The sequence below is a fragment of the Neobacillus sp. B24 genome (assembly GCF_055381825.1).
The window spans coordinates 3,027,785-3,489,157 of sequence record NZ_AP035777.1; the positions used below are offsets into that span (position 1 = coordinate 3,027,785).

At 40.0% G+C, this 461,373-nt stretch carries 421 protein-coding genes, 6 rRNA genes, 13 pseudogenes and 6 riboswitches (1 of these 446 running past the window's edge); of the genes and pseudogenes, 87 read left to right on the plus strand and 353 right to left on the minus strand.

The features are described from left to right. From ACZ43M_RS14890 to ACZ43M_RS14920, 7 genes are all read right to left on the minus strand, one after another. A protein-coding gene (locus ACZ43M_RS14890; protein WP_464503341.1) for an acyl-CoA dehydrogenase family protein crosses the window boundary here: on the minus strand, positions 1-93 show its beginning. 1,074 nt of this gene lie to the left of the window's left edge; only the first 93 of its 1,167 coding nucleotides appear in the window; the start codon lies at positions 91-93; its stop codon lies beyond the left edge, outside the window. A 56-nt stretch (positions 94-149) separates the two neighbouring features. Beyond that, positions 150-617 carry a MaoC family dehydratase gene (locus ACZ43M_RS14895; RefSeq protein WP_464503342.1) on the minus strand — a complete coding sequence of 156 codons (468 nt, stop codon included), beginning with the start codon at positions 615-617 and terminating at the stop codon, positions 150-152. A 55-nt stretch (positions 618-672) separates the two neighbouring features. Beyond that, positions 673-2,037, minus strand: a complete 1,365-nt coding sequence (locus tag ACZ43M_RS14900; RefSeq protein ID WP_464503343.1) for an MmgE/PrpD family protein — start codon at positions 2,035-2,037, stop codon at positions 673-675. Positions 2,038-2,094: 57 nt separating this feature from the next. Further along, positions 2,095-3,381, minus strand: coding sequence for a TRAP transporter large permease (locus ACZ43M_RS14905; RefSeq protein WP_464503344.1), 1,287 nt, complete (start codon positions 3,379-3,381; stop codon positions 2,095-2,097). Positions 3,382-3,423: 42 nt separating this feature from the next. Next, positions 3,424-4,341, minus strand: a complete 918-nt coding sequence (locus tag ACZ43M_RS14910) for an HpcH/HpaI aldolase/citrate lyase family protein (protein ID WP_464503345.1) — start codon at positions 4,339-4,341, stop codon at positions 3,424-3,426. Positions 4,342-4,680: 339 nt separating this feature from the next. Continuing rightward, complete coding sequence (locus ACZ43M_RS14915) at positions 4,681-6,579, minus strand: sigma 54-interacting transcriptional regulator (RefSeq protein WP_464503346.1); 1,899 nt, start codon at positions 6,577-6,579, stop codon at positions 4,681-4,683. Positions 6,580-7,769: 1,190 nt separating this feature from the next. Continuing rightward, entirely contained in the window at positions 7,770-8,531 is a 762-nt protein-coding gene (locus tag ACZ43M_RS14920) for a 3-oxoacyl-ACP reductase (protein WP_464503347.1), read from the minus strand. Between the two features lie 82 nt (positions 8,532-8,613). Further along, positions 8,614-8,724, minus strand: a riboswitch (TPP riboswitch). A 274-nt stretch (positions 8,725-8,998) separates the two neighbouring features. Between ACZ43M_RS14920 and ACZ43M_RS14925 the strand changes: the two genes are divergently transcribed. After that, positions 8,999-9,463, plus strand: a complete 465-nt coding sequence (locus ACZ43M_RS14925; RefSeq protein ID WP_464503348.1) for a low molecular weight protein-tyrosine-phosphatase — start codon at positions 8,999-9,001, stop codon at positions 9,461-9,463. Positions 9,464-10,259: 796 nt separating this feature from the next. On the opposite strand, the gene ACZ43M_RS14930 is transcribed toward ACZ43M_RS14925, so the two are convergent. From ACZ43M_RS14930 to ACZ43M_RS15205, 56 genes are all read right to left on the minus strand, one after another. Continuing rightward, positions 10,260-11,531 (minus strand): L-lactate MFS transporter, encoded by a 1,272-nt coding sequence (locus tag ACZ43M_RS14930; protein ID WP_464503349.1) that lies wholly within the window; start codon positions 11,529-11,531, stop codon positions 10,260-10,262. Positions 11,532-11,676: 145 nt separating this feature from the next. Then, a complete protein-coding gene (gene purT, locus ACZ43M_RS14935) occupies positions 11,677-12,843 on the minus strand; it encodes a formate-dependent phosphoribosylglycinamide formyltransferase (RefSeq protein ID WP_464503350.1) in 1,167 nt (388 codons plus the stop codon). Positions 12,844-13,146: 303 nt separating this feature from the next. Beyond that, positions 13,147-14,379 carry a CaiB/BaiF CoA transferase family protein gene (locus ACZ43M_RS14940; protein ID WP_464503351.1) on the minus strand — a complete coding sequence of 411 codons (1,233 nt, stop codon included), beginning with the start codon at positions 14,377-14,379 and terminating at the stop codon, positions 13,147-13,149. A 26-nt stretch (positions 14,380-14,405) separates the two neighbouring features. Next, positions 14,406-15,266, minus strand: a complete 861-nt coding sequence (locus tag ACZ43M_RS14945; protein ID WP_464503352.1) for a helix-turn-helix domain-containing protein — start codon at positions 15,264-15,266, stop codon at positions 14,406-14,408. Positions 15,267-15,344: 78 nt separating this feature from the next. After that, a complete protein-coding gene (gene fabG / locus ACZ43M_RS14950; RefSeq protein WP_464503353.1) occupies positions 15,345-16,076 on the minus strand; it encodes a 3-oxoacyl-ACP reductase FabG in 732 nt (243 codons plus the stop codon). Positions 16,077-16,112: 36 nt separating this feature from the next. After that, complete coding sequence (locus ACZ43M_RS14955) at positions 16,113-17,258, minus strand: serine hydrolase domain-containing protein (RefSeq protein ID WP_464503354.1); 1,146 nt, start codon at positions 17,256-17,258, stop codon at positions 16,113-16,115. A 19-nt stretch (positions 17,259-17,277) separates the two neighbouring features. Next, complete coding sequence (locus tag ACZ43M_RS14960) at positions 17,278-18,459, minus strand: CaiB/BaiF CoA transferase family protein (protein ID WP_464503355.1); 1,182 nt, start codon at positions 18,457-18,459, stop codon at positions 17,278-17,280. 62 nt (positions 18,460-18,521) lie between these two features. Continuing rightward, a complete protein-coding gene (locus ACZ43M_RS14965; RefSeq protein ID WP_464503356.1) occupies positions 18,522-19,526 on the minus strand; it encodes an ABC transporter ATP-binding protein in 1,005 nt (334 codons plus the stop codon). Beyond that, positions 19,523-20,524 (minus strand): ABC transporter ATP-binding protein, encoded by a 1,002-nt coding sequence (locus ACZ43M_RS14970; RefSeq protein WP_464503357.1) that lies wholly within the window; start codon positions 20,522-20,524, stop codon positions 19,523-19,525. The genes ACZ43M_RS14965 and ACZ43M_RS14970 overlap by 4 nt, the downstream gene beginning before the upstream one ends. 17 nt (positions 20,525-20,541) lie before the next feature. After that, positions 20,542-21,381, minus strand: a complete 840-nt coding sequence (locus tag ACZ43M_RS14975) for an ABC transporter permease (protein WP_464503358.1) — start codon at positions 21,379-21,381, stop codon at positions 20,542-20,544. 14 nt (positions 21,382-21,395) lie between these two features. Further along, positions 21,396-22,340 carry an ABC transporter permease gene (locus ACZ43M_RS14980; RefSeq protein ID WP_464503359.1) on the minus strand — a complete coding sequence of 315 codons (945 nt, stop codon included), beginning with the start codon at positions 22,338-22,340 and terminating at the stop codon, positions 21,396-21,398. 58 nt (positions 22,341-22,398) lie between these two features. Then, the gene (locus ACZ43M_RS14985; RefSeq protein ID WP_464503360.1) at positions 22,399-23,988 is read right to left on the minus strand and encodes an ABC transporter substrate-binding protein; all 1,590 of its coding nucleotides are present in this window, start codon (positions 23,986-23,988) and stop codon (positions 22,399-22,401) included. After that, on the minus strand, positions 23,985-25,493 hold the full coding sequence (locus tag ACZ43M_RS14990; RefSeq protein ID WP_464503361.1) for a carboxylesterase/lipase family protein: 1,509 nt from the start codon (positions 25,491-25,493) through the stop codon (positions 23,985-23,987). The genes ACZ43M_RS14985 and ACZ43M_RS14990 overlap by 4 nt, the downstream gene beginning before the upstream one ends. Positions 25,494-26,757: 1,264 nt before the next feature. After that, positions 26,758-28,539 (minus strand): glycoside hydrolase family 3 protein, encoded by a 1,782-nt coding sequence (locus tag ACZ43M_RS14995; protein ID WP_464503362.1) that lies wholly within the window; start codon positions 28,537-28,539, stop codon positions 26,758-26,760. 16 nt (positions 28,540-28,555) lie between these two features. Then, the gene (locus tag ACZ43M_RS15000; RefSeq protein WP_464503363.1) at positions 28,556-29,428 is read right to left on the minus strand and encodes an endonuclease/exonuclease/phosphatase family protein; all 873 of its coding nucleotides are present in this window, start codon (positions 29,426-29,428) and stop codon (positions 28,556-28,558) included. 702 nt (positions 29,429-30,130) lie between these two features. Further along, positions 30,131-31,588, minus strand: coding sequence for a CoA-acylating methylmalonate-semialdehyde dehydrogenase (locus ACZ43M_RS15005; protein ID WP_464503364.1), 1,458 nt, complete (start codon positions 31,586-31,588; stop codon positions 30,131-30,133). Positions 31,589-31,663: 75 nt separating this feature from the next. Beyond that, the gene (locus tag ACZ43M_RS15010; protein ID WP_464503365.1) at positions 31,664-32,851 is read right to left on the minus strand and encodes an iron-containing alcohol dehydrogenase; all 1,188 of its coding nucleotides are present in this window, start codon (positions 32,849-32,851) and stop codon (positions 31,664-31,666) included. Positions 32,852-33,297: 446 nt separating this feature from the next. Next, positions 33,298-33,738, minus strand: coding sequence for a M20/M25/M40 family metallo-hydrolase (locus ACZ43M_RS15015; RefSeq protein ID WP_464503366.1), 441 nt, complete (start codon positions 33,736-33,738; stop codon positions 33,298-33,300). 132 nt (positions 33,739-33,870) lie between these two features. Continuing rightward, positions 33,871-34,236: a hypothetical protein gene (locus ACZ43M_RS15020; protein ID WP_464503367.1), complete on the minus strand. Its 366-nt coding sequence runs from the start codon at positions 34,234-34,236 to the stop codon at positions 33,871-33,873. After that, the gene (locus ACZ43M_RS15025; protein ID WP_464508032.1) at positions 34,155-34,322 is read right to left on the minus strand and encodes an AMP-binding protein; all 168 of its coding nucleotides are present in this window, start codon (positions 34,320-34,322) and stop codon (positions 34,155-34,157) included. Before ACZ43M_RS15025 ends, ACZ43M_RS15020 begins: the two co-directional genes overlap by 82 nt. 19 nt (positions 34,323-34,341) lie before the next feature. Continuing rightward, on the minus strand, positions 34,342-35,046 hold the full coding sequence (locus ACZ43M_RS15030) for a TetR/AcrR family transcriptional regulator (RefSeq protein ID WP_464503368.1): 705 nt from the start codon (positions 35,044-35,046) through the stop codon (positions 34,342-34,344). 618 nt (positions 35,047-35,664) lie between these two features. Beyond that, positions 35,665-37,002, minus strand: a complete 1,338-nt coding sequence (locus ACZ43M_RS15035) for an amidohydrolase family protein (protein WP_464503369.1) — start codon at positions 37,000-37,002, stop codon at positions 35,665-35,667. A gap of 125 nt (positions 37,003-37,127) precedes the next feature. Continuing rightward, positions 37,128-38,012, minus strand: coding sequence for a ribokinase (rbsK, locus tag ACZ43M_RS15040; RefSeq protein ID WP_464503370.1), 885 nt, complete (start codon positions 38,010-38,012; stop codon positions 37,128-37,130). Between the two features lie 67 nt (positions 38,013-38,079). Continuing rightward, positions 38,080-38,997, minus strand: a complete 918-nt coding sequence (locus tag ACZ43M_RS15045; protein ID WP_464503371.1) for a nucleoside hydrolase — start codon at positions 38,995-38,997, stop codon at positions 38,080-38,082. 110 nt (positions 38,998-39,107) lie between these two features. Continuing rightward, positions 39,108-39,728 carry an ECF transporter S component gene (locus ACZ43M_RS15050; protein ID WP_464503372.1) on the minus strand — a complete coding sequence of 207 codons (621 nt, stop codon included), beginning with the start codon at positions 39,726-39,728 and terminating at the stop codon, positions 39,108-39,110. A gap of 75 nt (positions 39,729-39,803) precedes the next feature. Then, on the minus strand, positions 39,804-40,229 hold the full coding sequence (locus tag ACZ43M_RS15055) for an ATP-binding cassette domain-containing protein (RefSeq protein ID WP_464503373.1): 426 nt from the start codon (positions 40,227-40,229) through the stop codon (positions 39,804-39,806). 487 nt (positions 40,230-40,716) lie between these two features. Then, positions 40,717-42,696 carry an AMP-binding protein gene (locus tag ACZ43M_RS15060; RefSeq protein ID WP_464503374.1) on the minus strand — a complete coding sequence of 660 codons (1,980 nt, stop codon included), beginning with the start codon at positions 42,694-42,696 and terminating at the stop codon, positions 40,717-40,719. 28 nt (positions 42,697-42,724) lie between these two features. Continuing rightward, positions 42,725-43,972 carry an ABC transporter substrate-binding protein gene (locus tag ACZ43M_RS15065; protein ID WP_464503375.1) on the minus strand — a complete coding sequence of 416 codons (1,248 nt, stop codon included), beginning with the start codon at positions 43,970-43,972 and terminating at the stop codon, positions 42,725-42,727. 329 nt (positions 43,973-44,301) lie between these two features. After that, positions 44,302-45,660 carry an IS1182 family transposase gene (locus ACZ43M_RS15070; RefSeq protein WP_464503376.1) on the minus strand — a complete coding sequence of 453 codons (1,359 nt, stop codon included), beginning with the start codon at positions 45,658-45,660 and terminating at the stop codon, positions 44,302-44,304. 111 nt (positions 45,661-45,771) lie between these two features. After that, positions 45,772-46,311 (minus strand): ABC transporter ATP-binding protein, encoded by a 540-nt coding sequence (locus ACZ43M_RS15075; RefSeq protein WP_464503377.1) that lies wholly within the window; start codon positions 46,309-46,311, stop codon positions 45,772-45,774. After that, positions 46,298-47,071, minus strand: a complete 774-nt coding sequence (locus ACZ43M_RS15080) for an ABC transporter ATP-binding protein (protein WP_464503378.1) — start codon at positions 47,069-47,071, stop codon at positions 46,298-46,300. Before ACZ43M_RS15080 ends, ACZ43M_RS15075 begins: the two co-directional genes overlap by 14 nt. Continuing rightward, positions 47,058-48,029, minus strand: coding sequence for a branched-chain amino acid ABC transporter permease (locus ACZ43M_RS15085; protein ID WP_464503379.1), 972 nt, complete (start codon positions 48,027-48,029; stop codon positions 47,058-47,060). Before ACZ43M_RS15085 ends, ACZ43M_RS15080 begins: the two co-directional genes overlap by 14 nt. A 15-nt stretch (positions 48,030-48,044) precedes the next feature. Next, entirely contained in the window at positions 48,045-48,914 is an 870-nt protein-coding gene (locus ACZ43M_RS15090) for a branched-chain amino acid ABC transporter permease (RefSeq protein ID WP_464503380.1), read from the minus strand. A gap of 586 nt (positions 48,915-49,500) precedes the next feature. Continuing rightward, positions 49,501-50,049: an NADPH-dependent FMN reductase gene (locus ACZ43M_RS15095; protein ID WP_464503381.1), complete on the minus strand. Its 549-nt coding sequence runs from the start codon at positions 50,047-50,049 to the stop codon at positions 49,501-49,503. Positions 50,050-50,094: 45 nt separating this feature from the next. Then, positions 50,095-50,595 carry a flavin reductase family protein gene (locus tag ACZ43M_RS15100; RefSeq protein WP_464503382.1) on the minus strand — a complete coding sequence of 167 codons (501 nt, stop codon included), beginning with the start codon at positions 50,593-50,595 and terminating at the stop codon, positions 50,095-50,097. A 35-nt stretch (positions 50,596-50,630) separates the two neighbouring features. Next, entirely contained in the window at positions 50,631-50,951 is a 321-nt protein-coding gene (locus tag ACZ43M_RS15105) for a hypothetical protein (RefSeq protein ID WP_464503383.1), read from the minus strand. 42 nt (positions 50,952-50,993) lie between these two features. Beyond that, positions 50,994-51,785 (minus strand): cyclase family protein, encoded by a 792-nt coding sequence (locus ACZ43M_RS15110; RefSeq protein WP_464503384.1) that lies wholly within the window; start codon positions 51,783-51,785, stop codon positions 50,994-50,996. A gap of 1 nt (position 51,786) precedes the next feature. Continuing rightward, positions 51,787-52,785, minus strand: a complete 999-nt coding sequence (locus ACZ43M_RS15115) for a fumarylacetoacetate hydrolase family protein (protein ID WP_464503385.1) — start codon at positions 52,783-52,785, stop codon at positions 51,787-51,789. A gap of 80 nt (positions 52,786-52,865) precedes the next feature. Further along, positions 52,866-54,119, minus strand: a complete 1,254-nt coding sequence (locus tag ACZ43M_RS15120) for an LLM class flavin-dependent oxidoreductase (protein WP_464503386.1) — start codon at positions 54,117-54,119, stop codon at positions 52,866-52,868. Between the two features lie 301 nt (positions 54,120-54,420). Next, the gene (locus ACZ43M_RS15125) at positions 54,421-56,307 is read right to left on the minus strand and encodes a sigma-54-dependent Fis family transcriptional regulator (RefSeq protein ID WP_464503387.1); all 1,887 of its coding nucleotides are present in this window, start codon (positions 56,305-56,307) and stop codon (positions 54,421-54,423) included. Between the two features lie 207 nt (positions 56,308-56,514). Next, a complete protein-coding gene (locus tag ACZ43M_RS15130; protein WP_464503388.1) occupies positions 56,515-56,991 on the minus strand; it encodes a DinB family protein in 477 nt (158 codons plus the stop codon). 363 nt (positions 56,992-57,354) lie between these two features. Then, positions 57,355-57,912, minus strand: a complete 558-nt coding sequence (locus ACZ43M_RS15135; RefSeq protein ID WP_464503389.1) for an NADPH-dependent FMN reductase — start codon at positions 57,910-57,912, stop codon at positions 57,355-57,357. Positions 57,913-57,942: 30 nt separating this feature from the next. Next, a complete protein-coding gene (locus tag ACZ43M_RS15140) occupies positions 57,943-58,443 on the minus strand; it encodes a flavin reductase family protein (protein WP_464503390.1) in 501 nt (166 codons plus the stop codon). A 55-nt stretch (positions 58,444-58,498) separates the two neighbouring features. Then, a complete protein-coding gene (locus ACZ43M_RS15145; protein ID WP_464503391.1) occupies positions 58,499-58,777 on the minus strand; it encodes a hypothetical protein in 279 nt (92 codons plus the stop codon). Positions 58,778-58,934: 157 nt separating this feature from the next. Further along, positions 58,935-59,612, minus strand: a complete 678-nt coding sequence (locus ACZ43M_RS15150) for a riboflavin kinase (protein WP_464503392.1) — start codon at positions 59,610-59,612, stop codon at positions 58,935-58,937. A 122-nt stretch (positions 59,613-59,734) separates the two neighbouring features. Then, a complete protein-coding gene (gene pcaC, locus ACZ43M_RS15155; protein ID WP_464503393.1) occupies positions 59,735-60,112 on the minus strand; it encodes a 4-carboxymuconolactone decarboxylase in 378 nt (125 codons plus the stop codon). 13 nt (positions 60,113-60,125) lie between these two features. Further along, the gene (locus ACZ43M_RS15160; protein ID WP_464503394.1) at positions 60,126-61,079 is read right to left on the minus strand and encodes a dihydrodipicolinate synthase family protein; all 954 of its coding nucleotides are present in this window, start codon (positions 61,077-61,079) and stop codon (positions 60,126-60,128) included. Positions 61,080-61,100: 21 nt separating this feature from the next. Further along, the gene (locus ACZ43M_RS15165; RefSeq protein ID WP_464503395.1) at positions 61,101-61,817 is read right to left on the minus strand and encodes a DUF2848 family protein; all 717 of its coding nucleotides are present in this window, start codon (positions 61,815-61,817) and stop codon (positions 61,101-61,103) included. A 52-nt stretch (positions 61,818-61,869) separates the two neighbouring features. Further along, positions 61,870-63,267 carry an amidohydrolase family protein gene (locus ACZ43M_RS15170; RefSeq protein WP_464503396.1) on the minus strand — a complete coding sequence of 466 codons (1,398 nt, stop codon included), beginning with the start codon at positions 63,265-63,267 and terminating at the stop codon, positions 61,870-61,872. Positions 63,268-63,291: 24 nt separating this feature from the next. Further along, positions 63,292-63,747, minus strand: coding sequence for a homogentisate 1,2-dioxygenase (locus ACZ43M_RS15175; RefSeq protein ID WP_464503397.1), 456 nt, complete (start codon positions 63,745-63,747; stop codon positions 63,292-63,294). 1 nt (position 63,748) lies between these two features. Then, positions 63,749-64,540 carry an alpha/beta fold hydrolase gene (locus tag ACZ43M_RS15180; protein ID WP_464503398.1) on the minus strand — a complete coding sequence of 264 codons (792 nt, stop codon included), beginning with the start codon at positions 64,538-64,540 and terminating at the stop codon, positions 63,749-63,751. Next, the gene (locus ACZ43M_RS15185; protein ID WP_464503399.1) at positions 64,527-65,354 is read right to left on the minus strand and encodes an alpha/beta fold hydrolase; all 828 of its coding nucleotides are present in this window, start codon (positions 65,352-65,354) and stop codon (positions 64,527-64,529) included. Before ACZ43M_RS15185 ends, ACZ43M_RS15180 begins: the two co-directional genes overlap by 14 nt. A gap of 16 nt (positions 65,355-65,370) precedes the next feature. Further along, the gene (locus tag ACZ43M_RS15190; protein ID WP_464503400.1) at positions 65,371-66,528 is read right to left on the minus strand and encodes an LLM class flavin-dependent oxidoreductase; all 1,158 of its coding nucleotides are present in this window, start codon (positions 66,526-66,528) and stop codon (positions 65,371-65,373) included. Continuing rightward, positions 66,515-67,315, minus strand: a complete 801-nt coding sequence (locus ACZ43M_RS15195; RefSeq protein WP_464503401.1) for an alpha/beta fold hydrolase — start codon at positions 67,313-67,315, stop codon at positions 66,515-66,517. Before ACZ43M_RS15195 ends, ACZ43M_RS15190 begins: the two co-directional genes overlap by 14 nt. Positions 67,316-67,428: 113 nt before the next feature. Beyond that, the gene (locus ACZ43M_RS15200; protein WP_464503402.1) at positions 67,429-67,689 is read right to left on the minus strand and encodes a YciI family protein; all 261 of its coding nucleotides are present in this window, start codon (positions 67,687-67,689) and stop codon (positions 67,429-67,431) included. A gap of 269 nt (positions 67,690-67,958) precedes the next feature. Then, positions 67,959-68,738 (minus strand): IclR family transcriptional regulator, encoded by a 780-nt coding sequence (locus tag ACZ43M_RS15205; RefSeq protein ID WP_464503403.1) that lies wholly within the window; start codon positions 68,736-68,738, stop codon positions 67,959-67,961. Between the two features lie 153 nt (positions 68,739-68,891). Here ACZ43M_RS15205 and ACZ43M_RS15210 point away from each other — a divergent pair, with 153 nt between their 5' ends. From ACZ43M_RS15210 to ACZ43M_RS15225, 4 genes are all read left to right on the plus strand, one after another. Then, positions 68,892-70,268 carry an SLC13 family permease gene (locus tag ACZ43M_RS15210; RefSeq protein ID WP_464503404.1) on the plus strand — a complete coding sequence of 459 codons (1,377 nt, stop codon included), beginning with the start codon at positions 68,892-68,894 and terminating at the stop codon, positions 70,266-70,268. Between the two features lie 170 nt (positions 70,269-70,438). After that, a complete protein-coding gene (locus ACZ43M_RS15215; RefSeq protein ID WP_464503405.1) occupies positions 70,439-71,716 on the plus strand; it encodes an MFS transporter in 1,278 nt (425 codons plus the stop codon). A 197-nt stretch (positions 71,717-71,913) separates the two neighbouring features. Beyond that, positions 71,914-72,684, plus strand: a complete 771-nt coding sequence (locus tag ACZ43M_RS15220) for a carbon-nitrogen family hydrolase (RefSeq protein ID WP_464503406.1) — start codon at positions 71,914-71,916, stop codon at positions 72,682-72,684. Between the two features lie 54 nt (positions 72,685-72,738). After that, entirely contained in the window at positions 72,739-73,089 is a 351-nt protein-coding gene (locus tag ACZ43M_RS15225) for a cupin domain-containing protein (RefSeq protein ID WP_464503407.1), read from the plus strand. A 254-nt stretch (positions 73,090-73,343) separates the two neighbouring features. Here ACZ43M_RS15225 and ACZ43M_RS15230 read toward each other — a convergent pair whose 3' ends face one another. Together ACZ43M_RS15230 and mmsA are read right to left on the minus strand one after the other, a co-directional pair. Continuing rightward, entirely contained in the window at positions 73,344-73,487 is a 144-nt protein-coding gene (locus tag ACZ43M_RS15230; protein WP_464503408.1) for a hypothetical protein, read from the minus strand. A 532-nt stretch (positions 73,488-74,019) separates the two neighbouring features. Next, positions 74,020-75,018, minus strand: a pseudogene (mmsA, locus tag ACZ43M_RS15235) (CoA-acylating methylmalonate-semialdehyde dehydrogenase); the annotation flags it as partial. 134 nt (positions 75,019-75,152) lie between these two features. Here mmsA and ACZ43M_RS15240 point away from each other — a divergent pair. Next, positions 75,153-75,998, plus strand: coding sequence for a hypothetical protein (locus ACZ43M_RS15240; protein ID WP_464503409.1), 846 nt, complete (start codon positions 75,153-75,155; stop codon positions 75,996-75,998). 342 nt (positions 75,999-76,340) lie between these two features. On the opposite strand, the gene ACZ43M_RS15245 is transcribed toward ACZ43M_RS15240, so the two are convergent. Together ACZ43M_RS15245 and ACZ43M_RS15250 are read right to left on the minus strand one after the other, a co-directional pair. After that, positions 76,341-77,699, minus strand: a complete 1,359-nt coding sequence (locus ACZ43M_RS15245) for an IS1182 family transposase (protein WP_464503410.1) — start codon at positions 77,697-77,699, stop codon at positions 76,341-76,343. A gap of 124 nt (positions 77,700-77,823) precedes the next feature. Then, the gene (locus ACZ43M_RS15250; protein ID WP_464508033.1) at positions 77,824-78,024 is read right to left on the minus strand and encodes a protein NO VEIN domain-containing protein; all 201 of its coding nucleotides are present in this window, start codon (positions 78,022-78,024) and stop codon (positions 77,824-77,826) included. Positions 78,025-78,229: 205 nt separating this feature from the next. Here ACZ43M_RS15250 and ACZ43M_RS15255 point away from each other — a divergent pair, with 205 nt between their 5' ends. Then, positions 78,230-79,060, plus strand: coding sequence for a helix-turn-helix domain-containing protein (locus tag ACZ43M_RS15255; RefSeq protein WP_464503411.1), 831 nt, complete (start codon positions 78,230-78,232; stop codon positions 79,058-79,060). A gap of 240 nt (positions 79,061-79,300) precedes the next feature. After that, positions 79,301-80,104: an N-acyl homoserine lactonase family protein gene (locus tag ACZ43M_RS15260; protein WP_464503412.1), complete on the plus strand. Its 804-nt coding sequence runs from the start codon at positions 79,301-79,303 to the stop codon at positions 80,102-80,104. Between the two features lie 137 nt (positions 80,105-80,241). Here ACZ43M_RS15260 and ACZ43M_RS15265 read toward each other — a convergent pair whose 3' ends face one another. From ACZ43M_RS15265 to ACZ43M_RS15290, 6 genes are all read right to left on the minus strand, one after another. Continuing rightward, the gene (locus tag ACZ43M_RS15265; protein WP_464503413.1) at positions 80,242-81,135 is read right to left on the minus strand and encodes an alpha/beta hydrolase; all 894 of its coding nucleotides are present in this window, start codon (positions 81,133-81,135) and stop codon (positions 80,242-80,244) included. A 41-nt stretch (positions 81,136-81,176) separates the two neighbouring features. Further along, positions 81,177-81,941 (minus strand): hypothetical protein, encoded by a 765-nt coding sequence (locus ACZ43M_RS15270; RefSeq protein WP_464503414.1) that lies wholly within the window; start codon positions 81,939-81,941, stop codon positions 81,177-81,179. A gap of 309 nt (positions 81,942-82,250) precedes the next feature. Next, complete coding sequence (locus ACZ43M_RS15275) at positions 82,251-83,528, minus strand: IS110 family RNA-guided transposase (RefSeq protein WP_464508034.1); 1,278 nt, start codon at positions 83,526-83,528, stop codon at positions 82,251-82,253. A gap of 449 nt (positions 83,529-83,977) precedes the next feature. Continuing rightward, positions 83,978-84,454 (minus strand): DinB family protein, encoded by a 477-nt coding sequence (locus tag ACZ43M_RS15280; protein ID WP_464503415.1) that lies wholly within the window; start codon positions 84,452-84,454, stop codon positions 83,978-83,980. A 225-nt stretch (positions 84,455-84,679) separates the two neighbouring features. Beyond that, positions 84,680-85,213, minus strand: coding sequence for an HXXEE domain-containing protein (locus ACZ43M_RS15285; protein ID WP_464503416.1), 534 nt, complete (start codon positions 85,211-85,213; stop codon positions 84,680-84,682). 38 nt (positions 85,214-85,251) lie between these two features. Then, complete coding sequence (locus ACZ43M_RS15290; RefSeq protein ID WP_464503417.1) at positions 85,252-85,662, minus strand: VOC family protein; 411 nt, start codon at positions 85,660-85,662, stop codon at positions 85,252-85,254. Between the two features lie 223 nt (positions 85,663-85,885). On the opposite strand from ACZ43M_RS15290, the gene ACZ43M_RS15295 reads away from it, so the two are divergent. Beyond that, positions 85,886-86,488, plus strand: a complete 603-nt coding sequence (locus tag ACZ43M_RS15295; RefSeq protein WP_464503418.1) for a TetR/AcrR family transcriptional regulator — start codon at positions 85,886-85,888, stop codon at positions 86,486-86,488. 54 nt (positions 86,489-86,542) lie between these two features. Beyond that, entirely contained in the window at positions 86,543-87,355 is an 813-nt protein-coding gene (locus ACZ43M_RS15300) for an alpha/beta fold hydrolase (protein ID WP_464503419.1), read from the plus strand. 160 nt (positions 87,356-87,515) lie between these two features. On the opposite strand, the gene ACZ43M_RS15305 is transcribed toward ACZ43M_RS15300, so the two are convergent. The 12 genes and pseudogenes from ACZ43M_RS15305 to ACZ43M_RS15360 all read right to left on the minus strand — a co-directional run bounded on the left by ACZ43M_RS15305 (position 87,516) and on the right by ACZ43M_RS15360 (position 99,271). After that, complete coding sequence (locus ACZ43M_RS15305; RefSeq protein ID WP_464503420.1) at positions 87,516-89,144, minus strand: AMP-binding protein; 1,629 nt, start codon at positions 89,142-89,144, stop codon at positions 87,516-87,518. A gap of 198 nt (positions 89,145-89,342) precedes the next feature. Further along, positions 89,343-90,077 (minus strand): ABC transporter permease, encoded by a 735-nt coding sequence (locus ACZ43M_RS15310; RefSeq protein WP_464503421.1) that lies wholly within the window; start codon positions 90,075-90,077, stop codon positions 89,343-89,345. Next, positions 90,078-90,788 carry an ABC transporter permease gene (locus tag ACZ43M_RS15315; protein WP_464503422.1) on the minus strand — a complete coding sequence of 237 codons (711 nt, stop codon included), beginning with the start codon at positions 90,786-90,788 and terminating at the stop codon, positions 90,078-90,080. After that, positions 90,785-91,696 carry an ABC transporter ATP-binding protein gene (locus ACZ43M_RS15320; protein WP_464503423.1) on the minus strand — a complete coding sequence of 304 codons (912 nt, stop codon included), beginning with the start codon at positions 91,694-91,696 and terminating at the stop codon, positions 90,785-90,787. Before ACZ43M_RS15320 ends, ACZ43M_RS15315 begins: the two co-directional genes overlap by 4 nt. A 94-nt stretch (positions 91,697-91,790) precedes the next feature. Continuing rightward, a complete protein-coding gene (locus tag ACZ43M_RS15325) occupies positions 91,791-93,161 on the minus strand; it encodes a sensor histidine kinase (protein ID WP_464503424.1) in 1,371 nt (456 codons plus the stop codon). Then, positions 93,158-93,826, minus strand: coding sequence for a response regulator transcription factor (locus ACZ43M_RS15330; protein ID WP_464503425.1), 669 nt, complete (start codon positions 93,824-93,826; stop codon positions 93,158-93,160). The genes ACZ43M_RS15325 and ACZ43M_RS15330 overlap by 4 nt, the downstream gene beginning before the upstream one ends. A gap of 146 nt (positions 93,827-93,972) precedes the next feature. Then, a pseudogene (locus tag ACZ43M_RS15335) lies at positions 93,973-94,077 on the minus strand (ABC transporter permease); the annotation flags it as partial. Positions 94,078-94,224: 147 nt separating this feature from the next. Beyond that, positions 94,225-94,758: pseudogene (locus ACZ43M_RS15340) on the minus strand (HXXEE domain-containing protein). A 267-nt stretch (positions 94,759-95,025) separates the two neighbouring features. Then, positions 95,026-96,651: an AMP-binding protein gene (locus ACZ43M_RS15345; protein ID WP_464503426.1), complete on the minus strand. Its 1,626-nt coding sequence runs from the start codon at positions 96,649-96,651 to the stop codon at positions 95,026-95,028. Positions 96,652-97,044: 393 nt separating this feature from the next. Continuing rightward, positions 97,045-97,590, minus strand: a complete 546-nt coding sequence (locus ACZ43M_RS15350) for a DUF6155 family protein (RefSeq protein ID WP_464503427.1) — start codon at positions 97,588-97,590, stop codon at positions 97,045-97,047. Positions 97,591-97,710: 120 nt separating this feature from the next. After that, the gene (locus tag ACZ43M_RS15355; protein ID WP_464503428.1) at positions 97,711-98,154 is read right to left on the minus strand and encodes a hypothetical protein; all 444 of its coding nucleotides are present in this window, start codon (positions 98,152-98,154) and stop codon (positions 97,711-97,713) included. 640 nt (positions 98,155-98,794) lie between these two features. After that, the gene (locus tag ACZ43M_RS15360) at positions 98,795-99,271 is read right to left on the minus strand and encodes a DinB family protein (RefSeq protein ID WP_464503429.1); all 477 of its coding nucleotides are present in this window, start codon (positions 99,269-99,271) and stop codon (positions 98,795-98,797) included. A 90-nt stretch (positions 99,272-99,361) separates the two neighbouring features. Here ACZ43M_RS15360 and ACZ43M_RS15365 point away from each other — a divergent pair, with 90 nt between their 5' ends. Beyond that, positions 99,362-100,054 (plus strand): ArsR/SmtB family transcription factor, encoded by a 693-nt coding sequence (locus ACZ43M_RS15365; protein ID WP_464503430.1) that lies wholly within the window; start codon positions 99,362-99,364, stop codon positions 100,052-100,054. Between the two features lie 413 nt (positions 100,055-100,467). Here ACZ43M_RS15365 and ACZ43M_RS15370 read toward each other — a convergent pair whose 3' ends face one another. The 13 genes from ACZ43M_RS15370 to ACZ43M_RS15430 form a co-directional block, all read right to left on the minus strand. After that, positions 100,468-101,013: a DUF6155 family protein gene (locus tag ACZ43M_RS15370; protein WP_464503431.1), complete on the minus strand. Its 546-nt coding sequence runs from the start codon at positions 101,011-101,013 to the stop codon at positions 100,468-100,470. Positions 101,014-101,243: 230 nt separating this feature from the next. After that, entirely contained in the window at positions 101,244-102,866 is a 1,623-nt protein-coding gene (gene tnpC / locus ACZ43M_RS15375) for an IS66 family transposase (RefSeq protein WP_464507943.1), read from the minus strand. A 47-nt stretch (positions 102,867-102,913) separates the two neighbouring features. Next, a complete protein-coding gene (tnpB, locus tag ACZ43M_RS15380) occupies positions 102,914-103,273 on the minus strand; it encodes an IS66 family insertion sequence element accessory protein TnpB (protein WP_464503325.1) in 360 nt (119 codons plus the stop codon). Further along, positions 103,267-103,593 carry an IS66 family insertion sequence element accessory protein TnpA gene (tnpA, locus tag ACZ43M_RS15385; RefSeq protein WP_464503324.1) on the minus strand — a complete coding sequence of 109 codons (327 nt, stop codon included), beginning with the start codon at positions 103,591-103,593 and terminating at the stop codon, positions 103,267-103,269. The genes tnpB and tnpA overlap by 7 nt, the downstream gene beginning before the upstream one ends. A gap of 173 nt (positions 103,594-103,766) precedes the next feature. Next, on the minus strand, positions 103,767-104,396 hold the full coding sequence (locus ACZ43M_RS15390) for a hypothetical protein (RefSeq protein WP_464503432.1): 630 nt from the start codon (positions 104,394-104,396) through the stop codon (positions 103,767-103,769). A 180-nt stretch (positions 104,397-104,576) separates the two neighbouring features. After that, on the minus strand, positions 104,577-104,894 hold the full coding sequence (locus tag ACZ43M_RS15395) for a hypothetical protein (protein WP_464503433.1): 318 nt from the start codon (positions 104,892-104,894) through the stop codon (positions 104,577-104,579). After that, the gene (locus ACZ43M_RS15400; protein WP_464503434.1) at positions 104,872-106,455 is read right to left on the minus strand and encodes a hypothetical protein; all 1,584 of its coding nucleotides are present in this window, start codon (positions 106,453-106,455) and stop codon (positions 104,872-104,874) included. Before ACZ43M_RS15400 ends, ACZ43M_RS15395 begins: the two co-directional genes overlap by 23 nt. Positions 106,456-106,493: 38 nt before the next feature. After that, the gene (locus tag ACZ43M_RS15405) at positions 106,494-108,173 is read right to left on the minus strand and encodes a hypothetical protein (protein ID WP_464503435.1); all 1,680 of its coding nucleotides are present in this window, start codon (positions 108,171-108,173) and stop codon (positions 106,494-106,496) included. 368 nt (positions 108,174-108,541) lie between these two features. Continuing rightward, positions 108,542-109,366: a carbohydrate ABC transporter permease gene (locus tag ACZ43M_RS15410; protein WP_464503436.1), complete on the minus strand. Its 825-nt coding sequence runs from the start codon at positions 109,364-109,366 to the stop codon at positions 108,542-108,544. Positions 109,367-109,379: 13 nt separating this feature from the next. Next, on the minus strand, positions 109,380-110,336 hold the full coding sequence (locus tag ACZ43M_RS15415) for a carbohydrate ABC transporter permease (RefSeq protein WP_464503437.1): 957 nt from the start codon (positions 110,334-110,336) through the stop codon (positions 109,380-109,382). 79 nt (positions 110,337-110,415) lie between these two features. Next, positions 110,416-111,693 carry an ABC transporter substrate-binding protein gene (locus ACZ43M_RS15420; protein WP_464503438.1) on the minus strand — a complete coding sequence of 426 codons (1,278 nt, stop codon included), beginning with the start codon at positions 111,691-111,693 and terminating at the stop codon, positions 110,416-110,418. A gap of 363 nt (positions 111,694-112,056) precedes the next feature. Then, on the minus strand, positions 112,057-112,326 hold the full coding sequence (locus ACZ43M_RS15425; protein ID WP_464503439.1) for an SDR family NAD(P)-dependent oxidoreductase: 270 nt from the start codon (positions 112,324-112,326) through the stop codon (positions 112,057-112,059). Positions 112,327-112,430: 104 nt separating this feature from the next. After that, positions 112,431-112,937, minus strand: coding sequence for a DinB family protein (locus tag ACZ43M_RS15430; protein WP_464503440.1), 507 nt, complete (start codon positions 112,935-112,937; stop codon positions 112,431-112,433). 429 nt (positions 112,938-113,366) lie between these two features. On the opposite strand from ACZ43M_RS15430, the pseudogene ACZ43M_RS15435 reads away from it, so the two are divergent. Both ACZ43M_RS15435 and ACZ43M_RS15440 read left to right on the plus strand, forming a co-directional pair. Beyond that, positions 113,367-113,858 (plus strand): annotated as a pseudogene (locus ACZ43M_RS15435) (ATP-binding protein); the annotation flags it as partial. Beyond that, positions 113,855-114,055 carry a hypothetical protein gene (locus tag ACZ43M_RS15440; RefSeq protein ID WP_464503441.1) on the plus strand — a complete coding sequence of 67 codons (201 nt, stop codon included), beginning with the start codon at positions 113,855-113,857 and terminating at the stop codon, positions 114,053-114,055. The pseudogene ACZ43M_RS15435 and the gene ACZ43M_RS15440, both read left to right, overlap by 4 nt. A gap of 40 nt (positions 114,056-114,095) precedes the next feature. On the opposite strand, the gene ACZ43M_RS15445 is transcribed toward ACZ43M_RS15440, so the two are convergent. The 11 genes from ACZ43M_RS15445 to ACZ43M_RS15495 form a co-directional block, all read right to left on the minus strand. Continuing rightward, positions 114,096-114,407, minus strand: coding sequence for a hypothetical protein (locus ACZ43M_RS15445; RefSeq protein ID WP_464503442.1), 312 nt, complete (start codon positions 114,405-114,407; stop codon positions 114,096-114,098). A 638-nt stretch (positions 114,408-115,045) separates the two neighbouring features. Next, positions 115,046-115,948 (minus strand): fumarylacetoacetate hydrolase family protein, encoded by a 903-nt coding sequence (locus ACZ43M_RS15450; protein ID WP_464503443.1) that lies wholly within the window; start codon positions 115,946-115,948, stop codon positions 115,046-115,048. Between the two features lie 112 nt (positions 115,949-116,060). Further along, positions 116,061-117,074, minus strand: coding sequence for a zinc-dependent alcohol dehydrogenase (locus tag ACZ43M_RS15455; RefSeq protein WP_464503444.1), 1,014 nt, complete (start codon positions 117,072-117,074; stop codon positions 116,061-116,063). Positions 117,075-117,120: 46 nt separating this feature from the next. Beyond that, the gene (locus ACZ43M_RS15460; RefSeq protein WP_464503445.1) at positions 117,121-117,897 is read right to left on the minus strand and encodes an SDR family NAD(P)-dependent oxidoreductase; all 777 of its coding nucleotides are present in this window, start codon (positions 117,895-117,897) and stop codon (positions 117,121-117,123) included. 11 nt (positions 117,898-117,908) lie between these two features. Continuing rightward, complete coding sequence (locus tag ACZ43M_RS15465) at positions 117,909-119,027, minus strand: M24 family metallopeptidase (RefSeq protein WP_464503446.1); 1,119 nt, start codon at positions 119,025-119,027, stop codon at positions 117,909-117,911. Further along, positions 119,014-119,979: a hypothetical protein gene (locus tag ACZ43M_RS15470; RefSeq protein ID WP_464503447.1), complete on the minus strand. Its 966-nt coding sequence runs from the start codon at positions 119,977-119,979 to the stop codon at positions 119,014-119,016. The genes ACZ43M_RS15465 and ACZ43M_RS15470 overlap by 14 nt, the downstream gene beginning before the upstream one ends. After that, on the minus strand, positions 119,979-121,100 hold the full coding sequence (locus tag ACZ43M_RS15475) for a mandelate racemase/muconate lactonizing enzyme family protein (RefSeq protein WP_464503448.1): 1,122 nt from the start codon (positions 121,098-121,100) through the stop codon (positions 119,979-119,981). The genes ACZ43M_RS15470 and ACZ43M_RS15475 overlap by 1 nt, the downstream gene beginning before the upstream one ends. Positions 121,101-121,139: 39 nt before the next feature. Continuing rightward, a complete protein-coding gene (locus ACZ43M_RS15480) occupies positions 121,140-121,961 on the minus strand; it encodes a carbohydrate ABC transporter permease (protein ID WP_464503449.1) in 822 nt (273 codons plus the stop codon). Then, entirely contained in the window at positions 121,961-122,902 is a 942-nt protein-coding gene (locus tag ACZ43M_RS15485) for a carbohydrate ABC transporter permease (RefSeq protein ID WP_464503450.1), read from the minus strand. Before ACZ43M_RS15485 ends, ACZ43M_RS15480 begins: the two co-directional genes overlap by 1 nt. A gap of 66 nt (positions 122,903-122,968) precedes the next feature. Continuing rightward, positions 122,969-124,240 carry an ABC transporter substrate-binding protein gene (locus ACZ43M_RS15490; RefSeq protein ID WP_464503451.1) on the minus strand — a complete coding sequence of 424 codons (1,272 nt, stop codon included), beginning with the start codon at positions 124,238-124,240 and terminating at the stop codon, positions 122,969-122,971. 34 nt (positions 124,241-124,274) lie between these two features. Then, positions 124,275-124,982: a PIG-L deacetylase family protein gene (locus ACZ43M_RS15495; RefSeq protein WP_464503452.1), complete on the minus strand. Its 708-nt coding sequence runs from the start codon at positions 124,980-124,982 to the stop codon at positions 124,275-124,277. 194 nt (positions 124,983-125,176) lie between these two features. Between ACZ43M_RS15495 and ACZ43M_RS15500 the strand changes: the two genes are divergently transcribed. Then, complete coding sequence (locus ACZ43M_RS15500; protein WP_464503453.1) at positions 125,177-125,839, plus strand: GntR family transcriptional regulator; 663 nt, start codon at positions 125,177-125,179, stop codon at positions 125,837-125,839. A 110-nt stretch (positions 125,840-125,949) separates the two neighbouring features. Here the strand turns inward: ACZ43M_RS15500 and ACZ43M_RS15505 are convergent, their stop codons facing one another. From ACZ43M_RS15505 to ACZ43M_RS15650, 30 genes are all read right to left on the minus strand, one after another. Beyond that, positions 125,950-128,025 carry a DUF262 domain-containing protein gene (locus ACZ43M_RS15505; RefSeq protein ID WP_464503454.1) on the minus strand — a complete coding sequence of 692 codons (2,076 nt, stop codon included), beginning with the start codon at positions 128,023-128,025 and terminating at the stop codon, positions 125,950-125,952. A gap of 141 nt (positions 128,026-128,166) precedes the next feature. Beyond that, complete coding sequence (locus tag ACZ43M_RS15510; RefSeq protein WP_464503455.1) at positions 128,167-129,150, minus strand: restriction endonuclease; 984 nt, start codon at positions 129,148-129,150, stop codon at positions 128,167-128,169. Positions 129,151-129,220: 70 nt separating this feature from the next. Further along, positions 129,221-129,976 carry a GYF domain-containing protein gene (locus tag ACZ43M_RS15515; RefSeq protein ID WP_464508035.1) on the minus strand — a complete coding sequence of 252 codons (756 nt, stop codon included), beginning with the start codon at positions 129,974-129,976 and terminating at the stop codon, positions 129,221-129,223. A gap of 183 nt (positions 129,977-130,159) precedes the next feature. Continuing rightward, positions 130,160-130,960 (minus strand): ExeA family protein, encoded by an 801-nt coding sequence (locus ACZ43M_RS15520; RefSeq protein ID WP_464503089.1) that lies wholly within the window; start codon positions 130,958-130,960, stop codon positions 130,160-130,162. Next, entirely contained in the window at positions 130,961-132,337 is a 1,377-nt protein-coding gene (locus ACZ43M_RS15525) for a transposase (protein ID WP_464503090.1), read from the minus strand. 202 nt (positions 132,338-132,539) lie between these two features. Beyond that, on the minus strand, positions 132,540-133,136 hold the full coding sequence (locus ACZ43M_RS15530; protein ID WP_464503456.1) for a DUF6431 domain-containing protein: 597 nt from the start codon (positions 133,134-133,136) through the stop codon (positions 132,540-132,542). Positions 133,137-133,396: 260 nt separating this feature from the next. Then, positions 133,397-133,915, minus strand: a complete 519-nt coding sequence (locus ACZ43M_RS15535; protein ID WP_464503457.1) for a hypothetical protein — start codon at positions 133,913-133,915, stop codon at positions 133,397-133,399. Then, entirely contained in the window at positions 133,903-135,033 is a 1,131-nt protein-coding gene (locus ACZ43M_RS15540) for a GIY-YIG nuclease family protein (RefSeq protein ID WP_464503458.1), read from the minus strand. The genes ACZ43M_RS15535 and ACZ43M_RS15540 overlap by 13 nt, the downstream gene beginning before the upstream one ends. A gap of 349 nt (positions 135,034-135,382) precedes the next feature. Continuing rightward, on the minus strand, positions 135,383-137,695 hold the full coding sequence (locus ACZ43M_RS15545; protein ID WP_464503459.1) for a HelD family protein: 2,313 nt from the start codon (positions 137,693-137,695) through the stop codon (positions 135,383-135,385). Positions 137,696-138,191: 496 nt separating this feature from the next. Then, positions 138,192-139,082 (minus strand): DUF4435 domain-containing protein, encoded by an 891-nt coding sequence (locus ACZ43M_RS15550; RefSeq protein WP_464503460.1) that lies wholly within the window; start codon positions 139,080-139,082, stop codon positions 138,192-138,194. Next, entirely contained in the window at positions 139,079-140,476 is a 1,398-nt protein-coding gene (locus tag ACZ43M_RS15555; RefSeq protein ID WP_464503461.1) for an AAA family ATPase, read from the minus strand. Before ACZ43M_RS15555 ends, ACZ43M_RS15550 begins: the two co-directional genes overlap by 4 nt. A gap of 163 nt (positions 140,477-140,639) precedes the next feature. Beyond that, positions 140,640-141,953, minus strand: coding sequence for a DNA cytosine methyltransferase (locus tag ACZ43M_RS15560; protein ID WP_464503462.1), 1,314 nt, complete (start codon positions 141,951-141,953; stop codon positions 140,640-140,642). 32 nt (positions 141,954-141,985) lie between these two features. Further along, complete coding sequence (locus tag ACZ43M_RS15565) at positions 141,986-142,690, minus strand: phospholipase D-like domain-containing protein (protein ID WP_464503463.1); 705 nt, start codon at positions 142,688-142,690, stop codon at positions 141,986-141,988. 2 nt (positions 142,691-142,692) lie between these two features. Further along, a complete protein-coding gene (gene drmB, locus ACZ43M_RS15570; RefSeq protein ID WP_464503464.1) occupies positions 142,693-144,432 on the minus strand; it encodes a DrmB family protein in 1,740 nt (579 codons plus the stop codon). Next, complete coding sequence (gene drmA / locus ACZ43M_RS15575) at positions 144,429-147,731, minus strand: DISARM system helicase DrmA (RefSeq protein WP_464503465.1); 3,303 nt, start codon at positions 147,729-147,731, stop codon at positions 144,429-144,431. Before drmA ends, drmB begins: the two co-directional genes overlap by 4 nt. Before the next feature lie 166 nt (positions 147,732-147,897). After that, positions 147,898-151,398 (minus strand): BREX-1 system adenine-specific DNA-methyltransferase PglX, encoded by a 3,501-nt coding sequence (gene pglX, locus ACZ43M_RS15580; protein WP_464503466.1) that lies wholly within the window; start codon positions 151,396-151,398, stop codon positions 147,898-147,900. Positions 151,399-151,455: 57 nt separating this feature from the next. Continuing rightward, positions 151,456-154,458, minus strand: coding sequence for a DEAD/DEAH box helicase (locus tag ACZ43M_RS15585; protein WP_464503467.1), 3,003 nt, complete (start codon positions 154,456-154,458; stop codon positions 151,456-151,458). A gap of 186 nt (positions 154,459-154,644) precedes the next feature. Then, positions 154,645-157,143 (minus strand): BREX-1 system phosphatase PglZ type A, encoded by a 2,499-nt coding sequence (gene pglZ / locus ACZ43M_RS15590; protein WP_464503468.1) that lies wholly within the window; start codon positions 157,141-157,143, stop codon positions 154,645-154,647. A gap of 87 nt (positions 157,144-157,230) precedes the next feature. Next, a complete protein-coding gene (gene brxC / locus ACZ43M_RS15595; RefSeq protein ID WP_464503469.1) occupies positions 157,231-160,776 on the minus strand; it encodes a BREX system P-loop protein BrxC in 3,546 nt (1,181 codons plus the stop codon). A gap of 16 nt (positions 160,777-160,792) precedes the next feature. After that, positions 160,793-161,338, minus strand: a complete 546-nt coding sequence (locus tag ACZ43M_RS15600) for a BREX protein BrxB domain-containing protein (protein WP_464503470.1) — start codon at positions 161,336-161,338, stop codon at positions 160,793-160,795. A 4-nt stretch (positions 161,339-161,342) separates the two neighbouring features. Beyond that, positions 161,343-161,933, minus strand: coding sequence for a DUF1819 family protein (locus ACZ43M_RS15605; protein ID WP_464503471.1), 591 nt, complete (start codon positions 161,931-161,933; stop codon positions 161,343-161,345). A gap of 171 nt (positions 161,934-162,104) precedes the next feature. After that, the gene (locus ACZ43M_RS15610) at positions 162,105-163,847 is read right to left on the minus strand and encodes a DEAD/DEAH box helicase (protein ID WP_464503472.1); all 1,743 of its coding nucleotides are present in this window, start codon (positions 163,845-163,847) and stop codon (positions 162,105-162,107) included. Between the two features lie 136 nt (positions 163,848-163,983). Next, positions 163,984-166,734: a DEAD/DEAH box helicase gene (locus ACZ43M_RS15615; protein ID WP_464503473.1), complete on the minus strand. Its 2,751-nt coding sequence runs from the start codon at positions 166,732-166,734 to the stop codon at positions 163,984-163,986. Between the two features lie 8 nt (positions 166,735-166,742). Next, positions 166,743-167,978, minus strand: coding sequence for an EH signature domain-containing protein (locus ACZ43M_RS15620; RefSeq protein ID WP_464503474.1), 1,236 nt, complete (start codon positions 167,976-167,978; stop codon positions 166,743-166,745). Further along, positions 167,971-168,726: an OmpA family protein gene (locus ACZ43M_RS15625; protein WP_464503475.1), complete on the minus strand. Its 756-nt coding sequence runs from the start codon at positions 168,724-168,726 to the stop codon at positions 167,971-167,973. The genes ACZ43M_RS15620 and ACZ43M_RS15625 overlap by 8 nt, the downstream gene beginning before the upstream one ends. A 14-nt stretch (positions 168,727-168,740) precedes the next feature. Then, positions 168,741-170,588, minus strand: coding sequence for an anti-phage ZorAB system protein ZorA (gene zorA / locus ACZ43M_RS15630; RefSeq protein ID WP_464503476.1), 1,848 nt, complete (start codon positions 170,586-170,588; stop codon positions 168,741-168,743). Positions 170,589-171,081: 493 nt separating this feature from the next. After that, positions 171,082-171,648 carry a competence protein ComK gene (locus ACZ43M_RS15635; protein WP_464503477.1) on the minus strand — a complete coding sequence of 189 codons (567 nt, stop codon included), beginning with the start codon at positions 171,646-171,648 and terminating at the stop codon, positions 171,082-171,084. 172 nt (positions 171,649-171,820) lie between these two features. Next, positions 171,821-172,852 (minus strand): DNA sulfur modification protein DndB, encoded by a 1,032-nt coding sequence (locus ACZ43M_RS15640; RefSeq protein WP_464503478.1) that lies wholly within the window; start codon positions 172,850-172,852, stop codon positions 171,821-171,823. A gap of 7 nt (positions 172,853-172,859) precedes the next feature. Next, positions 172,860-173,945, minus strand: coding sequence for a DNA sulfur modification protein DndB (locus ACZ43M_RS15645; RefSeq protein ID WP_464503479.1), 1,086 nt, complete (start codon positions 173,943-173,945; stop codon positions 172,860-172,862). Between the two features lie 631 nt (positions 173,946-174,576). After that, positions 174,577-175,245, minus strand: a complete 669-nt coding sequence (locus ACZ43M_RS15650; protein ID WP_464503480.1) for a Type 1 glutamine amidotransferase-like domain-containing protein — start codon at positions 175,243-175,245, stop codon at positions 174,577-174,579. Positions 175,246-175,411: 166 nt separating this feature from the next. On the opposite strand from ACZ43M_RS15650, the gene ACZ43M_RS15655 reads away from it, so the two are divergent. Continuing rightward, entirely contained in the window at positions 175,412-176,848 is a 1,437-nt protein-coding gene (locus tag ACZ43M_RS15655; RefSeq protein ID WP_464503481.1) for an IS6 family transposase, read from the plus strand. Between the two features lie 581 nt (positions 176,849-177,429). Here ACZ43M_RS15655 and ACZ43M_RS15660 read toward each other — a convergent pair. From ACZ43M_RS15660 to ACZ43M_RS15670, 3 genes are all read right to left on the minus strand, one after another. Further along, positions 177,430-178,326 carry a DNA/RNA non-specific endonuclease gene (locus ACZ43M_RS15660; protein ID WP_464503482.1) on the minus strand — a complete coding sequence of 299 codons (897 nt, stop codon included), beginning with the start codon at positions 178,324-178,326 and terminating at the stop codon, positions 177,430-177,432. 450 nt (positions 178,327-178,776) lie between these two features. After that, positions 178,777-179,964, minus strand: coding sequence for an S-layer homology domain-containing protein (locus tag ACZ43M_RS15665; RefSeq protein WP_464503483.1), 1,188 nt, complete (start codon positions 179,962-179,964; stop codon positions 178,777-178,779). A 228-nt stretch (positions 179,965-180,192) separates the two neighbouring features. Continuing rightward, the gene (locus ACZ43M_RS15670) at positions 180,193-180,780 is read right to left on the minus strand and encodes a DNA-3-methyladenine glycosylase (RefSeq protein WP_464508036.1); all 588 of its coding nucleotides are present in this window, start codon (positions 180,778-180,780) and stop codon (positions 180,193-180,195) included. Positions 180,781-180,960: 180 nt separating this feature from the next. Between ACZ43M_RS15670 and ACZ43M_RS15675 the strand changes: the two genes are divergently transcribed. The 3 genes from ACZ43M_RS15675 (at position 180,961) to ACZ43M_RS15685 (ending at position 182,259) form a co-directional block, all read left to right on the plus strand. Beyond that, on the plus strand, positions 180,961-181,350 hold the full coding sequence (locus tag ACZ43M_RS15675; protein WP_464503484.1) for an ACT domain-containing protein: 390 nt from the start codon (positions 180,961-180,963) through the stop codon (positions 181,348-181,350). A gap of 16 nt (positions 181,351-181,366) precedes the next feature. Continuing rightward, positions 181,367-181,711, plus strand: coding sequence for a cupin domain-containing protein (locus tag ACZ43M_RS15680; protein ID WP_464503485.1), 345 nt, complete (start codon positions 181,367-181,369; stop codon positions 181,709-181,711). Between the two features lie 152 nt (positions 181,712-181,863). Beyond that, complete coding sequence (locus ACZ43M_RS15685) at positions 181,864-182,259, plus strand: DUF3224 domain-containing protein (RefSeq protein WP_464503486.1); 396 nt, start codon at positions 181,864-181,866, stop codon at positions 182,257-182,259. A gap of 238 nt (positions 182,260-182,497) precedes the next feature. Here the strand turns inward: ACZ43M_RS15685 and ACZ43M_RS15690 are convergent, their stop codons facing one another. From ACZ43M_RS15690 to pdxS, 7 genes are all read right to left on the minus strand, one after another. Beyond that, positions 182,498-182,818, minus strand: a complete 321-nt coding sequence (locus ACZ43M_RS15690; RefSeq protein WP_464503487.1) for a ribonuclease E inhibitor RraB — start codon at positions 182,816-182,818, stop codon at positions 182,498-182,500. Positions 182,819-182,970: 152 nt separating this feature from the next. Beyond that, positions 182,971-183,786: a formate dehydrogenase accessory sulfurtransferase FdhD gene (gene fdhD / locus ACZ43M_RS15695; RefSeq protein WP_464503488.1), complete on the minus strand. Its 816-nt coding sequence runs from the start codon at positions 183,784-183,786 to the stop codon at positions 182,971-182,973. A 16-nt stretch (positions 183,787-183,802) separates the two neighbouring features. Continuing rightward, a complete protein-coding gene (locus ACZ43M_RS15700) occupies positions 183,803-184,159 on the minus strand; it encodes a Na-translocating system protein MpsC family protein (protein ID WP_464503489.1) in 357 nt (118 codons plus the stop codon). A gap of 80 nt (positions 184,160-184,239) precedes the next feature. After that, complete coding sequence (locus ACZ43M_RS15705) at positions 184,240-184,719, minus strand: helical membrane plugin domain-containing protein (protein WP_464503490.1); 480 nt, start codon at positions 184,717-184,719, stop codon at positions 184,240-184,242. Then, entirely contained in the window at positions 184,719-187,691 is a 2,973-nt protein-coding gene (gene fdhF / locus ACZ43M_RS15710; RefSeq protein ID WP_464503491.1) for a formate dehydrogenase subunit alpha, read from the minus strand. The genes ACZ43M_RS15705 and fdhF (ACZ43M_RS15710) overlap by 1 nt, the downstream gene beginning before the upstream one ends. Before the next feature lie 46 nt (positions 187,692-187,737). Then, on the minus strand, positions 187,738-188,550 hold the full coding sequence (locus ACZ43M_RS15715; protein ID WP_464503492.1) for a formate/nitrite transporter family protein: 813 nt from the start codon (positions 188,548-188,550) through the stop codon (positions 187,738-187,740). A gap of 422 nt (positions 188,551-188,972) precedes the next feature. Continuing rightward, the gene (gene pdxS, locus ACZ43M_RS15720; RefSeq protein WP_464503493.1) at positions 188,973-189,857 is read right to left on the minus strand and encodes a pyridoxal 5'-phosphate synthase lyase subunit PdxS; all 885 of its coding nucleotides are present in this window, start codon (positions 189,855-189,857) and stop codon (positions 188,973-188,975) included. A 106-nt stretch (positions 189,858-189,963) separates the two neighbouring features. Here pdxS and pdxR point away from each other — a divergent pair, with 106 nt between their 5' ends. Beyond that, positions 189,964-191,385 (plus strand): MocR-like pyridoxine biosynthesis transcription factor PdxR, encoded by a 1,422-nt coding sequence (gene pdxR, locus ACZ43M_RS15725; RefSeq protein ID WP_464503494.1) that lies wholly within the window; start codon positions 189,964-189,966, stop codon positions 191,383-191,385. A gap of 83 nt (positions 191,386-191,468) precedes the next feature. Further along, positions 191,469-191,648: a hypothetical protein gene (locus ACZ43M_RS15730; protein WP_464508037.1), complete on the plus strand. Its 180-nt coding sequence runs from the start codon at positions 191,469-191,471 to the stop codon at positions 191,646-191,648. A 4-nt stretch (positions 191,649-191,652) separates the two neighbouring features. On the opposite strand, the gene ACZ43M_RS15735 is transcribed toward ACZ43M_RS15730, so the two are convergent. The 7 genes and pseudogenes from ACZ43M_RS15735 to ACZ43M_RS15765 all read right to left on the minus strand — a co-directional run. Continuing rightward, the gene (locus ACZ43M_RS15735) at positions 191,653-192,150 is read right to left on the minus strand and encodes a DinB family protein (RefSeq protein WP_464503495.1); all 498 of its coding nucleotides are present in this window, start codon (positions 192,148-192,150) and stop codon (positions 191,653-191,655) included. A gap of 329 nt (positions 192,151-192,479) precedes the next feature. Next, a complete protein-coding gene (locus ACZ43M_RS15740; protein ID WP_464503496.1) occupies positions 192,480-193,049 on the minus strand; it encodes a dienelactone hydrolase family protein in 570 nt (189 codons plus the stop codon). A gap of 553 nt (positions 193,050-193,602) precedes the next feature. Then, positions 193,603-193,950, minus strand: a pseudogene (locus ACZ43M_RS15745) (YciI family protein); the annotation flags it as partial. A gap of 350 nt (positions 193,951-194,300) precedes the next feature. Next, complete coding sequence (locus tag ACZ43M_RS15750) at positions 194,301-194,621, minus strand: hypothetical protein (RefSeq protein WP_464503497.1); 321 nt, start codon at positions 194,619-194,621, stop codon at positions 194,301-194,303. Between the two features lie 198 nt (positions 194,622-194,819). Next, entirely contained in the window at positions 194,820-195,047 is a 228-nt protein-coding gene (locus ACZ43M_RS15755; protein WP_464503498.1) for a hypothetical protein, read from the minus strand. Positions 195,048-195,107: 60 nt separating this feature from the next. Beyond that, positions 195,108-195,332: a hypothetical protein gene (locus ACZ43M_RS15760; RefSeq protein ID WP_464503499.1), complete on the minus strand. Its 225-nt coding sequence runs from the start codon at positions 195,330-195,332 to the stop codon at positions 195,108-195,110. A gap of 189 nt (positions 195,333-195,521) precedes the next feature. Next, positions 195,522-195,680 (minus strand): annotated as a pseudogene (locus ACZ43M_RS15765) (excalibur calcium-binding domain-containing protein); the annotation flags it as partial. A 1,021-nt stretch (positions 195,681-196,701) separates the two neighbouring features. Here ACZ43M_RS15765 and ACZ43M_RS15770 point away from each other — a divergent pair. Beyond that, positions 196,702-198,129 (plus strand): alpha/beta hydrolase domain-containing protein, encoded by a 1,428-nt coding sequence (locus ACZ43M_RS15770; RefSeq protein ID WP_464503500.1) that lies wholly within the window; start codon positions 196,702-196,704, stop codon positions 198,127-198,129. A 164-nt stretch (positions 198,130-198,293) separates the two neighbouring features. Here ACZ43M_RS15770 and ACZ43M_RS15775 read toward each other — a convergent pair whose 3' ends face one another. Beyond that, complete coding sequence (locus tag ACZ43M_RS15775; RefSeq protein WP_464503501.1) at positions 198,294-198,740, minus strand: GyrI-like domain-containing protein; 447 nt, start codon at positions 198,738-198,740, stop codon at positions 198,294-198,296. Positions 198,741-198,904: 164 nt separating this feature from the next. Between ACZ43M_RS15775 and ACZ43M_RS15780 the strand changes: the two are divergent. Then, positions 198,905-200,341, plus strand: a pseudogene (locus tag ACZ43M_RS15780) (IS6 family transposase). Positions 200,342-200,664: 323 nt separating this feature from the next. Here the strand turns inward: ACZ43M_RS15780 and ACZ43M_RS15785 are convergent. The 16 genes and pseudogenes from ACZ43M_RS15785 to ACZ43M_RS15860 all read right to left on the minus strand — a co-directional run bounded on the left by ACZ43M_RS15785 (position 200,665) and on the right by ACZ43M_RS15860 (position 215,102). After that, a complete protein-coding gene (locus tag ACZ43M_RS15785; protein ID WP_464503502.1) occupies positions 200,665-201,213 on the minus strand; it encodes a type II toxin-antitoxin system HicB family antitoxin in 549 nt (182 codons plus the stop codon). A gap of 94 nt (positions 201,214-201,307) precedes the next feature. Beyond that, positions 201,308-201,889, minus strand: a complete 582-nt coding sequence (locus tag ACZ43M_RS15790) for a thermonuclease family protein (RefSeq protein ID WP_464503503.1) — start codon at positions 201,887-201,889, stop codon at positions 201,308-201,310. Positions 201,890-201,962: 73 nt separating this feature from the next. Further along, positions 201,963-202,373, minus strand: a complete 411-nt coding sequence (locus ACZ43M_RS15795) for a hypothetical protein (RefSeq protein WP_464503504.1) — start codon at positions 202,371-202,373, stop codon at positions 201,963-201,965. Between the two features lie 56 nt (positions 202,374-202,429). Next, positions 202,430-203,725 carry a replicative DNA helicase gene (gene dnaB, locus ACZ43M_RS15800; RefSeq protein WP_464503505.1) on the minus strand — a complete coding sequence of 432 codons (1,296 nt, stop codon included), beginning with the start codon at positions 203,723-203,725 and terminating at the stop codon, positions 202,430-202,432. Next, a complete protein-coding gene (locus tag ACZ43M_RS15805; RefSeq protein WP_464503506.1) occupies positions 203,712-204,062 on the minus strand; it encodes a hypothetical protein in 351 nt (116 codons plus the stop codon). The genes dnaB and ACZ43M_RS15805 overlap by 14 nt, the downstream gene beginning before the upstream one ends. Continuing rightward, positions 204,055-204,831, minus strand: a complete 777-nt coding sequence (locus ACZ43M_RS15810) for a conserved phage C-terminal domain-containing protein (protein ID WP_464503507.1) — start codon at positions 204,829-204,831, stop codon at positions 204,055-204,057. The genes ACZ43M_RS15805 and ACZ43M_RS15810 overlap by 8 nt, the downstream gene beginning before the upstream one ends. 655 nt (positions 204,832-205,486) lie before the next feature. After that, the gene (locus tag ACZ43M_RS15815; protein ID WP_464503508.1) at positions 205,487-205,924 is read right to left on the minus strand and encodes a VOC family protein; all 438 of its coding nucleotides are present in this window, start codon (positions 205,922-205,924) and stop codon (positions 205,487-205,489) included. A gap of 549 nt (positions 205,925-206,473) precedes the next feature. Beyond that, a complete protein-coding gene (locus ACZ43M_RS15820; protein ID WP_464503509.1) occupies positions 206,474-206,629 on the minus strand; it encodes a hypothetical protein in 156 nt (51 codons plus the stop codon). 153 nt (positions 206,630-206,782) lie between these two features. Further along, the gene (locus ACZ43M_RS15825; RefSeq protein WP_464503510.1) at positions 206,783-207,589 is read right to left on the minus strand and encodes an aldo/keto reductase; all 807 of its coding nucleotides are present in this window, start codon (positions 207,587-207,589) and stop codon (positions 206,783-206,785) included. Between the two features lie 253 nt (positions 207,590-207,842). Continuing rightward, positions 207,843-208,328, minus strand: coding sequence for a DinB family protein (locus ACZ43M_RS15830; RefSeq protein ID WP_464503511.1), 486 nt, complete (start codon positions 208,326-208,328; stop codon positions 207,843-207,845). Between the two features lie 61 nt (positions 208,329-208,389). Beyond that, positions 208,390-208,512: pseudogene (locus ACZ43M_RS15835) on the minus strand (GNAT family N-acetyltransferase); the annotation flags it as partial. Positions 208,513-208,613: 101 nt separating this feature from the next. Continuing rightward, positions 208,614-209,063: a hypothetical protein gene (locus ACZ43M_RS15840; protein ID WP_464503512.1), complete on the minus strand. Its 450-nt coding sequence runs from the start codon at positions 209,061-209,063 to the stop codon at positions 208,614-208,616. Between the two features lie 841 nt (positions 209,064-209,904). Beyond that, positions 209,905-210,930: a phosphotriesterase family protein gene (locus ACZ43M_RS15845; protein ID WP_464503513.1), complete on the minus strand. Its 1,026-nt coding sequence runs from the start codon at positions 210,928-210,930 to the stop codon at positions 209,905-209,907. Positions 210,931-211,079: 149 nt separating this feature from the next. Next, positions 211,080-212,129 (minus strand): phosphotransferase family protein, encoded by a 1,050-nt coding sequence (locus tag ACZ43M_RS15850; RefSeq protein ID WP_464503514.1) that lies wholly within the window; start codon positions 212,127-212,129, stop codon positions 211,080-211,082. Positions 212,130-212,202: 73 nt separating this feature from the next. Beyond that, positions 212,203-213,411, minus strand: coding sequence for an acyl-CoA dehydrogenase family protein (locus tag ACZ43M_RS15855; protein WP_464503515.1), 1,209 nt, complete (start codon positions 213,409-213,411; stop codon positions 212,203-212,205). An 11-nt stretch (positions 213,412-213,422) separates the two neighbouring features. Further along, complete coding sequence (locus tag ACZ43M_RS15860; RefSeq protein ID WP_464503516.1) at positions 213,423-215,102, minus strand: AMP-binding protein; 1,680 nt, start codon at positions 215,100-215,102, stop codon at positions 213,423-213,425. A gap of 246 nt (positions 215,103-215,348) precedes the next feature. Between ACZ43M_RS15860 and ACZ43M_RS15865 the strand changes: the two genes are divergently transcribed. Further along, on the plus strand, positions 215,349-216,725 hold the full coding sequence (locus ACZ43M_RS15865) for a sigma-54 interaction domain-containing protein (protein ID WP_464503517.1): 1,377 nt from the start codon (positions 215,349-215,351) through the stop codon (positions 216,723-216,725). A gap of 69 nt (positions 216,726-216,794) precedes the next feature. Here the strand turns inward: ACZ43M_RS15865 and ACZ43M_RS15870 are convergent, their stop codons facing one another. Beyond that, complete coding sequence (locus ACZ43M_RS15870) at positions 216,795-218,684, minus strand: Xaa-Pro dipeptidyl-peptidase (protein WP_464503518.1); 1,890 nt, start codon at positions 218,682-218,684, stop codon at positions 216,795-216,797. Between the two features lie 222 nt (positions 218,685-218,906). Between ACZ43M_RS15870 and ACZ43M_RS15875 the strand changes: the two genes are divergently transcribed. Beyond that, entirely contained in the window at positions 218,907-220,901 is a 1,995-nt protein-coding gene (locus ACZ43M_RS15875) for a M6 family metalloprotease domain-containing protein (RefSeq protein WP_464503519.1), read from the plus strand. A 146-nt stretch (positions 220,902-221,047) separates the two neighbouring features. On the opposite strand, the gene ACZ43M_RS15880 is transcribed toward ACZ43M_RS15875, so the two are convergent. Further along, the gene (locus tag ACZ43M_RS15880) at positions 221,048-221,902 is read right to left on the minus strand and encodes a malate synthase (RefSeq protein ID WP_464503520.1); all 855 of its coding nucleotides are present in this window, start codon (positions 221,900-221,902) and stop codon (positions 221,048-221,050) included. 531 nt (positions 221,903-222,433) lie between these two features. Between ACZ43M_RS15880 and ACZ43M_RS15885 the strand changes: the two genes are divergently transcribed. Further along, a complete protein-coding gene (locus ACZ43M_RS15885) occupies positions 222,434-223,657 on the plus strand; it encodes an IS110 family RNA-guided transposase (RefSeq protein ID WP_464503521.1) in 1,224 nt (407 codons plus the stop codon). Positions 223,658-224,125: 468 nt separating this feature from the next. On the opposite strand, the gene ACZ43M_RS15890 is transcribed toward ACZ43M_RS15885, so the two are convergent. Beyond that, positions 224,126-224,500, minus strand: a complete 375-nt coding sequence (locus ACZ43M_RS15890) for an exonuclease/endonuclease/phosphatase family protein (protein ID WP_464503522.1) — start codon at positions 224,498-224,500, stop codon at positions 224,126-224,128. A gap of 265 nt (positions 224,501-224,765) precedes the next feature. Between ACZ43M_RS15890 and ACZ43M_RS15895 the strand changes: the two genes are divergently transcribed. Continuing rightward, positions 224,766-225,386 (plus strand): cysteine hydrolase family protein, encoded by a 621-nt coding sequence (locus tag ACZ43M_RS15895; RefSeq protein WP_464503523.1) that lies wholly within the window; start codon positions 224,766-224,768, stop codon positions 225,384-225,386. 578 nt (positions 225,387-225,964) lie between these two features. Here the strand turns inward: ACZ43M_RS15895 and ACZ43M_RS15900 are convergent. The 3 genes from ACZ43M_RS15900 to ACZ43M_RS15910 all read right to left on the minus strand — a co-directional run bounded on the left by ACZ43M_RS15900 (position 225,965) and on the right by ACZ43M_RS15910 (position 229,283). After that, positions 225,965-226,600 (minus strand): hypothetical protein, encoded by a 636-nt coding sequence (locus tag ACZ43M_RS15900; protein ID WP_464503524.1) that lies wholly within the window; start codon positions 226,598-226,600, stop codon positions 225,965-225,967. Between the two features lie 179 nt (positions 226,601-226,779). Beyond that, on the minus strand, positions 226,780-228,984 hold the full coding sequence (locus tag ACZ43M_RS15905; RefSeq protein WP_464503525.1) for a transglycosylase domain-containing protein: 2,205 nt from the start codon (positions 228,982-228,984) through the stop codon (positions 226,780-226,782). A gap of 62 nt (positions 228,985-229,046) precedes the next feature. Next, the gene (locus ACZ43M_RS15910) at positions 229,047-229,283 is read right to left on the minus strand and encodes a hypothetical protein (protein ID WP_464503526.1); all 237 of its coding nucleotides are present in this window, start codon (positions 229,281-229,283) and stop codon (positions 229,047-229,049) included. A gap of 356 nt (positions 229,284-229,639) precedes the next feature. Between ACZ43M_RS15910 and ACZ43M_RS15915 the strand changes: the two genes are divergently transcribed. After that, positions 229,640-229,918, plus strand: coding sequence for an HU family DNA-binding protein (locus ACZ43M_RS15915; RefSeq protein WP_464503527.1), 279 nt, complete (start codon positions 229,640-229,642; stop codon positions 229,916-229,918). A 242-nt stretch (positions 229,919-230,160) separates the two neighbouring features. Here the strand turns inward: ACZ43M_RS15915 and ACZ43M_RS15920 are convergent, their stop codons facing one another. From ACZ43M_RS15920 to ACZ43M_RS15930, 3 genes are all read right to left on the minus strand, one after another. After that, positions 230,161-230,319 (minus strand): DUF3934 domain-containing protein, encoded by a 159-nt coding sequence (locus ACZ43M_RS15920; protein ID WP_464503528.1) that lies wholly within the window; start codon positions 230,317-230,319, stop codon positions 230,161-230,163. A gap of 223 nt (positions 230,320-230,542) precedes the next feature. Beyond that, complete coding sequence (locus ACZ43M_RS15925; RefSeq protein ID WP_027322326.1) at positions 230,543-230,743, minus strand: cold-shock protein; 201 nt, start codon at positions 230,741-230,743, stop codon at positions 230,543-230,545. A 458-nt stretch (positions 230,744-231,201) separates the two neighbouring features. Further along, on the minus strand, positions 231,202-231,642 hold the full coding sequence (locus ACZ43M_RS15930; protein WP_464503529.1) for a cell wall hydrolase: 441 nt from the start codon (positions 231,640-231,642) through the stop codon (positions 231,202-231,204). 311 nt (positions 231,643-231,953) lie between these two features. Here ACZ43M_RS15930 and ACZ43M_RS15935 point away from each other — a divergent pair, with 311 nt between their 5' ends. The 5 genes and pseudogenes from ACZ43M_RS15935 to ACZ43M_RS15955 all read left to right on the plus strand — a co-directional run bounded on the left by ACZ43M_RS15935 (position 231,954) and on the right by ACZ43M_RS15955 (position 237,824). Further along, complete coding sequence (locus ACZ43M_RS15935; protein WP_464503530.1) at positions 231,954-233,036, plus strand: GerAB/ArcD/ProY family transporter; 1,083 nt, start codon at positions 231,954-231,956, stop codon at positions 233,034-233,036. After that, a complete protein-coding gene (locus tag ACZ43M_RS15940; protein ID WP_464503531.1) occupies positions 233,033-234,553 on the plus strand; it encodes a spore germination protein in 1,521 nt (506 codons plus the stop codon). Before ACZ43M_RS15935 ends, ACZ43M_RS15940 begins: the two co-directional genes overlap by 4 nt. A gap of 2 nt (positions 234,554-234,555) precedes the next feature. Next, positions 234,556-235,704, plus strand: a complete 1,149-nt coding sequence (locus ACZ43M_RS15945) for a Ger(x)C family spore germination protein (RefSeq protein ID WP_464503532.1) — start codon at positions 234,556-234,558, stop codon at positions 235,702-235,704. Positions 235,705-235,874: 170 nt separating this feature from the next. Next, a pseudogene (locus tag ACZ43M_RS15950) lies at positions 235,875-236,904 on the plus strand (IS1595 family transposase). A 116-nt stretch (positions 236,905-237,020) separates the two neighbouring features. Then, positions 237,021-237,824 carry an alpha/beta fold hydrolase gene (locus ACZ43M_RS15955; RefSeq protein WP_464503533.1) on the plus strand — a complete coding sequence of 268 codons (804 nt, stop codon included), beginning with the start codon at positions 237,021-237,023 and terminating at the stop codon, positions 237,822-237,824. 740 nt (positions 237,825-238,564) lie between these two features. On the opposite strand, the gene ACZ43M_RS15960 is transcribed toward ACZ43M_RS15955, so the two are convergent. From ACZ43M_RS15960 to ACZ43M_RS15970, 3 genes are all read right to left on the minus strand, one after another. Then, complete coding sequence (locus tag ACZ43M_RS15960; protein WP_464503534.1) at positions 238,565-238,831, minus strand: hypothetical protein; 267 nt, start codon at positions 238,829-238,831, stop codon at positions 238,565-238,567. Between the two features lie 277 nt (positions 238,832-239,108). Next, complete coding sequence (ltrA, locus tag ACZ43M_RS15965) at positions 239,109-240,878, minus strand: group II intron reverse transcriptase/maturase (protein WP_464508038.1); 1,770 nt, start codon at positions 240,876-240,878, stop codon at positions 239,109-239,111. A 901-nt stretch (positions 240,879-241,779) separates the two neighbouring features. Beyond that, complete coding sequence (locus tag ACZ43M_RS15970) at positions 241,780-242,286, minus strand: hypothetical protein (RefSeq protein ID WP_464503535.1); 507 nt, start codon at positions 242,284-242,286, stop codon at positions 241,780-241,782. Positions 242,287-242,452: 166 nt separating this feature from the next. Here ACZ43M_RS15970 and ACZ43M_RS15975 point away from each other — a divergent pair, with 166 nt between their 5' ends. Further along, on the plus strand, positions 242,453-243,889 hold the full coding sequence (locus ACZ43M_RS15975) for an IS6 family transposase (RefSeq protein ID WP_464503290.1): 1,437 nt from the start codon (positions 242,453-242,455) through the stop codon (positions 243,887-243,889). Positions 243,890-244,443: 554 nt separating this feature from the next. Here the strand turns inward: ACZ43M_RS15975 and ACZ43M_RS15980 are convergent. Then, positions 244,444-244,815 carry a hypothetical protein gene (locus ACZ43M_RS15980; protein ID WP_464503536.1) on the minus strand — a complete coding sequence of 124 codons (372 nt, stop codon included), beginning with the start codon at positions 244,813-244,815 and terminating at the stop codon, positions 244,444-244,446. An 86-nt stretch (positions 244,816-244,901) separates the two neighbouring features. Next, entirely contained in the window at positions 244,902-245,336 is a 435-nt protein-coding gene (locus ACZ43M_RS15985) for a GNAT family N-acetyltransferase (RefSeq protein WP_464503537.1), read from the minus strand. Between the two features lie 558 nt (positions 245,337-245,894). Here ACZ43M_RS15985 and ACZ43M_RS15990 point away from each other — a divergent pair. Further along, entirely contained in the window at positions 245,895-246,479 is a 585-nt protein-coding gene (locus tag ACZ43M_RS15990) for a hypothetical protein (protein ID WP_464503538.1), read from the plus strand. A 267-nt stretch (positions 246,480-246,746) separates the two neighbouring features. On the opposite strand, the gene ACZ43M_RS15995 is transcribed toward ACZ43M_RS15990, so the two are convergent. From ACZ43M_RS15995 to ACZ43M_RS16060, 14 genes are all read right to left on the minus strand, one after another. Continuing rightward, positions 246,747-247,259, minus strand: a complete 513-nt coding sequence (locus tag ACZ43M_RS15995; protein ID WP_464503539.1) for a hypothetical protein — start codon at positions 247,257-247,259, stop codon at positions 246,747-246,749. An 80-nt stretch (positions 247,260-247,339) separates the two neighbouring features. Then, complete coding sequence (locus ACZ43M_RS16000; RefSeq protein ID WP_464503540.1) at positions 247,340-247,594, minus strand: hypothetical protein; 255 nt, start codon at positions 247,592-247,594, stop codon at positions 247,340-247,342. A gap of 163 nt (positions 247,595-247,757) precedes the next feature. Next, the gene (gene ppsA, locus ACZ43M_RS16005) at positions 247,758-250,352 is read right to left on the minus strand and encodes a phosphoenolpyruvate synthase (protein WP_464503541.1); all 2,595 of its coding nucleotides are present in this window, start codon (positions 250,350-250,352) and stop codon (positions 247,758-247,760) included. Positions 250,353-250,526: 174 nt separating this feature from the next. After that, positions 250,527-251,540 carry a DUF3231 family protein gene (locus ACZ43M_RS16010; RefSeq protein WP_464503542.1) on the minus strand — a complete coding sequence of 338 codons (1,014 nt, stop codon included), beginning with the start codon at positions 251,538-251,540 and terminating at the stop codon, positions 250,527-250,529. A gap of 137 nt (positions 251,541-251,677) precedes the next feature. Then, complete coding sequence (locus ACZ43M_RS16015; RefSeq protein WP_464503543.1) at positions 251,678-252,028, minus strand: hypothetical protein; 351 nt, start codon at positions 252,026-252,028, stop codon at positions 251,678-251,680. Between the two features lie 251 nt (positions 252,029-252,279). Further along, positions 252,280-253,455 (minus strand): Ger(x)C family spore germination protein, encoded by a 1,176-nt coding sequence (locus tag ACZ43M_RS16020; protein ID WP_464503544.1) that lies wholly within the window; start codon positions 253,453-253,455, stop codon positions 252,280-252,282. Continuing rightward, entirely contained in the window at positions 253,452-254,543 is a 1,092-nt protein-coding gene (locus ACZ43M_RS16025; RefSeq protein ID WP_464503545.1) for a GerAB/ArcD/ProY family transporter, read from the minus strand. The genes ACZ43M_RS16020 and ACZ43M_RS16025 overlap by 4 nt, the downstream gene beginning before the upstream one ends. Before the next feature lie 26 nt (positions 254,544-254,569). Continuing rightward, positions 254,570-256,159 carry a spore germination protein gene (locus ACZ43M_RS16030; RefSeq protein ID WP_464503546.1) on the minus strand — a complete coding sequence of 530 codons (1,590 nt, stop codon included), beginning with the start codon at positions 256,157-256,159 and terminating at the stop codon, positions 254,570-254,572. A 169-nt stretch (positions 256,160-256,328) separates the two neighbouring features. Further along, positions 256,329-256,787: a hypothetical protein gene (locus tag ACZ43M_RS16035; RefSeq protein ID WP_464503547.1), complete on the minus strand. Its 459-nt coding sequence runs from the start codon at positions 256,785-256,787 to the stop codon at positions 256,329-256,331. A 5-nt stretch (positions 256,788-256,792) separates the two neighbouring features. Beyond that, positions 256,793-257,581 carry a hypothetical protein gene (locus tag ACZ43M_RS16040; RefSeq protein ID WP_464503548.1) on the minus strand — a complete coding sequence of 263 codons (789 nt, stop codon included), beginning with the start codon at positions 257,579-257,581 and terminating at the stop codon, positions 256,793-256,795. Between the two features lie 165 nt (positions 257,582-257,746). Further along, positions 257,747-258,112, minus strand: a complete 366-nt coding sequence (crcB, locus tag ACZ43M_RS16045; protein ID WP_464503549.1) for a fluoride efflux transporter CrcB — start codon at positions 258,110-258,112, stop codon at positions 257,747-257,749. Then, entirely contained in the window at positions 258,112-258,516 is a 405-nt protein-coding gene (gene crcB / locus ACZ43M_RS16050; RefSeq protein WP_464503550.1) for a fluoride efflux transporter CrcB, read from the minus strand. The genes crcB (ACZ43M_RS16045) and crcB (ACZ43M_RS16050) overlap by 1 nt, the downstream gene beginning before the upstream one ends. Before the next feature lie 53 nt (positions 258,517-258,569). Next, positions 258,570-258,630: riboswitch (Fluoride riboswitch) on the minus strand. Positions 258,631-258,799: 169 nt separating this feature from the next. After that, positions 258,800-259,177 (minus strand): PaaI family thioesterase, encoded by a 378-nt coding sequence (locus tag ACZ43M_RS16055; RefSeq protein WP_464503551.1) that lies wholly within the window; start codon positions 259,175-259,177, stop codon positions 258,800-258,802. Positions 259,178-259,344: 167 nt separating this feature from the next. Continuing rightward, entirely contained in the window at positions 259,345-260,853 is a 1,509-nt protein-coding gene (locus tag ACZ43M_RS16060) for an MDR family MFS transporter (protein WP_464503552.1), read from the minus strand. A gap of 158 nt (positions 260,854-261,011) precedes the next feature. On the opposite strand from ACZ43M_RS16060, the gene ACZ43M_RS16065 reads away from it, so the two are divergent. Beyond that, positions 261,012-261,446, plus strand: a complete 435-nt coding sequence (locus tag ACZ43M_RS16065) for a MarR family winged helix-turn-helix transcriptional regulator (RefSeq protein WP_464503553.1) — start codon at positions 261,012-261,014, stop codon at positions 261,444-261,446. Positions 261,447-261,764: 318 nt separating this feature from the next. Here the strand turns inward: ACZ43M_RS16065 and ACZ43M_RS16070 are convergent, their stop codons facing one another. Next, a complete protein-coding gene (locus ACZ43M_RS16070) occupies positions 261,765-262,166 on the minus strand; it encodes a DUF6157 family protein (protein ID WP_464503554.1) in 402 nt (133 codons plus the stop codon). Positions 262,167-262,424: 258 nt separating this feature from the next. Here ACZ43M_RS16070 and ACZ43M_RS16075 point away from each other — a divergent pair, with 258 nt between their 5' ends. Further along, complete coding sequence (locus ACZ43M_RS16075; protein WP_464503555.1) at positions 262,425-262,625, plus strand: YjcZ family sporulation protein; 201 nt, start codon at positions 262,425-262,427, stop codon at positions 262,623-262,625. Positions 262,626-262,676: 51 nt separating this feature from the next. Here the strand turns inward: ACZ43M_RS16075 and ACZ43M_RS16080 are convergent, their stop codons facing one another. From ACZ43M_RS16080 to ACZ43M_RS16105, 6 genes are all read right to left on the minus strand, one after another. Further along, complete coding sequence (locus tag ACZ43M_RS16080) at positions 262,677-262,841, minus strand: RCC1-like domain-containing protein (RefSeq protein ID WP_464503556.1); 165 nt, start codon at positions 262,839-262,841, stop codon at positions 262,677-262,679. Between the two features lie 112 nt (positions 262,842-262,953). Continuing rightward, positions 262,954-263,403: a GNAT family N-acetyltransferase gene (locus tag ACZ43M_RS16085; protein WP_464503557.1), complete on the minus strand. Its 450-nt coding sequence runs from the start codon at positions 263,401-263,403 to the stop codon at positions 262,954-262,956. Positions 263,404-263,549: 146 nt separating this feature from the next. Beyond that, positions 263,550-264,305: a class I SAM-dependent methyltransferase gene (locus ACZ43M_RS16090; protein WP_464503558.1), complete on the minus strand. Its 756-nt coding sequence runs from the start codon at positions 264,303-264,305 to the stop codon at positions 263,550-263,552. Positions 264,306-264,526: 221 nt separating this feature from the next. Then, positions 264,527-264,925, minus strand: a complete 399-nt coding sequence (locus tag ACZ43M_RS16095; protein ID WP_464503559.1) for a VOC family protein — start codon at positions 264,923-264,925, stop codon at positions 264,527-264,529. Positions 264,926-265,047: 122 nt separating this feature from the next. Further along, positions 265,048-265,530 carry a hypothetical protein gene (locus ACZ43M_RS16100; RefSeq protein ID WP_464503560.1) on the minus strand — a complete coding sequence of 161 codons (483 nt, stop codon included), beginning with the start codon at positions 265,528-265,530 and terminating at the stop codon, positions 265,048-265,050. Positions 265,531-265,701: 171 nt separating this feature from the next. Next, positions 265,702-265,968, minus strand: a complete 267-nt coding sequence (locus tag ACZ43M_RS16105) for a hypothetical protein (protein WP_464503561.1) — start codon at positions 265,966-265,968, stop codon at positions 265,702-265,704. Next, positions 265,949-266,032, minus strand: a riboswitch (cyclic di-GMP riboswitch). (Overlaps the previous gene by 20 nt.) 195 nt (positions 266,033-266,227) lie before the next feature. On the opposite strand from ACZ43M_RS16105, the gene ACZ43M_RS16110 reads away from it, so the two are divergent. Then, the gene (locus tag ACZ43M_RS16110; protein ID WP_464508039.1) at positions 266,228-266,593 is read left to right on the plus strand and encodes a VOC family protein; all 366 of its coding nucleotides are present in this window, start codon (positions 266,228-266,230) and stop codon (positions 266,591-266,593) included. Positions 266,594-266,642: 49 nt separating this feature from the next. Here ACZ43M_RS16110 and ACZ43M_RS16115 read toward each other — a convergent pair whose 3' ends face one another. Further along, positions 266,643-267,743: a glycosyl hydrolase family 18 protein gene (locus ACZ43M_RS16115; RefSeq protein WP_464503562.1), complete on the minus strand. Its 1,101-nt coding sequence runs from the start codon at positions 267,741-267,743 to the stop codon at positions 266,643-266,645. Positions 267,744-268,023: 280 nt separating this feature from the next. Continuing rightward, on the minus strand, positions 268,024-269,463 hold the full coding sequence (locus ACZ43M_RS16120) for a DEAD/DEAH box helicase (protein ID WP_464503563.1): 1,440 nt from the start codon (positions 269,461-269,463) through the stop codon (positions 268,024-268,026). A gap of 200 nt (positions 269,464-269,663) precedes the next feature. On the opposite strand from ACZ43M_RS16120, the gene ACZ43M_RS16125 reads away from it, so the two are divergent. Further along, positions 269,664-270,104 carry a YaiI/YqxD family protein gene (locus ACZ43M_RS16125; protein ID WP_464503564.1) on the plus strand — a complete coding sequence of 147 codons (441 nt, stop codon included), beginning with the start codon at positions 269,664-269,666 and terminating at the stop codon, positions 270,102-270,104. Between the two features lie 153 nt (positions 270,105-270,257). Here the strand turns inward: ACZ43M_RS16125 and ACZ43M_RS16130 are convergent, their stop codons facing one another. The 11 genes and pseudogenes from ACZ43M_RS16130 to ACZ43M_RS16180 form a co-directional block, all read right to left on the minus strand. Further along, complete coding sequence (locus tag ACZ43M_RS16130; RefSeq protein WP_027322326.1) at positions 270,258-270,458, minus strand: cold-shock protein; 201 nt, start codon at positions 270,456-270,458, stop codon at positions 270,258-270,260. A 297-nt stretch (positions 270,459-270,755) separates the two neighbouring features. Beyond that, positions 270,756-272,000, minus strand: coding sequence for a DUF4153 domain-containing protein (locus tag ACZ43M_RS16135; protein ID WP_464503565.1), 1,245 nt, complete (start codon positions 271,998-272,000; stop codon positions 270,756-270,758). A 308-nt stretch (positions 272,001-272,308) separates the two neighbouring features. Next, a complete protein-coding gene (locus ACZ43M_RS16140; RefSeq protein ID WP_464503566.1) occupies positions 272,309-273,127 on the minus strand; it encodes a GNAT family N-acetyltransferase in 819 nt (272 codons plus the stop codon). A gap of 684 nt (positions 273,128-273,811) precedes the next feature. Further along, positions 273,812-275,332: a phytoene desaturase family protein gene (locus ACZ43M_RS16145; protein ID WP_464503567.1), complete on the minus strand. Its 1,521-nt coding sequence runs from the start codon at positions 275,330-275,332 to the stop codon at positions 273,812-273,814. Between the two features lie 189 nt (positions 275,333-275,521). After that, a complete protein-coding gene (locus tag ACZ43M_RS16150) occupies positions 275,522-276,571 on the minus strand; it encodes an NAD(P)-dependent alcohol dehydrogenase (RefSeq protein ID WP_464503568.1) in 1,050 nt (349 codons plus the stop codon). 311 nt (positions 276,572-276,882) lie between these two features. After that, positions 276,883-277,572: a YczE/YyaS/YitT family protein gene (locus tag ACZ43M_RS16155; RefSeq protein ID WP_464503569.1), complete on the minus strand. Its 690-nt coding sequence runs from the start codon at positions 277,570-277,572 to the stop codon at positions 276,883-276,885. Positions 277,573-277,987: 415 nt separating this feature from the next. Next, positions 277,988-279,835, minus strand: a pseudogene (locus tag ACZ43M_RS16160) (S9 family peptidase). A 762-nt stretch (positions 279,836-280,597) separates the two neighbouring features. Beyond that, a complete protein-coding gene (locus ACZ43M_RS16165; protein ID WP_464503570.1) occupies positions 280,598-281,881 on the minus strand; it encodes an MFS transporter in 1,284 nt (427 codons plus the stop codon). Between the two features lie 117 nt (positions 281,882-281,998). Next, positions 281,999-282,094 (minus strand): annotated as a pseudogene (locus tag ACZ43M_RS16170) (hypothetical protein); the annotation flags it as partial. 90 nt (positions 282,095-282,184) lie between these two features. Next, positions 282,185-282,547 carry a VOC family protein gene (locus ACZ43M_RS16175; RefSeq protein WP_464503571.1) on the minus strand — a complete coding sequence of 121 codons (363 nt, stop codon included), beginning with the start codon at positions 282,545-282,547 and terminating at the stop codon, positions 282,185-282,187. 132 nt (positions 282,548-282,679) lie between these two features. Next, entirely contained in the window at positions 282,680-283,009 is a 330-nt protein-coding gene (locus ACZ43M_RS16180; protein WP_464503572.1) for a hypothetical protein, read from the minus strand. A gap of 54 nt (positions 283,010-283,063) precedes the next feature. Between ACZ43M_RS16180 and ACZ43M_RS16185 the strand changes: the two genes are divergently transcribed. Continuing rightward, positions 283,064-283,816: a YqcI/YcgG family protein gene (locus ACZ43M_RS16185; RefSeq protein WP_464503573.1), complete on the plus strand. Its 753-nt coding sequence runs from the start codon at positions 283,064-283,066 to the stop codon at positions 283,814-283,816. 264 nt (positions 283,817-284,080) lie between these two features. Further along, positions 284,081-284,974 carry a collagenase gene (locus ACZ43M_RS16190; protein WP_464503574.1) on the plus strand — a complete coding sequence of 298 codons (894 nt, stop codon included), beginning with the start codon at positions 284,081-284,083 and terminating at the stop codon, positions 284,972-284,974. A gap of 70 nt (positions 284,975-285,044) precedes the next feature. Here ACZ43M_RS16190 and ACZ43M_RS16195 read toward each other — a convergent pair whose 3' ends face one another. From ACZ43M_RS16195 to queF, 3 genes are all read right to left on the minus strand, one after another. Continuing rightward, positions 285,045-285,452: a cytidine deaminase gene (locus tag ACZ43M_RS16195; RefSeq protein WP_464503575.1), complete on the minus strand. Its 408-nt coding sequence runs from the start codon at positions 285,450-285,452 to the stop codon at positions 285,045-285,047. A 247-nt stretch (positions 285,453-285,699) separates the two neighbouring features. Beyond that, complete coding sequence (locus ACZ43M_RS16200) at positions 285,700-286,341, minus strand: queuosine precursor transporter (RefSeq protein WP_464503576.1); 642 nt, start codon at positions 286,339-286,341, stop codon at positions 285,700-285,702. A gap of 112 nt (positions 286,342-286,453) precedes the next feature. Beyond that, positions 286,454-286,954, minus strand: a complete 501-nt coding sequence (gene queF, locus ACZ43M_RS16205) for a preQ(1) synthase (RefSeq protein WP_464503577.1) — start codon at positions 286,952-286,954, stop codon at positions 286,454-286,456. A gap of 128 nt (positions 286,955-287,082) precedes the next feature. After that, a riboswitch (PreQ1 riboswitch) is annotated at positions 287,083-287,129 on the minus strand. A 187-nt stretch (positions 287,130-287,316) separates the two neighbouring features. On the opposite strand from queF, the gene ACZ43M_RS16210 reads away from it, so the two are divergent. Genes ACZ43M_RS16210 through ACZ43M_RS16220 form a run of 3 tightly spaced genes read left to right on the plus strand, consistent with a single transcriptional unit; the run spans position 287,317 to position 290,994 of the window. Further along, on the plus strand, positions 287,317-288,402 hold the full coding sequence (locus ACZ43M_RS16210) for an endospore germination permease (RefSeq protein ID WP_464503578.1): 1,086 nt from the start codon (positions 287,317-287,319) through the stop codon (positions 288,400-288,402). Beyond that, on the plus strand, positions 288,399-289,829 hold the full coding sequence (locus tag ACZ43M_RS16215) for a spore germination protein (RefSeq protein WP_464503579.1): 1,431 nt from the start codon (positions 288,399-288,401) through the stop codon (positions 289,827-289,829). Before ACZ43M_RS16210 ends, ACZ43M_RS16215 begins: the two co-directional genes overlap by 4 nt. Before the next feature lies 1 nt (position 289,830). After that, entirely contained in the window at positions 289,831-290,994 is a 1,164-nt protein-coding gene (locus tag ACZ43M_RS16220; protein ID WP_464503580.1) for a Ger(x)C family spore germination protein, read from the plus strand. A gap of 107 nt (positions 290,995-291,101) precedes the next feature. Here ACZ43M_RS16220 and ACZ43M_RS16225 read toward each other — a convergent pair whose 3' ends face one another. The 4 genes from ACZ43M_RS16225 to ACZ43M_RS16240 form a co-directional block, all read right to left on the minus strand. Then, complete coding sequence (locus ACZ43M_RS16225; protein ID WP_464503581.1) at positions 291,102-291,794, minus strand: aspartate/glutamate racemase family protein; 693 nt, start codon at positions 291,792-291,794, stop codon at positions 291,102-291,104. Positions 291,795-291,817: 23 nt separating this feature from the next. Continuing rightward, positions 291,818-292,363: an N-acetyltransferase family protein gene (locus tag ACZ43M_RS16230; protein WP_464503582.1), complete on the minus strand. Its 546-nt coding sequence runs from the start codon at positions 292,361-292,363 to the stop codon at positions 291,818-291,820. A 12-nt stretch (positions 292,364-292,375) separates the two neighbouring features. Beyond that, complete coding sequence (locus tag ACZ43M_RS16235; RefSeq protein WP_464503583.1) at positions 292,376-293,218, minus strand: P-loop NTPase family protein; 843 nt, start codon at positions 293,216-293,218, stop codon at positions 292,376-292,378. 432 nt (positions 293,219-293,650) lie between these two features. Continuing rightward, complete coding sequence (locus tag ACZ43M_RS16240; RefSeq protein ID WP_464503584.1) at positions 293,651-294,310, minus strand: TerC family protein; 660 nt, start codon at positions 294,308-294,310, stop codon at positions 293,651-293,653. A 241-nt stretch (positions 294,311-294,551) separates the two neighbouring features. Here ACZ43M_RS16240 and ACZ43M_RS16245 point away from each other — a divergent pair, with 241 nt between their 5' ends. Continuing rightward, complete coding sequence (locus ACZ43M_RS16245) at positions 294,552-295,001, plus strand: hypothetical protein (protein WP_464503585.1); 450 nt, start codon at positions 294,552-294,554, stop codon at positions 294,999-295,001. 68 nt (positions 295,002-295,069) lie between these two features. Here the strand turns inward: ACZ43M_RS16245 and ACZ43M_RS16250 are convergent, their stop codons facing one another. The 3 genes from ACZ43M_RS16250 to ACZ43M_RS16260 form a co-directional block, all read right to left on the minus strand. Continuing rightward, positions 295,070-295,447 (minus strand): hotdog domain-containing protein, encoded by a 378-nt coding sequence (locus ACZ43M_RS16250; RefSeq protein ID WP_464503586.1) that lies wholly within the window; start codon positions 295,445-295,447, stop codon positions 295,070-295,072. A 245-nt stretch (positions 295,448-295,692) separates the two neighbouring features. After that, complete coding sequence (locus ACZ43M_RS16255; RefSeq protein WP_464503587.1) at positions 295,693-296,562, minus strand: Cof-type HAD-IIB family hydrolase; 870 nt, start codon at positions 296,560-296,562, stop codon at positions 295,693-295,695. A 35-nt stretch (positions 296,563-296,597) separates the two neighbouring features. Continuing rightward, a complete protein-coding gene (locus ACZ43M_RS16260) occupies positions 296,598-297,170 on the minus strand; it encodes a TetR/AcrR family transcriptional regulator (RefSeq protein ID WP_464503588.1) in 573 nt (190 codons plus the stop codon). A 235-nt stretch (positions 297,171-297,405) separates the two neighbouring features. On the opposite strand from ACZ43M_RS16260, the gene ACZ43M_RS16265 reads away from it, so the two are divergent. Beyond that, positions 297,406-297,894: a C40 family peptidase gene (locus tag ACZ43M_RS16265; RefSeq protein WP_464503589.1), complete on the plus strand. Its 489-nt coding sequence runs from the start codon at positions 297,406-297,408 to the stop codon at positions 297,892-297,894. 513 nt (positions 297,895-298,407) lie between these two features. Further along, positions 298,408-298,704, plus strand: coding sequence for a hypothetical protein (locus tag ACZ43M_RS16270; RefSeq protein ID WP_464503590.1), 297 nt, complete (start codon positions 298,408-298,410; stop codon positions 298,702-298,704). 19 nt (positions 298,705-298,723) lie between these two features. Here the strand turns inward: ACZ43M_RS16270 and ACZ43M_RS16275 are convergent, their stop codons facing one another. Together ACZ43M_RS16275 and ACZ43M_RS16280 are read right to left on the minus strand one after the other, a co-directional pair. After that, complete coding sequence (locus tag ACZ43M_RS16275; RefSeq protein ID WP_464503591.1) at positions 298,724-299,569, minus strand: aldo/keto reductase; 846 nt, start codon at positions 299,567-299,569, stop codon at positions 298,724-298,726. Positions 299,570-299,571: 2 nt separating this feature from the next. Then, a complete protein-coding gene (locus tag ACZ43M_RS16280; protein ID WP_464503592.1) occupies positions 299,572-300,807 on the minus strand; it encodes an MFS transporter in 1,236 nt (411 codons plus the stop codon). Positions 300,808-301,005: 198 nt separating this feature from the next. Between ACZ43M_RS16280 and ACZ43M_RS16285 the strand changes: the two genes are divergently transcribed. Continuing rightward, a complete protein-coding gene (locus ACZ43M_RS16285) occupies positions 301,006-301,377 on the plus strand; it encodes a winged helix-turn-helix transcriptional regulator (protein WP_464503593.1) in 372 nt (123 codons plus the stop codon). 189 nt (positions 301,378-301,566) lie between these two features. Here ACZ43M_RS16285 and ACZ43M_RS16290 read toward each other — a convergent pair whose 3' ends face one another. The 8 genes from ACZ43M_RS16290 to ACZ43M_RS16325 all read right to left on the minus strand — a co-directional run bounded on the left by ACZ43M_RS16290 (position 301,567) and on the right by ACZ43M_RS16325 (position 305,674). Beyond that, positions 301,567-301,827 (minus strand): helix-turn-helix transcriptional regulator, encoded by a 261-nt coding sequence (locus ACZ43M_RS16290; protein ID WP_464503594.1) that lies wholly within the window; start codon positions 301,825-301,827, stop codon positions 301,567-301,569. A 90-nt stretch (positions 301,828-301,917) separates the two neighbouring features. Continuing rightward, positions 301,918-302,424, minus strand: a complete 507-nt coding sequence (locus ACZ43M_RS16295; protein WP_464503595.1) for a Crp/Fnr family transcriptional regulator — start codon at positions 302,422-302,424, stop codon at positions 301,918-301,920. 118 nt (positions 302,425-302,542) lie between these two features. Further along, complete coding sequence (locus ACZ43M_RS16300) at positions 302,543-302,755, minus strand: spore germination protein (RefSeq protein ID WP_464503596.1); 213 nt, start codon at positions 302,753-302,755, stop codon at positions 302,543-302,545. Between the two features lie 52 nt (positions 302,756-302,807). Beyond that, on the minus strand, positions 302,808-303,422 hold the full coding sequence (locus tag ACZ43M_RS16305; RefSeq protein WP_464503597.1) for a phosphotransferase: 615 nt from the start codon (positions 303,420-303,422) through the stop codon (positions 302,808-302,810). A gap of 90 nt (positions 303,423-303,512) precedes the next feature. After that, positions 303,513-304,037, minus strand: coding sequence for a VanZ family protein (locus tag ACZ43M_RS16310; protein ID WP_464503598.1), 525 nt, complete (start codon positions 304,035-304,037; stop codon positions 303,513-303,515). Between the two features lie 84 nt (positions 304,038-304,121). After that, positions 304,122-304,343, minus strand: a complete 222-nt coding sequence (locus ACZ43M_RS16315) for a hypothetical protein (RefSeq protein ID WP_464503599.1) — start codon at positions 304,341-304,343, stop codon at positions 304,122-304,124. A 162-nt stretch (positions 304,344-304,505) separates the two neighbouring features. After that, on the minus strand, positions 304,506-305,282 hold the full coding sequence (locus tag ACZ43M_RS16320; protein ID WP_464503600.1) for an alpha/beta hydrolase: 777 nt from the start codon (positions 305,280-305,282) through the stop codon (positions 304,506-304,508). A gap of 194 nt (positions 305,283-305,476) precedes the next feature. Continuing rightward, positions 305,477-305,674, minus strand: a complete 198-nt coding sequence (locus ACZ43M_RS16325; RefSeq protein WP_464503601.1) for a sporulation protein Cse60 — start codon at positions 305,672-305,674, stop codon at positions 305,477-305,479. 445 nt (positions 305,675-306,119) lie between these two features. Here ACZ43M_RS16325 and ACZ43M_RS16330 point away from each other — a divergent pair, with 445 nt between their 5' ends. After that, on the plus strand, positions 306,120-307,016 hold the full coding sequence (locus ACZ43M_RS16330; RefSeq protein ID WP_464503602.1) for a lysostaphin resistance A-like protein: 897 nt from the start codon (positions 306,120-306,122) through the stop codon (positions 307,014-307,016). A gap of 258 nt (positions 307,017-307,274) precedes the next feature. Here ACZ43M_RS16330 and ACZ43M_RS16335 read toward each other — a convergent pair whose 3' ends face one another. The 5 genes from ACZ43M_RS16335 to ACZ43M_RS16355 form a co-directional block, all read right to left on the minus strand. Further along, entirely contained in the window at positions 307,275-308,075 is an 801-nt protein-coding gene (locus ACZ43M_RS16335; RefSeq protein ID WP_464503603.1) for a protein phosphatase 2C domain-containing protein, read from the minus strand. Positions 308,076-308,150: 75 nt separating this feature from the next. Further along, entirely contained in the window at positions 308,151-308,930 is a 780-nt protein-coding gene (locus ACZ43M_RS16340; RefSeq protein WP_464503604.1) for a Cof-type HAD-IIB family hydrolase, read from the minus strand. Between the two features lie 75 nt (positions 308,931-309,005). Further along, positions 309,006-309,278: a hypothetical protein gene (locus tag ACZ43M_RS16345; protein ID WP_464503605.1), complete on the minus strand. Its 273-nt coding sequence runs from the start codon at positions 309,276-309,278 to the stop codon at positions 309,006-309,008. Between the two features lie 220 nt (positions 309,279-309,498). Continuing rightward, entirely contained in the window at positions 309,499-309,687 is a 189-nt protein-coding gene (locus tag ACZ43M_RS16350; protein ID WP_464503606.1) for a hypothetical protein, read from the minus strand. Between the two features lie 59 nt (positions 309,688-309,746). Further along, positions 309,747-310,808 carry a C45 family autoproteolytic acyltransferase/hydolase gene (locus ACZ43M_RS16355; RefSeq protein WP_464503607.1) on the minus strand — a complete coding sequence of 354 codons (1,062 nt, stop codon included), beginning with the start codon at positions 310,806-310,808 and terminating at the stop codon, positions 309,747-309,749. Positions 310,809-311,033: 225 nt separating this feature from the next. Between ACZ43M_RS16355 and ACZ43M_RS16360 the strand changes: the two genes are divergently transcribed. Then, positions 311,034-311,378: a hypothetical protein gene (locus ACZ43M_RS16360; RefSeq protein WP_464503608.1), complete on the plus strand. Its 345-nt coding sequence runs from the start codon at positions 311,034-311,036 to the stop codon at positions 311,376-311,378. A gap of 99 nt (positions 311,379-311,477) precedes the next feature. On the opposite strand, the gene ACZ43M_RS16365 is transcribed toward ACZ43M_RS16360, so the two are convergent. Continuing rightward, on the minus strand, positions 311,478-311,855 hold the full coding sequence (locus tag ACZ43M_RS16365; RefSeq protein ID WP_464503609.1) for an SET domain-containing protein: 378 nt from the start codon (positions 311,853-311,855) through the stop codon (positions 311,478-311,480). A gap of 112 nt (positions 311,856-311,967) precedes the next feature. Further along, the gene (locus tag ACZ43M_RS16370) at positions 311,968-312,411 is read right to left on the minus strand and encodes an Lrp/AsnC family transcriptional regulator (RefSeq protein WP_464503610.1); all 444 of its coding nucleotides are present in this window, start codon (positions 312,409-312,411) and stop codon (positions 311,968-311,970) included. Positions 312,412-312,530: 119 nt separating this feature from the next. Here ACZ43M_RS16370 and ACZ43M_RS16375 point away from each other — a divergent pair, with 119 nt between their 5' ends. Continuing rightward, positions 312,531-313,082, plus strand: coding sequence for a cysteine hydrolase family protein (locus ACZ43M_RS16375; RefSeq protein WP_464503611.1), 552 nt, complete (start codon positions 312,531-312,533; stop codon positions 313,080-313,082). A 48-nt stretch (positions 313,083-313,130) separates the two neighbouring features. Here ACZ43M_RS16375 and ACZ43M_RS16380 read toward each other — a convergent pair whose 3' ends face one another. After that, positions 313,131-313,604, minus strand: coding sequence for a hypothetical protein (locus ACZ43M_RS16380; protein ID WP_464503612.1), 474 nt, complete (start codon positions 313,602-313,604; stop codon positions 313,131-313,133). Between the two features lie 199 nt (positions 313,605-313,803). Between ACZ43M_RS16380 and ACZ43M_RS16385 the strand changes: the two genes are divergently transcribed. Then, a complete protein-coding gene (locus ACZ43M_RS16385; RefSeq protein ID WP_464503613.1) occupies positions 313,804-314,526 on the plus strand; it encodes an ABC transporter ATP-binding protein in 723 nt (240 codons plus the stop codon). Positions 314,527-314,535: 9 nt separating this feature from the next. Next, entirely contained in the window at positions 314,536-315,282 is a 747-nt protein-coding gene (locus ACZ43M_RS16390; RefSeq protein WP_464503614.1) for an ABC transporter permease, read from the plus strand. A 55-nt stretch (positions 315,283-315,337) separates the two neighbouring features. On the opposite strand, the gene ACZ43M_RS16395 is transcribed toward ACZ43M_RS16390, so the two are convergent. Then, the gene (locus tag ACZ43M_RS16395; RefSeq protein ID WP_464503615.1) at positions 315,338-316,351 is read right to left on the minus strand and encodes an N-acetyltransferase family protein; all 1,014 of its coding nucleotides are present in this window, start codon (positions 316,349-316,351) and stop codon (positions 315,338-315,340) included. A 470-nt stretch (positions 316,352-316,821) separates the two neighbouring features. Between ACZ43M_RS16395 and acpP the strand changes: the two genes are divergently transcribed. After that, positions 316,822-317,049, plus strand: a complete 228-nt coding sequence (gene acpP, locus ACZ43M_RS16400; protein ID WP_464503616.1) for an acyl carrier protein — start codon at positions 316,822-316,824, stop codon at positions 317,047-317,049. Positions 317,050-317,117: 68 nt separating this feature from the next. Here the strand turns inward: acpP and ACZ43M_RS16405 are convergent, their stop codons facing one another. From ACZ43M_RS16405 to ACZ43M_RS16425, 5 genes are all read right to left on the minus strand, one after another. Next, complete coding sequence (locus ACZ43M_RS16405; RefSeq protein ID WP_464503617.1) at positions 317,118-317,675, minus strand: hypothetical protein; 558 nt, start codon at positions 317,673-317,675, stop codon at positions 317,118-317,120. A 391-nt stretch (positions 317,676-318,066) separates the two neighbouring features. After that, a complete protein-coding gene (locus ACZ43M_RS16410; protein WP_464503618.1) occupies positions 318,067-319,737 on the minus strand; it encodes a transposase in 1,671 nt (556 codons plus the stop codon). Between the two features lie 840 nt (positions 319,738-320,577). Next, on the minus strand, positions 320,578-321,012 hold the full coding sequence (locus ACZ43M_RS16415; RefSeq protein ID WP_464503619.1) for a glycine/sarcosine/betaine reductase selenoprotein B family protein: 435 nt from the start codon (positions 321,010-321,012) through the stop codon (positions 320,578-320,580). Between the two features lie 34 nt (positions 321,013-321,046). After that, positions 321,047-321,547, minus strand: a complete 501-nt coding sequence (locus ACZ43M_RS16420; RefSeq protein ID WP_464508040.1) for a redoxin domain-containing protein — start codon at positions 321,545-321,547, stop codon at positions 321,047-321,049. 169 nt (positions 321,548-321,716) lie between these two features. Next, complete coding sequence (locus tag ACZ43M_RS16425) at positions 321,717-321,950, minus strand: hypothetical protein (protein WP_464503620.1); 234 nt, start codon at positions 321,948-321,950, stop codon at positions 321,717-321,719. Between the two features lie 419 nt (positions 321,951-322,369). Here ACZ43M_RS16425 and ACZ43M_RS16430 point away from each other — a divergent pair, with 419 nt between their 5' ends. Beyond that, positions 322,370-322,750 carry a VOC family protein gene (locus ACZ43M_RS16430; RefSeq protein ID WP_464508041.1) on the plus strand — a complete coding sequence of 127 codons (381 nt, stop codon included), beginning with the start codon at positions 322,370-322,372 and terminating at the stop codon, positions 322,748-322,750. A gap of 67 nt (positions 322,751-322,817) precedes the next feature. Further along, positions 322,818-323,627: a S1C family serine protease gene (locus tag ACZ43M_RS16435; protein WP_464503621.1), complete on the plus strand. Its 810-nt coding sequence runs from the start codon at positions 322,818-322,820 to the stop codon at positions 323,625-323,627. A gap of 109 nt (positions 323,628-323,736) precedes the next feature. On the opposite strand, the gene ACZ43M_RS16440 is transcribed toward ACZ43M_RS16435, so the two are convergent. From ACZ43M_RS16440 to ACZ43M_RS16485, 10 genes are all read right to left on the minus strand, one after another. Further along, a complete protein-coding gene (locus ACZ43M_RS16440) occupies positions 323,737-324,939 on the minus strand; it encodes a M20 family metallopeptidase (protein WP_464503622.1) in 1,203 nt (400 codons plus the stop codon). A 16-nt stretch (positions 324,940-324,955) separates the two neighbouring features. Continuing rightward, positions 324,956-325,918 carry a P1 family peptidase gene (locus ACZ43M_RS16445; RefSeq protein WP_464503623.1) on the minus strand — a complete coding sequence of 321 codons (963 nt, stop codon included), beginning with the start codon at positions 325,916-325,918 and terminating at the stop codon, positions 324,956-324,958. A gap of 3 nt (positions 325,919-325,921) precedes the next feature. After that, the gene (locus tag ACZ43M_RS16450; protein WP_464503624.1) at positions 325,922-326,473 is read right to left on the minus strand and encodes an ECF transporter S component; all 552 of its coding nucleotides are present in this window, start codon (positions 326,471-326,473) and stop codon (positions 325,922-325,924) included. Positions 326,474-326,573: 100 nt separating this feature from the next. Then, the gene (locus tag ACZ43M_RS16455) at positions 326,574-327,416 is read right to left on the minus strand and encodes an energy-coupling factor transporter transmembrane component T family protein (protein WP_464503625.1); all 843 of its coding nucleotides are present in this window, start codon (positions 327,414-327,416) and stop codon (positions 326,574-326,576) included. Then, positions 327,409-328,296 carry an energy-coupling factor transporter ATPase gene (locus ACZ43M_RS16460; RefSeq protein ID WP_464503626.1) on the minus strand — a complete coding sequence of 296 codons (888 nt, stop codon included), beginning with the start codon at positions 328,294-328,296 and terminating at the stop codon, positions 327,409-327,411. The genes ACZ43M_RS16455 and ACZ43M_RS16460 overlap by 8 nt, the downstream gene beginning before the upstream one ends. Then, positions 328,297-329,157, minus strand: coding sequence for an energy-coupling factor transporter ATPase (locus ACZ43M_RS16465; RefSeq protein WP_464503627.1), 861 nt, complete (start codon positions 329,155-329,157; stop codon positions 328,297-328,299). It abuts the gene before it with no gap. A gap of 27 nt (positions 329,158-329,184) precedes the next feature. Next, positions 329,185-329,949: an SDR family oxidoreductase gene (locus tag ACZ43M_RS16470; protein ID WP_464503628.1), complete on the minus strand. Its 765-nt coding sequence runs from the start codon at positions 329,947-329,949 to the stop codon at positions 329,185-329,187. A 16-nt stretch (positions 329,950-329,965) separates the two neighbouring features. Further along, a complete protein-coding gene (locus ACZ43M_RS16475; RefSeq protein ID WP_464503629.1) occupies positions 329,966-331,054 on the minus strand; it encodes a tartrate dehydrogenase in 1,089 nt (362 codons plus the stop codon). A gap of 333 nt (positions 331,055-331,387) precedes the next feature. Next, positions 331,388-332,839 (minus strand): aldehyde dehydrogenase family protein, encoded by a 1,452-nt coding sequence (locus ACZ43M_RS16480; RefSeq protein ID WP_464503630.1) that lies wholly within the window; start codon positions 332,837-332,839, stop codon positions 331,388-331,390. A 172-nt stretch (positions 332,840-333,011) separates the two neighbouring features. Then, a complete protein-coding gene (locus ACZ43M_RS16485) occupies positions 333,012-334,853 on the minus strand; it encodes a sigma-54 interaction domain-containing protein (RefSeq protein WP_464503631.1) in 1,842 nt (613 codons plus the stop codon). 409 nt (positions 334,854-335,262) lie between these two features. Between ACZ43M_RS16485 and ACZ43M_RS16490 the strand changes: the two genes are divergently transcribed. Next, positions 335,263-335,547, plus strand: coding sequence for a DUF3219 family protein (locus ACZ43M_RS16490; RefSeq protein ID WP_464503632.1), 285 nt, complete (start codon positions 335,263-335,265; stop codon positions 335,545-335,547). A gap of 18 nt (positions 335,548-335,565) precedes the next feature. Continuing rightward, positions 335,566-336,561, plus strand: coding sequence for an LLM class flavin-dependent oxidoreductase (locus tag ACZ43M_RS16495; RefSeq protein ID WP_464503633.1), 996 nt, complete (start codon positions 335,566-335,568; stop codon positions 336,559-336,561). An 82-nt stretch (positions 336,562-336,643) separates the two neighbouring features. Here ACZ43M_RS16495 and ACZ43M_RS16500 read toward each other — a convergent pair whose 3' ends face one another. Both ACZ43M_RS16500 and ACZ43M_RS16505 read right to left on the minus strand, forming a co-directional pair. After that, positions 336,644-337,516 (minus strand): aldose 1-epimerase family protein, encoded by an 873-nt coding sequence (locus tag ACZ43M_RS16500; protein WP_464503634.1) that lies wholly within the window; start codon positions 337,514-337,516, stop codon positions 336,644-336,646. Positions 337,517-337,680: 164 nt separating this feature from the next. Then, positions 337,681-337,878: a hypothetical protein gene (locus ACZ43M_RS16505; RefSeq protein WP_464503635.1), complete on the minus strand. Its 198-nt coding sequence runs from the start codon at positions 337,876-337,878 to the stop codon at positions 337,681-337,683. Between the two features lie 251 nt (positions 337,879-338,129). On the opposite strand from ACZ43M_RS16505, the gene ACZ43M_RS16510 reads away from it, so the two are divergent. Beyond that, positions 338,130-339,263 (plus strand): histidine kinase N-terminal domain-containing protein, encoded by a 1,134-nt coding sequence (locus tag ACZ43M_RS16510; RefSeq protein ID WP_464503636.1) that lies wholly within the window; start codon positions 338,130-338,132, stop codon positions 339,261-339,263. 165 nt (positions 339,264-339,428) lie between these two features. After that, complete coding sequence (locus tag ACZ43M_RS16515) at positions 339,429-339,809, plus strand: hypothetical protein (protein ID WP_464503637.1); 381 nt, start codon at positions 339,429-339,431, stop codon at positions 339,807-339,809. A 50-nt stretch (positions 339,810-339,859) separates the two neighbouring features. On the opposite strand, the gene ACZ43M_RS16520 is transcribed toward ACZ43M_RS16515, so the two are convergent. Beyond that, entirely contained in the window at positions 339,860-340,030 is a 171-nt protein-coding gene (locus ACZ43M_RS16520; RefSeq protein ID WP_464503638.1) for a Fur-regulated basic protein FbpA, read from the minus strand. A gap of 142 nt (positions 340,031-340,172) precedes the next feature. Beyond that, on the minus strand, positions 340,173-341,192 hold the full coding sequence (locus ACZ43M_RS16525; RefSeq protein WP_464503639.1) for a DUF3231 family protein: 1,020 nt from the start codon (positions 341,190-341,192) through the stop codon (positions 340,173-340,175). Between the two features lie 194 nt (positions 341,193-341,386). Between ACZ43M_RS16525 and ACZ43M_RS16530 the strand changes: the two are divergent. From ACZ43M_RS16530 to ACZ43M_RS16550, 5 genes and pseudogenes are all read left to right on the plus strand, one after another. Next, positions 341,387-341,919: pseudogene (locus tag ACZ43M_RS16530) on the plus strand (HD domain-containing protein). A gap of 3 nt (positions 341,920-341,922) precedes the next feature. Beyond that, a complete protein-coding gene (locus ACZ43M_RS16535) occupies positions 341,923-342,873 on the plus strand; it encodes an aromatic acid exporter family protein (RefSeq protein WP_464503640.1) in 951 nt (316 codons plus the stop codon). Between the two features lie 315 nt (positions 342,874-343,188). Then, positions 343,189-344,055, plus strand: a complete 867-nt coding sequence (locus tag ACZ43M_RS16540) for a tyrosine-type recombinase/integrase (protein ID WP_464503641.1) — start codon at positions 343,189-343,191, stop codon at positions 344,053-344,055. Continuing rightward, on the plus strand, positions 344,052-345,194 hold the full coding sequence (locus ACZ43M_RS16545; RefSeq protein WP_464503642.1) for an IS91 family transposase: 1,143 nt from the start codon (positions 344,052-344,054) through the stop codon (positions 345,192-345,194). Before ACZ43M_RS16540 ends, ACZ43M_RS16545 begins: the two co-directional genes overlap by 4 nt. Before the next feature lie 380 nt (positions 345,195-345,574). Then, positions 345,575-345,674, plus strand: a riboswitch (SAM riboswitch). A 78-nt stretch (positions 345,675-345,752) separates the two neighbouring features. After that, a complete protein-coding gene (locus ACZ43M_RS16550; protein ID WP_464503643.1) occupies positions 345,753-346,880 on the plus strand; it encodes a 5-methyltetrahydropteroyltriglutamate--homocysteine S-methyltransferase in 1,128 nt (375 codons plus the stop codon). 57 nt (positions 346,881-346,937) lie between these two features. Here ACZ43M_RS16550 and ACZ43M_RS16555 read toward each other — a convergent pair whose 3' ends face one another. The 4 genes from ACZ43M_RS16555 to ACZ43M_RS16570 form a co-directional block, all read right to left on the minus strand. Continuing rightward, on the minus strand, positions 346,938-347,078 hold the full coding sequence (locus tag ACZ43M_RS16555; RefSeq protein ID WP_464503644.1) for a YrzI family small protein: 141 nt from the start codon (positions 347,076-347,078) through the stop codon (positions 346,938-346,940). 299 nt (positions 347,079-347,377) lie between these two features. Next, on the minus strand, positions 347,378-348,028 hold the full coding sequence (locus ACZ43M_RS16560) for a response regulator transcription factor (RefSeq protein WP_464503645.1): 651 nt from the start codon (positions 348,026-348,028) through the stop codon (positions 347,378-347,380). Beyond that, positions 348,028-349,455: a PAS domain-containing sensor histidine kinase gene (locus ACZ43M_RS16565; protein ID WP_464503646.1), complete on the minus strand. Its 1,428-nt coding sequence runs from the start codon at positions 349,453-349,455 to the stop codon at positions 348,028-348,030. Before ACZ43M_RS16565 ends, ACZ43M_RS16560 begins: the two co-directional genes overlap by 1 nt. Before the next feature lie 174 nt (positions 349,456-349,629). Beyond that, on the minus strand, positions 349,630-350,538 hold the full coding sequence (locus ACZ43M_RS16570) for a hypothetical protein (protein ID WP_464503647.1): 909 nt from the start codon (positions 350,536-350,538) through the stop codon (positions 349,630-349,632). A 717-nt stretch (positions 350,539-351,255) separates the two neighbouring features. Between ACZ43M_RS16570 and ACZ43M_RS16575 the strand changes: the two genes are divergently transcribed. Beyond that, positions 351,256-352,692, plus strand: a complete 1,437-nt coding sequence (locus tag ACZ43M_RS16575; RefSeq protein ID WP_464503648.1) for an IS6 family transposase — start codon at positions 351,256-351,258, stop codon at positions 352,690-352,692. 221 nt (positions 352,693-352,913) lie between these two features. Here ACZ43M_RS16575 and ACZ43M_RS16580 read toward each other — a convergent pair whose 3' ends face one another. Continuing rightward, complete coding sequence (locus ACZ43M_RS16580) at positions 352,914-355,253, minus strand: heavy metal translocating P-type ATPase (RefSeq protein WP_464503649.1); 2,340 nt, start codon at positions 355,251-355,253, stop codon at positions 352,914-352,916. Between the two features lie 44 nt (positions 355,254-355,297). Further along, positions 355,298-355,507 (minus strand): copper ion binding protein, encoded by a 210-nt coding sequence (locus tag ACZ43M_RS16585; RefSeq protein ID WP_464503650.1) that lies wholly within the window; start codon positions 355,505-355,507, stop codon positions 355,298-355,300. Between the two features lie 290 nt (positions 355,508-355,797). Between ACZ43M_RS16585 and ACZ43M_RS16590 the strand changes: the two genes are divergently transcribed. Continuing rightward, entirely contained in the window at positions 355,798-356,028 is a 231-nt protein-coding gene (locus ACZ43M_RS16590) for a glutaredoxin family protein (protein WP_464503651.1), read from the plus strand. 121 nt (positions 356,029-356,149) lie between these two features. Here ACZ43M_RS16590 and ACZ43M_RS16595 read toward each other — a convergent pair whose 3' ends face one another. After that, positions 356,150-357,625, minus strand: a complete 1,476-nt coding sequence (locus tag ACZ43M_RS16595; protein WP_464503652.1) for a PAS domain-containing sensor histidine kinase — start codon at positions 357,623-357,625, stop codon at positions 356,150-356,152. A gap of 372 nt (positions 357,626-357,997) precedes the next feature. Between ACZ43M_RS16595 and ACZ43M_RS16600 the strand changes: the two genes are divergently transcribed. Next, positions 357,998-359,239, plus strand: coding sequence for an MFS transporter (locus tag ACZ43M_RS16600; protein WP_464503653.1), 1,242 nt, complete (start codon positions 357,998-358,000; stop codon positions 359,237-359,239). Positions 359,240-359,313: 74 nt separating this feature from the next. Here ACZ43M_RS16600 and ACZ43M_RS16605 read toward each other — a convergent pair whose 3' ends face one another. From ACZ43M_RS16605 to ACZ43M_RS16620, 4 genes are all read right to left on the minus strand, one after another. Then, complete coding sequence (locus ACZ43M_RS16605; RefSeq protein WP_464503654.1) at positions 359,314-360,528, minus strand: MFS transporter; 1,215 nt, start codon at positions 360,526-360,528, stop codon at positions 359,314-359,316. Positions 360,529-360,591: 63 nt separating this feature from the next. After that, positions 360,592-361,170, minus strand: coding sequence for a DUF2087 domain-containing protein (locus tag ACZ43M_RS16610; protein WP_464503655.1), 579 nt, complete (start codon positions 361,168-361,170; stop codon positions 360,592-360,594). 626 nt (positions 361,171-361,796) lie between these two features. Further along, the gene (locus ACZ43M_RS16615; protein WP_464503656.1) at positions 361,797-362,144 is read right to left on the minus strand and encodes a hypothetical protein; all 348 of its coding nucleotides are present in this window, start codon (positions 362,142-362,144) and stop codon (positions 361,797-361,799) included. Positions 362,145-362,377: 233 nt separating this feature from the next. Continuing rightward, positions 362,378-363,454: a PrsW family intramembrane metalloprotease gene (locus tag ACZ43M_RS16620; RefSeq protein ID WP_464503657.1), complete on the minus strand. Its 1,077-nt coding sequence runs from the start codon at positions 363,452-363,454 to the stop codon at positions 362,378-362,380. Positions 363,455-363,636: 182 nt separating this feature from the next. On the opposite strand from ACZ43M_RS16620, the gene ACZ43M_RS16625 reads away from it, so the two are divergent. After that, the gene (locus ACZ43M_RS16625) at positions 363,637-364,467 is read left to right on the plus strand and encodes a hypothetical protein (protein WP_464503658.1); all 831 of its coding nucleotides are present in this window, start codon (positions 363,637-363,639) and stop codon (positions 364,465-364,467) included. Positions 364,468-364,518: 51 nt separating this feature from the next. Here ACZ43M_RS16625 and ACZ43M_RS16630 read toward each other — a convergent pair whose 3' ends face one another. The 5 genes from ACZ43M_RS16630 to ACZ43M_RS16650 form a co-directional block, all read right to left on the minus strand. Continuing rightward, positions 364,519-364,932, minus strand: a complete 414-nt coding sequence (locus tag ACZ43M_RS16630; protein ID WP_464503659.1) for a DUF3147 family protein — start codon at positions 364,930-364,932, stop codon at positions 364,519-364,521. A gap of 15 nt (positions 364,933-364,947) precedes the next feature. Continuing rightward, positions 364,948-365,307, minus strand: a complete 360-nt coding sequence (locus tag ACZ43M_RS16635; RefSeq protein WP_464503660.1) for a DUF3147 family protein — start codon at positions 365,305-365,307, stop codon at positions 364,948-364,950. Between the two features lie 398 nt (positions 365,308-365,705). Further along, positions 365,706-366,596, minus strand: coding sequence for a phosphotransferase enzyme family protein (locus tag ACZ43M_RS16640; protein WP_464503661.1), 891 nt, complete (start codon positions 366,594-366,596; stop codon positions 365,706-365,708). Beyond that, positions 366,593-367,114, minus strand: a complete 522-nt coding sequence (locus ACZ43M_RS16645; protein ID WP_464503662.1) for a GNAT family N-acetyltransferase — start codon at positions 367,112-367,114, stop codon at positions 366,593-366,595. Before ACZ43M_RS16645 ends, ACZ43M_RS16640 begins: the two co-directional genes overlap by 4 nt. 18 nt (positions 367,115-367,132) lie before the next feature. After that, on the minus strand, positions 367,133-369,229 hold the full coding sequence (locus tag ACZ43M_RS16650; protein WP_464503663.1) for an ATP-dependent helicase: 2,097 nt from the start codon (positions 369,227-369,229) through the stop codon (positions 367,133-367,135). Positions 369,230-369,383: 154 nt separating this feature from the next. On the opposite strand from ACZ43M_RS16650, the gene ACZ43M_RS16655 reads away from it, so the two are divergent. Continuing rightward, positions 369,384-370,718, plus strand: a complete 1,335-nt coding sequence (locus ACZ43M_RS16655) for a glycosyltransferase family 2 protein (protein ID WP_464503664.1) — start codon at positions 369,384-369,386, stop codon at positions 370,716-370,718. Between the two features lie 13 nt (positions 370,719-370,731). Next, positions 370,732-371,418 carry a glycosyltransferase family 2 protein gene (locus tag ACZ43M_RS16660; RefSeq protein ID WP_464503665.1) on the plus strand — a complete coding sequence of 229 codons (687 nt, stop codon included), beginning with the start codon at positions 370,732-370,734 and terminating at the stop codon, positions 371,416-371,418. Positions 371,419-371,487: 69 nt separating this feature from the next. Here ACZ43M_RS16660 and ACZ43M_RS16665 read toward each other — a convergent pair whose 3' ends face one another. Further along, the gene (locus ACZ43M_RS16665) at positions 371,488-372,480 is read right to left on the minus strand and encodes an NADPH:quinone oxidoreductase family protein (RefSeq protein WP_464503666.1); all 993 of its coding nucleotides are present in this window, start codon (positions 372,478-372,480) and stop codon (positions 371,488-371,490) included. A gap of 116 nt (positions 372,481-372,596) precedes the next feature. On the opposite strand from ACZ43M_RS16665, the gene ACZ43M_RS16670 reads away from it, so the two are divergent. Beyond that, the gene (locus ACZ43M_RS16670) at positions 372,597-373,061 is read left to right on the plus strand and encodes a low molecular weight protein-tyrosine-phosphatase (RefSeq protein WP_464508042.1); all 465 of its coding nucleotides are present in this window, start codon (positions 372,597-372,599) and stop codon (positions 373,059-373,061) included. A 53-nt stretch (positions 373,062-373,114) separates the two neighbouring features. Here ACZ43M_RS16670 and ACZ43M_RS16675 read toward each other — a convergent pair whose 3' ends face one another. The 11 genes from ACZ43M_RS16675 to ACZ43M_RS16725 all read right to left on the minus strand — a co-directional run bounded on the left by ACZ43M_RS16675 (position 373,115) and on the right by ACZ43M_RS16725 (position 380,622). Beyond that, positions 373,115-373,357, minus strand: coding sequence for a hypothetical protein (locus ACZ43M_RS16675; protein WP_464503667.1), 243 nt, complete (start codon positions 373,355-373,357; stop codon positions 373,115-373,117). Positions 373,358-373,534: 177 nt separating this feature from the next. Beyond that, the gene (locus tag ACZ43M_RS16680) at positions 373,535-373,840 is read right to left on the minus strand and encodes a BC1872 family protein (protein ID WP_464503668.1); all 306 of its coding nucleotides are present in this window, start codon (positions 373,838-373,840) and stop codon (positions 373,535-373,537) included. A gap of 442 nt (positions 373,841-374,282) precedes the next feature. Next, positions 374,283-375,635 carry a M20/M25/M40 family metallo-hydrolase gene (locus tag ACZ43M_RS16685; protein WP_464503669.1) on the minus strand — a complete coding sequence of 451 codons (1,353 nt, stop codon included), beginning with the start codon at positions 375,633-375,635 and terminating at the stop codon, positions 374,283-374,285. A gap of 71 nt (positions 375,636-375,706) precedes the next feature. Then, complete coding sequence (locus ACZ43M_RS16690; RefSeq protein WP_464503670.1) at positions 375,707-376,720, minus strand: tetratricopeptide repeat protein; 1,014 nt, start codon at positions 376,718-376,720, stop codon at positions 375,707-375,709. Positions 376,721-376,734: 14 nt separating this feature from the next. After that, on the minus strand, positions 376,735-377,283 hold the full coding sequence (locus ACZ43M_RS16695; protein ID WP_464503671.1) for a short-chain dehydrogenase: 549 nt from the start codon (positions 377,281-377,283) through the stop codon (positions 376,735-376,737). A 141-nt stretch (positions 377,284-377,424) separates the two neighbouring features. Continuing rightward, positions 377,425-377,727 carry an MTH1187 family thiamine-binding protein gene (locus ACZ43M_RS16700; protein WP_464503672.1) on the minus strand — a complete coding sequence of 101 codons (303 nt, stop codon included), beginning with the start codon at positions 377,725-377,727 and terminating at the stop codon, positions 377,425-377,427. Positions 377,728-377,776: 49 nt separating this feature from the next. Continuing rightward, entirely contained in the window at positions 377,777-377,911 is a 135-nt protein-coding gene (locus ACZ43M_RS16705) for a hypothetical protein (RefSeq protein WP_464503673.1), read from the minus strand. A gap of 14 nt (positions 377,912-377,925) precedes the next feature. Then, complete coding sequence (locus tag ACZ43M_RS16710) at positions 377,926-378,357, minus strand: DUF2383 domain-containing protein (RefSeq protein WP_464503674.1); 432 nt, start codon at positions 378,355-378,357, stop codon at positions 377,926-377,928. A 109-nt stretch (positions 378,358-378,466) separates the two neighbouring features. After that, on the minus strand, positions 378,467-378,730 hold the full coding sequence (locus ACZ43M_RS16715) for a CGCGG family putative rSAM-modified RiPP protein (protein WP_464503675.1): 264 nt from the start codon (positions 378,728-378,730) through the stop codon (positions 378,467-378,469). 62 nt (positions 378,731-378,792) lie between these two features. Continuing rightward, positions 378,793-379,890, minus strand: a complete 1,098-nt coding sequence (locus ACZ43M_RS16720) for a threonine aldolase family protein (RefSeq protein WP_464503676.1) — start codon at positions 379,888-379,890, stop codon at positions 378,793-378,795. Between the two features lie 78 nt (positions 379,891-379,968). Continuing rightward, complete coding sequence (locus ACZ43M_RS16725) at positions 379,969-380,622, minus strand: histidine phosphatase family protein (RefSeq protein WP_464503677.1); 654 nt, start codon at positions 380,620-380,622, stop codon at positions 379,969-379,971. Positions 380,623-380,797: 175 nt separating this feature from the next. Between ACZ43M_RS16725 and guaC the strand changes: the two genes are divergently transcribed. Next, complete coding sequence (guaC, locus tag ACZ43M_RS16730) at positions 380,798-381,781, plus strand: GMP reductase (protein WP_464503678.1); 984 nt, start codon at positions 380,798-380,800, stop codon at positions 381,779-381,781. A 338-nt stretch (positions 381,782-382,119) separates the two neighbouring features. On the opposite strand, the gene ACZ43M_RS16735 is transcribed toward guaC, so the two are convergent. The 5 genes from ACZ43M_RS16735 to ACZ43M_RS16755 form a co-directional block, all read right to left on the minus strand. Next, on the minus strand, positions 382,120-382,614 hold the full coding sequence (locus tag ACZ43M_RS16735; RefSeq protein ID WP_464508043.1) for a DUF456 domain-containing protein: 495 nt from the start codon (positions 382,612-382,614) through the stop codon (positions 382,120-382,122). A 108-nt stretch (positions 382,615-382,722) separates the two neighbouring features. Continuing rightward, positions 382,723-383,217 carry a hypothetical protein gene (locus ACZ43M_RS16740; protein WP_464503679.1) on the minus strand — a complete coding sequence of 165 codons (495 nt, stop codon included), beginning with the start codon at positions 383,215-383,217 and terminating at the stop codon, positions 382,723-382,725. Between the two features lie 76 nt (positions 383,218-383,293). After that, positions 383,294-384,022, minus strand: coding sequence for a MurR/RpiR family transcriptional regulator (locus ACZ43M_RS16745; RefSeq protein ID WP_464503680.1), 729 nt, complete (start codon positions 384,020-384,022; stop codon positions 383,294-383,296). A 220-nt stretch (positions 384,023-384,242) separates the two neighbouring features. Beyond that, entirely contained in the window at positions 384,243-385,205 is a 963-nt protein-coding gene (locus ACZ43M_RS16750) for an alpha/beta hydrolase (RefSeq protein WP_464503681.1), read from the minus strand. Between the two features lie 257 nt (positions 385,206-385,462). Beyond that, complete coding sequence (locus ACZ43M_RS16755; RefSeq protein WP_464503682.1) at positions 385,463-386,287, minus strand: formate/nitrite transporter family protein; 825 nt, start codon at positions 386,285-386,287, stop codon at positions 385,463-385,465. 302 nt (positions 386,288-386,589) lie between these two features. Between ACZ43M_RS16755 and ACZ43M_RS16760 the strand changes: the two genes are divergently transcribed. Both ACZ43M_RS16760 and ACZ43M_RS16765 read left to right on the plus strand, forming a co-directional pair. Continuing rightward, a complete protein-coding gene (locus ACZ43M_RS16760; RefSeq protein WP_464503683.1) occupies positions 386,590-386,778 on the plus strand; it encodes a hypothetical protein in 189 nt (62 codons plus the stop codon). Positions 386,779-386,919: 141 nt separating this feature from the next. Further along, positions 386,920-387,702: a Cof-type HAD-IIB family hydrolase gene (locus ACZ43M_RS16765; protein ID WP_464503684.1), complete on the plus strand. Its 783-nt coding sequence runs from the start codon at positions 386,920-386,922 to the stop codon at positions 387,700-387,702. Positions 387,703-387,753: 51 nt separating this feature from the next. Here ACZ43M_RS16765 and ACZ43M_RS16770 read toward each other — a convergent pair whose 3' ends face one another. Then, complete coding sequence (locus ACZ43M_RS16770) at positions 387,754-388,782, minus strand: threonine aldolase family protein (protein WP_464503685.1); 1,029 nt, start codon at positions 388,780-388,782, stop codon at positions 387,754-387,756. Between the two features lie 407 nt (positions 388,783-389,189). On the opposite strand from ACZ43M_RS16770, the gene ACZ43M_RS16775 reads away from it, so the two are divergent. Then, a complete protein-coding gene (locus ACZ43M_RS16775; protein ID WP_464503686.1) occupies positions 389,190-389,879 on the plus strand; it encodes a cell wall hydrolase in 690 nt (229 codons plus the stop codon). A gap of 19 nt (positions 389,880-389,898) precedes the next feature. Continuing rightward, complete coding sequence (locus tag ACZ43M_RS16780; protein WP_464503687.1) at positions 389,899-390,735, plus strand: RMD1 family protein; 837 nt, start codon at positions 389,899-389,901, stop codon at positions 390,733-390,735. Here ACZ43M_RS16780 and ACZ43M_RS16785 read toward each other — a convergent pair whose 3' ends face one another. From ACZ43M_RS16785 to ACZ43M_RS16800, 4 genes are all read right to left on the minus strand, one after another. After that, positions 390,736-390,957, minus strand: coding sequence for a hypothetical protein (locus ACZ43M_RS16785; RefSeq protein ID WP_464503688.1), 222 nt, complete (start codon positions 390,955-390,957; stop codon positions 390,736-390,738). 17 nt (positions 390,958-390,974) lie between these two features. Next, positions 390,975-391,148 (minus strand): hypothetical protein, encoded by a 174-nt coding sequence (locus ACZ43M_RS16790; RefSeq protein ID WP_464503689.1) that lies wholly within the window; start codon positions 391,146-391,148, stop codon positions 390,975-390,977. Positions 391,149-391,234: 86 nt separating this feature from the next. Beyond that, complete coding sequence (locus ACZ43M_RS16795; protein ID WP_464503690.1) at positions 391,235-391,474, minus strand: hypothetical protein; 240 nt, start codon at positions 391,472-391,474, stop codon at positions 391,235-391,237. A 107-nt stretch (positions 391,475-391,581) separates the two neighbouring features. Further along, positions 391,582-392,691: an FtsZ/tubulin family protein gene (locus tag ACZ43M_RS16800; protein WP_464503691.1), complete on the minus strand. Its 1,110-nt coding sequence runs from the start codon at positions 392,689-392,691 to the stop codon at positions 391,582-391,584. 247 nt (positions 392,692-392,938) lie between these two features. Between ACZ43M_RS16800 and ACZ43M_RS16805 the strand changes: the two genes are divergently transcribed. After that, complete coding sequence (locus tag ACZ43M_RS16805; protein ID WP_464508044.1) at positions 392,939-393,601, plus strand: DsbA family oxidoreductase; 663 nt, start codon at positions 392,939-392,941, stop codon at positions 393,599-393,601. Between the two features lie 646 nt (positions 393,602-394,247). Further along, positions 394,248-396,011, plus strand: a complete 1,764-nt coding sequence (locus tag ACZ43M_RS16810) for a DUF4153 domain-containing protein (protein ID WP_464503692.1) — start codon at positions 394,248-394,250, stop codon at positions 396,009-396,011. 54 nt (positions 396,012-396,065) lie between these two features. Here ACZ43M_RS16810 and ACZ43M_RS16815 read toward each other — a convergent pair whose 3' ends face one another. Further along, on the minus strand, positions 396,066-397,082 hold the full coding sequence (locus tag ACZ43M_RS16815; RefSeq protein WP_464503693.1) for an NADP-dependent oxidoreductase: 1,017 nt from the start codon (positions 397,080-397,082) through the stop codon (positions 396,066-396,068). A 189-nt stretch (positions 397,083-397,271) separates the two neighbouring features. Between ACZ43M_RS16815 and ACZ43M_RS16820 the strand changes: the two genes are divergently transcribed. Beyond that, entirely contained in the window at positions 397,272-399,575 is a 2,304-nt protein-coding gene (locus ACZ43M_RS16820) for a TOTE conflict system archaeo-eukaryotic primase domain-containing protein (protein WP_464503694.1), read from the plus strand. A gap of 88 nt (positions 399,576-399,663) precedes the next feature. Continuing rightward, positions 399,664-400,728 carry a sulfite oxidase gene (locus tag ACZ43M_RS16825; RefSeq protein WP_464503695.1) on the plus strand — a complete coding sequence of 355 codons (1,065 nt, stop codon included), beginning with the start codon at positions 399,664-399,666 and terminating at the stop codon, positions 400,726-400,728. Between the two features lie 352 nt (positions 400,729-401,080). Here the strand turns inward: ACZ43M_RS16825 and ACZ43M_RS16830 are convergent, their stop codons facing one another. Next, positions 401,081-401,593: a GNAT family N-acetyltransferase gene (locus ACZ43M_RS16830; protein ID WP_464503696.1), complete on the minus strand. Its 513-nt coding sequence runs from the start codon at positions 401,591-401,593 to the stop codon at positions 401,081-401,083. A 299-nt stretch (positions 401,594-401,892) separates the two neighbouring features. On the opposite strand from ACZ43M_RS16830, the gene ACZ43M_RS16835 reads away from it, so the two are divergent. Continuing rightward, positions 401,893-402,564: a Dph6-related ATP pyrophosphatase gene (locus ACZ43M_RS16835; protein ID WP_464503697.1), complete on the plus strand. Its 672-nt coding sequence runs from the start codon at positions 401,893-401,895 to the stop codon at positions 402,562-402,564. 27 nt (positions 402,565-402,591) lie between these two features. Here ACZ43M_RS16835 and ACZ43M_RS16840 read toward each other — a convergent pair whose 3' ends face one another. The 19 genes from ACZ43M_RS16840 to ACZ43M_RS16930 all read right to left on the minus strand — a co-directional run bounded on the left by ACZ43M_RS16840 (position 402,592) and on the right by ACZ43M_RS16930 (position 424,947). Then, the gene (locus tag ACZ43M_RS16840; protein WP_464503698.1) at positions 402,592-403,131 is read right to left on the minus strand and encodes a cysteine hydrolase family protein; all 540 of its coding nucleotides are present in this window, start codon (positions 403,129-403,131) and stop codon (positions 402,592-402,594) included. Positions 403,132-403,267: 136 nt separating this feature from the next. After that, entirely contained in the window at positions 403,268-404,221 is a 954-nt protein-coding gene (locus ACZ43M_RS16845; RefSeq protein WP_464503699.1) for an alpha/beta hydrolase, read from the minus strand. A 118-nt stretch (positions 404,222-404,339) separates the two neighbouring features. Continuing rightward, positions 404,340-404,927 carry a class I SAM-dependent methyltransferase gene (locus ACZ43M_RS16850; protein WP_464503700.1) on the minus strand — a complete coding sequence of 196 codons (588 nt, stop codon included), beginning with the start codon at positions 404,925-404,927 and terminating at the stop codon, positions 404,340-404,342. 162 nt (positions 404,928-405,089) lie between these two features. Continuing rightward, the gene (locus ACZ43M_RS16855; protein WP_464503701.1) at positions 405,090-406,874 is read right to left on the minus strand and encodes an L-lactate permease; all 1,785 of its coding nucleotides are present in this window, start codon (positions 406,872-406,874) and stop codon (positions 405,090-405,092) included. A gap of 186 nt (positions 406,875-407,060) precedes the next feature. Beyond that, positions 407,061-407,828, minus strand: a complete 768-nt coding sequence (locus ACZ43M_RS16860; RefSeq protein ID WP_464503702.1) for an IclR family transcriptional regulator — start codon at positions 407,826-407,828, stop codon at positions 407,061-407,063. A gap of 89 nt (positions 407,829-407,917) precedes the next feature. Next, the gene (locus ACZ43M_RS16865; protein ID WP_464503703.1) at positions 407,918-408,694 is read right to left on the minus strand and encodes a fumarylacetoacetate hydrolase family protein; all 777 of its coding nucleotides are present in this window, start codon (positions 408,692-408,694) and stop codon (positions 407,918-407,920) included. Positions 408,695-408,781: 87 nt separating this feature from the next. Then, on the minus strand, positions 408,782-410,962 hold the full coding sequence (locus tag ACZ43M_RS16870) for a malate synthase G (protein WP_464503704.1): 2,181 nt from the start codon (positions 410,960-410,962) through the stop codon (positions 408,782-408,784). 165 nt (positions 410,963-411,127) lie between these two features. Continuing rightward, on the minus strand, positions 411,128-412,585 hold the full coding sequence (locus tag ACZ43M_RS16875; protein WP_464503705.1) for an FAD-linked oxidase C-terminal domain-containing protein: 1,458 nt from the start codon (positions 412,583-412,585) through the stop codon (positions 411,128-411,130). Further along, complete coding sequence (locus ACZ43M_RS16880; RefSeq protein ID WP_464503706.1) at positions 412,586-413,950, minus strand: (Fe-S)-binding protein; 1,365 nt, start codon at positions 413,948-413,950, stop codon at positions 412,586-412,588. It abuts the gene before it with no gap. A 4-nt stretch (positions 413,951-413,954) separates the two neighbouring features. Beyond that, positions 413,955-415,280 (minus strand): FAD-binding oxidoreductase, encoded by a 1,326-nt coding sequence (locus ACZ43M_RS16885; RefSeq protein WP_464503707.1) that lies wholly within the window; start codon positions 415,278-415,280, stop codon positions 413,955-413,957. Between the two features lie 68 nt (positions 415,281-415,348). Next, a complete protein-coding gene (locus tag ACZ43M_RS16890; protein ID WP_464503708.1) occupies positions 415,349-416,041 on the minus strand; it encodes a FadR/GntR family transcriptional regulator in 693 nt (230 codons plus the stop codon). A 125-nt stretch (positions 416,042-416,166) separates the two neighbouring features. Continuing rightward, positions 416,167-417,390, minus strand: a complete 1,224-nt coding sequence (locus ACZ43M_RS16895; protein ID WP_464503709.1) for a benzoate/H(+) symporter BenE family transporter — start codon at positions 417,388-417,390, stop codon at positions 416,167-416,169. A gap of 178 nt (positions 417,391-417,568) precedes the next feature. After that, positions 417,569-418,021, minus strand: coding sequence for a flavodoxin domain-containing protein (locus ACZ43M_RS16900; protein WP_464503710.1), 453 nt, complete (start codon positions 418,019-418,021; stop codon positions 417,569-417,571). Further along, positions 418,018-419,055 carry a ribonucleotide-diphosphate reductase subunit beta gene (locus ACZ43M_RS16905; protein WP_464503711.1) on the minus strand — a complete coding sequence of 346 codons (1,038 nt, stop codon included), beginning with the start codon at positions 419,053-419,055 and terminating at the stop codon, positions 418,018-418,020. The genes ACZ43M_RS16900 and ACZ43M_RS16905 overlap by 4 nt, the downstream gene beginning before the upstream one ends. 14 nt (positions 419,056-419,069) lie before the next feature. Further along, positions 419,070-421,334: a ribonucleoside-diphosphate reductase subunit alpha gene (locus tag ACZ43M_RS16910; RefSeq protein WP_464508045.1), complete on the minus strand. Its 2,265-nt coding sequence runs from the start codon at positions 421,332-421,334 to the stop codon at positions 419,070-419,072. Between the two features lie 162 nt (positions 421,335-421,496). Further along, positions 421,497-421,694, minus strand: a riboswitch (cobalamin riboswitch). 115 nt (positions 421,695-421,809) lie between these two features. Next, the gene (locus ACZ43M_RS16915; protein ID WP_464503712.1) at positions 421,810-422,811 is read right to left on the minus strand and encodes an LLM class flavin-dependent oxidoreductase; all 1,002 of its coding nucleotides are present in this window, start codon (positions 422,809-422,811) and stop codon (positions 421,810-421,812) included. Between the two features lie 122 nt (positions 422,812-422,933). Continuing rightward, positions 422,934-423,074 carry a hypothetical protein gene (locus ACZ43M_RS16920; protein ID WP_464503713.1) on the minus strand — a complete coding sequence of 47 codons (141 nt, stop codon included), beginning with the start codon at positions 423,072-423,074 and terminating at the stop codon, positions 422,934-422,936. Positions 423,075-423,128: 54 nt separating this feature from the next. Further along, the gene (gene purU / locus ACZ43M_RS16925; RefSeq protein WP_464503714.1) at positions 423,129-424,031 is read right to left on the minus strand and encodes a formyltetrahydrofolate deformylase; all 903 of its coding nucleotides are present in this window, start codon (positions 424,029-424,031) and stop codon (positions 423,129-423,131) included. A gap of 241 nt (positions 424,032-424,272) precedes the next feature. Then, the gene (locus ACZ43M_RS16930) at positions 424,273-424,947 is read right to left on the minus strand and encodes a phosphatase PAP2 family protein (RefSeq protein WP_464503715.1); all 675 of its coding nucleotides are present in this window, start codon (positions 424,945-424,947) and stop codon (positions 424,273-424,275) included. Between the two features lie 307 nt (positions 424,948-425,254). Here ACZ43M_RS16930 and ACZ43M_RS16935 point away from each other — a divergent pair, with 307 nt between their 5' ends. Genes ACZ43M_RS16935 through ACZ43M_RS16945 form a run of 3 tightly spaced genes read left to right on the plus strand, consistent with a single transcriptional unit; the run spans position 425,255 to position 428,300 of the window. Beyond that, the gene (locus ACZ43M_RS16935) at positions 425,255-425,719 is read left to right on the plus strand and encodes a tripartite tricarboxylate transporter TctB family protein (protein WP_464503716.1); all 465 of its coding nucleotides are present in this window, start codon (positions 425,255-425,257) and stop codon (positions 425,717-425,719) included. 18 nt (positions 425,720-425,737) lie between these two features. Then, positions 425,738-427,255 (plus strand): tripartite tricarboxylate transporter permease, encoded by a 1,518-nt coding sequence (locus ACZ43M_RS16940; protein ID WP_464503717.1) that lies wholly within the window; start codon positions 425,738-425,740, stop codon positions 427,253-427,255. Positions 427,256-427,268: 13 nt separating this feature from the next. Continuing rightward, positions 427,269-428,300 (plus strand): tripartite tricarboxylate transporter substrate binding protein, encoded by a 1,032-nt coding sequence (locus ACZ43M_RS16945; RefSeq protein ID WP_464503718.1) that lies wholly within the window; start codon positions 427,269-427,271, stop codon positions 428,298-428,300. A gap of 179 nt (positions 428,301-428,479) precedes the next feature. Here the strand turns inward: ACZ43M_RS16945 and ACZ43M_RS16950 are convergent, their stop codons facing one another. The 5 genes from ACZ43M_RS16950 to ACZ43M_RS16970 all read right to left on the minus strand — a co-directional run bounded on the left by ACZ43M_RS16950 (position 428,480) and on the right by ACZ43M_RS16970 (position 433,774). After that, positions 428,480-428,707, minus strand: a complete 228-nt coding sequence (locus tag ACZ43M_RS16950; RefSeq protein WP_464503719.1) for a hypothetical protein — start codon at positions 428,705-428,707, stop codon at positions 428,480-428,482. Then, positions 428,704-429,915, minus strand: coding sequence for a Ger(x)C family spore germination protein (locus ACZ43M_RS16955; RefSeq protein ID WP_464503720.1), 1,212 nt, complete (start codon positions 429,913-429,915; stop codon positions 428,704-428,706). Before ACZ43M_RS16955 ends, ACZ43M_RS16950 begins: the two co-directional genes overlap by 4 nt. Then, complete coding sequence (locus ACZ43M_RS16960; protein WP_464508046.1) at positions 429,902-431,026, minus strand: GerAB/ArcD/ProY family transporter; 1,125 nt, start codon at positions 431,024-431,026, stop codon at positions 429,902-429,904. Before ACZ43M_RS16960 ends, ACZ43M_RS16955 begins: the two co-directional genes overlap by 14 nt. Positions 431,027-431,029: 3 nt before the next feature. Further along, positions 431,030-432,616 carry a spore germination protein gene (locus ACZ43M_RS16965; RefSeq protein ID WP_464503721.1) on the minus strand — a complete coding sequence of 529 codons (1,587 nt, stop codon included), beginning with the start codon at positions 432,614-432,616 and terminating at the stop codon, positions 431,030-431,032. 231 nt (positions 432,617-432,847) lie between these two features. Then, a complete protein-coding gene (locus ACZ43M_RS16970; protein WP_464503722.1) occupies positions 432,848-433,774 on the minus strand; it encodes a D-2-hydroxyacid dehydrogenase in 927 nt (308 codons plus the stop codon). A gap of 145 nt (positions 433,775-433,919) precedes the next feature. Here ACZ43M_RS16970 and ACZ43M_RS16975 point away from each other — a divergent pair, with 145 nt between their 5' ends. Then, positions 433,920-435,260 carry an APC family permease gene (locus ACZ43M_RS16975; RefSeq protein ID WP_464503723.1) on the plus strand — a complete coding sequence of 447 codons (1,341 nt, stop codon included), beginning with the start codon at positions 433,920-433,922 and terminating at the stop codon, positions 435,258-435,260. A gap of 33 nt (positions 435,261-435,293) precedes the next feature. Here ACZ43M_RS16975 and ACZ43M_RS16980 read toward each other — a convergent pair whose 3' ends face one another. From ACZ43M_RS16980 to fdhF (ACZ43M_RS17030), 11 genes are all read right to left on the minus strand, one after another. Beyond that, positions 435,294-435,980: an LrgB family protein gene (locus tag ACZ43M_RS16980; RefSeq protein ID WP_464503724.1), complete on the minus strand. Its 687-nt coding sequence runs from the start codon at positions 435,978-435,980 to the stop codon at positions 435,294-435,296. Further along, positions 435,913-436,344 carry a CidA/LrgA family protein gene (locus tag ACZ43M_RS16985; RefSeq protein ID WP_464503725.1) on the minus strand — a complete coding sequence of 144 codons (432 nt, stop codon included), beginning with the start codon at positions 436,342-436,344 and terminating at the stop codon, positions 435,913-435,915. The genes ACZ43M_RS16980 and ACZ43M_RS16985 overlap by 68 nt, the downstream gene beginning before the upstream one ends. Positions 436,345-436,477: 133 nt before the next feature. After that, the gene (locus ACZ43M_RS16990; RefSeq protein ID WP_464503726.1) at positions 436,478-437,356 is read right to left on the minus strand and encodes a LysR family transcriptional regulator; all 879 of its coding nucleotides are present in this window, start codon (positions 437,354-437,356) and stop codon (positions 436,478-436,480) included. A gap of 69 nt (positions 437,357-437,425) precedes the next feature. Continuing rightward, complete coding sequence (locus tag ACZ43M_RS16995; RefSeq protein WP_464503727.1) at positions 437,426-437,851, minus strand: OsmC family protein; 426 nt, start codon at positions 437,849-437,851, stop codon at positions 437,426-437,428. A 524-nt stretch (positions 437,852-438,375) separates the two neighbouring features. Continuing rightward, positions 438,376-438,492: ribosomal RNA gene (gene rrf, locus ACZ43M_RS17000) — 5S ribosomal RNA — on the minus strand. An 83-nt stretch (positions 438,493-438,575) separates the two neighbouring features. Further along, positions 438,576-441,512, minus strand: a 23S ribosomal RNA gene (locus ACZ43M_RS17005). A gap of 199 nt (positions 441,513-441,711) precedes the next feature. Then, a 16S ribosomal RNA gene (locus tag ACZ43M_RS17010) occupies positions 441,712-443,261 on the minus strand. The 16S, 23S and 5S rRNA genes sit together here, the layout of an rRNA operon. A 327-nt stretch (positions 443,262-443,588) precedes the next feature. Beyond that, positions 443,589-444,389 (minus strand): formate dehydrogenase accessory sulfurtransferase FdhD, encoded by an 801-nt coding sequence (gene fdhD, locus ACZ43M_RS17015; protein WP_464503728.1) that lies wholly within the window; start codon positions 444,387-444,389, stop codon positions 443,589-443,591. 206 nt (positions 444,390-444,595) lie between these two features. Then, positions 444,596-444,829 (minus strand): heavy-metal-associated domain-containing protein, encoded by a 234-nt coding sequence (locus tag ACZ43M_RS17020; protein ID WP_464503729.1) that lies wholly within the window; start codon positions 444,827-444,829, stop codon positions 444,596-444,598. 17 nt (positions 444,830-444,846) lie between these two features. Further along, the gene (locus ACZ43M_RS17025; RefSeq protein ID WP_464503730.1) at positions 444,847-445,344 is read right to left on the minus strand and encodes a helical membrane plugin domain-containing protein; all 498 of its coding nucleotides are present in this window, start codon (positions 445,342-445,344) and stop codon (positions 444,847-444,849) included. Beyond that, a complete protein-coding gene (gene fdhF, locus ACZ43M_RS17030) occupies positions 445,319-448,300 on the minus strand; it encodes a formate dehydrogenase subunit alpha (protein WP_464503731.1) in 2,982 nt (993 codons plus the stop codon). The genes ACZ43M_RS17025 and fdhF (ACZ43M_RS17030) overlap by 26 nt, the downstream gene beginning before the upstream one ends. A 390-nt stretch (positions 448,301-448,690) precedes the next feature. On the opposite strand from fdhF (ACZ43M_RS17030), the gene ACZ43M_RS17035 reads away from it, so the two are divergent. Beyond that, a complete protein-coding gene (locus ACZ43M_RS17035) occupies positions 448,691-448,909 on the plus strand; it encodes a hypothetical protein (protein ID WP_464503732.1) in 219 nt (72 codons plus the stop codon). A gap of 69 nt (positions 448,910-448,978) precedes the next feature. On the opposite strand, the gene rrf (ACZ43M_RS17040) is transcribed toward ACZ43M_RS17035, so the two are convergent. From rrf (ACZ43M_RS17040) to map, 9 genes are all read right to left on the minus strand, one after another. Beyond that, positions 448,979-449,095 (minus strand): 5S ribosomal RNA (gene rrf / locus ACZ43M_RS17040). 200 nt (positions 449,096-449,295) lie between these two features. Continuing rightward, a 23S ribosomal RNA gene (locus ACZ43M_RS17045) occupies positions 449,296-452,232 on the minus strand. 199 nt (positions 452,233-452,431) lie between these two features. Further along, positions 452,432-453,981 (minus strand): 16S ribosomal RNA (locus tag ACZ43M_RS17050). A 424-nt stretch (positions 453,982-454,405) separates the two neighbouring features. Further along, positions 454,406-455,839 carry an MDR family MFS transporter gene (locus ACZ43M_RS17055; RefSeq protein ID WP_464503733.1) on the minus strand — a complete coding sequence of 478 codons (1,434 nt, stop codon included), beginning with the start codon at positions 455,837-455,839 and terminating at the stop codon, positions 454,406-454,408. 342 nt (positions 455,840-456,181) lie between these two features. After that, positions 456,182-457,414, minus strand: a complete 1,233-nt coding sequence (locus tag ACZ43M_RS17060; RefSeq protein ID WP_464503734.1) for a DUF438 domain-containing protein — start codon at positions 457,412-457,414, stop codon at positions 456,182-456,184. 176 nt (positions 457,415-457,590) lie between these two features. Further along, a complete protein-coding gene (locus ACZ43M_RS17065; RefSeq protein WP_464503735.1) occupies positions 457,591-458,274 on the minus strand; it encodes a BsuPI-related putative proteinase inhibitor in 684 nt (227 codons plus the stop codon). Positions 458,275-458,395: 121 nt separating this feature from the next. Further along, entirely contained in the window at positions 458,396-459,175 is a 780-nt protein-coding gene (locus ACZ43M_RS17070) for an HAD family hydrolase (RefSeq protein ID WP_464503736.1), read from the minus strand. A 51-nt stretch (positions 459,176-459,226) separates the two neighbouring features. Further along, positions 459,227-460,099 (minus strand): aminoglycoside 6-adenylyltransferase, encoded by an 873-nt coding sequence (locus ACZ43M_RS17075; RefSeq protein WP_464503737.1) that lies wholly within the window; start codon positions 460,097-460,099, stop codon positions 459,227-459,229. 97 nt (positions 460,100-460,196) lie between these two features. Then, positions 460,197-460,937 carry a type I methionyl aminopeptidase gene (map, locus tag ACZ43M_RS17080; RefSeq protein ID WP_464503738.1) on the minus strand — a complete coding sequence of 247 codons (741 nt, stop codon included), beginning with the start codon at positions 460,935-460,937 and terminating at the stop codon, positions 460,197-460,199. A 160-nt stretch (positions 460,938-461,097) separates the two neighbouring features. On the opposite strand from map, the pseudogene ACZ43M_RS17085 reads away from it, so the two are divergent. Continuing rightward, positions 461,098-461,229: pseudogene (locus ACZ43M_RS17085) on the plus strand (endonuclease); the annotation flags it as partial. Between the last annotated feature and the right edge of the window lie 144 nt (positions 461,230-461,373).

Consider the following 461,373-nt stretch of genomic DNA (forward strand, 5'->3'; position numbering starts at 1 on the left):
CAACTTATCGGCTATTGGTTCAACTTCCTGTTCTGAAAATTTCCTTGCAATCCTTTGTAATTCTAAATGTTCCTCTGTTAAATAAGCACTCATTTTGAATCCTCCTTAATTATTGAAATTGATAATATAATATTTTAAATGGTTCTCAGTTAACTATTTCTCATTTTTGATAGATTTCTTCGGGAATATTTTACGATTTTTTCACCATTTTGGTTAAAACCAGTCGTTTCCCATTCCACGATTCCCCAACCTGGTCTTGATTTACTCTCCCGTTTGGAAACCGTTACAGATTTTGCATACAGCGTATCACCGGAATGAACATCTTTAAAAAATTGCACATTGTCGACACCCAAATAGGGTCCTCCAGCTTCACTTAAATCCTCCACGGTTAAACCAAGAACCGTGTTATACACCAATAATGGATTAATAACAATTTCTTCATAACCCAATGATTTTGCATATTCTTCATTAAAATATATCGGATTATAATTCATTGTCAGATTACTAAATAGAATACTATCTTCCTTTATCATGGTCCTACCCCAATGATGCTTAATCTCTTCACCAACCACAAAGTCTTCATATAACATTCCTCTATTAATCCGTATTACTTCCATAATTACCTCCAAGAGAAATTTTTTCAGTTCAATTATCTGTATTAATATCACTAATTTAAATCTTTAATAAATTCATTAAATCCTTGATTGAGAAATTCTCCAAATGATTGACTACATCACAGACCTCCTTGGCTCTGCTGTATGAAATGACTCTTGTTGCATTGTTGAAAAATTTTGTTTCTATCTCTTCCTGCGTTAAAGGATTCTCCGGCTCACCCTTAAGGATATCAACGCGATGGTTAAGAATCTGGCCATTTTTTAAATGAATGGTAACTTCTCCCGGAAAATGGGCAGGATAGGTTGAATTTGGATCATTTTCCCAATACACCCTGCTAGCTACTTCAAGAACATCTGGATCATCAAATGTTTCATCGTAGAATGTACTTACATCTACCTTTCCTTTAACAAGCATTGAGGCTACCACATAAGGGATGCTGAATAAGGCATCGTAGATAATCCTAGGTTGGATTTTTACTTCCCTAGGCTCAAAGATAATTGGAACCATTCGTTCACCGATTTTGCAATCAATTCTTTGTATTTCTTTGTAATTAAAGTTGTGTGTTTTTTTCAGTTCCTCTGCACAATCAATAAAGGCGTGAGTGAAATGGCAGCATGGATAGCGTTTCAATGCAATGTTTTTAGTCTCCCATGAAACATTCCAATGCTCGACAATCTTAGATAATTTTTTAGGTACCTCACTTAAATGGGAAGCAAGAAGACCCTTTGTACTCTCAAATACTAGCGCTGGCCCTTTAAACCCATCTCTTGCCATTTCAGCAGCAATGATTCCGGAGTGTGCAGCCCAGCCTGGATGCATCCTTTTTAGCCATGAACCGCTAAGCTCCAATATACCGGAAGACATGCTGCCGCATAATCCTAATGCATTGACGATTTGTTTCTCATCAAGATTCAAGATTAATCCTGCTGTCAGACTGGCACCGGAGGTTCCAAGTACCGAGGTAGGATGAAATCCCCTGTCATGTAATTTTCCGTCTACCAAAACACCTAGTCGGGTAATCAATTCCAATCCATTTGCCATGGCAGCAATGACTATCTTTCCCTTAGCATTTTCATTTTCTCCTATCGCCAATGCAGCAGCAGCAATAGGGGCACTGGCATGGATGATCCCGGCAATATGAGTATCATCAAAATCCAGCCCATGGATTAAGGTACCATTTGCTAATGCGGCAATATAAGTAGGAACATTATCTCCAAATCCAATGATTGTTGCGCCAGTTCCCATCCCCAGCCGGAGCGAAGTTTTATGAATACTATCGCCATAATCCGTTTTATTTGAGGCGAGCGCAATTCCAATACAATCAAGCAAATGGGATTTAACGACTTCCACAACATCTTCAGGCAATGCCTGATAATTGGTTTCCACCGACTTCCTGACAATTTGTTCTGATATGGTTGGCAAATAAACCACCTCCAATAAATTTTTTTTAGTCTAAAATTTAAAAATCCAATAATAGAGCTATTTTTCAAATATTAAGCTCAATTCAGGGAAGTAAGTAACGATCAGTAAGAAAAGAATCATTGTTACATAAAATGGAAGAGTTCCCTTTGCTACTTCTAATAAAGGAATTTTGGATACACCACTCATGACAAATAAATTCAATCCTACCGGAGGCGTCAATGTACCAATTTCAATATTTGCAGTTACAATTACGGCAAAATGAATGGGATTAATTCCAAAATGTTCGGCTAAAGGGAATAATAATGGTGCTGTTAATAGAATTACAGAGGTCCCATCCAAAAAGCATCCTAAGAATAGCAATAAAAGATTAACAATCAGTAAAAATTGCCAGGCAGATAAATTCATACCAGTAAATGCATCTACTAATAACTGCGAAAAACCAAGACGTGTAACCATGAATGCAACCAGGTTTCCGCCTATGATGATTAAATAAATCATCCCTGATTGATAAATTGTATTCTGAATGATTTCCAATAATTGTTTCCCTGTGACGACACGGTAGACCCATGTTACAATTATCAAAGCATAGATAGCCGAGACGGCCGCAATTTCTGTTGGTGTAAAGATACCAAGGAAAATTCCGCCTAAGATAAGGACTGGCATCAAGAGAATGGCCCAGCTTTCCCAAGCATGCTTCCCTAAACTTCTAAAATATTCCTTAGGAGTTTCTTTTTCTGCTTGCCCGGCAATATCCCATTTTTTAATTTTACATAAAAGGTAGATCGTTACCATCAACATAACGCCTTCCAAAATTCCTACAAATAGTCCTGCTTTAAATAAATCTAAAATTGGTAGGCCAACAATACCACCGATAACTATGAAACTAAGACTCGGCGGAATCATTAAACCAATTGTACCTCCGGATGCTACCATTCCGGCAACAAATCTTTTTGGATATTTTGATTCAAGGGCCTTTGTTGTACTTCCTCCTAAAGCTGCAGCAGACGCCACACTGGACCCCGAAATTGCACCAAAGAACGTACTGACGGCCATTGTGGCGATACCCAAGCCGCCCGTTACTCTTTTAAATAATTTGCTTGCGAAGTTCACGATGGATGTCAGTACTGGACCGTGCATAATCAAATTTCCTGCTAAAATGAAGAAAGGGATCGCAGTAAAGGCATAGTTAGTGATACTTTTCATAATATTCTGACTTATGATATCGAAAGGAATATTACCTTGAATAAACATAAGGACAATTCCAGTAATGCCCAAGGCAATTCCAATCTGAACTCCAATCACTAACAGAGTGATTAAAACGCTTACAAATGTTCCTATTAACAATGACATCCTCCCTTTCAGTTACCTATTTGAAAGCAGAAAAGATTAAGTGGTACATATATGGATGCCAGCTCTTGATAAAATGCGTTGGGCAATTTTTACAGTTGCTTCATCAATCATTTCTCCATCGATTGAAATAGCACCAAGTCCCTCCTGCTTTGCCTTTTCGTATTTTTCGATTACCATTTTTGCGTTATTTACTATTTGCTCACTAGGTGTAAAAACCTCATTGCATATACTGATCTGACTTGGATGAATTGCCCACTTACCATCAATACCAAGTTGTAAATCCCATATCGCCTCTTGACGATAACCTTCCAAATCCTTATACGAAGGGAACGGCCCATCAATCACTTGTAAGCCGGCAGCTCTGGCCGCTACTAGTATTCGATTTAGGACGAAATGCCATCGATGACCTGGATAGGTATTTCCTGAAGACATTGATTTCGTATCATGAGGGATGCCAATGGATGCTGAATAATCTCCGGGTCCAAATATGACAGCTTCCAATCGATCTGTCGATTTGACAATTTCTGAAATATTTTCTACGGCTTCAGCCGTTTCTATTAGACATTCAATCCCAATTTTCTCATTAAGTTTTAATTCCATTTCCAGTTGTGTTAGTAAGGTATCTACAAATTGGACATCTTTCGCTGAAAAAACCTTCGGAACGATTATAACATCAAGATTTTGTCCAGCTTCCTGGACGATTTCAATAATATCTTTATAGGCCCACCTAGTATCAACACTGTTGATTCTAACTGCTCTAGTCTTATTTCCCCACTCATAGGTATTCAAAGCTTCTATGATGTTTAACCTTGCAGATTCCTTTTCAGTCGGTGCCACACTGTCTTCTAAGTCTAAAAATACAAAATCCGCTTCTGATTTTACAGCTTTTTGAATCATCCGTATGTTACTAGCCGGCGTCGAAAGCTGGCATCTTCTACCTCTAATTTTTTTCATTTCACCGATCTCCCTTCAAAATAGCATACTTGTCGATTTAATAAGTATTAGTTAAATAGAAAACTAGGTTATCTATTTAACTTTGATTTCACCACCTTTTTTTATTATTTTACATTCTTTAATAATGCAAGTTCCGTGCCAAGTTGTTACCAGTCCATAAATACCATGAATATAGTTCTTTTGAATTTGTAAAATTATAAATATCCAATAATACTGTTTCAAATTGTTACATGTACCGCTAAACAAACTGAAACATGTTGCAACACTGTTTATTGATTCTCCATAAAAGACAAAAAAAAGGGTAATGGTTACCCTTTTTAATGAGTCCGTTTCCAATTTTTAAATAATGCCAAAATAATTCATCTTTCTCCACAAGGTTGTACGTGAAATTCCAAGTTTTTTTGCTGTTTCTGACTTACTCCCATTCGTTGCCATTAAAGTATTGATGAGCTCCATTTTTTCCTTTTCTCTCAAGACGTCTGTAATTACTTTATCACTACCTAACTCTTTTGCTCCATTTATAGTTTTTTGGTGTACCTTGCAAAAATATTCTAGAAATTCATCCTCAAAATACTTTGCCAAATCAAATGTTGCAGTGGTTATATTGGAACTTACAACAGAGATTCTTTGTGCAAAATTTTCCAATTCCCTAATATTCCCTGGCCAACTGTACGAAGTTACATGTTTTTTTCCAATGGTTAGGATTACTTCAATTTGTTCCTGGGTCAATCCATACTTTAATAGTAAATGCCTGAATAAAGGGACAATGTCCTCTTTACGGTCTCTAAGCGGTGGTACAGTTAACTGAAGGACATTGATACGGTAATATAAATCCTCTCGAAAAAGGTTTTGTTTAATTAAATCAGGTAGTATCTTATTGGTTGCTGTTATGATTCTGACATCTAAACGAATAACATCTTTACCACCTAATCTTATGATTTCTTTTTCCTGAAGAACTCTTAATAGTTTTGTTTGAGTCTCGATTGGCATATCACCGATTTCATCTAAAAAAATGGTACCGCCATTTGCTAATTCAAAATAACCAGGCTTTCCTCCCTTTCGTGCACCTGTAAAAGCACCTTCTTCGTATCCAAAAAGCTCACTTTCAAGAATATCTTTAGGAATTGCAGCACAATTCACAGGTAAAAAGGATGCATCTTTCAACGAACTACACTGATGAATACTATGAGCCAATAATTCTTTGCCTGTTCCCGATTCCCCGAGTATAAAAATGGGTGCACTCGATTGGGCATACTGCTGGGATTTTACAATCACTTTTTTCATAATACTGGAATGAACGATAATGTCATTAAAGTTATATTTTGAGGTAAATGTTTTATTATTTTTGGGATTTAGATTCGTTTTACTATTTTTGATGAGAGTAATATAGCCATTGATTTCTTCATGTAAAAACAATGGAATGGTGATACATTCGAGGTTTTGATTAGCTGAAAACGTTTCTACTTTCCTTTGGCTATTGATATCCATGGGAATATCAATAATGGTATCAATCCTTCTTCCAACAACGTCCTCTTTTGATGTTCTTCCAAGGAATTTAATACCAAACTTATTAATTTTGATTATGTTAAATTTTGAATCAAGGTGAAATACAGCATCATTTGAATGTTCAAAAAAGATTTTATTTATTTTTTCGTATTCCATCATTTTTTTACGGGTAGATGCGAGTTGGTATGCTTTCATTAATTCCATTTTAAGAGAATCCATGGAATATATTAATACACTATTTAAGTTAAGATTATTCGCAGCTTCACAAACCCCGCTTGTTCCAATTACGGTATTAAAGCCATCCTGCCTATATTTTATTAAAATTGGCTCAAGATCTTTAAAATCTGAAAAAGGCACTCTTAATATTTCGATATTAAATAAATCAGCATAGCTCTCAAGATTATATTCCTTCTGACTGTAGTACATTAAAATGATTTTGTTCCCAAACGTTTTCGCTCGCGCAAGGGCTTTAATTAGGTCGGCCTCAGAGAATTGCAAAGGATAAATCGGTGCCATATATAATAATTCTCTAAATTCTTTCTTAATAATCTCCAGATGAGCCCCACTTGTGATAATTAAATCAAATTCTGATAAATTACCCAAATTAACATCTATTTGTCTATAATCTACTTCAAGCACTTTTACTTCAATTGGCAGGTTGAGAATTTCTAATACTTCGTATACCAAATCTGAAAGAAGCTTATAAGTAATTACTAGTATTTTAGTAGACACTTCACGCGCTCCTTTTTCTATAATTATTGTTTATTTTATTGTGTCGCATTTAAAAGATAACCCAAAAAACTAAAGTGACAAACCGCAATAACAATTTTACTCTTGAATAAATTTTAAAAGTGACAAAAATAGGGGTATCTCAGACGCAACATCATTACTCTATTAAAGAAGAAGTTATTGGCTATAATAATAATAATATATAAAACGAAATTTATAATCAAGGGAACATTCTGCATATTCTGAATATTCATGTTCGAATTGTTCTTAGAGTTATTCAAAAGTATGACTCACTATAGCTTTAATTAGTCAAAAATATTCAAATCTCCGAGGAAAACACAACCTTTTTTACACATTGCCAAATAAAGAAGTATCGGCGACCGCAACATATTATCCTGGTCAACGTCATTTGCAATTGCAGATAATATGGCGTTATTCAGCTTCTTTTCTGGAATTTTCGGGGTAACAAACACTTTCCCGCTTAATCCAGAAACGTTTGTAGCTTTAACTGAAATACAAAAGACCCCTCTATAGTAATATTCATTTTATCAAAATAATTAGAGGTATTTATACAATATTTTAAATAAACTCGCAAATAAATTGATATGAAAATAATTCGTGCTTTTATCGAGGACTGAAATAAAATATAGCAACCCAAGGTTGGGCCACTCCATTAACAAAATTACTCTTCTTTCCGATCTACTGATGTATAATGCGGATACTCGCGTTTATGTAAATCTTATGCATCATATATTGATGAAAGTTTAGACCTTCCTCCATCTCTCAGCCGTTGATTAATCCCTTTATATTTTGGATTCGTGATTTATACTTCTAAGAATGCCAAAGTGTTTGTTGGTTTATCGATATCTACCCAAATACTAATCAAAATTACCCGGTTATTAAAAAACTGTCCCTCTGATTCATGTTCAAAGTAATTAACTCTCTAATTTCCCCCACATTCTTAAATAATCTCATGCAGGGTTAATCAAACATGGGGACTACTTTTCACATGTAAAACACACAGATTAACAAATTAAAAATAAGATATATACTTATTGTGGATGATATCTCTATTAATAGGGTATTATATAATTAGTAATTTCATAAATAAAGTAGACCGAACATGCAGCAACATGTCCGGTCCAGCGTTCCCTTTAAGGGTGGTCGGCTTTTGGGCCGAAATAGATGCATACTTAATCCATTACCAAACCTCCATCTACAACCAGGTTCTGACCAGTAACAGCTCTTGCCCATGGTGAGGCAAAGAACAAGGCTGTGTCAGCCAATTCTTCTGGAGTCGTTACCTTATGTAAAGGGGTGATGGATTCTATGATGTCAAACACCTCTTTAGTCGTAACACTGCTTGCATCGGTTTGCTTTAACAATCCGCCAGAAATCATATTCACCGTAATACCATACTGCCCCAATTCTTTAGCCAGATTCCGTGTAAATCCAAGTAAAGCAGCTTTTCCAGTCGTATACTCATGATAGGCAACTACCGGATTTTGAACCAAATTCGTTCCAATGTTGATAATGCGGCCATACCCTTGTTCCTTCATGTCTGCTACACAGGCTTGAACCGTATTTAAAGCACCTTTTATACTTCCCTCAAATTGTGTGTTGAACTTCTCCCACTCTAGTTGAAACACATTTTTTTGAGTAACTGGATTAAACTGAAAATCTATTAAAGCATTATTTACAATGGTGGTGATTGGCGTATGAAAGTATTCTTTTGCTTTCGCCACCATTTCATTTACTTGTTCCTTGTCTCTAACATCCGCTTGTAGGGCAACGGCATTTTTACCTATCCGTTTGACCAGTTCTTCTGCCTTTTCCTTACTTTTTAAAAAGTTAACAATGACATTGGCCCCCTCATTTGCAAAAGCGGTTGCCAATGCAGCTCCTAACCCCCTGCTTGCTCCTGTGACCAAAACGGTTTGTTTACTCAATTCCATAATATTTCCCTCCATTTTCTTTGCTGAAGATTAGAAATAATCACTCAATAAAAAAAACTAGACCAAAAAGGGCCTAGTTTATTAGTGAGCTAAACTACTTCCCTACGCTGGCATAATCCAGATCAGGTTCAAAGGGTCAAAAAGTTATCAGCTTTTTTCTCAGCCTGCATCACAGGCTCCCCTAGTAGAACAATTATTCTCTTAATCTTTCAACATTCATTCTAAACCGTAATAATAAAATGAGCAATAAATTGGCTCTGCTTACAACCTTAGAAAAGAATTTAAAATTAGCACTATCGCCGTTCCATCTTTCTGTTTTATACATACTGTGATTACGCGTGAAAGGAGCACTTTACCTGGCAGTTGGAGCTTATTGCACTGATTTGCTCGAAGCATTGTATGTTAATTTCTTATCACCGCTCGAGTCTAACAAATTGAAAAAAAATAATTTAAAAGGCGGTAAGTACATGATCAATGTTTTATTTGTATGCTTAGGGAATATTTGCCGTTCACCGATGGCTGAAGCTATATTTCGCCACTTAGTAAAGAAAGAAAAATTAATAAACAAAATCGCAGTTGATTCCGCTGCAACTAGTTCATGGCAAATCGGCTTCCCTCCGCACGAAGGAACTCTTGAAATTCTGAAGAAATACAATATCTCTTCTGAAGGGCTTGTTGGACGCCGATTAAAGAAAGAAGACTTTTGGAAATTCGACTATATTATCGGTATGGACGAAAGCAACATAAAAAATATTTACAGGATAACTCGAAAGCCAAATCATCCAAAAATCACTAGGTTGCTCGACCTGACCAGATACAGGAGGGATATCCCCGATCCATTTTTTACAGATGATTTTGATGAAACCTATCGTCTTGTATCAGCTGGCTGTCGGACATTACTCAATAAAATACGCAGAGAAAAAAACTTATAGCAACAAGGTATCCATCATAATCCCGACAATCAAAACAATCTCTAGGAAGAATCTGCTTTCTTTATGTCGGAATTTGTATAGCGTATGATTTCCGCGTTTTGTGGCAATACGATTTTTAAACCCATTTATTCACCTACTAAGCCATCACCATCTCGATAATCCATATATTTGGCGACCGACTCACTGGATTTTCACCATTTCGGTAGCCAAGAACCCTTATTGGCGACCGAACTCCTGGGTATTCACTATTTCGGTAGCCAAGACCCTCTTTTGGCGACCGAACTCACTGGATTTTCACCATTTCGGTAGCCAACAACCCTTATTGGCGACCGAACTCACTTGGTATTCACTATTTCGGTAGCCAAGACCCTCTTTTGGCGACCGAACTCACTGGATTTTCACCATTTCGGTAGCCAAGACCCTCTTTTGGCGACCGAACTCACTGGGTATTCACTATTTCGGTAGCCAAGACCCTCTTTTGGCGACCGAACTCACTGGATTTTCACCATTTCGGTAGCCAAGACGCTCTATTGGCGGCATTTAATTTGCCATTAATTTTTCGTTGTACAATAAGTATTGTCCCTTGCTATTTAACTTATTTATTACCCTGTTAATTCTTCTTGAAACACCCTCTAAACCCTTGGTAGGACAACAAAAATGGCATACGTCAATTCGTATGCCATTTCGTGTGTCAATTTGTCTTCGTGCACCCTTTAAGTGAACCCTATAAAATTTTATCGTGAATTACAGTGTGTTTTAGCTTGTGAGTACCTATAAAGTTATATTTTGTTGGTTTTTAAATATTCCTAGCGTTGTTCACAACTGAATTTTCACTCATTTTTCTTAATTTCCTAATATCGAGACGGATGAGAAGTGACACGGCTAGAGCTACAATAAATATTCCTGAAAAAATAACTAATGTCCCCTGATAGCTCCCGGTCGTTTCTCTGACCCAGGAAACAAAGATGGGTCCTGCCAGCCCCGCTGCAGCCCAAGCAGTCAAAATGTAACCATGAATCGCCCCAAGCTGCTTTGTTCCAAACAAATCACCGATATAGGCTGGTATCGAGGAAAAGCCCCCTCCATAACAAGTCATGATCAAATACACAATAATCGAAAAGAGAATGCCAACTGTCATATTTGGAAGCATAAAAAAGGCAACGATTTGAAAAGCAAAAAACAGGGTGTACACGTTTGGTCTGCCGATATAATCAGAGATCGTCGCCCAAACAATCCTTCCTGATCCGTTAAATAGCCCCATGATGCCAACCATTGTGGCTGCTCCAGCCGCTGACATTCCGACCAGCTCTTGAGCCATCGGTGATGCAACGGAAAGAATCGCAATGCCACAAGTAATATTGATGAACAGCATGACCCATAAAGCCCAGAACTGTCTTGTCCTAACTGCCTCATTGGCCGTTAACTGCTGCAGGTCCTTTTTGATTTTCAACCCACCTGAGTTTGTTGCCCCTTCTTCCATGCCTTTCGGTACCCAGCCCTCTTTCGGAGGAGCAAGATACTGAGCAGAACAAAAAATAATCACAAAGTAAGCTGCCCCTAGAAGATAGAAAGTATTGGAGATGCCATATGTTTCAATTAAAGTATTCATAATCGGACTGCTGATTAATGCTGCAAATCCGAAACCCATGATGGCCAGTCCGGTTGCCAAACCTCTCCTGTCAGGAAACCACTTTACCAGCGTTGAAACAGGTGTGATATAGCCAACCCCTAACCCGATACCAGCAATCATTCCATAAGATAAGTAGAGTAATAGTAACGACTCTAACTGAATGGCCAAACCTGCCCCGGCAATTCCTGCTCCAAAAAACACAGCACTTAGAGTTCCCGCTGCTCTTGGACCAAACTTCTCGACAAAGTGCCCTAAAAAGGCAGCAGATAAACCTAAAAATAGAATAGCCAAGCTAAACGTAAAAGAAACCTGCTTTAAGTCCCAGCCCATCTGTTGTTGCAGCGGTTTGGTGAATACACTCCAGGCGTAAACCGAACCAATCGAAATATGTATACCAACTGCTGCTAGTGCGATGAGCCAACGATTTTTTGTTTTCATCCTTCCATCCCCTTTTCCATCTTGTTGTGATTTTGAATTTTAGTTAATTTTCTTCGAACTGCATTCCAGACTTCTAAAACTCTAACTCTATAAGACTTAGTGCCATGGTCGAGCTCGGCAATACCCATGAAAAGTCGCATAGTGATTAGTCATATTTAATCGTTATTTTTGATGCAGCTAATTCTGCTTGTTGTCTAGCCTCTTGTACCGTTTCTCCGTTGCACAGAATTACCCCCATTCGTCGTCCCACTTTGGTCTCCGGTTTTCCAAACACTCTTACCTGTGTATGTGGGATCAATAAACTATCAGCAATTCCGGAAATCTGGTAACTGTTACTCTCTTTCATTGCTTTAATCGTATGACTTGCACCAGCTCTCAATAACCCAACCTCTGGAATCGGATATCCCAAAATGGCTCTCACATGCAAGGCAAACTCAGAGAGATCTTGAGTGACCATAGTCACCATCCCAGTGTCGTGTGGACGTGGGGAAACTTCACTGAAATACACCCCTTTTGACGAAAGAAATAATTCAACCCCAAATACCCCGTAACCCCCAAGAGCATCGGTAATTTTTTTTGCGATATCCTGCGCTTCCATAATTTGTTCCGCCGACATGTCATGTGGCTGCCAGGATTCAATATAGTCTCCATCCTTTTGCACATGCCCAATCGGGGCACAGTATGTAGTTCCAGAAGCGGAACGGACAGTCAAGAGAGTTATTTCAGAATCAAATTGGATAAATTCTTCCACTATCACTCTCGTTTTTTTCGCTCTCCCCCCTGAAATGGCCTCATTCCAGGACCATTCAACATCCTCATTCGAACGGCAGACGGTTTGCCCTTTTCCCGAAGAGCTCATGATGGGTTTAATCACGCAGGGTGTTCCGATTTCTTGGACTGCATTCCTTAACTCTTCTAAAGAGTTGGCAAAAGCATATTTCGCTGTCGGAAGCCCGAGTTCTTCACTTGCCAATCGACGAATGCCTTCCCTGTCCATCGTCAGGTTGACCGCTTTCGCTGTTGGAACGATATGGAACCCTTCTTTTTCAAGGTCAAATAATGTCTCAGTTGCAATTGCCTCGATTTCAGGAACAATTAAATCTGGTTGCTCTTGCTCAATTACTCTTCGAAGCTCACCACCATCAAGCATGTCCACCACATAGGAACGGTGGGCCACCTGCATCGCCGGCGCGTTTTCGTAACGGTCTATGGCAATGCTCTCAAGCCCTAAACGCTGAGCCTCAATGATGGTCTCTTTTCCCAGCTCACCAGAGCCAAGCAGCATAATCTTTTTCGCCTTGATACCAAACACTTATGTACAACCCCTTATTGTTTGTCTTTTGACTATAATAACGTATATTAAAGCATGTTTCAAGTGGAAATTTTCCTCAAAACACGAACAATAAATATTTAATTAATAATTTTGTTCGTAAAAATAGATAATGAGCGTTCCGCTTTTTAAAGAGAAAAAAGAGAAAGAGAGACACACTCGATGTCTCTCTTCATGTAATCAAGATATAATTTTCACAATAATCTCATTGACTTTCCTGTTCACCTGGTCAGATTTGAAACATCTACTCCCAATCCAACCCCTATCGTTCTATAATGAATGACATTATGTTTGTAAATTCAGATGACTATTACGACTATCATTGGTTGCAGTTCTAACAATATTGTTGGCGATTAAATCCTTTATTTCTTTGTCAGAAAAGCCCAATTGAGATAAAATCTCCTCTGAATGTTCACCTAGTGCTGGAGGGAGGGTAAACTCTTTTACAGGATTTCCTTGTATCTTAATAGCAGGACCAGGAACAGGCACATCAATATCCTCAACATTTAAAGTTTGAATCATTTCCCTGTGTTGGATTTGCGGATTTTTAATGACTTCTTCTAAATTATTGACAGGACTACTGGCAATACCCGCTTGTTGTAAAAGTTGAAAAGCTTCTTCTTTTGTATGTTTAATCGTCCAGTCCGCAATCGTCTTATCCACATTTTTTCTGTTTTTGAATCTTTCTTCTTCTTTCAAGAATGGCGAATCACTTTGAGCCCATTCACTTTTGCCTATTAGTTTAGCTAATTCCATCCACTTTTTCTCAGGGGCATTAATATAGGCTCCCAAAAATACATACCCATCAGTGGTAGGGAATGCTTTCGAATATTGGAAACGATCACTCGTTCCCCACCTTTGTGTTTTGATGCCATGTAACTTTGCTTCAGCAACACTAAACCCTAACAATGATACCAATCCATCAAGCATACTTATATCCACCAAGCGGCCATTTCCAGTTCTTTCTTTATGAAACAAGGCTAACACCGTCCCTAATGTCGCTTGCAAACCTGCAATATGATCGGCAATAAAAAATCCAACATAGGTAGGCGGACCATCCTGATGTCCTGTTAGTTCCGCTAAGCCACTCATGGACTGAATGACTCCATCATAGGCACCGTAATCCCGGTAAGGGCCGGTTGTCCCAAACCCAGTAATATGAACCATACTTATTTTCGGATTGATCGCGGATATGGTTTCATAACCAAAACCTAATTTCTCGGGTACATTAGAACCATAATTGGTAACCAAAACATCTGCATTTTCTATGAGGCGGTGAAGAATCTCTTTCCCTTTTGAACTCTTTAAGTCCAATGAAATGCTTCTCTTATTGCGATTTTCTGAGGCAAAATACAAACTGACATCATCTTGCATCGGGGCGGACGTTCTTCCAACTTCTCCTTCTAGCCGTTCAATCTTTATGACATCGGCACCATAATCAGCAAGCATTTGGCTGCAATAGGGTCCCGCAATATAATGGGTTAAATCTAAAACTCTTACTCCAGATAGAACAGTCATAATTGTCACCTCATTTTTTAGAATGTCTATACATCATTCCTCGCCTGTTGTGCAGGAATGGTAGCAATCGCTCTTACTTTAGAGCTCACAAGCGCTTTGCCGCTGAGTTCATTTTTACGGAAGTTTCCCGGTGAAGTTCCGACAATTTTTTTAAACGTCTTAATAAAATGATAGATGTTATTGTAGCCAACAGTACCGCTAATATCGGCTATATCCAAATTGGAGTTAACCAGCAACTCCGCCGCTTTATCGATTCTTACTTTGTTGAGATATAGATTAATAGTCATACCGGTATTTTCTTTAAATGTTTTACAAATATAATTTTTGCTGTGGCCTACAAGCTGTGAAAGGTGGTCCAAAGAAATTTCATGTTTGTAATTTTCCTGGATATTTTCTTTAATTTTCTCCACCACTTTTGACTTTTGGGGATTCGCCGATATTTCAATTTTTTGAAATCTGACCATATAGTATAAGGCAGCAATGAAAGTATGTGTTGCTATTTCCAGATACCAAGGAAGTGTGTCAATTCCTTCTTTAAAAACGACCTCGAGCATTTCTTCTATCTGATCGGATCCTTGGCATACAATTGGAATCCTGTTGAGACTTTCTTGAAATTCGTTATCGAAAACAACATACTTTACTTCCAGCATTCGTAAAGGTTTTCCGTCTACATCTCGGGTGTTGGATATGCCGTGAATATCGTTCGGTCTTGTAAAAAGGTACATCCCCCTCCCCATTTTCACGGTATCATTCCCTACGATAAAATCGCCTTCCCCACTTATACAATAGTAAATCTGATAGTATTCATGATTATGAGGCTTAAGACTGCTGCCAGACGGATATTCACTTTTAGCCAACCAAAGTATATTGATCATATCATTCTTCATTTTTCCAATCACCTTATTAAAAATGTTATTATTATAATATTTCTTCACCCTCTTCTAAAATTCCTGCAAACAGATTTATCAAGTTGTCGCACCCCCACTAATAATGAGGCACTGACCCGATATGAAACTCGCGTCATCACTGGAAAGAAAGGAGACAGCACTTGCAACTTCCCCTGGTTGTCCGAGTCTTCTTAAAGGGATTAGCTTCATATGTTCTGTAATAATTTCCTGAGGTACATCATTGTACATATCGGTTTCAATATATCCAGGGGCAACACAATTCACTAGGATATTTTTGGGGCCGCTTTCCTTCGCCAGTGTTTTTGTAAATCCAATTAAACCGGCTTTTGAGGCAGCGTAATTGGTTTGCCCGACATTACCAAATGCGGATACCGATGAGATATTGACGATTCTTCCGCAGGCATTTTTCCGCATAATCGGAATGACATATTTACAGAGGTGGTAAGCTCCCTTTAGATTCACATTTAAAACCGCATCCCATGCTTCATCTCCCATCTTGTGGAACATGCTGTCTCTTGTGATGCCTGCATTATTGACGAGGATGTCAACGGTACCAAAATGCTCCACTGCTTGAGCAACAGCTGCTTTTACTTGTTCATCGGCAGACACATCACATTGGATAGGCAGGACTTTCTCACTAGATACATCAAAGTTCTCTACGAGTTTGCCATCATACTCTAGTACTGCAACTCCTTCAATCCCGTCCTCCAAGAAGCGTTTGACGATTGTTTCACCGATTCCTTTTCCACCACCAGTCACAATGGCGTATTTTCCTGACAACTTTCCCATAATCATTCCTCCAATTGATGAAATAGTTCCATGAAGCTAGTAATTTATTTTTATATACTGGAATAAAGAATGTTTAGCATTTTTTTGCTCAAACAGATGCTTAGGGCAATATAAGGTATGCTGGGCTACGAAATAGGATAGCTTGTTGGCCGGGTCGATAAATGCCTGCACCCCGCCAAGACCTCCCCAAGAGAAAGAGTTCTCAGGAACAAGCCTAAGAGCTGCCGCAGAATCCATTACGACGGACACACCAAGCCCATATCCGATCCCTTCGGACACAACCATTTCCCGATAATCACTGAGACATTTCCCTTTAAGCTGGTTCCTCCGCATGAGATTAATTGTATTTGCACTGATAATCCTTGCGCCATTTTTCCCGGTACCCCCACAGGCAAGCGCATCTGCAAATAAAATGTAATCCTCTGCAGTCGTGATCAGGCCGCCGCCGCCACTTTCGTGCCTTAATCCAGCAGCACCAATGCAATCGCTGCTTACCCGAACGACCGAGCCCGTTTCATAGCTGTACTGATACTGCGGAGCAATTCTTTCGCGTTTTTCCTCCGGTACAGAAAAACCGCTATCCTCCATTCCCAGTGGTTCAAATATGTTCTTCTTTAAGTATTCGCCAAACGACATTCCGGAAGCGACTTCAATAACAGCACCAAGAACATCATGGCAATAGCTATAATTCCAGCCTTCTCCTGGTTCAAACAGGAGAGGTTCCTTTGCCAGAGCCCTCACGAAATCCCGAGTACTGAAATCCCGTCCGGTTTCAGCCATCAGTTTCCGCATTTCCGGAGTATCCAACTCGTAGCTGAGACCAGCGCACATAGTAAACAGGTCAACGATGCGAATATGCCTGGCTGCCGGTTTGATGACAAAGGTTCCACTTTTAACTTTCATATCCTTGAACTCAGGCAAGTATGTATAAACAGGGTCCGTGAGGAGAACCTTTCCTCTCTCAACGAGTTGTAAGGCTGCAATGCAGGTGATCATTTTTGTGGCTGAATAAATGTTATAGAGAGCGCTTTGCTTCATCGGAATCCGATTTTCAATATCGGAGTAACCCGCCGCATAGCGGAAAATCAACTCATGATCCTTATATACGATACAATCTATGCCAGAAACGCCCAGCTCAGGTACCGTATCCATAAAGTTTCGAAGGGCTTCAAAATTTGCCATAGTTTCCTCCCAATCCAAATTAAATGACACCGAGTTTTTCTAATTTGTCGATTTCCTCATCAGATAGGTTGAGTAAGCCTTTATAAATCTCGTCATTGTGCCACCCTAAAGGCGCCCCGGCCCATTTGGCTTTGCCTGGTGTCTTTGAAAACTTCGGTACGATTCCTTGCATTTTTATTTCCTTATTTAGCTCATAATCAAAAACGGAGATAATATTTTCTCTATCCTGAATATGCGGGTCATGAAATAGGTCAGCAACTGAATTTACCGAAGAATAAGCAACGCCGTGCTTTTCCAATTGTTCACGAGAATCATCAAGTGTATGTTCAGAAAAGAATGATAGGATATATTCGTCTAATTGATTACGATTTCTTACTCTTAATTGATTGGTAAGAAATCTTGGATCCTTCACCAATTCCGGATGTCCGATGGCCATCATTAATCGTTCAAAAATATTTTGGGTCGAGGCTGGAATCACAATCCACTTGTTATCTTTTGTATCATATAGATCATTTGGGGCAACAACAGGATTATAAGTCCCGCTCCGCTCAGGAACTTTCCCTTCCAGGTCATAATCTACGATATAGTTCTCCATCACTCTTATCAGAGGTTCATATAATGATAGATCAACGAGTTGACCTTCTCCTGTCTGCTTAAAGTGATAAAGCGCCAGCATGACAGAAAACGCTCCATACACCCCTCCCATTGCATCTGCGATGGGATAACCTGAAAAAATGGGTTTCCGATCCGGATAGCCAGTCATATAAGTTAATCCGGAGAACGATTCGGCAACCCTGGCAAATCCCGGTTTTTCAGCGTAGGGTCCATTTCTTCCAAATGCTGAGAAATGAATCATGACCAGGTTTTCTTTAACTTTCAATAAATCAGGGTAGTCTACTTTCCATTTCTTTAATGTTCCTGGCCTAAAATTGGTAATCACCACATCAGCTTTGGAGACTAGTTGATAGTATAGTTGGACCCCTATCTCTTTGCTAAAATCTAACGTAATCGTCTTCTTGTTTCGATTTGTAACCTTCCATGTCCCTTCCCCAAAATTTCGGGTTTGATCCCCTTTACCAGGTTGTTCAATCTTGATCACTTCAGCTCCGAAATCACCAAGCAAATTGGCGATCAAAGGAGCTGCCAAAACGGTAGACGCATCAATTACCCGAATTCCTTCTAAAATATTTTTTTCTGACAACCCTATGAACCCCTTTCCAAAGCCTTTGCCGAACATTCCAATAAAAAGCATGGAAACACTAGCTACATAATCATCTTATTTTCATGGGAGATTTCTTCCTCGAATAATAAGCAAGCTGTCAGTCTATCTTGTGAGGTACGGATTAATTTTGGATCAAAGCTCTTACATTTTTCCATCGCCACAGGGCAGCGTGTATGGAAACGACAGCCTGTAGGAGGGTTTGCAGGGCTTGGTAAATCTCCTTTTAAAATAATCCGCTCTCGATCCCGAAGCTTTGGATTAGGTAAAGGCACAGCAGATAACAATGCCTTTGTATAAGGATGATGAGGATTTTCAAACAGATCCTCTTTCTCTGCTAATTCCGAGATTTTTCCTAAATACATGACGGCGATTCTATCACTGATATGCTTGACCGCTTGAATCCCGTGGGCAATAAATAGATAGGATAGCCCCATATCCTTTTGAATCTCTTTTAATAGATTTAAGATTTGGGCTTGAATGGAAACGTCTAACGCTGAAACGGGCTCATCACAGACAATTAATTTCGGGTGTAAGGCAAGGGCACGAGCGATCCCGATTCGTTGTCTTTGTCCCCCTGAAAATTCAATTGGATACCTGTTGCCATGAAGGGAGGCCAGTCCTACCCTTTCAAGCAGTTCATCCACCCTTTTTCTTCGTTCTGTTTTTGTTCCAACTTTATGAAGAACAAGGGGCTCAGCGATAATGTCTGCAACCGTCATTCTCGGATCCAGGGAAGAATAGGAATCTTGGAAAATCATCTGCAAATTTTTGCCCAATTCTTTTTTGTTTTTATAGTCAGACAGTTTTTCCCCTTCAAAATAGATGTCCCCATCTGTCGGGTCTGTCAGGCCCACTACCATTCTTCCAATTGTTGATTTCCCGCAGCCAGATTCTCCGACCAACCCGACCGTTTCACCGGGATAAATATCAAGACTGACACCATCCACGGCTTTGACAGATTGATTCTTCTTGCCGAAAAGCCCGCTTCCGACTGGAAAGTGTTTTTTGATGCCTCTCAGTGACAATAACGGCTGATTCTCTGTCATCTCGCTTCAACCCCTTCCTTCGTGAGTGGATTCCAGCATGAAACACGATTTCCTGATACATGACTTTTCAGTGTAGGAGAGACCTCGTGACATTTATCTGTAGCAAAGGCACATCGTGTCACGAAATTGCAGCCTTTTGGCAGTTCAAGCGGATTTGGCACAACACCCGGAATGGCATTCAACGTTTCCTCGGAGGGTCCGTATAAGGATGGAATACTATCCATTAGCCCTTTTGTATAAGGATGACCTGGAGTTTCAAAAATTTCATCCACATTGCCTTCTTCGACAATTTTTCCGCAATACATGACTAGAACGCGGTCAGCTGTTTCAGCTACAACTCCTAGGTCATGTGTGATTAATAGAATCGAAATGCCAAATTCCTTCTGTAATTCTCGTAATAGATTTAAGATTTGCAGCTGTATTGTCACGTCAAGGGCCGTTGTCGGTTCATCAGCAATCAGGAGTTTCGGATTGCAGGCAAGTGCAATGGCAATCATGGCTCTTTGCCTCATTCCTCCTGATAATTGATGGGGGTAATCATTGAGACGCCTCTCCGCATCAGGAATACCCACTTTATTCAACAGCTCCAAGGCTATTTTCTTCGCTTCTCGATAACTGACCTTTTTATGAAGAACAATCGATTCTGCTATTTGTCTCCCAATCGGATGGACTGGGTTTAGGGAAGACATCGGATCCTGGAAAATCATAGCAATGTCATTTCCACGGATTTTTTGCAATTCCTTTTCTTTTAATTTCAATATATCTTGGCCTTCAAACAGGATCGAACTTTCCGGACGATATTTGATGGCACTGGCATTCAATCCCATAATCGAAAGAGATGAAACACTCTTCCCACTTCCTGATTCACCCACTAAGGCTACAATCTCACCTTTCTTTATGGTAAAAGAAATATCATCGACAGGCTTAATTTCTCCTTTTGGGGACGGGATGTATGCTTTTAGTTGATTGACTTCCAGTAATGGTGTATCTGCATTCAAATTGTCTCTCCCCTTTGTTAAGATGTTTTTTGTTTTGGATCGAGTGCTACCCTTAAACCGTCACCGAGAAAATTCCCAGCCAAGATGGTAAACAGGATGGCAATTCCAGGGTAAACCATCATCCATGGATTAACGTCAATCAAGCTGTAGCCTTGTTGGATCAAACTCCCCCAGCTTACATCGGGAGGCTGGGCACCCAAGCCAAGAAAACTAAGCGTGGTTTCAATCAGAATGGCAATACTGAGATTAAAGGAAGCTTGAACAACAATGGGCGGTGAAATATTTGGAATAATATGTCTAACCATGATCCAAACAGATCCCGCACCGGAAATTTTGGCTGCCTCAACATAAGGCTCTGATCGTATTTGCAGAGTCTGACCTCTCGCCAGTCTGGCAAATTGCGGGGTAAAGACAACCCCAATCGCCATCATGGCATTCCAAAGGTTGACACCTAAGGCACTTGTAATCCCCAAGGCAAGGATAATGGCTGGAATGGCAATGATGGCATCTACGATCCGCATGAAAATATCATCAATAATACCGCCAAAATAGCCGCTTAAAATCCCCAATGGTACCCCGATAAAAAGTGGAATCATAATCGAAAACAGGGCTGCCTTAATCGCTGTTTGTGAACCCACCAGCAGTTGACTGAAAATATCAGACCCCAACCCGTCTGTACCCAGCCAATGCTTTGCACTTGGCGGAGACATGACTTGTGATAAATCTTGTTTGAAAGGCTCGTATGGTGCAATATAAGGAGCCACAATGGAAATGATGGTCAGAATAGCGAGAAAGATAAAACTAGCAAAGGCAAGTCTTTCGGTCATTAATCGTTTAAAGATTGTTTTAAAACTCATCCTCTTAATCCTCTCTAATATTCGATTCTAGGATCTAACAGCGCATAAACAATATCTGTAATAAAGTTAATCACGATAACCATCACAATCATGACAAGGACAACACCCTGGACCATTGTGAAGTCACGCTGTTCAATCGCATTAACAGCAAGCTGCCCCATTCCCGGAATAGCAAAAATACTTTCAACCACAACAGTCGCTCCTAACGCATTTCCAAACATGAGACCAATCGTTGTGACAACAGGTAACATAGCGTTTTGAAGCGCATGTTTAAAAATAGCCCGATAGCGGCCCGCGCCTTTTGAATAGGCGGTACGAACAAATTCTGCATCCATCGTTTCCATTAATGAGGAGCGCAAATGTCGGGTAATAATGGCAATCCCGGCTAAACTCAGTGAAAAGCCAGGCAGAATAATAGATTTTAAGAAAGATCCCGGTCCATCTGTAATACTGGTAAATCCAATTGCCGGAAACCAATTGAGCGTAAGGCTAAAAAGGATGATGAGGACCATAGCAACTAAAAAGTTAGGTATTGCTGTCCCTAATGTTCCAAAAAATCGTGCAACATAATCCATCCAGCTATTGGGGAAATAAATCGAGGTAATAGCAAAAAACATCCCGCCTACAATAGCAAAAAGCATTCCAACCACAACTAGCTGAATGGTAACAAAAAGCGTCTGCATGACGGCTTCGTCAACAAGTTGACCTGTAAAAATGGATCTACCCAAATCCCCATGAATGGCATTATTCAACCAATGAAAATATTGGAGGACCACAGGTTGATCAAGTCCTAATTGGCTGCGCAATTCTGCAACTTTTTCATGAGTGGCACTATCACCAAGCATAGCGAGAACCGGATCACCTGGTATTAGTAAAATTAACGAAAATACCAAAAAGGTTGTGACGAGCAGCATCGGGATGACGTAAAGCATGCGCCGCAGCAGGAATTTCCAAAACATATGTACCCTCCTTTAAAAGAGAGTGAAGCGGGATTAATATCCCACTTCACTGTTTCATTTATTTTTGCTCTACCCAAAGCTCTGAGAAGATTGGCTTTCCTAACAAGTTGGACTCAAAGCCCTTGATTTTATTGTCCATCGCATGTGTGATCGACCCGGAGAATAATGGAATAGAGAATCCTTGTTGAATGATAGCCTCGTTAACGATTTTCCCATACAGCTCTCCACGTTTATCCTGATCATACGTGCCGGCAGCTTCTGAAATAAGTGATTCCAATTCTGGTGTAGAAAGCTTTCCTGGATTATAAAAGCTATCCTTTGAGTAAAGACTATTAATCGTCATTTGTGGGTCTGGCCGTCCTGACCAGTTGCCTGTCAGCGCATCCGTGTCTTTATCAGTCATAAACTTTTGCACAGCTGCATTTGCTTCTAATGGCTCAATCTTTACGGTTATTCCCACTTTTTCCAGTTGTCCTTTAATAGCATTGGCTAACCTGGTCCAATAATCAATTGGGTAGGTTACTAGAGTGAAAGAAACATCAGTAAGACCAGCATCCTTCAAAAGCTGCTTTGCTTTTTCAGGGTCATACTTAATTTTGATCCCTTCGTCATGTGCCCAATAACCTTTAGGGAATGGCTGTGCGGTGGCTTCTCCTTGACCAAAGTTAATCGCATTAATGATTTCGTTACGATCAATTCCATATAATACAGCTAGGCGGGCCGCTTGGTTATTAAACGGTTCTACATTCGTTTTGAGATAAAGCATGTTGAGACCTAAAGTTTGTTCTGTACTTAAGACAACTTTAGGGTTTTTCTCTAAAGAAGGAATCATCTGCGCTTGAACTCCCGGAACAAAATCAACTTGACCAGTTTTCAAAGCATTGACTTGTGAATTGGCATCAGGAATTACTTTTACAGTAATCTTATCAAGGTAAGGCTGGCCCTCTTGCCAGTAATCCTTATTAGCTTCGTAGTCAATCTGGCCGTTTGGAACATGATTAGCCACTTTGAATGGACCTGCTCCAACAGGATGTTGGGAATAATCTGCACCATACTTATTTACTGCTGTTGGAGAAACCATCATTCCGCCGCGATCTGTTAAGGCTAGCAGAATGGAAGAATCAGGCTTAGATAAATGAAGTTTTACCGTCTGCTCGTCAACCACTTCCACAGTTTCGATACTCTTTAAATCACTGACTTGTGACTCTGCTGAATTGACGCGTTCAATATTAAATTTGACTGCTTCTGCATCAAATTTGGTACCGTCTTGGAAGGTTACGCCCTTTCTAAGATGAAGAACCATGGACTTGTCATCTGGAAATTCCCAAGATTCAGCTAACCCTGGTTCAGGCTTCAAATCAGGGGTGAATTTAACGAGTGTGTCATATATTGGCCATAACAAGGAATGGTCATTACCAGTAGTACCTTTAATAGGGTCAAAGTTCGTAATATCCGCCACGTAAGCAACCGTTATGGCTCCGCCGCGTTGGGGCTCCCCTTTTGCTTCATTGCCCGTGGTGGTTTTACCTCCTGATTTATTTCCTCCAGAGTTTGAAGTTTCAGAACTATTACACCCTGCCAATACCATCGATAATGAAACTAAAACCATGAGGATGGTTAGAAAACTTTTCTTGAATTTTGGTCTCATTGTACTTGCTCCTTACTAATTTTATTTTGAAAGACTTGTTCCCAATTCAAGCGTATTTGACGATCGGGGTCATTTACCACCTCATTTTTAGTATTAAAAATCATGGTGGCTCTGTTTTCCAAATCATATTTCGGCCACTCAGGCAATTCCGTTATATTCGGATCACCATGGTGCGCAAAAGCAATCCAGGCTTGATGCATCTGTTCTGCCAGTTTGAAACGCTGCCGGTCATTTCCTGAAATGCGTTCCTTTTCTAGATCAACCAGAGTATTCCAAACAAAAGGAATCTCAAGGGCATGAAAAGCTTTTAAAACTCCATCCAATACATTGCTTTCAAAGTCAAACCTGTACATCCAAACTGGCGCACCGCGCTTTGCTTGACTTTCACTGAATAAAATAGCAGGAATCGTAAATACATAGTTTGTCAAAACATCTTCATATAGCGTTTTACTTAACTCATGATCTTGTATGACATATTTAGAAATACTCTTCCAAAAAGGCCCATAGGAAAGTTCAAAGATCGGTTTCAAATTGCTTTGATCCACTTCTTTCCAAACAGGATCAAAATGAGTAAAAAGGAGGGATTCATCCTTATTTGTTCCGACTAATACAGGAATATTGTTTGCAAAGCCTTCATCCAGTACTTTTTCTGGCTCACCGGAAATGACGATGCCATCTCCAACAGGGCCGAAGGCCGTTCTTGGAAAAATTTTAATAGCTTCTAAGATTGTTTCTGCAGGAATAGATTCTAATTCTGACAGGTTTTCTGGATCTACCTTTAGTTCGGAAAGAAGTTGTTCCGTCATTTCCTTTGCCTTATCACCATTTACCTTACATCTGGCAGTCCCGCTTTGCAGGATGGCTTTGTGAAAAAGCCCTTTTGCAATGGGCATGGATAGTAGATTACCAACGCTGACCGCTCCTGCTGATTCTCCAAAAATGGTTACGTTATTCGGATCTCCGCCAAAGGCTTCGATATTTTCATTGACCCATTTCAATGCAGCCACTTGATCGAGGAGACCGCAATTTCCTGAACCTCGGTAGGCGTCACCCCCAATATCACCAAAATGGAGAAATCCAAAAACACCTAGCCGGTAATTGAGAGTGACGACCACTACATCGCCTTGTTCCGCAAATGAACTACCGTCATATAAATGGCTTGAACCAGAGCCATACATAAAGGAACCGCCATGGATCCAGACCATCACGGGCCGCCCTTTATCATCTGCACCTGGGGACCAAATGTTGAGATATAAGCAATCCTCATTCAAATTCGCTGGTAAATCACCCAAAAACTTCATCGACGGGCTAACGGACTGAACAGCTGCTGGACCAAACTCTTTGGCTTCCCTTATTCCTGCCCATGGTTCTGGTTCTTGTGGCGGCCGGAAACGGAGCGAGTTAATAGGTGGTGCCGCGTAAGGTATACCCTTCCAAACGCAAACCTTCCCTTCCCTTTTGCCTTCCACCATACCAAAGCGGGTCTTTGCTAAGATAGCTGACATTATTCATTACCCCCTATTAACTTATCGAAATATAGGCTTTATCCACCTGTATTTTAATCCGTGATTTAAAGTAATCGCTTTCTTTTCAAGGTGAATTCCTTCTATTAGCCTAAGCTAAACTATTGCCATGTTAGAAAAGCAATTCTAATATAGGGAACCCAATCATCGGTATGTATATCTGCTTTTTCTAACATGATTTCATGCGTCATAGAGTCCTAAAAAACACTTGGCAGGTTCCATATATGAACTATTTATCACGGATGAACTAATTGTTGATCTATTTACTATTTTTAAAGAAGATATAGCGGAGTGCACTCAGGTGTATTGCTTTTGCAATTTCTTAGAGGTCTTTTTAGCTGAAAAGTTGATTACAAACAAAAGTTGTCATATTATAAAGCGCTATCATTTGTTTCAAAATAGTCTCCCCTACAAGTAACTCACCACCTTCTAATAAAAAATACCCGGTTAATATAATACAATTTTTTCCTAAAATTAATCTATATTACCCAGAAAATGTTTTTGTATTTTTCATTCTTTTTATAATTATCTGACTAATTTAACAACAATATAACATGGGTAATATTTTTAAGTCAATAAAAAAGTTGATATATATTAATCAATAATATAATTTAAGAACCTGCCCCAACAGTCTCAGTTATCAGGCTGGTTTAACTGAAATATACTTCTATCATTATATTTTTACAATTGATTTACTTTTTTAGTTGTCGTATTGTAACTTCTGTTTTTTTAGTTGGACCCGGTTATTAATACTATTGATATAATAATAATTTCGGAAATAATCCTCGGTTACAGGAATAAACAGGGGTAAAATGCCATAGCTTAAAAGGCAATTGATATATTGATAGACTATTTTGGGTAGTCTTTCACAATGAGCAAAAGTAGTATTTTTTCCTCATATAAACGTTCCCACTGAAATGCAAAGTCTCTGACCATTGAAAAAAATGAAATCTTTTTTGTTTTCGCTGGCACGGTAACTCTGAAGTGTTATTTAATTTGAAACAAACTAAGTATTTTCTTACTTAATAAAATTCTTTTATATCTTATCCAATTAATAGGTTATAATATAATTAATAATTTCATATATTAAAAAAGACCGAACATGCGGTAACATGTCCGGTCCAGCAATAGACCGTTCCCTCTAAAGGGGTCGGCTAGGCAGCAATAATCCACCTGAGCGCGTTAACTCAAGGGTGGATTATTTTTTTTGGTTATGAAATGACAGGATCGCAATATTAGACTTAGATTAATAAGATAAGCCATCACCGAATTGGGCTACTCCCGGAATGGTTACCGGAAGCTTTCCGGACGGATTGACTTCACCTGCCAGTACTCTAGCCAAGGCATTTACAGAAACGTCACGGTCTCCATAGGTTGCCAGATAGGCATTCACATTTGGAATGGACATTAAATCATATGGGTTGCGAATGGCTGTGACAATAACCGGCTTGCCTGTTCCCAGCAACGCCTTTACCAGGTTTTGCTGTGCCGCATTCGTATTTGCAGTATACGTGGTCACAATGATTTTATCGGCCACTTGAGCAGATGCTACGGCACTGTTTATTTGTGCAGCAGTCGGTGAAGCGGCGGTTGCATAGTAACTTGTATTAAACCCTTTATTTCCAAGCAATCCGGAAAGCATGTTCGGTTTACCGGTTGATGGTCCGGTGATAAAAATCTTGTCCGTATTTTTCAATGGAAGCAGATTATTTTCATTTTTTACTAGAGTAATGCTTTTATTGGCGATTTCATCTGCAACTGCCAAATGTTCGGCTGTTCCGATATCAGCAATGGCCGATTCAGGTGTGTAAGGATTATGGAATAACCCCCGCTTGAATTTATACTCGAGTATTCGGTACACAGATTCATCAATGCGCTTTTCTGAGATTTCTCCGCTTTGGGCAGCGGCCAGCATTCCATTATAGGCAACCTCTACATTCGGCGGGTTCAGGAGAATATCAGCTCCGGCCTTGAATGCTTCAACGGCCACTCGGTCAGCAGGTACGACATTCGCACCTGACATTCCAAGACTATCGGTAATAATCAGACCTTTAAACCCGAGCTCACCGCGAAGTAGATCGGTAAGAATCGGCTTTGACAGTGTCGCAGGCAGACCGGACGGATCGAGAGCCGGAACAACGATATGGGCCGTCATAATCGCATCGATGCCTGCGTCAATTGCTGCTTTAAACGGTTGTAAATCTACATTATGAAGTGTTTCCAAATCATGATTGATGATCGGCAGGCCATAATGAGAATCGACAGCTGTATCGCCATGTCCTGGAAAATGCTTGGCAGTGGCAATCAAATTTTTGTTTTGATAAGCCCCGACTTGGGCGACTGTTAAGTCTGAAACCAAACCGGGATCTTCACTAAAGGAACGAACCCCGATAACCGGATTAGCCGGATTCACGTTGACATCCGCCACCGGTGCAAAATTCATATTCACGCCAATCCCTTTTAATTCAGTGGCTAAAATACCGGCAGAATCAGCGGCTAATTGAGAGGAACGAGTCGCGCCAAGAGCCATATTCCCCGGGAACACCGTTCCAGGGTTTACCAGGCGCTGGACAATCCCGCCTTCCTGGTCGGTCGAGACAAACAGCGGGATTGGCATCCGCTGATCCATGGCGATTTTTTGAATCCCGTTCGAAAGAGCGTTAGTCTGTGCGGCATCGAGCGGGGTCAACATATTATCTGTCCAATTAAAATAAATGACACCACCAACATGGTATTTTTCAATCACTTCTTTAAAGTTTTTGCCGCCGCGATTTCCATTTAGATTGGTTGCTTCATAATTTGGGTCTGTGGGTGTTTTACCGTAGACATGGACAATGAACAGCTGGCCAATCTTCTCTTCAAGTGTCATATGCTGAAGTTTGCTTTGAATCCAGCCGTTCTTGGCTTCCCCTTCTTTCCAGCCCGGTTTTGTTGGATCCTGCCAGCCGGTGGCACCTGCGGAAAAGGGCAGGCACAAGCATACTAGTGAAATAATGGCAAGGATTGAAAACAAGCGATTCTTTTTCATCGAATACTCCTCCTCCTTATGGCTGATTTCCGCGAGTTAATGTAAGCTCCGCTATGACAGGACGGTGGTCGGATGCAAGTGTGTCAATAATGTTGGCAGATTTTACGCCAATGTTTGGTGTTGGCAATATATAATCAATTCTATTGTTTGGCGCTAGCGCTGGGTAAGTGAATCCTGGTCCCTCATTCGTTAGCGCCCAGGCATCAGTGAAGTGCTCAAAGAGCGGCTGAAGCTCGGGAGCATTGGGGCCGGCATTCATGTCACCTGCCAAAATGCTATATTCATGCTGTCCAGCAATTTGCAGCATATCGGCTACTTGCATTTCCCGCACACTCGGATCCGAGCGGTAATCCAAATGCGTGACATAGAACCAAACCTTTGCACCCTTTACATTAATCAACGCTTCGAGAAATCCCGGTGCGGGTTTTGGAACCGGATTCGCTTCCTGTGTTGATAGTCTCGCAATTTCACGATTAGTTGCTTGTATAATCGGGTATTTACTTAGTATAGCCACGCCAAATTCGCGGCGTGGATCCCCATCATTTAGAGGGTCCAGGCTGTAGATTGGGGCGAAGAAATAATACATGTCAAGCTCATTGGCCAATAATTCAATATCGTTTTCAAATAAGCTCCGGGCACCCCAATGAACATCGACTTCCTGGAGAGCAATAATTTCCGCTCCAGATTGGCGGATTGCTTCAGCAGTCCGTTGAATATCATACTTTCTATCGGCTCCAGCCCCAGCTTGAATATTATAGGTCATCACCTTTACATCCACCGTACGTCCCGGTGCCGATTCCCCCATGGCATAGCCCGAGGAACTGCATAAAAATGTAAACGATGTCAAAATTACAAAGTAAAGCCAAAACCTTTTACCAGCTGATTTCATAGAAAGACAGCCTCCTATTCTGTAATTTAATTCTTAAAAATGGGTAACCAACTAATTGTGTGATTCGAGAAGTGAAAGTTAGGAGAAAGTATGTTGAAAAAATCTAAGGAGTATTGAAATACAGGTGCAAGCATCGTTAAAATCTATCAGCTATATATATTAGAAAACCCCTCCATTTCCCAATATGTATTATTTAATACAAAATTACCAGATTTTACATAAGGCCGTCTATACAACTATAGAACCAAAGTAAATATTTACCAACCTGTCACGTAGTCTATTTAACCCAAAAAAAGAAAGCCAATGAAATGAATTCTTCGGCTTTCGGGTCTTACTCATCTTGTTGTAATTAGGCTCTGTTATTGCTGAATGTTGATTTCCCAACGTTTGAAAAATAAACGGAGAAATTCCGTTTAATTTGGGAAATATCCATATTTCCCTAAAAATAAAGGAAGTTTTTCCGTCTATCTTGTAAAAATCATTGGATTTTATCTTATTTAGAGCCGTCAATCGGAATAACTCCGCTTATTGCAGCTTCTTTAGCCGCGACTTTATACATTAGCCGGAAATTCTCCGCCTATAAATTCTCATATCTATAAGAAAAATCAATAATGAATAATAACATACCCAATTATTAAAATCGTAATTGCAGTTTGTTCGTAGTGGTGTCCGGCCTCACAGCCTGCCCCACTCCTAAATGTGTTACCATCTTGCAGTTAGCATTTTTCTTCTGGTGTAGAATTCGACACCGTCTGAGCCGTTGGCATGGAGATCTCCGTAGAAGGAGTTTTTCCAGCCTGAGAATGGGAAGAATGCCATTGGCGCCGGGACTCCGATGTTTACACCTAGCATACCGACCTGAATTTTTTCTCTAAAATAACGGACATCCGCACCATTTTTCGTAAACAGGCAGGCGCCGTTACCAAAATCAGACTGATTCGTTAAATCTACAGCCTCTTCTAAACTAGCAACCCGAACAATCGACAATACCGGGGCAAAAATTTCTTCCTTCCATATTTTCATTTCAGGTGTCACCCGGTCAAAGATCGTCGGTCCAATAAAGTATCCGTCCTGATGATAGGCCTCGTCCTTTCGACCATCCCTGACCAAAAGAGCTCCTTCCTGAACACCAGTCTGTATGTACGATGCTGTCCGCTCTTTATGCTGCTGGCGGATAACCGGCCCTAAGAAGACCTCTTCCTCTAGCCCGTTCCCGATTACAATCTCTTCAGCAGCCTTTGTTAATTTTTCAATCAAAGGTTCTGCAACTTCTCCGACAGCAACCACCACTGAGCATGCCATACAGCGTTCGCCTGCAGACCCATAGGCGGCACTGATGATTTCTTTCACGGCTTGATCTAAATCAGCCTCAGGCATCACAATCGAGTGGTTCTTGGCGCCCGCCAATGCCTGCACCCGTTTGCCGTGGTTTGCTGCGGTTTTGTAGACATATTCGGCGACCGGCTGCGAGCCTACAAAAGAAATCGCCGGAACATCTTTATGCTCTAGCAATCCATTGACCACATCGTGAGCACCATGAACAATATTGAACACGCCGTCTGGAAGTCCAGCCTCCTTCAGCAGCTCAGCCAAGCGATTCGCCAGTAGCGGTGTCCGCTCCGACGGTTTCAGTACAAACGTATTCCCGAGGGCAATCGCAAGAGGGAACATCCAGCACGGGACCATCATCGGAAAATTAAACGGGGTAATCCCGCCGACGACTCCTACCGGGTAACGGTACATGCCTGATTCAATGTTTGTCGCGATGTCTGGCAGCTGTCTGCCCATCATCAGGGTTGGCGCACCTGCTGCGAACTCCACACACTCGATGCCGCGCTGTACCTCGCCATGGGCTTCCTTGAAGCTTTTTCCGTTCTCTTTTGTGATTAACGCCGCCAGCTCATCCCAATGCTCTACCAATAATTGCTGATATTTGAACATGACTCGTGCCCGTTTAGGGACTGGTGTCTCACTCCAAGTGGCAAACGCCTCTTTGGCGGCAGCGACGCCCGTCTCCAAATCCTCTCTAGTAGAAAAAGGTACATTTGCTAAAATTTCTCCTGTTGCCGGGTTCGGCACTTCTTCGTATCGTTGCGTATTGGCCTCAACCCACTGGCCGCCAATGAAATTCTTCAAATCCTTAACTTGAATAATCGACATGTATTCTTCCTCCTATACTTAATCATTCCGGGGCCATTCTTCACCGCGTTATTCTAACGGGAGTCGTCCCCCCTTTTAAACTGTCATATATTGATAGCATATCTGATAGAGACTAATAATCTCTTCTTTGGTTGGGACTCTTGGGTTGTTTGCCGGACTTCCACTTGCCAAGGCATCTCCTGCCATTTTTTCGAGGGCGGCTTGGAATTCTTTCTCTGGAATGCCCCAGCTTTTTAGGTCCGGAATATTCAGGCTACTGCAAATTTCCATTATCCTGTGAATGACCGCGTCTGCTTTTTCAGAAACATCCCCATCAAATGCCTTATGGTCTTTTTCAAAAAACAATTCGCCAATCTGCGCCAATTGTTTCGCACAAGCATGTTTACTGAACTCGAGAACTGCCGGAAGCAGCATCGCGTTTGAAAGACCATGCGGGACATGAAATAGCGCCCCAATCGGACGGGACATCCCATGGACCAATGTAACGGAAGCATTCGAAAACGCCATCCCTGCCTGGAGGGAGCCTAAACACATCGCTTCCTTCGCATCCAAGTCAGTGGGATCATGATAGGCCCGCTCAAGTGAGCGAACAATCAGCCCGATCGCCGATTTGGCCAATGTGTCGGTCATCGGATGGGCTTTCTTCGATAAAAAGGCTTCAATGGCGTGGCAAAGGGCATCCACCCCGGTTGCCGCCACAATTTGTGGTGGAGCGGACTGTGTTAAATATGGATCCACAATGGCCACGGCCGGCATAAACACCGGGTGCTTAATCATCATTTTCACATCAGTCGTTGTATTGGTAATCACCGTTACATCCGTAGCCTCTGATCCGGTTCCGGCTGTTGTAGGCAGGGCAATGTGGTGAATCCTTGGCGGTGTACAGTCTTTTTGGCCGCCGATATAATCCCCGATGTAGCCGCCATTATTCTCAAGGACGACAATCGCTTTCGCAGTATCAATGCAGCTTCCTCCGCCGAGTGACAGCACCACATCACATGCTTCACTTTCGAGCATTTCAAGCGCTTCGGCTACATACTGGTCGGTCGGCTCGGAAGCCACTCCGCGATAGACGACACTTTCAACGCCTTCTGCTGTTAGAAGCTGTCTCAGTTCTGCCACATACCCAAGCTTTGTCATGACTTCATCGGTCACAATCAGTACCTTTTTCCCCCTGGCAGCCGCCTGCTTTCCAGCCTGCTGGAAAGAACCCCGTCCGTATAAAATTTTTTCCGGAGTATGAAATACTGCAAAACCTTCCATTCCATTCACCTCGTTTAATTTCTTGCCTCAACAAATAATGAAAAAATCCGAAGTAGGTCAGCAAGAATTTTCATTCGCTCTAAAAAAGCGAATATACAGAATAGTTCTACATATTAAAAGGATATCCTTTTAAATTTGATATTTTTAATGGGGCATAACAAAAGAGTTTTGTATTTCATTGGAAAAGGATTTACTTAACTGTGAAATGCTCGCTGTTTGGGCTAGCCGAGTCCTACCATGTAGATTATTAAAGCTACAATTAAATTTGGTCAAAAAAGAGGAAGCATCTTTCACGCTTCCCATCATCATTAAATATCAATTTTCATTTCAAAAAGTGAATATAGCTTGGTGTCCTCTGGACCTATGACGAGGACACCCTAATATAAAAAGAAATGAGAATGACAATTGTCTCCAATGCAAAATTCAAACTTTTACTTTAATTTAACTTATACCACATCGTATTTAGACGCTAAAGAATTCACAACATACCGTAAAACGTTTGCTGTTTTTTCAATATCCTCGTATGATGTGAATTCTTCTTCACAATGACTGAGTCCCTCGGAGCTTGGAGCAAATATCATACTTGTCTTGGCAATCTCATTCATGATTCTTGCATCGTGGCCAGCTGGGCTTAACATTTTTTGATAGGAATAACCATGAAGTTTTACTCCTTCTTCAACCAAGCTAATAACCTCTTGAGGAAATTCAGTGCTTGTCATTTCAAGAAATTTGTTTATATATATCTCTACACTCCTAAATTGGGCAATTTCTTGTGCTTTTACCTTAATTGCTTCTATTGCTTGATTCCTAACATCATCCTTATAATGCTTTACACCAAAAATAAATTCTACTTTACCTGCCGTAATAGTTGGTTTTGAAGGATACACTTCGAATAACCCAACATATGGGTTTCATTTTTTTCATTTCGCAATACATGTTTAGCAATTTTTTCAGAAGGAGTTCTAGGTAGATCAGTTTTAAATTCCTAATATCTAGGAATTTTAAAGTACGCAAGCCGTTCATTGCAAATCTTGCAATTTCCAGCCAATAATCATTATGGGTAAGTATACATCCCTTAGGCCGGCTCTTTGTTCCAGGATATTGATTATGTCCTCAGGATATAAAGGTATGGAAGGGGAATCTGTTGGCGCTTCTTTACATAATTCAATTAAATTTGGTATTTCAGAATCAGGAGAATCGTCTACAGAGATAATTTTTTTAATAGATTTTACAGAGGCTTTTATTTTGGTTAAAAGAGGTATATTATCAGATGTGGTTACGACTATTCTTGCTAAAGAATGCTCTAATAAGTACTTTGCTTCAAATTTTTTATAAAAAATATAAATTTGTACCATGATAGCCCCAATTTTTCCAATAGCCGCCAAGTTAACGGAAATTCCGGTCGATTTTTCATCATAATCGCTACACGGTCACCTTTTTTTATTCCCAGCTTTACTAGTACGTTCGCAATCGAATTAGATTATTTCTATTCAATTTTTCAAAACCTCCCTATAATCAATGTAATTAGGTAATTCTAAATTAATAAATTCCTTGGGATCTGGTAAAACCAAATCATCAATAGAAAGGAGTCTCCTATCACGCACAGCTCCCAATAATTTCAAAGCCATATCTGCATACTTGTCGCAAATTTCCTCTAAGGTAATCCTGCCTTTAGGAGAATACCAATGAACCACACCCGTACACATTTCTAATAATGCGAAAGTAGCGAGCTTTGAGCTTTCTACGTTTACAAAAATTCCTTCCTTTATCCCAGTTTCAATAATTTCATACCACATCAATTCATATTTCTTTCTAAGATTTTTTATCTTTGTTTTATTTTCACCATGTAAAGATCGGAATTCATAATCAGTCACTACCGAAGATAACTTGTGAGAACCATGAATCAACACATGGTGCTGTACTAAAACTGATATTTTATGCTCAGGTGTATCTACTATAGATAGTATTTTCTCCGAATTCTTTATTAATCGTTCCATAACATGTTCCATAATCGAGGCTAAGAAATCTTCCTTGTTTTTTATATAGTAGTACAAGGTAGAAGAGTTAATTCCGGCTTCTTGAGCAATATCACGTATACTTGTAGCTTCAAAGCCCTTACCTGCAAAAAGTACTAGAGAGGATTGAATGATTTTTTCACCAGTATTCAACAATACATTTCCTTCCTTCCAAAACATAGGTATTTTACTCTAAATACTAACCCTTATTTCAGACCACTTCCTTTAATAAATGTTTTTCGGTGTTACATAATAATTAATTCCTAAGTATTAATAATGGAATTACTTTATCTTATTTGTGCATCCCGTAAAATATTCCATCAATCACTTGATTGATAAAAGTGATTAATTTTTACCAATCAACTAGTCGAAAAAACATTTATCATTACGAGTTGGAATTGAACTGTGATTCATCGGGCGGGTAACACTTAAAAAAACAAAAAAGACCAAACATGCAGCAACATGTCAGGTCTAACATACTATCCCTCAATGAGAGTCCTTAGAGGCAATATAATCAATAAAAAACACTTCCAAATCAAGATCAAGCTAAGTCTCCCTATCATCTAAATTTGCCGGAGTCTTTACCTTGTGAGCCCTAATGATGTGTCCTTTCCATATTCTCAATATTTAAAAAAAGAAATGGGATGCTATAAACACTCTGAGGACCAATTGTAGTGATAAAATGTTAAAAATTATTCCACACTCACTAGCAATTCAAAATCTTTTTCTATAATTTAAGAAACACTTTATAATCATCACACTGGCTTAATAGTTTTGGTAGTCTAAGATTTCCCTTTACTATATACCAGCTCTTTTAGCCATGATCTCCATTGTTTGTTTACTTTCAAACATGATGCGTTCTTCGTCCAAGGTTAGTACCTCTCTATTTTTCATAACTATTTTTCCGTCTATAATGACATCTTCTACATCTTTACTTGTTACTGATTCAACAATTGTATTTACAAGATTTCTTGATGGCAAAATATGCGGTTGATCAATGTCAACTAAAATAACATCTGCTTTTTTCCCAACCTCAATGGCTCCAATTTCATCCTCAATCTGCAGCACCTGCGCACCACCATATGTAATCATTTTTATTAATTCTTTCGCAGGTAATACTTGTGGATCAAAGATTGGAAGTCCCCAATAAGCATTGATTCCCGAATGAAATACTCGTATTTCATCAAAGAGGCTTAAATTGGAGGATGATGAACCATCACTGCCTATTCCAATTGGCATGCCAAGCTGTACCATCCTTGGTGTTTTGGGAAAGCCGTGGGAAGTAAAGTTTGCACGTGGACAATGAACCAGCTTTACATTTCTTTCTTTCAGAACTTCGATTTCATTTTCGGAGTACACTACATTATGTGCTGTTACTAAATTGGGACCGAGGGCACCAATTGAATCTAGATATTCAACAGGTCTTAATTTGTATCTTTCCAAACAGAAACGGACCTCATCGCGGTGTTCTGCCAAATGTGCATGCACCGATGTATTCTTTGCTCTTGCTAAATCGGTAGTTGCCTGGATTAATTCAGGAGAACATGACATGACTTGACGAATACCATACCAGATCCGGATTCTTCCATCCCCGGCACCATTGTATTTATTAAATAACCAGTTTGTATTATCAAGAATTTCTTCCATTGGGTGCTTCATCGTATCCGGAAGAAAATCCCCCATATCAATCGCAGATCGGGTGATAGCAGCTCGCATTCCTGACTCAATTGTTGCATCAACAACTCTATGCATATGCACTCCGCCAGCATCTGCAAAGGTGGTTGTTCCAGATTTAATCATTTCTAAGGTACTTAATTGTGCACTAACATAGACATCCTCTTCCTGTAAATTCCCCTCAAAGGGTACCAAGATTCTGGACCAAATCATTGGTAATTCGTCCATTGTTCTTCCTTTTAATAATTGCTGACAAATATGTGTATGGGCATCAACCAATCCAGGCATACAAAGTTTTCCTTTGCCTTCAAGAATATTCTCGGGTTGATACTTCTCATTAATAACCTGGTAAACTCCAATTTCAATAATTCTAGTATCACTTATTACAATTGATTGATCATACAATATTTCAAAATCCGGTGTCAAAATTGCACAATTTTTAATGACGATATCGCATTTCATCACAGAACTCCTCTCATTTAGATGTCACCTTACAGTCCATCAATTCTACTTATATGAATAATGCGGATTCATTTTGCAGTGGTTCTTATTTCAAGAACTCTGTTCTCTTAAATCCGAAAAAAATTTTATCTGTTAAACGATTTCATAAACTCTTCCACTTGCTTACTAGTTGGCATCCCGCTTTGGGCTCCCATTTTAGTGGTTGAAAGAGCTGCGGCCGCATTACCAAACTGACATGCTACTTTTAAAGAAGCTCCCTTACTTAAAGCAACCGCGAAAGCACCATTAAACGTATCACCTGCACCAGTAGTATCAACAACATTTATAGGATATGCAGGAATTTTATGCTCCACATCATTTTTAAAAAAAGAAACTCCCTCATCACCTTTCGTGACAATTAATTTTGACATAATATGAGCTGGCATGAAGTCCTCTTTTAGAAGCTCCCATTCATGTTCATTTGGTGTCAAATAATCAACCTGTTGGAGGAGATCTACTGGAAGCTTACGAACTGGTGTTGGATTTAGAATAACTGTTACATTGTATTCCTTTGCAATCTCAACAGCTTTAATTACACTTTCCAATGGTATTTCAAGCTGTAAAAGCAAAATATCAGTAGCTGCTATAACTTCTCTTTTTGTCTCTATAAAATCGGGTGTTACATGTTTACCTGCTCCCTGAACGACAATAATACTATTATCCGATTCGGATACAATAATGGTTGCTGTTCCAGTCTGTCCTTCTACAAATTTTACATTCGCCACATTTATGTTCTGAGTATTAAAATAATCAACTAGTTCTCTTCCAAAAGCGTCATTTCCTACACAACCTATCAAATTGACATTACCACCAAGACGAGCCGCTGCGATAGCTTGATTTGCTCCTTTACCACCAGGATTTGTCTGAAAATGAGTCCCAAAAACAGTTTCACCCTTATTTGGCATTTGCTCTGATACCGTCACCATATCCATATGTATTGAACCTATAATCGTAATTTTTGAGTATTTCATCTATTTTCCCCCCTAACAGTTTTGAATTATTTTTGCCTGCTTTTTATAGACCATACTTTTATTAGAGTTAGATTACATGAGTAAAAAAGCTATCCATAAATCTTTTTGCATTTACTTGAACACTTACCATGGAATTGGCGATGCCTACCCGATGTAAATCTTCAGTTGTTCTCCCAAGTTCCTTCTCATCTAAATCCACATCTATATGTAATGGAACTGTTGTTACTAAATCTGGATAAGCAGCAACACCTATAGCCAATGGGTCATGAAGGGCACAACCTTCTAAATAGGGATGTAATTTTTTATAGGCATTTAGGTAGTGTTCTGTAAAGTCAGCAAATAGCATACTGGCCTTTGTTCCTTTTTCTCTCCACCTTTTCACATCTTCAGCTGTAAGCAGTGTCTTTCTAGTTACATCTAATCCAACAAGAGTAAGAGGAAGGTTTGAGTTAAACACTATTTTTGCAGCTTCAGGATCAATATAAATATTCGCTTCTGCGAACTTATTGACATTGCCAGGAGTCATTATCGCCCCTCCCATAGTAACAACTCTCCCAACCATCTCGACAATCTCAGGTGCCTTTTGGATAGCTCGGGCGAGATTCGTGAGCGGTCCTGTCGTAACAAGGGTCAAATCTTGTTTATAGAGATGAACCTGTTCAATAATATAATCGATAGCATCCATTTCCGTTCTTTCCGGGTTTGCAACTGGTCCTAACGTATCACCGAGGCCATCCATTCCATGGATAATTCCGTTATATTCTTTTTTCCGGAACAGTGGCTGTTCTGAACCTGTGTAGACCGGCACGTCTTTTTCTAGTAACTCAAGTATTTTTTTTGAATTTCGATAGGTATACTCAACTGGTGCCATACCATAGGAATTGGTAATACCTAATAGTTCTACATCTGGCAATGAAACTGCATAAGCAATAGCGAGTGCATCATCAATTCCAGTATCGCAGTCCAATATCATTTTTTTCTTCATTTACTTTACCCCTTTTCTGCATAGAAAGCCTTTAGTTACCCTTCTTTAATTAGAAGGGGTTTGATAAAAATCTATCAAACCCACTCAAACTCATTAACATTAAAAGTCGTTTATGCTGAGATTTTATTATTATCCTTTTTAGACGTTGAAATGAAGCTTGCCCCATAATTTAGCTTAGACAGATATCTTGGTGACATCTTCTTCACAACAAAGAATGCCACGACAACTGATAATATTTTGTCTACACTTTCTACTAAAATGGCTCCAGAAATGACAGATGTCCAAATACTTTTACCGGAGGCGAGGAATACAGCCGTAACGGCATCTACTGATTTACCGGTAGCTCCACCAAATACAATAACAGCAGTAGGAGAGGCAACAAGTGTGGTAACCAGAGTAATGATTATGGCTGCCACAATCATTTTCCAAACTTTTTTAAACATTCCTCCCTTAGACATAAAACCGACAACCAAGCCAATCAAAATCGAGACAGGTGCAAAAAACAAACTAGTTGGGTTGGTAATCGAATTAACCAGGTTCGTACATAAGCCTGTAACTGCGCCAACCCATGGTCCCGCGATCATAGAAACGACAATCGTTCCAATTGTATCAAGATGCACAGGCAGTCTTAGAAGCTGAACAATTTGACTACTAACAAAGTTAATTGCGACACCAACAGGAATTAATAAGATAGCTAATAAAGTAAAATCGTATTTTAAACCGCGTTTCATTCCATCCATCCCCTTTTTTATAATTGATTTTGAAATATTACCAGGTAATAAACCTTAGTTTAATTAATACCTGGATTAACCTGCACTTTTTCCTTTTTCAAGATAAGCAATAAGCTCGTGAATATTAATAATAGAACTGCTAAAGTTAAGACTTCGTGCGAGCCTGCTCATATGTGGCTGTTTAATTTTTGCCTTTCCAATAACATCAAAGTCCCAAAATATCTCCCGTTTATTCTTATCCGCAATTTTTTGTTTATTTGCCATAACAATGACTCTTTCAAAGTTATCAACAACAAATTCCATATCATGAGTAATTGTGATAACAGTTTTGTTCTGTTTTATTAATTCTTTAATGATATACGAGATTCGCTCCATACCAAGAATGTCCTGACCAGCAGTTGGTTCATCAAGAATAATGATATCTGTATCCACTGCAAGGACACATGCTATTGTTACAAACTTCCTGGTTGAATACGGGAGGTTATATGGATTTTCGTCCAAGTACTGTTCGACACCTGCTAGTTTTGCAGCTTTTAAAACACGTTCTTTAACTTCTTCAGCTGAGAGACCTCGTTTTTTAGGTCCAAAACCAATTTCACTAAAAACATCACTATTAGATATTTTTAATGATATGGTACTGGATTTCTTATAGGAAAATAAGTTAAAAGATTATGAGGGTGTAGCGTATGTAAAAAAATAACATGTGGGATCTAATGGCTTTTTTATAGTCATCAACAGTCTATTTATAACCCAAATGTTCCAACCAAAATATAAAGTTAAAACACCAAAAAAGCCTCAATTTTGATTTGAATCGAGACTTTTTTGGTCTTTATTTGTTTCAATATCGGACCACATTATTTCCATACGCTTCGGTAAGCTGAGTGAAAGGAATATGCTCTCCTCCGTAACGAGAACAGGATTATGCCGGTGGCTTGAATATCACTTATAAAAGAGTCTAGTGAAAAGAATTGATTATAACTGTGTACTCTTACCGCTCGCGGCAGTTGATTTCGACATTGGGCTGATTTTTATTCCAAGTCTTATTTTGAAATTCTTTCATTGATTGCGGATTGTCAAGAGAAGATAAATCACCTGGATCCGTTCCTAAATAGAGCGAACGGATGACACGACGCATAATTTTTGCGCTTCTGGTTTTTGGTAAGTCGGAAACAAAATGAAGTTCCCTTGCACGCAGCGATTTTCCTAAACGTTCGGAAATCATTTGCATGAGCTCAAGAGCTAATCCTTCAGAAGGTGCGTAACCTTCATTTAGGACAACAAAACAAACGGCTGCCTCTCCTTTTAATTCATCAGGCACTCCAACTGCCCCCGACTCCAGAACTGCTGGATGGGCAATTAAAATGGATTCAATTTCTGCCGGCCCAAGTCGTTTACCTGCTATATTAAAAATATCATCAGAACGGCCAACAATCGTCCAAAAACCGTCTCTGTCCCTGGTTACTGAATCCCCATGCACCCAGGTATCTTCCCATATATTGTAGTAGGTATTCTCATATCGTTCAGGTTCTTGCCAAAAACCACTTGTCATCCCCGCCCATGGCTGCTTAATAACAAGCTCACCCACCGTTCCATATACTGGCTGGCCATTTTTATCATAAACATCTGTGTCCATCCCTGGTAGCGGTGTATTGAATCCTGTAGGTGTTATTGGGCGCAATATTGTATTGGTTAAAATACCTCCCCCGATTTCCGTACCTCCTGAAACATTTAAAATAGGAATCCTCCTTTTTCCTACTTTTTCAAATAGCCAGTTCCACGGTGCTGGATTCCATGGCTCCCCAGTTGAAGCAATTCCCTTTAGACTGGATAGATTATGTTTTTCTATGGGGCTTTCGCCATGCGGCATAAGAGAACGTATTAATGTCGGCGAAATGCCGAGCAAATTGATTTTATGATCTTCCACGAGCTTCCAAAGCCTGTTTGGGGACGGAAAATCTGGTGAGCCTTCATATACAACCATAGTAGCGCCATTTAGAAGAGAACCAAATACTAGGAATGGACCCATAATCCAACCTATATCCGTTACCCAAAAATGTACGTCTCCTGGATGGATATCCATCCCATAACCACTGTCAAATCCCCCTTTGACAGCAAAGCCAGTGTGTGTGTGCACCGTCCCCTTGGGTCGGCCTGTTGTGCCGGATGTATACAAGATCATAAAAGGATCTGAGCTGTCCATAGCTTCGCAGTCGAGCTTCGTATTATCCGTTTCGAGCATTGCCCAGTCCACATCTGTTTTGTGATTCCAAGGGACAACACGTCCTAATCTTCTCACTACAATAACTTTTTCTACGCAATCAACCATAGCTACAGCTTTATCGGCCTCTTCCTTCATTTCTATGACTCTACCTTTTCGTAAAAATCCGTCCGCAGTGATTAGTACCTTCGCATTGGCACTTTCTATTCGTGTCGCTACGGGTTCAGCTCCAAATCCCGAAAAGGAAGGAACAAATATTGCACCGATTTTAGCGATGGCCAGAACAGTAACAACAGTCTCTGGTATCATCGGAAGGTAAATAGCAACTCGGTCTCCCTTGTTTACACCCTGGCTCTTAAGACCATTAGCCACTCGATTGACCCATAAAGCCAACTCTTGGTACGTATATTTTTCTACTTTGCCATCTTCCCGCTCCCATATAACAGCCAGCCGTTCGGCTGCTCCCGGTTCGCTCATCCATTTATCAAGAGAATTATAGGTAATATTAAACTTCCCACCGACAAACCATTTAGGCCATTTTACTCCCTCGGTCAGATTAAGGACTTGTTCGTAGAGTTTAAACCATTTGAATTCCATTGCCCTCTCTGCTTCTTTCCAAAACCATTGAATATCTTTGATTGATTCCTGATAAAAGGAATCATAATCCTCAAAGCCTAGTCGCTTCATCCATTTGAACATTCGAGATGACTGAATAATTTCCTCAGTTGGGAACCAGACTGGTTTAGTCATGTTTCAATATCCTCCAAGCACGAAAAGTCTACTTTATTGTTTTAAATGCCTTTGTGGCAGGATCGTATTTATTTAATTCTCCGATCGTCTCAAGTTTTCCGTTTTTTGCTTGGGTTAAATACATTGTTGTCTGACCATAACGTGTATCTGGTGTATAATAAACATCATAATATAAGGAGCCCTCCCAATCTTTAATGGTCTCCATTTGAGAAATAAAGTTATCCCAAGTCAAATTGTCCCCGGCACGTTTAATTCCCTCTACCAAAATTTGTGCAGCTGCCCAACCAGCTTCCGCACTTCCATTCGCTTTTGCGTTTGGAAAGTCCTTTTTAAATTGATCTAAGAACTCTTTAATTTTAGGATCGTCGGTGTCGTCTGTCGTTGGCAGTGCCAGTGAGGAATATACACCTTCCCATGATTCACCGGCCAAATCATACATCACTTTTGGATCCTGTCCGATTGCATATGTGACAAACAACGGGATATCCGCAGCGCCAATTTTGCTCATTTGTTTTCTAAATGCAGCCGCTGGCTTTTGTACACCTGTCATGATAATCGCGTCAGGCTTTGCTTGTTTCAATTGCTGCGCATGGGAGCTAAAATCAATATCCTGTACATTATATGGAACTTCAGCAACGACTTCTACCCCATCTATACTCTCGATTTGGCTCTTTGCCCCTTTCAAGCCTTCCTTACCATAATCATCATTTTCGTATATGATTCCTATCTTTTTTGCTTTAAGCTCATTTACCGCGTAATTAACAAAGAATTTACCCTCGATTCCATAATTTGTTTGCGCGCCAAACCAGTTTTTTCTTAGCGGTTCAGTAAAAGCACTGGTAGAAGCAGGTGAAGGTCCGACCATTGGAATCTCTTTAAATAGTGACTCTGCCGCCTGATGACATGGAGTACATGGAGTGCCAACAATCGCAAAGACCTTGTCTTCCTGAACTAACTTTGTTGCTACTGGTACCGTTTTATTTGGCTGATATTCATTATCGTAAGCAATAAACTTTATTTTTCTGCCGTTTATTCCACCTTTTTCGTTTACCAGGTTAAAATATGATTGGGCTCCTTGCCGAATCGCGTCATAGTTTGCAGCAAAACCAGTTTGCGGACCAAAATGGCCAATACGAATTTCAGTGTCCGTGACACCCTGGACACCCTTTTTTCCTGATCCGCCTTTAGAAGAGGTCTCAGACTGATTACAGGCAGCCAGACTAACAACTAAAAGCATGCTTAAAAGAACTGTTCCAATCAACCGCAATTTTTTCACCCAAATTCCCCCTTATTCATATAGTAAAATCATAAATTTTACTAATAAACACTAATTGCTGAACATTCGCTTTCTTTATCCTCCTAGATAAAGCTTTTTAATTTCTTCATTATTTCTTAGGTGCTCAGCGGATCCTTCAAGTTCCAAATGGCCATTTTCTAACACATATCCGTAATTTGAGATTTCTAATGCCTTGTGTGCGTTTTGCTCTACTAACAGAATAGATGTGCCTTCATCGTTAATTTTTTTAATAATCGAATCAATTTCATAATTCCTTATTTTAAAGAATCACAGACCTGCAGAATTTTTATCTATTCAATTTTTAAAATTTATGCTGCTTGTTTTTGACTATTTAAAGCGGCATTAATACGATCAGCGGCCAGTTTTGAAGCATTATAAACCAAGGTCACTAGATCAAAGTGAACTTTGGCGCGTTTACCTGTCCGGTAACGAACATTGTTTAATTGAAAGTATAACTTAAGATAAGCATTCACACGTTCCACTGCGGTACGTCGTTTAAAGATAGTTTTCCAAACTTTCGAGCCACGGGCTGGTGCTGTATATTTTCGGAGGTCTGTCGTGATTTTCACTTTATAGATCTTTTGACAAATACCCTCATTGGCTAGCGGACAGTCTTTACATTCCTTTGGACGTGTATATTTGAGTGTTTTGTATTTTGGATCGAAACTATCATATCGATACGAGTGTTCCCGGAAACAAGTGGGGGCGAAATGTTTATCAAAACCTTCTAACTCAGGTTCATTACGCTTGTTATAGGCAATCACAGATTGTTGACCCAATCGGTGAATTTGTTCGTAAATCGGTTCGTAGTCATATCCTGCATCCATCGTTTGATAACGTAAAGTCGGAAGTTGAAGACGCTCATGGATTCCTTTTAATAAAGGAATCGCTGCCTTTCCGTCGTTTAAATTTCCAGAAGAAAAGAGAGATTGAAGAATATATTGGCTTTTTGCTCCAACAGCTAAATGAGCCTTATAGCCATACCAAAAAACATTCTTTCCTTCGCTGTTTTTCTTCACACCCCATTCGGGGTGTTGAGGAATTTCAGCACGAAGTTGATCTAAAGGAACATCTAACTGTTCTTCAATTTTCTTTTCGAAAAGGGGTAGATTGGCTTCGCGTTCAGCTTTTTCAATCAACCATTGTTCTCTTTCTTCTTTTGATTTACGCCCACGTTTCTTGGGTTCTGTTTTTGGTTTTTCCTCTTTTGGAGGTGCTTGATCTTTGGCTTCAAAGTGTGTGGCATCAAGGGCTGCTGTATCATCAGTGATAAATCCTTCTGTCATGGCTTGATATAGAATTGTTTCTTTAACATCTTCAAGAACATTAGATTCACTGAGGATCGTCACCATTCTTGAATAAGCTGCCTCAGAAGGGACAGTATCAGAAACCAAAAAGCCGCAGTCTAGTCGGAAAATCATATCGTTTCTTAATCGCTTTACCAAATCTTTAATGAATGGAATCCGTTCCGTTAATCGGGCAACTAATGAGTAAATCATCGCTGCATAATTCAGTTCAATGGGTCTACCAAAACGAGACTTCTTCGTTACCACAGCGAAGATAGGATCAATGTCGATAGCAGAAAAAACTGCTTCAAAACGATGGGTAGGTTCTAAATCATATAATTCTTGTAGTCCAAACAGGCTTCCTTGCCTTATAATAGTCATAGGGAGTCTTCCTCCAGTCTATAAGTTTGTGTGGTGCTTACTTATTTCGACATTTTGGGGAGGTACTCCTTTTTTTAGTGCTTGAAAGCCTTGAGCCCGTAGGGCTCAGATTTATGAAATTGATTCAATCGAAAAAATTTCATTTGCAAAATTAGGTGCCAGCCCTAGAGAAGGTTCATCCAAAAGTAAGACCTTCGGATTACCCATTAAAGAACGCCCGATGGCAAGCATTTGCTGCTCTCCCCCGCTTAACGTTCCGGCCACCTGTTTTAGCCGCTCCTTTATCCTCGGAAACAACTCGAATATTTTATCCAAGTCTTTTTTTATATGATTATCCTTACGAGTGTAAGCTCCTATTCTTAAATTCTCCTCCACGGTAAACTTTGGGAAAATTCTACGATTTTCAGGACAATGTATAATCCTCTTTCTTACTACAGCAGCTGGAGAATATTTTAAGAGAGATAATCCATCAAACTCTATTGTTCCTTTTTTGGGCGTAACCAGCCTGGAAATCGTTTTTAGTGTCGTTGATTTTCCCGCCCCATTAGCGCCTAATAATGCAACAATTTTTCCAGGTTCCAACCTTAATGAAATATTATTTAAAGCCTGGACGTGACCATAATTGACGGATACTTCTTTAAGTGATAGCAATCGATTCTCCCTCCCCTAAGTAAGCCTCAATTACTTCAGAATTATTTTGGATTTCGTGAGGCAGTCCCTCAGCTATTTTTTTACCGAAATTCATGACCGTAATGTAATCAGATATTTTCATCACGAGCGACATATCATGCTCTATTAACAATACAGTGATGTTCATTTCTTCTTTTAATCGAACAATCAGCTTTCCGAGAACCTCCGTTTCAGTCGGGTTCATGCCAGCCACCGGTTCATCGAGCAACAGAAGTTTTGGTTTTGTAATCAAGGCGCGACCGATATCGACCATTTTTTGATAGCCGAAAGGTAAATTGACAACCTCCTCATTGGGTAGATGACGTAACCCGAGGATCTCCAGAATTTCTTCTGCTTTCTTCTTGGCCTCTTTCTCTGCAGTTCTAAATGAAGGAAAGTTAAAGGCAATGGATAACAGATTTTTTTTAATATGCGGGTGCAGCCCAGTCAATAAATTATCGATTAAACTCATTTTGGAAAATAGTTCAACGTTTTGGAAGCTTCGGGCAATTCCAAAATGAATTATTTGGTGTGGTTTAGCCGCCAGCAGATTTTGGCCATTGAAGGTAATATTGCCGGACACAGGTGTATACAACCGATTAATGCAGTTAAAAACAGTAGTTTTACCGGCACCATTAGGACCAATTAAAGAGAAAATTTGACCTTCATCAACCTGAAATGAGAGATTATTTATTGCCGTTAGTCCACCAAATTTAAGAACCACATTATCAAATGTTAGCATTGCGTTCACCACCTAGAACTGCTTTTTCCATTCGTTTCGCATGTTCTCCCGATTTCTTTCTGCTTTTTCGAATGGAGATGAGACCGTTCGGAAAGAAGATAATCACAAGTCCCATGACTAACCCGATCACCGTGTTCGTTACCCCAATCCAACGGTCAGTCATATATGGTAAAAGCGTCATCAAGGCAGCTCCAAGGACAGAGCCCGGTAAGGAGGCCATCCCTCCGACGATGATCATGGCAAGAATTAAAAATGAAGTTGTCACTGTGAAATCATTGGGACTAATAAACCCTACCATGAAAACGTAAAGTCCCCCTGCAAGACCGGTAATGACTGCACTAATGGCAAACATGAGCGCCTTATATAGAGTTACATTAATACCCATTACGGAGGCTGCAATTTCACTCTCGCGAATAGCGATAAAAGCTCTTCCCATACTGCTGTGAATCATATTGTAGATGACCCAGGCAAGAAATATCGTGGCAAAAACCACAAGATAATAAAAACTGAAGCTTGTAGCGAACAAGGGTGGTTTCATTACCGAAATCCCGGCAAAACCACCGGTAAGCTTATCCCATTTCATTGCAATGAGTGGTATTGATACACCAAATCCGAGTGTAGCTACTGCCAAAAAGTGCCCTTTTAATCGAACAGCCGGTATCCCGATAAGAAATCCGATGATTCCCGATACTACCCCTGAAAGAGGAAGTGCAACCCAAAAAGGTATTCCTAACTTTGTTGAAAAAATCGCGGCGGAATAAGCCCCTATTGATAGAAAGCCAGCGTGTCCAACTGAAACTTGTCCGCCATACCCAGTAAGCAAGTTTAATCCAAGTGAGGCAATAGCATAAATGGCTACCATATTAACGATGATTATATAATAATTCGAGCCGCCTACGATTATTGGATAAAACAGAATTAGGATAAATAGCAAGAGCGACCATTTATGCCTTAACATTTTCTCCACCTCCCATCACACCTTTCTTGAGTATTCAACACCAAACAGACCATTTGGCCTTACATAAAGAATGAGGATAATCAACAGGAAAACCAATGGCGTTTTTAGTTCTGTAGACACATATGTTGATACCAAATTTTCAAAAACCCCAATACAGAGCCCGCCGACTACTGCTCCCGGTAAACTCACAAACCCACCTAAAACTGCAGCCGCAAATGCTAGAATAGAAACTTCCTGCATCATGTTAGGATCAAGAAATGTGATAGGAGCAATTAACATGCCAGCTACTCCGCCAAGTACAGTTCCAATTCCCCACGCCCATGTAAAAATGCCTAAAACCTTAACTCCCATTAGCTGTGAAGTATGTACATCCTGTGAAGCAGCACGCATTGCTAAGCCTATTTTTGTATATTGAAAAACAATATAAAAGACAACCATTAAAAAGAGAGATACACCGATCACGAATAATTCATTGGGTTTAATAAATATTTGACCCATTTTAAATGGTTCACCTGGAACGGCTTCTGGAAAACCAACAGGAACATGTCCCCAAATGATTCCGGCAATTCCTCGTAAAAACATGTACAAAGCAAGTGTCAATACAATTTGATTTAACAGTGGAGCTTTTTGTACCGGTCTCATCACAATTTGATGAGTCACAATACCTATTACAGCCGCAAATATTAACGATAAAATGAATGCTGTATAATAAGAAAAACCATGGCTGTTAAGCAAAATGAAGCTAAAAAAGGTTGTAAACATCGCCATTTCACCTTGTGCGAAATTCACAACATCTGTCGTCTTATAAATCAATACTAATCCCAGCGCGGCCAGTCCATAAATACATCCTATCGCTAAACCGCTTACAATTGTTTGTAACAGCATTCGTCCTCTTCCTTTCCATTTACTTTTTTTACTTTCGTAAATCTCTTTTATCACTAGAAACTCGTTAAAATGCGACCCTTTTACCTTATGCCTATTTTACGAATCTTATAAATATTCTTTGCTTTTTATCTGAACTAAAAAAATAGATCTATAGTAACAATGTAATCGTTATTTATAGATAAAACGCAAAAAAACCTCCTCCAGTAACTTTCCCAGAGGAGATTTTACAAATCTATTTTTTTCCATCTAACAAGTTCCTTAGCAATGGAAGACTTTTTCCCTCTTCCGTTTTTATAATTCGTTAATTGTATATTAAAATAGTTAATATACTCGGTAATGGCAAAAATATAAACACAACCTGTTAAAAAACAACTTAAAAAGGATGCTCGTTCTAATAAAATAATATCAATAATTAGTATGATGGGTGTTAAACATAGGAGTGTAATGTTTATTTTTTTCAGTTTGTTGAGAGACTTGGCGAGATTGAGTAATATTTTCCTTTTAGTCTTAACTCTTTTCCATTTTATAAACCAATAAAAACTACCTTGCAATAGGATGAAAGATACTTTTATTTTCCGTTTACACTTTATTTCTGTTCCATTTTCATCAAATTTAGTAGATAATGACAAAATTGATGTGAAAACCTGTTTATACTATCCAATAAGTTGATATCTATTATTTGGTTGTTATCATCAAACTGGCTATTATGTGCAAAGATAACAGCCGGAATGACGTAACTATTTAGATATCCCGCCAAAGGTTTTAACTGATTTTCAGCTACAAGAAAATGGTTATGGTTTCCCCCTGTTGTTATAAATCCCATAACCTTATGTTTAAACGCTTCAGGTGGAATTAAATCAATCAAGTTTTTGAAGGCGCCGCTATAGGAGCCTTGAAAAATAGGTGTTCCCAGTACGTAGCCGTCTGCATCAAGCATTTGATCAATTACCTTCTTTGTATCACCAGTGTAATTGTTAATTGGCCGCCCGTCACAAAACTCAATTTGATAATTTTTAAGGTCCAATACTCCTACTTCTATATCAGGATTGTAAATGTTGATTTGTTCCAAAACTTTACGAACCACTTCTGCAGTTTTATTGCCAACAATGGTACCTGATACCCCTAAAATTTTCATACTGATTTCCCCCAATACTACTAAACTAACAAAAATGTTGAGAAATTATTGATTAGGCCAATTTTCAGGTATTTGGCCTACGTTTCGATTATAGTATAGCAGTGGATTCCCTTCCGAAAATGATAAATCAATTACTTCACCTAAAAGGATAAAGTGGTCTCCTGCTTCTATTTTATTAACTGTTTTGCATTCAAAAACTCCTAAGCAGTCTTTAATAATAGGTAATCCATTTTGAGAAATATCCCATTTCACCTTCGAAAAGCGATCTTTCTCCTTTCCGGCAAATGCCCAACAAGCATCAGCTTGTTCGACTGCAAGAGTGTGAACAGCGTACGTATCTCCTTTTAAAAATGCATTTAAAGCAGATGACCCTTTATCGATACACCAAAGAACCATAAGTGGATTAATAGAAACTGAAGCAAAAGAATTAACCGTTAGGCCAACTGGCTCATCGTTTTCATCCATTGTAGTTACAATTGTCACTCCGGTTGGATACTGCCCCATAATTTTCTTGAAAATTTGCGTCTCTTCTAGCAATTGCGTCATTTAAATTTACTCCTTTTTTATTCTATTTAATTGTATTATAGGGACGCTTTAAAAGTACCTCTGGTTTTTCCATCCATTACTTTTACTGTACATCTTCCATCCCAAAAATTATTTAATTTCTCTGTGAGACCTCCATGCCCAAATTTTATTTTTATGGGAGATCCCATCTTTAGCTTTGACTCTGCAACAAAGCTTGAAAACTCAAGAATGAGTACTCTTCGATTGATTACATCGTTAATCCCTTGACAATAAAACCATTCATCTATTCTGTTATAAATACCACGATTAATTCCGAATGTTCTTTCAATGAACTTTTGGAATGTATAATCTGGGTCATGAACCATATGCAAATACATCCCCGGAACCTCCTAGTTATATTAATTACTAATTTTAACCAATTATTCCTTATCAACAATTGCAACAACACGGCTCCAACCGGCACTTGCCCCCTCAATCTTAACTGGGAACGCGACTACGGTAAATCCGTATGGGACTGGGATTGCCTCAAGATTAGATAGACGCTCTATTTGTAGATATTCCTTTTCTTTCCCGTAAAAATGGGATTCCCATAATTGATTCCGGTTCCCCTTCTTTACTTCTTCTGCCATTACGTCAAACGGCCGATCTAGCCCCCAAGCATCAATGCCGATTAACTTTACTCCCCTTTCTACTAAGTACTGTGTTCCCGACCTGGTTAAGCCCGGGTGCTGCTTATCATAACCAGGCTGACCGAATTTTTTGGAAGTGTCCGTGCGAATTAAAACAACATCATAGGGCTGTAGTTCATATTCCACTCTTTCCAACTCTAGCTGAATATCCTTGTCTGTAATGCCTTCACCCGCTCTTTTATGGGTCATATTTAAAACGACTCCGTGTCCGATGCACCATTCTAAAGGAACTTGATCAATCGTTTTTGCCGGTTCCCCCCCAGATGTAGACCCATAATGATACGGTGCGTCAACATGGGTTCCGGAATGGGTCGAAAGAGATACATTTTCCGCAGCCCATGCATGGCCTTGAGGCCAATCTTTTTGGGTCAGGCCAAATATCTTTTCACTGACCGCTACACTTTGTTGATGATCCAAGTATTCAATTTTATGGGCATTTGGTTCGAATGAACTTGTTTTATTACTAATGCAATCACTAAGGTCAATGAGTGACACGTTGTTCCGTCCTCGAAAAAAATTCATCCTATTCCACCACCTTATTTACAATCTGATTTCTTAAAATCCCAATGCCTTCAACTTCCAGCTCCACAATGTCATTGGGCTTTAAAAAGCGGTTCTGCTCTAAACCGCAGCCAAAGGCCATCGTCCCTGAACAAATGATTTCACCTGGATACAGGGTTTCTTCTTTTGAAATAAATTCTATTAATTGGGCAAACGAGTAATGCATATCCGTACTTCGGGTATCCGTCCATGTTTCCCCATTCACTCTGGCCTGTAAGCGTATATTGGAAGGGTCTAGTTCATCACTCGTGACAATGCAAGGTCCGATGATATTTCCATTTGTAAAGTTCTTGCACTTGGATGGCCCCATGGTAGTGGACATGTCCTTACTTTGATAGTCTCTTATACTTATATCATTAAAAATGGTATAGCCTGCTATATACTCATGAGCTATTTCTGCTGGTATGTTTGTACCTTTTTTCCCAATTATGGCGGCAAATTCAAGCTCAAAATCAAGTTTTTCTCCAAAGCTTGGCCACGGTACATTATCTTCCGGACCAGCGATGGACGTATGACTGGTACGATAATAGAATGGGCGTTCATAGAAAAGGGCAGGCAATTCAGTAAGACCTACTTCTTTTAAGCAGTTCTTGAAATGAACCTCACAATTAAGGGTATCCCGAATCGAGACCGGCTGTAAGGGTGGGGTTATTCGAACGTCTGATAAGGGGAAGGTTATTCGCCCAATATCATTTTTTAGTAATTGTTCGGTGGTCCTTGATTCGATAAAATCAAGAGCCACATTTGCCGCCTCCCTAGCGTGATCACCACCTTGAATAAAAGACAGCATGTTTTCTCCAATTATGACTTGTGCCGTATCAACAGCACGGCTGCTTGACTTCTCTTCATGTAAATAAAGAGCATACGCATTAATTAAATCAACTACTTCGGTTTCCTTTAAAACTCCTACCCTATAAGAGGTTATCAAGGGGGTCCCGATTTCAAATGTCACAAGCTTCACCCGTTTATCCACTCCTTATAAAACGATATGAATAAAGAAGGGGGAGTTCATTTCCCCTTCTTTACATAAAATTCATTACATTATTTTACTGGCTGAGGCTCAGAATAGACCATACCGAACTCAGGCATAACTTTAGTCGCAAAGATTTCTAGTTGTCTGAAACCCTCTTCTTTTGGAATTAATCCCCAATGGAACAGCCATACGAAATATTCCAGTTTCGGTATACGTTTAAGAGTTGCCTCAACCTGGCGTTTCACATCATCCACTGTTCCGCCTATTAAGACACCGCTCTTCATTAAACGGTCTGCCAAATGCTCTCCTGGTTTTGGTACCGGGCCCTCTTCCCCTGGGAGGCGTGTTCCTTCCATAAAGCCAAATTCCTTATACCACCCAGCCCAAACCGGATCTTCGTATTTTTCAACGGCTGTATATAGGTCTGATTGATTGTCTACAATATGGACAGTTCTGCATAGACCTACATTTTCACCAAAGCCAACTACTCTGCCTCTGGAGGCTGCTCCCTCTTGATAAGAACGAATAAGATTTTCTACTCCTTCAATTGGTCCCCATAGGACGGTTGGTGAAATATCCTCTTCTCCGCACCATTTTAATGTCCTCTCACTGGCACCAAACGCTTGGAACAGTTTTGGATGTGGCTTTGTATAAGGGCTAGGAACAACACTTACTGCTTTGATTGTTCCATTCTCATCAACTTCTCCTGGTGCGCCATATGGCAGGGTTGTGGTTTTAGTTGGCGGCCAATTTGGAATTCCGTCAATTGGATTAGGAATTTTGTAGGTAGGGCCATCATACTTTAACAATTCCTGTGTCCAAGCCATCTTCATGATCTTGAAATGCTCTTCAAACACCATACGGTTGTTCCGATCTGCTTCAGATTTGTCTGAAGCTGTGGAAGTAACACTAAATTTCTGGCCAATTACATTCTGCCATCGAGCTTGGTATCCACGGGCAAGACCAACAAAAAAGCGTCCTTTCAGCATATGGTCTACCATGGCTGTCTCTTCTGCTAGTCTGATAGGATCATGTGTTGGCAACACGATTCCTAGCTGGCCATGATTCAGTCTCTTCGTATACTGTCCAAGATAAGCGTTTAGTAATAATGGAGAAGGTGAATTTTCTAAACCTTCCGAATGAAAGTGGTGTTCAACATGGGTAATTCCCCAATACCCCAGTTCGTCTGCTGCTTTAACTAGATCAACTAAGCCGGACAGTGTATTCTGATAAGCATCACTGTCCCTGCCAATTGGTCTTCTTTTCTTCATCTCTTCGACATCACCCATTGCTGGGTACACTTGCAGAATTACTTTCGTCATGTAAACGCCTCCATTTATAAAATAATAATGAACGATTGAACTACGTCGTATCAATCATCTACTTTTTATAAATGCAAGATTCGTGCCAATCAGAAAAATAACCTAACCCCTAGTAAAATCTAAAACGCTCACTTACGCCCGACTCATATTTGTGTATCACCGGACGTCCAGTGATACACTAGAGCGGACACTTTTCATATGAACATTAAGAATGACAAAGAAAAAAGATGTGTAGAATTATTATCAAAAATTCTAACTACATCTTTTTTCCACGTCCTCTTATATTGGACTTAGCATTTTTTTAAAGTCCATATTTTTCTAGTTTCCGATAAAAAGCGGCCCGAGAAATTCCCAGCTCTCGTGCGGCCATGGCCCGGTTTCCTGAGGTTCTTTTTAAAGCGGTTTGAATCATTTCTTTCTCATGATCGATCCGGTCTTGTGAAGTGTGGCTAATAATGGATAGTTCAATATAATCAGCTAAATGTTTTGCGTCAACTACATCGTTTTCATGCAAATAGGCTATTCTTTCAATCATATTGCGGAGTTCCCTTAGATTTCCCTTCCAAGGCTGCCTTTGCAGGACCGATAACGCATCGGGTGTCATACTAAAAAGCGGACGATTTATTTTTTTACAAATAGGTTCAGCAATTAAGTGTATAACATTTTCCAAATCTGATTTTCGCTCTCTTAATGGAGGTAGCTTTATCGTAAAAATAGAAAGTCGATAGTAAAGATCTTCTCGAAACGTTCCTTGTCTGACTAATTCTTGCAAATTTTTATGAGATGCTGCAATAAAACGAACATCAACTGGAATTGGTGTAACAGAACCAATCCTTGTTACCTGTTTTTCTTCTATTGTACGAAGAAGGACAGCCTGTAGATCTAGCGGCATGTCTCCAATTTCATCTAGGAATAAGGTTCCCCCGTTTGCGGCTTCAACTTTTCCAGGGTTACCATTTTTATGTGCACCTGTAAATGCCCCTGGACTATATCCGAATAATTCTGAAATGATCAGTTCTCGTGGTAGCGAGGCACAATTTATAGCAATAAAAGGAGATTGGTTTCTGCCACTATCCTTATGGATTGCATGGGCCATAAAATCCTTTCCTGTTCCGCTTTCTCCTTGTATTAGGATGCTCATGTCACTCTTTGCAATTTTTACCGTTCTCAATAATAGTTTTTTGAACTCACTGTTTTTCGTGGGGAAAGCTGATAAAATAGCGGAGGTTTCTTGTGAATAGAACTTTTTGTGTGCTGGCATTCTTGAATGAATAAGCAATACTCTAGAAGTGACATCGTCCCCGTATTTACATTCCTTTGATTCTAGGAAATACTCTTTATTGCTTTCTTCAAAAATGATATGCGATAGTGCACTAGATGTTTGTTGAGGATAGGATTCCAGGTTGTTCATAAAAAAATTTATGTCATTATAATCTTTATCCTTCTGAAGGACATTTAAGAATTCTTGGGCAGGCTTGTTATTATAAAATAACTTCCCTTCGCTATCAAAGGCAATAATCCCGATTGAATTTTGGGATAATGATAATACATCCTTATATGCCTTTTCTTTTAATTTCATCTTTTCTACCTGCATTCGAAACCCAACAGCATTTGCACCAGAGAATGCTAACGCCAAAAACTCCTTCATTTCTACTCCAGTTGTGAGTCTGCAAATATTTAAAACCCCCACGAACTCGTTCTCTACAAAAATGGGAGCCGCTGCACAATCCCACTCCCAGAGTTTATTCCAAAAGTTTTCTGCACCTAACGTGACCATTGGCCTGTGAGTTTCAAGTGCAACCGTCAAACCTGTTGTGCCCACATACCTTTCCAGCCACTTTACACCTAGTGACAAACCAATTTTACTTGAGGCTCTTTCAGCCTTATGATCAGCCATATACCCCATAATATAACCTTCTGCATCAGCGAGGACAACCTGATATCCTCCGCCCTTCAAACGTTTATACATATCTTCCATTACAGGTCGTGCCGATCTAATTAGAAGTTGGTTTTTTCTTACCCTAGCCTCCCAATCACTATTCTCAACAAATGGGAGTTTTCTTTTTTCCAATTGTGAAACACCTAATCTCTTGCTTCGATGCCATGAATCTAAAACAGGCTTTCTTACGTTGATATTATCCTCACCATTGATAACAAATTTGTGCCAATTTGCTTCATGTATATTCACTGGAACACCTCACTACGAAATTAGTATTAGGAGTAGTTGGATCTGAATACAAATAGGTTTCTTTTCTATTGATTTAACTCTCAGCGAATTTTAGTGTAGGGGAAATCAATGAGGTAAGTCTTCTTAGCAAACTTATTACTTAAAATCAGAATTTCGGTAAAATGGTAGATAACGCCTCTTGTCAATTGTTGGAACTTCAAATGGTCTTCAGTTATTTTTAAGTATTACCTTCTTAATATCTTTGATCGTTTGTACATGTATTGCCTCATGATAAAAACTAAACAGCAAGGCATCTAGAAAAGTATAAAAGGTAACTCCCATTTTATTTGTATACGGTACCGGCAACGTTTTATGGGTATTTTCTAAGAGGTACTCTCTTACCCTTTCTTTCTGATTAGCTAATTCAACAGCAATTTCGGTAATAGACGGTACCCCTGTAAGAGAGTTTTTGGGTGTAGTACCTGCTGAAAAATATTTCTGGTAGGAATTTGGTAGGCTTAGTTCTTCACCGGATAACCCAAAAACAAGTTTTTCTTGAATAAAGGTAATATGACCGAAGTTCCATCTTATATTATTGTTAAAACCATCTGGAATAATATCTAAATTTTCCTCCGGTGTTTTTTCTAACAGATCCTCTGTAATGGAACGAACAATGTACAGTTGCCTAATTATAGACTCGTTCACCAAAATCCCCTTCCATAAAGATATTGGTTATGCCCAGAAATACCATGACGAACACCAAAACTTTATTTTGTATAAACGTTTTAAATAATGTACCAATGGTAGATACTATATATAGAACATTTCTTCATTTTATATGGGAATTCCTTCTTGAAAAATAATACTTCTGTTTTTGATCTTGTTTACTTTTTTGTATGTTCCAATTTAATTTAATCAATATGTATGCTAAGGAAAAAGAAAGACCAATAATAAAGTAGCAGATGTAAAAGATATGAAAGACAGCCCCGCGCAAGAAACACTATTCGAAATGTTTTTTACTAAAGTAGGCGGTGCCACAGGCACCACCTTAATCTTTCTATATTAAGTCTATGTCAAATTTTTAATTCCAAATAATCGCTCACTCATATAACAAAACTGGTGAGTGAAATCATTAATATTTTCCAATAAGTGTTTATCCACTATTTCATTTCTATCATTGAAAGAGCTGCTATGTGCGAAAATTGTGTTTGGAATAACATAAGCCTTTAAATAGCCTGCTAATGGTTTTAACTGGTTTTCTGCTACAAGAAAATGTTGTTCATTTCCTCCTGTCGTAACAAAACCCATGACTTTATCTTTAAAGGATTCTGGCGGGATTAAATCAATTAAATTCTTAAAAGCTCCACTAAAGGAACCCTGGAAAATAGGGGTACCCAAAATATACCCATCCGCCTCCATCACTTTTTCGATTACCATTTTTGTATTTTCGGTGTAATTGGAAATTAGACGGCCATCACAAAACTCAATTTGATAATCTCTAAGGTCAAGATATTCAATTTCAAAAACAGGATTCTCGATTTTTATTTGTTCTAGTACTTTACGAATGATAATTGCTGTTTTACTACCAACTATTGTGCCTGATACCCCTAATATTTTCAATTCCATGTCCTCCTACGCCCTCAAACCCAAGAAATTCTATGGATTTGGCCAATTTTTCGGGATCGCCCCAACATTCCGGTTATAATATAATAGAGGATCTTTTTCTGTACTTGAAAGGTCGATGACTTCACCTAAAAGAATAAAGTGGTCTCCGGCGTCGATTTTATTTATGGTTTTGCACTCGAAAATTCCTAAAGATTCTTGAATGATTGGCAGCCCATTTGGTGAGACCTTCCATTGTACTTTTGAAAAACGGTCTTTATCCTTTCCGGCAAATGCCCAGCATGCTCCTGCCTGATCTGTAGAAAGGGTGTGGACAGCATATTTTTCGGTATTTAGGAATGTATCTAATGCAGATGACCTTTTATCAATGCACCAAAGCACCATTAATGGTTCAATAGAAACCGATGCAAACGAATTTACTGTTAAACCAACCGGGTTTCCACTATTATCCATTGTAGTTACAATCGTCACACCGGTTGGATATTGTCCCATTATTTTCTTGAAAATATTTACTTCTTCCATGGTCTTTGTCATTTAAATAACTCCCTCTCCTTGCTAACTTATTTTATATTATATTTTGGCAATTTTACTAATTATGGCTAATGTGTAACTTGGCACTCCAAAAATCATTCAGTTTCTTAACAAGACCACCGTTTCCAAATTTTGTTTTTGTGCCAATTTTCATCTTTGGTTCTCCCACAAAACGAGAAAACTCGACAATGATTTGTCTTCTTATGATTACATCTTGTATGCCTTTTTCAAAAAACCACTCATCAATCCTGTTGTAAATTCCGCGATTAATCCCAAAGTCCTTTTCAATACTTTTTTGAAAGGTATAATCTGGAACATTTATATTGGTTGTTAACATAACAGGGCCTCCAATCATATTAAAAATTTCAAACCTTCAAGCTTGCAGATAACCCCGAAAGATACACCAAAATTTTTAACATAAAATCCCTTCATACTTATCATTATATCAACAGCAAGTTGTTGCAATATGATAACCGGCAATATGATTCTTCCTATTATCCGATTTTAACGGCTAGTTGTGATTTAAATATATTTTTTACTTTTTGAATATCATTTTCGATCTGTTGAATTAGCTGATTAACTTTGTTGAACTTTTTTTCTTCTCTAATGAAAAATTTAACCTCAACGTTTAGTGTTTCTTCATAAATATCATGGGTAAAATCTAAAATATGAATTTCATAAGACATTTTCATATAGTTATTAATGGTCGGTTTCACACCTGCATTCATTATGCCTAGATAAGTTTGCTCTCGCCAATTTACCTTCACGCCGTAGACACCATTTCTTAAACATTCATTTGTAGTGAACAAATCCAGGTTTGCGGTTGGGTAACCAAGCTTCCTCCCAAGTTTTTGTCCATGTATAACTTGACCTGAAAGAGTACAAATGGACCTATCATACAATGATTTATAAACTTCTGATATTTTAATAGAAGGAATACTAAACTCTTTTGAAATGTCTACAACCTCGCGTAGTATACCGATATTTCCTTGTAAATTAAGGATTCTACATAAGTAGGTAAACTCTGAAGAGGTTGAAGAAAGTTTTACATGATGCTCTGTTCCTGTACCCGCTAAACCCAGTAAATAACCTGAAAAGCTTCCGAAATCGTCAATAAGGATTATCAGATCCCCTTTGTTTAACTGTCTTGAAATATCCATAATTGTGTTCATTAAATCCTTCCTTTTTTGAAGCTTCGTTTTTGATTACAGGTTATAAATACAAACGGCATTACCATAACTAAAAAAAGTATGATTATGCCGTTTATAATAATAAAACTTCCATTATTCCTAGGTTATTCTTTTTCGTTTTTTAAAACCTCTTGAGCTGCTCTAAAACTATCAATAGCTGCTGGCACTCCACAATAGATTGCAGATTGTAATAAAATTTCCTTTATTTCATCTTCGGTGACACCATTTTTTAGTGCACCGCGAATATGGAGTTTTAATTCATGGGGTCTATTCAATGCAGTCAACATTGCAAGATTAATTATGCTTCGTATTTTTCTGGGCAAACCACCTCTACTCCAGATTTCCCCCCAACAATATTCTGTTACCAACTGTTGCAGATCTCGGGTAAAATCGTCGGCATTCTCAATAGACCTATTTACATAGTCTTTCCCTAATACAGAACGTCTAATTTCTAACCCTGTCTCAAAACGAGAATTGGTCATGAATAATCCCCTTTCAGGATCTTAATTTGTTGGGTAAGCCTGGCAGGCCCGCTTCCGTTATAACTCGTCTAATAATTTCTTGTTCCTCTAATGGGACTTGTTGAAGCGGAGGACGAACATGCGCCTCGCTTATTCTTCCGAGTAAAGCGTTAGCAACCTTCATCCGATTATGGCCATCCAAAAATGGTTCAGCGTAAAAAACTTCTACTAATGGATGTATTTTTTCAGCTATTCTCCGCGCCTCTGGTAAGTCTCCCCCGTTTACCGCATCAAAAAGCGCAACCTGCAAATCAGCAATTAAGCTTCCATGCCCCGATAAAATCCCATCAGCACCAATACATAATGTTGCCAGTAGGGATTTACTAAAGCTTGTCAGGACAGAAATCTTTTTATCCAATTTCCGTAATTCACGGAAATTTCTTTCATACGTCAGGATATCGTTTGACCATTCCTTGATGGCTATTACATTATCAATTTCACTGCAAATTTTTACAAGTGTGTCAGTTTTAACCTGTAATCCAGAAGATTCCGGATAAACAAAGATAATTAATGGAAGATTTGTGGCATTAGCGATGGCGTCATAATGCTTATAAGCCATTTCCGGCCGAAGCTGGAACCCATTGTTAAATACATTAGAAGGGAAAATTAAAAGGCAGTCTGCACCTTCCCTTTCAGCCATTTTGGCAATCTTTACTGCTTTATCCGTTCCATCTTCATAAACGCCGCATACAACCGGTACTTTACCTGCTACCTCGTCAACTGTAATAAACACGCTTCTTTGCTGTTCTTCCAAGGTGAGAGTCGCAACCTCAGCCGCATGGCCATTAGTTGTCAACCCTGTAACCCCTCTAGTGTCAATGATAGATCGGATATGGCGCCTATAGTTATCTTCATCAATATTTAAATTTTTATCAAATGGAAGCAGATTAGCCGGGATTACCCCTTCCAAAACTAAATCAGGTCTCATTAAAAAACCTCTTTTCAGAAATTATTTCTTACCTGCAATGCCTACTGTATTCTCAAGATTCTGAATGGAATACTCTCCTGCGATTGATCTTTTAAGTACGGGATCACAGATTTCGTACATGAATTTTTCCCCATATATAAACCCGCCCAAGGTAGGAACTGTACCGGAAAAAATTACAGTATGAGTAAGATCCTTATCCTTATAACCAAATTGTGAGAGTTTTTCTAGTAATTTTTCCACCGGTAATAAAGCAGTAAGATCGTGCTCTTGATATAGTCTTCTGCCTTGTTGGTCGATAACCCAAGACCGCAAAATAATATCGTCCCAATGTTTTTCAATATCTTTTAGTCTCCAGAAAACTGTTCCAAAGGGTTTTGGACAAACTTCTTTTGATTTTTGCACATCGATTGCTTCTAGTTCCCGGTCTGTATGATCGCTGCCTGTTGTTACTAACCATTCCACGCCATCATTGAAAAGCACATATTCCACTTCCCCGGACGTCTTATTACTATGAACTGTTATCTTAGAATCTGATGTTAAGGCTTCTAGTTTTTGTTGATAAATCGCTGGTATAGATTGCGGTGGAGCAATCCCTATTTTTTCTAGTTCAAGGATGTGTTCTTGTACTTTTTCAGGTTCTCTTCCCCCGTACCCTACTACTAATACGTCCTTTATTGGGACGGTTTGTTTTGTTTCTGACCCATCTAATTCGGGAATTGTTATTTCAAACTCGATCATTAAATGACTCCTAACTGATAGTTATTGTAGTTCCTTTTGTCCACCGTTTTCATTAAATAATCGTCCACTTTGATTTTATAGTATCTGTAAGTCCAGTTTTTTCTAAAATAGCTGAGTTCAGTTTTTTAACTTCAGAATATACCCGCTCGATATCTATGGTAAGGTGCTCGCCGTTTTGCAGGAGAAGCTTACCAGCAACCATTACGGTATCTACACTGCTTCCTGTCACACTATATACCAGATTCGAAACTGGATTATAAAGTGGCTGCCATTCCGGATTGTTCGTGTTAAACATTGTAATATCAGCTTGCTTCCCTACTTCTATACTACCAATCTCCTGATCCCATAAAGCACAGCGGGAACCATTAATCGTTGCCATTTCAATAGCTCTCTCTGGAGGCATAACCATGGCATTGGTTCTTGCTTCTTTGTATGCTGTACTGGCCAGAAACATTTCTAAAACAATATCAACAATCCCAGAGGAAGCATGGTCCGAACCTAATCCGACCGCAATCCTCATTTCTAACATTTCTGGGATTTTCCCATGGATTATATTTCCATATCCATTGTGAAGGCTAGAACTTGGAGCACATACGACTTTTACATCGTTTTCTTTCACCCATTGAAGTTCATGTGGCATTACCCACCCCATATGAATTAACAGCAGGTTATGATCAAGGACACCTAAACGATGCAACCGTTCAATTTCAGGAATTCCATATTTGTTTAAGGAGGCTTCCAAGGTTTCTTTTGCGAAGCAGGCATGAGCCTGAATTCCTACACTATGAAAATCTGCTATTTCCTTAAGGCGGACAATGAGTTCATCGGTACAATTATTGACTCCGCGAAATGATAACCAAGCCTTAACCCGGCCTCCAAATGAACCATTCAGGTCTGACACAACCTGCCTGCTTCGGTCCACAGCTTCCTGAGTGGTCTCATGAAAAGCTGCAGGAAGCGTTCCAAAGGAGGACTTTGTAAGGTCAAAAGCACTCTTTGCGACAATCCCTCGATTGCCTACCTCTCCGATTACCTCTGCAGTGATGTACGGATGATAGTTACCGGGATCGATGAAGGTTGTGACACCATGCTGAATTAATTCAGCAGAACATAAGATACCGCTCCAATATGATTCTTGGTCTGTTAAAAGGCCTTCATAAGGATACATTCTTTCAAACAAAAACCTGCTGCTGGCAACCTCATCCGCTAATCCTCGACTTAACTGAAAATCAGCATGGATATGGCTGTCAATAAGCCCTGGCGTTGCAACTTTGCCTTTTCCGCTTATCATTTGTTTTGCTGTAAACATACTTTCAAGTTCCGTCGTTTTCCCCACAGCCACAATCGTGCCCCCTGATATGGCGATTGCTGCATCGGTTATGATTCTCCTGGTTGAATCTACTGTAATCAACCAATCAATATTTTTTATTAACGTATCGATTAATTTCATGGCTTTACTTCCTTTTCATCCGCATCAATAAATTGGGTTTACATTTGATCTAAATTTTATTTCGAGAATGATATTTTCATCACAATCGGTTCCTGGTTTAGAGCGATGGGCGATTCCCCTGGGGATTACGAACATTTCTCCAGACTCCAACTTGATTTCACCTAATTCAGTTTCCCAAATAATTGAACCTTTATAGCAAAAGATTAATTCATCAAAATCGGTCGACCGATGCCAAAAGGACATCTCCTTTTTTGATCTCTTTGAAAGATCCAACCGGGTACTGTCTTCGCATTTGAATAAAGTCATTGGCGTACCATCTGCATTATCGTAATTGCTTGGCACCAAAGCCGAATCGTTAACATTAATTTTTTCTAAAGGGAAGAATTCCTTACCATCTACAACCTCAACTTGAACCGGTGAGGACTCTCTTTTTATAATTACATTTTTTCCATGTATCGTTATTCGTTCTTCATATACCATTTTATGCCCTCCTATCAGAGAAAGATGGATGGACTTCCTTAAGAAAAAAAGTGACCTTTTTATTAAATTCTTCTGGATTTGATAAATTTCCAAGATGTCCTGCTTGACTAATTATTTCAAGGCGTGAACCCTTTATATTTTCATGCAGAAATTGTGCCAACTGCAAAGGAGCAATATGGTCCTTTTCACCAGTCATAACTAAAACCGGCAACTCGACAGAACTTAACATCCTGGTATAATCCACATGGTTAATTTCAATCCATGCACTTTTATAATCTTCTTTTGAACATCCATACAAGTTTATTGTTTGATTAATTAATTTCTGATCTGCCCCATCATGCACGGAAATCCTTGCCCATTCTTGAACAAAATTGTCTTGCTTTAATAGTTTTAGCCGGGCATTCATTTTTTCCTCGCGACTATGTTCAGGTATTTTGGCAAAGGTATTGCTCAAGGTGATGCTTATCATTCTCTCAGGGGCGATCTGGTAAAGTTCCAATGCCATATGACCACCCATTGATATCCCGACAATGTGAGCCTTGTTCACATGTAGTGCGTCCAAAATGGCTAATACATCATTTGCACAGTCTTTTACCTTGAAGGGGATACTACTGTCTGTTTTTCCGTGACCTCTGGCATCAATCGTGACAACTTGATAAGACTCTTTAAAATAAATTACCTGTTCTGCCCACAAATCACTTTGAGCTCCTAAACTATGCAGGAAAACAATGGTCTCACCAGATCCCTGAGCAGTATAATGCACGTTTATGCCATTGGTTTCAAGATACCCCATGCTTTGCACCTACTTTATTTAATAGAAATTCTAAGGCAAGCTCATTAAACTTATCTGAATGTTCGATATGTGCACAGTGGCAGCATTTTTCAAATATCTCGACAGTGGAATTAGGAATACTTTTATGCAGCTTTTCAGCATAATCTGGGAACTTTAATTGATCACAATCGCCCGCACAAATGAGAACCGGTACCCTTATATTTCCATAGTTAGGGAAAACTCGTTCCTTTTCTTGAGCGACAGGCGATTTAAGACGCGCAGCTGTAGCTGTTTCCCATGCACCCGGAATAATACTAGTTTCATATCTTTTGTCCAGGTATGCACCTGTCTTCCATTTTTCATCATAGAATACTAAATCTAGTATTTTTCTCATATACTCTTTCGTGCAATCGTAGTTGTTCAAAATATCATGGGCAGCGGGGTTATTGGGTCCTCCCCCGCTGATTGTGATAATCTTTTTAATGGGCCAAATTGGATTCTCTTGTGCAGCTACTGACAGAATCATGCCTCCGCCTAATGAATTTCCGATAAACGTAGCTTCGTCAATACAAAGCACTCGGAGAAAATCTCTAATATGATTCAAACGAAGTCCCTGAGCATCATCAAAACTAAACAATTTTTCAGTATTACCGTAACCCAGCATATCCGGAGCGTAAACATGGAAATGCTTGCTCAATGCTTCAATATTATATTCCCAGCTGTTAATGGCACAGGCACCATATTCACCACTGTGGAGCAAAACTACTGGTTCCCCTTGCCCTGCCTCAATATAATGGGTCCGGATGTTCCCAACCATTACATATTTACTTTGCAACTTACTAACCCCCCATCTATTTAGTTGCAGCTGTTTTTTCTCCCAATGGCCTTAGGGATGGCATGACTTTTTCAGCAAATAGTTTTATATTTTCCATTGTTTTTTCATGTGAAAGGGTTCCAAATTGCATCATTGGCAATAGGTTTCCGAACCCAAATTCTTTCTGATAACTTTCCAACTTTTGACGCACTGTGTCTGGTGATCCAACTATTACATACTCTTTCTCTACCAAATACTCAAATGCCAATTTACTTGTACCAATACCTTGTTTCGCTTTTAACACGTTCTTTATCGAATTCAAGGTCAAGTAACCAGCTGGGAAAAAGATCTCATGCGGCATTTTGAAAGCCTGGTTAAACAAATAATCAATTCCGTGCTCGGCTTCTTTTAAGGCCTTTTCGTCGGTATCGGCCACGTAAACCGGAAGTGCCCAACCCATTTGTTCAGGTGATGCCTCATATCCGCATTTATTGGCCTCTTCTTTAAATTGCTTGAACACTCGTCTTATCGTGTCAATCGAACTATAGGTTTGTACGTACGCATACTTTTTCTCAGCAGTCCAGGCAATGGTTTCGTTACTTCCCTGTGATGGGATCCACACTGGCGGATGCGGCTTTTGTAACGTTAATGGCCATGGATTGACATACCTAAATTTGTAGTATTTTCCGTAATGTTCAAACGGGCCTGGCTGTGTCCATGCTTTAATAATTAAATCATGTGCCTCATGGAAACGATCGCGTGATTCGGTTGGATTCTTTGAAAAGGAATGATACTCCGCACCGAGTCCACGGACAAAGCCTGAAATAATCCTTCCTCCAGAAAGTAAATCCAACATTGCAATTTCTTCCGCAATCCGAACAGGGTCTTCACGCAATGGGATGGCATTTCCGAGAACGGCAATTTTTCCTTTTACTCTTTCTACCAGCATTGTGGCAATTATATTTGGAGAAGGCATATTTCCATAAGCATTCTGATGATGTTCGTTTACGCATACTCCATCAAATCCCATCTGGTCAGCGTAAGTCAACTCGTCAATATATCTGCGATACAATTCAGCACCCTTTTCAGGATCGTACATGGTATTGGAGAGTGTTACCCAAGCAGAATCATATTGATCCCGAAAATTCTCTGGTAAATAGGCCCAGGGCATTAAATGAAAACTATAAAATTTCATGTACAGCTTCCTCCTTAGTCAAGAAATTTTTCACGGTTAATAAAAATTCATCCGAGTTCTCAATATGTGGGAAATGTCCTGCATCTCCAATAATTTGTAAAGTAGAGTGAGATATTAATTCATGATATTTTTCTCCGTAAGCAACCGGGAAGAATTGATCGTCTGCTCCCCAAACAATGAGGACAGGCATTGTTAGGCGATGAATTCGGTCTGCAATTTTTGGATTATGGAAATATGGATTCCAAGCAAGGTGTGAAGTAGCAATTCGATTACGAAGTACAATGGTTTCCATCTCAGGATTGTAAATATTCTTAGAGGCAACTTGCGTTCTGATTTCATCAGAATGGAAGAGAATGTTGTATACTTGTTGTGGGTTCATTACGAAAATATCTGGTACTTTAACGCCTTCGATGCGAATACCAGCAGCATCAATGAGAACTAATTTATTCACTCTCTGCTGGGCTATTAGGGCAATTTCAATTGCCAGCCATCCACCTAAAGAGGATCCCATAATGATGGCATTTTCCAAACCTAGTTTATCCATTACGTCCAAGTAAAAAAATGCCAGATCTTGAACGCTGTCAATTTTCGGATTTGTTTCACTCAAACCATATCCAGGATGGTCTGGGTAGTAAACTGTGTAATCTTTGGATAATGATTGTAATACTGGGAGCCAGTCTCCTGCTCCATTTGCACCGGCAAGGAAAAGCAAAGGTGCCCCGGTTCCCCCTTTAAGAATTCTGATTTTTGTATCCTGTACGGTGTAATACTCTGTCACATATTCCATATGTTTTCCCCTCTTTCTAAAAATTCTATTTAGTCATAATAATTAAGTACAATAGGTAAACACCTTATGTGTTGTTTTATCAGTAGCAGCTCGTTGCCACTCATTAATAGTGGTTATAAACCAATCGTTTGTTTCCACTCATAAATCTCATAATCCCGGTAGTTTCCAGAAACAAAGGGATCAAGTTCTACTAAACCAATTGCTTCTTCCTTGGATGAAGCATCATAAACTACCATACCACCGATTTTTTCCAATGGGCCGGAGTAAACAACTTTCTTATTAGCATGCATATCATTTAGATAAACACCATGGGCATTTGCGATTTCATCTGGAGTAGATTTTGAAGTCTTTTTCAAAAGAACGACATAGCGCATAAAAAAACAACACCTTTCAATATTTAAGAAAAATTTGTTTTGAAATTGCAATTAGCATGCAATTACTGTGAGGCTTGAAAAACTATCGTAGTTAAACGCTTAAATCAAAAATTACCATTCCTCCTTTACATTTTCTTTTCGGTACGGTGTACCGATTTTATTGAAAGTGTAGCACGATTCTAAATTATCTGTCAATTGGTTTATAAAAAAATCTCCCTCTTGGTTTTAGAGGGAGATTTTTTAGGGTTTATAAAGTTTCAAAAGAAGTATTAAAACAATTTTGCAGAAATTTGTTTACTTGCCTGTTTTAATTGATCCACCATTTCCCGAATATCTAATAAATCTAACCGTGCTATTGGTCCATAAATACTTAATGAGGCGATGACCGCATCTCGTTTAAAAATTGGAACGGCTATTCCCATCTCTCCCACTGAAATTTCCTCCCGAGAAATGGCAAAACCATCCTGCTTAATTTTCTTCAACTCTTTTAATAGTGGCTCCCCCTGTCGTGAAAACTCTGTTTCTTTTGTAAAGTGTACCTTTGCTTTTTCAAAGGCTTCAGTATCCATAAAGGCCAAGAGTGCCTTTCCTGATGCGCCAACATTCAACGGATGAGACTTTCCGATAGGAATAGACCATCTTAATTCATTCATGGATTCAAATTGATGAACAATAATTTGCCTGTCATTCAAGTTAACATGTAGGCCAACGGTTTCTCCGAATCGGTCTCGCAGCTCCAGTAAGTATTTTTCAGAAACTGTTTTTAAAATGTTTCTTTCGAAAAATGGCAACGCGAGGCGAAGAACGCCGAAATCGAGACTATAATTCTGACTTTTATCATTAAAATGGATAATTTGTTTTTCTAATAAAGAATTCAATATTCTTTGCATGGTGCTCTTGGAGACATCAAAAATGCGGCTCGCCTCTCTTACACCAATCTCGTCTTCTTTTAGGCTCAAGTATTCTAGCAATTCGATTGTCTTTTCAACCTGTTTAATTGTATCCCTCTTATTCTCGTTCTCCTGAGTGATTAAACTTTCAGATCCCATGAAAAATCCCCCTTTTACCGCCTTTTCAGCTTGATAATTATATTAAAAAAATATCTTTTGGTACATTGTACCATAACTGCCAATTATGGTACACTTTTATCTATCAATTAATTCTGAAATTTTTGTGTTTTTATAGATTAAGGAGTGAAGGACATGAGAAGGATTGTAGTGCTGTTCTATTTACTGCTTGTTGTTTTAGCTGGTACAATTTGGTTCTTACCAGAGACCCAAGGATTATCAGCCGACGGAAGGTATACCCTCATTTTAATCTTAACGGCAATATTCTTATGGACCAGTGAAATCCTTCCCCATGCCTATACTACGTTTTTTCTATTTGTTTGTTTTATATTAATGGACATAGCGACTGCGAATGAACTTTTTTCTTTTTTTCTGACACCCCTAGTCTGGATGATTGTTGGTTCCTATCTCATTTCCCACGCTATCCGTAAATCAGGTCTGGCGGAACGAATAGCGTACTACTTTACATTAAAATTTGTAAACTCCTATACGAGCCTAATTGCTTTTATTTTTTTCCTTGGTTTTATATTAAGTATTTTTATACCACACCCTTTTCCCAGAGTGTTTTTAATGATATCGATTGTTAATTATATGATTAACAATACAGATATGGATGAAACTATGAAGAGATATGTAGGATTTTCGGTTTTTGTAGGCGTTACGGTTACAGGAACTATACTCTTGACTGGCGATACTTTATTAAATGGATCCGCTTTTACATTAGCCGGTGCAAACATAAGTTGGTGGGAATGGTTTAAGCTGATGTCTGTTCCGGGAATTTTCATTTCCGCCCTTACGTTACTCAGCTTTTTGTTTATATTCCGACAAAGAACTTCTTTTACGATTAACAAAACAAAACTAAAACAACAATTAGATTCCATGGGATCGTTTTCACCAGCGGAGTGGAAGGTCTCCATTTGGGTAGGTTTATCTCTTCTATTATGGATTACTGAGTCCTTTCATCATATTAACCCCGCTTGGGTTGCCCTATTATCCGCAACAGGTCTTGCATTGCCTAAGGTGGGAGACCTTTTAAATGAAGAGGACATCTCAAAAAACATAAATTGGAATATTATTCTATTCATTGTAGGTGCTCTTTCAATTGGTAGAATCGGATATAAGACCGGTGTTTCCTCTTGGGTTCTAAATTTATTAACGCCAGATAATATACCGAACGACTTGCTGTTTGCTATTATCACCATTGTATTTCTTTCTGCCATAGTCCATATGCTGATTGGGAGTGCATCAGCGACGATGAGTTTAATCATCCCACCTATCATTCAAATGTTCCCGCAATTAAACAGTTTGACAGTTTCTTTAATTGTTTATTCCACCGTAGCCTTTCACTATTTTTTACCATATCATAGCGTTGTCATTCTATTAGGATCTGGTAAAACAGGTTATTTTTCCGATAGAGATGTTCTAAAATTTGGCATTCCATTAACAATTATCCTCCTGATCACCACCTTAATTGTTCAGCCGTTATGGTGGAAATTTGTCAATTTTTTGTAGACTAAATTTTCCAAATATTCTTAATAAACTATTGACAATTAAACACTATGTATATGATAATAATTTTGAACTAAATTTGGGACAACGTACCGACTTAAGGTGGTGATAGTTTTGTAGAATTGCATATGACCTAAATGGCATAAAAATAATGAATTGAAAGGTAGGGACTAATGATGTCTGAGATGACTGCTCCTTGGTATAAGGAGATTACAAGGTACCAATGGAAAACTCTTACAGTTGCTGTTACTGGGTACGCCCTTGACGCTATGGATTTCCTCCTTTACTCCACAGTTATTACTCTAATTATTAGTGAGTTTGGAATTACACCAGGGTTTGCAGGACTAATATCATCAGTCTCCCTAATGGCTGCAGTTTTAGGCGGATATTTGTTTGGCGTTCTGTCAGATTACATCGGTCGCTCAAAAGCTTTATACATTACCGTCATTATTTATTCGATTGGTACTTTAATGTCGGGATTTTCCCAGGATGCCACTCAATTGCTGCTATGGAGAATTTTGCTTGGACTAGGAATGGGTGGTGAATGGGGTGCTGGAATGGCACTTGTTAATGAAACTTGGCCGTCAAAACACCGCATGAAAGCAATTGGTTTTGTGCAGGCAGGTTGGCCAATTGGCTATTTGTTAGCAGTTATAATCAGCTCTATTATTGTTCCTATTTTGGGCTGGAGAGGTCTTTTCATGCTTGGAGTTCTACCTGCTGTTTTAGTTGGTATCCTGAGAATGAAAATGCCTGAACCACAAAGCTGGGTTGAAGCGAAAAATTCAGAGAAAATAAATCCCATTGAATTGTTCCATAAAAAATATATCAAGCGGACTATTATCCTTACCCTTTTTACAACTGGGGGATTATTTGGATATTACGCCGGAGGAACATGGCTTCCAACCATGATTAAGGGGCCAGCAGAGCAAGGCGGGTTTGCTTCACCTGAGTTGGTCTTACCATTAATGATCCTTATGAATGTGCTGGGAATTGTCTCATTTCCACTGTATGGATATTTAGTTGACCGGTTTGGTAATCAAAAATTCATCATCAGTGTATGTGGTATCCTAAGCACTATTGGAATGGGTATAATGGCATATGCCGGTTCAAGTATTGGTATGCTGACTGTAGGATTAATTATGATTGGTTTATTTGAAGCATTCTTTGTAGCCTATGGTGTTTCCATCTCTGAATCCTATCCTACTCGCATTCGTGGTACCGCATTAGGATTTATATTCAATACAGGAAGACTCATTGGTGGTCAAGCACCTGTTATAGTAGGAACGCTTGCAGTTACGATGGGACTTAGCAAAGCTATGATTATCGGTGCAGCAGGCTTTATTTTAGTAGCCTTAGTTGGTATGTTTTTACCAAGGCGCAATCTTGAGAAGGTTGACGAAGACGTTTCCCCTGACATCAGCATCGTGCCAAAAGAAGTGCAAGTTTAATAGTATTTAATTAAATCATAATGGGCTAGTCTACGTATTTGCTTCCAACTTAGAGACCTCCTTTGAATAATGGAGTGCCCCGCATCGCCTCTACGAAATACTTTTTCGCGGTCGGCACTCTATATATTTTTTTAGTTTTTTATATTCTTAAAATCCACATTTCAATTCTACATTGTCAACCATGGGGTGAAAAATGAATGCGAGTTGCTTCAATCCAAATAGGGATTAATGATCATGAAACAAAGGAACAACGAATTGCACGAGTTGAGCAGATGTTGGATAAGCTTACTGGATTTGACCTAATACTACTCCCTGAAGTTTGGGCAACAGGCTACTTTACATTTGATAATTATACGGATGAAGCCGAAGAATTATCCGGAACTTTTACACAACGTTTTTCAAATAAAGCAAAAGAATTAAGTTCATATCTATTTGCCGGAAGCTTTATCGAAAAAAAGGAAGGCAATTACTTTAATACAAGTATTTTGTTTGATAGAGAAGGAAAAATTGCAGGAACCTACAAAAAAATTCATTTATTCAGGTATGGTTCCCAAGAAGGGGATATTTTGACTGCTGGTCAAGTTCCTACTGTTGTGGAGACCGAGTTTGGGAAAGTTGGGTTATCGACATGCTATGATTTGAGATTTCCAGAACTGTTCCGTGCACAAATTGACTTAGGTGCAAAAATATTCCTTGTTACTTCTGCGTGGCCCCACCAACGACTCGAACATTGGAAACTGCTCAATTCAGTCCGTGCTTTAGAAAATCAATGTTTTTTAATATCTTGTAATTGCGTAGGAAAAACCCGAAATGTTTTATTAGGAGGTCATAGCCAGGTGGTTAACCCTTGGGGGATTGTAACATCATCGGCCGGTGAAGATGAAACAGTCCTGATAACAGAGATTCATTTAGATGAGGTTGATAGAATTCGTGAGGAATTTCCTCAATTAAAGCATCGGGTCCTTTAGAAAGGTTATAAGGTTTAGTATTAGTAGTACATAAAAAATGAGGAGGAGCAAATTATGAGTAAACCAGAAATTGAATTTACCCCTTACACCGATTTTCCGTCTCAGCCTTCAACTAATATAGAGGGACTATCCGAAAGAATTATAGCACGAATCCCCGGTTCAAATATTGCAACAAGAATTTTACAATTTGACCCTGGTACAGATACTAGCCCAAACGGGGTGCAAAATCACGATTTTTGGGAGGAATTATATATTATGGAAGGTTCTATATTGGATTTAGAACTAAATGAAGAATTTACTGCAGGAATGGTAGCATGTCGCCCACCGGGAATGAAACATGGTCCTTGGATATCCAAAAATGGTTGTAAAATTTTTGAAGTTCGTTATTATTCAAGAGGCCAATAGATGGCATAATAATCTTCATTGTTGCTAAGAACAGCATCTATTTATACAAGTGCTTAGGCATGAGTTTTAAAAACTCATGCCTTTTAATATTTCGTTAATCTTTTTGGTTTTATTTACATTTATAATTTCTTAGTGATTCTATTTATTTTTTTATTGTTCCATCTCGCAGTTAGCAATATTGGGGAGGTGCCATGCCCCCCTTATATTACTACTGGGTATACCGAGACTATGATGTATATAGAACTAGTTTATTTTTAAATGTTATTTGTAGTTAATCCTTCCACTACTCGCTTTCTCTTAAGTTCTTCTATTAATTCTTTAGGCAATCCCAACTCTTGCAATATTATTTCATCCGTGTGTTCTCCAAGCTTTTTCCATTGCACCGGTTCGAAATTCAATTTTTTCTCTCTTCTTCCTACTTCTCTACCCTCTTCTATACCTTTTCCAATTTTTTAATTGTCCTTAGTGAATGATGTATCATCCAATGTAAGCGAAATAATTAATTCCCCCTTATCCAACTAAGGAGTTACCTCTTCTAATAATTGTTCCGTATTCTTTTCAAGAAGAGCAAATGTCGAAAACTCCCCTTGGAAATCCGATGATCCGTAAGCAATAATTTAAATAACATAGTTTAATAATGCTTTCAATCCTGTTTTCAAGATTTTAATATATACAAACCTGCATGATAGCTAAGGAAAAAGGGTTTTGGGAGTGAAGCAATTCTTGCTCCTTTTGTTCCAAAATTTTGTATGTATTAAATGTGTAGACCAATTCCGCATCAAAAAAAGAATACCGAAAAGTGACTGGTTTATAAGCTTCACTCATCGGTATAAAGTGCTATCGTTTATAGTTGTCCGTTTTTTACGACGGGATTCCCACCCACTTTAGGTATCGATCATAGTCCGGCTGTACGCCCCACACCTTAATAGATTACCATCTAGCTGTCAACATTTTTCTTCTAGTGTAGAATTCGACACCGTCTGAGCCGTTGGCGTGGAGGTCTCCGTAGAAGGAGTTTTTCCAGCCCAAGAACGGGAAGAAGGCCATTGGTGCCGGGACCCCAATGTTCACACCAAGCATACCGACCTGTATTTTTTCTCTGAAATAACGGACATCTGCTCCATTTTTCGTAAACAGGCAGGCACCATTACCAAAGTCAGATTGATTCGTTAAATCTACCGCTTCTTCTAAACTAGCAACCCGAACAATCGACAATACCGGGGCAAAGATTTCTTCCTTCCATATTTTCATTTCGGGAGTCACCTGGTCAAAGATGGTCGGTCCAATAAAATATCCGTCCTGATGATAGGCATCATCCTTTCGTCCATCCCTGACCAAAACGGCTCCTTCCCTAACACCAGTCTGTATGTACGATGCTGTCCGCTCTTTGTGCTGCTGGCGGATGACTGGCCCTAAGAAGACCTCTTCCTCCAGCCCGTTCCCGATCACAATCTGTTCAGCAGCCTGTGTTAATTTTTCAATCAGAGCTTCTGCGACTTCGCCAACAGCGACGACCACTGAGCAAGCCATACAGCGTTCACCTGCAGACCCGTAGGCGGCACTGATGATTTCTTTCACAGCTTGATCTAAATCAGCCTCAGGCATCACAATCGAGTGGTTCTTCGCACCCGCCAATGCCTGCACCCGTTTGCCGTGGTTTGCTGCTGTTTTGTAGACATATTCAGCGACCGGCTGCGAGCCGACAAAAGAAATCGCCGGTACATCTTTATGCTCAAGCAATCCATTGACCACATCGTGAGCACCATGAACGATATTGAACACACCATCTGGAAGTCCCGCCTCCTTCAGCAGCTCAGCCAAGCGAGTGGCCAAGAGCGGTGTCCGCTCAGACGGTTTCAGTACAAACGTATTCCCGAGGGCAATCGCAAGCGGGAACATCCAGCACGGTACCATCATTGGAAAGCAAAAGAAAGCGTTTTTAGTTCGAAAATGATGTTCAAAATTGATTTTTAGTGATTCGATTAAAACTGTCAATCCCGATATGGTTAAGAGGCCGGTATTAATGGCTGGTCTTACTGATGTGATGAAGGGTGGCAGTAAATATGAGTATTAAATCAGGATGCATTGAAGGATTTGAAGAGTATTCGCAGTTTGTCAGTTTGACAGATTTTAATCATTCGATGGAAATGTGGCTGCTGGAGCACAAAAATGATTTTTCAAAAGGAGAATTGATGGGGTTAAAACGGCTGGTTCGCTATGCGGCCAAAATTCCCGGTGTCTGTAACGCGAAAATTGGCACGATCCTGAAGGCGATTCATGAGGAATATCATGACAATGGCATTTCACGTTCCACCTTTAAACGCATGGTCCAAAAAGCAAAGGAATTCGGGATACTCACCGTACATGAAACCGGAAGAAAAAACGGTTTACAATCCAGCAACTTGTATGTGTTTAATCGTTTTCCTTCTAATGAACCACCCGAAGCAGAAAAAATGAACCAGCCAAAAGAAACTAGTAATCTTTTAAAAACTGAAAAAGATCAAAACAATAATAAACATAAAGAAGAACCGTTCCAATTGGACCATACATATGTAAGCAGCACAGTTCCACAGGAGTTTGTCCAGCTGGTTAAGTATTTCTATTCAGATGCTAAAACGATTGAAGAATATTGGCATATGACAGAGATTGCGGCCTATCGTAATAATAGTGAAAACGAAAGAGAACGGATGCTGGAGGTAGCAATTGCAGCATTTAAACAGATGATACGGAAGATGAAAGTAACTAATACAGTTAAGAAGCCGGTTGCTTATTTTTATGGGATACTGAATAAACAATTTAAGCACCGGTATTACGATGCACTTTACGAAGAATTTGGGTATCCTAACACCTCATTTGACGATCCCTTCAGTAATAATCCGTTTGTTCTTTACGTTATGGGAAAACAATAACCATTGATGTTCCAGGTAGATACATTATTCTTCTTTATATATAATGTTATCATTTAATGCAAATACTTTTAAACATTTTAACCCATCTACTTTTCTCTGTACTTATAAATATTCAAACGCTGGATGTGCTGCTTGTACAACTATTATTTCAGGATATTTAGATTTAAGAAATTGACGGTTTTTTTTATGTACATCTTCTCCTACGGCAATAATTTTTTTATTGGTATACCGAGTTTCGTCCTCACCATATTGGAAAAATCTTTAAACCTGAATCAATTTCATAATTCCTTATTTTAAAGAATCACAGACCTGCAGAATTTTTATCTATTCAATTTTTAAAATTTATGCTGCTTGTTTTTGACTATTTAAAGCGGCATTAATACGATCAGCGGCCAGTTTTGAAGCATTATAAACCAAGGTCACTAGATCAAAGTGAACTTTGGCGCGTTTACCTGTCCGGTAACGAACATTGTTTAATTGAAAGTATAACTTAAGATAAGCATTCACACGTTCCACTGCGGTACGTCGTTTAAAGATAGTTTTCCAAACTTTCGAGCCACGGGCTGGTGCTGTATATTTTCGGAGGTCTGTCGTGATTTTCACTTTATAGATCTTTTGACAAATACCCTCATTGGCTAGCGGACAGTCTTTACATTCCTTTGGACGTGTATATTTGAGTGTTTTGTATTTTGGATCGAAACTATCATATCGATACGAGTGTTCCCGGAAACAAGTGGGGGCGAAATGTTTATCAAAACCTTCTAACTCAGGTTCATTACGCTTGTTATAGGCAATCACAGATTGTTGACCCATTCGGTGAATTTGTTCGTAAATCGGTTCGTAGTCATATCCTGCATCCATCGTTTGATAACGTAAAGTCGGAAGTTGAAGACGCTCATGGATTCCTTTTAATAAAGGAATCGCTGCCTTTCCGTCGTTTAAATTTCCAGAAGAAAAGAGAGATTGAAGAATATATTGGCTTTTTGCTCCAACAGCTAAATGAGCCTTATAGCCATACCAAAAAACATTCTTTCCTTCGCTGTTTTTCTTCACACCCCATTCGGGGTGTTGAGGAATTTCAGCACGAAGTTGATCTAAAGGAACATCTAACTGTTCTTCAATTTTCTTTTCGAAAAGGGGTAGATTGGCTTCGCGTTCAGCTTTTTCAATCAACCATTGTTCTCTTTCTTCTTTTGATTTACGCCCACGTTTCTTGGGTTCTGTTTTTGGTTTTTCCTCTTTTGGAGGTGCTTGATCTTTGGCTTCAAAGTGTGTGGCATCAAGGGCTGCTGTATCATCAGTGATAAATCCTTCTGTCATGGCTTGATATAGAATTGTTTCTTTAACATCTTCAAGAACATTAGATTCACTGAGGATCGTCACCATTCTTGAATAAGCTGCCTCAGAAGGGACAGTATCAGAAACCAAAAAGCCGCAGTCTAGTCGGAAAATCATATCGTTTCTTAATCGCTTTACCAAATCTTTAATGAATGGAATCCGTTCCGTTAATCGGGCAACTAATGAGTAAATCATCGCTGCATAATTCAGTTCAATGGGTCTACCAAAACGAGACTTCTTCGTTACCACAGCGAAGATAGGATCAATGTCGATAGCAGAAAAAACTGCTTCAAAACGATGGGTAGGTTCTAAATCATATAATTCTTGTAGTCCAAACAGGCTTCCTTGCCTTATAATAGTCATAGGGAGTCTTCCTCCAGTCTATAAGTTTGTGTGGTGCTTACTTATTTCGACATTTTGGGGAGGTACTCCTTTTTTTAGTGCTTGAAAGCCTTGAGCCCGTAGGGCTCAGATTTATGAAATTGATTCACCTATAAAACTTCTTCTTTTCATCATTAATATTTGCAGCAAAGATAACTTCATAATGGTCAGCGTGTTGTTCGGAAAATTCGGCAAAGTCCAGTTCATTTGTACTTAGGTAAAAATAATCTGCATCACCTGTGGATGCTTTGACTTCTACAAAAATCTTTTTATTCTCCTCATTCAGGTAGGTCAAATCATAGCCCAGACCCGCTTTACCTTGGAATTCACACTATCAGCCTCGGCATTTTCGGAAACCCACTCAACCTCTTAATAGTTTTCATTTAACAAGGCATAAACATTTACGCATTTTAACATTTTCCATATTTGACCATATATATATTGAAACATAAATATCCATTTTATATACTTATATTTATTAAGGTCATAAAATTAGCTAAGTGAGGTGAAATATGAGATATCTAAACTTAAAACTAAAAAATACAAAATTAATGATGACTCATTTAGATCCTTATTCATCAGATCCAGTCGAACATGATCATGGTGATGATTATCAAATTACAATTCCAATCTCCGGTACACCTAACTTAGACTTAAATAATAAATCAAACCATTTAAATAAAAACACTCGAATAATCACAGTTCCAGGTGAGAAACATATCCATTATACCAAAGAAAGTGAAAGTCGTATTTTACTAATAAATATAAAAAGAAGTTTAATTGACACTATAATTTTTTCATGTTTGGATCAAGGTACGAGTGGTATCGATTTTTCAATTTGTAGCGTGGGCTCATCAGAGAAGTTAATAAAAGTAGCAGATGAAGTTATAAGAACCAACCTTTTTCATGAAGATTACTCCACTAGAATGGAAGAACTTGAATGGGAACTTGTAGAAACATTTTTAACAATGCACGAAGGTTCTCATAGTGAAAAATGGAAAAAAGAAGTTATTGTTAATCAACATCCAATTATTAAAAATATTATTGGATATATTTATGAAAACTACCAAAATGATATTTCATTAGATGAGCTGTCAATGGTATCAAACCTTAGTAAATTTTATCTTATTAGGACCTTTAAAGATATTGTTGGCTGTACCCCTAATAACTTTGTATTAAACATTAGAATTGAAAAAGCTCTAGACCTGTTACTTTCATCCAATTTAGATATCACCACTATATGTTATGAAGTGGGTTTTGGAAGTCTAAATACTTTTGAAAGAGTTTTTAAGAAAAAATTGGGTTGTACAATTTCAGATTTCCGAAAAAATCGTAAAATATAAAATAACAAACTATTTAACCATTATATAGTGTGATGGTTTGTTATTTTAGGAAAAGTGTTCAAAAAATTGAATTTGCTTTAAGTTTCCTATCTCAAAATCAAAATTTCTAATACCTCTTTCAAGTGTTCATAATTCTCCATTAAAAAAACCCGTTATTTAAGTGTAAAAAATTTCGACATGTAATCATTGATGAAAACATGGCTTTTAATCTGATAAAATAATTTTTTTGGGGGAATCCTAATGAAAGTGCATGTATTGCATACTGGCAGGGTATATATTGATCGGGCATTAGCTTATAAGGAAAAGAGCTTTCATCCTATGCCATATACAGGTTGGTTTAGAGGAGAGAATAAAAAGATGTGGGTTCCAGTATCTTCTTATTTAATTGAGCATCCAAAAGGGCTCATCTTAGTGGATACAGGATGGCATGAAGAGATTAGGACAGATCAAAAAAAACATTTGGGACGTTTAGCTTATTCCATGTTTAACGGCAGTCTTCCCGAAGGCGAATCAATTGCAGAAAAACTACATTCTTTGGGAATTAAGAGTGAAGAGTTAGATTTTGTCCTACTTACTCATCTTCATTCAGACCATGTTAGTGGTTTAAAACATGTTCAAGATGCTAAGAAAATTCTTACAAGCGAGATAGAATGGAAGGCTGCGCACAAAAGAGCCGGATATATAAAATCAATGTGGCAGGGTATTTCAGTTGATACATATAGTTTAAAAGACATACCCTTTGGTCCTTATAAATTGGGGTATGATTTATTTGACGATGGTTCTTTGTATCTTATCCATACTCCCGGACATAGCGACGGGATGTTTTCAGTATTAGTTAAATTGTCAAAAGGATTTTTGCTATTAGCAAGTGATGTTGGGTATTCAGAGAAATCATGGAACGATATGATACTACCTGGTGTAACAACCGATAGAAAAGCTGCACGTTTATCATTAGAATGGATTAAATCATTTGCTTCTAGTAATGATGAAATTAAAGTGATTGCGAATCATGATCCGGCTATAATACCACAAATAATTGAATAATTAGGGAGAGACCAAAAGTCCCTCCTCATAACTCAAACCCTTTTTAAGGGTTTCATTAACGCTTAAGAACAAACCCCTTTTAATAATTTTTCACAAACGATGGGTTGCCTTTTACATATGGTAATCACCAATTTTGATCAATGAGAGCTTGAATAAAATTTAAGATATTTATCAACTTGTGAACCCCAGTACTTATAGTCGTGTCCACCGGAGTTTACGCTATATTGAACTTCTATGCCCTTTTGTTTTAGGATTTCTAATAATATTTCATTACCTTCAATAAGCCACTCATGGTCTTTATCTCCGTTGTCTAAATAGATTTGAATTTCATCAAGTTTTAAATTTTTTGCCATATAAAGCGGATCCCGTTGTAACCGTTCTGTCTCACTAGGAAATAGCCAAGAGATATTAGTTCCAGAAGTAGGATTCTTTCTTAAAGCTGGACTATGGCCTCCAATCTTGCTAAATAAATCAGGGTGCAGAAACCCAATATGAATAGCAGCAAAACCTCCCATAGACAATCCACCAATAAAGCGGTGCTCTCGAGTTGGTTGTGTACTATATTTTTTATCAATATAGGGTATTAAGTCTCGAACAATATAATCCTCATACATTCCTTTACTATAATCCTTATACTCCTTTGTTTCAGATGAGGAATTGACACCATAACTATTATCAATTTGGGGTGAAACAATAATTAAAGGCTCAATCTTATGACCTTTGATAAGTTTATCCGCTTTTTGATGGATTTTAACAGCACTAATTCCCAAAAAGCCATTCATCCAGCTATTTTGATTCCCATCTTTACCATGAAGTAAGTAAAGTACTGGATATTTCTTTTTAGAGCTGTAGTTAGGGGGAGTATAAACATTCACCTTCATCTCCTTTTGAAGAGATTTACTATAGATTTTAAGCTCTTCAATGTGTGGTGAATAAAAAGTGTCAACGATCGCTTGAACTGAAGCACCATTTAGTAAAAGAAGAATTAGGAATATTGATATTATTCCTATTAATAATCTCCGAACTTTCATTCCTTCCCCCGATCTTGAAAGTTTATATAATAACTTTCAGTTTAAAAATTACTGAAATCGTTATTTGAAACCTTAGATTTACCTTTTTTCTCCATCAACAAAGAAATAACGGCAAATAACAAATAACATATGAAAAGGAAAGTGGCTGCAATTTTCTCATTTGGTGCAACTGGTCCCCAAACGGTATTGGCATTTAGAATTAGCAAAAACAAATAAAATGTTAGGGTCCTGTATTTTTTCTTGAGATTGGTAGAATAATAATAAATATGCATCCCTACCCCCAGTAAAATGGCTTCTAAGGTAAAACTCCAAAATGCACTGGAATATAAACCAAAGCCCACTTTAAAGGAATTCCCAATAATCGGTAGATCCTTATAGTGCACGATTAAATCTAATACCCAATGGGAAAAAACCGCAATTCCCATGAGCAGTGACTTACGGTTTAAATTGGCTTTATTTCTATTTGAAGGTAAAATTCGATAAGTAATGACCATCAAGGCAGACAAAATTAACGATCCGATTAAGCTATGTGTATACGGCATATATTCTAGGTGAATATGGCTGCCGGGTAAACCGTTGTTAGTATCTGCCTTTTCAATCCCACCAAAAATAAATATACACCATATAATGTCCATCAATTGGGTTGCTAAAAATAAATGCCATAAAGGTATCCCCAGGTCTTTCTTTTTGATAACATAACTTATTGAATAGTGGCCTATGAACATACTAATTCCTCCCTCTATAAATGTTGATTTATCAACGGTTTGGACCCGTTGGTGGGGTGCCAAAAAAATATTTTTCGACACGATTCCTAACAATATTTTAATATTATGTGAAACTATTCCAATTCATGGGTACGCTACGCTGTCACTACTGGATAATGGTGGAAAGTAGCGATAGGAAATTATGCGATGCACAATGGATCTCTGCGTAGCTTATGATGACGTACCCTCCCATGTCTCTGGGCATCAGTGTGCCTACATTCCTTCGTTCGGTCTAGTCATAAGGCAGAGGCTAGCGAAGCTCCTTTAGGGACTCTAGGTCGAATGGAAAAAATAGTGCCAGCTTCTCCGTGTCATCCTGTTGTCTAGGTTTAGTTAAGGGGATGTAGGACCTTATGCAGCCTCTACTAGACTTGGAATATCCCTCATCATTCGCTGTGCGTCAAATGCTTTGTGCTTGGTGCTAATTCCATGTAATACCTTTAATAGCTTACCGCATAGAACCACGATGGATTGCTTCTTGCGTAACGGATTAACCTTACGGTTAGTGTAATATTCGTGTAGCCTTCTAAAGGCTTCATTGTGGCGAATCATCGGCATCATCACTCGGAACAGGAGGGCACGCAGCTTTCTTCTGCCTCGTTTGGATATGCGCTTTTGCCCTTTATGCAGACCGGAGGAATTTTCACGTAATGTCAGTCCCGCGAGTTTGATTAGTTGGCGTGGATCTTCGTAATGTGAAAAGCTTCCGATTTCAGCTAATAAATCGACAATGGTTGTATCTCCAAGCCCAGGAACCGTTGATAGCCATTCGTATTCTACAGACGTTTTTACAAGCTCAACTAAGTGTTGAGTAATACTTTCGATATCTTGTTCTAGCTGGTGGTAACGGCGAACGAGTGTGGCGATTTCGATACGGGCCATCTCACGTCCTTCTGTTACCCCGATAGAGCTAGCTGCGACCTCGATAAGGCGTACTGCTTTTGGTCTTTGTGGGGATTTGAGTCCCTCAACCTTCCGGTAAAGTGATAACACTTCGTCGGGTTGTTTTTGGTGAAGATCACTTGGAAATGGAGTGCATTCAAGAACAGCCATAGCCATTTTTCCGAATGATGGGAACACCTGAGTAAATTCAGGAAAATAGCGATCTAACCAACGAATTATCATGTTTTTGACAGCTCCTAGTTCCTCAGTCAATTTACTACGGAATGTTGAACCAGCACGAAGTTCGGCTTCCATCCCTTTGAGGATTCGAGGATAACTAAAGCGTCCATCCTTTACAAGACGAGCGATTACCAGCGCATCTTTACGGTCATGTTTGGTTGGCAGATTGTCATCCAACTCTTTTGACCGTTTGACATGCATGGGATTCGTCATGACTAAGGGAATGCCTCGTTCTTCTAGGAAGTAGGCTAAATTTAGCCAGTAATGGCCAGTAGGTTCAATCCCTACTATGACTTCTGTTTTTTCGTTTTCTTTCATAGCTGCCAGAACACGTTGATAGAAATGCTCGAAACCATCACCAGATTGAGAAACAGAGAATGATTTTTGGAGCACACGACCGCGGTCATCTACAAAGCAAGCGTAATGTGTCCGCTTGGCAATATCGATTCCAACAACGAGTGTTTTTTCGGTGACTTGATTTATTTTTTGATTTTGTTTAAAATCCATTATGGAGTCCTCCTTGGTTACCAAATTAGGGGTCATTTCGTCGACGATCTGACACCCCGCATCATACCAAGGGGGCTCTTTTGTTCAAGTCCCCGAAAATCCTTCTAACAGGAATGCTCCTTAAGGAACATTCTTGGATCTTTTTCCCACAAGTTCAACATTAACATTTATTTCTTTACAATATATAGGTACCATTTTTACAGTGATTTGACTGTTTCATTCATATATCACCTCTTGATTTCATTGCTTTAATATTAATAATAAACCATATTATAAAAAGACTTCTCTTCAATAATTGCACCAATTTAAACAGCAACTTTTGCATATTTTATTACTGATGAAGTATTTTGCCCGGAAATTATTCTGATAAGCTTTTTTAAATAAAGCCTCAGAGCCCCATTTTCGATAAATGGTTTTCAAATCTATCCCCCCCATAAGAAATGATCGAATTAACCGTTCATTCTTAAGAAAAAAATATAATCTGTAGATGTTCCTTCATGTCCTAGCTGCCGAATCATCGTTGAAATATTTCCTCTATGATAGGTCCCATGATTTGTAATATGCCGGATTAACTCATCAATACTATTGCGGAACCGTTCGCCTTTTGAGTTTTCGTACTGTATTTCTTGTAAAGAATCATAATGATTTCGTATAAAATCTTTCATATTTTTATGCAGCTCAATAAAATATTCTTTGGTTTCTTCAATTCCATTCAAATCAATGGTCTTAGTTAATGCCTCGGGGTTGAACCTTTTAAACCATTGTTGGTCAATGTTATAAATATGATGGAATGTTGCAGATATCGAAGGAAATGTTCCGATATGCTTTTTTGTAAAAGTCTCAGTTGGTAATTCCAACATGTGATCTAATAATTTTAAATTTGCCCAGTTATGATAACAAAGCAATTGTATAGACTCTTCCTTCATAATTGAACCTCCCTACTATTTTAGTAATTTTAATCTATCAATATTATTGAGAAACCTTATCATTTTGCAAGGAGCCATTTGAGCCATACCTTCACCAAATACTTTCTAATTTTGCTTTATTGGTTGAACCTTCAGGATAAAATACATCCACTATAGGCATTTTGAGGCCCATTCCTTTCATTCTATATTTTTAATCGTTAGGTATGGATTTGTAATCTTCTTATCTTAGAATTTAGAAGCAGTTTTCATTATTGCAGGAAAAAATAAAGCGAACAAAAAAATACCAATTGGGATACTAATCCATAGATCCCGAACAACTATGGTGTTATTTTCCAGTAACACATAATAGAACCAAACACCGTATGGAATTATTAACAGGATCGAAGTAATGACACCAGGTGTGTATCTTTTAAATAAAAGGGTCTGGCCAATATGGGTAAAGGAATGGAGAAAGAATACACTATATAACCCAAAATACAGCCATTTATACCCTCCATGAAAACCATTTAAAAATACCAATATGGTAGAAAGTGAGATTAAGATAAACTCCACATAGACAACCAAAGAAAACTGATTTGTTTTTTGAGCAAAGTTCTTTTCAATAAATGAACTAGCCCTTTTCGGAAGTATTTTAATAAGATCCTCCTTGTTTTTAGAAACCCACTTTTCCACCACGATAATTTCTTCGAAGTCATGTATACCGAAATTGATCGGAAATAGCCAAATTAAAAGAACGGTTAATTGATCGATATGAATCACTCCCTTTACATTGAAATGATGCAAGCTACAGCATAATATTAGGCTTCCCTCTTTAAGCTAGTCTGACTTTCGATATAATTACATATTTCGATTAAATTCATGTCAGGATCCCTGAAATATATAGAGTAAATTTTTCCTGCTGCTCCTGTACGAACGACTGGACCTTCTAAAATACTAATATGGTGATTCTTTAATTCTTGAATCACCTTTCCGATTGGAGTATCTGTGATAAAACATAAATCTGCCGAACCGGGTGTCGGCACGTTTGCCTTAGGTTCAAATTCATTTCCTGCTTGATGAAGATTTATTTTTTGAAATCCAAATTGTAGCGATCTTCTTCCCTCGCCAAAGACTTGAACCTCCATACCCATTACAGTGGAGTAAAATTTACAGGTCTCTTCAATATCTTTAACAGTTAAAACAAGATGGTCCAGACTTTTGATTTTCATTTACTGTTCACCCCTTAGCTTTTCTTTAAATAATAACCTCTGAAACGTCTCACAAAAAAGTCCGACACTATGTCGGATTTATTATAGATAGAAATTTACGGTATTTCAAGGAATTTTTTCCACCATTCTAGAAGGTGAAATAAAACTCTTGAAAATCTAATTTTTTGGGAATTATAATAATTCCGACACAGTGTCGGGATTCGATTAAGAAAGAGTGTGAACAATGAAAAAATCAAGACGGGAAGACAAGTTGAAGGAGATTTTGGATGTATCCTTAACCTTATTTCACTCAAAAGGGTTCCAGAATGTGGTGATGAATGACATAGCAAAAGAATGCGGAATGGCAAGGACGACGTTATATGATTACTTTCCTTCTAAGTATGAAATCCTGCTTAAGCTTATTGGGGATTTAACCAGACGAAACAGACAGGTGGAGCCAAAAGGTGAAACGTTGTTCGAACAACTAGTTTTTCTTTCTGCGGATTTGTTTACCAAGTTTCAAGAGAACCGGTTGATTTTAAAAATCCATTTGCAGGAGCAATCAAATTTCACTAGAGAAACCACTCAGCATTTTGCAGAAATGACTAAACAATGGACTTTACAAATGACTTCTTTATTTACAGAAGCTGTCGAGAGCGGAGAAATCAATCCAGACTTGGACGTTTCAGATATCGTTTTTACTTACCAGGCCCTTATCAATGAAAAAAAAGCAGATATTCTGTTAAATGAAAAAACGATTATACCGGAAGTGGAAGCTAAAAAAATAATGAGAATACTATTCTACGGCATTAAGAAAAACGAATTGGACCAATCTCAGATGGAATAGTTTAACGAAATTTTCTAACGGAAAGAGACTCTTTGACTATAAGGGGATAATCAGATGACAAAAGTTATTGCTAATGGAGTAACCATAAACTATGAAACAATAGGCGAAGGATCACCTGTATTGTTTATTCATGGGAGCGGCGGGTCTTGGAAAATGTGGGAACCGCAGATTGATGTTTTTTCAAAGGAGTTTAAAATGTTCTTAATAGATATGAGAGGACATGGAGGAAGCACCAAGGAGTTTCCTGATGGAAAGTATTCGATGAAAGTCATAGCTGAAGATGTAAAGCATTTTCTAGATGCAATTGGAATACAAAAGATTCCTATAGTAGGACTTTCTCAAGGTGCAGTTGTAGCGAGCGTTTTTGCGACTAAACACCCTGAATATATTGAAAAGTTGGTTTTATCAAATGGCTATAGCGAAATACCAACCAAGGTTTCAGGATGGGTTTTAGCTTTATCGAATGCGATTTTCAGCCTTCTTCCGTATAATACCATCATCAAGTTAATGATGAAGGTATATGGAAATGATCAATACACAAAGAGGATTATCAAGGATTCATTAACTATTGACAAAAAGATGCTTCTTGCGATGAAGAAATCGGAATTTCCTAACCATACAGGCCAACTTCTCCAAATATCGGCTCCAACACTAATTATGGCAGGAGATAAAAAGAACGTGGGACCAGAAGTGAAGGCCGCGCAAATCATGTTTGAAAATATCCCAAATGCCGTTGTTGCCATTTTTAAAGATGCATTTGATCCATTAAGTACCATGAGAAGAGATATTTTTAATGATATGGTGCTGGATTTCTTAAAGGAAAATAGGTTAAAAGATTATGAGGGTGTAACGTATTTAAAAAAATAACATGTGATGCACTTTTCGAAGAATTTGGTTTGGTATTGGGTGTCCCTTATTTCCTTTACGGATAGATATAGGGTCAGACACCCATCGCCTGACCCTATGGCCCATAATTGTATGATTTTAAAGACACTCCGCGCAAAACACCAGGGAATCTGTATAATTTCTAATTAACTTCGTAAAAGAAACCGTTGTATTTACCACTTGGTGTTTTTGGTAAAGCATCCACGAATTCGATAATACGTGGATATTCATGAGCAGATAAATTTCTTTTTACATACTGCTGAATGTCCATTTCTAGTTCATTACTAGGAACATAACTTGTTTTTAAGACAATATAGGCTTTGACTACTTCGCCACGACGTTCATCCGGTACGCCAATGACGGCCGTTTCCGCTACTGCTTCATGCTCCATAATGGCACTTTCCACTTCAAACGGACCGATACGATAGCCAGCACTTGAGATAATATCGTCATTTCGTCCAGAAAAATAGAAATAACCATTTTCATCATAACTAGAATCGTCGCCTGTTAAATAATAGCGTGAACCGTACAGATAGCGTTCTGCTGTTTTCTCCTCATTTTGATAGTAGCCTCTAAACCAAAAAAGTGGAGACTGCTCTGTGTCAATACTAATTTGACCTTCAACATTTGGTCCTGCTTCTACCCCATGATCATCTAAAATGGTCATTTTAAATCCTGGCATTGGTTGTCCCATTGTACCCGGATTATAGGTACTTTGTAAGTCAGGATGATGATGATTATTGATGACCATGCCTTGCTCTGTTTGCCCGTAATGATCATAAATCGGTAAGCCTAAATAATTTTCGGCCCATTTGATTACATCACGATTTAAAGGTTCTCCAGCACTTGATAAAACACGGAGATGTAACTTTTCTTTTAAACTACTATCGATTCCTTCCGCTCGCATCGATCGATAAGCTGTAGGGGCAGCTGCAAAATTCGTCACTTTATATTCTTGGAATACTCTTAATGTATTTTCGACATTGAAAGGTGCATTGTAGACGATAAATGTTTGACCAAGAAGGAGAGGCCCAATTAGAGCATAATATAAACCATAAGCCCAGCCTGGGTCAGCAATATTCCAAAAAACGTCCCCTTCCCTTATATCTAACCCAAATACCATATAGGCTTCAAAGGCAGCAAGGGCATAAACAGGGACTTGCACACCCTTTGGATGTCCCGTAGTTCCTGATGTATAAAGAATAATAAATAAATCATCCTTGGTGACGACTTCGTTCCGCTCTAATGGTTCAGTATTTTCAAATGTTGACCAATAATCCAGATCCCCATCCACTGGATTTGCATTGACAGTGATCACTTTTATTTTGTTTGTATCAATAGCGTCCGTCCCTGCTGAGGTACCATTCAGCTTTGGACGATTAGTTGAATCCGTAATAATGAGCTCAGCACCGCTGTTCTCCACACGATAAAAGATGGCTTGAGGACCAAAGGCTGTGAAAAGTGGAACATGAACGGCACCCAAACGCCAAATCGCTAATACAGAAACTATCAATTCCGGGCCTTTAGGTAATAAGACTGCTACACGGCTTCCTTTCTTAACACCTAGTGATTTTAATACATTTGCAAAAATCATAGAGTCGTTCTTTAACTCACCATATGTATTGTGACGCTTTATTCCGTTAGCGCTTTCATAATAAAAGGCAATTTTATTATCCTCATGGCGGTCACAAAGTAATTCAGTTACAGAAGAAATCGGTCCCTGATATTGCTGAATAAAATGATTCACTTGATCATTGATAGGATTACTCATTTTCTTTCCCCCTCCACAAGATAAAATGATGATCATGATTAATTATCTAAATATTAGGCATATTTAGAATAGTGTATCACACACTAGAACGACCAACAATCATCAAAAAACAGAATAAGTCGGGCGGGACGCCACAGGGACGGTTCTGATGGCAACCTGAAGCCACCAGAACCTGTCCCCTTACTGCTATAGTTTAAATTACACCGCTTTCCGCTGAAAATAAAGGTATCCAGCCAGGAAGAAGATTACGAAGCTACCTCCTACAACCGTCAAGACTTGCTCCCAAGGAAAAGAGAAAACACCTTCATTTATTCCGTCCAAGTACATCATTGAAAATGGCTGTGCCCATGGGTAGTAAGGTCCAAAGCGTTCCGAATTAACTGCTAGGATAGCCGGCAACGTAAAGATCACGTTAACAGCGAACGGAGCGGCAAAGCTCTTCCACATAACCGACATCCATAGCTGCAGTGCAACTAATGGGAATGTCGCAATCCAGCCGCCAAGTATACTTTTCCAAACAATCGCCAGGGGAAATGGGTCACTAAATCCTTTTATCATTCCGACAGCATAAATCGCAACTAGATAGCAAACCTGGATCACAAAAACAATCAGCATTAATAAGGAATATTTCGCCAAGAACACGCTTCCTCTGGTGACAGGCAGCGCCAACAGCTGTTTCCAGCCTCCCGCATGGTGTTCATATCGGCAAATAAGTCCTGCAAGAACACCCGTAATCAGTGGCAAAAACAATAAACCATACGACAAGTTCATTGTAATCAGTGATATATACCACTGATTCATTTCCACACCATCTGGAGTGAAATTGCTAGGCAAACCAATCAGCAAGCCCAATAATGGACCTGCAAGGAAAAGCCCGGTTATTTTCGACTTTCGCAATTTATACCATTCAGATTGCAAAATGGAAATGAACATTTATTTCACATCCCTTCTGATAAAATCAAACATACCCGCCATATAAATCAGAAACCCTGCCCCGAGCCCGAGCATTACATTTATTAGCGGCTCATTCCATTCGTTCATCAACGTCGGCCACTTCCAAGGCATCCAATCCGGCAAGAAATAGGCTGAATACGTTAAGATAGTTCCCATAATACCGGTCGTAATCGGGACCCCCTGATTGACACTGACTGTTGCAACCCAAAGCTGCAGGGCTAAAACCGGAAGTACCGCAAAGTATGGAAAATAGCTATACCTTAACAGCGCGCCGAACGGAATCTTTGTCCCCAAATCAAGAAACATCCCAAATCCAAGTGTAAAGACCATTAATAGTGTGGAAGAAATAAACAGAAGAATGGCCAATACCGTAAATTTTGATAAATAAACACTCATTTTGGAGACAGGCAGCGCAAGCAATTGCTTCCACGAATTATTTTCATTTTCTATACTTGTAATAAACGAGGTTAAGATCGCAATGCCCAATACAAGCGCAAGAGGAGTGAAGGAATGGATATTCCCCAAATAATAACCCCAATCATCCTCACTTTGCTGCAATAAATAGTCTTTGCGCACACCGTAATTGAGCATCTGCAACGCCACTACCCCAATCGGCCCCAAAAAGGTCAACAGCCAAAAGCCCTTACGTTTTATTTTAAAAAAATCAACCCATAAAAGTTTCAACATCATCCTGCTGTCGCCTCCGAGGTCATTTGTAGGAAAATATCCTCCAAAGAACGTTTTTCTTCTTCCACCCGGTAAATTAAGAATCCATCCTGAACAAGCAATGTGACAACCTTGGCGATATGTTGTTCTGAACGTTCATATAACAAGATCTTTTCATCTTTATATTCTGCTTGTATGCCCCTTGCCAACAACGCGCGCCAAGCATGAACGCTATTGCTGACTTTCAGGATAATTTTCTGCTGGGCTTGTTGACGCATCGCATCAATCGAATCTTGGAAAATCATTTTCCCCTTCGTAACAATCCCAACCGTTGTCGCTATTTGGTCAATTTCCGACAATAGGTGGCTTGAGATTAATACTGTCATGCCATATTCGGCCGGGAGTCGTTTAATTAAATTTCGGATCTCAATGATTCCTGATGGGTCAAGCCCGTTTGTCGGTTCATCCAAAATTAGCAGATCCGGTTGATTCAACAGGGCAGCAGCAATGCCTAACCGTTGCTTCATTCCGAGTGAAAACCCCTTCACTTTTTTATTGGCTGCCTCGGTCAATCTAACAATTTCCAATACTTCCTCAATTCTTGCTTTTGGCACCCCTGCTATTTTTCGAATCGCCTCCAAATTTTCACGCGCGGTTAAATGTGGATAATACGAAGGATTCTCAACCAATGAGCCTATCTTGCGCAAAATCTCCATCCTGTTCTTGTTTAAGTCCTTTTGAAAAATTTGAATTGATCCCTTCGTGGGCTTCATCAGCCCCAACAGCATGCGAATCGTAGTCGTTTTTCCGGCGCCATTCGGGCCGAGGAATCCATAAATCTCTCCTTTGGGAATTTTCATATCCAATCCTATAACAGCCTGTTCCCCGCCAAATTGTTTGGTTAAGTTTTTCGTTTCTAGAATATATTCCACTTTCCTCACCTCACTATCTATCATAGATGCGAAAGGTTAAATCCAAGTAATAGGAAAGTTTAAAATTTGTTTAAAAAAAGAACCCAGAGAAAAATCATCGTTTTTCCCCGGGTTCATCCAGCTTTTTTCGTTTTATTTTTATTACGGTCCCCTGATCGCTTGATTGGATTTCCCAATCCAGCTTCATTCCCTTTACCATCATGTCAATAATGGATAATCCAATACCTGCCCCTTTTTCAGTTGAACCATTTTTCATTCCTTGTCCCCGATCACAAATAACAATAGCCTCATATCCAGCTGTTGATTCTGTAGCCACCGCAACATATTTTCCTGACTTTGCATGCCTGAGAATATTCTGGAACACATTATCTAAAATCCGTCCCATCCATATCGGATCTATTAACCATTCCTTTTGCTTAAATGGTTCTAATTGAATATCGACCTCAAAGTTTTCTTTTTCAAAAACAGGGTACCAAGATGCGATAGAACCACGAACAAAGCGAAGGATATCGGTTTCTTTCGGTTCGAATTTAAATTTGCTTGCCATTAACAGAGTATAGGACATGAGGTTTTCGATAAACCGATCTACACGATTAATCGATTCTTCCATTACTTGAACCGATTTCTTTCCTTCCAGAGACAATTCTTCTTTTTTGAGAGAATATGTATGCGCCAAAAGTTTTGTTAAGGGGGTACGCAAATCATGCGACAGATTGGCAATCAGCTCACGCCTTAACTGCTCCTCTTTCCGTTCCCGCTCTTTACTTAATTTCAATTCGCTCACCATAACATTGAAGGCTTGTTCCAGCTGGCCAATTTCGTCTTTCTTCTTTACTTCCGTCAGGATCGGAAGGCCATCCACGTCACGCACCTCCATTGCTTCCTGCAAATGCAAGAGTCGCTTTCGAATCCCCCGGAAAAATAAAAATGAAACGGTAATAAACAGAATAATCATGGCAGCAGCAATTATCAAAATGATATTTCCATATTTTTGCCCCCCCGGCTGTGCCAATTCCTTTCTGGGGAGCTCAAACACGATAAACCCTTCTTGTTGCTTAGATCCGACAAAGGCAATCACTGTGAAGGGATCACCCTCATAACGCTCCTTAATAAATTTTGCTGTATCAACAGCTGTCCACCTGCTAGGGATGTCCTCTTTTACGGCTGTCTTCGCCGCTAGCATTCCATTTTGATCCACCCAAAACATGGTAGAAGGAGGATATTTCTTCTGCCATTTTTCAAAGTGATGAAGGGCTGTTTCGGTTGTAAGCCCTTGTAATGTATTGGCTTCCTCATGCCATTGCTTCTCGATATCAGTTGGATTTGGTTTTTCAGTGTTATTGAGCATTTTTTGATCGGTATTAAACATGAAGAAAGCGGATACCAAGTAGGTGATTTGAATCAGGAAGATTGCCGTAAAGATGATTACCATATATTTTGCTAGTAACGACCTTAGGAATCTCATTTTTTCACCCTATAGCCAATTCCGCGGATTGTTTCAATAATGACGGGGTTGGCCGGGTCCTTTTCCAACTTCTCTCTCAAGTAGCGAATATGGACCATTAATGTTTTGTCCCCTTCGATAAAGGTCTCACCCCAGACCCCTTCATAGAGTTGTTCTTTCGTTAATATTTGATTTAAATGGCGGAGAAAGAATTGAAAGATTTGAAATTGCTTCCCTGTCAAAAGAATTTCTTTTCCTGTTTCCTGATTCATAATTTGCTGATCTATCATATGTATCGTTAAATGCTGAATCTGAATGAGGTCATGATTTTTCTCGAATCTTCTTAATAGGACTTCTATTCTAGCAGCCAGCTCCTCCGGATGGAAGGGCTTCGTAAGATAATCATCGGCAAATCCAAGGCCTTCAATTTTATCTTCTACAGCTGTTCTGGCTGAAAGCATTAGAATAGGTAGATTCAGATATTCCCTTTTTATTCTCTTTCCAAGTGAAAATCCATCCAACCCCGGCAACATGACATCCAACACGACGATGTCTGCCGCATTGAGGTAATTCTCCATTCCTTCACCAGACGTTAACCAAGTTACCTTATACCCTCTGGCAGATAAATCATCCGTAACCCATCTGCCAATCTCATGTTCATCTTCTACATATAAGACATGTAGCAATTTTTGGTCCCCCAATCCTTTATACGAATCCAATTAATACAATTATAGCAGGATTAATGCACAAAATGCGGTTGAGTGGGACTCTATTTCTATTGAAATGGAAAAAGACCAAGAAATAGATTCCTGGCCATTTACCACCTTCCTCTTTACTTTACCCTGATTCGAGGATCTAAAAGAGTATAGAGTACATCCACAACAATCGTAATTATTATAAATATCAAGGAGAAGAGTAATGTGGTTCCCATAATGACAAAAACGGTCAGAAAAAGTCTGACCGTTTTTACTTGTCATTTATATCTGTAATTTCGGAAGTTTTCCCCTATAGAGATTCGAAACCTTTATCAGTTTTATTACCTATCAAAAACATCCTTACCTTTCATTAAATAACGTAATTATCGTTAGAATTTAGAAGCAGTTTTCATTAATGCAGGAAAAAATAAAGCGAACAAAACAATCCCAATCGGGATACTAATCCATAGATCCCGAACAACTAGGGTGTTATTTTCCAGTAACACACTATAAAACCAAACACCGTATGGAATAATGAACAGGACCGAAGTAATGACACCAGGTGTGTATCTTTTTAATAAAATGGTCTGGCCAATATGGGTAAAGGAATGGAGAAAGAACACACTATAAAACCCTAAATACAGCCATTAATACCCTCCATTAAATCCATTTAAAAATACGAATATGGTAGAAAGTGAGATTAAGATAAACTCAACATACACAACCAAAGAAAACTGATTTGTTTTCTGGGCAAAGTTCTTTTCAATTAATGCACTAGCCCTTTTCGGAAGAATTTTAATAAGATCCTCCTTATTTTTAGAAACCCAATTTTCTACCAATATAATTTCTTCAAAGTCATGTATGCCAAAAATGATCGGAAATAGCCAAATTAAAAGAATGGTTAATTGATCAATAGGAATCACTCCCTTTACGTGGAAAAAAGCAAGCTACTATGCTTCTCTCTTTAAACTAGTCTGACTTTCAACATAATTAGATACTTCGATTAAATTCAGGTCGGGATCCCTGAAATAAATAGAGTGAATTTTGCCTGCTGCTCCTGTGCGAACAACAAGAAGTGCCAGGCACCTTCCAATTTCCGGATGGTACCTGGTAATTCTCGATTCAAACATAAAATCTGGGATTAGCTAAAAGGCTACCCGGAATTCACAAGGAATTTCTATAATTGCTAGTTAACTCCGCAAAAGAAACCGTTGAATTTTACCACTTGGTGTTTTTGGTAAAGCATCAACGAATTCAATAATACGAGGATATTCATGTGCTGATAAATTACTTTTTACATACTGCTGAATGTCCTTTTCAAGTTCCTTACTAGGAAGGTAACTTGTTTTTAGGACAATATAGGCTTTGACTACTTCGCCGCGACGTTCATCTGGTACGCCAATGACGGCCGTTTCCGCAACGGCTTCATGCTCCATAATGGCACTTTCCACTTCAAACGGACCGATACGGTATCCAGCACTTGAGATAATATCGTCATTTCGTCCAGAAAAATAGAAATAACCATTTTCATCATAACTAGAATCGTCGCCTGTTAAATAATAGCGTGAACCGTACAGATAGCGTTCTGCTGTTTTCTCCTCATTTTGATAGTAGCCTCTAAACCAAAAAAGTGGAGACTGCTCTGTGTCAATACTAATTTGACCTTCAACATTTGGTCCTGCTTCTACCCCATGATCATCTAAAATGGTCATTGTAAATCCTGGCATTGGCTGCCCCATTGTACCCGGATTATAGGTACTTTGTAAGTCAGGATGATGATGATTATTGATGACCATGCCTTGCTCTGTTTGCCCGTAATGATCATAAATCGGTAAACCTAAATAGTTTTCAGCCCATTTAATCACATCACGATTTAAAGGTTTTCCTGCACTCGATAAAACACGGAGATGTAACGTTTCTTTTAGACTACTACCGATTCCTTCCGCTCGCATCGATCGATATGCTGTAGGTGCCGCGGCAAAATTCGTCACTTTGTTTTCTTGGAAGACTCGTAATGTATTTTCGACATTGAAAGGTGCATTGTAGACGATAAAAGTTTCGCCAAGGAGGAGCGGCCCAATTAAAGCATAATATAAGCCATATGCCCAGCCTGGGTCAGCAATATTCCAGAATACGTCCCCTTCCCTTAAATCTAAGCCAAATACCATATAGGCTTCAAAGGCAGCCAGAGCATAAACAGGGACTTGCACACCCTTTGGATGTCCCGTAGTTCCTGATGTATAAAGAATAATAAATAAATCATCCTTGGTGACGACTTCGTTCCGCTCTAATGGTTCAGTATTTTCAAATGTTGACCAATAATCCAGATCCCCAGCCACTGGATTTGCATTGACAGTGATCACTTTTATTTTGTTTGTATCAATAGCGTCCGTCCCTGCTGTGGTACCATTTAGCTTTGGACGATTAGTTGAATCCGTAATAATGAGCTCAGCACCGCTGTTCTCCACACGATAAAAGATGGCTTGAGGACCAAAGGCTGTGAAAAGTGGAACATGAACGGCACCCAAACGCCAAATCGCTAATACAGAAACTATCAATTCCGGGCCTTTAGGTAATAAGACTGCTACACGGCTTCCTTTCTTAACACCTAGTGATTTTAATACATTTGCAAAAATCTTAGAGTCGTTCTTTAACTCACCATATGTATAGCGATGCTTTATTCCGTTAGCGCTTTCATAATAAAAGGCAATTTTATTATCCTCATGGCGGTCACAAAGTAATTCAGTTACAGAAGAAATCGGCCCCTGATATTGCTGAATAAAATGATTCACTTGATCGTTGATAGGATTGCTCATTTTCTTTCCCCCTCTTCAATATAAACATAATCACAAATTATTTGAACATTGCGTATCTTTACAATAGTGTATCACACACCAGAATTACCAACAATTTTCAAAAAAAAGAATAAATCGGGTGGGGGAATGAACATTTTTCCTTTTTATGTAAATCAAAAGATTCGGCACTGATAATCAAAGTGCCAGCGTTAAAATCTATAAACGTTTCGAATGTTTAAACATATATGTAATTGAAGGTTGATAATATTACTAGCATTTTTTAGCTTTTCTTCCTTGATTTTATTACTGTCCTCTGCTTCTTTTAAGAATTTTTCATCGATTATTTCAAGGAAATTCTAAAGCACATCAAGATTCTTGCAGCATTAGCAATTGTATCTGATTTATTATCTAAAATTATTCATCTTCCTCATAAACCCATTCAATTATATAATAGGAATCTATTAACCCTTCATGGAAGCCCCATCCTATGCCATCTACCGCATCAACAACATGCCTTAACCTGCCAGAAAATTCTTCGTAAAGTTCTTTATTCCTGTCGCACTCCATACAAACTTGTTCATACATTTTTATCATGCTACTGTAGAAAGATTCGGATATATCGCCATATGCATTAGTAAAATCAACCCCCTGCTCTACATAATAGAGCATAAGATCGACTGTCCGTTTCTCATCATTCGTTGTCTTCTTAAAGGTTGTTATTGCTTTTTTTGCTTCTGCAAGTCTTAGCTTTGCATCACCTCTATCAGGGAAAAATTCATTCTCTATTTTTTTCCGAGCCTGCGAATAAAGAAACTCAACTGCCTCCTCACCCAGGAATTTGCTGGATAAAATATTTTGTACTTCTTTATTTGCTTTGAACAATTCTATAATCAGATCAATTAATTCTTTTTGTTCATACTCTCTTAATTGCTTTTTCAAATCGGTCACTTTCATTTTCATAGTTATCCTCCAAAAATATTGGTATCAACCAAGAAATTATGCAGCATAATCTCTCATTTCTGAACCAGCAAATTTTTATCTTATAATGTAGATAGAACTAGGGCTTTCGCTAACTAATTCTTAAAATGGCAAGCCCTCGTCGTCTATAGAATGAATGACTGTACTTTTATCCAAATATATATTTTTATCATCTTCTTCCATTTCTCCCCAAGTCAAACCAAAAGGGACTCCATTCTCAGTATATCCCGCTATAAAATAAAACGTTTCATCACCAAAATCTTCTTCCATTTTTGCGTTTTCACGTTTTCTTTTTTCCTTCTGTATCTGTTTAGCCTTACGGGATTGCTTGACCTGTTCTATATAGGACTGTTTACATTGATAACCCAGCATTTCCAATTCCGTAATGGCACATAATAAATCTACACCAAACCATTTACTATACCCCTTCGCAACATTTTTCCCATTATATTGTTCAGCCCACTTCTTGGCGTTTTGAAGACTGCCAGACCGGGAATATCGCTTCCTTCTTGGAGTGCTATTTTTGTTATCTTTCTTATTTGCCATGATATTGCCTCACTTATATAGTTTTGTAAAAGGATAATACTCTTTCGATCCGATTCCTCTCTCGTACATCCTCTTAATATATAAAACTTCGTTTCCCAACTGGCAAACAACCTTGAAATCTTCCATATTATTATTTCAACATCGAACTGTTTCGGATTTCCTTGAAAGATCCAATAAGCCATCAATATACCCACTATGAAAAATAATCCATTTACTATTATTTTAGCAGAATTTAGAAAAAAATACTTCTACCAAATTTGGTGAAACTGAATTGGTTTGGAATACCTTAGAAGGTAATGTTAAAGCTTAAGATCAATGATTTAAGAGGATTATTGGGAGGTTATGCGGCTATGATTACAGGCACAAGAAATTACCACCTATGCCATGTTATGTACCATCTGTTTCCAAGGAATTTACGATTAGGAAAACAATGAGATATTAACTTGAAAAAGCCTAATCCCCCATTTCATCGAGGAATTAGGCTTTTGGCTTTGTATTGTTGTACTGCGCAGTAAATAATGCTATTTTTTATCCTGCTTCTTCAATAAAAGCACACGATTGCGGAATATTGAAAAATGCAAAGAAACTGTAAAAACAGCTTCTTAGTTATCTTACTAACTAATCATTAATTGAACAAAGATTAATCCCAAATTTTAGGACGGTCTATTCCCATCGTTCTCATGTAATCTAACAATTGCCCTGTGTGAACAGATTCGTGATAAGCGATACGCAAAAACATATCCCCAAGTTTTCTTACATAGCCTACGTCAGAACGGTCGATTACTGTATTTTCTAAATCGTATATACTAATTGACCTTATGTATTTTATAAATTCTTCACGATATGGCTGAGCGAATGCAAGTTCAGCCTCTACTGTTGTGAATTCTTTTGTCTCAAATGGACTAGTTAAATTAGATAATGCTTTACTACCTCTTCCAATAAGAATTTGGTGATAAAGAAATTCAGCTTCTAATACATGTCTAATCATTTCAGCACAAGAAAGCGCATCTTTATCGGGTTTCCAATTCAACATTGGTTCGGGAATTGCTTTCCATACTTTTATACTTCTTCGTCTTACTTCTTCAAAATTAAAAATGATTAAGTCATGTACATTCATTTTTTTATTCCTCCCTATAACGTTTCCATTATTTTATCACGTGAAAACTTCGGTTATAATCGAAGTATAAATGTAAATGGGGGGATGACAATGGGAAGTAGGCCTGATTTTTCGTACGTTGCAAAACTAATGGCTGATTCATCTAGAGCAGCCATGTTAGAAGCTCTCCTTGGACTTGACGGTCTTCCGGCAAGTGAGTTAGCAAGGAAGGCAAATGTCTCATTGCAAACAGCTAGCGGCCATCTAGCAAAACTGGTAGAGGGAAATCTAGTCGGTGTTGAAAAACATGGACGCCATCGTTATTTTCGTTTGGCTAGCCCAGATGTTGCTCATGCGATAGAAACGTTGACCGTTATTTCGCCATCACCAAATATAAATTCCTTGAAGGATTTTTCACGCGCAGAAAAAGTTAGAATTGCTCGAACTTGCTATGACCATTTGGCCGGAAAACTTGGAGTATCCTTGACTGAAGCCTTCATACAAAAAGGACTTTTGATTGAAGGTGAGGTTGATTTTCATGTAACGGATATGGGAGAGAAATTCTTTCGTGATTTTGAAATAGACCTTGCTGCTTTAAGAAATAAACGCCGATATTTTGCCCGAAAGTGTCTTGATTGGAGTGAAAGGCGCTATCACCTTGCAGGGTCTTTAGGAAATGCTGTTCTAGTACGGTTGCTAGATCTAGGTTGGATTGAAAAGCTCCCCGACAGGGCTATTAAGGTTACAAAAACAGGTAGAGTTGGATTATATGAATCCTTGGGGATTACGACTGAGCAAGTGTAAAATAGGACAAATGGGCAAGTGGGTCAGACCCCCGTTACTTTAAAGCTTTAGAGAGTCGGGGGTCTAGTATAGTAACTTTGTTTAAATCAATTTTAACTGATGCGCTGCCCATGTGCTTTCTAAGCATTTCTTTTTTACCCTTAGATAGTCCCAGATATTTTTGACTTGTCAATCCTCTTCATGGCAGCTGTCCCCATATCTTTTTCCTCCTCATTAAACATTCGATCACCCCTTAACAAAATGGTATCAGGTTTAGTTTGTCGATTTTGCTCTTCTTCTATCGTAAACATTAATACACTATTATTTACCCTTTATTTTCCATAATAGCTTTCGTAATAAAATAATCGATAATTTTTTTGATTTAATCACACTTTATTATACGAGATCAATTAGGGTATCAATTTCTTCTAAAATTATTCATCTTCCTCATCAACCCATTCAATTATATAATAGGATTCTATTAACCCTTCAAAGAAGCCCCATCCAGTGCCGTCTGCTGCTTCGACAACATGCCTTAACCTACCAGATAATTCTTCGTAAAGTTCTATATTCCTGTTGCACTCTAAACAAACTTGTTCAAACATTTTTTCCATACTAACGTAGAAAGATTCGTATATATCGCCATATGTATTAGTAAAATCAACCCCCTGCTCTAAATAATAGAGCATAAGGTCGACTGTCCGTTTCTCATCATTCGTTGTTTTCTTAAAGGTTGATATTGCTTTTTTGGCTTCCGCTAGTCTTAGCTTTGCATCACCTCTATCAGGGAAAAATTCATTCTCTATTTTTTTCCGAGCCTGCGAATAGAGAAACTCAACTGCCTCCTCACCCAGGAATTTGCTGGATAAAATATTTTGTACTTCTTTATTTGCCTTGAACAATTCTACAATCAAATTAATTAATTCTTTTTGTTCATACTCTCTTAATTGCTTTTTCAATTCGGTAACTTTAATTTTCATTGTTATCCTCCCAAAACCACTGGCATCATCCAAGAGATGATACAGCATGATCACTCATTTCTAAAATCAGCAATGTTTTATCATATAATTTAGATAGAACTTGGGCTTCGCTAACTGAATTCTTAAAATGGCAAACCCTCGTAATCTAAAGGATGAATGTCTGTACTGTTATCTAAATAAAGGTAAGCGTAAAATAATCCCCACCTGTGAACCAGGCGGGGATCGCGTTATTATTTAGGTAAGTTTTTAAAATCTCTACAAACAATTGGAAGTGTTGTTGACCAAGGCAGCACTTTATCCAGGGCATTTTTATCTGTTAGATCAATGTTGGGTAACCTCCCAAAAAGAAAGCGAAGATAACAATATGGATTTAACCCATTTTCCTTTGCTGTCTCCACAATACTATAAATAATTGCACTAGCCCTTGCACCTCTCGGTGTATTTGAGAATAAGAAGTTTTTTCTTCCAATCACAAAGGGCTTGATTGAACGCTCACTTCGATTATTATCAATCTCCAAACGTCCATCCTCTAGGTATGCCACTAATTTATCCCATTGATTAAGACAGTAAGTTACCGCCTGACCTAAAGCACTTTTTGGTAACGCTTGTTGCTGCTGTATTTTTAGCCATGACAAAAAAGCATCCAAGACCGGCTTGCTGCGTTCTAAACGTTTTTCGTATCGTTCTGCATGGGATAATTCTTTTAGATCACGCTCAATGCGATATAGTTGGTTACAGTATTGGAGACCTTCTATTGCAGCTGCTCCTGATGTCAGACGCTTTGAAGAAGGCAATACTTTTAAAGCCTCATCAAATTTACGTCGAGCATGGGCCATGCAACCGACTAGTTTTACATTAGGTACCTTATGGTACCCGGCGTATCCATCAACCTGTAAATATCCTTTAAACCCTGACAGGAATTTCTCGGCATTTTTACCTGACCTAGTTTCCTGATAATCGTAAAGGATGATTGAAGGTCCTTCCTTTCCAGTGCGGTAGAGCCAGAGATATGATTTTGACGTGGCTGGCCGACCGGGTTCGTGAAGTACCTGCAGAGTCGATTCGTCCGCATGCAAAATATCCTTTTCCAAAAGAAGTTGATGCATGCGATCATAAAGTGGACTCAACCACCGGCTGGCCCCGTGAATCATCCAATTGGCAAGAGTTTGGCGTGATAACGGTACCCCCAATCTGGAAAATTGCTTTTCTTGGCGATATAATGGCAGCCCATCCACATATTTTTGATTCATAATATGTGCCATTAGAGATGGAGATGCTAAACTTCCCGAATGAACCGGTCTAGGCATTGGTGCTGTTACAATCGGAGTTTCCAATTCCTCTCGCTCACAATGGCGACAAGAATAAATGTGTTGAATATGCTTGACCACTTTCAATTCCGCAGGAATGTATTTCAGTTCCTGGCGTACTTGCGTACTCATTTCATGTAGGTTTCCACCACAACACGAACAAACCTGCTCTTCAGGGGATAGACGATAGTCAATCGTCTCCACAGGCAAGTTTTCTAACATCATTTCACGTTGGCCGCTAACTTTGCGGCGCCGTTGATAGGTAATGGAGTCCAAAGTAGGTTCTGGCAAATCTGGATTGGCTTCTTTTTCGACTTCATTGAAAAGTTCCAATTGATCGGGGTTAGTTCTTTCGCTGGAAAAGCCGAATCTATTTTTCTGCAGAAGGCGAAGCTGTTCTTCAGTCCATTTTAATTTTGCCTCTAACGAGCTCTGCTTTTTTAGCTTCGCCTCTAATTCTGCATTTTGCTTCTCCAGCATTTCCAAGCGTTGCAGAAGTTCTTCAATTGTAGGGGTTGGGGTAGTAGAATTCACTGTCTTTTTCATAAATTTATTATACGACAAAATGGGCGAATTCCCTGATTTTTCATTATTTAAATTACTGTTCTTGCCGTTACAACAGGGTGAGCATGTTTTTGTTCCAATGATAATCCATCGAGGAGCCACCGCAATTGTCGAGGACTAATTTTCAAAGGAGCTGTACTATTACTTTCAGATGGCCAATGAAAATTTCCTCTCTCCAGCCGGCGATAATAAAGCCAAAAGCCGTTATGCTCCCACTGAAGAATTTTTAACTTGTCCCGCTGCCGGTTACAAAAAACAAATAGACTTGAAGAAAAGGGATCTAGTTCGAATTCTTCTTTTACAAGAGCAGCCAATCCATCGATAGATTTCCGTAAATCTGTGCTACCTCGTGCGAGGTAGACACGATCTACCGTAACTTCTTTTAACATACTGATTTCAATGCCTTTACTACTTCCGCCAGTAGTTTTGGATTGAAGCCAGGTTTAACCTCGATGGATGCTGAACCAACTTTAATATTTAATGTTTCATTTTGTTGCTCATCAGATTCTTCTAATGCTATCGGTATCCACTTGTTATTGGATTTTTGGCTTGAATCAGAACTATCGATTTTATAAAGCCAATACTTTAACTGATGAATACTTATTTCATTGATTTCACACCATTTGGATTGGGTTAGACCACTCGTCTTGTAAAGGGCGATCCTCCGCTCCCATTCTTTATACAATTCTAGATTATTTCTCTTGGACATAGAAAACCTCCTCAAACCTTGATTTGAAGAGATTATCTCACAGGTACTATATATGTTAATAGGTGGATTCTATTTGACGCTTACAAATAAAGGGGCCCCATTGCTCTGTCACACGGGGAAAAATCAGATTTTTAAAAGTAACTTCCCATTTTCATCGGATAAATTAATTTGTTTTAATGCCTCCAATTCCACTTACTGTAATCAACCTGTTCACCGATATTATAATCCCGATATTCATTTCCAATTTTGACCCAACTTACTTGAAAAACCTTTATCTCTGGAACCAATTTGTACCTCGCCCATGGGTTGTAAAAATACTCCATATTATTTACATCATAAAAATCATCTGGCATGTCATCTTTCCTTAATAGGTCATGCTCTTTTTTAGTTATAGTGACTCCTTTAGCATAATAGGTAAGTATGTCTGATACAAAGTTCTTTGTAAAATAAACTTCTCCTCTGCTATTTAGTAACGTATCACATATTTTATTTCTAGGAACAATGTGTTCATGTTGCAATTTCTCTTCTTTACTTAAATTTGGTTTAACTCTAATAACACGCTTCAACTTTTCTATATTTTGCAGGGCATTTTCTGTCCAATACATATTTCCAATTATTCCACGTCTACTACCAAAATGAGTGAAATGTGGTAAATAATCATCTCTAATAGCTCTCTCTATAGTACCCTCACTTCCTAAGAAATTTTTTTCTTTTAGATCAAACCACAAAGCATTGATAATATCATCTTTTGTACGTTGGCTAACCACACTTACTCTTTTATTTCTATTAAAGATGTGTATCAAGACATGCACTCCCTTGTGATACCACTTTAGTATTTTGCTAGACTTTAAAAATGATTATTATAAAACCATTAGCCATTTGTACACTTTACGGACAACTTATCCCATTCTTTAACACATGAATATAAGCATTGCTTCTTACATTTTTACCGTGGGCTTCAACCAATTTACAGAGTTCCTTCATCAATTCTTGGCTCTTTGCAGACTCCACTGGCAGCTTGTAAACCATTCTTTCAGAATTTTCTCGGTGTCTACTCCTGTTTTTCTTTTACCTCTGTCGTATCTGGAGGTGTTCATATTTTTATAGCCTATGTATTTACTTGGCCCGAATGCATCTAAACTAGGAATATAGTACCCGTGCTTGAACTGTGTAAGCTGTGAAACAATTTCTGTGTTATCTGTTAAATCTTGATTAAACTGCTTTATATTATCGACAACCTCTCTTAAAGAGATGACCAGTCCATCTCCCTTTTGCTTATCATCGTAATTTTGTATCCCCATACAATCGTTCCCACTCCATTGCAAGGTCCTTTTTCATTGCAACAAGGTCCAAAGAATTTTCTTTATACAGTGCACGTATTTCAATTAAGGCTGAAAAAGCAAATCTCGACCAGGCAATCATATTTAAATGAAGAGCAAATGTCAGCAGTTGGCCCCCTGAACGAGCAGCTGCATCCAACCCATCAACCAGGCATAATGAACCGTGGCCAACAACCAGCATTCTTCGCAGCTCTGGTCTGCTTCCAAGTCCAATGGGAATGGATTCCTTCCAAGTCCGTTTGTGGTAATACCTGCTCTTGATCGCCCATAGGAGGCGAATCAGCAGCTCATTAATCACCACTGGAATCGCCATGGCGGCACCGAAACGGGCATCATAGCCGGATTGAAATACACTAGACATCAGTTCCGCAAGGTTCTTTCGTTCATCCCCAACCTTGAAAGACCCAAAATCACAAAACTGAAATAATTCAAAGAAAGGAATCGGAACACCAGCACCCCTTCTCCCATCATTATGGCCCCGCGTTCCGCTGGATCCGGCAATATCGGACATGATATGGCCAATCCAATTGCAAAAACCACAAAACAGTTTTGCTAAGAAATTACCGCCCTCCAGTTCAAACCTCGCCCCTTTTCCTACTGGCCTCAAGCGAATAAGCTGCCCATCAGAAACAAAACTGGCTTTACCGGTGAATTGGTCTAGGATTGAAAAAAACAATCCAATCAAGTCGGGCGAGTGGGCAAGTGATTTTAAATGATGGTCTTTTGGGCTCATGTTAAGAACTTGATCACCCAGTTCCAAGTCAGCAGCATAGCGGGCATCATAATTGACCTCAAACCGCTCCTCAAGAAACCCGATTGCACTTGCAATACCATCTGGTTCCCTGCGACGGGTACTACCATTATTTTTGTCCGCATTCCACACCATCTTCGAAAACTTTTCCACTAAACTATCCGTTTGAGCATCTGTCCATTTTCCCAGTTTGCTCTCCCCCGGCATCCCTACAAAAAAGCTGTCAATCAAGCCCGAGGCAACCCCGCAAAACGTCGCAATCAGATAATCATACTTATCACAATTTGCTTTTTTCATCTTGTAATCATGGCGGATGCGTTCACTAATTTGTGCACGTTCTGCACTGGTCATCAAATCCTCAAAAGGGTCGCGGTCCAGATTGATGTGATGTTTTTCCGCATACTCTTCAATATTATTTAGATAATCGTCCCAGCTTACCTCTTCATCCGCATCTACTGTATCTAACATTTTAAGCTGTTCAAATTGAATACTTGATTTCTCTTCCTCAGTTAATGAAAAAAGCTCAATGCCTGACTCCCGATCATCTTCTGTTATCAAACTAGTATCCACACCTTGCTGCAGGCATAATAATTCGGCCTGTAAGAGTAAGTCATCCAAATCATCAGCATTTTTCTGGTTGATATCAGAAAGGTGATCGATTGATTTTCCGATAGAAGCTAGCTGATTTTGTACAGCCTGCTGCTGATGCTTTTGAATCTTCATGGCATTTCCGGCATTATTGATTAGCTCATCTTTTATTTCCTTTTTCACATTGGTTCCCCCAGCACATAAAGCATTTCACCCATGATTTAATTCATGAAGTTTTTTACTAACCCCTTCGCGGCTCCTTTTACTGACGCAAATGCGGCATCTTTTACATTTAAGTAGCCAATTCCATCAATGGCTTGATACAGCTTTTCCAATGTAGGTAATGGCAGTTGGTCGTTTAAAATAAAGGACTTTTGAGTTTTTCCATCTTCCATAAAAATTTCGGTCTCGTTATAACAGGATAAAATAAAGGCACGTACTTTTTCTTTTGTTGCCTGGTTGGTTAATTCCTCTAATCTGACGATATCCAGCTTCTGTGGCAGCTGCGCCAAAGTCGTCTCAATTTCTGCGGAGTTAATTTTCTCAGTAGTCGCTTTAGCACCCTTACTCAGCATGGCCAGAAGACCTGACATCTTCTCAATTTTTTTCGTGGTTTCCATTCCTTTTTGAACTTCAGACATTAATTGCTGAGAAATCTCGTTTACATCTTCTATTAAATAGTTAAGGGATTTTTGCGAATTGCGAATAATAGCCTGGAGCATCAATTCTCTTTGTTTATTATTCTCCAATTCACTTATGCCTGTAACCTTCTTAATTCCTTTATAGGCCCCTACTCCAATTAACAATGCAGCACCAATCCCGGTGACCATACCGGAAAAGCCAAGAATTCCACCCATACCCAGGGTAGCCAAACCGGAAGTAATCCCTGTGGCACCGAGGCCGATTACCGAACCGGAAAAGTAAATGGCAGCCATCGGGACACCAACTGCTCCTGCTTTTGCAGCCAAATCCTTCATTGCCTTTTTGATTTCGGAATCATTTTTTCTTTGCTTCAAAATATCCTCGTCACTTTGTATTGCTGCCAGGATAACATTGATTTGCTCATCGTCAATAGATAACTTCTTTTGGAGGTCCCGTATAAAACCATTTTGCACCCATAGAGTGGCATCATTTTTAAGTTTAAAAATATAAAGAATATCTTTTATAAGCGATTTTTTGACAATATCGAAACTTCCTTCTGGAACATAGTCCTGTAGATATTGCAGCAACACATCATTTACTTCCAAAACACTCTTATCACACATATAACCTCGTAACTCCAGGCGTTGTTTCACGGAAAGCTCAATCCTGGCAATTAGAGAGGTTATTTCCGCATATTCATTTGCATCAATGAGGTCGTCATCAGAATAAGCAAAATTACATACCAGTTTAATATAGGCTGCTTTAATATCCTCCTCCATCATCGCAAGCGGCAGCGTTTGGGAGGTGGTTGTAAAACTTTTCTCATCTCCTGATTCAGCGATAATGCCATTAATCAGGTTAGCAAATAGTTCATACTTGATTCCAATTAAGCTGGAGGTTAACGAGACCCGTTCCTGATTATGAAAATATAAAGCTACTTCTTCTTTTTTCTCTATTTTTCCATTATCTTTTTTCTTTTCCGTACATATGTATTCGGCCTTTTCAATGGTTTCATACTTAAAGACCTTAGGTTTTTCCATCATGCCACGGATATGAACTGAATCTCCTAGGAATACACAACCTTCCTTGGCATTGCCAAACAACGAAGTATCGGCGACAGCAACCACATAATCCGGGTCAACTTCATTAGCAATTGCCGATATAGCGTTATTCAGCTTCTTTTCCGGGATTTCTGGGGCAACAAACACTTTCCCACTTAATTCAGAGACATTCTCCTTAATGTAGCTTTCTACAGACACACAAAAGACCCCTTTATAGTAAATTTGCACTATAATTATTTTATCAAAATAATTAGGGGGATTTTTACAATATTTTTAGACAAACTTCGCAAATAAATTGATATGAATGTAATTTGCGTTTTTAGTGAGGAATATACTGCAAATTAATTGAGTTAGAGGGAGATGATGAACATCTCCCCTTTTTAAATAGCTATGTAGTTCATTGGGTATTGAAATGGGATATTTTGATAACCATAGTTGTTGCATAGTCATAATAAACGTAAGAATTTGAAAAATTAAAAAGGACCAGACAAGCAGCAACTAGTCCGGTCCAACAATTAAGTCGATTTTATTTCCGTCGAGGTCAAATGTAATCCAGCGTTCTTCCATCATTTTAATGCTCCTGACGTTAAGCCTTCAATAAACAAACGGGAGGCAAAAATAAACGCAATCAGTAACGGCAAGGATGAAAGTGTTAAACCCGCGAATAATAAATTCCATTCGGTGTCATATTCCCCAAAAAGCGTTAGCATTCCAAGTGGGATCGTTCTTAATTCATCTGTCTTTATGAAAATTAATGGATAAAAGAAATCATTCCATACATTTACTAAATTAACAATTCCAACTATAGCTATAGAAGGCTTCATTAAAGGCAGCATGATTTTATAATAAACTTGAAAATCATTACAACCATCTAATCGAGCCGACTGCACCAGGTCTTGCGAAAGGGTTCTAAAGAATCCATAAAATAAAAACACAGCAAACGGAATCCCTCCTGCTACATAAACGGCAATTAAGGAGAAATGCGTATCCAATAACCCCAGATTTCTCATGATTAAATAAAGAGGGATAATAGCAAGCTTCATAGGCAGCATCAATCCAATCATAAAAAAGAACAGGACAAAAGAATTCCACTTAAATGAATATCTCGATAAGTAAAACGCTGCCAAGGATGATACGAAAATGACAATGAAAACGGAAGCCGCACTTACAATAAGACTATTCCAGATATAGCCGGAGAAATTAACTTTTTCCCAGACTACTTGATAATTTTCAAATGAAACACTTTTTGGCAAGCTAAAGGGAGAAGTCATGATATCAAGCTTAGGCTTAAAGGAAGAATTCATCATCAAAAAGATAGGGTAAAAAATGATAACGGTTGTAATCGTCAAAATAATATATTTTATGGACTGAATCTGCCATTTTGTCTGCAAAAGTACTCGCCTCCTATCTTTCAAAATCTTTTCGTTTGAAGTAAAACATTAATATGGCCGTCGAACAGGCAATAATCAAGAATAACACGACAGCTATAGCTGAACCTAGACCAATAGATTGTCCACCCTCAACCGATCCAAATGCTAATCTATAAAAATATGTACCTAACACGTCAGTTGAATAGTATGGTCCACCAGAAGATCCCTGCATTGCATAAATGAGTTCAAAGGTTTCAAAACAGCCGATAAAAGTTAAAATGGTCATCGTCATAATAGCGTTCATCGTCATGGGAATAGTAATCTTAAAAATCATCTTTAATCCAGATGCACCATCGATCCTTGCTGCTTCAAAAATTTCCTTATCTATTGTTTGTAAGCTGGCTAGAAAAATCAGCATGGAGAAACCGATCCCTGCCCAGCTATTAATCAAAATAATCGTTACGAGAGCTGTATCAGTACTTCCCAGCCACGGCTGAGCTAAGAAATCTAACCCAATTGCTTTTAAAAAAAGATTCAGTGCTCCTGATGTTGGATTAAGGATAAGGCTAAACAGAAATCCAATGACGATAACGGAAAGAAGTTTAGGCAAGAAAAAGATCGTCTTGAAGAATTCTTTTCCTTTCATTCGGCTATTGATAATGAGAGCCAAAATATACGCAATCACCAATTCCGAAAAAACATTAACAACGAAAAAGATCCAATTATGTTTAAACGCGTTTAAAAAGGTTTCTTTGAATGGAGACTCTGTAAATAAAACAATAAAATTTTCAAGTCCGATAAATGTATCTCTGGTAAATCCCTTCCAAGAAAAAAAACTGTTAATGACCGCAGTGACAAGAGGGAAAAGTTGAAAGACTCCATATAAGAGCACTGCTGGCGAGAGAAACAAATGGGCTAGATGCTTCCTAGCCACAAAGTTTTTTTTCACTGGTTTGTTTACGGATTCTATGGAAGGCTTGGATTCAGCCATTTTATCCCTCCTCGGGTCGTAAATAATATAGAGCCAAGAAATGGCTCTATATTATTCGATAAAAAGTTGTCAAATTCATTTACTTTTTTGCTGCTCTGTCAGCATTTTTTTGTGCTTCCTCGATGACACCATCAACTGTAAGTTTTCCTAAAAACATTCCTTGAAGTGCATTTTCGAAAGTTGTTTTTGTCGTCGGCTCCCCTTCTCCAAAGTGTACTAGCATTAAATAAGGAGTTGAGTTTGCTGCCGCTGCAGTAGAAATCTCTTTCACAATTGGATGCTTTGGCGTTACGCCATTTACTGCACTTAATCTATTAGACTCTTCAGTAAAGATTGTGCCAAATTCTTCCGAGGCTAAAAATTCCATAAATTGTTTTGCTTCTTCAGGGTGTTTCGTACTCTTGGCAGCTGCATAAGAACCGTCTACCCAAGTTGTTACAGCAAGCTCTCCATTATCCGCACTTAAACCTGGAATGACACCAATCGACATGTCCGGTGCTGTCCCTTCAATGGTAGCCAGACGATAGTCACCATTAATATACATGGCAGCTTGTTCTGTATAGAACAATGTTTGGGCATCGTTATCTTCAAGAGCAATAAAATCCTCTGGGAAGAACTTCTCTAAATCCATCATGCGCTTTACAGATTCAACAAAAGCTGGGTCTGTGAGGTTTGCACTTCCGGACGTGATTTTTTCTACTAACTCATTATTACCGTAAGCACTAGGAGCAATAACTGCGTGAGTCATGGATAACAAGTACGCTGCCCTTCCTGATTGGGCGATTGGAATGATGCCAGCTTTTTTCAACTTTTCGCAGGCTGCAGTAAATTCCTCCCATGTTTTTGGTACTTCGATTTTGTGTTTTTCAAATAACTTTTTGTTGTAGAAAATAACTCCGGAATTTAAGGAAAGTGGAACCCCATAAACATTTCCATCGCTTCCTTTGGCAGCATCCAAATACTCGCTATTAATATTTTTAATGCCATCTAGGTCATCAAGAGGAAGTAAATAGTCGCTATCTGCCATGGTTTTGGCACCAGAGTAGGGTCTAAGTTGGAGGATATCCGGCCCATCACCGGATACAAGAGCATTTGATAGAATGGTGTTGTATTCTGTGGATTCATAAGGTTCGAATTTAACAGTAATATCTGGGTGCTTCTCTTGAAATTTTTTAATCGCCTTTTCATACATTTCCCTGTCTTCCGGTCTCCAGCTGTACATCGTTAACTCTACTTTTTCACTATCTTTTACTTTTTCTTCGCCGCCTTCCTTACTACTTTCTTTACTACTGCAGCCGATAACTACCAAACTCAGAACAAAAAGAAACCCCCACAATAAAAACCGCTTTGCTTTCATTTAACATCCTCCTTTTTGCTTTTACTATGTAAAAATGGGTAATCAGCAGCATATTCCTTTAAGATAAAAAAACAATTTCTCAAACACCCCTCTCCCTTTGATAAAATAAGGAAATGTAATGAATAATACATAACTTATGACTTGTCTATTTAATATTATTAGGTATTTTATTGGTTAAATAGATATAATATTACAAATGTTCAAAATATAGGACAAATATGCCAGTTCCCGACATACAAAATAATCCTTTATTACTAGATTGTTTCTGTACTGCATGATGGCTTATAATGTAATCAAGATTCTCATAAATTAAAAAAGACCGAACATGCAGCAACATGTTCGGTCCGGCAATGGACGGTTCCCTCAAAGGGGATTGGCTATGGTTGTGATTGGAGTTTGAAAGTACCCTTTTGCTTTCGCCACCATTTCATTAACTTGATCCTTGTCTCTCACATCCGCTTGAATGGCAACGGCCTTTTCACCTAAGGTTTTGACTAGGTCTTCTGCCTTTTCATTGCTTTTATAATAGTTCCCAATGACATTGGCTCCCTCGTTTGCAAATGCGGTTGCCAATGCAGCTCCTAACCCCCTGCTTGCTCCTGTGACCAAAACGGTTTGTTTACTCAATTCCATAACGTTTTTATATATTATTAACGGGTTCTCTTGCGAGGTGAAATTACTTTGCACAACTTAAGTTTTTTATTACAATGCTAAATCTATTCTACAATATTTCCAAATCAGTTTCTGATCCCAATCTTATGTTCTAGTTCAGACTTCTGACGTAAGTGATGGCGAAAATGCATACCGACAAGATCGAACCATTCTCTTGAGTTCAGCCAGCCAAATCCTCCATGTTTAACTTTGTAGTTGGGATTTATAGCATCTACTCTAGATTCCCATCGCCTCAACCTCTTCATTACTTGATCCAGCCTACTCGTTAGTTCTTCTATACTATCCGAATTGCTTGGTGGGGAATTTAGTTTGTCCGGTAACTTGATTTTAATTGGTGGGAACCCTCCAATGTTATATACATATTCACCAGCCTCCGTTTTCCCAAGCTTTTGCTCTTCCTTTAATGTTGCACAAGTTTCCACATTATCTAAGTACTCCATGGCAACGAGAATCACATGGTCGTACATTTGACCAATGGACCAAACCCCTTCAGCTGTTACATATCTTAGTTGCTCAAGTGAATAATTTTGCAGTTCGCTTTTATAGGTTTCAATTAGTTCTAAATCCCTCATTTAATCACTCCTTTACCATTAAAAATTTAATGTTCATGAAAGAACACATTATTTTTACTCTCTTTTTCCTTATAACTCTTGTATATTTCTAATATTACTTTAACATATATATTCTGGAAAACACTCTATCTATCACACGCAAAATCTCAACAAATTCACATACCCTCCAATAATTATTTCATTCCTTTTGAATTAGATTGTGAAAACTGAGGTGAATTTGAGTAACAATATCTGATAAGCGTTGAAATAACGATAAAAAACACACTGTAAATTATATTGCGAATTACAGTGTGTTATCCTATGAGTTTTAGCTTGTGTGCACCTCTATATATTATGCGGATTTCTAAATATTCCTAGCGTTGTTCATCACTCGATTTTCGCTCATATTTCTTAATTTCCTAATATCGAGACGGATGAGAAGGGAAACCGCTAGAGTTAGCAACAGGGAATTATATTCAAAGCCATCATAACATAATTTTAATGGGGGCATCAGGAAACGGAAAAACGTGGATTGCCAATGCATTCGGGGTTCATGCATGTCGTCAATTTTATAATGTAAAATATATTAGATTACCAGAATTACTTGATGAGCTAGCTGTAGCGAAGTATGAAGCAGATGGTAGCTTCCGTAATTTAATTCAAAAATATAGAAAGGTAGATTTATTGATACTAGATGAGTGGTTATTAACAGATCTTTCAGAAGAGAATGTACTTCATGTGTTGGAGATTATTGAGGCAAGGTTTAAGAAAGCATCAACTATATTCTGTTCTCAATTTTCACCGGAAGGATGGCACTCAAAACTAGGCCAAGCACAGATAGCTGATGCGATTCTTGACCGCATTGTTCATGATTCCTACAAGATCCTAGTGGATGGTGAAGTCTCTATGAGAGAACGTAATGGCTTGGTGGGATCTAGATGATACCAACAGAGGTAGAAGACCGTATAGCTAAGTATTTTCTTCATAGGTATTTACCTAGCAAGGTGATGCATAGAGTTGAAGAAAGGCTATTAGCCGCCTGTATATGGACTGAGGAAGAGGATTTAGATCATGATGAACTTGTACGTTTGGCGATTGAAATAATTGATAGGCAATTAAAGAAAAAGAGATTTAGATAAGATAAAGAGCCGTTAGAACAATCCCCGTTCTACTGGCTCTTTATCCTGCACTTACTGGCTCATTTATCCGCAAATGATGGTTCAAAACTCCGCACATATGGCTCAAACTATCCGCAATACTCAGTTTTTCCATCATGCCACGGATATGGACTGAATCTCCGAGGAATACACAACCTTCCTTGGTATTGCCAAACAACGAAGTATCGGCGACAGCAACAACATAATCCGGGTCAACTTCATTAGCAATTGCCGATATAGCCTTATTCAGCTTCTTTTCCGGGATTTCTGGGGCAACAAACACTTTCCCTCTTAATTCAGAGACATTCTCCTTAATGTAGCTTTCTACAGACACACAAAAGACCCCTTTATAGTAAATTTGCACTATAATTATTTTATAAAAATAATTAGGGGGATTTTTACAATATTTTTAGACAAACTTTGCAAAAAAATAACTATTAATAAGAATTTAATAGTTTATTTATCGGCTGTATTTGACAAATATTCGAATCCTCAAATTAATTTCTCTTCTTGTTCATTTCATCAGTTATAAAAAAATGCCAAGATGAATTAGTTCATCTTGGCATAGTATCGGGATAATTTCTTATCCATTTTCTTTTAATCAGTGGCCAGTGGACCCCCGTCGCTTTAAAGCTTTAGCGAGTCGGGGGTCTGACCCCAGAGTTCGTGGGATACTAAATAAACAATTTAAACGCCAATATTACGACACATTTTATGCAGAATTGGGTTATATAAATACATTATACGATGTCCTTTTCTCGATAATCCGTTTTGTCTTTTCCTTTATGGATAGTTGAAATAGCTGTTATTATGTTGGACCTAACAAGTAATGTTAATCTAAACATCTATTAAATAACAAAGAGCAGGCCTAAACCTGCTCCACAAAACCAGGAAACGTTAATTTACTCTCCTGATTATTTTCAATCACCAAAGGAGTTTGTTGCAAGGTAATATTTTCTAATATCATATCTCCTAAACTGAGGCGTTTAAACATTCCTCTTGTTTCATGTAATTAACCAATCTACCAAGTTTCTCAATTTCAATAACTACTTCATCACCATCTTTCAGCCATATCTGACTGTCTTTTGGGTAGCCTAAAACTACCCCTTCGGGTGTACCTGTTAGGATGATGTCTCCTGGTTCGAGCGTCAGGTGTTGAGAAATATAACTGACAATTTCATCACAATGAAAAATCATATCTGATGTGTTAGAGTCCTGCCGGATTTCTCCATTAACAAACGTTTTTATTTGCAAATTATTAGGGTCCCCTACTTCATCAGAGGTTACTAAATATGGACCTAGAGGACTAAATCCATCACAACTTTTACCCAATAACCATTGGCTCGTTTTCATCTGAAGATCCCTTGCGGATAAATCATTCCCATTACAATAACCAAAAACATAACTCAAAGCATTTTCTTTACTAACCTTTTTAGCCCTTTTTCCCATAACAATAGTCAATTCGGCCTCATAATCAACTTGTGAAGAGTTGGATGGAAGGAGAATAATATCCCCATGAGCTGAAATAGCATTATTAAATTTGTTAAATAAAATAGGAGATTCCGGGATGGACATATTTGATTCTTCTGCGTGTTTGCGATAGTTTAACCCTACACAAATGATCTTGCCTGGAGCAGGGACACAAGGACCAAATGTTAAATGTTCTTCCTGCTGATATTCTACACCCAGTTCTTCAATTCGAGCTACATAAGCAGCAACCTTCTCGATTGTTCCTTCATTTACTAATTCCTCTACAGTTTTGGGAATCTGATCTTCTGGAAAGGCTGACAATGTCTTAGGAATATCAATCACTCCTCTTTCCGTCTTTATACCTAAATGTAATCCTTCCTCAGTTCTTATTGATAGTAATTTCACTTTTATCTTGCTCCTTATTTAAATTTTATTTTTTATGACTAATAAGTACCGCTAGCATAAAATTGATAGTTTATAAAGAAGTAATTACCTAGGGAATCAACTTAATTATCCATTAGGGAGTTAAAAGAATCTTGGTCACATTATCACTATTATTTAATAGAGTTTCAAAGGCATTTCTACCTTCCTCCAAAGATAAGCATTTAGTAGAAGGAAGAACATTAACTTTTTCCTCAATGATCCATTTTAAGGCAATTTCAAAATCTTCTTTGGAATAAGCAAATGCGCCATACATTTTTAATTCTTTCCGAATGCAATCATTAATCGGTAAATTGGAATTGGAATGATGCAGACCAGTAAACACTACCCTGCCAGACGGTTTTACAATTTCTAAACATACATTTCGTGTTTGATCTAACCCTACCGCATCTACTGCAATATCGAATCCTTCTGCTGGGGCTACCTTCGAAAGCTCTACCTGATTAGAAGCGATTTTTGCGCCCATTTCTTCTGCGATTTTTAAGCGATTTCTATCAATATCCATGATGACTATCGACTCGACCCCTAATAATTTTGCTGATTGTAATACAAATAAGCCAATAGGCCCGGCACCAACTATTAATATAGTATCTAATGAAGTTACATCTATCATACGACAAGTATGAACAGCACAAGCAAGCGGCTCTGTTAACGCGGCGACATCTGGTGACAGATGGCTAGGAATTTCATAGACATTGCGTTCGGGAACAGTGACATACTCAGCAAAAGCTCCAGGTAAATGGGCACCTAGAAGTTTTCTAGAACTGCAAAGCTGCGTTTTCCCATTCATACAGTATTTACATTTCATACATGAGATTAAAGGATTCGAAGTGACCAACGTATTCACTTTTATGGATTGAACATTAGGTCCAACTTGTTCCACATAACCGGAGAACTCATGACCCATAACTAAGGGAGGAGTTCTTAATGAATTTTGTCCTAAATAACCGGAAAGCTCAGATCCACAAATGCCAACTCGTTCCACGCGAATTAATACCTCGTCTTCACCAGGCTCTGGAATTTCTACGTGTCTCAAATTCAATATTTTAGGACCCTCATATACTAAAGCTTTCATTTTTCCCTTCTCCATCGTATTGACTCCTTTGTAAGGATTGATAAAGCATTATATAATATTTTTAAAATGTTATAGATAAGCCGCCATCAACAGGGATCATTGCACCACACAAGTATGAGGCGTCTTCAGAGGCAAGAAAGGTAAGAACATTTGCCACTTCAAATGGCTGTCCTGCCCTCCTTTGAGGGATCTTTTTTTGCTCCACATAGATTGATTTAAACCAATCTGTTTCTAACTCATTCTCGCCTTCAATAATAGACATGGGCGTATCAATAAAGCCTAAATTGGCGCCGTTTACTCTGATTCCATAATCAATAAGTTCTAACGCCATACATCTAGTTAACTGGTCTAATGCCCCTTTGGCTGCGTTATAGTGAGAGGAGTCCTGCAATGCTCGATATGCATTAACAGAGGAAACATTGATAATGCTGCCCTTTATCTGATTTGAGACCATATGTTGAGCAGCTTCCTGTGAGCAAAAATAAGTCCCATTGACAATGACATCGAATACATTTCTCCATTTATTATAGTCAGCCCCTAGGAAACGAATGGGATATGATATAGCAGCATTATTTACTAAAACATCTACTTTTCCGTTTAATTCTATCGACTTATTAAAAAGCAATTTAACCTCATTTTCATCTGTAACATCAGCTGCGATAAAACTGACATCCAACCCCTGTTCTTTTAGTCTATTAGCGGCAACTGTTCCTACATCCTGTCTCCTTCCGGTTATTACCACTTTTGCCCCTTCGGTTGCAAACCGTTCAGCTGTAGCATAACCAACGCCTGTTGCTCCACCTGTAATTAAAACTGATTTATCTACGAATCTCCTCATACTAACCCCCATTATATGTCCAACTCATAATTGGACCATTGTTCGAATCCAGATTTGGTAACCATTCCGACATCCTCTAAACGTATACCAAAACCATCTTCCTCCAGATATACTCCAGGTTCTAAGGCAATGACCATATTCTCCTCAAAAATATCTGTCCCATTTGCACTAATCAGTGGCGCTTCGTGGAATTGCAGACCAAGTCCATGACCTGTGTGATGAGGATAGGAGTATCCATGATTTTTTAAGAACCCACGAACCATTTGATCAATTTCACTTACTGGAACTCCTGGACGTATACGATCTTTTGCTAGGCTCAGCGATTCCTTTACTAAATTCAAAACATCCATTACTTTTCCTTGTGGTTTCCCAACCGCAGAAACTGTACAGCTGTCACCCCAATACCCTTTCAAAGATGGAGCCAAGTCAACTAAAAATAGTTCTCCAGCTTGGATTTTTCTATTACTAGGCGGACCTCCTATTTGTGCCGTTCTTGGACCGGAGACGAAATCCGCTAATAATGGAATGCGCTGTCCTGCTGCTTTTTCTATTTCTGCCTTTACAAATCCATACATTTCAATTTCACTAAGATTGTGCTCTGCAATTTTTTTAACAGCTCTTTGCCCTATGTTCGCTAAATGTACAGCTGCTTTTAATTGTTTAATTTCATCATGATCTTTGATTCGCCTAATTTGGTTAAACGCTGTGGTACAGTCCTCGATAAATTGACTACCAATAAACTCATTTACGATATAGGGTACAAATCCCATTTCCATACCGATTCTATGTTTTGACCCTCTCTTTATCAGCCATTTATCTAAAGCACTTCTGTAGGCTTTTTGTCTATTATAATCACTGGTGTGGACGTCGTAATGGACATAAGTAAGGGGACGAACCCAAGGAGTTTGTATCTCATCTTCTACCTCTTCAGGACATAACAATACCCCATTAAGCTCGTTCCCACTTCGTTCAATTCTAAGTATTCTTGGGCCCCCCTCCAGTGGATTAGGGCCTACTTCTATGTCAGTTCCCACCCCTGTTAAGTACTGAACTAAGTGAGGGGAGGAAACAATAATCATATCCCACCCTTTTTCCTCCATTACCTGATTCAGCTTTTCAAACCTGCTCACGGTAATCCTCCTCTAACATACTTACTATGCAGCGTACACTTGTTGAAATCTCCTGCCCGGCTTGTAATATTCTTCGCTTTCCTAGTTTCTTTGCTTCATTTAAATATAGTGTATAGCCAGTAGCTGGTTCTAAGATTAAAGTATTAATTTTTCGCCATCCACCATACGTTCCAAAAGTCCATACCGTAGGAAAAAACTCTCGTTCAAAATGAAACTGAACCTTTATTCCTTCTTTCTCTTTTACTAATCCACAAAAACCTTCCGATAAATTTGAGTGGCATTGTAATTCAGCAAAACCGGAGGAATTAGAAGGGATTTTTGCCATATCAATTTTAATGTTGTCCCTAGTGGCATAAGGCCAAGAATAAATCGTGTTCTCAGGAACTCTCGGGACTAAATTAGCCGGCACAACATAGGATTTGGCAGCATTTAGTAAAATTTTATCTTCTTCATTAACCTTAAAAGCGGCATGGATCTTTAGCATGTAATCCATTGGAGACTCTCCGATATTCTTTATCGAATAATGTACATTAAAATAACTTTTATCCGATCCCAAGCTTATCGTTTTCTTCAAAATCACCTTACTAAGTGGACTTTCTGTCTCCAATTCAACCCTTATACAATTCTCTTCTTCTATAAAGTTATAGTCCCAATGAAGGAACCATAATTCTCCATGATCAAGAAGTTGTTTATTATCGACTGTTTCCTCTCGATCATTCGGAAAGATATCATGCCATCCTCCAAAAAAGACATCATCATACGTCATGCCTTTACTCACTTTAAAAGGCTTTCTAGATGGATCCTGCCATAACAAATTTAGAGATTTCGGCTTATAATCAATTCCCCAAATATTGCCTCCGTACTCGGGGAGAATCATTATTTTTAAATATTCATTTTCCAAAATGAGTGCTGTATAATCCTCATATAATTGCTCTTTGGTATAGTTTAACATTACCCAACCCTGTACTCCTCGAGGACCTTTTCATTTATTTCCACCCCTAAGCCAGGGCTATCGAGAGGAACATGTACAAATCCATCCTTGTATTCAATGGTTGTTTTTAATAAGTCTCTAGTAAGAGGGGAATTAGAAACTGTATGCTCAATTAAAAATCCATTTGGGATAGAGGCTGCAAAATGTGTGCTGGCTGCTACTAAAATACCAGTTTTAAAGGCATGCGGAACAACCTTCTTATATCGGTCATAGGCCATGTAGGCAATTTTGGTTCCCTCAGACAAGCCCCCACATCTTCCTAAATCCGGTTGTATAATATCTAAATGCCCTTCTTCCAATAATTTAAGAAATGATGTCCTGCTGCTTTCTTGTTCTCCCCCGGCGATGTTTAAGGTCGTCCGCTTTGACAATTCTCTATAACCATCTAGGTTATTGGGATGTAAGGGTTCTTCCAGCCAAAAAAGATTATACTTCTCATAAACTTCAGCAATTTTTAGCGCTCCTTTCAGGTCCCAAGCTAACCCAGCGTCAATCATTATATCGATGTCATCTCCGATAGCAGAACGAATTGTCTTTATTTGCTCTTGATCGAATTGAAAATCTCTTCCAATTGGGCCCCAGCCAAATTTTATCGCCTTATAGCCTTCATTGGCATATTTTAAGGCAAGTTCCCCAGCCTCTTTAATCGTTTCAGGCATTAGTGCACTAGCATACGCTTTCAGCTTTTTATTGAAAATTCCTCCAAGAGCTTCGCAGACAGGCCTTTTCATGACCTTCCCCTTGATATCCCATAACGCCATGTCAATTCCGCTGATGGCATGAATTGCAGGACCGGTCCGTCCAAAATATATGGAAGCTTTATACATTTTATCCCAAAGTCGCTCGATTTCTAGCGGGTTCTCACCTATTAAGACATTCTTTAACCCTGTTGCAATCGAATGTGACGGAAGTGCTTCGATTGCGGCTTTAGCAACAAGAGGAACAGAATCAATTTCCCCAATACCAGTTACTCCCTCATCGGTATGAATCCTAACGATTAATGTGTCCTGAGTTCCATCACACTTAGTCTCATCCAAATCCGGTATTCTTAAATAAATCGTTTCTATTTCGGTTATTTTCATGAACTTCATCCTCCTCGAATAAACAGTGGCTGTTGGATTTTATTTAATCGCTCCGGCAGTAATCCCTTTGTAGAAATACTTTTGTAACATGATAAACACGATAGCCAATGGCAAGGATGCCAGGGTAACGGCGGTAAACATGGAAGTGACATCTGATCCATATTGACCTTGAAAAGCCAATACCATAACAGGTAATGTATGTTTCGTACTGTCGGAAATAAAGAGCAATGGAGATAAAAAGTCATTCCAAATGACCAATAAATCAGAGATGATTACTACTACAATCGCCGGCTTTATCAAGGGGAAAATAATCTTAAAAAAGGTTTGAAACTTATTACAGCCGTCAATAAAAGCAGCATGTTCCAATTCAACCGGAATGGTTCGTATGAAACTCATAAAGATAAAAATGCTTAATGGCAAATTATAGGCTACCTCGACTAAAATCAAGCCTATATAGGAGTCCATTAACCCAAGTAATTTCATCAATTGGAACAATGGGATCATCGAAAACTGCATTGGCAGCATGAGTCCTAAAAGGAAATATCCAGAAAAAAGTGAAATTAATCTGGACTTCAACCTCACCAAAGGGTATGCAGCCATACTTCCAACAAAAACCAAAATAACAATACTTACGACTGTAACGAAAATACTGTTTAAAAGCGAATGCAAAAAGCTGGTATGTTGGATAATATAGGTGATATTCTCCAATGTAATTGAATTTGGCCAACTAATGATACTCGTTAATTCTGTTTTTTCTTTCAAAATATTTACTAGAACAACGTAGAAAGGGAAAAATTGAATAATAATCAAGATGATTAAGAAAGAATTAAACATAAATTTGTTCTTTTGCCCATACTCCACTAAAACTCTACCTCCCTTTTTGACAATGCCCTTAGTATCAGAAATACACAGAAGATTGATAGAAGGAGGACAAAAATACTTAACGCACTGCCGACCCCAATCTGACCGCTTTGAAACCCAAGTTCATAAATAGCGTATCCAATGGTCGAGGTTGAGTAGCCTGGCCCCCCACGCGTAAGAGAATAAATAATATCAAAAACACGAAGACCTCCTGTTACACTTAGAAGCAAATTGATTTTTAAACTAGGAATGAGTAAAGGAAGAGTAATTTCCCTAAACTTTTGAAAAGATGAGGCTCCATCTATATCTGCTGATTCATATAATTCTTGAGGAATGACTTGCAAATTAGCCAAAAAGATAATCGCACTATATCCAGTCCACGCCCACCATTGGGTAAGGATTACCAAAAACATGGCATATTTACTGTTAGAAAGCCACGCCAAGCTTGGCAGGTTAAATAACGAAAATAAGTTATTTAACGCACCTCCATTAAACTGGTACATATAGGTCCATATAATCCCAATAATAAATGGACTTATGACAGCAGGAATAAAAAATACAGACTTTGTAATATTTAAAAAAAAGGACTTCCGATCAAACACTAGAGCTAACAAGAGGCCTAATACAACTGCACCAAACACATTACCGATGCAAAACCATATAGTATTCATGATAGATTCTTTTACAATGTCAGTAGAAAATAAGGAGGCAAAATTTTTAAATCCTACATAACTATAATTCGGATCGATACCGTTCCAATCCGTAAAAGAAATATTGATACTCATTGCAAAGGGATAAATGACAAATGTAGAAAAGAAGATAAAAGCTGGCACTAAAAATAACAAAAGACTATTATTTTTTAAAATAACTTTAATCCTAGTGGATTTGGGTAAAATCACAACTCCATTATTTTGTTTCAAAGGAGTTACTACTTTAGTCATAAAAAACTCCTTTCTGTCAATAGACCCAAAAATAATTAAATTTTTGGGTCTATTGAAGAAATATTTTTACTTATAAATCGCATCCATTGAACTTTTATTCTGGATGAGAACGTCATCATACTTCGCAAACATCTCATCCGCATCTAATTGACCTGACATGTTACTGGTCAATAATTTAATAAATTCATAGTTAGGGTCTGATACCAACGGATACCACGGAATGGTCGAATCCAACTTTTGAAGCCCCTCTAAATAACCAACCATTGATTCTCCCAAATCCACAGTGACATTTTTAAATGCTGGAACAGAAGTCCATTCCTTATCTAGATAACCCATATTCTCTGGTTGTGCTACAAAATTCAGGAATTTTTTAGCTGCCTCTTTATTTTTTGAGTTCTTATTTACCCCAAAATTCCAGTCGGGGAATATTTGTACGGTTGTTTTTCCACTAGGATTCGGCAGGATAAACGAACCTAACTTCAGATCCGGATTCATAGATCCTGTAAATCCTGGAAGCCACGTACCTTGCAAAATCATAGCAGCCTTACCTTGCGCAATTTCTTGATAGACTTCCTGATATCCACCAGATAATACGCCTTTTGAAAAATATCCTTTTTTGTTTAGCTCCACAAATTGATTAATTCCTGCTTTAAAATGGTCGTTTTCAGCAATCTTTTCCTTTCCTTCATACAAATCCTTATAATAGTTATCGCCTTTTTCAGCATAGAAAGTCCCCAAAAGCTGAGTAATCGCACTATTAGGAACAAAGCCATCCTTCATCCCCATTGCTAACGGTGTAATTCCCGCCTGCTTTATTTTTTCAGCTACAGAGAGAAACTCTTCATAGGTAGTAGGGACAGCAAGATTTAACTTTTCAAAGATTTCTTTATTATAGAAAACCGCATAGCCTGCAGCAGTCATTGGCATTTCTATCAATTTTCCGTTGATTGTGATCGCATCTTTTACTGCAGGAAGCATATTTTCTACCCAGGGTTCTTTACTTAAATCATCGGTAAATGAAGCTAAATCATAATAAACCATAAATAAGTCAGGTCCTTCGCCTGATAGTAATTGTGGCCTGATAACACCTTTATACTGAGAATTAGGGGTAAATTGATACTCAATCTTAATAGTTGGATTTTCCTTCGTAAACTTATTAGCTAATGACTCCAGTGCTTTAGCAGCAGATTGTTCCATAAACATTACTTTTAAGGTTACATTTTCATCTTTTTTGGAGCCACTTTCTTCTTCAGTTGTTTCTTTAGCGGGGACACATCCGGTAAGGATAAGAAAAAGCAAAAGTAACATGATCCAAACTTTTGAAAAATGGTTTTTCATGATTTTTCCCCCAAATTTATATTTTTTCACCTAATTAAGGCAATAAACTACCAACAATATTTCTTGGAAATGCTTTCGCCCGTATAAAACCCTCTGCATAACGTACGCCTGTTTGAATTCCTCTAAACCTCGAAACTACTTCAATCATTTCAATGCTATTTAGATTGTACTGATCGCTTAACCAATCCCCAATTTGACTTTTATGCTTACTTAGCATTGCTTTCTTTAATTCAAAAGTATCACTAATATCTACGTATTCTTCTGGTTGGAAATGTAAACCTGCTAAACTATCGATGAAATATACGATGGGTATTTTCTTAGTAGGAGGATGTTTTGTCTTAATATTTGGCACAGTGGTCATGATGGCTACATCATTTGCGATTTGGCCAGTAAGTGTATGGTCTGGATTATATAAATCTTGGGGCCAATGAGTTAGTACGACATCTGGTTCGACTTGTCTCATAACATCAATAAACTTTAATCTGGTCTCTTGTGTATCAAATAGGAATTCATCAGGAAAGCCCATCCATATCATATTTGCGTTAATGACACTCGCGGCTTCTTGCGCCTCTTTCTTCCGAAGCGCTGCTATTACTTCTTTCCCCATCGTTGGGGAACCAACCTCCCCGTTAGTTGCGATTGCAATGGTGACCTTATCGCCACGCTGGGAGTATTTTGCCAGTGTTCCACCACAAAGAATCTCTGCATCATCAGGATGCGCACAGATTGCTAATACATTCAATAGAACCCCTCCATTCATAAAATTCAGAATAGTTAATAAGTACATTCTATAGGCGTAATGTATGATTGTCAACAATCTTATTTCTGAATTTTCAGATATATTATTGTTGATTGTTAACAATTTTAGTTGTATAGTAAGAATAACTATATTTCTATTGTTTAGGGATGAAAGAAAATAGATGGGGAGTGTTGCTTTTGTCCAAATATAAATTTAAATCTCAAAGGAATTTTTCTTTAAGAAAACAAGTCTCCCGTGATATCAGAGATGCTATTATTCAAGGAAATCTCAAACCAGGAGATAAACTAAGAGAAATTGAGATTTCTACTCAAATGGGAGTAAGTAGAGGTCCTATCCGTGAGGCTTTCAGGGAGTTAGAATCACAGGGACTCGTTTTGAGTCTGCCTTATCGTGAAACGGTAGTAGCCGATGTAACCAAAGATGAAGTAATAAACCTATTAATACCAATACGTTTAAAATTAGAACTATATGTAATTGAAAAAAAAATAAATGACTTCGACCATGACTTATTTAAGGAACTTCAGAAAATAATCGAAGACATGGAAAAATACACTTCTCAAAATGATATTTACAACTTAATTGAAGAAGATATTAAGTTCCATGAAACACTAATTAGTTTTGATGACCTTCCTTATTTAAAACACATATGGGATGGCATTGTGAATCGTATCCGACTTCATTTTATAAAAAACACAAAAATGTATAACGACCTCGGGAAGGTTGTAACTGACCATACTATTCTTCTAGAAACCTTAAAAAAAGGTGATTTCCAATTGATAAAAAAAGAATGGGAAATCCACATGAACAATGATGATTCACTTTTATGCTTTTCCGAGTGAGTCGGTTAATAAATATTTTTTAAAATGTCGGCATAACCATTCTTTAAATAAAAGTCAGGCGGTGCAGGTGCACCGCCCTTTATATTATTAATAACATTAACACCCGACACTTATGACATGAAATCTAAAAAGAGCAATTCTTTCTTGCTTTCATCACTTTCAAATTTTATGTTCCAGCGTCTTTCCATAAATTCAAGGAGCTTAAGTCCTCTTTCAAGAATATGCTTAGCATTCCAATCAGTATAAGCTGCTACTTCGATTTCACTATGGGAACCATCTGTATATCCCTTATGAGATCTGCCCACTGGGGATTTCTTGTCTGGAAAACTGTCATTTTGCATACTTGAATTTTTACTTCTAGAAAGTGGCAGCAAATTCCCGAGTGACCCAGTTAAGTATTTCTTCTGCTCATCTGTATAATCTGCAAACGCATTCTCCCAATAGGCATTATTAGGTGTTTGAGGATAGATATGTTCAATCGAAACCTTATCTTTTTCGCTTTTAGCAAATAAAGTCCAATCAATCTTCTGATTACCATTTTGCATAACTTTTTCTTGTTCATATTCATATAGGAAGTAATGCAGGCCATTCCACCAATAGAAACCGCCTCCATTTTTATAATGCTTTCCAATATATGATTTAAATGATTGAATATCAAAAGCAGTTGCCGGGCTTAGCCACTCCTCAATTCGTTCTCTTAATGTAACACAAATTTTATCAATTGAGATTTCTCCATTTCTAAGTTGCTTAGTGAGCCTGTAATATTCACTATTCCGGTAGGTAGAAAATGCTCGGCCCATTCGGAAAGCAATGAATATAAACCTCTCAATTTCCTTAAACAGTTTAATCCGGATATTAACCTTGATATCTGTTCTGACATAGGAAGCAACAACAAGCGGTCTAAAATAGGCAATTCCAATTCGATTTAATCTGTCAAGCCAAAGTTGCTCTTCTTGGGTTAAATCGGAATTATTTAAAGGGTTAAATGAGTTATACCAATGAACTGCAGCTGATTGTAAGCTTTTTACATAATCCGATATTTCCTTCGGGGCTAACTTTGCCTTTAACACTACCTTCTCTACAGTTCCATTTTCCTCAGGCTCTTCCTCTACAACAACCTCATCTCTAATTTCCGTAACGTCAATAATAGAATCTAATTTGATTTCAGTTTTATTGAATACATTTTGTGGTGTGAATTTCTCCTCAAGAAGAAATTTTATATAATCATCGCCTTTTTGTCGTGTATATTGAAAATACATAATCCAATGGGCTGTAAGAAAATCATCATCTGATAAAGGATTTTGTTTGTTTCTACCAAGCTGATAATAGACATCTTTCCAAGCATTATTAATATCTTCACGCAGAACTGCTCTTTCATCCTCTGTAATCTCATATGGTTCATAAAGAGTGGTTAGATAAATAAGGCGATTTTTTAAAAGCTCCAAATTAGAAAGCCTTTTTCCTCGGTTATTCATGGTTTCAAAAGCAACAAAAACATCAAAATCGTCTTCTATTTCATGGAGGTTGAACATTAGATTTTGAGTCACTTTTCTAAATAACACTTCAATCTCTGAAAGTCCAAAGGATTTAAAATAGTTTTCCAAGTTATCCTTGAAAAACTGCTTGGCATTCTCCAGATTCAATGTATAGAAAGTTTCCGTAATGCTCCCACCATCTGGCTCACCAAGTATTTTATGTTTCATATATTTAAAGCTCGGGTTATCCTTTTCGTATCCAAACTTATAAGTGTTAACTAAAAACTGTGGAGGCATTTGGACAACCAAGTATTCCTCTTTAATTTGTTTTAAACTAAAAGTACCGATATAAATATCTGCCTCGGACTTTCCGCTGTTTTCCGGAAGTGACTTTACTAAATTCAAAATTTCATTAATAAAAATGACAAATGTGGTTAATCTCTGCTGCCCGTCCACAATATGAAATGGCCGGAATGCCCGATCTTTGATTAACCAGCGTTCTGAGGTCCAGTTTTCTCCATCGTAATCCTTTCTTGAAACCTGCTTAAGTGACAACAATCCAGTGTAATGGAATCGATCACTCGGAAGATTCACAATATCCTCCCAGAAATCAGTTAACTGCCTTTTCTGCCAAGCATAACCACGCTGATAATCAGGTATCTTAAAAATTCTGTCCTTAAATATACTCTTTAATGACTCCAATGTTTGCATTAAATATACTACCCCTTTTCAAATAATAATCCCTATTCTTAGAGTTGGTGGAATTCGGCTTATTTTATTCTGTAGATTCGTCCCCTCAGTAGGAAAATCCTTTGTCTAAACTGGGGCTTACCCTCACATCTAGTTACTGCTCTATTCCGGCACATACATCTTCTTCAACGGCAATAAAGCTCTTTTATCACTTGGCATTTTTTCATACCAATTTTCTATTAACCTTACCAATTCTTCTAAGTCCACAAGACCAACAGAATTATGTTTTGCTACAGCATAGGCTTGTGAAGTGAATCCACCTGTTGAAACGAACAAACTATTGGCGTGGATTGGGTTAGCCCCCAATAATTGTTGGATTTCAGGTGCAGATGCTGTAATTTTCCGATGTTTAACCTGAACTTTAATAATGGGCTGTTCAAAGCCAAATGCATCTTTATAAGCAAGGACATCCACTCCACCATCAGGTCCTTTAGGGCTAATTTGCACATTGTAACCCATTGCCTCCAAAAGTCCGCCTACCAAATCCTGCATTTCCCATGGGTTAAGCTTATCTACTTTATCAGCAATCATTGCACTTGCTTTACTAACAAAATCTTCAATTATTACCGCTTCATCTTCAGTAACATCAGTTACAACAGTAGACTGATTTGGATTTTTTAATAAATTTTCGATTTCGTATCCCCATTGGTCCACACGAAAAACAGTCAAAACAGAGCCTAAACTATTTTTAGCTGCTTGTGATAATTTATCTCTTTCAATTGTTGGGTCATCCCACTGTACTCGAATATGGTTGGGATATTTAGGATTCCCAATTGACGTATCATAAAAATAAGTATCCGTAACTTTACCGATTATGTATTCTCTTCTATCTTTTAAGTAGGTAATAATCCGATCTCCCTTTTCAACTTCCTTACTAAAACGCCAAATCTGACTTACCCCACTCCTTCGAGAGTTTGGTTTATCCTCAGGATAAACTTCATCCGCCCTCTGCATTAATTCTTCCTTAGATCGGAAATTTTTAGGATTCCCAAGCTTGGCCCACCCGATAGAAGCTATTCCCTTTTCTCTCCATAACGGGATCAATTCATTATCATCACCTGCACGGATCATCCACCATTTGGTCATTTATCATTTCTCCTTATTTTTAGTAAAGATTCCTTTTCATTAATTTATCTATAGAACAGACTTAATTTTTTTAAGCAAGAGATATAAAAAATAAAAATATAATAAAAAGTATTATAACTGCAACTATTCTTATTGCCCCAATATTGCCATGTGTTACGAACGTACCAGAATCCAAATCCCATTTAGTAAAATTAGATTTTTGTAGGTCCCCTTTTGAGATAACCATACAAATTAAATTCACGATAGGAATTCCAAGCCCTAATCCTTTAACCCATAAGGAAAAACTTCTCTTAAAAGCAATAGGAAAAGTTATCTTATCTCCATTCTCCAATTCAATTTTCGTATTTAATAGTGCTTTTCCTAGTGTATTTCCGAATAATATCAATACTAGCGGTTCAAAAAATACCCAAATGAAAACAGTAATTACCCCAAAGATACTATCAGGCGCTTCCTCGAGGAAGTTAGGAGCAAATAGTCCCATGAAAAACCCTAAAAAACAAGAAAAGGTCATTATGTCAATCATTCTTGCCCAATATCGAATCCATGGTCTAGGAGTATAGAATGCATTAACTTGTAATACTTCCTTTTTAGTCCCGTTATCAATTGGAGTTTTAGGTGGTATTGCCGGCGGCACTATGACAGAAAACTCAGGAATTGAATAGGCCTTCTCCCAGTTATCCATCCCTGTTGTCCACACTAAAGTTTCATTATTCAACGCACATTCATAAAACAATCGTAATAACTCCGATTCAACCACAGGGCCATGTTGTTGATTATTTACTACATAAAACCATTTTTTAGATTGTCTCTGTTCATTATTTGTCAGGAGCCATTTTTAATGACGGTAAATTCGGAAACGAAAGTTTCGGTGATGAATATATTTCGCAACCGAAACTTTCGTTTCCTTTTTATTTTCGCCATATTAATTGGCACTTTATGGATATAAGTTCCATTGAAATCTATTGTTGTTTGTATTATTCTCAATAAAAGAAAAAGGACCGACAAGGTCCTAAAAACGGTAGTCATCAATGACTCTCTCTACGGAGTCTTCATCTACCAATTCTTGTTTTCTGGAAACGGCATCAAGCAGGCATTCTGTACATAAACGGTTAGTTAAGCGTAGAATGCCCCTTGTTTCCTTGTATATCTTCTTTAAGGATGCTTCAGTGAAAATCTGCCGATTTTCACCAGCGTTTTCTAACTGATGAGTAATGTACTCACGCGTTTCATCATATGTGAGACCTTCAAGGTGGAATCGAGTGTTAATCCGTTGTGAAATGGCTTCTAAACTTCGTAAACGCAGCTTGTCTCGTAATTCTGGCTGTCCAACCAAGATTAGCGCTAGCGGCGAAAGAGAGTCAATTTCAAAATTTGTTAGAAAACGAATCTCCTGCAACATCGATGGAGATAATAAATGCGCTTCGTCAATGATTACGACGGGCGTTTTCTTTTTATTTTCATAGATATCCATCAATGCCGTTTTGAATTGCCTCTTTAAATCACTAGCTAAAAACATAGGTTCAATTCCCACTTGGAGAAGCATCTCCCGATAAAAGTCGCGTGGCTTCAAAGCTGAATCCGATAAATAAAGAAATACATGCTGATTTGCTTCTAATCGATCTTTTAAATCTCGAATCGCTGTAGACTTACCTGCCCCAACCTCGCCGGTAATCAAGCCAAATGAACGTTGTTGAATCATAAAGGTCAGACGCGCTTGCAGTTCTTTAAATTGCTTGGTCATAAACAAATGTTTTGTTTGAACATCCTTTTGAAAAGGGGTAAAGTTCCATCCAAAATGTTTAGAAATCATCTATTTTTCTCCCTCCACAAGGGATTGATAACTTAATGCTCCTCGCTTTTCTTTTTGTTTTGTTTCATGACTAGGCGCAGTTAATTCAAGAAAGTTTAAGCCGGATTCTTCGCTTGTTTGAATCAATTCTTCAGATGCTGCTTTTTCATGTTTTGGCCGTGAAAGATTCAAGGGAATGGCACTCTCAAATTGTTTTCCGTCAAACCAAACTTCTAATTTTTCTAGATCATTAGGATTAAAACGAATCGTGATGTATTCTCCGACAAGCTGCGATTCCACCTCATACTTGTTCCCCTGAAAGGAAATACAACCGGTTTTATCCACCTTTCGTTCCTCTTCCCAATAAAATGCCTTTTTTAATTCATCAAAGGAAACAGAAACCGTAGGTTGCTCACATTCTTCCCATCTTTGTTTTGGTGTCTGTTTTGTTTCACCATGCTTTCGCTCATGGTAAATAGATTCTTTCCAAATATGAAAATAGCGATTTAACTGCTCTATAGATTGAATCCTTCCAGATTCTATTAAGTCATAAGCCTCCGGCTTAAATGATGAATCTACAAATTGAAAGAATCGCTCAATTTTCCCACGCCCCTGGGGCCTTCTCGGGGTTGAATGTGAAAGCTTAATCCCCAATCTTGCACAGGTAGTTTCTAATGCCTTTGCTCGATAAATTGCTCCATTGTCGACATAGATTTGCTCGGGCTTTCCGTGGCTCATTATGGCTTTAAATAAACAGTCCTCTAACTGTGCCCCTTTTTCATCAAAATAGAACTGCCCATGCACGATATGCCTAGAATAATCATCAATAAATGCAAATAGTTTTGCTACTCGCTTTTTGCTTGAGTCCTTCGGATCCGGTAAATAAAGAGTGTGCTGCACATCGCCTTGCCAACAAGCGTTCCGATAAGGAAATTCAAATCGGCGAAATTGCCTTCCTTTTGGTGACTTTTGTAATTTCTTTCGGGTAATTCCTGCTTTGCGCAACTGTTTAGATAATGTACTTTCTGAAATAGATCCTGGCTCTATTACTTCTGCCAATTCCATGATTCGAATAATCTGTTGAACGGAGCGCTCTGGACGCTCTGTTTTCAATAGTATGGCTTGTTCAAGCACATCGTTTGAAACAGCTCTCGGAGCGTATCCGCCCCGTTTAGATGGTTTCAAAGCTTCGAATCCACCTTTACGATAAAGTTGCAGGTAGCGTTCTAATGTACGGATCCCGACTTTTTGCAACTCCCCATATGGATTAAGATGCTCACTCTCTGCAATATTCCGAAGCCTTTGTGCCTGCTCTCCATTTGGAAGCTCTCTTGTTACGATTTCGGCAATTAGGCCGAAACGGTATAAAGCAATATCATTTCTTAACTTTTCATCCATTAAAAACTCTCCTTTTCATAATTAAAATTCTTATATGTTCCATTTAATAATGATTACAAATAGAAAGGGAGAGTACAGATTTTGTGGGAACATTAGTTTCGAATAGGGGAAATGAGCTAAAATTACCCCGAAGGGGTGGAAAATAAGGTTCGGAAAGGAATATGGCAAAACAGTGGGAATGGGCAATAATGGATTTGGAGGTTTATATTCTATGGATTAGTTGATTTATCCATTTGAAGAAGCCACAGAAAGGGTAAGGGGCACTGGGATGAAATATTTTCCATGCCAATGGTAAGAGGAATATAAGTGCTTGTTCATCTGTTAATGGTTTTATAGCTTGAAAATCAAACGCAATTGGATGATTCTCAACTATATTTGAAAGGAGAAAATTTATCAGTTTGCTTTTTTTATTCTTCCAAATCCCATCCCATTTTTTAACCGTCTTATAACTGATGCCCCCAATTACATTTGTAGAAATATACGTTTGAATTTGGTTATAACTTTTTCCTTTTGCATACCGTAAAAGCCATGCTTTTTGAAGAATTTCCTCACTATGCACATGGTATCGAAAAAGAAAATCAGGCAATAAAGAAAATGTCTTTCCACAGGCAGGGCAAAGCCAGCGATAAATAGGGATTTTTATAATTTTATTTCTAGTTACGACTGATCGATAGTAGCGGCCATGTCTGTATAATTTCCTTTGACAGTCAGTGCAACCCTCCTCACATATCGGAGGTACATCCTGGTAAAGCCGTAGGTAGCCCTTGACTGTCTTACCAAGATATCTTACTCTATTCATAGTTTATTAGTTCAATCTGCCTCGAAGATACTGCAATCTCTTCGGGGTATTTTTTTGTCCTCCTCCCGCCAGGGAATTATTTGTATTTTTACATTGTCGCATAATATTCTCTAATTGTACCGACATAAAATTTTCCTAAAACAATAAAAAACACTGCCATTGAAAGTGGCAGTGGACAATTATTCGGTAACACAAGGACCACTTCCCATTTTTAATAGAAACCTAACCTGTAAAACCCAAAACTCTTGAACAATAAATTATCAGTTCATCATCAAGTAAACCAATAACCCTAAAAGACAAATACTAAAAAAGGTAGAAATCCCAAAGTGCACCTTATTTGTCTTTACCATCCCCAGCAGCAATTCCTTTTGCTCCTTTTCCACACGAGTTACTTCCCCGACAACCACTTCTTTATTTTGGCTAAGCAGTTTGTTCATTTCTCGAAAAGCCGCAATCATTCCTTTTTGTCCCTTTTCTTGTTGTTGTTTCAACTCTGCCAAACTAGCATTTACATTTAATAATGATTGTTCAAGCTGCTGCTGCTTTGACTCGATGTTTTTAGTAGTAGTTGAAAATAACTCCAATTTGCTTTCAACGATATCTTGGATAAGCTTTAATTGGGTATTCGACTGATCTAAGCTAGACGATGCTCTCTTTATATCAGTTTGAAATTCTTCAATTAACTTTAGGTAGTCAGATGCCTTTTTGACACTTTCTATTTCATTGCCGAGATCAATTATATAGGTTTCAAGTTGGTCGATTTGGTCTATGTTTCCCATGGGTAACCTCCGTATGAATGTTCTCTTATTTTCGAATGAAGTGTTTTAATCATGCTACCGTAACTAAATTGGTCATCGAGGTGCAAATGGATTTGCTTTAGGTCATCCATCAGATTAAAGCCATTTGAAATTAGAAATTTACTTAGTTGATTGCACTGCCCAATAGTTAAAAAGTCAACTGCAGTTTTAAGGATAGAAATTAGCATTCCTTTGCGAAGTTCTTCCCCTAAACTTGCAATTTTCTTAATGGCGTATTTCAGTTCTTCACGACTGTAAACTGAGTCAAATTCATCAATGGCTAAACTAATAAAACCATTAATCAAATATAGGCTAATGTCGTTATTGTTTCTATCAATGAAATGATTGATTATAGGCTTTAATTTTCTGAAAACGCTTAAGTGGCACCGTGTTTTACATTCACCATCTTCATGTGTATAAAGGATCTTATACCAACTTTTAAGTCTATCATCATCTTTAGTACTCTTAAGAAAAGAAATAACTTCATTCCTTATCATTCTATTATTATTACCTTTAGACTGGGAATTTTTAATCCTAAATCGCTTATTTAATAGAATTTGGTCTATATTATTTTCCGGGACATTTGGTATTATTGGATACATCCACTTAATATATTTTAAATCTTCTCTTCTAGAAGATCTTTCGTCTAAGTATCTATCCACTGATGTTACAGGGTGATTAACATTATAACCTTTTCCTGGTATATTACTTTCCATTTTATCCTGTAGAAACTTTTCTAATGATATTCCAAGATCGATAGCATAATATTCTTTCTTACTTCTTATTTCAATTAGAAATATCGTTTTAAATCGTTCGATTCCAAATTTTAGTATCTCCTTATGAAAATAACTTGTCTTATAGTCCTTTGCCGATTTATGTTGTTCAAGTCGTAATTTAATATTTCTAGTTTGTCCTACATAGAGTTTACAGTTTTGTAAATTCATAATTACATAAACATAATGTTTTTCCGAATTCCCATTATACTTTCCAAACATATATACTTTTAATTTATTGGAGCTTTTGTATTCAAAATCATAGCTTTCTAAATAGGTTTCAATTGTGTTCTTAAGATTGTTCAGGATTTCAACATGCATATTCATTGAAAAACCACCACTTTAATTTACTTTAATTATGAATAGGAGAGAACCTTTATTTCTTAAGGTGGAATATATTAGATTACTTACAACGTCCCAAAATAGGCAATTGTTCTTGCTCAATCTATTGTAAAATACCCATAAAACAATTAATTTATAACTATATTATAATATTAAAGTATTATGGTAAGAAAGGCATAATTTTACAGTGATGATTAACTAAAAAGGTTCCGTTCACCAAGCTATAAATGTGGTAATTGGAACCTAATAGAAGAAAAGGGATTAACCCATAAATTATTTGATTTTATTATTTAAGAGACCTATTATAACTAGTAATTATCAGTTTTAGTAGAAACTACAGGATATCATCAAAAACCGAAACCGGCTTCCGTGCTTCCTCAATTAGCCCTTCCAATAATGCTGATGGAGTGTCTTGGTAGAAGACTTTTACCTCCTGCTGAGCTCTTGTTAAAAGGACATACAACAACCTTGCGTGCAAATCATCCTGTGGGAAACTTTCTTCATTTACATTACAAAGGATTACCGCATCAAATTCCATTCCTTTGGAGTAATATGAGGTTAGCACTGTTATTGATTTATTGGTGATTTCATCTTCGGGACTGATATAAACGATGTCACGATAGTATTCTTGACTAAGATATTCCGCTAATTTCTTAGCCCTTTTTTCGTCCTTATGGATAATGGCAATTCTTTTATACTTTTTTCTCCAAACTTTCAATGTTTGGACTATATTGTCCAACAAATCCTTTCCAGAGTGGACTTCTGCAAAGGTAACTTTTTCTCCTCTTCGATTTAGAGGAATGATTGAGTTATGAAGCAGCCCATATTGGTTAGTTAAGACCTTATTCGCAACTTCAATAATTTCAAAAGTTGATCGATAACTTGTATCGAGAGTCAAAACCATTTCCTTATTCCCTTCAAATAATGCATTATTAATTAGGGACCAATCATATTGGCCATATTCCATAAAGATTGATTGGTCTTTGTCACCAAGAATAGTCATGGTTTTCGTTATTTTCTTTAAGGCTGCGTAATGGACAAAACTTAAATCTTGACCCTCATCAACTACAATATGTGAAAAATATTCAGGTTTATCATACATTATTAAATAGATATAAAATAATGGGGCCAAATCAAAATAGGATAAGTTCTTTAAGGTATAATTTTTAAACAATACAGGAATATTCGGTCCAAGTTCGTGTTCAAAGGCGTTAAGAACCTCAAAGGATAATACCTGTTTATAGACAGATAATAAATCAGGTCCTTTCACACTATCCTTCCAGGCTGTGATACCAGTTGTAACCTCCTGTCGAACTTTCTTAATTTTATAGTCTGCGATCCCATCCATTTTTTTGACTAAATTAAGGTAGTCACTCTGATTTAAACCGCCATCTTTCATAAAGGTTTTCACAACAAAATCGTATTGCTCTTGAATTTCTTTTATTTTTGCATCTGCTATTCGACGATAATGATTGTCAACATGCTGTTGAAAGCGCTCCACTTTTTTGGTGAATGGTAAATATTTATATCCATTATAAACGGTCAATAATTCTTCCTTGGATAAATACTCATTTAAGATGGTAACTGGCTGAATACGACTCTCGTACTGGTCCTTTAATTCATTTATAAAAATATCCAAAATGAGTACAAAGGTCTCTGAACCTTTAAACTCTATTATTTGTTTAGTTTCATTTTTCCTATTAAATAGCACTTCTTCAAAATAGGTATTGTAAGCTAAATCAATCTTTTCTTTTAATACTGGTTGTAAATATTGGTACATCATTTGTTGAACAGTGGACTGTCTAATTCCTTCCAAATTTAAATTTGGCAATAAATCCTGTACTGAACTAATAAATAAATTGGACGGACCAAGGATCAAAACGTCAGACGGTTTAATATTTTTATTATTATAAAGCAGGTAGGACAAACGGTGTAAGGCGATGGATGATTTTCCAGAACCTGCAACTCCCTGGATAATAACATTGCGATCAATCGGTTGTCGAATTGCTTTATCCTGTTCTTTTTGTATTGTGGCAATTATTTCTTTTAAATAGCCGGTTGTTTCGCTATTTTCAATGATTTCCCTTAAAAAGTCATCAGTTATGGTTAATTCCTCACCTTTTTCAGTTATAGTTACATTAAGGTTTTCGTTAAGTTTATCTGAGACCTGTTGAATGATTTTAATAATTTTTTGATCCTTAATCGTGAATTCTTTCTTTTTAAGAACATCTACTGAATGATTAATATTCCTTTTTGCTTTTTCGTCATGGAATGAATAAGACTGTCTCGGTTGCTCTGGAGTAAAATTATAGAATACAGAGGCAATCGGCATTCTCCAATCAACTACCACAACATTTTCGTTTTGGTCACGAACCCCTTGTTTACCAATATAAAAAGTTTCTTTCCCCTCATCATCGGAAGTAATATCAAATCGCCCAAAGTAGGGCTCCTTTTCTGCTCTTCTTAATAATTCCCTGTCCAGTTTCCCTCTCCGATAAGCAATCTCATCACCTGTATCATTGATTCCTCTTTTAAAATTCCCCTTTTGCCTTTCTAATAACTCCCAAACAAAATAGGATTGGTCTTTAATTTTTTTTATTGTGGTATCAAGGATTTTTTGTTCATTATTCAAATCTTCTGAATTCATTTTTAATGACTCCCTTAAAATCTATATCGTTATAATTTTATTTTAACAGTTTTTTGGAAGTCATGAAACATGGTAAATTATATTAGCAAAAAATTTATTTGAAAATTATGTATAAATAAATTTAGGTATGAGATTTATATACTTTAAACAAGAATAAAGAGGTAAAAAATAAAAGCCATACATCATTTTTTGATAGATGTATGGCAATTTTACTAATATTAATCTTTTATTTATGATAATGCATTTGGATCTGACTTCTACACAGTATCATGTATAATTTAAAATCCACCTAAGATTAATTCCCCTTTATCAACTAATCTTATATATTTTTTACTATTTACACTTATGACTTTTTGAACTTTGGCACATTTTATTTTGTAGTATAACCTGTTAACAAATTTTTTAATAGAACTTCTCAATTTTTTTTGGTTTACTTCACTCACATTTTATTCAATAAATGATAGAATTCTGCGTCAAAAAAATAAGTGATTTAAATCTATGAAATTTTAATTTCCTCACTACTCTTAATATTAAAAAGAGGATATTTTCTTTCAATTTCCCAATTAATTAAATCTTTGTACAAACTAGTCGTTTTAAAAAACTCAAAATTGTAACAAGCTCTTAGGACCGCTTCCATATCCTCTCTTCTATATCTATTTTTATAAACAAATAGTAAAGTGAATATACTTAATACATCGTGTCCATTACATATGATATATGGGTCAGTAGATATTTGACTTAAATCATCAATTCCATTAAATATTTTTAGCTTATTTATCCTTTTATTAAACGAGGATCTAATTAAAATATCAATTAATTTTTCAGTATCAATTGAAATACTTTTGGAATCAATAAAATCTTCATATGGTAAATCTCCAAAATTCAAATTCCAGTCAAATTTAATAGAACCCCACCTTAGATAACCAATAGGTAAAGCTAAATTAAATAAAAGGTTCAAAAGTGATAAAGAATGGTCTTTTTCTACTTTCGATACTAGAGTTTCGTTTGTATACTCATTTATCAGTCTATTAAAAGCGGGAGAATTTATCATTAATATTTCTAAATCATGCATATATGTGTTAAAAACATTTGAACTTTTATTCTTAATTCCTTCAAGTAAATCGAAATCATTATCTACAATACCTAAAATTCCTTCATATCTCATGCTTTCCAATTTTGTAATACCGTTAATTACATTATCTTTCCCATTTGCACTTATTAGATAGCAACTTGTATTGTCAATAAAATTTTTAAATAGTCTTTTATCAGTTTCTCCTTCCGTTAATAGGATAGAAAACATTTTATTTACATTTCTAATTTGCCTAATCTCATTTAGAAAATAATGTGGACTTATAGAATTTCTTAAACTGTGGCCTACCTTTTTCATAAATCTTCACCTACTAATTCAACAGCTAAATCCCACTGGTCGTCAATTATAGAAGGCGAATGAGTTGCAATGACTGCATGAAATCCATTAATTTTAGCTATTCGTTTTATATCATCAATAAATTTTCTTTGCCAAGCTACGTGTAATGACAATTCTGGTTCATCAATTAAAACAAATGAATTCTTTTGAACTCTAAATAATAATTCATAAAAAAGGACTAATTCGTGTTGCTCCCCTGAGGATAAGTCTGATGGAGAAATAAAATTCTCAGAGGCGCCTCTAAATAAAAAGCCCTCACTTTTATCAATAATTAACGTTTTGTACAAAAACCGATCGTTTATTATATCCCTTAATATCTCTATCTTACTTAAAAGATCGTCTAAAACCTGTAATTTTTCAAGTTCATCCTGAGCATGTACTGCTAATACTGTTCTTACAATATCGTCTGTTTGTTTAGGTAGCAGTGCTTGACCATCTGTTTCAAAGTCCTCATACAGACCTGCATTTATTAATCTATTTCTCTTGGTTTCTACTTGCTTTTGTAGCTTAATAAGTTCTTCTTCTGTATATCTATATTCATTTAACTTATCAATGAGTCTTAGTGGATATGACCTATCAAGGTTTTGTGTGATTTTATTTTGTTCATTTATACTATCTGAAATAATAGACTTTATATTTTCTGAGTATAGGTCAACAGTAGATATAAAACTATAAAGGTTTTCCCCATAGTCTTCATTTAAATCGACAGGGACGTTATTTAATCTTTTTGTATCGATATAATGTACTCTAATATTATGTAAAAACTCTAAAAGTGATGAATCAATCTGTTCCTCAGCCTCAAATTCATTAAATACTCTTTTCTTTAACTCATTTTTATATACTTTAAAAACATCCTCAAGACTTAATACTTCCCGAGTAACTCTATTCCTCCACATATTAGGACCAAGTCTAAAAAGCTCTGGCAATAATCTACCCATTTGTTGTGGTTTGATTGCCCTTACCATTTCATTATAATCTGGATAATTTAATATAAAATTGCAAGAAACATCATTTTGTTCCACTAACCTAATGTCTAAACTTATTATTTTTTTTGTAAAGATATTTTGTTTGTGAGCAGGATCGACCAGTTTTTCAATTTGCTCTTCTTTACTATATTCAGATTTACTAACGATTAATTTCGTTCCACTTTCGAAAATAATACAAAACTCAGAAAAGTGGACATCTGAAAAATATTTAAAATTGATATTAAACACAGCTTGTAGCATTTTAAGCATGGTTGTTTTTCCAAAACCATTAGGGCCAAGAACTATTGTTACTCCCTCTTTAATTTTTAAATTTAGTTTATGATTAAAGATACCGAATAAATTAGTTACAGAAATTTCTACTATTTGCATATTTTCCTCCTTTTATTTACCATTGGGAATTTCTAAGATATAATACAAATTTCGCCAATAATTGCTTTTATTCCTTCTTATAAAATCTAAAAAAATATTTTTAAATAAAAAAATAAAGCAAAACAAAAGATTAATAAGTGCTCTTTTGTTTTGCTAGTAAATTTTATAAATAATTTTTATTAATAGTCCTTGCAATTATTTCCGACATTAACGGTGGTACAGCATTACCCACTTGTACAAATTGTGCCGTCCTCGGACCTTCAAAGAAGAAATTATCTGGGAAGGTTTGAATTCTTGCAGCTTCTCTCACTGTTAGAGATCTAGCCTGATTAATATCGAAATGAATATTATAATGACCGTCCTTTGAAATGTGCGCAACGACAGTATGTGGAATTTGATTATCAGGATGAACTTTAAACTTGTCCTTAAAAACATGCTCATTCTTATGTGTTTTAAGTTCTATTGGTAAATCCGGATAGCTAAGTCTTTCACCATTTTTTGTTTTATTGATTGCGATTCTATAAATCTCCCTATCTCTTTCTTGAATAGGGCGCGCCTGATGATTTAAAACACCAATAGAATCCTTACGCATCAACGTTTGAAATGTCGTTAATTCATTTTTATCATATTGCTGAAGTCCATCCACTCCCTGCCCTGGTAGCAGAAAAGGCAAATCAGAAAGAACGTTCCGGGTGTTAATCTCATGACCCCACTCCATTTTTTCATTCCAGAAATCAGGATACTGTAGATTTAGACCTTTTTTGAAACCAAATAATAGTACACGCTTCCTAGTTTGTGGTATCCCAAAATCAGCAAAATTCAAGACGTTTGCTAAATCTCCTGATTTATTCCCTGATAGAATGGTATAGCCAATCCTATCAAATTGTTCTTGGATTTCCTCAAAAACTTTCCCTTTTTTGGCTGAAAGAATACCAGGTACGTTCTCAAAAACAAACATTTTTGGCGAGAATTCCTTAACAATACGAAGATAATAATAGAATAAGAAATTTCGATTGTCTTTTTCAGCATCTAAACCCATCCTGCCTCTTCCAACAAGGGAATACGCTTGACAAGGCGGCCCGCCAATGATTAACGAAACAGTGTTTTCATTATTATATTTCAGACTGTCCTCAATTAACGAAATTACTTCCTTTGATGAAGTGGCTTCCTGATCATTTGCAGGGTTCCCAAACTTCTTATTAAGAATCTCAATATCTAATTTTTCTCTTAGATAATCATACTTCTTAAATATAACTTCTCTATCCTGTCCAATTTGTCTATACGTCTTTTTATTGGATAAATATTTATAATACAAATCTAAATCCTTATTCTTTTTCAATTCATGATATATGAATCTGGTTTTAAGTGTTTCAGTTGCCCAACGATCTTTTTCAACCTGGGCGACTATTTTAAAACCTTCTTTATGAAAACCCTCGCTGAGGCCGCCGGCTCCTGAAAAAAGATCGATTATTACCACTTTGCATCTCTCCTGATTTAACCCTATCTATTTTATAACTTTTTGAAATAACCTTGGTTTTTCAAGTCTTCAAAGATTTGAGTTAATGCTGTTACTTTTTTTCCTGAAATTAGAGTACCAAGTTCAAGATTATTTACTATACCATTATAAGAAAGATTAGCTGATGACACAAATGCTTTTTGATAGTCAACTGTCAATACCTTGGCATGCAGAGATGAAAAGTCTTTTCCTTGATATGTATAAATATTTAGCAGATGATCTTTATTTTTAATCTGGTTTAAAAACTGGCTGACACGTTGATTATCATCAACATATAAATCAACTTGTACACCATTACTATTTTTTGCTAAAACTAGATCAAAAATATCAGTAAAGTATTCTGAAATGGCATATCCAGTAATAAGAATATGAGATTTAGCCTCGGTTAAAAGCTGTCTTACAACTCCAACCGTCTTTCGGACATTAGGGACAGCAATCGGAAGGGTTCCTACAATATCAACCTTGTCTTGACTGTACTTAGTGGTTAATAGCTTTATTAAAACTAAAAGATTCCCTAACTCTTCCTTTGACAGTGAAGGGAATAAAGAAAGGAGCAAGGGAAAATCCTTGCTCATACTATTTTTCCTTCCTTCAATAATAGAACTGTATAGTTCCATATCAGTCATTTCATATGACTTAAGTTCGGCCTCTACTTCGTTTAGGATTAAATAAAATTTAGACAATAAAACGTTATCCATTATTAGATAAACCCTTCAAAAAATGGTTTAATTTCGGAGTCCATTGTTCTCACCACTAGCGAACGATCAAGGAATCGGTTCCCTGTTTCACAAGAGGTTTCTGCAACCATTGAACAAGCAAAGCAGGCACACCCATTTAAATGATTTTCTTCAGAAGGTTCGAGATTTGCACAGTGGGGATCACTGGCACAAAATACCGCATCCTGAAGAGCAGCAAATAACGTTTTACGAATATTTGCTGTGCCCCCCATTTCCACCAAGCCTCCCAAAGAACCTTCTTGATCTGTACTTCCTGTATACAATAGAATCCCGGCCATATTCTCGTTCCAGTAAATGCGCTCCTTTATTGCAACGGAAGAATAACCTGATTGTAGGGAGAGTTGCTTTATTAAAAGGTGGGACAAAGTATGCATCATAACATATACAGCATCCCTAACACCAGTGACTTCCCATCCTTTACTTGTAATCCACTCTTTATACAACCGAGAAAATTGCGCAGATTTACTTTCAAGTATTTTACTGTTATCAGACAACCAACTTATTATTGAATCCCTATTAAATTCCAGGAATATACCTTCTCCAAATACCTCTACTGCCGGAAGCCAATTTTCCTCCATTCCAGATCCTAACCAAACAATATTCTTAGGTGAATTTACTTCTGGTTCTGGATTCTCATTTCGCATGAAACCTAATAAAACCAAGATTTCCTTAAGTCGATGCGCCTTTATTATTCGAGTGAAATAAGGTTTTAAATCATTAGGAACTTCCTGATTCTCCGCTTCAAAATCTTTAAGTTTTTTCCTGCCAGTAAAATCTGTAAAGGCTGCATATTCAATTTCCTTAATATTTTGGTAATTGTCCACATCTTCCGGAGGTGCATTATTATACTTTTCCCAAGCATGAAGAAATTTTTCAAAAGTACTGAATACTCCAGATAACTTTCTGTTGTAATATTTTTTCAGACCCATCATTCCATAATCTTCTTCGTGTGCAAGAATCTCTTCTTCCTGCTCTATTAATTCATTAGGAGTTTCATCATCTTTTTCTGGAATTGAGATAGCACTCCTAAGAGCAGGAAAATAAACATTCGATGCTCCACGCTGCAATGGAATAATTGGTGACTCACAATATCCACTTTTACTAAGTTGGTGAGGATGATGACCAGTACAAGCATAATCATTAAACGAACTTGCTTGGGTAGCACCATTCATAGATTGAAATGCCCCACATTCACATTTTACTCCCAATGAAGCAAGACTGGATGTATTACCTGAACTTGTCATATAAAGTTTACCCTTACATGAAGTTTCTTGTTTCTCATGCGCCCACCAACGCCATGGAAAATCATCAAGATGGTTATTATCCCGGCATGAAACAACAAATCTTGCTGGATATGCCTTCCAATCACAATCAGGACATTTTGGTCCTTCATCCAAATATGTCTCAAGCTGAAATTTATCCCTTATATTAAACAAACGACGACAATTATTATTACTACATACGTGATAATATGGGAAAGGAATAGCAGGTAAATCCTCCCAACCTTTATCAGGTATCTTTTTGAAATATGATTTCTTTAAAAACTGGGACAACCGCTTATCAAAGATTTTTTCCCTAGCTTTATCCCAATACTTTATATCAAGAACCATTAGAGAATCCTTAACTGAATCAAGGATTGCCCCCGGGCCAAAAGTGGTTATTAACTGTCCTGGTCTTACCTCTCCCACCTGATTTTTACTCATTCTTTTTCCCACCCTTCATATAAGTATAACCTAGAGCTGCCTTCGATTTGTCTCATCGAGTCTAGTGTGGGCCTTTCATGTACAGAAAGTTCCTTTTCCGAGTATCTACGTAAAAGCCTATTTTGTGTTTGGTACTTTGCTTTTTTGCTCATCGTACTAAAATAATAAACAAGATTTTTTTCTAAACTACTCGTAGCTATCCATTCGTCTAAGAATTCATCCAAATCCGCAAGAGTCCCATCGATATTTTTCGGTTCAACAATACTTACCCGGTTTCGGATTATAGACTTAATAGCACTTAAGTCAACAGTCCCGATATTCTTAGCCCCTTCATTTTGGGCAAGCTCTTTTTCCCTCATTCTTGCGAGAGCCACCGTAATGGCATGCAAGACCCTATCGCGAGCACGGGAAGCGTATGGAGTAGCAGTGGTTCCCTCTACATAATAATAAAGCCGGCTATGGTAGCCTTTAAAATTTTGATAATGAGACATATCACGTGGCCGATAAGGATTATAAACGGTAATAACCAGTCCTGGTTTACTTCTACCTACCCGGCTAGAAGCTTGGATATATTCTGATGTTTGTTTTGGTTGACCAGTAACAACCATCAAACCCAAACGGTCAACATCCATTCCTACTGAAATCATATTAGTAGCAATGACAACATCATATTCGTTATTGCCTGTTTCTTTTTCAAGTAATTCTAATACCTTGGGAATTTTATAGGATGGGACACGTGCTGTTAGTTCATCATCCCGATTGATATATCTTTGTCTTTCATACCCATATTTCTTTTGAAGGGTTTGGATCCGTTTTCTAATGTCATCGTCCAGTAAACGTTTTGCACCACCAAGTTCCCGTATACTATTAAAATAACCAATTAACGTTCTATATGGATCCACATACTTTGCTAATTTTTCATCCTTTAATAAATTTTCTGTTGTTTGAAGGAGAACTGCATAAATACGAAGCAATACAGTCTTCATCGATTGACCGGATACGCAAATACCACTATATAACCGGAAAGGATATTCCTCTACACTAACCTCTCTTCCGAAAAAGGAATCCTCGATTTCTAGTCCTGCCGGAGGGAATTGTTGCATCGTCTTTCTTCCAAACACACGCTCTATTTGTTTATCCGCGTTTTTAATTGTAGCGGTGGCAGCTATGTACTTAGGTTTCAATAGGCGCCCATCCTCTTCCTTAACCGTACATAGCTCCTCAATTACTGTCTCATATCCACCATAAATTGTCCCTAAAGGTCCAGTTATTAAGTGAAGCTCATCTTGAATAATAAGCTCTGGCGGGTAAAATGGCCTCATTTTAGATACACTTGCTCTAGGATTATTATGGTAAGCGGCATGCTTTTCTCCTTCGGCAATAAACCCACACTTTTCACAATGTCTATCCACTTTTCCAAAAAGTGTTCCAGTTATCTCATCCCATGGAAGACGAGCAAATTTATCTACAGTTGATATGATAACTGACGGAACCCTACGATATATTTCTTCATCTATCAAATAAACAGGAATATGATTCCTTGAGAAAAAGCAGGATGAATTAGTACAATAAATATCTAAACCTGTTTTTTCTGTTTTTGTATTTCTGTCTGGTAAAAACTTAAAATCAGGTTCCTTCGTACCACAGCATGGACATTCAAGGAGCTGCTTTTCAATATTTTTGTACATATTTTTTACTTCGTATGGTTTTCTATAGTATGTCTCCTGTAAATCACTTAATTTATTTGCGGTGACTTGTCCACCAACCCAAAAACCAACAGCAAATTCAGCCTGTCCAAATTGAAAGGTACGATCATTTGCCCTTAAAAATTCCGCAGCACAAATGACCCTCATCAATCGGTCTCTTTGCTGGGTAGTCAAAAGCCTTAAGGTATAGCGAAGAAAAATAGTGACTCCACCATCTCGCTCATATTTTTGATCTTCCGGAGCAAGAAGTCTTCTATATCCAAGCAAAAATGAGATTATACCTAAGTACGCTTCCGTCTTCCCTCCACCTGTAGGGAACCATAATAGGTCTACAATGGACCGATCTTCCGATTTAGGATTTACTACTCCCTCTAAATTCAATAGAATGAATGCCAATTGGAAAGGCCGCCAACTAAAGTTTTCCTTCTTTAATTCAGCCTCCAATGTTGTGCTTCCATTTTTCTTAGAGTAGTTTTTCATTGATATTTGTGTGTGCATGACTTGATTCATAAAAATAAAGGCACGAAAAACTTTATCATCTTCCAATAACCGAATGCCAGCGCGAATACGATTTAGTACTTTCCAGCACTCGACTACACTCATTTCTGCGGATTCAGTATCCTCAACTTTATCAACTGGAAGTTTCTTTATCCAATTTTCATATCGATTTGCAAGATTGTTCAATTTTTCTATTACTTTTCGTTTGTCCTTCTCTTCTGAAAACCTTTTAATGGAGAAGAATCCCTCAGGTAATTCCCCCAATTCCTCATCCTTAGGAAGTTCTGTGCTCATGCTGCCAACTTCATGAGTCGGGATAAACTCAGATTTAATTTTACCCGCAAAAATATCGTCATAATTATTCCAAGATGCAGCACAGCCAAATCCCTTTGCAAAAACCGGTTTATGGCGATATAAGAACTCCTCAAACTTACTTGAATCCTTTCTAGCATAGTTTTCGGCAAGAAAGATTCTTTCCCCGGATTCATCGAACACTTCCATTTCACACTGAAACATGCCATTATTACTGTTCTTATCAACGGTTCTATTGCTTAAAAATACAGATACTAGATAATTGTCTGTATCTTTCACTTTTCGTTTATTAACCACAATATATACGTTTTCGGAAACTTCAACCTCATATTTATCCTCTATTTTACCAATATTAATTGGTTCAACATCTGACTGGATATTACGTACCCAGACATTGATATCCTTCTGTTTTTCATCATCAAACCTTTTGGATTTGACGTACTTACCCCAAGCATACTTTATATTAAAACTTTTTGTTGATTCTTTTATGTAAAATCTTATCCCCATGGAAGATTGCTGCTTAAACGTCTTATTTTTAGTTTCCACTGCTCCTTCTTCAGATGATTCTTCTGGATCATCTGACACCGCTTCCAAACCTTCATCTAATAATTCATCATCTGGCTTTTCCACCTCGGATTCAAGAGGAAAAAGAATACCGGTTAAATAAGCTTGTGATGGCGGCTCGGTAATTACATCATCCTTGATATGCTCTGGGCCAATTAAATCACGTTTTAAATCTTCCAGCATTTTCTGTCGAACAAGCTTGTAGGTTTCTCTACTCAAATTTAATCACTTCCATTTAACTTTTAATTTCAAAAATGAAACTTCTATTCAGCATTATTATTATACCATAATTATCCTATTGAATATTTCAAAAAAGGATTTAGTTGGAAATAAAAAAATGTGGCTCACGTTTTACGTAAGCCACATACGAAAGTCAATAAACCAATTATTTAATTTTTGCCAATACTTTTTCAAACTTTTGATAATTCACATTCACCCCATCATCCAGGTCAATGCTTATTTGTGCATTGGCATATTCAGCCAGTTTTTTATCAAACTCAAGAAGTTCATCCAGACGCTTTTGAAAATCTGTCTTTCGTTTTTCTAATTCCCGTTTTTCTGTTGCACTTAAGTTAGGATTGACTATTCTGGCATCAACAGCTGAAATCTCATAATGATACTTTGCCTGAATTTCCTGTAAATGTTCAAACCGAATAGTTGCCATCGTGTCAGGCTGATATCGATGCATGTAGATTAAAGTCCTTAACCCCTTTTGTTTACCTGAATCCACCAGCCAATAAATTGGGCGTTTTTGATAAACTTGACAATGATCCTTAAAAAATTCATCAAGAAAATATCTCCGTAACCGTTCTTCAGGGGACTCATTTTGCTTTAGCTCCAATGAACCAGCTAACCACTCTAAATTTTTTTCTACTGAATCATAACCAAATACGCTTGACAAAAATTCTCTCAAACGAACAATAATATCATCCTCAAAAAATTGTTCATCTGTAAATTGTATTAATCCATGTTTACTTGGATAGAACGATTTATATTTTGTCCAATCCCAATTACCACCAGCAAAAGCAATTCCATCAAAATCCAAAGAGTAGCGACCAAGCACACATCCTATAAAGTAAGATAAAAAGGATTTAGTATCATTAATACGGTCAGCTTTCAGTGTGGTAATTTCATTATCCGGAACTTCAGGTAATAAGTCACTATGTAAATGGTACAAATTTATAAAAATCTGGTTTAGTTCTTCTTCATTTCTTTTAATTTGATCAAATTGTTTTGTTGTATAAGAAAGCCACTTTTCAAAGGTAGACGACAAAGAATCTGTTTTATTTTTTGAATATATAAATGGATGGGTTTTAAAATTCCATGAAACTTCGGACGCGTCCCAATCTTCCACCTCAATATTGATACAATTTATTGCTAACTCTTCAATTCTTCTCTTATTTGCCCCCACTTTAACAATAGGTAATGACTTTATGTTACCAACTTGAAAGTTTAAGGTTGGGTTTAAAATTGATAGGAATGTAAACGCAACTTTGCTACATAAGAATGATAATATTGTTAACATATCTTTTTTGTCCGGATATAGAGTAGGACCCCCTATATCAAAAATAAATCCGCTAGGGGTATACCTTCCTCCAAAATTCAAACTAATTAGAGACCAAGTTATACCTTCTTTGAAATAATAATTTATATTTTTTATTGTTCTAGTATAGCTTTTATATAACTTTGCTGCATAATTTTTTATCTCTTCCCCATTGTTCTCCCAATTAATAATATATGTCTGATTTCCATACCATTTTCTAAAGTCTCCACCCTTGTTATAAGGGAACCATTTTTTTGTACTATCTATAGCCTCTTGTGGACTTTTTACAGAAAAACCAATATTTTGATAATTGACTTCATACCATATTCTTAAAAACCGATCATTATCTGATGTTGCCAACCCTTGTCTTGGTTCTGCAATTTTATCAAGAGTTGGATTTTCTTGGAATGCTTTTATCATTTCATCAGATGCCCAATAAACAATAGGATTACCCGGAACATTAGCGAATTTGTTTAATGAAGAGAGATATAAATTCTTTTTCTTAAAGAACTCATCTATTTTATCCTTTACATTAAAATTTTCAGTCAATCTAAAATAGGTAGCAATATAACTAGTATTAGTGGTATTTCTTGCCACATATGCAGTGCTTTGTACTGTTTTTGTATTTAATTCAGGAAAAGTTCCAATTCCCAAATGTAACATGCTATAAATAAAACTGTTCCTTATAAATTTTTTCCTTAAATTTTCATAGGAACTTAAAAACATCCACGAATGTTGATTTATAGTTGCATAGAAACCATTCGGCTTTGTGAATATTTGTAAACGTTCTTTAAAGACAGCAAAAAGATCAGATTTAGAATCGGGAAAATTAACTTTTAAAAATTCACTTAAATCCTTTGACATACCTTTAGTACCCATATATGGGGGATTCGTTATTGAAATGTCAAATGATGAAACTAATAATTGGCTTTGAGTTAATAAGTGTCTTAAATCCTCTAAATGGTTAAATACTTCAAATGTCTCAACGGTTAACTGGGTATCTTCCAAATTGTCGATTCTCTCTATATATTTTTTATAATCATAAGACTCCATTTGCAACATTGTTCCATATAATTTACCATTATAAAAGGTCTCTAACATATGTTGTAGTTCTTCTTTTTCTTCATCATCTTTACTCAGTAATTCAATAATTCCTTCCTTATCCAGGTGATTTGATTCTTCAATTGAATAAATATTAAACTTAATTTTTTTACGTAAAATACTTCTTGACCTGCTCCTAGCTTTCATTATTAAAGAGAAAGTTGCTAATTGAGTTGCACGAGTATCAATATCTAAACCATATAAATTTTTCTCAAGTATTAATTTTGGAATATCGCTCACGGGATAACCAGCTTCTTCATACATTTGAAATAAAATATCAAATGAATAAACAAGGATATGACCAGATCCGACACATGGGTCAATAATAGTAATTTCTTCTATGCTAATGTTTTTATAGCCCATTTCCTTTAAGTGTTTTTTAACTACTTCTTCTTGAGCAGCAGGTTCAATGAAAAATTCCATGTTCTTTTTTAATGAAGATTCGGGATATGATTCCATCCAAAGTTGTCCTAAAGAGTTTTCGACCATATATTGTACAATCCACTTTGGAGTAAAAAGCTGCGTAGCCGCAGGTATATCATATTTTTCAATTTTTTTGTTTTTCTTTAGGTTAGCAAATACTTTATCTTTTGGTTCAGAATTATAAAACTGATACAACCATCCGATAACTTCTACTTCTAGAAAGCTTTCCGTTAATGCCTCATTTTTGGTAAGATTGCTGATGACCGATTCACTATCTAGTAAAAAGTCCGGAAGAAGCAATTCTGTATAGTCATTAATTTTCTCAAACAAAAATGGTAATATTTTGTTTAAAGCATTACATTGTGCAATGAAGAGTTTTCTATATGCTTCCTCTGTTCCACCTTGATTTAGCTTATCTTTTATATCCGGAATATCAACATCCAAGTCTACTGTTTCAAATAAAGTTAAAATATCAGGTTCAGATTTACCTGTTTTGCTCGAAAGTATATTAACACGACTTGGGAGGAAATCGTGGACTTCCATGTAGCGGATAGCAATGATTCTGTTGAACCAAGTATACGCAGCCTCTTCGATTAGTTGCTCGTATCCTTTTGTTTTTAATTGGGATGCCAGTGAATTAAAAGCAGTTTTCATTTGCCATGGGTAACCTGTACCATTTACAAAAACCTGACCAAACTTTTCTTCCATTTTTAAATCATTTTTTTCATCAATACCAAAAATCTTTGCACGTAAGGCAACTTTTTCAAGTAGGTCCCTCCGTGCAGAGACAGCGAAGTTTTTTAATTGAGTCTTGTTCATGCTTTACCTCCAATAATATGACCCGGTAGTTACTAAATGTACCATTGAAACCCAATCCTATCTTCCAGCTTTTTGTACCGTTATTTTATCTCCCTCAACCTCATAAAAATAAAGACTTTTCCAAATTGGTTTAAAATCCTCAAGAATTAGTTCGTCTATAAGCAGATCAATATTAGGTGTTACAATGATAAACCTTGTCTCACCATTTGCTTCTTCACTAATAAAGTCTGCTATCCCAAATGCAGGCTGCAATGCAATATTAATTCTTCCTTCATTTAACTCAAAGGATTCAATAAGATTATGATAAACTGATGGAATCACTCTCCGGTTATCTATACCACTAGGTACTAACCTAAATTGCACAAGCTTCTGGACTGGCTTTAGAAGTATCATTTTTTCTCTTTCAGTTTCTTCAAGTCGTTCTTGGCTTTTCTCTTCCAATTCCTGAATTTGAGTAAATGTTTGGTTGATTAATCCCGTATTTTTTCCATCGTAGTTCTCAGCTCGATAGCGTTCCAAACGTTCATTTAAAATGTTCATTTGCTCATTAAATGAATTACGAAGATAAACATTTCGTCGGTTTGTATACTCTTCTCTTTCCCGCTGAACTCCTCGAAGCATTTTACGTGCTCTTCTTATTCTCTCCGTCCCAAAAGACTGATCTAATTCAATACCAACTTTTATTATATCTAGGTTCGTACTGAATAAAAAATATGGAGATATTTCAAACCACGTTCCATCATTCAATTTACCAATCATTGCAAGTTGTTGCTCGAGAATTCGCCCTGTTCCATCAATAATGGTTACTCGATTTAATTCTAGATTCATTTCTTCATGTATTGGAAGTTTCGCCTCGAAAGAAGGAATAACCATCTGTTGTAACTTTCTTTCAGACAATTCCAAGGCTAATTTAAATAAAGGATGATCAGTATGAATCATTGGTGTAGTTTCAGTTTCCTTCCTTTCATTCAAGGTAAAGCGAATCGATTCTTGATTTGCAAGAATAATTTTATTTTTCCTCGCAAAATCCCGTAAATTTTTGGGAAAACGATCTATACGAACCAATGTCTCATCTTGAGAAAGTGAAATTCTTGTCCTTGTTTTTGATAGTGCTTCCAAGACAAACTTTCCATATGCACGTATCGGTAGACTTTTTATGGATAATTCATCAAATAAACGCTTTGCTCCAGGAAGGTCAAAGCTTCCCTGATCCAGTCGCTCCTTTGCTGCCATTTCCAATAGTCTCTTATGCTCTTGGGAGATTGATTTTTCCATTCGTTCAATAATATCATCTATATTCTGGCGTCCTTCAATAGCTTCTTCCATAATCGATGCCAAATCTGCTGATTGTTCTTCCAATACATCTCCAATGAAATCATATACTTGTTCTTGCCCCAAATCTTCACGCATTTGTTCCATTTTAGCCAACAAACGAGTTAAAACTTCCCCTTCAAGAGTGTTAACCGCAACAAGGTTGAATACAAACACTTCATTTTTCTGTCCAATTCGATGAATACGACCCATTCTTTGTTCAAGTCGATTCGGATTCCATGGAATATCATAGTTTATCATTTGATTACAGAACTGAAGATTTATTGATTCTCCGCCAGCATCAGTTGCCAACATAATCTGTACATTATTTCGAAACTTTTCTACTTCAGCTCTTCGCTGATCCATTGAGAAATGACCAACTATTTTGGCTATATGTGCTACCCTGGATTTTAGTCTCCGTTCTAAGTACAGTAGAGTGTCCTTAGATTCTGTAAAAATAAGAATCTTTTCATCTCTGGATAATAAACCTCCTGCTCCGAATAAGGTTCGTTCCAGTTCTAGAAATTTTCGTTCATTACCACTTTGTCTAATTTGACTAGCCTTTCGAATCAACCTGTCAAGAATATCAATTTCAAGTTGGAGTTCTGAAAAGTTAAAACTATTAATTTCCCCTTCAGCCTCTACCTCATAGGTTTCCTGCTCCTCCAAAATGCTATTTTCAAACTCATCCGCATTGAAGCCAGTTTGTTTCATACCTGACACTAAAGTTTCCTGAAGTCTTTCTTTTCTCCGGACCAGAGACAAATAAATTGCTTCAATGGAAGAACTAAGCCTTCTTTGCAATAACATCATAGTAAAGGCAACATTAGGTTTATTGTTCTGCTTAGCACGATTAAAATGTTCCCTTACATACTCGGTGACATCCTCATACAACTCTTTTTCTTCGCTGCTGAGTTCGAAACCTAGTGTTTTTGTCGTTCGCTCCGGAAAAATCGGTGTTCCATCGAAATTGACCATCGACTCTTTTAATCTTCGAATGATGTAAGGATTTGTTTTTTCATATAATGAATCACCCTTAGTTAACCGTGAAAAAATTTCATGGTCGATAAGACCCATTAAATGTTTGAAGTTTTCCTTATCTCCTTTATGGGGAGTTGCAGTAAGCAACAAACAATGTTCTGTATGGCGGAGAAGGGTTTCCCCTAACTGATACATTTTTGTCCGTTGCACCTTTCTTTTCTTTTGCCCGACTGTATAGGCTGCCATTTTATGAGCTTCATCAACAATGACCAAATCAAACTTTGAATTGACAATCATATTTTTGACATCTTCCCTAGTAGCCCAATACATTGAAGCAATTACTTGATCATTCACATCAAACGGATTCATATCGCCGGAATGATTCAGGAGAGATCTTTCGACAACTACAAAATCTTCATTAAATTTTTCCTTTAGCTCCTCCTGCCATTGCTTCACCACTAATGGAGGGGCAAGAATCAATGTTCTCTCTATGGCTTTTCTAGCCTTTAATTCACGGATCAGCATACCGGACATAATAGTTTTCCCAGCTCCAGGGTCATCCGCAAGTAAAAATCTTACTTGCGGAGATTGGAGCATCCGGCTGTATACTGCATCAATTTGATGGGGCAATGGAATCATTTTATTATTTCCACGTGCTCTTGATTTAGAGAATTGACTTTCAGACTCTAAAAAGTAATACTGCAATAAATGCTGGTAAAAGTTTTTTTCCTCATACGAGTTATCAATTTCGGAAAAATGCTCAACCACTCCGAGTTGGACACTTTCCAGATATTGAGCATAAAACTGATTTGAAACCTTACCAATCGCCTCGACTAAATACAAATCATTATCGATCAATTCACATTTCTTTATTTCAACCGTCTCTGGCCAGAATGGACCCTTAACCAACTCACCTATCCGGAGCATGCGCAGCACCTGCTTTTCTGACAAAAATTAATAAAGTGATTCATATAAGCGGAGAGTAAAGGTTTCTTCTTTATACCTTTTAACATTGTCTCCTTCCAACGATTCAAGTACCAAACTGCACGTATCGCCAATTTTGTAATATTTCTCAACCAAATTAAACGTTACATTCTGACTCCGTTCGTTGTTTTCACCTGTTAAACCAAAATGCAGAACTACCTCATTTGAAATACGTTCTCCTTCTTTGTAAAAAGCAGCTTTAACATTTCGAGGGTTATATGCATCCCCAACACTTTGTTCTTGGTAAAAAGTTATTGGCACACGATAATTTGTAATATTTTTATCAATAACTGCCACTGAAATATCAACTGAGACTGCCTTTTCAATTTTCCTGTAATCGATTACTGGGATAACTACTTCCTGGGGCATGGCTCCACCATGGATAAACTGCAATCCTCCGCCCCCAATAAATCTATTTAGGCCTTTAGCAATGACTACGTCTGATTGATTCAATGGAGTCTGATTAATATTTAGTTTTATAGAGCCTTCCCTAGCACTTAAATGATTTCCTACAGAGAACCTCCTATTCCCGTCAACCCTGTTTCCCAAAGGCGTATCAATTTTCCCATAGTTCTCAATTTGTTTAAACTGAAATAAAAAGCCATGATCAGCCGTAATAAAGATTCTTTTAGCCTGGAGACTCGAAAGTCTTGTGACAGCTTTATCAAGTTCTGAAATGGCTTTTTCAACAGCATCGAATGTCTCTCGCTCTGTTTTCCTTGAATCCCCAATGGCATCGATAAAATCATGATATAGATATACAAGTCTTTTTCCTTTTAGCTTTTCATCTACTTCCTGTCTTTTCCATTGTAGTAATTCAATTAAATGAAAAACGGCTGTGTTTGGTTCCTTGCTTTGTAAAACCTTTTGCCGGTTTACCAAGCCATCTGTTGGCATGTTATCAGCAAAAATAGAACCATTATCCTTTAGATTCAGTACTTTATGCGGCAACAGAGAAGCCATACCTAGTTTTGTGTAGCTTGGAAGGGAAGCTATCATAGGTTCAACATCAGCTTTTCCATTTGTATGACGATTCAATTTTTCTTGAAGTTCCATTGCACATTCGTATCTAAACGCATCAGATATAATAACGAATATTTTGGTTGTCTCTTTTTCAAGTATTGGGTTTATGTATGTCTGGAAAAAAGATGTTTGCTTTTTGACTTTAGTGTTCCAAGAATGCTCTAGCCACTGGTTAGTTTCGTTTGCTAACTGTATTAGGAAATCATTTTCGTACCAATTAGTCAATATATTTGGCACGTTACCTAACCAGTCCCTGTGAATAACTTTTAAATAGCAATTTATGAAGTTTCTATAAGCTTTGTCAACCATATACCATTCATTAGCATACTGATCATAAATATCTGTTGTAATTTGAGAAATGATTCTTTTCTTCAAATTAGTAAGTTTAATTGCATGAAATAATGTACTGTAAAGAGCAGATACAGGGTTCTTCCTTCCCCAAAAAGATCTTAATCGTTTATTTATCCTATCCATCCATTCCTCTGACTCAACTAAGTCGTGTTCCAGTTCCTGTACACACTTTTCAATGATAAGCACATCTACAACTGGGACCGTGTAAATATCTTCAATCTCTTCAACAGTTTTGTTTCGAAGCACATGTTCTATAGAGTATCCATTTTCCCAATCCTTAAGGTATCCTTCAAGGATCGATGTCTCCTCTACATTAGAATTTAACCAATCCTCAATAAACAAAGCGCATAAATTAGGAGAAGACGAACTCCAATTTTCTTCCCACTCCCTAAAGCTCCATTCGATATTTTGCTTCAAATGTTGGTAGATAAAAACATTTAGTAATTGCTGTAATGAGTTGTGATTATTCTCCAGAAATACTCCAAAATACTGTTGAATTATTTCTAATGTCCGGTCCCAAGAATAAAATTTTATTATCTTCCCAACTAATTCATTTTTAGGGGTATTCAGCCCATTCAATAGTATGTTTTTTAGAATCAACCTTATTTCAGGTACTTTCGCACCAGACAAAACAGCTAAAATGGATAGCTCCAACTCCTGGTCTGAAGCATTTGTCGGTATAATTTTCCCGAGCATAGTTTTCCGTTCCTTACTTCTGAAAAACAATGGATACTTTTTCATCGTTTCTCTGAGAACACTATCACTTATACCAAGATTTTCAGCCAAAATTGCAGTTTCATCTGACTTAAATTCCGTACCGTATAACAGAATGTCCAGCAGAAGATTATTCCTATCACTTGGTTTAAAGAAGGTTGCATATAAAAGAAATGTGTCTCTGGGTCTTTCAATTTCAATTTCCAATTTAATACTAAAAAAATTTCTCTCAGTTAATTGTCGTATTTGAACCTCTGGTAAAGCCTCTATTAAATCATCTATTGATTCCTGCTCATTTGGATCATACCAAAATACAATAGCACGGCCTTTTTTTCCTTCTTCGTCAACTATTTTTTCTTTTATCATCTCGATGACATTCAAGTGGGTCACCCCTATTCGAAAGGAAAGAGGAAACTTTCCTCTTTCCAAGTTACAATATATTTTAGTTTATATACTTTGTGTACAGTATTATTGCTTTATTAGATAATAATGCTGTAACTCTTTCTTAAATTCTTCTTTTATTTGATTGATCGCTCTTTCTAAATCCGCTTCACTTTCAATCTTTTCTAAACCACTGAAAAATAAATTATAGATTTGATTTTCTGAAATAGGCTTAGGAGTTTTTTCAATAACCTTATCTGGTATCATTTGATATGCATTTTCTTCAGTATTTGTTGCAATCTCTAATACCTGTTGTAGTAATAAACGAATAGATGTGACCCGTTCTCCATTTTGAATCCCCTCATAAATCTGCTTGGCTTCAGTCAACTGATTTTCTATAAAGGTAATGATTTCAGGATAAGGACTGAATACCTCTTTATCGTGTAGGGAGTTTATTTTAGAAATGGCATTTTCCGCTTGTCTTAATACAGCTACCTTTTGCTTTTCCATTTCTCCTTCCAACATTCCCCTTAACTTTTTAACAAGTGTTGGGAGTACGGGAATATCACGATATGGACTCTCTTTTATAAGAATTTGTTTGATTTGAGATTCGATTTCCCTGATTTCCTCATTGCGAATAATAATTAAATCCTGCTTATACTCATTCAATATACTTACAGCTTCATCAAATTTTTGAATTGGATTTTTAAAATAAAATCCCTGTAATTTTTCAATAATAGAAAACCAATTATCCACCTCATCCTCCAACTGGATAAAACTTCTAACAAACTGTTCAGAATCCCTGTTTTGTAAGAGGCGTTGGGTTTCTGTTGTCACTCTTGCTAATTCTTTTTCACCAGGATAAGGATATTCGCTTGATAAGGATTGATTTCTTCGTTCTCTTATCTTTGTCATTGGCTCAATAAACATCTCTTCTACCTTAGGCAGTATAATGCGATGATAATCTTCGTATGTTTCAAAAGTTTCTTGGATGGAGAAAAACTCTCGACACAAAATGATTATATCTTGTTTCACTTCACGGTCCATCGCCACAATCGGTATAATAATTATTCGTTCTCTTTCTGATATTTTATCTACCCGATCATAAAAATAAGGATTATTTGGTGTGAATGGTTCACCGGCATAACTCAACTTAACTTTACCTGCGTTCATTAATCCTAACAAAACTCCAATAGTATCTTGTTCCTGCCAGCCATAAGGAACATTTTTATATTTTAATATGATATCTTTTAGTGTTTTTCGATCGTTAAGTCGTGCCAATTCATCTACATAATGTCTCATATCATCAAAAGCCTTTTGGTTATTTAATCCAAAAAGATTGTTCTCAAAACCTGCTTCGCTTATCTGCATCCATTCTTGTTTACTATTTCGAAATGAAATTGGTGTATCAATGTAATGAAATCTTGAATAGGTACTTAAAACAAGCATTTCTAAAGCAGTGTCTAACCGAGCATCAAAACTTCCTTTAAATGAACGTTCTTGACCTTGAATATAAATTTTTGCTTCATTACATGATTTTCGAAGTAATAATTCAGCCTTATCCGCGTATTCATCTATTTCAGCCTGTTTTGCATCATATATCCTGTGCTGTAATTGTGTTGTTCCTGGGCCACGCTTCCTGCGAATATAGCTTTGAACTTGTTCAATAAACTTTAATGAACTCTCTGCCTCGGCAAGTGACTCAGGTTCAAGAGTAATTACAAGCACCCCTGAATTTGCTTGTAGTGCAGCTTCAGTCGGAGTAATCCCTCCAGAAAACACCTGCATAGTTAATGCGTGACTCATCGGCCCCTTTGAATAACTATCGAATCTTTTATTAAAATCAAATGTGGCCGATATACTTTCTTGTTTAAAGTCATATCGAATCTTAGGATACATCTTTCCAAAGAACAAGTCACTGAGCTTCTGTTTAATTATCCTGTGATCAACTTCTTCAACCCGTATTTCTCGATTGACCTCCTGTTCCTCATCAGATAAGAATGAATAGGTTCCATCTGCATGCTGTTCAATGAACATGGCCTGTTGAAGTCTATTTAAAGATTCTTTAATCCTTAACTCAAGCGGCTGCCTTTCGTCATGAATAGTTTCTAATGATAATGTAGCAATATTATTGGCAGTTGCTTTTATCTCATCTATTCCCTTTATTAAATATAATGTCATCAGGACAGGTATATCCTTTTGTTGGAGAATTTCATTATTACGTGCCCTGTCTTCTGCCCTTGCAATTGTACTTGTTATATTGGATTCAAGATAATCCCTTATAAATGGGTAGAACTCTGATAATGTAACCATATTGGAAACCGACTCATTTGCATTAGCTAGGATTGCCTCTTGGAATCCTTTTAATAACGAACGTTCTCCGTGGGCAACAGCAGCACCACCTTCACCCTGATTTCTAATTTTTGTGAAGATTTTTTGTAACAGATCTACTTGATATGGAACAAAAGGATAAATAGATACAAACTCTTTTGCAGACCGATACCCAGAGCGAAGTTGAGTTGTATTATGGTCAAAACTGAGACGATTTCTAATCATCTGTTCTTCTTGGTCATAAATAGTAACTAAAGTATCTGCCGCAATATCCTTCTTTTCAAGTAACCTTTTTTTAATGACTTCATCTGTATTAGCGCTAGAAAGATTAATTTTTGTGGCAAATCTCCCTTGAATTTTTGAAAAGTCTTTTGTACTATCCAGATTTGACACTGTAGCCTCTAGTTTTTCTTGTGATGTGACAAGCACCCATGCTTGACCTCGACTTCGATTCCCTAAATCCTCAACCACGGTTTGTAAGTTCAACATAAGGCTTGTATTATTTCCTATATACTGACCAACCTCATCTACTAAGAATATCAGTCGGTAATTGGTCCCACGTTCACGACAGTAGTTAGCTATTAACTGGGAAAGACGTTCAGATGTCATCTCAAAGGTGTGACGATTTACTTCAAAAAATGCTTCTGCCGTACTCTCTTCGTATCCGATCTTGACAAGTGCCTGAACAATTTTTCTCTTTCTAAGTAAGACTTTTAAACGAACCTGTTCCCATGAATTCCCGGTAATCTCTGAAATTGCAGCTTTAAAATCTTCGTATTTATTGTCATCAGCTAGTTGACGTTCCATTTCTGCTACCCAAAGTGTATCTGAATACCCAAGGTGCCTATTAAAAACACGCAAAAATACTTCGACAATACGCTCCTTTTCACTGGAAGCTGAGGAAGTTCTTGAATCGATATTAAATAAGATCGCGTCGGTTTGATATTGAGCACTTTCCTCCATCATGTTTAAAAGATATCGATTGTTCGTCTTTTCATAGAAGAATTCAACAGGTCTTTTCCCTCGAACATTTCTGCCATGAAGAATATATGATAGTATTTTCAAAAAGTGAGATTTACCAGAACCAAAGAAACCAGATATCCACACCCCAATGTCAGCCGATGGATTCTTATATACTGCTAAATAATTCTTAAAGAAGGATTCAAGAAAGTAGGTCCCTTCTTCTGTCATGACATATTCTTCTAGCTCATTTTGGATAGTTTCCTCGTCTAATTGACCCGCTTGGACTACACTATTGATATTTCGGTATATATCTTTTTTAAAAATTTCTTCAATTAACATAATTATTCCCCCGAATTTATGAAATCCTAGATAGTTGATAATCGTCTTCATTATCCAAGATTCCAAACATTTTTAACCTTAATCCTGTAAAATGTCCTGGATAAAACAAGATTATTGGCTTTCTAAATGCATTTACTGATAACATTTTTAATAGCTGACTGGAACGTATGTATGGATAAGCACTTCCTACACCTGTAATAAAGATAATTTCCGCACCTTCAGTGAGAGCAATAAAGCTTTCCACGACTGTTTGCTGTTCATCTAAGATTGTCTCTATAGCATCAATAAGGCCATTTATACCTTCTTCCTCACTTAGTTCCTTCAATTCTTCCAGCTCGTCTTGAAAGAAACTTAAAAGAAATTCGAATAAATTTATCTCCTTTATGTTTAAAACCGTCCGCCTCAATAAATTTTTTATATATAATCTAACTTGGAGCTCATCTTCAGCCTCATAATCAAGTACATAGTGTGGAATATCACTCCCAATACCTCTAGGAGTTGTAAATCCATGTTCATGGATACGTTTATCCATCTTCTCAAGTCTCTCCAAAATAGAATTCATCTTCTCACCTACTTAGTTCGTTAAAATGTTTCAATAGAGTTTCTTTATCATCTGCGATTTCTCTTAATGTCTTGCTTATATATATAGGATAAGGTAGGAATTCCTGATTATTAATAGGTTGAATCATCCCCGATTGTCTAAAGAAAAGAATAAGGGTATTTGTTAATCTTTTGACAGTTACAGGTCTCCATTGGCTCACCTTATCTGATTCCAATGCTTTTTTTTCGAAATAATAACCAATATCACTTTTATGTAGTTTTTCTTTAAGTTGATACTTGTTTACAATAACCTCATAAAAAAACTCCTTGGGAAATCGGTATGCCAAAATAAAACTAAGGAGAACTAAAGCTTTTCGGTCATGGTCATTTGCTTTAATAAAATGCTCCTTTAAAGCGTCATCCAACATATTTGATCGGCGATACACCATTTGAAACTTATTTTCAATGCTTGAAGGGCTCCTGAGTTGGTAAAGGTTTTCATTCACAATTTGATCCAATACATCTTTTCTATCCATACCCTTTAACATTAACCTTATAGTTATTTCCATCTCTTTTTCAGACCAGCTTTCCTTCGTGAACCCCGCTGAATATTTCATATTACACCTCAAAACTAAAAGGGATATTAACCAATAACTTTTTCTTATTATAACTAATAATACTAAAAGTCAAGGAAGTATTAAAGGTGAATGGATAGCAATTCCAAATGCAATTAAAGGGTTTGATAAATCAAACCCTTTAATATTTCGAAAGACATAAACTTCTTTGTCCTAAACTGTATGATAACTTCCACGGTGGCTTTCGTTCTCCCAGAATTCATGAAATCTTTTATATGCAAGAGGCTTACCTAATCTGGAAATGTTATCAGCGAAGTCAATAATCGTACACGTTTCCGTTCCACCAAATTTGGGACCTCGAAGTCCTCTACCCACAATCTGTTCATACAAGACAACACTAGTGGTAGGTCGGCAAACTACAATATATTCAGTTTTTGGAGCATCAAAACCAGTCGTCAATACTCCATAATTAAATAAAAATTCAATTTGCCCCCTTTTAAAGGCATCTATATACATTCTCCTTGTAGCTTTAGGTGTGTTAGCAGATATAGAGGCTGCCTTTCTCCCTACAGCATTTAATACGGATGTTAAAAATTCCGCATGATTAACTGTACATGCATAGACAAGAGTTGACGCACCTTCGGGAATTTCGAGCAAATGGCGCACAATAGTTTTATTGCGCAGTTCATCGTTCGCAAGTACCTCAAGGAAATCAGGTTTAAAATCCCCTTCTGATACCTCCAATTCATCTTCATTTATTTCCACCGTACTTCCAGACTGATACACGATATGGCGAGGTTCTGCAAGGTAACCCTCATTTCTAAAGTACAAGAGAGGATTTCGGTAATATCGACTGTCAGGTGGGAGCTTTGGCTGAATAAGGTATGCCTGAAATTGTTCGACCAACATCGTGGTTTCCTCATTATTTCTGCCCGGCGTTGCAGTAAGACCGCATATGGGGAATAAATCAGGTCCACATAATTCTTCAGCTTTATCAAGAAGAGTACGATATATAGGTGCAACCGCATGATGAGCTTCATCAATAATCATAGCACCACAATTTAGTAATATTTCATTTATAACTGAGTCATTATTCTTTATCCTTGAGTATAGCTGTTGAATGCTTGCTACTACCACTCCACCTATTAATTGATCCTCTTGAACCTTTTTTCCAGCAAAATAACGGTAAATTCTCAAAGATTCCGGAAACTCCTTCTCTTGCCACATGTCGGTAATACATGAGATGGCCTGCTCACAAAGTTCCTCGCTTTGGGCAATCCAAATCATGTATTTCCCTTCAGAAAATCTTATTTGCATCCATTCAATGAAACTTTCTACTGCAACTCTAGTCTTCCCCCCACCAGTAGGAAGGGTTACAACACACCTAGTTTTATCGCCTTTCATTTGTAAGACTTCTAGCATTCTCTCTTTTAATCCAATTTGGTAGCCAGCTAGAGGCGGTACAGCTTTTCGCGCTTCAATATCTACGACGGCCTCTGTTGAAGTAGATTTTGGAACCGAAATCCCAGAAAAAATCATTGGGAAACCCAAGGTCTTAACAAAATCACGTGGCCAAGTACCTCCCATTACCCATTTCTTTTCAGCCAGTGGTCTGAACATATAAGAAGGTGAATTTATGGAGCGTCCCTGTGAAGGGTTCCTATTATACAGTTCAATTAGTTTGTCAGTAGGAATTTGCCTTAGAAGATGGGCCCTCAGAGAACGAACCGCATCATCATGACCCGAAAAAAGATATGCCCCTTTTTCTATAATTAACATTCTCGTAAGTTCAGTGGTGTTTATTGTATTTTTTTGTAATGAACCCAATATTGAATTTAAATTTATGTAATTTTGTTGCCCAAACATATCCTTGATGATTGAATCCGGAACCTTATATTCATCGACTAATAATGTTAATGCTGTTTTTATATCCTGTTCGGAAGGAAAAGCGTTCATAAAGTTATCTCCCTATTAAAAATGTGTCTATATACCTATTCTATTAAATTTTGTCATATTTTCATATCCATTTTTTTGAAGGTTAAAAAAAGAAGGGCTCCATAGTTTTCCTAGGAGCCTTAAATCTTGATATCTATTATTGTAAATAAAAATTAAATACTTCGTCTTCTATATTCATCTTCTTACTCGTGGTAATTACATTAGATGCCAATACTTGCTTTTCATTTAGTATATTATGAACTATTTCTTCGACGGAACCTTTTGAGGTTATTTTCTGTTGATCAGTGACAATCGGGTAATATACATAGACAGGTTTTTCCTGACCAATTCGATATGCTCTGTCTGTAGCTTGGTTTTCTACAGCCGGGTTCCACCAACGGGTATAATGAATTACATGATTAGCTGATGTAATTGTTAATCCCGTTCCAGCTGCTTTAGGTGAAAGTATTAATACGTCAAACCCTTCTTTGGAATTAAAATAATTTACCACTTCGAGTCTTCGATTCGTCATCCCGTTAATGATATTTGGATTGATATTGAATCGGTCACGGATAGCATTTCTCAAGATTGATTGCATCTTAATGTATTCTGTAAATATTATGACCTTTTCATTTTTATGTTTGATTTCGTCAATTATCCTTAACGTTTCCAGTAATTTTGGAACTTGTTCTACAGGGAGATCAAGATATTTTTCAGAAATTAACGCAGGATGAGAAGATAGTGCCTTTAATTTTTGGATGGCTTCTAACCCATCCATCATTTTATTTCGAACCAATGAAATAATATCTTCGTAAAGTTTTGCCTGGATTTTGCCCATTCCAACTTCTTTGGTTATAACATGTTTTGGCGGCAATTGATCCCCTAACTCTTCCGACTTCGTCCTTCGTTTATAAACCTTGGAAATCTTTGCAATGAGTTCCTTTTCAACCTCAAATTCAGATATTGTCTCCAACTTATTAATAAACTCCTGTTTAAATTGGCTTAAACTTCCTAAAAGTCCAGGCTGGACAAAATCCATAATTGACCACAATTCGCTTAAACCATTTTCAACTGGTGTTCCCGTCATTGCCAATCTAAACCTTGATTTCATTGCTTTAATAACCCTTGATGCCGAAGTGGACGGATTTTTGATTGCTTGTGCTTCATCACAAACGACAGCATTCCAGTCAATTTGTCCGAAAGTAAACTGATCTTTAACGAGTGTCTGATAAGTGGTAATAGTGATTCCATACCGTTTAATCACTTCAGGATTTTTAATACGGTTACTTCCACGATGTATATACAATGAGGAAAGTAAGGAAGGTGCAAACTTTTCAAGTTCCTTATACCAATTATCAATTAACGTTTTCGGAGCTACAATTAAAACAGGTGTCAGCTGACTTGTATTGTAAAGATATGTTAAAAACGAAATTACCTGGACCGTTTTCCCTAATCCCATGTCATCAGCCAAAAGCCCCCCTAAACGACGAAAATGTAGCAGCTTCATCCATATGAATCCCTCTTTTTGAAATGGTCTTAGAGTTGCTAATAATTGAGGTGGGGTTTCAGATTTGACTACCCCAAGGTCATCTATTACTTGTTGAACTTCCAACAAAGGCTGGTTAAATTCCAAATGATTAATATTTTCGTAGATTTCTAGAATATAGGACAGATTACTAATGTCTAGCCCATTTTTTAGGTCAAAGTGCTCTTTAACCTGTTTGGAAGCTTCAACAAATTCGTCTGCTCCATCAGGGATCTTAAGCCAGTTTCCAGCCCACTCAATATATTCATCACCTTTAGCTCTTGCTTGGTTAATTAATTTTTCCATTTCCGATTCCGAAAAATCATGTTGCTTTTCCCCATTTTCATCTACAGCTGAAAATCCTATGTTTAAATCAAACCAGCCTCTTTCTTTTTCTGATGCATGGACATAAGGTTGAGCTCGGTAAACCAGTATTCCTAGAGATTTTACTCGCTCACTAAAAAGTGACATATCAATACTCTTTAAATTCGGTAAAAACGCTTCTGGGTTTTCCACAAACTTTGGTATCTGTACCCCACGAATTGGGGCCAACTGTTTTAAATGCTGAGCTTCATATTGAGTCTCTCGGTCAACAAAATACTTTTTTCCAGTACCATCAGAGTAATAAGCAGCAGTATTATCACTCATTACTTCAATAACGGACTGATCTATTTCCAGATTTGCATGGCTGTACTTCGGAAGTAAAACCAGCTCTTTATTGTCATAACTTATTTCAACATCTAAGTCATCAAGAAATAGATATTCCTGTTTCTCTATATAGGAATCAAGTGGTATATTTTTTATCATTGCTTCATTTCGGACTTTAGCGACATAAGAGAATATTTGATTTCGTTCCATTGTGGATGGCTGATGATAAATATTCTGTTCAAATTCATATTGAGACTTATCCATAAGTAAATCAGTTCCATCAGCTAGGGTAATCCAGGGGCCTATTTGATTAGCAGTATTTTGAATATTAAACCAGTTTTTATAATCTTTTTCTAGAATAAATTTAAAATCGGAAGTACCAATTGCCCCTTCATGGGATAATCTTAGATCAAGCTCTACCTCTATTGGAATCTGTAAAATATTTTTAATCTCTACAGGCAATTCAAAAAATTTATCATATGAAAGAAGGTACCCTTCCTCAGTTACTTCCAAATATTCTTCATACCATAACTCTTCCAATGCCTCCAACAACTCTATATTTTTCTGTTGTTTTATCTCTAAAATAGATAATTTCAAAGGAAACTTTAAAAAGTCCATATGATTTTCCCAAAAAATATAGAATACTAACCCATTTATCGTTTTAGTTACTTTGATGTTAATCTGGGGTATTTGTATTGCTTCTTCCCTCTTAAAGAATTTAAAAATGCCAGCCATACGAACCCTCACTCATTAAACCTGATTAGTAAATTTCGCATTTCAGAATCAAATCTATATTGCCAATTGCCACTGTGAGCCATTTTTGTTATGAACAATTTTTTTCCTTTATAGTAACTCTCCGGCTCCTTTAGAAGACTTTCTTTCTTTTGAATGCTTCTGGTATTCCTAAAATCTGAACTATGTGTTCTTTGAAGTATTATTTCCTCAAAACCATCTTTGTGGTAAAAATATGCTGCATTTCCTATATTCCCAAATTCTACAACGACAAAATTTTTAAAATAAATAAATGCCACAAGGGGAACCTTTAATGGAGTTACCTCCTCCATATAGTCAATATATCTCTTCCAATAATCAAATCTTTTACTGTTTGAATCATTTTCAAAGAATCGCTTAAGCTTGTTGCCTATTAACCACTTTTTGACTTCAGCCAAAGCGGCTTCCGATAAAAAGGTCCAGTCATCTAACCTTTCCCTCGGGTCAAGCAATCTCTTTATTGCTTGATTCATTAGGACTACATTAAATCCATCTCTATTTCTAGCCTCAATATAAATTTTTATTAACTTTTTATACTCTTCCATAGGATATTGTTGGAGTATTGCTGCAATGTTTTCAGCGCCATCTCGTTTTACAATGAAATCAGAAAAAAGTCCTTTTATCAACATATTGCTAATTAATTTTCCTTCCAAAACGGAACCCTTTTTAATTTTCCATCTGGATAATACTTCCCTAAACATATGCTTCGTTGTAACTAAATATTTTACTAAACCATTGATAATACCATCCTTGTCCTGAATGGCCCTACCCATTGGTTCTAAGAAGTTGTTATCAATATTAAGAAAAGTGTCTTTTTCCTTTTCATAGGATCTTTTAATAAGGTTGTTCAAATAAGAGTCGTTAATATCATGTTGAAATATATTCCAAGCTGTTGTTCCAACTAGTGATATATATTTGCTTGTCAAAATTTCATTGATTTTCATTTTTGTTTCATGCGACTCTTCTCGAAATGGATATTCATAAATTAATAACATGATATCCATTCTAGATAATGTTTCAATGAATATAGATAAATCTTTCATGTGCACTTTACGTATTTTTTCGAGCAATTTCGGCAGGTTCATTCTACTTCTTATCTTAACGACACTTTCTTCTAGATTACTAAACTTTTTTTCCACATCTATTCGTTCTTCCAGTAATTTTGATGGATGAAATGAAAATAGGTGAAATTTAGGACTATTACTCATTTTCGCTCACCATTTTTTGAATCTTATCCAGTACTTGATCATCTTTCAATCGAAATTTAAATTCTACTCTTCTCGATTTATCCGCATCAATATTTCCGTTTGAATCTAAAATTGGCATACTAAATGAACGACCGTTTGCAGTAATTATTTTGCTTAAATATTCCTGATTTTCAAATTTAGGAAAGGTTAGGGAATAGATTTCACTTACAACAGAAAGTGCCCTTCCCTGGGATAAATTTAAATTATACAAGTAACTTCCATTTGAATCTGTATGACCTTCGACAATTATTTGAGCTATTTCATCTTTAAATTGATCCGATAGAAGAATCCCAATGTACTGAGGTATAAACTCTTCTAAATATTGTCGCCCCTGTAGCGACACCTCAGTACTGTCAGTGTCAAAGAAAACTCCACCTGAAAATCGGATAGCTCCTGTTTGTGGATCAACTTCCAGGGGTGAATTAGAATCTTTAAAAGCTTTTACTAACTGGGCTATAATCTTTGTCTTCACACCAACAACTTCTTCAATCATTTTTTGCTGTTTTTTAATAGCTTCATTTTTCTCTTCAACTGCAACTTTAGCTTCAGTATAAGATTTTTGCATATCAAAAATAGCCACCAATAAAACTAGGGCGAAAATAATAACAAGCCCAGACATTAAATCTGTATAGGAGACCCAAAATCCTTCTTTTTCCTCTTCATGACTACTAGTCGCATGACGGTTAGCGTTTCTAAATCCTCTTGCCATGATTGTTCAACACCTTATAAAGTTTTAACCATCGATTTTGCATGCTTATTCAATTCGTTTACCGATGTTTTTAATGTTTGAATAGAATCTGGTAAATCAGAAACACCTTCATAAATTGCACTTACGGCCTTCGCTAGGTAATTTACTGATTTTGAAAGTTCGTCATCGAATTGTTTAAATGTGTGTTCTAATCCGCGGTGCATATCATCAGTAAATTGATTCATTGATACTGCAAGTTGTTTATTTACTGTTGTAAATACATTGGAGGTCGTTTCCCAAACTTGTCTTAAATGTTCAATTCTCTTATCCATGTCGGAAAGTTGGCTAATTAAGTTATCGTTTAAATCATGAACCATATTACCTACATTCGCTTTCTCTTTAAGAATCGTTTGTAGTGCAGCATTTAATTCATTTTGAAGCTGAATTTGCTTCGTACCAGCATCATTAATTTTTTGTATTAGACCATCTGTTTTTTCATTTAATTCATTTGATAGAGCAGCTTGCTGCGATAAGCTATCAGAAAGTTGCATCTGAGATTCTGAAAGTGAAGTAAAATATGCTAAATTTGACTCGAGCTTGTTATTAAGCTGAAGTTGTTTTTCTGTCTGATTTACAAATGATGTTCCACTTTCCTTTAAAGTTTGCATATGCTCATTAAAGTGATTATGAAAAACCTTTCTTTCCTCTGTCATTTTTTCTAATAACTCAGAAATGCTAACATGAAGACTTGTATTTTTCTCGGTAGTCAAATTTAATTGATTAATAGTTTCTTCCATAACACTATGGTAATTTGTAATTTTTTCAGTGTAGGTATTGATTTGACCTGTTAATGCTGTTGTTTTTTCAACCATGTTTGATTGCTCTTTAGCTGAATCTTGCATTGATTGAACCAAAGCACTCATTTCTGAATGCACTCTTTGCTGCCATTCAATGGTAGTTTTTAATGCTTCTCCAAGATCCCTCATATGATCTCCGGTAATTTCATTTAAGGAATTCACAAATTGATCAACCATGGCATTAATACCTTCAACCTGATTCGTACTTACATTATCCATCATATTCTGCATTATCGTTTGGGTCTGTTCCAAATGAGGTGTTATGCTTTGATTAATTGCATCTGTTATCCCTGAAACCATGGTAGGAATCATCATTTCCGTGACAAAAGATTGGAAATCCTTCATCTGCTTTTCTTGATTAACTAACATTTGAGACAGAACGGTGCTTTGTTCTTGTGTAGGGAAAGTAATATCTAAACTTTGTCGTAAATCATGGAAGCTATCTAAAAGTTTGGGGAGACAAGAAATCTTATCGATTCCCTGCCAAACAAGTGAAAGAAATATCCCGGCAATAGATGAATAAAACTTTACTTTCATCCCAGTTAACAAATCCCCTATACCGGATTTCATTGTTTCAGGATCTCCTGTAATATGAACACCAGATACTCCCCATGCAATACCGAAGAAGGTCCCGATAATACCCATTGCTAGAAATGAACCAGGAACAGCTTCAACTAGTTTTCTTTTACCAAATCGATCCATAAGTGTATCTTCTAGAAAGAAATCATATACATCTGGTGTAAACGGCTTTCCATTTTGTTTAAGTTGGATAAACTTATCGTGGTAATTTTTCCAAGAAGGCTGAATATAATTCTTCATAAATTTAGACTGAGAATTTTTATCTATCCAACTATTAAAATCATTAATTCTTGTTGTAATATCTTGAACTTCTTTTAGCTCGTCTAATTTATACTTAATTTTTCTTACATCACTTTTAGATTTATTGTATGGTATTAAAACCGTTAGTAAAGCAATGAAAAAAATAATAATCATCAAAAGAATATAAATAAAGTAACCTGTTGACATAATTTCCTCCCATTAAACTAAAATAGCTAACTATAAAATATTAATAGTATATTATCCTCATTATACTGTATGAAATTAGAAATTCACTAGGGTATTTCCATTCAATACAGGAAGATTGTACTATTTGTTTATAATGCCATTGTTACTGCTCTTTCTTAGGGATTATAAGCACTTTTTTATAGAGATACTTCCATTCGTTGCTGGTATGCCAATACATTAAGAATATTTTCAATACTAATCCTTATATATTAATATGTCATAAATACTCTCTAAAGAATTGGGATAAGTATTTAGTGATTTTTAGTGACAAAATAAATAAAAAATTGATTTATTATTTATCCATTATTTTAATATTTCCCCCAAACACAAAAACACTCACAAACATTGCTGCAACAACATTTGTGAGTACTTTATCGTTTTTCTAGTTAATTCATTTGTTCTATAGATACCCGAGGTCTGAGGTACAGGTGAAAAAAAGAATTAGAATATTGGTCTACATATCTAGCTTATACTTTTCTTTACACTTATACTCGCCCTTCTTTTCTACAATCGTAAATCCCATTCTCACTTTGTCTGTACCTTTTAAAGAGATTGTTGTATTATATGTAATCTTGTCCCTTAGGTGCTCAGTAGTTCTAATTTTAGCCCGAAAAGCAGACTCGTTCATTACCAGTTCAAACATATGTCCATTTCTTAGGTATACTTGGGTGAATTTTTGACCAATCGGCATTGTATCTCTCACATGATTGAGGGCAAACCAAACGCAATTATCCTGTCTATAAGACTTCGTTGGAAACAACCAAATGTCCAATGAGGCATCTATCTTGATTGGATATTTCTTGCGTTCTTTACCTAGCAAATACGTTGAACTTTTAAGCGCTCCACTGAAGCTAGACCCATAACTAATAAGTGACTGATCAATTAGCTTAACCGGTGCCATGGCAACTAAAAATGCTTCTTCTTCTTCCAGGACAAATGTATATAAGTGTCCATTTTCATGAAGGACTCCGTACAGTAGGATTGTTCTATTATTAATCAAATAATCGTATTTTATTTTCATGTTAACTCTTCCCTTCTCATGATAGATTGATTACCTTTTAAACTTATAACTATTCATTTTTCATGAAAAAGGGTATACTAACAACATGTTGGTATACCCAACTGTGGAAACCCGTGGGCGCCGTCTTCCAGGACATGATCGCCTATGGGTTTTTATTATTTACACTCACATTCTACTCACCTCCTTGATTTTGCAGCCATGCAACCATCTTTTCGAATGAGGCTTTGTCATTGGCCAAATAATAGTAGCCGGCTCTGGTGCTGCCTTTAAACTCTTTCCAAACAGGGTTCAATCGATTGAAATCTACCTTTTGCAAGGCCCGCATTCGATTGACGGTTTCCCGCTTTCGCTCTTCGAAACTCGTTTTTTCCAAACCTTTATTGGCATAGTAAGCGATACTGATGAGCAATGGTTGACTGGCGATCATTGACTCATTGAAATCCCCTATTTTCTCTGGCGGATATAACCGGAAAAGTTCTGAGAACCAAGTATTTACCAGTTTGATATAATCCTCGGAAGACAAATAGGTTTCATACCGGTCATTTACGGTTCGATACACCATTTTTCCAGTAATCACAATCGCGACAATTTGCCGTAGCTGGGATAGGGAAAGCAGCTTTTTATTGGTTGGCCGAACTACTGCTCTTTTCTCTATTTCCACTCCGGCTATTTTTAGCTGCCGGTTTGTTTTCAGGATCGTATTGGTGATGATGTTTAATTCTTTCCGGGAATCGAAGGCAATCCGTTTCGAGAGTGCTACCTTTTTCCCTTTTGTGTTTAAGTCGATAAAGAGCTGGTCAGACTCTTCCTTTGACAGCCCTTCAAAAATTTGAATGGTCACCTCTGTGTTCTGAATGAAATGAAGCAGCTTGTAGCCTTTTTTCATTTCCTCTTCATTGTCGCTTTTGGCGGCACGGAACCCCATTTCTTCTAGTTGGCAAAACGCCTTCAGCCTCTGGTTGCCATCAATTATTGTGAATTCTGAAGGCTTGTTATTTTCCAAAACAGCTGCCGTTGCCACAAGTGGAGGAATATAAATTTGCTCCGTTAAAACGTTTTCAAGAATGTATTTTTTGATCGCTCTGACATGCAGTTTGTTCACCTCACGGAGTTTCACTTGTCCATTTTTCATCAGTGAGGAAAGCTCTTGAACCGTGTAAGTTGTGACAGATTGTCTTTTGGAAAATACGTCATTTACAATCACGTTTACCCTATCCTTTCTTATTTAATATAGATAAAAATTTCACCGTGGTCCTTTGTATCGCTGTTGATGATGAATGGTTCAATATTTTTCTGGATGCTGAATCATAAAGATGGGAAAAAAGCGGGTCATCGTGTTTCCATGAACAATGTTTATTTAACAGTCGCAGCTGTTGAAGGGCTTCTAGATGGGAGATACATTGATTCTTCGTCATGTTAAAAACCGTAAGTGCCAACGCCACTTGAATGCCTGTCAGGCCGGTAACGAACTTCTTACGGTTGGCCATTTGTTTCGGAAACAAGTGCGGCCATGAATCGAAAAAGGCATGTGCGGTTGTCATGACTTCCTCCTGGCTGTAGTGGCCAAAGTTAGCATTGCCTTTTTTGACACTGAGGTTTCCTTCAAACAAGGCGAGCAGACATTTTCTCATCGTCGTAAGTGAGGTCATCGCTGTGTTTTGGTTAGATAGCCTAGATAGTTCGTGTTCAATTTCAAACTTGTGGTGCAGTAGCTTGGCTACGTTTCTCGTTAATTCTGTATAGGTATCACGGTGATCGTATTGCATGATGATGCCTGTATGGGCTTCTTTCCGCTCAGTATTTATGTCGGTGAACAGCTGCTTCTCTTCCTGCTGCGACAGGTTCAAATAGACCTGCATCGCCACCGGATAGTCTCTTAATTTATCAATATATCCTTGCAGCTTCTGTGCCTCTTTGTCATTTCCGGTTTCTTCTGCTGTTTCCTTTTGTGATTTTAAGTGGCTTAATGCCGATGCCATCGCAGAGCTTCTGTGCTGTCCATCGAGTATGTAAAGCTTGCTTCCCGGCTCAATTGCCCAGCCGTGTTCGGTTTTTGTTACTGCTCCCCTTGCGGAAAAAATAAACGGGGAAAAGTAAAAATCTTTGTCCTTTAATGAAGTTAAGATAAATTGCCTGATTTCTGCTCGCCTGCCAGGATCCAATTTCCGCTGCACTTCTTCATCTACTTCAAACAATGCTTCCAGTGTGGCGAAACGGATTTGTGTGGCGAGTATTTGTTTTCCAAATTGGTTATGGCCCATTCCCTCAATAATCGTTTTAAAGTCATGTTTCGACAAAATTCATCAACCCTCCTGAGCTTTATTATATTAAGATATTAGCCTATGTAAAACCGATTTTTCTGAATACTCTTTACTGAAACTCTACTTTTTCACTTGTACGTTATCCCCAATTCAGCAGAACCTTGACGGAATCCAATTATTATCGTAAAATGAATATTTTTTTAAAATGTTTCTAGTTTTTATGCGGTCTATAGACCACAAATCAAACGTTTCTTAAGAAAAATAGGAAGAGAAATCCTATTTCATAATTATTTTTTAATTGTTAACATCTTCGACACTTTTTGGTCAACATTTATCCATTAATGATGCAGAGCCATGAATTGAGGGTGTTTTTTCTAATTATCAAATAAGCTTGTAAAAGAATAATGTTGAATTTATTAAATTAAAAAAAGAGGTCGCAGTTGACCTCTTTCGTTTAGTCATATTTATGGTCTTACTTTGTTTTTACCTTGAATAGAACACTTCTACTGTTTTCCTATATTATCAAGATTCTATGACCAAAAGTGATCAAGCAATGACCATCACTTCATCTATTAACGCTGGTGGAAGCGAAGACCCAGTCAAGTGAAATCATATTTTCACGAGAATCCCGCTTACGTTTTTTGATATGTTTAGCGGCGGAGTAATATCAGTTCGAAAACAGTTTCCAATTCCCTTCGGAGACAACTTCGACTTCTCCGTCGATCACTTTGATGGCGGTTTGATCATCAATGGCATACGCCGACCCCTGCATCCCGGCGGCCCATCTCTCTGCATTAGCCATCGTGTTATACGGCAGCATCTCGTGATCCAAATGCGGGAACATTGCAAAATCGACAAATCCCAGCGTTTCATCACCACCGTTGGGTGGAGTCCAGCCAACGAAGAAGTCCCCGATGCTTGGTGCCATCACCATGCTCCCAGCACTCATTCCCACATAGACTGCTTGCAGCGACGGCAAGAGGTCTGCCAGGCCGGATTGCCGCATCCAATGGCACAGGTAGAGGGCATCGCCGCCCGACACCAGCAGGACATCCGTCTCCCGGACCAGCGGTACCCAGCGGTCTTCGTCGATGCTGGGCAGCGCTGTGAGCTCCAACACGCCGACGGACTTCCAGCCCAGGTTGACCATGGGATTCTGTTCTTTGCCGCTGATGAACTGCCAGGCTTTGACGCCGGGGCCAACCCAGGGATGTCCGTACATCGCGGTGGGGATGCACAGGGCGTTGGAGTCGGAGATTGGCTTGCCCAGCATATCAACCAACGCGTCATGAATACTTTTGTTATTGATGCCTGCAGATGTAAGCAGTAATTTCATAATCTCACTCCTTGTCGTTACAACGTATTGTAAAAACTTTTATAAGAAATAGGCTATAAAATACCTAGATAGAGGGCTTTATAAGCAAAAAAATTGCCACCCCCTGAAATCTAAGGATAATTGAGGTTACCACACACCCAACAACCTAGATTAAGGAAGTGACAAGTTGTACCCTCAAATTATAACCTATTTATTAACTTTTATTAAGTACCAAGAACAAATAATTCGAACATTACTTACCCTTCTTATTGGGAAGGGGATGTTTGAAAAGCCTGAGGAAAAACCTGTAAATAAACCTTATCGTAAACTCCAGGTGGATGATCTTCCGATTATCGAAACCATTCAGAAACTTGATTACCGAAGCCTCCTAACCGAATACCTGGAGAAGAACGGTAAACAACTAAAACCTGTTCAAAGGCGTTCGAATACAAAGGCATGTGTGCCCAAGTCAATGAAATGTCCGCAGTGTGGTGCTCCAGCGGATTATCTTTATGCCAATAATGGAGGCAAAGGACAGTTTCAATGTAAGGTGTGTGCCTGTCTTTTCAATGATAAAAAACGCTATTCGAAGGAGGCTATTTTGAAGTGTCCTCATTGTTCTAGGACCCTTGAGAAAGTCAAAGAGCGAAAAGACTTTGACGTGTACAAGTGTAAAAATAATGACTGTTCCTACTACCAGCAGAAACTGAATGGCATGTCTGCGAAAGAGAAGAAACAGTTTAAAAAGGATCCACAAGCCTTTAAATTAAGATATATCTTCCGGCAGTTCCACATTGATTTTCAGCCATTGTCAAAGGCTTCTCCTAAGAAACCAAAGGTTGACTTGGCCAGGCTTTATGTGTCGCCACATACATTGGGGCTTATTTTAACCTATCACGTTAACTATGGCCTTTCGGCCCGGAAGACAGCTGCACTCATGAAAGATATCCATGGTGTTTCTATATCGCATCAAAGCATTTTAAATTACGAGAACGCAGTTGCATTAATCCTTAAACCTTACGTAGACCACTATCCCTACGAGCTTTCTGATCAGTTCTGTGGGGACGAAACCTATATTAGGGTTCAAGGTCGTTGGCATTACTTGTTCTTCTTCTTTGATGCGGTAAAAAAGATCATTCTGTCTTATCCAGTGTCAGCAAATCGAGATACAGCGACAGCAATCCGTGCCATTGATGATGTCCTAATGAAATTTAAAGAGATTCCGGAAGATCTTACATTTGTGGTGGACGGCAATCCGATATATCTCTTAGCCCAACACTTTTACGCCCAGCATGATATTCACTTTGACATTACTCAGGTCATTGGGCTTACCAATGAAGATCCTGTATCAAAGGAGTATAGGCCTCTCAAACAAGTGATTGAAAGACTCAATCGCACATTTAAGGGCAATTATCGCTCAACACACGGGTTTGGGTCCGAACATGGGTCTGTTTCGTTTGTGACGCTTTTTGTGGCTTACTTTAACTTTTTACGGCCTCACTCAGCGTTAGAAGGTAATGTGCCAGTGGTTAATCCAGAGCTCTTACTGCGACCGAATATGCCTGCACGCTGGACTAAATTAATAGGTTTAGCTCAAGATTGGATCATTGAACAAACAGTCTAACTTTTTGTTTAGCAGAGCCCTTGAACCCACTAGCAACCGGCGAAGCGAACTCTTGACAAACCGAACTTGCCAATGGTTTAAAATGGAAATACCAAGGGCTATTTGGCATGCCTTCTTTTTGTCCCCGTCGCCCTTGATAAAGGAATCTCAAACCATTGGCGTGTTTGTCAAGAGCGGTTGCGGGGCCGACGCACCCAATATGTGGAAAGGAGCCTAACCCCTTAAGGAGTTTTCATAGAACTTTTGACACTACCCGTTACAAGCTACTATTTTAAACTTTTAAATATAACATATACTTGATAATTGAGAATCGACTTTCACTACTACTCGAATCATATTATTTTTACATTTATCCTTCAAAAATTTTAGATAGATTTATTTTAATATTCTTCACTTTCAATCAAAAATCCTTTTTTAATAACCGGCTCCATTATCACAAAAAGCAAATGTTCTTGTTGAACAATCGCACCAGTTGGACAAGTAAAATTACTCTAAAGGAAAAAGCGACCCTTCATTATTGAAGAATCGCCTCGATAGTCAAAAACAATATTAAAGTTTAACGTCCTCAAGATGTTCAGAGGCTACTCCCCTACCATACCGTCATGATCATTATCTCGCATATATGGGTATAACCAATGATCTCTCGTAATTGGCATTTTATAACCTGCTGCTTTTGCTTCTTTAATCGTCACCTGTCCATTACCGTCTGTATCAACACTAGAAATATCACCGTTTGTATCTGAACTAGTGGAATCAGAAGGATCACTGCCTGTTAAACCGAGTTCTGAGTTTACTTTGTCGGGGTTCACATTGTCAAATTTATCAACGATCACGTTACCCTTTAAAGTGTAAGTATACTGATAACTTGAAGGAATCTGCGTTTTCGTATTCGGATATGTGATAATGGCTTCAAAATTAGTTGCTCCACCTGCGTCACGGATCACCTTTTCCATATAAGCTTGATCACCATGTCGGTTGAGCGTACTATCTTGTGGGGTAATATTATAGGCATTCGATACCCCTCCGAGAGAATCAGCAATGATATGTCCTTCATCTAAATCGGCGCTTTCAACACCAGGAACTTTCGCTTCATCAGAATAGTATCTGCCAGACGATGTTACAGGTTCGTTATTGTCATCTTGTAGAATGATTTCATCCGCAATGACACGTACTAGTTGCCCATATTCATTAGTAAATGCCCAATATTCACGGTCTCCAAATCCAATGTCAACGACGACGTTAGGTTTACGAATTCCAGAAGTATCACCACCATCCACTTCAATAAGTGTGTACCCTGAAAACAGTTCATTATTTGGCTGGGCTGATGTTTCCTCTGCTGCTGGTTCATTTGTAGTAACTTCGGTTACTTCTTGTGTATCTTTTTTTACATTTGTATTGGATGCATCTTCTACGTTGGTACACCCAACAATAAAGATGGCCGTTAAAAGTAAGATTAGATAGTTCAATTTCTTTTTCATTATTTTAGGACGCTCCTATAATCGTTTTATATTGTTTATTCTATCAATCTCGGAATGTTACGATAATCAACATGTATACCTATATCAATAGTATATTCCAAGATTCACTTTATTTCAGTAGATTCTTTCTTCCAAGTGTGAACTAACCATGCAAAGGTCGTTGGAGTATTAAAGATAGAAAAAAGGGAACAAAAACCCAAAATAGTTACACGGCTACAAACCTTTTTGATGTATTTGGCATTGCTAATTTTCGGACTGAAGCACTAAGAACTCGTTCTTCTATAATGATGAATGTATATTAAACTAAATCACCATTTTACAGTATTCACTTATAAAATTAACCTCACACAAGCCTTTAGTACCCTTTCCAAATAAAAAAAGCTGAGAATTGGCACGTCTGTTTGACTGTATGCCGATTTTCAGCTTTTTAAATTTGGTGTAAAGAATCCACTATGGCTGATTTACGTCCATTGGCGGGGTATCCACTTGTGGTTGATCACAGGGCGGCTGTTCTGATGGTGGTTGATCGCATGGATTTTCTTCTATTGGCGGCTGATCACATGGCGGATTTTCTGCCGGTGGTTGATCACAAGGCGGTTGTTCTTCTCCTGGTGGTTGATCACTTGACGGCTGTTCTTCTCCTGGTGGTTGATCACATGGCCATTGTTCTTCTCCTGGTGATTGATCGCATGGTGTTTCTCCATTTGGCGGCTGATCCGTTGGCGGCTGATCCACTGGTGCCTGTTCCGCTGGCGGCTGATCCACTGGTGCCTGTTCCGTTGGCGGCTGATCCACTGGTGCCTGTTCCGCTGGCGGCTGATCCACTGGTGCCTGTTCCGCTGGCGGCTGCTCTACTGGTGCCTGTTCCGCTGGCGACTGCTCTACTCGTGGCTGCTCCGCTGGTGGTTGCACAGCTGCTGGCTTTTTAGCAACTTTCCGTTTCTTTGTAACAGTTGTTTTCTTCTTAGTTGTTGTCTGCTTCAGTTGAGTGGATTCTGTTGGTGGAATAATTCCTAGTGACTCAGCCTTTACAAGGAAAGAAGAAGCGACTTGTGCCACTTGTTGACGTTCAACAGATCCTTGGGGATTAAACTTATTAGATTCCGCACTCATTATTTTTGTTTCAACAGCGTAACCTACGGCTTCTTTTGCCCAGGAAGAAATATCCCCAGCATCTGAAAATGGAAGTTTTTTGTCGTAGCCTGTTGTGTCAACATCTAATGCCTTCACAAACATAGTAGCCATCGCTTCACGCGTTAAATCATCGTCAACACCAAAATTCCTTCCTTCAGCTCCCGCAATCAGGCCAGCTTTAACAGCTGCTTCTACGTATTGATAGGAATAATGGCTAGCAGGTACATCCGAGAACGTCGGACTCTTTGGTGCATCAACTACATCTAAATTTAATGATTTTGCTAGGATAATAGCAAAATCTTGACGATTGATATTAGCTGTCGGGTTGAACTTTACATCATCGCCTGAAATTATTCCTTTCGATACTAATTCAAGAATTGCATCTTTAGCATAAGAATTGTCAATATCAGTAAACGACTTTTCAGCATTTACTGATGGTACTGTAATAAATAATAACATCATAACGCTCAGGTAAACCATCGCCTTTAGTACAAATTTCCTCATATTTCCCCTCCGATTTCAAGTTTCAATAGCTATTTTAGCAGTGGATTTACCATTTGTATACAAAATTGTAGGAATTTATTCACAAATATTCCATATATTCAAACAATATCTTTTAAAAAGTTACCGGTTTCTACAAAAAATAAGCAATGCGATTGCGTTGCTCTAATCTACCAGGGAAAAAAATGATTCCTGTTGTTGGACTGGATGTGGCCAGTTCCGTGCGCCTTTTTATCTTGAAACAAATTTATTATCGGTTACCCAGAATCGCCATGGATAGTCGCGGGCTTCTCCTGAATTGTCAATCCCTATTCTTTTTCCAGAGGATAGCCTTTCTGGTGAGTAGCCAATTGCAATATACAATGGGGGACATGTTAATAAATGTCCGTAGTCTTCCTTTGTAATTCCCATTGATTTCGTCAATTTTCCGGGGCCGTTCGTTAGAATTTTGAGATCTTCCATTCCCCTCCTTTTTTTCATGATTTCTATTCCGTATAAAGGTTCTAATGCACGAACTAGAACAGCTTCTGGATTATCTTCCCCACCGCTGACAACATTGAAGAGACAGTGCGTATGCATGACATAGGTATAGACAAGACCTGAGCGGTGAAACATAATTTCCGTTCTCTTAGTCCGCCTGTTGTTATAGCTGTGGGAAGCCCGGTCTCCAGGACCGATATAAGCCTCTGTTTCGACAATATAGCCTGCTGTCACTCCTTCGTTTGATTCTTTTACCAGGATACAGCCGAGAAGTGCCTTTGCCAGATCGATTGTAGGCTGCTCAAAAAATGATTCTGGTAAAGGCTTCAACTCATCCATATATTCACCCACGTATTACACCTTCCACTATTCGTTTTATACATATAGGATGTACAACTTATTATTAAAATAACATTAACGGGTAGTGACAGTCACTGGTCTACTCCACCAAAATTAAATTAAACCCGTTGCAATGGTTTCAAACTTTAAATGGTATACTTTTTCAAAAAGGGGTGCTAGATGATGAAATTAAAAGTTTTAGATTCCACTTTTTCCGTTGTAAAATTTCCACAAACTGAAAAACTGCCATTGTGGGCAATCGACTCCGAAGTATTTTCTATCACCAGAACAGATGAAGAGCTTTCTATCGTGTGTCCTTCCGAATCTTTACCGGCGAACGCAGTCTTTACAGATGTTGAACATGATTGGAAGTGTATGAAAGTAGAGGGAATTTTGGATTTTAGCTTAACTGGGATACTAGCTTCATTAGCGAATCCGTTAGCTGAAAACAAAATTAGTATCTTTGCGATTTCAACCTTCAATACGGATTACCTGCTTATTAAAAGGGATTCCATTGAAAAGGCAAAAGTCGTATTACAGAACGAAGGTCACACTTTTACTGATTATTGAACGAGGAGTGGGAGTATTGAAGATAAGTAAACAGAACGCGGAACATTACCAATGGGGAAATCAATGTGATGGTTGGTATTTAGTCAACAATAGAGATATAAGTGTCATCCAAGAACGTATGCCTGTTAATACTAAAGAAGTAAGGCATTATCATAAAAATTCCCGCCAATTTTTCTATGTCTTAACTGGAACCGCCACAATAGAAATGGATGGTCAATGTATTTCATTACATCCTAAAGAAGGAATAGAAGTCCCCCCTCATACACCACATCAAATGCGGAATGAATCAGACCAAGATGTTGAATTCTTGGTCATATCACAGCCTAATATTCATCATAGTGGTGATCGAGTGAATGAATAGGTTTCTTTTTCAACAGGTTGCTATTGAGCAAATAAATGGAGTTGAACAACGACCTTAATGATAAAATAGTTTGGGTCTACCTTCGCTATTATTGGTATTTTCTGGTATTATGTAGATAGCTTGTTATCTATCAATGAAGGGTGATGTACGGAATGGAAGTAACATTTACAGTAACCAAATGGGATGAAAAGCCACTGCATGAAACTAGAAACGATTTTCCTATTAATATAGCCCACGTCGAATATGATCTTGACGGTGAATTAAAAGGGAAAGCGTTGATTGAGTACTTATTATATTACATGGAATCAAATGTAGATGATGGGCACTTAGCCACTGCGAAAATCTCTGGATTTTTATTTTTCGAAGGAACGTATAAAGGAAAACAGGGGTCATTTACAGCTATTGAACAAGGAATATTTGATAAAGGAAATCTAGATTCTCCAGGGACCATCATCAAAGCTGCCGGTGATTTGGAAGATCTGAAAGGGTCCTATCATTATCAATTTACAGGTCAAACAAGTAAGCTGATTCTAGACTTTGAATTGTAGGCGGGAGCCGTTCTCTTATGGAGTACCCGCAGGTATAAAAATACATATAAAAACAGCTAAAATAGCAGAGTAATTCGCATAAGACTTCACTCTGCTATTTAGCATAATTTATTGGCTATCCCAAACATAGGATAGCAAAAAAAATTTATTGTTTACATAATATAATTATTTGTACTATTGACAGCGAACAGTGACAGTCACTATATCCCCTTTTTTCAAACATCTTTATGCCTTCTTTTTAGTCCACAAAAACGCCCCAACCATCGGAATAACCACCATATGGTTTACTTAAATTATCTAATTCCTTTTGGATCTTAACTAATTGATTATAATTTAATTCCATTCTTTTAGAACAACTACATGCCCACTCATCTGTTTCGTCATCTTGTTCCAAGAAACAATTGTAGCCTTCTCCTTTAAGTACTATCGATAATTTTTCACCGGCTGCTTCATCTGGCACCGCTACAAAAAATTCGACAGATTGTGGTTTCTTAAAATTCACTCCATCTTTATATAGGCTTTGCAATGCCTCTCCATCTGCATCATTTGGGAATTTCATTTGTTTTTCCTCCAGTACATACAATGGTGTAATTATCATTCACTTAATACATTTTTGCTAACCAAATGGACCCTGGGGACGAATTACTAATATAAAACTCACCTAAAAATATCATTAGAAAAGCACCGCTTCAAAGTTGAAACGGCACTTCTTTAAGTCAATGATTGCTTTCCCTGTACCTCAATGCGATCCGGTCTTGTATAAATATTTAAAGAATGATTGCGAAGAAACCCAACAGTTGTAATTTGCAGCTCTTCTGCCAGCCTCAAGGCTAGTTCAGTCGGAGCTGATTTTGACAATACGATACCGCATCCTATTTTGGCTACTTTTAGTAAAACTTCAGAAGAAATACGACCACTAAAAACAATAATTTTGTCTGAATGGGAAATTGAATGCTGCAAGCAATGACCATAAATTTTATCAAGGGCGTTGTGTCGTCCGATGTCCGTTCTGTCAACAATAATTCCGTTGCGATCACAAAGGGCAGCATTGTGGACGCCCCCTGTATCCTGGAAGATTACAGATGACTCCTGCATCAGTTGCATCAAATGAAAGCATTCCTCAATTGAAATCTTCGCATCCACGTTTTCGAGTGGTTTAACGGTTCTTGCGTCATTATAAAAATAAAAGCTTTGACGGCTTTTTCCACAGCAAGAGGTGACGACCCGTTTCGAGTGAAACAATTCGTTCAGTTTGTTGACCTTATGCGTATTGACGATTGCACGACCTGTCGCCTCGATCATCGTAAGTTCCTTAATTTCTGAAATACTTCTAATGATTCCTTCTGATGCCAGGAAGCCAACGACTAATTCCTCGATGTGCTCAGGGCTGCAGACGAGTGTCGCGAATTCCTCCCCATTCAGAACAATGGTGATCGGATATTCCGTAACGATGGTATCCGTTACTCTTTGTATGGCCCCGTCCTCATATCGCCAAACATTACTTTCTAGTTTCATTGGCTGATCCATACTTTTTCACTCCCTGTTACTTTCCCTCAATTGGCTTGTCAAAAACGAATACAGTCATGGCTATATCTTCTTTGATATTAATGTCAGAAAATAACCGCATGACTTTTGCACCCATTAGGTTTTCAATTCGTAAAAGGACCTCTGGCTTTTTATAGATTTCCTTCACAAATCTCGTTCTCGTTTCATGGACCATCTGTTCACCATCTTCGGAAGTAATCATAAACTTCTCCACATTTGTCAGGTTCCCTTTCATTTCACTGACCGCCCAAGAACCGATAAATTTAGTCGTGATTTCCTTTGGACCGTTGCCGACATATTCCTTCCGAATCTCACGCACAAGCATACTAAATTGATGCTCCAAATTCTTTGCCAAGGATTGTCCCTCCCTATCCATACACTTAATTTGATTCTAAGAGGAAACCCATTCATCAACTTCAACAATGGGTTTGCATTTTACTCTTTTAATCCCTCACCCATGCCTTTTAACAGATTAAAACCAAAACCGATCGCTCTGTTAATATCAGGATCTTTTAACGCCTTCATTAAGTCCAATACTCCAATTTTGGAATCCGCTTTTAATCCCTGCTCCGCCTTTTTCAATCCATTGGTCAGGCTTTTAGCAAGCTTACCGGTTGTCTCCGGGTCCAGCTCAGTTAACATACCGCCTGCTGCCATCGCATTGTTAATCATGTTGGTGACAGGCTCACGTGTAAGCTGACCGACAGCGATTTTTGCTGCCTTCTCTTTCGCTTTTAACAGACTTCCAAAAGCATCTAAGATTCCGCTATCGTGTAATTCTTGAATCAGACTCAATGTTTCAAGTAACGAGTCCTTATTTTCCGCAACCCCGGAGAGAAGATTCTCCAGGGATTGCATTTTCTTTTGTTCTTCTGTAAGTTCTATTTTTTCAACAATTTTAATCGGCTTGGCCATTATGCATTCCTCCTGTCATAAAAACCAGGTGTAACATATTCGTTCACATCAGCAATCGGCGTGTAGTCACCGCGTTCCCACTTGCGGTAAATTTCAAGACCCATTTGCGGTGTACGAGTCGCATTACGTGGATTATACCTTGGAAGTGGATTTTCTCCATTCAATTCAAGGACTTCCATCCGCACTTTCGTTTGTTTATAAGCAGGTGTATGTGTGACGACATCAACAGCCCCGCCAGTCAGAAGGTTCACCGCACTCTCATGGCTTGAGGAATGCATTGGTACATAAATCGTTTTTCCATGGACACGATCGGTTACGAGAACAGGAAGCTTAATCGCTCCGTACGGTGAAACTAGACGAACAAGTGTGCCGTCCTTAACACCGCGCTCTTTCGCTAATTCCGGTGATAGCTCCACGAACACCTTCGGAAATTTGTAGTTCAAACCACTGGATTTCTGTGTTAAGTTTCCTTCATGGAAATGCTCCAACAGACGTCCGTTATCTAACGCGAGATCGAAGTCCTGCGGGAACTCCATTGGTGGTACATAATCAAACAAGCCGAACCGAGCTTTTTTATCAGGGAAATTAAAGCCATCTTGGAAAAGCAACGGTGTGTTTGATCCATCAAGAGAACCCCAATGGAAGCTGTTCCATCCTTCAAGAACCTCATAGTTACACTGGCTGAAGAACGGTGTTAAGCCAGCCATTTCATCAAAGATCTCACTTGGATGTGTATAATTCCAGTCAAATCCCATCTTTTTCGCTAGCTGTGTAATAATCCACCAGTCCGGTTTACTATCGCCTAGGGGCTGTAAAGCTTGGTACAAGCGCTGTACACGGCGTTCAGTGTTAGTAAACGTTCCATCTTTTTCAAGAGAAGGTGTTCCTGGTAAAATAACGTCGGCAAATTGGGCAGTTGTTGTTAGGAAGATTTCTTGTACGACTAGGAAATCTAACTTCTCAAGCATAGCCTGTGTATGATTCGAGTCTGCATCCACCCATGCCATGTCCTCACCAGCGATATACATTGCCTTCATATCGCCTCGATCGACAGCAGCTAGCATTTCAATATTATCAAGGCCAGGGTTGGGAGAGATTTCTACACCATAGGCCTTCTCGAATTTTTCACGGATTTCATCATTTGTTACAGATTGATACCCAGGGAAGATATTGGGCATAGTACCCATATCAGCAGCACCTTGCACATTATTATGTCCGCGTAATGGGTAGGCACCAGCGTTTGGACGCATCATGTTGCCTGTTGCAAGAAGCAGGTTGGCAATCGCAACAGATGTATGTGAACCAGCGATATTTTGCGTGACACCCATTCCCCAACAAATGGCGGTTCCATCCGCATCACGAATCATTTCTGCCATTTCAATTAATGTTTCTGAAGAAATTCCGGTAATCTTCTCTGCCTCTTCCAAACTATAAGGCTCGATCATATTCAAAAACTCATCATAGTGGTTTACATGGTCTGTGATAAATTTCACATCGTGCCATCCTTGGTCAATGATATACTTCGTAATAGCGGAAAGCCAAACATAGTCTGTTCCTTGTTTTGGACGAACGAACAAGTCTGCACGGTCGCCCATTTCGTGTCTGCGCACGTCCACGGTAATTAATTTTTGCCCATGAAGTTTTTGCGCACGTTTAATACGTGTAGCAAGTACAGGGTGTCCTTCAGCAGGCGCACATCCTACAAGCATGACAAGACCCGCTCCTGCGATATCTTGAATCGTTCCAGAATCGCCGCCGATGCCTCCGGTTTGCTGCAGTCCCCATGAGGCAGGTGACTGGCAGTAACGAGAACAGTTGTCCACATTATTGGTTCCAAACACTTGACGAGCCATCTTTTGGATCAGGTAGTTTTCTTCGTTCGTAATTTTAGATGAAGAGATAAAGCCGATTGCATCGCTGCCATGGGTTTCTTTAATTCCGCCAAGTTTTTCTGCAACAATTGAGAGAGCCTCATCCCAGCTTGCCTCCACAAACACATCCCCTTTACGGATTAAAGGTGTGGTAATTCGTTCTTGTGAATTGACAAAATCCCAGCCGAATTTTCCTTTTACACAAGTGGAAACACTGTTAACTGGCGCATTTTCAGATGGTTCAATTTTAAGAATTTCACGGTCTTTGGTCCATACTTCAAATGAACAACCCACACCGCAGAATGTACAAACGGTTTTTGTCTTTTCGATTCGCTCTTCACGCATGGCTGCTTCTACTTCTGACACGGCCATGATCGTTTGATAATCCGGCTCTACTGCTTTGACGATATCAATCATGGGTGTAAGCAAGTCATCGGAAATACCTGTCATAAATCCTGCATTACCAAGCATGGATTTTTCCATTAAGGCGTTACACGGACAAACGCTCACACATTGACCGCAGGAGACACATGATGATTCGTTAATGCTTTTTCCACCGTCCCATAAGACACGCGGCTGATTGGTTTCCCAGTCAATAGTTAGTGTTTCATTTACTTGAAGATCCTGACAGGTTTCCACACATCGTCCGCACAAAATACATTGATCCGGATCGTACCGATAAAACGGGTGCGACATATCTACTTCATAGCCCTTTGAACGATGCGGGCGTGTTTGGTGTTCAATTCCCATCAATTCCGCCGTATTATGTACACGACAATTGCCATTATTATTATCACAAACGGTGCAATATAGTAGATGATTTTCTAGAATACGGTCCATGGCTTCCTCTTGGGCTTTCTTGGCCACTTCAGACGAAGTCAAAATATCCATGCCGTCCTCAACCACTGTGGAACATGCACGCATGATGTTGCCGTTGACTTCACACATACATGTATCACAGCTCTGTACCGGTCCGAGAACTTCAGAGTAGCAGACGTGCGGATGCTCCATCTCCTGTTTTAATAAATAATCTAATATACGTGTTCCTTTTTCTACTTCGTGTGCTGTTCCGTTAATAAGAACATTCACTTTTTCACTCACTATAAGTCCTCCTTGGTAAAAAACGAAAAAATCTATAAACCTCTAATTAACTAGCTTTCTTAATAGTTGATCTTGCTTTTGTTGATGCTTGTAGGGAATCCTTGTGTACCGTCCAGTAAATCAAGGCTACAAACACACCGCCGCCAATCGCGTTTCCGATGACGACTGGAATAAAGTTAGACAGATAATCTGCCCATGTGACCCCACCTGCAAAAATCGCTGCTGGGATGACAAACATGTTAGCCACCACGTGCTGAAAACCGATTGCAACAAACGCCATAATCGGGAACCAAATCGCAAGTATTTTTCCTCCGATATCATCTGCGCCATAAGCAAGCCAAACACCTAAACAAACGAGCCAGTTACAGCCAACCGCAGAAATTAAGGTCTTCATAAATGATTCATCAATCTTCGCTTCTGCTATAGCGACAGTTTTGGTTAAAAATGGACCTGTTTCCGTTAAGCCAACGATGTGACCGAAGAAATAGGCAATAAAGATCGCTCCAATAAAATTACTGATTAATACCAACAGCCAATTTTTACCTAGCTGGGCTAGTGTCGCACGCTTGGCTAAAACAGCCATCGGAAGCACCATCATATTTCCTGTTAGCAGCTCCCCGCCTGCAATGATGATTAACATGAGACCTACAGGGAACACCGCTCCGCCTAATAGTGAGCTAAAGGAACCCCATTGCTGTGGTAAGTTGGCAATCACTCGAATGTCTAATAAAAAACCAAAGGAAATAAAAGCCCCCCCCAAAAATCCTAATAAAAGTGCATGAAAAGGATTCATTGTTGCCTTTTTTGCACCAGCATCCACCGCTAATTCCGCGATTCGCTGAGAACTATGAAACGCCATCCGTTTTCCTCCAATTTGTTGAATATAAAAGCTTTTGTTTATACACTGGGACTATCGCCGGTCATTTTCATTTATGAAAACGCAAAAAAGCCCACCATAAATCGGTTCACATGCCTTTGCATGTACCGTTTTACAGTGGGCTGATAACTGAGCATTTTTTATACTAGCAATCCATCCCGCTATAGACACAATGGAAGATCAGGATATACAGTCAATTTTCGGTTAACTTACATCAATGACATTCCATCCTCTATAAACCTTTCTAATAGTAACATGGATTCATTGATTTGTGAACATTTTATGAACCTTTTTTGTATTTCACATTTTCCTCTTTTCAAAAATGCGTCCCTCTTTACCTGTCATTAGCGTAGTTGTGTGACCTGGCACTTGAATTATAGATAAATCAACCAATGTTCAGCGTGTTACCAACCGCGCTCCTGCATACGGTCTTTTGCATCCAGTGTTGAAATTTCAATACCTTTCATTGGTGTCCCCAGCTCTTTTGAAATTGCAGCAATGAGCTTATAGTCTTGATAGTGCGTTGTCGCCTCTACAATCGCCCGAGCGAATTTCTCCGGGTTATCAGATTTAAAAATCCCTGATCCTACAAATACGCCATCTGCTCCAAGTTCCATCATTAATGCTGCATCGGCAGGTGTGGCCACGCCGCCGGCTGCAAAATTCACCACAGGTAAGCGCCCCAGTTTTTTGATTTCGACTAATAATTCAAATGGTGCTCCCAGATTTTTGGCTTCCGTCATTAATTCATCTGTACTCATCCCGACAACGCGTCTTACCTGTGCATTCACTTTTCGCATATGACGGACAGCTTCGACAATATTTCCGGTTCCCGGTTCCCCTTTTGTCCGTAACATGGAGGCACCTTCTCCAATACGCCGGGCAGCTTCCCCTAAATCTCGGCACCCACAAACAAAAGGAACCGTGAAGTCACTTTTGAATAAATGGTATTCCTCATCCGCTGGAGTTAATACTTCGCTTTCATCTATGTAATCAACGCCCATTGCTTCTAATACCCGTGCTTCTACAATGTGTCCAATGCGTGCTTTTGCCATGACCGGGATGGTTACCGCGTTCATTACTTCCTCCACAATACGGGGATCTGCCATACGGGCTACGCCGCCAGCTGCACGAATATCGGATGGCACACGCTCCAAAGCCATTACCGCAACAGCACCTGCGGCCTCTGCAATTTTTGCTTGTTCGGCATTCACGACATCCATAATCACGCCGCCTTTTTGCATTTCAGCCATTCCGCGTTTTACTCGTTCGGTTCCTAATTGTTTCATAAAAATAACCTCCATATCTTTGATGGTTACTAGTATAATAGATATTGACTTTAAGAAAAGGTTCAGTTTTTTAAAAAACAATGTGGTCAGTTAGGGGGGATTGCAGATGGATATGCTTATGTTTAAATTGGATAAAAGTATGGCAAAACCATTATATGAACAGCTTTATACCGGGATTAAAGACGCTATTATCCACAAACAAATTGAAGTAGGAACCAAATTGCCATCAAAGAAAAAATTAGCTGAATTTTTAAATATCAGCCAAACAACCATTGAAATTGCCTATGCCCAACTTGTTGCAGAAGGCTTTGTGGGATCCAAACCCCGCATTGGTTTTTTTGTCGAAGAGATTGACGAATTACCCTATATTGAAAAAGGGTATCCTAAAGTGCCTATAGAGAAGCTAGAGAAGAAAATTGTTCAATTTGACTTCCATCCTGGGAAAATTGATACAGACTCCTTCCCTTTTTCACTTTGGAGAAAATATGCTAAAAATTTATATGATAGTCATTCAAAAGAGTTATTACAAATTGGAAATCCTCAAGGAGAATTTGCATTAAGAGCTGAAATTTCAAAATATCTTTATCAATCAAGGGGGATTGTCTGCACCCCAGAACAGATCGTCATTGGTTCGGGAACGGAGCAGCTGCTTCCTATGATTCTACGATTACTGGAAAGTGATGCAAAATTTGCCCTTGAAAATCCTGGCTATTCCGCCATTCCAAAAATCCAATTACAAAATCGAGCCGTTTCCATTCCGGTAGATGAAAATGGGTTACTAGTGGATGAACTTGAAAAAACAAATGCCAATGTTGTTTATATTACACCTTCCCACCAATTCCCTACAGGTGCTGTGCTATCCGCTACAAGAAGAACGCAGCTATTAAACTGGGCAGCAAAAGATGAAGATCGCTATATTCTTGAAGACGACTATGATAGTGAATTTCGTTATATCGGAAAGCCCATACCTGCCTTACATGGATTGGATCAAAACAATAAAGTCATTTATATAAGCACGTTTACGAAATCCTTAATGCCCTCACTACGTGTTGCCTATTTTGTATTGCCTCCAACGCTCGTCCATAAATATAAAAGGACATTTAGTTTTTACTCGGCAACCGTACCAAGATTTGATCAGCATATTTTAGCCAACTTTATGAGAGATGGGTATTTTTCCAAACACTTGAACCGGATGCGGAAAATTTATCGTAAAAAACACGATAAATTAACCAATATATTTAAAACAAATTATCCTGATGTTACGATTACAGGGGACCAGGCGGGCATGCACATTTTGATTTCTGTCCCCGTGTCAAATAATGAAGATCAACTAAAAAAGACGGCGAGCCAAAACGGCATTGCCATCTATCCAGTAAGTGATTATCTCTTAGGTCCGATTGACTATCAGCATCCAACCTTTTTATTAGGCTTTGGCGGTATTCCCTTAGAGCAGATTGAAACAGGCATTCACCAACTAATGTATTGTTGGGGAATTTCAAGCCGTCCCTCCTCCGCGCTGCCTTTTTAAAAAAACTTAACTTATTAGTGCGCAAGGGAGATAATGTTCATTCCGATATTCATTTAATCTCCCCTTAAAGGAAATATGGGTACATAGAGGAGGAATTCTTTTTCGAAGGAAAAGCCACACGCTATAGTACCTCCCAATCCTTTGAGACAGCTACAGCGATTTCTACCAATCATCCTTACAATACACGGACGTGTTGTACATGCAAAAAGACGCCTTTCTTATTAAGAAAAGCGCCCGACCTGAGGAAGCTCTCTGAATTATAGTGCTCTAGGACCAATCAACGCCACCCCAAGAGGATTGCAGCTTTCGCAACAGAACGATTTGGCCGAGATGATACGAATCGTGCATCATGATATTGCTGAGTAAACGCTCAACAGAGTACCTGTTCGGTGCAAACGGTACTTTTAACTTCTCATCGTCAAGTTCACCAATGACCGTTTTTAATTTATTCATGATTTCCTTGAGACATTGTACTGTCTGGGCCCAGCCATTTTCGTCTTCTGGGTCTCCCGGATTTCCAAAAGTTTCTTCATTATCTTTTGCCTTACGCGGATTTTCTGTGCCCTTAATTCGATGGATAACGTCTTCATTACAAAATATCAAGTGGTTGACAATCTGCCAAATCGAATTGCTGCTTCCCGAACTTGTCCATGCTGCCTCAGCTGCGGTAACTCCTTGGAGTGCCTGATCCATGGAAGCAAACCATTCATTCTCATGGCAATGCATGTCCAGTTGTTCTAAAAACATTTTGGTTACAACTTGCATAAAACCAATCTCCTCACTGTTTAGTGTAATTTTTTCAAGTTAAAAGACAAGAAAAAATCTGACTATAGTTTAAATTCTTCCGTCCTAACAAAACCATAATCACTATGACTTATTCGGCTGATCCAGCATTTATTCCTTCATGATGACAAAGTACCCTATAGGGCAGACCTTTTTTTTAGTGTCTACTCTCATTTCCTCTTTTCAAGAACGAGTTCTCGGTGCATCTGTTTTGATTCTATAAACCTTCTTTTCTGTTGATGAGTAAGAGATCCCATCTTTAAAACCATTCATGTTCGTGACAACTTTTTACAATATAACGATATTCTCTATTACGCGAGAAAGTCGAGAACCCGTTTGATTACAAGTTTCGTCGCCTCAGCATCGTAAGACGGTAAACTACTGTCGGTGAAGAGATGTTCCTTGCCTTCGTATAGAAAAAGTTCAGCGCGATTGGCCGACGCCACAAGCTCACGTGCCGCGTTGATGTCGCCGTCTTCAACGAAAAAAGGGTCCTCACTCATGGCGTGAATTTGCACAGGCAAGTCGACCGGCCACTGAGATTCGAACGCGGAGGTCGGGAGGCATGCATGAAAAAACAGTGCACCTCTGGCGCCTTCACGAGTTTGAGCGAGCTGCTGTGCTGCGGGGACACCAAGTGAAAAACCAGCATAGACAACATCGCGTGAAAGCTCGCTGGCTGCCCGAACGCCACGCGCCGTCACTTCTTCAAACCCGATTTCCTTAACAAATACCAAGCCCTCCTCCAGCGAGGAAAACATGCGGCCATCAAATAAATCTGGTACGTGCACAGTATGCCCTGCACCTCTCAGTTGATCGGCGATTGCTTCAATCCCCTTTGTTCGGCCTAAAACATGGTGTAACAACAAAACTTCTGCCATTTGCTTTCCCTCCAATTTAATGGATTTCATATGTCTAAGTTTCGACAAGTAAGCCTGATTGCCCTGCCAGAACTTTATGATTTGGAAATATACACCTTTTAAAAACCACCCCTTGCTTATTCAAGCCCGTTTCTTTATTGTTTTCTTCTCTTACTTCTAGCAATGAAAATAGCCCCTATAATACATCCCATCCCTAAAATATGCATTATATTGTTACCCATCTTACTTAAGCTATTACTTGTTAAACCACTTAGAAAACCTCCAAATAATGTAAGTAATATAACAAGAAAAAATTTCATTCTCTTATCATCCATCCCTATAAGTGTTCTTTCCAATTTAATAATTTGATATTAACATATTTTGTAATTTTCAAAAGAGGGATATCGTTGATATTAGTATTTCTTTTTTATGTTTTTCATGGCTTAACAGCTGTCAATTTGGGAGTTGCGCTCATTCAACAAACTTGGCCCTTTAGTTGAAGTAGAAACGAAAGCCTCTTACCAATAATTAGCTTCATTCTTTCTTAAAAGTTCCTCGGTAAGACTGGTGCTTAAAATACCTGACGCAATTCAATCTGACCTTCCCCATGTCCTTGAGGATCCGGCATCCGTTTTGCCCACTCGATTGCTTCTTCTCTCGACTTCACATCAATCAGAATGAAACCTGCAATCAATTCTTTTGTTTCCGTAAATGGACCATCCGTAACCACTGGCTTTTCTCCTGGTTTCGGAAATGAAAGACGAATCCCATTTGAACTTGGGTGAAGTCCTTTAGCCATAACCAGTACACCAGCCTTAATTAATTCCTCATTGTACTTATCCATGGCATCCATGAGGTCAGTGCTCGGAAGAATTCCGGCTTCCGAATTCTTTGAGGCTTTTACAATCAACATAAATAGCATAAAATATCCCTCCTTTTATTAGCAGTAAAAATTTACATCCTCCAGCAAAGCTGCATCTTCAAAATCGACATATTATAAAAAAACAACAATTCTTTGCTTGCATATTATATCTATTTATTTTCGTGTTAAATACAACAAAATCCTTTTTGTTATTCAACTATCCTGCCCGATAGTTCAATAACAAAAAGGGGTCGCCACAGCAACCCCATCTTTCACTCTTGCCCCCGATCGTTAAGTGTAAGTTCTCACAAACTAACATCATTAAATGTATGGTTTTAATTGGATTATTCCGAAATTTTCATTTTGAAATCGTGATTACATTTTAGCTTTTTGAGCTTTCCACTAATGTATTAATCAACTAAATCAACGGAAAGGGTATTAATTTGAGCAGGATCTGATTCCCTGATTTCACCATCATAACCAACTTCTACTTCATCCCCAACCTTAAAGGTTACTGCACTATTTACTGCAAGGTCAACAAGTATTCTATGCGTTCTACCGCCTTCCTCCCAATGGACAATAGCACGATCGTCGGTAATCATTTTTGCGATTGTTCCTCTAAAAGTTACATATACTTCACGTTCATCTATGCTTTTTACATCTTCTGTGTTACAAGCAAATAATAAACAGCTTATGAATAGTATAAATAACAAATTGTATTTCTTTTTCAAGATACATTCTCCTTTAATAGTATTCATCACAACAGCATCTACTTTTCACATTAGACGCATCTACCAGATGAATGTTACAGTTTGTATTCAATTAACCTGCCCCGTTAGGACAACAAAAAAGATCGCCGCAGCGACCTCCATTTACTATTGCCCCGTTTATATAAAATTTTCACAAACTTATTTACTCTATATTTCTTCTCAGTTTATTTCTTCAATCATTTCCTTTGTCCCATCTTTTTCAACCATCATAACTTCTACATCCTTAGTTGGGCTAATTACATACCAAAACCTATTGTCACCTTCAAGATTTATGATTGTTGCTGGTTCATTGCCAGCGAATACTTCAACGATTGAATTGTCACTGATTAAACCGGAATAAATAAAAGGTGCTTGATTCATTGAAGACCATTCAACAGGGGAATCCAATTCTGCTCCTCTTGTTTGCTTCCATTCCCATTGATTATTTTCTTTCGTAAAGTAAGCTATTTAGATCTGTTCCCCTTGATTATTATGCTCTTTGAACACCGCAATCGCATCGTCTTCGTGAAAGGCATTCAATTCTGTGTGGATAAGCGAATAGGAGTAATTCTTTTCGTCAGTGTGCATTTCAGTCATTCTTTGTTGAAAAAACTCTTCAAATTTTTGTTCTTTAGAACATCCGCCTAAAAAAATCATACATAATACAAATCCTATAATTATTTGACTTTTCAATTTTATCCTCCCTATACTAAAGGACTCATTTGGAAAAAATTTATATCTGAATTGTAACATTACTCTAATTAAGCTGAAATGATTTCTTGCACTCCCGATAGTTGAAGAAGTTAAATCCTTAAAGAAAATAAGCCCTTCTCATTTATTGAGAGGGGCCGATTAAAACAAATAAATTACCTCATAAGTCTACTAATTCTCACATGCATAATTATCTTTATCTCTGTCCATTTTAGATTGATACGCTGGATGGTCAGCTGGTACGCCATTTGGATATACCATTCTTAAATCAGTACAGTTGGCAAAGAACTCTGACCCTCCACTAGTAGTAGTCGAACTTGCTGAAGCTTCCGCTTGTGCTTTAGCCTCAGCTTCTTCTTTCGCTTTAGCTTCAGTTTCTGCCTTTGCTTTAGCCTCAGTTTCTGCCTTTGCTTTAGCCTCAGCTTCTGCCTTTGTTTTAGCTTCAGCTTCTGCCTTTGCTTTAGTTTCAGCTTCTGCCTTTGCTTTAGCTTCAGCTTCTGCCTTTGCTTCAGCTTCTGCCGTTGCTTTAGCTTCTGCTTCTTCTTTCTTTTTCTCTTCTACCTTTGTTTTAGCATTTTCCTCTTTGCTAGTTGATTCATTTGATGAACAAGCTGGAAGGAAAACTATTAAAAACGCCATAAATAAGTAGGTCAACCCCTTCATAATTATCCCCTTTTTGTAAATATTTGTAGAAACACCAATACTATTATACTTCTAAAATACTTTGAAAAGAGAATAAATTTTTATAATTTAAAAAGGATTCCAAACTAAATCTGAGCACCCCAGCTGATGGATAGGCGGAAAAATTACGCCTAATTAGAAATTTTTATTAAAAAAGGGTTAAATAGGCGGAGAGATTCCGCCTATTGGCTCGAAAAATGTGAAAATGAGGAATTTTGCTTTGCATAACCGGAAAACCTCCCCCTATTTTCCCAAAATCGAGCTCTATTTTGCATTTAACCGGAAACTCTCCGCCTATTGTTGTTTACTCGATGAAGGATAAGTTAACTTATTTAAAAAGGGGAGAAGGTTTATCTCAAAAATCCACGATAAAGTCACCGCTCATAATAACGATATTCGTCTCTTCATTATACTTAAACCTCTTTCAAAAATCAGATCAAAGAACAAAAATAATAGTTCCATGTTTTTCCAAAGTTAGACAATCTTTATTCATTTCGCATGACGAAATGTCAGTAAAACACTAACGTTAATTATAGAAATATTCAGACATCAACTGCTATCCTATAAATAGACAACTAGTGTTCCTAGAAAGTATTACCTTGCACTTTTAAAGAAAGGAGAGATGTACCAGTCTGTTGTGAATTCTATTAATCGGGAGGGATAGTAAAGCATGAGGTTTATTAAGAAACCGTTTATTGTTTTAGCTGCTTTAACTTTAACGTTGTCATTGTATTCTTCAGCTCTGGCAGATCAACCAGCACAACAGGAGAAGTCAGTTGCCTCCAATGTTCCGAATCCTGTTGTCACCGGACCGATCCCATCAAGTCCATACGGAGATCCGTCCCACAATTATCCACAGTTGGCGACAAGCATCGATTTAGGGAAATATGGGTACATAGAGGAGGAATTCTTTTTTGAAGGAAAGGCCACACGCTATAGTCCCGACCAATCCTATGAGACCGCTACATCGATCTCCACCGGTCATCCTTACAAATCACGCATGTTGGTTCGGCGCCCTGCCTCTCCGGACAAGTTTAATGGGAAAGTGATTGTGGAATGGTTAAACGTTACCAGCGGTTACAATCTAGATGCGATGTTTATGTCTTCCTATGAACATTACCTAAGGGAAGGATATGCCTATGTCGGAGTATCGGCACAACGAGTCGGGGTTCACCAGGCGGGAAGTGGCCTGAAAGCATGGAGTCCAGCTCGTTATGGATCCCTCGATGTCACGGATAGCGGCAAGGTTACCGATGATGGGTTGGCTTTCGATATCTATTCGCAAGCGGCCCAAGCCATCCTCCATCCAGATGGAGTTAATCCGTTAGGCAATCTCAAGCCAGAAATGATGATAGCAGCTGGCGCATCACAATCAGAGCGTTATTTGGTGCGTTATTATAATAAAATCCACCCTCTGACCAACCTCTTTGACGGTTACCTTATGTACCTTGGAATTGGCGATAAGCTGCGAACTGACCTTGATACAAAGGTCATAAAGGTCAATACAGAAAATGATTTGATTGCACTTGGCGAAGTGGCCGCACGACAGGACGATTCCAATGTGCTCCGCACTTATGAAGTGGCCGGTGCCTCTCACGTTGGTGGCGGCTCTGATTACCGATCCAATATCCTGATACGTGATGACCTCCCAGTAGCTGATATAACAGTTTGCCAAAAACCTGCATTAAGCCGCGTCCCTACCGGCTACGTTGTCAATGCTGCTTATGAGCATCTTGTTCGCTGGATTGAAGATGGAGTTGCGCCGCCAAGTGGTGAACGAATTCAAGTGCAATCCACTTCTCCTGTAATTATTGCCCGAGACAGCAACGGAAATGCACTTGGTGGTATCCGTTTGCCTCAGCATGAGGTAGCAACTGCTACAAATACTGGCATGAATGGTGGAGGGGGTTTCTGCTACCTGTTTGGATCGCATGAACCATTTAGTCCGGAAAAATTAAAGAGTCTTTATCCTAACCACGGCTCTTATGTTTCGGCTGTGACCCAAGCGGCTAATAAAGTTATTAAACAAGGATTCCTGCTGAAAGAAGATGCAAAGAAAATCCGTGAGGAAGCCGCCCAATCAAAAATTGGTAAATAGGTTTAATTTAAGGAGAAGTGCCAGCAGCACTTCTCCTTTTGGTAGTTTCAGAGCTTTTCAACTGTAGTGCGAAGGAGATGGTAAGAATAACGCTTAGATGCATAATTACTGGCAGTATAAGTCCATATGTTTTCAGTGAGACTTGCTATTTTTGTTAGCGAATATTATGAATGGATTGGTAAATAAATCTCGACTTCTTCCTCACCATTATCCATTGAATGATAGGTCTCCACAATATAAGCTTCTAGATTCCTTTTATACCCTTGGTCTTCTGTCCAGTTCAATAAATGGTCATGTAAATTTCCGATATTTAAAATGTTCCCCCTAGTCGTTACATAATCTTGATCCGTTTCTATGTAATCCATCCCAATTGGAACTTCTGTTAGAGGTTCTTTAATCATTACACCCACTAAATAGTTCCCTTCCAGATGATTTTGATCCTTTTTGGGTTCAAAAAGAGCTATTTCAGTAACTGAACAGTTATCAATTTCATCTAAACGTTTTAGAAATTGCTGAGCAAGTTTTGGAACCTCGGTAGCAAAATCAACAAAACCTCCACGGCCTTTTATACCTACCACTCTAAAATTTTTCTGAACCTTTTTAAATTCCATATTCTATCCCCCACGTCTTTATTCGTATTGTAAAAACTTTTATAAGAAATAGGCTATAGAATCCTATTATAGAGGGCTTTATAAGCAAAAAAATTGCCACCCCCTTAAATCTAAGGATAATTGAGGTTACCACACTCTCAACAACCTAGATAGGAAGTGACAATTTGTACCCTCAAATTATAACCTATTTATTAACTTTTATTAAGTACCAAGAACAAATAATTCGAACATTACTTACCCTTCTTATTGGGAAGGGGATGTTTGAAAAGCCTGAGGAAAAACCTGTAAATAAACCTTATCGTAAACTCCAGGTGGATGATCTTCCGATCATCGAAACCATTCAGAAACTTGATTACCGAAGCCTCCTAACCGAATACCTGGAGAAGAACGGTAAACAACTAAAACCTGTTCAAAGGCGTTCGAATACAAAGGCATGTGTGCCCAAGTCAATGAAATGTCCGCAGTGTGGTGCTCCAGCGGATTATCTTTATGCCAATAATGGAGGCAAAGGACAGTTTCAATGTAAGGTGTGTGCCTGTCTTTTCAATGATAAAAATCGATATTCGAAGGAGGCTATTTTGAAGTGACCTCATTGTTCTAGGACCCTTGAGAAAGGCAAAGAGCGAAAAGACTTTGACGTGTACAAGTGTAAAAATAATGACTGTTCCTACTACCAGCAGAAACTGAATGGCATGTCTGCGAAAGAGAAGAAACAGTTTAAAAAGGATCCACAAGCCTTTAAATTAAGATATATCTTCCGGCAGTTCCACATTGATTTTCAGCCATTGTCAAAGGCTTCTCCTAAGAAACCAAAGGTTGACTTGGCCAGGCTTTATGTGTCGCCACATACATTGGGGCTTATTTTAACCTATCACGTTAACTATGGCCTTTCGGCCCGGAAGACAGCTGCACTCATGAAAGATATCCATGGTGTTTCTATATCGCATCAAAGCATTTTAAATTACGAGAACGCAGTTGCATTAATCCTTAAACCTTACGTAGACCACTATCCCTACGAGCTTTCTGATCAGTTCTGTGGGGACGAAACCTATATTAGGGTTCAAGGTCGTTGGCATTACTTGTTCTTCTTCTTTGATGCGGTAAAAAAGATCATTCTGTCTTATCCAGTGTCAGCAAATCGAGATACAGCGACAGCAATCCGTGCCATTGATGATGTCCTAATGAAATTTAAAGAGATTCCGGAAGATCTTACATTTGTGGTGGACGGCAATCCGATATATCTCTTAGCCCAACACTTTTACGCCCAGCATGATATTCACTTTGACATTACTCAGGTCATTGGGCTTACCAATGAAGATCCTGTATCAAAGGAGAATAGGCCTCTCAAACAAGTGATTGAAAGACTCAATCGCACATTTAAGGGCAATTATCGCTCAACACACGGGTTTGGGTCCGAACATGGGTCTGTTTCGTTTGTGACGCTTTTTGTGGCTTACTTTAACTTTTTACGGTCTCACTCAGCGTTAGAAGGTAATGTGCCAGTGGTTAATCCAGAGCTCTTACTGCGACCGAATATGCCTGCACGCTGGACTAAATTAATAGGTTTAGCTCAAGATTGGATCATTGAACAAACAGTCTAACTTTTTGTTTAGCAGAGCCCTTGAACCCACTAGCAACCGGCGAAGCGAACTCTTGACAAACCGAACTTGCCAATGGTTTAAAATGGAAATACCAAGGGCTATTTGGCATGCCTTCTTTTTGTCCCCGTCGCCCTTGATAAAGGAATCTCAAACCATTGGCGTGTTTGTCAAGAGCGGTTGCGGGGCCGACGCACCCAATATGTGGAAAGGAGCCTAACCCCTTAAGGAGTTTTCATAGAACTTTTGACACTACCTCTTTATTAACCACTTATATTTCATTCTCCTTTAACCCATTTATTCCTTCTATTGGAATCGTGTCTTTTTCAACGTTTTAGAAACACTGTTTCAACGTATTCCTTAAATTTCTCCTCTGCTTCGGTATGTGATTTAACAGTAAATAAAGGCCGGTCTGAATCCCTGGGGTTTTTGTTAAGGGGATTTTCCTCATCTTCATCCTCAAAGTAGATATCCCACATTCCTTGGTCATTTTTAAACCCAATGGCTTCTACATATTGGTCGTTTTCTTGGATGTAATAACCAATATGCCAATGGCGTCCTTTTAAATGCTCTTGAATTTCATCGGCATACGGCTCGAACGATGTCTCGATATCGATTAATTCCATCCCTTCCGTAAGTTGATTGCTTTCAATCGGGATCGGTTCAGGAAGTTTTTCATTATCATATAAGATGCCAGCCAATGAGCAGGCTAAATCTTCTTTCGCATTGTTTATCGCTATACGTTTCGTTTCTCCTCGTGACAAAGGATAGTCCCAACCAGCCTCAGGAAACAGAGTGGGAAAATATACTCCATACATTCCTTCATTATCTACTAGTATAAAAGCTGGATAAACGAATTTTTTGGTATTTATCATCGTCACACCTCCTTGTTCAAACTACTATAAGCTAGCTATTCCCTGTTAACCAGTTCTTTTACCATTATATCCTTGCCAATTCCTTCCCAAGCCACTATTCACACCCCTCAAACCCCCATTTTGTTACAAACCCACTCTTACTCCATATGTTTATTTGGCTGCGTCTTGCCGAATTCTCATCGTCTTTGTATTGCTTCAGATATTTATAGGGAGGATTTAGTATATAACCTACTCGTGCCCAACCCTCTTGTAACAGCGTTTCCTGAACCGATTTCCCGTGAACATAGACATAAGCCAGCAACCGCCCGTAGTTATCTCTCGTATTTTCCTCCTCCATTTCCAATGTGATCGAGCCGTTCCGGATTAGCTCGTTATTCCGTACAAATGCTTCCTTGGCATAGGGCTGGACACACATGCCCGGCTTTTTCGACTCCGGTGTGTCGACTAGCAAATATCGGACCGTTTCGATTTTACCCATAAATTTCACCTTGATGGTATCGCCATCGATTGTTTCCACGAGGATGACTGGAACCTGATCTTTCGGCATGGATACCACGTCTGGTTGAACGTCTTCCTGTAGGTTGACGCTCGAATTATTCGGTTCCTGTACGGGAAGCTCAACCATGAATAGGGCAGCTGCTGTCAGGAGGGCCGTGCCGGCTATTTGTTTTCTCATAACGTGGCCCTCCTAATCCCTCGTATTCTATTACATATCATCATTTCCATCCCTGTCATAAGATCCCTTGCTCTTAAGGACAAAATGATTTATATAGGCTGCGAATTTTCGGATCAACAATGGATTGCATAACATATGTGATAAGCGAATGATCCTGCACTTCTTTTATCTTAGAAGCTATAACCTCTTTCCCGCCATCGGGCAAAATTAATTTTCCCCAGTCCTTAATGGCGACCTCGCTCGTTTCAGGATTGTAACGAATCAACTTGTACTCCGAACCCAATCGGTCTAGTAATGCTTGTACACTCTCAATCGAAACACCCAGTTCACAGGCCATTTGTATTTTTGAAATTCGATAGATTCCGATACTAGTAGAATGACTATTTGTTAGTAGGTAAAGATACAACGTCCTCTCTTCTACACTCATCTTTTTAAAAATTGGTTTATCCCAAATTTCAACATTGATTCCTCTACGATTTCCCATCTTTCACACTTCCCTTTTTCTTATTTTTTAAAAAAATAGCGTGCTCTTACTCATGCTTAGAGGTTTACGAACGCCCCATATTGCTTGTTAAAGCCAAGCTCAATGGTCCCGGTCGGTCCATTGCGGTGTTTTGCCAGGATGATTTCCATCCTGTTTTTCTTCGGTGAATCGCTGCTATAGTAATCGTCGCGGTACAAAAACGCGATCAGATCGGCATCCTGCTCAATTTGCCCGCTTTCGCGAAGATCAGAGAGAATCGGGTGTTTGTCATGTCTAGTTTCGACTCCCCGGCTTAACTGCGATAGGGCAATTACGGTGACATTCAGTTCCCTCGCCATGGTCTTGAGGGCCCGGCTGATTTCGCTGATTTCTGCCTGGCGGTTTTGATAGTTTTTTCGATCGCCATCAAGGAGCTGCAAATAGTCAATCACCACGAGCATCCGCCTTTGCTCTTCATAAGCCCTGCGCGCTTTGCGGACCTTCGCCCTGATATAAGCAACATCCATTCCAGCCCGGTCAAAGATATGCAGCTTTAGTTGTGACAGCTTTCCGATCCCATTAGTGAATTGTTCCCAATCCTCGTCCCCAAACGACTGTTGGGGATTCCGCATTTTAAGGCTGTCGATTCTCCCTGTGCACCCGGTCATTCGCTTGATCAGCTGCCTCTTGGACATTTCCAGTGAAAAAATCAGGCTTACATCCTCTTCTGCCGCTTGAAGTGCCAAACTTAGCGCAAAAGCCGTCTTCCCCATACTTGGACGTGCCCCGATAATCACTAAATCCGAGGCTTGAAATCCTCCTGTCAGCCTGTCCAAATCATGAAAGCTGGAGGGGATTCCCACCATTTCGCCTTGCTCCTGCTCGCATTCTACAAATAATTCCACCAATGACGAGGTGATCTCGCCACTGTCATCGTCAGACTGTTCTTCTCCAATACTCATCAGATCATGGATTCCATCCCTTACTGTTGTATCACTATCCTCACTCGAGGCCTGATACATTATTTTTTCGCCAGCTGCGATTAGCTTTCGTTTTTTGTCATACTCCCTGACCAAATTTTCATAAGAGTGAAAATTGGCGATACTTGGCACACTCCCTGTCAATTGGGCGATGTAACTCATGCCGCCAGCGTTTCGAATCTGCTCGATTCCAACTTCATTGATAATGGTCACCAAATCTACAGGCCTTCCCTTTTCAACTAGGCTGCGAATGCCTGCATAGAGTAGTCTAAGCTGTGGAATGTAAAGCTGTTCCGGGAGAATAGTACACTCTTTTACTAACTCACTGTCGAGGAAAAAGGACCCGACAAATGCTTCTTCCGCTTCTTGGTTATAAGGTTCAAATGGTGTCATCCTGCTGCTCCCTTTCTATTCCTAATAACTTTCTGATATTGGTCAATTCCTTTTGCACGACTTCGCTGTTGGCCGGCACATAATGACGGGTCAGGATCATCTTTGTCTCATCAGGGTTCGGAACAACTCCTGGAACACTAGACTTTGTGTAAAGTTCCGACACTTTAGGTGGAAATGGCGATTGCCGCACGTGTTTTAGCAGACTCTCCTCCAGGTCGACAAACGTAAGGTCTTTCACCGCATCGTGCCAAAGGTTCATTTTTTCCTGATCGAAACTAAATTGTTCATAAAACACCGAAATCATTTTCAATAGGGCGAACGTTTCGCGCTTATTCATCTAAATCAAAATCCTCCTCGGTTAGCTCTTTTTTCCATGACTTTTGGTTGCGATAGGCCTCAAATTTCGAGCCAAATAACGTTTCCGGCCGGAGATATTTGCACATGACAGGGTCCTCCAGCCATTCCGCCGCTTTTACATCAATCACCGTTTTAAAATCCTCCAGGGTAAACCCTTCTCTTGCCCTTGCTGTAATCAGTTCCTTTGTTTTCAGACTGCTTGGCTTGTATGCAGAGTTTGTTTTTTCATTCAGGTAGTGAATGACTTCGGCAGCAGGTATTTTCTCTGGTGCTGGTGCTGGTGCTGGTGTTGGTGTTGTTTGCTGTGGCGTGTATTCGTCCTCCAAATACTGATATAAGTCCACCTGCATGTGGTCTTGTTCGGTTGCAGTGGTTTCATCTTCGGCCGTTTGTGGATCCTCAGAAGGGTTGATTGCCTCTCCCTCTATCAGTTCCTCCAACACTTGATAATCGATGGTGTACCACTTGGTCTTATCCATTTTCGAACGATTCCAGTTCCCGGATAGGAGCAATCCTTGTTTTTCCAGGGAGTGAATACTCCGTTTAATCGTGCTTTCAGACCAGAACGGAAGCTGCTCCTGCCAATCCTTATACGTGTTAAATATCCACTTCCGACCTTCGATTACATGTCTGCTACCATGGACCCAATAATGGATTTGCTGCAGGATAACGGCTTCGTTCAAGCCAATTTTTACTGCCAGTGATGGGATGATCATCACCGGATTTTCGTTGATTAATAATTTACTCACCTTATTACCCTCCTCTTTTTCGAACGCCAATGGAATGGTTCGTCCCGTTTGAAGTGCTGACCGATGCATCGGCTCATCCGCTTCACCTTCTATATATCGATTAGGACTCAAAAAGGACAGGGTGGTTTAATAATTTTTATGGGAGTTTTATTTTTATTTGTGGATAGCGTGTTTTTACTTGCGGATAGTGGGTTTTTATTTGCGGATAGGGCTTTTTTACTTGCGGATAAGCCAGTTTTACTTGCGGATAAGCGAGTTTTACTTGCGGATAGACTTTTGCGGTAAAGCTGCTTTTATTTGCGAAATGACATGTTTATTTGCGAAAAAGAGGTTTTTATTTGTGGGACAAGTATATATATTTCTCTGTCGTATTCTTTGAAGTAATCTATGTGTTACTCTCTGGTATTGCTTGGTTCGAGATTGTTTTATCCATAACGCAGTCTGCAACTGTGGATGGATCTTCCTGAGCCGTACTTAGCTGGATTGCTATTTTATCAATAGCTCATTTTGAGTTGTGAGTGGGTCAAAAAATACGTGCCAGGGACCTGCCAATTTCCTGGTTGGTTCCTGGCACTATGTTTTTGTACAGTCTGAAATATCAGAGGGATTAAGATAAGCGAAAATGCTTCTCTATTTGTGTCAGGATATCGACTGTTTAGTTGATTTTCTCCGCCAACTCTAAAATAATTCCCTCTGGACCACGAACGTAACATAACCTATAACTTTCTTCATATTGCTGTATCTCGCTAAAGATTTCCGTGCCCTTCTTTTTCAATTTTGCAACAATCGCTTCAATATCTTCAACTGCAAAGCAAATGTGTCGAATACCTAGCGTATTGGCAAAAGGTGGCTGGATTCCTTTTTCATCTGACGGCGTATAAAATTTGACTAGCTCTATCCACGCGTGACCATCTGGCATCCCCAATCCTACACATGCCGTTTTGACATCTTTAAGCCCAACTATTCTGTCCAACTGTTCTCCATCCAATTCCCATTCAGCTTGCACTTCAAGTCCTAAATTAAGAAAAAACTCTTTGGCCGCTGAAAGATCATTTACGTTTATACTCACATGATCTATTCTATTGATCCTCATATCTCACACCTCCTTGAGATAAAGTGTTCAACAAACATAATCTTAAACTGATCGAAAACAAGACATTTGATTCTGGAGCCATAGCCCTCGTTTACCAGACAGTTAGATGACCTTTTCTCCTAAATCCAGATTACGACGGATACGATCACTCAGTAAGCCGCCTCATCAACGAGGCGGTTTTCCGGCCGCAGCGTTCCATCTCGAACTCATGCACACGTTAGTTGAGTAAAAATCTTTATTTCGATGATTGCCATAATCCTCCTGAACCAGGTGTAAAGCCACATTTCTTTTTAAACTTTCTATTAGACATTTTGGCCATTGGCCATCACTATTTTGTCTTTTAGAACCACTCTATTAGACACTTTCACCCCTGGCCACCACTATTTTGTCTTTTAGAACCGCTCTATTAGACATTTTCACTCCTGGCCATCACTATTTTGTCTTTTAAAACCGCTCTATTAGACACTTTCACCCTCGGCCACCACTGAACGACTATATCTTCCATATATCCATGTTCTAAACCCATTCCGCAAACATACCCAAAGGCAATCAGTTTATTATTTCATTTCTAATCCCTGCCCAGAAATTAGAACGTTCAAACAATGTTGGATAATCTTCATCTCGTCTACCCCAACCAACATGTTCTCTTAATTCTGGTACTTCGTTATTAGATATTGGAATGTTTATCATAACTTTATAGTTCATATTATTCCCTTCCTTTACTTGAACAAGTCCTATTCCTCTTCCACTAACTGCCCCTATAGTTAAATAAAAAACGGTACTACTCCAACCTCATTTCTTGAAAAAATCAAAATCCTAGCGATCTTATTCATATCACTAGGATGAAGGACTAACTAATTATAATTTTTCAATTTTTTCAAGATCTTCTGCAGATAAGACGAAATCGAAAAGATCTATATTGGATGCTTGATTTTCACGTTTGTGAGATTTAGGAATAACGATCACACCGCGTTGAATTTGGTATTTTAATAAGACTTGTGCACCAGATTTTTTATAGGCTTTACCTATTTTCTCCAAAACTTCTTTTTGATGAGCTTCGGCTTTCATAGGTCCCCATGCAACAGGTGTAATGTCCTCGTCTTTTAATACGGCAAGGAGATCTTTGTTAGGTTCTTTTAGGTTCACTTGTATTTGATTAACAGCTGGCTTCACTTTAGCGAATTCTTTCAATTCATCTAGATGGTTTTTTCCAAAATTGGAAACGCCGATTGCTTTTAGTTTGCCCGCTTCGTAATATTCTTCAAAGACTTCCCAAGTGTTTTTAAGTTGTACTTTGTCTTCGATCGGGAAGTGAATAAGAAGCAGGTCGAGATAGTCTGTTTGGAAGTTTTTTAGACTGTTATCGATAGCTGCTCGAGTAGCTTCCTTTGAAGAAATATATTTTTCATTAGCTGGAACTTTTGTCGTAATGAATAACTCTTCTCGAGGCACTGTGCTTTCTGCTAAAACTCTACCAACAAGTTCTTCGTTTCGATAAATGATCGCTGCGTCTATTGAACGGTAACCTAACTCAAGTGCTGATAGTAGTTCAGGAATTTCATTTGTTAACGCCCCGTTATACTCGTTATTTTCTTTTCCATAAGTATTTGTACCTGTACCTATAATTGGCATTTTTATCCCATTATTAAGTGTTATGTATTCCATATTTTTAAGCACTCCTCTGTATACTCTAATTACTTACAAAGTACATTATAACAAATTATAGAATTTTCAAAAAGCAATGTGGTAGAGGGCATTAATCCTATTTAGATCATCGCAACCCACTAGGTAAATAATATCCCTGTACTACGTTAGTATTGAAGAGAAACACAACCAAACTATTAATTGAAAAGAGCTAAATAGAAAGCACATACATTGTTGCATCACACTACTGACCTTTTTTAAAATGGATTTGGGTTCACTTTTTAGAATAAGAAGATAGCCCCCGCCCGATTAGATTGGCAGAGACTGGCTTTCTCCCCATTTCTCTTGCCCAAATGGATAGTTGTCCAATATGATGTATTTCGTGCGCAATGATATGTCTCATCACTTCGCCCCAGGTATCACTTTCAACCCTTCCATCCGGCAGGGTATCGACAAATAGTTGATTTTCCATCCTATCATCCCAGTTATTCACGAAGTCCTCTACTTCCAAATGAAATTTTGCGTCCAATTCTCGAACCTTGACTAGGCTTTTATAGTGATCGAAATTCTCCTGCAAGTCCGTTTTCCCCTGTAAAAGACGGATCCAGCTCCACTCGACATCAACTATATGGAAAAGCGTATGTAATATACTTCCCATTCCGCCCGTTCGATTTTTCAAAAGCTCTTCTTCACTTACCTCTTCAAACCAACGATACCACTCTTCTCTTACCATCCAGTTATATCTGAAAAATGTTTGCAAATTAACCCCTCCGTACCATTCTAGTAAAAGCGCCTGGAAAACTATCCAAGCCCATGAACCATCATAATTTGTTTGAGATCCCCGATTGCCTGCGGAAATTTCTTACGAGCATACCGTTTGTTTTGATCATTCCAAACTTCTCGTAATAAGGGACCAGATCATCATCACAGCACCAATCAATCATGATACTGTGAGATATTCGACTCGGGTTCTTTTTATCCTACTAAAAACATGAAATAAAAAAGCGCCAGGAGGGTACCTGACACTTAGTTACATTTTTTAGGTTTAATTTTCAACTCTTTTTTCAAGGCTGAATAATCTTTTGTCCATTTCGGTTACTCTTTTGTTAATATAATCCACTTCGAAATCAAGATTCTTTTTCTGTAATTTTAGAAGACCAATTACGTCATCTTTTTGTGAAACCTCGATTCTTTTAACCGTTTCAAATACCTGGTCAAGTTTATCTTCCATGTTATGCTGCCTATCATCCATACGATCAAGTTTATCTTCCATGCTATGCTGCCTATCATCAATCCGTTCTAGTTTAGCTTCCATGTTATGCTGCCTATCATCCATACGTTCAAGTTTAGCTTCCATGTTATGCTGTCTATCATCCATACGATCAAGTTTATCTTCCATGCTATGCTGCCTATCATCCATATGTTCAAGTTTAGCTTCCATTCTTTCCTGTCTATCATTCATTTTTTCTAACAAATCTAATATTTTATTTTCCATTTCGTTCACCATCCATGATTTATTATAATGTTTTTTATCCTTCCTTACTATTGTTTTAAGACGTTAATCCTTTCCATCACTTGCCGCAATACTAGGGCTAAATACTGAAAAAAAAGAATTAGAGCAATCATAGGAAAAGTTATACTTAAGAATCGAGAGTTATTATTACTGAGTCTTTTGTTGAGGAAAACATACTTAAGTGGATTTTGGTCAGTGGTATTTTATTGTACATTATAATTTTTTTGAAAAACACCTCCCAATAGGAATTTAATCGGCAGAAGAGAAGAACACTTAGAGAAAATGCATAACATGAATGAAGACTAGAAGTGAATAACAATGCAAAAAAATGTAGAATTATGGAGGTAATTGCAGATAATTGAAAAACCTATTAATAGTATAGCAATGTAGAAGCATCGTTGAAATATTTTTTTTGAATTTCAGGAAATTGTAATATTATGATTTGTTAAATGGAGTATTATCAATTAAGACGATTACCACCAAGAAAATACATCAGTGTTAGTCGCTATGATTTATTACTATTCTCCCTATTTACACTTGCCCTGAGCACCTGAGCTGATAAATAGACGGAAAAATTCCGCCTAATTAGAAATTTTATTAAAAAAAGACTTAAATAGACGTAGAAATTCCGCCTATTGACTCGAAAAACATGAAAATTAGGGATTTTATTTTGCATAACCGGAAAACCTACCCTTATTTTCCCAAAAACGAGCTCTATTCTGCATTTAACCGGAAATTCTCCGTTTATTTACTTACGTTGGTTAAAAGAAAGTGCCAGGCACAAGCCTAGCACTTTGATTATTATGAAAATCAATTTTTGCTGTTAGCGGGCCAAGGATGATTGACCGACGGTTTCATATTTTTTAGCTTCGCTACCGCCAAAGATTCTGTTAGGATTTTTCACTAAAATGGTATCGATTTGTTCATCTGATACTCCGCCTTCTTTTAGCTGCGGAATAATATTTTCAAAGATATGATCCATATGCCAATTGGCTATTAACTTCTGCAATTCCTCAGGCCAATCTGGTGCCTTACCCAACCAAGTATGAACCTTATCATGGGACATCATCAGTTGGTCACCATAACCTGCGGCGATTAAGCCTAATAGTAAAGTGACACGTTCCTTATCCATCGGAGCGCCAACAAATCCCTGAATTCCAATCCGGTCAAAACCAACGAAAACTCCCTGTTCTAGAGTCCTTATATGATATTTGACATCTGTATTCCCGCACATATGGCCAATAAGTATTTTTTTAGGGTCTGCTCCTTCAGAGATCAGTAATTCTGCCTGATCTGGGCCCATCGTACCTTCCTGTGTATGGGTAATGATCGGAATTCCAGTTTCCCTCTGAACCTTTGCCGCTACCTTGAAGAACATTCTTTCATAATCTGTGATTGCATTTTTTCCTGATCCTAGCTTGATTACTCCAGCTTTAATCCCCGTGTTACCGATTCCTTCTAGGATTTCCGTCATATACATTTCATAAAGCTCGGCTTCGGCACTGCCTAAAGCTTGCTTAAATTTAAAATAGGCTGGAGCTCCTTCGCCTTCATAATAGAACCCGGTTGAGCAAATAATATTTAATCCAGTTTGTTCAGCTATTTCTTTCAAAAGTTCAGGGTCCCTGCCACAATCGTTAGGTGTAGCATCCACAACTGTTTTTACACCGTGGGCTTTAATCTTATCGGCTATCTCAACGCTTGATTTTATTACAGCTTCCCTATCTACCGGATACTTTGTGTTTCCAGTGAATCCAGGATAACCAAAAAAGAAATGTTCGTGCATTAATGTTTTTCCCAGATCATCTGCTGCAACGCGTCCTAATACGGTATTTACATTTTTATTCATTTTATTTTCCTCCTTGGTTTGTTTGATTTTTTTTTAGAAATAAATCTAAGCTCCTAAGACCTCCTCTTCCTAAATAGATTCACCTCCTCCATTAATCTTGCTTATGTTCTATTCATGATCGTTTTGCAGTCATTATGGTTACATGAAAGTTATAAAATTTTATTCATCCTGGTTAAATTGGCCAAGTCAAATAAATTTGCAATTGGGGTTTGCAGGTTTGAGAATCTTTCGTCGTCGACAGCTCCTTTTTTCCACCGAAAATAGAGCTGTTGCAGGATGATCGCTAGCTTATAAAGGCCGAATGCCACATAATAGTTGATATGGGTCATGTCACGGCCGCTTATCCATGCATAACGTTCAGCCATTTCTCGTCTTGAAAAAAAGCCTTGTTGGTTTGTCACCACCGAAATACCTATATCAGGATCGCTTGCTTCACTCCAATACGCGAGGACCGCACCAATATCCGTCATCGGGTCGCCAATGGTAGCCATTTCCCAGTCAAGGACCCCTTTTACTACACCTGGGTCATCAGAATCTAGGACAAGATTGTTAAGTTTAAAGTCGTTATGGACAATTGTCGTATCACTCGTTGTCGGCACACTCTTTGTAAACCATTCCTCCAGCTCCCTAACACCGCTAAATTCATCGGTCTTGGACATGCTGTAGCGTTTGATCCAGCTTGAAACCTGTCTTTCTAAAAATCCTTCAGGTTTCCCTATATCCTCTAACATCGCTTTCTTGTAATCTACCTGTTGCAGCTCTACCAAACTCTTAATAATACTTTTTGATATCGCCGGCCCAACCAAGTCCGAAGGTCCCAAAGATTCAGGTATGATCTTATTAATCACAATCCCTTGCTTTTTTTCCATTAGGTAAAAATGTTTACTCATTATCGCAGGATCTTCGCTATAAAAATAAGGTTTTGGGGCAAGGGGATAGGTGTTATGCAGTCTCGATAGAATCGTATATTCGCGTTTAATATCATGGGCTTTCGCTGGGATCTCCCCAAATGGCGGCCTCCTTAAAACAGATTCCCAATCCCCTATTGTCAGTAAATAAGTATGATTAGAATAACCTTCGGAAAATTTTCTAATTTCCATTGTCTCATTGGGAATACCCGGTATCCTTTCACGTATATGCTTTTCTAGTTGTCTCCAATTTATCTGCTCATGCTCTAAGGTTTGTTCGACAGTTTTCATTGGCCAAAAATACTCCCTTTACTTCCCGTAATAGGTAGGAACTCGCATTTCTTTAAATGCCAGGGCCTACCTCCTACAGTTGTTGTTTAATTTCCAATCTGGCTATATCTCTTAAATGGACTTTGTCTGGACCATCAACAATCCTAAGCGTTCTTGCGTTAGCGTAGTGTGCTGCGAGAGGAAAATCATCAGAAACTCCAGCGCCGCCAAATACCTCGATGGCACGATCAATAACGCGAATGGACAATCGAGGTACGGCAACTTTAATCATGGCAATTTCTTTTCTTGCCGCTTTTGCCCCCTCTTGATCTATTTTATTAGCAGCATGTAGTGTTAGAAGTCTTGCTTGCTCAATATCAATCCGGCTTTCAGCAATTTCTTCTCTAATTGTCTCTTTATCTATCAGTCTTGATTTAAACGCTTCACGGCTTTTCGCACGCTTGATCATAAATTCTAGAGCCCGTTCTGCTGCACCAATAGCACGCATACAATGGTGAATTCGCCCAGGTCCCAAACGTCCTTGAGCAATTTCGAACCCCCTGCCTTCACCCAATAAAATATTGGAAACTGGTACGCGGACGTTATTGTAGTGAACTTCAGCATGTCCGTTTGGTGCATGATCATAGCCAAATACCGGCAAATGCCTTACTACTTCAACACCAGGTGCATCAAATGGAACGAGAATCATTGACTGCTGCCTGTATGTCTCTGCAGAAGGATTCGTTTTCCCCATGACAATGGCGATTTTACAACGAGGATCTAATGCGCCTGTTGACCACCATTTTCTTGCATTAATGACATATTCATCACCTTCACGAATAATACTGCCTTGGATATTGGTTGCATCTGAGGATGCAACATCCGGTTCAGTCATCGAGAAAACAGAACGAATCTTTCCTTCTAAAAGCGGCTCGAGCCAGTGCTTCTTTTGTTCATTGGTTCCGTACTTCATTAGGACTTCCATATTACCTGTATCAGGAGCATTACAATTAAAAATTTCCGGTGCAATTAGGGAACGGCCCATAATTTCACAAAGATGCGCATATTCATAGTTTGATAATCCTTTACCATATTCTTCATCCGGGATAAACAAATTCCATAGACCTTGAGCTTTTGCTTTAGCCTTTAATTCCTCAACCAATGAAGGGATTACCCACCGGCTTTCCTGACGATTCAACTCTTCCTCAAAGACCGCCTCGTTTGGGTAAATATGCTCCTCCATAAATTCAAGAAGTTGTATCTGAAGTTGCTGTGCATGACTCGACAACTCTTTTAGCACCATTTTCCCTCCTTTTACTTTTCAATTTCAGCCTGCAGCCTGTCTCTTAAAACCCTTCTTAAAAATTTTCCGGTTGCCGTTTTCGGAACTTCATCGATTATTTCTACTTTTCTAGGGTATTTGTACGCTGCTAATCTCTGTTTACAAAAACTAATAATCTCTTCAGGTGTGGCTTCTTTTCCCTCAACTAGAGATACATATGCTTTTACGGTCTCCCCGCGATATAAGTCTTCTACACCGATAACAGCTGCTTCTCTAACGGCAGGGTGCTGGTAGATCACATCTTCAACCTCCCGCGGCCAAACCTTATAACCAGACGCAATGATCATGTCCTTCGTCCGGTCAATGACGTAGAACCATCCATTGTAGTCCATAAGGCCAACATCACCTGTATAAAACCATCCATCTTTAATTGCTTTAGCTGTAGCTTCTGGCTTATTCCAATAGCCGGATACAACCATCGGCCCTTTCACGACAATTTCCCCAACTTCGCCTGGCAGTAATTCCTCACCCGTCATGGAATCTACCACTTTGCTAACACAATTGGGTACGGGTACCCCTACAGAAAGAACACTAAATTCCTCATTTACCTCAGCGTTGCTTCCATAAGGGACAGCATGAGTAGGAGATGTAGTTTCTGTAAGTCCATATACCCCATGAATATAGGCTCCAGTTTTTTCTTTAAATTGCTTTACAATTGACTGTGGTATTGGAGCGCCTCCGCTATAAACCTTTTGTAGAGATTTTATATTTCTTTCTTTCAAATCTTTGTGGTTAAGTAACGCCATATAGGCTGTAATCGCCATAACTGAAAAAGAGCCTTTCCATTTTTCAATTAGCCTCAATAATTCACCAGCATCAAAACGATAGGTCAAGATTATTGGTATACCACTTACTGCAGCAAGCGCCAAGTGTGCAATGAGACCTGTAATATGAAATAACGGAGCACCTGCGACGATCACGTCCTGTTCGTCAATTTGCATCCATCTTCTATACGTTTCTGCATTGAATGAAATGTTCCCAAATGTGATCATGGCCCCTTTTGGGTCACCAGTTGTTCCTGATGTGTAAACAAGCATTGCGACTCCGTCTAAGTCAACCTTTACTTTCGGATCTGCCGCCTCACGATAGCGCTTACATAATTCTAGAAAGTCAATGGTATCCAATCCAGTCAATTTTGTTGAAGCATTGAGCACTTCCGGCCTTACCATTTGATCGAGTAAATCCAATTCTGAAGTTGTAATGACATGTTTTACAGATGTATACTGGAGAGCTTCTTTTGCTACCTCAACAAAAGATGTTTCCATTGAGATTAATACCGTTGCGCCGGAATCATTTAAATGGTAGATGAGTTCTTTCTCTTTAAACATAATATTTAATGGAACAATGATTGCCCCTATTTTCCATGCAGCTAGATTTGCTATCCAAAATTGCGGGATATTCTGCATGAAAAGGGCTACCCTGTCCCCTGTTCCAACTCCTAATTCTTGCAGTCCTGCGGCCAGTCCATTACTATACTGATTAATCTCATCAAAAGTGATAGTTGTATCAAAGTAATGGACTGCTGGGAAATCAGGTGACCTTTTGACAGTTTCCCGAAATTGATCTATGGGTGTTAACGTTGGCAATGGCAGTTCATGTGGAAAGCCTTTTTCATACATTTTTAGCCATGGTTTTTGTATTGAAGCAGACATATTTTCAAATTCCACCCTTCGTAAAATTGCTTTCGATTTACTATAATGCAAGTTCTGTGCCAGAATATTCTATGTATCTATCAATGCTATTTTCCTGAAAAACCATATTTTTTTGTTACCAAAGGAAACAACTTTGTTTCGAAAAGAAACAAAGTTATCTCCTTTGGATACATTATTTTCATAATATTTACAAAATTATTGAAAATTACTATAATTATGTCAAAGGTTGTTTTAGGGGGGGAAAGTTTGGACTGGAGAAGTTATTTAGTTGATATTTTTGATAATTATCCGGAACCCATTATTATCATTCAAAAAGACAGTACTGTAATTTATGTCAATAAATCTTATACACAGCATTTCTCTGTGGCTTTTAATAAGATCATTGGAAGAAAAATCGAAATCATTGAACCAAATGCAAGATTTTTGGAGTGTGTAAAAACGGGTAAACCTATGATTAATGATTATAGTTATGTTGAATCTTTAAAAACCCATGTATTAGCAAATATTTGTCCTATTTACGATAACGGTATTGTAGTAGGAGCATACAGCATTTTGAAAAATATTAGTGAAGTAAACACACTGCAAAATAGATTAAATGAATATAAAAACAACATTAAAAAGTTGAAGCAAGAACTTAATAATACAAAGTTCGCTTTATTGGAAAGTTACTCTCCAAAAATGAAAAAGGCGGTTGAAATAGCCAAAAGAATATCAGATTCAGATGTAACGGTCATGATTCATGGTGAAACCGGTGTTGGAAAGGAAGTTTTCGCAAGGGCCATCCATAGTTCAAGCAGTCGAAGAGACAAGCCATTTGTCCCAATAAATATGGCTTCCATTCCTGAAGCACTTTTTGAAAGCGAATTGTTTGGATATGAGGATGGTTCTTTCACCGGCGCGCGTAAAGGCGGGAAAAGAGGCATATTCGAAATCGCTAACGGAGGGACCTTATTTTTAGACGAAATTGGAGAATTCCCTCTTTCGATGCAGGCAAAATTATTACGTGTCCTTCAAGAACGAACTTTTCAAAAAGTAGGAGGAACAAAATCCTATCCATTAGATGTTCGCTTAATTGCGGCTACAAACCGAAATCTTCAGGAGGAAATTACTCATGGAAGGTTTAGAGAAGATTTATACTACCGATTAAATGTAGTGCCCATTTATATCCCGCCTCTTCGGGACAGAAAAGAAGATATTTTTCATTTAGTACAAAACATTCTAGGGGACCTAACAACAAAATATAGTAAAACGATTACCCTGTCTGATGATATTTTTCAAGCTTTTAAAGAATATAATTGGCCAGGTAATGTTCGAGAATTAATGAATGTTTTAGAAAGAATGATTACAACCAACACTAAAACTCACATAGAATTTCATGATATTCATCAAATTTTCAATTCAGTCCCAGATACCTCTAAATTCAGCTATCAGAGTACATACATACACAACCCCGAAACAATAAATCTAAACGGTGAATTAACCTTAAATGAGATCATTGAGAATATAGAAGAAAATTTATTAAGAAAAGCAATTGAAGGCAGTAAAAATCGGTCAGAGGCTATCAGCAAACTTGGGATTAGTCGAAAGGCCTTTTATTCAAAAATCAAAAAATATAATATTTAATATTTAGCTTAAGAACCAAAACAGGCCGCCAATTGCTAGAATCGGCGGCCTGTTTCACTATGCATTTTTTTAAAAATTTACGCCCTTTTTCCCACCGACAATCGGCAGGTTGATAAAGCTTTGGCCGAGGTTGATTTCGAATGTGGCCCCGGTTGTGGATGGAATCGTGCGTTGACGTGAGCTTCCAGCGATGATGACCCCGATGCGGTGGCCCTTTTTAAATACGTAGTCGTGCGGCAAGGCACCCCATTCGAATTTATAGCTTCTTCCCGGGCTAAGTGGATCTGTTTTCTCGATTGACTTCCAGTTTTGCGGATCAAACCAGCCGCGCGTGACCATTTCGTATGATGCTGTATACGTATTCTTCACCGTGTCCCGATAGCAGGCATCATCGGTTTCACTGCTTTCACCCCAGCAGGTTTCGGTTTGCAGCGTTCTGATTCCCTCGCCGCTTGCACGGTAATTGACTCTTGTATCCATTCCGTAATCCACGATCATCACGGTTAAATTGCTATTCTCTTTATCTACGTTTGCCCTGAGCGATATTTCCGGCATCCCGCTCATCCGGACGTCATCCGTTAACGCCTCTGACAGGAACACGAGCCGGTCGCTTCGGACTGTCATTTCATCTGTTACCATTTGGACTTCCGTTTGACTTGGATTGTCAGTGAAGGTTTGCGTGAAGTTTCCTGTCACAGGACCTGTCGTCAATACTCCAGGTGAACTTTCGTTTTCCCCCGGGGCAAGGCGGATTTTGAAATTCTTCGCCTCTGGTGTCGGCCATGCAGCCTGTGTCTCCCACACATCCGCTCCCCGTTCAATATCCACTGCCGGTTCGTCCATGATGCCGTTATCGATACCCATTAACCAGTAATCAAACCAGCGGTGCAGTGTATCCACCCACTCTGCTCTCCGGAAATCAAATGGATCGACGTGACCTGTTTGGGCCAGCCAAAGCTTGCGTGGAACGTTTTCCTTGTTTAACGCTTCCCACCATTCGTTAAAATGGTTCATCTTCACGTTTAAGTCGTTTAAACCATGGATGGCAAATACACTTGCTTTTACCTTTTTAACATCTTTCACATAATTTCGCTCATCCCAAAATTCATTGTAGTCACCTGTGGCATCGTCTGCTTCTTGATTGAGACGGTCGAAGACATGTTGGCATTCCGCGATGCGTTGACTGTTGGCCACCCTGCTTGCGAGCCCGCCAGGCCCGTTGTTATAGTAAGTCAATCCTGCATAGCGGTAGTAGTTATACCAATTGCTGATGGCGCCGATTGGCACGATCGTTTTTAACCCTTCGACTCCAGTGGCCGCCACGCCGTTTGCCAGTGTGCCATCGTACGATTTCCCGATCATGCCGACATTACCAGTCGTCCAATCTGCTTTGACTTCCTGATTATTTTTATCAACAGCTGTTGCCCTGCCGTTGAGCCAGTCAATGACAACTCTAGCACTCTCAATTTCTTCATATCCGCCTGTTGTCGGGCAGCCGTCTGATTGATTGGTCCCTACCATCTCCGGCAGGACGACGGCATATCCCCTTGGCACAAAGTAGTTGTCATAATAAAGTGGGAACTTCTCGTTAATTCCGTCTTTATCCTTGTCCTTTACTTCGCTTTCATTTCCCCTGCCCAAATTCTCGTAATACGGGCTCGCATCCATGATGACTGGAACCTTCACATCCCCCTCTGATTCCTTTGGACGGATGATGTCGACCGCAATTTTATCGGGCACCCCATTTTCATCGGTGTCCAGGCTCGACTGAACAAAGACGGTTTCACGAATCGCATCCTTGTAGGAATACTTCGGCTCTGATTGTAAGACTTTGAGATTGGATGGTGCAATCTCTTTTTTCGTTGTTGTTTCTGCATATGTATAGTTCATCGATGATAGAGTTAAAGCAACTGTCGTTAATACTGTGGTGGTTACACCAAGAAACTTTTTCTTTCTCATTTCACTCCTCCTCTCCTATTAAAACTAATTGTAGGTGGTTGGTCGTTTTTTCAGTAGTGCAGGATTACCCAACTTCTTCCATATCTAAAATCCTAGTCATTTCACCTTTTGGAAAAAAATACTAGTATTTTTCTACCATTTTTAAGATTATGAATATTCAATATTCTTTATCACTCTTCCTGATGATATGATAAATCTAGCAAATTTTGGGAGGTTGATAGATTGAAGAGGTTAAAAAGGTCATTAATTTTTCTAGTAGCATCCTTAACTATGGGAGTTTCATCTGTTTACGCCGAGCAGCCAGGTTTGTCAGATTTTCCTGAACCGGTTGATTCCCAGTCATGGGTACTGCCTAGGGATATGTCATGGAGTGATTACAGACCCGTTCCCGGGATTGATTGGCATTCTGCCACGATTACTCCAGAAAGAGTCATCAAGGGTACTCTGATTATCGTTGATTTCCAGGACAGGGAATTTATTTTGAGTGGGGCGCCGGGTTCCGAAATCGCCGGAAACCCAATCGGCACCGGAAATGTTCCCCGTGACCAACTGGGAACATGGTGGGAGGATTTCCTCAATAAACCATCAGCACTGAACAACTACCGCACCGTTAATGAGTACTGGCAGGAAAACTCTTTCGGTAAATGGAAAATTGAGCTTAAAGCATTTGGTCCTTACAAAATGGAGGGTAAGGAATATGAATACGGTTTGAATGAATTCGGGCAGCAGGTGAATATGCCTGAGGGATCTACCCGCAGAAACTTGCGGTCTGAAGCCGTGGCAAAGGCCCAAGCGGACATTGCTGCATCCGGCGAAAAATTTGATTTCAATTTTATTGTTCATGCTGGTTATGATGAATCGGGGGTATGGCAGGAGCTTGGTGAGATGATGTTCCAAGGCCCGGATTCTGTTTCGAGCCCATTTGGACCTATTGTTAACGGACAAAATGTTCCGGGAATGCCGAATTCTGCTGTGACCCGTTATGTCCCTTGGACCTCTTGGTATGCAGCGAAAAGTATCTGGTCAAGTGCCGGCGGCGGCACCTCGATACAAGGGGAAAATGACGGAATGGGCACATTCGCGCATGAATTTGGCCATATTATGAGTCTCCTTGACAACTACAACAATCCATATGCTATTCCGGTTTCCCGGACCTATTCGGGTCCATGGGAATTAATGAGCCGAGGCAGCTTTAATGGTCCGGGTGGCCCGCACACCCGTTGGATGGTTCCGTCCACTTTGGGTGCATCTGCTCCATCCCACCACATGCTGCGGAATAAAATTAAGCAGGGCTTCTTGACACCTGATCAATACTTAAGTTTGGATCGTGATGCACTAGCTGGTTCTGGTCCGGTCTTTGCGGATATTCTTGCCCGCGAGGTGCCAACCGGTGCGCAATTTGGCAGAGAAGGACTGCACGGTATCAATATTTCCATGGTCGATAACACGCCGCCTAACTCTTTGAATGACGACTGGCGTGCTGATATGCAGCGCGGAGCTAAGTGGTATAATAACTACACCCTGGAAGTCGTGGACCGGGTGGGCTATGACTCCTTTGTTCCGGATTCTGGCGTATTAATGGCTAAAACGAGAAATGCCGAGTCTTCCCCGAACATTTGGGTCGTTGACGCGAACAAAGAAGATATTAATCAAGTCGATTTCAAGCGCCCAGACGGTTCGACAGCGATGCTTTCTAAAGGAGACTATCAGCAGCTTGCCGATGCGCTGTTTAAGGCCGGGACTGGCGAAGGGGTTGTCAGCGAATATGTAGATGAACCGAACCGCCTCCACTTCTATATTTTGGATAAAAAGTATGATGCTGTTGGCGCCCTCTCCTATCGAGTGGCTGTCCGTCATTTGGATGGTGCAGGTGCCTTTACCCGCGGTGTGACGGTTACTAATGGGGCATCGGAATTCGCGGCACCAGGCAAGGTTGCAGTTTACAACTTTAATGTGACCAATACAGGAACAGGGACAGATTTAGTCCGCTTGAATGCTGGAACTGATGCCGGCTGGGACGTAAGGCTGCAGCATGAAGTAATCGAGGTGCCTGCAGGTCAGACTGTCAGCGTGCCTGTTTATGTAAAAATCCCTAAGAATAGCAACGACAATGTAAGACCCGTTCCGACTAACGTGAGCTTTACCGCTACTTCTGAAACAGATTCTAGTAAAACTTCGACCATGACACGACGGGTTGGTCCGGGGAACGGAAAATAACATCCACCTGAGTAGGTGGAGAATTAATCTTTTATAGAATAGAAAAGGGGCATTCCACGCTGCATAACGTGGGTCTGCCCCTTACTTAACTAGTCTACAGTAGCGCATTAGAATTAGCTCGTCATTACCCGGCGGTACGCCAACACCTAAACACGCATTAGTACGCCATTCGGTTTTGGCAGCTCATGATCACTAATCGCATTCATTTTACAAAAGTGTTCAAAAAATTGTTGTGCCAGCTCTCGTTCCTTTGGATCATTTTTCAAAGAAACCATATCAAACAGTATTTGAGCCATCCATACATTATCAAAATAACGGTATTTACCTGAATTCCATGTCATGCTGTCAGGGGACTTTTCATTCGCATAATAATTCCAGAAAAGCATTTGATCCGATTCCTGTTTCGTAAGTTGGAGTCTGTATTCTGAATGAGCAGGAATCATTCCATTTTCACAAAGCTTACCAATAAAATTTTCTTTCATCATATAGACACCTAAGATCCGTCTGTCTTTTTCGGGCATGTCGGAATCTCTTGCTGTTAATAAACAAACGCTATTTTGGTGCAGGCGAATGGGTTTGTTTGGCTTCCCTTTGTTATTCCCAGTTTTTATGACACCTGAAAAAACCTTCCACTCTGTAAAAGCACGAATCTGTTCTTCTGAGTCACACCAAAAAGCCATTTGTGATTCGGGATGAAGTTTATGATTTTTCATCAATTTTTCATGTTCCAAGCGAAGTTCCAGATTTTTACGATACCGTTGTATCGCCTCATCCTTCTTCCGTTCTTCCTGCTCTCGTTCCATTTCCTTTTCATGTATGATTTTTTCAAGAGAATGAGCTGCACTTTGTTCATGCAGTTTTAGGTGCTTTCCAAATGCATCAGGGAAAACAAACTTTTTATTTTCTGTTTCGAAATGTATTTCTATAACAGAATCATTCTGATTAACGATACTACCCGTGCCAAAACGCATGTGTGTCACTTTCTTATTGATTAGATTCATCTTTTGGACCTCCTTGTAGAATAAAATCTCTGTTAATGGATTTTATCCCCAACTCCCTTCAAAGCTCACACCTTAAACGTAAAAACGTACCCCTCTTCTAAGTGCAAATACTACTGTGGTAGTTGGAATACGACTGGAAAACAATAAGTATTCTAATCATACCATTTGTTAGAAAATAATACAAATTTTCCATTGACAAGATATTTTTGTTTGGTGTAAAATAAAAATTTTGTATCAGAAATTTGCTAATACTCCGTTGGGGGGATCAGGTTGAGCACCCGAGCTAAACATACTAACATTAGTAGCACAAACCAAGGCCATGGTTTGTGCTACTATTTTTTTATAGTAGAAGTGAAGGAAGGTCGATCCGTCTATGGGACCATGTAAGAGTCCGTATCTTAAACAGACCAACTTCACACCCTTGTTTGAATCAGTTTAGTATGTTGGGTCCTAGAGACCGTGTATAAGAAAATGGAATCGATAAGGCACTGTGAAGACTTCTATGATTGGTTATAAAAGGAGAATATTTATATGAAACATGTCATCGCTCTTGATGTAAGTAAAGGGAAAAGTACCATTGCCATTTATGATGGTTATAGACAATGTGAATTTGAAGGGGAATTGTATCATACACGCATTGATTTTGAGCAGCTACACCTTCGTATTAAGGAAATAACAGCTCTTGATGGACAAGCCCCCGAAATCGTATTTGAGGCGACGGGTGTCTATTCAAAATCAGTTGAAAAGTTTCTACAGGATCACGGACATACATACTGTCGCATGAACCCGCTTGAAGCGAACCTACAAATGGCTTCAATGCGTCGACACAAAACTGATGTTAGCGATGCCCATGAGTTAGCGAAAACCCACTTCAAATTGGAACGTGAAACGACGTATGTGCAGAATGATTATTATGAACAGATGCGGGCGATTACTCGTTATTATGACGAGATTGAAGAGGAATTTATCCTTTTACGCAATCGTATGCATGCCATTTTACATATTTCATTTCCAGAGTTGGAACGACTTATTACACCGAGTTCAGCCCTATTTTTAAATTTTGTGCAATTGTATCCACATCCAACACTATTATTAGCTCATTCAAAGACAATTATTAAAAATCGTTTAAAAAGCAATACACGAAAAAAACTTTCACTAGAACGTGCAGAGAAAATAGCCATCGTGTTATTAGAGGCTGCGAAAAATTCATATCCTGCCATTGAATCAACGGATATTCGATGTAATCAAGTACGCGATTATGCCCAACGTATTGCGGATTTAATGGAAAAGAAAGACCAGCTTGTGAAACAAATGGTTATGATGTCTGAAGGAAGAAAGGAATATACCGTATTACGCTCTTTTCCAGGGATTGGTGATACAACAGCGTGCAGACTTATTGGCGAACTAGGTGATATTCGCCGATTTAAAAACGCGAAACAACTGAACGCTTACGTTGGCATCGATATTATGCGCTATCAATCTGGCAATACACAATACCGTGATCGTATTAATAAACGAGGAAATAAGAAGCTACGGAAGATTTTATTCTTTATGATTTGTACGATGATTATGGCCAAAGGTAAGCCTAATCATTTAGTAGACTATTATTACAAATTAAAAACGCAACCTCAGAGAAAGCCTCATAAGGTCGCGATTGTGGCGTGTATCAATAAGTTTCTGAAAGTGACGTTTCAGTTACTGACACACGGCATACTTTACGATTATGAGTCCGCACTACCAGCTCAGAAATCGTAGCCAAGTTTATATTCACTATAGCACACTGACCTTTCGAAAAAAAGAATATCGTGAGGTCTTTTAGTCATGGAAAAATTTAGATGTATTTGGGAGGGGTACCCCTCCCAAATACATCTAAATAAAAAAACACAAATGATTAACTGAAATACACTTGACTAATCGTAAGAAATAGACGGAGGAATTCCGCTTAATTACAATTTTTTATCAAAATAGGCATAAATAGGCGGATGAATTCCGCTTATTGACTCGAAAAATGTGAAAAAGAGGGATTTTTCTTTATATAACCGGAAACTCGCCCCTTATTTTTCCAAAAATAAGCTCTATTTTGCATTTAACCGGAAACTCTCCGCCTATTACTTTTGTAGGTCACTCAATTAAGGACAAGACATCTTAATTAAAAGGGCTACGAAATCCAAAATCTATCCGGCAAATAACAAAACTCGCCCCAGTATGGACGAGTTTCTAATTTCAAATCAAATTTACTTTTATCTCTACCCCATAATGATCGGAAACGACGGATTTATTTTTACCATTAAATATGACTGTCGAGTAAATCACTGGAACCCGGTGAGTGGTGAGAATTAAGTCGATTCTTTTTTTAAAAAAATTGCCTTCCCATCCCCCAATTTCTCCTTTTACCGTCACGCCTTCATCTTTAGTTTCTGCAAGCTGATAGGTGTCAAGGAAGCCTTTACCCAGTAAATAGTCATAGCCTTCCCCTTCAACGAACGCGTCGTTATTAAAGTCGCCCATTAAAAAGGTAACTCGGTCTCTATTTATGTTTTGGAGAAGGTTATCTGCTTGAGCCTTGAAGGGTTCTTCTTCGTCCTTCCACCAGCCCATATGACAGGAATTGTGCTGCAGTGGCCGCGTTTAAGCCTTTGATATTGACCAGGAAACTGCTCCCCCAAAGTCCCACTGTTGCTTCCACCTGTAGGTATAATTCTTCACAAACTTTACCTTTGCTAAAACAGAGACTATTCCAACTTTAATCCCAAAGCTCAAATATAAATAGAATTTCTCCAAGCACCCATCCATATATATTCTCAAGTGAACATAAGTTGAAAGAATGACAGGAAACTTATTTATGTGAATTGGAGGAAGTAAAATGTTTATACCTAATCCCGCTCATACTGCGATTGTTATTACCGACCCACAGAATGACTTTCTGTCCCCCGGAGGCAAAGGATACCACTTAACAAAAAAAAATATTGAGCAATACAACACACTTGGTAACCTTGAAATGCTAATAGGGACAGCGATGAGTAAAGGATATCAACTTTTTGTATCCCCACATTATCTATATCCCCATGATTATAGTTGGCAATTTACTGGTGCTGAACAAGAAATGCTATTAAAGCTCCGACTATATCAAAAACAAAATGACTACACCTCTGTAGGAGCTGACTGGGTTCCTTCACTTAAGCCATACATTCTGGCTAACCAAACTGTCATTGCGACCGCACATAAGATTGCCAGTCCGCAGACAAATGATCTTGTTTATCAATTACGTCAGCATAGGAAAGACTCGGTGATCTTGGCGGGTGTCTTATCAAACATTTGTGTAGAATCTCATATGAGAGACTTAATCGAGAATGGATTCCAAACAGCCGTTGTATATGATGCCACCGCCACCATAAGTGAGCGGGATTTTCAGGCAGCTATTACAAATTTCCAGGCATTCAGCAGTGCTACTTGGTCAACTCAACAAGCTCTCTCTAAATTATAAGAAATAAAACATTTTCCTAAGAGTTGCTTAATGATGAACCCAATGCGGTGGCCCTTTTTAAATACGTAATCGTGTGAGGACTCTTTTCATGACATGTTCGGTTTAAAAATTTAGGCAAACGCGTCATGAGCACTCCTTTCATGACGTGTTCGGGTTAAAAATTAAGGCAAACGCGTCATGAGCACTCCTTTCATGACATGTTCCGGTTAAAAATTTAGGCAAACGCGTCATGAGCACTCCTTTCATGACATGTTCGGGTTAAAAATTAAGGCAAACGCGTCATGAGCACTCCTTTCATGACATGTTCCGGTTAAAAATTTAGGCAAACGCGTCATGAGCACTCCTTTCATGACATGTTCCGGTTAAAAATTTAGGCAAACGCGTCATGAGCACTCCTTTCATGACATGTTCCGGTTAAAAATTTAGGCAAACGCGTCATGAGCACTCCTTTCATGACATGTTCCGGTTAAAAATTTAGGCAAACGCGTCATGAGCACTCCTTTCATGACGTGTTTGAGGTGGAAATTTTGGTGAAAGCGTCATGAGCACTCCTTTCATGACATGTTCGGGTTAAAAATTTAGGCAAACGCGTTATGAGCACTCCTTTCATGACGTGTTTGAGGTGGAAATTTTGGTAAAAGCGTCATGAGCACTCCTTTCATGACCGTCCCCGCGGTACCCTGTCTACTTTGATAATCTCTTAATCTACCTTCAAAAACTAATTGGAAGTTCGCCCAATACGTTAAGTCACAAGGCTTGACCAAGGGAAGATCTTTTTCTTTAAGGTCAATGATTTTACTTTCCTTCAGTACCGAGGCCACGAACTGAGAACAGAAGAACGCATTCTTTCTATTTATCGGCTTTTTCAAGAGCACACCAAATAATCCAATAAAATTGTAGCGATACTCTTCCTTTTTGGAGTCGATTGCTTGGATAAAATCATGCATCTTTTGAAATTCATCATTTGTTATGGTTAAAGAATAAATCGCACAACCAGCTTGCCTAAATAGCACGGACTGCATATCCTCCTGAACAAATCCCCCAATGAAAGGATTATTCGCTGTTTTTCTCCCAAAACTATAAACCTCCGCTAAGTCAGCATCGAAGGCGATGGAAGCATGATTGTAGGGTTTTTTCGTATAGGTCTTAATCATCTTATTTAAAACTGTTCCTATGTCTGTTAAAAGAAGATAAATCTTTTTTTCTCTGTTCATGGCCCCCACCCTTAATCTTTGTTTCTATTAACTATAAAGAAAGAAGGTTAAGAAAGACCTATCGTAATTCTTAAGAAAAACTTAATTTTAAGCTTATTGAACTGCCCGTTCAATAAAGTTCAACAAAAAAGGAGCGCTATTCCTTCTGGAACATCGCCCCTGTTACGTCATTAACTTTGCTAATGCTTTTTTTTCTCTTCCTTTTTTCGACGTTTCTCTTCTTCCTTTTTACGTTTCCCAAGCTCTTTATTATGTTTCTGTTCCTCTTTTTTAAATTTTCCTGCCCCTTTATTCATTTTCTCTTCCTGTTTTTTTCCACCAATACTAGGTTGATTTATTACATTTTCTTTCTTTGGTGGAACTTCTGCAGAATCAATTCCTTTTATATAAAGTTCATTGTTCACGCTGTAAACACTGGTTGGCTGCTGGAAATTCGATGAATCTGTACCAAATGACTGCATCATTGCTTTAAAAATCAACTGGGCAATTCTCGTGGTATTCCCTGTCAAATAGTTTCCTGAGCCATTCTTTGCGTATCCAGTCCAGACAGCCATTGTGTATTGTGGTGTATAGCCGGCGAACCAGCTATCATTCGTTGCGTTATTAGGGTAGCCATATTTTGCCCGGGTAGATGCATCAAAATTGGTGGTTCCGGTTTTTCCTGCCAGATCCAATTCAGGAATATTGGCTGTTTTCCCTGTCCCGGCATCTACCACCGTGCGTAACATATCGGTGATCATATACGCAGTGTAATCCTGCATAACACGTTTTGGCTTTTCTGTAAAATTGACCGTTGTACCATCTGCCAAAACTACCTTTTGAACAAAATGCGGTTTATTGTATATTCCGCCGTTTCCGAATGCACTATAGGCCCCTGCCATGGCTAATGGACTAACGGTATTGCTTCCGATTGAATAAGACTCAAATACCTCGTTCTTATTAAACGTAATACCAAGCTGTTCGGCAAAATTCTTTGCCTTATCAAGTCTAACCTCCCGGAGTGTAAGAAGAGCTGGGATATTATAGGAATTTTGCAAGGCCGAGCGGATTGTGAGCGTTCCGTGATACTGATGATCCCAGTTTGAAATCGGCTCACCTGTTGAATAGGTCGTCTTCTGGTCATTGATTAAATGGGCAGTAGACCATTTTAAATTTTCAATCGCAGGCCCATAATCAAAAATCGGCTTGAAGGAAGAGCCTGGCTGTCTCTTGAGATCAACCGCCAAGTTATGTCCCATAAAATCTGCTTGATAGTCGTTTCTCCCGCTTCCAATCGCCCTTACATCACCTGTTTTAGTATCCAAAAAAACAAAGGCTCCCTGAAAATTTGCATCTGGATAGGCAATGATTTCAGTAGTAGTCATCACTTTTTCAGCATAATCCTGTGCTTTAGGATCCAAGGTCGTATATATTGATAATCCATCCGTGCTGACGTCTACATCCTTCAGCTTTCGTTTAATTTCTTTTACAACCGCGTCCAAGAATGCTTCATAAGGCATGCCTTGTTGCTTACTTTTTGGTATAAGCCCCTCTGTCACCGGAAGTTTTGAAGCTTCATCCATCTGTTTCTCGGTAATATAACCGTGCCTGTGCATTAAACTTAACACCACATTACGTCGGTTAGTTGCCGATTCTTGATTCTGGGGTTTAGTAGGATCATAATTATTTGGACTTTGTGGCAATCCTGCAATCATGGCCGCCTGGGCCAGGGTCAATTTATTCAACTCATTTGCTTCTAGTCCGTAGTAGTTCTTTGCTGCTGCCGCCACTCCATACGATTGGTTCCCCAAGTAGATTTTATTCAAATACATCATGAGGATTTCTTGCTTGGAATACTTTTGTTCCAATTGATAGGCAAGCTCCCATTCCTGCACTTTACGCTTCAATGTTTTCTCTGGAGTCAAAAATGAGTTTTTAATCACCTGCTGTGTAATCGTACTTCCGCCTTGTGATCCAAACTCTCCGGTCACGTTCAGGAATATGGCTTTTGCTGTCCTTTTAAAGTCAATCCCATTATGCTCATAAAAGCGAGAGTCTTCCGTTGCAATAAAAGCATGTTCCAACACTTTTGGTAATTGCTCATACGCAATTTTTGTCCGCTTTTCCTTCCCATATTCGTAGATGAAATTGTCGTCTTTATCATAGAACTTTGTCGAAAGCGGATCGACTAGTTTAGAAGCATCGAGTTCGGGAGCACCCTTCACCATTGAAGCGAACGTAATGGCACCTGCCCCTGTCGAAACAAGACCTAGAACCAAACAGACAATGAGCAGTTTTTTTAACAATGATCCTTTTTTTAGTCTCCCAATACTTTTTTGTTTATTTTGACTTGTTTTTTCAGCTTGTTTTCGTTCCTCACGAGATTGATACGTTTCTTCTGACATTCATCTTCTCTCCCATGTGTGATCAATCAAAATTAATTTACGATAAAAAACTTATTCTATATTTATAGACTAATAGGTTTAAAATTCAGTTCATCGTTTTCATAAACTCCGATATAACGGACTGAAGAACGGTTAATCCAATATTCCCCTTGATCACCTTTCGCAAGAAAGTATTTGCGTTGTTCAATCCTATTTAATATTTCTAGTATTACTTGTTCCTTACTAACATTAGCCTCTTTCAATATTCTTTCTCGTTTAATATCATCCTCTAAGGTATAACAAACCACAAATTCCTTCATACTAACTCTCCTATTCACTCCACACCATGTTGATCAACCTCAACAAATCTTCAGTTAGATGTTAAATTACTGAGACTATTTATATAAGTTCGTAAAAGCCTAAAATTTATGGGGGTTATTGTTTTTTCTTCTTCCTCTTAAGCCAAAAATAGCATATGGGGCAGGTTCCGTTACCTTTTTCACAACGTGAGTTTACAACTAATATGTAAAGTAAAAAATGCATAACCATTTCCACCGTATTCGCATTGATTTCATCCTATCCGGTGATTAATGTTTTTCTTGCGAACTGGTGTACGATATGATACAAATAAGATAGATCCCATAGGGATTGCATCGTATTCAAAGGAGTGTTTAGAGTGAATAAAACAGACTTAGTTCAGGAAGTTGCGAAAAAATCCGAATTAACACAAAAGGATTCTGCAAAAGCAGTGGACGCTGTGTTTAGTGCCATTTCGGAAGCATTGAAAAACGGTGATAAAGTTCAATTAATTGGTTTCGGTAACTTCGAAGTTCGTGAACGTGCTGCGCGTACAGGGCGTAATCCTCAAACCGGAGAAGAAATTGAGATTGCAGCTGGAAAAGTTCCTGCATTTAAGCCTGGAAAGCAATTAAAGGATGCCGTAGCTGGTAAATAAATTATTCTTAATACATAAAAAAAGTGATGGTCTTTTATCCTAAGACGTTCCTTTTTGAATCACAAAATGTAAAAAAGCATTGTAATTAACAAAAGAAAAAGCATGAACATTGTAATAGTTCATGCTTTTTCTTTATTTTCCATCATTGAAACTTAAAAATAGCCCAAGCTTATTTAAACTTAGGCTACATTACGTAATACTTGTAATTGTATTTGGACCACTATATTTTGAGATATACTACTTTAACTATTTTTTGTGGTCTTGGCATTTTCCGTATTTTTTGTACCTTTACTTTTATAAGGTTTGGCACTCTTTGCTTTGTTTGCACTAGCTTGCCAACGATTCCAGCCTTTCTTGTCTGTCCCTCTGCCTGTTCCGCTTTTCCCCTTGGCTTTACTCATACATTCACCCCATTATCCTACTTTGAGTTATCTATTTGGTTATTTTTATCCAATAGGCTGAAGAAAATTAGGAATCCTGCAAATTATATGTTAGAATGTGTTTACCATTTGAACTACTGTTTTCATGTTCCCTACTCACAAATAGTGAGTGGGGTTTTTTTGTTTTAATAAAAATAAAAGACAGGCTCTAAAAAAAGAGCCTGTCCATAATTGTCATTCGTTATTAAGCTTTACGAACGTTAGCAGCTTGTGCTCCACGTTGGCCTTGCTCAACATCAAAAGTCACTTCTTGACCTTCTTCTAATGTTTTGTACCCTTCGCCTTGGATAGCTGAGAAATGAACGAATACATCTTCTCCACCTTCGCGCTCGATGAATCCGAAGCCTTTTTCGCCATTAAACCATTTTACTTTACCTTTTTCCATGTTTGTTGCCTCCTAGTGTGCTTAGCACACACAATGTATTACTATCCTTGCTCTCAGTGATCATCAAGACGAAAAGTTTCTACTAATACTATCCTTTACACCGAACAAAAATAATTCTTATTCAGAATACCATTTTTTGAAATTATTTGCAAGGCCCTTCATTCTTTACTAAAGCACCCGTATTTAAAAAGAGTAATAATTCACAATCTAATTTGTTATTTAAAATAGAAAAAGGAGAAAAATCCTCACCTTTAAATTAGAGTGAGGCTGGCAGCAAATAATCCATCGGTGAAAATCTCTAGTTCGATATTTGGAGTGAGGATCATATGGTATTCATGCCTTCCTATGGCAATGTTTATCATTGATTTATACCGTTGTTACCTTTGCAGCAATGCTTTATCAATACAGAGACAATTTATAATTCTAAATATGTAAAAAAGCTTACTTTAAGAGTAAGCTCAACCGCGATAAACACTATCACATGTTCCAGGTTTTGGTTCATAAAAACAATGTTCTTTAAATTGACCAGAATGAGGTTGACCATACCATGTTGGAGGGCATGGAGCATGAGGATTAAAATACCAAAGAGCATATTTCGCTGGGTGGTCTCTCCAATAATCCAAATTTTGTTTTGCTAATCTTCTTTCAGAGGTTCTTGCTCTTTGATAAAAGACATTCCCTTTTTGAACTGCTTCAAAGGAAAAATTTCCACCTTGTACGTGAAAAATAACTTGGTTAACTGTTCTTAAACTTTTAAAGTCCAAACAATCTGCTACAACTCGATTCACAATTACATTGCCAACATATAACATTCCCTGTTTTCCTTCTCCTTCGGCTTCTGCTCTCATCATCCTTGCCATTAAGGCAACATCTGAACTTCGGTAATTTACTCTTGGCATTTTTCCACCCCCAAAATAAAGTATGAAAAAAGCCTACATTGGTGTCATTGTTTATATAATAAGAATGATTTAGTTTTCAATGCTTTCAGTTTATAAGTAAGATGAAAACTATAGCATTCTTTTTATATTTATTATCCTCATCCTACCCCCATTAGCTTAATTCATCTTAAATTAATTATATGTGGAGGTCTTTTGAAGATTGTCTTCCATTAAAACGATATCAACAGTTTCCATAATGAATAGAACAAAATTGTTGAGGGAACTATAACTCATGATAATCCGTTCCCATTTGTTGGAAATGAGGTGAATTTTTGCCTAAGATATCTCCTATTCAGTCATACATGATGATTATTCTTTCAGTTGGATTGATGAACCACGTTATTATTATCCCGTTACTGCTAGGAGCATCAGGGCGAGATTCTTGGCTTGTAGTGCTTCTTGTTTTTGTCGCTTCACCTATATTGATCGGTTGTTTGAACTACATAATACAAAACATGAAGAATCAACACTTTAAGAAGTGGCTAGAGCAGCACTTTGGAAAGTTTGTATCTGCACTTTTAGTTATTATCTATAGTTTGTTTGTATGGGTCATTGGCTTTATTTCCTTAAAAGATACTCTAACATGGACTATCGCAGCATACTTGCCTCAAACTCCAATGCTTTTTCTCGCGGGAACGACACTTGTTGCTTGCTTCTTTGTCACTTGTCAAGGGCTCCGAACGATTGCGATTGTGAGTGGGATTTTGTTGCCTTTTGTGGTTGTTTTTGGTTTTCTTGTGTCGTTTGTAAATTTTCAGTTTAAAGATTATACCTTGCTTTTTCCTTTGTTGGAAGACGGTGCTGCTCCATTATGGAAAGGTGTTCCTTACGTTGCCGGAGGATTGTTGGAGTTGTTTTTATTGATGTTGCTTCTTCAGCACAAGTTAACAAAGAAACCAGGATTCAGAAGCTTGATGCTGCTGTGCCTCATCCTTACAGGACTTACATTAGGACCATTGATAGGCTCGATTACGATATTTGGCCCTGATGAAGCAGCTAACCAGCGATACCCCCCTTACGCTCAATGGAGAATAGTTAGGATGGGAGAATATGTGGAGCATGTGGATTTTTTTTCGATTTACCAATGGCTATCAGGTACATTCATTCGTGTGTGTCTCTCAATCTATCTTTTGGGAGAATTATGGAATTTGCAAAAGCGTAGATGGCTTCCCATGTTACTAGGCACAATCACCATGCTTTTTGCTATTTTGTTGCCGATTAGTGACATGGCTTTTCTAGACCTGTTGGGCCGATTTTATTTACCTTCATTCTGCATTTTTACCATCGGGACCTTGATCTTGTATGTAGTTCGAATCATAATCTCTATACAGAGTAAAAGGGGAAACAGCGGATGATGAAAATATTAAGAAATAAGATAGCAAAAGGCAAAAGTTCATCAACTAATCCAGAGGCAACAGTCGTGCAGCCTCTTAATGAGCAATCATTGATCCAACACTTTAACATGAGTCATGATGTAAAGCATCATGTTTACAAATTACAACCTAATGATGAACATTCGAGAATCCTATTGATTTATTGTGAGGGCTTAAGTGACAACCAAACGTTCATTCATGAGACAGCGCTCCCTCATTTGACCCGATTTTACGAAAACTATGGATTTCAACATCATAAGGAAATTGCCGAGTCGAGTCAATTAAAATTAGATATAGTCAATCTTGAAGAGTGGGAGCAAACGGCCGAAACGGATATCTTTGAAGGTAAACTACTGTTGTTTATTCCGATCCTAGAAACCTTGTTCTCCCTCGATATCTCAAAAAAACCGTCACGAAATCCGGAAGAATCGAGCATTGAGGTTTCGGTAAGGGGACCAAAAGATGGATTTGTAGAAGAATTGGGAGTCAATGTGGCATTAATTCGGAAACGTATCAAATCAACCAGCATGGTTTATGAAACGAAAAAAGTAGGCGTTCGCACTAAAACAACCATTGCGATTCTATACATGCGTGACATTGTTGAACCAAAGATTGTTCAAACTATAAGGAATAAATTAGATGAACTTCAAATTGACGGGGCTTTCAGTGCCACTCAGCTAGAAGAATTAATGGAACCGACCAAAACGTTGTTTCCTTTAATGGGGTATACAGGAAGACCAGACTTTACCGTTAACTGTATGCTAAGTGGTCGTGTGGCGTTGATTGTGGATGGTACGCCGGCTGCTTTAATCGCACCTGCCAATTTGTTCCTAATCGTGAAAACCCCAGAAGATATCCACCATACTGCACTATCGGCAACTTTTGGTCAATTTCTTCGTTTATTAGGTTTGTCCGTTTCACTGCTACTTCCTGGATTTTGGGTTGGCATTCTTGCCTATCATCAAGATCAACTACCCTATTATCTACTTGCGATAGTAGGCGTTAACCGATTGGGAATTCCGTTTGATGTAGTAGCGGAAATGTTTATTGGACTTGTCTTCTTAGAAATCCTACGAGAAGCTGGTATCCGATTGCCTTCTGCAGTCGGCAGCACCGTAACCGTTGTAGGCGGACTTATTCTGGGGGATGCGGCCATTCGTGCTGGATTTCTATCCCCTGGTATCGTTGTCATCGGAGCCCTTACCCATGTGTTTGGTTCAACTTTATCAAACCAGTCATTGGCTGGAACGATTAGCATTTTACGCTTCTTCCTTTTCGTGCTGTCCTCCATCCTTGGGATCTACGGGTTCTTCCTTGGATTATTTATTTTGATCAGCCATTTAGCTTCTTTGCGTTCATGCGGTTTGCCTTACTTGGCTCCGATTTCACCTCCATATAAAGACTTAGCCAATGCATTACTTAGATTACCTTGGCAATGGAAAAAAACTCGCCCAGATATGTTAAATACTCAAGATTCTACAAATCAAGAGGATAGGTAAAAATGCGGGGATATAAAAGTATTGTTATATTTCTCCTTCTCCTCAACCTTACCGGATGTTGGAGCAGATATGAAGTGCAAAACATGAACTATGCAACTGCGGTTGGTATTGACTATATCAATGACAAATACACAATTTTTGTGCAATTACTAGATTTCTCGACAGTGGCAAAGCTGGAGGGACAGCAAAAAGCGGAACAGCCCCCGGTTTGGGTGGGCAAAGGTCAGGGTGCCTCATTTACTGAAGCCGCAAATGATTTGTATAGTACATCACAACAGCGCCTAAACTTTGGGCAAATCTCTGCTATCTTGTTTAGCGAGAGAATGATAAAAGAAAACAAAGTAGGGGAAGTGCTGGAATTAATCAACCGTTATCGTGAAATAAGGTACATATCTTGGCTTTTCAGTACAAGAGAGCCTATTGAAGAAATCCTTCTGGCAACACCGTTTTTTAGATTATCGCCAAAAGCATCGATTCTTCACAATCCCGAACAAAATTACAGACAGCGATCCATCCTTACTCCGATCCGCCTGCAACAATTTGTATTAGATTCAAATGAAAAGTCTAGGACCAGTTATATACCTGAATTATCGATTCGCAAAGGTCAGTGGCAGGAAAGTAATAAACCCAAAGAGTTGCTTACATATTCAGGTATACATATATATGATCAGGACAATTATTATGGACGAATGGATCTCAAGGATTTGTCTGGATTGCCTTGGCTAAGTACTCACACCATCCGAGTTCCTCTTGATCTGTTTGCCGAAGAAAAGCTTGCTGCTGTTCTTGTCGCCGAAAAACCCAAGTATGAAGTGACCCCAATTGTTAAATTGGACAAAGTGTTTTTCGATATATCTGTGAGTGTGAAAGCCGGAATCAATGAATTACACACTGACCTTACAGAACAGAAACTCACACAAATTGCTCGAAAAACAATAGAGAAGCAAATCCGTAATACGTATCAAACCGCGTTTAATAAGGGTATAGATATTTACAACTTGGGTGAATCATTATATCGCCATCATCCACATCAATGGAAACACATTGCCACAGGAAAAAAGCAACTCGTTTTAAACCAAGATTCTCTGCGCAACGTAAATATTGAGGTGAACATTGTTTACTCTGGAAGATATAAATTGCATGAAAAATAGTAAATCCAAAAAAGTGATTCAGGTATAAGGCGGGGTATGCTCTTTTTGGACTCAGTTTTGTATATTCTAATTAAAGATTAGGCTCTGTTAAAGAATATTGTTGATATTTGAAACCTTTCCAAATTCACAGTATAATTTTACTAAGAACAAACATTCTGGAGAGGTTTTAGATGGAAAAAGCCTTTAGTAACTTATTAAAGTACATTGACAAATTACCACACACTAAAAAGGAACAAGTCTATCAATGGGTGAAACGCTATGTTGACCCAACCTCTTCCGTTGGTGGTGGATTAATTAACGAAATGCGGGAAACCCGTTTTAAAGAAGGTTTCGAGTGTCCTCATTGTTCTTCTGAACACGTTGTTCGGTTCGGCAAAGTTAAAGGTCGTCAACGATATCATTGTAAAAGTTGCCGAAAAACATTTACCGATACAACTAACACTGTACTTTACCGAACTCGAAAAGGTGACGAATGGATTACATTTGTGGACTGTATGTTCAAAGGCTACTCCCTGCGAAAATCGGCTGACATCGTAGGGGTTACTTGGGTTACGCTTTTTTACTGGAGACATAAACTGCTATCGGCCTTAAAACAGATTGATTTTGACCATTTTGAAGGTATCGTTGAAGTTGACGAGACCTATTTCTTGTATTCTCAAAAAGGGCAACGTGGCATTACGGAACGGAAACCTCGAAAGCGTGGAGGTAAATCCAAACACAGAGGAATCAGCCACGAACAAGTGTGTGTTCTTGTCGCAAGAGACCGAACCAAAGCAACTGTCGCTAAGGTTTCTTGTATGGGGCGTATAGTAAAACCCAAAGTTGAAAAAATCATTGGGTCTAAACTATCCTCTGACAATGTGCTTGTCACCGATGCTTGGAGAGCCTACAAAAACCTATGCGAAAGAAAAAGGGATAGAACATTATTGAATCAAATCAGATGATGGAAAGTACGTTCTAAAGGGCTTATATCACATTCAAAATGTCAATAGCTTTCATTCTCGGATGAAGAAATGGATTGACCGATTTAAAGGTGTCGCCACAAAATATCTCGACAATTACCTTTCTTGGTTTTTGTTCGTAGATAGTCGAAGTAACGAAAGCACAAAGCAACACATTAAAGAATTTCTATTATCATCATTTGTGTTTGATATGACGGAAACATATGACAGTTTGCGTTTGTCAGAATTCAATGTGTAACCCTTGTTCGACCTACGAAGGTCAGTTTAGTCGAACAAGGAACTTTGTTAAAATTGTGAATGGATTAAATGTCCATGTCGATTCATTTGGTTTATAAGGAAAGGGGAAACAAATACATGTCGATTTATTATAAAATAATTGGAGATGGATATCCTATCGTTATGTTGCATGGTTGGACACTTGACCATCAAGTGATGTTACAAGCAATGGAACCGTTATTCGAAAAACGAAGCGGTTGGAAGAGAATTTACATAGACTTACCAGGTATGGGGCATTCCGATTCACAACCATCTATTCAGAACTCAGATGATATGTTAGAAGCGATATTACGCCTTTTGGACGAGCTTATCCCTAATCAACCGTTTATTATTTGTGGTAACTCATATGGTGGGTACATTGCCAGAGGTATAGTCCATTCTCGACTGGATGCAGTTCGTGGATTACTGTTGATGGCACCAATGACTATACCTGAATTCAATGAAAGGGTAGTACCAGAGCAGACAGTTCTGAAAAAAGACAACAACTTGATATCACATTTATCTCCAGAGGATGCTGATGAATTTTGCTCTATGGGTGTAGTGCAAGGTCAAACTGAATGGGAGAGATTTAAAAATGAAATTTTGCTTCCTTCTAAACAAGCAAATAATGAATTTTTAAACCATATCCGTCAAAACGGCTATGGCTTTAACTTCGATATTTCTTCTAAACTTGAGTATCCCACGCTAATTATCACAGGGCGTCAGGACAATGTAGTTGGATACCACGATGCGTGGCAACTAATTGAAGATTACCCAAGGGCAACTTTTGCAGTGCTTGATATGGCTGGTCACAACTTACAAATCGAACAAACTGATGTATTTAACTCATTAGTTCATAACTGGTTGAACAGACTTGAGTCGGAAAATTTTCGGGTGGTATAATATTTCATAAATATTGAGTCTAACCAGTTAGTTGAACAATAATCGGGGTAAAATAGGAAACCCAATATATTAGGGTTTCCTATAATTATTATCATTTATCAATATTAAAGTTTAACAGAGCCAAAGATTAAATAAGTTAAATAGCAAGGGACAATACTTATTGTACAACGAAAAATTAATGTCAAATTAAATGCCATTTTTAATGCCAAAACCGGTGCCAGTTGGGGAGTCATTGGCTACCGAAATGGTGAAAATCCAGTGAGCTCGGTCGCCAATAGAGGGTCTTGGCTACCGAAATAGTGAATACCCAGTGAGTTCGGTCGCCAATAGAAGGTCTTGGCTACCGAAATGGTGAAAATCCAGTGAGCTCGGTCGCCAATAGAGGGTCTTGGCTACCGAAATAGTGAAAATCCAGTGAGTTCGGTCGCCAATAGAGGGTCTTGGCTACCGAAATAGTGAAAATCCAGTGAGCTCGGTCGCCAATAAGGGGTCTTAGCTACCGAAATGAAGAAATCTTGGGAAAAAAAGTGCCCAATTCACTACTTCAAAACACCAAAGTTTGCTAAAACATCCTAAAAAAGAGTGCCATTTTCGATTTAAAAAGCACTCTTTTCTATGTTATTTTGTTGTCAAATTCTCTGGCATTTGCTATGCCAAAACAAGGTCATGCACCTCTAAAGTGAACCCTTTAATATGGTAGCTCCGAGCTTTAACTCTTGCCCCCGTTCGTGCAATAAGAGTTATGAATATAAAATGCTTTGAATTAAATATTTTGCATTCTCTGCGTCTTTTTTCTTAACAAAAACAACATATTGTTGTTCGTAATTCTTGTTCACTCCAATACTTCCAAAGTTACCCCTAGTTGACCCATTTCCTCTCCATTGTGTTGCACGGCCAATAACTTTGTAGATATATTTAATGCCCTTACTTTTTAAAATCCCTCTTACTTTTGAAAATTCATCCATTGAATATCCAATATAAACTTCTTCCTTATTAAAGAAGAACATATCCAGCCCCCATAGTTACGCTATTTAAATTAATACATTCTATTTCCATTAGTTACATTATACTGTATTCCTTTAGGGGATATTTGGAAATTTTTGTTTTATCAGAAGATATTAAAAATGGATTCTTTCTTTATGACAGATAGGTAAGCTTTTGAAGTTATCGCCAGCTTTTCCCCCTGCTCACACCGTACGTGCGACTTTCACCGCATACGGCGTTCCAACTAATCCAATTCATTCAATTCTATGTAATTAATGAAGAGAAGTATATATATCCAAATCAGATTGTGTCATTTTTACATTGTTTACGAAGTTCATTGAGCTTTTCTTTTTGCTTATTGTTTAATTGTAAAGCATTCAGTAAAGGCTTGATTTTATCAATATCTTTCAGGTGTACGAGTCGGTGAATGCCTTCTTGTAACACTATCAAGTTTGAATAGCTATCATCTTTTGAAAGGTGATAGGGATTTCTATGATGACAGTGCCAATCATTAAAGCCAAGTTCAACACCTGAAACAGCACATCTGCCATATTGGGCAATGAACCGACTAATTCGATTATCATTATATTCAATCGTGCGGTTTGGAATAAAGTTTTTCATGACATAACTTAGGACATTTTTGTTAATCGCCTTCAGGGTTTTGTGTATCTTTGCTCTGCCGTTGGCAGTGTAATTACAGGTGTCTTGAGAAAAACAAAGATTCGTTTTATGCCGTTGGGCATAGATAGGGACAAACACCATTTCCCTTATCTTATAAAACTTTGGTTCATAGCCCTTGTAGCGTTTCTGTAATGTAATAGTCATATCGGAAAATTTCGCTTCTGTTCTAAGATTCTTTAGTCGATTATATAATGTCTTGCCGAGGTAGGAGGTCAACTTACTTAGATTATTTGTGATTTGCGTAGCTGCTGAATAATAATTTTGAATACCCATTACAACTGTATTGTAATGCCATACTGTTTCTATACATGGTTTCTTTTGAATAGCTTTAATGGCTTCTTTAATTTTGATAAATGCATTTGATTTTGCTTTCTTGGTCATGTTCGATTGAGCCACGTAACCCATTCTTGTCTTGCCTTTTCTTACGGCTCGAACTGAAAATCCAAGGAACTCTGAAGAGTTCTTCTTTAGATTTAAGACATTGGACTTCTCTTCACTGGTTTCAAGGTGTAACCTAGTTTTTAAAAAGTCTTTGATGGCGTAATTCATTTTAATCGCTTGTGACCGAGTGCGACATAAAACTTTGAAGTCGTCGGCATACCTTACGATGAAGCATTCTTTCAAATTAGTCTTTTTCATTGGTTGGTATTTTCCAGGGTATTTATAGTTATACCTTGTTTTGAAGGTTTCCCATTGGTCACTTACCCACCAATCTAGTTCGTTTAGGACAATATTTGATAATAACGGTGATAAAATGCCACCTTGCGGCACGCCTCGTGATGGTATTCCTTCATCTTCAATTTCTGCTTTTAAAAGCTTTGAAATGATTGATAATAATGCTTTATCTTTTATCCCGAATGACCAAATTTGTTTCAGTAGTTTACTATGGTTAACATTATCAAAGAAGCCTTTAATATCAACATCTATACAATGATGAAGCCCTGTTTGGTTGATAAGAAACTCAAATCTAGCTTTGGCATGATGTGTGCTTCTATTCGGTCTAAATCCGTAGCTATGTTTATGGAATTTCGCTTCACAAATAGGTTCTAACACTTGTAAAATACACTGTTGGAAGATTCTATCCCATATAGTTGGAATTCCTAGTGGTCTTACTTTTCCATTCGCTTTTGGTATGAACACACGCCTAACTTTTTGAGGTTCGTACGAACCTATCATTAATCGAACCTTTTCAATCACTTCTTCCACAGATAGATGTTTTACATCCTCGATGGTTAATCTATTTGAACCTGCCGTTTTACTCCCAGTGTTTCTTTTGATGTTTCGATAAGCAAGACGTATATTTTCATTCGAACTAATTAGTTTCATTAAGTTATAGAAATTTTGACCATCGACACTTTGAGCATATAAATTATCAAAACAATATTGCATATCGTAATACTCATTGTGTCGCAGTTTCTTTCGCTTTAACAAGTCGGTGACTCCCTTGGGAGTTGAACCTCTTTTAGTCTGACAAGAACCTTATTAACCGATAAAGAACTGTCTTACATGGTTGAATGATTCTTCAATAGTCTAGTGGCTATCCCTCCATGTGGATTAGACATTTCATCGGTACTGTGCCACCACTTTCACTGATATAAAAGTAAGTTATGCAATAACTAATATCATTATTGATTTCCTTACTACCGTTTCATTAGGAGTAAGCCTTCCACGTTATCAGCTTACAATGTTGAATTATATCTATTATGGAATAAACTTAGGTGCTCCCTGTAAGCCTGTTAGTATTCATACGCCTGTAACGTATCATGGATTTTCATATTAGTGAGTCTTACTCATCCACATCTAACCTCACAATTTGGTGATATACACATTTCTATGTATTGCAGGTATAGACCCGTACATTCAGAAGTTCGTCAGCTTAACCATTTCTTGTAGGTTTATTCGCATTCTCACCATATTCATTCAACTCAAGCATCATGAATTACACCACTCCATCGAGTAGGATTTCGTCAGCCGAACTGGTACGGTAATTTCTCACGCCTTTTTGCCGAGCTTATAACACTATTATTCTTACTAAATCTAGTGCTGTTCGACTAAGAGAGAACCCTTCAGGGCGTTACCCCGTCATTTGATTCTTCGATATAATCCTTCAGTTCCGACAGGAACTGTCTAGCCTTTACCAGAGTAATGTATCCATTCTCAATTTAAGCTAGAAACATTTCGCACCACTAACCTGCCCAATTCAATAAAAAATGGCCACCGCAATGGCAGCCAGATCATCAAGTAACGCCCCCGTTACATTAAGTACCTTTATTCACAATGTCCTATATAATCAACATTTTGCATTAAACTTATAATTTGATTTCTTGTTAGAAAGCTCCTTTGTATTTTGAGTGAAATTATTAATGTATTGGAAACCATAAAGAGCCAATGCCCTACAAAAGTCTATTGCTAAGTATTGAAATTTGGTTATTCCATATAATGAAGCAATTTTATAATGTTTTAAAAATTTTAATCCTCCTAGATAAATAAAACATAATTGAAGAATTGTATTAGAGATTATATACAATGGGAATTTACCAAAAGTAAATTTTAATATCCAAAGGCTCATAACAACATATGGACCAAAATTAAAAAAGTTTGCACTATTCAAAGGTGGTATTCCTTTATAAAATCTCCACAATTTTTTCTTTTCACCAAATAACTGCAAAGCTTTTGTGAATGTACACATAAATATTGAGGCTGGAAGATATTTTTTTAATGAATTTTGACCTAAAAACGGTACTGTAAGCCAAGGTAGAATTAGCAAAGCTATATAAAATAATTTCGCATTTTTCATTATTACACCTCCATTGATTATGACGTATTGTAAAAACTTTTATAAGAAATAGGCTATAAAATACCTAGATAGAGGGCTTTATAAGCAAAAAAATTGCCACCCCCTGAAATCTAAGGATAATTGAGGTTACCACACACCCAACAACCTAGATTAAGGAAGTGACAAGTTGTACCCTCAAATTATAACCTATTTATTAACTTTTATTAAGTACCAAGAACAAATAATTCGAACATTACTTACCCTTCTTATTGGGAAGGGGATGTTTGAAAAGCCTGAGGAAAAACCTGTAAATAAACCTTATCGTAAACTCCAGGTGGATGATCTTCCGATTATCGAAACCATTCAGAAACTTGATTACCGAAGCCTCCTAACCGAATACCTGGAGAAGAACGGTAAACAACTAAAACCTGTTCAAAGGCGTTCGAATACAAAGGCATGTGTGCCCAAGTCAATGAAATGTCCGCAGTGTGGTGCTCCAGCGGATTATCTTTATGCCAATAATGGAGGCAAAGGACAGTTTCAATGTAAGGTGTGTGCCTGTCTTTTCAATGATAAAAATCGCTATTCGAAGGAGGCTATTTTGAAGTGTCCTCATTGTTCTAGGACCCTTGAGAAAGTCAAAGAGCGAAAAGACTTTGACGTGTACAAGTGTAAAAATAATGACTGTTCCTACTACCAGCAGAAACTGAATGGCATGTCTGCGAAAGAGAAGAAACAGTTTAAAAAGGATCCACAAGCCTTTAAATTAAGATATATCTTCCGGCAGTTCCACATTGATTTTCAGCCATTGTCAAAGGCTTCTCCTAAGAAACCAAAGGTTGACTTGGCCAGGCTTTATGTGTCGCCACATACATTGGGGCTTATTTTAACCTATCACGTTAACTATGGCCTTTCGGCCCGGAAGACAGCTGCACTCATGAAAGATATCCATGGTGTTTCTATATCGCATCAAAGCATTTTAAATTACGAGAACGCAGTTGCATTAATCCTTAAACCTTACGTAGACCACTATCCCTACGAGCTTTCTGATCAGTTCTGTGGGGACGAAACCTATATTAGGGTTCAAGGTCGTTGGCATTACTTGTTCTTCTTCTTTGATGCGGTAAAAAAGATCATTCTGTCTTATCCAGTGTCAGCAAATCGAGATACAGCGACAGCAATCCGTGCCATTGATGATGTCCTAATGAAATTTAAAGAGATTCCGGAAGATCTTACATTTGTGGTGGACGGCAATCCGATATATCTCTTAGCCCAACACTTTTACGCCCAGCATGATATTCACTTTGACATTACTCAGGTCATTGGGCTTACCAATGAAGATCCTGTATCAAAGGAGTATAGGCCTCTCAAACAAGTGATTGAAAGACTCAATCGCACATTTAAGGGCAATTATCGCTCAACACACGGGTTTGGGTCCGAACATGGGTCTGTTTCGTTTGTGACGCTTTTTGTGGCTTACTTTAACTTTTTACGGCCTCACTCAGCGTTAGAAGGTAATGTGCCAGTGGTTAATCCAGAGCTCTTACTGCGACCGAATATGCCTGCACGCTGGACTAAATTAATAGGTTTAGCTCAAGATTGGATCATTGAACAAACAGTCTAACTTTTTGTTTAGCAGAGCCCTTGAACCCACTAGCAACCGGCGAAGCGAACTCTTGACAAACCGAACTTGCCAATGGTTTAAAATGGAAATACCAAGGGCTATTTGGCATGCCTTCTTTTTGTCCCCGTCGCCCTTGATAAAGGAATCTCAAACCATTGGCGTGTTTGTCAAGAGCGGTTGCGGGGCCGACGCACCCAATATGTGGAAAGGAGCCTAACCCCTTAAGGAGTTTTCATAGAACTTTTGACACTACCGATTATGATGTGTACTTTTTTAGCAATTAAACCAGACTCAATGGGTACGTTATGGAAAAAACAATGAACATATTGGATACATGGCAAAGATGAATCGTGCAAGCGAAAACCTTCCAGCTGTCATTGTTATCCAAGAAATCTGGGGAGTATAGTTTTAAGCTTTTTCCATGATTGTTTAAATCTGTAAGACAGAAGTAATTAAAACACCACAAAAGTGGTGTTTTATACGAAATTTGCAACTATAAAAAGGACTGGTTTTGGTCCTAGCTTATCTTATACAACTACTTCTTTACTTAATAACTATTGCCTGCAAAAAGCTTCATATTGGTCATTTGATATGTTTTTAGTAATAGCAACATTTTCCAAATGAAATTGAAATGGCTGGTCCTGGCCAATTGGACTATCTTTGAACGTTATAATATATAAATCATTGGGAGGATTATGAGGTCCCGTAAATGTAATTAATCCTACCTTAATCAAGTGCCCACTATCCATTCTTTTAATACTGAGAATTTTTCTGCAATCATATAATCGGTTTGTGATCTTTAATAAATCTGAAGCATAATGCTGAAATAAAATCTCCTCCATCATCTCACCCTTTGGAGAGGTTACTGCATATGCTTCTTTTGTAGTTAACACAAAGATCAATAAAGCAAGGAAAAACTTCTTCATCCTCTTCACTCCTTTTTAGTTAAACTTCCCCAAAAGAAGTGGAAAAATAGATGAACGCTATTACTGGGCCTAATGACGTGTGGATATTAGTCAGCTTCAGGTAACATTTTTATAAAGTATTTCGGTGACTCCGTATATCCTTGTCGCCTATAAAATCGATGGGCCTCTTCTCTCCTTGAATGGCAATGCACTTCGATTCTATCGCAATTTCTTTTTACGGCTAAATCCGTACAATATTCTTCAATACTACGGCCTATCCCCCTACTTCTAATGTTTTGGCCAACTGCGAAATAACTGCTTCTAGCGAAATCTCCTTTTACCGCTAATTGAGGGATGAAATGGACCGATATCAATGCTATAACTCTATTATCTTCTTCGTACACTAATAAGACCTCATTGTGGTCCTTAAGAAGTACTTCAAGCTTTTCTTTTAAAAAACGTTCTGAATTTGGATACTCAAGTTGGTTTAATAACAAGCAAATTTGCTGCCAATCCTCCACATGCGCTTTTCTAATCCCCATTCATTCCACTCCCCCATTTTCCCAACCTATTTATACCTATAAAAAGCACAGTCTTTTTATTCAATTAAAGATCGGATACATTTCGATAATTATTTAGGAGAATTTTGAGGGTACAATAGCCAGTGTACCCAGCAAGATACACTGCGCTCTTTTGTAGTTGAATCTGGATTCATTGTGTATGAAAAATAACCGGAAAAATTCCGCCTAAATTGGGAAATACCCATATTTCCTTAAGAATAAGGGAAGTTTTTCCGTTTATATCATCCAAATCCTTGGATTTTGTCTATTTTAAAGCCGTTAATCGGAATTTTTCCGCTTATTTCCGCTTTTAAGCTTCCCCTTTTTACATTAGAGGGAAATTCTCCGCCTATAAATTCTTATCCCTACACGAAGTCGGTTCGAATCGTCGCCCTCGCTTTTCCGATTGTCCATGAAAAAACGATGCATACATTACTCCTTCAAGAATACATGTTAGAGATGGCACCGATTTCAATCCTATACAAACAAGACACGTAGGTGTCAGGGACCAAGGGACCGTTTTCTGTGGGGGGAATACTTGTGAAACTGTCACATAAGGGTTTGTCATTTTTTAAAGATCATCATGTATCAGTTGCGGAGTATCCAAGAAATACAAAGATGATACTGGGCAGTCTGTTGGGAGCCATCGCGGCTATTTTACAGTCTGCGGGGTTTATTGGCGGGGTCGGTTATGCTTTTAGCATGATGGCAACTGGGCCGATTGTGTTAGCGACGATCATCTCGGCCCATTTTGGCGTGCTTACGTATGTCGTGACCGGATTATTACTGCTCGTGATTCAGCCCTCAGAGGTATTGGTGTTTCTGTTTACAACCGGCCTATTCGGGGTTGCACTAGGATTAGGATTTAAATGGAGCAGGCGAATAGTATCCGTTACCTTAATCGGAGGAATCGCGTTAACGCTAGGAATCCTATTGCTGCTAAAATTGTTCCACTTCCCTGTCCTAGGTCCATCCCTTTCAAGCAATGTTAATGTTTTATCCATCCTAGGAATTGCATGTTTCAGTCTTATCTACAGCTGGATCTGGATGAGACTAAGCATGTCAGGCATGAAACAACTAACTAAAAGGGTCATGAGTAAAGTTCTGCTTGATAAGAATGAATAACAGGACTAAAAGCACCACGGAGGCACCACGGGGACGGTTCTAATATAGGCAATCGGAAGTTTTGCTCAAGTTTCGAAGCACTTTATAAGTAAACGGAATTTTAATCTAAAGGAATTACTTCTAAGGAATTATCGCAAAATTTTTGATTGCCTGAGTAAGCAGGAAGTTTTAAAGTTTTTGTACAAGTAATTCGACATCCATAGTCAAATTTCCTGCTTCTGGTGGCAACCCGTCGCCACCAGAACCGTCCCCATGGTGCCCTCAAAATCATTTTTCTTTTTCTATGTTGGCAATTTTAATATCACGATCATCAATGATGGCATCAACCTGATCTTGATCATTCGTTACATTGAAATTATCCACCAGTCTATTATAATTCCCATTTAAGTTACTGTGGTTGGTATTTTGCTTTTGATTACCATCGATCCCATTCACATGACCTTTGCCGACAATTAATGTGCTGCTTGGCTGCATGGAATTAACGTTTATACTCTTAAGATTTAGGTTTGTTGTGTTGTTTTCATTACTTGAATTCTCAAGGGCAATATGAATGTCCCGATCATCAATTGGTGTATCAACTATGTCAGGGTCAATGAGGATAGATATATTATTTAATAGAAGATTAGATTGTCCGCCAATACTTCCAATTACACTGTTTTGCTTCCCATGTGCACTCCAACCAATGGCCGTATTTTTCTCCCCAATAAAAATACCAGATTGTCTCTCCATTGTTTGGACCGTAATGTTTCCCGTAAAATGGAAATTTGTCGTTTTAAACATATATGGTTCACCACTTTGGTTCATTATAAATGAAGCTTAATGATTTAATTTATGTTAAGAATCTTGGGTGGTGCACCCTCCTATATATTCACTCCAGATCCGGTATTAGGCTTAATATCCTGATCAAAGATCACCCCGTCTATGACTTCAAAGCTATCGTTCACATTATTTATAATCCCTGTATTAAGGTTGTTAAAACCGTAATTCCCCCCCATATTGAGATTGTATGTCCTGTTAGCATCCATTCCATTTACAATCCCTTCACCAACAAAGATGGCGGAACTAGGTTGAGGAGAATTTATATTAAATATTCCCACATTAATTACCGAAGGCACTTCAATTTCCCCCTCTTCTCCCGATACTATACATTAGTTTATGTTCAAACCGTACACTGCGGAACATAAAAACGATAAGTACCGCGGGAGCACCGCGGGGACGGTTCTGGTGGCGCCAAGCACCACCAGAACCGTCCCCATGGAGACCCATGGAGACCCTCTATTACAATATTTCGATATACCCTTCTGTTCCATGAACGCGAATTCGTTGGCCATCTTTTATTTGTTTGGTTGCATTTTCTACTCCGACGACGGCTGGCAGGCCGTATTCGCGGGCGATTACGGCTCCGTGGGTCATCAGTCCGCCGACTTCGGTGACCAACCCTTTTATCGAAACAAATAATGGTGTCCAGCTAGGGTCGGTGAAGGTGGTGACTAGTATATCGCCCTCTTCTAAAACAGCCTCTTCCATGTTTAGGATGACACGTGCTCTTCCCTCGACCACTCCAGCAGAAACCGGAAGGCCTGCAACCGCTTGAGCTGGGAGATTTTCTCGTTTGTACCTGCCTGAAATGATTTCACCATCTGACGTAATCACGCGCGGTGGTGTTAGTTTTTCATATAATTTGTACTCGCCTTTTCGTTGGCTGATCAACTGGGCATCCAGTCTATTTGTACGTACAACTTCACGCAGTTCTTCAAAAGTAAGATAGAATATATCTTCTTTTTGATGAATAACACCCGTTTGGACGAGCCGTAGTGCTTCCTTCAACAAAGCCTGCTTATAAATGAAGTAGCGATTCACCATGAAGTATTTTGGATATTCCCGATATCCGATGTAATTCCGGAGAAGGTCAATCCTCTCTTTTGTTTCTTTGGCCTTTTGTTCCCCATCAGGTAATCTCATCAATCGCTCTATTAACTGTTGTTCTTTTTTCAACGCTTCCTGTCGTCCTTGCTCAAATTTCCGATGGCCGGCGTTAGGTTCGAAGTTTTTGACGTTACCTAGGATCAATGGGACAAGTGTTGTTGGTTTTTCAATCCACCGTGTTTTCGTTAAATCGATTTCCCCGCTGCATCGCATTCCGTATTTGTTAAGGTAATTCTCGATTGCGATTCTGGCTTCCTGCCCGCCCTCGAACCTGACCAATTCTTCGAAAAAGTAATCATCACTTGCACGATGCAGGTATTCCACTACTTCCGGAAAAGGACGAATAACATCGGCGACATCCAATAGTGCCAGACCCATTTCCGACGTAATATTGTTTGGCACGGATTGAGAAAGCGTGTCGGCTGCGTTTTTTTCACCTAACCACTCGTACATTTTTTCATTAATCCATGTTGAAGCATTCATTGCCGACATAAATACGGCTGTACTTTGTGGGTCAAATAAGATCTTCTTCAATTCCTGAATATCTTCTAGAATAAAATCAACTAAAGCGGATCCTGATTTTCTCCTGATGTTTTGTTTTAACTCTTCAATGGATGTTTCCCTACGCTTAATCAAATCAGCAACGATGGATAGATTGTTTTCCATTTGTTTATCTGGATTCCCTCTAGTGGGACTCGGTGAATTATGATCAGTTGGCACTGCTTTTATAAAATCTCCTCGCTCCATGATGTTCATAAGTGCGTCTTTCATGAGCGGATCGTGTTGTCCCATCGCATTTAATAACATGTTTCTACTGACAGGTGAAGCAAGCTGCTGTGTGACATCAACAAACAACCTGCCGCCCGCTTTCCGCATCGGTGCAGGAGTCGTTAACAGGTAAAACGACAGTCCCAATGGTTTCATGGCGTCTGTCATCATTTGTTGATGGCCTACAGATATATAGACGTGGTTTTCCTGATCATTACTTTCAGGGATGGGAAAAAGCGTAGTGATGGGCCGGCTCTGTACAATATAAAAAGTACCATCCACTAAACACCATTCGATATCTTGCGGGCAGCCAAAATACGCTTCTATTTTTCTGCCGATATGTGTAAGTTGTAGTATTTGTGGGTCAGTCAGTGTTTGTACCTTTTGCTGATCAGAATCAAGCTGCACTGTCTCTGTTCCGCCTTCTTTTACAGGATAAATAGCTAACTTTTTGGCTGCTATCACCTTATCGACGATTACATCTTCCTTTACTTTATAGCAATCGGCAGATACCAAACCAGAAACCAGTGCTTCTCCAAGCCCAAAGCTGGCATCGATAGACAGGACCCTGCGGTTTGAGGTAATGGGGTCAGCAGTAAATAGTATCCCTGAAGCCTGTGGAAAAACCATCCTTTGAACAATTACGGATAGAGATACTTGTCTGTGGTCATATCCGTTTTGGATTCGATAGATGACTGCGCGATCTGTAAATAGAGACGCCCAACATTTTTTGACATGCTGCAGGATGGCTTTTTTTCCAATAATATTTAAATAGGTGTCTTGCTGGCCGGCAAACGAGGCATGTGGCAGATCTTCAGCGGTCGCACTGGAACGTACAGCATAAGCATGTTCTTCTCCGTACCGGGAGAGATAATCACTAACTGCTTCCTCAACCTCGGATGGAATTTCTACTTCTGTTATGCTTTGGCGAATCCTACTGCTAATCTCACCAATTTGTTTACGGTTCTCTGCTTTTAACGGTATCAGTTGGTCCACCAGTGCATGGAACATATCACTCTGTTGAATTGCTTTTTGATATCCAACTGTTGTCACACAAAATCCATCTGGAACTTGTATTCCTTCGATGTTGGATAGCGCTCCTAAATTTAACGCTTTTCCACCAACGAGAAATAGCTGTGTTTTTTCGATTTTTCGTAACTCCAGAACCAAAGGACTCATCCCGCATCTCCCCTATCCATTCATGTCTATTGATTGTAGCAATAGGTGTTGAGAATAAAAAGTCTATATTAACATTTTTTTACATGTTATAATTAAAGTAGGAAGACGTGTAGAATTTCCTATCAAAATAAAACAAGCCCTGTCTGTTTATTAGCTGAAGGACTTGAATCAGGATTATTTTTTTCTAATTAATTCATCACGGTCTGAGGCCATTGGCGGCTGTTCCATCCAGCCGTTTTTTATCATGATATTCGCGCCATCCTCAGAATACAATTGAACCTCTAAGGATAGCCTGTTATACATGGAAGCAATATCCCCTCTGGGACTTTGACTGACAGCAGTGCCGTAATAGCCGACACTCATGGCAATCAAACCAGATGTAAAATACATCATGAGTTTATCAGAAAATGTATAGGCGGTACTATTTGTTATTTCTGCATCCCACCCCATCGGTGCAGGAAGTTTACTTTCCTCTAACTTTCCTCTAAATAATCTAATGTGTTTATTGCCAATTTCTAATCCTTTTAAAAAGAATTGTTTGACATCTTTATCCTTTGCAACCTGGCTAAATCCAGTAAGTGCAGCGACTCCTAGTGCATTTCTTTGCATATTCGCAAATAAATTATCGACTTCCCCCGCAATCAACGGTCTCTTTTCTCCAAAAACATCTAACATAAACCATTGCTTTTTCACAAATTCTACCTTCTCTATATTAGGCAGGCTCGGAGATCTGATAAACAAGCCCTTGGATAGTAATAATTCTGTTGAGCGTTTATATAATTCCATTGTTTCCGTAAGACAATTCATGTAATAGGTTTTTATATCATTTCTTACCGATGATGCAACAGCTGCTCCATATAGCGTAAGGCCGACCTTGGCCATCTGGTTTATAAAATTAAGCACAAAGCTATCAGAATATAATCTAGATGCCGTTAAATCAACATCGTCCTCTATTCTAAAACCGTGAGGAACGACATTTTTTTCCTCTGTTAATATAGCTGAAATTATTTTTATGTGTGATTCGGATAACCCTAGAGCGTATTCTATGAGGGGTTTAATTTCCTTATCCTCGGCTTTTTCTAAAAAAAAGGAGAGGACACAAACGCTAGCACTATCATTTAAGTATTGCACCCATAGCTGAGAAATCTCACCCGCAGTTAACCTTATCTGGATATCCTTTTCCTCCATAAAGCAGCCTCCAAAAAAAGAAATACTATAATGTACCTTTCCCATTCATGACCTCTTATATGTATTGGGATGGTTATGCTCTAAAAAGACGCATAAAAAAGAGCAGATTACTGCTCCTTTTACGATCGATTAAAGTTTTAGATACCAGCATCTAAGCTGCCGAAGGAGCCAAAGAATTCGTAATGAATATGTTCATCCTGTATGCCCCATTGTTTCAATGATTTATTGACCGCTTTCATGAAAGGTTCCGGTCCGCACAAATAAAAGTCAGCTTCCTTAGACGGCACCACTTGTTGAATCCAGTCCAGCGTGATATACCCTTCCTTATCAAAGTTCTTCATTTCCCGATCTTCTTCTGTTGGCTTTTCGTAAATAACAAATGATTTTACATTTTTATGCTCTGAGGCTACATCATTTACTCCACGGTTACTCCACGGGGACGGTTCTGGTGGCGCAATGGCACCACCAGAACCGTCCCCGTGGCCCACCCATGGCCCACCCGTGGCTTATGGTATCTAATCCATCCATCTTCCTAAAGGACCAAAAATATAGTGAATGAGTGTGAGTGGCCCTGGTAGGTTTTCTAGGTTAAAAAAGGACAGTACGGCCGAGATCATCAGAATTACAGCAAATGGGATCCTGTCGGCCATCTTGGCCTTCTTTAACCGCTTCCACTCGAATAACACAATACACCAAATCAGGACTTGGACCGCAAAGACTGTACTCCAATCCCATTGCATTATTCCTTCACCTCGTCTCTTGGAAGTGCTGCAGGCGGGCCAATGTATCCAGGTCTTCTTACTTTCGCATCCACTTTAATCTCGACCACCACCTCCGGGAATTTTTCATCCCATCTGTCCTTTACTCCATTCCATTCCTTCGGGTACTTTTGATGAAACCTCCTCCCGAATTCGATCGCATCTGCCTTGTATTCGTGTTGAAGCTTTCCAACTGTTAGAGCCACACGTTTCTTTAATGCTGTTTCGAATTCTTTCTTAATTGTCCTATTTACATCCTCATTCATTAAATTTAAATGTGTTTCGTTTTGAACAATATCCCCTTCAATATCCACGTTTAGATTCATGATCCATCGTTCCCCTATGATCTGGGGGCTATATTCCAACTTACCTAGAGTCGGAGTCATGGTAATTTCTCCGTTTTCCCCTTTCGGCCTGACGGATAAGGTACTTCTTTTTACTTCGTCCTTTAACCACAATAAACCGCGCGTTTCCTTCATGTCTAACGTTCCAACCATTTTATCTTTTTTAAAAATTGCTGCTCCAGCAATGACAGATATGGTTTCGTGTGGTTTTCTTGCTTTTTCTTTTGAAACCAACTTTTTTATATAGGGGATCGTTACGCTCTCACTCTCCCCCATTAAGCCCATATCGACATTCATTAAGGTCGTCATCATGCCATATTCCTCCTCTGTCAATTTTCTCAGTGCTTCCGCTGAATATCTTTCTAATGGTGGAATTAATTCCAAAGTTTCCTTTGCTTTTCCAGCACTTACAAATAGCAGTGAATTCCCCCTCGGGCTTGGGTGACGAGCCAAGAAGTCTATATGACTTCGTATCCCACTTTTAGCCAGCTTCTTTCCAAAAATATAGATTTTACATTGACCCCAAAACAATCTTCTTGGTAGATTGATTTGCAGCTTGGAAATCGCATTCGCAAGATTCGTCCCCGTTCCTTCACGTACAAAAGTGTAACCTAAGCTTGGATCCTCCCCTGTCTGGCCGCTTGTAATCGTACGCGGGATAAATATTTGAACTGTGATTGCTGTTTTTCCATCCTCCAAGACATCGATTGCCGCTGCCGTCACAATGGCGAGATTCTGCATTTCCACCCGATCCCAGCAGCCAGAAAGTGTTGGAACAAGAAGACATAAGATGAAATAAAGGTTTTTCTTCAACCGCTATCGCTCCTTTTCCTGCGTAGTAGAGCAATCATTAGTAAAATGAACGGGAGAACAGTCTGAACCAAGACAAAATAAAAGGGCTGAATTTTCGTCATATAATCAACCAACACCACAATATTCGGGATGTCCCAATAACTTAATAAAACAACCAGGAGACTTAAAGGAAATACGATCGGACGATAATCTGATAGCCTAACTAGTTGCGCAAAACCTAAACTAGCGACATATAAAAAAACAGTTATTTTTATAAAGTTTCCAAGTACCCATGAGGCGGTAATGATGACTTCAAAGTTTTCGAAAAAACCCATTACCGAAATGGCCCGAATAATGGAGTAAACAGGATAGAATTGGTTTACAGATGACACCCCTAAAATCGTAAGTACAAAAAAGTGAACATATAAAAGAATCAGCATGACGTAAAGAGACGCTTTCATCCCTGACTTTAAACTCTTACTTTGATTATGAATAAAAGGAAATATAAATGCTAAAATAAAAAATTCACTAAACCATGCATCATGTATCAATCCTCCCTTTATCACCGGAATCAGTCCTTTTTCCATAAAAGGAAGGAGTAAGGAAACATCAATATCCTTCAATAATAGCAGGAGAAATAAGGAGGTACTCAAATATAGGGTTGTGCAAATCACGGCCGATCTGGCAATGACTTCAATTCCCCCTCTCGCCGCTAGTGCACTTACAAAAATGATGCTAGCGGAAAACACAACCCCAGGAGTCTGAAGCATGACGTTCCCAGTAATAAAATCAGAATACTGTCTGATGATTAGTCCCGTATTATGAATATAAAAGCCTACAAGGAAAAGACCGACGATTCTTCCGACCGCTTTCCCAAGAATTTTTTCACTATATTGAATAGGAGTTAACTCAGGATGCAGTTGATGGAGCTTCCAAGCGATGTATACCGTAAGAAAACCGATGATGGAACCAACGATTGGCGTCATCCACATGTCATGCCGTGCATATCTAGCAGCTATGGACGGAATCGTAAGCACACCTGTAGCAATAATGGTTGGAACCATGATAAATGACATTTGCAGGGCCGATATTTTTCCTTTTTCCAGCACTTGCGATCCCACCAATCTCACCCTGTTTATTCACGGCCCTTATCGGGACCGGGCTTTAAGTTACTTACTTGTCTTACAGCATTGAATTCACCTGTTAAATGAGGACGATTGTTCATTTTCCATAAAGGAGAACGAATCATTGTATCCTGCATAGCATTTTTTTGAACTGTTGCGATTGGACTTAAGTAAGGAGTCCCAAAAGATCTTAGCGTTGCTAAATGGATAATGAGGATGACGAACGCCAGCATCACTCCGATTAATCCTAAAGAGCCTGCTAAGAGTATGATCGGAAACCTTAACAATCGGATGGCAAGGCCAATCGAATAGCGAGGGACCATAAACGAAGCAATCCCGGTGATACTCACCACAATAATCATCGGTGCAGAAACAATCCCCGCCTGAACCGCTGCCTGTCCAATCACAAGTGCCCCTACGATACTAACGGCTGAACCCACTTGTTTAGGAAGCCGTATGCCCGCCTCTCTTAATGCTTCAAAGGTAATCTCGATCATAATTGCTTCCACAATTGCCGGAAAAGGCACTCCTTCTCTGGCCGAAGCGATACTTAACAGCAGGTTTGTCGGAAGCATCTCCTGGTGAAATGTTGTAATCGCCACATACATCGAGGGAAAAAATAAGGATAAGACTAAAAAGAGAAACCGGAGAGCCCTAATTGCACTTCCAATCCAAAACCGTTCATAATAGTCCTCATGAGACTGGAATATGCTGAAGAAACTAACTGGCGCAACTAAGGAAATGGGGGTCCCCTCAATCATCAAAACTGCTCTGCCCTCTAGTAAATTTGCGCAAACTACGTCAGGACGCTCCGTATAAAACACTTGCGGAAAGGGAGAATACGGGTTATCCTCAATGAATTGTTCAATGTACCCGCTTTCTAACACCCCGTCAATCTTAATCCGATTTAGGCGGTTTTCAATTTCTTCAATTAACGTATAATCTACTACTCCGTCTATATAAGAAATGACCACCTTTGTCTTCGTATATTGGCCGACTTGGACGGTCTTCATTTTCAATGCTGGATCCTTTATAATCCGACGAACTAAAGATGTATTGACACCGATAGATTCCGTAAACCCTTCTCTCGGACCTCGAATGGAGGTCTCAGCCTGAGGCTCTTCAACCGAACGCTTTTCAAATTTCACTAAACCGAGTGCTAAAGCCTGTTGGTAACCATCAAAAAACAAGACTGGCTTCCCCTCGGCAATGGCATCAATACAGGCCGAAAACGTAGATATCCCTTTTATGTTGGAAATCGGCAGGCGATTTTTTATCGACAGAAGAAAGTCTGTTTTAACAAATTCGGTTTGGGTTAGTAATGTTTTCAGTACGTGTTCGTCCAGCTGTTGAGTATCACTCATTCCTTCTAAATAGATGATGGTGGCGTCAATTCTACCAACCACAAAAGAACGAAAAATGACATCAGAACTATCCTGGTATAGTGAGGAGAAAAACTGTAAATTTTCATCAAGCTGTTTCGATAAAGGGATGTCCTGTTTTAAATGCTGTTGTGTTTCTGCTTGTTGTTTTGCTTGCTTCTTTGAAGGACCCCTTCTTACTCTGATCAACTCATGTTCCTCCTCTGGTTTCACATACATCTTTAAATTTCCAACTTTTCTCAAGAAGTATACAATACGTTGTAAAAAATGGATTTGAAGAGGAAGCTTTCATAAAAAGAACAAAAAAAGCGACTGCTCAAAGTACCATGGGGACGGTTCTGGTGGTGCCATGGCACCACCAGAACCGTCCCCATGGTCCCTAGCCAAATCAGTTTATTTTCGCTACTCCTAATGCAAAATGGCTCCAAAGGACGTCTTCTACGAATTCAGCTTGTGAATCTTCACAATCCACAATTAAGATGACTTCAGAGTGTTTTCCTTTTAATACTCTTTTCTTTTTCTTTATAACTAATTCCATAAAAAGTCTAATGGCAAAGCCAAGGACAAATCCACCAAACGCACCGATCAGTCCCCAATAAATTGGTCCCCAAGCTAATTTAAACCCAATACTTGCTCCAATAACGGAAAATGCAGTGGCAAGTGCCATTCCAATATCAATCAGGCTTGTTCCGTCTGAGCGATGAAGGTTATCTAAAATTTTAGGCTCTTCTGCTCTATTATCCAGAGGAACCGCAAATATGCTTTCTTTATTAATCCCCTTTTTTTCTAACGTTTTTATAGCCATTTCTAAGAAGCTATGCGTTTCAAACGTTGAAAATATCTGCACATTTATCACTTCACTTTTTGTCCTTTTAATATCTTGAAGCCCTCCGATTGATATTTCTCGGTTAAATGTTTTCGTAAATCCTTTTCGAAAAGTTTATTATTTTCAATACAATTGATGTAAGAATCATAAAGAGCAAACCCATAGTGTGAAGGGATAAAAAGAAGCCACTCTGGATTTATAACCGAAGTTGCTTCCTTTATTTTCCCTAAAAATAAAAGTACAATAGCTTCTTGAGCATGAGAATAATAATAAAATATCACTAACCATATGATGACAAATAAAGCTGTTAAAATCCTATGTATATAAAGCTGCCCCAGCCCAGGAATAAAAGCGGACCACATTACGGCAAGAATGGGATTTCGCTTATCCAAATAGTTAATCTCTAAGGCTCCTAAGGAAAATGAATTGAAACGGTGTTTCTCTCGCTCGGCTAAAAGATAGACCTTATTCATATCGACTGTTGTCCGGTAACTGTCCCAAATCCCGAAAAGATAAACTGGTATATACATTAGCAGCCATCTTGTGTCTAGTACCTCTTTAGCCATGTCAATATTCCCCTGAAATGAATAAATCATCGAAGAATTGACATGCGCTTTAATATTAACTACAACTTCCCAAATAAATAATACATAACCTCTAAGATATTTAGATAATAGCAAATGCCCGAATCCAGGAAATGCAGCAGACCACCACGCAATGATATAAGGATTTCGTAAATGCAATTGAGTTGTTCCAAAAATACTAACATGGGCTATATAGCGTCTGGCAGTATTATCATTCGTATAGTTGTCCATCTAATCCACCTTTAGGAACGATTTATAATATATTTCCAAATGTGGAATATATTTATTCCAGTCCTAATTATTAAGAGCACCCTCCTTCACTTCCCGTGTGTGCTAATAATTATTATAGTGTACTAGTATGACTTCATTTTCTTTTAAAATACATAAACATTTACATTAAACAAATAAACTGCCCAGTTTCATTCCAATAACGGCTAATAAAATGCCAAACGTATAACTGATTCCTAAATATAAGATCATGACTTTCCAGTTTCCCTTAGCATGTAACTGTATATTCTCCAACTTAAATGTGGAAAATGTCGTAAATGCCCCCATGAAACCAGTACCCAATAGCGATCTCCATGTATTCTCCAGATGCGCACCAAAGATTAATCCAAGCAAAAATGAACCAACCAAATTTACAAATAAAGTAGCGAGAGGGAACGTTGAAGGGTACTTTGATTTAATTAGATTGCTCATCCCAAAGCGGGACATCGCCCCAAAGAATCCTCCGATGGCCACCCAAGCTATACTCGTTATCATTATTTTTCACCTCTCACTGCTTCTGATGCTTTTTCGGCACTTAATCCGAAACGATAGCCCACCCAAGAGAATAGGAGACCTCCCCAAAGACTAAGGAGTACATAAACAATCGCCGTTCCCCAATGAGAGGTATCCATTAAATGGACCGTTTCAACACTAAATGTTGAAAACGTAGTAAATGAGCCAATGAGCCCAGTACTCAATGCCGTTATCATATGAGGTTGTAAAGCTTTAAACCTTGGTAAGAAGTTTGTAAACCAACCTAATAGAAAACTCCCGACCATATTGGTAATAAAGGTTGCCAATGGGAAGTGATATATCCACCATTGACCAACATAAACGCCTAATAAATAACGTAATAACGCCCCAATAATTCCAGCAAGCCCCACTAATAAGTAATTCAATTTTCTCACCTCAAAAATAAAGTTCCCTAAATAAATAGACTCCTACCAGATTTCTACTGGTAGGAGTCATCAGCTTTAAGGGCGTTTATGGCAAACTCCATCGCCTATTGTATTCGGTACCTATTTTAACAAAATATCCAACGTCCTGACAATAATCAGTATGCACTGCTAAGCCAATTCTTTAATGATATTTCGTCTTTTACGATACCACACAAAATCACTCAATTTCTCTGTTCATTTACAAGCGCTGGCAGTTACCGTTCTTCACAACAAATGCGTGGACTTATGGTTGTATACGAAATAGAATTGCTTTAGATTTAGCAACAATCTCTTGTTGGTCGTTATAAATCAAACACTCCGTATGAATTAAGGTTCTGCCCTGCTTTTCCATTTTGGCAATGGCTCTCAAGTATGTACCCGCAGCGGGTTTCAAAAAAGTAACATTTAAATCAACAGTGACAGCCTGTTGGATTCCATCTTGATTTGCTGGTATCAAGTTTGATAGTGCTATATCAGCCAATGAAGATATGATGCCGCCATGGATTACCCCAGCACTGTTAATGAAAAGGTCTTGAACGGGCAATATAACTTGCAAATTTTGATTATCAAGCATTTTGTATTCTAATCTTAAAAATTCGTCAAAAGGCTGCTTTATAAACACCTCATACACCCTCTCTCTACTTCGTATAGTATTTAATGTTAGTAATCTTTTACTCTTACCTAGTTTTTGCATGCCATTTGAAATTCCCTATATTATACCAAAAAGGGAATCTTTTAAAAAGACCAACTGTCCAAAAAGAGAAAGCTGCCAAGATTGGCAGCTTTCTCTCAATGTTGAACTTGTTTTTGTTGTTCCATAACCTTCTTATGTGATGGAAGGAAGAGAGTCACTAACAGATTGGCAATCCCAATAAAAAAGACGAGGATAAACACAAGATGCATGCCGTGTGCAAGTGCATCCTGAATCATGGAAATGACGGCTGAAGGCAGCTTCGTCATATCTGAGTTGAGGACATCGCCAATATTCCCTTCCCCTCCCCAAACACCGTTAGCATGTTCTTTTCCATATTGTATAAGTGAGTTGTTAAAAATTGTTCCATATACAGCAATCCCAATCGTTTGGCCAATTGACTTCGTAAAGGTGTTTGATGCGGTAGCGGCACCTCGCATTTGCCAGCCAACAGCTGATTGGACCAATACGGTTGTTGGGGTGACGGCGTAGCCCATCCCAAGACCAATGACAATCATAATTCCAACAAAAAACCAATAGGGTGATCCAAGTTCTACAGCCAGCACCCATGTTCCGCCAAGGGTAATCAATACAGCACCAATAATAGCCGTCAACTTAGAGCCAATTTTATACATATATCGACCGGCAAGAGTGGCACCCAAGGGCCAGGCAATCGACATTGGCATGAGGGTAAATCCTGAACTTGTCGCACTGTGCCCAAGAATGGTTTGAATCCACATCGGCAAATAAACATTCACTCCAATAAGTACAGCGCTGGTTAAAAACCCAATTAGATTAGAAACGAAAATGACGGGTATCTTGAATAATGATAGAGGAAGCATTGGTTCCTTCACCCTTGATTCAATATAGACAAACAGCACAATAAAAATCACAGCAACCGTCAATAGCGCATAAATCGGTGCGGAATTCCACGCATACAGCTGCCCAGGACCTGCATTTAAAAGGGCATATAATAGGGTTGAAATTCCAATGGTAAAGGTAGCTGCCCCTAGATAATCAATTTTACGATCCTTGTTGATTTCGACTTTTTCGTGGAAGAAAATCATAATCAACAGTAGTGATACGAAACCAACTGGCAGGTTAATATAGAAGATCCATCGCCAGCTGATTTGGTCCACAAAGAAACCGCCTACTAATGGACCTAGTAGACCGGCGATTCCCCAAACCGAACTAAATACTCCCTGCATCTTTGCGCGCTGCTCACCGGGAAAGAGGTCACCAATAATCGTAAAAGTGATCGGCATGACCGCTCCCGCCCCAATTCCTTGAAACGCACGGAACCAAATCAATTGCGTCATCGTTTGTGCGGCACCAGAAAGCATCGAGCCGACCACAAACAAAATAACACCCGTCATAAAGATTTTCTTACGGCCGAATAAATCCGCCAATTTTCCGTAAATCGGTGTTGTGACCGATGTGGTAAGCGTATAGATTGCAAATACCCAGCTGATTAACTTTAATCCGCTGAGGTCGCTGACAATCTGCGGCATGGCGGTACTAACTACCGTTACATCAATCGCTACTAAAAGAATCGCAACCAGCATAGCTATTGTGACCATCTTGCGATTCGTTGTTTTTTGGGCCATCCTTTTCATCTCCTAGGTATTTTCACACAATTAGTCAAGTTATTGACTAACATAGTTTAAACCCGCCATGATAAATAGTCAACAACTTGACTATTATTATTTAGCTTATTAAAATTGAGAAATAAATATGAATTTCTTCTCCAAACCAGGAGGTTACGATGGAACATTTAAAAACCAATATCACGTTAGATTTCTTACGGATATCCAATATATTGAGCCGAACTGGAGCAAAGATGGTTGCAGATGTTGGACTTACTAGCATTCAGCAATGGGTTATTCTTAGAACCCTTATCGAAAAAGAAGAAATATCAATTGGAGAATTAAAGGAAGAAACACTTGTCACAAAGCAAAATATGACAGGCATGATTAATCGGCTGCAGCAGGCAAATTTAGTTACTTTATTTTCAGACCCTGAAGATAAACGACGCACGCGTGTGAGAATCACTGAAGAAGGCAGACGAGTTTATGAAATATTGAGTTCTTCCCGAAATGAGTTTAATAGCAAGTCGTATAACATTTACAGTGACCAAGAAATATTGGTTTTAAACGATTTACTCAGTCGGCTCGTTGAGCATTTGAAGGAAGATGCATAAAAATATTATGTAAACTTTCACAGGAACTGGCAATTGGTCGCCAGCCAGTTCCTGTGAAAGTTAACGGTTTGGAGTTCAGCACATTTTGTAAAACGATAAAAAGGAGGTCGCATTTCTCCTTTCAATGCGACCCATTTCTTTATCCAAACACCGGTTCGGTCGCATATCCACTTTCTATGTACCCCACCTATTAGTTTGGACACCGGTTCGGTCGTATAAAAACCTTTTTTACGACCTATCCTTTGTAAAAGAAAGCGGTTCAGTCGGGTATAGCCCTTCTATGCAACCGATCATTTGGCACAGCTTTATTCCTTCCATCTATTTCCGTTTTGAACGCATACCTTTTATTAATGTGCATTGATTTGAATGGAGAAACAGCTCATATGCTTGACTATTTACTCCATAAATGGCAATTCTTCCTTGATCATTGTAGTGTATCCCCCACCCATATTTCTTTACTAATGGTGAAGCACGAAAACACGCTTTAGGTTTTTTGAAAAAATCTTCCCTTAATTCATTTAATTGATCTGAAATTATTTGGTTTTTTATTAAATACGTTTGAAATTGTACATCTTCCTGAGTATATTTGTAGGGATTATTACTGATTAAGTCATATTCAATTGAAGCGATTGTAGGCTTGTTATTTCTTTGGAGAGGTGTAATAGCTGTTGTCACTTCTGAATCCTCAGAGATTTTAATAAATGTATTCTTATAGCTCATACCATTTCTCCTTCCTTTACTTTTCTCTCCTTGATAGTATCCAACTAAGTATCGGTTGGCAAATTCTACATGTAGGAGCTGCCGATGACAAGGACCTGCTACCTTTCGAAACCAACAGCTTTCCACTCTATGGTCTTTTTATCAGCAAATAAGCGATGGTCACGAAGTCATGCCCATATTTATTATAGACGGGCTCCAATATCCTGCTTGAGTGTAATATATAGGGTAATGACTACATTCGAAAGGGAGTGTGAAAAAATGGATAATTCCTTACCAATGTCAAATGCCCTACCGGTTCCTATGGCTTCAAATGTTCTTCCCCAGCCTACAATGGCTTATTCCTATGCTGCTCCTGTTTATGGGAGTTGTTTTCCTGTAAGTGGGTGCAATGAATTTTTACTCATAGTTGTGTTGTTTATTTTATTAATCATTGTGGGTGCAGTTTGTTTCTTTCGGTAAAAAGTGTGATAATATCTATTAAATAATCCTCATCTTAACTCCAGATGAGGATTACCTTTGCTTAAACTTATTGTTGGGCAGCTTGATGCCGCTCCACCCGCTTACATCGCATTGTCCATATTTATTATCACCTACAGCCATCACCGTTCCGTCAGATTTAAGCCCATCTGTATGACGACCTCCCGCCGCAATGGTGTCTTGAGGCCTCCGTTTCACCTTTACCACTGCTTCTTTCGGTGAAGTGTAATCGATATATTACCTCCTTGAAAAACAAAACCTAACTTTTTATTGTATCACTTGTATTTGTTTACACTAACCTGGCCGATATTTATTGGGATACCCATTCATATTGAATATCAGGTAAATTTTCTTCATTTTCGTGTCCTCTACCAATGACAGTGAATCCATTCTTTTCATAAAATCGTTGTGCTTTTTCATTTACTTCAAATGTATATAAGGTTAATCTCCCACTTGATTGTTCTTTTACCTTGTCTAGTAGTATTTGACCTATACCGATTCCTTGATAATCAATATGAATATAAAGCTGGCTTATCTCCCTTTCATTATATGCAACCATTCCAACTACTTCGTCATCCATTAACGCTAAATCTATTTGGTACTCCTCAGGCAATATATGATTTAAAAAATAGAGATGATTTTCAAAGCTATGAATTTCTTTCTGGCCAATCGCCCGTTCCTTACTATCCCGCCACATTTTTACTGTCTGTTCAGCGTACTTAGGAAGATACTCAGTTATTATGAATTTGTGTTTGTTCACCGGAATACTTCCTTAATCATATGTTGTTTACTCGCCACTTTAATCCCCCCATTATACAAAGTATTAAGCATCGTCACTTTTATGCTCGTTCATACTGAGCGATTTTTTATTACTATAATCAACTGTATCTCCAATAAAAAAGAAGATCATTCTTTAATAGATTTGATGATCATAGTAGTCGGAAATTTCCTTGCCTTGTATAGAGAATAATAACGATCAGAGATTCCTTCATCAACTGTTTCAAATCCAGATGAAACATCACTTTCTATGACAGACTCAATTGTAAAACCTGCTCTTATTAGCTCGTTTATGTAAGTTGCCATCTTTCGTTTGGGTATTATAACGGGTGCATCTTCTCCCTTAAATTTTGGATATTTAATAACTCCTTCATTTTGATAAGAACCATCAAGATAGATTTGACCGTTCTTGCTTTTTAAATGAGCGTAGAGAGGATGATCCCAACTAAATATAAAGTATCCACCAGGTTTCAAATAAGAATGGATAAGTCCAAAAGTAGCAGCAAGATTTGTCGTCCATCCAATAGCATATATAGAGTAAACTGCGTCAAAATATTGCTTAGGTATCCCAATGTCCTCTTCCATTGGTGCACAGAATAAATTGGCTTTAACATCCTTAAGAGTATCTTTTGCTGCTGAAATTTGAGCTTCGGATAAATCAATACCCCAAAGTTCACCGGCCCCTTTATCTGCCATATATCTCAATGAATGACCGCTTCCACAACCAATATCAAGAACTTTTTTATTTATTATTTCATCAAAGAGTCCTAGCTCGTCTTCGGTTTGTGCAAAAGGACCATAATTAGGTAATGCATCCTTCCCATTAAAATGATGTGCTACTATATCCCAGCTGTTTTTGTTTTGTTTAAGAATTTCTGCGGACAATCAAATTCCCCCATTTATAAGTTTTATTATTGATTTGAAATTCAGTATAAACCTGAAAGGCCACACCGAATTTGTCTATTACATCTCCAAAATAGCTCCTTGTTTGTTATTGGATTTCTTATATGATGACCGTTATAAAAAGTACTTTTTGTTAATCTGGATAAGGCTACAAAAATAGGGGCTGCTTCATGTTGAAACGCCCCTGTTGAAAATCTTATGTATTATTTAGGAAGATCAAGCTGCCATGATACCCCGAAACGGTCATTTAGCCAGCCAAACTTCTTACTGAAGCCATAATCACCAATTGGCATTAGGGCCATTCCACCATCTAACAATTTTTGATAAAGATTGTCAATTTCCTCTTCAGTATCACAAGTAACATAGATTGAAAAGGAAGGTGTGAAGGTAAACTGATGTTTTATATTACTGTCAATACAGATAAAATCCTGTCCTTTTAAGGAAAAGGCAGCCTTCATCACAGTTCCTTCGTCCCCTGACTCATTCGCTCCGTATCGAACCAAATTAGTAATATGGGAATCATCAATAAGGGAGGTATAAAAATTCATTGCTTCTTCAGCCTTGCCATCTTGAAACATTAAAAACGGTGTAACCTTTGACATGTTCATCCACCTTTCAATTGAATATGTAATACATTTATTATAGTGAATATGATCGTTGAATTAAAGCTTCCCTTTGACGCAGGAGGAAAATCAATCCTTTTTCCTCGTCTTCATAATGCCAGTTAAGTGAAAAAAATTAAGTCTCCCAATCCGATTGGTTTATTTTCAGTAATCCTAATTTCAATAACCGGTCCAGCCTTGATAAAAATATATACCTCTTCTAATTTTAAGATAATGGATGTTAACACTGGACTTTCTCCATTTTTAACTCCATATCCAATTACCTGGTTTATAACATTCGGTTGAATAAAAAAACTTGAACTCTTTATTATATGCCTTTGACAGTGACTGCCCTCCATATACTCCAATGGCTTAGGAGTTTCCTTTTCCTTAACCAACAGTAAGTCATCCCCAGCCTTGTCTTCCATCCACTCTAAACTCCAATACTTTACTTCATGTGTTTTTGGATATTCTATTGCTAAAATAGGAGTAGTTGGATGAAGAATAAGCTCCTTGTTGAATTGATGGATATTGAGTTGATTTGCATATATTCCTGATAATGTACAACCCTTAATCGACTTAACATCTTCCCATTGAAGTTCCATATTTTCACGCCCTTGTTTTAAAGAAAAATCCTTTTCTAATAAAAGAAGCGTTAACCCTGCTTGGGCAAACGCACCCTATAATGTAGATGAAGAAACTACTAATATGAAAATGGCGATCCTTCGTTATGGAAGAATCGCCCTCTGTCGTTTATATATCACTCTTATTTGTCACTATTTAAAGGCAAGAGTATGCTTTAAAAAGCTTTTCTTATAGTCGAACCATTCTAATGCGACCAAAAATAATCTTCTTTCCAATAATTCTTCTTCAAAGAATTTTAAGTTATTTTCATATTTTTCAAGAACTGCAGTCACATATAACTCTACTAAATTTTCATTACTTAGTTCTTTCACATCAATAAATGGTTCTTGTGCACAAGCAAGAGCAGCCACAGATAACACCCCTAAAATATGTTCTATTTTAGGCAGCTCAGCCGTCATAGTTTAGAACCTTAGACCTGAAGCTTTGCGTCCCAATCTTTCGAATGGTTTGCCTTTATCTAAATATTATTATTTTTAAATTATATTACATTTTTGAAATGAATTGTAAAAAAAGTTTAATAATACTATAAAAATATTTGTTTTTAAGGCACACTAAAATCATGCACGGTTTAAAATGCTGTCGAAACATTCAATTATGAAATATGATTATAAAGGTATGATACATACTATTTTCCGTTAGGAGGAATGCGTTGTGAAAATGGAACATGTGGGGATTAAGGTAAAAAATATGGACGAGTCTTTGGCGTTCTATCAAAACATCCTCGGGTTGGAATTAAGAAATCGTGAGTGGTTAACTGACTCTGTTGAGCTTGCCTTTTTATATTTCCCAGACCAGCCAAGTGTAGAGATTGAACTTGTCTATGGCGGCGGTTCGGTTGATAACGAAGGAATCGTCAATCACTTGGCTTTTACAGTTGAAAATATTAAAGCCGAACTCTTACGCTTAAAACAAGCAGGGATCCAATTAGTAGATGAAGAACCTCGCAGCATTTTAAATGATACCGTTAAAATTGCCTTTTTCCAAGGTCCGAACGGTGAGAAGCTGGAATTGGTTGAAAGATAAGTAGCAATAAACAAAAGTGCCAGATACCCTTGCCTGGCACTTGTTTCAATCACTTTTTTACTTTTATATTTTCTGGTATGGTCTCCCAGTACTTCGGGTCTTCTAAGCCAAGCCGCCAAATCCCGATTCCCCGCAGGTTATATTTTTCAACAAGGTTTAGCTTCACCTTCAAACTTTTACTGTTCTCAAACCATACCTGGTGGCTGTGATGTTTTTCATCTACGTAACTAAAGTGTGGAGTTTGCGATTGAGTGTCCCAAATCACCTTCGCTTTAAATTTTGTTTTCTGTCCCATTAACTCTTCATACGAGCTATATTTGGATTCACCTGAAGTTGTATCCCAATCCCATCCATAACCAGCGATTCCAAGGAGAATTTTTGCTGGTGGTACCTTATGCTTCAAGGCATAACGAATGGTATCTTCTGTCCAGTCGACTGATGCTGATGGACCGGGTTTTGTTCTGGGATTATGTTCATCGTATGTCATAACCATTAATCCATCTGAATATTGACCAAGCTTTTCGTAATCAAACCATGGTGACCAGGGATTTGCGCGGGAATCACCCGTGTTTGCCGGGACTGAAACTGTCACTACTTTTCCATCAGAATGAAGGGAATCAGTCAGTTCTTTTATCATTCCACTAAAAGTATCCCGGTCATTTAACTGCAAATTCTCCATGTCAATATTGATTCCATCATAATGAAACTGATGGATTTCATTACGTATACTCTGAATAAAAACAGCCCGATTACGATCGTTATCGATTACTTTACTCGCTACCTGCTTGCCCTTCTCGACGGTTTCATAAAAAAGATTATGTACAACCATATATACCTTCAGGTGTTTTTCATGAGCACTTTCAATTATCTTTCGTTTATGCTCTGCTGTAACGGAATCTATAAGACTGCCAGGGCGTTTATCATCAAGCTTATACCAAAAAGGGGCAATGCTGCTTAACCTGGAGGATTGGGCGTCAACTGTTGGCTGAGATCCTGGATACGTCCCTTCCTGCTCTGTGTAAAACCCTAACACTTCACGAGAAGTTTCCTTTATATTGTCAGCCTGTTTTTTTTCCGCCTTGCCGCAGGATGATAATAATCCGATGCATAAAGAAATGATGATGAATGATTGATACCAATTTCTCGCCATACTACACCTTCTTCTAAGTTGTATAGTTCTTAAGGTGCTGAGAAAAGTTGTAACTTATTCACAGTGATTTGGCTTCATTCGTAGTAAATAGAAATTGATATTAACCAATATGAATTTATTGCGAAATAATTTTTAGGCGGAGAATTTCCTGCTAATGTAAAAATAGACCTTCAAATTCCAATACAATTTGAAGGTCATTCTGCATTACATTTTTAATGTTTGTGAAAGTTAACGGAACCCTGTTGGTCTCTAATACCATCCACTTTGAATAAAAAATTTATTATACTTCTTTCTTGCGAGAGGACCTGGAAGTTTCTTTACGTTTACCACTTGTCCCTTTTCCCACAAATCCCCTATTCCCTTTATAGTTTCGCGTTTGCTTTTCCCGTGGCTTCTTGGAATATTGCGGTGCTTCGGATGTTAGCTGAATCGGAACTTCCCTCTGGTCCTTCGATAACAATTTCAAGGCAATTGAAACTAACGTGGTCGAATCGTATTGATCTAACAATTCGGTTGCTGCTTGTTTAAACTCTGAGTATTGCTTTTCTTCCACCAATTGTATCATCTTTTCTACTGCAGCTTGCTGTATAGACTCCATTGCCTCTGCTACCGTCGGTATGGATTTGCGCTGGATTTTCCCTTTTGATGCTTTTTCAATACTGTGGATCTGTCCAGTTTCTCTCGGTGTAGCAAAAGTAATCGCAATTCCCGTTTTACCTGCTCGTCCCGTTCTGCCAATCCGGTGAACATAACTTTCTGGGTCTTGAGGAATGTCAAAATTGTAGACGTGGGTAACCCCTGACACATCAATCCCCCTCGCAGCCACATCGGTCGCGACTAAAATATCGATGGTTCCCTCACGAAATTTATTCATCACGACATCCCGCTGCCGTTGATTTAAATCACCGTGCAGGCCATCAGCAAGATATCCTCTTTTATTCAATGCATCGCTTAATTCATCCACGCGCCTTTTTGTCCTTCCAAAAATCACGGCTAATTCTGGATTACCCACATCCAGCAGACGGCAAAGGACTTCAAATTTATCTCGTTCCTTAACCTCATAATAAACTTGCTTTACACTTGGAGCGGTAACTTCCTTCGCTTTTATCTTCACTAACTCCGGATTGTTCATAAACCTTTCCGCAAGGTTTTGAATCGGTTTTGGCATAGTGGCAGAGAACAGCAAGGTTTGTTTTTCTTCAGGGGTTTCACTAAGGATTCGTTCGATATCCTCTATAAAGCCCATATCTAACATCTCATCCGCTTCGTCCAAAACCACCATTGAGATACGATCTAACTTAAGCGTTTTACGTTTAATGTGGTCCAGAAGTCTTCCTGGTGTTCCCGTAATAACGTGTGGAACCTTTCTTAATGCTTTGATTTGGCGGTCTATTGACTGCCCTCCATAAATAGGGAGAGAATTTATACCCATGTATTTCCCAAGCCGATTAATCTCTTCTGAAACCTGAATAGCTAATTCCCTTGTCGGCGCAATGGCAATCGCCTGAACATATTTTTTGCTCTTATCCAATTTCTCCAAGATTGGTATGGCGAAGGCAGCCGTCTTTCCTGTGCCTGTTTGTGCTTGACCAATAATGTCCTTCCCTGTCAAAGCTATGGGAATGGCTTTTTCTTGAATAGGAGATGCTTCTTCAAATCCCATATCCGTAATTGCTCTTTGAATATGTTCACTAATGTCCATTTCATGAAATGTTGTCATTCTTCAAAAACCCCTTCTATGTTTTCACTATTTCTTATATTGGGCAAAACGTCTTCATGAAATGCATATAAGGATGTTTTTTGCAACGAAGTTGATGTTCGTGAATATCCTGGTTATTATTATTAAAACTATCTTTATCGTTTGACAAAGTCTAAATTTATCATTATCATCAATTCAAACTTAATAACGGGGAGATAAGTTTGAAAATTTATGTTGATGCGGATGCATGTCCGGTAAAAGATATCATTATCTCTGAAGCTAGGAATGCTGACATTCCTGTTATCCTTGTCACTAGCTTCTCTCATTTCTCTAATACGCAACAACCATCGGGTGTAGAAACCATTTATGTCGACTCTGGAGCAGATGCTGCGGATTATCGGATCATGAAGTTAGCTCAAAAACGAGATATAATCGTTACGCAGGATTATGGTCTTGCTTCGCTGGGTTTAGCAAAAGGTTGTGTGGTACTTCACCATAGTGGGTTTCGCTATACCCATGAAAACATTGACCAATTATTACAAACACGTTATTTGAGTGCAATGGCTCGAAAGAGCGGAAAGCGTACAAAGGGTCCAAAACCATTAACATCAGAAGATAGGGAGAAATTTAAGAAACTTTTCAAATGTGCAATTTCACTATAAATTAGGTAATCCACAATATATATGCTACACTTGGTTTACCATTTGATTTACCGTTTTCAGGTACCCTACTCATTAGTGAGTGGGGTTATTTGTTTTCCTAAGAAAGTGAAAAAACAGACCCTAAAAAGAGTCTGTCCATGGTTAGAATTATTATTAAGCTTTACGAACGTTAGCAGCTTGTGCTCCACGTTGGCCTTGCTCAACATCAAAAGTCACTTCTTGACCTTCTTCTAATGTTTTGTACCCTTCGCCTTGGATTGCTGAGAAATGAACGAATACATCTTCTCCACCTTCGCGCTCGATGAATCCGAAGCCTTTTTCGCCATTAAACCATTTTACTTTACCTTTTTCCATGTTTGTTGCCTCCTAGTGTGCTTAGCATACACATTGTATTACTATCCTTGCTCTCAGTGATCATCAAGACGAAAAGTTTTACTAATACAATCCTTTACACCGAACAAAAATAATTGAATTTTATAGTAGCATTATTTAAAATTCTTTGCAAGGAACCCCAAGTTAAAACCTATTTAACATTAAGAACAGGCCTCGACTCACTTATTTCCCTACAATTGGCAATGAATTCAAAAACAAGTGCCAGGCACCCTCCTATTTCTGTAGGCTGGGCTGCTTGGCACTTGTTCATCGTTCTATTTAAAAAATGATTGGAAAAGCAAATGTCACGAATGCTGCCCAAAGTCCGTAGACCGGCAAATACTTCGTAACAGCATCCTGGATTGTTGAAAGTCCAGATTTGTTTTGCAGAAAACGCATATAGGATAGCATAATCCAAATTAGATTTGCCCAGATAAGGATGTTTACCCCTAAAACGGCAAGTCTATTTGGCGTAATTCCATAGGAAGAAAGTCTGAACACGATGGCTGACAAAGCCACACTGTCAATGATTAGCGCAAGGACAATTAAGGCAAAATTGATATAGTCCGAAATGGTCTTTTTCTCGTCAGAGTCGCTTTCAGTAATGGAAAATATGGTAACGGCCAAGACACCAAGGAGTATTCCGTTGAAAGCGATCAGGAAATTGCGGTCCAAGAATGGATTTTTTCCGACCCATATAACCGTAATGAGATAGACGAACAATGTGACCAAGACAAGCGGACTAAAAATTTTTGCTATATAGGGTGTAATATTCTTAGCCAGTTTAAGATTCATGGATACTAGGTAGGCAGCCACAATAGCAAGTGCGGCAGCACCAAATAAAACGACGTTACTAAAATAGAAGTCTTCGATACTCATGCCAACAAAGCTAAATAACCTCATGGTGAGTACCGCCAGCACCATTCCGCTAACCGCCATGCAAGCGTAGAGAATACCATATTCCAAATTAAATTTAATATAGGCTAATCTTGCACTGCTTTTTGAAAATTGATTTCCTGTAAAGGCAAGCCCCAGCAATACCCATAAGAATATTGGGAGATGTAAATAAGCAAGAATAACACTGTCTGAATCATTTAGTGGCAGCGTATTAAGGTAAAACCCAGAAATGAGGAACAACGCTGCAAGGGAATAAATAACACTCTTTTTTGGAGTATTATTGTAAACGAAAAAGGCAGCAATAAAGGGAATGATCCCATAAACCAGGTTCATTGGTGCAATTGCCTGCTGTTCCACAAAATGAAAAATGATCCTGGTGCAGATCCCGGCCAGAATGGCTAACATGCCCATGAACAAGAACCCTTTTTGAAGCAAAGAAGATTTTTCAGGATTCTCCTTCTCCTTGAAATGTAATCTTTCAAACCAAACGCCAAGAACCAGAGAATCCGGATTTTGTTCCCATGCATTTAAAAATGACTTTTTAAACGCTTTCGGGTCTTTCCTATAGATACTCTCCAGTTCATGAGGGTCAGCCATATTTTCAATAATTAAATGGCTAATGTCCATTTGTATACCTCCTCTAATTATGGTTGTAAGTACTCCACAATCTTTTTTTATCGTTATTATGATTTTGATTTTAATACAATATTTATTGTTTTTCAATAAATATTTATTAAATTAAATAACTTTTTTATTGAATTGTTATGTATAGATTTTAAGTGACTAATGGCGAAAGACTTTGGACTCATAAAGCAGAAGCCAGCCGCCTTGAAACCAGATTGCCGCTTGCTGAAGAAAACAAAAAAGGAGGTTCCCTGCATAATACACATGCAAAAACCTCCAAGCGCTAAAATTAACCTTCAAGAACCAGGAACTTACGATTCACCCCAAATAGCCTTTGTATAGGCTATACTCAGTCCCGCTCTTTCCATATTATTTTGACTGATAGAACCAAATTTTGCTTGTCCCACCATTAAACTGCAATTTTGTAAACTGGCTTGGTAGATACGATGCTTTATTAATGCACTCTGAATTCCTTTATTTCTTTTATTTGGCAAGGTTGCGGCAGCCGCTAAGGTAGCTATACCGTCTTTAATAAACAAAGCCGCGATTCCAGCAGGTTCGTGTTCATAGCTCGCAAGATAAAATGTCCAATTTTTAATGTCATAAAGGATTTCATTATTTTGAGCTACTCCACTTTTTAAAAATGCTGGCATCTGGAAACCTTTTGTGTAGATGTCTGCATATGTATCAAATTCGTTTCTTTTTAACTTCCGGATCGTGATTTCTTGTTCATTCCATTCATAACTTGTTCCTACTTCATTGGAAAGTGGAGCATAAAGAGTTGTATGAAAATCATGTTGATAATAACCAGCTTTATTGAGGCAAGTTAGTAATTCTGAAGAAGCATGTGCTGGAGTTAGTTCAAATCGAACAGGAATCTCTTTTTGTTTATAAAAATCTATTATCTTATCTATTTGCTTTTCATCACCTTCTGTTAACCCTTTTACTGTATTGAAGGATGGACCTGGGATGTTCTTTACCGAAAATGCTGTTGCATTTCCAAACTTTTGTACTTCCACTCCCATTGGGTTCCCTGCTATCTTTTGAATTTCTGTTAATCTAGAACTCAAAGTTTCCATTTCCGAATTCTCCAACCGTTTCGCTAACTCTGTATTTACAACCAAGCTCATATTTTCACTCCTATGAATCTTTAATTTGGATAACATATTAGTTCAACATGTTAATAAACATATCCTTTTCTAATTCAACAATCCCTGGCACTTTAAAAATCACAATATTGCCGATCATAAAAAAGCCCACTTTTAGCTTCAATTTTTCAAGGCTTCATATTATTGAGGACACTTTTTGTATTTTTCGAGGCTGTTTTGTCCTAAAGATGCTTTATTGAGGACACTTTTGCTAGTTTTCAAGGCTGTTTTGTCCTCAAGGAGCCCTGTTGAGGACACTTTTGCTAGTTTTCGAAGCTGTTTTGTCCTCAAGGAGCCCTGTTGAGGACACTTTTGCTAGTTTTCGAAGCTGTTTTGTCCTCAAGGAGCTCTATTGAGGACACTTTTGTTGTTTTTTGATGCTAGTTTGTCCTCAAGACGATTTAAGAATGGCCTTGTTTAATTTTTCCCTCAAACCCGTTATAAAAGAAGTTCAAACAAACAAAAAACTGCCGAAGGTTTTCGACAGCTACCAAATCTAATTACTTACCACACAGACGCTACTTCCCCATGGCATTCCCTTCCCCAAGATAACGAATCGCCTTTCCCACCTGGCAAAAATAGACCTGAAAAATTTATCTAACAATCCCCCTTTCTTGCCATTTGTGAAAGTACTCACAAAAATCCCCGATAAGCAATAAAAGTAAGTCAGGAGTTGAAATATTCCGTAAATTCTTTTTTTAGATCAATCCCGTCAGCTTTTAAAATCTCTTTAGCCAAATAGTAGCCGCTGGCCATCACCCCTGCTACACCAAAGCCGGGAAATACCCATTGTCCAACTAGGTATAAATTTTTTATATCTGTTTTTTGCTTCAAGTATTTTCCATACTCTTTCTCGTCTACGGACCATCCCATAAAAGAGCCCTGCTGGCTGTATGTATATCTTTCATATGTTATCGGAGTAGACAGCTCATGATGTTCAAGCGCTCCAATAAAATCACTTCCCAAATGATCCATCATTCGGCTTAAGATGATCTTTTCCACTCGATTCTTAAGCTCCCGATAATCTTCCCCGCGCATCTTTCCTGCTTCCGTTTTCCAGTTGTTTCGATAGCTATAAGCTAATGGAATTAGTGCTATCAGCGGCCTATGGCGGTCTCCATCCCGTTTTGGATAAATATTAATGACAATTGGTGCTGTTTCTTCGGTATATTCTTCTGGCTGCTTCTGATAATCCTTACTTCCCGCAATGGTGATACACTCCACGTTTCCAAAATCATACTGATCATTCACAGACATAAATAGTGCACATACGGAGGGGAATATTTTTTTATCCGCCATTTTGCGTTTCATCTTGTTCAGGCATTTTTCTTCTGTCTTTATCCAGCTAAAGGTATACTGTGGCGATGCATTACTGATGACCTGTCCATAATATTCGCCGCCATTTTTTGTCATGACACCATATGCACTTCCATCCTTAACTAGGATTTCAGTTACTTCCGTATTCAGTTTCAATATCCCACCCATCTCACTAAAACTTTTCACCGCTGCATCAGGAATTGCCTGCATTCCTGCTTTTGGATATTCGTTGTTGCTGAATACCCCCCATTGGTAAGCAAACGCCATAAACACCATCGGGTACGGGCAATAGGAATAAATGGCTGATTTTAGTTCCTCCGAATCCGTTAATTGATCCAGTATTTTCTTCCCATTCTTATGGCCATATTTCATAAACAATGGTTTCTGCTTCTTTGCTTTCATTCCGAACACAATTAGCTCAAACAGATTTAAATCATATGGAGGTTCAGGCGCTTCTGTACCGGAAAACATTTCGGAATTGATCGTTTCCATTATGGTAAAGAGTTGTTCAACATCTGCTGGATGGTCAGGAAATTCTCGTTTAAAATCTTCTTTTATACTCCCGTGCTTAAACACATGTTTTTTTCCGTCTATGTAACAGTTCATATCTCCATGGCATGGAACCGTGCTAATCGGTGGTGCGCCCCAGTATTCCAAAAATTGTGGAATTGCTTGATTTTCCTTTAATTCATATAGTCCATGAATGCCCAAATCAAAATGAACCTCTTTTCTAGAAAAAGAGGTTACTAGACCTCCTGGTACATTATGCTTTTCCAACACCAAAACTTTTTTGTTGTACTTGGCTAGAAAATTGGCAGCACTTAACCCTCCCATACCTGCTCCAATGATAATGAAATCATATTTATTCATCGTATCCACCACGCTTAACCTATTTTTAAAGCATCCTACGATGATTGACTAGAATGTTCTCTATTTTTATTTTATACCAAGTATGTAAATCAATTGTGAATTGTTGTTGAACAATTGTGAAAAGTATATTAATAAAATCAAAAGGCCAGGTATCGAGTACCTAGCCTTTTTTACATAAATTCTATTGGTTTATTCCTTCTCCATCGTGCTGATGTCGATGACAAATCGATAGCGGACATCAGAAGCTAGGACGCGTTCCCAGGCTTCGTCAATCTGGTTAGCGGAGATAACCTCGATTTCCGGTGCGACATTATGTTCAGCACAAAAATCAAGCATTTCCTGTGTTTCGCGAATACCACCGATATTCGATCCAGCAAATGAACGGCGGTGTCCAATCAGTGAAAATACCTTAACGTCCAGCGGCTCTGATGGTGCACCAACGTTGACCAATGTACCGTCTAGTGCCAGCAAGGAAAGGAAGGCATTAATATCGATCTTCGCGCTCACCGTATTGATGATAAGATCAAACGAACGAGCCAGTTTCTTAAATGTCTCAGGATCGCTTGTCGCATAATAGTGGTCGGCACCCAGCTGCAAACCGTCCTCTTTCTTTTTCAATGTTTGTGATAGAACAGTGACTTCTGCCCCCATAGCATGAGCAAGCTTCACTGCCATATGTCCCAGTCCGCCAAGTCCGACAACTGCTACTCTTTTGCCAGGTGCAGCGCCCCAATGCCGGAGCGGTGAGTACGTTGTGATGCCAGCACAAAGAAGAGGCGCTGCAACGTCAAGCTCAATACCGTCGGGAATGCGGAGGACGAAATCTTCGGTTACGACGATATGGGTGGAATAGCCGCCCTGTGTATATTGCCCGTATTTATCAGTAGAAGCATAGGTTCCTGTGTTTCCGTTTAGGCAGTACTGCTCCTCACCACTATGGCAGTTATCACACTCTCCACAGGAGTCAACCATACAGCCTACCCCAACTCGGTCACCAACGACATACTTGGTCACTTCAGAACCAACTCCGGCAACAATTCCGGCAATCTCATGTCCTGGTACAAGCGGATACTTAACCGGCCCCCACTCGCCACGGGCTGTATGGATGTCAGAGTGGCAGATACCTGCATACTTAATTTCAATCAGGACGTCATGCGGCTGGAGATCCCGTCGTTCAATTGTGGTCAGTTGAAACGGACCTTCCGGATTGAATGTCGCACGTGCTTTAGCTGTAATCATATGTAACCCTCCTGTAAACTATGTATTATTGAATCTATACAAAATAAAATTATATCTTTAACCAATATGCTTTCAATGGGTAAAAAAGCGCAATTCGCCTATTAATCAACAAATCCATTAAAATTGTTGAATAGCTTAATTGAAGTGAATCGATTATTTCTTAATAAAATAGTTACCAGGCTTATAAACAATGAAAGTTAAGAGTCGACCTAACCGAAAAAAATAGGCCACCACCAAGTTTTTAAGCCTGGCACTTCGCATGAAATCTAATTTTCATTCCCTTTCCATTACAAAAAAATCTTGCCAAAATACTAGACAGCTTTTTTCGATTCAATATCTGCTACTATTATTTCTGCTTCTTCGTTTAGAAGATTAAACCTTCTGAAAATTGGTTCAATAATCCTCATAAAGAACCCTAATAATGGGCCAAAAATAAGCATCCCAATAATGGTTCCTTCCCTTAATGTCATTGGTAAAGAAAGTCCAAATGTGAGCAGCAATGCAACAAGGATAGAAATAATATCCGCGGCTTGTCTTATGACAGCAAATTTCCATTTTGTTTTATTTGCCAATGCCATACAAAATCCTTCTAATGGAAAGGTGACAACATCTAATACCATGACAGACGAAACTGCAAAAGCAACAATAACAAAGGCAGCAAGTAACACCACTAGTTTCATGATGTAACTATCTAGTGTAATAGCTCCTAAAACACCGTAGAGAAAGAAATTTACCACTACACCCAAAATAATGGCCACAGGCACTTGTAACAGGTGTTTAAACTTAAATTTCTTTTTAAGAAGAATCAATTGGCCTGCCACACATGAAATGTTCAATATCATTCCAAGAGTTCCCACTTTAATGCCAGATAAATACGAGACAGATTGCGCGACTGCATCCCATGCCCCAAGCCCGATGGCAACTTTTAAGGTAAAGGATGCCCCCACCCCTACGGATACCACGAAAAATATTAATAAAATAATTCTTTTTAATTGTTTCACTGTTTTTCTCCTGTTTTTTCTTAATATTCCTATTTCACAATATCCCTTCGTCCTTTTCGTAATGTCTGCAACTGCTAAAGAATTTCAGCAACTGCTTAGGATTGAACAAGCGCTTGCAAAACAATCCTTTTAAAAGAAGTAGAAGCTCTCCAGAAAAAATCTTTTGGAAACGGTTTTAATTGTTTATGATGCATGCTGAAAACCCCCTAATTTATCTATCATCCCAAATTCATCATAGAATAAAAGCGCTGCCATATACACATAGGTTTTTTCCGTTGCATTACGGAAATCGTCCTTCAATCACAAAATAATTCAACAAAAAAACACTCACACATGATGAGTGAACAACAAGTGTGAGTGTTTGGATTTACATAATAAATGAATGACCAATTTTATAGTCCAATTCTAAAGAGAGTTATAAATGGAAGAAAGGATATTCTCGGCCCCTTTTGAAGCCGCTGTTTCTCTTTTCATCCACTCCCATATTTCGTTCGAGAAAGTTAACAATTGCCTTGTAAGCAATCTCCTTATTTTTAAGTTTTGAAATAGTATGGCCTTCATCTTCGAAAGTAATAAAGTCCACCTGATGTTGTCTATCCTTTAATTTATTCACGATTTGCTGTGATTCTTGAATGTGAACACGTGGATCCCTTTCACCATGGATGACTAATAGAGGGGAGGAAATGGCATTTGCATGATGTAATGGGTCAATTTTATCAAAAAAGTCTCCGTCTTTTTCAATCGTTCCATATTCTGCCTCCCTTAGCATCTTACGCCAAGGACTTGTTGTTTGCAGGAAGGTTCTAAGGCTGGACATTCACACGATATCAATGGCGGCAGACCATAGGTGTGGATAGTGGCTGATGGCTGCAAGGACGATAAATCCTCCATAGCTGCCGCCCATCAACCCAATTCTATTAGAATCGATGTTCCCATTCACCTTAAGCCATTCGACTAGAAAAACAATATCTTTTACGGCATCCATTCTTTTTCGGACGTCGTCCAATTTCGTGTACGTTTTTCCATAACCTGTACTCCCACGTATATTTGGTGTGCATACTGCATAACCTTTGCGGATTAGATATTGTACAACTGGGGTGTATACAGCACGAGACTGCATCTCCGGTCCACCGTGAATGATAATGACCACAGGGAATTTTTCTGATGTGGTTTTAGGCTTATAATAAAATGCTGGTATTTGAAGCTGGTCAAATGAGCGATAACTTATTAGTTCTGGTTCAACTAATGTATGTTCCAATATCGGTGAACGAGAAACATAGGTAAGTCTCTCCAACTGTATCGTATCTAAATCAAGCTCCCATATATCCGACGGGTGAGCCGGTCCATTAAAAACATAGGCCAATTTCTTACTATCTGGGGAAAATTTCAAATCTTTTATGATTCCAGGAGGTGTCTTCCACGTATAGAGGTGACTGCTATTTAAGTCTAAAAGTAGCCCCTTGGATATTCCACCCTCATTAATGGTAAAGGCTAGCAAGTTTTTATCCTTATTCATTTCGAGTTCTTCAAAATCCCACTTTCCCTGCTCCAGCCACATGAAATTTTTAGTTTTTAAATGGATAAGTGCAAGGTCAAAAAACTCTCTATCTTTGTTCGATAAAAGATAGATATGCTCTCCATCCTTGCTAAAATGGACATCTCTAAAACTAGCTTCTCCTTTATGCTCTGTTATCCAGTTTACCGTACCTGTTGTCAGCTCAAGAATACCCAAATCATTGTCCAGCGGAGAATTGGTTTTCTGGACCAATATGGATTGACCATCTGGAGACCATTCCACCGCTGTAAATAGACCATCACCGGTTAACACTGGATGAAACTCCAATGTTTCCAGATTTTGAATATAAAGATCAAAATAGGCTGGGTGCCTTCGATTACTTGACCAGGCAATCGATTTTCCATCGGGGGAGCTGCCTCCATAACGATGAACATGATTTTGTGACTTTGTCAGCTCGACCAGTGTTCCATCTTCCTTAAGTAAATACAATTGCTGATTTTCATTTCCACCCTCATCCATCCCGATAATCCGATCCGAAGTGCCGTTTACTTTGCCAATAAAAGTAATTCTGTCTTTTGTAAAAGAAACTTGAGCAGGCCATTCTTCCCCTCGACTAAGTTCCCAAACCTGTGGAATCCCAGTATAATCGGCGATAAAACTTAGACTTTGACCATTAGGGGCATAGACAGGATTCTTGGCAGAACGAACATGTAAATAAGGCTCAATACTCGCTTGTAACAATTGCATCCCCCTCCCTGTTCACATAGGGATTTCTCATCCAAACCATTATATTTGCAGAAGTTTTTTTGGTGCCTAGTCAGGGCTAAAAGCGATAGCTTTTAGGAGGAGGCACTTCGCTTTCCGGAGGCGTGCCTAGGAGCCTCCTGATAGTAGGCACCCTGCAACCCATGGAAATGAGATTCACTTTGTTATTTGAAACATAAGAAGACTTATCCTTAATTAAAGTAATAAGTGATATATAAATAAGCGAACATTTTCCGGTTAGACTAGAGAATATAGGTCTTTTCGGGGAATTTAAGAGGAGTTTTTCCGCTTAAGCTAAGAAAAATTGCTCATTTTCACGTTTTTCGAGTCAATAGCCGGAATTCTTCCGTCTATTTTGGCTATTTTCAGTGCTTTCTCCGAATTAAGAGAAATTTTTCCGCTTATTTATCAAACTTGCTTTAGCCTCTGATGGACCTGTACAACACAACTAAATAGTCCTTTGAAAAAAAGAGGGAATTCAAGATAGACTTAGAATAATAAAAAATGGACTGGCATTATTCCCTTTCTCGACAATCTGACAAGCCGATTTCCTTAGGAATATCGGCTTTTTTCTTTTCATAATGAAATTTGTATTGGCTCTTTTACAAGTACCCATTTTTTGCAGGAGGCCTGGCACTTGTTTTTTAAGAAATAGATGATTGAATGGAATTTCTATTTTGAGAGTGGTTGTTGTATTGGTATCAATTGATAGCAACATTTAAATTAAATGTTATGCATTACTCTTTATTTCTTACCTCCACGAGACCAAATCGCCACTGGAATTAAGAATAAGGACAAAATCCCTCCAACCAATGATAAAGTTGGATAACTTGTACCTGCCACGATTATTCCCGACATGGCTCCGCCTGCAGCTCCTGACAATGCAATTAATACATCCACTGTCCCTTGAGTTTTAGCCCTCGTGGAAGTACCAGTTGAATCAACAATAAGTGTAGTTCCACATATCAAACCAAAATTCCATCCTAATCCAAGTAAAGACAGAGCAATGACAAGGAGAATCATAGAATCTCCTGGTGCAAATGCAGCGATTAAACCTGCCAGTAGTAACGTGATTCCAGCAGCAATAGCCATCGCAGTCCGCCCCAACTTATCAACAAGGACACCTGTCACCAGGGAAGGAAGATACATCGCACCGATATGAAATCCAATAACAAGACCGACTGCACGCAAGTCAAGTCCATGATGCATCATATGAACTGGCGTCATGGTCATAATCGCGACCATGACCATTTGCGTAAGGACCATAATTGTTGCACCAACGATTATGCCTCTTTTATTGTCTGTGATCTCAGTGGCTGCCAAATATCCTTTTTCGCTACTTTCCTGTTTAGTGGCTTCTATCGCTCTTGCTATAACGAACGGATCGGGGCGAAGCAAGATGAACAGGACAAGACCTGCAGAAATATAGGCTGCTGCTCCTAAAATGAAAGGACCGGCAAGTGATGGAACACCAATAGAAGTAGCGAATTTCCCCGTCACATTTACTAAATTTGGTCCTGCAACGGCACCAAATGTCGTAAAAACCATTGTAATACTAATAGCCGTTGCTCTCTGTTTACTATTTGCTAAGTCCGTACCTGCATAACGTGCTTGTAAATTTGTTGCTGATCCTGCACCATAAACAAGCAGGGAAACAAATAATAGTAAAATACTATTTATAATTGCTGCCATTATGACTCCTATTGCTCCTAGTCCACCGAGCATAAAACCAGTTGCCAGACCTGTACGACGTCCAAATGCCTGTGAAAGTCTTCCTACAAATAAAGCGGCTCCTGCTGACCCAAAAGTAAGTAAGGCTGAAGGAATTCCAGCATATGCATCAGTACCAAGCATTTGCTGGGCAAGAAGTGCGCCGACTGTCACTCCTGCCGCTAACCCTGCACCGCCCAAGATTTGTGAAACACTTACAACGAATAATGTTCGCTTGTATAAGGATTTTTGTTTTTCTGCGCTTTGTAACCAAACTGATTGACCATCTAATGCTTTTGCACTTTCTTTTTCCAACATATTATGCCCTACCTTTCTAGAAAAATATTTCTAGTTTTTAATAACGTCCAGCTTGATTGATTCATCATAACACGCACAAAAAAACCACACAATATTACAATTGTATGGCAAACAATATTAGGAAAGATCGTCAAGCAAACGTTTAAGGATGATTAACCCTTCCTCAAGTTCTTCGGGTGTTTTTGGTGCACAGACAGAAACCCTTACTGCCTGAAACCAGGGTACGTATGCTGGTCTACACCAATGCGTTCCTCAGGCTTACAAAGCCCTGCTCCTATTTTATCGTTCGAATATGAATTATCATTATATATCTTTGTTTTTTTGTTGAATCAACCCAAAACCAAGTCCAACCGGATCGACTAAGTAAGCAAGATAAAAGTCATCGAATTCCATTTTATCGCGGACAATCATTGCTCCGTTATTTTTAGCATTTGCAATGGCATCATCAATCGAATCTACTTGAATTTGAATCCGGGTACCGTGTGGATAATCATTGGGGCCCTTTCCAATCCCACCATCAATACCAGACTCTTCACTGCTTCCGGTTGTAAGGGCCCAATAATCCCACTTTGGTTCGGCAATTTCCCACCCGAAAACTTTAGCATAAAATTCAGACGCCTTTTTAGGTTCTTGGCTGTTTAATTCAAATCCGATTACTCTCGCCATTCTATCTCCTTCTTCCCAAAGTATTTTGTATTTGATGTCTAAAAATAAGTTAACATAATAAAATTATGGATACCTTTTAATAAAGTTGAGGTTATCTAATGAACCTAAAGGTGCTTCTGTTTATTTGCTCATTCAAAATTTACTTGGATCTTTCACTTTAATGGAGGATACCTCCCCACACTCCTTACAAAAGGTAAATATCAAAGAAGACCCCGTACTGAAAAATGCCTTGTCCAGGGGCATTAACTTTGCATGACTATTACTGACTATTCCGCTCGTAAATGTAGTACTGCCACAAACACGGCAAGTCATACCCTTTTCAAGATTCATGCCAATCACCTCATTTTTGCTAAATTCTGAATCTATTAGTCCAAGTACAATCATATCATGGATCACATTTTTGAAATACCATCCCATCCCGTATTTTCCTCCCTGCTCTAACCCAAGTTTCTCGTTGGACATTTACCCTCTCTTGTACCGATGAATATACTGGAGTATCCATGGAGGTGATTAGATATGAAAGATCTTTTTAAAGATGATCCCTTGGATAGGGAACATCTGAAAGATTGGGAACTAAATGCCCTAGAGAAATTCTCAATGAAAATGAGCGATAAAGAAAAGCCCTTTCCCTGCATCCCGGCTACCATCGGGTTCGCAAAGAACCAGCTGCGGTATAGCTTTATTGGCGATCCCAGAGAACCTTCCACTTTACATGAATTGGCGGAATCCTTAAGCAGTTATACAAAGGTTTCACGGGAAATCGGCCCATACACATCGCTGATTGTCTTTTATCAAACCCCCGAAAAAATGAAATCTGACTATAGAGTGGAAGAGTACGAACAACTATTTTGGGAGCACCTTAGCGGATTAAGCGCCCTCGATGCCTTTGAATGGCCAAACTATATTCCAACAGACCCCCATAACCCGGTTTGGGAGTTCTGTTACAATGGTGAAAAATACTTTATGTATTGCGCAACACCTTCTCATCAGAATCGCAAGAGCAGGCATTTTGACGTGATGATGCTTGCCATTACGCCAAGATGGGTTCTTCAGGCATTTAACAAGTCAGCAAATTTTGCTCAGAGAATAAAAAAACAAGTAAGAAAACGGCTAGCCAACTACGATTCTGCACCCATTCATCCTGATTTAAACAGTTATGGGTCAGAGGATAATTTTGAGTGGCGGCAATACTTCCTGCGGGATGATGATACGTCGCTGACCAAGTGCCCGTATCACAGTGTCCGGAAATTTTTAAAGCTGGATAAATAAAAAACGCAGGGGTTATCCTGCGTTACATACCATTTGTTTCTAATTTATTTAGTATTTCTGCATTCGCTCCAAGTCGTCATCTACAAATCCCTCCGAATCCTAACTTTTACCTCCTTTTAGCTTGTCGTATTTTTTCCTTTTTACTTAAGAAGTAAAACAATTCTTGATGCAATAAATAATTTTTCGAAAGGAAATACCATTTTATGCTAATATAGTTATAGTGAAGGAGTTTTTAGAAAATTAGAACTAAAGGTAGTTGGAGAAATGAAGAAACTGTTTAAATCATTTTTTGTTGTTTTATTTATTATTTTCTTATTACTAGCAATAGGAATAAGTGTATTTATAAATAAGACACTTGAAAAAGCAACAAATGCGGATATTCCTTTTTTTTCATCTATCAAAATGGCACTAACCCAAAATTTTGAAGGAAAGACTGAGAAAAATTTAAAGGAAAACAGATTGAAAGAAAAATATAAAAATATTACCATTTATTATCCAGATGAGTTTTCAGAACTTATGCCGATTACAAAAGAAACAATCGATTGGGCCATAGCTAAAAATGCAGAGGTGTTTGGAACAAGTAAACTAAAAACAGTTGATTTGATCGTATTTAAAGATAAGGAAGAAATGGAGCAGATTTCTGACCTTGAGGATGTTTCAGGATTTTATTCGGATTTTGATAAATTAGTTGGGATTACCTATTTTGATAATGAGTATAAAGAGTTAATCTTAGAAAAAAAAGAAACACCTCTTTATTTCTTCCAAAAATCTATCCTACACGAGTATACTCACTATATTTTCCAACGATTGATTGACAATTCGAAAGGCGGTTCTGCTGCTTATCCATTATGGTTTCAAGAAGGAATCGCTGAATACATAGGTAACGATAAAACGATTGTAGAATTCTCCCATTTCAAAGCTGTACCGTTGGGTCAATTGAAGGGTGGAGACCAATGGCAAGCTGCAAGATTGCAGGAAGACACAAATGTATATAAACAAAGTTATTTTGCTATTAAGTATTTGATTGAACATTATGGGGAAGGAATCCTTAGAGAAATAATTAAGTCAACAAATAAAACAGGCGACTTCGAAGGAAGTTTTATAAAAGCAACAGGAATACAAACTCTCGATTTGGAAAAGTACTCCTTAAACCGTTAAGTTTATGAAAATAAAAGATGGTCAACCCGTTAAATGGGCTGACCATTATTTATGTATACTGAATTCGCTATTACATATCCAAATTAGTAAAAGCATAAGGTAATAACTGCCTTAGCGTTAGTTCTAGGATTTCTCTTTTCTCGTTTGTTAAATAAACCGGCATTTCAGGCGAACAAAATTCTGCCATAACCTGTCTGCATATACCGCAGGGGGGCAAATAATCTGCCGTATTTCCTGCGATAGCAATCGCCTGGAAATCCCCTTTTTTGTAGCCATTCGTCACTGCCGTGAAAATGGCTGTTCGCTCCGCGCAATTTGTTGCTCCAAAGGTAACATTCTCTACGTTTACTCCATTAATGACAGTGCCATCTTTTAATAATAGTGCTGCTCCAACCGGGAAATGGGAGTAAGGAATATAGGCGTTGTCCTTCACCCTGATTGCGCTTTCAACTAATTGCTTTTTATCCATAGGATTCATCCCTTTCAAAGAAGAATGAACTGTAATAGTTCCCTTACCGCAACGATCAATTGGGCAGGAATTCTATTACTATATTTATTTGAAATTTTACAATAACAATGAAATGTTTGTTCATTTTGGTGTTTTTCTGTTGATAGGGCTAGTTTATTCATATATCTCATGCTTTATTTCTATTTCAGCAAGTAATTTTCAAAAAAAAGACCAACGGATTTCTTATCCATCGGCCATTTTAAAATAAAGCTAATAGTTATCTCGTTACTGTATTTTTAGAAACATTGGAGTCAGAGTCCATCCTTCTTGCGAGATTAACAAGGAAATAAACGATTGGAGTCGTTAAAATCGCTGCTAAAAATTTGAAAATGTACTGGGTAATGATTAAGGACCCCAAAATAGCGATTGGCATCGTTCCATAAAAAGCAATCGTGATAAAGATCGTGGTATCGATTAATTGACTCAGCATGGTGGACGCGTTATTACGAAGCCAAAGCTTTTTCTCCCCATGCTTGCTCTTCAATTTATTAAACACAAACACATCGAGATTTTGGCTGACTGTGTAGGAAATGAGACTTGCCAGAATGACCCGGAAGCTTCCATTTAAGATGGTTTCAAATGAAGCTTGGTCTTTAAACACTGGTGCCGACGGCAAATGCACGGTAATCGCAATAAAGATAAGAGCGAAAATTTGTGTTACTAACCCCGCCTGCACGGTTCTTTTCCCCTCTTTTTTTCCATAAACCTCCACGATCACGTTGATGAGGGGGTAGGTAAAAATATATACAATGACTGCTGCTGGCAGCATAATGTTGTCACCAATGCTAAATAACTTAACGGCCACGATATTGGCCAAAATTAATAATCCTACAAAAATACCATTTAAATAAAAAATCATTTCTTTACTCCTACCTTTGCTAATCAGAATTTCATATCTCAGCTTCGCGCGCATAAATTCAACTACACCTCTGTCTTCGTCCTAACGGACTCGCCAATCGGTGAGTTTCCATTTACCTGTTGTCAATTTTTTCAGGATACAGATCATGATTCATCAAGCGGAAATTGGCCATTTCTTCATACTTGGTTCCCGGTTTTCCGTAATTGCACCACGGATCAATGGATATTCCGCCACGTGGTGTAAATTTGCCCCAAACCTCAATATACCTAGGATCTAGCAGCTTGATTAAATCATTCATGATGATATTGACGCAGTCTTCATGAAAGTCCCCGTGATTCCGGAAGCTGAATAAATATAATTTCAGTGATTTGCTTTCGACGATTTTCTTGTCAGGAATATAGGAGATATACATCGTTGCAAAATCTGGCTGCCCGGTCAGTGGGCATAGGCTAGTAAACTCCGGACAATTAAACTTCACGAAGTAATCGCGGTCCGGATGAAGATTATCGACGGACTCCAATACTTCCGGTGCATATTCAAAAACATACTTTGTTCCTTGATTCCCGAGTAGGGTTAAATCCTTTAAACCTTCTTCATGACTTCTTCCAGACATAAAAAAACCTCCTGTTAAATGGTGGGTTCCACACTTTCACAAGAGAGTTTCACGCTTCCGTTCTATTACAAACTAACAAGGATAAAAACATAAAAAGCCACATCCTTATGGACATGGCCTATTGTCATGAATCCATAGTTTTTTATAGAGGGTATCAGCTATGAACCTCTCCCGTTCAAGACGGGTATTCTTTTCTCTAATAACATTACTATAATGAAGACCTTCCCATTCGTCAAATTAAAAAATTATTCTGAACATCGGAAATGTTGCTTAATAAAAGTTTATCTCGTTTCCATTCCATGCATAATTTGGAAACACAAACTAAACCTAACCATGATAGGAAATTATTTGGTGGTGTTTTCATGCTTTTTTCTCGAACTCAATTCTTTTTTGTTCTCATCCTATTTATTGGTATCTCTAATCATGTGCTCATCATTCCTCATTTGCTGGCAAATGGAAAGCGGGATGCATGGATATGCGCATTAGTTGCCTATGTGATTTTACTCATTTGGGGGTTGGTCCTTTATTTGATCATGAAGAATAACCAACAGCGACTGTGTCTTTTTGACTGGATCAAAGCACGAACAAGTGGTGGCATTTCTTATGGTTTCATCAGCATCCTTGCGGTTTATGTATTCACTATAAGTGCCATTTCGTTTTATGACTTGATTCAATCTGTTCATATTTATTTCCTGCCGCAAACGCCAGCCTTTGTAGTGATGCTGCCTTTTCTGTTGATAAGTGCTTGGTCGGCCTATAGCGGCCTAAAATCGATAGTCTATGTTTCAGCGGTTTTATTACCTTTTGTTTGGCTGCTTGGGATTTTCGTCGCTTTATTTACCCTACCGGCAAAGGATTATTCCTACCTATTCCCTGTCTTTAGTAATGGCTTTCACCCCATTGTCAAAGGGACGATTGTCATTCTTGGGGGAAGCGCTGATTTGCTTGTGCTGTTGCTTCTGCAGCACCATTTAAAACAATCGTTTACATTGGCCAACCTTTTCCTTCTCATTACGATTCTGGTTGGTTTGATTCTTGGACCCACGATGGGTTCTTTGTCCTCCTTTGGTCCAGTAGTTGCGGCCGATATGCGGTTCCCGGCCTTTGAACAATGGCGTCTTATCAAGTTGGGATCCTATATTTCCCATGTTGACTTTTTGGCCGTGTTTCAATTATTAAGCGGCGAGATTATCCGCATTTCATTGGGCTTCTACCTACTTGCCAACATGCTGAAAGCTGAAACACCTGCTTCTAAAAAAAAGTACGTGTTTGTTCTTATTTCAATTTTGTTAGGAATATTGATCTTCGTTCCGCTAAGTGACATATGGGTGCAAACAATGGTCGGTAAATTCTTTTATCCGGTTGCTCTCTTATTTGCCGTGTTGATTTCGTTGGCCTTATTAATTATTAGTTATCTGCCAATGAAGAAAGGAACCCAAAACATATGAACTTGAAACGATTCGATCATGCTTTAGAAAAAGGAGCATTGTCCTGCGAGGAGTTGAAAAGTTTTTTTCATCATTATGCGGATATTACATTTATCCCCATTGAAGAAGATGAGAAACTTCAAGCTTTTTATTGCAAAGGAATGCTTGACTCCACACAGTTAAATGAATATTTTAACCGGATTCTTCTAAGCATCGGCAGTGTAGAGCCACGAAAGGATTTTGACGTGCTGCCCCCTGTCCAGCACATAATAAGCATGAAGGAAATGATCAACTTTGTGTTTTCAGGTTACCTGATTGTGTTTCGGGAAGGGACTCCGTTTTTTCATGTGTTTGATATTAGCAATGTGCCCCAACGGAAACCGCAGGAATCGACGACAGAGGTTTCCATTAAAGGACCGAAGGATAGTTTTACTGAAGAAATGAATGTCAACATTTCGTTGATTCGCAAAAGAATGAAGTCGGAACAGCTTTATTGCGAGTCCTTTACCGTTGGTTCACTAAGTAAAACAGACGTTTCCCTGCTTTATTTAGATGATAAAGCCAATAAAGACATCATTGCGGAAGTCAGAAAGCGGCTTGCTGACCTTCAAGGTGAAAGTATTGTCAGCAGTGGTCAATTGGAACAATGGCTTTCGGATCGGTCCTTTTCTTTGTTTCCTTTATTCGATTATGTCACGCGTCCCGATTATGTCATCGAGAGCATGCTGCGCGGAAGGTTTATTTTAATCGTAAATGGCTCCCCCTCCGTACTAATTGGACCAATCAATTTTTTTGAGCTTCTTAAATCGCCTGAGGATGTCCATTTTCCTTACTATCTAGTTCTGTTTGGGCGGGTTATTCGGATTATCGGTTTTATTGTCGCCGTTTTCCTGCCGGGTTTTTGGGTGTCGCTGGCTTCTGTCAATATTGATCAATTGCCGTTCGCCCTGTTGGCCACTGTCGTTGTTTCGCGTGAAGGCTTGCCCTTACCCATCGGCCTTGAAGCGATTTTTATTCTTGCTTTGTTTGAATTGTTAAGAGAAGCGGGAGTTCGAATGCCAACTGTTCTTGGCCAAACGGTTTCGATTGTCGGAGGTATCATTATCGGGGACGCCGCCATTCGAGCGGGACTCGCCTCCCCTACAATGATTGTCATCATTGCGTTATCAGCGGTCGCAAGCTACACGCTAGTGAATCAATCATTAGTTGGAGTTGTAAGCATCCTCCGGCTTTTCACCTTACTACTATCGATTTTTTTAGGAATCTATGGACTATTTATTGGCTTTCTAAGCATTCTAATTTATTTATCTACATTGGAGTCATTTAAAATAGCCTATCTCGAACCCATTGCTTCGTTATCATTCAAAGAATTTTTAGCAGCATTGTTAGTAAACCCGTTTGATCGAAAAAAATTTGGCATTTCATTTTTGCAGAAGCGGAGAAAGTAGTATGAAGCGAAGTTTACTGATGGCTTTTTCTATCATTCTTGTTCTATTTCTTGTCACTGGCTGTGGCCATGACATCGGGGAAATTGAAAATCAAAACTTTGCCACCGCGGTCGGAGTTGACTTTCGCGATGGGAAATACCATGTGTATATTCAAATGCTGGGATTGACCTCTGTTGCTAAGAGGGAAGGCGGTACCCCAGTGCCGCCTACAGTTTATGTTTCCGAGACAAGCGGGGCAACGTTTATCGATGCCTTCTTTAAAGCCTATTATACAGCACAAGAACGGTTTCTGTGGGCACATGTCACATCCATTGTTCTGAGTGAAGCTGCCCTGAAAAAAGGAATGGGCAGTATCTTTGATGGCTTAACACGCTATTATGAATTTCGGCCGTCTCCTTGGATTTTTGGAACAAAGGACTCCATGGTTGATATTCTCTCTACAGGTGGATTTTTTAATCAAAATTCGTTGAATACGATTCTGCATAGTCCGGAAAGTACGTATGAACAAAGCTCCACGATTCATCCGGTCAAGTTAAATCAATTTGCACGGGAGTTTTTTGAACCAGGACTGACCACCTACATTCCCTCGCTTACTATCAATGACAAGCAATGGAAGAAAAACAAAAAAAATGAGGCGAAAATAACCATTAATGGAGCATTTTTTATTGAAAACCATAAGTACAAAGGGTATTTTCCGTATGAGAAATTAAAGGGTCTGCGCTGGTTGGTTCCGGAAACCGTGCGAGCTTCCCTACTACTGCCAAACAAAAAAGATCCCGAATTTATAGCGGTGCTTGAGGACCAAGTCGTAAGAATTCACCCAGAAAAACAAAACGGCCGCTTTCGCTTTATCATCACTTACTCTGCCAATGGGATTGTCAGTAATCGCATGAAAAACAACATCATCAATGTCGATGATATGGAGGACTTCGTAAAAAAAGGAGTCATGACCGAGATACGGCAACTATACCAACTAGGCTTAAAACATAAGATTGATTTTCTAAACCTAGAGCACCAGCTATACAGAAAACACAATGCTGAATGGAAAAAACTAAAAAATCAGGAAACCTTACTCCGCGAAGACAGCATAAAATCAATTCAAGCACACATCACCATGGAGCACTCAGGATCCTTTAAAAATCGAAAAATCACCATTAAGGACTAATTTATGAGGGACCATGGGGGACCATGGGGGACCATGGGGACGGTTCTCCTGGCGACTTAATGGAACTTTGGCCCGAAATCTTAAAGACTTCGGGCCCATTCTAAATCTTATTTTTCCAAAGCTTGGTTAACAGATTCAACAGCATGAATGACAGTGGTATCAAATAATGGAACTTCACAATCTTCTGTTTTCACTAGTAGTCCAATCTCTGTACAGCCTAATATAATCCCTTGTGCTCCCCTCGCTGCCAAATTTTCAATGACCTTTTTATAAAATTCTTTTGAAGTTTGATTAATTGTGCCAAGGCACAGCTCCTCATAAATCACCCTGTTTATTTGTTCGATTTCCTCTATATCTGGTAGTAATACCTGTATTCCTGTTGCCTCAATTCTCGATGTGTAAATGTCTTCTAGCATTGTATATTTCGTGCCCAGTAACCCCACTCTACTTAGTTTTGAATGTTGAATTTGTTTCACGGTTGCATCTGCGATATGAAGAATCGGAATTGTTACTTTTTCACGTATATCATCCATGACCTTGTGCATGGTGTTGGTGCAAATGACGATCATATCTGCCCCTGCTTGTTCCAATGACAATGATGCTTCTGCAAGGGCCTGCCCCGCGCGGTCCCACTCCCCCATAGCCTGAAGACGCTCGATTTCGTCAAAATCAAAGCTATATAATATACACTTTGCCGAATGTAATCCGCCCAATTGCCGTTTAACTTCCTCATTGATGATTCGGTAATATTCTATCGAAGACTCCCAGCTCATTCCGCCTATTAAACCAATTGTTTTCACATCGATCCCCCCCATAAAGCTTTTTATCCCTTAAATCTGCCCATCATATATGTACTATAGTAGTTTCCGTCCGAAAGAATTCGATCATTTTTAATCGTCCCTTCGAATTCAAAACCGAGTTTTTTATACAGTTCTATACCGGTTTTGTTCGTTTCTAGAACATTTAGGACCATTTTTGTGATACCGTTATCGTCAGCCCAAGTAATGCTTTGTTTCATAAGGTTTTTTCCGATGCCATATCCCCAAAAGTCTTTTTGTACCCCTACACCAAATTCAACCTTATGAGCAAAACGTTTTAAATCAGAACCTTCACATCTGGAGTAGCCAACTAATCTTCCCTCCACGTCTGCCACTAAAAATAGGTTTTTGGGATGATTTGTATCTCTTTCGATAATTCGTCGGAATCCAGCTTGATCGATAAACGCTTCCCCCTTTTCTCTGTCCATATTTTCGGTTTCACCATCAATTTGCAATCTTAATTCCGACAAACACTTGGCATCATTTATCACTGCAGAACGAATACTGTAGGTTATATCTTTCGCCTTGAACTCTTGACGCTTGATTATCAAAGTATACACTCCCTATAACTTCAACTTTTCTATTATTCTTTGTTTATGCCCATTAAAATCAAAGGCCGAGTTATCCACTTTGAATTTTTCCATGTTAAGGGCGTCAAATATTTTAGACTCCAATACGCTCCTTGCTTCAAGCACAGCTAATATGCCTTCTTGCCCTTCAGCACCGTGCTCCTTTCCGTAACCTTGATTATTATAATAATCAATAAAACCAGTTGACCACTCTTTTGGTCTTTCTTGAACCGCTTTTTCAAACGACTTCTGCAAATCATCCTGTTTTATATAGATCAGAATCGGGTTTAATGGTTGTATAATCTCTGCCAATCGACTAATATAGCCCATCACCAACTCATCAGATGCCCCATATTTAATCATCCCGATTGTAACGGGATTTTGAATAAAGCAGCATTCAAATATGTATGTAACCTCGCCATTTATTGCTTGCTCACTAAACCTTTTCCATTTCGCCGTGATTAATTCAATATGTTTTTCCATAGGGAGCTCATAAATATCATGTTTCCACATTTGCTTCTGAAGTGCCTCTGGCAATTTTACTTCACCTAGGTCCTGTCTTAGCTTAAACCGCGGAATAATAAAGCCAGCGTTCTTTGCTTCTGCGTGCTTAATCAATAGGTTTCGATAATTTGCATATTCTTCTATTAAACTGGCAAATTCCTCTGCAGAAAAATAGGAAACAGTATCATAATCAGCAGGATGGTCCAGATTCCCCTCCAAAAACAATTGCGTGCTGATGTGGTTTTCCTGAAGAATATCCCTTGTTAATTCAGCTGTCGTTGATTTTCCAGACCCAGGTAGCCCCTCTATTATAATTAATTTCTTATTTTCCATCACCGTTTCCCCTTTAATTGGAACCACGGGGACGGTTCTACTGGTCCCAAGCCCCAGTAGAACCGTCCCACTGGCGCCCATCCCTAATAACCCCATAATCTACCATTCTTTTCGATTTGTCTATAAAATTTATAAAAAGTCTGGTCCAAAGGGGTAACAATGGATACTATTGTTATCTTGATACTGCATTATTTTTCTTGCTAGATACATAAGGAAATAGTTGATTATGTAGAAATGATGGATTTTACTAAATTGGTCGTGATTGAGTAGCTTTGTTTCTAGGAGAAGAGGCTGCTATATCTGAGAGGCATGGCTAAAAGACTAAGTAATCTCCAACTCTGAAAATGGTGGAGTACATAGTATAGCATGGTTGAAGCCTTGAGGTTATGAACAGGAACCATCCCGCTTGTGTCAGACAACATTTTCCTGACACTAAGCGGTTTTTATTCTGGAAGATAAATAGCCAAAACCGATGACAATCAAGGTTATAGCAGCAGGAACCAATAAGTGAAAATCGACAGGAAGAAAAGGCTTAAATTTAGGCTCTCCGACCATCATTTCACCTGCTATCCACGCTAAAATACCAGCACCTGCGTACGTGATAATAGGGTAATTTTCCATTGTTTTCAGAATGATCTGGCTTCCAAAAATCACTATGGGAATACTAACTACCACGCCAATGATAATCCCAGCCATATTTCCGTCGACTGCTCCTGCAATTGCTAGTACATTATCGAGGGACATGACCGCATCAGCCGTAATAATTGTTTTCACAGCGGAGTATAAACTTGAACCGCCTTCTCTATGATGTTCCTCGCCGTCACCCAATAAAAGTTTTATGGCGATATACACGAGAAGAAGGCCCCCAGCAAAGGTGACGAAAGGCAACTCTAGTAAATTAACAATGGTCACTGCAAAAAGTAATCGTAAAAGTATGGCTCCAAGTGTTCCCCAAAAGATCGCTTTCTTTTGTTGTTTCCTTGGCACATTTCGTGCTGCCATGGCAATGACCACTGCATTATCACCACTTAACACAAAATTGATAAAAATAACCTCCAAAAGAACCGCAACGGATAACCCAAGTATCTCCAACCTTCTCACCTCTGGACAAATTTAACTAAGCCATTATATTAATTCGAGATTGGGTTAGGAACTGTTCCTATAAATTTATTGGAAAAGGTTATTTAATCCTTCTGATTTTGAAAGTGCTCCTCAACAGTCATAAAACCTAACCAGGATTCCTAGGTAAAAGCACATTTTGGTTGGAACAAGTTTATGGGTGAATGTCTAAGGAATACGATAATTTGAAAAATAAAATAAGGGAGTGCATTTTATGTATCCTAGTTATAGTCATCTTTACTATAGCCTTCCGTATAGTCAAGATGCTTATCTACCGGCAATTCCATACGAAACAGATTACTATTATGTTGATCCTAGACAATTTAGCTCATTTCAGCCTCCTACTGCCCCGCCACCAGGTCATCAAGGTCCTCCGGGGCAGCCACCAGGTCATCATGATCCAGAAGCCGGACCACCCACATCGCCACCGCCATCTGTTGTTCCGCAGCAAACGCAGCAGGCAGGGACATTTGCAGTAGACCCAGGCAGTATGGTTCGTTGTTTACACAGGTACACCTATGTATGGTTAAGAGGTCGTGAACAATTTTGGTTCTATCCAACTTTTATCGGTCGACACTCTGTTTCAGGCTATCGCTGGACTGGACGGAGATGGGTTAACTTCGGAATTAGCCTCAGACAAATTCAATCGTTTACTTGTGTTTAATTAAAAAAGGAACCACAGGGACGGTTCTACTGGCCCCGACACCAGGAGAACCGTCCCCATGGTCCCATCTACAGGATTACCCCTGAAAAGTCCCCTTTTAATACTTCTTTTTGATGCTGGTTTTTACATAGGAAGGTTGCCTTAATGGCTGTTCGATTCTTTTGTTGTTTTTCGTACCTTTCAATTGTTACTTCACAAATGATGGTATCTCCTGTAAACACAGGTCTTAAGAACTCAAAGTTCATATTACGTGCGAGTACATTATGATCTCCGCCTACTTTTGTTGGCAGTGTGGCCGTCAATAATCCTTGTACGACAAGTCTCCCCTGTTCATCTGGAGTGTTATGATGAATCCCTTCATCGCTTGAAATCTCTGTAAATAATTCAACATCACTTTTTGTAAAAGTCCGTTCAAACGAAATGAGATCTCCTACTTTTAATGGCATGTAAATCTCCCCCCTCAACGTTTTATACCCAACAATTTGAATATTACAAAAATATAAGATGCTATTCAACTATCCCACTTACGCATCTGTGCTGGAAAAGAAAAAACTAATAAAAAAGATGCGTTAATCCTTCTAGACCAAAGCACCCAATTATTTTATTAATACTTATTTTTTTTACTATTATCTTACTTAAAACCTACAATAAGGTTGGGTATCATTCTCCGTTTTTCGATTAAATCGTTGAGTTACTTAACATATGAATCTTTTAATATATACTTTTCAATCGCGTATGCGACTCCATTTTCATCATTGGTTAAGGTAACAATATCGGCATGCTTTTTCACTTCTTCTTCGGCATTTGCCATTACAATAGACAAACCAGCTACATTAAACATAGGGATGTCATTTTTTTCATCCCCAATCGCCACCGTATCTTCTAATGGAATATTAAAAAAACGAGCCATTGATTTAAGTCCATTTCCCTTATTTCCATTCACATGTGTGACTTCAATATTAAAGGGAGAAGAGGATGTGACATACGTATCTTCTATACTTTCCAATACTGTTTGTACACGCTGCCTCTGTTCAGGATCCAGTCCTAAAATAAGAAATTTGATTACAGACGAGTTTTCATTGACAATCTCTTCAGGTCCATTAAATAATGGCTGTCCGTAAACATGAGGAGGGGTCGTGAACATTTTAAAATCCTTATGCTCGAAGTGTTTCTTGGGTACACGTCCTGATGCTACCACATGATCAAATCGTTGAAGCCATTCTTTATGTGCAAACGAACGTTTTTCAGTACTGATTTTATAAGGCATGGATTCTTTTTCCAGCTCAACTACAATTCGCTGGCTTTGTGACAGATTCAAAGCTGTTATCTCCACCACTTTCCCATTTGCGAATAATTCTGTTCCGTTATTGCCGCCTACAGGAAGGTCCAGACCATATTTGGTTAGCTCCATATTAACGGATTGCGCCGGTCGACCTGATAATGCCATCACAATATGTCCTTGTTGTTGTGCACTTTTAATCGCTCGTATTGTTTCTTCCGTCATTTCTTTTCTTGAATTTAAAGCCGTACCATCCAAATCAAGTGCAATAAGTTTCATCATTGTGTCTCTCCCTTAAATGAAGTTTTATTTAGCCCTTACTCATGAACCTTGAGTAATTGTAAAACTATTTCACCAGCTATATGTAACGGTTGTGTGCTTTTTTTGGTAAGGGAAAGAGTATAGGCGCCTTCAATTATCGATTGAATCGCTGTACTCAAGCGTGCAGCTTCCTCTTTTTCATATCCCGAGTCTACTAGACTTTGAACATAAACCCCTTCCCACTCTTGATAAACCTCTTCACAAAATTGTCTTAGTGTTTCATTTGTTGACCAAACCTCACTCGACATAGCGACTAATGAAATGGTTGTATTTTCATCTGATTGCTCCAAATGTTTTGCAATCTTTTTAATGTAATCGCTGATTCCTAATGCTGTACTTTTGTGTAAAGATAACGTTTCTTTTATTAAATTTTTTATTCTTTCCCCGGTCTCTTTAATGGCTTCTTTAGCTAATTGTTCCTTCCCACCCGGAAAATAGTAATACACAGAACCCCTTGGAGAATGACTAACTTCTGTAATTTGATTCAAACTTGTCGCATTATAGCCTTGCTTATTGAAGAGCATAGAAGCAGCCCTTAATATTTTATCTCTAGTGTTGGCCTCATTCATATATGTTTCACCCTTCATATTTATGTTGACCGTTCGGTATAATTATAAATAAATTATACCGAACGGTCAATATATGAGAAGGGACCATGGGGACGGTTCTTCTGGCTCCGGCACCAGTAGAACCGTCCCTGTGGTGCCCCCCAAAAATTAATTTCCAAAATGTGTAACTGATAAAAAACATCTGCGTCTATGTATGTGTGCGCACAACAAATTGATTAAAAATGAGGGGTATTCAATGTTAATGTCTGTACGGTCTCCAAAAACCTTTTTGTTGTTTCTCTCTTCAGTCATTTTGGGATTAACACTTTTATTAGTACCGCTTTTTAAAGCAGAAGCTTCCGTTTCTTGGGGCCAGGAAGTTGTTGAGGTAGGAAAACGTTCGATAGGAACAAAATTCAAATGGGGTGGCAATACGCCTAAAAGCGGATTTGATGCTTCAGGATATACACAATATGTTTTCAAAACTTCTGCTGCAAAGATTAAATTACCTCATTCCTCAAAAGCTCAATATAAAGTAGGAGTAACGGTGAAAAAGTCACAACTGAAACAAGGTGATCTGCTTTTCTTTAATACGAGTGGCAAAGGTGTGTCTTTCGTTGGGATTTATGATGGAAATGGGAAATTTCTATCTGCTACATCCTCAAAAGGTGTTAGATACCAATCGCTTAATTCCAAGTACTGGAAAGATCGCTATGTTGGAGCAAAACGTGTACTAAACGAATAACTTTTCTATTAAGCAAAAATGGCGAAGAGTAACAGGTACTGCTCGCCATTTTTTATGCCACCTGATTTATAACCTGTTCCTAACATTCTATTCTCCCCCAACATTAGTACCGCAAATTCGGGGTGCTGATATGGTACTTTCGTAATACACTTAATATTATCGATATTTTTATTAAACTGGGGGCATGGTTTGGGTCGTTCCGTCTTGCGTTTTCCGTTGAGCGTATTACCAGGTGGCTCAATCGTTCTAATCGCAGACTGAGACTTGCCTATGTATGCTTTGCGATATTCGTTATACCCGCAGCCATTATGCTTGTTAATATGATTCTGGAGATTTTTTACGAAATGATCCCGCAAATCATAATAAACTTTTCATAAAAACAAACGAAATGAGGGCAGTCGCTGACAGACTGTCCCCAAATTTATGAATTTGTGGCGAAAAAAATCTTTTCATTTTTAATTATAATTGATATTATTCCTATTAGAATAGTAGGATTAGTAGGTGTTTTTAATTATGTCTTTGTATGATAAATTACCAAGTGATTTTTTGATTCAATTTTTTAATGAAATAAATAAAAGCATTTCAAAAGGTCTAGTATCTAAAAAAATGTACTATGAATTAGGATTAATCATTGCAGCTGCGTCAAAAAGAGGGATACAATTAGAAAAGCCAAAGGATTTTGAACAAAACATTGACTACGTATTATTACAAAATTTAGATCAACAAAACACAAGAATATACGATGTATATGATGGAGAAACGAAACAGGTTAAATCATATAATTTAAAAAGGGACCCATCCTCCAGATGAGTCCCTCTGCTGCAATAGATTAAAAGTCAAAATTGTCCGGATCCGGACCGACACGGTGGTTTTCGTTCAAGTCATGAATCCGTCTCATGTCTTCCTCAGTTAACTGAAAATCAAATATAGTGGCATTTTCAGCGATGCGATGGGCCTTCGTCGATTTTGGTATCGTTACGACGCCGTTTTGCAGGTCCCAGCGCAAAATTACCTGCGCAACCGATTTGTGATGCCGCATAGCGATTTCCTTCAGCACTGGGTTGTCCAATAGCTGGCCTTGCATAAGCGGCGACCAGGCTTCCAGCACAATACCGTGTTCCCGGCAAAACGCTTGAAGCTCTTCCTGGGTTAACCGCGGGTGGTACTCGACCTGGTTCACCATCGGTTTGATTTCAGCATCCTTCATTAAATCCTCCAGATGATGAATCTGAAAATTACTTACCCCAATCGCTTTTACCCGGCCCTGTTTATAAAGTGTCTCCAACGCTTTCCAGGCCTCTTTAAATTTCCCCTCCACCGGCCAGTGAATGAGATATAAATCCAGATATTCCAAACCGAGCTTCGCCAAGCTTTTTTGATAGGCAGCAATGGTAGACTCGTAGCCTAAGTCGGCATTCCAAACCTTCGATGTCACAAATAACTCTTCTCTCGAAATGCCTGTTTCCTTCAGCCCTTCCCGAATTCCCTGTCCGACACCTTCTTCATTTCCATAGATAGCGGCTGTATCAATGCTGCGATAGCCATGCACAATCGCCGTTTTCACAGCTTGAACCAGCTCTGGACCCTCTTCGACTTTAAACACGCCGATTCCGAACCAAGGCATTTTGAGTCCATTATGCAAAGTGGTTGTATCTTGTAAATTTATTGCGGTCATTTTCAGTTTCCTCCTAATTTCTCTTGAAAAATTGGTGTCCCATTCCGTGCTTCCGTTCTTTGTTCCCTGCGTTCCAGTGCTTGACTCCAGCCTGTCAAAATGACAGCACCGAGTACCATTATCGCCCCTATCCATGGCGTATGAATGAGCCCAATCGTATCGGTAATAACTCCGCCCATGTAGGATCCGATGGCAATTCCGGCGTTAAACGCGGCTATGTTGATTGCTGAAGCCACATCAACAGCACTAGGTACATAACGCTCCGCCAGCATCACCACATATACCTGCAGACCTGGCACATTCATAAACGCCAATAACCCCATCGAGAATATCGTTATCAATGCTGCTGCCTTATAAGGAGCAGTGAACGTGAACACTAGCAGCACAATGGCTTGTACAATAAACATATAGAACAACGCGTTGATCGGGTTTCGGTTTGCCGCTTTTCCACCGATTACATTTCCGACGGCAATGGCAATCCCATAAAAAAGCAAAATAACTGCCACAGTTCCTTCTTTGAATCCTGTTACCTCTTGAAGCAATGGAGTTAAATAGGTAAAGACAACAAACGTGCCTCCATATCCCAACGCGGTAATGGCGAATAAAAGCAATAACCTGCCATTCGCCAACAGTTTGAATTGGTCACCTAACGTTGTCACAGCACCTTTACGCAGCTGAGCTGGAATCAGAATGCTGGTTGCGATAAAGGCAATTACCCCAACGGCAACAATAGCCATAAACGAAGTTCTCCAACCGAATTGCTGCCCGATAAATGTACCAAACGGGACTCCGGTAACCGTTGCGACGGTCAAGCCGGTAAACATAATTGCAATGGCGCTTGCCCGGCGGTTTTCCGGAACAAGATCAGCCGCAATCGTCGAACCGATTGACATGAACACTCCATGTGAAAATGCGGCTAGAATTCGGGCAACAAGTAAAACGCCAATACTTGCCGCACCTGCCGCAATGCTGTTGCCAATAATGAATACAATCATCACCCAAAGTAACAATGACTTACGTGACATCCTGGACGTAAGTGACGTCAGAACCGGCGCCCCAAATGTCACGCCTAAAGCATATATCGAAACTGTCAACCCTGCTGTTGTGACAGATATGTTTAAATCCTTCGCAATCAGCGGCAATAAGCCGACACTGATAAATTCTGTTGTACCAATCGCAAATGCGCTGACTGCTAATGCCAAAAGCGCCAATGTGCTCCGTTTTTTATCTAAAGACATTGAATTCTCCCCCTGCTTACTGTCTCTTTTTGTATTATTTAATCTCCGCTAGCAGATAAATAAAGTATGTTGCAGATTAACCGGCACATGTTATTATGGAACATATATTTCTAATAGAAAAGAACGTACTTTAAAGTGCTATAGGTACCAAATAGTACGATAGGTACTTTTTAGTACCTATAGATATGGAGGGCATATATGAATAATAAGAAGTATAATATTGCCGTTGAAGCAACATTGGAAGTGATTGGAGGAAAGTGGAAATGCGTGATCCTTTGCCATCTTACCCACGGCAAAAAACGCACAAGCGAATTGAAACGCCTGATGCCTAACATTACACAAAAAATGTTAACCCAACAATTGCGCGAGCTGGAAGATGACGGGGTCATTAACCGTATTATGTATAATCAAATTCCGCCAAAAGTGGAATATGAACTCAGTGAATATGGTTGGAGTTTAAAAGGAATTCTGGACTCTTTATGTGCCTGGGGAGAAAGTCACATAACAAAAGTGTATGGGGACAAATTTACCGTTCTGGAGGAAAATGTCCTGAATGACAAATTGAAGTAAGTAAACTTTTGCAGCGATATTTCTTTCCTTTTATAGGCAATCATGAATACCTTTATCAAATGATAAACTGTCATAAAAATGATGACGTGCGGAAAAGATGCTTGTTAGTATAACTAGCATTATTACCTCCGATAAGCTATGTTCGATGATTCTGAACGTACTAATTAATAGATTATGTCCGGTATTCTTTTACATTTTCCTTAGATTCTGCAGGTCATTTATTATTTTTATCTCGTTGTCTGTTAAGTCGGTAAACAAATCTCGGTATGCCCGATTAAAATAATCTTCTAACGCAATAATCATGTCATGTCGTGGATACTTCTTACCATTCTCCCAATAGGATATCGTAGAATAATTGACTCCCAAATCTTCAGCTAATTGATAAATAGAAATATCCTTTTCAATCCGATATTTTTTTAGACGTTTTGGTTTGTAATTTGTTTTTTCCAAGATATTAGCTCCTTAACAAAAGATATTCACTCGACCTTCTGACAAACTTTTCAATTTCTTCTTTAAATTTACATAATTCGCCTTAGATCTTCAAGCTACACGATGTAGTAGCTGAGGATGCTTGTTTACGATTGATATGTACCGTTCTTCAGGTGTCGACTTAATAAATTCAGCGAATTCATCCTGTACCTCGCTAAGGCTAATCTCCATCATTTTGCGGGTCATCGTTTCCAATTGCGAGTAGTTGTGGTACATCACCTTTTCAGAATCCTCGTCGCCGACGACCAATTGGCAATCTTCTAAACATGTGTAAGAGTATTTCGATGGCTCCATTTGCTTTTGGTCATTCATGATCGGTATCGCTTGTTCTTCCGTAAAGAAATTTGCGGTTACCTCTTTGCCTGCTTCATCGACAAAAAACTGCCGAACGCAGCCCTTTAAACCGAAATAACATTTAATAGATGGAAGATCTCCTTGTTTAAGAAGGGCTGCTCCTTTTTGATATTCTTTGATTTTGATAGCCTCGGAGATCTTCTGTTTCTCTGCATCGCTTAGGGAGGTAAATTCAGTCATATATTTTAACAGAATTTCCTTCATGAATTGGTCCCTCTCAGATCGTTTATTTTTATATTACCATTTTTATCCACCTAAGGAAATGGCTAGATCATAACGACTGGTTGATTCTGCTTAATCTACATTGTTTGGTGTGATCTAGCTAGTTATCTCTAACGATAGGCTGGTCTGCTACAGAAGAACTTACTGTATTGGAGGAACTTACGCCATTAACCGTATTGACTTGAACGCCCGTATTATCCCCACCTGAACCTGTTGTGGTCTTTATTGAACTTTTTGGAGAGATAAACACTGCCCCGCCAAAATTAACCACTCCGCCAGTAATAGTACCAATATCCACTGCAGGAACTGACATAAACAAACATCCTTTTCGTTTAATTTCCAGATACTTAGTATATGCCAGATATTCAGGATTTTGTTCCACTGTTTACCCAATCTAATCCTGAAGGAACATGATTTTTAATAAAATAAACCCATGACTCAATATAAGGAACATCCACATTGTATTCATCCACCAAAGGACGAATCATGCCCAGTGGTTTATTTAAAAGATGATCAAAATCAAGCGAAAAACGATGATGCGCCGGTTGAAAATGGTCAGTGAAGTTATGAATAATTGCTAATGTCTTCCCATACATATAGCTAATTTCTTGATTTAATTTCGGGCGGTCTCCAGGTGCAAACGTAAAAAGGGTTATGTATCGCACTGCTTCGGGTGCATTTACCTCAACTGCCAATTGTCCTTCGATGCTTTTTATTGGTGCAGAAACAGCCATTCCTTTTTCAAAAAGAAACGTTAAGACATCAAGTTCAAAATAAATATCGGACTGACTCCTCCAATTGGAGCGATACACTCGAAGAATATACTTCCCCCTGTCTGTTTCAACACTGTAGGTATCATTCATTCCTCTCACAAGGAGTCTGCACAGCTTCACCTGACCGACTTCATAATTCCTTGAAACAAAATTATCTAGATAATTACTTGATAGTAAACTGTGGGATACTAGAGAACTATTGTTCATGAACTTACTTCTCTCCTTAATTTATAAAAACCGCGAGAACCCTTACAACTGTCACTTTTAATATCTTATCAATAAAATGAAATGACAGGATTATATTTGAATCCAACTATTTAATACTTTTTGGATTGGCCGAAAGATAAAATAACAACAGTATCCTACGAAACCACCGAACGTATTGGTGATTAAGTCGGTAACATCAAAGATTCTCGAAGTGGGACTGCCCCACCATGCATTTAGTAATTGGAAGCCTTCAATCCCTAAACTAAACAGCAAGGACATGGCAATTGTACTTATTACGCCCCGTTTCTTGATTATGGGATATAGAAACCCAAAAGGCATCATCATAATCATGTTTAGAACGATGCCTCTAATGGCCCCATCGTAACCCATTCTCAAATCACGAAACGGAGTGAAATTGCCTTCCCCCAAAATAATTCGATTGATTCCCCCGGTAGGAAGGGAAAAAGGCATGATGGTAACAAATAAAACCATCACGATATAAACGTACATCAGTGTCTTGATTATAAATTCATGTTTGGGTCCCCTTTTCCACCTTTTATAAAAATACAAAAAATAAAATAACCCCAACAAAACAAAATTGATTAAGTAGTCCAATTTAAGCCCCCCTAGTTATTTCCTTACCGAAAAATTTCATTCAGTAATTAGACGAAGGGAATGCATAATTGTTCCAATTTTAATTCAATCGTTTTCAATTTTTTGTACTTTATCTGTTATGTCCTCGCTTCCGTTTACCATAACTTTTTCGATAAGCGTTGGACGAAACCCGGTTTCTCGTTTTATTTCTTGTATGTATTGATGTGCCACCCCCGGAATATCACTTTTCCTCCTTGCTGTGAACGATCCACCAGAGAACATGCCTGTTCCATCAATCTTCAGGTGGACATCTACGTTAAACTTCATAAACATCACCTCTTTTTTATTATAGAACATACGTTTGATTTATAGGCGAAAAAATAACTCCCTTAGATGGAAGATTTTTTGCACATAAAAATTGTCAGGCACCTTCCTATTTCTCAGAAAGTGCCTGACAATTGATTACTATTAAATACTTGTTTCCAGTCTTTATGTTAAAGCAATCCGCTCTTTTGTGACCGTTGCTAAGATTCCCTCGATAAAGGCATGTGTTGTATTAATGATTTCATCCTTATCATGATCCATCGAGGCAACATGGTATGAGTTATGAAGTGTCACTACTTTTTTCTGAGTCGATCCAATATGTTCAAAAATATAATCTGTGCATTCTGGCGGCACGACATGATCCACTTTTGATTTAAAGCAAAGAACAGGCTGTGAGATGGTTGGAATGATTTCAGGTGTTTTTTTCATAAGCGCTTGAATTTCATGAATCGCATGCAGCGGAACTTTGGCGTAGGTTATTTCATCAACACCTTCTAAACGTATATCCGGTGAGCCTTCCGGGAGAAATCTGGGACTTGTTTTACCAACCAAATACTCATAATCTGGAATGCTTAACGCAGCATTAATCGTGATGACACCATCTATGTTTTCATATTTATTTGCCAGCCAAAGTGCTAAAGCCCCGCCCATCGATTGCCCCATGACAACAATCGTTGAGCACCTCTCCTTTAAGAACTGATATCCCGTTTCAAGGTCAGAAATCCAGCCATAATGAGTAGCATTCTCCAAGTCATAATAATGTGTCCCATGGCCTGTTAATCTTGGAGCAAAAACGGTATAACCCCATTGTGATAACTTTACTCCCAAGTATTTTACACTTTGAGGCGTTCCCACAAATCCATGAGAGAGTAAGATGCCGATGTTATTTCCCTTTATAAAAAACGATTCTGCACCGTCCAATACCGGATATCTTTCTTTCATCAATCGTTACCCCCTTAATAAAAGTTCCCGCGTTCATTCTTATTACACGGATTATAATCCATATTATTCCTACCTGTCAACTAGGTTTTTAGAGGCTAACATTTTTACTCTTCTCGATACAATAACAAAACCTCAAACTCATGCCCGAATTTGAGGTTAGTTATTGTGCCCCGGCTAAACCGATTTATCTAGGATCATTTCTTGTAAATAATTAGAGCTGTATATCTTGAATCCGGATAAACTCCATATTCCGTATGAGTGCTAATATCAAGAGGCGTAGTATTGTATTTTATATCTATTAACTTACCGTCCGCTAAGGAGCCCAGAAACTCATTCACTTTACCAATTAATTCTTCGAAATCTATACTTTGGATACCTTTTACCTCGTACATCGAATTCTCCTTTCCCTTTATCTTAAATTTATTATATTAACGCTATGTGAAATCATTTGTGTAAGGAATTATTTGTATAAAAGATGTAGAAACGTTCATATAAAGTGAGGAAAAATGAAGATTTATAACGTTAAGTACTAATGACAGCGGTTGGGAAGGTCTACTCTAATGTATGGACAAATAAAATATGTAATACCAACCCCCGCGAAATTAGAACTCTCCATTACCATAACACAGTTCCTATTTTTTATCAAAATATTATATTTTAACATCAACCTTCATTAACTGTCAAAGGTTTTATTTCATTACTATAATCAGGAATTGAAGAGATGTTTTTCCATACCCTCTATAAGTTCCAAGAAGTGATTGACTGAAATGCCAAATAATGACATAATATTTTTCATATGCGTTTATCCTAAACTACTAGATTGATGGTGTTAACTGAATGGATTTTATTAAAGTGGAAAAGGGCAAGAACAGTTGGAAAAGGTATTTGTCTTCATTTTTATTAATGCTGGTATTTATTTTTCTCGCAGGTATTCCTTATGCAATTATTGGGGAGTTCATTGTTGGAACTGATAATAACCCTAATACCTATTATGACTTTGAGAAACAGGAATATATCGGGATCAATTCCTTACTTAATTTCGTATTAATGAATTCCACCTTTATCATCTGGATTTTGGGTATTTTTGTTGCGATTCGTTTCATCCATAAGCGCAAGTTCAAGACGCTGATTACACCAAATCGGAATATTGACTGGAAGAAAATTAGCTTCGGCTTTATCGTGTTTTTTATCATCCTGGCTATCACTACCATAATGGATGCCATTTTAAACCCTGGGGATTATTCTTTCAACGATATTAAAATTTCAGATTTTCTAATCTTATTTGTGCTCGTGTTAGTTCTCACGCCGATTCAAACGACCTGTGAAGAGGTATTCTTCAGGGGATATCTGATGCAGCTAATTGGAAAGTGGATTCGGAATCCTTTTCTTTTATCACTGATTGCAGGTGGCATTTTCGGCTCACTGCATTTTGTTAATCCTGAAATGAGTTACTCTCCCATCTTGGTTGGAGCGGATTATGTTTTAATGGGCTTCGTTTGGTGTTATATTTCCGCAAAAACAAACAGCATCGAATTGTCGATTGGGGCCCATGCCGCTAATAATATGCTCATTGGCTGGTTTCTCACAATGGACAACTCCGCCTTTGGCAGCATCCCATCCTTATTTGTCGTCAAGGACATCGACCCTGCAGCTTCCCTTATGTGGTCAGCTATTTCAATGGGTATTTTTATGTATATTTCTTTAAGAAAATACAAATTCACCAGAATAAACTAAAGTCGCCACGGGTCGCCACAGGGACGGTTCTAGTGGCGCCGTGGCGCCACCAGAAGCAGGAAATTTGACTATGGATGTCGAATTACTTGTACAAAAACTTTAAAACTTCCTGCTTACTCAGGCAATCAAAAATTTTGCGATAATTCCTTAGAAGTAATTCCTTTAGATTAAAATTCCGTTTACTTATAAAGTGCTTCGAAACTTGAGCAAAACTTCCGATTGCCTATATTAGAACCGTCCCCGTGGTCCCCCAATAATTTAAAACTTTATCAATATACCTGTTTTATCATCTTGAAGCAGGTTGTTTGATAGTTCGTATTCTACTAAATCTGTTGCATATTGAGGTAACCCGTGGTCTCTAATCATGTTAAACATGTCTTCCCAGTTCCTGCCCTTTGGAAAAAGTCCGTCCGAAATAAGCAGTATCTCACTATATTCTTCTCTCGGCAGCATTCCAACATGCAAAAAATTCTCTGCTGCGGGGTCACCGTTTAAAACGCCATACCCATTCTCCTGGTTTGCTAAAGAACGGTTATAAATCATTGCATTTTTGGGGGCTCCATAGAAATCTCCATTAGGGAGGTCTTTCCCTTCCCGTCTTTCTTTCTCTCTTTGCAGCATCGCTCTTTTGGATATCCCGGATACCATGTCCTCTGTTAATCTTTTAAATTCTCCCGATTTTGTCGATGCAAAGATCATGCAATCTCCAATTTGGGCTAAATGGATAGACTTACCATCGACTATTACCATCGCCAAACAGGTGCACCACAATTCTTCTTTCTTCGTTAGGTCTATGTTATGATTCTTCATTTCTTCTAAAAGTAAGGAGTTTGCCTCAGAGATTCTGGATTGAAGCGGAAGCGAACTGCTATTTTTAATTGCATTTCCTACAATTCTTGAAGCCAAAACGGCACCGTTACGTCCTTCTTGATCAACAAAATCAGAGATGGGAGTGGCCCCATCCAATACAGCGAATAGTCCCTTTTTTTCATCACAGATGTAATAATCCTCACAAATACTTTTCCTATCGCTTTTCAGCTGAAATGTTTGAATCTTCAAAAAATCCCTCCCGAGACCCCTACGTTTTTTTAACCCGCTAAGAATTAGAACTATACTGCTCTATCCGGTAGAAGGTTACAACAAACCGACCAATTGAAGTCCATGAAGAATCCCATTATCCCCAACTGATTTTGTCACATATTTTGCGACTTTCTTTACCACTTCCTCCGCATTCCCCATGGCGACGCTATTCTTTACTGCTGAGAGCATTTCAATATCGTTCAGTCCATCGCCAAACGCATAGAGATGCTCCTCGGAAAACCCAAGTGTTTTCGCTATCTCGTTGATTCCATTGGCCTTTGAACCTCCCTTAGGAACGACATCCATTGCAACAGGATGCCATCTGACAAAATCAAAATCGTGGAATTCCTCTTGGTACTGCTTTTCTTCTCCTTCACTGCAAAAAAGTTGAGCTTGGTACAACTCACGACCCTTATAATAGTGCGGATCATAGGCAGGAAGACTTTTTGACTTAAAAAACTCAAAGCTTTCCTTAATGTAACTGTGTTCTGGAACGTTTGCTTTCATGTCCTCGTGGTCCATATAGACAACCGGGTGATTCCGCTCAAGAGCTGTACTGGTTAATTTTTCTATAGATGAAATTTTTAATGGATTTGTGTACAGGACTTCTCCTTCCAACACCACGTATGACCCGTTATAGCCAATATAGGTATGGATATCCAATTCTTCACGCAAATCCTCAAACATAAACGGAGCGCGGCCTGTTGCAATGGCTACGACGTGCCCCATCTCTTTTAGTGTAAAAATAGCTTCTTTTGTGGATATCGGCAATTTCTTATCATGATCCAACAAGGTGCCGTCAATATCAAAAAATATCACGCTTTTGTTTTTCATGTCGCTCCAACTTTCCCAAATAATGCAGTACTGCTCCGTTCATTCTGTAAAAAGGGATTGAGAAAGGGTTTCCATTTAACTAAAAAATCGGAAAGGAAAAAATAGCCAAGCATCATCAACATACAACACCATGACCACGCCTGTTGCAATCCCAAGTAATAGAAAAAGTGCAGCCTGAATTTTGTTTTTTATTAGATTTAAAGTATATCCAATTGCTAACAATAATGGAATAAAAACGAGTCCAATCGTAAGCTGTCCAATACTAAAGCCCGCAATAAAACTGAATATATAGGCTGCTAGAGCAGCAACCCAATATAGCTTACGATTTCCTTTAGCTGCTAGAACCATAGAGACAACGGTTACAAAAAGGGCGATCAACAGAATAAAGGTAAAAATCAGTAATCCCTCCCATTAATGATTACCTAATTTTACCACGGGTTATAGAACCTGTTAATCAATAATTAATTTTATTCTCTTTTGCACTGGGTTATCTCCCACACCAATAAAAGGCCTTCATTTCCTACTATCCACTATACCAAAAAAAACGCCAGATGGCGTTTTTTCAACATTATTCTTGATCGTTTCTATTACGAGCGTTACCTGTCAAATTGTTTACCGCATTTTTCGTTGCATCGACTGTTTTCATCGCAATATTCTCAGTCGCTTCTAACGCATTATGCACAGTTTCAAAGGCAGACCCTGCTGTGTTTTTAATGCCTTCTGCAATTCCTTCATTATTCTTTCTTTGATTTGCCATTTAGTGTCACCTCCTAAACAGCAATAGAATATGTATTTTAGAATTAATTATTCATTCCATTATTTATACCAATCTGCCCGTTCCATATTAGGAAATGGAATAGCTGTATCCACCTCTCCATCCACTATCTTAATAGGAATGTCCGCACCACTTAACCACTTTAAAAATGGGAATACAGTTGGTTCTTGGTCGCCGCCTAAGGCAAACCAGGCTTCCAACTCTTTTGGAAAATAAGCAGAGGTATGAATGGTTCCGGCCCAGCTGCCATAAAGCTTGGAAAACACACCTTGATTACTGTCATTTAAGAGCCTGAAGGCTTGATGTCCGTTCAATCCAACTGCCTGGTTTTCTTCGACAATTTGCATTCGCTTATTCGAATCATCGAGTACATGCCGATTTTCTTCGGTCAGTATTTTAAAATGATTGGTGCAGGCATAGCCTTGTCGGACCTCTACTCTTCTTGGTGATGTTTCCACAATTCTCGGCGCTTCACACGTTTGATCAAATAGTGTATACGCAAAGGAACCACGGTGCGGAATCTCCTTCAGCAGTTCAACCGCTTCCTCTGTGTTCGCGCAGCGCTCAAGGATAAGCCTGCCGATCATATGGCAGATAAATCCGTCCCCTGGGCGTTTGCGGTTCATGAAGGTGTACCCCATTGCTAGACCCTTTTCGTTCATTCCGTCACTTCGGCCGGTAATTTTCTGGCTTACACCTGTTACTGCATAGCCTCCGTCTGTTGGCTGGTAGATTACATAGCGGCCATCATAGGTTTTTGGATGATAATCATAATTACGGATCATATAATTATCCCCTACATAGATGGAACAGCCAGAAGGATTCATTTTAACTCTGTAACCACCGAACTCGAGCAGGACTCTTTCCATCGGCCAACCTAGGGCATCCCGGAATCCGAGAAATTCCTCCCAAATAAGCGGAGACCACTTTTCAAAGATTGTTTTCGTTTCTTCGATATCAATCCGAAACTGGGGCTTCCGTACTTTCCATTGACGCTCACGATTTTCCACCAGACTGGAATTCTTGAGCTGTTCTCCCTGTTTATAGCCAAAATCATAATGGTTTCCGCGAAATTGCACGACATCCGCAAAGACTTTTTTCATGATGAACGCCTCCATATGCTGTCATACTAATAGGATACCGGGAATGGATGTAGAAATAAAGAAAACCCATATAGTCTCCTGCAATTTAAAAATTTCAACTTGATGGTCGTTTACACGATATTTTTAAAAGCCTTGAAGCTCAGATAAGTAATATGTCCACACCAGTAATAGAAATAATCATAATTTATTGTAGGAATGACGGGATGAAAGGAAGAGAACACTGCTATGGAGCTTCACGGAGACCAAAAGCGACCGAAGGATCATGTGGACCCATTTACAAGTCTAATGTTTGGGATAAATAGAGGAGATGATCAGGAGGAAGAAAGTACTGAGGAATCACCCCTCAGCGAAACAGAACGTTCTGATGAACCCCAATGGGACCCATGGCTTTTTGGCAAAACAGAGGATCACAAACACACCCCCTCCAATCAAATCGAAAACCTACTTGACCAAGTAGACTTATTTTTGCTGATGGAAACGGTCGATGAAGCTATCAAAACATATAAAATGTATCAACCCATCTTTCAGGAAATTACTCCTTTTTTTAAGAAGTTCTTGAAGAAAGGTTGAGCAGCAGGGCGGTCCTATGAACAAAACAGAGAGACCGCCCTTTTTTGTTCCAAGAAAAAAACTTGGTCAAGGATGCCAAGTTTTCAGCTAAAATAACTATTATTCTTCATCAAACCATAATGGGTCTTTGTTATCAATATCGCCATTATAATTGATTAGAATTTCATCTCCTGCTTTTATATCCTTGTATGCATAGAAATCAAATGTATGATTATCAAAATTAATCTCATAATTTGCATTAGGTTCATAAGAATGGTTAAACAACATTCCATAACCAAGAAGAATAGCAGAATGATTAATCCCATACTCAAAAGCATAATCAGCAAGTAAGGTTTTCTCTATGTGTTGATGTTGTTCGTTTGGATAAGCAATGACAGGCGCTTCGTGGATAAGCTCCCCTTTTTTGATATCACATGTAGCAAATACCCCTCTATTAAATTCTCCATCACTTAATGAAGATGTTTTTACCTCAATCATGTTGTACACCTACTCACTTTGATAATATTCTTTCTTACTGTAACATTAATTTGAACATTATGCTCTCTTTTCATTAGAGAGATTTTCAAATGATTGATACTTATATAAAGTATTATTTTCTGGCAAACAAAGGATTACACAGCTTGATCACTTGGATGGACAAGTTTAAACTGTAGTTCCCATAATGCAGAAGTTGATCAAGGAAATGGTTCAATTCCTCCTGGGTTGCCACTTTTATTTTTAAATGATAACAGCCCTTACCCGAAATTCGGTGCGCTTCGACTACTTCCTTGCGATCCTGTATAAAACGGACAAATGCTTCATGATTGGCTGATTTCATATGAACGATGGCAAACGCCGTAAAGACGAGCCCTAATTTCATTTCATCAATGATAAGTGAATAAGCTTTAATAATCCCGCTTTCCTCCAGTTTTTTAATCCTGTTTCCTACTGCCTGTCCCGTCATATGAATTTGTTGCCCTAGGTCTTTCCATTGAATCCGCGAATTTTCGGTAAGCAACCGGAGGATCTGAAAATCGATGTGATCAAGTTCCATAATAATATCCTTTCACTGTGAAATGATTTCGCCTAAAAGACTTTCATTAACCTATCGATAAAAATCAAGATATTCTCTATCGTTTAATTATAAACAATTTATTGAATGAGGTGGAAAAAATGAGTACTGCGTTAATCCTTATTGATATTCAAAATGACTATTTCCCAAACGGAAAAATGGAATTAAGCAATCCATTAAAAGCTGCCGCCAATGCTGGTAAAGTACTAAGCTGGTTTAGACAGCAAAAAAGTCCCATCTTTCACATCCAGCATATCGCAACTAGAGAAGATGCCGGTTTCTTTTTGCCAAATACAGAGGGAGTGAAAATAAACGAAGCAGTGTTACCATTGGAAAATGAAAGGATTATCATCAAACATACACCTAACAGTTTCTTCAAGACCGAATTAGAAAGGGAATTAAAAGCAATCGGTGCTACCAAACTTTTCATTGTCGGAATGATGACTCATATGTGTGTGGATGCCACAGTGAGAGCCGCCAAGGAGCTAGGCTTTGATACTACCCTGATTGAGGACGCCTGTACAACAAGGGATTTAACTTACAACGGCCATGTTGTGCCTGCCGAACAGGTTCATTATGCCTTTATTAGCGCTCTTAACGGAATATATGCCAACATCATTTCGACAGAGGATTTTCTGGAGCAGAACAACTAATGAAAATCAAAAGGGAGACTGTTTGAAAACAATCTCCCTTTTACCATTTTATAACCCAAAAATACTATCAAGAACATCTAAAGGGGTTTCATATTTAAAGCCAAAATCCCTCCCTGTATAATAAAACACGGGATTTCTAAGGTCATTTGCCAATGATTTTTCTCTTCCTATTTCTTTTTCAAGCTGCTCCAAATCATCCATTTTGCCCTTAACACTTGGGTTCGCTTCGCCGATGAATTTCACGGTCACTGAGGCAATTTGTTCTTTCCCTCTCATGATAAAAATATCACGGCCGCCATCGGAAAAGGCTTTTAAATGAAGAGTATCAAAAGAAACTCTTACCTTGTCGTCCTTTTTTCGAATTACAAAGCCTCTTTCGCGAAAATAATCCTCAAAGCCATTCAGAAATTCCTGAACTCTCCTATGTAACTCTGGTTCCACGTTTGTTTGAAATAACTCTCGATTAAGATCTTTTAAATGATTTAATTCCATTTTTAACTTTTCGATTTCTACACTACTCATGTTCAATCTCCCCGTTTCGTTCATTCCAAATCTATTTTATCGCGAAAACACCTTTACCGCCATCGTGCCAACACATACCGAATAAACTCAACTTTAAACTTATAAATATCACAATCTTGAATATTCCGGAAACAGAATTATTTACCCATGTAGTTAAATAATGGTAAAATAGTCTCAAATTGGGTTTAGGGGGAGTAAAATGGATTATCCTGCGATAGAACTACAGGACATACATAAATGCTATGGGGATACAATAGCTGTGAATGGGATTTCCTTGAAAGTGAATAAAGGAGAAGTCATGGGCATCATTGGGGCGAATGGTGCCGGTAAAACGACGACTCTGGAAATGATGATGGGTCTGCGAAGTCCTGATTCTGGGACGGTAAAGATTCTGGGGATGGATTTGAAAGAATATGCCACTGAAATCAAAAAGCGGATTGGAATTCAGCTCCAGCAAACGTCTTTATACGACCGGATTAAAGTGAAAGAAGCATTGGAATTATTCAGTTCCTATTATGATAGAAAAAGAGATTTACAGGAGATTATTGAGACCTTAGGGCTTACACCTTATTTGAATAAGTATGTGAAAAATCTTTCTGGCGGCTGGCAGCAGCGGACCTCACTCGCGCTGGCCCTCGTCAATGATCCGGACATTATTTTTCTCGATGAACCAACCACCGGGTTGGATCCGCAGGCGCGGCTGGAATTGTGGGCCTGCATCAACCGCTTTCGTCAGGAAGGGAAGACCATTTTATTATCTACTCATTATATGGATGAGGCGCAAAAGCATTGTGATCGGATTGCGATTATTAAAAAAGGAAAGCTCGTTGCCTGTGATCGTCCGAACAACTTAATTTCTTCGCTGCTCAGTGAAACAGGTACGATGGAAGATGTTTATTTACAAGTAGCAGTGGATGTTTAAGGAGAACTGATGATGAATTCAATATTGACGCATACCAAAATGGAATTGAAGTTGTTTTTCCGCGAAACTTTGGCTTTACTGTTTACGTTTATTGTGCCAGCCGTCTGTTTTGTTGTATTTGGGCTGATGTTTAAATCAAATACCTATGAAGGCGGATTGGATTATTTTCAAGCTTATATCCCGGCGATGATTTCAATCATCATTTTTACGACCGCATTTTTTTCGATGGGTCTGCAGGTGGTAATTGATCGCGAAAAAGGCGTGTATAAGCGGTTAATGGGTACCCCGTTGCACCAAAATGCCATTTTTACTGCGACGATTGTCAAAGGGTTTCTCGCCATTTATGTCGGTGCAATTGAGATTCTGCTGATTGCTAAGCTTTATTTCGGAGCAGATTTAACGCAGCATCCGTTACAATTCTTTCTTGCGTTAACCTTTTGCTCGGTGTCATTTTTTTCGATTGGCTTTATTGTTTCAAGTCTAGCGAAGCGGATGCAAACGGCATTGGGCATTGCAATGATTGCCATGTATCCAATGTTCTTTCTTTCGGGTGCCACCCTCCCCTTGGAACAGCTGCCTGACATTTTGCAAAAAATGGCCGTTGCTGTCCCGTTAACCTATGTAGTGAATGTATTGCGCGATGGCTGGAATGGAACGCTATTCACATCGGGAGCAGTCATTGATATCATTGTGCTCGCGGGAATCTTGGTCGTCTCTACCTTGATAGGAACAAAATTTTTCCGTTGGACGAATTAGAGTACGAAAAAACATCAGGCACCACTCCTTTATTGGAAGGTGCCTGGCACTTTTTCTACCGTATTTTTTTGAGAATTCGGTAATGACCTTTCCCTTGACGGTAGCCAAGGCTTCTATTTACAGATTGCATCGGGACGTTCGTTGCTTCTGAATCAGTTGTCATCGTATGTGCGCCTTCTTTCATTGCTTCACGAATCGATCGTAGTTTTAACGCTTTTGCGATGCCGCGGCCGCGATATTCTTTTCTAACACCTGTGTAGTTCGTATAAATGACACCCTCAGTTTCGGTGCTGTATAGATGTGTCACTCCCACAAAAGTGTCCCCCTCCATCGCGATGAAAACCCAATCATTGCGAGAAGCACCCTCTGGAAAAAACTCGTTTCGCCACTGCGCAAACGGAGGGAGGCTTCCGTATTGACCAGGATTGTGTTTTGATGTCTCGACACACAATTCGTATAATTTCTGTTCTGATTCCTCCCCTGGCAGGTCCGCTAACGTAACAAACTGAATATCAGACGCTCCCACTTGTTCAATAAAACCTTCATATTTAGCAGGATCAAATTGCTTAACATCCAATTCTAATTCAAACACATGAGCATCTACCGTAAATCCACGCTTCTGAACAAAAGGAAGCGAGCCGTCTATCCAATCCATGACGATCGACGATAATACAGAGGCTTGCTGTTCAGTTGCCCACTTTACAAGATGTGTTACAATCATCTCCCCTACACCTTGCCCGCGAAAGTCAGGGTGAACGCAGAATTCACTTCCGACCTGACCAGGTTCCACCCATGGAGCACGAAAAGCAGCACCATATCCAATGATTTGTCCAGCTTCGGTCTGTGCTACCACTCTCGTTCTTCCGTACCCAACTAATAAGTCATTTTCATTTAGTTTCAAATTATTTGTGGCCGGGATTTGCCGGTCCTCTTCTTCAAGAGCTTGAGCCGTTGTGGATTCCGGTTCAATTAGGTTCATCAATTCTGCAAGCTTCTCATAATCTTCTGGTATTTTAATATCTCGCAGTTTGGCGGTGCTAAGAACTTTAATAGATTTATTTAAAGACATGTATTTTTTTACCCCCAACATTAAATTGGTAAAACGACTAATAATATCCAATACTTGCATTATACTAAAAAACTCCACGTTCAAACATAGGAAACACTGTATTATCCTACCAGATAAGTAAAAATAGAATGATAGATATTAATGGGTTTCATAGATTGAGTTAATTTGTGGTAAGAATTGGAAAAATGATTTCTTTTTTCTACAGACGTGATTGCCGGAGCCATCCTGGGAATTTCCGCGGGAAGTTTTTCTTATTTTTTATTATGCTTGTGACAGATTATCGCTCAAAATAGGAGCATCCACCTAGAAAACGCAGGGAAAATGGGTGCACGTTTCATCCTTTGTCCTATAAGTACAGGTCCTTGGATACACAGTGTCAGATGGTATCAGGTTAATGGTAATTCTTTTATGTTTAATGATTCAAATTATGTTGTTATAATGGTGGCTATGAAGTACTAGGAGGAACACCCATGACAACTTTTGAAAAATTAAAACCTATTATCTCCGACCAACTCGGTGTCAAAATGGAGAATGTCACGCTCGACGCATCGTTCAAGGACGACTTAGAAGCTGATTCCCTTGATATGGTTGATCTGACAATGGAAATTGAAGATGAATTTGCGATTGAAATTGGCGACAAAGTAGCAGCGACCCTGCAAACGGTCGGAGATGTCGTACGGTTTATTGAAAGCCGTTAAATGCACGAATGGGGTCAATCCCCCGATACTTCTAGACATTATGTATCGGAGGATGGACCCCATACCATTTAGGAGACAAAAATATGAACGAATCCAATTAGAAGGGCCATAACGATTAAAATAGAATGGGTGGTTCTAAGAGCTTTCGCTTTTTTATTTTTCATTAATACTGCACCGACGATACCGGCAATGGCCAAAAAGGCAACTGCCCCTAGTCCAAGTATCCCTTCACTTTCCAGCTCCCCTTCGCTTAGGTACATGGTGATTCCATGTAAAGTCCCTAAGACCAACGCCAATATGCCAAAAATAAAGTGGTATTTTCCAAAAAACTTGGAAATAGAAATAAACATTTGTTTGGCATCCGGAAAATTTGTTATGACTACCTTGAGCGATCTTCGAAGCGGAAATAGGATCCCTGAAGTCCCCATAGCCACTACGGTTCCCCAACCAACTGTTTTCCCAATGTCCTCATACGGTCTATCTTCCTCCTCGTCATGGTCACCTTTATGGTAATGTTCATATTTCTCGTCATCATGATCTGCAGAGACTAGTGTGCTTCCAGGGATTGCATAATGAAGGACAAAAACAATCAAAAATGCCATACATAACATGTATATATGCTTCATAAAAAAATCTCCTTATTCCTTTATTTAACTTTAGTGTAGTCTTTCTATATGAAAAGTGTCTGAAAAATTCATTAAATTTTGGCCCTGTTAAACCCTTAATGTTGATTTCCCTGTGTTTGAGTAATAAGCGGAGAAATTCCGTTTAAATTGGGAAATACCCATATTTCCCTAAAAATAACGGAAGTTTTTCCGGTTATATCATCCAAGTCATTGGATTTTGTCCTATTTTGAGTATTTAACCGGAATTTTGAGACCGTCGATTAAGTTGTAGTTTAGTCGCCTTCTAAGCCCTATTTCACATACTTTGTGAATTTTATTGAGTTTTTTCACAATCTTTCATGATTTTTTTGGTCTTTTCGCGTTCCAAGGCCTTCTGTTTTTCCTAATTTCCCTAATTTGGGCAAACGGGGGCCATCACCCGATTTTCGCATTTTTTGTAACGGTAAAAGGGCTTGATGGGTTCGGCTAATTTCTTTACCATAATTTTTAAATTGATGACCATGGCCGTCAATTTGGACGCAATCCTTAATGGTTCCCTTCCTCGTGTTCTTGGCTTCCTGAGTCCATGATGGTTGGCAGCTTCATGATTCGTCCTTTCCACATCATACCTGGCCCTTAATGCATGCTTTCCAGCTTCGGTTTGGTTAAAGGACTTCGCTTGTTCCATGAGTTCATAATAATCACTGATAAAGATAGACCGGCCGTCTTTATTCGTCGTACATTGTTCAAACAACGGGCAGGCTTTACACGTTTCTCCGAATTTAAATTGATACCCTTGCGCCTTGTTATTTCGTACTTTTTTAGAAGTCGAGTTCCCCAGCGGACAAGTGACTTCATCCAATTCAGTGTCATAGACAAACCAATCGTTTTCCAACAATCCCGTTGGATTTGTACTTCTTTGTATGGGGGCGCTCAGTAAGATCTGCATCTCTGTTATTTTCTGGCGATTTTCACCTGTACCATAAGCCGTGTCACCGATGACATGTTTCGGTGCCACACCATGGCGATTAATCATTTCCTCCACCATCGGGACAAGACGGTCCCCATCCCATTCGTTGCCTGGAATGGGTTCCGCATTTAAGATTAATCCGTGCTCCCTTGACTCCAAGACTTGGATTTTATCTCCGGTAAACTTCTTTGATTTCGTTTTGTGTCCACTCCGGATTTCTGGATCATAGGCACTTCGGATACGGTCTTGTGGTTTTTCTTTTTTCGATAATTCTTGGTAGTGGAGTGGTTCCTGTCCAGTACCTTCAGGTTTATTTGAAACCATCGGTTTCGTGTTCTCTTGTAAAATTTGATAGAGGGTCGCTTGAAGCTCCAAACAACGAAGCTGCTGCTCCGCTTTTTTCCATGTCCAAAATAAGGGGTGTACCCTTTCACTTTCTAGCCAATGTAATAGGCTGTAGGCTTCCACCGCCAGGCGGCTAAATAATACCAATCGATCCTTTTCAGTTGTTCGATCTGATAGCCGTTTCAGGAAGCTTTTGAGGGGACAGTCCTGTAAAAGATGGGTATATAACTTCGGATATGTACGTTTGATGTGTTGGATAAGTTGAAGGATCCCTTGCTGGATTAAACGGTATGCCCCCACCTTGGCAATGTTGGCGTAGGTATGAAAAGAATCGATAAGCCAACGGTCATCTTCTTTCCCCCATAGCCCTTTCGCCAAAGCCTGGGAAAGAATATGATGATGGCACGCATCAAAAAGGTCAGAACCCATACGGTCTCGGTCGAGCCCCAAGGTACTATGATCGAATCCGTTAAAAGCTACAGGTACTCCGAAAAAACGTTTTAAATCCATACGATAAAGGATGGCCTCTTCCATTTCACGATCAGAGTAATTGTGATAGCGTTGAGCAAAATGAATCTTTAATTTTAATGAAGGGGCAAAAGGACGTTGCCCATTTGAGGAATATAAGGGCGCACAGAGTTCATCTGCAAAGGAAAAGTCAACCACTTGTTCCACTCGGCTCCAGAAAGGATGGGGAGGAACTGAAGCGAAGACTTCATAATCTGATAAGGTTAACTGGCCAAATGTTTTATATTGAATGTGCGCCATCACAATCACTCCATACATAAGATATATCTTAATTTTATCGTATATATGGAGTGGATGATAATAAAATAATAGAATTTAGAAAAGTATGTGAAAAAGGTGTTTGTCGTGAGTTAATCGACGGTCTCATTTTTCCGCTTATATCGGCTCATTAAGCCTCCCCTAGATACAATAACCGGAAATTCTCCGCCTATTAATCCTCATGCCTACACGAAAATCGACACTAAACTTAAACAGATCCTTAATTTTAAAAAAGAGCCCAATCCATTTTAGCGGATTGGGCTCTTGCTAGTTCCAATTTACCATATGGCGGCCGGCACCCATTCATCTAAGCTTTGCATGATAGGTACTTGAAGTTCGGTCATTTACATTTATTCTTTCGAATACAAACCTTTACAATGGCTTTTTCTACTACTTTCCAGAATACATCAACTGGGAGGGCTGTTGCAGAAAGTCCAGGACGTGTTCCTTTGTTTTGTAATTTTGGCGAACCCTCGCATAGGATATCAAACCAAACACCGGTTTCACTCCAAACAAAAAAGGGACGAAGCAAAGTTGCTCGTCCCTTTCCTATGTTTAATAGCTTGGAAAATGCGATTCGTGTATTTGTCCTGGTTCTTGTTTGGTCAATAATTCCTCTAAAGCCGCGAGTAATACTTTTCTTTGGGTTTCTTTGTCATGCGGCTTGCCCAAAGAGTGCCCAAATTCAAATCCAACTGGATGTATCGCACGAGGCGGTCTCATCAGACTTGATTGCGCTACATCCAAAGTGATTAGGGTTGTTGGAATCCCCTGAGATTCAATTCCACGCTGCACTGTAACTACAGTGCGATGACACAGGGGTCAGCCGGCTGTTAAGATGACGGCATCTGCTTTGGAGCGGACGACCTCTTTAACGAGTGCCGGGATGGTCTCGTTATTGATCTTATTTAATCTCATTGAGTAACCCATCATGGTCATGTGCTTTTCGGCAACTCCGCCAAGGTCCCCATCATCGACCATTTCCCTTAACCGATCAATCGGAAACACACAATTGATATCTTCTTTTGGATAATCTGTATTATAATGCTCTTTCGGTGCTGCATGCGTAACCGTTAAATCCTTAGCATCAACATCTCCCGGAATAATTCGGAACGTAGCGTCCCCTTCTGCTGGATTGGTGTTAAATGGTTCCTGATCCTTCAGGTGAACACCAGATGTCGAAACAATCATAATCGTCATTTCATGCAGCGGCTTTGTAACGGGTGTATATGGTATGGCTTTCCTTGACAGTTCCATACACAGCCACTCCTTTATCCTTCAGTTTTAAACCTTACAATTTACGCAACACATCAAATAATTCTTCATTATCCGGCTGTTCGCCAATAGGATGAACATCAATGTAGCGGACGATTCCTTCTTTATCAATCAGGAAGAGAGCGCGTTCTGATGCACCATATGCTGGTTCATCCGGATTTTTACGAAGGACACCGTATTTTTCAGAAACTTCACCATGCGGATAGAAATCAGAACATAGCGGGTAAGAAATGCCGCCAATCGATCTTTGCCATGCATCGTGACTGTGGACACTATCAACGCTGATACCCAAGACCTGGGTATCAAACTCTTCAAAACGAGGAAGGTCATCCTCGTAAGAAGGCATTTGAGCGCCTCAGACCGGAGTCCAATCTAGAGGATAAAAGCATAGAAATACATTCTTGGAGCCACGGAACTCACTAAGTGACACCTTGCGACCACCATGGGCTTCCAATGTAAAATCAGGTGCTTGATCACCCAATTTTAACGTGCTTGTCTCAGAAGCACCTTGAGCCATATACAATTCCCCTTTCCAATCATTTTTTTCAAACAGTTTCAGTATCGACAATTACTTGCAAGAATATCCATGTTTTTTTGCGAAATCCATGGGACCATAGGGACGGTTCTAATATAGGCAATCGGAAGTTTTGCTCAAGTTTCGAAGCACTTTATAAGTAAACGGAATTTTAATCTAAAGGAATTACTTCTAAGGAATTATCGCAAAATTTTTGATTGCCTGAGTAAGCAGGAAGTTTTAAAGTTTTTGTACAAGTAATTCGACATCCATAGTCAAATTTCCTGCTTCTACTGGTTCCCGCCGGATCAAAACCATTCATTCCATCCTGACATAAAATGTAAAAAACTTTCTTAGCAGGTGATACCATGACCACAACCATTATTACCGGACCAACCAGTGCCATCTACTTAGGTGTCCCTTTACCCACGTTTGGGCCTTGGAATCAGTTCATTCACCACCATCCATATAGTGTTCATCTTGGGCATCACACATATCACTTGATCCCAATTCTTCACGGATATCCACCTGCATTCCCCTATTTGGGGCCATATGTGCCGTTCCGGGAGATGAGTTCAGCGGCCACTTTTAAGGTGGAGAACTTTTTTAACCGCTAATTCTTAACAAGTCCTTCAACGGGTAAAATAACTATCGCTCTTATACCGCTGGCTCCCTTCCCGGATCTTTGGCGGAAAAATAAAGCTCAATTTTTTTCCGTTGACACCCTTTCCAATCGATTACAGATAGAATCAAATAGACAACCATATCAGATTCGAGTATTATTGGAAATAATAGGTATTTATTTTGATGATCGGAGTGATCCAATTGATTAATCAGGTCGGGCAAATCATGGTATACGTAAACAACCAAGATGAGGCTGTGAGGTTTTGGACAGAAATAGTAGGATTTAGTGTCATTTCCGAGGAAGACAATGGTCAGGGGTTTAGATATATCGAAATCGCCCCATCAAAAGAAGCTGAAACAAGTATCATCCTTCATAACAAAGAATTCATTGCAAAAATGTCACCGGAATTAAACCTTGGTACCCCTTCTTTGATGTTTTTTACAAAAAATCTTGAACAACTGCATACCGATTTAACCAACAAAAATATTACCGTCGGAGAGATTGTGACCATGCCTTCCGGAAAGGTATTTAACTTTGCTGATTTTGAAGAAAATTACTTTGCTGTGATGGAGAAAAAATAACTTTTTAAGAGGTAGTTTCACATAAACCGCTATAATGAAGATATACCAACCATTATGGGGGATTAAAGTGGACGAGGAAAATCAGGATTTTAATCAGGATCAAGCCGATTTCGAAGCTTTATATATAGAAGAAGAAGCAAAAGAATGGGAAAAGGAAAAAGCAATCAGGAAAAAACGTAAGAAAATAGCCGCCAAATTGGTCAGTTCTCTGCTTGTGTTCGCCATGCTCATCAGCGGATTGAGCATGTGGATTGATGTCTATAATCTGCCAGCGATTCGTTTTGTTAAGACGTCCAATCAGCTTTCAAAGAACCCGGAAGTAAAGAAATACAAAAAGGCTGTTGTCACCGTGGAATGGGATGGTGTAAAAGGAACAGGCTTTAATGTCTCACCAGACGGGTTAATCGTCACCAACCATCATGTTGTGGAGAAATCAAATAACGTTAACGTGCATTTTCAAAACGGGGATTCTTTTTCCGGTAAAGTCATTGCAACACGGCCGGAATGGGACCTTGCCATCATCGACATAGAGGCAAAAAATCTTTCCATTCTGCCGATCGACACCGAAAAAGACTGGGAGAACGAAGCAGGCCAGAAAATCCTCTTCATCGGCAACCCATTAGCCTTTACGCAAATTGCCAACCAAGGCACATTTAAAAGTCCCGTCCTGGTAAAGGGCTGGGAGATTCCAGTCATGATGATTGAAGCCCCGATATATAAAGGAAATAGCGGCAGTCCGGTCATTAATCAGGATGGCAAGGTAATCGGGGTGATCTTTGCCACGCTGCAAAACCCTGAAATCGACACCAAAGAAATTATCGGTGCAGCCGTTCCCTCCTACTACATAGGTCAAATTCTTGATGACATGAATGATTAACGTTTTTCTAAAAAAGAACCCGCCCCCTGTGATTATTCATTAACACAGGAGACAGGTTCTTTTTTTTCTGCCGTCAATACTGGCAATATTATTTGTAAATCAATAACATCTACGCTTCTAGGAATAGCATCGCCGTTTGAACATAGATTCTTGAGGCTTCGACTAATTCTTTCATGTCGATGTATTCATTGATTTGGTGGGGAATGTGGCGGTCGCCTGCTCCCGTGGTGACGATTGGGATTCCTGCCATGTGCAGGAAGGTACCGTCTGTTGCACCTGGGACGCCGTTATAAATCGGCTCCTTGCCGCACACGGCCCGGTATGATTCCACACTAGCTTTAACAATCGGATCTTCCAGGCTCGTTTCAGTCCACGGCCGGCTTTCAATCACTTCAATACTTGCCTTAAAATCAGGGTCCTTGGCACCAAGCCGCGCCAATATGTTCTCCATATCAGTACGAAGCTGTTCATGTTCTTGGCCGGGAACGGTCCGGATGTCAAGAGTGCTGTAACAATGGTCGGGGATAACATTGATTTGCGGTTCACCTTTTTCAGGTCCTAAAATGATGGTTGGGGTAATGCTCGGCCAGCCTAGGTATTGGTGCTGCCCGACTCGCTCCTTCTCACGTTCCTCAAGGGCCATCAGTTCACAAATAATCTGCGCCATTCTTGTGTTCGGATTAATCCCGGTAAGCGGCATCGCCCCATGGGCCATCTTTCCGTATGTACGGACCACAGCCCGCATTGCTCCTTTTTGTGTGATGCAGATTTGATTTTCCTCGGGTTCGCAAATGATCGCTCCGTCGACGCCGTCTGCCCAGCCCCGTTTGATGAAGTGCTTGATACCAATCATCATCCCTTCTTCATCGCAAGGGACGCATAAAATGATTTTTCCACTCCATTTGATGTTGCTGCGTTTAATGGCATGAACGGCAGCAATCGCTGCTGACAGATTCCCTTTTGTATCATTGGTCCCTCGGCCAAACATACGGCCGCCCTCAATTACGGCCCCAAACGGATCATAACTCCAGGCATTTCTGTCCCCCTCGGTCACCACATCGGTATGTCCCTCAAATAGAATGGTTTTGCCTGGGCGGCCCGAGTCGAGAATTCCGATGACATTCGGTCGTCCCTTGACGACTTCCTCAATGTAAACCTCGAGCCCCAAGCCCTTCAGGTAATCGAAGACATATTGTGCCGCCCTGCTTTCATTTCCCAGCGGGTCCTGCGGGCGGTACACACTCGGTATCCGAACGAGGTCCTGCGTTAACTTAATGACTTCCTGTTCATCCACATAATTATATACAGCCAAACTTTACCCCTCCGTGTTATTGATTTTTCGGCAAATCTTTATAAGCGATGATGCCGGCAGCGGTTTCCGCCGATTTCACAGCGTTGACAATCGCCTCCGCCATCACCTTGGCCGCAAGTCCGCCAATGACATCAACAGGAACCCGTTCCCCGCCGGTAGCAGCAACAAAAATGGTGTCGCCATCAAACATCGTATGGGCTGGAAAAATGGTTCTCGCGTATCCGTCCTGAGCCATTTGCGCCACTTTTGTTGCCTCGGCCTTCGTTAATTGTGCATTGACCGCGACCACGCCAATGGTGGTATTCGACCCGGCTGGAATACTTGGCTGATAGTTTTGTTCAAGAAGCTTGATGCTGTCGAGCAGCTTCCCATCCTTGTAAGGTCCGGCGAGGATTTCTCCGGTGGCCGGGTCGCGAACGTCTCCTCCCGGATTTACCGCGACAACCGCCCCAATCACAACACCGTTTTCCAACTTAAGCGAGGCAGTGCCGAGACCGCCCTTCATACAATAACCTGGACCCGCCAGTTTTCCTGCGGTTGCGCCGCACCCAGCCCCGTAATTTCCGGTGTGAAACCTTCCTGTGTCTGCCATTTTGGCTGCTTCATAGCCCATCTGCCGATCTGGTCTCACCTTCCAGTCGCCATACGGAAGATCAAACAGCACTGCTGCCGGGACAATCGGAACCTTGGCAACGCCAACATCAAGGCCGATGTCCTTTTCCTCCAAATATTGCATCACACCAGAAGCCGCATCAAGGCCAAAAGCGCTGCCGCCGCTTAAACAGATGGCATGAACCTTATCGACTAAATTAACGGGGTTGAGCAGGTCGGTTTCCCGGGTGCCGGGAGCGGACCCTCTTACGTCCACCCCCGCCACCGCACCTCCTTCAAACAGGATGGCGGTACAGCCAGTCAATGCCTTCATGTTCTCGGCATTGCCAACTTTTACGCCCGGTACATCAGTGATTTGGTTATGCATTTCTTACAAATCCTTCGAAATCTTTGATTTTTGCGATTTGCCGAGCTGCTTCCAGGCCAAGACTACAGCGAGCGTCACAATCGTACCGACAATCGCTTCGGGAATTCCGTTGGTGACACCCACGGTCCAGGCTACGCCTGCAGTCATGTAATTACGAACAACAGCCATTGTCAAAACAAGCACAGTATTGGTCAGTGTTCCAATAAAGGCGGCAACCCCAACTGCTAAGTATTCACTTTTGCGACGGATCCCGACGTACACAAGCCAAGCAACGACGCCAATGAACAGCCGCGGTAAGATCGCCACCATCGGGTCCTTAAACAACGGAACGGTAGCGTTGAGGAAGGACGAAATTCCAAAAATCGCACCAACAATCAAACCGACAACAGGTCCCTGCATAATGCCGCCGATAATCGCGGGAATGTGCATGATGGTCGCATTCCCTGCTGCCGTCGGAACCGGAATATAGCCCAGACGTGTTACCCCTAACAAAATCGCAACCGCACCAAGCACACCGGCAATGACAATATCACGAACTGTCAATGTCTTTCTCATTCAAACTCTCCCCTTTGTTTTCGGTATTTTTTCGCTAATAAAAAATAATTCAAACATGCCTCTGTCTTCGTAACGGACTCGCCAATCGGCGAATTTTCATTTAAAAAGGAAACGGATAAAAAAGGATCAGCACAGAAAATAGCAGTCCGACAAGCAAAACAAGATAATCCTTCGTTGCCGCTTTATACACGGAGTACGATGTCCTATCTCCCCCCGGTGTATAGCAGCGGGATTCCATTGCTAGAATTAGGTCCTCCGCCCGTGACAAGGCGATATTGAATAATGGAATGATGATGGGAAACATTTCTTTTGTCCGTTGAATGATTCTCCACCAGCCGCCGGTCCCAAATTCGGCTCCTCTTGACGCCTGCGCTTTCATCATTTTTTCCATCTCAATCGCGAAGGTCGGCACAAATCGGATTGAGATCGTAGTAATCAGCGATATTTCGTGAACCGGAAACTTAATTTTCTTTAATGGACTCAACAAGCTTTGTATGGAATGCGTCATTTCTGTGGTGGAAGTAGATAGGGTAAGTACGCTGCTCAAGAAGATAATTTCTATAAAGCGAACTGCCGAGACAATCACCAACCGGATGCTTTCACTGGTGATCAAGATAAAGCTAAAATCGACATAGACGGTGCCCCCCGAGAACAGCTGTCCTTGAAAGAGCAGCTGCAGCAAAGCAAGGACGATAATAAACGGAATCGCCGGTTTCACCCCTGATAACCCGTAGCTGATGGGAATTTTTGAAGCCCAGAAAAGGTAAAGCGACAGCACCAGCCCAATGGCATTTCCGAGATAACTAGTATTAAGAGCAATCGCCAGAACAAGCACCACAAACGCCAGCAGCTTGATTCTCGGGTCAAGGCGGTGGATAAACGAACCTGTCGGAACATATTGACCAATGGTAATATTGCGGGATATTTCAAATTCACTAGACATAGTGCGAACCCTCCTTCTTGCCAGTGAGAACCTTCATTATTTCCCCTGCGGCTTCCGGAACCGAAAAGGCATCCGTCTTGACCTTGTAGCCCAGGTCTGTCAGGCGGTATAGAATTTGAACCGTCTCAGGCGTCCCGATTTGATGGCGCTGCAATTTCTCTTTGTCGGTAAAAATTTCTTTCGGTGTACCGGATAATACGTCCGTTCCGTCTGCCATGACATAGACGCGGTCGGCGAGCATCGCCACCTCTTCCATATTGTGCGAGACAAACACAACCGTTAATTTTTCTTCCTTGTTTAACCTTTTAATTTTATCAAGTAGTTCTTTCCTTGACTTTGGATCGAGTCCTGCTGTCGGTTCATCAAGTACCAAAATCTTCGGTTTCAATGCCAGTATCCCTGCCAATGCGACCTTGCGCTTCTGGCCGCCGCTTAAGGCAAAGGTCTGTCTGTCCTTCATTTCCTCAAAATCCAAGCCGACAACCTCCATCGCCCATTTTACCCGCTCCCTCACCTCCTTTAATGGCAGTCCTAGTTTAAACGGCCCGTAGGCAATGTCATCGCCAATGATTTTTTCAAAAATTTGGTCCTCCGGATTTTGGAACACAAGTCCCACTTTCTGCCTGAGTGTCTTTAAATTTACTTTTTTCTGTGACAGGTCTTCACCATCGATGATGACTTTACCAGATTCCGGGCGCATCAAACCGTTGAAATGCTGGATTAATGTTGACTTGCCCGACCCGGTATGGCCGATGATGGCGATGCATTCGCCTTCCTCAACATGCAGATTGGCCCCCTTTAAGGCGACATGCTCCATGGGCGTTCCCTTCATGTACGTATGTGACAGGTTTTCAATTTCAATGATTGGCTGCGCCGGCATTTATCCCACCTCCTTGCGAACATCTTGGACGAATTTCTCTACTTCCTCAATAAACTCCGCTTCCTTTATTAGGTCCTTTGAAAAATCGCTATGCTGCAGGTGAATCATTTCAGCTAGTCTGCTTACAGCGGGCACTTCTAACTGTAAATCCTCCAATTCCTGCTTATGTTGAAAAATCTCCCGCGGCGGACCGTCCATGACAATTTGCCCGTCCTCAATGACAAGAATCCGGTCTGCTTCTGCCGCTTCCGACATGTGGTGGGTTACCGTCACAATCGTCATCCCGGCATTGTTCATTTCGCGCATGACCCCAAGCACTTCTTTGCGGCCAAAACTATCGAGCATGCTTGTCGCCTCATCAAACACTATGCAATCGGGCTTCATCGCCAGCACTCCGGCAATTGCAACCCGCTGCTTCTGGCCCCCCGATAAGTGATGCGGCGGCCGATGGCGAAACTGCGACATGTTGACGATTTCCAGCGCTTCATCGACGCGTTTTTTCATTTCCTCCCGCGGGACAGCGATGTTCTCGAGACCAAAGGCGACATCTTCCTCGACGATGGTTGCGACAATCTGGTTATCCGGGTGCTGAAACACCGTACCGACTGTTCGGCGAATCTCCCGTTTCTTTGTTAATTCTCTCGTGTTATACCCGCGGACCCAGACATCGCCTTCATCCGGGGTCAGAATGCCGTTCAGGTGTTTCGATAAGGTCGATTTCCCGGACCCATTATGGCCAATGATGGCAACATACTCACCTGGGTAGATAGAAAAGGAGACATTTTTTAGCACGGGAACTTGGGTCTTTTCATTAACTTTGTAAGAAAACGATACATGATCAAGACTGATAATCGGGTTCATTTTGTCCTCCTTTCTGGCACTTTCAGGTTAGATCCCGCGTCCGCCATCAATATTCAGCACCTCACCTGTCACCATTTTGGCTAGGTCTGATGCCAAATACAGCGCACCCCGGGCAATATCCTCTGGCTGAATTAACGTTCCAAGCGGCACGCTATCTTGAAAAATCTTTTTCACGCCCTCGTCCTTTTTGGATTGGTCGCCGGACAGGAATTTTCCAATCATCGGTGTGTCAGCGGGACCGGGATTAATCGCATTGACTCTAATTTTGTAAGGTGCCAGTTCGAGCGCGAGAGCCTTCGTCAGCATGAGCGCCGCTCCTTTTGAAGCACAATAGGCGTTTAATCCCGGGCGCGCGCGAATCCCGGCAATCGAGGCGATATTGACAATGCTGCCGCTCCCTTGTTGTTTCATGTAAGGAACAGCATGCCTTGCGGTCAGAAAAATAGATTTTGTATTGACGTTCATAATAAAGTCCCATTGTTCCAGGGTTAATTCTTCAATCGCGGTGAAGGCTTGCGGCACACCGGCACAGTTAATGACAATATCCAAGCCGGCATAGGCTTCGAGCGTCTGCTTTACAAGATTGGCAACATCGTCATCGTTCGTCACATCGGCCCGGACAGCCTGGACCGAGTTAAGCCCTGTTGCATTTGCTGCTTCTGCTGCAGCCTCACCATTTAAATCGGCAAACGTCACATTGGCGCCCTCTGCCGCGAACGTTTGGGCAATCGCTTTTCCCATCCCTGATCCGGCGCCGGTCACAATCGCCGTTTTTCCGGTTAATAGACTCATAGATTGGACACCTCCATTAAATTTTTGCGCTAAGACTAAGTTCTGCCATTTTGGCGACGATGGCATCGCCCATTTCTATCGTTTTAGCCTTTCCGCCAAGGTCAGGGGTTCTGATTTTTCCATCTACCAGCACCCCTTCAATGGAATCGAGAATTAGTTTCCCGACTTCCGGAAGCTGAAGATGGTCCATCATCAGGCTCAGGCTCCAGATGGAGGCTATTGGGTTAGCAATTCCTTTTCCGGCTATGTCGGGGGCCGAGCCGTGAATCGGTTCGAACATCGATGGGTAGATGCGCTCCGGATTGATATTGCCAGATGGCGCCAGCCCCAGGCCGCCGACAATGGCCGCGCCCAAATCGGTCAAGATATCCCCGAACAGGTTGCTGCCAACGACCACATCTAAGGTTTCCGGACGGGATATAAAGTAGGCCGCCAAGGCATCAATATGGTAGATTTGCGTTAATACCTCCGGATAACCGGTGCCGATTTCTTTGACCATTTCATCCCAAAACGGCATCGTAAAGTTGATGGCGTTTGACTTCGTTGCCACGGTCAAATTTTTCTTGGCTCTTTTCTGGGCATAGGAAAAAGCATAGTTTAAGATTCTTTCAGACCCGTACCTTGTAAAAATATTATTCTGCACCGCCAGTTCATACGGGGTGCCCTCATGGACCCGTCCGCCCATATTGGAATACTCGCCTTCGGTGTTTTCCCTAATGACAACAAAATCAAGGTCGTCATGGTTTTTATACCTTAACGGGCTCTCGAGGCCGCGTAACAATTTAATCGGCCGTAAATTGACATACTGCTGAAATTTCCGGCGAATCGGCAGAATCAGTTCCCATACCGAAATGTGGTCCGGCACCGTTTTTGCCCCGACAGCACCAAACAGTATGATATCAAAATCCTTTAACAGTTCGATGCCGTTGTCGGGCATCATTTTTCCATGCCGAAGATAGTAATCACAGCCCCACTCAAAATACTCGCAGGAAAACGTGAGCCCGCCGTGAATCTCTTCCGCTTTTTTCAACACCTTCATTGCTTCATTCATGACCTCCGGGCCAATGCCGTCACCGGGAATCAACGCGATCGAAAAATGCTGCACATGCTTCACTCCTTTCCTTCATTTTTTAAAAATTACTGACGAAAAAGCTGGTGGGTTTTCTTAACTGACAGTAAATTTATCCTATCCGAAGTAAACCCAGCTTATCTGACAGTAAATACATCCTATCCGACAGTAAACCCATCTTATCCGACAGTAAACCCATCTTATCCGACAGTAAACTCAGCTTATCCGAGAGTAAAACCACCCTATCCGAGAGTAAAACCACCTTATCCGAGAGTAAATCTCACTTATCCGAGAGTAATCCACGCTTATCCGAGAGTAAACCACACTCATCCTCGAGTAACGCCCACTACTACTACAAAACCTGCCTGCTCAGTCCTCCGCCGGCTTGATTTTAATGGCGATATTTTTTAACTGCGTATAATTTTGCAGGGCCTCGACTCCTTTTTCCCGGCCGATTCCGCTTTTTTTATAGCCGCCGAAAGGAAGCTCGACACCGCCTGCAGCGCCATAGTCATTGATAAACACTTGGCCGCTTTTCACCTTGGCCGCGATTCTATGTGCCCGAGAGATATCACTTGTCCAAATCCCAGTCACCAGCCCATATGAGGTACCATTCGCCAACTGTATCGCTTCTGCTTCTGTCTCGAATTCAAACACAGTCAGCACCGGACCAAACACTTCTTCCTGGGCAATTTCACTGGTTGGCGAAACGTTGTCAATAATGGTCGGTTCAAAATAATACGCTTCACCTGGCAAATCCACCGTGGCTTCCTTGCCACCGACGATAACGGTGGCGCCTTCCTCCTTGGCCCGCTCCACCATCGCTACAATTCGGTCAAACTGTTTTTTCGAAATAATCGGGCCGAGATCGCTATCGGTTATCCCAGGGCCGAGGTTTAGATTTTTCATTCGCTCGGCCAGCCTGCTTACGACTTCCTCTTTGATGGAGGAATGAATCAGCAGCCTCGAGCCGGCGGAACAGGTCTGGCCAGCATTCTGAATAATCGACCGTAACACCCATGTCACAGTCTCCTCGATATCGCAGTCAGGGAACACAATATGCGGTGATTTCCCTCCCAGCTCCAGGGTGACAGGAACAATATTTTTTGCCGCCGCCATCATCACGCTTGAGCCTGTGCCGACTGAGCCAGTAAACGTGATATGATTGACATCAGGATGGTTCACGAGCGCCGCTCCCGCCTCCGCCCCATAACCGGTGACGACTTGAAGTGCCTGTTTCAACACATCAATCTCAGAAAAAATCTCAGCTAGCTTTAGGGCTGACAGAGGTGTATCCTCAGCAGGCTTTACGACCACGGTGTTGCCAACCGCGATAGCTGCCGCCACGCCCCTTGAGGTAATTTGCAGCGGATAATTCCACGGAATAATTTGCGCACATACCCCCATTGGTTCCCGTACCGTGTAGTCAATTACATACGGGGCCACGGGGATGGTTTCGCCAAACATTTTATCGGCGATGCCTGCATAATACTCGAAATAACGTGCTCCACTTTCAACATCACTTCTTGCCTGTGTCAGCGGCTTTCCGGTGTCGAGCGTCTCGACTATCGCAAGTTCCTCAAATCGCTCGCGTATTTTTCGGGCGACTTCATACAGGGCCTGCCCCCTGTTAATTGGCTTTAATAATTGCCATTCCCTTGAGTCAAAAACATTTTTCGCCGCAGTGACCGCAAGATCGACATCCTCTGTTCCACCGCGTGGTACTTCGGCAATGACTTCGTGATTGGCCGGATTATAAACGGAAAATGACTCCCCTGAAACTGACGCCACCCATTCGCCATTGATATACATTCTCTTCATCGTAACCCTCCCATTCACCAAGATTTGTTATCTTGCCTCATTTATTTGCAAGTTCTGTGCCAAGATTGAAAATTTAGAAGAGTCGGAAATATCAAATAAAAAGCAGGAATAAGATTTCCCTGCTAGTACATAGGATGTTGTATTTTGCAACACGGCATTGGTTTTTGCAACATCATAAATTGTATTCTTTCATTTTTCTCCACAGCGTCGACCGATCAATTCCAAGGGATTGTGCTGCCAGTTTTTTATTATGGGCAAATTTTTCTAATGTCGAGATGATGAGCTCCTTCTCCTTGCCCTTAATACTTAGTTTATTATCCGCAAGTTCTGCAGCCTTCCTTCTCATTTTTTCAGATAGGAATTTTGCTCCTTGAAGCCTTAACACCTCTGTTTCTTCCAGCACCGCCATTCGTTCAATGGTATTCCTTAATTCGCGAATGTTTCCCGGCCAGTCGTACCTTTGAAATAACTGAATTAACTCCTCTTCAACATGGGTAATTTTCGTTTTTCGTTTTTCATTAAATTCATTCACAAACGCATCAACCAGCATCGGTATGTCCACCAAACGCTGGCGGAGCGGCGGCAATTCCAGAGCTAATATATTCAAACGGTAAAAGAGGTCGGAGCGGAAATGTTTCATTTCCACCGCTTCTTCCAAATTCCTGTTTGTGGCGGTAATGATGCGAACGTCTACCGGGATGATCCGTTCCCCGCCAACACGCCTAATGGTCCGCTCTTGGAGCACCCGTAACAATAATGCTTGGATCCGCAGTGGAATTTCGCCGATTTCATCCAAAAACAAGGTTCCCCCATGGGCCAGTTCAAATAACCCCGGCTTTCCATCTTTTAGCGCACCGGTAAACGTGCCTTTCTCATAGCCAAACATTTCGCTTTCGAGGAGATTTTCCGGCAGTACGGCGCAGTTCACGGCAACAAACGGGCCCAGCGACCGGGGACTGGCGGCATGGATTCCTTGGGCAAATAATTCCTTTCCTGTCCCCGACTCGCCTGTGATTAACACGGTCGATTCCGTTCCAGCAAATTTAGCGGCCAGTTCTTTGGCCTCGATGATTTCCTCGGTTTCCCCGACGATGTCACTTAAACGATATTTTGCTTCAAGGCCGGTTTGATGAAGTTTTTTCCTTAATTGCAGTTCGACTTTTTGAATATCGGTAATTTCTTTAAAATTGGAGACGGCGCCGACAATTTTTCCTTTGACGATAACCGGTGTGCGATTGATAACAATTTGCCGCCCGCCGACAGCAGCAATATCCCCTCTTTCCTCCTTCCCGGTTTCCAACACCCGCAGCATGTCCGATTGCGGGATAAACTCCGTGATATTATGTCCCTTCATTTTCCCTTCAACGCCCAGGATCGTTTTGGCATGTTCATTCACCAACCGAATATTTCCGGTTCGGTCGATCGCAACCACGCCATCGTGGGTGGAATTGACGATGGCATCGACTTGATACCGTTCTTTTACCATCTCCTCTGTATAATTCACCAATGAACCTGCAATCTGTAAAAAAGGAAGCAATGATGTATAAGAGGGTTTAATGAAATGTAAGTTTTTCATATGCGGGTTGGATAATAATCCTTTCATCCAGATCGGAGCCAAACATACCCGATTATGATTTTGTGCGGTTAATTTTCTTTCTGTGAAAAAGTCGAGACGAATTTCGTCTGCATTGCTTTGTCCTTCCTGCTCTTTTTTCAGCCACTGTATTTCTTCCGCTGAGGCAAGAAAAACATACTCCGTATCATTCGATATATCAAAAATGGTCTTGATTGACGTTTTGATATCGCCAATTGTGAGGGGAATTGGGATAATCGGAAACGAGAGACCGGCCAGTTCTTTCTGAAAAATGGCAGGTGTGATAATGACCATTGGATTCATGATTTGATCCAAAATGGAATTTATCGAATAAAAACTGGCAGATGGGTATCCCATCTCTTTTAATAAATCTTTTATTTGTTCTTCATATAAATCTTTCATTTTAAAAAGTGCAATCATTGTTTCACTCCCTACTAGAAAGTAAGTGCGATTATCTGATGTATAGTCTTTATTTTTAAAATATTCTTACTTTAATTTTAAAACCAAATTTTAAATATGTAAACCTATGTTCTTTCGCTTCCCTCTCTGCCTCTCTTGAAGTATCCAAGAATAAAAACAAGGCAGACCGGTTTCAATCGGCCTGCCTTGAAAAAATCCACTCCACTATTACGCAATTGGCATCCCTAACGAAGCCAACAGCACATACTAACATTCGTTAGTTTATATTGATACTACATACTAACATGTGTTAGTTTGCAAAGAAGTTTTTTCCAATTTTTTGTACTTTAACCTCAAAAATCCCCTTAAGTTGCCCGTCTTTTGGACTAGTGCTATGATTTTCATACAAAAACGATAAGGAGACGATACTTTGGAAAAAGCAATCAGCTTAGATGGAACATTGATTATTGTGGATCATTTACAAACAGAGATCCAGAACGGCCAGCATAAAATTGATGTGAAGTTTCATGTAACAAGTGAGGATTACCATGATATTACTACTCTCCTATACAAAGGAACCTTCGATGTAGTAGTTCCAGAAACGGATTTGGCTTTTAGAGGAAGCATTCAAGAATATTCCACTTCCATTACCAATTTATATGAGGGCGGCCGGGTCGGAGAATTTGTATTATCTTTGGTTGAAGTCAATAAGTAAGAAAGAAGGCAAAAAACGGTGAAATTAAGTATTTTGGATCAATCCCCTATTTCTTCACAACAGACTGCCCACGAAGCTTTAACTGAATCGATGAAGCTTGCCCAAGCGGGAGAAGCGCTGGGTTACAGCAGGTATTGGATTGCCGAACATCACGATTTGGCAGGACTCGCCTGTTCTGCTCCTGAAGTCATGCTGGGTTATATTGGAGCACATACATCGGAGATTAGGATCGGCTCTGGAGCGGTCTTATTACCCCATTACAAACCGTATAAAGTAGCCGAAGTTTACAATATGCTATCCACCTTGTTTCCGGGCCGGATTGATTTGGGGATCGGCCGGGCACCAGGCGGTTCGGCGGAAGCAACCAATGCGTTGTCGGATAATTTTCTCCAGCAGGTTTTTAAAATGCCAGCCTTAGTAAAGGAACTGCTTCACTTTTTGAATGGAGATTTTCCGGAAGATCATGAGTTTGCAAAAGTGACGGCAGCACCAAAGCCCATTCTTCCTCCCATGCCGTGGATTCTGGGAACCAGCAAAAAAAGTGCCTTACTTGCGGCTGAGAATGGCTTGGCTTATGCATTTGGCCAGTTCATGAGCGACCAGGATGGGGCAGCGATCATTCAACAATATCAAGATAGCTTTAACCCGGGAAAAATTGGGTCATCCCCTTATGTATTATTAACTGTAACGGCCATATGCGCGGAAACCACTGAAAAAGCCGAAGAAATGGCGTTATGCAGCCTAATTTGGGCCTTGCAAAAAGAAAAAGGGGAAGGAAAATTTGTTCCATCGATTGATGAGGCCAAGGGTTACCAATTGAATGAGAAAGAAAATGAAAAGCTCGAGAAAATGAAACAAAATATGATCATCGGCACCCCACAGGAGGTTGGGAGGAAACTGATGGTGATACAGGAAAAATATAAAGCGGATGAAATCATGATTGTCACCATTACCCACTCACCAAAGGACCGGCTGGAGTCCTATAGGCTTATAGCCGGTGAGGTGTTATCTTAATAAGGATTTCAGAGTTTTAGCCGCAAAAAAGTGCCAGGCAGATGCCTGGCAATTTTTTGGAAGAGAAGAACACTCCCTAGCTTCACTTAAACTTCATACTATATTCAGCCTGGAATGATTCTCCTGCTGCTAGTGTATTTATGCCAAATTTTTCTTTGAGGTTACCGGTTGTATTAGCAGTATCAGCGATGCCGTACCACGGCTCAATGCATACAAATGGAGCGATCTTTCCATCCTTGTATTTTGACCAGATTCCCACAAACGGGAAGCCTTCGAACATGACTTCTACGCCATGACTTGTTCTATTCGAGACCATGGAGATTTTGTCAATATTGCTGTACACAAGTGCATCCTTGGCGAATAATGCGTCAGTGAGGGGGATGACAGAAATAGAATCAGCAGTCCCTTTTTCATGAATTAATGAATCTTCCAACTCATATTCCATTACAGTTTTATTTGCAGCACGAGTCAGTTCTAAACTGTAGTCCTCAACCTTTTCATTTTCCAAAAGTGGAATCTTAAAGGCAGGATGAGCGCCGATGGAAAAAACCATCTCTTCCTTGTTTTCGTTCACAATTTCCCATTTAACGAGGAGTGAGTCCTCCTTAAGGCTGTAAGTAATAATCGCGGTAAATTCATATGGATAGATATGTAGGAAGGAATCGCCAGATTTAAACGCAAATGAAACACTTGTTGCTGTCTGATTCCCCACCGTAAATTCAACATCACGTAAAAATCCATGCTGGGACATCTCGAAGGTCATGCCATTAAGTTGGTAGCGATCCTCTTTTAATCGACCCACAATCGGAAATAGCACAGGTGAGACGCGTCCCCAGTAGGCAGGGTCCCCATTCCACATATAATCGAGACCGTTTTTCTTATGCTGCACCTTTCGTACTTCTGCACCACTTTCACTTATTTCTACCTTTAACCAATCATTTTCCATCACAATCATCTTATGTACCTCTTCTCTAATCTTGAGTGAATACACCTTATTATACCGTTAAGATTCCACAAAAAAAATGCTGGAGCTATTTATTGTCTGCTCCAGCATTTTTTGACTTTTCACATATGCAACTTCTTGTTGTGGTGCCTGGCAATGGTCATTATAAAGAAATCTTAGCCTATGAACTTTTTATATTTGGACCCTGGAGAGTTTAAGCCATGCGTATACTTAGCCGTTTCATATGGTCCAGAAGAAATGCTTTTATAATCCCCCTGCTGACTTTTTTTACTTTTCCATTGATCGTACGTTAGCTTACCAGCACTATCATCGTTTAAATATTTGATATAATCATCACCATAAATATAAATCATTGGTATCGCCTCCAATCATCATTATCATTGTATGCGCTTACATTTTAAAAGTGCACTTTATTTCTACAAAAATAAGAAACACTTTTCCCTACGTATATATTAAATTCCACACCAACCGCTCGTTTCCTCTTTTTTACCATTTTTTCTTTAGGCCCAACGGAGGCAGCGAACCCCCCTGGTTCATTTTTCTGTATAAAGATTGGCACTTTTATGGTATATTTTCTTTATATACGAGGAGAGTGGGCTTGTTAATGGAATCTATCGTACAAACGGGGAATGACAAGAAGCAGATTGGTCGATATCTTAAAGATAATAGAGAAAAATTTCTACATTTTTGGGAAGAGGAAATCATCGTACACTATCAAAAGGACAATAAGGGCCTGATTCTAATGAACGGTTCTTTGATGTATGACATCATCACGACTTCCATTGAGGATGGTTACTCCGATCATGATATCCAATCATTTGCATACAAAGTAGGCGAGGAACGGGCCAATGCTAATGTCAATATTGGGGAATTTGTTTATAATGTTAATCTGGGTAGAAGTATCCTTGTCAAGTATATTAATCTATCTGGAATTAAGACCGAAGAATGGCAGCCCATCATTGACTTAATCAATAAGCAGTTCGATTTATTCTGTTATTATGCAGTGACACGATACACCGAAATAATGGATGAAAGGCTGCAAGAAAAGAATCTATTTATTTCACAGACTCATAAGGACAGACTGTCTATACTTGGACAGATGTCCTCAAGCTTTGTTCATGAATTTCGCAACCCGCTTACATCTGTCATGGGCTTTATCAAACTGTTACAACATGATCATCCCCAGCTGCCCTATTTGGATATTATTTCAACGGAATTGGACCAGTTAAAATTTAGGATTACTCAGTTCCTTCATACATCCAAAATGAACCTGCTTGCTGAAAGCAACAGTGAAGAAATTACGATACATTTATTAATAAAAGAGGTAGTCGATTTCTTATATCCGAGCATTGTCGGCGGCAATATTCAGATGGTGTCAACTATTGATGAAGATATCAAGGTAAACGGCGATCGCAATGAATTAAAACAAATTTTTCTAAACCTACTAATGAATGCCATTGATGCTGTGTGTGAAGAAGAAAATCTGCGAAAAATTACGATTGAATCTAATATAGAGGATCAGCAAGTCAAGATATGTATTTCAAATAATGGCCCAACGATCCATCCAGAAGCCGTACAATTTATTTTCGAACCATTTTTTACAACGAAGAAATTGGGTACAGGAATTGGCTTATTTGTATGCAAAAACATTGTTGAAAAAAACAACGGTGAAATCAGTTGTATGTCAGATGATCATTTAACCACCTTCCAAGTTACGTTTCCTATAAAAAAGAATTAGGTACAAAAGATTATCTTTCTCCGAGCTATTCAAGGGAAAGGTAGTCTTTTTTAGTTCCTGGGGTTTTAGGATGGTTACCATGACATTCCTGTCTAGATAGATAAATGTCAAATAAATTTCTTAGGCATATGATATAGAGACAAAACGTAAATGAGGTGACAGTTGATGAATTATCCAATCTACGATCAGCGAACACACCATGGCGGTGGTCACGGTCAACATCACGGTGGACATGGAGATGGACATGGTCACGGTGGTGGACATGGTCACTGGGATCACGGTGGTCACGGTGGTGGACATGGTCACTGGGATCACGGTGGTCACGGTGGTGGACATGGTCACTGGGATCACGGGGGTCACGGTGGATTCGGTGGATTCGGTGGATTCGGTGGTTACGGGCAAGGTGGATTCTTACCAGGATTAGCGACTGGAGCGTTAACTGGCTTGGCACTTAGCGCTGCCTTACCAGGAGCATATCCGGTTGCTCCCTATCCTTATCCTTATCCTTACCCATCTCCATATTCATCCCCATATCCGTACTATTAATTATTTTAAGGCAGAGCAGTGCTCTGCCTTACTTTTTTTCCCTTAATGTTTTACTTTGAGGGTGTTCTCGTTTGTTTAAACTGCCTGTATTCATGTTCCAATTCAGTAAGTGATAATTCAAAAAGCTGCTTATCTGCGATCTTATATACACTGAAGGCCAGGAGTCGATCAATTAGCCTTTGCCGCCTATCTTCTACTGCCTTCCTCAGGATATTCCCCATTTGCCCCACTCCCTTCCATTTCGACCTTCCACTTTCTTTCGAGTTGTTTTGAGTATAAAAGGAAGGAAATGACAATTCAACAATCTTGGTAACAAATCTCTCACGGTTTCACATCGTTGAATCCCCCTGCCAAGCTTTTTATTTAGTTACCCGTTTCTTTTTTTCCTTTGGTTAAGGCCCTTCGGTCGACAGCCTTCGGCGGTTCCTCTACCCATCCCTTTTCAATCATGAGATTCATCCCATCTTCGGCAAACCTTAAAAGTTCACTGGTAAGTCCTAAATATTTTTCTGCTATATCTCTTCTTGACGTCACGCTTAAGGCGGACCCATAAAAGGCAATTGCCACCTGTGTCGACAGTTGGATCTGATACATCATCCATTTGTCAGAAAAAGGTGCAGTTGTAGCGTTTGTGACCGAAGATTGCCAAGAGATTGGGGAGGTAAGTTTTTCTTCACGAAAAATTTTCTCAAAAGTTGCAATGTGCTTATTTGAAATTTCCATTCCCCTTTTAATGTACTGGCGAACTTGTTTGGAAGAAGCCACTTGGGTAAATCCAAGCTTTAAGGCTACATGCAGGTGCATCTTATTCATATTGTAGGTTATATCACTAATTTCCATAGCAGTTAGCGGCCGCCGTTCACCGAACCAGCCTGTCAAAAAGCTTTGGTGTTTAACAAAATCGAACGATTCCGGTGGTGATAGCACTGGAGGTCTTTCGTAAATCCCCTTAGTGAGTAAAGCATCGATAACTTTTTCAAAAAGGCCCATGGTTTCAATATTGCATTCCATATAATATTTTCTGAGATCAGAACGGGTCGAGGTACCAACAGAGAGCGCATAGCCAGTAAGCCCCTGAATCGACATGATATACATGTAGTACAAATAGAAAGGATCTTGGAACAGCCTTGGTGCTGTAATATTCACATCCTCTTCCGTAAAACCTATAGGAATCGGGAACTCTTCCCCCTTAAAGAACTGCTTTATTTTTTGAACATGCTCTTCCGAAATAATGAGTGATTGTTGGTAGACTTCCCTGATATCCTTGTCCTCTATATGGTGAAGGGCATACTTGATAAAACAAATCGACATCGTGTCAAACATATATTGGGTCCAAAGGCTTGAAATTTCTGATGCTGTTAATCTGATATTGGATTGTGCCATGCTCATACTCCAAATAGTAATTTTATTTATTTTATTATTACCAAGGAAACCCATTAGTATTTACAAAATGTTTCACCACGTAGCTTGGAACGATATCTCACATACTTTTTTCTCTTTTTATGTCCTTATCATACAAAATCAACCTTATTTGTTTTATAATACAGGTTAACTATTTTTTAAAAGGGTGATTAAAAATGAGAGAGGTAACTCTGATTCAAATTTTCAATCATCATATCGCTAGGAAGTATTTAAGCCGCTCTGGAATTGTTCATGCCATTGCCTGTGCCTACCATGCATTCAAATTGGCAAAGGAATATGATGTTTCGGTTGATTTGGCCGCTAAATCCGCTCTGTTGCATGATATGGGACATTATACTTGGTACAGTAATGGGAAATGGGATTATGATTTATATAAACAAAATGATATCCATGCCATAAAAGGTGCTGAGCGAGCGCATAAATTATTGATTCGATTAGGGGAAAATCCTATCATTGCCAAAGAAATTGCGCTAGCTATCTTATTTCATACGGATTCCTATATGCCAGAAGGATTTATCAAACGAACCCCCTGCAGGAAATCGTCAAACTGGCAGACGAAATGGACGAAGAGCAAGGCGGTATGCATCATTACCGGACAATCAATAGAGAGAAAGCGGCGGCCATGGTACAACGCTTGGATGCAATGATAGAAGAAGAATTGAAGAATAACAGCACTGATAGAGGTTAACTTATGGTTCGTTTAAAAATCGGATATCGGACATTAAAGACTGCCATTGGAACGGCGGCAGCCATCATCATCGCGCAATTTTTTGATTTGCATTTTTTTGTTTCTGCAGGTATTGTCACCATTCTGTGTATCCAGAACTCGAAGAAAAAGTCGTTTCGAACCGCGTATGCCAGATTTACCGCCTGTTTGCTTGGGATCGCCTTTTCATTTGCCTTCTTTGAAGGAATTGCCTACCATCCTTTAGTGATTGGTTTATTGCTCTTATTTTTCATTCCAGTCACTGTGCTGTTCAAAGTAGCGGAGGGGGTTGTCACAAGTTCCGTCATCATTCTCCATATTTACTCTGAACATAACATGACGATGGGAATTGTGTTGAACGAAGTCGCTCTGGTTATTATTGGGATCGGTACGGCCCTTGTCGTTAACCTATACATGCCAAGTCTTGATTCAAAATTGAAACAGTACCAAGTGGACATTGAAGAGAATTTCCGAAAAATCTTTCAGGAGATGGTTTCGTATTTACGGACCAATGAAAGCCGTTGGATGGGCGAGGAAATTACCGAGACGGTCCATTTGCTAAAAGACGCACAAAGCTTGGCCCTCCGGAATGTTGAAAACCAATTTATGCGCTCAGAAAATTATTTCTATGATTATTTCAAAACCCGCGAAAAGCAATTTGAAATCATTGAACGTTTCTTGCCGATTGTGACTTCGATTGAACCATTGGTGAAGCAAAGATTTATGATTGCCGATTTCCTTGAAGAGCTAAGCCAATCCATCCACCCTGGGAATACGGCCCAGAAAATGCTAAATCACTTATATCAGCTGCAAACTGAAATGAAAGAAGAACCACTCCCCCAAACAAGAGAAGAATTTGAAGCCAGAGCCCAACTATTCCAATTTCTCAAAGAACTTGAACAATACTTAATGATAAAGAAATCGTTAAAGGTATGATGGGGACCACGGGGACGGTTCTGATGGCGCCCGTTCTGGGCGCCATCAGAAGAACGAAATCGCTACGCGATGGCTTTTTAAAACCCCACTCGCACCTAAAAAAGTATAAAAAAAATGAAAAAGTATGTTCTCTGTGGTATTGTTTTATCGCCAAACAAAACAACCAAGGAAGGACATACTTTTTCACTTGAAGATTATATCACGCACTTTCCAAAAAATAAATCTACATATTTTCCCTTTTCCAAACAGGGCTCCTCCTGCCTTCTGATTATTGATCTATTACTTAGCTATTAATCAACATCAGGAGGAAACATCATGAATCAATATGAACAAAAAGTGGAGTTATACTTTGAGCTTAAGGGCACCCCGGATTCCTCAAAAGAATCGTACTGGCGCAGAATGAACGCTTTTCTGAGTTATATGCAGGAACACACTAGACCCATAGAAGAAATGACCTTGGAGGATGTCCAACAATACATCCTTTACCTCAAAAAAGACAAGGGTCTATCCCCAGGAACCATTAATAATTACATTTCTGCGATTAAGTTCTTCTATACCTATGTTTTAGAAAAGGAATGGAATTCTATTAAGGTTCCGAGGATGAAAAGAGCCCAAAGTTTCCCTGTCATCCCACCTAAAGAAGAAGTTCTTTTACTATTAAATTCAACCAATAACTTGAAGCATAAAGCCATTCTTGCATTAATTTACGGCAGTGGACTTCGAGTTAGCGAAGTAGCTAAATTAAAAATTTGCGATATTGATAGTAAGAGTATGCGAGTTCGCGTCCAAAACGCTAAACACAATACCAATCGATATACCATTCTATCCGAGACAGCACTGATAGTGCTGAGGGAATATTTTAAACATTACTTTTCCAAAGATTATACACGGAATGATTGGTTATTTCCAGGTCGAGATAAGTCGGACCCTATTCATGTCAAAACGATAAAAAATACCTTAATTAAGTTAAAAGACAAGCTTCAACTTGATCCGAATATTTCTGCTCATACACTTAGACATTGTTTTTCCACGCATCTTTTAGAAGATGGGGTGGAACCAGTGTTCATCCAACAGATGCTTGGGCATAAGAGTTTGAAAACTACTTTAACGTACCTGCATATGACCTCCAAGAGTGTCATGGGAATCAAGAGCCCCTTAGATACCGGAGGGGATAAGGCATGAGTACAATCCAAGAAATTTTTCGGAAATTCTATCCCATGTATGTAGAAAAGTACAGACCATCAAAAGGGCAAGCCAAGGCAGCTAGGGCAATCATGAACTGCAGAACGGCCACCCTCGGTGGCCATGCCTATGGATGTCATAATTGTGGTCATACTCAAGTAAGTTATAATTCTTGCCGGAATCGGCACTGCCCGTCGTGCCAAGGGGTGACAAAAGAGGTCTGGATTGATAAAAGGAAAAAGGATATCCTTAACGCCCCATATTTTCATGTGGTTTTTACCATGCCGGAACAGCTGCACATGTTAATTTATCATAATCAGAAACTACTTTATGATTTAATGTATAAAGCCGTCTCGGAGACCTTATCGGAACTAGCCCAAGACCCTAAATATTTGGGAGCCCAAATCGGTTTTTTTTCTGTCTTGCATACTTGGGGTCAAAATTTGCATTATCATCCTCACATTCATACCGTGGTATTGGCTGGAGGATTAAACAAACTAAATCGCTGGTGTAACTCCAGTCATAAGTTTTTCATCCCTGTAAAAGTGTTATCTAAGAAATTCCGTGGGAAGTATCTATACTTTTTAAAGCAATATTATGAACAGAACCGACTCCAGTTTTATAACGAGGCAAAGAGTTACGAAGATCCAAAACAATTTCAGCGGTTAATAGACAAATGTTATTCAATAAACTGGTATAGCTATACGAAAAGAACCTTCTCAGGTCCATTGGCAGTGGTGCAATATCTTGGCCGTTATACTCATCGAATCGCGATCTCCAATCAACGAATTATTTCAATTGGTAAAGATACTGTCACCTTTCGGGCAAAAAATTATCGGGACAATAGTCGGAAAAACACTATTACGATGAGAGGTGTGGAATTTATTCGCCGATTTCTCATGCATATTCTCCCGAAGGGATTAGTGAAAATCAGGCATTACGGAATACTGGCCAACCGGAATAAGAAAACCAAACTAAGAATCTGCAGGATTTTAACCCAAAGCCGAGTCTACAAACCAGCTTTTGAAGGACTTAGTACCATTGAAATAGTTTCTAAACTTATTGGGAAAGACATCACTTTATGTCCTTCCTGTAAAAAAGCACACCTGGTGGCTGCCGTATCAGACGGGCTGCCTTAAGCAGAAAAAACTGAATACCATTTTAAAAAGCCTCTTCAGTGGGGAGGGGGAAAGTTTACCCAAAAACAATGAAAATCAAAGAGGAACGCTGGTAGCAGATTCAAAATAGAAGAAAAAACAAAAATTAATAGGGTAAGAAAAAGATTGAATCCCCATAGAGAAGGGGGCCGCGACTTCATTCTTCTCGGGCAATCAAAAATTTTGCGCAAATGGACGCGTTTCATTAGAAAGCACTAAGGCACAGCTAGTTCAGTTCACTAGCTGTGCCTTTTTACGCGCAAAACTTCCGATTGTCCCCTATAAGAACCGTCCCCCTGGTCCCTGCTTGACAGATTGGCAGAACAGTTGTAATGTATTGTTTAATTAAATAGTTTTGAATATTCTTATCGAGAGAGGTGGAGGGACTGGCCCGTTGAAGCCTCGGCAGCAGACTTTTGTAGTACTGTGCCAATTCCAGAAGCGGATGCTTGAAGATAGGAAGAGCCCATTATTGTAATGATTCCCTCTTCTTATTTTTAGAAGAGGGTTTTTATTTTTTATGAAGGAAGGAATACACCTATGACTAAAACAATTGTTAAAGCACCATTTAAAGCAGATCATGTAGGAAGCTTTCTCCGTTCTGAACCTGTTAAGGCGGCAAGAAAGGCTTTTGCCAATGGCGAAATTGACGCGCAAGCCCTAAAGATCGTGGAAGATCAAGAGATTGACAGTCTTGTACAGAAGCAAATACAAGCAGGCTTGAAATCCATCACAGACGGTGAATTCAGACGGTCCTGGTGGCATTTGGACTTCCTTGCCGGTTTAGAGGGTGTCGAATTCTTTGAAAATGAATATATCAGTGCCTTCAAGGGTGCGAACACTAGGAATAGTGCTATTAAAGTGGTAGGCAAAATTGATTTTAATGATCACTATATGCTGGAGCACTTCCGATTTTTAAAGCAAGCAGTTGAAAAGCATGGGGACGGCAGTCAAGTAGCGAAGTTTTCGATTCCAAGCCCGAATATGCTATTCACCCGGATTCAAGGCGATGAATATTATCACGACAACAAAGAGCAGTTTTATCAGGATACTGTCGCTGCCTACAGAAAAGCCGTCCAGGCATTCTATGACGCCGGCTGCACTTACTTGCAATTGGATGATACGTCCTGGATTGATTTTGTCTCCGATGAACGCATCCAAGCAGTTGTGGAAAAAGAAGGTAAAGACGTACAAGAAATTATCAAAACACGCGTTAATTGTGTGAATGAAGTGATTGCCGACAAACCGGATGATTTGCTGGTTACCATGCATATTTGCCGCGGCAACTTCCTCTCCACGTATATTACAAGCGGCGGATACGATGAAATTTCCGATGCAATCTTTGCACAGTTAAATGTCGACGGGCTGTTCTTGGAATATGATGACCAGCGCTCCGGTGATTTTGAACCGTTGAAAAGCTTTAAACGGAGAGATTTAACCGTTGTCCTGGGGTTAGTTACTTCAAAATTTCCAGAACTTGAAAGCCCAGAAAGTATTAAAGCAAGAATTGAAGAAGCAAGTCAATATATTCCTTTGGAAAACCTGGCCTTAAGCCCTCAGTGTGGATTTGCCAGTACAGAAGAAGGAAACATCTTAACAGAAGAAGAACAGTGGAATAAGATTAAACACATCGTCGGTATTGCCAAGAGCGTTTGGGGTACCCTCTAAGCAGGATTCAATTAATGAGGTGGCGAGCAGTTTCCAAGCTGCTCGCCTTTTTCCGAATTATAGCCAGTGCCCCATCGAATGTGCCTGATCTTTATAATGTTGGTAGAGCTTTTCAACCTTTTCCCTGTGAATCTCCTTCTCCAAATTTACAGCTCTCTTTTTAATGATAATTGATAAAGAAAAAATATTAAGAGTCATTTCATCCATCTCCTTTGAGTTTTGGTAACCAAGGGACCAGGGGGACGGTTCTCCTGGCGCCGAAGCGCCGGGCCGGGAACCATTAGAACCGTCCCTCTGGCACCCCTTGTTACTTTTCCTTTGTGTTTTGTGTTGGTTTCTATAGTCTCATTTTACGCAGTTCAGCCGCTCTCCAAACCGCATGCTTTTGAAGGAAAACCGCAGGATTTTGGGGTGCAAGTTGCGGGTTTTTGCGGGAGAAGGACATAAAAAAACTGCCGGGGATTCTTCCTTGGCAGCTTGCATTCTTCCTATCTTATTTACTTCAATTCTTCTTCCGGGATCAATCCCAGCTTTTTCGCTTTCGCAATCGTATCGACACGAGTCCGGACGCCAAACTTTTGGTATAGCGTAGTTAAGTTATATTCCAATGAACGCTGACTCATCGCCAAGGCGCTGGCAATTTCCCGCGTACTTTTCCCTTTTGATAGTTCTGAAAGGATTTGTTCCTCCGTTGATGTCAAAATGACTTTCTCACTTGCAGAAGAGTTATCGGCGATAATTCCCGGCCTGCGCAGCTCCCTTACAAGCGAAAGTGGAAGGACGACCTGACGCTTCAACGCACAGCGGATCCCGGTAACCAAATCATCCCTGGAGGACGTTTTTGACAAAAATCCCGCCACTCCTGCTTCCACGAGTAAATTAAAATGAGGCTTGATATCAAAACCGGTATAAATCAAAATAATTAAATCCGGATTATAGGCCAATGCTTGCTTTGCCAATTCCAATCCATTTAAGTGAGGCATATACAAATCGAACAACAGTACATCATAATGATTCAATTTAATCACGTTCATCGCATTCAGTGAGCTGCTCTCCACCATTATGTTAAAATCAGGTTCTTGCTCCAGCAGCATTTTCGTTCCTTCAATAATCGACAAGTGGTCATCAACAATTAAGATATTTACCATTATACTAAACTCCTTTCCAATGTAATGGGAATTTCCAAGTGTGCTTCTAACCCGCCGCCGGGCACTACGCGAAGCTCTACATTCCCTCCAAGGCTTTGTGCTCTTTGTTGGATGGTTGTCAGTTTTAAATATTCAGAGCTGTTCTTATCCAAATTTGTTATGTCATCACGATAGGTCATCATCAAAGAATCATTTTCAACATAAAACTCAAAACTTAGTTGATTTGCTCCGGGGACTTCCTCGGCATGTTGAATCAGTCCCTGGACAATTCGATAGATGCCGATTGTTTGTTCGTCGGTTAAATTTAATTCCGTTAGATCTTCAGAGGTAAACAGTATTTTATAGGTGGAGGAAATCTGGATATGCTCGAATAAATTTTCCAATGACCGTTCCAGCCCCAAATCTCTTAACAACGGTGGACGAAGCTTATTGCACGTCGCTCGGATGTCATGAATAATATCGAGCATCCCCTGCTCAATGCCGGTCAGCCTAGACTTTGCTTCTTTTTCAAATTCCACCCGATTTAATAGGGATTCCAATCTTCTGTATAATTCGATTTGATCCTGCAAAACAGTATCATGCAGGTCACTAGATAACGTTAACCGCTGCTGTTCCTGGAGATTAAACATCATCCGGAGGACCCATGGCGGTGTTTCCTTTTGCTGGGTTGCCGTCTCCAGCTGTTGGATCAAATCTTCAATCATATTTAAATTCTCCAACACCATCATCGCATAAAAAGCCAATGTTTCCAGCCAAATTGATTCCATTGTTTCACGTAAAGCCTCGGCTCGAATGGACAGAAGGAACGGGGCTTGCTTATGTTCACCGATTTTGATAAATACTTTTTCGCCAGCCCTCTCTATTTTTCCTGTTGGTAAAACCATATTTTCGGGATATGCTTTCAATACGATAGGATTGGAGTTTGGTAAAATCGTTTCCACTTCCCTTAGCAGCCTTGCTTCAAGATCGGGAGGTTTCATCACATAAGAAAGATCGTGCGAAAAATTCTTCAAACTGTTTTGCAGTGTTTCATGGCGATTCTTGTGATAGGCCAGATCCATTTCCATCAGCTTTCGTTCGGTAATATCCCTTGTTGTCACGACCTGAAGGTAATTCTCCGTATCTGGGAGCGGCGTGGTTTTACATTCACAGTACCGGATTTCTCCGTTCTTCTTGACAACCCGATATTCCGAAGTATTACTTTGCTTTGATTCCAGCAGATTTACATGCCGCTGCTCCAAATATTCCCGATCCTCGGGATGAATCATGAAAAATGTATCTCTATTTTGAAATTCTTCAGGACTATATCCACTGAATTCATAAATATTTGGGGTTACATAGACAACGTGCCGGTTCCGATCCACAATCATGAGCACATCGCTGGTGTGATCTGCAATGTATTGAAAGAATTGCTGACTGCCGTTCATAAAAAACACCACCTGTATTTCTTACTTTCTACTAATAGTTTAACGGAATTGGATCCTGCACAAACCGCAAAAATCTTGCGTGAGTGGCGACTTTTTTGTGATGCTCCCCTTTTCTTTTTCAAAAATAGAAAAAGGAGAGCAGCTCCTGCCCTCCCCCATTACCTGCTGGACTACTTATTCTGTAATTTCAATGACAAACGGGAAGGCTCTGACCTTGCCATTTTGCTGGAACTCCGCCCAAATTTTATAAATACCTGGCTTATTAAACGTTGTTTCAAAAATCGTGTCAGTATCGTTAGAAGGGTGTACATGAAGAAACTTCTTTCCATATTCGTCTAATATCACCACATGGCCCATCGCACCCAAATAAGGGGTCAAGTTGGTTCTATCAAGGTCAAAGGTCAGTTTCACCGGTTCGCCGGCTTTAAAAGAACTGACGTTCATTGTTACCTCTTCCCCATCCACTGATTTTGTAAAAGCTGTGTCAGGCATCAATGCATGGCCATGTCCTTCCTGTTTCGGAGTGCCAACCACAAATGGAACCGGCTCTACCTCGTAAGCATAGTTTGTCGGCTTAATGTCAATAAAGGCCTTATAATAACCTGGAGGCAGCGGATTTCCGATGGTGAACTCGCCTTCCCCTGTTCGTTCCGGATGCACATGGTAATACTTCTGCAGTTGTTCATCGACCATGATCAGATGAAGTATTTTTTCATGGTTGACTTCTAATTGGTCAACCGGATTCCCAGCCTTATCTTTTAAAAAGATCTTGATATGGCTTCCATCATTATAAACAAAGGTATTGACCTGGCTGCCATCACCATGAGAGGAATCTCCACCATGACCATGACTTTCTTCTTCCCCGTGACCGCCCGTTTCTGCGGCTTCCTCACTAGGCTCTGTCCCCATATCTTCCATGGTATCCATCGTATCCTTGTTTTCCTTATTCTTTGTGGCTTTTCCCATATCCTGCATATTTGCCTGTGCCGTTTCCTTTTCATCAGCAAACCATTTGTCATATGCCTGAAAACCGACGATCACGACGGTCACGTACAGCATTCCTGCCACTGCCCATTTCCACATTCTTCTCACTCCTTGGTTCATTTCTATGTTCCTATCTTACGGCGGAAATGCTCACCACAAACCGCAAATCAACCGCACCACTCCGCAAAGATTTTGGTGACCTCCGCCAAATTATCGCTGCTTCAATAAACGGAGATTTTCCGGTTAGCCTAGAGAATAGAGCTCGGTTCGGGGATTTTAAGCGGAGGTTTTCCGCTTAAGTAAAGAAAAATCACTCATTTTCGTGTTTTTCAAGTCAATAGGCGGAATCTTTCCGTCTATTTTGGCTATTTTCAGTGCTATTTCATAATTAAAGGAAATTTTTCCGCCTATTTATCAAACACCTCGCTTTAACGTCTGATGAATTTTAATAACTTAGGGGGAATTTGGTAAAAAAGGAAATTTAAAAAGGGCTTAGAGAACTCTAGCCCTTTTCGCCTGTGAAATATACTGTGAAGTCGCTGCGTAATTTACGATTTAGCACCTCACAAATAAACAAGCCCCCTCCTATTTATTTCAAAAACACATCTACTAACTTTTGCACGTTTGCATCCTGCACTAAATTGTTATAGATAAAATAACCCCCCAACAGGACCACGTATTGTAAAAACTTTTATAAGAAATAGGCTATAGAATCCTATTATAGAGGGCTTTATAAGCAAAAAAATTGCCACCCCCTTAAATCTAAGGATAATTGAGGTTACCACACTCTCAACAACCTAGATAGGAAGTGACAATTTGTACCCTCAAATTATAACCTATTTATTAACTTTTATTAAGTACCAAGAACAAATAATTCGAACATTACTTACCCTTCTTATTGGGAAGGGGATGTTTGAAAAGCCTGAGGAAAAACCTGTAAATAAACCTTATCGTAAACTCCAGGTGGATGATCTTCCGATCATCGAAACCATTCAGAAACTTGATTACCGAAGCCTCCTAACCGAATACCTGGAGAAGAACGGTAAACAACTAAAACCTGTTCAAAGGCGTTCGAATACAAAGGCATGTGTGCCCAAGTCAATGAAATGTCCGCAGTGTGGTGCTCCAGCGGATTATCTTTATGCCAATAATGGAGGCAAAGGACAGTTTCAATGTAAGGTGTGTGCCTGTCTTTTCAATGATAAAAATCGATATTCGAAGGAGGCTATTTTGAAGTGTCCTCATTGTTCTAGGACCCTTGAGAAAGTCAAAGAGCGAAAAGACTTTGACGTGTACAAGTGTAAAAATAATGACTGTTCCTACTACCAGCAGAAACTGAATGGCATGTCTGCGAAAGAGAAGAAACAGTTTAAAAAGGATCCACAAGCCTTTAAATTAAGATATATCTTCCGGCAGTTCCACATTGATTTTCAGCCATTGTCAAAGGCTTCTCCTAAGAAACCAAAGGTTGACTTGGCCAGGCTTTATGTGTCGCCACATACATTGGGGCTTATTTTAACCTATCACGTTAACTATGGCCTTTCGGCCCGGAAGACAGCTGCACTCATGAAAGATATCCATGGTGTTTCTATATCGCATCAAAGCATTTTAAATTACGAGAACGCAGTTGCATTAATCCTTAAACCTTACGTAGACCACTATCCCTACGAGCTTTCTGATCAGTTCTGTGGGGACGAAACCTATATTAGGGTTCAAGGTCGTTGGCATTACTTGTTCTTCTTCTTTGATGCGGTAAAAAAGATCATTCTGTCTTATCCAGTGTCAGCAAATCGAGATACAGCGACAGCAATCCGTGCCATTGATGATGTCCTAATGAAATTTAAAGAGATTCCGGAAGATCTTACATTTGTGGTGGGCGGCAATCCGATATATCTCTTAGCCCAACACTTTTACGCCCAGCATGATATTCACTTTGACATTACTCAGGTCATTGGGCTTACCAATGAAGATCCTGTATCAAAGGAGTATAGGCCTCTCAAACAAGTGATTGAAAGACTCAATCGCACATTTAAGGGCAATTATCGCTCAACACACGGGTTTGGGTCCGAACATGGGTCTGTTTCGTTTGTGACGCTTTTTGTGGCTTACTTTAACTTTTTACGGTCTCACTCAGCGTTAGAAGGTAATGTGCCAGTGGTTAATCCAGAGCTCTTACTGCGACCGAATATGCCTGCACGCTGGACTAAATTAATAGGTTTAGCTCAAGATTGGATCATTGAACAAACAGTCTAACTTTTTGTTTAGCAGAGCCCTTGAACCCACTAGCAACCGGCGAAGCGAACTCTTGACAAACCGAACTTGCCAATGGTTTAAAATGGAAATACCAAGGGCTATTTGGCATGCCTTCTTTTTGTCCCCGTCGCCCTTGATAAAGGAATCTCAAACCATTGGCGTGTTTGTCAAGAGCGGTTGCGGGGCCGACGCACCCAATATGTGGAAAGGAGCCTAACCCCTTAAGGAGTTTTCATAGAACTTTTGACACTACCCAGGACCACTAGTGACAACAAGGCCGGCAGCAGCCATCTTTTTGGGTTTGGCTCGACACCAGCATCCGAGGCATTAACCTGTATATGTTGCAGTCTGAGTGCATTTAACACAACCGAGACAGAACTGAAGGCCATGGCGGCACCCGCCAGCCACGGGGCAAGAAAGCCCAATGCTGCCACAGGAATCCCCAGGGTATTGTAGGCAAATGCCCAAAACAAATTTTGCTTAATGTTTTGCATCGTCTTTTTGCTCATCCCAATGGCATCAGCAATGCTGTTCAAATCCCCGCGCATTAAAGTAATATCGGCTGCTTCCATCGCAACATCTGTTCCCGTGCCAATCGCCATACCAATATCGGAAACCGCCAACGCAGGCGCATCATTAATGCCGTCTCCGACCATGGCGACAATCTTCCCCTGCTCCTGAAGCTTTTTGACTTGGTCCGCTTTCCCTTCAGGCAGCACTTCCGCCAGAACCTGGTCGATCCCCGCCTGTTGAGCAATTGCCAGGGCAACTTGTTGATTGTCCCCGGTTATCATGATCACTTCCATACCCATCTCTTTCAAGCGTTGGACCGCTACTTTGGATGAGGCTTTAATCGTATCTGCAACCGCAACAATCCCAGCATAAGCTCCATCGATCGCGACCAACATCGCTGTCTTTCCGTTACGTTCCAAGTTCTCCATTTGGGTTTCAGCCTTCTCAAAGGGTACGCCGTATTGCCCAAGAAACCTGCGAGTACCAACTAATACTTCTCTTCCTTCAACAGTTGCCTTAACACCATACCCTGGTATCGCTTCAAAATCGGTGCACTCTTTTATAGAAATCGCTTTTTCCTGAATCCCCTGCACAATGGCTTGGGCCAATGGATGTTCTGATTGTTTCTCTGCCGCGCCAACCAACGCTAAAAATTCCGCTTCAGTAAAGTTTCCATTTGCGAGGATATCGGTCAATACAGGCTTGCCATTTGTAATCGTTCCAGTTTTATCCAATACAATTGTGGTTAGACCGCTAGTTCTTTCCAAATGTTCGCCGCCTTTAAATAGGATCCCGAATTCGGCGGCACGTCCTGACCCTGCCATAATCGAAGTGGGTGTCGCCAGTCCCAATGAACACGGGCAGGCAATGACGAGGACGGCTATTAATTTTTCCAGTGAACCGGAGAAGTCCCCTGGAGTAACCCAGAAATACCAAACAAGAAATGTTAACAGTGCAATTCCTACTACAATTGGTACGAAAATCCCGGAAATTTTGTCCGCCAATCTTTGGATTGGCGCCTTTGAGCCCTGGGCCGCTTCGACAATTTTGATGATTTGCGCTAATGCCGTGTCTTTGCCCACTTTGGTGGCCACGACCTTGATAAAACCATTTTTATTGATGGTGGCACCAATGACCATGTCACCAATTGATTTATCAACCGGAACACTTTCGCCGGTCAACATCGATTCATCCAATGATGTTCTTCCTTCGATAATTTCACCATCCACCGGCACTTTTTCACCGGGTTTGATTAACAGGATATCTCCAACGACGACTTCTTCAAGGGGAATCTCCAGTTCCTGACCATTCCGTTCGACAACAGCCAGCTTCGATTGAAGGCTCATCAATTTTTTGATGGCTTCCGAGGTCCGTCCTTTTGCGCTTGCTTCAAAAATCTTTCCTAATAGAATCAGCGTTATTAAAATGGCACTAGTTTCGAAATAGACCTCTAGCATCATCGCGCTTGTTCCGTAAGAGTTATATAAAACGTACAGACTATAAAAAAAGGCGGCGGATGTCCCGAGCGCCACAAGGACATCCATATTCGCGCTGCCGCTTCTTATTGCTTTGAAGGCACCCCTATAAAACTGCAGCCCGATGAATAATTGAACAGGTGAAGCCAAGGCTAACCCTACCCAGGGATTCATAAAGAAGGCTTGGATTCCCAAGGTGTCGGGTACCTTGGCCATGTCCGCCAACATCACGAGTGCCATCGGGAAAGACAGCAGCATCGCAAACAGAAATCTCCCCTTTTGCACCTGCAGCTCCAATTCGCGGGGATCCTCGTTTTCTTGGCCTGCTGCTTCTTTTTGCTCTGCCCCATAGCCCAGGTGTTCAACCTTTTGAATCAGATCCTGCACTTGCACCATGGAAGGATGATACTCCACTGTGGCTGTTTCCAACGCGAGATTCACAACCGCCATGGCTACCCCATCCACCTTATTAAGGCCTTTTTCAATTCTTGCCGAGCAGGCCGCACACGTCATACCGGTAATCAAGAAATCCACTTGTTCCGTAGTTTGCGAGTTTGTATCTTTTATGCTCATAGTATTGTTCCTTTCTATATGCATTTATCAGAAAGGCACCGGGCCTAAATTGCAACAATATATCCTTTCCTTTCAATCCGGTCTTTTATCAGCGTCAGCGGCACTTGATCCGGGTTAAAGGTGACTTTTACATTTGCTTCCTTTAAATCCACTTTTACCTTCTTTACTCCAGCAAGCTTTCCAACACTACCTTTGATTGCCATCACACAATGCAGGCAAGACATTCCTTTAACAGCTAACGTTACCTCTACCATTTCTCATCGCTCCTTGGTTTTTCAAATTATTTACATTTTTATTGTATAAAAAGTGCTAAACCTCCAAACCGCAATGTTCTTGAATACCTCCACAGGAATTTGTTGTTCCCCTGCAAGGTTTTTTTCGGCGAAAACCTATGTTCCAGAATGGAGTAAGCAACTAAATATTCTTATCATCAATAGGGAATAACAAGGTTGTAAGTAATTTTTGTAAATCACAAGTTTTATTAATTGACAACTTCACCAACAAATTATACCCTTAAGGGTATAAAAATAAGGAGGTATGGAAAATGAACGATATTACTGTCTACACTACTAATACTTGACCGTACTGCACAATGATGAAACAATTCCTTGAGTCTCAAGGATTAACCTACAAAGAAGTAAATGTGCAGTTAGATCAAAAGGCAGCCCAGAAATTAGTCCAGGAAACTGGCCAGATGGGTGTACCACAGACAAAGGTAAATGGCCATTGGGTTCTTGGCTTTGATCCCGAAACACTAATGCAGCATGTAAAATAGGAAAAAAGCTTGTAGAGGAAGTCTATACTTTTTCTACAAGCTTTTTTAAATTAACACATTATTCAATTCAATAAAAAATGAGTGTCAAATTGGTTTCAATTTGACACCCATTTAACATTTTTCAAAAAGGTTGGGCCTTTGGACCAAGTGGGATTAACATCGTAACGGACAGCCCCTTGCCCGGCTCTGACTGGAATTCAATTTGTCCGTTCAGGCTTCGGATTCGCTCCCGCATACCGGAAAGCCCCATACTTGAAAAGGAAGGTGTCAGCTTCTCGGCTGCAAACCCCTTGCCGTCATCTCTATAGTGGAGATGAACATGTTCCTCCTCTTTTCTCATATGTAAATGAAGATTGGCAGCCTGAGAGTGTTTCACAGCATTGTTAAGTAGCTCCTGGACAACACGATAAATGCCGATCGTTTCCTCTTCACTTAATAAAAGTGCTTCAATATTGTCACTGGTGAATTTGATTTTGAAAGTGGAAGAGAGCTGGGTATAATCAAACAGATTTTCCAATGCACTGATGAGCCCCGCTTCCCTTAATAGCGGCGGACGCAGTTCATTACAGGTCATTCTGATTTGATGAATGGTGTCGAGCAGTCCCTGGACAATCCCCTTTAACTGCTGGTCTACTTCATTTTCAAACCGATATTCATTTAAAATACCTTCGAGATTCCGATATAACGCCATTTGATCCTGGAGGACCGTATCATGCAAATCACTGGATAATTCCATTCTCTGCTTTTCCGATAGATTAAACATTAACCGTAGAATCCACTGTGGTTTCTCTGTTTTTTGAAGGGCTGTTTCCAGCTGGCTCATCAAGCTTTCGATGACAATTAAACTTTCAAAAACCATAATCGTGTAGTAAACCATTGTCTCCAGCCAAATGGAGTCCATCGATTCCTTCAACGGTGAAGACTTCATATTGAGAATATAAGCCAGTTCTTTCCGGTCGCCTATTAATATAGTAATCTGCCCGTTTTTGTTATGCATTTTTCCGACCGTCAAATTGGAATAATCCGACTTTCCTTCCACAACCTGTGATTCCCGATTGTAGACAATGATTTGCGGCTCAGCATCTGGGATTAAACTGTTTAGCTCGGTAATCAGTCTAGTCTCGAGTTCTGACATCTTCATAATTTTGGACAGGTCTTGCGAATAGTTTTTTAAGCTATTTTGCAATTCCTGATAACGGTTCTTTCTCCGCTTAAGCTCGGCTTCCATGCTCTTTCTTATGGTAACATCCCTAATTGACACTACCACAAGTTTGTCTGGATGGTTTTGAACAGGCATAACGCGAGATTCAAAATATCTTAATTCCCCATTTTTATGTACCACCCGATATTCATCCACTTTGGGTACACCTGTGAGGACTGCTTCCCTATGCGAAGCTATTAACCGCTCCCTGTCATCTGGAAAAAGGGGATTGAAGGCATTTTTTCCAACGAATTCTTCTGGATGATATCCCATTATGACTTCCAAAGAAGGTGTCGCAAACCTTACAATTTGATGTTGGTCAACAATCAAAAGGATATCCAATGTATGCTTCGAAATAGTTTCAAATTCCCAGTTATTTTGGCTTGCTTTCTCCAATATCCCACCGCCTATGGATAAATTTACCTATTAATTCCATTTTACATGATGATCCGAAATGTGACTAGTTAGAAATTCGGAAGCAGGAGAATGTTCTCGGCTTCTTCATCTGTTTCAACCTAATTCAACTATACCGTTAAATTCGTGTACCTCCACGCAAAAATCTTGCGGGATCCTGCTATTCGATACTGCATGAATTACCGGGATTATTGCGGTGTTATTGCTGAACGTTTGCGGTTTTGACTCCCCCAATTTGGCGTAAGATGAGTCCATAGCAAACAAATCCGGTGTGAGGGAGTTGATGAAACCACATCTAGAAAGATTCGCTTAAAGCAAATTTATTACAAAAAAAATTCGAAAGGTGTTGTTTATATGAATAATCAACCATCTATGAAATCGTTGTTTTCCAATCGTTATGTTCAATCCATTTTATTATCAGGGCTGTTTTTACAGCTGGGAATTTGGGTTCGAAACTTTGCCATCTTAATGTTTGTAATAGCGCAAACCAATAAAGATCCGTTCGCCATCTCGATGATTTCGGTGGCGGAATTCGCCCCTATCTTCTTATTTTCCTTCATCGGCGGAACGTTCGCCGACCGCTGGAGACCAAAAAGGACGATGGTTTTATGTGACTTGTTAAGCGCTCTTTCCGTGTTTGTCGTACTCTTGGCCCTTGCATTTGGCGGCTGGAAAGCCATTTTCTTCGCCACACTTGTTTCCTCTGTGCTGTCCCAGTTTTCACAGCCATCCGGGATGAAATTGTTTAAGCTTCATGTTCCGGAATCGTTGATAGGCATGGGGATGTCCATGAACCAGACGATTCAATCTCTCTTCACTGTATTGGGACCGATCATCGGAACACTGATTTACTTCCAATTCGGGATTTATGTTTCCATCGCCATCATGGGAACTTGTTTCCTTCTATCTGCTCTTGTCCTGGCGTTCTTGCCTGCTGATCAAAAGGTAGAAACTGTTTCAACATCCAATGTGTCTCAAGAAATGAAAATGGGCTTGCGTTACGTGTTTTCTAATAAGCTTTTTCTCTACATGGGTGGATTTTTCTTGGCTGCCGGGATGGGTCTTGGTCTTATTAATCCACTAGGTATCTTTTTGGTCACCGATAATTTAGGATTATCTGCACAAGACCTGCAATGGTTTACCGCTTTAAATGGTGTAGGGATGATCCTTGGCGGTGTCGGGGCCATGGCTCTCTCTCAAAAGGTGAAACCGCAAACGATGCTCCTGGTTGGATTTATTGGCAGTGCCTTGGCCGTTGCCGTAATGGGTAATGTGAAACTGGTAGCAGTGGCCCTCATAGCTCAGTTCATCTCCGGAGTCATGGGTCCGCCCATTCATATCGCTTGTAATACCTTAATTTTGACAAACGCTGAGGAATCATATGTAGGAAGAGTCAACGGAATCTTAAATCCGCTATTTATCGGTGGAATGGTGCTGAACATGAGCCTCGTGGGGATCCTAAAAGAGCAGTTCCCGCTTGGCATGCTGTATATGATGGCATCCAGTTTGTTCATTATAAGTGCAATCGCCATGCTGCCAATGCAAAAAATGAAACAAGGCAAACAGGTGAAAGTAGTACAAATGCAGCATCATTAATAAATTTGGAAGCAGAGGCCGGTTCTCTGCTTCCTTTTCTTTTAAAGCAAAGAACCGGTCCCTGCTGCTTTGCTTCAAGCTGTCACTCTTTGCCGAAACCGTTTGGTGGAAAGGACGGCAATGAGGATGATGGCGATTAGCATGTAGCCAATTCCTCCCAGCAAGCCCAAGGACCGCGGTGTGAGATAATCCAAGGCGATTCCCGATAAGAGCATGGATACACCCAATAACGGGTTTGTGATAGCTTCCAATAATCCAAACATGGTACCTTGGTGTTCCTCAGGAATTTCCTTCATAAGCACTGTATCAAAACAAGCATTGCCAATTCCGGACATGAGGGCGGCACCGCAAAATAGGAAAAACGCGGCGGCAACAAAATGGGTTTGGCTTATGAATACGTGAAAGGTACCTTCGAGCATGAGGCAGATTAGCCCAATTCCTAAAATATTTTTTCGCAGCCGGTTGACTACTAAAAAGCTTAATGCCAAACCAATTCCTAGGGCACCATAGAACAGCCCGACGCCGACATCACCCAAGTTATACTCCTTCACTGCATATACACTAATCAGGACATTATCAATTCCATTGAGGGAAGCCGCCACAATAGAGCATAAAAGAAGAATTTGCACTGAAACAGACATGTAGATGACTTTTTTGAAGGTTGGCAGCAGCTTCTCCTTTTGAATCTCTTGTTCTTCTTTTGGTGATTGTTGCTGGACAGGGAACCTAATTGTTGAAATAAGCGCAGCTGCCCCCAAGAACGAGGCGGCATTCACCCAAAACGTCCATTGGGCCCCAAACAGGAAAGCTACTACTCCTCCTGAAAACGCCCCTACGATTAACATGATTCCAATTAATACTTGTTCCAGACTGTTCACTTTCAATAAATGGTCTTTGTTTACCAGCTGAGGAATCGCAGATTTTCTAACTGGCCCATAGATGGCCTCCCCTGCCGCCAATATAAAGGTGGTCACGTAGACAATCCAAATATCCTCTTTACTTTGAACCAGGAGAAGGGCTAAGGCAAAAATGATGCGGATGAGATCGGTTGCAACCATAATTGTTTTTTTAGAAAAACGGTCTGCCAATCTCCCGCCAATTGGTGCGAATATCATAAACGGCAGCAGCCGAATCGCCAACGTCATCCCCACCGCCAGCCCTGACCCTGTTATTTCCAATAGCATTGCTAGTACGGCAACCGAACTGAAGCGGTCCCCAATCCCATTTACCACTCCCGCCAGAAATAATTTCCGGTAGTTTCTTTCTTGTTTGATAAAAGAAGTGCTCATCCCCTCTACCTACTTTCGCATTCGTCTAATTTAACATTCATCTAATTAGTATTGTAAAAAAATTTATTTCAACCACCAAAGCTCAATCGGGTTTAATTCATATTGGTTATTTTCCCGGTACATAAATTGGCACATAATCAGCTCACGCCGTAATGTCGCATAGTCATCAAAGTACTGCTTCAAATGTTCATTGATGTCTTTTTCCGGATACACTATCCCCACTTGCAGCCCCTTAATCATATGCTCAAGCACGACCAGCTTTTTCTTTCTCTGGGCCGGGTAGTTTTTCAGCTTCCCTTCTTTTGTGAAGAAATTTTTAATAATGGACTCCCGTTCTTCTGCTGTTACCGCCATTTCCATCTCGTCTCCTCCTCCACTTCCGATGTTTAAAATCGCCTTCGCACCCATCTCTAATGTTTTTGTGTTGAGCGAAAAATAAATCGTGTTCTTATCGCGCCGCTCTCTAATTAGTCCCACGTCCCTCAGCTTGGCAATATGGTGGGTAATCGTTGGCGGCTTGAGGCCTAATTTCCCGGCAATCGCCTGACCATGAAGCGGGCCCTGCTTCAGCAAGCCGATAATGCGAATTCGCGTGAGGTCCCCTAGTGCTTTATGAAATTCAACCATTTTGTTTAATTGCATTTTGCAATTCACCTACTTTTATATTTATCTAATTAGATGATATTCGAATTTGGTGTTTTGCGCAAGTGGAAATTGATAAATTTTCCAAAAAAATCATCGAATTTGAGGGACCATGAACTGAATATTTAAATTGAACTTTTCTACAACTTTGGACAGACACTTATTGGCTCGTGACCATTAATATTTGAAAAAGGGAAGCGTTCTGCTGCGCTCCCCCCTTTTATCAAATGTGAAATGGATTCCTACACTTCATATAATCTTAAGCTGGAACCCCTAATAAAGACTTTAACCATGAAAGCCTATGGTGCAGGGAGAGCCGAACATTAATGAACATTAATAATAATGTTGAGATGAAGCTTAACAGTATATTCAACGTATATCCCTCCACATTTGAATTTAGTGTTATTCCTTAACACTATTTTTATTTTTCTCTTAACAAAGAAAGTTATGATTGAATTTCACATGGTTGAGAATTTTATCATCTTACCATTTTTTAATTCTCCAAATCGCAAGTACAAAATGAAGAAAATAAATGAAAATGAATACCTTTTGTATTTACGTCAAATGGATTACTAAAAAAGACCATAGGAAAAGCAGAGGAAAATTAATTCCCCTGCTTTTTTCCTTTACCAAACGGCAATCTGATTTTCAATCCGCAGCATCGCGGCCTCAAAGCCGTTGCTATCTTCCTTTTTCAAGGAAACCTCTAACCGGTCTTCATTTTCGAAGGTTATCGTAATTTTCTGGCCTTTGATGATCTCGAAGCGTTTTACTTGAAGGTTAATGAACGAACATAGGGCATCGCGATATCCAGAAGTCCCCATGGCAAAATATGTACCGCCCACAATGGCGACTGGTAATGAATACGTGGTCAAGGTTCCGGTATTTTCTTCCCCTTCAAAATAGAATTGAATATAGTCTCGAATGAATATAACCGAACAAACCTCTGCGTGTTCCAAGGTTTCAATGAGCATGATTTGCACCTCCGTTTTTCCTGTTTCATAAAAAAAGAATGGCTGTCTTGAATGATTTTTGCTTAAATGGTGGTAAAGCGAAGTTCACAATTCGGGGAGGCAAATAAGGGTACCGTTCCTACTGCCAACACTAGATTATTTACTATTAAGAATACCACTTTAGATGGATTTTTGAATAGGCAAATTATGAAAGGATTTTGTCTGTTTTCATACAAAAAAATGACGTGCGCCTTTCACACGTCATTTCGAAGAGATAATTGGTCTTTTTTCTCAATAATTTCTTTCAGTCCTGCTCGAATGAACCAGAAGGCGATCCCCCACGAAATCACCATCAAAATAATTTGCCCATATGGCGACATGCCATCAATCGGGGTGTCCCATAATGCATGCATGGCCACCACACCAATAAAGGTAAGAAGAAATGACGGTTTTACCAACATGGATAGTTCAAATTTGTTATTGCCCTGCGCTTTACAGAAAGCAGCTCCTGTCAAAGCAGCCCAGGCGACATGCCCGCCGGGGGCTAAGAAGCTGCGCCAGAGAATCGTGAAATAAAGGTTTGGAAAACTCCCCGTTAGAAGCCCTCTTAACGCATACCCGGCCGTTTCAAATGCCGCGAAACCTGCACCTACTGCCGCCCCAACCAAAAGCCCGTTTAAAATGTACTTATACTTTCGGTTACTGACGAAATATATCACGATGGCCGTCTTAGCAAATTCTTCGATAATGCCAATGGTAATCGGATTGATATTATTTTTTAGAACATTAAAGAATACCAGAGCCACCAGCATCGAGAGAATCCCCCCGATTAGCACCACATATAGCACAAGGTAAATGGCTATGTTTTGCGGCGCATTCATTTCCCAGAAGAAAATGAGTGTCGTAAACGGGACTGTAAAGGCTCCAATGATAATTAGTCCAGGGATAAAGTTAAAATTTTGAAACACGCTTACCCCAACATGCATTCCTGCAAAAGCAATCAATCCAATGATGAAAATTCTTGCAAACAGCCAAGGTTTTGGCCATGTTTCCTTTACTTCTTCCAGTTTAGGTGTGGTAATGGCTGTGCCCACAATAAACAGCCGTTCTGCTTCAAGTTCACTATGGTCACGAAACACTCTGGAAAAAATATTTTGCATTTTGGGCTCTACCGAGCGATTCATTTTCGGTATCGTGTCTACGTATGTAGCAAATTCATAAAACAAACTGTTCGGGTCTACATTCCCATCATCCTTGGAAAATTTGGTGCCGCAGCTTATACAGAACCTTACCCCTTCCGGATTGGTGTAAACACATTCCGGACATTCCATGTGCAATCCCCCTTGCTGAAAAATTTCCCTTGCCTTCATTATGTCCTTTCATGTAGGGAAACATCCCATATTGGCCATGCGTACGGGTAGTCCACATTTCACCATTGCTATTCTATGAATGGCTTTGTTCATATTGACATAGGCTAGCACTATATAGAAAGTGAACGGTGACTGGTATGAAAATGAAGAGAATTCGTAACAGCAAAAACTCTATACCCTTCTTAATATTGGCATCCATCCATATTGTAATGTTCATGATTACTTTAAGCCGGAGGAACAAGAAGGATGTTTGGATCTTATTTTTAACCAATACGGGCTTGGCCTATTTATTTGAGTATTTCACCCTCAATTTGTTTCATGGGTATCGATACAAGCCTGGCATCATGAAAAAGCGTTTTTTTGATGCCATCTTGGGAGCCGTTCTATCCCAAGGATTTTATGTTCCCGTTACAGCAACATTTTTAACGTTCTTTCGAAAGAACTGGGTATGGAAGGTCAGTATTAGCCTTATGTATTTTTATATTGAGCAGTTATTTAAGTACTTGGGGATTTATAAAGTTTATTGGTGGAAATCCATCTATACTCCTGTGTTACTAAATGTCTATTTCTTTATTAGCGATAGTCTGAAAAAGGCGCTTGATGCTCGTAAAAGCTGGGCACTGAAGATGGCTCATTATTGGTCGATTGATGTTGTTTGGGTTACACTGATGTTTGTTTTTGCGAAATTCCGTCTCATCCGATTCGGGCGCGGGCGCTATCATTCTTGGACTGAGCATTTTAATATTGCACCATTATACAGCTTATTTTTATCTTTTATTGCAATGCTTACATCCTCAAAGTCAGGCTGGTATTATCGATTCCTTCTGTTGTTTAGCCATATTTTTATTGATTTTGTGCTAACAAAAACGGGAATTCTAAAAATTGCTGTAAAGTCACTTTTTAAACTTATTCCTCGATATGGATTGATGCCTTTTGTTTCGCGGTATTTTTATAAGATTATTTTCAATAAATAAAACACCAGGCCTTTCCCCATTAGCGGAAGAGCCTGGTGCTTCGTTATAAACCTATTTGTGTTGCCTTAAACGGGAATCTGCCAATGCCATCTTGCCGCTAAAGGGCTTGATTTTAATAGGAGCAAGACGCTCCTTCAAAGTTGAAACCAATACAGAGCTGACGAGCCAGAAAAGCAAACCAACTAACATACTTAAGCCCCAGTTATGGCTCCATTTTAAGAATAAATAAACAGTCGCGGCACAAATAATCCCGCCAATCATGCCATAAACTGAACCGTTGGCAATTTTCGCAGCATTCTTAGTACCCGATTTAACACCTGTCATTAGCACTGCGGTGATCATCACGGCCGGAAATGCCGCGAAGATGCCGCCTAGGATTTCCCAAGGTGAAACAACGATTATTAAATAGCTGGCCATTACAGCTGCCCCGCCTAGTAGAAAACGTAACAATAAATCTTTATTCATGATGAACAACCTTTCTTAGTAGGAAGTAATCGCAACAACGACCATCGAGACGACAAACCAGCACCCTAGCACTTGCATGAGTCCCTTTTTCAAACCATATTTTTTTAAAAGGAAACCGGCGATAATCGCCACGAGAATATTGATGCCCATTCCCACCATTGCCCCTTTTGAGAGTGTAATGGATTGAGAAACAAGGTCCTCGCCCTTAAGGTCTAGTCCCGCCGTTAATAGCGCTGCCAAAAAAACTGCAGGAAATGCGGCAAAAATTCCGCCTGCCTTCTCCCCTAACTTTCTAGCGACAATCGTGGATGCCACAACTGCCAATCCCCCTAAAACAAATCGAATAAGTAATGCACTAATTGAAAGTTCCCCCATCTTAACCACCTTTTGTTTTGTGTATCTGGATGACTTGTCCAAACTCTACTTTGTGAATATTTTCACATAACTTGTTTACATATTCATTGTACTCCTTTTTTCCCGCAGCACCTGTGAACATTCTTTTAACGTTTTTGAAGCGTTTTCTTGGTTATCGCAAAAATAAAAGGCACCAACCGAATCTGGTCAGTACCTTGGAGTGAATTTAAATTAACTGCAGTTCCCGTTTTTTCGTCTTTTATCATCAATCGACAGTGCGTGTTTGGTACTATTCGTACCCGTTCACAAAATACTCGATATTCTCTAGTTCCTCTTCGTTTAATTTTTTATTGTTGCATGATTATTGCTTTCTTACGGACAGTTTCGCTTCAAATTTTCATTCATTTTGTCCGAAGCCACTAAATAAATTCCGAAAAATCACCAATACCAGCATAAACTGTTTCTTTTTTAATCCGCTCTTCCAAGTCCCGCAAGGTATACTTCTGCCAATCTTCTAAGCTATTCATATCCCATTTCCGCATGAATAAGGAATACAAAAAGATCTCCCGCAGTTTTAAGAAAATCGGAATTTGTTCCACCGTATCAGGATGAAGCAAATTTTCCTCCATATACCCATCGAAAAAATGACGTAAAAACGTACTACAAAACGCTTCACCATCACCATTGAAAGAGTCATGCTGCCAATACGCATGATAGAAACAAACCGCTATATCCTGGGCAAACCAATTATACGAACATTCATCAAAGTCAATGACAGTTATACTAGCTTCGTCCCGGATGATCAGGTTACCTTGATGAAAGTCATTATGAATAAGTCCAAAATTATCCGGAGTAATTTTAAATGCATACAGCCGCTCCATCAACAAGTCATACTTCTCCAAGAGCCAAGTACTTAATTTACCTCTAAGTTGAAAAACGTCAGGATTCTCCTCCGTCCACTGAGGGCGATGAACCTCCTCCAAATAAAAATCCTTTGATAAGGCATGCATTTTTCCAGCAATTTTTCCCATTTGCTGGAACATCCCCACATTCCAATGGGCTGAGTTCGTCACATCAATTGCCTTTCCATTAATATACTCAAAAGAGGTTCTTACCCGTCCACCTTCGCTTTCAATTATCATAGCAGGTTTGGGTACAGGCACTCCCTTACTATATAAATGCTGCATCCATTGCAGCTCCTGCCCAACCATCTCTTTTGTTTTCTTAGTTTCAGAGATTCTAATTACCTTGTTTGATCCCTCATCGTAAAAAACCTCGTTGTGAAATCCACCGTTCAACCTTATTTTCATTTATGTCCCCCAGAATTTAAATAAAAGTATACCAAGTTATCTCTTAACTCTTTATCCCGCTTAAAACCTAGCTTGCTCATTAAGTTTAATGATTTTTCATTTTCGGGTTCGACCGTCGCATCAATGGTCGTTAACCCCATTTGTGAAAAACCAAACCTAATCACTTCAGTAATGGCTTCGGTCATGTACCCTTTGCCCCAGTATGTCCTCGACAAATCAAATCCAATCTCAGCGATGAACTCCCCATCCTTTTTTCTCAAGTAATGAAAACCGATGGTCCCCGCAAATTGATTTTCACTTTTTTCAAAAATCCCCCATCTGCAGCCGGCATCATCTATATGATATTGAATAATTTCCTCTGCTTCACTCAAATCCTTACAAGGCTCAATATCCATAAATCTTGTCACTTCCGAATCAGCAAAATGCTTCATTACTTTAGCGGCGTCATCCAGCGTTAACACCCGAAGATGCAGTCTCTCCGTTTCAAGCACCGGATACACGAATGTATGATTGGTCACGGCACAACACCTCTCTCTCTAACTCTTTCTATCCTTATGAGACCATTTTTCACTTTGTTTTTGCAACGACTGTTCAATCTCCATCGCCAAACTGCTCATAGTCTTTTGCCAGCCTTTTTCTGTGTCCCTAACTTCCACTACGCTCCCGGAGTGGGGGCGTGCTTTCTTTCCTCCACCTTTTTTAGCAGGTGGCGACTTTTTAGCAGGAGGAGCAATAATATTTCGTACGGCATCCACAAATTGCGATACCTCCACTGCACTCCCGAACCGTTCTCGATATGTTAACAGCTCCAAGTGAAGTTCAGCCCTGGTCATTCCCACATAAAACAACCGGACCGATTCTTCTAACAGCCCTGGGTTTCCCTCATCATATTGATTAACATCATCATGCGAAGGAATAATCCCCTGAATAAGGTCAATCATATAGACTCTCTTAAACTCCATTCCCTTGGAGCTGTGAAAGGTAGACAGCGTGACCACATTTTGATTTTTGTTGTTTTTAGCAGCATTCATCAAAGCTTGTAGATGGTTTAGTCTCTCTGCAAACTCCTCCATCGTAGCCAGCGGCTCGGCGATGACCTCCAGGGTGGAAAGAATGCCCAACAGAGCATCTTCGTTAAACCCCAATTCCTCGGACATTTTGATCAGAGTGTCTTCATAGCCTAATCCATAGCGGATGGTCCGGACTGCATTTAGCGGTGAACTCCCTCTCATATTTTGAAAAATTTGCTGATACTCCCGGATCCGTTCAACCTGATAATCCTTTACATTCGATACCAGCAGCAATTGCTGGAACACAGAATTCTTCGCAAAGTTTCGAGTAAGTTCCGCCACTTGTTCCTTCGATAAATAAAGATTCAACCTTTTATAGATTTCCATAAAAACGGACAACTTTCGGTCATTGAACGACAAGCGCATGAAGTTCAAGATGTCCTTTACTACCCAATGGGAAAAGAATCGGATGTTATGGTCTTTGATATAAAAGGGGATACCGGCACGGTCAAACTCATCGATGATAACAATCGCTGAAGAATTGTTCCGAAATAATACCGCTGCCTCGTCAAAGTCCTCAAGCTGTCCTATCTCCTTCACCAAATATTTGGCCTGATCTTTATAATCAGCAAGATTTTTCATGACAATTGGTTTGTGGGGCGGATTTTCTGTAAACATATTTTTCTCATAGCGGTTCTTGTTTTGCTTGATAAATTGATTTGCCACCTCGACAATATCCTTTGACGACCGGTAGTTTTGCTCCATTTTTAAAATAACGGCATCTGGATAAACCTTACTGAAATCCAGCAAATACTGCGGATCAGCCCCGCGCCAGCTGTAGATGCTTTGGTCATCGTCACCAACGACATACAAATTTTGATGATGCCTCACCAATTTTTCCACAATCAGATGCTGTACCAGTGACGTATCCTGGCTTTCATCGGTGAGGATGTAATCGAATCGCTGCTGATATTTCCTTAACAGCACAAGGTCCCTCTCCAGCGCATGATTGGCAATCGTTAACATGTCATCAAAATCAACCAGCAGCTTTTCACTACCATTTTTCTTATACTGGTCATATTCTTGAAGGATTCTTTTCGCGTTAGGGACGTCACAGTTCACCTTCTTCCAGTCTTCTACAGGAAGTAATTTATTTTTTATCAACGTAATGTAGGTGGAAAGCTCGTCCAATTGGTCCTCGGTAATTTTTTCTTCATTTATTTTTTGAAAAATTTCTCTTAAAATCGATTTCTTTCTCGGTTCTTCCATGACCTCATGGCGAAACCCTTTTTTCAACAAATACTCACTAGCTATTTTATTTGCTAAGCTATGAATCGTAGAAAAATCTACAGATTGCTTGTTTTGGCCAGGAAAAAATCGGGCAAACCGCTCCTCCATTTCAGCCGCCGCCGCCACACTAAAGGTCACCGCTTTGATGCGGGCAGGGTTTATGCCCTTCTCCTCTATTAAATAGCCAATTCGCATAATAGTGGTCGTCGTTTTCCCTGAACCCGGAGAAGCCAGCAGCAGCAACGGCCCTTCGGTATGAAGCACGGCCTGTTGCTGAACCTCATTCAGCGAAACCCCGATTTCCCGCTCTTTTCTCACGAAAAAATCTTCCATACGAATACTCCCTAGTGATTTGTTAGTTCTATTATACAAAAATAGTCCGATATTTTCCTTTTATAGAACAAACACCCAATAAAAAATTTAAAAAACAGTCTACAAAAGTCTAGTCATGATGGGAATTCTTCACGTATTGTATTAGGAGCTTGAATTGGACAAGTTTAAGAAAGTTAAACGCGAAAGAGGTGAAGCCATGTCAACAAGACGTAGATTTAATGGAGAGCCTATTAAAAATTTCAATAGACGCAGCTTTTACGGTGCAAAAAAGATATCATCTCCCCTACCCGCTAGACAAAACGATACCAACGTCTCATTAATTACGCCACAAAACATTGAGGTCAGTATTATAATGCCTTCCTATAATCGATATCCGTTAAATTTATTTTCTCTCTATTCACTTGAAAATCAAACCTTCGATCCCTCAAAAATGGAAGTTATCTTCATCGATGACGCCTCAACAGATGAAACACAAAATGAATTAAGAAACTACCGGCCTGTCTATCATTTTAAATACATGAGAAGTGAGCAAAATTTAGGAAGAGCAAAGGTTCGAAATTTAGGCATCAAATCAGCCAGAGGCAGAATCCTCATCTTTTTGGATGCAGAAATGATTTGTGAACCGGATTTTGTAGAAAATCATTATCAATATCATCAGACCTCTCAGAATGCAATCATAACAGGAGTTATGCATATGAAAAGAATCATTTCCTGTTCTTTTCCAGAAACAAGCAACGATCGTCTTACTAGCCAGGCAAAAAGGGGAAGTAAGAAATCTACTACCCTTTTAGAAAAAAATAAACCGTCTCTACTTCTAACGAAAGCGGATATCACTAATCAAACCTATAAAGATTCCGCTGTTAAAACAGACTCCTGGTTTAATACCATTACACAAAACTTTGATGAAGAATTAAAAGGTTTCCAGTTTCCTTGGATGGCCTTTTTAACAGGGAATGTTTCAATAACAAAGGATTTAATTGAACAAGCAGGGATGTTTGATGAGGAGTTTGTAAAGTTTGGCTATGAGGATTGGGAATTGGGTTATCGTTTATATAAAATGGGGGCTCAATTTTTTATCAAGGATAATTTGGTAACCTATCATCAGGAGCACCCTATTGGTGAAAGCAAATGGAAAGAAGCAATGGAAAACTTCTATCTTTTTATATCCAAGCATCGTGATGTCGACGTATTAATCCTAGGACTGGAAATTGCGAGATTCACTGATTTATTAAGTTTGAACAAAATTGTTAAAGAATATAAACAACTTATGAAAAACGAAGAGTTTAAATACTTCCAAGAAAAATTTATTAGCATCCTTGAAGCAATTGCCCTATTACTACGGATTGACGTTAGGCATTTCAATGTTTTAGGGGCTATGGGATATGGTTCAAGTCAAAAATCGGAGCTTGAAAAAGGTATCAACTTAATTAAAAAGCAGAAAGATTATCCAAATTTAAGTAAATTATTGAGCAAGATACTTAACTCGTAAAGGGGGGGAAGAGGTGGTTTCAGTCATTACTTGTACGATTAGAGAAGATTTTATTGAAAATGTGTTCCGAAATTTTTTACAGCAAAATTTGGTTAATAAAGAACTAATTATTATATTAAATAAGGATTCTATGAACATCGATAAATGGATCAACAAGGCAGAAAACTTTTCCAATATTAGCGTATTTCAGCTTCACGAAAAAGCAACACTCGGCGACTGCTTGAACTTTGGTATACTTAAATCAAAATATGATATTATTGCAAAATTTGATGATGATGACTATTATGGACCAAACTATCTAACAAACGCCATGAATGCCTTTAAAAATGACCAATTATCGATTGCTGGAAAAAGTTCACTCTATATCTACTTTAAAAACAATAAGGCGCTGGTCCTTGTTCCGGGGGAAGAGAATTCTTTTACCGAATCAGTCGCAGGGGCAACCTTAGTGTTTAGAAAGGAAATATTTAATAAAGTACCATTTGAAAAAGTAAATCGCGCGGAGGATTACTTTTTTATTGATCAAGCTAAAAAATCCGGTTATTCTATTTTTGCCCTTGACCATAAAGATTTCGCTGTCATCCGGCACAATGCTGAGAATCATACTTGGAAGGTATCTGACGAGGAATTAATGGGCTGGGGCAATGTGGTTGCTTACACAGACGACTTCGAATCGGTTATTACAAAAGAGAATGTGTAAGAACATAAAAAGGAAGCATCCTATTTCTTTCGAATGTGGATACTTCCTTTTTATTATTCAGTTTGAAGCTCACACTTTCACTAAAATTCTTCCGATTGCTTCACCCTTCAATAAGGTTGGAAGAACTCCTGGCAGTTCTTCCAGCGTAACCTCTTGTTGAATAAGTCCTTCCAAGTTGGCCGGTTTGAAGTCAGAGGAGAGTCGATCCCAAATTTTTAAACGGGTTTCCCTTGGGCAATAAACAGAATCTATGCCCAGTAAATTAACTCCCCTTAGGATGAAAGGAAAAACGGAAGTTGGAACCCTTACTCCGGCCGTTAAACCACTCACCGCTACTGATCCACCGTAGTGAATTTGGCTAAGAAGCGCTGCGAGTGGTTCGCCCCCAACAGGATCTACCGCTGCCGCCCATTTTTGTTTTCCGAGGGCTCTTATTTTTCCGTCATAAACTTCTTCACGTGGAACTATCGTCAGTGCACCAAGTTTCTTCAAAAATTCCTCTTGCGAATGTTTCCCCGTGCTTGCCACTACTTGGTAACCTAATCTGGAAAGGATGGCAACTGCAAAGCTCCCCACACCGCCGGTTGCACCGGTAACCAGGACACTTCCTTTTTCCGGTGTGACACCATTTTCCTCAAGGCGCTGAACCGACAATGCTGCCGTAAAACCTGCTGTTCCAATTACCATTGCTTCCTTTAATGTAAGGCCTTTTGGAAGCGGAACAACCCACTGTGCAGGAATTCGCGCATATTCACTATACCCGCCGAAATGAGAAACTCCAATCTCATAACTCGTTGCAATGACCTCATCCCCTTCTTTAAACTGGGGGTCTTCTGAGGAAACCACCACACCAGCCAAGTCAATGCCAGGGATCATCGGGTAGGATTTTACCACATTGCCCTCAGGAATCGAGGCAAGGCTGTCCTTATAATTGACGCTTGAGTATTGAACGCGGATTACCACCTCACCCACTGGCAGATCACTTAGCGACAATTCTTGTAATTTTACTGTGAAGTCATTTTCCTGCTTATTGACTACCAATGCTTTAAAAGCTTCCGTCATTTCTTTTGCTCCTTTCTGTAATGGGATTCTCCCATTTTGCTTTACTAATTTGTCTTTTTCAACGATGATATTACTAGCTTAACTTTTCTATGCTACTTTTTAAAGGAGTTCGTATGATGATAAAAGTTTTATTTGTCTGCCTCGGCAATATCTGCCGCTCGCCAATGGCCGAAGCAGTATTTCGAGACTTGGTGAGTAAAGAAAATTTGAAAGGCAAAATAGACGTTGATTCTGCCGCCACCAGCTCATGGCATATAGGGTCCCCGCCTCACAAGGGAACACTTGCGATTTTAAAAAAATACAACATTTCGGCAGAAGGACTTACGGGCCGCCAGTTAAAAAAGGAAGACTTTGAGAAGTTCGACTACATCATTGGGATGGACGAGAGCAACACGGAGAACATCGCGGACATCGTTGGTCAGCCTAAGCATCCAAAGATCATGCGGCTCCTCGACTTAACAGCACATAAACAGGATGTGCCGGACCCTTACTATACAGGTAATTTTGATGAAACCTATGACCTTGTTACGACAGGGTGTAAGGCACTGCTTGAAAAAATTCGGGTTGAACACCAGCTATAAAAAATAGAACCAGGCACTTTTCGGATTTCGATTAGTGCCTGGCTTGCTTGTTTTTAAGCGTATCTAATCCCGGCGAGCTTGATATTGCTTTTGTCACCAGACCCACAAGGGGTCACAGCATAAGTCATGCCACATTTCGGGCAGTTCATAATAACCGTTTCCAGCGTAAACCGCTCCCCGCACTCACAATCAATTTCATGTGCCACAGTCGGCGCAAAGTGTTCCTTCCCCTTACTCTTAACATGATCCACAACAGCCTGGCCATCTAACAATCTCGATGAACATCCACAACTCATTTGCAAAACCCTCCATGAAAAATAGTCTTTGTACAACAAGCGTAGCACACAAACTAGAGTACAAACCCTCGCAAAAAGAAACAGATTGTGAATTTTTCACTTGGTGTCAGGCACCATGCTGACTTCGCACTGTAGAGTTTACATAATAAAATTATTTATAAAAATACAGTTTCAGCTCTACAACCATTCTTCCGGGACTGAGCTATTGTCGGCAATGGCATAAGCTGCATTTGTAATCGCCTCAGCTAACGTATCCCCTGTTTCACAAACGTCATTAAAGCATGCTTCAGAAACACCATCACTTTTATAGGTAAAGCCCAACTCTTTTAATTTCTCAACGATAAGGTTGGCATGATCAAGGTTGTGCTCTGGTTGAAACTCCGTTACAGGTATGAATCTATCATTTTCAAAATCGTACCAGCGGTCCCATCTATTTAATTTCCACCCAAATATCCTTCGTGCAATAACTTCAATTTTGTCCATTGGCTTTGACTCCTCATAAAATAATATTTTCTATTTTACCATTTTCCAAGCCTCCTACTATAGTCTTATGAAGTTATTTTATTGACAAAAGTTAATTGGCGCAGTCTTCTCTCGTTTTTCCGACCTCCTCTACGCCAATGAACCCTATTGGAGCAGTCGATCCCGGTTTTTTCGACCTCCACTGCGCCAATGACGCCTATTGGCGCAGTCAACCCCGGTTTTTTCGACCTTCACTGCGCCAAGGGACCTTATTGAAGCAGTCGACCCCGGTTTTTTCGACCTTCACTACGCTAATGACACCTATTGGCGCAGTCATCCTCGATTTTTTCCGACCTCCACTACACCAATGACGCCTATTGACGCAGTCAACCCCGGTTTTTTCGACCTCCACTACGCCAATGACGCCTATTGGCGCAGTCGACCACAGTTTTTTCGTCCTCCACTACGCCAATGAGCCATATTGGCGTAGTGTCCTCCGCAAACATCTTGTATCACCCAGTACTTCCTGAATCAGCCTAACCGTGTTATAGCAAGCTTCAATATTCAAAGTCTCTGAATCTGTATGCTCATTCATGTAACCGGCAGATAGATTCACACTTTGAATGCCATATGCGGCCCAAATTCTTGTGTCACTGCTCCCCCCGGCCGTCATCTTCCAGCACCCCAGACCAATCCGTTCCGCTGCTTTTTCAAAAAGCTCCCCATAACCTTCACGGCAAAATGGCTCAAACCCGCCGCAGGATGTAACGATGTCACCTGTACCACGCCGGTCCACAACAATTGCACCATCAACTCCCCACAAAAACGTTTCATCAACGCTTCTTGCTCCGACTAACCCGCACTCTTCCTCTACGGTAAAAATGAATTTTATCGTACCGTTGAAGTCCGAAAACTGGAATCGCCTGGCCAATTCCAACAGTACTGCCACCCCCGCCCGGTCATCAGCACCCAAGATACCTTTGTCACTGGACCAAATTGAGCCATTTTTTACAATCGTTCTGCCCTCTACAATCCGCTCCACCGTGTCTATGTGTGCATTCAACAAGATTGTCGGCCCTGCTCCGGTCCCAAACTTCTTTTGCGCCAAAATATTCCCCGCTTGATCAATCGTCTTAAAATCTACGCCCCCCTCCAATTGTTCCATTACAAATTGCCGAATGCTCTCCTCGTTGCCGCTCTCTCCTGGAATCGATAAGAGCTGTTCCAGCATTTCGAAAAAAAATTGCTTCCTAATAAATTCCGCACCACGTTCAAGCCATTCTTTTTCAATATGCGATAGCTTTTCCGCCACATCCAAAAGTAACGGTCTTGATATGTTCATCCTAAATTCACGACGACGAGAACGGATTCTTGGTACACCTGCTGCATGAAGCACGTCAATCACCATTTCCATGTCCGTTCCATTCATAAAACCCAAGAGTGGATTGCGTTCCCCATGCCCGTCACAACTCATATTTGTATGGAAACCAAGACGATTCAACTGCCGGACAACGCCAGAAATATACGTATCTAGTTCCTTAACCTTTGGCTGATCTTCTCCAGGTCTAACCCATAACCCTTCCCCGCGGCCTCTGTACTTAAAGTCGACACAATCAAGCCAACGCTCTTCAGAAACCACCGGGCTTGTTATAGATAATAATCCTCCTTCATAGCTGAAAGTGACCTGGAGTTTTTCCAGACTTTCCAGCAAAAATGCGACATTTCCCTCTCGTTCTTTTAAACAAACAAACTCATTCGGGCGAATCTCCTCGACAATAAACCCCTGACGTACAAATAATTGATTCCAGCTTTTCATGTGACCATCTCCCTTTCCCTTGATGCTCACATTATATAAAAAAGGCGATGACACCCCTGTCATCGCCCTAGTTATAAGAATTGTATTTCGTCGTCTACCCTGTACATAATCTTAAATGGAAAGGCCCCGTTATAATAATAGGCCGTTTCACCATTATACCTTTTACTATGAATAATCGGCGGAAAGCCATAATCCCGCATTTTATTTCTAAATCGATTTACGTTTTGAACATACGAATTTTCTTCAACCTCACTGAAAAAAGAAGTTCTTGTAGCCGGTCGATCCTCTGAACTTTTTAAAAGAAAATGCCTAAGCATCATCCCTTGATTATAGGAAAGTGTAATCTCCTTATCCTCAAAAACCAGAAGAATGTCCCGGTCATTAAAATATAACAATAGTGTTTGGAATGGAGTTGTGTTTATCAGATTTTCGCAATCTGCTTTCGAGCAAGTGGTTTTATCCGCACGATCCACCTGATAAAAAGCATGCCGCTGCAAATATTGTTCATTTACCAATATATTCTCAATTAAATGCGAGAATTCCTGTTTTGGAAACTCCGCGTCCTGAAGTTGATTCATTTTTTCATAGGTTCTATTGGCAATATGCAACGCACTGTTTGTTAAAAACAAGTGGGCATTCAATTGCTGCTGCCCGTTCATGTTGTAGGCATGATTGTTGTAGTATTGGTGATTGTCCAATGCCTTCTGGAAAAATTGAATTGCTTTAGCATACTCCTTAAATTTGTAGGACAAAAATCCAAGCCGATAAGGAGCAATTGGATTGGTCCGATCATATTTCAACACTTCTTCCAAGCAGCGGGCAGCAAGATAATCATCCTTCTGATATTCTGTTTTTAAGTAGGTGCCATAATGAATCAGGTTAAACACCAGCTTCTTTTTCACATATTCCAATGAATGTTGATATTCCTTATTCCGTCCCCGGACAAGCTGATCCAGCCTCCGGTACATTTCCTTATAGATATCGATTTTCATAGAATAGTTGGCAAAACCGCTTTCGGCTTCTTGATCATTTAGCTCTGCTTCCAAGTCCTCCAGCTCCTCAAGCGTTTTGTCTCTTAAACTCAAGTTGATTCCCCCTTCTAATATGGCTTTCTGTTTTCCGGTTCCAATACGCCAACCAGATGATACTGCTTATCTTTCGCAATGGCCTCAATGACACCGTTTGAAATCTCCTCATTTGTTAGCCATCGGGAGGTATCACGGTTTAAGATAAATCCAAGCTGAACTTGGTGATAACTGCAGTTATCGGTCAAGCTTAATCCCATCCTGATCTCCTCGTGATTCGCGCGGCTTCCAATAACCTGAAACAATCTCCATGGCTGATCATTTGCCACCTTCCGAGATATGGTTTCCAATACTTTTTTAAAAGGTGAATGAATCCAGACAACCACCAATTCCAGCGGGCCATTCCTCTCTATCGTCCATCCTATTCGGTCTTTAAGCAAAATCTCCTGGCGATAATCAACAGATAACGTTGTGATATTAGTTGGGTCACTGACCTGATTCTTAAGGTGATCCAACCGTTCTTGATTTCTCCCAATCACCGAGACATGATAGCCCTCCTTCACCAGCCACAACGTCGCCGCTGAAAGCATCCCACTGCCGCCAATAACTAAAGCATGTTTCATACTACGCACTCGCTTTCTTTGAAAACTATAATCTACTATTCTTGAAAAACTATGAAAAATCCTTTTTACACCTATCAGTTTACATAATACATTTATGAAAAATAAAAAGAAGCCCGCCACCCGACGAGCTTCAGATTTGCCTTATAATTTTGCCTGTACCGACTGCAGCTTTCGCTCCATTGTATTTTCCTTGTCGCGCCGATCATCAATACGGAGATTGGTACAGACTCTTTGCAATCCCTTCTGGAATGGAACTTCGTGCACTTCCTGGACAATCTGCAGCAGTAATTTCAAATCCCCTTCGATTAAGGTACTCATTGGCGTTAGCTTGTATTTCACTCTTCCTTCATATTGTTGAAGTACCTTATGTATTTCTGCGACATAGTCGCTAACGCTTGGGGTACCCGTCCCGACCGGTATTACCGTAATATCAATAATCGCCATGCTGCTTCCTCCTGATTAAAAACTTCTACCTATACTAGCATAGCATGTTTTAGATCTTTTCATCATTCTTAAAATCGGAAGAATCATTATAATCATAACGGAATCCATCTTTTTGCGCCGGAACGCTCTTATTGTTCTGTACTTTGCTTTGTTTATGATTTTGTTGATTATTAGATGACTTCACAATCATCAGCCTCCTTAGTGCAATAATTGCCGTAATTCCTCAGCGTGCTTACGGCTCGTATCAATGACTTCCTCAGCCAACCTTTGACTTTCCGGGTCCAGGTCTCCCCTTACCAGCTCTTCCGAATATTGAACCCCGTATTGCTCCATGCCCTTTAACGCATCTTCAATAATCTCCGACGTATCGTCAGAGAGCATCATCTTATGCATATAACTATGCATCTTGCCAGTGACCCCTTCACTGTCGGAAGGAACACCGTTTAAATTTTGAATTCGCTCCGCCAGTTTTTGGGCGTTCTGCTTTGCTTCCTGCTGCATACTTTGAATCTTTTTCTTCACATCTTCTTGATGCAGTTTTTCGATGTGATGTTCCAAGGCATGAATCCCCATATAGATCCCGCGAAGCAGGGTATTTAATTCTTCAATAACGATGTCCTCGTTTCTCATCCTCTCACATCCTCCACGTTTATTATGAGGATTTTTTACAAAAATATCCTATGGCTGCAGTTTGCAAAAACAAAAAAGGCCAGGCACATTTGATGTACCTGGCCTCTTTTCATTTGCTCTTCCAAACCCGCAACACATGACCGCCACAGCCGCATTGGTCTATGTACTTCACGTCAACCTCATTTCCAAACTTCAACAATAACTCGTTCGTTAAGTATTCATCCGGGTTGCCGAAGCTTGCAGGAGTGACCACATTCACATAATATCCCTTTGCTGTCTCTTTAACAGCATCTATTGCATCACCAATCACTAAATCCCGGTCATGCTCGTATTCCTCATGTTCGAGTGAGATTGACCAATTCTTTTCCTTCATGAAAAATCACCTCTAATCTTTATTTTAAAAGGAAACCCAAAGACACGAGGTGATGTACATCATTATTGTTTCGTTTTTTTCATTTTTTGACTTAGTTGAGCAATAGCATTATAAAATTTTTCAATATCCATCCTTCCAAACGAATCCCCGATACTAATTTCAAAATAACTGGTAGTCTCTGTCACTTCGCGTACATAACTGGATAACCCGACACCAATTCCCAGGCAAATTTCAGTTAAAATCCGCTCCACTTCCTGTTTCGGAGCTTCAAAATGGACGTGAAACATATTGGAGACAGGCACTTCTGGCAGTGTTGAAACACCAAAACAACGATTAAAATGCAAAGCAACAATCTTAGCTGCTTCATAATAGCGTTCCATTTTCCCAATCCGTTTGTCGAAATAGTAATCCGCACTTAGATAATAGGGATAAAGGCTAATTAGGTCCCCGCCATGGCGCCGCTTCCACACCTTTGATTCCTCGATAAAGTCCCGGCCGCCGGCAAGAACTGCCCCAGCAATCCCGCCAATGCCCTTATAAAAAGAAATATAAACACTATCAAACAGGCGGCAGACTTCAGCAGCACTTTTTTTATAAAAAGGCAGGATTTCAAATAACCTGGCCCCATCCAAATGCAATTTGATTCCTTTTTCCTTACAATAAGCTGAGATTTTTTCAAGTGTTTGATATTCAGGCAGCTGCCCGCCAATCTCTCGCTGCGGCAATTCCAAAAGCACACAGGAAACCTCTTCGGCCATTCCTGCTACATCTTCAAATTCTATCACTCTATCTTTTTCTGATAATAAAACTGACTCTATCCCATGCAACTCTTTTAATCCATCTTCCTCATGAATCTCCAAATGGGACAATGGGTGATACGCGACTTTTTTCACGCCTTTTTGATCGCACCAAATCCGCAGAGCGATTTGCTGAGCCATCGTCCCGCTTGGAAAAAATACAGCCGCTTCCTTCCCTAAAATACCAGCCATTTTCTCCTGGAAATCCTCAATCAACTTCCCTTTTCCGTACATTTCACTCTCCAGCTGCTCATCTAAATCGTTAATAACCTCTTTTAACAGCCCAATATTTCTTGGACCGTGTCCACCCAATTGGTACTTTGTTTGTTTAAAAGCCTCTAGCAAACTGTTTTTTACGGACATTTTTCCCCTGCACCTCTTTTTGAGTTTTTCTTTATTAGGCTCCATTTTCAAATAAAACCGCCAGATATCTGGCGCAATTTATTGGTTAAATGAAATCACTTTAAATGTGTTCCCGAGAAACTCCAATTCCGAAACACTTGAATTTTTGATTTCCATCTCATTGCTAAATTCATCAGAAAATTTACTTAGGATATTTCTAATTACAACCCCATGTGTCACTAGTAAAATATTTTCGTTGTTGCCTCGGCAATTGGCCACTACCTCATTTAGCCCTCTCTCAATCCGGTCCCAAAGTTCCTGGAAATTTTCAGCATGATGATAGGAGTCCGATTTTTTCATGAGGTTCATAAAGTCTTCGATACTATATTTATTATGTAAATCCACAAAATCAGTAACGCCATTATCCTGAGCAATCTTTTTCCAGACAACCTCAGAATATTCTCCCTCAAAACCGCCGAAAAACATTTCACGAAAGTCTTTTCTTCTGTTGATTTTCAGGTGATTGCTATGGTGATTTTGCTGCAGGATTAATTCGGCGGTTTCTAAAGTCCTACCTGAATCGCTGGTATAAACGTGGTCAAATGTTACATCCGCGAGTCGTTTTCCTGTTTCAATAGCGATTTCCTTACCCTCTTCGGTAAGCGGGCTATCCGCCCAGCCTTGCATTTTCTTATAGCGGTTTAAATACGTCTCGCCGTGTCTTACTAAATACACTTTTAATTTTTTATCCATTTTTACACCTCACTTCAACTATTCTAACGCTTTTGGTTAATACAGACAATTTTGGAAAAACTGAAGATGATTTCAGAAATGTTTTGACAAATGAGTGAACATGTTGTAAATTAACAAATGTACGAACGATAACAATTAAATTTTATATAATATTCGTGTTTAGGGGTGTTTTTCCATGGATGTAGTATTTGACTACGAAGATATTCAACTAATTCCTGCAAAATCGATCGTTAATAGCCGTTCTGAATGTGATACAACTGTCGTCTTCGGCGGCCATACATTTAAATTGCCAGTCGTCCCTGCCAATATGCAAACGATTATTGATGAAAAAATTGCAACTTACTTAGCCGAAAATGGATATTTCTATATCATGCACCGTTTCCAGCCTGAAACCCGTCTTGCTTTTGTAAAGGACATGCAGGCACGAGGGCTGATAGCTTCTATTAGCGTGGGTGTAAAACAAGGCGAATATGAATTCATCCAGCAGCTGGCTGATGAAAATTTGACACCTGAATTTATTACCATCGATATCGCTCACGGTCATTCCAATGCCGTCATTAATATGATTAAGCACATTAAGAGCCTTTTACCTGGCAGTTTTGTGATCGCTGGAAACGTAGGAACTCCAGAGGCTGTAAGAGAATTGGAGCATGCTGGCGCCGATGCAACAAAGGTTGGCATTGGACCAGGTAAAGTATGTATTACAAAAATTAAGACCGGATTTGGTACCGGTGGCTGGCAGCTGGCGGCACTAAGATGGTGCGCAAAAGCCGCAAGCAAGCCTATCATTGCCGATGGCGGAATCCGCACCCACGGCGATATCGCAAAATCTGTTCGCTTCGGGGCATCGATGGTGATGATTGGTTCTTTGTTTGCCGGTCATGAAGAATCACCTGGAGAAACGGTTGAACGAGATGGAAAGCTATATAAAGAATACTTCGGTTCGGCTTCCGAATTCCAAAAAGGCGAACGCAAAAACGTCGAAGGCAAGAAAATGTACGTAGAGTACAAAGGCCCGTTAATCGATACCTTGATCGAAATGGAGCAAGACTTGCAGTCCTCCATTTCCTACGCAGGCGGAAACAAGTTAAAAGACATCCGCACGGTAGATTATGTAGTCGTCAAGAATTCGATTTTTAATGGGGATAAGATCTATTAATGCTGCAAAAGCCTGTTTCTCCTATTATATTGGAGAGCAGGCTTTTTTTTAGAAATATCTATATTCATTCAACCAATCCATATATATCCAAATCAAGGACAATTTCACTACATTCTTATACGATTTTGTCTTTAAGAAGCCCGTTCAAAGACATTTTTACCTTTTTCTGGAGGCAATTTGTCTTTGATATTCCAAAAATACCCATATCAAAGACATTCCCGTCTCTTCTATATGCATTTTGTCTTTAATAGGCTTGATCAAAGATATTTTTTCAAGTTTCTCGAAGAAACTTTTCTTTAAAAACCCCACATTTCCATGATTCTATTGCTTTCCGTCTCTTAAAAAATCACATCCGCTACAAAAACGATAATCATAATCAACTGGATAACACCCTTTGCAAACGTGCCGCTTAAAAAGGCAATTAAAGTCGCAAACGCCACCTTCAAAGACTCCGAAAATGATTTCTTTTGCACCAATTCCGCAAGTAAAACCAAGACAAACGGAACAATGATGACGCCAAACGGCGGAATCACAAAGCTTCCGACGATCAGGCCGACCGTTGCTGCCCTCATCCCCCATTTAGAACCGCCTGCCCGATCGACAAAGTGAAGATTAGCCAAATAATCTGCCACGAACAATACAACCGTCAGCAGCACGAACATCGTCCAGGAAATCCACGAAAGTTCCTCAGAATTAATCCCAAAATGATAAACTGCTACGCCTGCCCAAATAACCAGGACCGAAGGGATAATCGGATAAACGAGCCCAATGAAACTAACAATAAAGCAGGCAACGATAATAACCCATAAAATAACGTCCAGTATCTCAATCACCTCATCCAAGTATTTACCCTCATCATAACAGGAAATCAGGAATTTCATAAATATATACAAAAAGGAATCGCAGCCTAAAGTACTAAAGCTGCGATTCCTCCACTTTTTCTAAAATTGCAGTTCATCCTTCTTTGGCTGGGCTGCCTCTTTTTCCTGATTATTGGTTTTGAAAACGTCTTTTGAGATGCTGTTTAATTTTTTCAAAAACCGATTAAACCCAAAGCCGACAAAGAACGCAATGCTAATTGGCGCATAAGGGGTTTTGTCATAGTCCACAAACTCAATTAATAATATCCCGCTCTGGATTAACATCACGGCTATAACGGCTGTCCCTGTTGCAAAGATAGGATAGAAAATGTACATAACCCAGTGGCGGTAGTCGTTTAGCTCCCCTTCCATGTAATGGGAACAGAACATGTACAGATGGCGCAGAGAGCCGCCGATTGCTCCTGCAAAGAAATAATACAGGAATATTTTGATGTCCGTAATGTAAGGGAGCATTTTTTCAAGCATGCCTACCCACAGCATTCCCACTGCTAAAAAGCTGCCGAAAAATAGCAACAATAGATAGGACAGAATAACAGCTTTCAACCATGTCTTCAAGCTATCACCCCCGCATATGTTGCTTTAAACTATGCGGCAAATTCGATTGAGGTGCTATTTATAAAAAGGACAGTGCTTATTCCTCAGTCAGCTTCTGCACTTCTCTCGCTGTTTCCTCAAGGATGTAGACAACGGGTACTTGCGTGGTAATATTCGAACGTTGAAACCACTCTTCCGTTACATAATAGGAAATATTTATATCGGCCACTTTGCCAATCGTACAATGTTTATTATTGGTGATGCTGATAATTTTGCTGCCTTTTTGCTTTAGTTGATTGATATGAGAAATCGTGAATGAATTTTCTCCTCCAACTGACAGAGCAATCGTTGTACTGTTTTCAAGAAAATTCGCATGGATTGGCATATACGGATCCTTGACATACATCGAGAATTTCCCCAAGCTTGAAAAATATCTCGCCCCATACTCTGCCAATATCCCGGAACTCCCAGAACCGATAAAAATGAGATTGTCCGATCTCACAATCAACGAAGCAGCCTCCCTGATTGCCCCGTCAAGGTTGCCATTTACTGTTCGTTCGAAAAATTCGTTAAGAGCATATTGGCTGCTTTTGACTTTTCGGTCATCATTTTCATCTAAATACATTTTTAGTTTGACTTTGAATTCCGAGAAACCTTCGCAGTTTAATTTTCGGCAAAACCGCAAAATCGTTGACGTTGAAACATGTGTTTCATCCGCCAAATCACGAATCCGCATGTAGACCACTTTCTCGCCATTTTTACAAATATAATCATATAAGGAAGTTTCTAATTCATTAAAGCTTGCAATAACATCACTTGAGAACACGAAATTACCTCCAGAACTATCTATATCTCTATCTTAACACAAAGGTGAAACAACATGTTACTCATATGTAACAAGTTCCTTTCGGTGGAATTTGCACCTAAATGCCGGTAGGTGATTTACGATTGTTCCAAAACACATCGATATGTACTGCAGCACAGAAGAGGGTGTCGCCTTACACCCTCTTTTATTTAAATAGGTGAAGCCCAGTGCCCCACCCTTGTTAATTCATATACTTATTGACAAAGTTCCAAATCGTGCCCCAATATTTCTCCGGGTCCACTTTCTCCGCTTCACCGTGCCCTGCGCCAGGTATCGTCAATCTCTCCTTATCAACCTTTGCTGCTTCGTATATATCATTTAACTCCGAGTAAGGAACGAAGGAATCGCTTTCCCCGTGAATAAATAACATCGGTGTGTTACTTTTTGCCACCTGTTCCACCGCGGAAGCCTCGTTTAAATCGTATCCAGCCCGAATTTTTGTAACCGTATTGGCCGCGTTCATGACCGGGAACTCCGGCAATCCAAATAGGTCGTCCAGCTGATAGGTGAATACATCCATAACCGAGGAATAACCGCAATCCTCGACAATCACCTTAACATTGCTAGGCAGCTCTTCGCCAGAAGTCATCATTACCGTCGCCCCGCCCATCGAAACTCCGAATAATAAAATTTCAGCGTCGGGATCTTGTTCGATGATCTGGTCAATCCAAAGCAGCATATCTTTTCGGTCATCCCATCCCATGCCGATATAGTCTCCCTCGCTCTCCCCGTGCCCTCTTAGGTCCGGTGCCAGGACATTATAGCCTTGATTGTAAAAATTTCGTATCCAGCGTGTCATTCCCTTGCCATTCATGGTGTATCCATGTGCGACAATTGCCCATTTATGCCCTGCATCATTATTCTCATAAACCCAACCATTTAATTTCAAATGTAATTTGTCGGATGATACAACACTCCATTTACTTGGCTGATGGTTACTGGAGAATTCAGCATCATCGAGCTTGTTTTCTTCCGCAACGGCTGCATTAACTGCTTCCGACTGGGCCAAATGAGGGTTGCCAGTCAGAAAATCCTTCTCCTGGTGGGGGTTTAGTGCGAAATTATAAAAATAGTTTCCAACCAAAAAATAGGCTGCTACCAAAAGAATCGCAACTACCGGGATGATGATCTTAATCTTCTTCATAGAGGCCTTCCTTTACTTAAATATGATATTTATATAATACCAAAAAATTGAAATATTTGTAGATTCCTATAATATGGGGTGCAAGACCAGTGGGACCAGGGATTGAGAATATTCCGCCCGTTGTGGCATTTGTCATCGGGGTAATGGTTGCTGAGGGCTTAAAACATCTGCGACACGCTAATCTTAAATGCCAATCCAAACACACTATTAAAAAAATAAATAAATGGCGAGATTCCCCATCTCGCCATCGCCACCCTCTATCTGCTTCCGCTTTTCACCATTGGCTGCACAACGGGACTGCTCTTAAAGGCAGGCTCTTTTTTCTTATAGGCGTGGTAGTAAGCCATCCCTATAAATACAACACCGCCAACGGCATTTCCTAAAAATACAGGGACAAAGTTTTGCAGGTACTCCATCCAAGTAAAGTGTCCGGCAAAGATGGCTGCAGGAATGACAAACATATTGGCGACGACGTGCTGGAAGCCAATGGCAACAAACGCCATCGTCGGGAACCAAATGCCGAGAATTTTTCCGGACATATCTTCTGCTCCATAGGAAAGCCAAACCGCAGATGCTACCAGCCAGTTGCAGCCAATTCCCGAAAGGAATGCCAGGAGAAATGATGCCTCCAGTTTATGTTCCGCAACATCGATCGTTTTGTCCAAAAATACACCAGTTTCGGTTAAGCCAATCAAATGACCGAAAACATATGCGACAAAAATGGCACCGACAAAATTACTTACCGTGACCAGCAGCCAATTCCACGCAACCTGTTTAGTGGATACTCTTTTCGCGAACCGCGCCAACGGCACCGCCATCATGTTTCCGGTTAACAACTCACCTCCCGCAAGCAGCGTAAGGATGAGACCAATCGGGAACAAGGAGGCGCCAATTAAACTGCTTAGTCCCTGCAAGCTCTCCGGCAGCGTTGCTGTTACACGGATAAACAGCAGATAACCGAGTGCGATAAAGGCCCCTGCCTCAAATCCTAATATCAACGTTTGCGTTGCAGCATATTTTGTTTTCTTCACTCCATTCTCAACGGTTATTTCCATGATCTTTTCCGGTTTGCTAAATGCCATACCTATCCACCCTATGCAAATTAAGTTTGTGAAATAATTAACATAGTTATTCTACATCACATTCCCTAAATACGCTGTGAACAATTTATTAATTATTTATGTAACAAAGTTCACAATTCAACGTAATTCTCATCCCACTCCTTCAATTGCCCTTCAATACAATTCGCCACATGTAACAGGAAATTATTTTACTACCATAAATCGATTTGTTCTATAAATAGAGAAAATTTAAACGTCTGCTTTCCTAATAATGAAAAATCAAGTATACTGGATTAACTACACAGTATAAGGAGATACTTACCATGCCAGAAAATTCTGCATCTGAAAAAAAGAAAGTCAGCCTGCAAGAGCTAATGAAGCAAAAGCTTGAAAACAAAAAGAATCAAAATGCCTCTGAGAATGGAAAAGCAAATGGCAGTCTTTCAACGCAAAAAATGAGAAGCCAGCAAACGAAGAAGCCTAGCAATACCCGGAGAAAAATGGGCAGCTAATAAATGGGCAGAATTCAGTTACATTGAAAAGCATTCAAGGTCACACTTGGATGCTTTTTCATTTTTTTCTGAAATAGACAACATGATATAATTATAGGTATAGTGTAAACAACAAGTATGATTGAATTTAGGAGTGTAAATATGAATTACAAAGCAGTCATCTTAGATATTGACGGAACTATCCTTCCCCATGGGCAATCAGTAAGTCACGCCACAAAAGACGCTATCGAGCGGTTAAAAGCAAAGAATATAACAGTAGCCATCGCGACTGGGAGAGCGCCTTATTTTTCTAGTGCGATTGTCGAGGAAGTGGGTGTCGATTCGGCGGTCTTTTTTAACGGTTCCCTTGCGTATTATGAAAAAAAGGAAATCTACCAAAGCCCGATAGAGAAGCAGTTTTTGGAAAGATTACATGGTTTGACTAAAGAATATCAGCATCCGCTGACATTTTTAAGCAATCAAACCTTCAAGGCAAGCGATTTAAATCATCCATATATTGTGGAATCTTATCAGCATGATGACTGGAAGCCGGAATTGGCGTCACCTAGTTTTTGGCTGGAACAGGATATCTTCCAATTATTCCTCCACTGTGATCAGGAAGAAGAACAATCCTATCAATCTCAAATTCCTGAACTAGATTTTCGGAGATGGACTTCAACCGGAGCGAAAGCCTGCGATGTCAATATGTCCAATTCAAACAAAGCAGTAGGAATTGCCAAGCTGCTGGAGCGTCTCGGCATCGCCCCAGATGAAACCGTTGCGTTCGGCGATGGCATGAACGATATCGAAATGTTGTCATTCGTGGGCATGGGCGTTGCCATGGGATCTGCGCAAGAGGAACTGAAGCGTGCGGCCAACATGGTTACACTCTCTGCGGAAGAAGATGGCGTTTGCCACGGATTGGAACGTCTCGGTCTTATTTAAAAAATGAAAATCCATGCCATTAGATCAACGATGGCATGGATTTATTTTTTATTACTGCGCCAATTTTTTATAATCCTCAATAAAGGCTGCGACCTGCTCCTCCTTCGTCGCCCATGAAGTAACAAGGCGAATCGCTGAGTGTTCGTTATCGACTTTTTCCCAAACATGAAAAGCATACTTCGTTTGAAGCTCGTTTATCACTGCGTTCGGCAATATCGGAAAGATTTGATTGGTTGGTGAATTCGTTAGAAACGTAACATTGTCCTCGCTCAGTTCCAGCTTGAGTAAAGCTGCCATTTTGTTGGCGTGGTCCGCCAATTCAAAGAATAGGTTGCCTCGGAACAGTTCATGAAACTGAATCCCGAGCACTCTCCCTTTTGCAAGCAGTCCGCCTTTTTGCTTGATGTGGAAGCGGAAATCAGCTTTAAGAGACTCGTTGCAAATCACAAGGGCCTCTCCAATCAGCGCCCCGTTCTTCGTCCCGCCAATATAAAAGGCATCGACAAGTGCCGGAAGCTCAGCCATCGTAAGGTCATTTTCTGAGGAGGTAAGAGCCGAACCGAGCCGCGCCCCATCCATGTATAAAATAAGATTATTCTTGCTGCAGAAATCTCTCAATTGTTCCAAGTCATTCCTTTTATAAATGGTCCCAATTTCGGTTGAGTTGGAAATATAAACTAGTTTTGGTTTAACCATATGCTCATCTGTATGGTAATCAAGTACGCCTTGAAGAAGGTCAGTGCTTAGTTTCCCGTCTTTACTATCGACAGAAATAACTTTGTGCCCGGTGGCTTCGATCGCTCCGGTTTCATGAGTGAAAATGTGACCCGAACTTGCGGCAATCGCGGCCTCATGCGGTCTCAAGAATGCAGCAATCGCGGTCAGATTGGTTTGCGTCCCGCCCGATAAAAGATGAACATCGACATCAGTTTGTCCGAGTCTTTCCTTGATGAGCTCCACTGCTTTTTTAGTGTAGCGGTCCTCGCCGTACCCTTCCTCCTGCTCCAGGTTGGTCTCCATTAACGCCTTCAATATTTGGGGATGCGCCCCTTCACTGTAATCATTTTTGAAGCTGTACATTGTGTTTTCCTCCTCGTTGTAACGGTTTCGCAGATATATTTGTTTTTTCGCAGATATATCTAAATTGTCGCAGATAAATGAGGACTTTCGCAGATATATCAGAAAAATCGCAGATATCATTCAATTTTCCGCAGATAAAATCATTTTACCGAAATCCCACACCATTTTAAAAGAGAAACATCCCCTTATTAGGTAGAATTCTACGTAATTTTATTGTAATTCTACCAAATTGCAGAGGAATTCTACATAAACACATGCGAATTCTTCAAAAAATCAGAACAATTCTACGCGTTCCCCATGGAATTCTACAATTTGTCTCTATCATGTAACCTAACTGTAATACTAATCTATTTTTTCCTTTCATAGAAATAGAAAACAATACGAGAATTGAACCTGGAGGTATTTCTATGAGAAAACTAATTGCAGCACTAACTTTAGGAGTTTCACTGTTATTTGCAACACCAGCACTCGCAGCATACAATGTGCAAACTGGGGACACGATGGATAAGATTGCCAGAGATCATAATCTTTCATTACAAGAGATAGCACAACTGAACCCGCAAATCAAAGACTTAAACTTGATATATGTTGGACAAACCGTACATATAAATAAACCAGAATCATATTCCGATACCACAGTGACAACCTTGGCCGACCTTGAAACCAGAGTTCATACCGTAAAGGCTCGAGCAGCCGCCACAACCCCCGCTTCCGTGAACGCAGTTAAAGCACCATCGTTTTCGCAATCCGAAATCGACCTGCTGGCAAGGCTCGTCCGTGCTGAAGCTGAAACCGAGCCATATGATGGCAAGGTTGCTGTTGCCTGCGTAGTCCTAAATAGAGTGGAAAGCGCAAAGTTCCCCGATACTATCAAAGAAGTTATCTATCAAAAAGGGCAGTTTCAACCGGTGAGGAACGGTCAAATCAACAAGCCGGCCAACGAAGATTCTATTAGAGCGGTTCATCAAGCGTTGAACGAAAGTAGAACACTTGCACAAGATTCGTTGTTTTTCTATAATCCTGCGATTGCCACCAGCCGCTGGCTCGATTCCAGAGCCACAACCATTATCATTGGTGATCATGTATTTAAAAAATAGCCGGAAAGAGTGATAAACCATGAAGGCGATGACCTTCAAAGCATTTGCAGTCGTTAATGAAATTGATCTAAACAAAATCGCGATTCACTGCGGCATTCCGAAGAAATTCACCTGGGAAGAGCCTCTCGTCCTAAAAGGCAGTATCCTGGAGGCCATCCTCGGCCGGAAATTAACCTCCGGACAAATGGTACTGATTTTCTCCTTCGGCAGTGTGGTTTTTATCAATCAGGCCACCCCCGATGAGACCACGATACTATTAAAATACATTCAGTCCTTCGAACCGGATGTTGATCTCATAAACGCTGACCGTTACACCGATGACTACAGTCTTCATATCCACGAAAACGAAGACCTGGAACTCGCGGACGAATATGTGATGGTCCCTGAATATGAAGATTTTTATCCTGAATTAATATCAACCGTGCTTGCAAAATCGGTAGCTCTCGAAAAAACGGAGGAGCAGCTTGGAAAAATCCATGACAAGCTCGAAACGATGATTGACCGGCTCGAAAAAGGCAAGCTGAGAATCGGTAATAAAGAGCTGGCGAGAACTACGGCAAAAATTGTCCGGCACGAATACAACACTCTTGCCTATATTATGATTCTCGACAAACCTGATATCACCTGGACAAGCAGCAGCGCAAGTGAATTTTACGACAAGATGATAGAATTTTTCGAGCTAAATGACCGCTATAAAATCCTGAAAAGCAAAACAGATATTTTGTATAACATTATGGATGGTTTTTCTACCATCAGCCACTCCATCCGCGGCCTATTCGTGGAATGGATTATTGTCATCCTAATCCTATTTGAAATTGTCCTAACACTTTTGGATATTGCCGGACTGCTTCCTTAATCAAATTTTCTTCTGGACTTCTTCCCTGATGGATTCCACCATTTCTTCCGGCAAATCCGCCGGGAGAGATGTACCATTCTCAAAAGACCAGCAATTGATAATTTCAAGATCACTCTTCTTAAAAGTAATACTATAGTCTTTATGATGATGTTTAAAATCAACCGTCACATACTCTTCTGAGTCAAAATCGTCATCAATAATCATGTTGGTGATTTCGTACATTTCGATTCTCCTCTAAGTCATTTTGCAAACAATATTCTTATTTCGTTCTCCGCCTCAACCATCCGGCCAAACCGGTAACCTTCAATCAGCACATGACGCTCATGAGCATCCAGACGGCGGTTCCATTTCTGCTCGAGATAATAAATCACTTCATTATAAAAAATATCCGAGTACTCTAATGGCTCGTTCACGATCTTTCAACTCCTTAACGCAATACTATTCCCCCATACAGTCTAGTCATTTTTTTCAAAATGGATACAAAAAAACTTGGTTCAATTTAACCAAGTTTTTGCCGGTATGAATACATATAGATTTTTTCTGCCACGAAACTGGCAACACAGCCGATTACGAGAGGAATCAACGAACCGGTTGTCGTAAATTTGAAGCCATCTTCATTACTGATATATTCATGAAGAAACATTAACCAAGGAATGGTAAATAAATGGCCTATCAAATAAAGGGCTCCAGTCGTCACAAATAAGGCGGTAAACGCAATGATGAAACTTTTCAACTTCAAATCAACACCTCCAATCACATCACTTGTTGGTAATATTATACATTACATTCCCCTGCTGCGATACTACAATAAAAGAACATCTCCCCTAAAGGAGATGCCCTGAATGATTATTTCTGATACTTTGATAATTTCGATGTCACGCCCGTGGGTTTCCGTTCCGGCGGCTTCGCCTTCAGGTTGGATGCCCATGATACTTGTGATTCATATCTCTCCGAATGCTCCTTGTTAACCAGAAACTGCAATCGCTCTTTATTTTTTTCCAACGACTCTTCTAAGACTTGCATTCGGCGGCGCGGGAACGATAGACCCGCCAAAATCATCGTGACCGTTGGGTCTGTATCCGATATATACGTTCCTTCAAACAATTCTACCGGTTCTCCAATTCTTTCAAAAATTGCCGGTGCACTTATGAGCTTCGATACTTGTTCCGGCCCTTCATAAATAAGACCAGCACGGATAACACCAACAGTGTCGACCGGACAAAATATGGTGTTTGCCCAAGAGCGTTGAATGATAGAGGAAATATCTGCAGTACTCTTGGCATCGGTTACCGTTGCAGAGGAAATAACCGTAACTCCCCTAGTATTTAAAATATTCATAAGATCCGTTTCATCAAAATTGCCGTATAACGAGCTCTTTTGTGTCACCTGCAAGACGTAGCCGATTGCCTCCATGACCTGACGATTGGAGGATAAATAGATTTGCTGCTTGCTGGACTGCGGGTTAGTCTTGCGGACTTGATCGTTGTCTACGAGAAATACAGACGAGATTCCTTCAATTTTAGAAACCTGCTCGATGCACTCCGCCGCGTTGATTCGGTTTCCGGCGAGGACATTCCGCTCCGGGACCACAGCAATCGCACCAACGTTGATGCCTGGCAGCTGGTCTAACAAAATATCAATTAACAGCGGACTCATTCCGGAACCAGTTCCGCCATCCGTCGAAAATGCAACCAATAACAGTTTGACGTTTTTAAACGATTTTTTCACAAAGTCAATCAGTTCGCGATAATGCTCGTGAACTGCTTTTAAGCCAATAGACCTGTCCTGCCCCGCTCCATTATATCCGGGGACAAAATATTTCTTTTCCACCTTCGTGTTAGCTGCCCCATCTCGTTGATTGGTGTTGATAAGGGCGGTTTGAAAACCCATCGTCGATGCGATTTCAGCGATATTTCCTCCTGCCTGACCTACTCCCAAGATGCCTATTGATTTCAATTTATCGCCTCCTTGTCTAGTAGATAATACTCAAGCTTCCAGCAATTTAGACTTGTTTTCTTGAAAAATAATGGTTGTCCTTCGATTTCCGGTCTTATTTTTCATACCAATAAAAAGTATTTCGAATTCAAAGCAAATAGTTGGTCAATTTCGTATGAAATAGGTATACTAAATAAAATCAACACCAAGGAGGTTTTCCACAATGTTAATTGAAATGTGGACCGATTTTGCTTGACCATTTTGCTATATTGGCAAGAAGCGTCTGGAGGACGCTATTCAGAAAGTAGATTTCCCTGTCGATGTTGTTTATCGCTGTTTTGAATTAGACCCATCCATGTCAAAAGACGTGCCATACAATATGTATGAAGGGCTTGCTAAAAAATACGGGATGAGCCTTGAGCAGGCAAAGGCAAACTGCGACAACATGGAGCGGATGGCCGAAGATACCGGATTAGAATACAATCTAGATCAAGCCATCTTAACCAATACCTTTGACGCTCACCGCCTAACGATGTTTGCTAAAAAACAAGGCCTAATGAAACAAATGACCGAGGTAATACTAAGGGCATACTTTACCGAAGGAAAGCACATCGGGGATCATGATACATTGATACAATTGGCTGAGGAAGTAGGGTTGGACGGTAATGCCGTAAAAGAAATGCTGGCTGGCCAGGCTATGAGTGATGCGGTTTATGCAGATGAAACTCAAGCACAGCAATACGGTATTCGCAGCGTTCCATTCTTCCTTATAAACAAAAAATACTCACTCACCGGTGCACAGCCTACTGAAACCTTTGTCCAAGCACTAAAGCAGGTTATGGCCCAGGATGGACCTTTCACACCTTTAGACCTTGGCGGACAAGATGGTCTCAACTGTGATGAAAACGGCTGCGAAATTCCAAAAAAATAATGAACAAGCTAAAAAAGCGCCTGCAAACAGGCGCTTTTATTTATAATTCCAATAAAAATCAGCGTAACAACACAACATTACGCTGATTTTGATAGGTGTGCTTTTTCCCTCAATAATTGCAGTTTCTGATTCTTGGTTAATCTTCGCCAGATTTTAACTTTAAAATTCATTTCAAGGCCTCCCTTAACTGCGAATATCCCTAAAACCTAAATGACAGTTTTCTCTCATACAATATTCATTTTTCGCCATATGCCTGCAAATTTGTTTGTTATGTATTTATTTTAACAGGCATGGCCCATTGGGGAAATTTGAAAATATCGACGTTATTTCTCCCTTTTTTACAAAAACTTCCTAAATTCTATATGTGACTCCGCTTTTGAAAAGAAATTGTAGACAATCCATGTCTTTCAGTGTCAAAAATTAAGGTAAAAAAATTTGAAGCAATTTGTCTGAATTGTGACTAAATATTGACAACAAAAGAAAAAATCCAAAGAACCATCGTAATTATGTGGAATCTTTCACAAATTACGAATCATCATTATCTGAAAAATGGTAAAATATATACAGAGAAGTCTGCTTACTTTGCTATGCTTCGCAATATAATGGGAGAATAAGGAGTCAATAAAAATATGAGGGGTTGAATAAAATGAAGTGGGTAAAAAAGCTTCAGGACAAACTATCAGGATTGACTGATGCCGTTGCCCGTTTTCCCTTAAGTACAGTTTTCCTATTGGGTGCAGCCTTGATCAATGCCTACCTGATTATTAATGAGCAGAACGACTCTACCTATCTGTTTACGTTTATAATGGGTGCGTTCCTCGGTGCCGTGTCGCAGGCCGCTTATGAACGTTTTTTTACCAAACTAGCTCATCGGCTGATGTTAATGGCTGCAGCTATCTTGCTTACAGCGGGATATTACCTCATCATTCAGTCCGTTCCAACGTTGGGTCTGGAAATACAAATTAGAACATATATCGCTTTGTTTACACTGCTGATTGCCTTCATTTGGATTCCAACGATAAACAACAGTATCAGTTTTAATAAAAACTTTATGATCTCCTTCAAGTCATTCTTTCATTCTCTGTTCTTTTCTGGTGTTATTTTCGCAGGGGTTGCGATTATTCTCGGAGCAATCGATTTGCTGATTGTTTCCCTGAATTATAAAGCATACCCGCAAGCAGCCAATATCACGTTTCTCCTGTTTGCGCCCATGTATTTCCTGTCGCTGATTCCGGTATATTTGAACACAAACCAGAAAGATCAACAACAGGCTATTGAGAAAGCAGCCCGCTGTCCAAAGTTTTTGGAGATTCTCATCTCTTATATCGTCATTCCGTTATTAAGCGTTTTTACACTAATCCTAGTGATTTACCTAGTCAAAAATATCGGCGGTGAATTTTGGAGTGATAACCTGCTTGAACCTATGATTGTTTCCTACTCCATTACGGTTATATTGGTATATATATTGGCTAGTGATATTGAAAATAAATTCACCACTCTTTTTAGAAAGATTTTTCCCAAAATACTTGTGCCGATTGTCGCGTTACAAATAATCGCCTCCTTTATTACCCTAAGTGATACAGGTCTTACACATACGCGTTATTATGTCATCTTATATGGTATTTTCGCGGTTGTTTCCGGCATATTATTAAGTTTCTTGCCTGTCCGAAAAAACGGTGTCATCGCCGCGCTGCTGATCCTGTTTTCGGTCATTTCAAGCGTTCCTCCTGTTGACGCCTTCACCATCAGCAAAAATAGCCAAATGAAAACGGTGGAAGAAATACTTGTGAAAAATGGGATGCTCCAAAACAATAAACTGAAACCGAAAGAATCAATCCCTGATAAAGATCAAGAGAAACTCACAAACGCCATTCAATATTTATCGATGATGAATTACACCGATGAGATGCCGTTTTTGCCAAAGGATTTTGATCCCTATAAGGATTTCCGCCCTACTTTTGGTTTTGATCCATATAACGATCCTGGAAAATTCGATGACGTCCCCTATACTATTGTTCAAGTAAAACAACCAACCCCATTAAAAATTACTGGCAGCGATTTCTTTATTCAGATGGATATTTCATCTTTTAACGGCAGCAGTAATGAGGAATTTCATTTTGAAAAAGATGGAGAAGAATATTCACTTTCAAAGGATGTGAGTAATAAGGAAACAGAGATTAAGCTCCTTAACGAAAGTAAAGATGAAATTTTAATATTTGATACAGAGGAGATATTGAATAAATTCTCAACCTATAAAGGTGAAAATTTTATCACTGCAGATAAAGCCACCTTCACGAACGAGAATGATCAAGCAAAGATAACCTTAGTCATACAAAATTTAGAGTTTCAAAGGGAAACCAGCCCAACGTCTATCTCGGCCATGGCCTATGTTTTCATAGAGATAAAATAAAATCTCTCCAAAAACCAAATGAGCTGCGCAAAACAGCTCATTTGGTTTTTAAAATTATTCATCCGCTACTTTTACTAATTGTTTTCCGATATTATCGCCGCGGAACAGCCCGAGGAACGCATCAACTGTATTTTCAAAGCCTTCCACGATATTTTCCCGGTATTTAATTTTTCCTTCTTTAACCCACTGGGAGAGCTGTTTCAAACCTTCCTTATTATGTTGGGCAAAGTCCGAGACAATAAAGCCCTTCATTAGTGAACTGGTTGTCAGCAGCTGGCCGGCCACACGTGGTCCAAGCTCCCGATTTTCAAGATTATATTGCGAAATCTGCCCGCAAATAATTGTCCGCGACTGGAAGTTGATTAAGGACATGACTGCATCGCTCACTGCCCCGCCAACATTATCAAAATAGACATCAACTCCATTTGGGCATGCTTCCTTCAGGGCTTTACGAAGGTTCTCGGCTGTTTTATAATTGATTGCCGCATCAAAGCCCAATTCCTCTGTTAAATACGCACACTTATCATCACCGCCGGCAATCCCGACGACACGGCAGCCCTTAAGTTTGGCAATTTGACCGACAATCGTACCGACAGCTCCAGAGGCACCAGACACCACGACTGTTTCCCCTTCCTTCGGCTCTCCTATGTACAGCAGTCCAAAATAAGCGGTTAATCCTGGCATTCCGAGGACATGAAGTGCAGTGGAAACGGGACCCCACTCCGGATTAATTTTTCGAATAGTACTGCCATCCGAAACATTGTACTCGGCCCACTCTAAGCGACCATCCACATATTGGCCGACTTCAAATCTTGAATTCTTCGATTCTATAACCTTCCCGACCATGCCGCCAAGGAACGGCTCGCCGACTTCATACGGCTTGGCATACGATTTCGCATCCGACATCCGCCCGCGCATATATGGATCGACAGATAGATAAAGTGTTTTGATTAACACTTCTCCCTCCTGAATCTCCGGAACCGTTTCTTCAACCATCTTAAAGTTACTCTCATCTGGCATCCCCACTGGCCTGCTCGCAAACAATATTTTCCGATTTACACTATTCGCCATATAACCCACTCCCTGTTTAGTTATTTTCCTCTAAAGAAGTGTATTCCTGGTGCTTGTTAACATGTTCTATTTTTATGGGGGAAATCCCTGCCATTTTACTGAAAAAGCGAACTCATCCTATGGTTTCAATTTTATGTTCCTATAAAATTGGCTATAATTATCTTAAATCAATTTAATAGAGGGATTTCAATGCAAAACCTTGAGCGAAAGTTTCAGCAAGCTTTACTAGAAATTGAAAAACTAAAAAAAGAGAATCAACAATTAAAAGAAATTTTATTATCTCATAATATAGATTATCACCAACTAGATTCCACAAAGAATTCTATGAGGGAGCAAGCCAAAAAAGCAAAATTAATGGAACGAATCCAGATTTTCAAAAAATTTTTTAGAGGGAGAACTGATGTTTTCGCAGTTCGCTGGGAAACTAGCGATGGAAAGAAAGGATACTCTCCAGCAAAAGATGGCAACGACCAATATCTGGCACTCAACGATCAGGTTCTATATAATCATTTAATTGGGAAACAAACAATCGGAATCTATCCACTTCTAAGAGACGAAACATGTTGGTTTTTAGCGGTTGATTTTGATAAAAACAATTGGCAAAAGGACGCGCTAGCATTTCTTAAGACTTGCCAAGAATTAAATGTACCTGCTTGTATGGAACGTTCTCGTTCCGGAAATGGCTGTCATTTATGGATTTTTTTCGAACAGGCAATTCCGGCTGCTGTTGCCCGTAAACTCGGGCATCTGTTATTATCTCGAACTATTGAAAATAACCATGAGGTTGGTATGAAGTCGTTTGATCGTTTTTTTCCAAATCAAGATACTCTTTCTAAGGCAGGACTTGGGAACCTTATTGCCCTCCCACTACAAGGTACAGCGAGAAAATTAGGGAACAGCATATTTGTTGATGAAAATTTTAAGCCATTTAATGAACAATGGCTGTTTCTCAAGGAAGTAAGAAAAATGACCTTGAATGAAGTTATTCGTCTCACCGTTGGTTTTGAACCGCCTATAATCGATACTCACCCCAAGCAGGAGGTAAAGGTACTTCCAAAAACATTAAAAGTCATCGAAAAAAATGGATTATATATTGAAAAAGCTAAACTCCCGGCTTCGTTTATTCAAAAAATTATAGGGATTGCCGCTTTTAATAACCCTGAATTTTATAAGGCACAGGCAAAACGGTTATCGACCAATCTAATCCCACGAAAGATTAAATGTTCCGAGGAAACAAAGTATTCTCTTATCCTTCCTCGCGGATGTAAGGAAGAATTATTTTCCCTATTATCGGAGCATTCAATTGACGTAGAATTTCAGGATGAAACTAATCATGGACTAGAAATTTCTGCCAATTTCCAAGGAACATTGAGACTGGAACAAGAACAAGCCGTCTCTAAATTGTTAGAACATCATAATGGAATTTTATCCGCCACCACAGGATTCGGGAAAACAGTTGTTGCTGCCGCCTTAATTGCTGAACGGAAGGTTAATACGTTGGTGATAGTACACCGCAAACAATTAATCGACCAATGGAAACAAAGTTTATCCAGCTATTTGGATTTAAAACTGAAACAAATTGGCCAAATTGGTGGCGGTAAAAATAAGCAGACAGGGATTATAGATATCGCAACTATTCAAAGTCTGAATTATAACGGAGAAATAAAGGACCTAGTTAAAAAATATGGCCAAGTCATTGTTGATGAATGTCACCACATTTCCGCCTTTAGTTTTGAGAAGGTGTTAAAAGCGGTTACTGCCAAATATATATACGGCCTAACCGCAACCCCAAAAAGAAAAGATGGGTTGCAGCCAGTCATGACCATGCAATTGGGTCCGATCCGCCATAAAGTTACTGCAAAAAATCAGGCAAAGGTTCGTCCGTTTGAACATATTCTGGTCCCAAGGTATACAAACTTTAAAATTAAAGAGGAAAATCAGGATATTCAATTCCTTTTCAACCAAATCACAAAAGACGAACAGCGAAATCAAATGATTTTTGACGATGTTCTAAAAGAATTGGATCAAGGCTCTGTTCCAATGATTCTAACCGAAAGGGTTGAACATGCAATCGAATTGCATAGCCGCTTTCAAGGTTTTGCAAAAAACATCATTCTTTTAACAGGTCAAATGAGCAAGAAGGAACAAAAGGAAAATTTACGAAGGTTGAATGAGTTGGGTGATCACGTGGAAAGATTGGTTATTGCGACAGGTAAATATATTGGCGAGGGCTTCGATCACTCCAGATTGGATACTTTATTTTTAGTCATGCCTTTGTCATGGGAAGGAACACTGCAGCAATATGTCGGAAGACTGCACAGGCTTCACGATGACAAATATAGGGTGAAGGTCATTGATTATGTTGACCATAAAGTACCTATATTGAAGGCAATGTTCGAAAAAAGAGGAAAAGGTTACAAATCCATGGGCTACAAAGAATTGAACTCGAAGTCTAAGACACCTTCTGAATCGGAGCAAATGAAATTATTTTAAACTGTTGTCCACCCACAGGGTGGCTTTTTTTTGGATTATATTATTCATTTCCAAAATAAAATTTAATAGAAGGAAAGGAGTGAGTTTTTTGCATCCAAATGACCAATTTTTCAAGGTGAAACCTAACCTTACTACTCATAATTTATATCCAGAAAACCAGGAATCTCCCATTCATTTTCTTAAAGGTCTGGAAACACCTGGTTCAAAAATGTACAGAAGAAATCATTTTCCCTACCCCGCCATCTCTAATCAATCTTACTCCCTTTCCATTGATGGTTCGGTAATAACTCCAATTACCTTACAATACAGTCAAATTACTACATTACCCGCCAGAACCGTTACCTCCTTAGTCGAATGTGCAGGAAATAAGCGTGCTTATTTTGAACCAAACGTTTTTGGAGACCAATGGAAAGACGGGGCGATAAGTCAAGGTGTCTGGAAAGGCGTCCCCCTCTCCTATCTTCTGAGCCTCTCAGGTATAAACGAACTCGCACGTGCAATTGTGTTTCAGGGGGCGGATGCTGGTATTAAGAAAGGAAGGCATGTTCATTTTGAGCGAAGTCTTCCGCTTGAAAAGGCATCGGATCATAACATCATCGTCGCCTGGGAATATAATCAAAGGCCGATTCCTGCCAAACATGGGTTTCCTTATCGTCTGATTGTTCCGGGTTGGTACGGCATGGCCTCGGTCAAGTGGCTAAGAGCCATCCATGTCATAGACGAATCTTTTTCAGGGCCGTTTCAAACAGATGATTATGTCTATTATCCAAATAAGGATGATAATCAAGGTGCATTTCCTGTCACGACAAATCATGTTAATTCCATTATCCAGCAGCCTCTAGACAGACAGATTCTAAAACCAGGTGTGCATGATATTTTTGGCTTAGCCTGGACGGGTGAAGGTGTTATTATCTCTGTCGAAATTAGTTTAAACAATGGAGCAACATGGGAAGAGACTGTTCTCTACGGGAATCCCCAACGGTACCAATGGGTACAATGGCATCATTCTACGGTTTTTGAAGAAAAAAAGGAGTATACCATACAGGTCCGTGCATTTGATTCAAACGGCCAAACGCAGCCCGAGCAAGCTTTCTGGAATCGAAAGGGCTATGGTTATAACCAAGTAACACAGATTAAAGTTAAGACTGAATAGCCCAGAAAGCGACAGCCATTTTTCTTCATATTTCTCCAAAAAGTTAACATAAACTTTAACACGACTTCATAATCCTTAAAGGAAAGTATTTTACAGTGTTTTTAAGTGATTGCAAAGGATGGGGAATGATGGAGAATAAAGGTTTAGTATTTTATAACGGAAAACAATATGAAGTCCTTTTTAAGTACAGCTCCGGTTACTGCGAAATCAAAGAAATTGGAGGACTCTATAAGATTGAACTGGTTCATGAATCTGAAATAACAGGTTTAACTTAAAAAAAGAAACTGGGAATGGGTAAGCACCGTTTCCAGCTTCTTTACTGTGCAGACAGCCCTATTGCCGCCTGACACCATCATCCAAATTCTTCGTCTAAGATTGCGTAATAGTACTCATCCCACCATTCATTTCCGTTGGGGATACACTTTTTAAAGTGGCCTTCCCTTCTCATCCCGATTTTCTCCATGACTCGGTAGGATGGAGGGTTCTCAGGTTGACATGTGGCGATGATTCTATGTAATTTCAATTCTTTAAAACCATAATTCAAAGCCGCATATGCTGCTTCGGAGGCATAGCCTTTGTTATAAAATTTCGGATTGAACACCCAGCCAATTTCATAGGTATGCCCTCCAAAAACGTTATAAAAAGCAATATGCCCAATCAAAATATTCTCATCCTTTAACACCACCGCAAACTTCTCGGCTTTATCACCACTATTTTCTTCGACAAACTTTTTTGCATCCTCTTCTGTAAAAACCCCTTCTGGTATGTAGGTCATAACATCAGCATTTGAGGTATATTCGTAGACTGCCTGCCAATCTTCAGCCTCAAACTTTCGGATGACTAGCCTGTTCGATTCGATAAACATGTGTTTTCCTCTTTTCAAAAAGTTTCTAATCTATTAATTCAACAACATTTCAATTTCACCTTTTATAAAGAGGTTCTATTAGACAAAATTTTTGTTAAACGAAGCTACTTGTCTTTTAGATGGCTCCTATTAGACAAAATAACTATTAATTTTAGCCAAAGTGTCTTTTAGAAGCCTTCTATTAGACAGAATTGCTTAGTTATCATAGTAATGTGTCTTTTATATCACGACCGACCAACTGCTCCTAATGAATCTTATGATAAAATAAAAATAAACTATTTTTCCAAAAGGTGATGACTATGAAAAAACAAATTCTCCTGTCCTGGAGCGGCGGAAAGGACAGTTGTATGGCATTAGATACTTTAATAATGCAAGGGTATGAAGTCATATCATTAGTTACAACCAAACCGGAGGCCGAAGACCGGACCTTTGCCCATGATGAACGTATAGAGCTGATTCAATTACAGGGACAAGCATTATCCATCCCGGTCCATTTTATTGAATGTTCATTTGAAAATTATACGGATCAGTTTATCCAGTCCGTCAAAGATTTGAAAAATCAACACCAAATCACAGGAATTGCTTTTGGAGATTTATATTTAAACGAACATCGGGAATGGGGCGAGAAAGTGGCGGCTGAAGCAGGTGTTCAGGCACTCTATCCGTTATGGACGACTAAGGAAATTGCCTTAAAGTCACTGAAGCAATTTGTTCATTCTGGATATCAGGCAGTGGTAGTCCGTATTGGCGATGAAGTTTTGGATGAATCCTGGCTTGGAAGATTAGTAGATGCCTCCTTTTTAAAGGATGTACAAAATACGGCAATCTGTCCAATGGGTGAGTCCGGTGAGTACCATACCTTTGTTTTCGATGGGCCGTTATTTGAAAGAAAGATTCAATTGGAATTGGGAGAAGTTATCAAGTTTGACACATCGGCGAAACTCGATTTTAAAAACTATCAATTAATTTAACAAGAGGCAAGCATAGCCTCTTGTTTATTAAAATTCTACTTCATTCGAAGCTTGCACCAAAATCCGCCGCTCAGGAGTGTTTATGCGGCTTAATACAGTATTGTAATGGTGAATCACTTGCTCCACCGGAAGGAACCCGAACTCATCGACCGTCGTGTGACCGTCAGCAATAAGCGTGACATCGAATCCTAACGACAATGCGGCGCGGCAGGTTGTATCAATGCAATATTCCGTCCGTACCCCCACTACAAAAAGATGTGTTATGTTGCGCCGCTGCAATTCTTTCTTTAAATCTGTCTGAAAAAAGGAATCCGCTGCCATTTTAGGAATGATGAAATCCTCTTTGCGAGGGTTAATGCCTTGGGCAAACTGCCAGAACTGCGACCCCCTGGCCAGTAAATCATTCTCAGGTCCCTCAAATTGAATATAAAAAATCGGCACATCCTCCCCTTCTGCTTTACCAATCATTTTTTTGATGACCGCAAACGTTTCATCCCGCTTATACGTTCCCCACATCGGGCCTGCTTGAACATCGATGACCAGCAGTGCCGACCGCTTATCCTCCATTTTCCCATCCCCTTTCTTACACGTTCCTCTCTTAAAACTATACAGAAAATTAGCAACAAAAAAGACGCAAATACTATGAAAAATATTTACGTCTTTTCTTCTATTGACTATTAAAATACACTTACCGTCAGCAGGCTTACTTTACTTTCACAGGCGATTGTTCTCTAACGAACTCCACAATCATTTTTAAAGCCTCAATGCCTTCTTCCTGATCAATAAAAGATTGAATAAATCCATGGATCATCCCGGCAAACCTTTTCGCTAATATTGGGACACCTGCTTTCTGAAGCCTCTGGCCATATGCCTCTCCCTCATCGCGCAGCACATCATACTCTGCTGTCAAAAGAAGTGTTGGAGGCAAGCAGCTCACATCGTCCGCGCGAATTGGAGATGCATACGGGTGAAGCCGGTCTTCTACGTTCTCCAGGTACAAATCCCAAAATAGCGCCATGTGGGTATTTGTCACGCCAAACCCTTCAGCATTTTCGGTATATGAAGGGTAGATGGACGTTTTATCCAATGGATGAAAATCGATTACAGGATAAATAAGAATCTGCTTTGCAATGGTTGGACCCTTTCGATCGCGGGCCATCAGCGAGACAGCTGCCGATAGCGTCCCACCGGCACTATCCCCTGCGACTGACAGATTACTGGCGTCACCGTTTAACTCTTCGGCATGCTCTGCCACCCAGGCTGCTGCTGCATAGCAATCCTCAGGTGCTGCTGGGAAGGAATGTTCCGGCGCCAGCCGATAATCGACTGAAACCACCTTTGCTCCTGTTGCTCTGGCCAGAATTCGGCAGGTAACGTCATAGCTTTCAATATCGCCGACGACAAATCCGCCGCCGTGGAAAAACACAAGCAAAGGATACGGTCCTTTTCCTTCCGGTGTATAAATCCGTATTGGAACAGGATAACCATTGTGACCAGGAATGGTTCTGTTCTCAATTCTTTGTACCCTTGGCCTGGCCACTACAGGCGGCATCATGCTTAGGGCGGCACCACGGTAATTGATCAAATCCTCGGCGGTGTTTAAATCCCCAAGTGGATTTCCTGCTAAGAATTTTTCAACATAAGGCTTTAATGGCATAAAAAAACTCCTCTCAACCTATTTTTTATCGGACTTTGATGAGGAGAAATTCATGATGTCAATTCTCTGTAATCCTAATATACTGGAATAATATCCCTATGAAAATAGGAGAAAGATCCTACTTTGCATTTTCTGCCACGGCAAAGATAAACAAACCATTGTAATACTTTTTCTTCTCAACCAGTGGTAACTCTGTAAATAAATCCATCGTGCTGCGATTTAAACAGCAGCCGTCACAAAATTTTTTCCAGGCAGGAGTTAAACCCTCCTGAAGTGCACCCAAAAAGCGGTTTTCCATTTTTACATGTTCAAACAGCAGAATCTTCCCACCAGGTTTACACACACGTTTCATTTCTTGTACTGCTTTTTCCGGATTGGGAATCGTACACATGACTAAGGTCGCTACCACAGTGTCAAACGTGCTATCAGCAAATGGAAGGTTTTCAGCCCCCGCCTGCACCAATTGTATTGGGACAACAGCTTGCTTATATTTCGAGCGGGAACGCTCCAGCATGTAGGGACTAGGTTCAATCGCCACAACCTTTTCTGCCGATTCGTAAAGCGGAAAATTAATCCCTGTCCCCGAACCGATTTCTAGGACATTGCCTGTTGCTTTGGCAAGGAGCTCCTTTCGAATGCCTTTGAATTTGTTTTTCTCTAACGGACTCATGAAAAAATCATACCAGTTGGCAAATGTCTGACTCAAAACTCTTCAACCCCATTTTCATTCTTAAAACTTTTTACCTATTATAACAGTTATAGTAATCCGCCACATGAAAAAAGGGGATCGAACTTAATCGATTCCCCTTTTTTAGTCAACACCTAAACCAATTCATAAAGCTGTCCAATAAGCTTTAGCATATTATGATCATTTTGCACCAAACGAGTTCCCACTGCCTGCCAATATATTTGCCCGCTTTTGATTGGATGCAATAATATAAACCGCGGCAACGGCAATGGCGGCAGCCACAAAAGTTCCAATGTTAAAGAAGCCTTTTTCAGAATACCACACAATGGAATATCCGATTGCTCCTGCAATTAAGGCATAGTAGGCAAATGGCAATAGCGTTTTTCGGATGACAGTGCCTTCCTTCCCGACCAAGCCGACGACTGCTGACGCAGCAACTACGTTATGAACACATATCATGTTACCTGCCGCACCACCAACTGCTTGAAGCGCGACAATCCATGTTGGATCCACGCCAATTTGGGAGCCAACGTCATATTGGAATAAAGAGAACATCATATTACTTACCGTGTTACTACCGGCAATAAAAGCCCCTAACCCTCCAATGAAAGTGGCGAAGAACGGCCAGAACTCACCGGCTAACGCAGCAGCACCGTTAGCCAACTCGATAGGCATTTTATCAAAGCCTACGGCACCACCGCCTGTGTTTGCAAACACCTGAACCATCGGCACCGTAAAGATGAGGGCTGTTGAAGCGGCGAGTGTGGTTTTACCAGACTGAGCCCACGCTCTTTTGTATGCGCTGCCATTCATGCTGTGAATAAAATAGGTTAGTATCGAAACGAGGATAAAGATTGTTCCCGGTAAATATAACGGTTGAAAACTGGAACTAATTTCCGAACCAAAAATATTACTAAAAGTAACGGTCCAAGCTTTCATCCATCCACCTAAAGGAAGGAATGACAATCTTGTTAATACAAGGAACAAGCCTACCAAAATGTACGGAGACCAGGCACGCATTAAGCTCATGCTCCCACTTTTGTGTGCAATATCCTTGATTTCAATGTTCCCCGTCCATTCTGGGTCCCACTTTGATTTTTCCTCGAAGTCCCATACCTCTTCTTTAGGAGGCAGTAGGAAGCCTTTTTTGGCTGCTGAAACAACGATGGCCAGGCCGACTAACCCCCCAATCATCGACGGGAACTCTGGTCCTATTGTATTAGCTACAATTACGTATGGTATAGTCATGGAGAATGAGGCGAATAAGGCGAATTTCCACACCTTTATTCCTTCTGTGTAGGATTTGTTTTTACCAAAGAATCTCGTCATTAAAGCAACAACGAAAAGAGGAACAAGCGTACCGGCTATCATATGTAGTATGGAGACTTTCCCGCCAATGGCCGTTACGAGTGCCAGAAAATCATTTGTTATACCTTGATCTGCTGATAAACCTGTTTGGATGCCAACAAGGACGGGAGTACCTACTGCCCCAAATGAAACTGGTGTACTTTGAATCACCATTCCGGCGATAACGGCGGCCATTGCTGGAAACCCTAGTCCGACCATTAACGGTACGGCAACAGCCGCTGGTGTGCCGAATCCCGAAGCCCCTTCAATGAAGGATCCAAATAACCAGGCAATGATAATAACCTGAATCCGCCGGTCCGGAGAAATTTCAGTAAACCCTTGACGAATAGCTCTAATCCCGCCGCTTTCCTGCAATGTGTTTAAAAGCAAAATGGCCCCAAATATAATGTATAAGAGCGTACCAGCTGTCACAAGACCATTTATAGATGCGGCCGCTACTTGAGCTCCCGGCACCTGCCAGACAAATAAGGCCAGCCCCACTGCCACGATGTAAGATATCGGCATCGCTTTACTGGCTGGCCATCTAAGGCCAACTAAAAAGACCCCAACAACAATGATTGGCAGCAGTGATAAAAAAGATAACATACCTGTACCCATGTAATCCCCCCATATTCCATTTGTTTTTGGATTAAAATAATATTATACAATCCAATCATTTATAATTATATGTTTCTTTAGAATAATTTTCAATAATATTTAGAAAACTTAAAATAATTAGAATAGTAGATAAGACAAAAAAATTATTCGATGTGGTTAACAATCGAATAATTTTTGTATCCTGCCCTAATCTGGATTTCCTAATCTGGTAGAAATCTGTCTTCCTATTTTTATTATTCTTGGCATTAATTCTTCCAGCCTTTCATCTGTCATTCGGATGGTAGGACCGGAAATGCTCACAGCTGCACAAACCTTCCCCAGATGGTCAAAAATTGGGACGGCAATACAGCGAATCCCGTATTGGTTTTCTTCCAGGTCAAGTGCATAACCCTTTTGTTTTACTTTAACCAATTCCTGCAGGAAGACATCACGGTCTATAATGGTTTGATCCGTATGTACCGGCAGCCCTTTGTGCTCAAGAATATCCACGACTTCGCTTGAAGGCAGGTGAGCAAGGATTGCTTTTCCTACTGAGGTACAATGCATCGGAGCTCTTTTTCCTACTTTCGAATGCATCCTTAAAGTTTCATTGCCTTCTAGCTTTTCGATATACACGACCTCTCCTTGGTCATATACAACGAGGTGGATGACTTCATTTGTTTCTTTTTCCAATTCCCTTAAAAATGGCTTAGCCTCTGCTCGTAAATCAATGGACTCCAGCAGTTTCGAGCTAATCTCTAAAAACTTATATCCTAGTTTATATCTTCCTGACTCCTCATCTTGTTCGATATATCCATATCGCACTAATGTGGCTAGAATTCGAAAGACAGAGCTTTTATTAATATCCATTCTCTTGGAAATGTCTGTTACACCCATTCCATCCTTTTTCAAACCTACTATATCTATAATATCCAATGCCCGGCTCACAGACTTTACCATGTTTTCTCTTTCCAAAATGTTCATCTCCAGTATTACGTATTATTGAGGGAAATTTCCTATTATCATAGCACAAAGCTGGCAGCCGGACATTGTCGCAAACCTAATCAGGCTTTTGCGGTTTCTTTTACAGTAACAAATGTATTACGGAGGGTCCCAATCTCTTTAATTTCACATTCAATGACGTTACCTTCACCTACAAATTCCGCTCCCAGTGGACTTCCCGTCAATATTACATCCCCTGGTTTTAACGTCATGACCTTCGTGAGATAGGAAATCATTTTACGAAGCGGAACAATCATAAGTTCCGTGTGGCTGTTTTGCTTTTCCACGTCATTAAGCCTAGCTTCTACCCTGACATTAAGTGGATCAAGCTCTGTTTCAATCACTGGACCAAGAGGAGTAAACGTATCAAATGATTTTCCAATCGTCCAATGCCCATCCTGATGGAAAAATTGCGGTGCCGTGACATCATTCCCTACGGTATAACCAAAGATATAATCTAATACTTCTGATTCAGGCACATTTTTTGCTTCTTTCCCGATGACAACAGCTAACTCTGACTCAAATTTCACTAGGTCGATTCCCTCAGGAATGATGATTTCATCCTCAGGTCCAATGACAGAAGTGACCGGTTTGAAAAAGAATACAGGAATTTCCGGCAATTCACTTGGAAGGTCCTCAAGTTGGGAAACGTAGTTGGCCCCAATTCCAATAATTTGCTTAGGTTGCAGCGGCGCAAGCAGCTTTACATCACGCTTGGAGAATTCTTCCCCCGTGTATTCCCAGTCTCCAAATAGATCTCCTTTAATCGCTTTGATAGCATCCTCACTGATAACCCCTATATACACAGTCTCATTGACTTTAAATCTGGCAAACTTCATCGCTATCTCATCTCCTTGTAAAAAATCAGGCTGGAAAAGGATGGAACAGCCCTAAGGAACACTGCTCCACTCTCCTAAGCTAGTAAATTACTTTTTAACGGCAAACTTGGCTTTGGCCTCAATACGGCGGCGATGCAGAATTGGCTCCGTGTAGCCATTCGGCTGATCATAGCCCTCGAAAACAAGGTCACAAGCTGCTTGGAATGCTACTGAATTATCATAATCTGGCGCCATTGGACGGTAGGCAGCATCACCAGCATTTTGTTGGTCGACAACCTTAGCCATGCGCTTAAAGGTCTCCAACACCTGCTCTTTTGAACAAATACCGTGGTGCAGCCAGTTGGCCATATGCTGGCTGGAAATCCGTAATGTGGCGCGGTCCTCCATTAACCCGATGTTATTAATATCCGGTACTTTCGAGCAGCCGACGCCCTGCTCAACCCAGCGGACTACGTAGCCTAAAATCCCTTGGGCATTGTTATCAAGTTCCTGCTGAACTTCTTCCGGTCTCCAATTTGGATTTTCTGAAACCGGGATTTGCAGTATGTCATCTGTTAAATCCTTGATCTGCTGTTTCTTCTCCTCCTGCACTGCTGTTACATCAACCTGATGGTAATGGAGCGCATGCAGGGTAGCGGCCGTAGGTGACGGAACCCATGCCGTATTGGCGCCCGTTTTCACATGGCCGATCTTTTGCTTCAGCATTTCTGCCATCAAATCTGGCATAGCCCACATACCTTTACCGATTTGAGCTCTGCCTGGAAGTCCGGTTGCCAGACCTGCACTAACGTTTGACAGCTCATAGCTTTGCAGCCAAGGTGACCCTTTCATATCATTTTTCCGGATCATTGGCCCTGCTTCCATGGAAGTATGCATTTCATCCCCCGTACGATCTAGGAAACCGGTATTGATAAAGACGATTCGATCCTTTACCTGGCGGATACATGCTTTCAAGTTTAAGGAAGTCCGGCGCTCCTCATCCATGACCCCGATTTTTAGGGTATTCCGCTCTAATCCTAGCATGTCTTCGACACGGTCAAATAGTTCATTTGCAAAGGCAACCTCTTCGGAGCCATGCATCTTAGGCTTCACGATATAAATGGAACCTTTTGAAGTGTTTTGGTATTGACCATTGCCTAAAAGAGTATGTTTTGCAATCAGGCTTGTGACAACTCCATCCAAGATACCTTCTTGAATTTCTTCGCCGTTTTCATCTAGAATCGCATTAATTGTCATGAGGTGACCGACATTACGGATAAACAGCAGTGAACGTCCATTCAGGCTTAGTTCCCCGCCGTCTGGCGTTGTGTAAAGGCGATCAGGATTGAGGGTCCTCGTCATACTTTTAGTGCCTTTTACGAAAGTGGCAGACAAGTCACCCTTCATCAAGCCGAGCCAGTTGCGGTATACAAGCACTTTATCCTCCGCATCCACGGCGGCAACGGAATCCTCGCAGTCCATAATTGTTGTAATTGCTGCTTCTATAAGAATATCTTTTACCCCGGCATTATCTGTTTTTCCAATTGGGTGATTACGGTCAACTTGAATTTCGATATGGAGGCCGTTATTTTTCAAAAGGACTGCAGATGGACTTTCAAGCTCTCCGTTATAGCCGGCAAACTTGGACTCATCCTCAAGGCCTGCTGTGCTGCCGTTGCTTAGAGTAACGAATAGCTTCCCGCCTGCAACGCTGTACTGAACAACATCCCGATGTGATGCTTCTCTTAACGGTGCCGCCTCATCTAAAAACTCTTTTCCAAATGAGATGACTTTATTCCCGCGAACAGGGTTATAGCCGCCGCTGCGGTCTGCTCCATCTTCTTCGCTAATCGCATCTGTTCCGTAAAGAGCATCGTACAGACTTCCCCAGCGGGCATTGGCTGCATTTATGGCATAGCGGGCATTGTTAACAGGTACAACAAGCTGCGGGCCGGCCTGGAGGGCGATTTCATCGTCTACTCCTTCAGTGGTAATTTGAAAGTCGTCTACTTCGGGCTCAAGATAGCCGATTTCCTCCAAAAAAGCTTTATACTTGGCAAAATCGAAGTTTCCTGTATTTTCACGGTGCCAGGCATTCAGCTTCGCTTGGATTTCATCACGACGCGCTAATAATTCTTTATTTTTAGGAGTCAGATCTTTGACTAATTTTCCAAAATCAGCCCAAAACTGATCTTGTTCCACCCCGCTCCCTGGAAGTACCTCCAAATTAATAAAGTCATAGAGCTCTGAAGCAACTTGAAGATGGCCTGCCTTTACGTAGTTTGTCATTGTTATATTCTCCTCCTTATAAATTTTCGAGCTTCTTTCTCGTTGATATGAAAACTTACTGTTTGTTATTACGAAACACCGTTTCTTTTCTTTACAAAAAAAAGATAGCACAGTTCTTGCATTCATTTCAATAATTTTCGCAAAATTTGTGCCATTTCTATCTTTTTACCTTGCTGCTGCAGCTTTCATCTCTTTCTTTATTTCTACACAGCGCCCTGGTGACGGGAACAGTTTCCCGGCATTTAGTAGACTATCCGGATTAAATACTTCACGAATGTTGGTTTGTGCGATTATTTCCTCATCCTTAAAAACAAAGCGCATTTCTTCTCTTTTTTCAATGCCGACACCGTGTTCACCTGTAATGGTCCCGCCTACATCAGCACATATCTGCAGACAGGCACTGCCTGCCTTTAAAGCTTTCTCAGACTCACCCGGAATACGAGCATCGAACAAGACGAGCGGATGGAGATTCCCATCCCCGGCATGGAATATGTTAGCAATCCGTAAATCATACTCCTCACTTACCTTGTTAATCCGCTCCAACACTTCAGGCAGCCTGCTTCTTGGAATGACACCGTCCTGTACCAAGTAGTCGGGCGATATCGCTCCCATCGCTCCAAAACCTGTTTTACGGTTCGCCCACCATCTGCCTCGCTCCTGTTCGTCTTGGGCAACTTTCACTTCGCGGACATTTCTTTTTTTACAAACCTCAAGAATTTGATTTATTTGCTCATCGATTCCTGCTGAGATGCCGTCTACCTCGATTAGGAGTACCGCATCAATGTCCCTGGGATGCCCGACTGGAAAGGCCGCAGCCTCTACACCTTCGATAGCAATTTTGTCCATCATTTCAAGAGCGGCCGGAACTATTCCTGCCGAGACAATGTCTGATACGGCCTGGCTTCCGTCGGAAACCTTATCAAAGTAAGCAAGAACTGTCTGCTTTGCCTCCGGATTTTTTAAAATGCGAACAGTTATTTTGGTCACAATCCCAAGCGTCCCCTCTGAGCCCGTCAAAAGCCCAAGCAAATCATATCCGGGAGAATCTGGAATACCGTTCTTGCCAATTTCAATTATTTGTCCGTTAGGCAGCACGACCTCGAGTCCTAGAATATGGTTGGTCGTTACCCCGTATTTTAAACAGTGGGCTCCACCGGCGTTTTCCGCGACATTTCCGCCAATTGTACAACAATACTGACTGGATGGGTCCGGTGCATAATAGTAGCCCTTATCGGAAATTGAATTCGTCAGCTTCAGATTGACAAAGCCTGGTTCCACAACTGCACGGCGATTTTCTAGGTCGACGCTTAGGAGACGCTTCATTCTGACCAGACTAATTATGACTTCACCGTTTAAGGGAATGGCCCCGCCGCTTAGACCCGTTCCTGCTCCGCGTGCAAGGAAGGGTAGATGGTTATCTGAGCAGTATTTAACTAACTGGGACACTTCTTGGGTGTTCTTCGGGAACACAACAGCCTTCGGTAAATGCTTATGAAGCGTAAAGCCATCGCAATCATAAGCTACCAAATCTTCCTTTTTATATAAGATTGACTTTTCCCCGCCAACGATGGCAGCTAGGTTCTGGATATGCTTATCGTTTGATTTGATGCCCTTTGCACCCATTTACTTCCCCTCCTCGCTTTCAGCATCCCCTTTTTGATAAGCCCAGTCTAATAGCTGAATCGTATGCACAATCTTTTGATTTCTGCCATGCTTTTGGACACCCATGGCCATTTGCAGCATGCATCCAGGGTTCCCCATCGAAATCATTTCCACATCATCCGGAACATTTTCCATCTTGCTCTCTAGTACAGCAGCGGCCATTTCAGGGTTGGTAATATTGTATATACCGGCACTTCCGCAGCAGCGGTCAGCATTAGGCATGTGGACCATTTCCACACCGGGAATATCCAGGAGGAGTTCACGCGGTTCCTGACGGATTCCCTGACCATGTGCCAAATGGCAGGCATCGTGATAGGTAATTCTCGTATTGATTTCACCTTTTGGCTTTTCATAGCCTGTGTCATACAAATATTTAGATATATCTTCGACCTTTGCAGCAAATTCTTCGGCTTTTTCGCGCCACTCAGGTTCTTCGCGGAACAATTCTGCATATTCCTTCATCATACAGCCGCAGCCTGCAGCATTGACAACCACTTTTTCTACATCCTGAAATGCCTCGATATTCTGCTTGGCCAGCTTTCTGCCTGTTTCGCGGTCACCGGCATGAACATGCAGCGCGCCGCAGCAGGTTTGATTTTTCGGGATTGCCACGTCATTGCCGTTTCGTGTTAATACATTGATCGTGGACTCATTAATATCACTGAACATGACATCCATGATGCAGCCTGTCAGGAGTCCCACCTCATTCTTGGTCTCCCCTTTTGCTTTAATCACCTGTTCATTTTTGTATTTTTTACTGACCGGCTCCCTCACCTCCGGCATAATTGCTTCCATATCCACTAAGTGCTGCGGCATGATGTTTATCAGTCCGGTTTTTCGGACAACCTTTTGCATACCGCTCTTCTGATAAAACTTCAACAGGCTTCCCACGGTATTTAACCGGTTCTGATGCGGGAACAATCCTTTTAGGAAAAAGTTGTTCACCGCCCCTTTTACACCTGTCAGCGGCATGGCTTGACGAACCTGACCACGGGCTTCTTCTATTAAGCCGCCCACATCGACATCCGCCGGACAGGCCGTTGTACAAGCACGGCAATCAAGACAGGCAAATACGGGATCCATAAATTGCTCGTTTACTTCCAGTTTTCCTTCTGCAACAGACTTAATCAGGTAAACACGCCCACGGGGGGAGTGCTGCTCCATTCCGGTTTGTTCGTAGGTAGGACAGGATTCCAGGCACATGCCGCAGTGAACGCAGTCTGCCCATTTACTCTCATCTGGCGGGTCACTCCAAAGATAATTTCCCAATCCGCCAGATGTACACGCCGCCGGACTTTGCTTTAATGCCATTTCTTTTAAACTCATAGTCTTATATCCCTCCTACAAATCGGCCAGGATTTAGAATTCTATTCTGATCAACTTTTGTTTTAATCCCTTCTAATAGGAAGAAATGGGATGGTTTCTCCCCCCAGACATTCACCTGTTGCCGGAGTGAAGGGGGTAAATGCTTTACAATGGCATACCCGCCAAGCTGTTTTGCTGAACTTCTTAATAGATTGATAGCTGATAGTATATCTTCGCTAGAACCGTTTAAAATAACCTGGCATAGACCGTGTCCGAGTCCCCCGTGTGCCAAAGCAGATACGTGATGGGAATCCTCCAGCAGCTGACATTCGCGGATGACATTTACAACATCCAGGTTCATGACACCAATTTTTAAAGCTGCCTCTATTTGAGGGCCGGCCGATTCTATTGCACCATTCGGAGCAATTTGATAGAAGTGATTCCAAAACTCTTGCGCATCGGCTGTAGAGAGAATTTTCATTTCTGTTTTTGCCGGCTGAATCTTTTTAATAAACTCCTCTTGATAGTGGACAGAGCTTTCTACATCCTCGAAGCTGATTGCTAACGTATAACGGTGCTGACCAGTCATTTTCTCAGCAAGGGATGGGTTCAACAGCTCTACTGCCACTGGTTCCATCATGGAGTCCAAGAGTTTGACAGCAAAGGAAGAGACCTCCTGAAGCTCCCCCTCCGGGAAATTCAAGAGAATCAAACTTTCATACTTTGTTAGCGGCCGGAGCTTCAAGGTCACCTCTGATATCACTCCAAGTGTTCCCATAGAGCCAATAAACAGCTTATTCATATCATAGCCAGCCACGTTCTTTACCACTTTTCCTCCGGACCGGATAACGGTGCCATCGGGGTAGACGGTCCTTAAGCCAATCACTGCATCTCTGGCTGAACCATAGCCAAGCCGTTTGGGACCGCTGTCATTTGCAGCAATAATCCCGCCAATAGTTGCAAATTCAGGCCAATTGACATCAAGCGCTATTTTTTGATTGAACTGGGCCAGATACTCCTGTAACTCTTTAACCGGGGTTCCTGGTTTTACGGTCAGAGTCATGTCACCAACAACATGCTCCACGATGCCTTTAAATTTCGCCAAAGACAATCCGATGTCGGCATCCTCCATTCCCCCGCCAAACCCTCTTTTTGTACCGCCCCCGACAATGCTGATGCTTTTCCCATTGTCATTGGCATAGCGTAAGATGTTTGCAATTTCTCCTTCTGAAACTGGATAGACTGTTATTTTTGCGCTATTACCTAGAGGATGCCCCTGCTCATCCTCTGCAGCTATTCGCTCCACTGGTAAAATAGCTTTCAAGTCTTCCAGAATTTCTGCTGTTACCATTCACACACACCTCTCTTTGTTTTGTAATAAGAAACATCGTTTCTAAATGTCTTTAAAAAACCTCTACTTTATTGGTTCCACAAAACACTGCCTTGCAAAAGTTCTTCGACTGTATTTAAGTGGTTGCTCATGCTCTGTTTCGCTGCTTTCGAATCTCCCTTTTCAATCGATTCAATGAGTTGCTGGTGCTGGCGGGAAATTAAGCTCACTGTATCCTCATCTTTTTGGATGTAGTGATGAAAATCCATCATCACTTTTTTCATGGTAGTGGAAATAAACTGGACTAATTGAATGAGGATCTCGTTGCCTGTTGCCTTGGCGATTGTTAAATGAAACTGGTAATCGGATTCCCAAGGATTTGTTGATGGACTATAGAGTGTGTGTTTTAAACTATGTAAATCCTTCTCTGTTCGATTGACTGCGGCTATTTCAGCCATACCTGTTTCCAATAATTTTCTTACTTGAAAAAGTTCACTTATATCTCTTGAACTGGACAAAAGCATATTCTGATTAAATAATTTGCTGGAATCGAATTCACAAACAAAGGTTCCTTCCCCTCGCCTCACATAAACCGTTCCCTTGCCGCATAAGGTTGTAATCGCATCACGTACAGCGGAACGGCCAACCCCAAACAGTTCACACAGTTCACGAACAGAAGGGAGTTTTTCCCCAGCCTTAAACATTCCTGAATGGATCATTTTCTCCAGCTGCTCCTCAACGGATTCTGATACCTTCTTTGTTGAAATTTTTTCTACCTTCACCTGCCCACCACCTTCCCGTCAGATATCACATATCTGATATGTCTGATTTTATTAAATCATGAGTGGGGTATTTTTTCAAATTAATTTTTAGAATTGAGTATATAGTCTGATTATTCCAGCCATTACTATACGCCTTCCTTATTTTCAACGCTCCGTGCGATTATCGCACCAAACAAAAGCGCCAAAACAGGAGCACTTATTTGCCAAAAAGATACATTTGACAGGGCAATAACAAATGCAGTTAGGGCACTTAATTGATAACGTGCTTGTGAAAACCCCATATGCAAACTAGACTGCAATGCCCCAATTAGAGCAAATCCGGCGAGCATCGAAACAAAGGCCTGTGGCAAGGACTGAATGAACGGAACGATTTTCCAGGCAAAAATGCCGAAGATTAGTATGACGATTCCTGAAACAAGGGAGGCGATGTACCGCTTCGGTTTCGGCCCCGCATCAGGACCGGCACAAATGGTCGTCATCATTCCGGCTATATTGGCGCTCTGCCCTCCAAAAAAACCGGCAAGGATCGAAAATATTCCGCTAAAGGTAATGACCTGACGAGTGTGCGGCTCAAAATGAGAACTCTTTAACGCTCCGATTCCAGGAGCTGCATCATTGCTCAGAACAAGCATGGCAAGAGGCAAGGCAATTGTAACTACCCCGATCCACGAAAACTCCGGGATTTGTATGGAAGGCAAAGAAAAAGCGATTTCCGTTGAGGGCATGTGTAAATCTACTGTAAATAAAAGGGCTACAAAGGCCGTGACAACGGCAGCCAGTATTGGCGGCACACGTTTACTATATTTCGATGCCAATATAAAACTAATCAGCGCCGCTCCCCCAACCAATGGCATTTCCTTCAGTGACGGTACCATCCTGACAACATACCCTGTCACCAATCCAGCCAGCATCGCCGCAATGACTTCTTTTGGAACCAAGTTCATCATTTTTGTAAAAAGACCAGATATCCCAATGAGAAAAATCAACAAACCCGATACAAGGTAACTCCCTATTAATTGGGGATAGGTAAATTGTGATGTGATAGTTGCCAAAAATGCCACTCCAGTGATCGAGTGACCGCCGGTTATTGGAATACGAAATAGGAGCGGCATGATGATGCCGAATAGTCCGCCGAAAAAATAGACAGCGAACATCCAGCTGATGGTCTGCTGGTCGGAAAAATGACCTGCCGCCGCAGCCTCTAGAATAATGATGGCCGGTCCCGTCATAACCAGCGTACTGGAAATCAGCCCAGAGGATACGTTTTGACCGTTCAGGCTTTGTAGTATTCCTTCCTGTCTTGGGATTTCTACTATCTGCCTTTTTTCGAATTTATTTTCTAATCCCATAATTCTCCCTTTCCTCCCCCTTTTTTCATTACTATAAACAATGTGATAAATAGTCAGAATTGTCAAGCCAGTTTGTTTTAAAAATAATTGCCCCTTGCCATTTACCTAGCAAAAGCTGCATCATGAGGTAAAAAGAAAGAGGTCCTTCAAAAAATGGAGGACCTCTAATATCCATTCATCAAACTGAAAGAGTACTCTTATTAACCCTTTCCACCACCAGGTCTACAAATTTCCGGCAGCGGTCAACATCCTTCGCCTGAGGTTGTACTTCTATCTTTAAGGTGGCGGTCAAATGTGTTTGAACAAACAGCATATCCCTGAATTCATCGACGGCCCCGCAAAAGCTTGGATAACCGCTGTCACCTGTACCCACAATTCCCGTCACCAAATCTTTACCATTATGGCTCTCAAAAGTGCGATATAGCGGGAGCATTTCATTCGGTATTTCTCCATTTCCCCAAGTATAGGTTCCAACTACAATTGCATCAAGCCTGTTAAGCTCCGAAATCGGAAATTGCTCAACACGATACATGTTGACTACGATCTGTTTTTCTGCAAATAATTCTTGAAGCAAATAAACCAGTTCTTCCGTGTTCCCCGTCTTAGAGGAATAAACAATCGCTATATTCATAGCTCATCGAAACCATTTGATTGTGTCACTTTTGCATAGGTGCGCGGCTTCTGTTCAAAAAAATCGGATTTCGTGCCATTAAGCATCTCATCAGAAAATACATGAATCCACGGCATTGGGTTATCGTGTTCTTCATATAAATTCTCCAAACCAAGCTGACGCAGCCGTTTATTTGCGAGGTACTCCGTGTAGCAGCTGTATTCATTCAGATTTATCCTTTCCACATCACGCAAAATAAAGGACGCCCATTCTTTTTCCAGCTCCACCGCTTGTCCAATCGTCCGGTAAACATAATGAATGTTTTCCTCGGTATGTAACTCTGGATTTTCCGTTAACAGGATCCGAATAAACTGAGCCATAAAATAGGCATGCTGCATTTCATCGCGCTGGATGTAGCTGATCATTGTACTCGTCTTTGGCATCTTTTGGAGACGGGCAAGATGATAGAAAAAAGCAAACCCGGCATAAAAATAGATTCCTTCAAGATTTATCGAGTTCACACTCAATTCAAATAAATGCTGTGCTGTCGGCTCCTCACGGAATTTTTCATAGGCTGTTAAAATCAACCGATTTCGTTTTTGGACAATAGGATCGCCTTTGGCCTGATTGAACCGGGCATTTTGCTCACTTAAAGGAACCAGCGAACTTAGAATATAGGAATAGGATTCATTATGCACTGCCTCCTGCTGGGCAATGACCGCAAAGATCGCTTTAAAGCTGGAATCGGTCACATAGTCCATCACCTGTGTCATTGTAGGTGTTTGCAGGCTGTCTAACGATGCCAGCTGGGTATTGATTCGCAAAAACACATCCTTTTCTACAGCTGAAAGCAAGTCCCACTGCTTAATATCATCCTGCATATTAATTTCTTGTGCCTTCCAAAAATTCGAAAGTAAGGTTTGATACAACTCATACATTTGCGGGTAGGCAATGTCATTCCAGTTGAGCAGACCGGATGACTGTCCGTTAATGATCCCGGTTGATTTATTTGGGTACTCCGGGTTCAGCAGTTTTATTTTGTGCAGACGTTTCATCAATTTTCCCCCTATCAGCTATGGCAAGCTTCACATTCGTTTATTTCAGCCTGCGACGTGCTCCGTACATAATATGTCGTCTTTAACCCTTGCTTCCAAGCTTCTATATGAAGGTTGAACAAATCTTTTGCCTTTATATCATGCCGGACATAAAGGTTAAAGCTGATTGACTGATCGATATGACGAGAGCGGGCGGCATTTTGCCTAATGCTCCATAATTGATCTAATTCATGTCTGGCGCGGCGATAGTAATCATACGTCCGATGGTTTAAATCTGGTGCCGTCACCTTCAATTTAAAATTTTTCTTTTCTTCAGCATATTCAATAGAATAAAGCGGATCAATCCCATCGGTAGAACCACCGATTTTTGCAGTCGAGGAATTTGGCGCAACTGCCATTAACCAGCCATTCCGCAAACCATGATTAGCGACCTCCTGCTTAAGCGTAAGCCAGCGTTCGGACTGGTAATTTTTTCGTTCAAAATAAACGCCGGTTTGCCATTCCGAACCACGAAATTGACTGTATTGTCCCTTTTCCTTGGCTAGTTCCATGGAGGATTGGATGGTCAGGTAGGCAATATTTTCATACAGCTCATCCGCATATTGAACGGCTTCGTCTGTCTCCCAATAAATCCCTTTTAAAGCTAATAAATGATGCCAGCCGAAGGTACCAAGACCAATGGCACGGTACTTTTGATTAGTCTGCCGGGCCTGGCCAACGGAAATGCTATTGAAATCAATTACATTATCAAGCATTCTAACCTGAATCCGAATCAATCGTTCTAATACATTAGCCGGGACCGCCGTTGCCAGATTAATAGACGACAAATTGCAAACAACGAATTCCCCAGGCTTCCGGACGATGACAATATTGTCGTCCTGATCCTGGTATTCACTGACAATCGTGGTCGCAGACATATTCTGTGTGATTTCTGTACAGAGGTTGCTGCAATAAATCGAAGTATGGCCTTTGCCTCTTACGTGCTTGTTGGGATTTTGTCTATTCACTTCATCTCTGTAAAACATGTACGGGGTGCCTGTTTCCAATTGCGCCATCATAATGCGGGCCATGATATCCATCGCCCGGTACGTTTTTCGCGGGAGCAGCGGATGGTTAACAGCCTGTTGATATTTTTCCGAAAAATATTTTCGGTCGTCTTCATCATAATAGTCTTCTAGACCGAGCGGTTTGCCCGCTTCGTCCCTCCAGCCCATTATCTGCTTGACTTCGTGCGGACAGAAGGTATGCCACTCCCCAATACTTCTGCCAGTTTCATCGGTCTCTAGTAATTTTTCCATAAACAGATCCGGCACTGCCACACCGGTGAAAATATCGTGTGCCTTGCGTCGCTCATCACCGTTATTCGTCTTTAAATCTAGGAACCCATTCATGATGTCTTTATGAAAAATATCCAAATAAACGGCAATGGCCCCCTGGCGCTGCCCCAATTGATCGACACTTACCGCGGTATCGTTTACCAATTTAATCCATGGCACGACTCCAGAGGAATTTCCCTTGAATCTTTTAATATCTGAACCGAGAGCACGGACTTTGCCATAGTAAATCCCAATCCCGCCGCCATCCTTACTCAACCGGGCAATGTCCCAGTTATTTAAATATATCCCATCCAAAGAGTCATCAACGGTATCAATAAAACAGGACGACAGCTGTCCGAAGCTTTTGCCTGCATTCGCTAACGTCGGAGTCGCAACTGTCATATATAAATGGCTAAGCGCCCAATATGCCTCCTTAACCAGGTCTAACCGTCCTGCCTTGTTTTCATGTTTCATTAACGTCATCGCAATAATCATGAAACGTTCTTGCGGTAGCTCAAATACCTGTTGCTGATGATCTTTTGCCAGGTATCGGTCAGCGAGTAAAAATAACCCTATGTAATTAAACAGATAATCACGTTCCGGATCGATTTCTTTTCCTAATTCGTCAATTTCCTCTTTGTTGTATAGGATTACTAGATCGCTAGAATAGATTCCCTTCACTGTCAACTTTTGAATTAACTTAAAAAAGTCTCCGTATTTGTTTGCCGGGTCGGAACCTCTGTTTTCGGCAGCCTTTTGATACAATTCATTTAAATAAAGTCTGGCCGCAACGAATGTCCAGTCTGGCTTGTCCATCGCAATTTGATTAATAGCATAATATAATGCTGCCTGGCTGGCTTCCGAATCTGTGACATCTAAAGCGCAGATGGAGTTTTGAAGGTCGCTCGTATCTAATTGATACCTTACTGACGCTTTCTTGATGGTTTCCATCACAACATTCATTTCATTCTTAATTTGAGTGCTCATCGCTCTCTTCCCCCTTAAATATAAAAAATCCGCTCATGGGGATGAGCGGATGAAACGATTCGAACAAAAGAGAGCATCAAAAACAGATACTAAGCCTCTTGTCGCCACCGTTTCATCTTCTCAATCCCCGAAGAAGTTGAAACATCTTAAGAAAGACAGGTCTCCTGACTCATGCTTCATCCTACTTTGAACCCTTCCCGTATAAGCGCCTTTAATGCAGCTATCTTATACAGTGGTTTGCTCATTTCGTCAGCATTTACAGTTGCGGGGGCAGTTCCGGATTCTCACCGGATTCCCTATTAAGCCTTGATCGGCATCTTTTCTTAACGCAAACACTATATATAGTTAATTTAATTTAGAATCCAACAATATATTGAATTGGAAACTATGTTAAATATTAGTACAAGCTAGTACATTTTTCAAGAGTTTTTTTAAACTTTATTAAGGCAGATTATCTCCCGTCGACAATTTCCTTCAATATCTCATACGACCGTTTTTGTTTTTCCGGATCAAACATATACGTCACAGCCATGATTTCATCGACATTGTATTTTTCCTGGAAGCTCGTCAGCTGCTGCCGTATACTTTCCTTGCATCCTAACAGCGTCACACTTGTCATCGTGCTGGCCATTTCTTTTTCCATTGCATTCCAAATAAGATCCATATTCTCTACTGGCGGCTGCATTGGCATCCGTGATCCACGGACCACATTCAAGAAAAATTGCTGCATGGTAGTGGACTGAAACTTTGCATCCTCGTCGGTTTCCGCTGCAATCACATTTAAACAAACCATCATGTACGGCTTGTCGAGGTATTGTGAAGGCTGGAACCTGCTCCGGTAAATGGAAATCGCTTCTTCCATATATCGTGGCGCAAAGTGCGAAGCAAATACATAAGGCAGCCCCAAACTTGCTGCTAAATAAGCGGAATCAGTGGAGGATCCCAATATATAAATGGGAACCTCTGTACCGGCGCCAGGATAGGCCCTTACGTAACCTTGTTTTTCTTCCGGTCCAAAATATGTTAACAGCGCTTGGACATCGTCAGGAAAAGTAAATACAGAATCATTCTTGGAACGTCGTAATGCACTTGCTGTGTGCATATCTGTACCCGGAGCACGCCCTAGCCCCAATTCTACACGCCCAGGATAAATCGTCGCCATCGTTCCGAATTGCTCCGCCACCACCAGTGGTGAATGGTTAGGAAGCATGATTCCGCCGGAACCGACTGAAATAGTACTGGTATGCTCCAATGTATGTTTTATTAAAATGGCTGTTGCCGAGCTGACAAGTGTCGGTGTGTTATGATGCTCGGCAATCCAATAGCGTTTATAGCCCATTTTTTCAACAGCTTGCGCTAGGTCAACCATCGCATCTATAGCTTGCTGCGGGCCCTGTCCTTCGCGGATTGGAGCCAGATTTAATACTGATAATGGTATATGAATGTTTGACATCACAATTTTTCCTTTCTAAAAAAAGATACATTACTATAGTACCCTTTGTGATACAAGGAAGGAAACTTTAATGCTCACAGCCGGAAAAAGGTAAGGCCGCCACATACCGACAGCCTTCACCGCTATTTTTTATTATGTTCCTGCTTGATAGCTACGTTTTTCGGCCGCTCAGGGTATGTAGCTTTACCGTCATTTGGTCCAGTCAATGTGTTTCTCTGGTCAAGAACTTTTCCTGTAAACTCGATAGGATTTTGATTTGTCATTGATTTCCCTCCCAGGAATAGAATCCTTTTTATTGTTAGCAGGATTCCTTCGGCTTATGAGAAAACAATAGTTTTATTTTGGTGGACGAGGATTCTGTCTTGGATATGCCATTTCACCGCACGCGCCAAGACGCTCCTTTCAATGGAACGGCCGATTTTTTTCAACGAATCCACATTATCTCGGTGATCGACCCGGGCAATATCCTGTTCGATAATCGGTCCCTCATCCAAATCATTGGTTACATAATGAGAAGTCGCACCAATTAACTTAACTCCTCGGTCATAGGCACGCTCGTACGGTCTTGCCCCAATAAATGCCGGCAGGAACGAATGATGGATGTTAATAATTTTGTTTGGATTTGCTGCCACAAAATTTGGGGTGAGAATTTGCATGTAGCGTGCCAAAATGATTAAGTCAATGTCATAATCCTTCAGCAGCTGGAGTTGTTTTGCTTCAACCTGCTCGCGGATGTCCTTATTAGCCGGAATATAATAAAATGGGATATTTAGGCGTTCCACGATTTCCCTAGCCTCTTCGTGATTGCTGATCACCAAGGCAATATCAGTCATTAAATCACCACTTTGCCATTCCCAAAGGAGCTCCAGGAGGCAGTGCAATTCCTTTGAAACAAAAATCGCCGCCTTTTTCACTTTAAAAACTGGGGTTAAACTCCACTCCATTGTGAACTTGTCGGCAATGGCGGCAAACTGCTGTGCCATTTCGGCCGCCTTCTCCTTTAGTGATGGACATTCAAATTCAATCCTGATGAAAAAAGTACCGCCCTCAGGATTGGTAGAGTATTGGCTGGATTCAATGATATTGGCATTATGTGAAAATAAAAATTGCGAAACGGCTGCGACAATCCCCGGCTGGTCCGGACAACTGACCAACAAACGTCCGCGATTTTGATTTCGCTGCTTATACTCATCGAGTTGAGTGGTTATATTTGTGCTCATTGTATATCTCCTTCTAATGATAATTGAGAGTAATTATACACTAGTCGACTTTAATTTGTTAAGAATGTTCAAACAATATTTTCTTTTTTGCGGCCACCACAGCCTTCGACTACCTTACGGGCAAAATAACGTCTTCTTTTTTACCGCCGACCCTTTTCACAGCTGCCTCTCCGGCAAAATCAAATCATCATCCCCCCTAAATAAACAAAAAGCCGGCACATAAGTACCGACTCCCCTTGCTTTACCCTTCATTCCGCTGCAGTTCCCCCGCTTTAAGCTGCGGCTGGCGCTCCTTATACCACTGAAAAAACCAAATGGCCGCAGTCAGCCAAAAACCGCCGGCGAAATAGCCGCCGATGATATCGCTCGGATAATGCACACCCAAATAAATTCGGCTAACCCCAATCATCACAATCATAAACGAGCTAAATAGTATCAACAAACTGCGCCTAATCCTAGTAGGAATATGCCGCCACAGTAGGAAGGCCAATACTGCATAGACCGAAAATGCATTCATCGCATGACCGCTTGGGAAGCTGTACCCGCCTATTTCAATCAGCCGATGGAAATCAGGACGGGCCCGATGAAAAAAAGCCTTCAAATAGTGATTCAAAATTGGCGTCCCTGCCACAACCGCAATAAACAAAATTAACTCAGATCGATGTTGCATCACTTTATAAAGAACACAGATCACCAGAAGACTTAAAACCACCACAACCTTCGTAGATCCGATCCAAGTAAAAAACTCCATAACAGACGTTAACCAAGGGGCCTCCCAGCCTTGGACTGTCCCAATAACCATACTGTCGAAATTAACAATTCTATCAGCACTAACGAGGGCTGCCATCAAAGCAAATGCCGTCAATGAAACAAGACTAATTAAAAAAGCACGAGTTAATTGAAATTTTAAGTTCATTCGCTAAAACCTCATTCAGACAAGTTATTATCAATAATATAACCAAAAAAGATAAAGACTGCCAACCTCATTGGTTTAGCAGATATTACATTTCATTGGTTATGAGATAAGTCTTAATAAAATAAATATAATTAAACGTTTTTTCCTCTGTTTGCGAAAAATACCACCATTTACAAAACTAACCCTAATAATGAAGGTTCATTCAGACCACTGAAGGCCTTGCAATGTTTGGAACGGAAAATGAACGTTGCATGGCATTTTTTATTTTCTCTGTGTTCACACCATTCTGAATGATGGGGGTATCCCTATGTTAGGAAAAGCTAACCTTGAGAAAAAAGTGGGAGGTTCCATCGCCGTTTTAATCGGTATGCTCTCCTTATATGAAGCATACAGATTATTTCCTTACAGTCTCAACCTGGTTACCGGTGACCATGCCTTGCCAGGATTTATCGGACTATTTTTAGTGGTTGTTGGGATCAGCCTATTTTTCGAGAAAAAAACCAAACAGGAAAGCACTTCTGCACTGCCGGCAGGAAAGACCCTATTTACATTAACAGCTTCCATTGTCATTCTATTTGTCTACTGCCTTTTCATTCATTTTTTTGGTTATGTCGCAAGCACGCTGGTTGTATCCATTGCCCTGTTAAAGTTGATAAACCATAGCCGATGGATCCCTGCCATCATAATTGGAGGACTGATAACTGCCGTTTTCTATTACCTATTTATTTTCATCTTAAAAACACCTTTCCCCGTCGGCATCTTTTCGTTTTAATAGGAGGTTGATCTATAGATGGAAACGTTCCTATATTTATGGGGCGGGCTCAGTGAAGTTGTCACTCCTTCCAATCTTTTAATTGTATTGCTGGGTTCATTGCTCGGCACATTGGTCGGGGTACTTCCCGGACTTGGCCCCACGTCAGCGATTGCGGTATTACTGCCGGTCACAACCGTACTCCAACCCGCCCAAGGATTAATGATGATGGCTGGTATCTATTATGGATCGATGTATGGAGGTTCGACCACAGCGATATTAATGAACATTCCCGGCGAATCCTCTTCCGTGCCCACCACTTTGGATGGCTACCCGCTCGCCAAAATGGGCAGGGCCGGTTCAGCGCTTGGAATTGCTGCAATCGGTTCTTTCTTTGCTGGCATTATCGGATTAATCGGCCTTGTCCTATTTGCCCCATTTTTAGCTGATCAAGCGTTGAAGTTTGGCCCGCCCGAATACTTTACGCTAATGTTAATTGCCCTGTTAGTCCTGTTTAATTTGACCGGCTACTCACTGCGAAAATCGATCCTGATGGGGTTATTTGGCTTCATTATTTCGTTAGTTGGCATCGGGATGACGACGGGGATCCCAAGGTTAGATTTTGGATTTAGCACGCTGACTGGCGGATTCGATATGGTCAGCATCATCATTGGTTTATTTGCCATTACCGAGGTTTTAAAGGGGCTGGAGGAAAATCGAACAGTGACAAAGCGAGTCAAGATTAAACGGGTGTACCCGACAAAAAAGGATTTGAATCAGAGTAAATTTGCGATTTTAAGAGGAAGTCTATTGGGCTTTTTCCTAGGAATCCTGCCAGGAATATCCGCAACCATCACCTCCTTTCTTTCCTATGATTTAGAAAAAAAACTTTCCAAGCAGCCTGAGAAATTTGGCAAAGGAGCAATTGAAGGTGTCGCTGGTCCTGAATCGGCCAACAATGCGACAAGTTCAGGCGGGTTTATTCCCCTGTTATCACTAGGAATTCCGGCATCACCACCATTGGCTGTGCTGTTAGCAGCACTGATGATTTATGGATTGACCCCTGGTCCACTCTTGTTTGAACAAAACAGTGGAATGGTATGGATGGTCATTGCTTCAATGTTTGTCGGAAACGTCATCCTGTTAGTGTTAAATTTACCGTTGGTTGGGTTGTGGGCAAAACTGACGGAAGTCCCATTTGGCATATTGGCGCCAATTATTTTGCTAGTAAGTGTATTAGGAGCCTATTCCGTCCGCAATAGTATGTTTGATGTTGTAGTAGCCATCATTTTTGGCATTCTAGGTTACTTGTTTCATAAGTTCCATTGGCCCATCATCCCTTTTGTCCTAGTTACTGTCCTCGGTCCTAAAATTGAAAGTTCGTTCATTCAATCGATGGAAATGTCTTCTGGCAACCTATTCATCTTCGTGCAGCGTCCCCTCTCACTTACGATTTTATTATTGGCAGTCATCCTTTTAGCTCTATCAATCTTTCTGATGAAAAGAACGAAAAAACGACTCCTGCAAGAAACAAATGAAAAGATGGAATTTTCATAAGGGAGGGTTTATTTTGAAAAAGAAATCGTTTCAAACGCTGGCTTTCTCCTTCATTCTGGCTGTTATTTTGGCCGCCTGCTCCTCGAATTCAACGTCAAAACCGGCTACTAACGCTGGCGGGAATGCTGACAAGAAGATTGAGTATCCGACTAGACAGATTGAACTGGTTGTACCGTTTGCTGCTGGCGGCGGGGTTGATTTAGCAGCCCGTACGGTGGCAGACTATCTAAGCAAGGAATGGGGCAAACCGATTGTCGTTACGAATAAACCGGGTGGCGGGGGCATAATTGGCGCCCAATATGCTCTGAAAGAGGCTAGGCCAGATGGTTATACGGTATTGGTGAATAACAATTCCTCGACGACGATGTATGAAGCAGGAAATTCCAACCCAACTTTAACGATTGAGGACAATATATTTGCTGCTCGGGTTGCACAAGGGTCTCTTGCTTTTGGTGTAAAAGCGGATGCGGAATGGAAGGATTTAAAAGAGTTTTCAGACTGGGTCAAGAAAAACCCTGAAAAATTAACATGGGCCAGCGTAGGTCCTGCTGGATTCTCTGCATTTGGCGTAGCGGAGTGGTTGAAAACCATTGGGGTAGATTTTAAAAAGACCTCGATGGTGTCTTCTGAAGGGGCTTCGGACTCGACCGCAAAGGTAGCTGGCGGCCATGTCGTATTGGCTGTTCATACAGTTGGCGAAATGGCGGCTCTCACCGAGGCTGGAAAATTAAAACTTCTTGCCGTGTCATCAGAAGAACGGAGTCCATTGTTTCCAGACGTCCCAACCACAAAAGAACTGGGATTTGACAACTTAACTGTAAAATGGTGGACGGGATTGTCGTTCGCACCGGGAACACCGGACGAAATAGTCAAGAAGTGGGATGAGGCAGTGGCAAAAATGCAGAAGGACGAAGCATTTATTGGGGAACTTGAAAAAATCAAGCTTGAGCCTGCTTATTTGAATTCAGCCGATTTTTCCAAAAGTGTAAAAAAAGAAAAAGACAGATTTACAAAATTGGCCGAAGAGGCAGGGATAAGGAAATAAAAATCAGAAAAAGGTGCCGGGCGCTTACTTTTTTCTATGTCAAGATCCTTTTTTACATCGACTACATTATCCACAGGATTCCCAGCCTCTAATATTCTAGTTCAGTGTGTCCAAAAAAGGGGGGACGCTCCCTCTTCGGGCGTGGTAACCGCTGATATAGACGGTATCGATCAACTACCCTATTTCTCCAGCAGTTTCCCAAGGGGTTTGAAGATGCCGTCTACAAAATCTGTTGGTCCGGGGATATTGGTGAAGAATACGAGCAGATTGCAAAGGGCCCAGGCGATAAGGGCCAGCGAAAATAAAGCAGCTTTTTCTTTTTTTTGGCCCTTACCTAGTTTCGTCCATTCGAATAGGATGATGCATATAAATATGAACGTGATTCCAGCAGCGGAGCCCCACTTCATTCGTCTTTCACCTCTTGTTCCGGATATGCCCCTGGTTCGGTGACAATCCCAGGTCTTCGGATTTTCGCCGTCGTGTCCATCGTTACGTCAATCGTTGGAAAAATATCATCCCAATCGTGTTTATGCTTTTTCCACATTTTAGGATAGGCGCGGTGAAAGGCTTCCGCAAATCCGAATATATCCGCGTTCATCTCTTTTTGTACTTTGGTTAAAGCTTCCTTTACTCTAGTATTAATATCATCTCTCAGGTCTTCCTCCAATTTGCTGATGGTTTCCGGATCTCCTGTATTCAAAGTCGTGCCATTTTGAATAATATCGTCTTCCGTTTCCGCTTTTAGAGTAATTTTCCAGTTACCATTTTCGATTTTGGGGATGATCTGGGATTGTGCCCGAAGTAATTGCATGGAAATATACCCTTCCACATTTTCAGGTTTGGCGGTTACAATAGCCAATTCAATTTCATTTCTCAGCCATAATATTCCCCGCGTTGTCGACTGGTCGACGGCCCCAACCATTTTTCCTTGTTTTAATACCGCCGTCCCTACGATATAGCCTATGGTTTGATTTTTCCCCTGACCTGGCTGGGTCGGTAATATTTCAATATAAGGGACAGCGGCGGCCCCGCTTTCACCAATCAGCATCTGCCCCAGATCTTTCAGGGTGATGTCTACGCCAGTTTTTAAGCTTGCCAACTCTCGCAGCACTTCCGCTAAGTCCCGTTCCAATGGGGGATCAAGGCTGAAGAGCTTCGCCACTTTTTGTTTGCTGACAAAAATGTGGGAGCGTTCACGAGTTTGCGGATGGCGTAAAATAAAGTCAATGGTGGGGCGGATATCTTCCTGCCTGACAAAATCTTCATGCATTACGAACACCTCATTATGGCCCCAGAATAAATGGCGGGGAAACTCCTGTTGCAGCGCAGAAGTGGCCTCGGCAAGTGTCGCGCCTTTAGCGGAGCGAACCAAGACCTGTCCTTCCCCTCCTCCGCCGCCCCCGGTTTCCCCCCCGCCGCCGGCTGCTTTTTTCGGTATATACACCACAACTGTCATTTCGATGGTTGAGTCGGTCTTTTTATCAATGCCGGCAGCGGTTATGATGGCTAGATCATTCAATTCCTTCCTGTCCCAGCAGCCAGCGAGTAAGAGGGCAGGGATGACAATTAGCAGCAGCATGATCATTATTTTCGTAAAAATATTAACCGGACTCATTTGACTCCATCCTTTTTCTCATGAAACTTTTTCGAATCCAAGCTATACAAAGCAGCAGAAAAGGAACGCCAAGCTGCATCGTTAACAGATAAAATGCCCCCGTAGTTTCAAGAAAGTGGGCCAATGACTGCAAATTGGAAGCTGACCAATTGCTGAGACCGAGCAAAAGAAAAGCGGTTGGCAGCACGAGTCGCCGATAGCCGGAAAGCCCAAGCAATTGCGCAAGCCCAAGTACAGCGGCGTAATAAAACACGGCAATTTTAATAAATGTTCCGGATACCCAAATCGCCATAACAACAGCTTCTAGATGTTCTAAAAAACCGGCAATACTGATGTAACGGACGGCAACCATGACCGGATACGTGTCCTTTATGGTAAGTTTGCCTAACAGCATGTAGGTGGCAAGGTTTGTTAAAACCAATAAAGCCGCGACACTGACAACAGATAGAAATCCCCATTTCATCGCTTTCGCCGAGTCCTTTAAATACGGCAATAAAAACGCGATTAGGATAAACTCGCTGAACCAAGCCGCAGGTACAATCGAACCCATGAAAGGAGGGAGTAGCCCATCTTCCAAAAACGGCTGTAAATTTTTGATATCAAGATCTTTTAAGAGCAATAACGTCATTAACACAAACAGTAAAGTCACAACCGGGACGATAATTTGTGAAGATCTGCCGATTGCCTCGATTCCCCCGTATACGGCAAGGGCACAAACGAGGAGCATGGAACCCATGACCACATTCAACGGTGTCAAATGAAGAAAAGTGCCGACAACAAACTCTGCGTACTCCCGCAAGATGATCCCGTTAATATGAAGTAAATACGCTAAAAAAATCAGCCCGACGATTTTGCCCGCTATTTTGCCTAGAATAAGTTCACAATACTGAATGAAGCTCTTTTCCGGGTAGAGCTTATATAACTTAGCGGCGATCATCACAACTAAAAAACCACTAACGGATGCCATAATTGGCGACAGCCACAAATCCTGTTTTGCATGTCTTGCTGTAGCCGCAGGGACTAGCAGCAAGGCTGTAGCGAAAATCGTAGGCGTCATCATAATTGCCATTTGAAAAGCCGATATTTTTCCTTTTTCGATCATGTTTTCCATCACCTACTCCGTCCCCTTGGCAGGATCCGGCTTTTGCCCAGGGGCCTGCCGGTTTTGATTATAATCTCCCGTCAAGCGCGGGCGGGTCCGGAATGACCAAAGAGGAGCCCGCATCATGACATCTTTCATTTCGCTCGCTCTCATTGGACCCATCGGAGCCAGATACGGCAGGCCAAAAGAGCGAACCGTACTTAAATGAACAATGATGGCAATCAGACCAAGCATAATCCCAAGAAGCCCGAGTGTACCGGCCAGGAGCATGATAGGAAACCGCAACATCCGGATGGCAATGGCGCCATTATAGCGTGGGATTGTAAACGAAGCAATTCCCGTAATCGCCACGACCATGACCATAGGTGCGGAAACGAGACCGGCGGAAACAGCGGCCTGACCGATAACAAGGGCACCAACAATACTGACAGCAGAACCGACTTGTTTCGGCAGCCTGATTCCCGCTTCTCTTAACGCCTCAAAGGTGATTTCCATGATCAACGCCTCAACAAGCGCAGGAAAAGGAATCAATTCCCTTGACTTGGCAAAAGTGAGCAACAAGGTTGTCGGAATCATCTCCTGATGAAAGGTCAACACCGCCACATACACAGACGGAAGCAATAACGCCATCACCAAAAATCCATAACGCATCCAGCGGATTAATGTGCCAATCATGAACCGTTCATAATAATCTTCGGATGCTTGGAGCAACGAATACAACGAAATAGGAACAATCATCACAAAAGGCGTCCCGTCAACCAAAATCACGACCCGACCTTCAAGAAGATTGGCAGCGGCAACATCTGGACGTTCGGTACTCAAAATTTGCGGGAAAGGAGAAAATGGGTGGTCTTCAATGAATTCCTCGAGATACCCGCTTTCCAAAATACCATCAATATCAATGCGCTTTAGGCGGTTCTTTACTTCTTCCACCAAGGTCGGGTCAGCAATTCCCTCCAAATAGGCAATGGTCGTTTTTGTCTGCGTTTCTCGGCCGATATTTAGCGACATCATTTTAAGTTTCGGGCTTTTAATCCTTCTTCGCAACAGGGAAGTGTTTACGACGGAAGATTCGGTGAAGCCCTCTCGTGGACCGCGAACGACCGTCTCGGACAATGGTTCCTCCACCGCTCTTTTCTCCCATTTGGACAATCCCGCAGAAATGGCAACGGGATTCTTATCTACTAGGATTACAGGATTACCCGATGCGATTTGCTCGATTGCATCAGCAAACGTCTCGTTTTCTTTTATACTAGAAACCGTTAATCTTTGTGCGATAATTTCATTCAGCTTTTCATTAGGTGTGACTGTCTGCCGCATCAGCGGTGCCAAAATGCTTTTATCAATTTCCTCAATATTGGACATCCCTTCGATATAAATAAGGGCAGCTTTCACTTTCCCAGCAATGGTAAAATGCCGGAAAACAACATCAGCACAATCCTTATAAATCGATTGCAAAAATGACAAATTGGTCTCAAGATCAGTGGTGGGGGAATGCGGCAAAGATAAAGACGGATGCTCCTTCTCCAGACCAAGTAACGGATTTTGGAACTTCACCTTTTTTAATTTTCTTTTCATCAATTTCTTAAACAAATCCATAGTAAATTGCCTCAATTTCCTCTGTGACTAGTCGATATACCATTATTAACGTAAACTAATAGATATAAACAACAGGCGAGAGAAATTTGTTCCCATACACATTAATGAATGGAAATAAAGTCGGAAAACGAAATGCTTAGAGTGCAAAAAAACAGGTCGAATTGTTCCAGAATAAAAAAAGGGAACTGCCAAAGGTCAGTTACCTGACGTTTTTGACAGCCCATTTTTATTTCAATATCCTTTTTTTACATCTACTACATTATCAAGCGGAATCCCCTCTTCTATCTTATTCAGCGTGTCCAAAAAGCAGGCTGCCCCCTCTTCGGGTGTGGTAACCGCTGATATATGCGGAGTGATTATAACATTGGGATGTTTCCATAATGGGTTGTCCCCTGGCAGCGGCTCCTCGGCAAACACATCGAGAACTGCAAACCTTACCAGATTTTGGTCTAACGCTTCCAGTAGTGCTCCTTCGTTCACGGACGCCCCTCTCCCCACATTAACGAACCCTGCACCGGATAACTGCTTAAAAATCCGCTCATCAAAAAAATCAGCTGTTTGATTGGTTAATGGCATCGTATTTATCACATAATCGATTTTGGCCAACCGTGAAAAATGTTTTTCAACTGTCAACACTTCTGAAAAAAATTCCTTTTCCTTGCCGCTCGACGAACAGCCGTATGCTACCATACCCAAACCCGCCAATACCTTGGCGGTTGCTTGACCAATCTCACCAGTCCCGTAAATCATCACCTTTTGCTCACTCAAGAGCTTTGGAGTCATAGGCTGCCATTTCTTTTGCCGCTTACACTCCCGAAACTGGTCGTGAAACTGCAAATCCTTCAATATGTAACTTAAGCAATATTCGGCAATTCTTTGCCCGAAGGAACAAATCGTCCGGGTTAACAACACATTTTCATTCCATGCCTTCTTATATAAAAAACGGTCTACCCCAGCCCCTAATGAATGAACCCATTTGACATTGCTGTAATCATAATCGGCCCTAAGGTTAAATGCCACCAAAGCATCTGACCAGTTCAACTCAGCCTGCGTCAACTCGTCTTCCGGTATAAATCGAAATTGGTTTAACAGGTTTTCTTTTTCAATAAAAGCTTGTAATTGAGTATACATAGGGCTTACGACCAAAATATGTTCCATTTTCAAATTTCCTCACCTAATATCCAATAGATTTTCTCTCATTATAAACTATTTCACAGGAAAAATTTATTTAAAAAATATCTTCACATCGCATAATAATTCTTTTAAAATAATATTCATGCATAATGAGAGGGGAATGATAGAATTGGAGTCTTCACAAGTAACATTAAAGCGCACGCTGGGGGTAGCGCCTGTCGTATTTTTGGGGTTGGCGTATATGTCACCCTTTGCGGTTTTTGATACATTTGGAGTTGTTTCAGCGGAAACACACGGACATGTACCTGCTTCCTACATATTAATTACGATTGCGATAATATTTACTGCCCTAAGCTATGGAAAAATGGTCAAACTTTATCCTGATGCAGGGTCTGCCTATACTTATACTAAAAGAACCATGGGTTCAAAACTCGGCTTTCTTGTCGGTTGGTCCGCTTTGCTCGATTATTTGTTTTTACCGATGATCAACGCTGTGTTGGCAGGGATTTATTTATCTGCAAGTTTCCCCAATGTTCCCTCCTGGGTTTGGGTCGTCGGATTAATCGTCATCATCACGGTTATGAATATTGCCGGAATTAAAATCACTGTTTCCGCGAATACGCTATTCGTCCTGTTTCAACTGCTTGTTGCTATTATTTTTGTTATTTTAACGGTTAGGGCGATTGTTTCGGGAGATGGCGGAACGGGATTTGGAGTGAGACCGTTTTTTTCAGAAGAAATCAACATGAGTCTATTGTTCTCGGGAGCGGCGATTCTAGCATTGGCCTTTCTTGGATTTGATGCAGTCACCACTTTATCTGAGGAGACCATTAATCCGGAAAAAAATATTCCGAAAGCGATTTTTTTGATTGCTTTCATTGGTGGAGTCTTTTTTATCACAGTGACCTATTTTATGCAGGTTCTCTTCCCGGACGTTTCTATTTTCCATGATATTGAAGGAGCATCACCGGAGATTGCCTTGCGTATTGGTGGAATTCTGTTTCAATCCGTTTTTACAAGCGGTGCGTTAATATCGGTACTGGCATCTGGCCTAGCCGCTCAGACCAGTGCTTCCAGACTGCTGTTTGCCATGGGCCGCGACGGCGTGATTCCAAAGAAATGGTTTGGAAAAGTCCATCCAAAATTGCAGACTCCTGTTTTCAATATTGTTTTTGTCGGAGTCCTGTCCTTGAGTGCTTTATTCCTAGACCTTGTGACAGCGACATCACTAATCAACTTTGGCGCCTTTACTGCATTTTCATTCGTCAATCTGTCTGTTATTGTCCATTATTTTAAAAATAAACAGGCAATGAACGGTAAGAGATTTATTAGTCATGCATTGTTCCCGCTGATTGGACTGGCCTTCCTTATCTATCTTTGGTTCAGTCTCGATATTTTGGCCCTTAGCTTTGGACTTGGCTGGGTTGTCATCGGTTTGGTTTACCTCATTTGGCTGACAAAAGGCTTTAAGGTCAAGCCGCCAGAATATGAATTTGCTGAGAATGTTTAAAGTCAAAAAAAACGCTCATCCCGAGCGTTTTTTTTAATGAACATTCATTAAGGCAGGAATTAACAAGGACCCCCAAAGCAAGGTAATCCAAGCGGCGAAAATCATTCCGAGCGATGAGAATGTTGCTTCCTTTTCCCCATATTCCAGCGCCTTATTGGTGCCACATCCATGGGCACCCATTCCAAGAGCCAAGCCTTTGGCTATTGGTGTCTGAATCGACAGCCATTTGATGACGGATGGACCAACAACTCCGCCAATCACACCTGTCAGGATTACAAACACCGTCGTCAACGCAGGCAAGCCGCCAATTTCCTTTGAAACCTCTATCGCAATTGGAGTTGTAATCGATCTTGGCATGATGGAAGTGATAAAGTCCACGTCTAAGTGAATTAATTTTGACAGGGCAAATGTGGAAAATATGGCCATCAGTGTACCCGATGTAATACTAATAATAATAGTTGAAATGTATTTTTTCACTAGCGGCAGATGTTTATAAATTGGAACGGCAAAGGCAACCGTCGCCGGTCCAAGCATATGTGTCAGCCATTTGGATGCATCTAGATACTGATCAGCAGGCATATGGAACACCGAGATTAACCCAATTAAAAGAATTGGTGCAAGCAGCAACGGATGGAACAGTGGGAAGTTCCATTTAGCGCCAATTCGTTTTGCCAATCGGTATGTGAAGTATGTTACGACTGTTACGATTACCATCATCATGCTGCTCACCTCGTCTTCTGCCCATTATTTTTTCAGCAATCCATGCTGTCATGCCCATTACAAGGATGGTACTAATTCCGATTAAAACGACAATTTCTGCCCCTTGAAAGCTGAGAATTTCATCATAATTTACAATTCCTACTGCTGACGGGACAAAAAACAACAGCAATTCGGCCATCAGCCAATTGGCTCCCTTTTCAACCCATTCTAATTTAACAATTTTTAAGCATAGCGCTAAAAACAAAATGGCCAATCCAAACATGGAAGCAGGGATTGGCAGTGGAATGAAGGCTTTAGCTGCGGCACCCAAAAATAAGAAAATATGGATAAATAACACCTGCAGAATAATTAAACCCAGTTTCATCGTACCAACCCTTTCTAAAATAACAAAAAGGAGTGTTCAAAACTCCTTTAAAGTCGAATTAATATACTTTTATAGTACGACGAAATTGGCTATTCGTAAAATACATATTAAGAATTATTTTCATAACTAAAAGTTATAATGGGTCTTGCAAAATAAATTCAATAAAGGTTCGTGCGGCATTTGAAATGTATCGGTCTTTCTTCGTGAGGACCGCTAGATTCCAGTTGATGGTTGGTTTTAAATCCAATACTTTAATGTCCTTATTAAACACCCGGTTGCATATGGATTGAGGAAGAATGGTAATCCCCAGATTAGCCGCTACCATTTCCGACATCAGGTCCCACTGCGAACTTTTAAATAGAATCTTGGGTATAAAGCCGAACGCCTGGAAATGATTCATCAAGATTTGATTCAAGGAAAATTCCTCATGATAAAAAATAAATTCTTCCCGTTTTAAATCTCTGATATTCACTTCATTTTTCCCTGCGAGCCGGTGGTCTTTATAAACAAGCAGCTTCATTTCCTCCTCCACAATCGGGTAGACATGAAATGGGTGCTCATCAATTGGCAGAACTGTAACACCGAGCTCTACTTCTCCTTCCTCTACGCTTTTCACTACCCTCGCCCCGCCATACTCGGCAATGTTCAATTCAATATTGGGATAGGTTTGGTGAAACTTGGCCATTACCCTTGGAAAAAATAAACTGCCAATAAACGGCGGCAGCCCAATATTTAGTTGGCCTCTCGTCAAATTGGTCATATCATTTAATGTGGTCTTCATTTCTTCCATAAGAGCGGTCATTTTTTGTGCATATTCGAGAACGACCTTTCCTCCGTCGGTGAGGTCACTTGTCTTGTTGCTGCGAATAATCAAGGTCATTCCAAGTTCTTCTTCAAGCGCCATAATGGATTTACTTAACGCCGGCTGGGAAAGATGCAAAAGCTCCGCCGCCCTGGTAATGCTTTTATGTTTGGCGACTTCCATAAACATCTGTAATTGTCTTAATTCCATGCGGTAACACTCCTATTTTATTAAGAGAGAAAAGACAACCGTGTTCTGGTTGCCCTTTTCATCTCCTCGCTACAAACTTTGCTTCCCTTCAACCCCATTAATCGAATAACTCACAGTAATATTAGCATTTAAGGAATGAGATACGGAACAATATTTGTCCTTTGATAATTGAATCGCACGCACTACTTTTTCTTCCGGCAGGTCTCCCTCTAACGCATAATGGATTTGGATATCGGTGAACCGCTTCGGATGGTCATCGGCACGATCCCCTTTGACCTGCATACCGAATGATTTTGGCTCGAGGCGCATTTTTTGCAGTATCGAGATAATATCAATGCCAGTGCATCCTGCAACTGCATTTAACAGCAGTTCGGTCGGTCTTGCACCAGAATTTTCCCCACCGATTTCTTCTGCTGCATCCATTTTAATTTCATGACCCGAAGGTGTAACGCCTGTAAACGCCATTTTGCCTGTCCACTTAATGGTTGTTTCCATACTTGCACCACTCCTTTACTTTTTTATTTTGTCAAAAAGCATCCTAATCTAACATAAGAGTTTTTCGTTCTCTATGCAAAGAATATTATTCAAATTAGGCAAAAAAAACAACCATAGTACAGGCTGTTTCTTGTTAGGTGAATCGATATTTTACTTTCAGCAACACGGAATCGTTATGATTAATATTTGTATATTACGAAAACCTTTCCAAGAAGATCGATTGGCGTAGTTGGCGGACGAAAAATAGTGGTCGACTGCTTCAATAAGGCCCATTTGCGTAATTGGAGGGTAAAATTTCGGTCTCCTATTCACCAATTATGGTCTATAAAAATTATATCCGCGGTTTTCCATCATATATCTGCGAAAAATAAATTATATCCGCGTTAATTTGATTTTATCCGCGAAAAAACAAATATATCCGCGAAAATCCCAATATATCCGCGAAACTCCATTTTTCAAAGCCAATTACCCTTTTAATAAAAGAACACAAAAAAGACAACCATTTTTCAGGTTGTCTTTTGTTTGCCCGGCAGCGTCCTACTCTCACAGGGGGTTTCGCCCCAACTACCATCGGCGCTGAGAAGCTTAACTTCCGTGTTCGGTATGGGAACGGGTGTGACCTTCTCGCCATAGTTGCCAGACTATTTTTTTTAGGTTTCATTCCCTCAAAACTAGATAATGCAGAAGAAGTGTTGTAAAAACGAGTTCACCAGTAATACATGACTTGGTTAAGTCCTCGATCGATTAGTATCAGTCAGCTCCACATGTCACCACGCTTCCACCTCTGACCTATCAACCTGATCATCTTTCAGGGATCTTACTAGCTTGACGCTATGGGAAATCTCATCTTGAGGGGGGCTTCATGCTTAGATGCTTTCAGCACTTATCCCGTCCGCACATAGCTACCCAGCGATGCCTTTGGCAAGACAACTGGTACACCAGCGGTGCGTCCATCCCGGTCCTCTCGTACTAAGGACAGCTCCTCTCAAATTTCCTGCGCCCACGACGGATAGGGACCGAACTGTCTCACGACGTTCTGAACCCAGCTCGCGTACCGCTTTAATGGGCGAACAGCCCAACCCTTGGGACCGACTACAGCCCCAGGATGCGATGAGCCGACATCGAGGTGCCAAACCTCCCCGTCGATGTGGACTCTTGGGGGAGATAAGCCTGTTATCCCCGGGGTAGCTTTTATCCGTTGAGCGATGGCCCTTCCATGCGGAACCACCGGATCACTAAGCCCGACTTTCGTCCCTGCTCGACTTGTAGGTCTCGCAGTCAAGCTCCCTTGTGCCTTTACACTCTACGAATGATTTCCAACCATTCTGAGGGAACCTTTGGGCGCCTCCGTTACTCTTTGGGAGGCGACCGCCCCAGTCAAACTGCCCACCTGACACTGTCTCCCACCCCGATCAGGGGTGCGGGTTAGAATTTCAATACAGCCAGGGTAGTATCCCACCGACGCCTCCACCGAAGCTGGCGCTCCGGCTTCTCAGGCTCCTACCTATCCTGTACAAGCTGTACCAAAATTCAATATCAGGCTACAGTAAAGCTCCACGGGGTCTTTCCGTCCTGTCGCGGGTAACCTGCATCTTCACAGGTACTATAATTTCACCGAGTCTCTCGTTGAGACAGTGCCCAGATCGTTACGCCTTTCGTGCGGGTCGGAACTTACCCGACAAGGAATTTCGCTACCTTAGGACCGTTATAGTTACGGCCGCCGTTTACTGGGGCTTCGATTCAGAGCTTCGCTTACGCTAACCCCTCCTCTTAACCTTCCAGCACCGGGCAGGCGTCAGCCCCTATACTTCGCCTTGCGGCTTCGCAGAGACCTGTGTTTTTGCTAAACAGTCGCCTGGGCCTATTCACTGCGGCTCATCACAGCTATTCACCGTAATGAGCACCCCTTCTCCCGAAGTTACGGGGTCATTTTGCCGAGTTCCTTAACGAGAGTTCTCTCGCTCACCTTAGGATTCTCTCCTCGCCTACCTGTGTCGGTTTGCGGTACGGGCACCTAATATCATCGCTAGAGGCTTTTCTTGGCAGTGTGGAATCAGGAACTTCGGTACTATATTTCCCTCGGCATCACAGCTCAGCCTTTGCGAGAAGCGGATTTTCCTGCTTCTCAGCCTAACTGCTTACACGCGCATAACCAGCAGCGCGCTTACCCTATCCTCCTGCGTCCCCCCATCACTCAAACGATAAAGAGGTGGTACAGGAATATCAACCTGTTGTCCATCGCCTACGCCTTTCGGCCTCGGCTTAGGTCCCGACTAACCCTGAGCGGACGAGCCTTCCTCAGGAAACCTTAGGCATACGGTGGACGGGATTCTCACCCGTCTTTCGCTACTCATACCGGCATTCTCACTTCTAAGCGCTCCACCAGTCCTTACGGTCTAGCTTCAACGCCCTTAGAACGCTCTCCTACCGCGGACACCAGACGGTGTCCACCCACAGCTTCGGTGATACGTTTAGCCCCGGTACATTTTCGGCGCAGAGTCACTCGACCAGTGAGCTATTACGCACTCTTTAAATGGTGGCTGCTTCTAAGCCAACATCCTGGTTGTCTAAGCAACTCCACATCCTTTTCCACTTAACGTATACTTTGGGACCTTAGCTGGTGGTCTGGGCTGTTTCCCTTTTGACTACGGATCTTATCACTCGCAGTCTGACTCCCACGGATAAGTCATTGGCATTCGGAGTTTGTCTGAATTCGGTAACCCGATGAGGGCCCCTAGTCCAAACAGTGCTCTACCTCCAAGACTCTTACTACGTGAGGCTAGCCCTAAAGCTATTTCGGAGAGAACCAGCTATCTCCAAGTTCGATTGGAATTTCTCCGCTACCCACACCTCATCCCCGCACTTTTCAACGTGCGTGGGTTCGGGCCTCCATCCAGTGTTACCTGGACTTCACCCTGGACATGGGTAGATCACCTGGTTTCGGGTCTACGACTACATACTATGACGCCCTATTCAGACTCGCTTTCGCTGCGGCTCCGTCTTTTCAACTTAACCTCGCATGTAATCGTAACTCGCCGGTTCATTCTACAAAAGGCACGCCATTACCCATGAATGGGCTTTGACTACTTGTAGGCACACGGTTTCAGGTACTATTTCACTCCCCTTCCGGGGTGCTTTTCACCTTTCCCTCACGGTACTGGTTCACTATCGGTCACTAGGGAGTATTTAGCCTTGGGAGATGGTCCTCCCTGCTTCCGACCGGATTTCACGTGTCCGGCCGTACTCAGGATCCACTCAGGAGGGAACGAAGTTTCAACTACAGGGCTTTTACCTTCTACGGCTGGCCTTTCCAGGCCGCTTCATTTACCCCGTTCCTTTGTAACTCCATGTTGAGTGTCCTACAACCCCGAAAGGCAAGCCTTTCGGTTTGGGCTGTTCCCGTTTCGCTCGCCGCTACTCAGGGAATCGCGTTTGCTTTCTCTTCCTCCGGGTACTTAGATGTTTCAGTTCCCCGGGTCTGCCTTCCATACCCTATGTATTCAGGTAAAGATACTGCTCCATTACGAGCAGTGGGTTCCCCCATTCGGAAATCTCCGGATCAAAGCTTACTTACAGCTCCCCGAAGCATATCGGTGTTAGTCCCGTCCTTCATCGGCTCCTAGTGCCAAGGCATCCACCGTGCGCCCTTTCTAACTTAACCTAAAAGGTTTTACTCTAACATTCATTAGAGAGAAAAACTAAAATGGCGATCACTCGGTTTTTACTTGGTTACTTCTTCTTACGATTATCTAGTTTTCAAAGAACGAATAAAAAAGCTTTGAGAGAATAATTCCCTCAAAACTAAACAAACAGAAAACAATCAACGTTTTATTAGTCCGTAAGGACTAACGATTCCTTAGAAAGGAGGTGATCCAGCCGCACCTTCCGATACGGCTACCTTGTTACGACTTCACCCCAATCATCTGTCCCACCTTAGGCGGCTGGCTCCTTACGGTTACCCCACCGACTTCGGGTGTTACAAACTCTCGTGGTGTGACGGGCGGTGTGTACAAGGCCCGGGAACGTATTCACCGCGGCATGCTGATCCGCGATTACTAGCGATTCCGGCTTCATGCAGGCGAGTTGCAGCCTGCAATCCGAACTGAGAATGGTTTTATGGGATTGGCTCAACCTCGCGGTTTTGCAGCCCTTTGTACCATCCATTGTAGCACGTGTGTAGCCCAGGTCATAAGGGGCATGATGATTTGACGTCATCCCCACCTTCCTCCGGTTTGTCACCGGCAGTCACCTTAGAGTGCCCAACTAAATGCTGGCAACTAAGATCAAGGGTTGCGCTCGTTGCGGGACTTAACCCAACATCTCACGACACGAGCTGACGACAACCATGCACCACCTGTCACTCTGTCCCCCGAAGGGGAAAGTCCTATCTCTAGGAGTGTCAGAGGATGTCAAGACCTGGTAAGGTTCTTCGCGTTGCTTCGAATTAAACCACATGCTCCACCGCTTGTGCGGGCCCCCGTCAATTCCTTTGAGTTTCAGCCTTGCGGCCGTACTCCCCAGGCGGAGTGCTTAATGCGTTAGCTGCAGCACTAAGGGGCGGAAACCCCCTAACACTTAGCACTCATCGTTTACGGCGTGGACTACCAGGGTATCTAATCCTGTTTGCTCCCCACGCTTTCGCGCCTCAGCGTCAGTTACAGACCAGAAAGCCGCCTTCGCCACTGGTGTTCCTCCACATCTCTACGCATTTCACCGCTACACGTGGAATTCCGCTTTCCTCTTCTGCACTCAAGTCCCCCAGTTTCCAATGACCCTCCACGGTTGAGCCGTGGGCTTTCACATCAGACTTAAAGGACCGCCTGCGCGCGCTTTACGCCCAATAATTCCGGACAACGCTTGCCACCTACGTATTACCGCGGCTGCTGGCACGTAGTTAGCCGTGGCTTTCTGGTCAGGTACCGTCAAGGTACCGGCAGTTACTCCGATACTTGTTCTTCCCTGACAACAGAGCTTTACGACCCGAAGGCCTTCTTCGCTCACGCGGCGTTGCTCCATCAGACTTTCGTCCATTGTGGAAGATTCCCTACTGCTGCCTCCCGTAGGAGTCTGGGCCGTGTCTCAGTCCCAGTGTGGCCGATCACCCTCTCAGGTCGGCTACGCATCGTCGCCTTGGTGAGCCGTTACCTCACCAACTAGCTAATGCGCCGCGGGCCCATCTGTAAGTGTCAGCGTAAACCGACTTTCAGCTTACCAACATGTGTTGATAAGAATTATCCGGTATTAGCACCGGTTTCCCGGTGTTATCCCAGTCTTACAGGCAGGTTGCCCACGTGTTACTCACCCGTCCGCCGCTAACCAACAGGAGCAAGCTCCTATTGATTCGCTCGACTTGCATGTATTAGGCACGCCGCCAGCGTTCGTCCTGAGCCAGGATCAAACTCTCCAAAAAAGATGAGTTGATTAGCTCATAAATGTTACGTTGGCTTCATTCCGTTAGGAATGAATGTTTTATTGTTGACGTTTTTGTTTGTTTAGTTTTCAAAGAACTATTGTCTGTCAGAAGCGACAATAAATATCTTATCGCAAATCTACCAACATATCAATCATCAAATTTTTCTAATTTATTTGGAGTCAGTGAATGAATACGCTGTTCATAAGCGACTTTTATATAATAACACCATGAGCATATACAAACAAGAGGTAATATATTCCATACGAAAAAGAAACAACAGAACTTAAATTCCGTCGTCTCTTTCACTATATACTAATATCTACACTATATATTTGATACATTTAAAATTCGATCTGGACAAGTATACACGTTTAAAGATTGGTTTCGGATAAACCCGATTGTGGTAATCCTCAATTCTTCAGCTAATTGCAGCGCTAGCTCTGTCGGGGCGGATTTTGATAATACGATCTCGCAGCCAATTTTGGCGACTTTCACTAGTATTTCGGAAGAGATTCTGCCACTGAATGCAATTATTTTATCCGCGAGAGAAAGGTTGTTTTTTAAACTGTAACCGTATATTTTATCCAGGGCATTGTGCCGTCCAATATCCATTCTGCTTAATAACATTCCATTTACATCACATAAAGCAGCATTGTGAACACCACCGGTCTGTTGAAATAACGTCGCAGCACTTTGCATATCATCCATTAAACGAAAGGTATCTTCTACAGATATTCTAACTTTCATCGCATTCATTCTTTTGGCTGTTAGAGCATCATTTACAAATACAAATCCTTGTCTGCTCATGCCGCAGCAAGAAGTAATATACCTTTTACTGATGAAATCCTTCATATATGGATTATTTTTTGCAGTTACATGAACGAATCCATCCTTCTCCTGTATCCAAAGTTCATCAATATCTTGATATCTTCTTATAACCCCTTCCGAAGCTAAAAAACCGATGACCAAATCTTCTATATACTCCGGTGTACATACCAAAGTGGCAAACTCTTCTCCGTTAAGCTTAATCGTTATCGGGTATTCGGTGACGATACAATCTTCCATTTGTTCCGCACTTCCATTATGAATACGAAGTGTCCTCCGTTTTACTTCAATTGGTTTCATAACGATCTCTCCTTAACTACATGAAAGAGAAAGGCAAGGATATCCCCTGAAACCAGGATACCCTTGTTAATTTTGGAAGCTTGAAGCTATTCATTCGTGTCTTCTGTCGTTTTGACAATTTTCACAGACGTGAAGAATTCTTCTTTGATTGTTTTCACTCCCATTCTCCATTTCCTCTTCTTGTCCACAAATTTCACATACTCGCATTATAAATTCCCCCTTTCTTCCGGTGCTCTTGCCATTCTAAAACCTGTATCAACAATAGCCTGTTCAAAATCTTGGAGGGACGCTGCTTTTTCATCGTATCTGAAAATGGCTAAGCTTGTATTAGTGTTGAACTGTGCCTGTCGAACACCCCATACTTCGTTTATTGCGTTAAGAACTTTGTCTGCATCCTCTGGATTGTGAACTCCCTCTAACTTGATTCTTCCTTCCTTCACTGAGAAACTCCCCCTTCCTAATGCAGGTTCCTTTGGTCCTGGTTGAACACTTCTCCCATTCCATGAAGGAATTCAACCATAGTGGTTAACGAGGCCTTGACATCAGGGTCCCGGAAGCTATTGCCAAGCTTCCATAAACTTAGGGATTCTCCTTTTTGAAGCGTTTCAATTGACCGCTCGAATCCCTGACTGACTCCTTGAATAATCGCTTGTAATTGCTCCGGCTTCACAGAGCCTATAAATTTAAATACATTGATAGCATTTTTTATCGTATTATGCATCGCAGGCTGATTAATTTGCTGGATGGCAAGCGACCCTATTTCATTTCTTTGCTCCAGAAGCCCATGCAACGCATTTAATACCCCCATATCCTGTAGATGTCTCAATATACCTAAAGTAGTCAGGATGGCATCACGGTTTTCACTCAAAGACTTTACAATGTCAGTAATCGCCTGCGCCTGTTCTTCCACAGGATCAGGTACCGCCTTATTAATTTGCCTGATTGGTTTCGCCATAAGAATCCCCCTCCGTACCTAAGAATTCTGGAATTGGTGTAAAGTCCGGGCGGCTCCATTTTTCCTCTACTCTGACACTAAGCTGCGGAATTCGATTCCCAAACCGGTAATTCACTTTTGGCAATGGCGGTTCACCTTTGACTTCCAGAACCTCCATTTTTACACCCATTTCTTTATAGTTAGGGGTATGAGTGATTCGATCATGGTAAGAACTTGTCAATCTGTTTACAGCTGCCCTTTCTTCCATTGAATTCATTGTCAAATATAATTCATTTCCCTTTACACGCTTCGTAACCATTACTCGAACGTCCACATGTCCATATGGGGAAGTCAGTCGAACTAACGATCCATCTTCAAGACCCCGTTCTTGGGCCAATTCAGGTGAAACATCCAACCATGGATGAGGCACTTTATGAGTAAGTCCTTCAGAACGATAGGTTAAATTTCCTTCATGGAAATGCTCCAGTAAGCGGCCATTGTTCAGATGCAAATCATATTCTTCTCCAGCTTCAAATGGTGGTGTCCAGTCAACAGGATATAACCGAGCCTTTCCATCCGGAAAACCAAATTTATCTGTAAATAAAAGTGGCGTGTCTTTTCCGTCTTGTTTTACAGGCCATATTTGGCTATTCCAGCCTTCCAATCGCTCATAACTTACTCCGGCAAAAATCGGGGTTAGGGAAGCAACCTCCGCCATAATCTCACTTGGATGCTGATAATCCCAATTTGCACCAAACCGGTTAGCCAACTCCTGAAAAATCATCCAATCCGGTTTTGCATCCCCCAATGGCTCAAAAACCTTATGGAATCGTTGAATTCTTCTTTCCGTATTCGTAAAAGTTCCATCCTTCTCAAGGCTTGGGGCAGCAGGCAGGATGACATCAGCATATTGTGCTGTTCTGCTGAAAAAAACATCTTGAACAACGAAAAATTCAAGTTTCTCAAATGCTGACTCTACATGATTGGAGTTTGAGTCGACAAGTGCCATATCTTCACCAAATAGGTACAATGCTTTCAGTTCCCCTTTATCGACTCCCTCAATCATTTGATGATTATTAAGTCCCGGATCCTTTGGCAGAGTTACACCCCACGCTTTTTCATACCGTTCCCTTGCCTGATCGTCCTGTATAGGCTGATACCCTGGCAGCCATGCAGGCATGGTTCCAAAATCACAGGCACCTTGTACATTATTGTGCCCTCGCAACGGGTAAGCTCCTGTTCCTGGTCGTCCATAATTTCCGGTAATCAGCAATAAATTTGAAATCGCTGTACTAGCATCGGTAGCACCCATATGCTGGGTTATACCCATTGCCCATAATATACACGCTGACTTTGCCTCATGAATCATCTCAGCTATTTGAATCAGTTCATTTTGTGATAGGCCAGTCATCTCAGCAGCATAGCTGATGGTATATTTTTCAAGTGAGTCTACATATTTATCTAAACCATTTACACGATTCCGCAAAAATTCTTTGTCTTCCCAGCCTTGGTCCAAAATGTATTTGGTCACGGCAGATATCCAAATAAGGTCCGTACTTGGTTTTGGATGTAGGAAAAGGTCGGCTCTTTCTGCTAATTCATTTTTCCGCAAATCTGCAACCATTAATTTCTGGCCATATAGCTTGTGAGACCGTTTAATTTTAGTCGCCAATACCGGATGTGACTCTGCGGGATTCGCACCGACAATAATAATTAAATCGGACTTTTCAATATCTCTCATTGTCCCTGCATCACCGCCGATTCCTACCGTCCTCATTAACCCTGCAGTGGCAGGAGACTGACAGTACCTTGAGCAGTTATCCACGTTATTTGTTCCCATAATGGCTCGGGTAAATTTTTGAAATAGGTAATTTTCTTCATTGGAACATTTAGAGGAAGCAATATAACCAATAGAATCCGCACCATGTTCTTCCTTTATGGCACCAAGTTTGGTAGCTACAAGATTTAATGCTTCATCCCACGTTGCTTCGACAAACTCATCGCCCTTTCTGATTAATGGTTTTTTCAGGCGTTCCTCACTATTGACAAAATCCCAGCCCCATTTCCCTTTCACGCAAGTAGATATCCCATTTACAGGGGCTTCTGCCTGCGGTTCAATTTTTAAAATATGGCGGTCCTTCGTCCAGACTTCGAAGCTGCAGCCGACACCGCAATAGGTGCAGACGGTTTTCGTTCGTTTAATCCTGGATTTCCGCATGGCCGCTTCCATTTCAGAGATCGCAAAAATCTCCTTGTAACCAGGTTCTACTTCCTTCGTAATATCGATCATTGGCTCCAGTATTTTTGGTGGTATTTTTGTTAAGTACCCTGCTTCTCCCAGCATTGATTTTTCCATTAAGGCATTACAAGGACAAACAGTGACACAATGGCCGCAAGACACGCAGGACGACTGATCAATCGGGACATCGTTATCCCAAATGACCCGTGGAGCTTGTCTGCTCCAATCAATCGTTAATGTTTCGTTTACCTGAAGATCTTGGCATGCCTCTACACATCTGCCGCACAGAATGCATTGGTCCGGTTCATACCGGTAGAAAGGGTGTGAGTTGTCAGGAGGATATGGTTTTGCTTCAAATTTGTATTTTTGGTGTTCGATTTCCAGATATTCCGCTGTATTATGTACCACACAATTTCCGTTGTTGTTATCACAGACTGTACAGTATAATTCATGATTTTTTAAGATTCTCGACATTGCTTCATACTGCGCATCTTTCACCGGCTTTGAGAGAGTATCGACCTCCATGCCCGGTTCTGCTTTGGTAGCACAGGCCCTGACAAGGTCCCCTCCTGCACTGACAAAGCACGTATCACATGTCTGAATTGTCCCCAGATTGGGATGATAACAAATACTCGGAATGTAATAATCTTGTGATTGAGCTACGTCCAGAATGGTCTGCCCGGGTTTCGCACTATACTCTATTCCATTAATTTTGATTGAAAAATTCTTCTCGCTCATTTTTACCTCCTTATTCTCCGATTATTTATTTGATAGAGGTTATTTTCAGTCGCAGGCTCCTCCTGTTTTATAGGTTGGATATAGGCGAGCTAATAGATGGCTGCGACAAACATACTCCTACCAATGGCATTGCCAATAAACACAGGAACAAAATCAGCTAGCTTAACTGCCCTTGAATCGGCAGACCCGCTTTTCGTGCCTTGCTTCCATTGACAGTTCAGCAATCCGTTGTTGACTATGGAATCCCATTATTTTTGCCCCCTTTTAATTGGTTTTATTATTTACATCTAACGGAATATCATGACAACATAATTGGTGAACCTTCATTGGGAATAGGACAGTTTTTAATGAAGAAACTATGTAAAGATGAAGGTAGAAAGGAATGTCTAAATGGAGAAAGAAGAATTATACAGACGAGTATGTGCGATGATTACATCTTCTACTAAAAAACCAAAGCATGTATCTCTTTCCTCAGTAAAATTGGCAGATTTATTGGAGACTTCAAGTATGGAAATTGAGAAGAATTTACAGGAATTAATCAAAGAGGGAAAGTTAAAAAAAGCACAGCTGGCGGAGCCGCCACATTATGAAATTTATTTATTACTTTAATTTTAAATCAAATAGTTCACCTATTTGAAACACAAAAAAGACAACCATCTTTCAGGTTGTCTTTTGTTTGCCCGGCAGCGTCCTACTCTCACAGGGGCTTTCGCCCCAACTACCATCGGCGCTGAGAAGCTTAACTTCCGTGTTCGGTATGGGAACGGGTGTGACCTTCTCGCCATTGTTACCGGACTATTTATTTGAGGTTCATTCCCTCAAAACTAGATAATGTAGAAGAAGTAATTGTAAACCGAATAATCATTATAACTTGTCTAGCTTCGGCTCCTAACTTCTCGGCCGTTTCGGTCCGTCCCAACAAATCCAAAACCGGGATTTGCTGTGCCAGCCCTCCAACGTCTGTCGAAGTTGGACAGTCGCCTCCGCTTTTCTATTTGGTTAAGTCCTCGATCGATTAGTATCAGTCAGCTCCACATGTCACCATGCTTCCACCTCTGACCTATCAACCTGATCATCTTTCAGGGATCTTACTAGCTTGACGCTATGGGAAATCTCATCTTGAGGGGGGCTTCATGCTTAGATGCTTTCAGCACTTATCCCGTCCGCACATAGCTACCCAGCGATGCCTTTGGCAAGACAACTGGTACACCAGCGGTGCGTCCATCCCGGTCCTCTCGTACTAAGGACAGCTCCTCTCAAATTTCCTGCGCCCACGACGGATAGGGACCGAACTGTCTCACGACGTTCTGAACCCAGCTCGCGTACCGCTTTAATGGGCGAACAGCCCAACCCTTGGGACCGACTACAGCCCCAGGATGCGATGAGCCGACATCGAGGTGCCAAACCTCCCCGTCGATGTGGACTCTTGGGGGAGATAAGCCTGTTATCCCCGGGGTAGCTTTTATCCGTTGAGCGATGGCCCTTCCATGCGGAACCACCGGATCACTAAGCCCGACTTTCGTCCCTGCTCGACTTGTAGGTCTCGCAGTCAAGCTCCCTTGTGCCTTTACACTCTACGAATGATTTCCAACCATTCTGAGGGAACCTTTGGGCGCCTCCGTTACTCTTTGGGAGGCGACCGCCCCAGTCAAACTGCCCACCTGACACTGTCTCCCACCCCGATCAGGGGTGCGGGTTAGAATTTCAATACAGCCAGGGTAGTATCCCACCGACGCCTCCACCGAAGCTGGCGCTCCGGCTTCTCAGGCTCCTACCTATCCTGTACAAGCTGTACCAAAATTCAATATCAGGCTACAGTAAAGCTCCACGGGGTCTTTCCGTCCTGTCGCGGGTAACCTGCATCTTCACAGGTACTATAATTTCACCGAGTCTCTCGTTGAGACAGTGCCCAGATCGTTACGCCTTTCGTGCGGGTCGGAACTTACCCGACAAGGAATTTCGCTACCTTAGGACCGTTATAGTTACGGCCGCCGTTTACTGGGGCTTCGATTCAGAGCTTCGCTTGCGCTAACCCCTCCTCTTAACCTTCCAGCACCGGGCAGGCGTCAGCCCCTATACTTCGCCTTGCGGCTTCGCAGAGACCTGTGTTTTTGCTAAACAGTCGCCTGGGCCTATTCACTGCGGCTCATCACAGCTATTCACCGTAATGAGCACCCCTTCTCCCGAAGTTACGGGGTCATTTTGCCGAGTTCCTTAACGAGAGTTCTCTCGCTCACCTTAGGATTCTCTCCTCGCCTACCTGTGTCGGTTTGCGGTACGGGCACCTAATATCATCGCTAGAGGCTTTTCTTGGCAGTGTGGAATCAGGAACTTCGGTACTATATTTCCCTCGGCATCACAGCTCAGCCTTTGCGAGAAGCGGATTTTCCTACTTCTCAGCCTAACTGCTTACACGCGCATAACCAGCAGCGCGCTTACCCTATCCTCCTGCGTCCCCCCATCACTCAAACGATAAAGAGGTGGTACAGGAATATCAACCTGTTGTCCATCGCCTACGCCTTTCGGCCTCGGCTTAGGTCCCGACTAACCCTGAGCGGACGAGCCTTCCTCAGGAAACCTTAGGCATACGGTGGACGGGATTCTCACCCGTCTTTCGCTACTCATACCGGCATTCTCACTTCTAAGCGCTCCACCAGTCCTTACGGTCTAGCTTCAACGCCCTTAGAACGCTCTCCTACCGCGGACACCAGACGGTGTCCACCCACAGCTTCGGTGATACGTTTAGCCCCGGTACATTTTCGGCGCAGAGTCACTCGACCAGTGAGCTATTACGCACTCTTTAAATGGTGGCTGCTTCTAAGCCAACATCCTGGTTGTCTAAGCAACTCCACATCCTTTTCCACTTAACGTATACTTTGGGACCTTAGCTGGTGGTCTGGGCTGTTTCCCTTTTGACTACGGATCTTATCACTCGCAGTCTGACTCCCACGGATAAGTCATTGGCATTCGGAGTTTGTCTGAATTCGGTAACCCGATGAGGGCCCCTAGTCCAAACAGTGCTCTACCTCCAAGACTCTTACTACGTGAGGCTAGCCCTAAAGCTATTTCGGAGAGAACCAGCTATCTCCAAGTTCGATTGGAATTTCTCCGCTACCCACACCTCATCCCCGCACTTTTCAACGTGCGTGGGTTCGGGCCTCCATCCAGTGTTACCTGGACTTCACCCTGGACATGGGTAGATCACCTGGTTTCGGGTCTACGACTACATACTATGACGCCCTATTCAGACTCGCTTTCGCTGCGGCTCCGTCTTTTCAACTTAACCTCGCATGTAATCGTAACTCGCCGGTTCATTCTACAAAAGGCACGCCATTACCCATGAATGGGCTTTGACTACTTGTAGGCACACGGTTTCAGGTACTATTTCACTCCCCTTCCGGGGTGCTTTTCACCTTTCCCTCACGGTACTGGTTCACTATCGGTCACTAGGGAGTATTTAGCCTTGGGAGATGGTCCTCCCTGCTTCCGACCGGATTTCACGTGTCCGGCCGTACTCAGGATCCACTCAGGAGGGAACGAAGTTTCAACTACAGGGCTTTTACCTTCTACGGCTGGCCTTTCCAGGCCGCTTCATTTACCCCGTTCCTTTGTAACTCCATGTTGAGTGTCCTACAACCCCGAAAGGCAAGCCTTTCGGTTTGGGCTGTTCCCGTTTCGCTCGCCGCTACTCAGGGAATCGCGTTTGCTTTCTCTTCCTCCGGGTACTTAGATGTTTCAGTTCCCCGGGTCTGCCTTCCATACCCTATGTATTCAGGTAAAGATACTGCTCCATTACGAGCAGTGGGTTCCCCCATTCGGAAATCTCCGGATCAAAGCTTACTTACAGCTCCCCGAAGCATATCGGTGTTAGTCCCGTCCTTCATCGGCTCCTAGTGCCAAGGCATCCACCGTGCGCCATTTCTAACTTAACCTAAAAGGTTTTACTCTAACATTCATTAGAGAGAAAAACTAAAATGGCGATCACTCGGTTTTTACTTGGTTACTTCTTCTTACGATTATCTAGTTTTCAAAGAACGAATAAAAAAGCTTTGAGAGAATAATTCCCTCAAAACTAAACAAACAGAAAACAATCAACGTTTTATTAGTCCGTAAGGACTAACTATTCCTTAGAAAGGAGGTGATCCAGCCGCACCTTCCGATACGGCTACCTTGTTACGACTTCACCCCAATCATCTGTCCCACCTTAGGCGGCTGGCTCCTTACGGTTACCCCACCGACTTCGGGTGTTACAAACTCTCGTGGTGTGACGGGCGGTGTGTACAAGGCCCGGGAACGTATTCACCGCGGCATGCTGATCCGCGATTACTAGCGATTCCGGCTTCATGCAGGCGAGTTGCAGCCTGCAATCCGAACTGAGAATGGTTTTATGGGATTGGCTCAACCTCGCGGTTTTGCAGCCCTTTGTACCATCCATTGTAGCACGTGTGTAGCCCAGGTCATAAGGGGCATGATGATTTGACGTCATCCCCACCTTCCTCCGGTTTGTCACCGGCAGTCACCTTAGAGTGCCCAACTAAATGCTGGCAACTAAGATCAAGGGTTGCGCTCGTTGCGGGACTTAACCCAACATCTCACGACACGAGCTGACGACAACCATGCACCACCTGTCACTCTGTCCCCCGAAGGGGAAAGTCCTATCTCTAGGAGTGTCAGAGGATGTCAAGACCTGGTAAGGTTCTTCGCGTTGCTTCGAATTAAACCACATGCTCCACCGCTTGTGCGGGCCCCCGTCAATTCCTTTGAGTTTCAGCCTTGCGGCCGTACTCCCCAGGCGGAGTGCTTAATGCGTTAGCTGCAGCACTAAGGGGCGGAAACCCCCTAACACTTAGCACTCATCGTTTACGGCGTGGACTACCAGGGTATCTAATCCTGTTTGCTCCCCACGCTTTCGCGCCTCAGCGTCAGTTACAGACCAGAAAGCCGCCTTCGCCACTGGTGTTCCTCCACATCTCTACGCATTTCACCGCTACACGTGGAATTCCGCTTTCCTCTTCTGCACTCAAGTCCCCCAGTTTCCAATGACCCTCCACGGTTGAGCCGTGGGCTTTCACATCAGACTTAAAGGACCGCCTGCGCGCGCTTTACGCCCAATAATTCCGGACAACGCTTGCCACCTACGTATTACCGCGGCTGCTGGCACGTAGTTAGCCGTGGCTTTCTGGTCAGGTACCGTCAAGGTACCGGCAGTTACTCCGATACTTGTTCTTCCCTGACAACAGAGCTTTACGACCCGAAGGCCTTCTTCGCTCACGCGGCGTTGCTCCATCAGACTTTCGTCCATTGTGGAAGATTCCCTACTGCTGCCTCCCGTAGGAGTCTGGGCCGTGTCTCAGTCCCAGTGTGGCCGATCACCCTCTCAGGTCGGCTACGCATCGTCGCCTTGGTGAGCCGTTACCTCACCAACTAGCTAATGCGCCGCGGGCCCATCCGTAAGTGTCAGCGTAAACCGACTTTCAGCTTACCAACATGTGTTGATAAGAATTATCCGGTATTAGCACCGGTTTCCCGGTGTTATCCCAGTCTTACAGGCAGGTTGCCCACGTGTTACTCACCCGTCCGCCGCTAATCAACAGGAGCAAGCTCCTATTGATTCGCTCGACTTGCATGTATTAGGCACGCCGCCAGCGTTCGTCCTGAGCCAGGATCAAACTCTCCAAAAAAATGAGACTTCCGTCGCGGATGATTTTTCCGCGATGGTTAGTCGAATTTTCCGGGTATTTACGTGCAGTTTATCCGAAGGATATTACTGCACGTTAATACGGGGAAAAGATGAGTTGATTAGCTCATAAATGTTACGTTGGCTTCATTCTTTTAGGAATGAATAATTTTATTGTTGACGTTTTTGTTTGTTTAGTTTTCAAAGAACTATCGTCTGTCAAAGAAGCGACAATGAGTATCTTATCGCAATTCTATCAACATATCAACCATCAATTTTTTCCAGTTCGTTAAAACCAGATTTTTTAATTCCAACTTGTTTCAGCGGAATGTTTACTATCTTATCACGCTAAATTGAACTGAACAATGCATAAATTTTTCCATTTAATAAAACAGAAGACATATGCCCTAACAGCATATGTCTTCGAATTACTCCTGCATATTGACTTTCATTTTTCTCTTTGGTTGTTCTTCCTCAGCCGCATGGCTATTTTTTATAAATAAAGAAAGAATAAGGGTTGCCAACGAAAGTACGGCAACAACCATAAACGCCATGTTGGCTCCATACATGTCCGGATTGGAGATCTCCGGGCGTTGTGCCGCAGTCTCGGCTGTTGTTGTCATTACGGTCACAAGAATCGCGGTACCAACTGAAGCAGCAATCATTTTCATGGTATTATCCATCGCTGCGCCGTGAGGAATTAATCGCTTTGGCAGCTGATTTAAAGCGGCAGTAGCAACAGGCATCATCACCATCGACAATCCGAACATCCGGATGCCATACATGACCGTAATAAACGTCATACTTGTTGCGGGACCCAGATTTGTAAAGGCAAAGGAAGAGGCCGTTACGATGATTAACCCAACAATAACAAGCCACTTTGCACCCACTCTATCAAATACCCTGCCAATAAACGGAGCCATAAACCCACTGATTAACGCTCCAGGTAACAAGGCCAGACCGGCATCAAATGCTGAAAATCCTCGCATATTCTGCATAAATAACGGAATAATCGTCTCAGCACCGATTAAACCCATAAACCCAATCATGCCGATAATAATGGCATGCGGGAAAACCGAATAAACAAAAACTCTAAACTCGAGCATTGGATGTTTTAAGCGGAACTGCCGGAAAATAAACAGGAATAGAACAAGGCTGCCAATTCCCAAGGAAACAAGAGTAATCGAATGTAACCAACCGAAATTACCGGCGGACGTAAATCCATAAAGAAGTCCACCAAAACCAAATGAAGAAAGGATAATTGAAAGGACATCCACTTTCGGTTTGGAAACTTCCGTTACATTTTTTAATGTAAGAAATGCGATTACAATATCAATAAGGGCTATTGGTAAAATGATAAAAAATAACACCCGCCATGAATAATGGGATGTTACCCAGCCTGATAATGCCGGGCCAATTGCCGGTGCAAAGGAAATCACGAGACCGACCAATCCCATGGCGGCACCGCGTCTATTTACTGGAAATATCATTAAAAATACAGTCTGCATCAATGGTAGCATTACACCAGCTCCGCATGACTGAATGACTCTTCCAACCAGAAGCATTTCGAAGTTTGGTGCAATACTGCAGACTAAAGTCCCGACAGTAAACACACTCATTGCAGTTATAAACAGCTGTCTTGTAGTAAAACGTTCAATTAAAAATGCACTAACCGGAATCATAATCCCGTTCACCAGCATAAAGATCGTCGTCAGCCATTGGGCGCTGTTAGCGGTAATGTTCATTTCATGCATGATTGGCGGAATGGCTGTGATCATTAACGTTTGATTCAGGATTGAAATAAAAGTTCCTGCCAATAACAATGCGACGATTGGACCTTGCCTAATTTTAGTTTCTGTCATTCATCGTTCTCCTTTTTTCTGGATGTAGATTACAATATTATGTCCTCCGGGTCTTTTTGAAAAGGATTATTTTTAAATTTTTCAAAAAGTCCTTTAAAGATTACCTGAATTTTCTATTTATGCCAATGATTTTGCCTCAGGCAAATGGGACTGACAGTTAAACAATGTTATGCGACAGTTGGAACCGGTTATAAGACAGTAAATACGGGTTATAAGACAGTAAAGACAAGTTATACGACAGTAAATACTGGTTATATGACAGTAAAGACAAGTTATGCGACAGTTGGCAGAAATTAAATAACCCCCCTCACTACTACCTTGAGGGGGGCTTGCCGGTCTCATTTATTCAGACAATATCCGTTTCTCGCCTTCGATTTCCTTAATCGGGCCGATGTTTTGCGTAAACTCCATTGTACCCATATATGTTCCGTTTTCGTCACGAACCGCAAAGTAACGAATAAGCACGTATTTATCTCGCGCTTTAATCCAGAAATCCTCGCTATCCTTCCTGCCTGCTTTGAAATCTGCTAACAGATCTTCAACAACATGGACGCTTCTTGGCGGGTGGCAATTTTGCACTGTACGGCCAATAATCGCTTTGGTGCGGGCAAAGATACGTTCCTTCCCGTGTGTGAAGTAGCGGACCACATCCTCATGATCAATGAAGGTGATGTCAACCGGTAAATGGTTGAGCAGCAGTTCCAGCTGTTTTAATGACAGAATGCCAGTTTCCATCTTAATATACCCTTCCGAAATCGCCTTTTCGTCAAGAGCTTTCCGTTCTGGTTTCCACTCCGCTGCAGGCTCTGTTAAACAGTAGCCGATTTCATCGCTTTCATGGGCAATTTTGATCCACTCATCTTCCGTAAAGTTTTTCAGCGCCATTGGGAACAGAATATTTTCTTCACGATAAATCATCGCCGTGACTTCTTCCATGATCCAGTTAACCGCTTCGACAATTGCCTTTTTATCACCATCATATCCGGCTAGGTTACTCCGGGCTTCTTTTATTGCATCGACGATAAAATCATCGATTCTCCACATGTTGTTGGTCGGACCGTAGATGCCGTACTTCTCCAAATACGGGAAAATTAAATTTTCTTTACGGCTAAAGTGCTTTTGAATGTCTAATAGAAGGTTAATATCCTCGAGAATCTGGTAGACATTTCCATCTGAAGCTTCTTTTTCAAACTGCCAAAGATGAACTTGAAGCTTTGTTTTCACGAGCTTATCCAGTTCTCTATTTTCCAAAATAAAGGTATGAACAGGATGCCCTGGCTGGTCCTCAGGCCTTTGAGGGCGCTGCTCCTCTTCAATTCTACCCATAAAAATCCCGGTGTGCTGTGTATAAAGCCGCATTAATTCGTCTGCTGGCATAATACCCTCGTTTACGAATTCAAGCTGGAGCTCAGAAAGTTCTTCAATCGTTACTTTTCCGATAAAAGCGTCAAAATGCGCCTTGACCTCATCGAGATTTCTCCCATTATGAAGATCTTTAAAGATTGATTTTAATGTTTCCATACGTTCTGTATTGTTAAAAGTTACTTGTTCCCGGTTATTAATAATTTCACTCATCGGTATTCTCCTTCACGAAATACTTAATTGAAAATAATTCTTAATGAAAAAATATCATTTATTTCGTGCAGAGTTTGTGATTAAAATCATTCTTAACAAGTGAAATATTAACAACTTGTGAACATTGGAAACTAAAAAGGCAATAATCAGCGAAGATCATTGCCCTTTTAGAATGACTACTCTACCAAAAATTTCTCTATCACCATTTGGTTGTTTTCATTGGTTTTATAAACAACGGTAACCTGATCACCTTTCTTAAACGATGGTATTTGTTGCATTGCTTCATCGGAAAGCTGATAAGCCGTCTCTTTGCCATTAACCTTTAGTTCGACCGTATGCGGGTCGGCTTGCCCAATATATTCACCTGACACCTTTGCGGCAGATTGTTTTATAAGCACATGCCTGGATACCTTTGCCTGTTCCTCTTTGGCTGTTAAGAAAACCTCCAAAATATATTCGCCATTGTATACATCTTCAATCGTAAAATCTCTTGAAAATTCTTTATCTTTTCCAAGCGTTACTTCCTCAATGGCTTGTGTAACAATAGCACTATCTGAAAACTGACGAAGTTTTTTTCCCTGACCATCATACAAAATGTAGTCTACTTTTAATCCATCGGAAAACGATAGCTTTTGCGATTCTTCTGAAGTATTTTTTACAGTATACCTGACGTTTAGAGAATTGTTTTGTTCGGAAGTTTCGAATGTTGCCGCGAATTTGGCGGTTGCTTCATCTTGCTTTGGTGCTTCTGCCTTTGCACCACTGCTTTTTTCGTTTGAATTGGACGCTGTCCCGCATCCTGTTAAAAGCCCAAACACTAGCAAAGAACCAGCAGCGATTAACCACTTTTTATTTAACATTTCATTAACCCCTTTTTTGTATATTTTTAGTTTTCACTCAAGTAGTCGGAGAAAAAGGGATAGAAGTTACAACAAATAAAAAAGATTTTTTCCAAAAGAAAAAGCCGCCCAAAATGGCAGCTTACTTTTCAATAATTGGAAAAAGCTCTTGCAAGTGTTGGATTTCAAAGGTTGGGACCACTTCATTACGCTCTTTATTATGGCGGTTAATCCAAACCGATTTGATTCCGGCACGGTTGGCACCGAGAATATCTGTCATCAAGTTGTCCCCTACCATGATGACTTCTTCCTTTTCAAGTCCTGTCAGGGAAAGGGCATGTTCAAAAATGCCGGGATCCGGCTTTCCTCTTCCATAATCACCGGAAATCACAATAAAATCAAAATAAGGAACCAATTCGGGTGTGATTGCTAGTTTTGTATGTTGCAGGTCTGGTGAACCATTGGTTAATAGCAGCAATTGATATTTTCCTTTAAGAGCCTCCAGCGTGGCAAACGTTTCATCGTAGACAAACGGCAATTTTCGGCGTTCCTGTGGGAACCGCTCCGCTAGTTCGAGGCCAAAATCGGGATCATCAATCCCAAGTGCCTTTACCCCCGCAGTCCATGCATCTTTACGGTAACCAGGCACGATTTCTTTCATTTTCCTAAAATCATCCTGGTCATCGAGAAAATTCCCCCACAACCCTTCGAACGGATTAATTCCAATCATTTGTGTGAATGCATATGTCTCATAAGAAGAATATAAATTTCGTGCCGCTTCCCTAACTGCTTCCTCTAGTAAATTAGGGTCCACTCCATAACGATCTTCTGCCACTTTGCACGTAGCCACAAACGCTTCCTTCACACTCTTTTGATCCCATAGCAATGTATCATCCAAATCAAAGAAAATTGCTTTAATCATAGTGAGCCTCACTTTTACTTTTTTACTAGTTTACCATTTTTTCAAAAAACTCTAATACATTTCATTCGCATTTTTGGGGAGATTTCTAATATGGACTAAATGGGCCGACACATTTTTATCGTCCTCATAGGGATATTCGTACCCAAAATGCCCGGCAACATGAATGGCCGTTTTCCGAAACAGATCGCACATAGCAAAGAGAGATTCCCAGATGTTTTCTTCATTAGCATCGGCAAAGGTATCAGTGTAAACCACCCATTCATCCTCTTCCAAGTACCTTTTTAAGTACTTCCCAAAAGAGCCAATGCCTATTGAAAAATCGGTCCTACCTCCAATTGACCAGCCTAGCATTTGGTGAAGTACATTCCGGTTTATCTGTTCGAACATGAACTTTGTATAAGGCAGTTCTTCACGCCACAGGCCTTTGCTGATATTCAGGCAGATCCACCAAAATTCATTGCAAACATCCTGGAACTCTTTTTCCGAAGGCCTCTTAACATGAAAATCTTTGTCGCTCGACGGAGGCAGCTCTCCGATGATTCCGTCCTTATCAAGCAGTACGGTTCTCAGACTTTCCGGGTGTAGCAGCTCACCCATTCTCTCCAAAGGAATCAACGTTAAATCGATGCGGTTTCCATCCTTAAACCACATTAGATAGACAAATTGTCCAAGATTAGATGGTGGCGGCGTCCCCATGTCCTCTGGCATCTGCATCATGATTCGCTCACCAAACCGGTCAACCCAGCGAAGATCAGAGGTAAACGATTCTATGTTCTTCACAATATAAATAATGTCATAATCCTGGAAAAAATCCTTTTTGGCATTGGGATTTGTCCGTGACCCGCCCATTAACACGGCGCGGATGCGTACGTCATTTTTTGCTGTGCCAAGGATTAACTCAAACATTTCTTTTTCGGTCCTCATATTCTCTCCTCCTCTTCATCCATTGTACAAAAGATAGAATATTCCAACAAACTTATGTAAGAAAAAAAACGCTGTAAAACTTACAGCGTTCCCTCCATTAAAGTGTCGTAATAATCGGACCGTTCTTCGTCAGGATCATCGTTTGTTCGTACTGGGCGACAAAGCTTTGCTCCGTTATATAAGTCCAGCCGTCACCTTTTTCAACAACTTCTTCATCAAAAGTGGAAATAAACGGTTCAAAGGCAATGACCATTCCGTCCTTCAACAGTTCATCATCTGAAGGCTCATAATAATTGTAAATATACTCTGGCTCTTCGTGGATCGTGCGGCCAATACCGTGTCCGGTCAGGTTTTCAATGACTGTAAAACCGTGATTTCTTGCCGTTTTCACCACCGCTTTGCCTAGAGCACTTTTTCGTGAACCGGGCTTTGCTTTTTTTAAGCCCTCCTCAAACGCCAATTTGGCCACTTCACAGAGTCGCTTCAGGACTTCATCACCATTACCAACTACAATGGAAATACCAGTATCAGCGAAATAGCCATTTTTAGAACCTGACACGTCGATATTGACCAGGTCCCCTTCCTTGATGACACGGCTGCCGGGAATTCCGTGGGCAACCTCCTCATTCACACTTATGCAGGTGTAGCCAGGGAAATCATATTCTCCATTGGGTGCTGATACCGCTCCTTCTTTTTGAAAAAGCTCACCCGCAATTTCGTCAAGTTCTTTTGTCGTGATGCCCGGTTTTGTACGACGGACCAGTTCGTCCCTGATCATCCCGCAAATCCTGCCAATTTCCTTTAAACCGTTAAAATCTTCTTCTGTCTTTGCAATCATGTTCTTACCTACTTCTTTCTTTAGTCATATGTACTATATTGTAGCTTTTACTGATAAAAAAATTCAAGTGAGGATAACAGACAGATTTTTCAATTTTCCTCGCTTACCAGTATAATAGTTCGGGTCTTTTAGAGAATTGAAATTATCCGAGCGTACGTTAAAGATGAACACCGAGCATATTGTGCCGCAATCCTGGTTCGGAGCGGTAGAACCGATGAAGGGCGATTTGCATCACCTTTTTGTTTGCGAACCGGAGTGCAATATTGCGAGGTCAAATTTCCCCTATGAAGATTCGTTTATTGATATGCCTGACTTAGTAGATAAAATTATTTTTCCGATTAATTAAAACCAGCACCAGCTGATTAGCAGATGGTACTGGTTTTTTTATTAATAGACATTTTTTTATGGGTATGGGCGATTTTGTCTAATAGGATCC

Excerpts from the sequence above, each read along its gene's own strand:
- ACZ43M_RS16965 (WP_464503721.1), bottom strand. The coding sequence starts at position 432,616 with ATGGATTTGTTTAAGAAATTGATGAAAAGAAAATTAAAAAAGGTGAAG.
- ACZ43M_RS16075 (WP_464503555.1), top strand. The coding sequence starts at position 262,425 with ATGGATAATTCCTTACCAATGTCAAATGCCCTACCGGTTCCTATGGCT.
- ACZ43M_RS16250 (WP_464503586.1), bottom strand. The coding sequence starts at position 295,447 with ATGCCATTAAAAGTAGGAGATCTCATTTCGTTTGAACGGACTTTTACA.
- ACZ43M_RS15085 (WP_464503379.1), bottom strand. The coding sequence starts at position 48,029 with ATGTTAAGGCATAAATGGTCGCTCTTGCTATTTATCCTAATTCTGTTT.
- ACZ43M_RS16520 (WP_464503638.1), bottom strand. The coding sequence starts at position 340,030 with ATGGGGAATATCCTGAGGAAGGCAGTAGAAGATAGGCGGCAAAGGCTA.
- ACZ43M_RS16210 (WP_464503578.1), top strand. The coding sequence starts at position 287,317 with ATGCTTTTTTCTCGAACTCAATTCTTTTTTGTTCTCATCCTATTTATT.
- ACZ43M_RS14985 (WP_464503360.1), bottom strand. The coding sequence starts at position 23,988 with ATGAGACCAAAATTCAAGAAAAGTTTTCTAACCATCCTCATGGTTTTA.
- ACZ43M_RS16725 (WP_464503677.1), bottom strand. The coding sequence starts at position 380,622 with ATGGATAAAAAATTAAAAGTGTATTTAGTAAGACACGGCGAGACGTAT.
- ACZ43M_RS15225 (WP_464503407.1), top strand. The coding sequence starts at position 72,739 with ATGAGTAAACCAGAAATTGAATTTACCCCTTACACCGATTTTCCGTCT.
- ACZ43M_RS16255 (WP_464503587.1), bottom strand. The coding sequence starts at position 296,562 with ATGATGAAACTTATTGCACTTGATTTGGATGGTACGGCTTTAAATTCA.
- ACZ43M_RS16030 (WP_464503546.1), bottom strand. The coding sequence starts at position 256,159 with ATGTATGTGAAACCAGAGGAGGAACATGAGTTGATCAGAGTAAGAAGG.
- ACZ43M_RS16100 (WP_464503560.1), bottom strand. The coding sequence starts at position 265,530 with ATGGAACTTCAATGGGAAGATGTTAAGTCGATTAAGGGTTGTACATTA.
- ACZ43M_RS15705 (WP_464503490.1), bottom strand. The coding sequence starts at position 184,719 with ATGGCCAAGCCGATTAAAATTGTTGAAAAAATAGAACTTACAGAAGAA.
- acpP (WP_464503616.1), top strand. The coding sequence starts at position 316,822 with ATGACAACTTTTGAAAAATTAAAACCTATTATCTCCGACCAACTCGGT.
- ACZ43M_RS16920 (WP_464503713.1), bottom strand. The coding sequence starts at position 423,074 with ATGACAAATCAAAATCCTATCGAGTTTACAGGAAAAGTTCTTGACCAG.
- ACZ43M_RS14990 (WP_464503361.1), bottom strand. The coding sequence starts at position 25,493 with ATGTCAGCTATCTTAGCAAAGACCCGCTTTGGTATGGTGGAAGGCAAA.
- ACZ43M_RS16935 (WP_464503716.1), top strand. The coding sequence starts at position 425,255 with ATGTTAGGAAAAGCTAACCTTGAGAAAAAAGTGGGAGGTTCCATCGCC.
- ACZ43M_RS16355 (WP_464503607.1), bottom strand. The coding sequence starts at position 310,808 with ATGAAAAAAGTCTTTGCGGATGTCGTGCAATTTCGCGGAAACCATTAT.
- ACZ43M_RS16065 (WP_464503553.1), top strand. The coding sequence starts at position 261,012 with ATGGAACATTTAAAAACCAATATCACGTTAGATTTCTTACGGATATCC.
- ACZ43M_RS16480 (WP_464503630.1), bottom strand. The coding sequence starts at position 332,839 with ATGAAGAGAATGTATATCAATGGCGAATGGGTGGCGTCAGTTTCAGGG.
- pglX (WP_464503466.1), bottom strand. The coding sequence starts at position 151,398 with ATGAACAAGACTCAATTAAAAAACTTCGCTGTCTCTGCACGGAGGGAC.
- ACZ43M_RS16145 (WP_464503567.1), bottom strand. The coding sequence starts at position 275,332 with ATGAATAAATATGATTTCATTATCATTGGAGCAGGTATGGGAGGGTTA.
- ACZ43M_RS16630 (WP_464503659.1), bottom strand. The coding sequence starts at position 364,932 with ATGAATAAAGATTTATTGTTACGTTTTCTACTAGGCGGGGCAGCTGTA.
- ACZ43M_RS16180 (WP_464503572.1), bottom strand. The coding sequence starts at position 283,009 with ATGTCCAACGAGAAACTTGGGTTAGAGCAGGGAGGAAAATACGGGATG.
- ACZ43M_RS16305 (WP_464503597.1), bottom strand. The coding sequence starts at position 303,422 with ATGAACAATAGTTCTCTAGTATCCCACAGTTTACTATCAAGTAATTAT.
- ACZ43M_RS15215 (WP_464503405.1), top strand. The coding sequence starts at position 70,439 with ATGATGTCTGAGATGACTGCTCCTTGGTATAAGGAGATTACAAGGTAC.
- ACZ43M_RS15210 (WP_464503404.1), top strand. The coding sequence starts at position 68,892 with ATGAGAAGGATTGTAGTGCTGTTCTATTTACTGCTTGTTGTTTTAGCT.
- ACZ43M_RS16915 (WP_464503712.1), bottom strand. The coding sequence starts at position 422,811 with ATGTCAAACATTCATATACCATTATCAGTATTAAATCTGGCTCCAATC.
- ACZ43M_RS15545 (WP_464503459.1), bottom strand. The coding sequence starts at position 137,695 with ATGAATTCAGAAGATTTGAATAATGAACAAAAAATCCTTGATACCACA.
- ACZ43M_RS15625 (WP_464503475.1), bottom strand. The coding sequence starts at position 168,726 with ATGGCAAGAGGATTTAGAAACGCTAACCGTCATGCGACTAGTAGTCAT.
- ACZ43M_RS16460 (WP_464503626.1), bottom strand. The coding sequence starts at position 328,296 with ATGCCGGCGCAGCCAATCATTGAAATTGAAAACCTGTCACATACGTAC.
- ACZ43M_RS16760 (WP_464503683.1), top strand. The coding sequence starts at position 386,590 with ATGCCAGAAAATTCTGCATCTGAAAAAAAGAAAGTCAGCCTGCAAGAG.
- ACZ43M_RS16830 (WP_464503696.1), bottom strand. The coding sequence starts at position 401,593 with ATGTTTATCGAATCGAACAGGCTAGTCATCCGAAAGTTTGAGGCTGAA.
- ACZ43M_RS16200 (WP_464503576.1), bottom strand. The coding sequence starts at position 286,341 with ATGATTTTTTATTTAAATGGTATTTTTGTAGGATTATTAATTTTGGCC.
- ACZ43M_RS15200 (WP_464503402.1), bottom strand. The coding sequence starts at position 67,689 with ATGCGCTATGTCGTTCTTTTGAAAAAGACTTCAAAATCTACTCCAGAT.
- ACZ43M_RS16670 (WP_464508042.1), top strand. The coding sequence starts at position 372,597 with ATGATAAAAGTTTTATTTGTCTGCCTCGGCAATATCTGCCGCTCGCCA.
- ACZ43M_RS15305 (WP_464503420.1), bottom strand. The coding sequence starts at position 89,144 with ATGAGTAATCCTATCAATGATCAAGTGAATCATTTTATTCAGCAATAT.
- ACZ43M_RS14925 (WP_464503348.1), top strand. The coding sequence starts at position 8,999 with ATGATCAATGTTTTATTTGTATGCTTAGGGAATATTTGCCGTTCACCG.
- fdhF (WP_464503731.1), bottom strand. The coding sequence starts at position 448,300 with ATGAGCGAGAAGAATTTTTCAATCAAAATTAATGGAATAGAGTATAGT.
- ACZ43M_RS16115 (WP_464503562.1), bottom strand. The coding sequence starts at position 267,743 with ATGGCGAGAAATTGGTATCAATCATTCATCATCATTTCTTTATGCATC.
- ACZ43M_RS16465 (WP_464503627.1), bottom strand. The coding sequence starts at position 329,157 with ATGAACCCGATTATCAGTCTTGATCATGTATCGTTTTCTTACAAAGTT.
- dnaB (WP_464503505.1), bottom strand. The coding sequence starts at position 203,725 with ATGACACCATTTGAACCTTATAACCAAGAAGCGGAAGAAGCATTTGTC.
- ACZ43M_RS15170 (WP_464503396.1), bottom strand. The coding sequence starts at position 63,267 with ATGAAATTAATCGATACGTTAATAAAAAATATTGATTGGTTGATTACA.
- guaC (WP_464503678.1), top strand. The coding sequence starts at position 380,798 with ATGGATGTAGTATTTGACTACGAAGATATTCAACTAATTCCTGCAAAA.
- ACZ43M_RS15715 (WP_464503492.1), bottom strand. The coding sequence starts at position 188,550 with ATGGCGTTTCATAGTTCTCAGCGAATCGCGGAATTAGCGGTGGATGCT.
- ACZ43M_RS16840 (WP_464503698.1), bottom strand. The coding sequence starts at position 403,131 with ATGGAGGATAAGCGGTCGGCACTGCTGGTCATCGATGTTCAAGCAGGC.
- pcaC (WP_464503393.1), bottom strand. The coding sequence starts at position 60,112 with ATGACCAATTCTCGTTTTGAGACAGGGTTAGAAATTAGACGTTCTGTA.
- ACZ43M_RS15355 (WP_464503428.1), bottom strand. The coding sequence starts at position 98,154 with ATGGCAAATAAGAAAGATAACAAAAATAGCACTCCAAGAAGGAAGCGA.
- ACZ43M_RS15820 (WP_464503509.1), bottom strand. The coding sequence starts at position 206,629 with ATGAACTATAAAGTTATGATAAACATTCCAATATCTAATAACGAAGTA.
- ACZ43M_RS15455 (WP_464503444.1), bottom strand. The coding sequence starts at position 117,074 with ATGGAGAAGGGAAAAATGAAAGCTTTAGTATATGAGGGTCCTAAAATA.
- ACZ43M_RS15280 (WP_464503415.1), bottom strand. The coding sequence starts at position 84,454 with ATGAAGGAAGAGTCTATACAATTGCTTTGTTATCATAACTGGGCAAAT.
- ACZ43M_RS15945 (WP_464503532.1), top strand. The coding sequence starts at position 234,556 with ATGCGGGGATATAAAAGTATTGTTATATTTCTCCTTCTCCTCAACCTT.
- ACZ43M_RS14965 (WP_464503356.1), bottom strand. The coding sequence starts at position 19,526 with ATGACAGAGAATCAGCCGTTATTGTCACTGAGAGGCATCAAAAAACAC.
- ACZ43M_RS15395 (WP_464503433.1), bottom strand. The coding sequence starts at position 104,894 with ATGGGGATACAAAATTACGATGATAAGCAAAAGGGAGATGGACTGGTC.
- ACZ43M_RS15325 (WP_464503424.1), bottom strand. The coding sequence starts at position 93,161 with ATGAGATTCCTAAGGTCGTTACTAGCAAAATATATGGTAATCATCTTT.
- ACZ43M_RS14995 (WP_464503362.1), bottom strand. The coding sequence starts at position 28,539 with ATGAAAAAGAATCGCTTGTTTTCAATCCTTGCCATTATTTCACTAGTA.
- tnpC (WP_464507943.1), bottom strand. The coding sequence starts at position 102,866 with ATGAAAAAGACAGTGAATTCTACTACCCCAACCCCTACAATTGAAGAA.
- ACZ43M_RS15010 (WP_464503365.1), bottom strand. The coding sequence starts at position 32,851 with ATGGAAGGTTTTGCAGTATTTCATACTCCGGAAAAAATTTTATACGGA.
- ACZ43M_RS16620 (WP_464503657.1), bottom strand. The coding sequence starts at position 363,454 with ATGGAATGTCCGGAATGTGTTTACACCAATCCGGAAGGGGTAAGGTTC.
- ACZ43M_RS15635 (WP_464503477.1), bottom strand. The coding sequence starts at position 171,648 with ATGAAAATAAAATACGATTATTTGATTAATAATAGAACAATCCTACTG.
- ACZ43M_RS17070 (WP_464503736.1), bottom strand. The coding sequence starts at position 459,175 with ATGATTAAAGCAATTTTCTTTGATTTGGATGATACATTGCTATGGGAT.
- ACZ43M_RS15565 (WP_464503463.1), bottom strand. The coding sequence starts at position 142,690 with ATGGATAACGTTTTATTGTCTAAATTTTATTTAATCCTAAACGAAGTA.
- ACZ43M_RS15970 (WP_464503535.1), bottom strand. The coding sequence starts at position 242,286 with ATGAAAAATGCGAAATTATTTTATATAGCTTTGCTAATTCTACCTTGG.
- ACZ43M_RS15930 (WP_464503529.1), bottom strand. The coding sequence starts at position 231,642 with ATGCCAAGAGTAAATTACCGAAGTTCAGATGTTGCCTTAATGGCAAGG.
- ACZ43M_RS15925 (WP_027322326.1), bottom strand. The coding sequence starts at position 230,743 with ATGGAAAAAGGTAAAGTAAAATGGTTTAATGGCGAAAAAGGCTTCGGA.
- purU (WP_464503714.1), bottom strand. The coding sequence starts at position 424,031 with ATGAGCACAAATATAACCACTCAACTCGATGAGTATAAGCAGCGAAAT.
- ACZ43M_RS15520 (WP_464503089.1), bottom strand. The coding sequence starts at position 130,960 with ATGATTTCTAAACATTTTGGATGGAACTTTACCCCTTTTCAAAAGGAT.
- ACZ43M_RS15600 (WP_464503470.1), bottom strand. The coding sequence starts at position 161,338 with ATGAATTCTATTTTGGAGAGACTTGAGAAGATGGATAAACGTATCCAT.
- ACZ43M_RS16835 (WP_464503697.1), top strand. The coding sequence starts at position 401,893 with ATGAAAAAACAAATTCTCCTGTCCTGGAGCGGCGGAAAGGACAGTTGT.
- ACZ43M_RS15370 (WP_464503431.1), bottom strand. The coding sequence starts at position 101,013 with ATGAAAATTAAAGTTACCGAATTGAAAAAGCAATTAAGAGAGTATGAA.
- ACZ43M_RS16105 (WP_464503561.1), bottom strand. The coding sequence starts at position 265,968 with ATGACGGCTGAGCTGCCTAAAATAGAACATATTTTAGGGGTGTTATCT.
- ACZ43M_RS15490 (WP_464503451.1), bottom strand. The coding sequence starts at position 124,240 with ATGAAAAACCATTTTTCAAAAGTTTGGATCATGTTACTTTTGCTTTTT.
- ACZ43M_RS16675 (WP_464503667.1), bottom strand. The coding sequence starts at position 373,357 with ATGAGTTGTGGATGTTCATCGAGATTGTTAGATGGCCAGGCTGTTGTG.
- ACZ43M_RS15060 (WP_464503374.1), bottom strand. The coding sequence starts at position 42,696 with ATGACTAAACCAGTCTGGTTCCCAACTGAGGAAATTATTCAGTCATCT.
- pdxS (WP_464503493.1), bottom strand. The coding sequence starts at position 189,857 with ATGAAACAATTAGGAACCGAACGAGTAAAACGCGGAATGGCTGAAATG.
- ACZ43M_RS16340 (WP_464503604.1), bottom strand. The coding sequence starts at position 308,930 with ATGAAAAACAAAAGCGTGATATTTTTTGATATTGACGGCACCTTGTTG.
- ACZ43M_RS16625 (WP_464503658.1), top strand. The coding sequence starts at position 363,637 with ATGAAGAGAATTCGTAACAGCAAAAACTCTATACCCTTCTTAATATTG.
- ACZ43M_RS15485 (WP_464503450.1), bottom strand. The coding sequence starts at position 122,902 with ATGACTAAAGTAGTAACTCCTTTGAAACAAAATAATGGAGTTGTGATT.
- ACZ43M_RS15430 (WP_464503440.1), bottom strand. The coding sequence starts at position 112,937 with ATGAGGGATTTAGAACTAATTGAAACCTATAAAAGCGAACTGCAAAAT.
- ACZ43M_RS16565 (WP_464503646.1), bottom strand. The coding sequence starts at position 349,455 with ATGAACGGCAGTCAGCAATTCTTTCAATACATTGCAGATCACACCAGC.
- ACZ43M_RS15190 (WP_464503400.1), bottom strand. The coding sequence starts at position 66,528 with ATGAAATTTTATAGTTTTCATTTAATGCCCTGGGCCTATTTACCAGAG.
- ACZ43M_RS16470 (WP_464503628.1), bottom strand. The coding sequence starts at position 329,949 with ATGAGTCTATTAACCGGAAAAACGGCGATTGTGACCGGCGCCGGATCA.
- ACZ43M_RS16330 (WP_464503602.1), top strand. The coding sequence starts at position 306,120 with ATGGATTTTATTAAAGTGGAAAAGGGCAAGAACAGTTGGAAAAGGTAT.
- ACZ43M_RS15275 (WP_464508034.1), bottom strand. The coding sequence starts at position 83,528 with ATGGATTTTAAACAAAATCAAAAAATAAATCAAGTCACCGAAAAAACA.
- ACZ43M_RS14980 (WP_464503359.1), bottom strand. The coding sequence starts at position 22,340 with ATGTTTTGGAAATTCCTGCTGCGGCGCATGCTTTACGTCATCCCGATG.
- ACZ43M_RS14975 (WP_464503358.1), bottom strand. The coding sequence starts at position 21,381 with ATGAGTTTTAAAACAATCTTTAAACGATTAATGACCGAAAGACTTGCC.
- ACZ43M_RS15890 (WP_464503522.1), bottom strand. The coding sequence starts at position 224,500 with ATGGGCTGGTGGAAGGACGAAGAAGAACCCTTCAAGGCTCAAGCAGAT.
- ACZ43M_RS15365 (WP_464503430.1), top strand. The coding sequence starts at position 99,362 with ATGGGAAGTAGGCCTGATTTTTCGTACGTTGCAAAACTAATGGCTGAT.
- ACZ43M_RS16510 (WP_464503636.1), top strand. The coding sequence starts at position 338,130 with ATGGAATCTATCGTACAAACGGGGAATGACAAGAAGCAGATTGGTCGA.
- ACZ43M_RS16855 (WP_464503701.1), bottom strand. The coding sequence starts at position 406,874 with ATGGGTACAGGTATGTTATCTTTTTTATCACTGCTGCCAATCATTGTT.
- ACZ43M_RS16980 (WP_464503724.1), bottom strand. The coding sequence starts at position 435,980 with ATGATGATGGTAATCGTAACAGTCGTAACATACTTCACATACCGATTG.
- ACZ43M_RS15440 (WP_464503441.1), top strand. The coding sequence starts at position 113,855 with ATGATACCAACAGAGGTAGAAGACCGTATAGCTAAGTATTTTCTTCAT.
- ACZ43M_RS16410 (WP_464503618.1), bottom strand. The coding sequence starts at position 319,737 with ATGGCGCACATTCAATATAAAACATTTGGCCAGTTAACCTTATCAGAT.
- ACZ43M_RS16165 (WP_464503570.1), bottom strand. The coding sequence starts at position 281,881 with ATGTTGGAAAAAGAAAGTGCAAAAGCATTAGATGGTCAATCAGTTTGG.
- ACZ43M_RS16415 (WP_464503619.1), bottom strand. The coding sequence starts at position 321,012 with ATGGAACTGTCAAGGAAAGCCATACCATATACACCCGTTACAAAGCCG.
- ltrA (WP_464508038.1), bottom strand. The coding sequence starts at position 240,878 with ATGCAATATTGTTTTGATAATTTATATGCTCAAAGTGTCGATGGTCAA.
- ACZ43M_RS15785 (WP_464503502.1), bottom strand. The coding sequence starts at position 201,213 with ATGATAAATACCAAAAAATTCGTTTATCCAGCTTTTATACTAGTAGAT.
- ACZ43M_RS15205 (WP_464503403.1), bottom strand. The coding sequence starts at position 68,738 with ATGGGATCTGAAAGTTTAATCACTCAGGAGAACGAGAATAAGAGGGAT.
- zorA (WP_464503476.1), bottom strand. The coding sequence starts at position 170,588 with ATGTCAACAGGTTACTTTATTTATATTCTTTTGATGATTATTATTTTT.
- ACZ43M_RS15550 (WP_464503460.1), bottom strand. The coding sequence starts at position 139,082 with ATGAAAAAGGTAGGCCACAGTTTAAGAAATTCTATAAGTCCACATTAT.
- ACZ43M_RS15665 (WP_464503483.1), bottom strand. The coding sequence starts at position 179,964 with ATGAGGAAATTTGTACTAAAGGCGATGGTTTACCTGAGCGTTATGATG.
- ACZ43M_RS16545 (WP_464503642.1), top strand. The coding sequence starts at position 344,052 with ATGAGTACAATCCAAGAAATTTTTCGGAAATTCTATCCCATGTATGTA.
- ACZ43M_RS16235 (WP_464503583.1), bottom strand. The coding sequence starts at position 293,218 with ATGGAAAATAAGAAATTAATTATAATAGAGGGGCTACCTGGGTCTGGA.
- ACZ43M_RS16260 (WP_464503588.1), bottom strand. The coding sequence starts at position 297,170 with ATGAATGAGGCCAACACTAGAGATAAAATATTAAGGGCTGCTTCTATG.
- ACZ43M_RS15100 (WP_464503382.1), bottom strand. The coding sequence starts at position 50,595 with ATGACGCAATTGCTAGAAGAGACGCAAATTTTCAAGAAAATTATGGGG.
- ACZ43M_RS15415 (WP_464503437.1), bottom strand. The coding sequence starts at position 110,336 with ATGGCTGAATCCAAGCCTTCCATAGAATCCGTAAACAAACCAGTGAAA.
- ACZ43M_RS16885 (WP_464503707.1), bottom strand. The coding sequence starts at position 415,280 with ATGGTAACAGCAGAAATTCTGGAAGACTTGAAAGCTATTTTACCAGTG.
- ACZ43M_RS15175 (WP_464503397.1), bottom strand. The coding sequence starts at position 63,747 with ATGGTATATGAAGAACGAATAACGATACATGGAAAAAATGTAATTATA.
- ACZ43M_RS15535 (WP_464503457.1), bottom strand. The coding sequence starts at position 133,915 with ATGGGAAACATAGACCAAATCGACCAACTTGAAACCTATATAATTGAT.
- ACZ43M_RS15905 (WP_464503525.1), bottom strand. The coding sequence starts at position 228,984 with ATGTCAGAAGAAACGTATCAATCTCGTGAGGAACGAAAACAAGCTGAA.
- ACZ43M_RS15525 (WP_464503090.1), bottom strand. The coding sequence starts at position 132,337 with ATGGATGAAAAGTTAAGAAATGATATTGCTTTATACCGTTTCGGCCTA.
- ACZ43M_RS15850 (WP_464503514.1), bottom strand. The coding sequence starts at position 212,129 with ATGAAAACTGTCGAACAAACCTTAGAGCATGAGCAGATAAATTGGAGA.
- ACZ43M_RS15145 (WP_464503391.1), bottom strand. The coding sequence starts at position 58,777 with ATGTTAACAACCAATATAAATGTTCCAGATTATACCTTTCAAAAAAGT.
- ACZ43M_RS15460 (WP_464503445.1), bottom strand. The coding sequence starts at position 117,897 with ATGAGGAGATTCGTAGATAAATCAGTTTTAATTACAGGTGGAGCAACA.
- ACZ43M_RS15775 (WP_464503501.1), bottom strand. The coding sequence starts at position 198,740 with ATGGAATTTAAAAAGGTTCAGAAAAATTTTAGAGTGGTAGGTATAAAA.
- ACZ43M_RS17060 (WP_464503734.1), bottom strand. The coding sequence starts at position 457,414 with ATGAGTGAAATTATTAATAACCGGGAACAAGTAACTTTTAACAATACA.
- ACZ43M_RS16275 (WP_464503591.1), bottom strand. The coding sequence starts at position 299,569 with ATGACCGCAATAAATTTACAAGATACAACCACTTTGCATAATGGACTC.
- ACZ43M_RS15740 (WP_464503496.1), bottom strand. The coding sequence starts at position 193,049 with ATGGCAGAAGTTTTGTTGTTACACCATGTTTTAGGCCGAACAAAGGGG.
- ACZ43M_RS16775 (WP_464503686.1), top strand. The coding sequence starts at position 389,190 with ATGAGAAAACTAATTGCAGCACTAACTTTAGGAGTTTCACTGTTATTT.
- fdhD (WP_464503728.1), bottom strand. The coding sequence starts at position 444,389 with ATGAAACCAATTGAAGTAAAACGGAGGACACTTCGTATTCATAATGGA.
- ACZ43M_RS15300 (WP_464503419.1), top strand. The coding sequence starts at position 86,543 with ATGACAAAAGTTATTGCTAATGGAGTAACCATAAACTATGAAACAATA.
- ACZ43M_RS15315 (WP_464503422.1), bottom strand. The coding sequence starts at position 90,788 with ATGATGTTGAAACTTTTATGGGTTGATTTTTTTAAAATAAAACGTAAG.
- ACZ43M_RS15050 (WP_464503372.1), bottom strand. The coding sequence starts at position 39,728 with ATGAAACGCGGTTTAAAATACGATTTTACTTTATTAGCTATCTTATTA.
- tnpB (WP_464503325.1), bottom strand. The coding sequence starts at position 103,273 with ATGTTAAAAGAAGTTACGGTAGATCGTGTCTACCTCGCACGAGGTAGC.
- ACZ43M_RS15120 (WP_464503386.1), bottom strand. The coding sequence starts at position 54,119 with ATGACGAAAGTAATTCTGCAAGTGTACCCAGCAATGGGTGATGTCGAA.
- ACZ43M_RS16900 (WP_464503710.1), bottom strand. The coding sequence starts at position 418,021 with ATGAATATAGCGATTGTTTATTCCTCTAAGACGGGGAACACGGAAGAA.
- ACZ43M_RS15295 (WP_464503418.1), top strand. The coding sequence starts at position 85,886 with ATGAAAAAATCAAGACGGGAAGACAAGTTGAAGGAGATTTTGGATGTA.
- ACZ43M_RS15620 (WP_464503474.1), bottom strand. The coding sequence starts at position 167,978 with ATGAGTAATAGTCCTAAATTTCACCTATTTTCATTTCATCCATCAAAA.
- ACZ43M_RS16615 (WP_464503656.1), bottom strand. The coding sequence starts at position 362,144 with ATGCTCATTGAAACCTTGGAACACGCAGAGGTTTGTTCGGTTATATTC.
- rbsK (WP_464503370.1), bottom strand. The coding sequence starts at position 38,012 with ATGAAATACTCAAAAATTACGATTATAGGTTCAATACATATGGATATG.
- ACZ43M_RS16220 (WP_464503580.1), top strand. The coding sequence starts at position 289,831 with ATGAAGCGAAGTTTACTGATGGCTTTTTCTATCATTCTTGTTCTATTT.
- ACZ43M_RS15360 (WP_464503429.1), bottom strand. The coding sequence starts at position 99,271 with ATGAATGTACATGACTTAATCATTTTTAATTTTGAAGAAGTAAGACGA.
- ACZ43M_RS15195 (WP_464503401.1), bottom strand. The coding sequence starts at position 67,315 with ATGGAATATGTGACAGAGTATTACACCGTACAGGATACAAAAATCAGA.
- ACZ43M_RS15900 (WP_464503524.1), bottom strand. The coding sequence starts at position 226,600 with ATGAACAGAGAAAAAAAGATTTATCTTCTTTTAACAGACATAGGAACA.
- ACZ43M_RS16445 (WP_464503623.1), bottom strand. The coding sequence starts at position 325,918 with ATGCATAACCAAATCACTGATGTACCGGGCGTAAAAGTTGGCAATGCC.
- ACZ43M_RS16960 (WP_464508046.1), bottom strand. The coding sequence starts at position 431,026 with ATGGAAAACATGATCGAAAAAGGAAAAATATCGGCTTTTCAAATGGCA.
- ACZ43M_RS16485 (WP_464503631.1), bottom strand. The coding sequence starts at position 334,853 with ATGATTGCACTTTTTAAAATGAAAGATTTATATGAAGAACAAATAAAA.
- ACZ43M_RS15090 (WP_464503380.1), bottom strand. The coding sequence starts at position 48,914 with ATGCTGTTACAAACAATTGTAAGCGGTTTAGCGATAGGATGTATTTAT.
- crcB (WP_464503549.1), bottom strand. The coding sequence starts at position 258,112 with ATGATAACGAGTATAGCTTGGGTGGCCATCGGAGGATTCTTTGGGGCG.
- ACZ43M_RS15240 (WP_464503409.1), top strand. The coding sequence starts at position 75,153 with ATGAGTATTAAATCAGGATGCATTGAAGGATTTGAAGAGTATTCGCAG.
- ACZ43M_RS16140 (WP_464503566.1), bottom strand. The coding sequence starts at position 273,127 with ATGAGCTTGGTTGTAAATACAGAGTTAGCGAAACGGTTGGAGAATTCG.
- ACZ43M_RS16780 (WP_464503687.1), top strand. The coding sequence starts at position 389,899 with ATGAAGGCGATGACCTTCAAAGCATTTGCAGTCGTTAATGAAATTGAT.
- ACZ43M_RS15105 (WP_464503383.1), bottom strand. The coding sequence starts at position 50,951 with ATGTATTTGCATATGGTTCATGACCCAGATTATACATTCCAAAAGTTC.
- ACZ43M_RS16385 (WP_464503613.1), top strand. The coding sequence starts at position 313,804 with ATGGATTATCCTGCGATAGAACTACAGGACATACATAAATGCTATGGG.
- ACZ43M_RS16535 (WP_464503640.1), top strand. The coding sequence starts at position 341,923 with ATGGTTCGTTTAAAAATCGGATATCGGACATTAAAGACTGCCATTGGA.
- ACZ43M_RS15350 (WP_464503427.1), bottom strand. The coding sequence starts at position 97,590 with ATGAAAATGAAAGTGACCGATTTGAAAAAGCAATTAAGAGAGTATGAA.
- ACZ43M_RS16695 (WP_464503671.1), bottom strand. The coding sequence starts at position 377,283 with ATGAAACATGCTTTAGTTATTGGCGGCAGTGGGATGCTTTCAGCGGCG.
- ACZ43M_RS16060 (WP_464503552.1), bottom strand. The coding sequence starts at position 260,853 with ATGGCCCAAAAAACAACGAATCGCAAGATGGTCACAATAGCTATGCTG.
- ACZ43M_RS16350 (WP_464503606.1), bottom strand. The coding sequence starts at position 309,687 with ATGGCAAATCAAAGAAAGAATAATGAAGGAATTGCAGAAGGCATTAAA.
- ACZ43M_RS16040 (WP_464503548.1), bottom strand. The coding sequence starts at position 257,581 with ATGGACAACTATACGAATGATAATACTGCCAGACGCTATATAGCCCAT.
- ACZ43M_RS14895 (WP_464503342.1), bottom strand. The coding sequence starts at position 617 with ATGGAAGTAATACGGATTAATAGAGGAATGTTATATGAAGACTTTGTG.
- ACZ43M_RS16320 (WP_464503600.1), bottom strand. The coding sequence starts at position 305,282 with ATGAAAGAAAGATATCCGGTATTGGACGGTGCAGAATCGTTTTTTATA.
- ACZ43M_RS15650 (WP_464503480.1), bottom strand. The coding sequence starts at position 175,245 with ATGAAATTACTGCTTACATCTGCAGGCATCAATAACAAAAGTATTCAT.
- ACZ43M_RS16875 (WP_464503705.1), bottom strand. The coding sequence starts at position 412,585 with ATGGGTGCAAAGGGCATCAAATCAAACGATAAGCATATCCAGAACCTA.
- ACZ43M_RS15690 (WP_464503487.1), bottom strand. The coding sequence starts at position 182,818 with ATGAAATTCCCAAATGATGCAGATGGAGAGGCATTGCAAAGCCTATAT.
- ACZ43M_RS16635 (WP_464503660.1), bottom strand. The coding sequence starts at position 365,307 with ATGGGGGAACTTTCAATTAGTGCATTACTTATTCGATTTGTTTTAGGG.
- ACZ43M_RS15245 (WP_464503410.1), bottom strand. The coding sequence starts at position 77,699 with ATGACTATTATAAGGCAAGGAAGCCTGTTTGGACTACAAGAATTATAT.
- ACZ43M_RS16325 (WP_464503601.1), bottom strand. The coding sequence starts at position 305,674 with ATGTACGAGGTAAAAGGTATCCAAAGTATAGATTTCGAAGAATTAATT.
- ACZ43M_RS15610 (WP_464503472.1), bottom strand. The coding sequence starts at position 163,847 with ATGAACGCTTTTCCTTCCGAACAGGATATAAAAACAGCATTAACATTA.
- fabG (WP_464503353.1), bottom strand. The coding sequence starts at position 16,076 with ATGGGAAAGTTGTCAGGAAAATACGCCATTGTGACTGGTGGTGGAAAA.
- ACZ43M_RS16380 (WP_464503612.1), bottom strand. The coding sequence starts at position 313,604 with ATGAGTAGTGTAGAAATCGAAAAGTTAAAAATGGAATTAAATCATTTA.
- ACZ43M_RS16190 (WP_464503574.1), top strand. The coding sequence starts at position 284,081 with ATGAAGAAACTGTTTAAATCATTTTTTGTTGTTTTATTTATTATTTTC.
- ACZ43M_RS16360 (WP_464503608.1), top strand. The coding sequence starts at position 311,034 with ATGGAGCTTCACGGAGACCAAAAGCGACCGAAGGATCATGTGGACCCA.
- ACZ43M_RS15045 (WP_464503371.1), bottom strand. The coding sequence starts at position 38,997 with ATGAAGAAAAAAATGATATTGGACTGCGATACTGGAATTGATGATGCA.
- ACZ43M_RS15080 (WP_464503378.1), bottom strand. The coding sequence starts at position 47,071 with ATGCTAACATTTGATAATGTGGTTCTTAAATTTGGTGGACTAACGGCA.
- ACZ43M_RS16365 (WP_464503609.1), bottom strand. The coding sequence starts at position 311,855 with ATGATTGAGGTAAAAACATCTTCATTAAGTGATGGAGAATTTAATAGA.
- ACZ43M_RS16455 (WP_464503625.1), bottom strand. The coding sequence starts at position 327,416 with ATGTCTAGTGAATTTGAAATATCCCGCAATATTACCATTGGTCAATAT.
- ACZ43M_RS16070 (WP_464503554.1), bottom strand. The coding sequence starts at position 262,166 with ATGAGCTATAAGAATACATTTATTAAAATCTCTGAGGATTCAGAAGTG.
- ACZ43M_RS16600 (WP_464503653.1), top strand. The coding sequence starts at position 357,998 with ATGAATAATCAACCATCTATGAAATCGTTGTTTTCCAATCGTTATGTT.
- ACZ43M_RS16010 (WP_464503542.1), bottom strand. The coding sequence starts at position 251,540 with ATGGAGGAAAAGGATATCCAGATAAGGTTAACTGCGGGTGAGATTTCT.
- ACZ43M_RS16195 (WP_464503575.1), bottom strand. The coding sequence starts at position 285,452 with ATGAATCCTATGGATAAAAAGCAATTAGTTGAAAGCGCAATCAGGGTG.
- ACZ43M_RS17035 (WP_464503732.1), top strand. The coding sequence starts at position 448,691 with ATGGAGAAAGAAGAATTATACAGACGAGTATGTGCGATGATTACATCT.
- ACZ43M_RS16580 (WP_464503649.1), bottom strand. The coding sequence starts at position 355,253 with ATGAGCATAAAAGATACAAACTCGCAAACTACGGAACAAGTGGATTTC.
- ACZ43M_RS15735 (WP_464503495.1), bottom strand. The coding sequence starts at position 192,150 with ATGCAAGTTGTAACCAAAATGTTTTTAGAACAACTGGACATGCATTGC.
- ACZ43M_RS16665 (WP_464503666.1), bottom strand. The coding sequence starts at position 372,480 with ATGACGGAAGCTTTTAAAGCATTGGTAGTCAATAAGCAGGAAAATGAC.
- ACZ43M_RS15475 (WP_464503448.1), bottom strand. The coding sequence starts at position 121,100 with ATGAAAATAACCGAAATAGAAACGATTTATTTAAGAATACCGGATTTG.
- ACZ43M_RS16715 (WP_464503675.1), bottom strand. The coding sequence starts at position 378,730 with ATGAAGGAAAAGAATTGGTCAATCTCACTCGAACATGAGGAATACGAG.
- ACZ43M_RS16130 (WP_027322326.1), bottom strand. The coding sequence starts at position 270,458 with ATGGAAAAAGGTAAAGTAAAATGGTTTAATGGCGAAAAAGGCTTCGGA.
- ACZ43M_RS15770 (WP_464503500.1), top strand. The coding sequence starts at position 196,702 with ATGAGGTTTATTAAGAAACCGTTTATTGTTTTAGCTGCTTTAACTTTA.
- ACZ43M_RS16650 (WP_464503663.1), bottom strand. The coding sequence starts at position 369,229 with ATGGAAGATTTTTTCGTGAGAAAAGAGCGGGAAATCGGGGTTTCGCTG.
- ACZ43M_RS16375 (WP_464503611.1), top strand. The coding sequence starts at position 312,531 with ATGAGTACTGCGTTAATCCTTATTGATATTCAAAATGACTATTTCCCA.
- ACZ43M_RS16710 (WP_464503674.1), bottom strand. The coding sequence starts at position 378,357 with ATGAGAAACGAGGACATCGTTATTGAAGAATTAAATACCCTGCTTCGC.
- ACZ43M_RS15845 (WP_464503513.1), bottom strand. The coding sequence starts at position 210,930 with ATGAATAAAAATGTAAATACCGTATTAGGACGCGTTGCAGCAGATGAT.
- ACZ43M_RS15160 (WP_464503394.1), bottom strand. The coding sequence starts at position 61,079 with ATGAGACCTGATTTAGTTTTGGAAGGGGTAATCCCGGCTAATCTGCTT.
- ACZ43M_RS15660 (WP_464503482.1), bottom strand. The coding sequence starts at position 178,326 with ATGAAAAAGAAATTGAACTATCTAATCTTACTTTTAACGGCCATCTTT.
- ACZ43M_RS15960 (WP_464503534.1), bottom strand. The coding sequence starts at position 238,831 with ATGTTCTTCTTTAATAAGGAAGAAGTTTATATTGGATATTCAATGGAT.
- ACZ43M_RS15940 (WP_464503531.1), top strand. The coding sequence starts at position 233,033 with ATGATGAAAATATTAAGAAATAAGATAGCAAAAGGCAAAAGTTCATCA.
- ACZ43M_RS15670 (WP_464508036.1), bottom strand. The coding sequence starts at position 180,780 with ATGGATGAGTTGAAGCCTTTACCAGAATCATTTTTTGAGCAGCCTACA.
- ACZ43M_RS14930 (WP_464503349.1), bottom strand. The coding sequence starts at position 11,531 with ATGAAAACAAAAAATCGTTGGCTCATCGCACTAGCAGCAGTTGGTATA.
- ACZ43M_RS16755 (WP_464503682.1), bottom strand. The coding sequence starts at position 386,287 with ATGGCATTTAGCAAACCGGAAAAGATCATGGAAATAACCGTTGAGAAT.
- ACZ43M_RS15425 (WP_464503439.1), bottom strand. The coding sequence starts at position 112,326 with ATGGAATTGAGTAAACAAACCGTTTTGGTCACAGGAGCAAGCAGGGGG.
- ACZ43M_RS15005 (WP_464503364.1), bottom strand. The coding sequence starts at position 31,588 with ATGTCGATTATTCAAGTTAAGGATTTGAAGAATTTCATTGGCGGCCAG.
- ACZ43M_RS17065 (WP_464503735.1), bottom strand. The coding sequence starts at position 458,274 with ATGTTAAATAAAAAGTGGTTAATCGCTGCTGGTTCTTTGCTAGTGTTT.
- ppsA (WP_464503541.1), bottom strand. The coding sequence starts at position 250,352 with ATGAGTCCTTTGGTTCTGGAGTTACGAAAAATCGAAAAAACACAGCTA.
- ACZ43M_RS16700 (WP_464503672.1), bottom strand. The coding sequence starts at position 377,727 with ATGGCGATTATTGATATTACGGTAATACCGGTCGGGACGGGTACCCCA.
- ACZ43M_RS16570 (WP_464503647.1), bottom strand. The coding sequence starts at position 350,538 with ATGTGGAAATGGGCAGTGGCAGGAATGCTGTACGTGACCGTCGTGATC.
- ACZ43M_RS15805 (WP_464503506.1), bottom strand. The coding sequence starts at position 204,062 with ATGAATAAGCGCGAAACGTTCGCCCTATTGAAAATGATTTCGGTGTTT.
- ACZ43M_RS15035 (WP_464503369.1), bottom strand. The coding sequence starts at position 37,002 with ATGAAATGCGATATCGTCATTAAAAATTGTGCAATTTTGACACCGGAT.
- ACZ43M_RS15470 (WP_464503447.1), bottom strand. The coding sequence starts at position 119,979 with ATGTTAAACTATACCAAAGAGCAATTATATGAGGATTATACAGCACTC.
- ACZ43M_RS16895 (WP_464503709.1), bottom strand. The coding sequence starts at position 417,390 with ATGGGATTAGAAAATAAATTCGAAAAAAGGCAGATAGTAGAAATCCCA.
- ACZ43M_RS17025 (WP_464503730.1), bottom strand. The coding sequence starts at position 445,344 with ATGGCGAAACCAATCAGGCAAATTAATAAGGCGGTACCTGATCCTGTG.
- ACZ43M_RS16550 (WP_464503643.1), top strand. The coding sequence starts at position 345,753 with ATGACTAAAACAATTGTTAAAGCACCATTTAAAGCAGATCATGTAGGA.
- ACZ43M_RS16870 (WP_464503704.1), bottom strand. The coding sequence starts at position 410,962 with ATGACAAACTACGTAAAGGCAGGCCATCTTCAAGTTGCTTCAGAGCTC.
- ACZ43M_RS16880 (WP_464503706.1), bottom strand. The coding sequence starts at position 413,950 with ATGAGTTTAAAAGAAATGGCATTAAAGCAAAGTCCGGCGGCGTGTACA.
- ACZ43M_RS16640 (WP_464503661.1), bottom strand. The coding sequence starts at position 366,596 with ATGAAAATAAGGTTGAACGGTGGATTTCACAACGAGGTTTTTTACGAT.
- brxC (WP_464503469.1), bottom strand. The coding sequence starts at position 160,776 with ATGTTAATTGAAGAAATTTTTAAAAAAGATATATACCGAAATATCAAT.
- ACZ43M_RS16560 (WP_464503645.1), bottom strand. The coding sequence starts at position 348,028 with ATGGTAAATATCTTAATTGTTGATGACCACTTGTCGATTATTGAAGGA.
- tnpA (WP_464503324.1), bottom strand. The coding sequence starts at position 103,593 with ATGTCCAAGAGAAATAATCTAGAATTGTATAAAGAATGGGAGCGGAGG.
- ACZ43M_RS16265 (WP_464503589.1), top strand. The coding sequence starts at position 297,406 with ATGTTAATGTCTGTACGGTCTCCAAAAACCTTTTTGTTGTTTCTCTCT.
- ACZ43M_RS17055 (WP_464503733.1), bottom strand. The coding sequence starts at position 455,839 with ATGACAGAAACTAAAATTAGGCAAGGTCCAATCGTCGCATTGTTATTG.
- ACZ43M_RS16285 (WP_464503593.1), top strand. The coding sequence starts at position 301,006 with ATGAATAATAAGAAGTATAATATTGCCGTTGAAGCAACATTGGAAGTG.
- ACZ43M_RS15955 (WP_464503533.1), top strand. The coding sequence starts at position 237,021 with ATGTCGATTTATTATAAAATAATTGGAGATGGATATCCTATCGTTATG.
- ACZ43M_RS15910 (WP_464503526.1), bottom strand. The coding sequence starts at position 229,283 with ATGAAGGAATTTGTGGTTTGTTATACCTTAGAGGATGATATTAAACGA.
- ACZ43M_RS17075 (WP_464503737.1), bottom strand. The coding sequence starts at position 460,099 with ATGAGGACCGAAAAAGAAATGTTTGAGTTAATCCTTGGCACAGCAAAA.
- ACZ43M_RS16685 (WP_464503669.1), bottom strand. The coding sequence starts at position 375,635 with ATGAAAAGCTGGAATCAATTATTTGTACGTCAGGGGTTTATTGTCGAG.
- ACZ43M_RS16390 (WP_464503614.1), top strand. The coding sequence starts at position 314,536 with ATGATGAATTCAATATTGACGCATACCAAAATGGAATTGAAGTTGTTT.
- ACZ43M_RS15220 (WP_464503406.1), top strand. The coding sequence starts at position 71,914 with ATGCGAGTTGCTTCAATCCAAATAGGGATTAATGATCATGAAACAAAG.
- ACZ43M_RS16680 (WP_464503668.1), bottom strand. The coding sequence starts at position 373,840 with ATGGACAAAATTGAAGTTATTGCACGAAGGATATTTGGGTGGAAATTA.
- ACZ43M_RS15870 (WP_464503518.1), bottom strand. The coding sequence starts at position 218,684 with ATGAGAAAGAAAAAGTTTCTTGGTGTAACCACCACAGTATTAACGACA.
- ACZ43M_RS15530 (WP_464503456.1), bottom strand. The coding sequence starts at position 133,136 with ATGAATAGAGTAAGATATCTTGGTAAGACAGTCAAGGGCTACCTACGG.
- ACZ43M_RS15420 (WP_464503438.1), bottom strand. The coding sequence starts at position 111,693 with ATGAAAGCAAAGCGGTTTTTATTGTGGGGGTTTCTTTTTGTTCTGAGT.
- ACZ43M_RS16515 (WP_464503637.1), top strand. The coding sequence starts at position 339,429 with ATGAATTATCCAATCTACGATCAGCGAACACACCATGGCGGTGGTCAC.
- ACZ43M_RS15095 (WP_464503381.1), bottom strand. The coding sequence starts at position 50,049 with ATGAAAATTTTAGGGGTATCAGGTACCATTGTTGGCAATAAAACTGCA.
- ACZ43M_RS16990 (WP_464503726.1), bottom strand. The coding sequence starts at position 437,356 with ATGGAATTAAGACAATTACAGATGTTTATGGAAGTCGCCAAACATAAA.
- ACZ43M_RS16865 (WP_464503703.1), bottom strand. The coding sequence starts at position 408,694 with ATGAAGTTTGCCAGATTTAAAGTCAATGAGACTGTGTATATAGGGGTT.
- ACZ43M_RS16985 (WP_464503725.1), bottom strand. The coding sequence starts at position 436,344 with ATGAAACTGGGTTTAATTATTCTGCAGGTGTTATTTATCCATATTTTC.
- ACZ43M_RS15505 (WP_464503454.1), bottom strand. The coding sequence starts at position 128,025 with ATGCAAACATTGGAGTCATTAAAGAGTATATTTAAGGACAGAATTTTT.
- ACZ43M_RS16810 (WP_464503692.1), top strand. The coding sequence starts at position 394,248 with ATGAAGTGGGTAAAAAAGCTTCAGGACAAACTATCAGGATTGACTGAT.
- ACZ43M_RS15255 (WP_464503411.1), top strand. The coding sequence starts at position 78,230 with ATGAGATATCTAAACTTAAAACTAAAAAATACAAAATTAATGATGACT.
- ACZ43M_RS15855 (WP_464503515.1), bottom strand. The coding sequence starts at position 213,411 with ATGGTGCTAAAAGAGTTGTCGAGTCATGCACAGCAACTTCAGATACAA.
- ACZ43M_RS15985 (WP_464503537.1), bottom strand. The coding sequence starts at position 245,336 with ATGGGGATTAGAAAAGCGCATGTGGAGGATTGGCAGCAAATTTGCTTG.
- ACZ43M_RS16095 (WP_464503559.1), bottom strand. The coding sequence starts at position 264,925 with ATGTCAAAGGTTACACCGTTTTTAATGTTTCAAGATGGCAAGGCTGAA.
- ACZ43M_RS15920 (WP_464503528.1), bottom strand. The coding sequence starts at position 230,319 with ATGAGTAAAGCCAAGGGGAAAAGCGGAACAGGCAGAGGGACAGACAAG.
- ACZ43M_RS16150 (WP_464503568.1), bottom strand. The coding sequence starts at position 276,571 with ATGATTACAGCTAAAGCACGTGCGACATTCAATCCGGAAGGTCCGTTT.
- ACZ43M_RS16820 (WP_464503694.1), top strand. The coding sequence starts at position 397,272 with ATGCAAAACCTTGAGCGAAAGTTTCAGCAAGCTTTACTAGAAATTGAA.
- ACZ43M_RS16135 (WP_464503565.1), bottom strand. The coding sequence starts at position 272,000 with ATGGACATTAGCCATTTAATTATTGAAAATATGGCTGACCCTCATGAA.
- ACZ43M_RS16270 (WP_464503590.1), top strand. The coding sequence starts at position 298,408 with ATGTCTTTGTATGATAAATTACCAAGTGATTTTTTGATTCAATTTTTT.
- ACZ43M_RS14940 (WP_464503351.1), bottom strand. The coding sequence starts at position 14,379 with ATGACTGTTCTATCTGGAGTAAGAGTTTTAGATTTAACCCATTATATT.
- ACZ43M_RS15995 (WP_464503539.1), bottom strand. The coding sequence starts at position 247,259 with ATGTTTAAAACGACAAATTTCCATTTTACGGGAAACATTACGGTCCAA.
- ACZ43M_RS15790 (WP_464503503.1), bottom strand. The coding sequence starts at position 201,889 with ATGAGAAAACAAATAGCCGGCACGGCCCTCCTGACAGCAGCTGCCCTA.
- ACZ43M_RS16525 (WP_464503639.1), bottom strand. The coding sequence starts at position 341,192 with ATGGCACAATCCAATATCAGATTAACAGCATCAGAAATTTCAAGCCTT.
- ACZ43M_RS16110 (WP_464508039.1), top strand. The coding sequence starts at position 266,228 with ATGGAACATGTGGGGATTAAGGTAAAAAATATGGACGAGTCTTTGGCG.
- ACZ43M_RS15685 (WP_464503486.1), top strand. The coding sequence starts at position 181,864 with ATGGAAGTAACATTTACAGTAACCAAATGGGATGAAAAGCCACTGCAT.
- ACZ43M_RS14955 (WP_464503354.1), bottom strand. The coding sequence starts at position 17,258 with ATGGCAAATTTTGAAGCCCTTCGAAACTTTATGGATACGGTACCTGAG.
- ACZ43M_RS15880 (WP_464503520.1), bottom strand. The coding sequence starts at position 221,902 with ATGAATCTAATCAATAAGAAAGTGACACACATGCGTTTTGGCACGGGT.
- ACZ43M_RS14920 (WP_464503347.1), bottom strand. The coding sequence starts at position 8,531 with ATGGAATTGAGTAAACAAACCGTTTTGGTCACAGGAGCAAGCAGGGGG.
- ACZ43M_RS15265 (WP_464503413.1), bottom strand. The coding sequence starts at position 81,135 with ATGAAAGTTCGGAGATTATTAATAGGAATAATATCAATATTCCTAATT.
- ACZ43M_RS15840 (WP_464503512.1), bottom strand. The coding sequence starts at position 209,063 with ATGGAAAATAAAATATTAGATTTGTTAGAAAAAATGAATGATAGACAG.
- ACZ43M_RS16500 (WP_464503634.1), bottom strand. The coding sequence starts at position 337,516 with ATGATTGTGATGGAAAATGATTGGTTAAAGGTAGAAATAAGTGAAAGT.
- ACZ43M_RS15555 (WP_464503461.1), bottom strand. The coding sequence starts at position 140,476 with ATGCAAATAGTAGAAATTTCTGTAACTAATTTATTCGGTATCTTTAAT.
- ACZ43M_RS15310 (WP_464503421.1), bottom strand. The coding sequence starts at position 90,077 with ATGTTCATTTCCATTTTGCAATCTGAATGGTATAAATTGCGAAAGTCG.
- ACZ43M_RS15140 (WP_464503390.1), bottom strand. The coding sequence starts at position 58,443 with ATGACAAAGACCATGGAAGAAGTAAATATTTTCAAGAAAATAATGGGA.
- ACZ43M_RS16910 (WP_464508045.1), bottom strand. The coding sequence starts at position 421,334 with ATGAATGTTGTGATGGAAACCATCAAGAAAGCGTCAGTAAGGTATCAA.
- ACZ43M_RS16905 (WP_464503711.1), bottom strand. The coding sequence starts at position 419,055 with ATGAAACGTCTGCACAAAATAAAACTGCTGAACCCGGAGTACCCAAAT.
- queF (WP_464503577.1), bottom strand. The coding sequence starts at position 286,954 with ATGTCTGGAAGAAGTCATGAAGAAGGTTTAAAGGATTTAACCCTACTC.
- ACZ43M_RS16505 (WP_464503635.1), bottom strand. The coding sequence starts at position 337,878 with ATGATTTATATTTATGGTGATGATTATATCAAATATTTAAACGATGAT.
- ACZ43M_RS16785 (WP_464503688.1), bottom strand. The coding sequence starts at position 390,957 with ATGTACGAAATCACCAACATGATTATTGATGACGATTTTGACTCAGAA.
- ACZ43M_RS16540 (WP_464503641.1), top strand. The coding sequence starts at position 343,189 with ATGAATCAATATGAACAAAAAGTGGAGTTATACTTTGAGCTTAAGGGC.
- ACZ43M_RS15070 (WP_464503376.1), bottom strand. The coding sequence starts at position 45,660 with ATGACTATTATAAGGCAAGGAAGCCTGTTTGGACTACAAGAATTATAT.
- ACZ43M_RS15675 (WP_464503484.1), top strand. The coding sequence starts at position 180,961 with ATGATGAAATTAAAAGTTTTAGATTCCACTTTTTCCGTTGTAAAATTT.
- ACZ43M_RS16215 (WP_464503579.1), top strand. The coding sequence starts at position 288,399 with ATGAACTTGAAACGATTCGATCATGCTTTAGAAAAAGGAGCATTGTCC.
- ACZ43M_RS16750 (WP_464503681.1), bottom strand. The coding sequence starts at position 385,205 with ATGAAGAAGATTAAGATCATCATCCCGGTAGTTGCGATTCTTTTGGTA.
- ACZ43M_RS15795 (WP_464503504.1), bottom strand. The coding sequence starts at position 202,373 with ATGGGAAATCGTAGAGGAATCAATGTTGAAATTTGGGATAAACCAATT.
- ACZ43M_RS16950 (WP_464503719.1), bottom strand. The coding sequence starts at position 428,707 with ATGAAGTGGGGCTCCGCTGCTGGAATCACGTTCATATTTATATGCATC.
- ACZ43M_RS14910 (WP_464503345.1), bottom strand. The coding sequence starts at position 4,341 with ATGAAAAAAATTAGAGGTAGAAGATGCCAGCTTTCGACGCCGGCTAGT.
- ACZ43M_RS16605 (WP_464503654.1), bottom strand. The coding sequence starts at position 360,528 with ATGAGCACTTCTTTTATCAAACAAGAAAGAAACTACCGGAAATTATTT.
- ACZ43M_RS16395 (WP_464503615.1), bottom strand. The coding sequence starts at position 316,351 with ATGTCTTTAAATAAATCTATTAAAGTTCTTAGCACCGCCAAACTGCGA.
- ACZ43M_RS16955 (WP_464503720.1), bottom strand. The coding sequence starts at position 429,915 with ATGAGTCCGGTTAATATTTTTACGAAAATAATGATCATGCTGCTGCTA.
- ACZ43M_RS16765 (WP_464503684.1), top strand. The coding sequence starts at position 386,920 with ATGAATTACAAAGCAGTCATCTTAGATATTGACGGAACTATCCTTCCC.
- ACZ43M_RS15815 (WP_464503508.1), bottom strand. The coding sequence starts at position 205,924 with ATGAGGATCAATAGAATAGATCATGTGAGTATAAACGTAAATGATCTT.
- ACZ43M_RS15615 (WP_464503473.1), bottom strand. The coding sequence starts at position 166,734 with ATGGCTGGCATTTTTAAATTCTTTAAGAGGGAAGAAGCAATACAAATA.
- ACZ43M_RS16555 (WP_464503644.1), bottom strand. The coding sequence starts at position 347,078 with ATGACTCTTAATATTTTTTCTTTATCAATTATCATTAAAAAGAGAGCT.
- ACZ43M_RS16120 (WP_464503563.1), bottom strand. The coding sequence starts at position 269,463 with ATGACAACATTTCATGAAATGGACATTAGTGAACATATTCAAAGAGCA.
- ACZ43M_RS15980 (WP_464503536.1), bottom strand. The coding sequence starts at position 244,815 with ATGAAGAAGTTTTTCCTTGCTTTATTGATCTTTGTGTTAACTACAAAA.
- ACZ43M_RS15260 (WP_464503412.1), top strand. The coding sequence starts at position 79,301 with ATGAAAGTGCATGTATTGCATACTGGCAGGGTATATATTGATCGGGCA.
- ACZ43M_RS16585 (WP_464503650.1), bottom strand. The coding sequence starts at position 355,507 with ATGGTAGAGGTAACGTTAGCTGTTAAAGGAATGTCTTGCCTGCATTGT.
- ACZ43M_RS15605 (WP_464503471.1), bottom strand. The coding sequence starts at position 161,933 with ATGAAATATTCAGCGGGGTTCACGAAGGAAAGCTGGTCTGAAAAAGAG.
- ACZ43M_RS16300 (WP_464503596.1), bottom strand. The coding sequence starts at position 302,755 with ATGTCAGTTCCTGCAGTGGATATTGGTACTATTACTGGCGGAGTGGTT.
- ACZ43M_RS14945 (WP_464503352.1), bottom strand. The coding sequence starts at position 15,266 with ATGAAGAATGATATGATCAATATACTTTGGTTGGCTAAAAGTGAATAT.
- ACZ43M_RS16295 (WP_464503595.1), bottom strand. The coding sequence starts at position 302,424 with ATGAAGGAAATTCTGTTAAAATATATGACTGAATTTACCTCCCTAAGC.
- ACZ43M_RS16450 (WP_464503624.1), bottom strand. The coding sequence starts at position 326,473 with ATGAGAAAGACATTGACAGTTCGTGATATTGTCATTGCCGGTGTGCTT.
- pdxR (WP_464503494.1), top strand. The coding sequence starts at position 189,964 with ATGGATATGCTTATGTTTAAATTGGATAAAAGTATGGCAAAACCATTA.
- ACZ43M_RS16930 (WP_464503715.1), bottom strand. The coding sequence starts at position 424,947 with ATGAACTTAAAATTTCAATTAACTCGTGCTTTTTTAATTAGTCTTGTT.
- fdhD (WP_464503488.1), bottom strand. The coding sequence starts at position 183,786 with ATGGATCAGCCAATGAAACTAGAAAGTAATGTTTGGCGATATGAGGAC.
- ACZ43M_RS16845 (WP_464503699.1), bottom strand. The coding sequence starts at position 404,221 with ATGCCATTAAAGCCTTATGTTGAAAAATTCTTAGCAGGAAATCCACTT.
- ACZ43M_RS16315 (WP_464503599.1), bottom strand. The coding sequence starts at position 304,343 with ATGAAGTTTAACGTAGATGTCCACCTGAAGATTGATGGAACAGGCATG.
- ACZ43M_RS15290 (WP_464503417.1), bottom strand. The coding sequence starts at position 85,662 with ATGAAAATCAAAAGTCTGGACCATCTTGTTTTAACTGTTAAAGATATT.
- ACZ43M_RS16815 (WP_464503693.1), bottom strand. The coding sequence starts at position 397,082 with ATGGCGAATAGTGTAAATCGGAAAATATTGTTTGCGAGCAGGCCAGTG.
- ACZ43M_RS15150 (WP_464503392.1), bottom strand. The coding sequence starts at position 59,612 with ATGAACACAATTATGGATATTTCAAGACAGTTAAACAAAGGGGATCTG.
- ACZ43M_RS15345 (WP_464503426.1), bottom strand. The coding sequence starts at position 96,651 with ATGAGCAATCCTATCAACGATCAAGTGAATCATTTTATTCAGCAATAT.
- ACZ43M_RS15000 (WP_464503363.1), bottom strand. The coding sequence starts at position 29,428 with ATGAAATCAGCTGGTAAAAGGTTTTGGCTTTACTTTGTAATTTTGACA.
- ACZ43M_RS15165 (WP_464503395.1), bottom strand. The coding sequence starts at position 61,817 with ATGATCGAGTTTGAAATAACAATTCCCGAATTAGATGGGTCAGAAACA.
- ACZ43M_RS15885 (WP_464503521.1), top strand. The coding sequence starts at position 222,434 with ATGAAACATGTCATCGCTCTTGATGTAAGTAAAGGGAAAAGTACCATT.
- ACZ43M_RS16175 (WP_464503571.1), bottom strand. The coding sequence starts at position 282,547 with ATGGCGAGAGTAATCGGATTTGAATTAAACAGCCAAGAACCTAAAAAG.
- ACZ43M_RS16720 (WP_464503676.1), bottom strand. The coding sequence starts at position 379,890 with ATGTCCGTAAAAAACAGTTTGCTAGAGGCTTTTAAACAAACAAAGTAC.
- ACZ43M_RS16245 (WP_464503585.1), top strand. The coding sequence starts at position 294,552 with ATGTATCCTAGTTATAGTCATCTTTACTATAGCCTTCCGTATAGTCAA.
- ACZ43M_RS16995 (WP_464503727.1), bottom strand. The coding sequence starts at position 437,851 with ATGGAAACAACCATTAAGTGGACAGGCAAAATGGCGTTTACAGGCGTT.
- ACZ43M_RS15825 (WP_464503510.1), bottom strand. The coding sequence starts at position 207,589 with ATGGAATACATAACACTTAATAATGGGATAAAAATGCCAATTATAGGT.
- ACZ43M_RS15860 (WP_464503516.1), bottom strand. The coding sequence starts at position 215,102 with ATGTCTGCTTCAATACAAAAACCATGGCTAAAAATGTATGAAAAAGGC.
- ACZ43M_RS16970 (WP_464503722.1), bottom strand. The coding sequence starts at position 433,774 with ATGGAACATATTTTGGTCGTAAGCCCTATGTATACTCAATTACAAGCT.
- ACZ43M_RS16370 (WP_464503610.1), bottom strand. The coding sequence starts at position 312,411 with ATGGAACTTGATCACATCGATTTTCAGATCCTCCGGTTGCTTACCGAA.
- ACZ43M_RS15540 (WP_464503458.1), bottom strand. The coding sequence starts at position 135,033 with ATGAATATGCATGTTGAAATCCTGAACAATCTTAAGAACACAATTGAA.
- ACZ43M_RS16185 (WP_464503573.1), top strand. The coding sequence starts at position 283,064 with ATGAAAGATCTTTTTAAAGATGATCCCTTGGATAGGGAACATCTGAAA.
- ACZ43M_RS15895 (WP_464503523.1), top strand. The coding sequence starts at position 224,766 with ATGTTTATACCTAATCCCGCTCATACTGCGATTGTTATTACCGACCCA.
- ACZ43M_RS16770 (WP_464503685.1), bottom strand. The coding sequence starts at position 388,782 with ATGTACAGCTTCAAAAATGATTACAGTGAAGGGGCGCATCCCCAAATA.
- drmB (WP_464503464.1), bottom strand. The coding sequence starts at position 144,432 with ATGAGTAAAAATCAGGTGGGAGAGGTAAGACCAGGACAGTTAATAACC.
- ACZ43M_RS16425 (WP_464503620.1), bottom strand. The coding sequence starts at position 321,950 with ATGGCACTGGTTGGTCCGGTAATAATGGTTGTGGTCATGGTATCACCT.
- map (WP_464503738.1), bottom strand. The coding sequence starts at position 460,937 with ATGATTGCAAAGACAGAAGAAGATTTTAACGGTTTAAAGGAAATTGGC.
- ACZ43M_RS15110 (WP_464503384.1), bottom strand. The coding sequence starts at position 51,785 with ATGAATTTTTTTCGAGGACGGAACAACGTGTCACTCATTGACCTTAGT.
- ACZ43M_RS15030 (WP_464503368.1), bottom strand. The coding sequence starts at position 35,046 with ATGTTTTGGAAGGAAGGAAATGTATTGTTGAATACTGGTGAAAAAATC.
- ACZ43M_RS16405 (WP_464503617.1), bottom strand. The coding sequence starts at position 317,675 with ATGAAGCATATATACATGTTATGTATGGCATTTTTGATTGTTTTTGTC.
- ACZ43M_RS16940 (WP_464503717.1), top strand. The coding sequence starts at position 425,738 with ATGGAAACGTTCCTATATTTATGGGGCGGGCTCAGTGAAGTTGTCACT.
- ACZ43M_RS15510 (WP_464503455.1), bottom strand. The coding sequence starts at position 129,150 with ATGACCAAATGGTGGATGATCCGTGCAGGTGATGATAATGAATTGATC.
- ACZ43M_RS16280 (WP_464503592.1), bottom strand. The coding sequence starts at position 300,807 with ATGTCTTTAGATAAAAAACGGAGCACATTGGCGCTTTTGGCATTAGCA.
- ACZ43M_RS16610 (WP_464503655.1), bottom strand. The coding sequence starts at position 361,170 with ATGCAATTAAACAAAATGGTTGAATTTCATAAAGCACTAGGGGACCTC.
- ACZ43M_RS15135 (WP_464503389.1), bottom strand. The coding sequence starts at position 57,912 with ATGGAATTGAAAATATTAGGGGTATCAGGCACAATAGTTGGTAGTAAA.
- ACZ43M_RS16345 (WP_464503605.1), bottom strand. The coding sequence starts at position 309,278 with ATGGTTCTAGCAGCTAAAGGAAATCGTAAGCTATATTGGGTTGCTGCT.
- ACZ43M_RS15180 (WP_464503398.1), bottom strand. The coding sequence starts at position 64,540 with ATGGGGTATCTTGAAACCAATGGCATAAACGTGCATTATACTGCTCAG.